Annotated in this window: 415 protein-coding genes, 2 tRNA genes, 1 rRNA gene, 3 pseudogenes and 3 riboswitches; of the genes and pseudogenes, 192 read left to right on the forward strand and 229 right to left on the reverse strand. The window is 54.2% G+C overall.

Annotated features, from left to right (window positions below; genetic code table 11):
• The 3 genes from CPA50_RS10160 to cynS all read right to left on the reverse strand — a co-directional run.
• Window positions 1-1,240: ribosomal RNA gene (locus CPA50_RS10160) — 16S ribosomal RNA — on the reverse strand; the annotation flags it as partial.
• Window positions 1,241-1,727: 487 nt separating this feature from the next.
• On the reverse strand, window positions 1,728-2,093 hold the full coding sequence (locus CPA50_RS10165; protein ID WP_096782419.1) for a hypothetical protein: 366 nt from the start codon (window positions 2,091-2,093) through the stop codon (window positions 1,728-1,730).
• 83 nt (window positions 2,094-2,176) lie between these two features.
• On the reverse strand, window positions 2,177-2,611 hold the full coding sequence (cynS, locus tag CPA50_RS10170; RefSeq protein WP_096782947.1) for a cyanase: 435 nt from the start codon (window positions 2,609-2,611) through the stop codon (window positions 2,177-2,179).
• Window positions 2,612-2,913: 302 nt separating this feature from the next.
• Between cynS and CPA50_RS10175 the strand changes: the two genes are divergently transcribed.
• Window positions 2,914-4,812: a sigma 54-interacting transcriptional regulator gene (locus tag CPA50_RS10175; RefSeq protein WP_179397204.1), complete on the forward strand. Its 1,899-nt coding sequence runs from the start codon at window positions 2,914-2,916 to the stop codon at window positions 4,810-4,812.
• A gap of 353 nt (window positions 4,813-5,165) precedes the next feature.
• Here the strand turns inward: CPA50_RS10175 and CPA50_RS10180 are convergent, their stop codons facing one another.
• The 4 genes from CPA50_RS10180 to CPA50_RS10195 all read right to left on the reverse strand — a co-directional run bounded on the left by CPA50_RS10180 (window position 5,166) and on the right by CPA50_RS10195 (window position 8,632).
• Window positions 5,166-5,492, reverse strand: a complete 327-nt coding sequence (locus CPA50_RS10180) for an RHS repeat-associated core domain-containing protein (protein ID WP_096782421.1) — start codon at window positions 5,490-5,492, stop codon at window positions 5,166-5,168.
• A 137-nt stretch (window positions 5,493-5,629) separates the two neighbouring features.
• Window positions 5,630-6,067: a ClpXP protease specificity-enhancing factor SspB gene (locus CPA50_RS10185; protein ID WP_096782422.1), complete on the reverse strand. Its 438-nt coding sequence runs from the start codon at window positions 6,065-6,067 to the stop codon at window positions 5,630-5,632.
• A 111-nt stretch (window positions 6,068-6,178) separates the two neighbouring features.
• A complete protein-coding gene (locus tag CPA50_RS10190; RefSeq protein WP_096782423.1) occupies window positions 6,179-7,318 on the reverse strand; it encodes a hypothetical protein in 1,140 nt (379 codons plus the stop codon).
• A 226-nt stretch (window positions 7,319-7,544) separates the two neighbouring features.
• Window positions 7,545-8,632, reverse strand: a protein-coding gene (locus CPA50_RS10195) for an IS3 family transposase (protein ID WP_096782424.1) whose coding sequence is annotated in 2 segments (ribosomal slippage) — window positions 7,545-8,377 and window positions 8,377-8,632 — 1,089 coding nt in all. Because the reading frame shifts where the segments join, the coding sequence is not laid out codon by codon here.
• Window positions 8,633-8,738: 106 nt separating this feature from the next.
• On the opposite strand from CPA50_RS10195, the pseudogene CPA50_RS19920 reads away from it, so the two are divergent.
• A pseudogene (locus tag CPA50_RS19920) lies at window positions 8,739-8,879 on the forward strand (PAAR domain-containing protein); the annotation flags it as partial.
• 103 nt (window positions 8,880-8,982) lie between these two features.
• Here the strand turns inward: CPA50_RS19920 and CPA50_RS10205 are convergent.
• From CPA50_RS10205 to CPA50_RS19925, 3 genes and pseudogenes are all read right to left on the reverse strand, one after another.
• The gene (locus CPA50_RS10205; protein WP_143750736.1) at window positions 8,983-9,414 is read right to left on the reverse strand and encodes a DUF6911 family protein; all 432 of its coding nucleotides are present in this window, start codon (window positions 9,412-9,414) and stop codon (window positions 8,983-8,985) included.
• Entirely contained in the window at window positions 9,375-10,241 is an 867-nt protein-coding gene (locus tag CPA50_RS10210; RefSeq protein WP_264753997.1) for a hypothetical protein, read from the reverse strand. The genes CPA50_RS10205 and CPA50_RS10210 overlap by 40 nt, the downstream gene beginning before the upstream one ends.
• A 57-nt stretch (window positions 10,242-10,298) precedes the next feature.
• Window positions 10,299-10,526: pseudogene (locus CPA50_RS19925) on the reverse strand (RHS repeat-associated core domain-containing protein); the annotation flags it as partial.
• Here CPA50_RS19925 and CPA50_RS19670 point away from each other — a divergent pair.
• Complete coding sequence (locus tag CPA50_RS19670) at window positions 10,422-10,961, forward strand: hypothetical protein (RefSeq protein WP_227519653.1); 540 nt, start codon at window positions 10,422-10,424, stop codon at window positions 10,959-10,961. The pseudogene CPA50_RS19925 and the gene CPA50_RS19670 overlap by 105 nt on opposite strands.
• A 179-nt stretch (window positions 10,962-11,140) precedes the next feature.
• Here CPA50_RS19670 and CPA50_RS10220 read toward each other — a convergent pair whose 3' ends face one another.
• From CPA50_RS10220 to tagH, 25 genes are all read right to left on the reverse strand, one after another.
• A complete protein-coding gene (locus tag CPA50_RS10220; protein WP_096782428.1) occupies window positions 11,141-11,476 on the reverse strand; it encodes an immunity protein YezG family protein in 336 nt (111 codons plus the stop codon).
• 11 nt (window positions 11,477-11,487) lie between these two features.
• Window positions 11,488-15,729: a DNA/RNA non-specific endonuclease gene (locus CPA50_RS10225; protein ID WP_096782429.1), complete on the reverse strand. Its 4,242-nt coding sequence runs from the start codon at window positions 15,727-15,729 to the stop codon at window positions 11,488-11,490.
• Between the two features lie 72 nt (window positions 15,730-15,801).
• A complete protein-coding gene (locus CPA50_RS10230) occupies window positions 15,802-16,197 on the reverse strand; it encodes a hypothetical protein (RefSeq protein WP_143750739.1) in 396 nt (131 codons plus the stop codon).
• Between the two features lie 91 nt (window positions 16,198-16,288).
• Window positions 16,289-17,155: a hypothetical protein gene (locus CPA50_RS10235; protein WP_096782431.1), complete on the reverse strand. Its 867-nt coding sequence runs from the start codon at window positions 17,153-17,155 to the stop codon at window positions 16,289-16,291.
• Window positions 17,152-17,988: a hypothetical protein gene (locus CPA50_RS10240; RefSeq protein ID WP_096782432.1), complete on the reverse strand. Its 837-nt coding sequence runs from the start codon at window positions 17,986-17,988 to the stop codon at window positions 17,152-17,154. The genes CPA50_RS10235 and CPA50_RS10240 overlap by 4 nt, the downstream gene beginning before the upstream one ends.
• Window positions 17,988-18,806: a hypothetical protein gene (locus CPA50_RS10245; RefSeq protein ID WP_096782433.1), complete on the reverse strand. Its 819-nt coding sequence runs from the start codon at window positions 18,804-18,806 to the stop codon at window positions 17,988-17,990. The genes CPA50_RS10240 and CPA50_RS10245 overlap by 1 nt, the downstream gene beginning before the upstream one ends.
• Before the next feature lie 30 nt (window positions 18,807-18,836).
• Entirely contained in the window at window positions 18,837-20,732 is a 1,896-nt protein-coding gene (locus CPA50_RS10250) for a type VI secretion system Vgr family protein (RefSeq protein ID WP_096782434.1), read from the reverse strand.
• A gap of 84 nt (window positions 20,733-20,816) precedes the next feature.
• On the reverse strand, window positions 20,817-21,296 hold the full coding sequence (locus CPA50_RS10255; protein WP_096782435.1) for an Hcp family type VI secretion system effector: 480 nt from the start codon (window positions 21,294-21,296) through the stop codon (window positions 20,817-20,819).
• A 156-nt stretch (window positions 21,297-21,452) separates the two neighbouring features.
• Window positions 21,453-21,944 carry a hypothetical protein gene (locus CPA50_RS10260; RefSeq protein WP_096782436.1) on the reverse strand — a complete coding sequence of 164 codons (492 nt, stop codon included), beginning with the start codon at window positions 21,942-21,944 and terminating at the stop codon, window positions 21,453-21,455.
• Between the two features lie 21 nt (window positions 21,945-21,965).
• Window positions 21,966-24,542, reverse strand: a complete 2,577-nt coding sequence (gene tssH / locus CPA50_RS10265) for a type VI secretion system ATPase TssH (protein ID WP_227519637.1) — start codon at window positions 24,540-24,542, stop codon at window positions 21,966-21,968.
• 13 nt (window positions 24,543-24,555) lie between these two features.
• Window positions 24,556-25,521 (reverse strand): type VI secretion system baseplate subunit TssG, encoded by a 966-nt coding sequence (gene tssG / locus CPA50_RS10270; RefSeq protein ID WP_096782438.1) that lies wholly within the window; start codon window positions 25,519-25,521, stop codon window positions 24,556-24,558.
• Window positions 25,521-27,335 (reverse strand): type VI secretion system baseplate subunit TssF, encoded by a 1,815-nt coding sequence (tssF, locus tag CPA50_RS10275; protein WP_096782439.1) that lies wholly within the window; start codon window positions 27,333-27,335, stop codon window positions 25,521-25,523. The genes tssG and tssF overlap by 1 nt, the downstream gene beginning before the upstream one ends.
• Window positions 27,335-27,796, reverse strand: a complete 462-nt coding sequence (tssE, locus tag CPA50_RS10280; RefSeq protein WP_096782440.1) for a type VI secretion system baseplate subunit TssE — start codon at window positions 27,794-27,796, stop codon at window positions 27,335-27,337. Before tssE ends, tssF begins: the two co-directional genes overlap by 1 nt.
• Entirely contained in the window at window positions 27,786-28,583 is a 798-nt protein-coding gene (locus CPA50_RS10285; protein WP_096782441.1) for a type VI secretion system accessory protein TagJ, read from the reverse strand. Before CPA50_RS10285 ends, tssE begins: the two co-directional genes overlap by 11 nt.
• 40 nt (window positions 28,584-28,623) lie before the next feature.
• Window positions 28,624-30,144 (reverse strand): type VI secretion system contractile sheath large subunit, encoded by a 1,521-nt coding sequence (gene tssC, locus CPA50_RS10290; protein ID WP_179397205.1) that lies wholly within the window; start codon window positions 30,142-30,144, stop codon window positions 28,624-28,626.
• Window positions 30,145-30,185: 41 nt separating this feature from the next.
• Window positions 30,186-31,682, reverse strand: coding sequence for a type VI secretion system contractile sheath large subunit (gene tssC / locus CPA50_RS10295; protein ID WP_096782443.1), 1,497 nt, complete (start codon window positions 31,680-31,682; stop codon window positions 30,186-30,188).
• Window positions 31,679-32,188 carry a type VI secretion system contractile sheath small subunit gene (gene tssB / locus CPA50_RS10300; RefSeq protein WP_096782444.1) on the reverse strand — a complete coding sequence of 170 codons (510 nt, stop codon included), beginning with the start codon at window positions 32,186-32,188 and terminating at the stop codon, window positions 31,679-31,681. The genes tssC (CPA50_RS10295) and tssB overlap by 4 nt, the downstream gene beginning before the upstream one ends.
• Window positions 32,189-32,230: 42 nt before the next feature.
• The gene (gene tssA / locus CPA50_RS10305) at window positions 32,231-33,376 is read right to left on the reverse strand and encodes a type VI secretion system protein TssA (RefSeq protein WP_096782445.1); all 1,146 of its coding nucleotides are present in this window, start codon (window positions 33,374-33,376) and stop codon (window positions 32,231-32,233) included.
• A gap of 15 nt (window positions 33,377-33,391) precedes the next feature.
• Window positions 33,392-34,177 (reverse strand): PP2C family protein-serine/threonine phosphatase, encoded by a 786-nt coding sequence (locus CPA50_RS10310; protein WP_096782446.1) that lies wholly within the window; start codon window positions 34,175-34,177, stop codon window positions 33,392-33,394.
• A 1-nt stretch (window position 34,178) separates the two neighbouring features.
• On the reverse strand, window positions 34,179-34,856 hold the full coding sequence (gene tagF, locus CPA50_RS10315) for a type VI secretion system-associated protein TagF (protein ID WP_096782447.1): 678 nt from the start codon (window positions 34,854-34,856) through the stop codon (window positions 34,179-34,181).
• A 16-nt stretch (window positions 34,857-34,872) separates the two neighbouring features.
• Window positions 34,873-38,382 (reverse strand): type VI secretion system membrane subunit TssM, encoded by a 3,510-nt coding sequence (gene tssM, locus CPA50_RS10320; protein ID WP_096782448.1) that lies wholly within the window; start codon window positions 38,380-38,382, stop codon window positions 34,873-34,875.
• A 17-nt stretch (window positions 38,383-38,399) separates the two neighbouring features.
• On the reverse strand, window positions 38,400-39,704 hold the full coding sequence (gene tssL, locus CPA50_RS10325) for a type VI secretion system protein TssL, long form (RefSeq protein ID WP_096782449.1): 1,305 nt from the start codon (window positions 39,702-39,704) through the stop codon (window positions 38,400-38,402).
• Window positions 39,705-39,734: 30 nt separating this feature from the next.
• Window positions 39,735-41,057, reverse strand: a complete 1,323-nt coding sequence (tssK, locus tag CPA50_RS10330) for a type VI secretion system baseplate subunit TssK (RefSeq protein ID WP_096782450.1) — start codon at window positions 41,055-41,057, stop codon at window positions 39,735-39,737.
• A 51-nt stretch (window positions 41,058-41,108) separates the two neighbouring features.
• A complete protein-coding gene (gene tssJ / locus CPA50_RS10335; RefSeq protein ID WP_096782451.1) occupies window positions 41,109-41,573 on the reverse strand; it encodes a type VI secretion system lipoprotein TssJ in 465 nt (154 codons plus the stop codon).
• On the reverse strand, window positions 41,570-42,802 hold the full coding sequence (gene tagH / locus CPA50_RS10340; protein ID WP_096782452.1) for a type VI secretion system-associated FHA domain protein TagH: 1,233 nt from the start codon (window positions 42,800-42,802) through the stop codon (window positions 41,570-41,572). Before tagH ends, tssJ begins: the two co-directional genes overlap by 4 nt.
• 303 nt (window positions 42,803-43,105) lie before the next feature.
• Between tagH and CPA50_RS10345 the strand changes: the two genes are divergently transcribed.
• Both CPA50_RS10345 and CPA50_RS10350 read left to right on the forward strand, forming a co-directional pair.
• Window positions 43,106-43,396, forward strand: coding sequence for a PAAR domain-containing protein (locus CPA50_RS10345; RefSeq protein ID WP_096782453.1), 291 nt, complete (start codon window positions 43,106-43,108; stop codon window positions 43,394-43,396).
• 5 nt (window positions 43,397-43,401) lie between these two features.
• Window positions 43,402-45,288, forward strand: coding sequence for a serine/threonine-protein kinase (locus tag CPA50_RS10350; RefSeq protein WP_096782454.1), 1,887 nt, complete (start codon window positions 43,402-43,404; stop codon window positions 45,286-45,288).
• 256 nt (window positions 45,289-45,544) lie between these two features.
• Here the strand turns inward: CPA50_RS10350 and CPA50_RS10355 are convergent, their stop codons facing one another.
• The gene (locus tag CPA50_RS10355) at window positions 45,545-46,795 is read right to left on the reverse strand and encodes an ABC transporter substrate-binding protein (RefSeq protein WP_096782455.1); all 1,251 of its coding nucleotides are present in this window, start codon (window positions 46,793-46,795) and stop codon (window positions 45,545-45,547) included.
• A 284-nt stretch (window positions 46,796-47,079) separates the two neighbouring features.
• On the opposite strand from CPA50_RS10355, the gene CPA50_RS10360 reads away from it, so the two are divergent.
• Window positions 47,080-47,370, forward strand: coding sequence for an HU family DNA-binding protein (locus CPA50_RS10360; protein ID WP_227519638.1), 291 nt, complete (start codon window positions 47,080-47,082; stop codon window positions 47,368-47,370).
• A 39-nt stretch (window positions 47,371-47,409) separates the two neighbouring features.
• Here CPA50_RS10360 and CPA50_RS10365 read toward each other — a convergent pair whose 3' ends face one another.
• The 7 genes from CPA50_RS10365 to gshB are packed head-to-tail and all read right to left on the reverse strand — an operon-like array spanning window position 47,410 to window position 53,139.
• Window positions 47,410-48,711, reverse strand: coding sequence for a dihydroorotase (locus CPA50_RS10365; protein WP_096782457.1), 1,302 nt, complete (start codon window positions 48,709-48,711; stop codon window positions 47,410-47,412).
• Window positions 48,708-49,730, reverse strand: coding sequence for an aspartate carbamoyltransferase catalytic subunit (locus CPA50_RS10370; RefSeq protein ID WP_096782458.1), 1,023 nt, complete (start codon window positions 49,728-49,730; stop codon window positions 48,708-48,710). Before CPA50_RS10370 ends, CPA50_RS10365 begins: the two co-directional genes overlap by 4 nt.
• A 28-nt stretch (window positions 49,731-49,758) precedes the next feature.
• Entirely contained in the window at window positions 49,759-50,268 is a 510-nt protein-coding gene (pyrR, locus tag CPA50_RS10375; RefSeq protein WP_096782459.1) for a bifunctional pyr operon transcriptional regulator/uracil phosphoribosyltransferase PyrR, read from the reverse strand.
• 15 nt (window positions 50,269-50,283) lie between these two features.
• Window positions 50,284-50,715, reverse strand: a complete 432-nt coding sequence (gene ruvX, locus CPA50_RS10380) for a Holliday junction resolvase RuvX (protein WP_096782460.1) — start codon at window positions 50,713-50,715, stop codon at window positions 50,284-50,286.
• Window positions 50,708-51,277 carry a YqgE/AlgH family protein gene (locus CPA50_RS10385; protein ID WP_096782461.1) on the reverse strand — a complete coding sequence of 190 codons (570 nt, stop codon included), beginning with the start codon at window positions 51,275-51,277 and terminating at the stop codon, window positions 50,708-50,710. The genes ruvX and CPA50_RS10385 overlap by 8 nt, the downstream gene beginning before the upstream one ends.
• On the reverse strand, window positions 51,274-52,140 hold the full coding sequence (locus tag CPA50_RS10390; protein ID WP_096782462.1) for an energy transducer TonB: 867 nt from the start codon (window positions 52,138-52,140) through the stop codon (window positions 51,274-51,276). The genes CPA50_RS10385 and CPA50_RS10390 overlap by 4 nt, the downstream gene beginning before the upstream one ends.
• A gap of 45 nt (window positions 52,141-52,185) precedes the next feature.
• On the reverse strand, window positions 52,186-53,139 hold the full coding sequence (gene gshB / locus CPA50_RS10395; protein ID WP_096782463.1) for a glutathione synthase: 954 nt from the start codon (window positions 53,137-53,139) through the stop codon (window positions 52,186-52,188).
• 300 nt (window positions 53,140-53,439) lie between these two features.
• Here gshB and pilG point away from each other — a divergent pair, with 300 nt between their 5' ends.
• From pilG to znuB, 11 genes are all read left to right on the forward strand, one after another.
• On the forward strand, window positions 53,440-53,832 hold the full coding sequence (gene pilG, locus CPA50_RS10400) for a twitching motility response regulator PilG (protein WP_071268417.1): 393 nt from the start codon (window positions 53,440-53,442) through the stop codon (window positions 53,830-53,832).
• Between the two features lie 31 nt (window positions 53,833-53,863).
• Window positions 53,864-54,226 (forward strand): twitching motility response regulator PilH, encoded by a 363-nt coding sequence (pilH, locus tag CPA50_RS10405; protein WP_096782464.1) that lies wholly within the window; start codon window positions 53,864-53,866, stop codon window positions 54,224-54,226.
• A gap of 20 nt (window positions 54,227-54,246) precedes the next feature.
• Complete coding sequence (locus tag CPA50_RS10410; RefSeq protein ID WP_096782465.1) at window positions 54,247-54,792, forward strand: chemotaxis protein CheW; 546 nt, start codon at window positions 54,247-54,249, stop codon at window positions 54,790-54,792.
• Window positions 54,793-54,883: 91 nt separating this feature from the next.
• The gene (locus CPA50_RS10415) at window positions 54,884-56,959 is read left to right on the forward strand and encodes a methyl-accepting chemotaxis protein (RefSeq protein WP_179397206.1); all 2,076 of its coding nucleotides are present in this window, start codon (window positions 54,884-54,886) and stop codon (window positions 56,957-56,959) included.
• A 27-nt stretch (window positions 56,960-56,986) separates the two neighbouring features.
• Complete coding sequence (locus tag CPA50_RS10420; protein WP_096782467.1) at window positions 56,987-57,886, forward strand: CheR family methyltransferase; 900 nt, start codon at window positions 56,987-56,989, stop codon at window positions 57,884-57,886.
• A gap of 11 nt (window positions 57,887-57,897) precedes the next feature.
• Window positions 57,898-65,382, forward strand: coding sequence for an Hpt domain-containing protein (locus CPA50_RS10425; protein WP_096782468.1), 7,485 nt, complete (start codon window positions 57,898-57,900; stop codon window positions 65,380-65,382).
• Window positions 65,382-66,434 (forward strand): chemotaxis protein CheB, encoded by a 1,053-nt coding sequence (locus tag CPA50_RS10430; RefSeq protein ID WP_096782469.1) that lies wholly within the window; start codon window positions 65,382-65,384, stop codon window positions 66,432-66,434. Before CPA50_RS10425 ends, CPA50_RS10430 begins: the two co-directional genes overlap by 1 nt.
• Window positions 66,435-66,445: 11 nt before the next feature.
• Window positions 66,446-66,907, forward strand: coding sequence for a chemotaxis protein CheW (locus tag CPA50_RS10435; RefSeq protein ID WP_096782470.1), 462 nt, complete (start codon window positions 66,446-66,448; stop codon window positions 66,905-66,907).
• A 110-nt stretch (window positions 66,908-67,017) separates the two neighbouring features.
• Window positions 67,018-67,509 (forward strand): Fur family transcriptional regulator, encoded by a 492-nt coding sequence (locus CPA50_RS10440; protein ID WP_096782471.1) that lies wholly within the window; start codon window positions 67,018-67,020, stop codon window positions 67,507-67,509.
• The gene (znuC, locus tag CPA50_RS10445; protein ID WP_096782472.1) at window positions 67,502-68,302 is read left to right on the forward strand and encodes a zinc ABC transporter ATP-binding protein ZnuC; all 801 of its coding nucleotides are present in this window, start codon (window positions 67,502-67,504) and stop codon (window positions 68,300-68,302) included. The genes CPA50_RS10440 and znuC overlap by 8 nt, the downstream gene beginning before the upstream one ends.
• Complete coding sequence (znuB, locus tag CPA50_RS10450) at window positions 68,289-69,113, forward strand: zinc ABC transporter permease subunit ZnuB (protein ID WP_096782948.1); 825 nt, start codon at window positions 68,289-68,291, stop codon at window positions 69,111-69,113. Before znuC ends, znuB begins: the two co-directional genes overlap by 14 nt.
• Window positions 69,114-69,130: 17 nt before the next feature.
• On the opposite strand, the gene CPA50_RS10455 is transcribed toward znuB, so the two are convergent.
• Complete coding sequence (locus tag CPA50_RS10455; protein ID WP_096782473.1) at window positions 69,131-70,213, reverse strand: patatin-like phospholipase family protein; 1,083 nt, start codon at window positions 70,211-70,213, stop codon at window positions 69,131-69,133.
• Between the two features lie 215 nt (window positions 70,214-70,428).
• Here CPA50_RS10455 and folE point away from each other — a divergent pair, with 215 nt between their 5' ends.
• From folE to CPA50_RS10505, 10 genes are all read left to right on the forward strand, one after another.
• The gene (gene folE / locus CPA50_RS10460; protein WP_096782474.1) at window positions 70,429-70,998 is read left to right on the forward strand and encodes a GTP cyclohydrolase I FolE; all 570 of its coding nucleotides are present in this window, start codon (window positions 70,429-70,431) and stop codon (window positions 70,996-70,998) included.
• A gap of 25 nt (window positions 70,999-71,023) precedes the next feature.
• A complete protein-coding gene (gene folX / locus CPA50_RS10465; RefSeq protein ID WP_096782475.1) occupies window positions 71,024-71,398 on the forward strand; it encodes a dihydroneopterin triphosphate 2'-epimerase in 375 nt (124 codons plus the stop codon).
• A 17-nt stretch (window positions 71,399-71,415) separates the two neighbouring features.
• The gene (locus tag CPA50_RS10470; RefSeq protein ID WP_096782476.1) at window positions 71,416-71,853 is read left to right on the forward strand and encodes a CoA-binding protein; all 438 of its coding nucleotides are present in this window, start codon (window positions 71,416-71,418) and stop codon (window positions 71,851-71,853) included.
• A gap of 101 nt (window positions 71,854-71,954) precedes the next feature.
• Window positions 71,955-74,219 (forward strand): putative bifunctional diguanylate cyclase/phosphodiesterase, encoded by a 2,265-nt coding sequence (locus tag CPA50_RS10475; RefSeq protein WP_227519602.1) that lies wholly within the window; start codon window positions 71,955-71,957, stop codon window positions 74,217-74,219.
• A 51-nt stretch (window positions 74,220-74,270) separates the two neighbouring features.
• The gene (locus CPA50_RS10480; protein WP_096782477.1) at window positions 74,271-74,591 is read left to right on the forward strand and encodes a hypothetical protein; all 321 of its coding nucleotides are present in this window, start codon (window positions 74,271-74,273) and stop codon (window positions 74,589-74,591) included.
• A 223-nt stretch (window positions 74,592-74,814) separates the two neighbouring features.
• Window positions 74,815-75,246, forward strand: a complete 432-nt coding sequence (locus CPA50_RS10485) for a MerR family transcriptional regulator (protein ID WP_096782478.1) — start codon at window positions 74,815-74,817, stop codon at window positions 75,244-75,246.
• Window positions 75,247-75,252: 6 nt separating this feature from the next.
• A complete protein-coding gene (locus CPA50_RS10490) occupies window positions 75,253-77,874 on the forward strand; it encodes a heavy metal translocating P-type ATPase (protein WP_096782479.1) in 2,622 nt (873 codons plus the stop codon).
• Window positions 77,875-78,017: 143 nt separating this feature from the next.
• The gene (locus CPA50_RS10495; protein WP_096782480.1) at window positions 78,018-78,467 is read left to right on the forward strand and encodes a DUF411 domain-containing protein; all 450 of its coding nucleotides are present in this window, start codon (window positions 78,018-78,020) and stop codon (window positions 78,465-78,467) included.
• 165 nt (window positions 78,468-78,632) lie between these two features.
• Window positions 78,633-80,351, forward strand: coding sequence for a sensor domain-containing diguanylate cyclase (locus CPA50_RS10500; RefSeq protein WP_096782950.1), 1,719 nt, complete (start codon window positions 78,633-78,635; stop codon window positions 80,349-80,351).
• Window positions 80,352-80,421: 70 nt separating this feature from the next.
• Window positions 80,422-82,407, forward strand: a complete 1,986-nt coding sequence (locus tag CPA50_RS10505; RefSeq protein ID WP_096782481.1) for a ribonuclease R family protein — start codon at window positions 80,422-80,424, stop codon at window positions 82,405-82,407.
• 15 nt (window positions 82,408-82,422) lie between these two features.
• Here the strand turns inward: CPA50_RS10505 and CPA50_RS10510 are convergent, their stop codons facing one another.
• Window positions 82,423-83,316: an acyltransferase gene (locus tag CPA50_RS10510; protein WP_096782482.1), complete on the reverse strand. Its 894-nt coding sequence runs from the start codon at window positions 83,314-83,316 to the stop codon at window positions 82,423-82,425.
• 12 nt (window positions 83,317-83,328) lie between these two features.
• On the opposite strand from CPA50_RS10510, the gene CPA50_RS19455 reads away from it, so the two are divergent.
• The 5 genes from CPA50_RS19455 (at window position 83,329) to CPA50_RS10530 (ending at window position 88,030) form a co-directional block, all read left to right on the forward strand.
• Entirely contained in the window at window positions 83,329-83,475 is a 147-nt protein-coding gene (locus CPA50_RS19455; RefSeq protein ID WP_179397207.1) for a hypothetical protein, read from the forward strand.
• A gap of 21 nt (window positions 83,476-83,496) precedes the next feature.
• Complete coding sequence (locus CPA50_RS10515; protein ID WP_096782483.1) at window positions 83,497-84,408, forward strand: LysR family transcriptional regulator; 912 nt, start codon at window positions 83,497-83,499, stop codon at window positions 84,406-84,408.
• 223 nt (window positions 84,409-84,631) lie between these two features.
• Window positions 84,632-85,855, forward strand: coding sequence for a Bcr/CflA family multidrug efflux MFS transporter (locus tag CPA50_RS10520; protein ID WP_096782484.1), 1,224 nt, complete (start codon window positions 84,632-84,634; stop codon window positions 85,853-85,855).
• Between the two features lie 111 nt (window positions 85,856-85,966).
• On the forward strand, window positions 85,967-86,464 hold the full coding sequence (gene tpx, locus CPA50_RS10525; RefSeq protein WP_096782485.1) for a thiol peroxidase: 498 nt from the start codon (window positions 85,967-85,969) through the stop codon (window positions 86,462-86,464).
• A gap of 273 nt (window positions 86,465-86,737) precedes the next feature.
• On the forward strand, window positions 86,738-88,030 hold the full coding sequence (locus CPA50_RS10530; protein ID WP_096782951.1) for an MATE family efflux transporter: 1,293 nt from the start codon (window positions 86,738-86,740) through the stop codon (window positions 88,028-88,030).
• Here the strand turns inward: CPA50_RS10530 and CPA50_RS10535 are convergent.
• Complete coding sequence (locus tag CPA50_RS10535; protein ID WP_096782486.1) at window positions 88,016-88,441, reverse strand: thioesterase family protein; 426 nt, start codon at window positions 88,439-88,441, stop codon at window positions 88,016-88,018. The two genes, CPA50_RS10530 and CPA50_RS10535, sit on opposite strands and share 15 nt — an antisense overlap.
• A gap of 207 nt (window positions 88,442-88,648) precedes the next feature.
• Between CPA50_RS10535 and CPA50_RS10540 the strand changes: the two genes are divergently transcribed.
• Window positions 88,649-90,286, forward strand: a complete 1,638-nt coding sequence (locus tag CPA50_RS10540; RefSeq protein ID WP_096782487.1) for an MBL fold metallo-hydrolase — start codon at window positions 88,649-88,651, stop codon at window positions 90,284-90,286.
• 45 nt (window positions 90,287-90,331) lie between these two features.
• Here the strand turns inward: CPA50_RS10540 and CPA50_RS10545 are convergent, their stop codons facing one another.
• The gene (locus tag CPA50_RS10545) at window positions 90,332-90,490 is read right to left on the reverse strand and encodes a YqaE/Pmp3 family membrane protein (RefSeq protein WP_096782488.1); all 159 of its coding nucleotides are present in this window, start codon (window positions 90,488-90,490) and stop codon (window positions 90,332-90,334) included.
• Between the two features lie 224 nt (window positions 90,491-90,714).
• Between CPA50_RS10545 and CPA50_RS10550 the strand changes: the two genes are divergently transcribed.
• Together CPA50_RS10550 and CPA50_RS10555 are read left to right on the forward strand one after the other, a co-directional pair.
• Window positions 90,715-92,142, forward strand: a complete 1,428-nt coding sequence (locus tag CPA50_RS10550; protein WP_096782952.1) for a succinylglutamate desuccinylase/aspartoacylase family protein — start codon at window positions 90,715-90,717, stop codon at window positions 92,140-92,142.
• Window positions 92,143-92,189: 47 nt separating this feature from the next.
• Window positions 92,190-93,110 carry a DMT family transporter gene (locus CPA50_RS10555; RefSeq protein ID WP_096782489.1) on the forward strand — a complete coding sequence of 307 codons (921 nt, stop codon included), beginning with the start codon at window positions 92,190-92,192 and terminating at the stop codon, window positions 93,108-93,110.
• Window positions 93,111-93,138: 28 nt separating this feature from the next.
• On the opposite strand, the gene CPA50_RS10560 is transcribed toward CPA50_RS10555, so the two are convergent.
• The gene (locus tag CPA50_RS10560) at window positions 93,139-94,332 is read right to left on the reverse strand and encodes a MalY/PatB family protein (RefSeq protein WP_096782490.1); all 1,194 of its coding nucleotides are present in this window, start codon (window positions 94,330-94,332) and stop codon (window positions 93,139-93,141) included.
• Window positions 94,333-94,460: 128 nt separating this feature from the next.
• Here CPA50_RS10560 and CPA50_RS10565 point away from each other — a divergent pair, with 128 nt between their 5' ends.
• From CPA50_RS10565 to CPA50_RS10575, 3 genes are all read left to right on the forward strand, one after another.
• Complete coding sequence (locus CPA50_RS10565; RefSeq protein WP_096782491.1) at window positions 94,461-95,348, forward strand: AEC family transporter; 888 nt, start codon at window positions 94,461-94,463, stop codon at window positions 95,346-95,348.
• Between the two features lie 41 nt (window positions 95,349-95,389).
• Window positions 95,390-96,280 (forward strand): prenyltransferase, encoded by an 891-nt coding sequence (locus tag CPA50_RS10570; RefSeq protein ID WP_096782492.1) that lies wholly within the window; start codon window positions 95,390-95,392, stop codon window positions 96,278-96,280.
• A gap of 128 nt (window positions 96,281-96,408) precedes the next feature.
• On the forward strand, window positions 96,409-98,910 hold the full coding sequence (locus tag CPA50_RS10575) for an acyl-CoA dehydrogenase (protein WP_096782493.1): 2,502 nt from the start codon (window positions 96,409-96,411) through the stop codon (window positions 98,908-98,910).
• A gap of 180 nt (window positions 98,911-99,090) precedes the next feature.
• Here the strand turns inward: CPA50_RS10575 and CPA50_RS10580 are convergent, their stop codons facing one another.
• Entirely contained in the window at window positions 99,091-100,041 is a 951-nt protein-coding gene (locus tag CPA50_RS10580; RefSeq protein WP_096782494.1) for a LysR family transcriptional regulator, read from the reverse strand.
• A 123-nt stretch (window positions 100,042-100,164) separates the two neighbouring features.
• Between CPA50_RS10580 and CPA50_RS10585 the strand changes: the two genes are divergently transcribed.
• On the forward strand, window positions 100,165-101,103 hold the full coding sequence (locus tag CPA50_RS10585) for a DMT family transporter (RefSeq protein ID WP_096782495.1): 939 nt from the start codon (window positions 100,165-100,167) through the stop codon (window positions 101,101-101,103).
• Here the strand turns inward: CPA50_RS10585 and CPA50_RS10590 are convergent.
• The 10 genes from CPA50_RS10590 to CPA50_RS10635 all read right to left on the reverse strand — a co-directional run bounded on the left by CPA50_RS10590 (window position 101,081) and on the right by CPA50_RS10635 (window position 114,442).
• Window positions 101,081-101,380 carry a hypothetical protein gene (locus CPA50_RS10590; protein ID WP_143750740.1) on the reverse strand — a complete coding sequence of 100 codons (300 nt, stop codon included), beginning with the start codon at window positions 101,378-101,380 and terminating at the stop codon, window positions 101,081-101,083. The genes CPA50_RS10585 and CPA50_RS10590 overlap by 23 nt on opposite strands.
• Before the next feature lie 150 nt (window positions 101,381-101,530).
• On the reverse strand, window positions 101,531-102,115 hold the full coding sequence (locus CPA50_RS10595) for a gamma-glutamylcyclotransferase (RefSeq protein ID WP_096782497.1): 585 nt from the start codon (window positions 102,113-102,115) through the stop codon (window positions 101,531-101,533).
• Between the two features lie 22 nt (window positions 102,116-102,137).
• Window positions 102,138-102,761, reverse strand: a complete 624-nt coding sequence (locus CPA50_RS10600; RefSeq protein WP_096782498.1) for a MarC family protein — start codon at window positions 102,759-102,761, stop codon at window positions 102,138-102,140.
• A gap of 118 nt (window positions 102,762-102,879) precedes the next feature.
• Window positions 102,880-103,833 carry a transglutaminase family protein gene (locus CPA50_RS10605; RefSeq protein ID WP_096782499.1) on the reverse strand — a complete coding sequence of 318 codons (954 nt, stop codon included), beginning with the start codon at window positions 103,831-103,833 and terminating at the stop codon, window positions 102,880-102,882.
• Window positions 103,834-103,843: 10 nt separating this feature from the next.
• Window positions 103,844-106,348, reverse strand: a complete 2,505-nt coding sequence (locus tag CPA50_RS10610) for a circularly permuted type 2 ATP-grasp protein (protein WP_096782500.1) — start codon at window positions 106,346-106,348, stop codon at window positions 103,844-103,846.
• Window positions 106,349-106,434: 86 nt separating this feature from the next.
• Window positions 106,435-109,545 carry a DUF2126 domain-containing protein gene (locus tag CPA50_RS10615; RefSeq protein WP_096782501.1) on the reverse strand — a complete coding sequence of 1,037 codons (3,111 nt, stop codon included), beginning with the start codon at window positions 109,543-109,545 and terminating at the stop codon, window positions 106,435-106,437.
• 35 nt (window positions 109,546-109,580) lie between these two features.
• Window positions 109,581-110,519 carry an alpha-E domain-containing protein gene (locus tag CPA50_RS10620; RefSeq protein WP_096782502.1) on the reverse strand — a complete coding sequence of 313 codons (939 nt, stop codon included), beginning with the start codon at window positions 110,517-110,519 and terminating at the stop codon, window positions 109,581-109,583.
• 1 nt (window position 110,520) lies between these two features.
• Complete coding sequence (locus CPA50_RS10625; RefSeq protein WP_096782503.1) at window positions 110,521-111,981, reverse strand: circularly permuted type 2 ATP-grasp protein; 1,461 nt, start codon at window positions 111,979-111,981, stop codon at window positions 110,521-110,523.
• Between the two features lie 55 nt (window positions 111,982-112,036).
• Entirely contained in the window at window positions 112,037-113,098 is a 1,062-nt protein-coding gene (locus tag CPA50_RS10630) for a putative zinc-binding metallopeptidase (protein ID WP_096782504.1), read from the reverse strand.
• A gap of 231 nt (window positions 113,099-113,329) precedes the next feature.
• The gene (locus CPA50_RS10635) at window positions 113,330-114,442 is read right to left on the reverse strand and encodes an NADH:flavin oxidoreductase (RefSeq protein ID WP_096782505.1); all 1,113 of its coding nucleotides are present in this window, start codon (window positions 114,440-114,442) and stop codon (window positions 113,330-113,332) included.
• 136 nt (window positions 114,443-114,578) lie between these two features.
• On the opposite strand from CPA50_RS10635, the gene CPA50_RS10640 reads away from it, so the two are divergent.
• Window positions 114,579-115,049 carry a winged helix-turn-helix transcriptional regulator gene (locus CPA50_RS10640; protein ID WP_096782506.1) on the forward strand — a complete coding sequence of 157 codons (471 nt, stop codon included), beginning with the start codon at window positions 114,579-114,581 and terminating at the stop codon, window positions 115,047-115,049.
• Between the two features lie 158 nt (window positions 115,050-115,207).
• Window positions 115,208-115,921, forward strand: a complete 714-nt coding sequence (locus CPA50_RS10645; RefSeq protein WP_096782507.1) for an OmpW/AlkL family protein — start codon at window positions 115,208-115,210, stop codon at window positions 115,919-115,921.
• Between the two features lie 172 nt (window positions 115,922-116,093).
• Here CPA50_RS10645 and CPA50_RS10650 read toward each other — a convergent pair whose 3' ends face one another.
• From CPA50_RS10650 to CPA50_RS10670, 5 genes are all read right to left on the reverse strand, one after another.
• A complete protein-coding gene (locus CPA50_RS10650; protein WP_096782508.1) occupies window positions 116,094-117,419 on the reverse strand; it encodes a DEAD/DEAH box helicase in 1,326 nt (441 codons plus the stop codon).
• Between the two features lie 267 nt (window positions 117,420-117,686).
• Window positions 117,687-118,991, reverse strand: a complete 1,305-nt coding sequence (locus tag CPA50_RS10655; protein ID WP_096782509.1) for a hypothetical protein — start codon at window positions 118,989-118,991, stop codon at window positions 117,687-117,689.
• A 97-nt stretch (window positions 118,992-119,088) separates the two neighbouring features.
• Window positions 119,089-119,544 carry a DUF302 domain-containing protein gene (locus CPA50_RS10660; RefSeq protein WP_096782510.1) on the reverse strand — a complete coding sequence of 152 codons (456 nt, stop codon included), beginning with the start codon at window positions 119,542-119,544 and terminating at the stop codon, window positions 119,089-119,091.
• Window positions 119,545-119,648: 104 nt separating this feature from the next.
• Window positions 119,649-120,407 (reverse strand): SGNH/GDSL hydrolase family protein, encoded by a 759-nt coding sequence (locus CPA50_RS10665; protein ID WP_096782511.1) that lies wholly within the window; start codon window positions 120,405-120,407, stop codon window positions 119,649-119,651.
• 15 nt (window positions 120,408-120,422) lie between these two features.
• Window positions 120,423-120,713: an encapsulin-associated ferritin-like protein gene (locus tag CPA50_RS10670; protein ID WP_096782512.1), complete on the reverse strand. Its 291-nt coding sequence runs from the start codon at window positions 120,711-120,713 to the stop codon at window positions 120,423-120,425.
• Window positions 120,714-120,870: 157 nt separating this feature from the next.
• Between CPA50_RS10670 and CPA50_RS10675 the strand changes: the two genes are divergently transcribed.
• The 3 genes from CPA50_RS10675 (at window position 120,871) to CPA50_RS10685 (ending at window position 123,799) form a co-directional block, all read left to right on the forward strand.
• Window positions 120,871-121,896, forward strand: a complete 1,026-nt coding sequence (locus CPA50_RS10675) for a histone deacetylase family protein (RefSeq protein ID WP_096782513.1) — start codon at window positions 120,871-120,873, stop codon at window positions 121,894-121,896.
• A gap of 61 nt (window positions 121,897-121,957) precedes the next feature.
• Window positions 121,958-122,539: a TetR/AcrR family transcriptional regulator gene (locus CPA50_RS10680; protein WP_096782514.1), complete on the forward strand. Its 582-nt coding sequence runs from the start codon at window positions 121,958-121,960 to the stop codon at window positions 122,537-122,539.
• A gap of 102 nt (window positions 122,540-122,641) precedes the next feature.
• Window positions 122,642-123,799, forward strand: coding sequence for an iron-containing alcohol dehydrogenase (locus CPA50_RS10685; protein ID WP_096782515.1), 1,158 nt, complete (start codon window positions 122,642-122,644; stop codon window positions 123,797-123,799).
• A gap of 70 nt (window positions 123,800-123,869) precedes the next feature.
• Here CPA50_RS10685 and rlmE read toward each other — a convergent pair whose 3' ends face one another.
• A complete protein-coding gene (gene rlmE, locus CPA50_RS10690; RefSeq protein WP_096782516.1) occupies window positions 123,870-124,490 on the reverse strand; it encodes a 23S rRNA (uridine(2552)-2'-O)-methyltransferase RlmE in 621 nt (206 codons plus the stop codon).
• 171 nt (window positions 124,491-124,661) lie between these two features.
• Here rlmE and CPA50_RS10695 point away from each other — a divergent pair, with 171 nt between their 5' ends.
• The 3 genes from CPA50_RS10695 (at window position 124,662) to CPA50_RS10705 (ending at window position 127,823) form a co-directional block, all read left to right on the forward strand.
• Entirely contained in the window at window positions 124,662-126,299 is a 1,638-nt protein-coding gene (locus CPA50_RS10695; RefSeq protein ID WP_096782517.1) for an NAD(P)/FAD-dependent oxidoreductase, read from the forward strand.
• Window positions 126,296-127,030: a TrmH family RNA methyltransferase gene (locus tag CPA50_RS10700; RefSeq protein ID WP_096782518.1), complete on the forward strand. Its 735-nt coding sequence runs from the start codon at window positions 126,296-126,298 to the stop codon at window positions 127,028-127,030. Before CPA50_RS10695 ends, CPA50_RS10700 begins: the two co-directional genes overlap by 4 nt.
• 124 nt (window positions 127,031-127,154) lie before the next feature.
• On the forward strand, window positions 127,155-127,823 hold the full coding sequence (locus CPA50_RS10705) for a transglutaminase-like domain-containing protein (RefSeq protein ID WP_096782519.1): 669 nt from the start codon (window positions 127,155-127,157) through the stop codon (window positions 127,821-127,823).
• On the opposite strand, the gene CPA50_RS10710 is transcribed toward CPA50_RS10705, so the two are convergent.
• Together CPA50_RS10710 and ahpF are read right to left on the reverse strand one after the other, a co-directional pair.
• Window positions 127,751-128,890, reverse strand: a complete 1,140-nt coding sequence (locus tag CPA50_RS10710) for an ABC transporter substrate-binding protein (RefSeq protein ID WP_179397208.1) — start codon at window positions 128,888-128,890, stop codon at window positions 127,751-127,753. The genes CPA50_RS10705 and CPA50_RS10710 overlap by 73 nt on opposite strands.
• Window positions 128,891-129,167: 277 nt before the next feature.
• Complete coding sequence (ahpF, locus tag CPA50_RS10715; protein ID WP_096782521.1) at window positions 129,168-130,733, reverse strand: alkyl hydroperoxide reductase subunit F; 1,566 nt, start codon at window positions 130,731-130,733, stop codon at window positions 129,168-129,170.
• Window positions 130,734-131,019: 286 nt separating this feature from the next.
• On the opposite strand from ahpF, the gene CPA50_RS10720 reads away from it, so the two are divergent.
• Window positions 131,020-131,751: a DUF3581 domain-containing protein gene (locus tag CPA50_RS10720; RefSeq protein WP_096782522.1), complete on the forward strand. Its 732-nt coding sequence runs from the start codon at window positions 131,020-131,022 to the stop codon at window positions 131,749-131,751.
• 76 nt (window positions 131,752-131,827) lie between these two features.
• Window positions 131,828-134,686, forward strand: a complete 2,859-nt coding sequence (locus CPA50_RS10725; protein ID WP_096782523.1) for a cation-translocating P-type ATPase — start codon at window positions 131,828-131,830, stop codon at window positions 134,684-134,686.
• A 102-nt stretch (window positions 134,687-134,788) separates the two neighbouring features.
• On the opposite strand, the gene ahpC is transcribed toward CPA50_RS10725, so the two are convergent.
• The 4 genes from ahpC to CPA50_RS10745 form a co-directional block, all read right to left on the reverse strand.
• Window positions 134,789-135,352 (reverse strand): alkyl hydroperoxide reductase subunit C, encoded by a 564-nt coding sequence (ahpC, locus tag CPA50_RS10730; RefSeq protein ID WP_096782524.1) that lies wholly within the window; start codon window positions 135,350-135,352, stop codon window positions 134,789-134,791.
• Between the two features lie 146 nt (window positions 135,353-135,498).
• A complete protein-coding gene (locus CPA50_RS10735; RefSeq protein ID WP_096782525.1) occupies window positions 135,499-136,803 on the reverse strand; it encodes a TRAP transporter large permease in 1,305 nt (434 codons plus the stop codon).
• The gene (locus CPA50_RS10740; RefSeq protein WP_096782526.1) at window positions 136,793-137,287 is read right to left on the reverse strand and encodes a TRAP transporter small permease; all 495 of its coding nucleotides are present in this window, start codon (window positions 137,285-137,287) and stop codon (window positions 136,793-136,795) included. The genes CPA50_RS10735 and CPA50_RS10740 overlap by 11 nt, the downstream gene beginning before the upstream one ends.
• Window positions 137,288-137,359: 72 nt before the next feature.
• A complete protein-coding gene (locus tag CPA50_RS10745; protein ID WP_096782953.1) occupies window positions 137,360-138,370 on the reverse strand; it encodes a DctP family TRAP transporter solute-binding subunit in 1,011 nt (336 codons plus the stop codon).
• A gap of 210 nt (window positions 138,371-138,580) precedes the next feature.
• On the opposite strand from CPA50_RS10745, the gene CPA50_RS10750 reads away from it, so the two are divergent.
• Together CPA50_RS10750 and mltF are read left to right on the forward strand one after the other, a co-directional pair.
• Window positions 138,581-139,774, forward strand: a complete 1,194-nt coding sequence (locus CPA50_RS10750; RefSeq protein ID WP_227519607.1) for an AI-2E family transporter — start codon at window positions 138,581-138,583, stop codon at window positions 139,772-139,774.
• 195 nt (window positions 139,775-139,969) lie between these two features.
• On the forward strand, window positions 139,970-141,340 hold the full coding sequence (gene mltF / locus CPA50_RS10755) for a membrane-bound lytic murein transglycosylase MltF (RefSeq protein WP_227519608.1): 1,371 nt from the start codon (window positions 139,970-139,972) through the stop codon (window positions 141,338-141,340).
• Window positions 141,341-141,343: 3 nt separating this feature from the next.
• On the opposite strand, the gene CPA50_RS10760 is transcribed toward mltF, so the two are convergent.
• The 3 genes from CPA50_RS10760 to CPA50_RS10770 form a co-directional block, all read right to left on the reverse strand.
• Entirely contained in the window at window positions 141,344-142,264 is a 921-nt protein-coding gene (locus tag CPA50_RS10760; RefSeq protein ID WP_096782528.1) for a lysophospholipid acyltransferase family protein, read from the reverse strand.
• A gap of 113 nt (window positions 142,265-142,377) precedes the next feature.
• Window positions 142,378-143,712: an LLM class flavin-dependent oxidoreductase gene (locus CPA50_RS10765; protein ID WP_202971763.1), complete on the reverse strand. Its 1,335-nt coding sequence runs from the start codon at window positions 143,710-143,712 to the stop codon at window positions 142,378-142,380.
• Window positions 143,712-144,485, reverse strand: a complete 774-nt coding sequence (locus tag CPA50_RS10770) for a 3-oxoacyl-ACP reductase (protein ID WP_096782956.1) — start codon at window positions 144,483-144,485, stop codon at window positions 143,712-143,714. Before CPA50_RS10770 ends, CPA50_RS10765 begins: the two co-directional genes overlap by 1 nt.
• Before the next feature lie 58 nt (window positions 144,486-144,543).
• A riboswitch (TPP riboswitch) is annotated at window positions 144,544-144,639 on the reverse strand.
• Between the two features lie 80 nt (window positions 144,640-144,719).
• Window positions 144,720-144,827: riboswitch (TPP riboswitch) on the forward strand.
• A 99-nt stretch (window positions 144,828-144,926) separates the two neighbouring features.
• Here CPA50_RS10770 and CPA50_RS10775 point away from each other — a divergent pair.
• Together CPA50_RS10775 and CPA50_RS19460 are read left to right on the forward strand one after the other, a co-directional pair.
• Window positions 144,927-146,366, forward strand: a complete 1,440-nt coding sequence (locus CPA50_RS10775) for a sodium:solute symporter family protein (RefSeq protein ID WP_096782529.1) — start codon at window positions 144,927-144,929, stop codon at window positions 146,364-146,366.
• Between the two features lie 136 nt (window positions 146,367-146,502).
• On the forward strand, window positions 146,503-146,697 hold the full coding sequence (locus CPA50_RS19460; protein ID WP_179397209.1) for a hypothetical protein: 195 nt from the start codon (window positions 146,503-146,505) through the stop codon (window positions 146,695-146,697).
• 2 nt (window positions 146,698-146,699) lie between these two features.
• Here the strand turns inward: CPA50_RS19460 and CPA50_RS10780 are convergent, their stop codons facing one another.
• A complete protein-coding gene (locus CPA50_RS10780) occupies window positions 146,700-147,569 on the reverse strand; it encodes a phytanoyl-CoA dioxygenase family protein (protein WP_096782530.1) in 870 nt (289 codons plus the stop codon).
• A gap of 265 nt (window positions 147,570-147,834) precedes the next feature.
• On the opposite strand from CPA50_RS10780, the gene CPA50_RS10785 reads away from it, so the two are divergent.
• Window positions 147,835-148,029 carry a CsbD family protein gene (locus CPA50_RS10785; RefSeq protein ID WP_096782531.1) on the forward strand — a complete coding sequence of 65 codons (195 nt, stop codon included), beginning with the start codon at window positions 147,835-147,837 and terminating at the stop codon, window positions 148,027-148,029.
• Between the two features lie 100 nt (window positions 148,030-148,129).
• On the opposite strand, the gene CPA50_RS10790 is transcribed toward CPA50_RS10785, so the two are convergent.
• Both CPA50_RS10790 and CPA50_RS10795 read right to left on the reverse strand, forming a co-directional pair.
• The gene (locus CPA50_RS10790) at window positions 148,130-148,486 is read right to left on the reverse strand and encodes a YkgJ family cysteine cluster protein (RefSeq protein WP_096782532.1); all 357 of its coding nucleotides are present in this window, start codon (window positions 148,484-148,486) and stop codon (window positions 148,130-148,132) included.
• Window positions 148,473-149,183 (reverse strand): pseudouridine synthase, encoded by a 711-nt coding sequence (locus CPA50_RS10795; protein WP_096782533.1) that lies wholly within the window; start codon window positions 149,181-149,183, stop codon window positions 148,473-148,475. Before CPA50_RS10795 ends, CPA50_RS10790 begins: the two co-directional genes overlap by 14 nt.
• Before the next feature lie 93 nt (window positions 149,184-149,276).
• Between CPA50_RS10795 and rlmF the strand changes: the two genes are divergently transcribed.
• A complete protein-coding gene (gene rlmF / locus CPA50_RS10800) occupies window positions 149,277-150,233 on the forward strand; it encodes a 23S rRNA (adenine(1618)-N(6))-methyltransferase RlmF (RefSeq protein ID WP_096782534.1) in 957 nt (318 codons plus the stop codon).
• Window positions 150,234-150,253: 20 nt separating this feature from the next.
• On the opposite strand, the pseudogene CPA50_RS19810 reads toward rlmF, so the two are convergent.
• Together CPA50_RS19810 and CPA50_RS10810 are read right to left on the reverse strand one after the other, a co-directional pair.
• Window positions 150,254-150,334 (reverse strand): annotated as a pseudogene (locus tag CPA50_RS19810) (VIT family protein); the annotation flags it as partial.
• A 187-nt stretch (window positions 150,335-150,521) separates the two neighbouring features.
• Window positions 150,522-150,887 (reverse strand): hypothetical protein, encoded by a 366-nt coding sequence (locus tag CPA50_RS10810; protein WP_096782535.1) that lies wholly within the window; start codon window positions 150,885-150,887, stop codon window positions 150,522-150,524.
• A gap of 141 nt (window positions 150,888-151,028) precedes the next feature.
• Here CPA50_RS10810 and CPA50_RS10815 point away from each other — a divergent pair, with 141 nt between their 5' ends.
• The 3 genes from CPA50_RS10815 (at window position 151,029) to CPA50_RS10825 (ending at window position 153,554) form a co-directional block, all read left to right on the forward strand.
• Window positions 151,029-151,724 carry a GntR family transcriptional regulator gene (locus CPA50_RS10815; RefSeq protein ID WP_202971764.1) on the forward strand — a complete coding sequence of 232 codons (696 nt, stop codon included), beginning with the start codon at window positions 151,029-151,031 and terminating at the stop codon, window positions 151,722-151,724.
• A 111-nt stretch (window positions 151,725-151,835) separates the two neighbouring features.
• Window positions 151,836-152,546 carry an SDR family oxidoreductase gene (locus tag CPA50_RS10820; protein WP_096782536.1) on the forward strand — a complete coding sequence of 237 codons (711 nt, stop codon included), beginning with the start codon at window positions 151,836-151,838 and terminating at the stop codon, window positions 152,544-152,546.
• 27 nt (window positions 152,547-152,573) lie between these two features.
• The gene (locus CPA50_RS10825; protein ID WP_096782537.1) at window positions 152,574-153,554 is read left to right on the forward strand and encodes an isopenicillin N synthase family dioxygenase; all 981 of its coding nucleotides are present in this window, start codon (window positions 152,574-152,576) and stop codon (window positions 153,552-153,554) included.
• Between the two features lie 69 nt (window positions 153,555-153,623).
• Here the strand turns inward: CPA50_RS10825 and CPA50_RS10830 are convergent, their stop codons facing one another.
• Entirely contained in the window at window positions 153,624-154,025 is a 402-nt protein-coding gene (locus CPA50_RS10830) for a nuclear transport factor 2 family protein (RefSeq protein ID WP_096782538.1), read from the reverse strand.
• Between the two features lie 183 nt (window positions 154,026-154,208).
• Here CPA50_RS10830 and CPA50_RS10835 point away from each other — a divergent pair, with 183 nt between their 5' ends.
• From CPA50_RS10835 to CPA50_RS10850, 4 genes are all read left to right on the forward strand, one after another.
• Window positions 154,209-155,387: an ABC transporter substrate-binding protein gene (locus CPA50_RS10835; protein WP_096782539.1), complete on the forward strand. Its 1,179-nt coding sequence runs from the start codon at window positions 154,209-154,211 to the stop codon at window positions 155,385-155,387.
• A gap of 83 nt (window positions 155,388-155,470) precedes the next feature.
• Window positions 155,471-156,340: a branched-chain amino acid ABC transporter permease gene (locus CPA50_RS10840; RefSeq protein WP_096782540.1), complete on the forward strand. Its 870-nt coding sequence runs from the start codon at window positions 155,471-155,473 to the stop codon at window positions 156,338-156,340.
• Complete coding sequence (locus CPA50_RS10845; protein ID WP_096782541.1) at window positions 156,337-158,844, forward strand: ATP-binding cassette domain-containing protein; 2,508 nt, start codon at window positions 156,337-156,339, stop codon at window positions 158,842-158,844. The genes CPA50_RS10840 and CPA50_RS10845 overlap by 4 nt, the downstream gene beginning before the upstream one ends.
• Entirely contained in the window at window positions 158,841-160,079 is a 1,239-nt protein-coding gene (locus tag CPA50_RS10850) for an amidohydrolase family protein (protein ID WP_096782542.1), read from the forward strand. Before CPA50_RS10845 ends, CPA50_RS10850 begins: the two co-directional genes overlap by 4 nt.
• A 67-nt stretch (window positions 160,080-160,146) precedes the next feature.
• Here CPA50_RS10850 and CPA50_RS10855 read toward each other — a convergent pair whose 3' ends face one another.
• The 15 genes from CPA50_RS10855 to CPA50_RS10925 form a co-directional block, all read right to left on the reverse strand.
• Window positions 160,147-160,671: a GNAT family N-acetyltransferase gene (locus CPA50_RS10855; RefSeq protein WP_096782543.1), complete on the reverse strand. Its 525-nt coding sequence runs from the start codon at window positions 160,669-160,671 to the stop codon at window positions 160,147-160,149.
• A 50-nt stretch (window positions 160,672-160,721) separates the two neighbouring features.
• On the reverse strand, window positions 160,722-161,213 hold the full coding sequence (locus CPA50_RS10860; protein ID WP_096782544.1) for a hypothetical protein: 492 nt from the start codon (window positions 161,211-161,213) through the stop codon (window positions 160,722-160,724).
• Window positions 161,214-161,283: 70 nt separating this feature from the next.
• Window positions 161,284-161,946, reverse strand: coding sequence for a glutathione S-transferase (locus CPA50_RS10865; RefSeq protein WP_096782545.1), 663 nt, complete (start codon window positions 161,944-161,946; stop codon window positions 161,284-161,286).
• 45 nt (window positions 161,947-161,991) lie between these two features.
• Complete coding sequence (locus CPA50_RS10870; protein ID WP_096782546.1) at window positions 161,992-162,543, reverse strand: hypothetical protein; 552 nt, start codon at window positions 162,541-162,543, stop codon at window positions 161,992-161,994.
• Window positions 162,544-162,569: 26 nt separating this feature from the next.
• The gene (locus tag CPA50_RS10875; RefSeq protein ID WP_096782547.1) at window positions 162,570-163,610 is read right to left on the reverse strand and encodes a YHYH protein; all 1,041 of its coding nucleotides are present in this window, start codon (window positions 163,608-163,610) and stop codon (window positions 162,570-162,572) included.
• Window positions 163,611-163,837: 227 nt separating this feature from the next.
• Entirely contained in the window at window positions 163,838-164,647 is an 810-nt protein-coding gene (locus CPA50_RS10880) for a hypothetical protein (protein WP_143750741.1), read from the reverse strand.
• A gap of 8 nt (window positions 164,648-164,655) precedes the next feature.
• Window positions 164,656-165,261 carry a hypothetical protein gene (locus CPA50_RS10885; protein ID WP_096782549.1) on the reverse strand — a complete coding sequence of 202 codons (606 nt, stop codon included), beginning with the start codon at window positions 165,259-165,261 and terminating at the stop codon, window positions 164,656-164,658.
• A 442-nt stretch (window positions 165,262-165,703) separates the two neighbouring features.
• A complete protein-coding gene (locus CPA50_RS19930) occupies window positions 165,704-165,916 on the reverse strand; it encodes a cysteine-rich CWC family protein (RefSeq protein WP_096782550.1) in 213 nt (70 codons plus the stop codon).
• A 120-nt stretch (window positions 165,917-166,036) separates the two neighbouring features.
• Entirely contained in the window at window positions 166,037-166,207 is a 171-nt protein-coding gene (locus tag CPA50_RS19935) for a putative quinol monooxygenase (protein ID WP_096782551.1), read from the reverse strand.
• Between the two features lie 155 nt (window positions 166,208-166,362).
• The gene (locus tag CPA50_RS10900) at window positions 166,363-166,752 is read right to left on the reverse strand and encodes a DUF4345 domain-containing protein (protein ID WP_096782552.1); all 390 of its coding nucleotides are present in this window, start codon (window positions 166,750-166,752) and stop codon (window positions 166,363-166,365) included.
• Window positions 166,676-166,978 (reverse strand): GFA family protein, encoded by a 303-nt coding sequence (locus tag CPA50_RS19675; protein ID WP_227519640.1) that lies wholly within the window; start codon window positions 166,976-166,978, stop codon window positions 166,676-166,678. The genes CPA50_RS10900 and CPA50_RS19675 overlap by 77 nt, the downstream gene beginning before the upstream one ends.
• 241 nt (window positions 166,979-167,219) lie before the next feature.
• Window positions 167,220-167,834, reverse strand: coding sequence for a nucleotidyltransferase family protein (locus tag CPA50_RS10910; protein WP_096782553.1), 615 nt, complete (start codon window positions 167,832-167,834; stop codon window positions 167,220-167,222).
• A 192-nt stretch (window positions 167,835-168,026) separates the two neighbouring features.
• Window positions 168,027-168,410, reverse strand: a complete 384-nt coding sequence (locus tag CPA50_RS10915; RefSeq protein WP_179397210.1) for a DUF1493 family protein — start codon at window positions 168,408-168,410, stop codon at window positions 168,027-168,029.
• A 121-nt stretch (window positions 168,411-168,531) separates the two neighbouring features.
• Entirely contained in the window at window positions 168,532-168,891 is a 360-nt protein-coding gene (locus CPA50_RS10920) for a hypothetical protein (RefSeq protein ID WP_143750742.1), read from the reverse strand.
• Between the two features lie 95 nt (window positions 168,892-168,986).
• The gene (locus CPA50_RS10925; protein WP_179397211.1) at window positions 168,987-169,445 is read right to left on the reverse strand and encodes a DUF3592 domain-containing protein; all 459 of its coding nucleotides are present in this window, start codon (window positions 169,443-169,445) and stop codon (window positions 168,987-168,989) included.
• Window positions 169,446-169,598: 153 nt separating this feature from the next.
• Between CPA50_RS10925 and CPA50_RS10930 the strand changes: the two genes are divergently transcribed.
• Window positions 169,599-170,057, forward strand: coding sequence for a hypothetical protein (locus CPA50_RS10930; RefSeq protein ID WP_096782557.1), 459 nt, complete (start codon window positions 169,599-169,601; stop codon window positions 170,055-170,057).
• A 94-nt stretch (window positions 170,058-170,151) separates the two neighbouring features.
• Here the strand turns inward: CPA50_RS10930 and CPA50_RS10935 are convergent, their stop codons facing one another.
• The 5 genes from CPA50_RS10935 to CPA50_RS10955 all read right to left on the reverse strand — a co-directional run bounded on the left by CPA50_RS10935 (window position 170,152) and on the right by CPA50_RS10955 (window position 173,474).
• Window positions 170,152-170,781, reverse strand: coding sequence for a LysE family translocator (locus CPA50_RS10935; protein ID WP_096782558.1), 630 nt, complete (start codon window positions 170,779-170,781; stop codon window positions 170,152-170,154).
• A gap of 81 nt (window positions 170,782-170,862) precedes the next feature.
• The gene (locus tag CPA50_RS10940; protein ID WP_096782559.1) at window positions 170,863-171,516 is read right to left on the reverse strand and encodes a DCL family protein; all 654 of its coding nucleotides are present in this window, start codon (window positions 171,514-171,516) and stop codon (window positions 170,863-170,865) included.
• A gap of 94 nt (window positions 171,517-171,610) precedes the next feature.
• Window positions 171,611-171,928 carry an antibiotic biosynthesis monooxygenase family protein gene (locus CPA50_RS10945; protein WP_096782560.1) on the reverse strand — a complete coding sequence of 106 codons (318 nt, stop codon included), beginning with the start codon at window positions 171,926-171,928 and terminating at the stop codon, window positions 171,611-171,613.
• Window positions 171,929-172,008: 80 nt separating this feature from the next.
• On the reverse strand, window positions 172,009-173,055 hold the full coding sequence (locus CPA50_RS10950) for a hypothetical protein (RefSeq protein WP_096782561.1): 1,047 nt from the start codon (window positions 173,053-173,055) through the stop codon (window positions 172,009-172,011).
• 101 nt (window positions 173,056-173,156) lie between these two features.
• Complete coding sequence (locus tag CPA50_RS10955; protein WP_096782562.1) at window positions 173,157-173,474, reverse strand: antibiotic biosynthesis monooxygenase family protein; 318 nt, start codon at window positions 173,472-173,474, stop codon at window positions 173,157-173,159.
• A 1,133-nt stretch (window positions 173,475-174,607) separates the two neighbouring features.
• On the opposite strand from CPA50_RS10955, the gene CPA50_RS10960 reads away from it, so the two are divergent.
• Both CPA50_RS10960 and CPA50_RS10965 read left to right on the forward strand, forming a co-directional pair.
• A complete protein-coding gene (locus tag CPA50_RS10960) occupies window positions 174,608-175,573 on the forward strand; it encodes an integron integrase (RefSeq protein WP_096782563.1) in 966 nt (321 codons plus the stop codon).
• Window positions 175,574-175,778: 205 nt separating this feature from the next.
• On the forward strand, window positions 175,779-176,381 hold the full coding sequence (locus tag CPA50_RS10965; protein WP_096782564.1) for a cysteine hydrolase family protein: 603 nt from the start codon (window positions 175,779-175,781) through the stop codon (window positions 176,379-176,381).
• A 40-nt stretch (window positions 176,382-176,421) separates the two neighbouring features.
• On the opposite strand, the gene CPA50_RS10970 is transcribed toward CPA50_RS10965, so the two are convergent.
• Window positions 176,422-177,480: a ribonucleotide-diphosphate reductase subunit beta gene (locus CPA50_RS10970; protein ID WP_096782565.1), complete on the reverse strand. Its 1,059-nt coding sequence runs from the start codon at window positions 177,478-177,480 to the stop codon at window positions 176,422-176,424.
• Window positions 177,481-177,508: 28 nt separating this feature from the next.
• Window positions 177,509-180,277 (reverse strand): ribonucleoside-diphosphate reductase subunit alpha, encoded by a 2,769-nt coding sequence (locus CPA50_RS10975; protein ID WP_096782566.1) that lies wholly within the window; start codon window positions 180,275-180,277, stop codon window positions 177,509-177,511.
• Between the two features lie 147 nt (window positions 180,278-180,424).
• Window positions 180,425-180,623, reverse strand: a riboswitch (cobalamin riboswitch).
• An 81-nt stretch (window positions 180,624-180,704) separates the two neighbouring features.
• On the opposite strand from CPA50_RS10975, the gene CPA50_RS10980 reads away from it, so the two are divergent.
• Window positions 180,705-181,442: a DUF3047 domain-containing protein gene (locus CPA50_RS10980; protein WP_179397212.1), complete on the forward strand. Its 738-nt coding sequence runs from the start codon at window positions 180,705-180,707 to the stop codon at window positions 181,440-181,442.
• Window positions 181,443-181,450: 8 nt separating this feature from the next.
• On the opposite strand, the gene CPA50_RS10985 is transcribed toward CPA50_RS10980, so the two are convergent.
• The 17 genes from CPA50_RS10985 to CPA50_RS11065 all read right to left on the reverse strand — a co-directional run bounded on the left by CPA50_RS10985 (window position 181,451) and on the right by CPA50_RS11065 (window position 198,654).
• Window positions 181,451-182,245, reverse strand: a complete 795-nt coding sequence (locus CPA50_RS10985) for a substrate-binding periplasmic protein (RefSeq protein WP_096782567.1) — start codon at window positions 182,243-182,245, stop codon at window positions 181,451-181,453.
• A gap of 104 nt (window positions 182,246-182,349) precedes the next feature.
• A complete protein-coding gene (gene nhaB / locus CPA50_RS10990) occupies window positions 182,350-183,855 on the reverse strand; it encodes a sodium/proton antiporter NhaB (RefSeq protein WP_096782568.1) in 1,506 nt (501 codons plus the stop codon).
• A 153-nt stretch (window positions 183,856-184,008) separates the two neighbouring features.
• Window positions 184,009-184,965: a biotin-dependent carboxyltransferase family protein gene (locus CPA50_RS10995; RefSeq protein WP_096782569.1), complete on the reverse strand. Its 957-nt coding sequence runs from the start codon at window positions 184,963-184,965 to the stop codon at window positions 184,009-184,011.
• The gene (locus CPA50_RS11000) at window positions 184,962-185,669 is read right to left on the reverse strand and encodes a 5-oxoprolinase subunit B family protein (RefSeq protein ID WP_413772161.1); all 708 of its coding nucleotides are present in this window, start codon (window positions 185,667-185,669) and stop codon (window positions 184,962-184,964) included. The genes CPA50_RS10995 and CPA50_RS11000 overlap by 4 nt, the downstream gene beginning before the upstream one ends.
• A gap of 2 nt (window positions 185,670-185,671) precedes the next feature.
• Window positions 185,672-187,039 (reverse strand): amidase, encoded by a 1,368-nt coding sequence (locus tag CPA50_RS11005; protein WP_096782571.1) that lies wholly within the window; start codon window positions 187,037-187,039, stop codon window positions 185,672-185,674.
• Entirely contained in the window at window positions 187,036-187,713 is a 678-nt protein-coding gene (locus CPA50_RS11010; RefSeq protein ID WP_096782572.1) for a DUF2848 domain-containing protein, read from the reverse strand. Before CPA50_RS11010 ends, CPA50_RS11005 begins: the two co-directional genes overlap by 4 nt.
• Window positions 187,714-187,749: 36 nt before the next feature.
• On the reverse strand, window positions 187,750-189,033 hold the full coding sequence (locus tag CPA50_RS11015; RefSeq protein WP_096782573.1) for a TRAP transporter large permease: 1,284 nt from the start codon (window positions 189,031-189,033) through the stop codon (window positions 187,750-187,752).
• Window positions 189,030-189,626 (reverse strand): TRAP transporter small permease subunit, encoded by a 597-nt coding sequence (locus CPA50_RS11020; RefSeq protein ID WP_096782574.1) that lies wholly within the window; start codon window positions 189,624-189,626, stop codon window positions 189,030-189,032. The genes CPA50_RS11015 and CPA50_RS11020 overlap by 4 nt, the downstream gene beginning before the upstream one ends.
• 64 nt (window positions 189,627-189,690) lie before the next feature.
• Entirely contained in the window at window positions 189,691-190,755 is a 1,065-nt protein-coding gene (locus CPA50_RS11025; protein WP_096782575.1) for a TRAP transporter substrate-binding protein, read from the reverse strand.
• Window positions 190,756-190,798: 43 nt separating this feature from the next.
• On the reverse strand, window positions 190,799-191,602 hold the full coding sequence (locus CPA50_RS11030; RefSeq protein ID WP_096782576.1) for a putative hydro-lyase: 804 nt from the start codon (window positions 191,600-191,602) through the stop codon (window positions 190,799-190,801).
• Between the two features lie 116 nt (window positions 191,603-191,718).
• On the reverse strand, window positions 191,719-192,603 hold the full coding sequence (locus CPA50_RS11035) for a LysR family transcriptional regulator (protein WP_096782577.1): 885 nt from the start codon (window positions 192,601-192,603) through the stop codon (window positions 191,719-191,721).
• A 37-nt stretch (window positions 192,604-192,640) separates the two neighbouring features.
• On the reverse strand, window positions 192,641-193,405 hold the full coding sequence (locus CPA50_RS11040) for a metal ABC transporter permease (protein WP_096782578.1): 765 nt from the start codon (window positions 193,403-193,405) through the stop codon (window positions 192,641-192,643).
• On the reverse strand, window positions 193,392-194,315 hold the full coding sequence (locus CPA50_RS11045) for a metal ABC transporter solute-binding protein, Zn/Mn family (RefSeq protein WP_096782579.1): 924 nt from the start codon (window positions 194,313-194,315) through the stop codon (window positions 193,392-193,394). The genes CPA50_RS11040 and CPA50_RS11045 overlap by 14 nt, the downstream gene beginning before the upstream one ends.
• Window position 194,316: 1 nt before the next feature.
• The gene (locus CPA50_RS11050) at window positions 194,317-195,429 is read right to left on the reverse strand and encodes a hypothetical protein (protein ID WP_096782580.1); all 1,113 of its coding nucleotides are present in this window, start codon (window positions 195,427-195,429) and stop codon (window positions 194,317-194,319) included.
• A gap of 68 nt (window positions 195,430-195,497) precedes the next feature.
• Window positions 195,498-196,814 carry a hypothetical protein gene (locus tag CPA50_RS11055; protein WP_227519609.1) on the reverse strand — a complete coding sequence of 439 codons (1,317 nt, stop codon included), beginning with the start codon at window positions 196,812-196,814 and terminating at the stop codon, window positions 195,498-195,500.
• 281 nt (window positions 196,815-197,095) lie between these two features.
• Window positions 197,096-197,923, reverse strand: coding sequence for a metal ABC transporter permease (locus CPA50_RS11060; RefSeq protein ID WP_096782581.1), 828 nt, complete (start codon window positions 197,921-197,923; stop codon window positions 197,096-197,098).
• Window positions 197,923-198,654 (reverse strand): metal ABC transporter ATP-binding protein, encoded by a 732-nt coding sequence (locus tag CPA50_RS11065; RefSeq protein ID WP_096782582.1) that lies wholly within the window; start codon window positions 198,652-198,654, stop codon window positions 197,923-197,925. Before CPA50_RS11065 ends, CPA50_RS11060 begins: the two co-directional genes overlap by 1 nt.
• Before the next feature lie 159 nt (window positions 198,655-198,813).
• Between CPA50_RS11065 and CPA50_RS11070 the strand changes: the two genes are divergently transcribed.
• The 5 genes from CPA50_RS11070 to hisI all read left to right on the forward strand — a co-directional run bounded on the left by CPA50_RS11070 (window position 198,814) and on the right by hisI (window position 202,365).
• Window positions 198,814-199,776, forward strand: coding sequence for a zinc ABC transporter substrate-binding protein (locus tag CPA50_RS11070; protein ID WP_096782583.1), 963 nt, complete (start codon window positions 198,814-198,816; stop codon window positions 199,774-199,776).
• Between the two features lie 52 nt (window positions 199,777-199,828).
• Window positions 199,829-200,251 (forward strand): Fur family transcriptional regulator, encoded by a 423-nt coding sequence (locus CPA50_RS11075; RefSeq protein ID WP_096782584.1) that lies wholly within the window; start codon window positions 199,829-199,831, stop codon window positions 200,249-200,251.
• Between the two features lies 1 nt (window position 200,252).
• Window positions 200,253-201,155 carry a GTP cyclohydrolase FolE2 gene (gene folE2, locus CPA50_RS11080; RefSeq protein ID WP_096782585.1) on the forward strand — a complete coding sequence of 301 codons (903 nt, stop codon included), beginning with the start codon at window positions 200,253-200,255 and terminating at the stop codon, window positions 201,153-201,155.
• An 81-nt stretch (window positions 201,156-201,236) separates the two neighbouring features.
• On the forward strand, window positions 201,237-201,797 hold the full coding sequence (locus tag CPA50_RS11085; protein WP_096782586.1) for a carbonate dehydratase: 561 nt from the start codon (window positions 201,237-201,239) through the stop codon (window positions 201,795-201,797).
• A 52-nt stretch (window positions 201,798-201,849) separates the two neighbouring features.
• Window positions 201,850-202,365 carry a phosphoribosyl-AMP cyclohydrolase gene (gene hisI, locus CPA50_RS11090; protein WP_096782587.1) on the forward strand — a complete coding sequence of 172 codons (516 nt, stop codon included), beginning with the start codon at window positions 201,850-201,852 and terminating at the stop codon, window positions 202,363-202,365.
• Window positions 202,366-202,377: 12 nt separating this feature from the next.
• Here the strand turns inward: hisI and dksA are convergent, their stop codons facing one another.
• Both dksA and zigA read right to left on the reverse strand, forming a co-directional pair.
• Window positions 202,378-202,785 carry an RNA polymerase-binding protein DksA gene (gene dksA / locus CPA50_RS11095; protein WP_319823115.1) on the reverse strand — a complete coding sequence of 136 codons (408 nt, stop codon included), beginning with the start codon at window positions 202,783-202,785 and terminating at the stop codon, window positions 202,378-202,380.
• Between the two features lie 6 nt (window positions 202,786-202,791).
• A complete protein-coding gene (gene zigA, locus CPA50_RS11100) occupies window positions 202,792-203,985 on the reverse strand; it encodes a zinc metallochaperone GTPase ZigA (protein ID WP_096782960.1) in 1,194 nt (397 codons plus the stop codon).
• A gap of 139 nt (window positions 203,986-204,124) precedes the next feature.
• Here zigA and CPA50_RS11105 point away from each other — a divergent pair, with 139 nt between their 5' ends.
• Window positions 204,125-204,760, forward strand: coding sequence for a DUF1826 domain-containing protein (locus CPA50_RS11105; protein ID WP_096782589.1), 636 nt, complete (start codon window positions 204,125-204,127; stop codon window positions 204,758-204,760).
• On the opposite strand, the gene glmS is transcribed toward CPA50_RS11105, so the two are convergent.
• The 16 genes from glmS to CPA50_RS11185 form a co-directional block, all read right to left on the reverse strand.
• On the reverse strand, window positions 204,761-206,593 hold the full coding sequence (glmS, locus tag CPA50_RS11110) for a glutamine--fructose-6-phosphate transaminase (isomerizing) (protein ID WP_096782590.1): 1,833 nt from the start codon (window positions 206,591-206,593) through the stop codon (window positions 204,761-204,763). It lies immediately after the preceding gene.
• A gap of 27 nt (window positions 206,594-206,620) precedes the next feature.
• The gene (gene glmU / locus CPA50_RS11115) at window positions 206,621-207,988 is read right to left on the reverse strand and encodes a bifunctional UDP-N-acetylglucosamine diphosphorylase/glucosamine-1-phosphate N-acetyltransferase GlmU (protein WP_096782591.1); all 1,368 of its coding nucleotides are present in this window, start codon (window positions 207,986-207,988) and stop codon (window positions 206,621-206,623) included.
• A gap of 154 nt (window positions 207,989-208,142) precedes the next feature.
• Window positions 208,143-208,565, reverse strand: coding sequence for a F0F1 ATP synthase subunit epsilon (locus tag CPA50_RS11120; protein ID WP_096782592.1), 423 nt, complete (start codon window positions 208,563-208,565; stop codon window positions 208,143-208,145).
• A 48-nt stretch (window positions 208,566-208,613) separates the two neighbouring features.
• The gene (gene atpD, locus CPA50_RS11125) at window positions 208,614-210,008 is read right to left on the reverse strand and encodes a F0F1 ATP synthase subunit beta (protein WP_096782593.1); all 1,395 of its coding nucleotides are present in this window, start codon (window positions 210,006-210,008) and stop codon (window positions 208,614-208,616) included.
• A 56-nt stretch (window positions 210,009-210,064) separates the two neighbouring features.
• Entirely contained in the window at window positions 210,065-210,928 is an 864-nt protein-coding gene (gene atpG / locus CPA50_RS11130) for a F0F1 ATP synthase subunit gamma (protein WP_096782594.1), read from the reverse strand.
• Between the two features lie 73 nt (window positions 210,929-211,001).
• Window positions 211,002-212,546 carry a F0F1 ATP synthase subunit alpha gene (atpA, locus tag CPA50_RS11135; RefSeq protein ID WP_096782595.1) on the reverse strand — a complete coding sequence of 515 codons (1,545 nt, stop codon included), beginning with the start codon at window positions 212,544-212,546 and terminating at the stop codon, window positions 211,002-211,004.
• A gap of 28 nt (window positions 212,547-212,574) precedes the next feature.
• A complete protein-coding gene (locus CPA50_RS11140; protein WP_096782596.1) occupies window positions 212,575-213,111 on the reverse strand; it encodes a F0F1 ATP synthase subunit delta in 537 nt (178 codons plus the stop codon).
• 15 nt (window positions 213,112-213,126) lie between these two features.
• Complete coding sequence (locus CPA50_RS11145; RefSeq protein ID WP_096782597.1) at window positions 213,127-213,597, reverse strand: F0F1 ATP synthase subunit B; 471 nt, start codon at window positions 213,595-213,597, stop codon at window positions 213,127-213,129.
• A gap of 63 nt (window positions 213,598-213,660) precedes the next feature.
• Window positions 213,661-213,918: a F0F1 ATP synthase subunit C gene (atpE, locus tag CPA50_RS11150; RefSeq protein WP_026224019.1), complete on the reverse strand. Its 258-nt coding sequence runs from the start codon at window positions 213,916-213,918 to the stop codon at window positions 213,661-213,663.
• Window positions 213,919-213,989: 71 nt separating this feature from the next.
• Window positions 213,990-214,865: a F0F1 ATP synthase subunit A gene (gene atpB, locus CPA50_RS11155; RefSeq protein WP_096782598.1), complete on the reverse strand. Its 876-nt coding sequence runs from the start codon at window positions 214,863-214,865 to the stop codon at window positions 213,990-213,992.
• 19 nt (window positions 214,866-214,884) lie between these two features.
• On the reverse strand, window positions 214,885-215,280 hold the full coding sequence (locus CPA50_RS11160) for a F0F1 ATP synthase subunit I (protein ID WP_096782599.1): 396 nt from the start codon (window positions 215,278-215,280) through the stop codon (window positions 214,885-214,887).
• Window positions 215,281-215,548: 268 nt separating this feature from the next.
• Window positions 215,549-216,424 (reverse strand): ParB/RepB/Spo0J family partition protein, encoded by an 876-nt coding sequence (locus CPA50_RS11165; protein WP_096782961.1) that lies wholly within the window; start codon window positions 216,422-216,424, stop codon window positions 215,549-215,551.
• A gap of 63 nt (window positions 216,425-216,487) precedes the next feature.
• Entirely contained in the window at window positions 216,488-217,282 is a 795-nt protein-coding gene (locus CPA50_RS11170; RefSeq protein ID WP_096782600.1) for a ParA family protein, read from the reverse strand.
• Between the two features lie 50 nt (window positions 217,283-217,332).
• Window positions 217,333-217,977 (reverse strand): 16S rRNA (guanine(527)-N(7))-methyltransferase RsmG, encoded by a 645-nt coding sequence (gene rsmG / locus CPA50_RS11175; protein WP_096782601.1) that lies wholly within the window; start codon window positions 217,975-217,977, stop codon window positions 217,333-217,335.
• 8 nt (window positions 217,978-217,985) lie between these two features.
• Entirely contained in the window at window positions 217,986-219,872 is a 1,887-nt protein-coding gene (gene mnmG / locus CPA50_RS11180; RefSeq protein WP_096782602.1) for a tRNA uridine-5-carboxymethylaminomethyl(34) synthesis enzyme MnmG, read from the reverse strand.
• Window positions 219,873-220,210: 338 nt separating this feature from the next.
• Entirely contained in the window at window positions 220,211-221,509 is a 1,299-nt protein-coding gene (locus CPA50_RS11185; protein ID WP_096782603.1) for an MFS transporter, read from the reverse strand.
• Window positions 221,510-221,728: 219 nt separating this feature from the next.
• Between CPA50_RS11185 and CPA50_RS11190 the strand changes: the two genes are divergently transcribed.
• Complete coding sequence (locus CPA50_RS11190) at window positions 221,729-223,003, forward strand: EAL domain-containing protein (protein ID WP_096782604.1); 1,275 nt, start codon at window positions 221,729-221,731, stop codon at window positions 223,001-223,003.
• A 27-nt stretch (window positions 223,004-223,030) separates the two neighbouring features.
• On the opposite strand, the gene CPA50_RS11195 is transcribed toward CPA50_RS11190, so the two are convergent.
• The 7 genes from CPA50_RS11195 to CPA50_RS11225 form a co-directional block, all read right to left on the reverse strand.
• On the reverse strand, window positions 223,031-226,177 hold the full coding sequence (locus tag CPA50_RS11195; protein WP_096782605.1) for an efflux RND transporter permease subunit: 3,147 nt from the start codon (window positions 226,175-226,177) through the stop codon (window positions 223,031-223,033).
• 2 nt (window positions 226,178-226,179) lie between these two features.
• Entirely contained in the window at window positions 226,180-227,274 is a 1,095-nt protein-coding gene (locus CPA50_RS11200; RefSeq protein ID WP_096782606.1) for an efflux RND transporter periplasmic adaptor subunit, read from the reverse strand.
• Window positions 227,275-227,310: 36 nt separating this feature from the next.
• Window positions 227,311-227,832: a DUF3833 domain-containing protein gene (locus CPA50_RS11205; RefSeq protein ID WP_413772162.1), complete on the reverse strand. Its 522-nt coding sequence runs from the start codon at window positions 227,830-227,832 to the stop codon at window positions 227,311-227,313.
• Between the two features lie 266 nt (window positions 227,833-228,098).
• The gene (locus tag CPA50_RS11210) at window positions 228,099-228,845 is read right to left on the reverse strand and encodes a substrate-binding periplasmic protein (RefSeq protein WP_096782608.1); all 747 of its coding nucleotides are present in this window, start codon (window positions 228,843-228,845) and stop codon (window positions 228,099-228,101) included.
• A 203-nt stretch (window positions 228,846-229,048) separates the two neighbouring features.
• Window positions 229,049-230,104: a cytochrome-c peroxidase gene (locus CPA50_RS11215; RefSeq protein ID WP_096782609.1), complete on the reverse strand. Its 1,056-nt coding sequence runs from the start codon at window positions 230,102-230,104 to the stop codon at window positions 229,049-229,051.
• A gap of 154 nt (window positions 230,105-230,258) precedes the next feature.
• Window positions 230,259-232,367 (reverse strand): TonB-dependent receptor domain-containing protein, encoded by a 2,109-nt coding sequence (locus tag CPA50_RS11220; RefSeq protein ID WP_096782610.1) that lies wholly within the window; start codon window positions 232,365-232,367, stop codon window positions 230,259-230,261.
• Window positions 232,368-232,529: 162 nt separating this feature from the next.
• Window positions 232,530-233,207, reverse strand: coding sequence for a DUF2959 domain-containing protein (locus tag CPA50_RS11225; RefSeq protein WP_096782611.1), 678 nt, complete (start codon window positions 233,205-233,207; stop codon window positions 232,530-232,532).
• Window positions 233,208-233,287: 80 nt separating this feature from the next.
• Between CPA50_RS11225 and CPA50_RS11230 the strand changes: the two genes are divergently transcribed.
• Window positions 233,288-233,746: a YchJ family protein gene (locus CPA50_RS11230; protein ID WP_227519611.1), complete on the forward strand. Its 459-nt coding sequence runs from the start codon at window positions 233,288-233,290 to the stop codon at window positions 233,744-233,746.
• 33 nt (window positions 233,747-233,779) lie between these two features.
• Here CPA50_RS11230 and CPA50_RS11235 read toward each other — a convergent pair whose 3' ends face one another.
• The 7 genes from CPA50_RS11235 to rpmH all read right to left on the reverse strand — a co-directional run bounded on the left by CPA50_RS11235 (window position 233,780) and on the right by rpmH (window position 240,536).
• Window positions 233,780-234,868 (reverse strand): NAD(P)-dependent alcohol dehydrogenase, encoded by a 1,089-nt coding sequence (locus CPA50_RS11235; RefSeq protein ID WP_096782612.1) that lies wholly within the window; start codon window positions 234,866-234,868, stop codon window positions 233,780-233,782.
• 30 nt (window positions 234,869-234,898) lie between these two features.
• Window positions 234,899-236,365: an aldehyde dehydrogenase family protein gene (locus CPA50_RS11240; protein WP_096782613.1), complete on the reverse strand. Its 1,467-nt coding sequence runs from the start codon at window positions 236,363-236,365 to the stop codon at window positions 234,899-234,901.
• A gap of 98 nt (window positions 236,366-236,463) precedes the next feature.
• Window positions 236,464-237,861: a tRNA uridine-5-carboxymethylaminomethyl(34) synthesis GTPase MnmE gene (gene mnmE, locus CPA50_RS11245; protein ID WP_096782614.1), complete on the reverse strand. Its 1,398-nt coding sequence runs from the start codon at window positions 237,859-237,861 to the stop codon at window positions 236,464-236,466.
• Window positions 237,862-237,953: 92 nt separating this feature from the next.
• A complete protein-coding gene (gene yidC, locus CPA50_RS11250; protein WP_096782615.1) occupies window positions 237,954-239,681 on the reverse strand; it encodes a membrane protein insertase YidC in 1,728 nt (575 codons plus the stop codon).
• A 4-nt stretch (window positions 239,682-239,685) separates the two neighbouring features.
• Window positions 239,686-239,979, reverse strand: coding sequence for a membrane protein insertion efficiency factor YidD (yidD, locus tag CPA50_RS11255; protein WP_096782616.1), 294 nt, complete (start codon window positions 239,977-239,979; stop codon window positions 239,686-239,688).
• Entirely contained in the window at window positions 239,979-240,386 is a 408-nt protein-coding gene (gene rnpA, locus CPA50_RS11260) for a ribonuclease P protein component (RefSeq protein WP_096782617.1), read from the reverse strand. Before rnpA ends, yidD begins: the two co-directional genes overlap by 1 nt.
• A 15-nt stretch (window positions 240,387-240,401) precedes the next feature.
• Entirely contained in the window at window positions 240,402-240,536 is a 135-nt protein-coding gene (gene rpmH / locus CPA50_RS11265; RefSeq protein ID WP_008172542.1) for a 50S ribosomal protein L34, read from the reverse strand.
• Between the two features lie 679 nt (window positions 240,537-241,215).
• On the opposite strand from rpmH, the gene dnaA reads away from it, so the two are divergent.
• The 5 genes from dnaA (at window position 241,216) to gyrB (ending at window position 248,840) form a co-directional block, all read left to right on the forward strand.
• Window positions 241,216-242,664 carry a chromosomal replication initiator protein DnaA gene (gene dnaA, locus CPA50_RS11270; protein WP_413772163.1) on the forward strand — a complete coding sequence of 483 codons (1,449 nt, stop codon included), beginning with the start codon at window positions 241,216-241,218 and terminating at the stop codon, window positions 242,662-242,664.
• Between the two features lie 40 nt (window positions 242,665-242,704).
• Window positions 242,705-243,808 (forward strand): DNA polymerase III subunit beta, encoded by a 1,104-nt coding sequence (gene dnaN, locus CPA50_RS11275; protein ID WP_096782619.1) that lies wholly within the window; start codon window positions 242,705-242,707, stop codon window positions 243,806-243,808.
• A gap of 10 nt (window positions 243,809-243,818) precedes the next feature.
• Window positions 243,819-245,090 (forward strand): ABC1 kinase family protein, encoded by a 1,272-nt coding sequence (locus tag CPA50_RS11280; RefSeq protein WP_096782620.1) that lies wholly within the window; start codon window positions 243,819-243,821, stop codon window positions 245,088-245,090.
• A gap of 122 nt (window positions 245,091-245,212) precedes the next feature.
• Window positions 245,213-246,346, forward strand: a complete 1,134-nt coding sequence (gene recF, locus CPA50_RS11285) for a DNA replication/repair protein RecF (RefSeq protein WP_096782621.1) — start codon at window positions 245,213-245,215, stop codon at window positions 246,344-246,346.
• Between the two features lie 79 nt (window positions 246,347-246,425).
• A complete protein-coding gene (gyrB, locus tag CPA50_RS11290; RefSeq protein ID WP_096782622.1) occupies window positions 246,426-248,840 on the forward strand; it encodes a DNA topoisomerase (ATP-hydrolyzing) subunit B in 2,415 nt (804 codons plus the stop codon).
• Between the two features lie 124 nt (window positions 248,841-248,964).
• Here the strand turns inward: gyrB and CPA50_RS11295 are convergent, their stop codons facing one another.
• A complete protein-coding gene (locus tag CPA50_RS11295) occupies window positions 248,965-249,702 on the reverse strand; it encodes a VC0807 family protein (protein WP_096782623.1) in 738 nt (245 codons plus the stop codon).
• Between the two features lie 99 nt (window positions 249,703-249,801).
• Window positions 249,802-251,079, reverse strand: coding sequence for a 4-aminobutyrate--2-oxoglutarate transaminase (gabT, locus tag CPA50_RS11300; protein WP_096782963.1), 1,278 nt, complete (start codon window positions 251,077-251,079; stop codon window positions 249,802-249,804).
• Window positions 251,080-251,315: 236 nt separating this feature from the next.
• On the opposite strand from gabT, the gene CPA50_RS11305 reads away from it, so the two are divergent.
• The 4 genes from CPA50_RS11305 (at window position 251,316) to CPA50_RS11320 (ending at window position 256,675) form a co-directional block, all read left to right on the forward strand.
• The gene (locus tag CPA50_RS11305) at window positions 251,316-252,311 is read left to right on the forward strand and encodes an MbnP family copper-binding protein (protein WP_227519612.1); all 996 of its coding nucleotides are present in this window, start codon (window positions 251,316-251,318) and stop codon (window positions 252,309-252,311) included.
• Complete coding sequence (locus CPA50_RS11310) at window positions 252,308-253,510, forward strand: methanobactin export MATE transporter MbnM (protein WP_096782624.1); 1,203 nt, start codon at window positions 252,308-252,310, stop codon at window positions 253,508-253,510. The genes CPA50_RS11305 and CPA50_RS11310 overlap by 4 nt, the downstream gene beginning before the upstream one ends.
• Window positions 253,507-254,757 (forward strand): hypothetical protein, encoded by a 1,251-nt coding sequence (locus CPA50_RS11315; protein WP_096782625.1) that lies wholly within the window; start codon window positions 253,507-253,509, stop codon window positions 254,755-254,757. Before CPA50_RS11310 ends, CPA50_RS11315 begins: the two co-directional genes overlap by 4 nt.
• Window positions 254,758-254,872: 115 nt before the next feature.
• On the forward strand, window positions 254,873-256,675 hold the full coding sequence (locus CPA50_RS11320; RefSeq protein ID WP_096782626.1) for an ABCB family ABC transporter ATP-binding protein/permease: 1,803 nt from the start codon (window positions 254,873-254,875) through the stop codon (window positions 256,673-256,675).
• Here CPA50_RS11320 and recD read toward each other — a convergent pair.
• The 5 genes from recD to CPA50_RS11345 form a co-directional block, all read right to left on the reverse strand.
• Complete coding sequence (gene recD / locus CPA50_RS11325) at window positions 256,672-258,963, reverse strand: exodeoxyribonuclease V subunit alpha (RefSeq protein WP_096782627.1); 2,292 nt, start codon at window positions 258,961-258,963, stop codon at window positions 256,672-256,674. The two genes, CPA50_RS11320 and recD, sit on opposite strands and share 4 nt — an antisense overlap.
• Entirely contained in the window at window positions 258,960-262,688 is a 3,729-nt protein-coding gene (recB, locus tag CPA50_RS11330; RefSeq protein WP_096782628.1) for an exodeoxyribonuclease V subunit beta, read from the reverse strand. The genes recD and recB overlap by 4 nt, the downstream gene beginning before the upstream one ends.
• Window positions 262,685-266,257: an exodeoxyribonuclease V subunit gamma gene (recC, locus tag CPA50_RS11335; RefSeq protein WP_096782629.1), complete on the reverse strand. Its 3,573-nt coding sequence runs from the start codon at window positions 266,255-266,257 to the stop codon at window positions 262,685-262,687. The genes recB and recC overlap by 4 nt, the downstream gene beginning before the upstream one ends.
• Window positions 266,258-266,431: 174 nt before the next feature.
• The gene (locus CPA50_RS11340; protein WP_143750743.1) at window positions 266,432-266,674 is read right to left on the reverse strand and encodes a hypothetical protein; all 243 of its coding nucleotides are present in this window, start codon (window positions 266,672-266,674) and stop codon (window positions 266,432-266,434) included.
• A gap of 325 nt (window positions 266,675-266,999) precedes the next feature.
• Complete coding sequence (locus CPA50_RS11345; protein ID WP_096782631.1) at window positions 267,000-267,755, reverse strand: substrate-binding periplasmic protein; 756 nt, start codon at window positions 267,753-267,755, stop codon at window positions 267,000-267,002.
• Between the two features lie 119 nt (window positions 267,756-267,874).
• Between CPA50_RS11345 and CPA50_RS11350 the strand changes: the two genes are divergently transcribed.
• Both CPA50_RS11350 and CPA50_RS11355 read left to right on the forward strand, forming a co-directional pair.
• Window positions 267,875-269,569, forward strand: coding sequence for a VRR-NUC domain-containing protein (locus CPA50_RS11350; RefSeq protein WP_096782632.1), 1,695 nt, complete (start codon window positions 267,875-267,877; stop codon window positions 269,567-269,569).
• Window positions 269,566-271,830: an ATP-dependent DNA helicase gene (locus tag CPA50_RS11355; RefSeq protein WP_096782633.1), complete on the forward strand. Its 2,265-nt coding sequence runs from the start codon at window positions 269,566-269,568 to the stop codon at window positions 271,828-271,830. The genes CPA50_RS11350 and CPA50_RS11355 overlap by 4 nt, the downstream gene beginning before the upstream one ends.
• Before the next feature lie 28 nt (window positions 271,831-271,858).
• Here the strand turns inward: CPA50_RS11355 and CPA50_RS11360 are convergent, their stop codons facing one another.
• The 3 genes from CPA50_RS11360 to CPA50_RS11370 form a co-directional block, all read right to left on the reverse strand.
• Entirely contained in the window at window positions 271,859-272,230 is a 372-nt protein-coding gene (locus CPA50_RS11360; RefSeq protein WP_096782634.1) for a VOC family protein, read from the reverse strand.
• A gap of 43 nt (window positions 272,231-272,273) precedes the next feature.
• Window positions 272,274-274,634 (reverse strand): EAL domain-containing protein, encoded by a 2,361-nt coding sequence (locus CPA50_RS11365; protein WP_096782635.1) that lies wholly within the window; start codon window positions 274,632-274,634, stop codon window positions 272,274-272,276.
• Between the two features lie 121 nt (window positions 274,635-274,755).
• Complete coding sequence (locus CPA50_RS11370; RefSeq protein WP_096782636.1) at window positions 274,756-276,018, reverse strand: FAD/NAD(P)-binding oxidoreductase; 1,263 nt, start codon at window positions 276,016-276,018, stop codon at window positions 274,756-274,758.
• A 246-nt stretch (window positions 276,019-276,264) separates the two neighbouring features.
• On the opposite strand from CPA50_RS11370, the gene CPA50_RS11375 reads away from it, so the two are divergent.
• Entirely contained in the window at window positions 276,265-276,705 is a 441-nt protein-coding gene (locus tag CPA50_RS11375) for a hypothetical protein (RefSeq protein WP_096782637.1), read from the forward strand.
• 79 nt (window positions 276,706-276,784) lie between these two features.
• On the opposite strand, the gene CPA50_RS11380 is transcribed toward CPA50_RS11375, so the two are convergent.
• From CPA50_RS11380 to CPA50_RS11390, 3 genes are all read right to left on the reverse strand, one after another.
• Window positions 276,785-277,396, reverse strand: a complete 612-nt coding sequence (locus CPA50_RS11380) for a cytochrome b/b6 domain-containing protein (RefSeq protein WP_096782638.1) — start codon at window positions 277,394-277,396, stop codon at window positions 276,785-276,787.
• Window positions 277,393-279,006, reverse strand: a complete 1,614-nt coding sequence (locus CPA50_RS11385; RefSeq protein WP_202971765.1) for a tetrathionate reductase family octaheme c-type cytochrome — start codon at window positions 279,004-279,006, stop codon at window positions 277,393-277,395. Before CPA50_RS11385 ends, CPA50_RS11380 begins: the two co-directional genes overlap by 4 nt.
• 63 nt (window positions 279,007-279,069) lie before the next feature.
• Entirely contained in the window at window positions 279,070-279,615 is a 546-nt protein-coding gene (locus tag CPA50_RS11390) for a rhodanese-like domain-containing protein (protein ID WP_096782639.1), read from the reverse strand.
• 256 nt (window positions 279,616-279,871) lie between these two features.
• On the opposite strand from CPA50_RS11390, the gene CPA50_RS11395 reads away from it, so the two are divergent.
• The 4 genes from CPA50_RS11395 to CPA50_RS11410 all read left to right on the forward strand — a co-directional run bounded on the left by CPA50_RS11395 (window position 279,872) and on the right by CPA50_RS11410 (window position 286,339).
• Complete coding sequence (locus CPA50_RS11395) at window positions 279,872-281,350, forward strand: phospholipase D family protein (RefSeq protein ID WP_096782966.1); 1,479 nt, start codon at window positions 279,872-279,874, stop codon at window positions 281,348-281,350.
• Window positions 281,351-281,458: 108 nt separating this feature from the next.
• A complete protein-coding gene (locus tag CPA50_RS11400; protein ID WP_096782640.1) occupies window positions 281,459-282,457 on the forward strand; it encodes an HlyD family secretion protein in 999 nt (332 codons plus the stop codon).
• Window positions 282,450-285,218, forward strand: a complete 2,769-nt coding sequence (gene rbbA / locus CPA50_RS11405) for a ribosome-associated ATPase/putative transporter RbbA (protein WP_319823116.1) — start codon at window positions 282,450-282,452, stop codon at window positions 285,216-285,218. Before CPA50_RS11400 ends, rbbA begins: the two co-directional genes overlap by 8 nt.
• Window positions 285,219-285,220: 2 nt before the next feature.
• A complete protein-coding gene (locus tag CPA50_RS11410) occupies window positions 285,221-286,339 on the forward strand; it encodes an ABC transporter permease (RefSeq protein WP_096782968.1) in 1,119 nt (372 codons plus the stop codon).
• 103 nt (window positions 286,340-286,442) lie between these two features.
• Here the strand turns inward: CPA50_RS11410 and CPA50_RS11415 are convergent.
• The 8 genes from CPA50_RS11415 to def all read right to left on the reverse strand — a co-directional run bounded on the left by CPA50_RS11415 (window position 286,443) and on the right by def (window position 294,618).
• Window positions 286,443-286,519: transfer RNA gene (locus CPA50_RS11415), tRNA-Pro, on the reverse strand.
• A 27-nt stretch (window positions 286,520-286,546) separates the two neighbouring features.
• Window positions 286,547-287,113: a D-glycero-beta-D-manno-heptose 1,7-bisphosphate 7-phosphatase gene (gene gmhB / locus CPA50_RS11420; RefSeq protein WP_096782641.1), complete on the reverse strand. Its 567-nt coding sequence runs from the start codon at window positions 287,111-287,113 to the stop codon at window positions 286,547-286,549.
• A gap of 3 nt (window positions 287,114-287,116) precedes the next feature.
• Window positions 287,117-289,198 carry a glycine--tRNA ligase subunit beta gene (gene glyS / locus CPA50_RS11425; protein WP_096782642.1) on the reverse strand — a complete coding sequence of 694 codons (2,082 nt, stop codon included), beginning with the start codon at window positions 289,196-289,198 and terminating at the stop codon, window positions 287,117-287,119.
• A 2-nt stretch (window positions 289,199-289,200) separates the two neighbouring features.
• A complete protein-coding gene (gene glyQ / locus CPA50_RS11430; RefSeq protein ID WP_096782969.1) occupies window positions 289,201-290,235 on the reverse strand; it encodes a glycine--tRNA ligase subunit alpha in 1,035 nt (344 codons plus the stop codon).
• Between the two features lie 169 nt (window positions 290,236-290,404).
• Window positions 290,405-291,781: a Trk system potassium transporter TrkA gene (gene trkA / locus CPA50_RS11435; protein WP_096782643.1), complete on the reverse strand. Its 1,377-nt coding sequence runs from the start codon at window positions 291,779-291,781 to the stop codon at window positions 290,405-290,407.
• Window positions 291,778-293,079, reverse strand: a complete 1,302-nt coding sequence (gene rsmB, locus CPA50_RS11440) for a 16S rRNA (cytosine(967)-C(5))-methyltransferase RsmB (protein WP_096782644.1) — start codon at window positions 293,077-293,079, stop codon at window positions 291,778-291,780. Before rsmB ends, trkA begins: the two co-directional genes overlap by 4 nt.
• A 1-nt stretch (window position 293,080) precedes the next feature.
• Complete coding sequence (gene fmt, locus CPA50_RS11445) at window positions 293,081-294,016, reverse strand: methionyl-tRNA formyltransferase (RefSeq protein ID WP_096782645.1); 936 nt, start codon at window positions 294,014-294,016, stop codon at window positions 293,081-293,083.
• Window positions 294,017-294,111: 95 nt separating this feature from the next.
• The gene (def, locus tag CPA50_RS11450; RefSeq protein ID WP_179397222.1) at window positions 294,112-294,618 is read right to left on the reverse strand and encodes a peptide deformylase; all 507 of its coding nucleotides are present in this window, start codon (window positions 294,616-294,618) and stop codon (window positions 294,112-294,114) included.
• A gap of 417 nt (window positions 294,619-295,035) precedes the next feature.
• Between def and CPA50_RS11455 the strand changes: the two genes are divergently transcribed.
• From CPA50_RS11455 to CPA50_RS11490, 8 genes are all read left to right on the forward strand, one after another.
• Window positions 295,036-296,055, forward strand: coding sequence for a LysM peptidoglycan-binding domain-containing protein (locus CPA50_RS11455; protein WP_096782647.1), 1,020 nt, complete (start codon window positions 295,036-295,038; stop codon window positions 296,053-296,055).
• A 67-nt stretch (window positions 296,056-296,122) separates the two neighbouring features.
• Window positions 296,123-297,283 (forward strand): DNA-processing protein DprA, encoded by a 1,161-nt coding sequence (gene dprA / locus CPA50_RS11460; RefSeq protein ID WP_096782648.1) that lies wholly within the window; start codon window positions 296,123-296,125, stop codon window positions 297,281-297,283.
• A 44-nt stretch (window positions 297,284-297,327) separates the two neighbouring features.
• Window positions 297,328-297,900: an L-threonylcarbamoyladenylate synthase gene (locus tag CPA50_RS11465; RefSeq protein ID WP_096782649.1), complete on the forward strand. Its 573-nt coding sequence runs from the start codon at window positions 297,328-297,330 to the stop codon at window positions 297,898-297,900.
• Between the two features lie 8 nt (window positions 297,901-297,908).
• The gene (gene hemF / locus CPA50_RS11470) at window positions 297,909-298,847 is read left to right on the forward strand and encodes an oxygen-dependent coproporphyrinogen oxidase (protein ID WP_096782650.1); all 939 of its coding nucleotides are present in this window, start codon (window positions 297,909-297,911) and stop codon (window positions 298,845-298,847) included.
• 3 nt (window positions 298,848-298,850) lie between these two features.
• Window positions 298,851-299,678: a shikimate dehydrogenase gene (aroE, locus tag CPA50_RS11475; protein WP_096782651.1), complete on the forward strand. Its 828-nt coding sequence runs from the start codon at window positions 298,851-298,853 to the stop codon at window positions 299,676-299,678.
• Window positions 299,679-299,730: 52 nt separating this feature from the next.
• Complete coding sequence (locus tag CPA50_RS11480) at window positions 299,731-300,504, forward strand: MotA/TolQ/ExbB proton channel family protein (RefSeq protein WP_096782652.1); 774 nt, start codon at window positions 299,731-299,733, stop codon at window positions 300,502-300,504.
• 4 nt (window positions 300,505-300,508) lie between these two features.
• On the forward strand, window positions 300,509-301,342 hold the full coding sequence (locus CPA50_RS11485) for a flagellar motor protein MotB (protein WP_096782653.1): 834 nt from the start codon (window positions 300,509-300,511) through the stop codon (window positions 301,340-301,342).
• Window positions 301,343-301,373: 31 nt separating this feature from the next.
• The gene (locus CPA50_RS11490; protein ID WP_096782654.1) at window positions 301,374-301,691 is read left to right on the forward strand and encodes a PA4642 family protein; all 318 of its coding nucleotides are present in this window, start codon (window positions 301,374-301,376) and stop codon (window positions 301,689-301,691) included.
• 39 nt (window positions 301,692-301,730) lie between these two features.
• Here the strand turns inward: CPA50_RS11490 and CPA50_RS11495 are convergent, their stop codons facing one another.
• Together CPA50_RS11495 and CPA50_RS11500 are read right to left on the reverse strand one after the other, a co-directional pair.
• Complete coding sequence (locus tag CPA50_RS11495; protein WP_096782655.1) at window positions 301,731-302,180, reverse strand: Hsp20/alpha crystallin family protein; 450 nt, start codon at window positions 302,178-302,180, stop codon at window positions 301,731-301,733.
• 164 nt (window positions 302,181-302,344) lie between these two features.
• Window positions 302,345-302,884, reverse strand: coding sequence for a gamma carbonic anhydrase family protein (locus CPA50_RS11500; protein WP_096782970.1), 540 nt, complete (start codon window positions 302,882-302,884; stop codon window positions 302,345-302,347).
• A 223-nt stretch (window positions 302,885-303,107) separates the two neighbouring features.
• On the opposite strand from CPA50_RS11500, the gene prlC reads away from it, so the two are divergent.
• Both prlC and CPA50_RS11510 read left to right on the forward strand, forming a co-directional pair.
• Window positions 303,108-305,153, forward strand: a complete 2,046-nt coding sequence (gene prlC / locus CPA50_RS11505) for an oligopeptidase A (protein ID WP_096782656.1) — start codon at window positions 303,108-303,110, stop codon at window positions 305,151-305,153.
• A 57-nt stretch (window positions 305,154-305,210) separates the two neighbouring features.
• Entirely contained in the window at window positions 305,211-305,465 is a 255-nt protein-coding gene (locus CPA50_RS11510) for a YheV family putative zinc ribbon protein (RefSeq protein ID WP_096782657.1), read from the forward strand.
• A 369-nt stretch (window positions 305,466-305,834) separates the two neighbouring features.
• Here CPA50_RS11510 and CPA50_RS11515 read toward each other — a convergent pair whose 3' ends face one another.
• The 4 genes from CPA50_RS11515 to CPA50_RS11530 all read right to left on the reverse strand — a co-directional run bounded on the left by CPA50_RS11515 (window position 305,835) and on the right by CPA50_RS11530 (window position 309,723).
• Complete coding sequence (locus CPA50_RS11515) at window positions 305,835-307,157, reverse strand: Na+/H+ antiporter family protein (protein ID WP_096782658.1); 1,323 nt, start codon at window positions 307,155-307,157, stop codon at window positions 305,835-305,837.
• Between the two features lie 115 nt (window positions 307,158-307,272).
• Window positions 307,273-307,503, reverse strand: coding sequence for a DUF1653 domain-containing protein (locus CPA50_RS11520; RefSeq protein WP_096782659.1), 231 nt, complete (start codon window positions 307,501-307,503; stop codon window positions 307,273-307,275).
• 50 nt (window positions 307,504-307,553) lie between these two features.
• The gene (locus tag CPA50_RS11525) at window positions 307,554-308,204 is read right to left on the reverse strand and encodes a hypothetical protein (protein WP_096782660.1); all 651 of its coding nucleotides are present in this window, start codon (window positions 308,202-308,204) and stop codon (window positions 307,554-307,556) included.
• Window positions 308,205-308,394: 190 nt separating this feature from the next.
• Window positions 308,395-309,723, reverse strand: coding sequence for an MATE family efflux transporter (locus CPA50_RS11530; protein ID WP_096782661.1), 1,329 nt, complete (start codon window positions 309,721-309,723; stop codon window positions 308,395-308,397).
• A 207-nt stretch (window positions 309,724-309,930) separates the two neighbouring features.
• On the opposite strand from CPA50_RS11530, the gene coxB reads away from it, so the two are divergent.
• From coxB to CPA50_RS11550, 4 genes are read left to right on the forward strand one after another with little or no spacing between them, the layout of a single operon-like run.
• Window positions 309,931-311,055: a cytochrome c oxidase subunit II gene (gene coxB, locus CPA50_RS11535; RefSeq protein ID WP_096782662.1), complete on the forward strand. Its 1,125-nt coding sequence runs from the start codon at window positions 309,931-309,933 to the stop codon at window positions 311,053-311,055.
• A 57-nt stretch (window positions 311,056-311,112) separates the two neighbouring features.
• Window positions 311,113-312,696 (forward strand): cytochrome c oxidase subunit I, encoded by a 1,584-nt coding sequence (gene ctaD / locus CPA50_RS11540; RefSeq protein ID WP_096782663.1) that lies wholly within the window; start codon window positions 311,113-311,115, stop codon window positions 312,694-312,696.
• 13 nt (window positions 312,697-312,709) lie between these two features.
• Complete coding sequence (locus CPA50_RS11545; protein WP_096782664.1) at window positions 312,710-313,300, forward strand: cytochrome c oxidase assembly protein; 591 nt, start codon at window positions 312,710-312,712, stop codon at window positions 313,298-313,300.
• Between the two features lie 16 nt (window positions 313,301-313,316).
• The gene (locus CPA50_RS11550) at window positions 313,317-314,204 is read left to right on the forward strand and encodes a cytochrome c oxidase subunit 3 (protein WP_096782665.1); all 888 of its coding nucleotides are present in this window, start codon (window positions 313,317-313,319) and stop codon (window positions 314,202-314,204) included.
• An 18-nt stretch (window positions 314,205-314,222) separates the two neighbouring features.
• Here the strand turns inward: CPA50_RS11550 and CPA50_RS11555 are convergent, their stop codons facing one another.
• The gene (locus tag CPA50_RS11555; RefSeq protein WP_096782666.1) at window positions 314,223-314,426 is read right to left on the reverse strand and encodes a twin transmembrane helix small protein; all 204 of its coding nucleotides are present in this window, start codon (window positions 314,424-314,426) and stop codon (window positions 314,223-314,225) included.
• Window positions 314,427-314,480: 54 nt separating this feature from the next.
• Here CPA50_RS11555 and CPA50_RS11560 point away from each other — a divergent pair, with 54 nt between their 5' ends.
• The 7 genes from CPA50_RS11560 (at window position 314,481) to hrpB (ending at window position 322,610) form a co-directional block, all read left to right on the forward strand.
• Window positions 314,481-315,218 carry an SURF1 family protein gene (locus CPA50_RS11560; RefSeq protein ID WP_096782667.1) on the forward strand — a complete coding sequence of 246 codons (738 nt, stop codon included), beginning with the start codon at window positions 314,481-314,483 and terminating at the stop codon, window positions 315,216-315,218.
• A complete protein-coding gene (locus CPA50_RS11565) occupies window positions 315,199-315,849 on the forward strand; it encodes a hypothetical protein (RefSeq protein ID WP_227519613.1) in 651 nt (216 codons plus the stop codon). Before CPA50_RS11560 ends, CPA50_RS11565 begins: the two co-directional genes overlap by 20 nt.
• A 61-nt stretch (window positions 315,850-315,910) precedes the next feature.
• Entirely contained in the window at window positions 315,911-317,011 is a 1,101-nt protein-coding gene (locus CPA50_RS11570; RefSeq protein WP_096782972.1) for a COX15/CtaA family protein, read from the forward strand.
• A complete protein-coding gene (gene cyoE / locus CPA50_RS11575; RefSeq protein ID WP_096782668.1) occupies window positions 317,008-317,928 on the forward strand; it encodes a heme o synthase in 921 nt (306 codons plus the stop codon). The genes CPA50_RS11570 and cyoE overlap by 4 nt, the downstream gene beginning before the upstream one ends.
• A 147-nt stretch (window positions 317,929-318,075) precedes the next feature.
• Window positions 318,076-318,741, forward strand: a complete 666-nt coding sequence (locus tag CPA50_RS11580) for an SCO family protein (RefSeq protein WP_096782669.1) — start codon at window positions 318,076-318,078, stop codon at window positions 318,739-318,741.
• Window positions 318,742-318,838: 97 nt separating this feature from the next.
• On the forward strand, window positions 318,839-320,056 hold the full coding sequence (locus tag CPA50_RS11585; protein ID WP_096782670.1) for a YbfB/YjiJ family MFS transporter: 1,218 nt from the start codon (window positions 318,839-318,841) through the stop codon (window positions 320,054-320,056).
• A 64-nt stretch (window positions 320,057-320,120) separates the two neighbouring features.
• Entirely contained in the window at window positions 320,121-322,610 is a 2,490-nt protein-coding gene (gene hrpB / locus CPA50_RS11590) for an ATP-dependent helicase HrpB (RefSeq protein WP_096782671.1), read from the forward strand.
• 8 nt (window positions 322,611-322,618) lie between these two features.
• Here hrpB and CPA50_RS11595 read toward each other — a convergent pair whose 3' ends face one another.
• Window positions 322,619-322,987 carry a DUF6746 family protein gene (locus tag CPA50_RS11595; protein ID WP_096782672.1) on the reverse strand — a complete coding sequence of 123 codons (369 nt, stop codon included), beginning with the start codon at window positions 322,985-322,987 and terminating at the stop codon, window positions 322,619-322,621.
• Between the two features lie 157 nt (window positions 322,988-323,144).
• On the opposite strand from CPA50_RS11595, the gene CPA50_RS11600 reads away from it, so the two are divergent.
• A complete protein-coding gene (locus CPA50_RS11600) occupies window positions 323,145-323,966 on the forward strand; it encodes an ATP-grasp domain-containing protein (RefSeq protein ID WP_096782673.1) in 822 nt (273 codons plus the stop codon).
• A gap of 16 nt (window positions 323,967-323,982) precedes the next feature.
• On the opposite strand, the gene CPA50_RS11605 is transcribed toward CPA50_RS11600, so the two are convergent.
• Entirely contained in the window at window positions 323,983-326,337 is a 2,355-nt protein-coding gene (locus tag CPA50_RS11605; RefSeq protein WP_096782674.1) for a fatty acid cis/trans isomerase, read from the reverse strand.
• Between the two features lie 327 nt (window positions 326,338-326,664).
• On the opposite strand from CPA50_RS11605, the gene CPA50_RS11610 reads away from it, so the two are divergent.
• Entirely contained in the window at window positions 326,665-327,840 is a 1,176-nt protein-coding gene (locus CPA50_RS11610) for a type III PLP-dependent enzyme (RefSeq protein WP_096782675.1), read from the forward strand.
• 132 nt (window positions 327,841-327,972) lie between these two features.
• On the opposite strand, the gene CPA50_RS11615 is transcribed toward CPA50_RS11610, so the two are convergent.
• From CPA50_RS11615 to CPA50_RS11630, 4 genes are read right to left on the reverse strand one after another with little or no spacing between them, the layout of a single operon-like run.
• On the reverse strand, window positions 327,973-329,163 hold the full coding sequence (locus CPA50_RS11615; protein ID WP_096782676.1) for a CynX/NimT family MFS transporter: 1,191 nt from the start codon (window positions 329,161-329,163) through the stop codon (window positions 327,973-327,975).
• A 6-nt stretch (window positions 329,164-329,169) separates the two neighbouring features.
• Window positions 329,170-329,565: an ectoine synthase gene (locus CPA50_RS11620; protein WP_014869413.1), complete on the reverse strand. Its 396-nt coding sequence runs from the start codon at window positions 329,563-329,565 to the stop codon at window positions 329,170-329,172.
• Window positions 329,566-329,615: 50 nt separating this feature from the next.
• A complete protein-coding gene (locus tag CPA50_RS11625) occupies window positions 329,616-331,046 on the reverse strand; it encodes a GTPase/DUF3482 domain-containing protein (RefSeq protein ID WP_096782677.1) in 1,431 nt (476 codons plus the stop codon).
• Entirely contained in the window at window positions 331,043-332,455 is a 1,413-nt protein-coding gene (locus tag CPA50_RS11630) for a DUF2868 domain-containing protein (RefSeq protein ID WP_096782678.1), read from the reverse strand. The genes CPA50_RS11625 and CPA50_RS11630 overlap by 4 nt, the downstream gene beginning before the upstream one ends.
• Window positions 332,456-332,542: 87 nt before the next feature.
• On the opposite strand from CPA50_RS11630, the gene CPA50_RS11635 reads away from it, so the two are divergent.
• The 9 genes from CPA50_RS11635 (at window position 332,543) to CPA50_RS11675 (ending at window position 345,710) form a co-directional block, all read left to right on the forward strand.
• Window positions 332,543-332,905 carry a DUF6164 family protein gene (locus CPA50_RS11635; protein WP_096782679.1) on the forward strand — a complete coding sequence of 121 codons (363 nt, stop codon included), beginning with the start codon at window positions 332,543-332,545 and terminating at the stop codon, window positions 332,903-332,905.
• 300 nt (window positions 332,906-333,205) lie between these two features.
• Window positions 333,206-335,305, forward strand: a complete 2,100-nt coding sequence (locus CPA50_RS11640) for a 3-hydroxybutyrate oligomer hydrolase family protein (protein ID WP_096782680.1) — start codon at window positions 333,206-333,208, stop codon at window positions 335,303-335,305.
• A gap of 138 nt (window positions 335,306-335,443) precedes the next feature.
• Window positions 335,444-336,856, forward strand: a complete 1,413-nt coding sequence (locus CPA50_RS11645) for a sigma-54 interaction domain-containing protein (RefSeq protein WP_096782973.1) — start codon at window positions 335,444-335,446, stop codon at window positions 336,854-336,856.
• Between the two features lie 326 nt (window positions 336,857-337,182).
• Window positions 337,183-338,268 (forward strand): TRAP transporter substrate-binding protein, encoded by a 1,086-nt coding sequence (locus CPA50_RS11650; RefSeq protein ID WP_096782681.1) that lies wholly within the window; start codon window positions 337,183-337,185, stop codon window positions 338,266-338,268.
• 79 nt (window positions 338,269-338,347) lie between these two features.
• On the forward strand, window positions 338,348-338,965 hold the full coding sequence (locus CPA50_RS11655; protein WP_096782682.1) for a TRAP transporter small permease subunit: 618 nt from the start codon (window positions 338,348-338,350) through the stop codon (window positions 338,963-338,965).
• Between the two features lie 17 nt (window positions 338,966-338,982).
• A complete protein-coding gene (locus CPA50_RS11660) occupies window positions 338,983-340,353 on the forward strand; it encodes a TRAP transporter large permease (protein WP_096782683.1) in 1,371 nt (456 codons plus the stop codon).
• 50 nt (window positions 340,354-340,403) lie between these two features.
• The gene (locus tag CPA50_RS11665) at window positions 340,404-341,183 is read left to right on the forward strand and encodes a 3-hydroxybutyrate dehydrogenase (RefSeq protein WP_096782684.1); all 780 of its coding nucleotides are present in this window, start codon (window positions 340,404-340,406) and stop codon (window positions 341,181-341,183) included.
• Window positions 341,184-341,199: 16 nt separating this feature from the next.
• The gene (locus tag CPA50_RS11670; protein WP_096782685.1) at window positions 341,200-343,191 is read left to right on the forward strand and encodes an acetoacetate--CoA ligase; all 1,992 of its coding nucleotides are present in this window, start codon (window positions 341,200-341,202) and stop codon (window positions 343,189-343,191) included.
• Window positions 343,192-343,466: 275 nt separating this feature from the next.
• Window positions 343,467-345,710, forward strand: a complete 2,244-nt coding sequence (locus tag CPA50_RS11675; RefSeq protein WP_096782686.1) for an NADP-dependent isocitrate dehydrogenase — start codon at window positions 343,467-343,469, stop codon at window positions 345,708-345,710.
• Between the two features lie 103 nt (window positions 345,711-345,813).
• On the opposite strand, the gene ybaK is transcribed toward CPA50_RS11675, so the two are convergent.
• On the reverse strand, window positions 345,814-346,284 hold the full coding sequence (gene ybaK / locus CPA50_RS11680) for a Cys-tRNA(Pro) deacylase (protein WP_096782687.1): 471 nt from the start codon (window positions 346,282-346,284) through the stop codon (window positions 345,814-345,816).
• A gap of 202 nt (window positions 346,285-346,486) precedes the next feature.
• Between ybaK and CPA50_RS11685 the strand changes: the two genes are divergently transcribed.
• The gene (locus CPA50_RS11685) at window positions 346,487-347,773 is read left to right on the forward strand and encodes a serine hydrolase domain-containing protein (protein WP_096782974.1); all 1,287 of its coding nucleotides are present in this window, start codon (window positions 346,487-346,489) and stop codon (window positions 347,771-347,773) included.
• A gap of 9 nt (window positions 347,774-347,782) precedes the next feature.
• Here CPA50_RS11685 and CPA50_RS11690 read toward each other — a convergent pair whose 3' ends face one another.
• Window positions 347,783-348,127, reverse strand: coding sequence for a hypothetical protein (locus CPA50_RS11690; protein WP_096782688.1), 345 nt, complete (start codon window positions 348,125-348,127; stop codon window positions 347,783-347,785).
• Window positions 348,128-348,325: 198 nt separating this feature from the next.
• Here CPA50_RS11690 and CPA50_RS11695 point away from each other — a divergent pair, with 198 nt between their 5' ends.
• The gene (locus CPA50_RS11695; RefSeq protein ID WP_096782689.1) at window positions 348,326-348,586 is read left to right on the forward strand and encodes a hypothetical protein; all 261 of its coding nucleotides are present in this window, start codon (window positions 348,326-348,328) and stop codon (window positions 348,584-348,586) included.
• A gap of 51 nt (window positions 348,587-348,637) precedes the next feature.
• Here the strand turns inward: CPA50_RS11695 and CPA50_RS11700 are convergent, their stop codons facing one another.
• Window positions 348,638-348,910 carry a hypothetical protein gene (locus CPA50_RS11700; protein WP_096782690.1) on the reverse strand — a complete coding sequence of 91 codons (273 nt, stop codon included), beginning with the start codon at window positions 348,908-348,910 and terminating at the stop codon, window positions 348,638-348,640.
• 544 nt (window positions 348,911-349,454) lie between these two features.
• On the opposite strand from CPA50_RS11700, the gene CPA50_RS11710 reads away from it, so the two are divergent.
• Window positions 349,455-349,694: a hypothetical protein gene (locus CPA50_RS11710; RefSeq protein WP_096782692.1), complete on the forward strand. Its 240-nt coding sequence runs from the start codon at window positions 349,455-349,457 to the stop codon at window positions 349,692-349,694.
• Here the strand turns inward: CPA50_RS11710 and CPA50_RS11715 are convergent.
• Window positions 349,669-350,175: a hypothetical protein gene (locus tag CPA50_RS11715; protein ID WP_096782693.1), complete on the reverse strand. Its 507-nt coding sequence runs from the start codon at window positions 350,173-350,175 to the stop codon at window positions 349,669-349,671. The two genes, CPA50_RS11710 and CPA50_RS11715, sit on opposite strands and share 26 nt — an antisense overlap.
• A gap of 170 nt (window positions 350,176-350,345) precedes the next feature.
• Between CPA50_RS11715 and queC the strand changes: the two genes are divergently transcribed.
• Both queC and queE read left to right on the forward strand, forming a co-directional pair.
• On the forward strand, window positions 350,346-351,011 hold the full coding sequence (queC, locus tag CPA50_RS11720) for a 7-cyano-7-deazaguanine synthase QueC (protein ID WP_096782694.1): 666 nt from the start codon (window positions 350,346-350,348) through the stop codon (window positions 351,009-351,011).
• A complete protein-coding gene (gene queE / locus CPA50_RS11725; protein WP_096782695.1) occupies window positions 351,011-351,667 on the forward strand; it encodes a 7-carboxy-7-deazaguanine synthase in 657 nt (218 codons plus the stop codon). The genes queC and queE overlap by 1 nt, the downstream gene beginning before the upstream one ends.
• Before the next feature lie 10 nt (window positions 351,668-351,677).
• On the opposite strand, the gene CPA50_RS11730 is transcribed toward queE, so the two are convergent.
• Together CPA50_RS11730 and CPA50_RS11735 are read right to left on the reverse strand one after the other, a co-directional pair.
• Window positions 351,678-353,438, reverse strand: a complete 1,761-nt coding sequence (locus CPA50_RS11730) for an ExeM/NucH family extracellular endonuclease (RefSeq protein ID WP_096782975.1) — start codon at window positions 353,436-353,438, stop codon at window positions 351,678-351,680.
• A gap of 10 nt (window positions 353,439-353,448) precedes the next feature.
• Complete coding sequence (locus tag CPA50_RS11735; RefSeq protein ID WP_096782696.1) at window positions 353,449-354,351, reverse strand: WYL domain-containing protein; 903 nt, start codon at window positions 354,349-354,351, stop codon at window positions 353,449-353,451.
• Window positions 354,352-354,621: 270 nt separating this feature from the next.
• Between CPA50_RS11735 and CPA50_RS11740 the strand changes: the two genes are divergently transcribed.
• The 4 genes from CPA50_RS11740 (at window position 354,622) to CPA50_RS11755 (ending at window position 358,456) form a co-directional block, all read left to right on the forward strand.
• On the forward strand, window positions 354,622-355,908 hold the full coding sequence (locus CPA50_RS11740; RefSeq protein WP_096782697.1) for an MFS transporter: 1,287 nt from the start codon (window positions 354,622-354,624) through the stop codon (window positions 355,906-355,908).
• 171 nt (window positions 355,909-356,079) lie between these two features.
• Entirely contained in the window at window positions 356,080-356,505 is a 426-nt protein-coding gene (locus CPA50_RS11745; protein ID WP_096782698.1) for a MarR family transcriptional regulator, read from the forward strand.
• A 278-nt stretch (window positions 356,506-356,783) separates the two neighbouring features.
• Entirely contained in the window at window positions 356,784-357,353 is a 570-nt protein-coding gene (locus CPA50_RS11750; protein ID WP_096782699.1) for a TMEM165/GDT1 family protein, read from the forward strand.
• Between the two features lie 44 nt (window positions 357,354-357,397).
• Complete coding sequence (locus CPA50_RS11755; protein ID WP_413772160.1) at window positions 357,398-358,456, forward strand: L,D-transpeptidase family protein; 1,059 nt, start codon at window positions 357,398-357,400, stop codon at window positions 358,454-358,456.
• 82 nt (window positions 358,457-358,538) lie between these two features.
• Here CPA50_RS11755 and CPA50_RS11760 read toward each other — a convergent pair whose 3' ends face one another.
• From CPA50_RS11760 to CPA50_RS11770, 3 genes are all read right to left on the reverse strand, one after another.
• A complete protein-coding gene (locus CPA50_RS11760) occupies window positions 358,539-358,820 on the reverse strand; it encodes an Lpp/OprI family alanine-zipper lipoprotein (RefSeq protein ID WP_096782700.1) in 282 nt (93 codons plus the stop codon).
• 202 nt (window positions 358,821-359,022) lie between these two features.
• A complete protein-coding gene (locus tag CPA50_RS11765) occupies window positions 359,023-359,583 on the reverse strand; it encodes a L,D-transpeptidase family protein (RefSeq protein WP_096782701.1) in 561 nt (186 codons plus the stop codon).
• Between the two features lie 108 nt (window positions 359,584-359,691).
• Window positions 359,692-361,416 (reverse strand): potassium/proton antiporter, encoded by a 1,725-nt coding sequence (locus CPA50_RS11770; RefSeq protein ID WP_096782702.1) that lies wholly within the window; start codon window positions 361,414-361,416, stop codon window positions 359,692-359,694.
• Between the two features lie 73 nt (window positions 361,417-361,489).
• Here CPA50_RS11770 and CPA50_RS11775 point away from each other — a divergent pair.
• Together CPA50_RS11775 and CPA50_RS11780 are read left to right on the forward strand one after the other, a co-directional pair.
• Window positions 361,490-361,563: transfer RNA gene (locus CPA50_RS11775), tRNA-Gly, on the forward strand.
• Window positions 361,564-361,813: 250 nt separating this feature from the next.
• On the forward strand, window positions 361,814-363,478 hold the full coding sequence (locus CPA50_RS11780) for an OFA family MFS transporter (protein ID WP_096782703.1): 1,665 nt from the start codon (window positions 361,814-361,816) through the stop codon (window positions 363,476-363,478).
• A gap of 7 nt (window positions 363,479-363,485) precedes the next feature.
• Here CPA50_RS11780 and CPA50_RS11785 read toward each other — a convergent pair whose 3' ends face one another.
• Window positions 363,486-364,562, reverse strand: coding sequence for a substrate-binding domain-containing protein (locus CPA50_RS11785; protein WP_096782704.1), 1,077 nt, complete (start codon window positions 364,560-364,562; stop codon window positions 363,486-363,488).
• A gap of 95 nt (window positions 364,563-364,657) precedes the next feature.
• On the opposite strand from CPA50_RS11785, the gene CPA50_RS11790 reads away from it, so the two are divergent.
• The 10 genes from CPA50_RS11790 (at window position 364,658) to CPA50_RS19940 (ending at window position 376,583) form a co-directional block, all read left to right on the forward strand.
• Window positions 364,658-365,194, forward strand: a complete 537-nt coding sequence (locus tag CPA50_RS11790; RefSeq protein WP_096782705.1) for a formate dehydrogenase subunit gamma — start codon at window positions 364,658-364,660, stop codon at window positions 365,192-365,194.
• A 17-nt stretch (window positions 365,195-365,211) separates the two neighbouring features.
• Window positions 365,212-366,771, forward strand: a complete 1,560-nt coding sequence (locus CPA50_RS11795) for a formate dehydrogenase beta subunit (RefSeq protein WP_096782706.1) — start codon at window positions 365,212-365,214, stop codon at window positions 366,769-366,771.
• Window position 366,772: 1 nt separating this feature from the next.
• The gene (gene fdhF, locus CPA50_RS11800) at window positions 366,773-369,694 is read left to right on the forward strand and encodes a formate dehydrogenase subunit alpha (RefSeq protein WP_096782707.1); all 2,922 of its coding nucleotides are present in this window, start codon (window positions 366,773-366,775) and stop codon (window positions 369,692-369,694) included.
• A 16-nt stretch (window positions 369,695-369,710) separates the two neighbouring features.
• Complete coding sequence (fdhD, locus tag CPA50_RS11805) at window positions 369,711-370,532, forward strand: formate dehydrogenase accessory sulfurtransferase FdhD (RefSeq protein ID WP_227519617.1); 822 nt, start codon at window positions 369,711-369,713, stop codon at window positions 370,530-370,532.
• Window positions 370,532-370,762 (forward strand): formate dehydrogenase subunit delta, encoded by a 231-nt coding sequence (locus CPA50_RS11810; protein ID WP_096782709.1) that lies wholly within the window; start codon window positions 370,532-370,534, stop codon window positions 370,760-370,762. The genes fdhD and CPA50_RS11810 overlap by 1 nt, the downstream gene beginning before the upstream one ends.
• A 105-nt stretch (window positions 370,763-370,867) precedes the next feature.
• Window positions 370,868-372,199, forward strand: a complete 1,332-nt coding sequence (locus CPA50_RS11815; protein ID WP_096782710.1) for an HD-GYP domain-containing protein — start codon at window positions 370,868-370,870, stop codon at window positions 372,197-372,199.
• 62 nt (window positions 372,200-372,261) lie between these two features.
• Entirely contained in the window at window positions 372,262-374,238 is a 1,977-nt protein-coding gene (locus CPA50_RS11820) for a diguanylate cyclase domain-containing protein (RefSeq protein WP_096782711.1), read from the forward strand.
• Between the two features lie 115 nt (window positions 374,239-374,353).
• Window positions 374,354-375,907 (forward strand): methyl-accepting chemotaxis protein, encoded by a 1,554-nt coding sequence (locus CPA50_RS11825; RefSeq protein ID WP_096782712.1) that lies wholly within the window; start codon window positions 374,354-374,356, stop codon window positions 375,905-375,907.
• A gap of 90 nt (window positions 375,908-375,997) precedes the next feature.
• Window positions 375,998-376,420, forward strand: a complete 423-nt coding sequence (locus CPA50_RS11830; protein ID WP_096782713.1) for a class I SAM-dependent methyltransferase — start codon at window positions 375,998-376,000, stop codon at window positions 376,418-376,420.
• A 16-nt stretch (window positions 376,421-376,436) separates the two neighbouring features.
• Entirely contained in the window at window positions 376,437-376,583 is a 147-nt protein-coding gene (locus CPA50_RS19940; protein WP_227519646.1) for a hypothetical protein, read from the forward strand.
• Between the two features lie 4 nt (window positions 376,584-376,587).
• Here the strand turns inward: CPA50_RS19940 and CPA50_RS11835 are convergent, their stop codons facing one another.
• On the reverse strand, window positions 376,588-377,898 hold the full coding sequence (locus CPA50_RS11835; protein ID WP_096782714.1) for an NAD(P)/FAD-dependent oxidoreductase: 1,311 nt from the start codon (window positions 377,896-377,898) through the stop codon (window positions 376,588-376,590).
• A gap of 185 nt (window positions 377,899-378,083) precedes the next feature.
• Between CPA50_RS11835 and CPA50_RS11840 the strand changes: the two genes are divergently transcribed.
• Window positions 378,084-378,644: a TIGR00730 family Rossman fold protein gene (locus CPA50_RS11840; RefSeq protein ID WP_096782715.1), complete on the forward strand. Its 561-nt coding sequence runs from the start codon at window positions 378,084-378,086 to the stop codon at window positions 378,642-378,644.
• Between the two features lie 24 nt (window positions 378,645-378,668).
• Here the strand turns inward: CPA50_RS11840 and CPA50_RS11845 are convergent, their stop codons facing one another.
• Both CPA50_RS11845 and CPA50_RS11850 read right to left on the reverse strand, forming a co-directional pair.
• Entirely contained in the window at window positions 378,669-379,409 is a 741-nt protein-coding gene (locus tag CPA50_RS11845; RefSeq protein WP_096782716.1) for a spermidine synthase, read from the reverse strand.
• Window positions 379,410-379,434: 25 nt separating this feature from the next.
• Complete coding sequence (locus CPA50_RS11850; protein WP_096782717.1) at window positions 379,435-379,767, reverse strand: ankyrin repeat domain-containing protein; 333 nt, start codon at window positions 379,765-379,767, stop codon at window positions 379,435-379,437.
• A 152-nt stretch (window positions 379,768-379,919) separates the two neighbouring features.
• Between CPA50_RS11850 and CPA50_RS11855 the strand changes: the two genes are divergently transcribed.
• From CPA50_RS11855 to CPA50_RS11870, 4 genes are all read left to right on the forward strand, one after another.
• Window positions 379,920-380,543, forward strand: a complete 624-nt coding sequence (locus CPA50_RS11855) for a YbhB/YbcL family Raf kinase inhibitor-like protein (protein ID WP_096782718.1) — start codon at window positions 379,920-379,922, stop codon at window positions 380,541-380,543.
• A gap of 164 nt (window positions 380,544-380,707) precedes the next feature.
• On the forward strand, window positions 380,708-381,661 hold the full coding sequence (locus CPA50_RS11860; RefSeq protein WP_096782719.1) for a sulfurtransferase: 954 nt from the start codon (window positions 380,708-380,710) through the stop codon (window positions 381,659-381,661).
• A 10-nt stretch (window positions 381,662-381,671) separates the two neighbouring features.
• Window positions 381,672-382,886 carry a YeeE/YedE family protein gene (locus CPA50_RS11865; protein WP_096782720.1) on the forward strand — a complete coding sequence of 405 codons (1,215 nt, stop codon included), beginning with the start codon at window positions 381,672-381,674 and terminating at the stop codon, window positions 382,884-382,886.
• A 19-nt stretch (window positions 382,887-382,905) separates the two neighbouring features.
• Window positions 382,906-383,100 (forward strand): hypothetical protein, encoded by a 195-nt coding sequence (locus tag CPA50_RS11870; RefSeq protein ID WP_096782721.1) that lies wholly within the window; start codon window positions 382,906-382,908, stop codon window positions 383,098-383,100.
• A gap of 6 nt (window positions 383,101-383,106) precedes the next feature.
• Here CPA50_RS11870 and CPA50_RS11875 read toward each other — a convergent pair whose 3' ends face one another.
• Window positions 383,107-383,862 (reverse strand): YiiX/YebB-like N1pC/P60 family cysteine hydrolase, encoded by a 756-nt coding sequence (locus CPA50_RS11875; RefSeq protein WP_096782722.1) that lies wholly within the window; start codon window positions 383,860-383,862, stop codon window positions 383,107-383,109.
• A gap of 91 nt (window positions 383,863-383,953) precedes the next feature.
• Complete coding sequence (locus CPA50_RS19465) at window positions 383,954-384,106, reverse strand: hypothetical protein (RefSeq protein WP_179397214.1); 153 nt, start codon at window positions 384,104-384,106, stop codon at window positions 383,954-383,956.
• A 257-nt stretch (window positions 384,107-384,363) separates the two neighbouring features.
• Here CPA50_RS19465 and CPA50_RS11880 point away from each other — a divergent pair, with 257 nt between their 5' ends.
• From CPA50_RS11880 to nrtS, 3 genes are all read left to right on the forward strand, one after another.
• A complete protein-coding gene (locus CPA50_RS11880) occupies window positions 384,364-385,215 on the forward strand; it encodes a DUF547 domain-containing protein (RefSeq protein WP_179397215.1) in 852 nt (283 codons plus the stop codon).
• A gap of 46 nt (window positions 385,216-385,261) precedes the next feature.
• Complete coding sequence (locus CPA50_RS11885; protein WP_096782724.1) at window positions 385,262-385,951, forward strand: TVP38/TMEM64 family protein; 690 nt, start codon at window positions 385,262-385,264, stop codon at window positions 385,949-385,951.
• A 122-nt stretch (window positions 385,952-386,073) separates the two neighbouring features.
• On the forward strand, window positions 386,074-386,400 hold the full coding sequence (gene nrtS, locus CPA50_RS11890; RefSeq protein ID WP_096782725.1) for a nitrate/nitrite transporter NrtS: 327 nt from the start codon (window positions 386,074-386,076) through the stop codon (window positions 386,398-386,400).
• A 65-nt stretch (window positions 386,401-386,465) separates the two neighbouring features.
• Here the strand turns inward: nrtS and CPA50_RS11895 are convergent, their stop codons facing one another.
• The 3 genes from CPA50_RS11895 to CPA50_RS11905 all read right to left on the reverse strand — a co-directional run bounded on the left by CPA50_RS11895 (window position 386,466) and on the right by CPA50_RS11905 (window position 387,749).
• Entirely contained in the window at window positions 386,466-386,777 is a 312-nt protein-coding gene (locus CPA50_RS11895) for an EthD family reductase (protein WP_096782726.1), read from the reverse strand.
• A gap of 97 nt (window positions 386,778-386,874) precedes the next feature.
• Complete coding sequence (locus tag CPA50_RS11900) at window positions 386,875-387,135, reverse strand: zf-HC2 domain-containing protein (RefSeq protein ID WP_096782727.1); 261 nt, start codon at window positions 387,133-387,135, stop codon at window positions 386,875-386,877.
• The gene (locus CPA50_RS11905; RefSeq protein WP_096782728.1) at window positions 387,129-387,749 is read right to left on the reverse strand and encodes an RNA polymerase sigma factor; all 621 of its coding nucleotides are present in this window, start codon (window positions 387,747-387,749) and stop codon (window positions 387,129-387,131) included. Before CPA50_RS11905 ends, CPA50_RS11900 begins: the two co-directional genes overlap by 7 nt.
• 184 nt (window positions 387,750-387,933) lie before the next feature.
• Here CPA50_RS11905 and CPA50_RS11910 point away from each other — a divergent pair, with 184 nt between their 5' ends.
• The 7 genes from CPA50_RS11910 to CPA50_RS11940 all read left to right on the forward strand — a co-directional run bounded on the left by CPA50_RS11910 (window position 387,934) and on the right by CPA50_RS11940 (window position 397,318).
• Complete coding sequence (locus tag CPA50_RS11910) at window positions 387,934-390,117, forward strand: FAD-dependent oxidoreductase (protein WP_096782729.1); 2,184 nt, start codon at window positions 387,934-387,936, stop codon at window positions 390,115-390,117.
• A gap of 95 nt (window positions 390,118-390,212) precedes the next feature.
• A complete protein-coding gene (locus tag CPA50_RS11915) occupies window positions 390,213-391,181 on the forward strand; it encodes a radical SAM protein (RefSeq protein WP_096782730.1) in 969 nt (322 codons plus the stop codon).
• 205 nt (window positions 391,182-391,386) lie between these two features.
• The gene (locus tag CPA50_RS11920) at window positions 391,387-392,793 is read left to right on the forward strand and encodes a sodium:solute symporter family transporter (protein ID WP_096782731.1); all 1,407 of its coding nucleotides are present in this window, start codon (window positions 391,387-391,389) and stop codon (window positions 392,791-392,793) included.
• Complete coding sequence (locus tag CPA50_RS11925) at window positions 392,790-393,740, forward strand: metallophosphoesterase family protein (protein WP_096782732.1); 951 nt, start codon at window positions 392,790-392,792, stop codon at window positions 393,738-393,740. Before CPA50_RS11920 ends, CPA50_RS11925 begins: the two co-directional genes overlap by 4 nt.
• A gap of 148 nt (window positions 393,741-393,888) precedes the next feature.
• Window positions 393,889-394,398 carry a diaminobutyrate acetyltransferase gene (gene ectA, locus CPA50_RS11930; RefSeq protein ID WP_096782733.1) on the forward strand — a complete coding sequence of 170 codons (510 nt, stop codon included), beginning with the start codon at window positions 393,889-393,891 and terminating at the stop codon, window positions 394,396-394,398.
• Between the two features lie 158 nt (window positions 394,399-394,556).
• Window positions 394,557-395,822: a diaminobutyrate--2-oxoglutarate transaminase gene (gene ectB / locus CPA50_RS11935; protein ID WP_096782734.1), complete on the forward strand. Its 1,266-nt coding sequence runs from the start codon at window positions 394,557-394,559 to the stop codon at window positions 395,820-395,822.
• Window positions 395,823-395,875: 53 nt separating this feature from the next.
• On the forward strand, window positions 395,876-397,318 hold the full coding sequence (locus CPA50_RS11940; protein ID WP_096782735.1) for an aspartate kinase: 1,443 nt from the start codon (window positions 395,876-395,878) through the stop codon (window positions 397,316-397,318).
• Between the two features lie 58 nt (window positions 397,319-397,376).
• Here the strand turns inward: CPA50_RS11940 and CPA50_RS11945 are convergent, their stop codons facing one another.
• The 4 genes from CPA50_RS11945 to pdxH all read right to left on the reverse strand — a co-directional run bounded on the left by CPA50_RS11945 (window position 397,377) and on the right by pdxH (window position 399,973).
• Window positions 397,377-397,841, reverse strand: a complete 465-nt coding sequence (locus tag CPA50_RS11945) for a DUF3429 domain-containing protein (RefSeq protein ID WP_096782736.1) — start codon at window positions 397,839-397,841, stop codon at window positions 397,377-397,379.
• 102 nt (window positions 397,842-397,943) lie between these two features.
• Complete coding sequence (locus tag CPA50_RS11950) at window positions 397,944-398,564, reverse strand: DNA-3-methyladenine glycosylase I (protein WP_096782737.1); 621 nt, start codon at window positions 398,562-398,564, stop codon at window positions 397,944-397,946.
• 19 nt (window positions 398,565-398,583) lie between these two features.
• On the reverse strand, window positions 398,584-399,369 hold the full coding sequence (locus tag CPA50_RS11955; RefSeq protein WP_096782738.1) for a 4'-phosphopantetheinyl transferase family protein: 786 nt from the start codon (window positions 399,367-399,369) through the stop codon (window positions 398,584-398,586).
• The gene (pdxH, locus tag CPA50_RS11960) at window positions 399,338-399,973 is read right to left on the reverse strand and encodes a pyridoxamine 5'-phosphate oxidase (protein ID WP_096782739.1); all 636 of its coding nucleotides are present in this window, start codon (window positions 399,971-399,973) and stop codon (window positions 399,338-399,340) included. Before pdxH ends, CPA50_RS11955 begins: the two co-directional genes overlap by 32 nt.
• 237 nt (window positions 399,974-400,210) lie before the next feature.
• Here pdxH and CPA50_RS11965 point away from each other — a divergent pair, with 237 nt between their 5' ends.
• The 3 genes from CPA50_RS11965 (at window position 400,211) to yfbR (ending at window position 405,037) form a co-directional block, all read left to right on the forward strand.
• Window positions 400,211-401,488, forward strand: coding sequence for an MHYT domain-containing protein (locus CPA50_RS11965; RefSeq protein WP_096782740.1), 1,278 nt, complete (start codon window positions 400,211-400,213; stop codon window positions 401,486-401,488).
• Between the two features lie 84 nt (window positions 401,489-401,572).
• Complete coding sequence (locus CPA50_RS11970) at window positions 401,573-404,401, forward strand: DUF748 domain-containing protein (RefSeq protein ID WP_096782741.1); 2,829 nt, start codon at window positions 401,573-401,575, stop codon at window positions 404,399-404,401.
• A 42-nt stretch (window positions 404,402-404,443) separates the two neighbouring features.
• Window positions 404,444-405,037, forward strand: coding sequence for a 5'-deoxynucleotidase (yfbR, locus tag CPA50_RS11975; RefSeq protein ID WP_096782742.1), 594 nt, complete (start codon window positions 404,444-404,446; stop codon window positions 405,035-405,037).
• Window positions 405,038-405,348: 311 nt separating this feature from the next.
• Here yfbR and CPA50_RS11985 read toward each other — a convergent pair whose 3' ends face one another.
• Window positions 405,349-405,843, reverse strand: coding sequence for a hypothetical protein (locus CPA50_RS11985; protein ID WP_143750744.1), 495 nt, complete (start codon window positions 405,841-405,843; stop codon window positions 405,349-405,351).
• Between the two features lie 843 nt (window positions 405,844-406,686).
• Here CPA50_RS11985 and CPA50_RS11990 point away from each other — a divergent pair.
• Both CPA50_RS11990 and CPA50_RS11995 read left to right on the forward strand, forming a co-directional pair.
• Window positions 406,687-407,391: a helix-turn-helix transcriptional regulator gene (locus CPA50_RS11990; protein WP_143750745.1), complete on the forward strand. Its 705-nt coding sequence runs from the start codon at window positions 406,687-406,689 to the stop codon at window positions 407,389-407,391.
• 64 nt (window positions 407,392-407,455) lie between these two features.
• Window positions 407,456-408,181 carry a transglutaminase-like domain-containing protein gene (locus CPA50_RS11995; protein ID WP_096782746.1) on the forward strand — a complete coding sequence of 242 codons (726 nt, stop codon included), beginning with the start codon at window positions 407,456-407,458 and terminating at the stop codon, window positions 408,179-408,181.
• A gap of 89 nt (window positions 408,182-408,270) precedes the next feature.
• Here the strand turns inward: CPA50_RS11995 and CPA50_RS12000 are convergent, their stop codons facing one another.
• A complete protein-coding gene (locus CPA50_RS12000; protein WP_096782747.1) occupies window positions 408,271-409,305 on the reverse strand; it encodes an SPFH domain-containing protein in 1,035 nt (344 codons plus the stop codon).
• 2 nt (window positions 409,306-409,307) lie between these two features.
• Entirely contained in the window at window positions 409,308-409,766 is a 459-nt protein-coding gene (locus CPA50_RS12005) for an NfeD family protein (RefSeq protein WP_096782748.1), read from the reverse strand.
• A gap of 202 nt (window positions 409,767-409,968) precedes the next feature.
• On the opposite strand from CPA50_RS12005, the gene CPA50_RS12010 reads away from it, so the two are divergent.
• The 3 genes from CPA50_RS12010 to CPA50_RS12020 are packed head-to-tail and all read left to right on the forward strand — an operon-like array spanning window position 409,969 to window position 412,034.
• Entirely contained in the window at window positions 409,969-410,784 is an 816-nt protein-coding gene (locus CPA50_RS12010) for an SDR family NAD(P)-dependent oxidoreductase (RefSeq protein ID WP_096782749.1), read from the forward strand.
• Window positions 410,785-410,814: 30 nt separating this feature from the next.
• Entirely contained in the window at window positions 410,815-411,582 is a 768-nt protein-coding gene (locus tag CPA50_RS12015) for a class II glutamine amidotransferase (RefSeq protein ID WP_096782750.1), read from the forward strand.
• Between the two features lie 44 nt (window positions 411,583-411,626).
• Complete coding sequence (locus tag CPA50_RS12020) at window positions 411,627-412,034, forward strand: NINE protein (RefSeq protein ID WP_096782751.1); 408 nt, start codon at window positions 411,627-411,629, stop codon at window positions 412,032-412,034.
• Here the strand turns inward: CPA50_RS12020 and CPA50_RS12025 are convergent.
• The 3 genes from CPA50_RS12025 to nirB form a co-directional block, all read right to left on the reverse strand.
• Window positions 412,027-413,424 carry a WS/DGAT/MGAT family O-acyltransferase gene (locus CPA50_RS12025; RefSeq protein WP_096782752.1) on the reverse strand — a complete coding sequence of 466 codons (1,398 nt, stop codon included), beginning with the start codon at window positions 413,422-413,424 and terminating at the stop codon, window positions 412,027-412,029. The two genes, CPA50_RS12020 and CPA50_RS12025, sit on opposite strands and share 8 nt — an antisense overlap.
• A 38-nt stretch (window positions 413,425-413,462) precedes the next feature.
• A complete protein-coding gene (nirD, locus tag CPA50_RS12030; protein ID WP_096782753.1) occupies window positions 413,463-413,831 on the reverse strand; it encodes a nitrite reductase small subunit NirD in 369 nt (122 codons plus the stop codon).
• Window positions 413,832-413,989: 158 nt separating this feature from the next.
• On the reverse strand, window positions 413,990-416,497 hold the full coding sequence (gene nirB, locus CPA50_RS12035; RefSeq protein ID WP_096782754.1) for a nitrite reductase large subunit NirB: 2,508 nt from the start codon (window positions 416,495-416,497) through the stop codon (window positions 413,990-413,992).
• 368 nt (window positions 416,498-416,865) lie between these two features.
• Between nirB and CPA50_RS12040 the strand changes: the two genes are divergently transcribed.
• The gene (locus CPA50_RS12040; protein ID WP_096782755.1) at window positions 416,866-418,161 is read left to right on the forward strand and encodes a nitrate- and nitrite sensing domain-containing protein; all 1,296 of its coding nucleotides are present in this window, start codon (window positions 416,866-416,868) and stop codon (window positions 418,159-418,161) included.
• Window positions 418,162-418,170: 9 nt separating this feature from the next.
• Here the strand turns inward: CPA50_RS12040 and CPA50_RS12045 are convergent, their stop codons facing one another.
• From CPA50_RS12045 to CPA50_RS12085, 9 genes are all read right to left on the reverse strand, one after another.
• A complete protein-coding gene (locus CPA50_RS12045; protein WP_096782756.1) occupies window positions 418,171-418,869 on the reverse strand; it encodes a hypothetical protein in 699 nt (232 codons plus the stop codon).
• A 266-nt stretch (window positions 418,870-419,135) separates the two neighbouring features.
• A complete protein-coding gene (locus CPA50_RS12050; RefSeq protein ID WP_096782757.1) occupies window positions 419,136-420,866 on the reverse strand; it encodes a bifunctional protein-serine/threonine kinase/phosphatase in 1,731 nt (576 codons plus the stop codon).
• Between the two features lie 74 nt (window positions 420,867-420,940).
• Window positions 420,941-421,786, reverse strand: a complete 846-nt coding sequence (locus tag CPA50_RS12055; RefSeq protein ID WP_096782758.1) for a formate/nitrite transporter family protein — start codon at window positions 421,784-421,786, stop codon at window positions 420,941-420,943.
• A 301-nt stretch (window positions 421,787-422,087) separates the two neighbouring features.
• Window positions 422,088-422,873 (reverse strand): energy transducer TonB, encoded by a 786-nt coding sequence (locus tag CPA50_RS12060; RefSeq protein ID WP_096782759.1) that lies wholly within the window; start codon window positions 422,871-422,873, stop codon window positions 422,088-422,090.
• Window positions 422,870-423,280, reverse strand: coding sequence for an ExbD/TolR family protein (locus tag CPA50_RS12065; RefSeq protein ID WP_096782760.1), 411 nt, complete (start codon window positions 423,278-423,280; stop codon window positions 422,870-422,872). Before CPA50_RS12065 ends, CPA50_RS12060 begins: the two co-directional genes overlap by 4 nt.
• Window positions 423,277-423,708 (reverse strand): ExbD/TolR family protein, encoded by a 432-nt coding sequence (locus CPA50_RS12070; RefSeq protein WP_227519618.1) that lies wholly within the window; start codon window positions 423,706-423,708, stop codon window positions 423,277-423,279. Before CPA50_RS12070 ends, CPA50_RS12065 begins: the two co-directional genes overlap by 4 nt.
• Window positions 423,659-424,471, reverse strand: coding sequence for a MotA/TolQ/ExbB proton channel family protein (locus CPA50_RS12075; protein WP_096782762.1), 813 nt, complete (start codon window positions 424,469-424,471; stop codon window positions 423,659-423,661). Before CPA50_RS12075 ends, CPA50_RS12070 begins: the two co-directional genes overlap by 50 nt.
• Window positions 424,472-424,673: 202 nt before the next feature.
• Window positions 424,674-425,441 carry a sulfite exporter TauE/SafE family protein gene (locus CPA50_RS12080; protein WP_096782763.1) on the reverse strand — a complete coding sequence of 256 codons (768 nt, stop codon included), beginning with the start codon at window positions 425,439-425,441 and terminating at the stop codon, window positions 424,674-424,676.
• Window positions 425,432-426,571, reverse strand: coding sequence for a transglycosylase SLT domain-containing protein (locus tag CPA50_RS12085; protein ID WP_096782764.1), 1,140 nt, complete (start codon window positions 426,569-426,571; stop codon window positions 425,432-425,434). Before CPA50_RS12085 ends, CPA50_RS12080 begins: the two co-directional genes overlap by 10 nt.
• A 194-nt stretch (window positions 426,572-426,765) precedes the next feature.
• On the opposite strand from CPA50_RS12085, the gene CPA50_RS12090 reads away from it, so the two are divergent.
• From CPA50_RS12090 to CPA50_RS12115, 6 genes are all read left to right on the forward strand, one after another.
• Entirely contained in the window at window positions 426,766-427,416 is a 651-nt protein-coding gene (locus CPA50_RS12090; protein WP_096782765.1) for a hypothetical protein, read from the forward strand.
• 115 nt (window positions 427,417-427,531) lie between these two features.
• Window positions 427,532-428,539, forward strand: a complete 1,008-nt coding sequence (locus CPA50_RS12095; protein WP_096782766.1) for a methionine ABC transporter ATP-binding protein — start codon at window positions 427,532-427,534, stop codon at window positions 428,537-428,539.
• A complete protein-coding gene (locus CPA50_RS12100; protein ID WP_096782767.1) occupies window positions 428,539-429,204 on the forward strand; it encodes a methionine ABC transporter permease in 666 nt (221 codons plus the stop codon). The genes CPA50_RS12095 and CPA50_RS12100 overlap by 1 nt, the downstream gene beginning before the upstream one ends.
• A 183-nt stretch (window positions 429,205-429,387) precedes the next feature.
• The gene (locus CPA50_RS12105; protein WP_096782768.1) at window positions 429,388-430,170 is read left to right on the forward strand and encodes a MetQ/NlpA family ABC transporter substrate-binding protein; all 783 of its coding nucleotides are present in this window, start codon (window positions 429,388-429,390) and stop codon (window positions 430,168-430,170) included.
• A 276-nt stretch (window positions 430,171-430,446) separates the two neighbouring features.
• A complete protein-coding gene (locus CPA50_RS12110) occupies window positions 430,447-432,294 on the forward strand; it encodes a single-stranded-DNA-specific exonuclease RecJ-like protein (RefSeq protein WP_143750746.1) in 1,848 nt (615 codons plus the stop codon).
• A gap of 12 nt (window positions 432,295-432,306) precedes the next feature.
• Window positions 432,307-434,388 carry a GGDEF domain-containing protein gene (locus CPA50_RS12115; protein WP_096782770.1) on the forward strand — a complete coding sequence of 694 codons (2,082 nt, stop codon included), beginning with the start codon at window positions 432,307-432,309 and terminating at the stop codon, window positions 434,386-434,388.
• A 36-nt stretch (window positions 434,389-434,424) separates the two neighbouring features.
• On the opposite strand, the gene CPA50_RS12120 is transcribed toward CPA50_RS12115, so the two are convergent.
• Window positions 434,425-435,030, reverse strand: a complete 606-nt coding sequence (locus tag CPA50_RS12120) for a hypothetical protein (protein ID WP_096782771.1) — start codon at window positions 435,028-435,030, stop codon at window positions 434,425-434,427.
• Between the two features lie 193 nt (window positions 435,031-435,223).
• On the opposite strand from CPA50_RS12120, the gene CPA50_RS19815 reads away from it, so the two are divergent.
• The 17 genes from CPA50_RS19815 (at window position 435,224) to CPA50_RS12210 (ending at window position 451,400) form a co-directional block, all read left to right on the forward strand.
• A complete protein-coding gene (locus CPA50_RS19815; protein WP_096782772.1) occupies window positions 435,224-436,597 on the forward strand; it encodes a hypothetical protein in 1,374 nt (457 codons plus the stop codon).
• A gap of 348 nt (window positions 436,598-436,945) precedes the next feature.
• Window positions 436,946-437,158, forward strand: a complete 213-nt coding sequence (locus tag CPA50_RS12130; protein WP_096782773.1) for a hypothetical protein — start codon at window positions 436,946-436,948, stop codon at window positions 437,156-437,158.
• 43 nt (window positions 437,159-437,201) lie between these two features.
• Complete coding sequence (locus tag CPA50_RS12135) at window positions 437,202-437,645, forward strand: TadE/TadG family type IV pilus assembly protein (protein WP_096782774.1); 444 nt, start codon at window positions 437,202-437,204, stop codon at window positions 437,643-437,645.
• 75 nt (window positions 437,646-437,720) lie between these two features.
• The gene (gene cpaB, locus CPA50_RS12140) at window positions 437,721-438,683 is read left to right on the forward strand and encodes a Flp pilus assembly protein CpaB (protein WP_096782775.1); all 963 of its coding nucleotides are present in this window, start codon (window positions 437,721-437,723) and stop codon (window positions 438,681-438,683) included.
• Window positions 438,673-439,836: a type II and III secretion system protein family protein gene (locus CPA50_RS12145; RefSeq protein WP_096782776.1), complete on the forward strand. Its 1,164-nt coding sequence runs from the start codon at window positions 438,673-438,675 to the stop codon at window positions 439,834-439,836. Before cpaB ends, CPA50_RS12145 begins: the two co-directional genes overlap by 11 nt.
• A gap of 10 nt (window positions 439,837-439,846) precedes the next feature.
• On the forward strand, window positions 439,847-441,034 hold the full coding sequence (locus CPA50_RS12150; protein ID WP_096782777.1) for a response regulator receiver-like protein: 1,188 nt from the start codon (window positions 439,847-439,849) through the stop codon (window positions 441,032-441,034).
• 3 nt (window positions 441,035-441,037) lie between these two features.
• A complete protein-coding gene (locus tag CPA50_RS12155; RefSeq protein WP_096782778.1) occupies window positions 441,038-442,234 on the forward strand; it encodes a CpaF family protein in 1,197 nt (398 codons plus the stop codon).
• Complete coding sequence (locus tag CPA50_RS12160) at window positions 442,231-443,151, forward strand: type II secretion system F family protein (RefSeq protein WP_096782779.1); 921 nt, start codon at window positions 442,231-442,233, stop codon at window positions 443,149-443,151. Before CPA50_RS12155 ends, CPA50_RS12160 begins: the two co-directional genes overlap by 4 nt.
• Entirely contained in the window at window positions 443,144-444,016 is an 873-nt protein-coding gene (locus CPA50_RS12165) for a type II secretion system F family protein (protein ID WP_227519619.1), read from the forward strand. The genes CPA50_RS12160 and CPA50_RS12165 overlap by 8 nt, the downstream gene beginning before the upstream one ends.
• Window positions 444,017-444,073: 57 nt before the next feature.
• Window positions 444,074-444,793 carry a tetratricopeptide repeat protein gene (locus CPA50_RS12170; protein ID WP_096782780.1) on the forward strand — a complete coding sequence of 240 codons (720 nt, stop codon included), beginning with the start codon at window positions 444,074-444,076 and terminating at the stop codon, window positions 444,791-444,793.
• Window positions 444,790-445,059, forward strand: coding sequence for a hypothetical protein (locus CPA50_RS12175; RefSeq protein ID WP_096782781.1), 270 nt, complete (start codon window positions 444,790-444,792; stop codon window positions 445,057-445,059). Before CPA50_RS12170 ends, CPA50_RS12175 begins: the two co-directional genes overlap by 4 nt.
• Window positions 445,052-446,869, forward strand: a complete 1,818-nt coding sequence (locus CPA50_RS12180; RefSeq protein ID WP_227519620.1) for a pilus assembly protein TadG-related protein — start codon at window positions 445,052-445,054, stop codon at window positions 446,867-446,869. The genes CPA50_RS12175 and CPA50_RS12180 overlap by 8 nt, the downstream gene beginning before the upstream one ends.
• A 31-nt stretch (window positions 446,870-446,900) precedes the next feature.
• Window positions 446,901-449,258, forward strand: coding sequence for a GAF domain-containing SpoIIE family protein phosphatase (locus CPA50_RS12185; protein WP_096782783.1), 2,358 nt, complete (start codon window positions 446,901-446,903; stop codon window positions 449,256-449,258).
• Window positions 449,259-449,260: 2 nt separating this feature from the next.
• A complete protein-coding gene (locus CPA50_RS12190) occupies window positions 449,261-449,695 on the forward strand; it encodes an ATP-binding protein (protein ID WP_096782784.1) in 435 nt (144 codons plus the stop codon).
• The gene (locus CPA50_RS12195) at window positions 449,686-450,054 is read left to right on the forward strand and encodes an STAS domain-containing protein (RefSeq protein WP_096782785.1); all 369 of its coding nucleotides are present in this window, start codon (window positions 449,686-449,688) and stop codon (window positions 450,052-450,054) included. Before CPA50_RS12190 ends, CPA50_RS12195 begins: the two co-directional genes overlap by 10 nt.
• A 16-nt stretch (window positions 450,055-450,070) precedes the next feature.
• Window positions 450,071-450,469 (forward strand): hypothetical protein, encoded by a 399-nt coding sequence (locus CPA50_RS12200; RefSeq protein ID WP_096782786.1) that lies wholly within the window; start codon window positions 450,071-450,073, stop codon window positions 450,467-450,469.
• A gap of 388 nt (window positions 450,470-450,857) precedes the next feature.
• Window positions 450,858-451,400, forward strand: coding sequence for a hypothetical protein (locus CPA50_RS12210; RefSeq protein WP_096782788.1), 543 nt, complete (start codon window positions 450,858-450,860; stop codon window positions 451,398-451,400).
• Window positions 451,401-451,658: 258 nt separating this feature from the next.
• Here CPA50_RS12210 and CPA50_RS12215 read toward each other — a convergent pair whose 3' ends face one another.
• From CPA50_RS12215 to CPA50_RS12230, 4 genes are all read right to left on the reverse strand, one after another.
• The gene (locus CPA50_RS12215; protein ID WP_227519621.1) at window positions 451,659-453,269 is read right to left on the reverse strand and encodes an Ig-like domain-containing protein; all 1,611 of its coding nucleotides are present in this window, start codon (window positions 453,267-453,269) and stop codon (window positions 451,659-451,661) included.
• Window positions 453,270-453,288: 19 nt separating this feature from the next.
• Window positions 453,289-454,386, reverse strand: a complete 1,098-nt coding sequence (locus tag CPA50_RS12220) for an OmpA family protein (RefSeq protein ID WP_096782789.1) — start codon at window positions 454,384-454,386, stop codon at window positions 453,289-453,291.
• 318 nt (window positions 454,387-454,704) lie between these two features.
• On the reverse strand, window positions 454,705-455,358 hold the full coding sequence (locus CPA50_RS12225; protein ID WP_096782790.1) for a peroxiredoxin: 654 nt from the start codon (window positions 455,356-455,358) through the stop codon (window positions 454,705-454,707).
• A 182-nt stretch (window positions 455,359-455,540) separates the two neighbouring features.
• A complete protein-coding gene (locus CPA50_RS12230; protein ID WP_096782791.1) occupies window positions 455,541-456,902 on the reverse strand; it encodes an alanine/glycine:cation symporter family protein in 1,362 nt (453 codons plus the stop codon).
• A 202-nt stretch (window positions 456,903-457,104) separates the two neighbouring features.
• Between CPA50_RS12230 and CPA50_RS12235 the strand changes: the two genes are divergently transcribed.
• Complete coding sequence (locus tag CPA50_RS12235; RefSeq protein ID WP_096782792.1) at window positions 457,105-457,536, forward strand: CBS domain-containing protein; 432 nt, start codon at window positions 457,105-457,107, stop codon at window positions 457,534-457,536.
• Window positions 457,537-457,556: 20 nt separating this feature from the next.
• Here CPA50_RS12235 and CPA50_RS12240 read toward each other — a convergent pair whose 3' ends face one another.
• Window positions 457,557-458,702: an HD-GYP domain-containing protein gene (locus CPA50_RS12240; RefSeq protein WP_096782793.1), complete on the reverse strand. Its 1,146-nt coding sequence runs from the start codon at window positions 458,700-458,702 to the stop codon at window positions 457,557-457,559.
• 247 nt (window positions 458,703-458,949) lie between these two features.
• Between CPA50_RS12240 and CPA50_RS12245 the strand changes: the two genes are divergently transcribed.
• Complete coding sequence (locus CPA50_RS12245; protein WP_096782794.1) at window positions 458,950-459,969, forward strand: GGDEF domain-containing protein; 1,020 nt, start codon at window positions 458,950-458,952, stop codon at window positions 459,967-459,969.
• Here the strand turns inward: CPA50_RS12245 and CPA50_RS12250 are convergent.
• Complete coding sequence (locus CPA50_RS12250) at window positions 459,966-461,360, reverse strand: MATE family efflux transporter (protein ID WP_096782795.1); 1,395 nt, start codon at window positions 461,358-461,360, stop codon at window positions 459,966-459,968. The two genes, CPA50_RS12245 and CPA50_RS12250, sit on opposite strands and share 4 nt — an antisense overlap.
• Window positions 461,361-461,373: the final 13 nt, after the last annotated feature.

Consider the following 461,373-nt stretch of genomic DNA (forward strand, 5'->3'; position numbering starts at 1 on the left):
CCATTGTAGCACGTGTGTAGCCCTGGCCGTAAGGGCCATGATGACCTGACGTCATCCCCACCTTCCTCCGGTTTGTCACCGGCAGTCTCCCTAGAGTTCTCAGCCGAACTGCTAGCAACTAGGGATAGGGGTTGCGCTCGTTACGGGACTTAACCCAACATCTCACGACACGAGCTGACGACGGCCATGCAGCACCTGTGTCAGAGTTCCCGAAGGCACCAATCCATCTCTGGAAAGTTCTCTGCATGTCAAGGCCAGGTAAGGTTCTTCGCGTTGCGTCGAATTAAACCACATGCTCCACCGCTTGTGCGGGCCCCCGTCAATTCATTTGAGTTTTAACCTTGCGGCCGTACTCCCCAGGCGGTCAACTTAATGCGTTAGCTGCGCCACTAAGGATTCAAGATCCCCAACGGCTAGTTGACATCGTTTACGGCGTGGACTACCAGGGTATCTAATCCTGTTTGCTCCCCACGCTTTCGCACCTCAGTGTCAGTGTTGGTCCAGGTAGCCGCCTTCGCCACTGGTGTTCCTTCCTATATCTACGCATTTCACCGCTACACAGGAAATTCCACTACCCTCTACCACACTCTAGCCGAGCAGTTCGAAGTGCCGTTCCCAGGTTAAGCCCGGGGCTTTCACATCTCGCTTACTCAACCACCTACGCGCGCTTTACGCCCAGTAATTCCGATTAACGCTTGCACCCTCCGTATTACCGCGGCTGCTGGCACGGAGTTAGCCGGTGCTTCTTCTGTGAGTAACGTCAATCCTCCAGAGTATTAATCTGAAAGCCTTCCTCCTCACTGAAAGTGCTTTACAACCCGAAAGCCTTCTTCACACACGCGGCATGGCTGGATCAGGGTTGCCCCCATTGTCCAATATTCCCCACTGCTGCCTCCCGTAGGAGTTCGGGCCGTGTCTCAGTCCCGATGTGGCTGATCATCCTCTCAGACCAGCTACGGATCGTCGCCTTGGTGGGCCATTACCCCACCAACTAGCTAATCCGACTTAGGCTCATCCAATAGCGCAAGGTCCGAAGATCCCCTGCTTTCCCCAAAAGGGCGTATGCGGTATTAATCCGGGTTTCCCCGGGCTATCCCCCACTACTGGGCAGATTCCTAAGCATTACTCACCCGTCCGCCGCTCGACGCCTGGTAGCAAGCTACCATCGTTTCCGCTCGACTTGCATGTGTTAAGCCTGCCGCCAGCGTTCAATCTGAGCCATGATCAAACTCTTCAGTTTAAATCATACAAGAATCCGAAGATTCTTAATTCTTGCTCAAGACAAAACTCAATTTTCGACGAGTCGCTTGCCTTGGTATTTCTTGTCGAAATACTCCAGCCAGCGCCCACACGAATTACTTGGTCAATTTGTTAAAGAGCGTTTGAGCCGTTGCTCAATCAAGGAGGCGTATTCTACTTTCTCTCGCCGCCTTGTCAACCGTTTTTTTCAAGCCGCTTCAGAGTAAGCGTCAGGACGTCATATCCCACCAGTTATAGCCGGCTTTCAGTTGTGGCGCAATAGCTCGTCGATGGCGCTGTTCTTCTGCGCTGGCAACCGGGGCAGTACATCCTTCAGATGATGACCTGCCCCAATCCACACGGCCACCTGCTATCTGAACTCCCCGCAGCTATTGTCGAAACCCCTGCAAGAAGCTCTCGCTTGATCTATAGCAACTGGCATAGCGGGCATTTTCTCCGACCGTGCGGATCAGCAAGCACCGCTCAGATCAGTGCTCCTCGTAATAGTCATTGCCACGAGAAAATTCGATAAATGTACAAGGTACGTCACCGACAGACCATGCATCATGGCCCGGCGGCAACAACATGACGTCATTCTTAGAAAATTCTTCTTCGGCCCCGTCGTCCATAACCACCTTTAAGGTGCCAGACAGAACAAGAGCGACATGAGGCAGAACGCAACTACAAGTACCCGCATAGTCTTTCAAGTCCTCAGACCATTTTGCTCCAACGTCAAAGGTCACTCTGGTGACGGATACGCCATTCAGCTCCACAGTCTCTTTCTTTATCCGACCGTGACTTTCCGCCTGCATATCGTCCAGATTGCCCTTTTGCATTTCAGGGAAGTAAGACATAAGTTAGTTCTCCAGTTTTTACAGATTGAATTTGAGATCAAAGGCACTTTCGTACCCTGGTTGTTTCGCTTACGAGCGCTGCACTACCAACGGTTATAAGCCAGGTATTTTCCGCTCATCGTGATTTGCACACGGTCGCCTTTTTCGCTTTCGATCTTGCCCAATTCCATTTCAAAGTCGATGGCGGACATTATCCCGTCCCCGAACTTCTCGTGAATCAACGCTTTCAAGGTCTCTCCGTAGACGCCAACTATTTCGTAGAGCCGGTAAATACACGGATCGGTAGGAACGTCACGATCCCAATCCTTGGCAGGAGGTGCAACCAGCAACGCTACGGCTTCGCCTCCCAGACCAAGCAGGTCGCATAGTGACTTTGCTTTCTCGACAGGAAAGCTGTTCATGCCCATGCAGGCGGAACACACGAAAACGGGAGACATACCCAAATGCTCTCCAATCGCCTCCCATGACAGTTTTTGTTCTGCCTTTGAAGCCAGAATCTCTGCTTTTAAATTTCTCATGATCTGCTTTAGCCTCGTTGACACAGTACTGATGCGTTTGAGCATCACTCAACTTCGCGTTTAATAGTCAGTCGCTTGCGACCTTCCAATACATCGGTCGGACAATCTTTCGCGGAGTCACGATGTAGTATTCAGATATTGTGCCAACCAACAGATATTATTTTTTATCCATTAAAATCAATATCATAAGCAAATCAAACCAAAGAGCTTCAAGTATTGAAATTTCATAAATTATTATATTTCATAATTAAATTATGATATATCATAATTCCATGCTTGCAGATTGGATAAAGTGAATGCCAATGGCTCAAACACCTGATACCGGCCTCTGGCCTGATGCGCTGGCCGGTACCGAGGCGGCCATTCTGGTTGTGGACCCAGTCACTGACCAGGTTCTTGGTGCCAATCAGAGCGCGGCACGACTACTGGATTGCGATCTGGCAAGTGTGAATAGCCTTAAACCCAGCAAACTGTTTGGTCAAAAGCTACCTTTGCTGATAATCCTGACCGACGAGTGTCTTTCCAGGGGGCATGCATGGACCGATACCCTGGAGATCAGACTCCCTGACCATAGCAACTCCGTGAACGTCGAGGTTTTCCTGTCGCATGCCAGGCATGACGGGCGTGAGGCAGTAGTGCTCATGATTTACCCGCTTAATGTGGTTCGCACACGCCGAGCAAGAGCCGAATATGACCGTCTTCGTGGTACTTCAAGCGATGTTGCAAGCATCGAACGAATCTTCCGCGATCTCAGTAGAGGCAACCAATTGCTGCTGAACGCTGTCGGAGAAGGCATTTACGGTGTCAATGCACGGGGAGAACTAACCTTTCTCAATCCTGCCGGAGAGAGAATGCTTGGCTGGAAAGCAGAAGAGCTGACCGGTCTCATCGCTCACCAAGTGACGCATCACACCCACGAGAACGGAGAAAACTACCCGATCACGGATTGTCCCATTTACGCTGCGTTTCGGGACGGTGCCGTTCACCGCGTGTCTGACGAAGTGTTCTGGAGACGCGATGGCACCTGTTTTCCGGTCGAGTACACCTCAACCCCCATTGAAGATGCCGGGCAGCTCATTGGCGCTGTCGTAGTTTTTCGAGACGTCAGTCAACAGCGCCAAGCAGATCAGAAGTTGCGATCTGCACTGACTGAGGTTGAAGCGCTCACTCGTCGTCTTGAAAAAGAAAATGCCTATTTGCAGGACGAAATCAGAACGCGGCAGGCGTTTGGTGAGATCATTGGCGACAGTGAGCAGATACATAGCATCATCGAAAAAATCCAGCTCGTCGCACCAACGGATTCCAGCGTATTAATTGTCGGGGAGTCGGGCACGGGGAAAGAGCTGATTGCACATGCAATACACTCGGCGAGTGAAAGAAAAGCCCGCCCGCTTATCCGGGTCAATTGCGCAGCCATACCCAGAGACTTGTTCGAGAGCGAGTTTTTCGGCCATCGCAAAGGTGCGTTTACCGGGGCTATAGCAGATCGCACCGGGCGTTTCGAGATGGCAGATGGAGGTACCATATTTCTTGACGAGATCAGTGAAATGCCTATCGATATGCAGGGCAAACTGCTTCGCGTATTGCAGGAGGGGCAGTTCGAGCGTATTGGGGAGACCAGGACAATCAATTCTGATTTTCGCGTAATAGCCGCGACCAATCGCGACTTGAAAGAAGAGGCCAAAGCAAAACGATTTCGCGAAGACCTCTACTACCGAATCGCCGTCTTTCCAATTGAAGCTGTCCCACTAAGAGAGCGACCTCAGGACATCCCTCTGCTTGTACAACATTTCATGAAGGAGTACACCGCAAAACACAATATTCCGCCGAAGAAATGCACCATAGCGGACATGGAGCGACTTCAGCGCTATTCCTGGCCAGGCAATATTCGTGAATTACGCAATGTAGTGGAACATGCCATGATCATTTCACGCTCCAGAAAAATGAGCTTCCCGCTGCTAAACGCTTCGGACTCCAAACTGCCAGCCTTCCAGGGCCTGGCTGCTGAATCGACTCGCAAACAAGAGGTGGTGACCGCCAGGGAGATGGAGGTCAAGGAACGTGAGAATATCATTGCCGCGCTCAAGCTATCGAAAGGCAAGGTGTCAGGGCCTGGAGGAGCCGCAGAAATACTGGGGATCAAGGCGCCGACTCTGTATTCACGCCTCAAACGCTTCAGTATCGACAAGTCAAAACTGTGAGACTCTCAATCCAAGGCAGCTTGATGTACCGCTGCCAACTACCCTCCAGGGGAACAAGCTGGCATTTCTGACCGAGCCGAAAAAACGGGGCGATTCAATGCTGTCGCCAGGTTTATCGCTAAAGCGTTGTCTTTGTATACTTGTGCCCCAGCTGCCTGCGCACCATCTTTTGGCGACAAGCCCATTGGATCCCCAATTTCTTCCGGCGTTAATCCTGTCATATAGGAGTGCGCAGAAACCAGAGTATCATGCAAAAACTCTCGAGCCCCGCCAAGAACAAATGCCCAAAATCCCTCCTCAGCAGCTGTTTCTTGGGCCGCGGGTACGTTTTCAGAAATTGGCGTAGCATCAGCCTAGTTAACATTAGAGGCTGTGACACAGGGCTCAAAATCCAGCCCCAAAGGATCAACATAATCCACCGGATTCGGTGTATACCGGTAACTGTTGAGCCCACCCTTTATCCCGTATGGGTCCGGCGTCAGATACCGTCCGGTGGAGGGATCATAATCCCGGAACCGGTTCTGAACGATCCCGGTCAATTCATCCTCAAACTGCCCCGGTAATCTGAGGAGCTGGTGAATGGCGTTGTTGAGTGTTTCAGGCTGGCAGTTGCCCCAGGCATCGGCGTTGCCCTGCCAGACCTTCTGGCCGTTCTGATCCCACAAACGGACGGGCATCATCCGGTGGTGCGGTGGCTGTCCTGATGGTGTTCCGTGATCTGGCCGAGGTTGTTATAGGCCCAGTGCAGTTTGCGGGCGGCGCAACTGGCGTGGGTGCGACGGCCAAAGGCGTCGTAACGGTACTGGCGGGTGACCGTTTATCTTTCTCCGGCTTGACGAAAAACAATACCCCGTCCGGATTTAGCAGAATACAACGCAACCATGGACTTTACTGGTAAACAGACCTTCTCAGAGCTTCCTGAAAATTTCGCACGAAAAAGCAAACGATCGCCTTCCCAATGCAAGCCATCAACTGCCTTGAATGACAGATCCAGTGTCATTGTGGGGCCGTCAATGTGCGATGTAGGCACAGCCACACCGAACTCATTGACTGCAATTTCCACGTAGGGAAGCTCTCGTTTCTTCATAATTTCTTTAAACATGGTCTGAAACTGAGAGCCCGTTTCGGACTTGAGATCCGGACTGGTTACAGTATTAATGAATCTACGTCTGGCCCACACTGTGCTCAAAAACTGATAAACCCAAATAACCGAGAGCATCAGCAAGAAGAGAGCTAACACCAAGAGCATTTCCATCTGCTATCTCTATTAACCGGTAAATATAATTGCCCTCTCCAAACGCTTGCGGCGTCACATAAAGCTCGTCTCGCTAACGTGGAGATACCTACTGGCGTGACGTCAGAGTCCTCACTCCAACTCCATCATCGTACTGGCGATCATGCTAATAAATGACACCAGCAGCGTAACTTTGGCCAGATACAGAGCAAAAGCCAATGAAACTGGCCATACCAGCCAGCAGAATGCCGTTATGTAGATCCCGAAATAGCCAATCAGAAAATACTTGGTTTGCCGAGCCGATTGATGATGCAGTCGGTTGAAGGACACCGCGCCCAAAATGGTCACGAGGGGAATTAAAACGTCACTTGAAAACATCACAAAAGGGCGCGGACTTCCTTGCAGTTGCAAGTAGTAGCTGAACCCCGTCCCGAATAACGCCATCATCACAGCCACCAACACCAATTTCCAATTAAAACGGCTGTTTCTCAGGTCTTCTCGAATGTCAGTTGGTCCCTGGTCACTGTTCGCGAGTGCGTACCGCCAATTACGCCGTCGCTGAAGCCCGCCCAGGCCACTGGTTGTCCAGACGTGGTGAGTGGCGCTGTCGATGAGGGTGCCGCAAATGAAAACCCGCTCTTTACGATTAAAGAGAAGCTTAAGGTCGCGAAGCGCCGCACGGGCGGCGGGGGTGTCTATGTGGTCTCCCACCTGAATCAGTTCAAAAATAATCGCGATGGGTTGATTCTTTTTTCTTTTGGCTTTGCGGTTTCGTTTGGGGGCATTCTCCAGCAGACTTGCATCCTCTTCGTCCGCAGCGACTTTTTCCAGTTCTTCCCTGAAAGATTTCCCAGCAAGAATCAATTGCTCACGGGTTAGTCCGGGTGATATGGGGCCGTCGATAAACAAGCCAACCTTGATACCCAACCCGCTCATCTTAGTCACTATTCGAGAACAGAAAGGTTTCAACATGCGCAGAGAGGGCACCACAATACCAACCATGATGGGCTCCCCATCCACCTCTGCAATGTCCGCGAAATCCGGTAATGGCCCACCTATTAACGGAGCTGTATTGAAGTGACGTGCATGCGCGTCAAGATACTGCAACAATAATTCATCACTAGCTTCGTCATCGGTTTCGGCTTCGGCTTCGATCTGCGCCAGTAACGCCTCTTCGTTTGGGAGCATAGGCACTTCATCCGTATCGAGCACGATATCCCAGAACTGCTCGACTATGGATCGCTGAACAAGGCGATCGATCAAATGAGACATTGTCACATTCCTTTGTAGATAGTTGCTCATCCCGCCCTGTATGTCTTATGGATCAGGTGTCAGATACTGCCCCGGCAGCTTCAAAGACCTGTAGATGTTACTGTCGAGCGTTTCCAGTTGGCATTTGCACTACCCCCCGGACCTTTTGATCATCCTGATCTCACTACCGAAAGGACATCGTTCGATGGGTATTCCCCCCATTTTAAGAGGACATCAAAAGTAGCGTTCAGGCCACCATGGCCAATTTCTGTTGTGGGGTAATGCCTCCGAGGGCCATGTTGGGCCGTTCATTATTGTAGGTCCATAGCCGCTGCGTTGCATATTCCTGAACCTCTTCAATCGAGTGGAACAGGTATTGGGCCAGCCAGTCATAACGTACGGTGCAGTTGTAACGCTCGATATACGAATTCTTCTGCGGGTTGCCGGGCTGAATAAAGACCAGTGTAATATCGTGCCTCTTAGCCCAGGCGGCCAAGGTGGCACTGATGTATTCCGGGCCATTGTCGCAGCGAATTTGCATGGGCTTTCCCCGCCACTCGATGATCTGATCCAAAGCCCGGATAACACGCTCAGAGGGCAGTGACAGGTCTACTTCAACGCCCAAGCCTTCCCGGTTGTAATCATCGATCACATTGAACAGCCGGTAACTTCGGCCATCTTCTAACTGGTCGTGCATGAAGTCCGTGGACCAACTGATGTTGATGGCCGTAGGCACCGCCAATGGCTCGGGTTTCTCGCGTATTAGTCGTTTACGGGACTTGATACGTAGGTTCAGCTCCAGTTCCCGGTAGATCCGGTAAACGCGCTTGTGGTTCCAGGGGTAACCCTTCACGTTGCGCAGGTACAGAAAACACAGGCCAAAGCCCCAGTTTCTCTGGTTATGGGTTAAGCGCACCAACAGATCCGCGATCTCGGCATTTTCACTGCTGAGCTTAGCCCGGTAACGGTAGCAGGACTCACTGATACTGAAGACCTCGCAGGCCTGGCGAATGCTACAACGAGCAGCGGCAACGGCTTTGTGTGCCATCTCACGGCGGAGGGTTGGCTTTACCACTTTCCCTCAAGAGCTTCCTTGCGCAACTCAGACTTGAGCCGTTCTTCGGCATACATCTTCTTCAGCCGCCGGTTCTCATCCTCAAGCTCTTTCATACGCTTGATCATGGAGGTATCCATGCCGCCAAATTTGGCTCGCCACTTATAAAAGCTGACACTGCTCATGCCGTGTTCGCGGCATAGCTCCGGAACGGACACACCGCTCTCGGCTTGCTTCAAGATCGCCATGATTTGGCTATCGGAAAAACATGACGTCTTCATGCAGAATCTCCCTGCGTTTAGCTTACGGAAAATTCTACTTTTGAGCACCTCGGTTTTTCGGGGGGATTACCGTACCACTGCAGCTGCCCTCTAGGGCGACAAGCTTGTATGCACAGGTCCATCCGACACCATCACCGGCGGCTCAGCCAGTGTTTTTATCAACGGCAAAGCCGTTGCCCGGATGGGCGATGAAACAGCCCATGGTGGCAGGATTATCGCCGGAAATCCGACGGTGCTTATTGGTTAAAAGGGAACTGCCTCCACCTTTTGACCTGCACCAAGATTTATGACTTCACAAAAAAAGGCGGGGCTGCCAAGTGTGAATTGACTTTCTATTGGAACAAGCTAAATCAACTCAGCAGATCCCTTGATACATTTCCATTTAAAATAAATTCCCTGACGATAGCTTTTACCACAACAGGCTCCTCACAAATTAGCTTCGAATCCCACTCATTACCGAGAACAGAGATCATTTCAGCGTTTTTCAACTCACTTTTAAAAGTACGAACAACATAATCATCGCAGGTGTTTTCACCCAATGAAATAATAGATTTACCGCCCTCGGTTTGAACTTGTAAACTTTCAGGGCCTATTTCATCACCATCAAGCACATCTATAGTCACCGACCCTGACTTATCTAAAATCAAATCAAGTACTTCTAGAACGTTCTCCAGCTGCACATCATTAGTGCTACCGCCCTGCGCACTATCGCCATGTCCAATTACCCAAGAAAATGACAACATCATTTCGCCTTTTTCAGAGATTTCATACCAGGTTTCCAATATAGAATATTTCCAGTTGCTTCCTCGTACACCGTCAATGATTTCAGCTTAGCTTTTTTAGCCATCGCAGCTACATCACCTCGGCAAAATCCACAAACAGCTTTACCAGTAACAGTTAACGTCATATCTGCACCAGCAGTCACACCAGCATCGAACGCTTGCTGTATTGCCCCAACTTCAGCATGAGCCGCACCCATATTTCCATTTGGAAGTACTTTTCCTGATTGAGCACTTTTCTCAGCAATTCGCTCTGCAATTAAAGTCGGCTGACCTGCATTCGCACCTACCCGAGCAGTCTGGTTAACATCCTTAAAAACCGAGCCATTCACCCAAGCTTCTGCAGTAACTACTGGTTTGATATTTTTTGGAACATCTGCCCTACGCAGCGCTCCGAGAGCACTCTTAGCCTTGTCAATCAGTGGACCCGCTACCTTCTTCGCAGCTCCAGCCGCTACACCTGCAACAGGCCCAGCCGCCATGCCCAAAGCAGCATCCTGTGCGGCCATTGTATACCCTTCAACCCGGTTTTCACTGATTCTCTCAGCTTGCCGGTAGGCGTCGTTGAACGCCTCAACGGCTTGGTTATCGACGCCGGGTAGTTGGTTGCCTTCGGGATCATAGACTTTGCTATACAGGGCGCCGATGGTTTCACCGTGGCCATCAGGTCCGACAACAACCGTATCCAGCCCCACGGTCTCGTGAAGGTATTGTTGTGACAGCTGGCTTTCCGGTACAGGGACTTCCTGCATCGGTTCCAGGTTATCCAGAACCGGTGCTTCCTCCCCCTTATGGGCATTATCTGAGGTGACAACCGCCTTAAACTCCAATCCCAGCGGGTCCACAAAATCTATCGGATTTTTGGTGTAGCGGTAGGCATTGAGCCCACCCTTTATCCCATATGGATCCGGCGTCAGATACCGTCCGGTGGCGGGATCGTATTCCCGGAACCGGTTCTGAACGATACCTGTCAGTTCATCCTCAAACTGCCCCGGTAATCTGAGGGGCTGGTGAATGGCGTTGTTGAGTGTTTCAGGCTGGCAGTTGCCCCAGGCATCCGCATTTCCCTGCAAGGCTATCTGGCCATTCGTATCCCACAAGCGGACGGGCATCATCCGGTGGTCCAGTTCGTAGAAGTAGGGCTGACCGTCGATCAGGGTGAGCAGAGGTTCGTCGGTTTGTGGGTCACGGAGGTACCACTGCCAGTCGCCTCTGGGGTTCTGTTCTCCCAGCAATACGTCATTGTGCCACAGGTAGCTGGTGGTGCCCGCTGCGGTTTTGCGCCAGGCCCGTCTGCCCAGGGCGTCGTAGCCGTAGATGATGTCCCCGGCGGCGTTGTACTAACAGTCAAAGCGGTAGACAAGCTGGACCACAGTCAGCAGGGATCAGAGAAACTGAATTCCGAATACCCATTGTCGGCTCAGGATGAACAAAATTCGTTCCTATGGACGCAGTTGTGTCGCTCCAGTGCCCAGCGGATGCGACACCTGCTAAGTGGTGTGACGGTCAGGGAGAGACCTGACTTCTACCTTGATTTAACGCCTAAATAACCATAGATCATTCAGGCCCTATTTTCGTTGTCAGCCTGAGCTATGACTTATCAGAGCTCTTCAAAATACTCTGATGCCCTCCACCGTAATCTATCAGGAATCCCAAGACACCCGACAAGGAGAAACAAAGCTCTAAAACACGATACCCGCCCGATTCTCCTTTTTTCGCCGGCCATTCATCAAGAGTTGGCTTTTATTTCATCTTCTAATTGCTGATCCCATTCAAAATCAATGCTGAACTTACCGGAACGTTCAAGGACGAACTTTGCCCGGTTCCACGGGTTGCTCCCACCCTCTGTTGTTATTTCGTGAATTGCCTTGAAAGCTTTATAAGTAGGAAATTCAACATCAAAATCTAAATTTTGTTCGCCTCCTTCTTTCACGTATACACAATCAAACTCACCCGAGTCACCAGTGTATTCGAAGTTAACCTCCGCTGACTGCCACTCTCCATCAATTGCATCCACTATGCCTTGCGCTATTTCGTGATAGAGTTCATCTACAGTTTTCTCCATGGCATCACTCCTTATCCACCTGTTTTATTTTCAAAAAAAGCGCTTTTCTTCTTTCCGTCGATAAAATATTTTACCTTAAAAGCAGCTGGCCGTTTGCTTTCACCTTCATAGACAGGCTGAATATTAACTCTAACGCTTTTCGGCGGGTCTTCCTTTAAAGCACTAGCCCACTTATTCTCCATTCTCTTCCAAGCACCGCGATTCAGATTGGAATTCATGGGGGCGTAGTTTATCTGCTCTCCAGCACCATCGAATATGGAGGCAATCAAATGCCCACCATCATCGTCAGCTAACCCATCCTTTATACCTGCCTCTTTAGCAGATTTAGCCTGTTGATAGGTATTTCTATCCCGCGTACCCAGGTGCAACTCTCCGGTAACCCGCTTTACTCGCCCAAGTTCATCGGTTTCATACAGCTTATCACCCACTTTATACTTATGGTTTGGCTTCAGATCCCCATTCAGAGCTTTGTTCCAGCTACCTTTTTTACCTGGCAGCAACTCCGTCATGGTCTCTGAGACCTTATCACTCACCTCTTCAATCTTGTTCTGAACACCCTTTGGCACAGGCACTTTATCAAGAGCGCGCCCCACAGGCACCCGTTCCACCAATAGCATGGCGCCCCACGCCGCCACGTCGCCCCAACCGGCATCTGCTACATTGCTCGGGTCGGCACAGGCTTCCTCGCCTACACAAAGGATAAGGTCCTCATCTGCGTTTTTCTTCAGCCCGATCCATTCACCATCAGGCTCCGGCAACTCGCTCGCTGGGGGTACCAGAACGTCGTCAAGTACCGCTTCCGGGCCTTTCTGGGCATTTTTTGTCGTAACAATCGACTCAAAATCCAGCCCCAAAGAATCAACATAATCCACCGGATTCGGTGTATACCGATAACTGTTCAACCCGCCCTTGATCCCCAACGGATCCGGCGTCAGATACCGTCCGGTGGCGGGATCATAATCCCGGAACCGATTCTGAACGATACCTGTCAGTTCATCCTCAAACTGCCCCGGTAATCTGAGGGGCTGGTGAATGGCGTTGTTGAGTGTTTCAGGCTGGCAGTTGCCCCAGGCATCGGCATTGCCCTGCCAGACCTTCTGACCATTCGTATCCCACAACCGAACGGGCATCATCCGGTGGTCCAGTTCGTAGTAGTAGGGCTGGCCGTCGATCAGGGTGAGCAGGGGCTCGTCGGTTTGCGGGTCACGGAGGTACCACTGCCAATGGCCTCTGGGGTTCTGTTCTCCCAGCAATACGTCCTTGTGCCACAGATAAGCAGTGGTGCCCGCTTCGGTTTTGCGCCAGGCCCGTCGGCCCAGGGCGTCGTAGCCGTAGGTGATGTGCAGGCCGGGGCGTTTGAATTCGATCAGCTGGCCTTCGGCGTCGAAGGACCGGTGCTCGGTGGTTTGGCCGGTGATGCGGACTTCTGCACCCAGGGCATCGTACTGGCGTTTGCCTTCAGCGGTGGCGACCAGTCGGTCCTGCTGGAGTTGACCACCTTCGGGTACCCGGTTGCCGCCCAGATCGTAGTGGAACTCTGTGTCGTTTTCCCGGATCAGCTGGCCCTGGCCATCCCGTTGGTATTCGGTGTTGCCGGTCAGGCTGTCTTCGGTGGCTTCCAGGCGGTTTTCGGCATCCCAGCGGTAACGACGGGTGGCGCTTTGCTGGCCCTGCCATTTGCGTTTGATCAGGCAGCCGTATCGGTCATGCAGCTGGCTTTGGGTGTTGGCGCCGGCGGTGCGGGTGGTTTCCCTGTTCTGGCTGTCGAAGCTGCGCCGGATCAGGGTATCGCCGTTAACGCTCAGGGTGCCCCAGCGGCCCTGATGGTCGAAGCTATAACGGACGATTGTGCCATCGGGGAGCCGGATCTGTTCGATCCGGCCACCGGGACCGTATCCGTAACTGATGCGATGGCGGTCCTGATGGTGTTCGGCAATCTGGCCGAGGCTGTTCCACACCCAGTGCAGTTTTCGGTCGGCGCAACTGGCGTGGGTACGCCGGCCAAGGGCGTCGTATTGGTAGTGGCGGCTGACGGCTTTGCGCTCTTTGCCCTGGCTGATCTGGGTCAGTACCCGCCCGGCCGGGTCCCGCTCTGTGCGCTGCGCCCAGAGGCCCGGGTGTTCCCGGTGGGTAATCTGCCCGGCGGCATTGTACTGAAAGCGGATGTCACGGCCATCGGGTGCAGCACAGCGGTCAATATGGCCCCGTGCACTCCAGCCCAGCTGCCACTGCAGGCCATCGGCCCGGGTGATGGCGGTCAGGCGTTCGCCCAGATCGTACTGGTACTGAACCTTGTGGCCATCGGGTCGGCGGTACGCCAGTGGGCGCATCAGCGGGCCGTATTCGTAGCCGTGCTGGTCACCATGGGCAGTGGTGTAGTCGGTCAGGCGGCCAGCCTTGTCATAGTGGTACTGGCGGCTGCGCTTTTGTTCCGGTGCTTGTTCGGGGTACTGGTGCACGGCCAGTAGGCGTTGGCCTTGATAATCGTATTGGGTCACCAAGCCCTGTTCCAGCTTGCCCGCCACGCGGCCATCCGGATGAAAGGCAAAACGCTGAAGCTGGCCGTTGCGGTTGCTGGCGAGGATCTGGCCGGTATCCCCACAGCCCAGCTCGGTGGTTTCTCCTGTGGAGCTCGCAGCTTGTACGGGCCACCCCTCCGCATCGTACTGGTAATTCCACTGGCCGCCATCGGGGCGATCTTCGCTGAGCAGGCGACCGACCAGATCAACCCGGCGCCTGTGTGTACGGCCGTCAGGAAGCGTTTCAGATATGCAGAACCCCAGCTCGTTGTAATGCCAACTGTGGCTGCGGCCATCCGGCCCGATGGTCTCCGTTTTACGGCCTTGGCGGTCGTATCGGTGGTTCGTTTGGGCTCCATCGGGGCGGGTTTCCTGCACCAACCGCCCTAAACCATCGTAGGCCCACTGCCAGAGAGCGCCGTCCGGGTCCTGCCGCGCAAGAATGCGGCCGTTGTCGTCGTAGTGAAAGACCTGGGTATGACCATGGGCATCGTGTACCTGAGTCTGGTAACGCTCGGGCTGGTACTCAAACCGGAAGTCATGGTGGCCCTTCTCACCCCGGCTGCGAAGACACCGCGCACTCTCTCCATGACCCTGCCATTCAAAGTGGAAGGTATATCCGGTAGGTAGTTCACGGTGGGTTAGTAAGTGCCCCTGATACTGGTACTGTTCAGTGCCATGATCGCTTTCGGCCCGCAGCAGGTTGCCGAGGTCATCGTAGCTGTATAAGGCCAAGAGACGACGCTGGTCACCGTTTTCCAGATGTATCGCCTGTACCCGTTCCGGGTGATGCTTACCGTAGCTGAACGCCACAGCAGTCTCGGCATTCAGCCGCAGATGGGAAAGCCTGTATTCAGTATCATAGTGGAAACGCCACTGTTGGCCTGTCAGGCTTTGCACACTGACGGGCCACCAGGTTTTGTTGTCCTGCGTGGCCAGCCTCCAGGCTATGCCGTTGGCTTCGGTCAGCACCATTTGGTTGTCCCGGCGGCGCTCCACTCTGAGGCCTGTATGGAGTTGCCAGGTTACTTCGCCCGGCTTTAGTGCTTTCAGGTGCAGAGAGCGGGCTTCACTATCGAGTATCCAGAGGTGATCATCATCAAGCCGGATCTGCCGCAGGCACGTAATGGCCCAGCCTGCTCCGAAGCCCACCTGGCGCTCGCAGTAGCTGGAGCGGTAGCGACGCACCCACTTCAGGGGCATGGGGCCATCTATAACAAAATCCTCGATATCGAGGATTTCCTCGCCGGTAACAGGTGCTACCGGGTCACCCTGGCACTGCATATCGTCGCTGCTGGCACCGGGGTCATCAGTATCGGCCTGCCTGGCCTTCGAACCGCCAGCGGGGGCCGATGATGCGGAACTTACCGGAGCACTGCCCGTACGGGCAGTGCTGCTGCCACCGCCACCGCCGCCACTGCCTTCCCCGGGAGGCAGACTGTTCAAAGGTACTTTGTAGATAGCCAGCTGCCTTTCCCGGAGCATCTGGGCAACATGCCGGAATAACAGGTCGCTATTGTTGGCTACGTGCAGTGATACACCATGGCTTTGAAGTATCCTCAGCCATTGAGTACTTTCGTTGGCGAATCCAGGGCTGAAGCGATTGCGCAACCACTGGCTCCAGTCTTCATTGCCTTCAGCGTTTTCCGGCCCCTGAGGGCCATCGTAAGAGTCTGGCCGCACAACAATGTACTTGTAGCCATCTGCTCCGTTAATTTCGATATGACTGGCCATACTTGTGCAATCCCTGCTTAATACTTCCTGTGTAAAATCTGGCCAGCTTGGCCCTCCCGGTGTTGTTATTCATCACCGGCACACTAAGTTACCGAAGCTCCCCTTCTGAGAAAGGGGCAATGTGCACGACACACTCTGCTCACCCGGCGCCGTCCGGCGAATGTATTCCACCTCAAAGGTAAACGCACTGTGCTCCCGGCTAAATTCAACCACGGAGAAACCTGTGTATGCGGTGTCTCTGAAGTCGAGTGTGGTACCACCCTGAAGCGTGATATCACATATATCCAGCCGCTCCAATACGCGCCACCCCTGGTCGGGATTGATCGCTTCAAACCTCAGGCATGGGTAATCACTCTCAGTGCTGAAGCGGGTATAGCGCCACAAGGCATCCTGGTGTCGAACTACCCCCACTTCCATAACTCTGGCGTCCACCACTGGAGGAGCAATTCCCCCAGCCTCCACCGTCACGGATAACACCTGCAATATCAGCAGCCATCTCCAAAAAAAGCTCATACTCACGGTTTATCTCCGTTTTGCCGGCACGCTATCTTCATAAGGTTCACGCCAGATACCGGACACGCCTCTGAAAGCGATCAGCTGGCACATTAGTCCACAATGACCCATCACTTATGACTTTCCGGAAGGCATCCAGATCATTTGCAACAACCGGGGGCTGAACCTGGCGGCGCGTGGTACCGGTGTAATCCCCACGAAACCGAAGGTCTACCAAGGCGTCTTTAATCCGGGAATCAAGGACATTCCAGTCCGTTAAACCATAGCGTTCCTTCACATCACGTTTATTGCAGATGCGAATAACGTCCTGCTCCATCTCTTGATATACCTTTTCGAACAACTGCAGCTGCACTGCGGCGCTGATCTCAAAGTCCAGCAAATCGCTGTCAATAATGAACTGTTCTGCAACGGCTCCAGACAAGCGGGCTGCGCCGGCTATCGTCGATGCACGGCCCGCACTCAAGCCGGCAGCCGACAGGTGCTGTGTTACCTCTACTCTCGAACGTTCTTTCAAATCATAGCCGCGGCCGACTGTCAGGCCGGATGAGGCCGAGGGTACGTGCAGAATCCGGCTGTGGTAGCGCCCACCTTCCTGACCTTCTGCCGCCCACGTCAGTGCCCCCACGGATGGAGGAACAATGGCAACCAGGGTCCGGCTATTCGCCAAAACTTCGTTCAGCCAGTTCCAGGTCTGGCTACCCTTGCCAACCAGGCCGGAAGCAACATTTACGCCGCGATCACTCTGAAAGCGTGCAATGGCCGCATCCAGATCGGCACCAGGACTGATATCTACAACCAATGGCGGAAGGGACTGCTGGCGCCGATGCACGTTCAAAAGTGCCCGGATCAGTTTTATATCACTGCCCCGATTTTCACCACCCCGGCCAACACTGCCGCTCAATTGCAAGTTCATGCATCCACCGTCCTGTCATGTTCGAAGCCTTTGGTCACTGGCCGTGGCACTGCACCGGCGACATCCCTTTCGTTACAGCCAACCGCGATGATTCCAGCCAAAGGACTGACTGCATCCAGCAGCAGCAATGCCCCCGGCTGATGCCAGTCGCCTATCCGGTATCCATCCAGAAGCCAGTACAACCCCCAAAGGCCACCCAGAACACCTGGGGCGTCCAGCACCAGCTCCGGGAACTCCCAGCGCAATGCCGGCCGGTTCCAACGTGAAAGACAGGCCAGAAACGGCATGATTCGCTCAAAACCACAACCCTGTGGGGTGCCCGGGCATACCAGGACTTCTATTTCCGGCACTGCAGACTGTGCGTTATTCAGCAGAGCCGCCAAGTCGTTGTTGCCCTCCAGCCTGCCATCCAGGGCACTGAAATGGATACAGGGCCCGGCCCCAGGGTTCAGACCCATTGCAAGGACCTGAAGCTCTGGCTGAAGGTCAGCCGCCAGTATCTGCGCAGCAACCCCCGCTCGGTCCACTGCCCGAACTGCCAGCGCCAGCCCTGCGCGCCCAAAGCCGATCTCCACAGGCTGGCCGGTAAATGCCGCAAGCCACTGCTCTCTATGCTGGTGTTCTGCGGCCGGGAGTATTATCCACACAGGGCAATTCGGGGCTAAATATGGGCGAATCCGCTCAGGCGTTAACAGCCCGTCATGTGCCTCCCCCGGCTCGGAACAAACCGCCGGAACAAACCCGCTCAGGAACCAGTCATCCAGACCTCTACCGGCGATTTCGCCAACCAGGGTACTGACCTGCCAGCCTTTGGGACGTTCATTCGCTGCCATCACCAGCAGCCTCCAAACAGCGACCAGGGAGCACCCTGCACACGCAACCAGTTCACCCACCATTGACGGTACCGCTCGCCAAGGTCCTGGCCTGGTGCTTTTCTTCGCCGCAGGGCTTCGTTCGCTACTTCTCCCTGTTCGTCTCCATGAGCTGCCACCTCTACGAGCAACGGCATAAAACGATCACTTCCCGAAATGCCCATGGCGTCGATCACCGAGGCATCACTCACTTGCCCGGCAAGCCAATTAATCATAGCCGGCTGCAGTTGTTCCGGCGCAGCCAACAGCAACGGAAAAAACCACTCTCGCCAGAATGGCTGCCCGGTATGCCACAGCTCTGGCATCAAGCTCTTAACAGAGGGCTCGCTCATCAGTATCACGCCAGCCTGCATGCCTACACAGGCTTGCCAACAGGCACCTACTCTCGCTTCCTGCCCTCGCCGGATGGCAGCCATAGCTGCCCATAACTGTTGCTGTGGAGATTCCGGCCATACTTCAGGGAGCCCTGCACCAGAGTTGCACGCCAGCATTTGCCAGTGGCTTCCCGTGTCGTATTCATTCGCCGTCTCCCACTCCGCCCATTCTAGACCCTCGTCAGCCGAGCCGGCACGCAGCCGCATAATCAACTCCAGCCTCAGTGCCCCCGACCAGAAAGCCGGAGCATCACCCTGGGCCGTTCGCCAACTCTCCCCTGCCAATTCCTGAGGATGGTGCTCACACCAAAGCACCAGGCGCCTATCAAGTTGCCGCAACAGCACCAGGGGCGACTCCGGATTATCCAGCAGCGCTTTCCGCTGCTTAAGCAGGCTTTCAAGCATCTACAGATACTCCAGCGCAAGGCCCGTGGATTAGTTAAGGCTTATCTTCGCGGCTTTCATATCAATAGTGACACCTTCTACGCTGATGCTGGTCCCCTTGATGGATATTGCGCCAGAGGCCTCCATCGTCAGGCTTGCCGCACCCGTTTTCAGGGTAATACTCTGGCCGGCATCAATCGTTATGGTTTTCCCCGCAGTGGTAGCCTGAGCACCTGTGATATCCACCGTCTGGTTGTTTTTGACCGCCAGGGTGTCGTTGTTTCCAACCGTCGTGGTCCGGTCATTTTTGATGTCATCCGTCTGGTCGTTCTTGACGATCAGCGTGTCATCATTACCGATTGTTGTGGTGCGGTCGTTCTCAACCTCATCCGTCTGGTCGTGTTCAACCGTCAACGTGTGATCTTTTTCGGCGTGCATCAGCAAGAGTTCTTTGCCGATGGTGTCGTCGAAACTGATTTCGTTGTAGTTGGCACCGCTGCCTTTGGTGGTAGACCGGCTTTTAAGGCCTGAAATATTCTTTTTGGATAAGGGTTCATACGGCATTTTGTTTTTGCCGTTATAAACAGAGCCGGTAATCAGCGGCAGGTCCGGATCACCACTGAGGAACTCAACGAGCACCTCCTGGCCTTCCCGGGGGATAAACTGTGCACCCCAATTCTCGCCTGCCCAGGATTGAGCCACTCGAATCCAGCAGGAACTTTTCTGATCGTACTGGCCCTCGCGATCCCAATGAAACTGGACTTTGATGCGGCCGTGTTCATCCACGTAGATTTCTTCACCTGGGGCACAGGTAACGGTTGCCGTTTGCAAGCCGGGAACCATTGGCTTAGGCAGTTTTCGGGGCACATAAGGTGCTTTTGTTGGTATGCACCGGAAGCTATTGGTGTAAAAAAAGTTGCCCATAGAGGGCTGATTGTCCGCGTTCAGCGGCACCGAAGCTTCAATCGCCACTTCTGTGATCACAAATTCATTGTGCGGCGGAATCTCGTCTTCATGCTCTTTAAAGGAGAATGTCAGGCCAACCCCAAAAGAGCGATAATCGGATACAGCCCGATAACTCTCGGATTCCTGAGCAATGCCTTTCAGGTGCAGGGCGGCAAGGTTGGCGCCATCCTTGATAGGTCGATCTTCACCGAAATATCCAAACAACTCACGGGAGCCAAATGGTCCCCCGGGTACCTGTTCACTACTGGTAGCCTTGACCTTCTGTTTGGGGGTTTCGAAATCGAAACCATGCTCGATGATGGAATTTGCTGTCGCCTTAAAACCGGCGTACCAGCTGGAAATATGCGCCACACCCGTTGGTCTGGAACAGAATACGACAGAACCCTCAACAGCCTTTGACCAGGCCTTTTCATGATCAGTAATGACCATAGTGTGAGAGCCACTGGAATGCTCAAAATGGAAGCACAGACCTTCGTGAGCCAGTAACCGGCAAACAAAGTCCCAGTCGGTTTCATTGTACTGAACGCAATAACGGTAGGTATAAAGCCCTTTTTTCAGCTTCCAGCTGAATGCGACCCCATGCTCCCCGAGGATTGTCTCAACAATTTTCTTAACGGTTTTATCCTGGAAGATCCGGCAGTTGGTGCGATTGGCTGCAGACCAGGCCTTAGGTACGATAATGGCTTCGTAACGCTGACCATCACTGTTGTGCAGAGGCTTCCCCAGCTCCCACATACTGAGAAAGTGACCATGGAAGTGCTTTTCACCACCGCCATCTTTTGACCCGACCTTCAGGGTGACTGTTACCCCCTCGCCAATATGCTTCTTCATATCAGCAATCCGTTGATTAGCGGTGAACCCGACCCGCACCTCAAACAGGCGTGACATGCCTTCGCGCACTTTCAGCCGCTCCAATACCAGAGCGTCTTTACCGAGAGAGCTGTGAATCTGAAGAAAATGATGCTGCTTTTCCTTGCCCATGAATCGCCGCGCCTTCCTGGTTTCGGTGAACAAAAAGAGCAGAGGAAACCCAAAGGGCTTCCTCTGTTAGTCCTGAGCCTGTTATCAGAACTGCTGACCTTTAACACCGCTGTAGCCGTATACTTTCGGCCCAGTGATGCTGTTTTTGTCATCAGTCGGAGTAACAGTCATCATCATTTCGGTGTAGGAAACAGTGATGGACTCAACCGGACGATCACCGGAAACAGAGACAGAGTAGTTGGAGATCATGGCGTCGGTCAGTTCGATCTTCATGATTTCTTCAACTGCGTCACCCTGCTTGGTCACGTAGAAGGTCGCTTTTTTACCTTTACCAACTGTAGCTTCCTTGAACAGATCCGTAGAAGCATTGTCCTGCAGCTTAGTGAATGTAATATCGCCAAGGCGGGTCGCAGAAGCTTCACGGTCCATAGCGGTACCGGTGTAAGAAGAAATCTCCCGGTGAATGTTAAAGTCCATGGTCAGAACAGTGATCATATCCTTGAACTGTTCTGCAGTGGTTTCACCCTTAATACCTTCGTAATCCAGGTAGGTATTCGCTTGCATGTGTATCTCCTTGCTTTTTAAGTTACGTCCTGTAACGAGGACATGGTTACCCTGATTCTGACACAGGGTCAGAACCTCGGATTCTTGGGTTTGTGTCCAGCTTTTAGATAGCGATACAAAGAGAGAAGACCAGAGGCATACTGCCTGGCCCTGATGCTATGCACGTCGTTTCGGGCACACGGCTGCGCCCGTAAATTCCGACGGTAAATTGAGGTAATCAACTGAAACATACCCCAGCTTCCAGCTTCCCTGCTCTCTTCCAAACTCCATCTTTATAACAGCTGGTCGATCAAATCGATCAAATCCATTAAGCGTTAAGCAACCGAAGTTACCGTCCCGCAATTCAAAATGTTCCTTTTTCTTAACCAAAATACCAGGCAAATCCGCCAGGATCGGGAAATAATCAGGAAATTCCGAGAACCTTTCTATACCCCGAGTACCCATGGACTGGGTTATCAGATTATTCAATATATAAGCATAATCCCGAGCCTCAATTCTATATGTATATTCAATGTACGTATCATATAGAGTGACCGGCTTACTATGGGATGCACATCCACTTAAAAATAGTAACAGGAGTAGCGAAATTTTAAACGGTGCAGCTAACAAAAATCGAAATTCTTTTTGACACAACACCGTTATTTTCATGATGCTTCCCCTGCCCACTCGTCAACTACCGATATTGAACTGGTTATCATCAAACGTTATTCGCAGCTCTTTCAGCGGTTTGTCATTTGCTATCGCATTAAGCAGCACATCTGAAAGCCTTGTCAGTATCTCACGTTGAATAACCTGCTGAATATTTCGGGCGCCGGTACTCGCCTGGTGGCCGCTACCTGCAATGCGCTCTATAACTCCGTCGCTATATTCAAGCGTAATACCATGCTGTGTCTGAACCCGCTTGCACACTCTCTCCAGCTGCATTCGAGTAATTGTCCGCAACTGCTCGTCTCCCAGAGGCCGATAAGGCAATACCACCGTTCGCCCCAAAAAGGCGGGCTTGAAGATAGCCAGCAGGTCGTTCCATATAGCATCCTTTAATGCTTCAGGCTCTGGCGCAGTCAGCTCATCCACATATAGATCAGAAATATGTTCCGAGGCTGCGTTTGATGTCATCAGCATCACTGTATTCCGGAAATCGACATCACGCCCTTCACCATCTCGCAAAGAACCCTTATCAAACACCTGATAAAAAATGTCCTGAACGCCAGGGTGAGCCTTTTCCATCTCATCAAGCAAGATCACGCTATAGGGTTTGCGGCGGACGGCTTCAGTCAGCACACCACCTTCGCCATACCCAACGTAGCCTGGTGGCGAGCCAACCAGCTGGGACACTTTATGTTCTTCCTTGAACTCCGACATATTGATAACAGTCATGTTGGATTCACTACCATAGACCTGTTCAGCCAATGCCATGGCGGTCTCGGTTTTACCCACACCGCTGGGGCCAACCAGCAGAAATACGCCCAAGGGCTTCTTCTCATCAGCCAGCTCGGCCCGGGCAACCTGAATGGTGCGTGCTATGTCATCCAAAGCATGGTCCTGGCCCGTGACTCTGGTTTTGAGGGTCGAAGCCAGATTCAATATCCCTGCAACCTCATCGGACTGCATCCGGCCAAAGGGGATACCAGTCCAGTCAGACAGCACCTCAGATACCAGTTGCGTATCCACCTGCCAATGCACCATGACTTGCTCGCGCTCACCAAGGCTGTCCCGTATTTCATTCAAGCGCTGCTTGCCCTCATGGGTTTCGTCTTCCAGTAAAGCCTTGCTGATTGCAGCGGCCTCCTGAACAAGGGCCTTTTCGTCTGCCCACTCACCCTCCAGCTGAGCCAGAGATTCACCGGCTACATGGAGGCGGGTTTGCAGTGTATCTTGCCGTTCGCCATGATCAACGCCTAGCCGGGATTCGCGGGACAACAGCGCCAACTCCTGCTCCAGCCCCGTTACCTCTGCCCTTGCCCGTTCCACAGAAGCCGGCACACTCGCCTGACTCATTGCCACCCGGGCGCACGCGGTGTCGAGCAAGGCTACCGCTTTATCCGGTAGTTGGCGGCTCGCCAGAAACCGGGTTGTAAGCACTACCGCTGTTTTCAACGCGTCATCTGCAATCGCCACCCCATGGTGCGCTTCAAGCGTTGGTACCAGCCCACGAAGGATCTGAATAGCCGTTGCCTCATCAGGCTCATCCACCTTCACGACCTGGAAGCGGCGGGTAAGCGCCGCATCCTTTTCAAAAAACTTTCGATACTCAGCCCAGGTTGTAGCGGCAATGGTGCGCAATTCTCCGCGTGCCAGTGCTGGCTTGAGCAGATTGGCAGCATCATTCTGTCCGGCCTGGCCACCTGCGCCCACCATGTTATGAGCTTCATCAATGAACAGAATGATCGGTTGCTCGGAACTTTTAACTTCTTCGATAACGCCCTTCAGGCGATTTTCGAACTCCCCCTTTACGCCTGCGCCAGCCTGCAATAAAGCAAGGTCCAGGGTTAAGAGGCGTGCCGGCTTCAGCACATCCGGTACATTACCTTCGGCAATCCGCCGTGCCAGCCCCTCAACAACCGCGGTCTTGCCGACTCCGGCCTCACCCGTAAGTATCGGGTTGTTCTGACGCCGACGAGTCAGAATATCAATCACCTGGCGGATTTCATCGTCCCGGCCAATGACCGGATCCAGCTCCCCTGCGTTTGCCTGAGCTGTAAGGTCGATGGTGTATTTGGCAAGATGCTGTTCTTTCCCGGCCCGCGCTTTGGCCGGCTGCGGCGAAGTAGCTACCTCCTGCGCAAGCGTTGCGCGAATACCTGGCCATTCGGCAAGCAAACGCGCAGGATCGATCCCGTTAAGTTCACTTGCGTGCCGTGTTACCAAAGCCGCCATGGAAGAATCGCTCAACATGCTGTACAGCATAGTGGCACCGCGCATCTCGGGTTCATCGAACTCGATCGAAGTGTCTAGCCAGCACTGACGGAACAGGTCTACTAGTCTGGGGGCGAGGCTGGGTGTTGCACCACTGCCAGTCCTGAAAGTCTCCAGCCCACTATCAAGCTGAGCGTCCAGACGCGCGGTGTCCAGGTTGAAGTACCGCAGTACGCCTGTAAGATCCGGGTCTTCATTGCGGATCATGCTCTTAAGCAGATGCTCGGGTTCAACCGTATGGTGTGTCCGCTGGAAGCAAAGACCTACGGCCGTTTCCAGAGATTCCTTTCCCGCGTCATTGAGTTTCTCGACTAGGGATTTGAGTGTCATTGCAGACATGAATTCAGTCCTTTCCTTGGCTTGGTTTGAAACTGACCTCGACCACTTTCACTGACTCGGGCCGGGCTCCAATAAAACTATCAGCACCAAGCCGACCGTGACGCCCCAGCACAGTGTGGGTCAGGTGAGCAGCGCGGGCTGACAAACGATAACGAACACGCATCTGGCCACTGACCAGTTGTTGAGCTACCTGTGATACGGTCTTGCTATATACGCCGCCGGGGAGAACAGAGACAAGCTGCTCCCGGGACTTCGGGCTAAAAACGACATCCAGCCCTTTATCTGCCATCCATACCCGGCTCCCCAGCACAGCACAGCCGAGCGTGGCATGCTGGCCCTCAGGCTGCTTCATGCCAGGGAGGACAGATTGATCCTCCCTGGCCAGAGGAGCCCACTCCCCCCTTAGCGTACGCACTTCCACACTCATACCGACTATGTCTTCCAGAACGGAGCGCAACGTACTGGCAGAGCGTGCGCGGCGCGCGAATGCTGCGCCGTAGTACAATTGCCAGTTCTGTTCGCAACCGGTCAGGGATTGCAGAATTCGTGAGAAAATATCGGGTTCAGGCCGCTCCTGGTGCACCGATGGCTGTGTTTTCTCCCAGCTTCGATAAAACAGTGAAATCAGTCGGTGATTAAACAGATCGAGAAAGTCCCGGGTAGCAGGAGATCTCTCTCTCACCTGCTCAAGCACCCGCTCTGTAAAACAAGCAGGCAATGCACCCCGAGCTCCCGTCAGACCCATGAGATCTGTCATCATTTCATGCAGAACGGTGCCATCGTCCTCCCGGCTGGTTTCGACACGGACAAGATCCTGCCCTGCAAACCCAAGGTTCTGACTGGAGCGGAAACGGACCACCTCCTTGTTTGGCCACCCATCATGACCAACTCGATGGTAGCCAGACTGGTTGTTGATTAACTGGCGCTCCGCTTTCCAGACGGCCTTGAACAACGTGGTGGAAGTTGCCATTACAACAGCTCTCTCTCGCCGGCCCGGGCAGGCCAAAGGTAATAATCGCGGTGGTGCCCCTCCAATCGAATCCGAACCCGGGTAAACGTATTGATCTGTGCAAACTGGGCAAAAAACCGGTCAAGAATAGCCGAGAACAGATAGATACTGGTGCCCGCATAGTTTGATCGGGAAAAGGTTATACAAATCTCTGTGCCCTGGCATATACCGCTATGGACGCCTTTGCCAACGCGGGCAGCAATGCGACGGGTTTTTACCTGTTCTATCCCCTCTATCAGCGCTTCGGTTTCCGGGGTATGCCTGACATCATGCAGGCGCAGCACTGCTTTCAGGCGACTCAGCGCGTCACTCCCGGTGAAGTGTTCAAGGTTCAACTGCTGAACAAACTCCCACCTGGCTCCGTCTGACAGGTCCACTCGGGTAGTCGGTGTTGGCGGCACTAAAGCTACTGCTTCCTCAACTAGCGGCTCACCAATTGCCCGAAAGCGAGGCTCTCCGCCACCAAAAGGCAGGCGCTCTGGAATATTCCGGTTGCAGCACCAGGCATTGACCATCAGGATCTCGCCTTGAGGCAAGTCTTCAAGTACACGGCGGTTGAAACGACGATCGACCAGAGTCAGACATGTTTCAAATCCCGGTTCATACTGACCGCCAGCCCAACTCGCTTCGCGTCTTTCCAGATGCCAGAACACGTCCAGACCAGACTGCCAACGAGGATGGCCCATGCCATAGAAAGGTGCCATTTCGCGAACGTTTTCGTTTTCCACCAGACTGGCAGACTCCACACTGACAACCTCATATGTGTCAGCACCACGGAACCGGGAAATCAACCGATGTTCATGATTGGAATCGTCATTGCTTACCGGTTCCAGAATTTCGTCAAACAGGTTAACGGCAGGCACACACCAAAGCCTCATATGCTCCGGAATGAAGCTCTTTTCCTGTTCTCCGGAGGCCTCGCCCAGATACACATACAGGTCAACTTCTTCATGCTCGGGCCAAAAGCCGTCAAGCCCCGTAAATTCAGCAAACAGAAACTTCTCCTGAAATTGAAAGAACTCTGTCAGCAGCCGAAAGCCATCAAAACTCCGCTTGCTGTAGGGAACCAATGCATCGTCGGCCTCAAACCCCGGTGCATTGATATGTTGAACGCTGAAGAAACGCAGTTGCCGGGTATCAGTAGTGGGAGCAATCGCGAAGCCAATGCCTGAGCGGTGGATAAGATCATAGAGTTCGTTGCTCAGGTGAGTCTGGCCATGCAGATAGAACCTCAGCGATGGCAGATTTATCTCGCTGAACGGCAAAGGCGACCTGAGCCGGAGCTTGATCACACTACGGGCACCTTCTGACCCCAATGGTCTTGGGGCATCGAAGGGCGCATTCTCAAACGCTGCAGTTACAACCTCTACCGGCGCCAGGTATTGACTTGCCGGTGACCGGAACTCACAGGGCGGCAAACCCTCTACAGTCGTTTCATAACGCTGCTGTTTATCCAAAGCTGCGCAATGAGTCTGTGATGTACCGGCTTTTAGCTGGATCACCGTCATTGATGGAATCGGGGCCAGATAATCAGGGAACAGATTCCCCATCAGGATATCCGTCAGCTCCGGAAAATGGTTATCCAGCCGCCGCCGGATCTGGGCGGTCATAAATGCGACCCCCTCCAGCAACCGTGAGACATGAGGATCCTCTACGGATTCATCACTGACACGCAGATTACCCGCCACTTTGGGGTAGGTTTTGGCAAACTCAGCTCCCTGCCGCCGCAGGTAGGCAAGTTCACGGTTGTAGTACTGAAGGAGCTCATCACTCATCAGGCACACTCCTGAAGTGTCATGGAGAGATTTACTGGCTCAAGATCGGAACGGAATGCCACCGGCTCAGGCACCGGGTCAACCAGCAGAATGGCATCAATCCTCAGTCTCATGGTGCGATCAAGGGGCGTATCACCCTCTTCAGCAATCACTTCGATGCGTGTCAGCCTTGGTTCGAACCGCACAATGGTTTGCCGCACCTCCTCGCACAGCCATTGCCGGGCCTCTTCTGTTCCCAGGTCCATCACCGTAAAGTCAGGCAAGCCGTAGCCAAGTACCGACTGTTTGAGCTCCCGCAGCTCAGGCGGAAGCACCAGCCACGATCGCCTTGTATTCAGGAGCGCTTCAAGATCCCGGCGGACGGACTGACGAATGGTCATCACCGTCGCTTTGGCGCTATGATCTGCCGCCAACCGGTCCAGCAGATTCATTTGAAGGCGTACATTACGATCAGTCGGCATAAACTGCTGCTACTCGCTCTGCCCGTTTCACATCCGCCAGCCCAACAGCCTCGTCACCTACAAGAAACTGCTTGAGCCCCCTGCCGGTTACCAGTCCGCCAGAGTGGGTGTGCCACTCGGTCACACGCCCCAGCCATTCAGCATCGGTGTGACTATCGGAATACACCAGAGGAACAAACACCTCCCCCTGCTTACCAGACACCAGTTCAACATCCGCCCGGCGCCATATCAGTTCAACCGGAGAGGTCGGTGGATGAAAATCGATGGACTCAATCTCAGACCAGCGCCAAAGATAGAACTTACCTTCAGCACTCAAGGCCTCCAGAAAATCACACAAGCTATCGTCACAGTCACGTATGTCCCCACTTACGTCACCAAGTCGGAACTCAGACGCTGGTCTTTGTTGCTCCAGACTGGTAGCTGCAGCCTCGGCTGCCGCATAATCCTGCTCATTCAACGCAACTCTCAGCGCCAGAACTGACTGGAGGTTTGGGCTTTCACACACTACTGAGTCCTCCGCCAGCTTGCCTTGGTGGAAATCCAGCCGGGCCTGTTGTGCCCGGATGAGCTGGCGAAGGTTCGCTGCACCGGCCAACCACTCCGGGTGGTGACGGGCAAGCGAGCCCAGCATGTCATCCGCGCGCGCAAGGTCACCCGCCACACACAAGAGCTCAATCAGAGAAGCCCGCAACTCTGCCGCAGCAGGCTGCGCCTTTACCTGTTGCTGAACTTCTTCGATAGCCTGAGCCAGATTTCCGCCCGCCAAATGCTGCTTGATGACATCCATTTCCTACTCCTCCGTTCGAATTTAAAACTGGGCGGTCGGCTCAGTGGCCATCCACCGGTGTCAGCTCGGTAACCAGCCGTAAACCACTTACCAGCTGATCAAGCTGGAAATGGGGTTGTAGATGTATGATCGAATAGTATTTCCCTGGCTCTCCCGCCCGCGCTTTTACCGTCACCCGCGCATCACGTAGCGGGAACTTCGTCCGCAGGCCGTCGGATGCATTTTCGGTTGACATGGTATAGCCGTGAATCCAGCGTTGCAGTTGGGCTTCGCACTCTTCCGGCGTCCGGTATCCACCTATGCGGTCACGCCCCATAACCTTCAGATAGTGCGCAAATCTTGAAACACACAGTATGTAATGCAGCATCGAGGAGAGCCGGGCGCTGACATCCGCCGCTGTTGTCTCATGCCGCTCGGGCTGCTGTATTGAGGGTACAGAGTGGAACACGAGCATAGGCGTGTTCGGCAAGGGCACTAAAGGCAGGAAACCCTCTTCCGCCAGAGCCTTTTCCATACGGTCACTGATCTGCCAATCCACAGCCTGACGTGTGGGAAACAGTTGGCCCGACGGATTGATTTCTGCAATCTCAGGCATGTTATCAACGGTGCCATGAGCAACAAGCCCCGGCCGAAAGCCACGGATCTGGGAGAACCAGCCCGACTCGCAGAACGCACGTATAGCAACTGTTCCAAAAGCAAAGCAGGCAGGGCCCCAAAGGTAGTCCCTATCTGTAATCTGCCGATGCTCCAGAAAGCCAAATGCTTCGGCCCCCTCACCTAACTCCCGGTGAGGCGGTCGCATCAACATTCTTGGAACAGCTAACCCGAGAAAACGGGAGTCTTCAGTATCCCGCAGGGAGCGCCAGGCGCTCAGTTCGACCTGGGAAAAGTGGCTTTCCAGATCTCGCACACCCGTGAGCTCTGCGTAATGATCCACACCAAAAAAGCTTGGTGCAGCATTGAGAATCAATGGCGCGAATGCCGCCGCAGCCACCTGAGACAGCTCCCGAAGTGTCTCCAGATTTGCGACACCTCCCTGAGTCCGGTGGCTGATACTGTAGGTGCCCAAAAGCAGGCCGAAAGGCTCTCCTCCCGGGCTGCCGAATTCTTCGGAATAGATTTTGGCAAACAGTTTGGACTGATCAAATTCAATAGCCCGCGCAAAGTCTGCAGAAACGATGTCCCAAGACGCATCCAGCACTTTGATCTTGACCTGGTCCTGCTGCGCATCCTGCGCAGCCTGCTCAACAAGAAGGCTGACTCCGCGCCAGTGAGCTTCAAGATCTTTAAGGTCCTGATGGTGAAGTATGGCATTAAGCTGAGCATTGATAAGCCGGTCGAGACGCAGAATATGATCAGCCAGTACTGCCCGAATCTGGTCCCGCGTCCACCCCTTGCGCCCAGGATACTGACTCAGAAACAGCATCAGCGCTTGCTGATCATCCGTCTCTGCAATCATTCGCTCCAACAGCCCTCTGCGCCGCATAGGTGCAGAGGTGCTGCCAGCAGCTTGACGGCGGGTGATGTAATCCTGCTCGACAAATGACAATGCTGAGCTCATGCCTACTCCAAGGTTTCCCGGAGCCTCCCCGGGAGGCCTCATCAGTTACCGATTTCCGGAATCTTGGCGACGAGCCGCAAAGATGTGGTCAACTCTTCCATCTGCAACCATGGGCGCAACCAGGCAATGGCGTTGTAGGAACCAGGGCTACCCGGAATCTCTCGCACCTGCACTTTTGCATCGGCCAACGGGAATTTTGCACGGATTTCCTGACCACCGCCTTCTGACGCATTGACATAGCCCATAATCCAGCGGTTCAGCCAGTTTTCTACATCATCCGCTTCCATGAACGAGCCAATCTTGTCACGAGCCATTACCTTCAGATAATGAGCAAACCGCGAAGTTGCCATCATGTAAGGCAGGCGCGCAGAGATTGCTGCGTTAGCAGTAGCATCAGGATTATCGTAGATCTTTGGCTTCTGGCAGGTTTGGGCACCGAAGAAAACGGCATAGTCAGTGTTTTTGTAATGGCACAAAGGCAGGAAGCCCAGCTTGCTCAGCTCTGCCTCACGCCGGTCGGTGATTCCGATTTCAGTCGGACACTTGAGGTCGGGATCTCCATCATCACTGCGGAAGATATGCGCAGGCAGACCTTCTACTTTACCGCCACCCTCGGCACCACGAATCGCTGTGCAGAAGCCGTATTTGGAGAATGCATTCGTCATACGGCTGCCAAGTACGTAAGAAGCGTTCATCCAGCAGTAATCGTCATGATCAGGCTTCACCGCCATGCCGGTTTCAGCATCCACTTCCAGCTCTTCAAATCCAAATTCTTCAACAGGCTTCGTAGCCTTGCCATAAGGCAGACGCGCCAGGACCCGGGGCATAGTCAGGGTAACAAAGCGGGAATCTTCACTCTCGCGGAACGAGCGCCACTTAGTGTATTCAAGCGATTCAAATACTTTCTCAAGATCCCGAGGTCTGGACAGCTCGGTCCAGTCATCAAAGCCGAACATGCCAGAGGATCCAGCCGACACAAACGGACAGAAACCTGCCGCTGCGACATTAGACATAAGGCTCAGGGTCTCGATGTCATTCGGGTGGCTATTAAATTCGTAATCCCCGATCATCATGCCGTATGGCTCACCACCTGGCGTGCCAAACTCGGACTCGTAGATTTTCTTGAAAATCTGACTCTGATCGAACTCAACCGCCTTCGACAAATCCTTGTGCAGTTCCTGCTTGCTCAGGTTAAGCACGCGGATTTTCAACATAGCACTGGTTTCAGAATTCATTACCAGATGGTGCATACCGCGCCATGAACCTTCCAGCTTCTGGAATTCTTCCTGGTGCAGAATTTCAGCAAGCTGGCCAGAGATCATCTGATCAAGGCGCGAAATTGCCTGATTGAAAGTAACGGCCAGGTTTTTATTCCAGGTCACCGTGCCTTTCATGGCCTCTTCGGTCAGAGTTCGAATCAGTTCCTCTGCACGACTGCTTTCCGTTTGCTTGGTAGCTCCAATAGCTTGTTCCAGCAAACTGACCGACCCAGTTTCTTGTTCCAGTACCGCTTCTTCGGTGCGTGTTTCAAGACTCATCCCTTGTCTCCCTCTGTGCTGCTCAGATCTGAGTTCAGTGCCTGAAGATCGTCTGCGTTGTTAAGCACTCGCTCCAGCAATTCTTCCAGCTCCTCGGAACGATCGACCTTGGTTAACAAATCACGTAATTTGTTGCGGGTTTCCATCAGGTTCCGCAAAGGCTCGACCTGATTCACAATCGCTGCCGGCTGGAAATCTTCCATCGAATTGAAGCCCAGCTCCACAGAGATCTGGGAGCCATCATCCGACAACTTGTTGTCGACTTTAAGCCTCAGGCTTGGGCTCATCCGACGCATAACTTCGTCAAAATTATCACGGTCAATCTGGATAAAACGCCTGTCTTTCAGCGATTTAATGTCTGAATTGTTATTGCCAGAAAAATCTCCCATCACACCGACTACAAAGGGCAGCTCTTTTTTTACCAGCGCTCCCTCTGTTTCCACATCGTATGTAATGTGTACCCGGGGTTTGCGAACCCGGGACAATTTGTTGTGGATGCTTTCCATATTGCTGTCTCCTTTTGAGCGTCACTGTTGGTTTGCCAGTGGTCATTCCTGCTGCTCGGGTGCAGGCACACCGGTTAGTTTAAAGAACCCATCCCGGGCTCCACTGTCAGATATCAGCTCCTCCATAAGTTCTGGCAATGACAGCTCGCTCCAGCGAACCGCCCGTAAAATCGCATAGGAAACCGGTGAGTGAGGTTCAGTCTTGAGAAAAAACTCTGACAGACTACGTAACTGCTCAAGCGCCTCTTTCCGGCTTTCAATAGCAACCCTGACCGAATCCGTGCGGCCAGAAACGATCGGCGCATCAGTACCACTGTTTTCACCCGGTGCATCTGAATCCACACTGGCATGCAACTCCTGTTGTTGCGCTTCCAGATACCGGTCAATGCGTTCTCCGGCATTGTGGTTGAGCATGATCAGGCAACGATCAAGAGCCTTTCCAATATTGGTAGTCGGCTGAGGATCACCCTCCATGGCCTGGTCCATGGCATCCGACAGTGCCCGGAACTCAGCCTGGGCACGCTCTAACGCGTGCCGGGTTTGCACCAACCGCTCCGTTGGTGTTGCCTGTACAGCTGTAGCCAGTAAGTCCGGAGACATGGCACCGCTACGTATTCTCGCTTCCGCTTTGGCGTCATCGAGGCGGGCCACTTCTGTCGCCTGTTCCGCGTGCCAGGCGGCGTAGCAGGTCACCCCGTCACCATCAAAGAACAAAGGCACCGAAATAATTGGCTTGATGAGAGTGCCTTCGCCATCCATACCGTTGAGGCCAACCAGTGGCGCTATCCGCGTATCCAGGCCTTCTTCGTCGGGCAACGGGTAGAGATTCTCCCAGTGCAGATCTATCAGTTCCCGTGCAAGCTGAAACCCTTCGGCGAGCCCTTCAAACCCTTTTTCCCTGCACAGGGCTTCAATCAACCAGGCAACATATTCGAGGTCTTTAGACCGGTTCGCCAATACCGATGGAATCTCATCGAGAAGCTGACGCCACTGCGGCATCTGCGGTGGTTCCTCACCGATGAGCACCTGGCGCTCTAGTGCTCTGGCCTGATTCCTGAGATCTTTCAGAGTAAAATAGGGCGACTCCGGCGAGGTATCCTCCCGAGTATCATCACCACAAGGCAGTTCCGGTGAAATTTCTGCAAGCACCGTCTCAAGCGGGAACAGGCGGCTGGCTTCATGTGTCATTGGCGTATCCACCTGTTAAAAATTCCACTGGCCCAGCGGAAATGTCGAATCTTTGGCGTTGTCTGCCAAACCGGTCAACCTCACAGGTGAATCAACCTGGACGATGATCGAGGTAATGTTGTCTCGGCAACCTTTCACCAGAGCCGCATGACGCAGGGCCTGATTGATATCGTCAATAGGCTCTTCCACAAGAAACTGTTCCAATTCCTCGCGCTCGAACTCACGACTGATACCGTCCGTACATAACAGAAAGCGGTCTCCGGGCAATACCTTGCCCTCTACACTGTCGATCGCCGGGTTTGTCTCTACTCCCAGTGCCCGTGTAATAACGTTGGCCAGTGGATGGGACTCTGCTTCTTCTTCCGAGAGAACTCCCTGCTCAACAAGGTCAGCCACCTGACTGTGGTCTTTAGACAATCGTTGCAGCCTGCTCTCTCTAAGGAGATAGGCCCGACTGTCACCGATCCACAAAATGTTATACCGGTCATCGGTGATCTTCAGTGCCACCATAGTTGAGCCCAGCGTTGCTCCGGGCAGCTGTTCATCGCCGTATTTCCGGATTCGTTGATTAGCGAGATAAATCGCCTGCTCAAGATCATCCACACTCATAGAGTTGCCATGCCGCTGCCGCTCTGAACAGACGGTATCGCATATCAAACGACTGGCTACTTCACCTGCCTGATGCCCGCCCATCCCATCAGCGACAACCCAAAGCCCGTCTTCGGGAAACGCCACATAGGCATCTTCGTTATGATCCCGAACGGCTCCGGTATGCGTAAACTGGGCTGATGAATAACGCATATCAGGAACCCTGCCCTATAAACTCTGCCTCCAGCCAGCCATGGTTATGCCATTGGCCGACCATCATCGAGGCGAACTGGCCAATCTTTGGCAGGCCATCTGTAAGCAGTGTTACCGGGTCTACAAAGGCCGAGCCCTGAGTCCACCAAATGGTTGTCCTGCGATCCTTTCGCAACATGGCTTCCAGCCAGTCTGTCTCGCTGCCGGATGAGACGAACATCAAATTGCCATCCCCTGCTGGCCACTGCATGCGTGCACTTGTGGGCTCAGGCGGCTCGATAGCGGACAGTTTCTGGCGCCAGACTTCTTCATGCCATCCATCTTCCAAAACATCCAGAATGCAGTTTTCCATAGAGGACGCCCACTCTGGCTGGCGCCAACCATCAAGCATCTGCCCGGAAAACTCGCGAACCACCAGAAAAGGGAAGTGGCGGCCCACGCGGTCAACTGAAGGAATGACCGTTCCCAATAAACCGGAATCGAGCATGCCACCGGGTGCTGAACAAAAATGCCAGATCGGTGATGTGAGGTAGGCATCCATCCATTGCCCTTCCAACTGATCCCTGCTGACAGCAAGCGAGGTCTGACACCACTCGAAGAAGAGATCTCTGACATCCGGACGAACATCCACCGTGATGAAATCTCCTCGCGCTGGCACCTTGCCCATATATCCCCACATGGTTTCGCCCCCTGGCCTACAAACGTGCCGGCAATGTAAAGTTCTCAATCAACCCGTCGGCGAAAGGATGCCGTACAGAGGCCGGCTCAATTCTCAATCGAGCCAGATAGTCACTCAGCATAATTTCCAGCGTGAGATCCCGCCCCTCACCACCAACACCGCCATAAGCAGCAAGCAGCCGGAACAGCCCCCATTCACCTTGAAACATCCTCTGAACAACCGCATCGGATGTGGAACCCGGGTTTACCGCAATGCGCACAACATCGTTACGGGTGCCCGGCCACTCAAAGTGGTGTTTTCTTGCCGGACCATGTCGGTAATCCATCTGGCTGCCTCCGGCTTCAAGTGAGAACTGGGTGACGCGATTGTCCAGGTACACAGGTTGCACGGCATAAGGCACTTTGAGATTTTTTGTACCATCCTCAAAGAATGCATTACGAATACGGTTAGCCCTTTGGAAAAAGCGCAGACTCTCTCTACGTATGTTGAGGTCTGTTGATAACCGCCAGGGATTTGAGGAGGTATCCACATGGCCTGCAAGATGTTCATTAAAAAAGGTATCGATAGTCCCACCGTGACCAAAGAACTGACTGAAATCAGCCAGACTCACTTCCTCAGTTGCGTTCGCATCAAGGGGGTAGAGACCGGCAATGGCCGACTGAAACTCCCTGTACACCTGATTGCGCCAAAGGCCATTTATCTTTTGCGTTGCAGAGGTTCGCACCAGGCCTTTGGATTCGCGTGCAAAATCTGAAACAACCGATTTCAGATGCGAGGACTGCGTGTTGCCAACTGTGGCGTAGAAACCAGTCACAGCGGCATTGAAATCTGCACGAGAGACGGTCTGAAACCTGTTCGCACCATCCGCCTGCTCAGAAAAATACTGAGACATCAGGCGGGTTTTACTCTGCAACGTCTGGAAGGTTTCTTCTTTGATGCTGTGTAAAACCTTAAAGGCATCGTCAACCATAGTGGTCTTGGGCTGCTCTTTTCCTGTGAGGGGCAGAATCCGGTTCAAACGGTCAAGCGCACGGCTTTTTCTGCCAGCCTCACGTATGGCTTGCCCTTTGGCTGCTTCCGCCGCTGATGAGCCTTCTGGATTTGTGGCCGCTAATTGTGTGTTGTAATTGACGGCAGACACCAACCGATTCAGTGGCGCATCCGGGCCACTGAGCAACCCTGTCAGGTAACGACCTTCCTCGGGACTTCCGAACGAACGGATTTTCAGATCAGACATCAGGGAATCCCAGGCATGGATGTAATCCCTGAAGTAATGGTCCTCAACCAGCGCTTTAATTCTGTCCTCATCCAGGTTGCGATACGCAGCTGAATCATCGCCATACACCCAGGAATCTTCGAGCAGGTGGCTGACAATCTGATCCCGCTCCGGCTCAAAAACACCGCGGTATCCTGCCTTGGTATATAGCGCCGGAATACCTTTATGTATGCTCTCACCGGACCGTCGCTCAAAAACCTCTGCAGCGACTGTGCCCAATACCATTGGCAGTCGAAACTCAGGAAGACCTGCTGCCTGAGCGTCCAACCGGATACGCTGATAAGCTCGCTCCGAGAGTGGCACTGATGTCAGCTCATTCCGTGCGACCTCCACAAGCCCCTGGGATACGCGCAGTGGCTGCTCAAGATCCAGGTAGTCTTCAAGGTGCTCCAGCATCGCGTCCCGATGGGGCCGGTTAATTTCTCCGGGCAAATGGTTTTCCATTAAATAGGCCAACCACAAAGCAACCTGATCACGATTGAACCGGCTACGATCTCCGAGCATCAGGTAACTTTTTAATGCTTCGTACAAATACTCCGGACTATCGAGGTGTAATCGAATATCTTCTTCCAAAGCGCCCTTCAGCGTTTTGGCAAGTCGGTATTGAAGAACCCGGCCATGCACGCCTCTGGCCCCCTGATACAGAGCCTGAATCTGGAAGTGGCCAAGCGACGATAACCCGTGGGTCTCAGGAATCTCATTGCCACCGGAAAGCCCCGCCGATTCGTTAAGCACAGTTTCCAGTATCAGCCACCGGGCATCGTCTGGAACTGTATTCAGCGTATCTGCCAACCCGTCTGTTCGCTCCGCGAAACCCGCAATAGCGTCTCTTGCACGCGCATAGTCGACATACCAGGTTGAAGCTAACCCCAGAGTGAGAACAGCCATCGCCGCAAAGGCGACACGGCGGATAACCATTCGCTGCCTAGCCTTGGCACTATCCGTCACCGCAAGCCCATGCTCGGAGAAAATTACCTGGTCAAACAGCTTCCTCTGGAAATATCCACCACTTGGCTGAGTGCTATGGTTTTTACCCGCCTTCGGAGACTTGAGCCGGAACTGTTGGTCGACAATGCCAGACACTTTGTCAAAGCCGGACTGACCCTGCTCTGAAGACACCATATAAACCCCCCTCAACAAGGGCACCTCTTCATAGGCCGAGGGGAAGAACACATCTTTGATCAGATTCCATAAGGGTGTTCTGAGCAGAGCCACTTGTTTGGGGAACTCATAAATCCGGCTGCGGGTATCCGGAGCCCGCTCCTGTTTCAAGCGATGCAACAAGAACCCGCTGAGCCGGTTTAGCAGCTGATCAAATTCCTGCTCGAATGCAATTGGCAACTTCTCTGGATCGGTTACCGCGCCCACATCAAACGTGACGCCGAGGACATCCTCTCTTTCCTGATCAGAGAGCATCCCGAAGGTATCAACAAATCCTTCCAGCAGATCAAACTTGGTGAGCATTACATAGACGGGGAAAACAACGCCCAGACGACTCCGTAGCTCCTGAACCCTTTGTTTTATCGCTCTGGCATGGATGGCTTGCTCTGTAGGCGTCTGCTCCAGCATATCGGCAACGCTGACAGCAACAATCACACCGTTAATTGGCTGGCGCGGTCGGTACTTTTTCAAAAGCCCCAGAAATGCATTCCAGCCTTTTGAGTCCCGCTTGTCGCCTGATTCCTGAGTGGTGTAACGACCTGCTGTGTCAATGATCACAGCACGGTTGGTGAACCACCAGTCACAGTATCGCGTTCCACCGACACCTTTGACCGAATCCAGCCCCATTTCACTCTTAAGAGGGAATTCCAGGCCTGAGTTGAGCAGCGCGGTGGATTTACCTGAACCTGGAGCACCGACAATCATGTACCAGGGCAACTGATATACCGAACTAAAACGACCAGATTTCCATTTCCGGACCAGAGCAAGGGCCTTGCGCATGTTGTTGCGCTGGGTTTCGAGCTCCTCCTGAAGCAGCTCATCTCCCTGATCGGTAGCCATCATTTCTTCAACAACTCGTTCGTTGTCGCGACGCTCACGCCGTGAGCGCCACAACTGAACGCCCAGGTAGAGAATGACAAGCGCCAACAGGAAGCTGACCCGGGAAAGCTCAGTTGCAAACGGCTTCCAGCCAGCGATGGCCAGCAGCGGGCCACCAAACCATACCAACACCGTAAGTGCGACAAACCCGAGAACAACAAAAAGTCCTCTCAGGGTTATCCGGGACCATATTCGGCGAATCCATGCCATGGGGTTACCTCACGTAATCAATCGTTCAGGGCTTCAGGAACCAGGCTGATTTCAACGCGCCGATTACGAGCACGATCCTCAGAGGTAGCGTTATCAAAACGAGGCTCCGTATCACCACGCCCCTCAGGCCACAACCTGCCTTGCAGGTTCGCCGAGCTGGCAAGTTCATCAGAAACAGCAGTCGCTCTGGCTAGTGATAAGTGCCAGTTAGAAGGATATTGGCTGGTAGCAATGGGCTGGCTATCAGTGTGCCCGGTTACCATGACAGTTCCCTCTGTCGACTCCAGAGCACGCGCTATCTTATTCATGAGCGGCAAAACATCTTCTCGCAGAACAGCTGCACCGGATTCAAACAGGGATTCATTTCCGATACTAAGCGTAATCCGACCGCCATCACTGTCGTTGAGTGTGACCAACCCCTTGTCAATCTCGGTCTGGAGCACCCGCCTCAGGTAGTCACCCTGCCCGGGCCCCACCTGACCGGTGGGCACTCTGACTTCCGGAACCGCCAGAGTAGCCATATTCGCCAATACAGGCTCCGCAATGGAATCCAGCCGCTGCGAAAAGGCCATATAGAAAACCAGCAATATCATCGAAGCGATCGCAGCGCCGACCCATACCGGCACACCTAGCGTAACCCCGGGGCCAGTAAGAACTTTCTGCTCCCAGGACTTCTCGAACGGCGTTCCCAAAGAACCTCGGGCGGCACATATTTCGTGGTACAGGCAGTCTCTCAGCGTATCCAGCTCCTCCTGCCCTCGCGCCTCAACGCGATATTTACCCTTAAAGCCCAGTGACAGGCACAGGTACTGAAGCATCAGGACATCTGTATTTGCGGTGCGTCTCGCTGCGGCAACCAGATCAAAAAAGTAGGCACCCGACCAGGTTTGGGAGTGAAACTCGGATAGCAGCGAATGTGCTGCCCAATGCCCGCTTTCACCCCAACTGCTGTTGAGCACGATTTCATCAATAAGGGCGCACACACAATAAGACGCTGTTTCGACTGTTTCCGGGGTAAGACCGTCAGCCTGGAGGCTGGTCTGGTACTCACGAACCAGCTCCACACACCGCCTGCGAAGTTCTGCAACATCATCAACCAGCTCTGCCGTCGGCAACCGTACCGCCAAAGAAAGCAGTTTCGACGCCTGGTCACAAACGGGGCCCAGCCGGGTCTGGGGTAACTTGAACCGACTAAAACCAGAAGCATTTTTTGCCGGAGTCGCTATAACAGTCTCATCTGCCGAGTAAGGCGCAGCCTGTGCCGCTGGGCCAGGCGCCTGGCGGGCGCCTGGCCGCGGTTTGAGGACGGTGCTGTCATTCATATAGCAATCCCTGCTTGAGTGGTATATCGACTATTGCCGGACGGCCCAGAGTTCAAGTTCGAGCCCTGGATAATTACCAGACACATGAACCGCCAACCCGCCGCTCTGCTTGAGGTGCTGCCAGCGTTCGCTTTTCCCATCCAGCAAGAAATAGTGATAGCCGGCATGATAAGGAATCTGCCGTGGCGCCACAGGCAGCGCACTTACCGGTATCCCTGGCAAATGGTTGTTGACGAGGTCGCGAATATGCTCCACAGCCCCGAGCTTGATCTGTGCTGGCAAACGCCGACGAATGTCTTCCGTTGGCAAATCCGCTTTAACGGCAAGCACAAACTGAGCAGTTTCCAACAGACTTCCATCAGGCAAAGGTGCAACACGGATGCCGTATTGAGCATTTTCCAGCTTCAACGCGATCGCGGTTTGCTCAAGAACGGTGCTAAGTGACTGGCTCAGCAACGCTGCCAAATCGCCAAAGGTTTCCGTCAGCTGTTCATGCCGGTACGGAGGCAAAGACGGCACCATCTTGTCTGCACGCGCAAAGAGTGCCAGCTCCCCAATCAATGTAATCGCCAGCTCGTAAAACCGCTCCGGGTGCACCTGAGGCGCACCTTTCAGGTGCTCCAACATAGGTTGCCAGCGATTCAGCGTTTGCAGCATCAACACATCAAACAGTGTTGATGACTGTTCCGCACCCTTCTGCATTCGCACCGCCAGCGCCTTGGCTCTTTGCTTGACCATGCCAAGAATCTCCCGCAGGAATGAAGCCAGAGGGGCAACAGCCGCCACATCCAGCACGGGCGGAATAAAGCTTCTATCAAGCTTTACCTCTTTCTCGTTCACCACCTCAACAATTCGGGCAACAGAAAGACAAACAAATCCAGACAAGTCATCACGCCCGAGCTTGAGACGGGGATTCAGGTGGGCCAGGCCTAAAAGCTCTTCCTCACCATCTTCCGACGAATCGTCCAGCAAGCGGTTCTCTTCAAAGCGATACCTGGCTCCCTGGGTAGAGCTATCTGCAGCAATATTGGTTCCCGAGAGCTTTTCCATGGGCAGTACCAGATGCACAAGTTCATCCCTGGCATCTGACGGAACCTCTAACACAAGCGCATCCGTTTGATCGAACGCGAAAGGCATGCCATCCGGGAGAATTCCTGTAGCTCTGACCAGCGACACCTGCCCAAGCGCAAGGGCCTGGGAGTCCAGTTCCAACTCTGAAATGCCGTATCCATGAACAGCGGTACGAGCATGTCGGCTGCGAGCCGACTGATACAAGAAACGATCCTGCTGTTGAAAATGCTGTGGCCGAAGCAGCATACCCTCAGACCAGGCAACCTTAGCTATTCGTTCCATGATGTCTAAAATCCATTGATATACATTTCAAACTGACCGCAGACGCTGGTGTCAGCGGCCCTCCCGGACAATCGCCCGGTTGTCTATGCTGATTCTCAGGTTTTCATAGCCCCGAGGGTCTGCTGCGAACGTCAGTTTCCACTCAGCATTCTCGATATCTCTGAAGGCACCCACAATGCCGATGTGCGTAGTATCCTTGTGCAATCGCATCTCATGGACCTGCCCGCGCGCGGGACGGATAATGGTCTCGGCATAACCGAGCAAATCTTCCCCGAGCAGCGCTTCCGCATCATCATAAATATCAAAGAATCCAGCATCCTTGAACTTGGCTGCGGACTTGAGCTCATAGATCCTCACTACCAACGGAGAGGATCGCCCACTCGCATCAGGGTTGATATTCCCGTGAGGGACAAAGTGCAGGTTGGTATAGGGCGTAACTACTGCGTTTGCGACAACGCAGCCACTCAAAGCTATTGCGGCCACCAGGACCATTACCCAGCGCATGGCGTAAATCATGTTTTGACACTCTCCTCTTTTTGGCCGACAGCCTGCTCGTAGGCATCCACAAATACATCGCTCCGGAGCATACTGTCGGTACTGCCATATACGTCCTGCTGCCAGGCACGATGACGCGCTATCGCTTCCAGCGTTTTACGACGGGCAAACAGCCCTGTGGCGTTCTTTGCACCAGCTACATCAGGCGTATCAATCAGAATATCCTGAACGACAGCCTCCACACCTTTAAGCAGCGCCTGCTCATGCGAGAAAATATCATCAAACGCTTTGTTGACAGCATCCACAGGCCCCAGATTGGCAGAGTGAGGCCGGATAAGAAGGCTGTCCAAAGCATCCTGAGGTGTAGCGGAAAATTTCAGAGGGTTATTCTCACTGCGCTGGAACAGTGTCTGTGCCACCCGCAGCTGCTGTTTCTGACGGGCCCGCATATGAATCATATCCAGCAGCCGCTCCAGGAGTACCCGGGTAAGCATTCCCAAATCCCGATAGAAGGTCGGTTGGGCGTCGTCCAGTTTTCCCGAAGGGAGCCCGAGCCCCTCTGCGAGAGCAGTCAACGCATCGAGCTGCTGAGCGGGGGCAGCAGGAGCACTTTCTCCATGGGCCGGAGATGGGGCCGGCATGTCTTGCGCTGCCGTAACATCATATGGCCGGCCGCCATCCTGCCCCCAGCGCCACTCGCCGGGAATAGCAGGTTCTTGCATTGGCACATGACTATCCGCCATAACCCTCTCACCAAGGCCCGCAGCCAGAAATTCTCCAAAAGCGTTTTCCTTTTCGGGTACGCCGTCTTTAAACCGGCTGCTTTCCAGAGGTGACTCAGAGTCTTTGGTTTGCAAGGGGACAGATTCTTCCGGATCGCTTGCCAATGAGCCCGGCAAACTGTGCTCAACCTGCTCCTTTGCCGGCGCAACGACAGAAGCCGCAACCTCGAAGTCACCAAGGCGCAGGCAATCTCCTGAGCTGATCACCACGGTGTTACCCCGGCCAATGGCCGAAGCGCCACCGTTAAGAAATACACCGTTGGTGGATATATCCGTGACAGTAAAATGACCATCAGAAAAGCGGATTTCAGCGTGCCGGGAGGAAAGGACTTTCAATGGATCGGGGAGGTGCCAGTCACAATCGGCGGACCGCCCAATAACAACAACATCGCCGGGCTCAACCTTCTTCCGGCAGATCACTGAGGGCGACAGTCTTTGATAGCTGGTGATTGTGAGCTCTAACAACATCTCTCGCTCTTTCCTTTGAGCCAAAATCTAGAAAGTAATGCCGTGACGACACCAGTTTCTGCACCTTCCTTGGACAATATCTGTAAGAACTTCGAAACGGATCAGATTCAATTCAAAGACCGCCAGGGCGGTTTGAGTCATGGATACTATTCCAGCCCCCAGAAACTGTCAATTCCCGTTAAACACTGCCTTCGAAAAGGTAGGCAAAGATCACACAAAGGGGTTGACCTGTCTTTTCGGATCGCCGAACATCTGCAACAGTAAAACCAATGGACGGATTTATTTTTCAGGGATGTATTGCTCATGAGCAAGCCGACAGCCTTTCTTGGTGCTCTCCATATCTGCCCCGCCACAACTGGCCCGGTACCACATGTCGGGGGCCCCACCCTTGCAGCATCTCCAAACGTTTTTGTTAGCGGCTTACCTATTGCAAGGCTCTCAGACAAGCTCATTTGCGTTGGCCCTCCTGACGCTATCGTCGAAGGCTCGGGGACAGTATTCGCCAACGGTTTGCCTGTCGCTCGCATGGGCGATGCCACAGCCCATGGCGGGAAAATTGTTGCCGGAAACCCCACTGTACTAACGGGAGGGTAAGTACGGTGGCAAACAAGAGCAATAAACACAAATGGCTCGATAAAACACTAAACCAGCGTTACCGGATAGAAGCTCTCATCGCCTCAGGTGGCATGAGTGATGTCTATCGGGCAGTGGATTTGCAGCTTGAGCAAGCCGGTGCAGCCGATTGTAAAGTCGCACTCAAGATCCTCAAACATGACATGCTGACCCAGGATGGAATACTTGGAGTACTCGCCCGGGAAACAGCCAAAACCAAAAGCCTGAGCCACCCCAACATTATCCGCGTACAGGACTTGCAACAGGACGACGACACCTGCTTTATGGTCATGGAACTGCTTGAAGGCGAACCCCTTACGCGCATGATCCAGAGGTCACGCCCCAGCGGCTTAAAATGGAAAGGGGCAAAGGAAATTGTCGCCCAGATTGTATCCGCACTGAAATACGCTCACGCCAATAATGTCGTACATGCGGATCTAAAGCCCTCCAATATTTTCTTTACGCGCAACGGCCAGATCAAACTTCTCGATTTTGGCGTATCCAGAGTACTGAATGACCCGCTTCAGGAAGATTTTCTGAACCCTGGTCTCGACGAAACATCTATCTACGGATACACGCCGGCCTACACACTGCCTGAAATATCAAAGGGTGAGCAGCCTACCGGCGAGGGTGACATATACGCCCTGGCCTGTATCTGCTACGAACTCTTGAGCTCCAAGCATCCATTCAACCGGCAATCACCATCACAGAAGGAGCGGCAATCAGCTAAATTAAAACGGCCCGGCAACCTGCCGTGGAAAACATGGCGAACCCTTAAGCAGCAATTGCTTGGCGTTCCTCAGCAGCTTTCCATTCAGAAAACAGAAAGCGCTCTGAAACCCACTCCCTGGCTGGCAGTTGGACAGACAGTTGTCACGACTGCAGCAATCACTGCAGGTATTGCTGCCTGGCAGGCGGGCACGGCAGAATCCGCCAAAGCACGGCTTGCCACTGAGACCATGGCTGAACAAAAGCAACACAGCCTGACGCTCAAAGACCTCCCTCCTGAGCAACTTTTGCAACAACTGCCGGGAATGTCGGAATTCGATCAGGCTGGCCTGCTTAAACTCCAACAGGCTACTCTTGTTAACCACTTTCTGTCGCGTATAGACAAAGCCCTTGAGCCAGATGACAGAAACGGTTTACCGGACGTCGTGCAGGCTCTGTCAGTGCTTGAGAGCGCTACCACTCTTTTCCCTAGAGACGCGGAACTTTTAAGCGTTCAACGCCGGATTAAAGACAGACAAAAGACTCTGCAGAGCGCCCTTTCCGGCGAAATTCAATCCTCTCTTGAACAGGGAAGCTATCAGACGGCCAAAGATACTGACGCCCTGGTGAAACTGGGCTTGAGCCTTGATTTTCTGGGAGAACAGCCGTTAAAGCCATCCCAGGTGGCCGTAGCAGAGTACCTCTCTCAGGTGGATTCTGCACTCAAGGCATTTGATGCCCCGAAACAGGCACAACTGCTAACCATCGGCAACCAATTCTTTGGCCAGTCTCCGGAAACTAAAGATCAACGCGTTGCCCTCGAAAAACTGGGAGTAGCTGCCAAAGAACTGGCCAGATATCAAAACGATCAGGCAGCCGAAGGTGGTCGGCCCTTCCCTCGTAACGCCGCGCTTGTGTTCTATGCACCAAAATTTGAGGCTTGGCCTGCTACTATCGAGAATGCCAGCTCGAGCCGCCAGCTAGACGAGGTCTACCAGGACATACAGGCTCTGAAGAAGGTTCTTCCTGAGGACTTCGAAGAAATCGTAGCTGCAGAAAAGCGCCTGGCAGAAGCCTACCTTTCTCAGGCAGATATCCTGCTGGCCAAAAACCAGACCAGTCGCGCTCAGCCATTAGTTAAACGCGCCACTACTCTGATGCGCTAAAAGCATCCAGACATACTCACTACCGGGCGCTTGCCAGCTTCTGCAACGGGAGCATGTGTCTGACGGCCCATGCTCCCTGCATATCCATACATGCAGAACATCAACCACTTGAAACCAGCTTTCAGCTCTATCCGGCAGATCAAAAAAAAGCACCATGCTTTCGCACGGCGCTTTTTACATCTGGCTGTGAAGCATCATCTCTCAGGAAGAGCCCACCTGCCAGCCAAAACCGGGCCCTGGTACTCCAGGGCATTCCTTACAAGTGCGGAGGCTTGTTGGCTGCAGCACGTTCGGCCTGCCATTCTGCAAGAGTCTGCGCGGCTTTTTCCCCTTCAAGTGACCCTACAACTTCAAAAAAGTCACTGCGCAGCGGGTCACTGACGACCTGCTCTCTTTTTTTGCTACGCACTACGTATACAGTCTGCAAATTCTGATGATCAAAAGCACGCCATTGCTGGCGATCCTTGAGCAGGGTGAATTCATGCCCCTCCAGCGCCTTGATGAGGCTCTGGGTATCAGTCGTGCCTGCACGCTCTACCGCATCCTTATACTGATAAACGATGCCATAAGCCGTAGCCGCTGTAGAAGTAGGCCTTATACCATAGGCTTCGGTAAATGCCTCAGCAAACTGCTGGCCCCGGACAAAACCCAGCTGATAGGGGATCATCCACTCCCAGGGAGTCGTGGATATAACATCCTCCATAATGGTCGCTCCCACGTTCTGGGCAATATCGAGTGTAATGTTGGGCAGCACGATTTTCATTTTATCCTTGAGACCCATCTCATATGCGACCTTGAGCGCCCTCACAAGATCGTCGCCATATAAAACAAGAATCAGTACATCGGCTCCACTTGCTTCAGCCTCGCCAAGTGCTTCCTTGAAATCTTTGATGAGTGCTTTGGGGAAAGGGGTCAGTGCGTGAGGGTGAGCCTGCTTGTCGGGAGTATTTGTAAATTCCCGGATAGACGCTTCCGAGGACCAGCCCCAGGTATAATCAGCCGTTACATAAAAGTACTTGGCATCACCAAACTCCGAGGTCAGATAGCTCCCAAGCGCATTCGCTGTCATCCAGGCATTAGGATACTCACGAAACATGTGGTCGTGACCTTCACTGCCTGTAGTGGCGTTTGCAGAAGTTGTGGTGCCGAAGTAGAGGCGACCCAGCTTTTTCGCGACCTTACCGGAGACAATAGTTACAGCACTGGAAGCGCCGCCAAAAACCATGTCTACCTTTTCCTGCCTGATAAGTTCCTCGGTATTGGCCGCGCCGCGCTCAGGAGATCCGGCAGTATTGCGAATAACCAGCTCAACTTTTTTCCCAAGGATTCCGCCGGACTTGTTTATCTCATCAACAGCCAGGAAGGCTGCCAGTCTTTGCTGCTGCCCAAGGTCCTTATAGCGCCCGGACTGAGGGTAGTTAAATCCGAGTCGGATAGTGTCGGCTAATAGCGAAAAACTGCAGAATAGAAGAATGATTCCTGCAAATACACTTGCTCTCCGTTTCATTTTAATGATCCTTGGCGCACCTGGTATTGTGTTTTTAGCCGCCGACTATATCCTTATTTGGCCTCAAAATTGAGCAATGTTAAGTTAAGAATATCGAGTTTATCGTTAACAAATGTAGGCGCGCTGATAGTCCGGACAGGCAGAGCCCATATTTTTTGAGGCACTTACCTCAAAACAACCCAGGCAACCGGGCTGTACCCTTCCCGAGTTTGCATAAAACACCGTAAACCACTATAAATTCAGGCGACCGTATACCAGCCTGGCTGCGGCTCCTGTGGACAAAAATAAAAAAGGAATACTCGATGCGAAAACCAGAACTCGCGGCGACAATCGCCGAACAGACTGGCCTCACCCGCGAAAAAGCCAGTGAGGTAATTACTGCATTTACGGACCAGGTCTCGGCTGCCGCTGCGCGGGGTGAAGACACTACCCTGATCGGCTTCGGCACCTTCAATATCCGCGCACGGGAAGCGCGGGATGGCAGAAACCCTCAAACCGGAGCATCTATCCGCATTCCCGCCAGCAAGACCGTCGGCTTCAAACCAGGCAAAGCACTGAAAGACGCAATCCGCTGAGCGAAGGCCTGCCCACTCCTATGGGCGGGCCTGTCAGCTTCAGGCGCCAGCCCAGACCTCCTGCCCTTCCACCAGAGTTAGCCGCACCACTCCAGGTAAAGGCTGACCCAGGACAGGTGCATGATGGCCTGCGGAAACCAGAGACTGGCGATCTGCGGTCCAGTATGCGCCGGGATCAAACACACAAAGATCTGCAATCTCATCCTTGCTGATAGTTGCCGTTCGCCCGATCACTGATGCAGGGCCTGCCGTAAGGCCGCGAACCAACTCGGTGAGCTTCAGTTCACCGCGCTGAACCAGCATCAGTCCCAGCGAAAGTACACTTTCTACACTTGAAAGCCCGGGCTCCGTAGCAGGCAAAGGTGCCTGTTTAGCAGCACTGTCGTGTGGCAGATGCTGACTTACAATCGCATCAATCACTCCCTCGCGAACACCAGCAACCAAAGCCTTACGGTCTGCTTCCGAGCGCAGTGGCGGGCGCAGATGAAAGCGACCGTCAAAGCCTGCCAGCGCATCTTCTGTAAAAGCAAGCTGATGCATGGCTACGTCAGCAGTCACAGCAATTCCCCTGCTGCGCGCATCGGCAATCATTTCAACACTGCGACCACATGAGAGTTGGCTAAGATGGAGCCTTACACCGGTTTCTTCCGCCAGCAGAAGCATCTCCATAACCGATGCGGTTTCTGCCACTTCAGGAATACCCAAAAGGCCGAGCCTGGCCGTAACCAGCCCATCATGGGCATAACCGTCCGCAGCCAGAGACTGGTTTTCCGGACGGAACATCACCGTCAGGCCAAAGGTCTGGGCATAGGCCATGCAGCGGCGGAGTATGCGTGCATTACGCACCCCTCTGGACCCGTTTCCAACAGCAACGCAGCCCGCGGCGGCAAGGCCCTCCATATCACTGAGCATCTCACCTTCCAGCCCCCGGGTCACCGCCCCGACAGGCAATACCCGGATGGATGAGCTGGTAGCAGCTCCCTCCCGGATCAGATGAGTAACGGCTCTGGAGTCATTCACCGGGGATGTCTCCGGAGAAGCACAGACAGTCGTGAACCCACCCCGCGCAGCCGCATTGGTTTCTGAGGCAATATTGCCTTTCTGCCCATTGCCCGGCTCCCGCAGGTTACAGCACAGATCCACAAACCCCGGGGTGATCACACAACCTTCAGCATTGAACGTTTGGTCGGCACTGGCGTTTACCGCCTCTGCACCTGCATCCACAATACGCCCGTTACGAATCAGCAATGCTCGGTTTGCTGTCTCACTACCATGACCATCAAGCAGCTGGCCGCCAATGATTTTCAGGCTAACGCCGGAGGAATGCTCAACACCACTCATACCAGGCCTCGCTCAGTCTGTTCAGTCAGTTTCTGCTGCCGCTCGGCTACCTGCCCGCCCATTGCCATGGACATCACCGCCATGCGGATGGCTATACCATTGGTCACCTGATTCAGGATGACCGATTGCGGACCATCCGCCACGGCAGACTCGATTTCCACACCGCGGTTAATCGGACCTGGGTGCATCACAATGCACTCCGGGTGCCCCAGCGCGAGTTTCTCCTGACTCAATCCGTAAAGCCGGTAAAATTCTCGCTCACTCGGCAATAATGCCCCTTCCATACGCTCTTTCTGCAAACGCAGCATGATCACCACATCCAGATCTTTCATGCCTCTGGCCATATCGTATTCCACTGTGCAGCCAAGGCTTTCAACATCATTGGGCAACAGGGTTCCGGGAGCAATAACACGGATTTGTTCGGCCCCCAGCTCATTCAGCGCCCGGATCTGGGAACGAGCAACCCGGGAGTGAAGGATATCCCCTACGATCGCCACTTTAAGTCCTGCAAATGCGCCCTTGTGCTGCCGGATTGTCAGCATATCCAGCATGGCCTGAGTGGGGTGTGCATGGCGGCCATCACCGGCATTGATAATAGCGACTCCGGGCGTAACGCTCTCAGCAATAAAGTGCGGCGCACCGCTCTGGGCGTGGCGCACCACAAACATGTCACTTGCCATAGCTTCAAGATTCAGAAGGGTATCAGAAAGCGATTCGCCTTTAGATGTGGCGGAGGTGCTGATATCAAGGTTGAGCACATCTGCAGAAAGCCGTTTGGCGGCAAGCTCAAACGTGCTGCGGGTGCGGGTGCTGGATTCGAAGAACAGGTTAACCACCGTTCGCCCCCTGAGCAGAGGCACTTTCTTGATGGTTCGCTCACCCACCTCAATAAACGAATCGGCGGTATCGAGAATGTCAGTGAGCAGATCCCGGCCCAGTCCGTCCAGAGTCAGAAAATGCCGCAACTGCCCGTCCCGGGTTAGCTGCAAATGGTTGGGGGAAGCTGCGTTTGAGGTCATGGTCTGCCTGCTATCGGGGTTCGGGGGTTTACTGTCCTGCTTCCTGGATTTCAATCCGGAGCGGGTCCGGGCCGCGAAGTTTTACGCGCTGCGGTGCGCCAAGCTCCAGCGTTTGCCCCGCCACATCAGGCTGAATGGGCAATTCCCGGGCGCCGAGGTCAATAAGGGTCGCGAGTATAATACTGGCGGGCCTGCCATAATCGAACAGTTCATTCATTGCAGCGCGTATGGTCCGGCCACTCATGATGACATCGTCAACCAGAATGATATCCCGGCCTTCGGTATCAAAAGGCAGGCTTGAGGGCGTAACCTTCGGATTCAGTCCGATCCGGCTGAAATCATCCCGGTAGAAAGAAATATCCAGCTGACCAAACGGCTCCTCAATACCAAGACGCTTACCCAGGATGTCCGCTACCCAGACCCCACCCGTGCGAATACCAATCAGCACAGGCGACTCTATGCCACGCTCCGCAAGCAACTGGCGCAATCCGTTTTCCAGCTCATCCAGCAGCCGGTCTATATCAAGCAATGCACTCATTACTTCCTCGCTTCTCTATTCTGCTTGCAGCCGACACCAGGTTTCCAGTATCAGCACCGCTGCACGATCATCTACTCCGTGCCGGCCATAGTCCCGGCTACCTCCAGCAGCCATTACCTGGCCTTTGGCCTCATAGCTTGTCAGGCGCTCGTCCACCATTTCTACCGCAACATGAAAGCGGCCATGCAAACGTTTTCCGAATTTTCGCGCGCGGCCACACATGTCATTTTCGCTGTCGTCCATGTTCAGGGGAAGACCTACCAGAACAATATCCGGCTGCCACTCTGCCAGCAGTTTTTCAAGCTGACTCCAGTCCGGCGTGCCATTGTCAGCACCAATCATGGCAAGAGGCTGGCCTGTGCCCAGCATCTCCTGCCCCGTAGCTACACCGATACGACGCAGCCCGAAATCAAAAGCCATAACACTGCGGCGACCGGCTTCAGGCATGCCCCACCGTCTCGCTGAGCTGGTTCAGGTCAACCCCGATCAGTCTGAGAACGGCACTATAGCGCTCAGCCCAGGGCGTTCGGAACAGGATATCTGTAGTTGCAGGACAGGTGAGCCAGGCATTGCTTCCCAGCTCCTCTTCCAGTTGCCCCTCACCCCAACCGGAATAACCCAGCGCCATCAAAAATGCGTCGGGGCCTTCGTTGTGCCCGATGCCGGCAAGTATGTCGCGGGAGGTCGTGAGCATAACGTCGTCTGAGATTTGTGCAGTATTCTGCCAGCTGGCATCCCCCGGCGAATGCAGAACAAAGCCACGCTCCGTCTCAACCGGACCACCACTGAATACCGGCAGATCAAGCTCCCCACCCTGAAGATCAAGCTGCTCCAGAATTTCCCCCAAATGGATATCCAGAGGCTGGTTAATCATCAGGCCCAGAGCCCCATCACTGGAGTGTTCGCAGATATATATCACTGCACCATGGAAACGCGGATCCTCCAGGTATGGAGAGGCCACCAAAAAGTGATGCCGGAGGCTTTGGGGAGAATGTTTTGAGGCCATCATCCGGATGTCAGACCCCGCTGCTGAAAGGACCAGGTACGTATGATTTCCAGTTCATCCACCTCATTACGCATCTCTTCCGGAAACGGCGCAAACGGCGCGGCCATCCTGACTATGCGAATAGCGGCATCATCAAGCAGAGTGCTTCCGGACGACTGCAGAATCGCCACCTCTTTGATTGTGCCATCCTTCTGCATGGAGACCAGCAGTCGCAAGGTGCCATAAACTCCGGCACGGCGGGCTTCGGTGGGATAGTTGATATTCCCGACCCGGGTCACTTTGCTGACCCAGTTCTGCACGTACCAGGCATTGGTTGACTTAAGCGTGGAAGCAGCGGTTACCCGCATTACCCGGGGTTTCCGGGCGTAAGCCTGCTGCTGGGCATCAAACCGGGCCTCAAGGCTGGCAATCTCCAGACTTCGCTCCATCAGGCTTTTCTTCTCCCTGACAGGCAAAGGCTCGTCTTCCGGCCTGGCAAGCTGCTCCGGCTCCTGAACCTGGTGGGTGGACTGACTTTCTGTCTGCACAACAGTCCGGGCCTGGCGGAGCACCGGCTCGGTTTGCGACTGTGGCTCGGGCTGCACCTGAGCCACCTCTGCCTGACTGACCTCTGAGGGCTGCGGGGTCGTCATCTCCAGGGCATCTTCCTCGGTACCACTGCCCTGCTGATTGGTCTGAGCCAGAAAATCTGCCTTCTCAGGTGCCTGCTCGTCATCAAACTGCGACAGGGTGATTTCCATAGTCTGAGCGGAAGATCGCGGAGATTCCGGCGCAAAGGTAATCCCCAGCACCACAACCGCATGCACCACCAGCGCCATGAACAGCGTAAAGGAAAACCTGTCAAAATCGCTTACCTGCACTGCCATTACTGAGTCCGTTCCTGTCGTTTGCCCTGATCCATGATTTCCCCGTCAGCCTTGCTTAAGACGTTTCTCGACGGCATCCATCAGCATACCTGCAATGTCCGTTCCGAAAGCATCATCCAGCTCCCGGATACAGGTCGGGCTGGTCACGTTGATTTCAGTGAGATAATCGCCGATCACATCCAGGCCTACAAACATCAGACCTTTTTCTTTGATCACCGGAGCAACCCGCGCACAGATTTCGCGATCACGGGCGGTGAGCTCCCGGCCCTCGCCCCGGCCACCAGCAGCCAGATTGCCGCGATTTTCACCTTGCGAGGGAATTCGTGCAAGCGAATAAGGTACTGGTTCGCCATTGATCATCAGAATACGTTTATCGCCATTGCTGATTTCCGGAATGAATTTCTGAGCCATGGCCTGATGAGCGCCGTAGTTGGTCAGGGTTTCGATAATCACTCCCAGATTGAAATCATTTTCCTTGACGCGGAAAATGGAGTGGCCACCCATACCATCCACTGGCTTCATAATAATGTCGCCATGCAGGGCGTAAAACTCCCGGAAGCGCTTCGAAGACCGGCTTACCAGCAAAGGCGGCGTCAGATCTTCAAACTGCGTTGCAAACAGCTTTTCATTACAGTCCCGCAAAGTCGCTGCCGGGTTAACCACCAGAGCACCCTGCTGTTCTGCAGATTCAAGAATATAGGTAGCCATCAGGAACTCGCGATCAACAGGAGGATCCTTGCGCATAAGAATCACATCCAGGTCGCCCAGGGCACGATCCCTGTCCGGGCCAAAACTGTACCAGTTCTCAGGATCCATATGGACTGTCAGGCTGCGCGTGTGAGCCATGGCCCTGCCGCCATCCAGATAAAGATCCGGCAACTCCATGTATTCAATTTCCCAGCCACGGTTCTGAGCCGCTAACAGCATCGCCAGTGAACTGTCTTTTTTGAAATGGATATCCTCAATCGGATCCATCACGATCCCGAGTCGAACTGTCATAATGCCTCTCTGGCGCATTGAAGGGTTAAAAACACGAACCGGTCTGCAGAGTGAACCGGACATTAAGTGCTATGCTGAGAAACCAGATGGTATTGTACCCGAGCCGTGATTGCATCCGGAGAAATCCTTGGTCAATTACGTGATGTTTCAGGCAGAAGTACATTTGGTCACAAAGTAATACTTTTTATCGAGCCATCGATAATCTATAAATGAGCGGGGTTTCTAGAACAACCTTTGGGTTTGTGCTAAAAACCTTCGTTTGAAAACAATGACAGTCGCTGAGCGCAAGGCACCTGGATAATGGATGACAACTTCGAGAACTTGAAGATCATGGTGATCGACGACAGCAAAACCATCCGTCGCACCGCAGAAACTCTCCTGAAAAAGGTCGGTTGTGAGGTTATCACCGCGACAGACGGTTTTGATGCTCTGGCCAAAATTGCCGACTCACAGCCGGATATCATTTTTGTGGATATCATGATGCCCCGCCTGGATGGCTATCAGACCTGCGCGCTCATCAAGAATAATTCCTCTTTCAAAAAGACGCCGGTCATCATGCTGTCCAGTAAAGACGGGCTCTTCGATAAAGCGAAGGGCCGCATCGTTGGCTCTGACCAGTACTTGACGAAACCATTCAGCAAAGATGAGCTGCTAAATACGATTCGTCACTATATTCCCGTGACGCCACAGTAAACCTGCTGACACAAGAACCATCGAGGAACCCATGGCTCGCATTCTGATTGTTGACGACTCTCCTACAGAGGTTAAGAAAATCTCCACCATCCTGGAAAAGCACAACCACCAAGTGCTTACCGCCGATAATGGCGCCGATGGTGTTGCCAAAGCGCGTGCCGAAACTCCGGACCTGGTGCTTATGGATGTGGTTATGCCTGGCCTCAATGGATTTCAGGCAACCCGCCAGTTGACCCGTGCACCGGAAACGGCATCCATTCCTGTAATCATTGTCACCACAAAGGATCAGGAAACCGACCGTGTGTGGGGCACCCGCCAGGGCGCCAAAGGGTACCTGGTCAAACCGGTTAAAGAAGACGACCTGATCAAGACAATCAACAGTCTGATTGTCTGATCCCTAACCGTGGAGTAAGTATGTCCGCCCAGGTCGCCCCTTTTGCAGTTCTGACGGATATCGCCCAGCGCAGCCGGTCCAAGGCTGCGGGTTTGCCCGAACAACAGGAAGCCGTAGAACTGTGGAACGGCATCGGTTTTGTTCTGGCCGGTGAACGCTATGTCGCTCCCATGGGCGAGGTCACAGAAATACTGCATGTCCCCCGATTCACGCACATTCCGGGAGTACGCCCATTTCTTATGGGTGCTGCCAACGTGCGCGGGCGCCTTCTTCCTCTGGTAGATCTTGCCGGATTTTTTGATATCCCCCGATCGTCTCGCAGCCAGCGTGAACGGCGGGTGCTTGTGATTGAGCACGGTGATCTTTTCAGTGGTCTGGTCGTCGATACCGTGCTTGGTATGCAGTACTTTGCAACCGACAGTTTCAAGGCAGCACCAACTGGTGTGCCTGAAAACGTTCAACCGTTTGTCGCAGGCGGGTATGAACGAAACGAAGAAGTCTGGAGGGTGTTTTCCGCCATCGACTTGCTCGAAGACGAGCGCTTTCTCGACGTCGCGCAGTGGTAAGGGTGATGACCGTGGCAGGACAAACACCCTGACTGCCTGAAGCTTGATTAAAAACATTTGCCAAATTCTTGAAGAGGCCGGGAGCCAGAAAATGAAAAACAGAGCCGGAAGAATCGGTATGGGCCAGGGAGGCAACAAACTCGTTGCCGGCCTGATTGCCTCGCTGATCGCACTGACTGTCCTGCTCGTTGTGGTCCTGTTTATAGTTAACAATGACAGCCAGAACGACCAGGAATACATAGCCAACGCCGCAGAACTCAGGGTACTTTCACAGGAGATCGCGAAAAACGCGACAGAGGCCGCTGGCGGTACCGCCGAGGCATTCGACCAGTTACGACGCTCCCGTGATGAATTTCAACAACTCTGGGCCAACGTGACTGAAGGCAACCCGGCAACCGGCCTGCCACCTAGTGAACTGGCCCGCGACAGCGGCGTCCAGCAGCATTGGAACATGGTACGTGAGAACGCTGACAGCATTCTGACCACCCAGGACGCCGTACTCGGCCTGCACGAAGTAGCGCGCACGCTGAACGAAACTATCCCTCAGCTCCAGGTTGAATACGACGACATCGTTCAGATTCTTCTGGACAATGACGCTCCGGCTGAACAGATCGCACTGGCACAACGTCAGTCGCTACTGGCAGAGCGGATTGTCCGCTCGGTAAACAACGTACTGTCCGGTGACGAAGATGCCGTTATTGCTGCCGACCGGTTTGGTCGGGACGCCAGCCTTTTTGGCCGGGTACTTGAAGGCCAGCTTAACGGCAATCAGGCCATGGGCATCTCCCAGGTAAACGACGAAGATGCCATCTACGGCCTGGAAGCCGTTGATGAATTGTTCGAATTCGTTTCCCAGAACGTAGACGCTATCCTCGAAGCATCTCCCGACCTCTTCAAGGTACGTACTGCAGCCAGTGATATCTTCCAGAACTCCGAGATTCTGCTCTCGGAACTCTCAGTTCTGGCCGAAAGCCTGCGTGGTGCGGGCGATTCACGTGTTGTCAGCCCGACTCTGGCCTTCATTATCCTGGCCGCCATGGTTGCCATGGTTGTGTTTATCGGTCTCGCCCTGTATCGGGAAGCCCAGGGCCGCCTTGCAACTACCCAGGAACAGAATGAGCAGAACCAGAACGCGATCCTGCGACTGCTGGACGAACTGGCTGACCTGGCCGACGGTGACCTTACCGCAGAAGCCACGGTAACCGAGGACTTCACCGGTGCCATCGCTGACTCCATCAACTACGCGATCGACCAGATGCGCGGACTGGTACAGGCCATTCGTGGTACAGCAGTACGTGTAGCCTCGGCGGCACAGGAAACCCAGTCTACCGCCATGCACCTGGCAGATGCTTCCGAGCACCAGGCCCAGGAAATTGCCGGCGCTTCTGCAGCGGTTAACGAAATGGCTGTATCCATCGACCAGGTATCGTCCAACGCTGCGGAATCTTCTGCGGTTGCGGAGCGCTCGGTTGCCATCGCCAAGAAAGGCGCTGAAGTGGTACAGAATACTATCCGCGGCATGGACAATATCCGTGAGCAGATTCAGGAAACATCGAAGCGGATCAAACGTCTGGGTGAATCTTCCCAGGAAATCGGTGACATTGTATCCCTGATCAACGACATTGCCGACCAGACCAACATCCTCTCCCTTAACGCTGCAATCCAGGCCTCTATGGCCGGTGACGCGGGCCGGGGCTTCGCGGTGGTTGCGGACGAGGTTCAGCGCCTTGCGGAACGTTCCTCAGCAGCAACCAAGCAGATCGAAGCACTGGTTAAGACGATCCAGTCCGATACCAACGAAGCTGTTATTTCGATGGAACACACCACGGCCGAGGTAGTTCGCGGTGCACGTCTGGCACAGGATGCGGGTATTGCTCTCGAGGAAATCGAGAACGTATCCATGAGTCTTGCGGAGTTGATTCAGAACATCTCCAATGCCGCACGCCAGCAGTCATCCTCTGCAGCACACATCTCGAACACGATGAACGTTATCCAGGAAATCACTTCCCAGACATCGTCCGGTACAAACGCAACCGCGAAGTCTATCGGGAATCTGGCAGAAATGGCGTCCGAGCTACGGTCCTCCGTTGCCGGTTTCACATTGCCTGACGAAGACCTGGCCGATCACGAAGAAGAGGAAGACAGTAACGTTCCGGTGGTGGGCTGACAGGCAGCCAGAGGCTAATGGCGGTTTATGTCTGAGCTTCATAACACCCCGTCACCTGCCGGAAGCAGCTGGTTGCTGCGCCGACTTCCTGATATGGATGAGGCGCAGTTCCATCAGTGGCAGGTACTGCTCGAACACCGCACGGGTATGACACTACCTGTAGAGCGCCGCTCGTTTCTGGAAACCAATCTGTCTATCCGGATGCGGGAAATAGGCTGTAGAAGCTATCAGGACTACTACGAAACGATTGTCCTGGGGCCGGATGCCATACAGGAGTGGTCAACACTGGTTGACCGGCTGACGGTACAGGAAACCCGGTTTTTCCGGGATCCTGATGCCTTCAGACTGGTCGCTGATTATGTTCTGACACGGCCCAGAGAGCACCTTCGAAAACATGCTCTTGAGGCCTGGAGTGTCGGATGCTCCACCGGGGAAGAGCCTTATACGCTTGCCATGGTGTTGAATGACTGTATGCGCCAGTTGGCACTGCAGCCCTTGTATGGCGTGACCGGTTCGGATATCAGTTCGCCGGTTGTCGAGAGGGCCCGGACTGGCCAGTTTAATGCCCGCAAATTACAGGGCATGGATGAAAGTATACAAGCCCGGTATTTCCGCCCGGCCGAGCGGAATACCGTTGAAATTATCGATAGCATCCGGGAACGGGTGTGTTTTACCAGACTGAATGTGTTGGATCTGGATAAAGCACCCATGCACGGGATGAACATTATTTTCTGCCAGAATCTGCTGATTTATTTCCGTCGCTGGCGCCGACGGGAAATTGTCAAGCGACTCGCAGAGCGGCTGGCGCCCGGGGGATTACTGGTTCTGGGCCAGGGAGAGCTGACCGACTGGCAGCCCCCAGGCCTGCAAAGAGTACCCTCGGAACATGTACTGGCGTGGATAAAGCGCCAGACTGACGAAGAATAACCGGAGAGGTTATGGGCAACCACCATGACAGCATCGCCCTCGACTGGGTTCGGGGTGAGATACAGGACACGCTGACTCAGAGTCAGCATGCGTTGGAGGCATATGTCGAAAATCGTGACGACACGGCTCGCCTGCGCTTCTGCCTGAATTATCTCCATCAGGTGCATGGCACTCTGAAGATGGTTGAGCTTTACGGCGCAGCGCTGCTGACCGAAGAGATGGAAAAGCTCACCCAGGCTGTGTTGAACAACAGCGTCAACAGCGTGGACGAAGCCGTTAACGTCCTCATGCAGTCAATTCTGCAGCTACCTCAGTACCTGGAGCACCTGGATAGCAGCCAGGATGATTTTCCCATGGTGCTGCTCCCATTGCTGAATGATCTTCGTGCAGCCCGGGGCGAGCCCCTGCTCTCGGACACGTCCCTGTTCAAACCGGATCTGGGTCCATCGCGTATGCAGGTTGCAGGCAGCGTTTCCCAACGTCTGCAGGACCCGACAGTCCTTGGCCATATCCGCAAGTTGCGTCAGATGTACCAGTTTGCTCTGGCAGGTATTGTTCGCGAAGAAGATCTCAACGCACAGTTTGCTTACCTGCAGAAAGTCATTCACCGCCTGGTTCGCCTTTGTCAGCAAACGCCTCGCGGAGAACTCTGGAAAGCCGCAGCGGCCTTCGTGGAAACACTGGAGGCCAGAGCCAACCCTGTCAACGCAGCGGTTAAGTCCCTGCTGCGGGATCTCGACGGCGAGATCCGCCGCCTCATAGATGAACACGGGAATATTCTCGCGCAGCCAGCACCTGACGCTCTGCTGAAGCATCTGCTTTATTACGTGGCGCGAGCCCACGATCTGGATTCTGAAAAAGTCCGCGAACTGCGCAGCCGTTATCAACTCGAGCAGGCCCTGCCATCCGAGGATGACGTAGATGCTGCCAGAAACCGGGTTTCCGGCCCCGGCCGTGAAGCTATCCACTCGGTTGTCAGCGCTCTCAACGAAGAGCTTGCCAAACTGAAAGATCAGCTCGACCTGTTTGTCCGTTCGGAAGTACGGCAAAACAACGAACTTGAAGACCTTCTGCCTGCACTGGTGCAGGTTGGTAATACGCTTGCCGTACTGGGCCTCGGAATTCCACGGAAAGTTATTACTGAGCAGGTCGAACTTATCGAGAAACTCAGCGCCCAGAGCAATCTGGTCGATGACGGCACTCTGATGGACATCGCTGGCGCCCTGCTTTATGTAGAGGCCAGTCTCGCAAGTCTGGACAATGACCGGCAGCAGGAACGCTCCGGAGCCAGCAGCGACAACCTGCCTGTAAACAAGGGCTCCCTTGAACTCGGAGAAGCCAGCAGTGCGCTTCTCCGAGAGTCGCGTAACACTCTTGAGCAGGTGAAGTCGGCTGTAATTAACTTTATCGCCTCTCAGTGGGATACCCGTGAAATCGAACATGTCCCTGGTCTGATTCACAGCATTCGCGGCGGGCTGAGCCTGGTGCCGCTGGAACGCGTGGCCAGTATGCTCGCCTCCGCTGAGCGCTATATTTCGGATGTTCTGCTCAGCGACAAACACGTACCTGACTGGAAGCAGCTGGATACCCTGGCCGACGCAGTCACCAGTATTGAGTACTATCTGGAACGCCTGGATGAGGGCATCAGTGACAACGAAGACATTCTGCGAATCGCTGAAGATAGTCTCGCCAGCCTCGGCTTCCCGGTAGGCAAAGAACCCACCTGGGACAAAAAACCTGCCGCTGATGGCGCACAGGTTGTAGAGCAGACAGAAGTCAAAACTTCAGATGAGGATCTTCTGGACGACGAGATTCTTGGTATCTTCGTTGAAGAAGCCGAAGAAGTTCTGCAGACCATCGAAGAATTCTATCCCCGTCTGCGCCAGAATCACGAAGACCGGCAGGCATTGACAGAAGTCCGCCGGGCCTTCCATACGCTCAAAGGCAGCGGGCGTCTGGTAGGTGCAAACAGCCTGGGCGAACTGGCCTGGTCCGTGGAAGATCTGCTGAACCGGGTTATCGACCAGAGCATCAAACCGAACGACGAACTGTTCACTCTGATAGACGAGGTCAACGCCCGCATTCCTTCACTGATTCAGGAGTTCCGTGAAGGGCAGGTTTCGGGTGACATCGCCGAGCTGACAAACCGCGCAGAGTCCATGGCAACCACCCGCCGCAGCGAAGACGAAGAAACTGCTGCGCCCGTGGATGCGGTCAGCGAACCTGAACCCGAGGAAATCCCGGTACCGGAAGTAGAAACCAGCGATGACCAGCAAGACGATCTGATTGACGACGAAATCCTCGAAATTTTCATCGAGGAAGCTGGTGAAGTACTGGATACTATTCGCGAATACCTGCCGATGCTCCTTCGCCAGCACGACGATCGCAGCGCCCTGTCTGAAGTACGCCGCGCATTCCATACCCTTAAGGGTAGCGGCCGCATGGTCGGTGCACTGGTAGTCGGTGAACTGGCCTGGTCTGTAGAGAACATGCTGAACCGTGTGATCGACGGCAGCATTTTCATGAACGACGATATAGCTAACCTGTTGGATGATGTCACCGGCATCCTTCCGACACTGGTAAGTGACTTTGAACGCAAACAACCGCCTTCGGTTGACCCCACTGGTCTTCAGGCACGTGCCACTGCGCTGTCCAATGGCGAAATTCCTGACACAAACTCCATGCCATCCGCCGAAGCCGAGACTGTGCCCGCTATCGGCACAGCTGAACTGTCCGAGACTGATGACGGCGGCGTTGATCCGGTACTTCTCGATATATTCGAGAGCGAAACAGAAACCCATCTGCAGACCCTGAAGGAGTTTCTGGAGTCAGCCGGCGACAAAGTCTGCGCGTCCTACACCGATGGACTTTCCCGGGCTCTTCATACTCTTAAAGGCAGTGCCCACACCGCCGGAATTGCACCCATTGCAGCGGTTATCGCACCGCTGGAACACTTCATCAAAGAATCCCGCAGCCAGAATTTGCGTGCAGATAGAGATGTACTGTCGCTGATTGAGCGTGCCTGCGGCTTCCTGACACAGGGGCTGGCGCAGATTCGTAAAGAGCCCCAGGCTCCCCTGCCAGGCACCGAGGCATTCCTGGAAGAGCTGGAACTGATTTCCAACAACAGGCTACGCACATATAGTGAAACGCCAAGCCTTGACGGAGAGCAGCCAGCAGCATCCCAGCTGGTACAGTTATTCCTTAACGAAGGCCTGGACGTTGTTCTGGATGCGGACCGTATTCTCGACCAGTTGTCAGATAATCCGCAGGATACTACCGCCCTCAACCGGCTCAACGCTGAACTGGCGCGCCTTACCAATGCTGCAGCTGATGCAGGCCTGCCAGAGGTTGCCGCGCTGGCGGAAGCCTTGCAGGAAGTCTACGAAGCAACTATCGCCGGTAATGAAGCACCGGATGAGCAGTTCTTCCCGACCGTTCGTAGCGGCCATGAGCACCTGATCAATATGATGGATCAGGTTGCAGCAGGGCTGGCGATAACATCCGGCGACGCGCTGGTTGCCGAGCTCGAAGCACTCGCTCAGTCCATCGCCAGACGGGAACCTCAGGGCTCCAGTGATTTCGATCAGGTGTTTACCGAAGACCTGGAGGAAATAGATCTCAGCTTTGACATGGATGAACTGGATGCAGTCGATACCAAAGATATCGACGCCAGCCCGCAGTCGCCCTCCGACCTGCCTTTGCCAGAAACATCAGATGACGAGCTTGATGAAGAGCTTGCAGAGATATTCCTCGATGAAGCACGCGATCTCATCGACAGCACCGCTGAAGCTCTACAGAGCTGGAGCATTGCAACCGACAACCTGGATATCCTTCGCCTGCTCCAGCGGGATCTGCACACGTTGAAAGGTGGTGCTCGTCTGGCAGATATTCCGTCGGTCGGCGACCTCTCTCACGAGCTTGAAAACCTGTTTGAAGGACTGACCGAACAGCGGTTATCGGTAAGCGATGAGCTGTCAGACCTGCTGTTCCGCTGTCATGACCGCTTGGCCGGCATGGTAGAAAACATGGAAGCGAAAGAGCTTCCACGACCGGCTCCGGATCTGATCAGCGAAATCCGCACTTACATGGACAACACCAGCGGCTCGCGACCGGTCACGGATGTTGATGTACCGGAAGAGCAAGATGAGGCGGTATCCGACGAGACTCCACTCCCCATTCCGGAGCTTGAGGAAGCCGGGGAAATTGAAGAAGTTGCCGACTCAGGAGATAGCGAACAGGCAACCTACCTGTCGCACATGGACCCCGAGCTGACCGGCATCTTCCTCGAAGAAGCCTACGACCTGATCAACTCAACAGGCAGTGCCCTGCACACCTGGAGTGAAGATCCGTCCAATCATTCTATTGCTGCCGAGCTTCAGCGGGACGTACACACCCTCAAAGGTGGTGCGCGGATGGCCGGAGTCGATGCTATTGGCGATCTGACTCACGTACTTGAAGACCTTTTCGAAAAAGTGGCTGAGCGCCATCTGGAAGCCAGCAGTGCAATGAACGAACTGCTGTTTGCCTGCCACGATCGGCTGGCCCAGATGGTGGAACAGGTTGCCACCCAAAAACCCTGCCCTCCCGCCAAGGATCTGGTGGCCCAGGTTGAAGCGATTCTCCGCGGCGAATCAATACAGCAGGTCGCAGAAGAATCAGCAACAGAAAAAGCAGAAGCAGAAGCAGAAGCAGATATTGCCGTACCGCTTCCGGAAGTCACCCTGGAAGAAGACAGTGGCGACGAGCTGATCAGCATCTTCCTGGACGAAGGCCACGAGATCCGTGCTGCTATCAGCGAATGTCTGGACCAGTGGCGCGAAGACCCACAAGCGATGGATGGTGTCGCACAGTTACAGCAGGAACTGTATGCACTCAAGGGTGGCGCAAGGTTGTCCGATCTCGACCCTATTGCAGATCTCGCTGAAGCCTGGTCGGGTGCGCTCGACGCGCTGATATCCAACCCCGCCAACCAGAAGCTTTTGCTGGCGCTGAGCGACCGCGGCCTTGCGGACCTGACATTGATGCTCGGTACGCTGGAGCAAGGTGGTGATCCCGCGGCAGACCCGGAACTTCTTGTCGCCTTCAACAGCGCACAAGAGTCCGATAGCCATAACGGAGAGCTTCTGCAAAGGCCGACTGCGAAAGCAGACGAGGAAGTGGTCGACCCGGAAATTCTGGAAATATTCCTGGAAGAAGCCGGCGAAATCATGGATCAGCTGGAACAACTTCTTGATGACTGGCGCAAAGATCCGGCCAACAACCACTTCAATCAGGAAGCTCAGCGCGCTTTACATACGCTCAAAGGCGGTGCCCGTTTATCTCAGCTCTCGGCACTGGGTGATAGGGCTCATGGTTTTGAAACCCTCCTGCTCGAACTGGGAGGAAAGGCACCGGATGACAAACAGTGGCAGTCCATCACCGAACACCACGACGGCATCATTGCACTGGTTGCAGAAGTAGGTGCAGGTTTCAAATCCAGTGAGGCACAGCCAGAAGCGTTGAGCGAGGTTACGCCAGCGACGGAGCAGCAGGCGCAGCCAGAAATATCCGAAGAGCCGGCCAAAGCCGTCGTCCCGGTAGAGCCTGCAGCCAAACCTGTAAAAACGAAAACGCCGGCAAAAGCCCGGAACAAAGGTGCAGACATACACCGGACTCCGGCACAGGAAACCATCCGGGTATCCGCTCCTCTGCTGGATGACCTGGTCAATCTCGCGGGTGAGACCAGTATTACCCGCGGCCGACTGGAACAGCAAAGCAGTGACTTCGGCCACACCCTGGAGGAAATGGCCGCAACCATCGAGCGATTACGTGAACAGCTGCGCCGGATGGAAATCGAAACTGAAACACAGATCCTGTTCAGTGCCGAAAAAGAGCACGGGCCGGATTATGGCGACACCTTCGACCCGCTGGAAATGGATCGCTACTCATCCATTCAGCAGCTATCCAGGGCTTTGACAGAATCCTCTTCGGATCTTGCAGATTTGCGTGAAACTCTGTCTGACCGGGTCAGGGATACGGAAACCCTGTTGGTGCAGCAATCCCGCATCAACACGGAACTTCAGGAAGGTCTGATGAAGACCCGAATGATTCCGTTCTCCTCCATGGTGCCGCGTTTGCGCCGGATTGTTCGCCAGATCAGTGGCGAGTTAGGCAAGAAAGTAGAGTTTGACGTACGCAACGCCGAAGGCGAAATGGATCGCACCATTCTGGAGCGCATGATCGCGCCACTGGAACACATGCTGCGTAATGCCGTCGATCACGGTATCGAAAGCCCGGCCGAACGCCTGAAAAAAGGTAAGTCCGAAGCCGGTGAAATTACCCTTTCGCTTGTCCGTGAAGGTGGCGATGTGGTTCTCCGGATGATGGACGATGGTGCCGGCATTCCCTCTGAGGTCATCAGGAACAAGGCGATTCAGCAGGGTCTGTTACAGAAGGACGAGGAGCTTTCTGAACGGGAAATTCTCCAGTTTATTCTTCAGCCAGGGTTCTCAACCGCGCAACAGGTTACCCAGATTTCAGGTCGCGGCGTTGGTATGGATGTGGTGGCCAGCGAAATCAAACAGCTTGGCGGCAGTCTGGACATCGAATCGCAGCTTGGCCGGGGCACCATGTTCACCGTACGGTTGCCGTTTACTGTTTCGGTAAACCGGGCACTGATGGTATCCACGGGCGAGGACTTCTATGCCATTCCTCTGAATACCATTGAAGGTATCGTCCGGGTCAGCACCTATGAGCTTGAGGAGTACTACAAGCCGGATGCGCCGCTATACGAATACGCAGGTCAGGAGTATCGCCTGCAATATCTTGGCAGCCTGCTGAACAGTGACCATCAACCCAAACTTCAGGGCCAGGCTCTGCCATTGCCAGTCATTCTGGTTCGTGGCGCCGATCAACCCATGGCTTTGCAGGTTGATAACCTGATGGGCAGCCGGGAAATTGTTGTTAAATCCCTTGGCCCACAGTTCAGTACCGTTCGCGGTGTATCCGGAGCGACAATTCTTGGTGATGGTAATGTGGTGGTAATCCTCGATCTGCCTGCCATGATCCGTTCCGACATATTGTCTGAACGTGAGCGCCTCGCCGATCTGGAGAAGACACGGGAATCTGCTCGCTACGAAGAACGCGCTACCGTTGTCATGGTGGTGGACGATTCCGTTACCGTCAGGAAGGTTACTTCCCGCCTGCTGGAACGCAATGGCATGGAAGTAATCACCGCCAAAGATGGCCTGGATGCAGTCGCGCAACTGCAGGATCAGAAGCCGGATATCATGTTGCTGGACATCGAGATGCCACGCATGGATGGCTTTGAAGTGGCCAGCTTTGTGCGGCACGACGACACTCTGCGCGATATGCCGATCTGCATGATCACATCACGGACCGGTGAGAAACACCGTGAGAGAGCATTGGCTATTGGCGTTAATGAATACCTCGGCAAACCGTTCCAGGAGACAGAATTGCTGAAAACAATTGAACGGCTGACCGGCAAGCAGTGATGGCCGGCCCTAACGGTCGGGCTCGGGTCGGAATTGTGTCAGATATTGCTCTGCAGCGGCATCGCCTGCAGACAGCAACTGCAAGATTCGGCCTTGAAGTCTGCTTCTCCGGGGATCCCGAAAGGCTTCAGGGACAATCCGGGTTTCCGGATGCAGGTTTATGGCTGGTCACCCTGGAAGATGAAGCGGACCATCCGACTCTGTTCGACTATCTGCTGGAGAATACGGAGGCGCCTGTTCTGTTCGGGTTGGATCAGGCCCCGGCATCGGGCAGTACGGATTATTTCCGCTGGGAACGCAGACTGCTGAGCAAACTGGAGCAGGAGCTGGGGGAATTTCCTCAACCTGGCCCGGAAGACAGCCTTGAAGAGCTTGCGCAACACTCTTCGAGAAGCGAAGGGGCAGCCGGGCTCCCCCAATGGCTGAAGCCCGCAGTACCTGGTTCTGTAGCAGAGGATGTCTGGGTACTCTGCGCATCTCTGGGCGGGCCCGCAGCGGTGAAGGCATTTCTGGACAACCTGCCCCCGGGCTTGCCCGTGGGTTTTATCTACGCCCAGCATATTGATGGTCATTTTACTGAGGTACTTACCCGGGTACTTGGCCGTCATGCCCATTACAAGCTGCGGCATGCCGAAGAAAATTATCGGGTAAAAAACGGCGACGTAGTTCTGATACCGGTAGAACACGAATGGAAATTTGAGAACACCGGGGTACTCACAAAACTGGACACCCCCTGGCCTGGGCCTTATGGCCCGTCCATTGACCAGGTGTTGCTGAACACAGCAGATCATTATGGCGCCCACTGCCATGCCATTTTGTTTTCCGGCATGGGTAACGACGGCACAACAGCAGCTCCATTACTCAAGGCCTATGGCAGCCAGATCTGGGTTCAGGAGAGTTCCAGTTGCGGCAACAGCTCAATGCCCGATTCCGTAGCCGCTACGGGCTGTTCCAGTTTTTGCGGCACCCCCGAGCAACTGGCTCAGGAACTGGTCAAAACTATTGAAAAATCCTGTCTGCTTAAAGGCAGGCAGAAACGGGATACCGTCTGAGGACACAAGCAATGAAAGACAACAGCCAGACCCTCTCCTGCGTTATGATCCCCGTAAGCAGGCGGCAGCTTATTCTGCCCAACGTATCCATTGCCGAGGTGGTGGACTACGCCAGCACTGACGCTGGCGTTGGTGCGCCGGACTGGCTGGCTGGCCGGCTGGAGTGGCGCGGGTTAAATCTGCCGGTTATCTCCTACGATGCTGCCAACGGCGGAACTCTGACAGTGCCTGGTGAAAACCGCGGCCGGATTATTGTGCTGAACACGATCAGCGACAGCAGCGAAAAGCTCCGTTTCATAGCCCTGATTACCCAGGGCATTCCCAGTCAGGTTCGTATTAACGAAGACCAGATCAAACCCCTGGATGGCGAAAAAGGCCCGGCCGATCTTATGCAGATTGATGTTGACGGTGAAGCCGCCTGGATTCCTGATCTGGATTACCTTGAATCTCTTGCCAATGAATCGCTGGTGTAAAAGTAGTATCTGAAACCACCAGACGGCCGACACTCCGGTGATTCACCTGCCCCGTGGCAGGAAGATCCTTGCAAATGTTATAATGTTGCAAACTTAGCAGGATTCCGACCATGTCCGCCCGTGCACTCCCATACCGCCCTCATAACCACGATGCCTGTGTCAGTCACGCCCTGGCCGATGCCAGGGCGATCTGTCAGCAGCAAAACGTTCGCCTGACGCCCACCCGTGAGCGGGTGCTGGAGCTGATCTGGCAATCCCACAAGCCCCTCGGGGCCTACGATGTGCTCGCAGAACTTACTTCCGAAGGCCATAGCGCCGCGCCACCGACTGTCTACAGGGCTCTGGATTTTCTGCAGCAGCATGGCCTGGTACACCGCATAGCTTCGCTTAATGCATTTACCGGCTGCGTCCACGCGGGCGAACAGCACACAAGCATGTTTCTTATCTGTCGTGTCTGCGACAATGTTCTTGAATTGACAGACGCCTCTGTATCCAAGGCGATACATAATGCAGCGGATGCCGAAGCATTCCGTACCGAAAAGGTAACTCTTGAAGTATCGGGCCTCTGCCCCCGCTGTCAGGCGGAAAAACACCATGAATGAAACCCTGGTCGCCATTGATAATCTTACTGTCCGGTTTGGCGAACGACCGGTTGTCGACCGGGTAAACCTGTCGCTCCACCGTGGCGACATCATCACGATTATCGGACCCAACGGTGCGGGCAAAACCACTCTGATCAAAGCCATTTTGGGTATACAGCCGGTAACCAGTGGTCATATCACACTCTCAAAAGGCCTGGTGACAGGTTATGTGCCCCAGCACCTTAGCCTGGAACCGACGCTGCCTCTCACCGTTAAACGCTTTATGCTGCTCAGTGGCAGGTCTCTGGCAGATTGCGAGTCTGCATTGGCAAGAACCGGAGTCAGCCATCTGCTTAATGCTTCCGTACATCACCTGTCGGGAGGAGAACAGCAACGCTTGCTGCTGGCACGTGCACTGGTCCGGAAACCGGACCTTCTGGTCCTCGACGAGCCCGCACAAGGTGTTGATATCAACGGTCAGGCTGCACTTTACGACCTGATCCGTCAGTTAAGAGATGAGCTGAACTGTGGCGTTATCATGATCTCCCACGATTTGCACCTGGTCATGGCTGCCACTGACAAGGTTATCTGCCTGAACCAGCACGTATGCTGCAGTGGGCACCCGGCAGACGTTTCGCATGATCCGGCGTTTATCGAAACTTTTGGCAGGCCAGTGGCCGAATCTCTGGCGGTGTACCACCATCATCACAACCACAGTCATGACCTCCATGGCGACGTAGTTGGTAGCGACAATTCCCGGCAGGTCCCGGCCCGGGAACACAGTCATGAAGGGTGTCAGCATGAACATCATTGATACCGTGCTGAATGATTTCTTCTGGCGGGCTCTTATCGGAGGTCTGGGTGTAGCGCTGGTCGCCGGCCCTTTGGGCTGTTTCGTGGTATGGCGGCGGATGGCGTATTTCGGTGATACTCTGGCCCATTCCGCGCTGCTGGGAATTGCTCTTAGCTTTCTGATCAATGTCCCGCTCAATATCGGGGTTATCATTACCAGTGTCGTTCTCGCCATTGCCCTGATGTCATTTTCCCACAACAAAACACTCGCCACCGACACCCTTCTGGGCATTCTTGCTCACAGTGCTTTGGCTATCGGGTTAGTAGCTCTCAGTTTTATGCCTGAGGTCCGGGTTGACCTCACCGGTCTGCTGTTTGGTGATCTGCTGGCCATGACCCGCAACGATTTGCTGTGGATCTATGGCGGCACGGCTCTGATCCTGACGCTTCTGGTTGTGCTTTGGCGTGGTTTGCTGATGAGTACAATTCACGAGGAACTGGCGCGAGTTGAGGGCGTTCAGGTTGAGCGTCTGCGCATGCTATTGATGCTGATGTTTGCACTGGTGATCGCAGTTGCCATGAAGATGGTAGGTGTCTTACTGATTACCGCTCTGCTGATCATCCCTGCAGCAACGGCGCGCAGACTGGCGAGCACCCCGGAGCAGATGGCTACACTGGCAATCGTATTCGGTTTTCTTGCAGTAGGCGGAGGGCTGACTTTATCCTGGCACATGGATACACCTGCAGGTCCATCTGTCGTGGTAACAGCCTTTGTCTCCTTTCTTGTTGTCTATGGCGCCGCTGGCATCTTCTCAGCCCGGAGCACTGCCTGAGGGCAGAGCCCCGGCTGTCATAAAGGCTGGAGTACATCAGCCAGACGACCCGTTTCCAGCAATTCAAGAAACTCGTCGCCCATACGCTCACTCTCTGCAATGGCCTTCCGCCATGAGCGCTCCCGGCCGCTGTCATTACCGGCATAGGTCTCAAAGTCTTTACGATCCGGGAGTTTGCCGTCAGGCAGGCGTTCCAGATAGTCCAGGGAAGGCGCCACCAGCAGAACATCCTGCAAACGGGCTGCATCACCTCGCCGCCAGGGCATCGTTTTGTCGAACCAGCCAGGTACCACGCGATCAGTAAAGTGTGGATACAGAACCACGCCCGGCTGTTCATAGGGCAAGTCCAGATGGTAATCCAGAAGGCCTCCATCCCGGTATACGCCACTTGGGGCCCCCGGAATATCCCGAACGCCGGACATAACCATCGGAATGGATGCTGAAGCCAGCAGAGCGGGCTGGAGATTATCACGGGTCAGAGGGACTTCATGGCTGAGAAAGTCCTTCAGGGGCGACAGCGGAGCTTTTAGCCGGGCATCGTGAAGAATAGCGCGCTCCATAAAGCGCCCAAGGTGACGCCGGCCAACCATGTTCGCGCTTATGGCACTCATCAGCCCCAGACCCAGGCGTGCTCTGGATTCGGGCTCAAGCATTCCGAAAGTGCGAACCACCACTATGTTCAGGCGGTACCAGGGGTGCTCAAGGATGTAATCTTCCCTGCCCCCGATCAGTTCCTGGAGAAAAAGAATGCTCTGGCGAGAGACCTCCGCAGCACTGACGCCTTTTGAAAAGCGCTGAGTGGTATAAAGTTCCGCCAGCCGGGTAAGCTGAGCCCGGGGGTTATCCGAAGATGCAATGGCGGCAAACCTCCAACTGCCGATGGACGAGCCAATCAGGGAGCGCTCCTGCTCAGCCTGCAGCAGCCAGTCACCAAAAATGGCTTTATCCAGACCGCTTAAACCGAGGGCCTTGGGGCCACCGGCCGCTCCCGGTATAACGTGCACATCATCCGGTGTCAGCGGTTTTTCCTGCAACCGCTGCATGGTTCGGCGGCCGGCGCGGATAGTGAGCGCAGGCGCGCGGATATGGATGGCAGTCATATGGGGTTTCCCGTCGGAGATCGGAATGAACAGTAAGCAGATGAAACACGGATTTTAACGAAGTGGCAATCAACGACCAACCATGACTGGTCTTTTATGGGCGTACTATCGTAAATCGTAGAGATGCCGGGCAAATTCACTTAAGCTTTGCCCCTTGTACCTTACCCTTGCCGTACTCTGAACCAAAACCTAACCATAGAGAGCCGGAAAAGACTATGACCAAACTCCTTGACGACCTCGCGGGCAACTACCGCGCCATCATCAACGGACTGGGTGAAGACACCAACCGTGAAGGTCTGCAGGACACCCCCATGCGGGCTGCCAAAGCCATGCAATTTCTTACCCGTGGCTACCAGCAGGATCTTGACGACCTCGTCAACAATGCGGTCTTTGAGTCCGCAATGGACGAAATGGTTGTAGTTCAGGACATCGAGCTCTACAGCATGTGCGAGCATCATATACTGCCCTTTATCGGCAAATGTCACATCGCCTACATGCCCCAGGGGCGAGTTCTGGGTCTGTCCAAGTTTGCACGCATCGTCGACATGTATGCCCGTCGTCTGCAGATCCAGGAAAACCTGACCCGCCAGATCGCCGAAGCAGTCGAAAGCGTCACCAACGCCAAAGGCGTTGCCGTGGTGATCGAAGCACAGCATATGTGCATGATGATGCGCGGGGTGGAGAAGCAGAACTCGAAGATGAAAACCTCAATGATGCTGGGGCAGTTCCGCAAATCCCAGGCGACGCGCACAGAATTTTTTAATCTGATCAGCAGTAACCGTTAATTCCTGCGGTTCAGATGGAGGCGGTATGACAGAAGTTCTCAGCAACCACCAGGCAAGAGTACAGATCAAGGATCTGCTGCTGCGGGCGTATATCGGCATCAAGGAAGAAGAAATAAACAATCAGCAGGACGTAATCATCAACATCTGCCTGACCTACGATGCAGCGGAAGCAATCAGCCGGAACGAAATCACGGCAGCACTCAACTACCGCACAATCACCAAACAGATTATCCGCCACGTAGATGGCAATCGGTTTGCGCTTCTGGAGCGTCTGACCCACGAAGTGCTCAGCATAGTTATGGAGCATGAAGCCGTTCAGTGGGCGCAGGTGGAAATAGACAAGCCTCACGCGCTACGCTATGCGGAATCCGTGTCTGTCTGCCTTGAGGCACAGCGTTAATTCAACACAGGTGATCCATGCCAAGCAACCAACCAGATCAAATGCGCGCCATTCTCGATCGCGTCCGCACCATTGCATTAGTGGGCGCCAGCGAGAAAACCAACAGGCCTTCCCATGAAGTCATGGAATTCATGCAGCAGCACGGGTATCGGATTATTCCGGTAAACCCGCGCCTGGAAGGCCAGAAAGTACTCGGTGAAACAGTCTATAGGGACATAGCCTCTATACCGGAGCCTGTCGATATGGTTGAGCTGTTCCTTGCTCCGGAGCGCACAGATGCCGTTATTGACCAGGCCATTGAACTGAAGGTTCCGGTGCTCTGGTTGCAGATTGGCGTTATCAATGAAGCTGGTGCTGCCAGGGCTGAGGCTGCCGGGCTGACGGTCGTGATGGATCGCTGTCCGAAACAGGAAATTCCACGTCAGGGCATCCCAAGAGTCGGCTCAAGAACCTGAGCCCTCTGGGGCTGTATGACCGCCCCGAAAAGAATGTTTTACTATTGTTGACCTTCTGCCGCTACACTGACGAATTAATTTTCTGGTAACCGGAGCGCTTCTTGGAACACTCACCAAAAAAAGTCGGGCTTTTTATGAAGCGCCTGCTGAACCCGGTTTTCCCGGTGGTGATCTTCCTTGTTTTTCTGGGTATAGCAACCGGCCTTCGGTACGGTTTGATTCAGCAGTATACCGGGCAGATAGAGGCCAATCTCAAAAACGAAGCCCGGATTATGGCCCATAATCTGGAATGGGAATTTACAGTACATGCCGACGCTATCCGGCGAATGGCCAAAAGGCTGGCAACAGATCCGCGCATTTCTGAAAGCGTGTGGCGGGAAGATGCCCGCAGCTACCTTGACGATTTTCGTGTATATCAGGCAGTCGAGTGGATAGATCGTGATTTCTTTGTTCAGTGGCTGGAGCCTGCTTCCACCAATGAAGGTGTAAAAGGCTTCAACTCAGCGTTTAATAAACAGCGCAGGGAGGCTCTTGAAGCCGCCGTTGAGACAGGAAATCATGACATCTCAGGGGTGATTGATCTGGAGCAGGGAGGTCAGGGCATTGTTATTTATGCTCCGGTCGGTACCGGGGCTGAAAACAATGGCTTGATTGCGGGAGTCTTCCGGATGGAAACCCTGGCCCGCCAGCTTATGGCTGCCCGAGAACCAGCCATGTTCCAGATACAGATTCTCAGCAAAGGCACTCCGGTATATACCCTGAGCGATTTCGAAAATACCACCCGCCTTATGTCCTACACCGAGCCAGTCAACATCCCAACTCTGGACTGGCAGCTCACTCTTCAGCCCTCACCAGAATGGATTGACAAACAGCGTAGTCCCTGGCCACGCTGGACGTTCATCACGCTTGTATTCGTGGGTTTACTCACCAGCCTCTCAGCACTTCTTCTGCAGCTCATACTCAGGCGCAATAAAGACCTGTTAACAGCCAGAAAGAAACTGGATGAGGAAATTACGCAACGCAAAACGATTCAGCAGGACCTTGTGCGGCTGGAGTCAACAGATGTTCTCACAGGGCTACCGAATCGACGCTTCTTTATGGAGGACCTCGCCCACTCTCTGCATATTGCAAATCGCCAGGGGCGCCAGGTCGCCCTGGTAATGCTGGATCTTGACCGTTTCCAGACCCTGAATGATTCTCTCGGACACCAGTTCGGAGATGAGCTGCTCGCTCAGGTTGCTACGAGGCTGGACCAGCTCAGTGATGAAGGCATTACTGTAGCTTATTCCGGTGGTGACGAATTCATGATCTGCCAGCAGAATGTGGAGGATATTGACGATGTCATCTACCTGCTCGGGCTTATAAAACACTGTTTTGAAGCGCCTTTTTTGATCCAGGATGAAGCTCACGGTGTTACCGCAACCCTGGGAGTTGCGGTGTTCCCCCAGAGTGGCCTGGATTCAGATATCCTCTTGCGCAATGCCGACATTGCCCTTTATCGCGCCAAGGAACAGGGGCGAAACACCTACCAGTTTTATACAGAGGGTATGCAGGAACGGGAGGTTATGCGTCTGGAGCTCGAAAAGGATCTCAGTCAGGCTCTTGCCCATAACGAATTTGTACTGCACTACCAGCCACAGGTGAACCTCACCAGCGGCAAAGTCAACAGCGTTGAGGCGCTTATCCGGTGGCAACACCCTCGCCGAGGTTTGCTGTCACCAGTGGAATTTATTCCACTGGCAGAAGAAAGTGGCCGGATTACCGACATCGGCCAGTGGGTAGTCATGGCCGCCTGCCGGCAGTTAGCAGCCTGGAAGGGAACCCGTTTCGAGAACCTGAGGGTGGCGATAAATCTGTCCGGACGTGAGCTGGACGACGACAACCTTGTTGATCGCATACGCAATGCTCTGGACAAAGAGGGGATACCGGCAAACCGGCTTGAAGTCGAGCTGACTGAGGAAATTTTTATTCAGAATATCGAGCACAACCTGGGGCAACTGTCGCGCCTGCATGAGCTCGGTATAAAGCTGGCGATTGACGATTTTGGTGTTGGCTATTCATCGCTGGCATATCTGCGGGATTTCCCGGTGGATCTTCTGAAAATTGACCGCTCGTTTATCAGGGATGTAAATGAACGCCATGATGATGCGGTCATCACCCGGGCTATAATCAATCTCGCCCATAACCTTGGCTTACACGTTATTGCAGAGGGTGTAGAAACACCGGGACAGCTGGAATTCCTCAAAGGCCAGGGCTGCGATCTCATTCAGGGTTACCTGATCAGCCGCGCTATTCCCCCGGCTGATCTGGAAAAGTCGCTGGCTAGCGGAACTTTCGAAAAACTCGCCGCAAGTTCCGGTTTGTAATTGCCTTCTGACTCCCCCAACATTGGATTTGATTTCTTCAGGTGAGACTTTATGAGCACGGGTTATCTGACGCAGGAACAGGACCGCAAACTTCGTCGGTGGGAACGCTGGAACCGGAATTATTTCATTTTTGCATTCATAGCTCTGATTATTATCCTGGTTTTCAGCAGCCAGCTTGGGCTTTCCAGTGGCGATGACTGGGGCCCGCTGGGCCTTCTGCTTGCAGCGCTGATTACTCCGATCATTATTTTGCAATTGCGCCTGGCCTGCCCCGCGTGCGGCCATAAGATTGGCTGGCAGGCCAAATTGATGGCGCCCGACCAATGCAAAAGCTGCGGAACCTTCCTTCGGTCCAAAAACTCCTCTTCCTGAAAACCTTTGACCTGTGAGTAGGTCACAGGTTTTAGACTATCCTTTAGTTTCCATGCTATCGGCTATCAGGCTTTGGCGATAACCGATGCGATATGGGCGGATCTTCCGAAAACCGCTGTAAATACATCCCTGTACGCTTGCTCTCCGCCATCCATGGCTCCGGGCATTTTCGGAAGATCCGCCCATACTGCTGCTCACTTATACTTGGTGGATGCTGCTAAATATGAAAGTTAAGGAACTTGCCAAGTCTGCCGGGACAACCTCGGACACCGTCCGTTTTTACACACGGGAAAAGCTGCTCAAGCCGTCCCGGAACCCGGACAACAACTACCAGCAATACGATGGTGAAGACCTCCGGCGCCTGCGTTTTGCCCGTAAGGCTCGTCAGCTTGGGTTTTCACTGCCAGAGATTAAGCAAATTCTGGATAAAGCAGACGATCACCACTCGCCCTGCCCTATGGTCCGGGATGCATTCCAGCAACGGCTGGCAGATGTGGAGAGGGAGATTCAGGAGTTGCAGCAGCTGCGCAAACGAATGAAAACAGCACTGGTCGCCTGGCAGGATATGCCGGATGGCACACCGGATGGCCATACCATCTGTCGATTGATTGAGCACTGGGACGACAGCGAGCCCGGAAATCAGGCTGAGGAGTAAACCACCATGAGCGAAACACCTGTGTTACATACCACTCTCAGCATTTCCGGCGCCTCCTGTCAGGGATGCGCGAAGAAAATCCGCAATGCTCTGGAGCCACTGACCGGCGATACAAGCCTGGTAGAAGTTAATATCAAAGAACAGACAGTGGCTTTGCCTGAAGGCATTGATGCTACGGAGGCGGCGAGAGTTGTCACTGAAACAGGGTATCCGGCTGAACCGGTAACCGGGGCTGAAACGCCCGCCAGCTGTTGTTCTGCAACATCAAGAAGCCCAGCCCCCACATCGGCTGAACACGAGAACAGGCAGGCCGGGGTTCCGGATAGCGGGTCTGAACACTCAGCAACAGCGACTCAGAGTGATGGCCAGATACACCTGGCGGTTACCGGCGCTACCTGCGCCTCTTGCGTCAATACCATCGAGAAAGCACTGAAGTCGGTTGCCGGCGTTGATCATGCCCACATGAATCTCGCAGACAATACCGCCACTGCGACGGGCGCAACCGATCCGCAAGCTCTGATCCGGGCGGTGGAAAATGCAGGCTACGGTGCCAGTGTGATCGAGGATGCAGATGCCGCAGACAACCAGAAGCAGGAAGAAGATAAAAAGCGATACAAATCCCTGCTGGTGAAGATGGCCATCAGCCTGGGACTGGGCATTTGTCTGATGGTATGGGGCATGGGATTCGGTTCCATGACGGTAACTGATACAAACCAGAGCATCTGGTTTGGGCTGGGCATGCTGACCCTGGCAGTTATGGCCGGTACCGGCGGACATTTTTACGCCGGTGCCTGGAAGGCATTCAGACATCACAACGCCAATATGGATACGCTGATTGCGCTGGGTACAGGTACGGCGTGGCTGTATTCCATAACGGTTGTGAGTATTCCTGAAGCCTTGCCGGAGATGGCGCGACATGTCTATTTTGAAGCCTCGGCCATGATCATCGGTTTGATCAACCTGGGTCAGGCACTGGAGCTCCGGGCCAAGGGCAAGACCTCCGAAGCAGTTCGCCGGCTACTGGATCTGCGAGCGAAAACGGCGCGGGTTATCCGTGACGGCCAAGAGCAGGATATTCCGGTAGAAGATGTGTGTAAGGGCGACCATATCCGCGTTCGCCCTGGCGAGAACCTGCCTGTCGACGGGCGCGTCGTTGAGGGCAGCACCCGTATCGACGAAAGCATGCTCACGGGCGAGCCCATGCCGGTGAGTAAAGCGGTGGATGATGAAGTGTCCGCCGGTACGCTGAACACCCATGGTGCTATCGTTTACGAAGCAACGCGGGTGGGCAGCGAAACCGCCCTGGCCCAGATTATCCACCTGGTTAAAAAAGCTCAGGGCTCGAAGCCGGCCATAGGGCGGCTGGCAGACAAGATATCGTCGGTGTTCGTACCCAGCGTTATGCTGATTGCCGTGGCCGCTGCTCTGGTCTGGTACAACCTAGGGCCAGAGCCTGCGGTTGTGCATATGATGGTGGCAGCTACCACCGTTCTGATCATTGCCTGCCCCTGCGCCCTGGGCCTCGCCACGCCCATGTCGGTGATGGTCGGTGTTGGCAAGGCTGCAGAATACGGCGCCCTGATTCGTCAGGGCGATGCCCTGCAAACCGCAGGCAAGCTGGATCTGGTGATTCTCGACAAAACCGGAACCATTACCGAAGGCCACCCGGCGGTGACCATCCTGCATGCGATAAATGGCGATGAGCAGCAACTGCTGGCGCTGGCTGCAGGTCTGGAGAAGCATTCCGAGCACCCCCTCGCAGAAGCCATCATTAATAAAGCCAAAGAGCAGAATGCGGAGCCTCTGAAAGCCACCGGCTTTGAAGCGCTGAATGGCAAAGGTGTGGTGGGCGAGTTTGAGGGTGAACCCGTTCGTCTCGGCAACCGCCGCTGGCTGGAAGCGGAGGGCCTGTCTCTGAGTGGTCTTGACGATGTAGAAAAAGCCATTACCGAAGAAGCCGGTACACCACTGTTTCTTGCCCTCGGCACCAAACTGCTGGGTGTTTTCGGCGTTGCCGACGCCATCAAGGCAGATTCTGAGGCCGCCATCCGGCGCATGCACGATGCCGGCATCCGGGTCATGATGATCACCGGTGATATCGACGCGACGGCCAAGGCCATTGCAGCCAAGGCCGGTATTGATGAGTACCGGGCTGAGGTTCTGCCGGAAGATAAAGCCGACGTGGTAAACGAAATGCGCGGTAAGGGCTATACCGTCGCCATGGTGGGCGACGGTATCAACGATGCGCCGGCTCTGGCCGCAGCCGACGTTGGCTTCGCCATCGGCACCGGTACCGACGTGGCCATCGAAAGCGCCTCCATCACCCTGATGCGGGGTTCACTGCACGGCGTACCCGATGCCATAGAAATCTCCCGGGCTACCGTAAAGAACATTCGTCAAAACCTCTTTGGAGCCTTTGTGTACAACAGCCTCGGAATTCCTGTCGCCGCAGGCCTGCTGTATCCGGTCTGGGGCATATTAATGAGCCCGATCCTTGCCGGGGCCGCCATGTCGCTGTCTTCGGTAACCGTTGTTACCAACGCCAACCGCCTGCGGCTGTTTAAAACCAGTCACAAACCGGTTCAGGGAACAAACCAAAGCCAACTATCAAAAGGGGAGCGGAACTGATGGAAACTATACTGGTCAATGCCGGTGGTCTTGTTCTGATGGCCGCGATCATCTGGTGGTTCTGGCTTTCGTCATCGGATAGCGGTGCCTCTGCACCGGATCAAAGCCACCACTGAACACGACTCAGAAAAGAGAGAACAGCCATGAAAAAACAGATCCTCGGAATGGCCCTGGTCGGCGCCCTCGGTTTTAGTACCCCATTATTGGCGGCGGGCGCCGCACAGAGCATTCACGTATACAAATCGCCCACCTGCGGCTGCTGCACAGATTGGATCGACCATCTTGAAAGCAACGGTTTTGACGTGGAGGTCACCGACACCCACGATATAAACCGCGTCAAGATGGAGGCCGGTCTCAGCCCCGGTCTGGCCAGCTGCCATACCGCTTTTGTAGATGACTATGTCATCGAAGGCCACGTGCCCGCAGATGATATCCACCGGCTGATCGCCAACGCTCCGAAAGCCCGGGGGCTCGCCGTTCCTGGCATGCCCGCAGGCTCACCAGGTATGGAAATGGGCGACCGCAAAGACCATTACCAGGTACTGATGTTCAACGCCAACGGTCAAACCAAAGTGTTTTCCGAGTACAACTAGCAGCCTGGAGCTTCTTTGGCCTGTTACAGATCAGCACCGATGCGCTTACCCCACTGGTACTGATCTGTAACAGGTTCCCATGCACTTCTGACATTCTTTTCTACACACACGCCAGCCTGTGCTCTATGATTGCTGCCGATCCCCGCAAAACGAAGACGCATGTTCTTGAGCCTCAAAACCCGGTTTCTCAGTATTGCCGCCGCCCTGATCGTTATCGCTGCAGGTGCTTCGTGGTTGGCTTACCAAAAGCTTTCCGAAGACCTCATCGAACGTTGGGGGCGTCAGGTTGCCGAGATACAGGTACGCTATGACAGTGCCCGTCTTCTGCAATCCCTGGAACGGGAGATCGGTCTCGCCCGTCAGATGGCCGACTCCAGTGCTCTGCTCAGCTGGGCTGCCGACCCGGACAACCCGGCCCGCGAAAAAACGGCCATTCGCGAAATGGAAAGCTTTCGCTCCAACTTCCGTGACAACAGCTATTTTGTGGCCTTGAGGGAAAACGGTCGCTACTACTTCAATAATGAAAACGATGAATTTGCCGGCAAGCAGTTCCGCTATGTTCTGAATCCGGAAGATCCTGATGACGCCTGGTTTTATCAACTGATAGACGAAGGCCGTGACTTTCATCTGAATGTGAACCCGGATACGGAACTGGGCGTTACCAAGCTCTGGATTGACGTGCTGATGCGCAACTCTGAAAAACAGATAGTAGGTATGGTCGGCACGGGGCTGAACCTTGATACCTTTCTGCAGGATATCGTCGACATTAACCAGGAAGGCATCACCACACTGTTTGTCGATTATAACGGCGCAATTCAGCTATACCGGGATCGCAATTACATTGATTTCGGGAGCGTGATCAAGCCGGAAGGTCAGAAAAACACTGTGGATCTGCTGTTTGATGCTCCGGAAGACAAACAGAAGATTCTGGGCATGCTGCAACTGCTCAAAAAAAGCTCTGGCAAGGCAGGCTATGTCGAAAGCGGTTTTGTCACCGTAGATGGCCGTGAACATCTCGCTGGCGTTGCTTTTTTACCCGCAATTGGCTGGTTTGAAATAACCCTTCTTGATCTGAATACGCTACTGCCCAAAAGCTATCTGTGGCCTTTGGTGGCTGTATTTATCGTCAGCCTCCTGATCACACTGATTGTCTTTCACCTTATCATCCAGTCCCGCATAGTAAAGCCCATCGTCGGGCTGGAGGATGCTGTGGAAAAAGTTCGCAAAGGCAGCTTTGTCCTGCCGCGGCTGGACAAACCGGATAACGAGATTGGCCGGCTGGTCGATCACTTTGAAAAAATGACAGAGAGCCTGCGCGATTCAACCCGGGAACTGGAAAACAAGGTAACCCTGCGTACCGACGAGCTGGCCCGCCTTGCCCGGATTGATCCACTCACAAACCTGAAAAACCGCCGGGGTATGGACGAAGTGCTGGAAGAGGAAATTCAGCGGGCAGACCGGCTGGGCAATGATTTTGGCGTACTGTGGCTGGATATCGACCACTTTAAATTGATTAACGACCAGCTTGGCCATCAGGCCGGAGACGAAATTCTGTGCCGTGTTGCCTTGTGGCTGAAAGCCGGCGTTCGTCCTTACGACCACCCGGGGCGCTGGGGCGGTGATGAATTTGTTATTCTCCTGTCGCCTTGCGATCCGGCAACACTGGAACATATTGCCCGACGTATTTGCGAGGGCGTTGAGCAGGAGAGCCGCAAAACGGGCACGCCGGTAACGGTTAGCCTAGGCGGCTATCTCTCGAAACCCGGGGACAACATGGATACCGTGCTGCGAAATGCCGATCAGGCGCTTTATCGGGCGAAGGATAACGGGCGCAACCAGATTTGCATTACCCTCCCGGACGAAACCGGAATTAACCCCGCGTAACGAGTCTGACTCGTTACGCTATAACCGTTATACTCCGCCTCATCATTCATTTTTTCAGCCAGGTTAACCCATGCTCAACGCCGACGCTCTAAACCAGTTGCGCCAGCTAAAGTCTGACATTGAGGAAAGCAAAGTCGTTTTCCCGGGGACAGTCAAAGCCACTAACGGCCGTTTCGGATTCGTCGTTCTGGATGAAGGGCGGGACGTATTCCTGCCTCCGGAAGAAATGCAGAAAGTGCTTCCCGGAGACCGGGTCAATGTCACGGAACAGGAAGTGGCAAAAGGAAAAACCCAGGGTGTGGTGGATGGGCTGATCGAAAGCCGGCTAAACACCTTTGTCGGGCGCTATCTGGTAAAGGGCAAAGGGCATTTTGTTGTGCCGGAAACGCCCGGAATCAATCGCTGGATTTTTATCCCGCCGAAAGAACGCATGAATGCACAGCCAGATGACTACCTGTACTGCTGCATTCACAAACATCCGATTCATGATGGCAAAGGCCAGGCGAAAGTACTTCGGGTTATCGGCAAAGCCGGTGAACCGGGTATTGAACGCGCACTTACTCTGGCCACTTTCGATCTGACGGACGCCTGGCCGGATCCTGTCATGGAGCAGGCAGAAAGTCTCGACGAAGCCGCCATCGAGGCTCATGAGGCCGGCCGGGAAGACCGTACCGACCGGGCATACGTCACTATCGACAGCCCCGCCACTCAGGACATGGACGACGCACTACTGGCTGAACCCAATGCCACAGGCTGGGCTGTATCCATTGCCATTGCAGATCCATCAGCCGTCATTGATCCGGAAAGCGCAGCAGACCTCGAAGCCTTCAACCGGGCTACCGCAATCTATTTCCCGGGCGAACCACTGCCCATGCTGCCCGACTCCATAAGCACCCGGCTGTGCTCGCTGATGCCAGACGTGAAGCGACTGGCCCTGGTTTGCGATCTGCAGGTCAATAACGATGGAAGCCTGGGCGACTACAGCTTTCATCAGGCAGTCATCCGTTCCCGGGGCAAGTTAAGCTACGATCTTGTCGCGAACCTGATAGAGGGCCGCGAAGACGAAGACATCAAAGCTCTGCCGGACGCAGTAGCCAACAGCCTGGACCAGCTCCACCAGGCTGCAACCGCTCTGCGAAAATGGCGGAGTGAATATGCCCTGTTAAGCGGCGACCGGCCTGAATTCCGGCTCCGGCTGGATGAAAACCGGCGCATTCGCAGCATTGAGCCTTCGGTACAGAATGAAGCCCATCGCCTGGTAGAGGAGTGCATGGTTGCAGCCAACCGCTGCGCTGCGGATTTCCTGACCCGGCAGCCGTCTGGTCTGTTTGTTCAACACCCGGGGATCCGCAACGATCGTACAGACAACATTCGTGCCCTGATTGAAGGCTACGCGCCGCATCTTGCCGATATCGATGCCACAACTCCTGAAGGTTTTCAGGCATTAATGAAGCAGACCTCTGAACTGGAAGCGGAAGTGCCGGTAAAAGGCATCATTTCCCGCCAGCTGGCCCGTGCTGAGCTTGCGTTCACTGCGGCTCCGCATCAGGGCATGGGGATCAAGGCATACACGACATTTACGTCGCCCCTGCGCAAATACTCCGATCTCTATGTGCACCGCCTTATCAAAGCGGCCCTCTGGGATTCTCCAGTCAAGGCATTAAGCGATGAACAGCTGATGATACTTCAGAATGCCCAGTTCAAAGCCCGCCAGGCTGCCAACAGTCTGGAAACCTGGCTCCGGAGCGACTTTGCCAAAACGCTGGGCGAAGAACCCATGGAGGGCGTGATCAGCCGGACAATCCCCGCTGGCTTTTTTGTACGCCTGGAAAGTAATGGCCTGGAAGGCTTTGTCAGCTGCAAGGATCTGGACGGCAAGTACAGTTTCGATCCGGTTACCCTGCGCCTTGTTCACAACAAGAACGGTCGTATCTTCCAGTTGGAACAGGAAGTAAAAGTACGTTTTTCAGGAGTGGAAGAAGAGCGCCGGCAGGTCAACTTCAAGCTGGTTGAAACTGATGAAAGTATGATGGAGAAGGACGCCAGCCTGGGCTGACGTCCTTCCTGAGCGCTATGGACGAAGCATTTCGTCCAGGCGCTTATCCTTCGCCTGCCATTGATCCGCCAGCCAGTCCTTCACATTCCTGCGATGCTCAGCATCTGTTGAATAGTCCCTGCCTTTGAGGTGCTCGGGAATATCCACTGTGTGGATTTCCATCTTGATCTCCTTCACCCGACCACAGATGAAATCCCAGAATGTAGGTGCTCCGCCGGGGTATGCAATAGTTACATCGACCAGCGTCTGTATTGAGTCGCCCATGGTATCAAGAACGAAGGCGGCACCGCCGGCCTTCGGTGTCAACAGGTGGGTATAGCGCGATTTCTGTTTGTCATGCTTGGCTTGGGTAAAGCGCGTACCTTCAACAAAATTCATCACGCTGACCGGCGTATAGCGAAACTTCTCACAGGCAATACGGGTTGCCTTGAGATCTTCTCCCCGCTTCTCCGGATGTTTAATCAGGTACTCCCGGGTGTACCGCTTCATAAACGGGAAATCCAGCCCCCACCAGGCAAGACCAATAACCGGTACCCAGATGAGTTGCTGTTTAAGGAAGAATTTCAGAAACGGCGCCCGACGGTTGAATACCCGCTGCATGGCCAGAATATCCACCCAACTCTGGTGGTTGCTGAGCACCAGATACCAGCTTTCACGCCGGAGGTTTTCGGCACCTGAAACCTGCCACTGGGTTTTATGGGTCAGTTTCATCCAGGCGGTATTGCACGCAACCCAGGATTCGGAAATCCAGATAATGACCCGGGTGCATAAAACCCGGAAGCCCTTATGGGGTATAACCAGTTTCAGCAGCGCCGGAATGTATAACAACAGACACCAGAAAAGGGTGTTGATTCCCAGCAAAATGGAATTGAGTACGCCGATAATGGGAGCGGGGAGGAAGCTGAGCATGCGGTTCCTGTTGTGATTATTTGGCCAATGATGGGCAATCATACCAATCACCACCGGCTATGGGCAGTGGCCAATGGTGACCAGATAGCCAACCCGAAGTTACAGGGTGCCAGAGCAGAGCGTGCAGATTGGTGTGAAGCCAGGTTCCGGGAAGAGTGATTCTGAATTACACTGCCATCCATGAACCTTATCGATACATTCAATCTTGATGTTCGCGCACTTCACACCTTTGTCACCGTTCTTGACGAGGGCAGTGTCTCCCGGGCGGCGATCAAGCTGGGGGTCAGTCAGTCGGCGGTCAGCCATACTCTGGAGCGCTTGCGTAACGCTTTTGGCGATCCGTTGTTCGTCAAATCCGGACGCGGCATTGCGCCCACACAATACGCGGTTCAGGCCGGCCCCCATGTGCGTCAGATTCTCGACGATATGCACTCGCTGGCTTCCGGCCCGCCATTCGCGCCGGAAACCACTGAGCTGACCTTCACCGTTGCTGCCAACGATTACGAAAGGGATCTGCTGTTGCCACCGCTGATGCAACGCCTGCGGCAACAGGCGCCGGGCATTATGCTTCAGGTGATTGCTTCCGGGATTCCCAGCGCCGACATGCTGCGCAAAGACGCCTGCGACCTGATCATTTCGCCCCATGCTCCGGAAGCCACCGATATAATGCAAAGAGGCCTGATGGGTGATCGAATGGTGGTGTTCTATGACCCTGAACAAAGGGATGCACCTGAGAATGTAGCCGATTACCTGAAGGCTGATCACATCTCTGTGATGTTCGCCAACGGCGAAAAACCGGCTCTTGAGGCTGGCCTCACAGCCCGTGGACTGAGCCGCCGGAACCTGGTCACTGTCTCCAACTTTTCCGGGCTGTCGGAGTTTCTCCGTGGCAGCGACATGCTTGTTACTGCGCCTGAGCGCATGAGCAAACACTTACTCCGGGACTTTGCTTCTGTTCCCCTGCCCTTCAACCTGAAGCCTTTTACCCTGCTGATGGTATGGCACCGTCGCAACCAGAATGACCCTGCTCACCACTGGCTGAGAAACCAGGTGAACGCAGTCGCAGCCACCATGAACGGCCTTAACGAGTAATTCATCAATTTTGTTCATATATCCTATGAGCAGCACTGCCGTTATTTTTCAGTGCGACAACCCCTAGAATCCATTCCAAAGTTGACCGCAGGTGTGGGGTGAGCTTTCCAAAACACGCTCCTTACGGCACATCCATGTGACGCTTGGGCTCCGCCATCCATGGCTCCGCACAGTTTTGGAAAGCTCACCCCACACCCGCTACCCTCAAATAGCTGGACGTTAAATGCTCGCACTAACCAGTATATGGACCACCATACTACTAGCCGCCGCCGTCGCACTGGGGCCTCTGGCCACCGATATGTATCTGCCTGCGCTGCCACAGATCGGCAGTGATTTCGGCACCGGTACCAGCCAGGTTCAGTTGACCCTGAGTCTGTACATGGTCGGCTTTGCCATCGCGCAACTGGTATGCGGCCCACTGGCAGACCGCTTTGGCCGCAAACCAGTGATGATTGGCGGTTTCGTGCTGTTTGCTATCGCCAGTATCGGTTGTGCACTCGCCAGCAACATAGAAACCCTGATTCTTTGCCGATTCCTTCAGGCACTGGGTGGGTCGGCAGGCCCGGTTCTCGGGCGGGCTGCTATCCGGGATATCTATACCCCCCGGGAGGCCGCAAAAATCATGGCACTTCTTGCCAGTATCATGGCCCTGGCGCCTGCCGTAGCACCAACACTCGGCGGCCTGATGGTAGCCGGGCTCGGCTGGCACTCTATTTTCCTTGTGCTGGGCGCCTATGCACTGATCATGGCCCTGGTCGTGACTTTCGGTATCCCTGAACCCATGCGCCCGGAATACCGCCAACCTTTACAGCTCGGCAGCCTGCTGCGGAACTATCGCGCCATAGGCACCGACATCAGCTTTCTTGGCTACACACTGACCAATGCACTGATATTTTCAGGGCTGTTTGCGTTTCTCTCGGGTTCCTCGTTCGTACTGATCGATTTTCTTGAAGTGCCACCTCAGCAGTTTGGTCTGTATTTTGCCGGCATAGTGGTTGGTTACGTTACAGGTAACCTGTCAGCGATTCGCCTTGGCAGCCGCCTGACTCCGGATCAGATTCTGGTACGCGGGCTTATTATTGCCGTCGCAGCTGGCAGCCTTATGGTGGCTCTGGCACTGGCAGGGGTGTTCAGTGTGTGGGCAGTCATACTGCCTCAGGCACTGTTTATGGCGGGAACCGGAATGGTTATGCCCCAGACCATGGCGGGAGCCATGGCCAACTTCCCACGCATGGCCGGCTCGGCTTCAGCGCTGTTCGGCTTCGCCCAGATGGCCGTCGCAGCAGGAGCTGGCATGCTTGTAGGCCACTTGCATGACGGAACCTCATTAGTGATGGCCACAGTTATTGCCATCTGCGCCATTTGTTCCCTCGCAAGCTACAGGCTGCTGGTTCAGCGCTATCCCGCTCCCGGATTCGAGCCGCAAGTGGTATCCGGGCAGTCGTAGCCTTTCAATATAACCGTGGGGGATGCAAACTCATCCAGGATGAACTAAACAGAGTAAGCTGTTTATGAACATTTCCGGATCACTATTTCCGTACCACGAAAGGAAAAACCCATGAGTACAGTAACCCTCGACGGCAACCCTATTGAATTAAGCGGCAAGTTTCCGCAGAACGGCGACACAGTACCCTCTTTTACACTCACCAACAGTGGTCTTGAAGAAGTAACACTCGACCACTGGGCCGGGAAACGCAAAATCCTGAACATCATCCCCAGTATCGATACCGGGGTGTGCGCCGCCTCCACTCGTAAGTTCAATGAAAAAGCCGGAGCCTTGGATAACACTGTTGTACTGGTTGTCTCCGCCGACCTGCCATTTGCTGCAGCCCGTTTTTGTGGCGCAGAAGGCCTGGAAAACGTCATCACACTTTCGTCCTTCCGGAACTACAGTTTCCAGCAGGACTACGGAGTTGGCATTCAGACCGGACCGCTGGCCGGCCTTTGCGCCCGCGCAGTGCTGGTGCTGGATGCAGACAACAAAGTTCTCCACAGCCAGCTTGTCGGTGAAATCAAAGACGAGCCCGACTACGAGGCAGCGCTGAAGGTTCTCTGATCAGGGCTCCGGAGCAACATCAGGAAATTCTGGAGGAAAAGCCGCTCTGCCCGAAGCCTTTTGGGTAGTCCGGCCTCCCCGGACAGTGCATTGCCAGGGATGGCAATGCCAGGCCCCCACAGATATGTTCACGGCGTGTCTGAGAGTCCCGCCCTATAGGCCAACTTCAAAGTAAACCTGTTAGACTTCCGCCCCAAACCCAGACCAAGGCGTCAGCCCAAACCCGTGAGCAACACCACCCAAACCGCCAGCCTGTCCCGCCAGCTCTACACCATGACCTGGCCCATGCTGTTTGGCGTGCTCTCACTGATGACTTTCCAGCTGGCCGACAGTGCTTTTATTGGCCAACTCGGCCGCGACCCGCTGGCCGCACTCGGCTTCACACTCCCCATGCACCAGCTCATCATCGGTCTGCAGGTCGGCCTAGGGATCGCCACCACCGCAATTATCTCGCGGACACTCGGTACCGGTGATGAACTGCGGGCATATCGCCTCGGTGGTCTGGTCATAACCGTTGGCAGCATGCTGGTCTTTTTACTCTGTGCCAGCCTGTGGCTCCTGCAAAATCCGATCATGACAGCGCTTGGCGCAGACGACACCCTGCTCCCCCTGATTCGCAGCTATTGGATGCCCTGGCTGCTCTCCGCATGGTTTGGCGCATGTATCTACTTCGGTTACAGCATTTGCCGCTCCCACGGTGACACCAAACTGCCCGGCTATATGATGGTCGCCACAAGCCTCACCAACATAGCCCTGGATCCACTGTATATTTTTGTTTTTGACTGGGGACTTCCCGGTGCTGCCTGGGCCACAGTTACGTCTTTTGCAATCGGCTGTCTGTTTATCTATCCGAAACTTCTGAAGCGTGGCTGGGCCCGCTTCGACCTGCGTGAGCTCGCCTTGGGCCATGCCCTGAGGCAACTCAACAGTATTATGGCTCCAGCCATGGTCAGCCAAATGATGCCACCCGCGTCTTCCATGCTGGCAACCACCATGGTTGCCGGTTTTGGCTCGGCTGCGGTTGCAGCCTGGGGGCTGGGCACACGCCTGGAGTTTTTCTCCATTGTAGTGGTGCTCGCATTGACCATGTCCCTGCCCCCCATGATCGGGCGCATGCTGGGCGCCGGCGACATCGAACAGATCCGCAAACTGGTACGCCTGGCTGTGCGCTTTGTGGTGATCTGGCAACTGGCCATCGGCCTGCTCTGGCTGGTCGCCTCTGGCCTGGTTGCCGAATTGTTTACCAGCGACGATGAAGTTCAGAAAATTCTTGGGGGTTATCTCTTGCGGGTGCCGCTTAGCTACAGTGGTCTGGGGGTTTGCATGCTGATGGTATCTGTATGCAACGCTCTTGGCCTGGCCATGAGGGCTTTACTGGTTGCAACTCTGCGGCTGTTTCTCTGCTTCCTGCCATTGTTGTGGCTGGGCAGCCAGTTCGGCGGCCTGTACGGCCTGATGAGTGGCGCCCTCGCAGGCAATCTGTTCGCCGGAGCAATGGCCTACAGTTTCTACCGTACCGGCATGAAACAATTGCGTACAGGGGCAGGGAGTTCAGTTAAAACGTGACCGGAAACTCTCTGGCATGGGGATCATCTTCTTGGCCTGGTAATCAAAGAAGACAAACCCGTATTTCGCCAGGGCAACAGGCTGGCCGCTCTCGGCCTTGGTTACCCGGAACACAAAATCGCCACCATATTTATTGAAATCCATCGCTCCCACTTCAAAGCGCAGTACTTCCGGAAAGAACGACTCCGACTGATACATTGTGGCCAGATCCGTCAAAATCGTGCCCTCACCACCGAAATCACCATCCGGCATGTCGCAACTTATCAGAAACCGGGCTCGCGCCTCAGAGAGCATCGAAACCAGGGCATCGTTACCCAGGTGATTGGCGCCATTGATGTCGGTGGTTCTCACCTGTATACAGGTTTCGAAACAGAATACATCGTCGGGAAAAGAGAGTTGAATTCGGGCCACTTCAGGTACCTGTCTGGCAAAGTGTCGGGAGCAGAAACGGATGATACGCTGTTGTACTCAGGTGTTCACCTCAAGATCTTGTCGTAAAAATCGGTTATCTTCGTTTCTGGTCTTTTAGCGCTGACTTCTGCCTTTACGAGCCAGATATGGCTTTCATGGCAGATCCAGAAGCATGCGGAGGTTACGGTTTTGAATAATAAGAACTCTATGGATATTCGCCCTGCGGCAACCCTGGCACTGGTTCGGGATACTCGGGACGGTATTGAGATATTACTGTTGCAGCGTACCTGGGACGCCGTATTTCTACCCGGCTATTACGTTTTTCCCGGCGGCGCAGTAGACCAGCTGGAAGCCCGGGGGCGCGAGCATGCTGCCGGACCGGAAGACACTGAAATCAGTCATACCATGAGCCTGAGCGAAGGCGGCGTGGATTACATGCTGGCCGCAGTCCGTGAGTGCTTTGAAGAGGCTGGCGTATTGCTGGCAGTCGATACAGAGCAGCGCACAGTCAGCGGCGACCACCCCGTCCATGATGATCGCGAGGCAGTATTCAGAGGTGAATTATCCCTGGCTGAACTGTGTCAGCGGCATGAGCTGACAATCCCTCTGGACAGGCTCGCTTATCTGAGCCACTGGATTACGCCTCCTGGCCCTCCCCGGCGCTTTGACACCAGGTTCTTCGTAACGACAGCTCCGGAGAATCAGCCTGTCAGCCATGATGGTGAGGAAACTATCAGCCACGTGTGGATCAGCCCGGCACAGGCACTGGAAGAACATCGTGCCGGATTGCGGTTAATGACCCTGCCGACCATAAGAACCCTTCGGGTTCTGCGAGACTTTGATAGCGTCGAAACCCTGATGCGTTATGCCTGGGCCAACCCTCCTGAACCCTATCCAAGCCAGCCGTGGCCGGCCATCCAGCGTGGCAAACCTGTGATTCTTGAGCCCGGAGCCCCGGCCTATGATGAGGCCGCCAAGCTGGATCCGGAGGGTGAAGGCACAACAAAAGCCGAGATTATTCCCGGTGAGCCCGTCGAAATTGCTGCCGGTGTCATCCGCCTTACAGCGCCCAACCCCAGCGTGATGACCGGCCCTGGCACCAATACCTACATTCTGGGCCACGAGCGCTTTACCGTGCTGGACCCGGGCCCCGACCATGCCGGACACCTCAACCGGATACTGGAAGTAACAGGCGGGAAAATTGACTCCGTCGTTGTCACTCACACCCACCTCGACCACTCCCCTGGCGCCCGGGTCCTGAAGGAAAAAACCGGATGTCGGATATATGGCCGGCCGGCACCGGCCGGAGCATCACAGGACCAGACGTTCGCGCCAGATGAACAACCTGAACATGGCGACCTGATAAACACCGATGCCGGTGCGCTGACAGCGCTGTACACGCCCGGGCACGCTTCGAACCATCTTTGCTTCGTACTCCGGGACCAGCAGTTGCTGTTTTCGGGTGATCACATCATGCAGGGCTCGACGGTGGTCATAAACCCGCCTGACGGTGACATGAAGGCATACCTGGAATCACTCTATGATCTGCTCACAGAGCCTGTCCGGTATATAGCACCGGCACATGGTTTTCTGATGGGACACCCGGAAGCAATTATCGACTACCTGATCACTCACCGACTGGCCAGGGAGCACAAGGTGGCAAGAGCCCTGGAAAAGCTGTCACCTGTGAGCCTGAAAGACCTGACAGGCAATGCCTACGGTGATGTACCAACGGCGATTCACGGAATCGCCGCTCGGTCCGCACTGGCCCACCTGCTGAAGCTGGAGGCAGACGGCCGGGCCGTACAGAACGAAGGGCTCTGGCGAGCGACATCAACAACCTGAGTGTTTCAGCCGCGCCAGCGTGGCAGGTGCAGCGCCTGCCACGTTTTATTTTTTAGCAATAATGTAGACCGCATGAACGATGCCGGGGATATAGCCAAAAAGAGTCAGCACTATGTTTATCCAGAAGTGTTTCCCAATACCTTCTTGCAGGAACACACCCAGGGGCGGTAACAAAATAGCAATAAGAATTCGCAAAAGGTCCATATAGTTCACTCCCGCTGTCGCGGTATAACTGACTTGCCGGCAGACGTAATTTCTGCAGGTTGATTTAGCCAGTGATTTTACGCAGATTCGCCTGCAATTCATGGCCACACTATGAACATGGCATTAAACCTCTGTTATCGCCATATTCTTGACCACCCGTCGGCCTTTACCATTGGGCTCTTGTAGATGCCCCGTGAGGAATCATGCCGTTTTACAGGTTGAACATGCTGACCGATATTCGAACCTTTCTTTTCCTGCTGATACTGGCGACATCTCCGGCCAGTGTTCTGGCGGATTCGCCCACGAGCAAGAAACCGCAGGAGTCCTCGCGGGAGATTCTGCTGGCAGAACTGGCGGAAGACGAAGACGTCGAGGATGTAGAGCGTTCTGAGCCGCTGCGCGGAACCGGAACCTCCCTCCCTGCGCCCCTCCCCGGCCCGACACTCAGGAAAACGGCACCAAAACCGGCGCTGGCACCCCAGGCAAGCCCCAAAAACGTAGCGCCCAATATTGATCTTAAAGAAGTCGCGCCAGCACCGGCCCCGGAACCACCCAAAGATCCTGGCGTTCCGGAGAACACAGACAATAACAGGCAGGAGACCAGCGAAACCGGGGAAAACAGTGAGCCTGCTTCCATAACCGAGTCCCCGGAGCAACAAGCACCCGAGCCAGAGGCCGAAGAACCACAACGCGCCGGCAATCTGACCCTGCTTGGCAGTGAAGTTCTGCCTGGCACATCAACTCGTCTGGGCTGGTCATCCGGCATCCAGATTGCAGGTCTCTCCCAGCCCACTCCGGTATTGGTAGTCAACGGTGTCAATGCAGGCCCTACCCTGTGCCTGACCAGTACGATTCATGGCGATGAGCTCAATGGTATCGAAATTATCCGCCAGACCATGTACGACCTTGATCCGGAAAAGCTGAGCGGCAGCGTGGTGGGCATTCCTATCGTGAACCTGCCCGGCTTCCAGCAGGGCAGCCGTTATCTTCCGGACCGCCGTGACCTGAACCGACACTTTCCCGGCAGCGCAGATGGCAGCCTGGCCGATCGCATAGCACACTCACTTTTCGAAAACATCATCCTGCACTGCGACATGCTGGTAGATATACACACCGGCTCATCGAAGCGCACCAACCTGCCTCAGCTTCGCGCCGATATGAACAACCCTATGGTCGCTGAATTTACCCGGGGCTTTGACCGTATGGCCGTGGTTCACAGCAGCGGATCACCGGGCATGCTTCGTACCGCAGCAGTCAACGCTGGCATTCGCGCAGTGACCCTGGAGGCCGGCGAGTCTCATCGCATTCAGGAACACCAGATTGATGCCGGAGTAAACAGCCTGGCCAGTCTGATGGAAAAACAGGGCATGATTTCCCGGATGTTTGTATGGGGGGATCCGGAGCCAGTGTATTACGACTCGGCCTGGGTAAGAGCAGACCATGGTGGCATTCTGTTCAGCAAAGTGGACCTGGGCGCAAACGTGTCTGAAGGTGAAGTTCTTGGCTATGTCGCAGACCCGATCACCAACGCCCAGTACCCGGTCCATTCCAGCAGCGATGGCCGCATAATCGGCATGGCCGTTGATCAGGTAGTTATGGCTGGATTCGCCGCCTACCACATCGGTACAAAGGCAAAAGTTCCGGGAGAGTAGTACCCTGTCGTTTTTTACGCTTTCGCGAATAATCGACAGGAGTTAATGTGTCTTCAGAGAATAGTCCGGTCAGGTCCGCCATTCTTACCTATACGGGGCTGGTTCTGACCCCCCTTTTCTGGGCTGGCAATGCTGTGGTTGCACGGGGCACGGTTGACAGCATACCGCCCCTGTCCATGGCATTCTGGCGCTGGATGATAGCACTGGCCATCCTGCTGCCTTTCGCTCTTCCAGGTATCTGGCGCCATCGCGCTGTTATTCGTCAGCACCTGGGTTCAATGCTGGTACTTGCAGCTCTCAGCGTCGGCGCTTTCAACTCACTGTTATACCTTGCAGCAGTTACTACCACAGCTACTAACATAGCGCTTATAAACGCCACCATCCCTATTTTTGTGTCTCTGCTGGCCTGGATGCTTCTGGGCGATCGCACCCGCCCGGTTCAGGTACTGGGGATAGGCATGGCCATCTTTGGCATTCTTGCCGTTGTTGCGCGGGGGGATCTATCTGTACTCACGAGCCTGGAAGCCCAGCCGGGCGATCTCATCATGGTGGCAGCCGTACTCAGCTGGGGCCTGTTTTCCGTATTGCTGAGGCGCCAGGCTGTCCCTCTCCCCGGGTTTACCTTTCTCAGCACCCAGATTCTGCTCGGAACACTGGTTATTCTGCCGTTTTACCTGGGGGACCTGCTGTTCTTCTCAGGCGGCTTTGAGGTAACCCGTGGCACCGCTCTGCCGATCGCTTTCTTCGCGATCTTCCCGGGGATTCTGGCCTACGGTTTCTGGAACTACGCAGTACACAGGATCGGACCATCGCGAGCGGCCATTTTCATTTACCTCACTCCGGTTTTTGCCTCGGTTCTTGCTGGTATATTCCTGGAAGAGTCACTGGGGTTATTCCATATGGTTGGCGGCGCGTTCATTCTTGCAGGGCTGCTACTCGCCACCCGGGCAGGGCGACAAGCAACTTAGACGTGATAGAACACGCCCCTATAACAAGCTAAGTGGTCTGCCGGTTACCAGGCAATGCCGCTTCTATTCGCTGCAGAGCATCGGCAAGCACAGCCCTGGGGCAGCCGATGTTGAGCCGCATGAAGCCACTTCCCTGCTTGCCGAATGAGATGCCGGGGTTCATGCCCACCCCGGCGTCCTCTACAAAAAACCGTTTCAGGCCGGCGTCATCCAGCCCCAGGCGGCGACAATCGAGCCACATCAGATAGGTTCCTTCCGGCACCAGCGCCTGAATCCCACGCAACCGGGTGTCTACTGTTTCCAGCACAAAATCGCGGTTCTTCTGCAAATACGCCATCAGGTCATCCAGCCAGGGCGCACCATAGCGGTAGCCGGCTTCGAAACCGGCAATACTGAACGGATTACATTGCGGCAGGTGCAAGGAATCGAACACCGCTTTTATGGCATTGCGCTGCTCCCTGTCCGGTATTACCAACGCGGACAATCCCAATCCGGGGATATTGAAGCTCTTGCTCGGCGCAACCGCCGTTATCAGGGCATCGTCTGGCCCCGCTAATGTGCCCAGCATCCGGTGCGCGGGCTTATCAGAAAAAGTGAGGTCGCAGTGAATTTCGTCGGATATCACCGTCAGCCCGTGACGACGGGCAATTTCCAGCACAGCTCTGAGTTCCTGTTCTGACCAGACGCGGCCGACCGGGTTATGGGGCGAACACAGCATCAGGAGCTTCGCATCCGGGCGCGCAGCGCAGACTTCCAGATGCTCCAGATCCATCCGGTATTGCCCGGTTGCATCGTCACACATCAGCGGATTTTCAATCACTGACCGGCCACTAAGCTGAATGGAGCTGAAAAATGGCGGATACACTGGCGGCTGTATGATTACGCCTTCCCCCGGGGCAGCATAAGCCATACAGGCAGCGTGCAGAGATGGCACAACCCCGGGCGCCATCAGTATCCACTCGCGCTGGATTTTCCAGCCATGCCGCTCACGAAACCAGTCAATTATTGACAAAAACAGACTGTCCGGAAACAGGGTATACCCGTAAACAGGATGCGCCGCCCGCTCCAAAAGTGCCCGGGTAACGGCCTCTGGCGCGGCGAAATCCATATCCGCCACCCATACCGGGATGACGTCGTCACGACCGAATACCACCCCGCGGGCATCAAACTTTACCGAGCAGGTGTTTTCCCGGGCGATAGGCTGATCAAAAGAATCTGTCACAAGACACTCCACAGTCGGTTAGCAATCGGGCTCCACTGGTTACTATAATACTTGCCGAAACGCCCGGATACTTGCGAACCTAACGGTTTACTACGTAAACCTCCCCCGGCGCCCTTTTGGAGTCTTGAATGATTGGCCAGATCCTGTCCACCCTGTTACCCGTATTTCTCATCGCCGGCTGTGGCGCTCTTTATGGACGGTTCCGCACACCGGACATCCGGGGTCTTAACGTTCTGAATATGGAACTTTTTGTTCCTATGCTGGTGTTTAGCGTACTGGCCGACCAGCAGGCTCCACTACAGGAGTATGCCGGGCTGGCGCTGGCCGCGGCGGTTGTTGTTCTGGGTTCAGGGATTATTCTGTATCCGCTTGCCCGGGTTCTCAACCTGAACCTGAAAACCTTTCTTCCCCCTATGATGTTCAATAACTCTGGCAACATGGGCCTTCCCCTGTTGGTTCTCGCGTTCGGTGAGGCGGCCCTGCCTGCTGCTATCGTTTTGTTTATTGTGGAAATGCTGCTGCACTTTTCTGTGGGCCTGTACATGCTTGACCCACACACCTCTGTTTTGAAGCGTCTGAAACTGCCCGTTGTGTTTGCGTGTATTGCAGGGCTGACCGTGAACCTCGCAGGCGTATCCTTACCGGGCTGGCTGTTACAATCCCTGAACATGCTTGGTGAAATCTGCATACCACTGATGCTGTTTACCCTGGGCGTGCGCATGCTGGATATCGACTTCAGCGACTGGAAACTGGGTATGCTCGGTGCCATCGCCTGCCCGGTCAGCGGTCTACTGCTGGCCTGGCCGATGATCCTTATACTGGACTTGCCCGGCCTTCAGGTGGCAGCACTCTGGGTCTTCGCAGCACTGCCACCTGCGGTGCTGAATTACATGGTTGCGGAGCAGTATCAACAGGAACCCCATAAAGTCGCCTCCCTGGTATTATTAAGTAATCTGGGGAGCCTTATTGTCATGCCGGTTGTACTTGGGCTGGTTTTCGCCGCTGATTACATCTGAAGCGGCTCTAACTACGATCAACACCTCCGAGGAAATAACAGATGTCTGAAGCCATTGCCGTGGTTCGTGCCTCCCGCCCCAATTTTCTGGTTCTTGCACCTCTGTGTGTCGGGCTAGGGGTTGCTGTAGCATGGCAACAAGGCTCCCCACCAGCACTGCTGGACACGCTTCTGGTTTTTGTTGGCGCCATTCTGGCCCATGCTGCGGTAAACCTGTTCAATGAGTACGAAGATTTCGTATCCGGGCTGGATATGATTACCACCCGCACACCATTTTCCGGTGGCAGCGGAGCGCTCCCGGAAACGCCAGATGCGGCAACCCGCGTGCTGGCTGCCGCCATAGGCACACTGGCCCTGGTTATCCTTATTGGTTTCTATTTTCTCTGGCAGCGAGGCCTGCCGATGCTCGTTCTGGGAGCCGCCGGGGTCACGCTGGTGCTTACCTATACCCGCTGGATTACCCGCTCTCCCCTGCTGTGCCTGTTGGCACCAGGAATAGGCTTCGGGCCAGTAATGATTCTCGGTACTCTGGTAGCGCTCGGAGCCAGGCTTGATGCTACAGCCATAACCGTATCCATTATCGGCCTGTTACTGGTGAGCGAACTGCTGCTGATCAATCAGATACCGGATGCGGAAGCCGATCGCAAGATAGGTCGCCGCCATCTGGTCATTACGCTCGGCACTCCCGCTGCCGCCCGGCTGGTATCCGCCATGTTTCTTTCAGGCTACCTTGTTGTGGTAACGGGTATTCTTGCTGGCTGGTTGCCATTGCCGTCTATACTGTCACTGGCAACTGCGCCCTTCGCACTCTGGCTTTCCCGGAGGCTGCCAGGTGCTATCAGCCAGCCAGACGCTCTCAACGTGTTGCTGGGCGCCAACGTAGCCATTCTTCTGGCCACGCTGGCCCTGCTGATTGTTGGTCTGAGCCTGTAAGGCTTGATCCAGAGGAGCAGGTGCAGCGACAAACAGCTACTCAGGCGCTGCCCTTGCATGTGCGGGGACTTTCGCCGAAGGTTAAACCTGACATTCTCTGATTTCATCCAAGATACGGAGGTCTGCCCATGAGTGTACTGTTCCTGCTTGTCAGTGCCCTGATTCTGATCTATCTGGGAGTTGGCGGCACCACCGCTGCTCTGGTGATGTCCATCGCCACTCTGGCGGGCCTGTTTCAGGATGAATGGCACCTTGCCAGCATTCTGTTTGGTGGCCTTTTTCTGGCACTGGCCCTGATCCTGGTTACCCCCAGCGAGCTGCGTCTCGACAAATTCAGCCGGCCCCTGCTGGGCTGGGTTCGCAACCGTCTTCCCAAGCTATCGTCCACCGAAGAAGAGGCCCTGAAATCCGGCTCAGTAGACTGGGATGGCGAGCTGTTTTCCGGCAAGCCGCAGTGGTCAAAACTTCTGGATGCGGAGCCTGCTCACCTGACCAGTGAGGAGCAGGCATTTCTGGACGGCCCGGTAGAAAAACTCTGCGCCATGCTGGATGACTGGAAGATAACCCACGAACACTACGACCTGCCGGACAAAGCCTGGAAGTTTATCCGTGAGAACGGCTTCTTTGGGCTGGTGATCCCGAAAGAAGATGGCGGCATGGGCTTCTCCAACACAGCCCATTCGGAAATCGTGATGAAGATTTCTACCCGCAGCGTTTCTGCAGCTGTCACCGTGATGGTACCCAACTCCCTCGGTCCGGGTGAGTTGCTGATGCACTATGGTACTGACGAACAGAAAAAACATTACCTGCCCCGGCTCGCCGGCGGCGAGGAAGTCCCCTGTTTTGCCCTGACCTCTCCCGTTGCAGGTTCTGATGCGGGCGCCATTCCGGACAAAGGCATTGTGTGCAAGGGCGAATGGAACGGCAAAGAGGTACTGGGCCTGAAAGTAACCTGGAACAAGCGTTACATCACCCTGGCCCCGGTCGCCACGCTTATTGGCCTGGCCATTAAGGTTTACGACCCGGAAAATCTGCTGGGTGACAATACCGACATAGGCGTAACCTGCGTTCTGGTTCCCCGCGAAACCGAGGGTGTCCATGCTGGCGCCCGGCACCTGCCAATGAACACTGTATTCATGAACGGGCCAACCTGGGGCAATGACGTTTTTATCCCCATGGATCAGGTTATCGGCGGACAGGACATGCTCGGCAAGGGCTGGACCATGTTGCTGGAATGCCTGTCCATCGGCCGCTCCATTTCTCTGCCCGCGCTGGGGACAGGTGCCGGTAAGGTTGCCAGCCTGGCGACCGGCTCCTACGCCTATACCCGGGAACAGTTTGGTCGTTCCATCAGCCAGTTTGAAGGCGTACAGGAAGCCCTGGAACCCATTGCCGGCTACACCTATATGATGGATGCCGCGCGCCTGCTGACTTCCGGCATGCTTGACCGGGGCGTCCGGCCTGCGGTGCCCTCAGCTCTGTTGAAATACCGCAATACTGATCTGATGCGGATAGTCATCAACCACGCCATGGATGTGGTGGCGGGCCGCGGTGTCATCACCGGCCCCCGCAACTTCCTGGCTCGTGCCTACCAGGCGGTGCCCATAGGTATTACCGTGGAAGGCGCAAACATCCTGACCCGCAGTCTGATGGTGTTCGGCCAGGGAGCCATTCGCTGCCACCCCTTTATTGTTGATGAAATTGCAGCCGCCGGTATGGAAGATGAAGATCAGGCTGCCAAAAAATTCGATGGCATATTCTACCGGCACCTGGCACACACCACACGCAACGCCCTCCGGGCTACGGTTCTGGGCCTTACCGGCGGGCTGTTTGAAACGGTTCCCAGACAGGGCGATATCAAGTCATCCTACCGCCAGCTGGCCCGGTTCTCAGCGGCGTTTGCACTCATGACCGATGTAACCCTGCTTTCGGTAGGCGGCGGCCTCAAAGCCCGGCAACGGCTATCTGGCCGGATGGCTGACTGCCTGGTGCAGCTGTATTACGCCACAGCGGTGATCAAGCAATGGCATGAAGAAGGCTACCCGGATGATCAGCGCCCGCTCGTAGACTGGTGCCTGCAAACCTGCCTGCGAGATCTGCAGCACTCCATGCGCGAAGCCATCATCAACTTCCCGGTTACTGCCCTGCGCTGGCCCTTGCGTTTACTGGTATTCCCGCTGGGTGCCACCGGCCTGAACGGGCCGGATGACAAGCTGGGAACCCGCGTGGCCGCCAGCATTGTTAAAGATACCCCACTGCGCCAGCGCGTCAGCCGTGGCGCTTACACCACCATGGATCCGGATGACCCTCTTGGCCGGGTTCTCAATGCCTACAAGCTGGCTAACGAAACGTCTGAGATGCGCAGCCGCCTGCACGATGCCATCCGCAATCGTGATGAAGACGATCTGGACGGTATCGCCTTGCTCATGGGCCATGAGCGCAAGGAACTGGTGGACTGGGCCTGTGCAGAAGGCATTGTGAAAGCCGATGAGTGCGACAAGCTACAAGAAGCACTGACAGCCCTGTACGACGTCATTCGGGTGGATGCGTTTGACGAAGAAGGTCTGAAAGCGCTGTCCCGGTGTGCCAAGGGCAAACGCAAAGTCGTTGAAAGGCCGGCCAAGGAATAACCCCTATCCTGCACTGGGCGTGCATCAGGCCTTGTGCACATGCTTTGGGGGCTGGAGCTTCTGAAAACCGCTGCGAGTACATCCCTGTACGCTTGCTCTTCGCTATCCATGGCTACGAGCATTTTCAGAAGCTCCAGCCCCCAAAGCACTCCAGGATTTCACGGGCCTGTTACACGTGGCTCATGGATCGCTGCGCAGCCCACCCATAATCGCCTCATCAACCAGCCAGCGGCGCAGTATCTGAATACCGCGTTCCCGCCTGCGGCTGGTTTTCCAGGCAAAGTAGAACTTGTCACCGGTTACTACCGAATGGCTGGGCAGGCGAACAAACTCTTCCGAGTCTTTTCTGGTGCTCAGCATGTAATCGTTGGTCAGGGCGATACCTTGATGAAAGCGCGCAGCTTCAAGGGCCAGCAGCATATGGCTGAAATGCTGAAGCCTGGCACCAGAAGGAATGGCCTCACCCTCTGCCCGATACCAGGCTTCCCAGTCTCCGGCAGCCATGTCGTAGATACTGTGAGTGGATAACAGGGGAAAACGGGCTATCTCGTCCATGGTTATAGCTGGTTCACTGCCGCCTGTTGGATCGGCCTCCCGCCCGAGTTCCCGGCGGATCCGTTGCCAGTAATCCTGGCTGCATACAGGGAAAAGCCGTTCTACGTACAAAAGCTCGTAACTGTAGGCCGATGAATTCCGGTGGATGGTGATAAAACAATCCGCTACCCGGTCAGACAGCACCGGATTTTCACTGCTCATTTCCAGCGCCAGTTCCACCTGAGGATGCAATCGCTGCAAGTGCGGCAGCCTGGGTACCAGCCAGCGCACGGCAAATGAGCTGAACACCGACAACCGTAACCGGGATTCCTCGTGCCCCAGCAATTGCTCACTGGCCCGCTCAATCTGCAGCAAAGAGGTACTGATGGCATCCAGATACTGCCGGCCTTCATCGGTCAGTGTCAGAGTTCGCCCACTGCGCCAGAACAGCTGTTCACCCAAATAGGTTTCCAGCTGTTTGATCTGATGGCTCACCGCGCTCTGGCTCACTGACAGCTCCTGGGCAGCCATAGAAAAGCTGTTGAGGCGACCGACGGCTTCGAATACGGGTAAAGCTTTTAGGGGTGGCAGCTTCATTATCTGTTTTTCTAATACCTAATGAACAAACATCATTTTATCACATATTAAAGACTAATTAGACTACGACTTCCACTCCCTGCGTGGGTGTTCTATTCATAGCCAGATTTCAGGAAAGAAGACATGTCAGGCAAAACCGTAAACAGCGCAATTCTTCTGCTAGTGCTTGGCAACGCTATGGCTTTGGTCTCGGACGTCTTTATCAAACTTCTGGAACCGGGTGCCCCGATTCTTCAGTTTGCATTCCTGCGCTGCCTGATCACTCTGGCATTCCTGTTGCCACTGGCGCGCAAAATCGACCGGAACAATCTGTTTTCGGGGTTCAGGGTACATGCAATACGGGCACACATTCACCTGGTGGGCTTACTTTGCATGGTTGTGGCACTGAGCAATTTGCCACTGGCAACGGCTAACGCGGTATTTTATGTAGCGCCGATTATGGTGATGGTGCTTTCCGTCCTTTTTTTCAGGGAATCGCTGACGCCACTGAGCGTGTTTGCGGTAGTCAGCGGTTTTTTCGGCATCATCGTAATCCTGCGCCCAATGGACTTCAACTGGGCCGCTATCGCTGCATTGGGGTCTGCCCTGGCCCTGGCAATCAACGCAGTTATGGTGCGTAAACTGCCCAAAGACCAGTCCACAGTGCACAAGTTGTTTCTCAATTATCTGCTGATGGTTCCCGCCTCCGGTTTGCTCGCTGCCTGGGAGTGGCAAAAGGGCGCCTCCTGGCAGCCGGAGGTTCTGTACATCGCGGCCGGATCTGCAGTGTTTATTCTGGTCTACAACATCACGGTTCTGCTGGCTTACCGGCAGGTGGATGCAAATCAGGTGACCAGTGCGGAATACACAGGCCTGATCTGGGCGGTGGCTATAGGCTGGATCTGGTTTAACGAAGTGCCGGACTGGTGGTTCCTTGTGGGCAGCATGATGGTTGTTGTGCCATTGGTGTTGATTGGGCTGAATCAGCGGCGCAAGGCGCCTGCCCGGGGGTTCAATCCGGTTCCGAAGCAAGATGAGCCTCGGAACCGGGCTGGCTCACTCAGTGCCGGGACAACCCTATGAGCACATGGGTGTCATAAATGATCCGCCCGATCCTGGCTTCTGGCGACAACCTGACTATGGTTCCTGGTTTGATGTGGTAAGCGCCCGAGTGGTGGTGACGCCATTTTTCCCGCTTGGCGCTATTGTGGCGATGCGCGTTATGAGTATGTTTCTGACCATGGTGTTGGTTGTAGTATTTTTTGGCATCCAGCCCATGCCGGCCCTTCTCATGCGCCATCGCCGGAACAGATGCCAACAACAACACCCCAACCAGGCTTCCGATCAACAATCGTTTCATGGTGATTCTCCCGTTGTGTTCAGAGGCATATCGCGCATCCAAACCCTGTGCCGGATGCCACAGAACCAGACTATCGAACCGGGAGAAAATGTCAGGACCTGGGACCGGGCTTTGCATCATCTTTACTCAAAACCACGTCCCCTTGACACTCTAGTGGCCGGAAATGTCTTTTTTCGCGGTACACCGGAGGTGGGATTCAATGGCAAAGGTATGTGGACAATCCGCCCCAAGTGTCCTTAACGACTCTGCAAGCCTCAAAAGATACTCCGCATTGGTGCCGCTAGGGCCCGAAGCAGAGGCAATCTGGCGGGCAATATCTGCATCCGGCGCATGACCAAGGAAGGCTTCGTTGTCTTCGGTAGCAATGTAGACCAGGCCCTTGGCCTGACCACCCTCGCCGAAGGTCAGGGTAGTATCCAGGCGCAGATAACCGTTCTTCTCCCGAACATCCAGATGTTCAAACACATTGGGCGATACCTTGAACGCCATACCTTTGCAGACAGCTCCGGGCTGTTCAATCAGAGTCACAACCCTCCCCGGAGCTTCCGGAGTTCCCCTGTGGTCGTGAGACCCCTGCCAGAAGCGGCGCGTCCAGCCTTCAATAGAGGCTGGGCGTTGCTCCAGAAACGGGAAGTCCACCTTGTAGATCAGCGAGCCATAACCAAACAGCCAGATCGATTCGATGCCGGAGAAATCGAAGCGCTGTCGGTTATGCTCAATAGTGTCGGCAGACATTGCGGCTCCTGCTGTGCAAGTTTCAGATATTGGCAATAAACCCGGTGATGCCGGTCAGTACGATTTCCGCAGCCATAGCCGAGAGAATAAGACCACTGATCTTGGAAAGAATATTCAGGCCGGTTTCACCCAGCACCTTTTCCAGGTATCCGGACAAACGCAACAAGACCGCCAGAATCAGCAGGCTGGACACCAGACCCAGCAAACCACCGGCAACTTCCGATGCCCTCTTGAGTTCCGCACCGTATACCAGAATAGCACCAATGGTGGCTGGGCCGATCATTACCGGAACGGCCAGTGGAACCACCGCAATATCGTCTCGATCCTCGTCGGGAAGGCCCGTTGCATGGTTGCGGGTGCCGCTGGTGACCAGGCTGATGGCGGTCAGGAACAACAGTGTACCTGCACCTATACGGAAGGAGTTCAGGGTAATACCAATAGCGCTGAACAATAGCGGGCCTGCAAAAAACAGGATAATTCCCATGATAGCTGCCGCGATGCAGGCCCGGCGGATAACGAAGGACTTCTCGGGTGCCGGCATCCCTCTGGTCAGGGCCAGGAACATGGTCACCACGAAAAACGGCGCCAACAGGAACAGAAAGCGGATGGTGCTGCTTATGTAGGTCGAGAAAAAAAGTTCAAACATCGCGGGTATTCCAGGGTTCAGGAAAGCCGCTAAGCATAGCTTGCTACAACATTCTCTGCCGTAAGGAAGTGGACGTATGAAACCCGTTTAAGCCCCGGATCAAGGCTCTTCGGTGCAGCTATCGGGACAGCTCTTCCAGATAGGTTCCACCGCTGGCATAAAGCGAAGCGAAATCTTTCTCGGGCACGACGGTGACCGCAATCTCAGGTTCGTGCTCCCCACCCCCAAGCAATACCCCTCGCATAGGCGTGATGTCTGAAAAATCCCGCCCCCACCCCAAAGTAATGTGCTCCAGTCCTGGCCAGAGTGCATTGGTAGGATCCAGTTCAAGCCAGCCAAAATCCGGAACGAAAACCGCCACCCAGGCATGGGTTGCATCAGCGCCAACCAGTCGTGCTTTGCCCTCAGGCGGGTGTGTGAGTATATATCCACTCATGTAGCGCGCAGCCAGACCTATGGATCTCAGGCAGGCAATCATGATGTGGGAGAAGTCCTGACACACGCCACGGCGCGCCTGAAACGCCTCTTCCACGGGTGTGAATGTTTCAGTTGCCGACGGATCGAAGCTGAAGTCGCGATGGATCTGCCTCATCAGGGCATCCGCCGCCTCCACCAGCGCCCTGCCCGGATGAAATGCGTCACGGGCATAGGCGGCATACCGGGAGTCAATGGGAACGTTGGGGGAGACAAACCGAAAGGCCGAGGCTTCCAGATGCTCCGGAGAGAATTTCCGGTCTGCACGATACCTGAGGCTGTCACGAACAGCCTCCCAGGCCACTTTCGCAATGTCTGCAGAGGGTTTCGGGCGATCACGCAGCTCCACCCAGAACTCGCTGGTTATCTTCAGATAATCGTGGTCAGCGGTGTAATGGATCGCGGTGATCCAGTTCCCGAAACTGTCCAGAAAGGTACGGCGCGCCGAGGGTTCGGGGGCAATGGCCAGGTGATGTTCAAGGTTTCTCTGCCACGGCAAGGTCCGTGGAGTAAGACGGAGCAGGTGGTGGGATTCACCTACCACCTGATCGTACTCGTACAGGGTCTCATGACGCACGTGATAGCGAACAAATGTCATGACGGCCGCCTCAATACGGTTTCACGGACCGGTTTGAAAACCGGGTATGAATAAAACACTGCCTCTGGATTTCATCAGAGACACGGTAAACCTCGGAACGCACCTCACACAACAATTTGCCCATAGCTTCACAGGCTTCGTCGGTGTCCTTTTTTTCAAACGGATGCATGTCCACCGCCTTCAGTCTCCCCAGGCATTCACCAAGGTCCGGCGGGAACATCTGTCCGGTTTTTCGCCCCATGTCCGGCAGATCCTTCTGCAACTGCAGAATCTGGAACATCACGGAGTGGGGATTGCTGGCGTCCATCACCAATGTGTGGAGAACACCCAGAATCTCCGGTGCCCGGCGATACCGGGTCCGGTAAGTGACTTCCGAATTCGCCACCGCCAGCAGCCATTCAAGCATGGCGTGGCGGCTGAACCCTTCACTGAAAAGCGGCACACAGATCAAAGTACACAGATTTGCGAGGCGCTCCAGGCGCCGGCCAATCACCAGAAAAACCCAACTGGCATCGCGGGTAATGTCATCCATAGCAAACCCGGCCAGCGATATGCAATCCAGCAGCACCAGGTTCAGCGCCCGGATCGATTGGTCCGGAGTGGCCGGCGGCGGGGTCAGCGGCTTACCCACACGGTTAAGGGTATGCCAGTTGTCGGAAGATAACCGGTCCCTGATCTGGCTGGCACTTGATAGCAAGGCCTGAAGAATGGAGGCTATCGAGCCCGGGAGTTTCGGATCGCTGACGGCTTTGAGCAGCGCGGCAGGAAGGGGATCCGGTACAGCATCTGCCTCTGCCACCGGGAGCGTACCAAACTGTTCTGCAGCCTGCTGCAACCCGCGCAGCGCCTCTTCACTGGCCTGATCGTGGCCAGATAGACGGTTAAACGCCGCCCGTAACAGTCGGGCCGTGGCCTCTGCCCGCTCAGACTGCCGCCCCATCCAGAACAGGTTTTCCCCGACACGAGACGGTGTGTCCCGCTCACCATCGAGCAAATCGGAAACCTGCAGCCGCTTCTTGATCAGAGACGTTGACGGGGAGGTAAAGCGGGCTTTTACCCAGGTATCTTTGGAAAGCCCTCCCCGTTGCATGGAAATGACTTCAACGCCTTCATCGACTGCCACGCGGGTCAATCCCCCCGGCATGACCTGCCAGCCGGAAGGCGTGGCTGCGGCAAACAGGCGTAAGCCGATGGATCGTGCCGCCACAGGGTGATCGCGATCACCCTGCCAGACCGGGGCCTGGGACAGATGCACCAACTCCTGCCCCACAAACGCATGAGGATGCGCGTGCATTTTCCGGATCAGGGCATCACGTTCAGCGCCCTTCACCTGATATCCAAAAACCGGCTCCATGCGCATGCTTGCGAAAGCCGGCTTGATCACCAGCTCATCCAGATGCTCGATAACATAATCGAAGGCCGGCTTTTCTCCACACCACCACGACGCCACCGACGGCATGGCCAGAGGTGATCCCAATAGATTTTTCGAAATTTCGGGCAGAAAGCCAAACAACGCAGCACTCTCCAGCACCCCTGAGCCAAGCGCATTCGCCATCAGAACCTTGCCTGCCCGCACTGCGCCCAGAAGGCCTGGCACACCAAGAACAGAATCCGCACGGAGCTCCAGCGGATCACAAAAACCATCGTCGAGCCGGCGGTAAATGGCATGCACCCGCCGAAGGCCCTGAAGGGTCTTCAGGTAAACCGTATCATCACGCACGGTCAGATCCTGCCCTTCCACCAGTGGCAATCCAAGATATCGTGCCAGGAAGACATGCTCAAAATAGGTCTCGTTGAACCGGCCCGGCGTCAACAGAACACACAAGGGCGATTCCGTCCCGGCTGGCGACATGCTTGCCAGGCTGCTCTGGAATCCCTGGAAAAAATCTGACAGGTTGGTCACAGGCAGATTGTGAAAAGGCGCCGGAAAAGCACGGGAAATCACCAGCCGGTTCTGCAGCGCGTAGCCAGCCCCGGATGGTGCCTGGGTACGATCTGCCATAACCCACCAGCCACCATCCGGGGCCCTCGCCAGATCCAGGGCGTACAGATGCAGGAACCGACCACCAACCGGGTGGATACCCTGGCAAGGCCACTGGAAACCTGCCTGCCCATAAACAAGAGAGGGTGGCAGAAGCCCCTCTTTCAATAACCTCTGGGAACCGTACAGATCTGCAAGTACCCGATCCAATAGTTCCGCACGCTGAATTACAGCACCGGAGAGCCATCGCCATTCATCGGCGCCCAGCACCAGAGGCAGAAGATCTACCTCCCAGGGCCGGGCGTTTCCACGGGGATCTTCGTATACATTGTAGGTAACACCATCTTCGGCAATGGCATTAGCAACGGCCTGCGCCCTCAGGTTCAGCCCTTCAACCGACTCAAGGTTAAGCTGCTGCAGTAAGGGCCGCCAGTGAGCTTTCGGCCCGGAGCCATTGAAACCAAGCTCATCAAACCGATCGGGCACCGGATCGTACTGGCGGAGAATGTCCGTTACTGTGTGCTGCTTCGCCACCTGTTTTCAGACTCCATTGGATCATTGAGCCAGAAGCATAGCCGTATTGGGGGCTCCGGAGCCAGCATCAAACCCAGGAGACCAGATTACCTGCGTACCTGAGGACCCTTGTCCTGGTTGTGATATCGCAGATCCAGAGTATGCGGGAACTCCCGGTGTTTTGGCACAGGGCGCAGAGGCTGCCGCCCTGTGCTGTGCCCTATACGTAAAAAACGGGCCATGCGCCGGCCTTCTGCCTCAAATGAATTGACCGGCAGGGTTTCGAAATTGCGACCACCAGGATGGGTTACATGGTATTCACAACCGCCCAGGCTGCGCTCATTCCAGGTATCAACAACATCAAATGTCAGTGGACTGTCTACACCAATCGTCGGGTGCATGCACTGTGCCGGCTGCCACGCCCGGTAACGAACACCCGCAACAAATTCACCCACAGTCCCCGTTGGCTGCAAGGGTAACGGGACTCCATTGCAGGTGATCTGGTAGCGATCCGGCGCAGCACCTCTAACCTTCACCTGCAGGCGTTCCAGCGAGGAATCCACATATCGGGCAGTCCCGCCAATCGCCCCGTGCTCGCCGGTCACCGGCCAGGGTTCAAGGGCCGACCGCAACTCAAGCACTATACCTTCTACCTCGTAATCGCCAACTCGCGGGAAACGGAATTCGAAATGGGGCGCAAACCATTCACTCTTCAGGGGATAACCATGCACCTTCATATCGCCGATTACATCTTCGAAATCCTGCCAGACAAAATGCGGCAGCAGAAACCGGTCATGCAGCTCTGTTCCCCAACGTACCAGACTGGGCGGCGTATAAGGCTGCTCCCAGAAGCGGGCCACCATCGCCCGTAATAACAGTTGCTGGGTCAGGCTCATCCGCGCGTGGGGCGGCATTTCGAACGCCCGCAACTCCAATAGCCCAAGACGGCCATCCGGAGAATAGAGCCTGTCGATACAGAACTCGGCCCGGTGGGGGTTCCCGGTGACATCCGTCAACAGATCCCGAAGCAACCGGTCTACCAGAGATGGTGCGACTTTTCCTCCAACCGGACAAAGCCGTTCCATCTCGCGGAAGGCCAGCTCCATCTCGTATACCTGATCATTGCGAGCCTCATCAATTCGCGGCGCCGGAGAGTTGGGGCCGATAAAGAGACCCGAAAACAGGTACGACAGACTGGGGTGGTTATGCCAGTAGCTGATCAGGCTGCGTAACAGATCCGGCCGCCGTAAAAAAGGTGAATCCTCTGCCGTAAAGGAACCAAGTACGAAATGATTGCCACCGCCGGTGCCAGTATGGCGACCATCCATCATGAACTTCTCGGAGGTCAGCCGGCATTCGCAGGCGTCGGCATATAGTGTTTCGGTTCGCTCAACCAGTTCACCCCACGTATTCACCAGTTGGACATTCACCTCAATCACCCCGGGCTCCGGTGTGATCCGGAACTGACTCAGCCGGGGATCAGATGGAGGCTCATAGCCTTCCAGAAACACCGGCTGCTGAAGCCCGGATGCCGTTTTTTCAATAGCCGTGACCAGTTCGAGGTAGGATTCAAGCTTTTCCAAGGGTGGCATGAAGACATGAAGAATTCCGTCCCTGGGCTCCACACACACTGCAGTCCCGGCAATGTCTGTAGCTGACTCACCTTTCACAGGTTCCTCGACCCATGGCTGGCTATCAAGTGGCAACCGGTGGCCCATGGGAGAGCCTCCCGGACTAAGGGAACAACCCTGGTTGCGCAAAAACCAGGGGCCACTTTGCCATTCGTGCTTGTCTTCAGTAACACGCAACGGGAGTACATAACTGACTGGTTTTTCCAGTCCCCGGCTGAATATCTGTTGTAGTTTCTGACGTTCCAGCGGGTTATCGAGCCTGGCGGCATCCACACCCAAATGCCCTGCCAAGCCCTGAAGAAAGTCCTGTGCAGACTCTGGCGTAGCCTTGCCTGGTGTTCGTTCATCCGCCAGCCACCGCTCATCCCGCCAGACAGGCTCTCCATCTTTGCGCCAGAAGCAGTTTAAAGACCATCGGGGCTGGGGCTCCCCCGGATACCACCCGCCCTGTCCAAAATGGACGAGTCCGCCGGACCCGTAACGGTCTTTCAGGCGTTTATAGAGTTCAATTGCTTTCAACCGCTTGGTGGGTCCCGCCACCTCAGTATTCCACTCAGGCTCGTCACGGTCATGATTTGCCACAAAAGTGGGTTCGCCACCCTGAGCCAGACGCACATCCAGCTCCGTCAAGCGCCTGTCCACATCATGGCCGAGCCCAACGATCTCTTCCCATTGGGCGTCGGTGTAAGGCCGGGTAACCCTTGGAGCTTCCCATATGCGGGTAACGCTCATCTGGTGATCAAACTCAACGCCGCTCTCTTCGGACATGCCGGTTACCGGAGCGGCAGAAGATGGTTCCGGGCTGCAGGCCAGTGGAATGTGCCCCTCCCCGGCGAAAAGGCCAGAAGTAGCGTCCAGTCCGACCCAGCCTGCCCCGGGCAAAAAGACCTCACACCAGGCATGCAGGTCAGTAAAATCGGCTTCGGGCCCCGATGGGCCATCCAGAGCTTTCTGATCCGCGGTGAGCTGAATGAGGTAGCCGGACACAAACCTCGCAGCCAGGCCAAGATGACGAAGTGTCTGAACCAGAAGCCACGCCGAATCCCGGCAGGACCCCGAACCGTTCCTCAGGGTCTCTTCCGGAGTCTGCACACCAGGTTCCATCCTGACCAGATAATCAACACGCTCCGAAAGCCGTTGATTCAGGCCGACAAGGAAGTCCACGCTGGGCGCTTCTGTGCGGTCAATTGAGGCCATCCACTCCCGGAACCCGGGAGTGGATGGCAGTTTCTGAAGGTATGGTGCCAGTTCGGCAGTCTGCCAGTCTTCATAGGTGAACGGGATGGTCTCTGCGCGGGGTTCAAGGAAAAAATCAAACGGATTGATCACCGCCATTTCAGCCACAAGATCAACAACAATCCGGAATTCCGCCGTTTTCTCCGGAAACACAAGGCGGGCCAGATAATTGGCCTGCGGGTCCTGCTGCCAGTTGATGAAGTGGTCCTTTGGTTCAACTTTCAGGGAGTAACTCAGAATCCGGGTCCGAGCGTGCGGACAGGGCCTTAGACGAACCACCTGAGGCCCCAGATCAATGGGGCGCTCGTATCGATAGTGGGTGGTATGGCTCAGTGCAACATGGATTGACATGGAACCTATCTCGCGGTCAAAAGGAAAAGGTGACCTCAGGCTGTCTCGTAGACAGGGAACCAGGTCTTCGCAATATCATCGTGAAGTTCACCAATCTCCAACTGCAGTTTCTCCAGAAAGAGGATAACTTCTTCTTTCCGGATTAACGCTTCGACATCGCCCTCACGAACATGGCGAACCGCCTGTAATGCGGTTCGCACAGGAATCTCGTTCAATGGCAGGCGACTGAGTGCGCCGGCAACCTCAGTAAGACTGTGGAGCACAGACCGTGGGAACGGTTCGTTCTGCAGCAGAAAACGAATGACCAGAGGCCCACTGACCCCGCGCCGGACGTTGTGCCGGTACATCTGGAACGCACTCTGATTACGCAGAACACTGGTCCACAGAAGACCTCCATAGGATTCAGTTCCATCCCAGCCATCCAGAAACTGCAACGCCCCTACTTCAATCTGACGCGTGCCCATATCGGCCCGCTCCAGATTGCGGCCCACCCGGATAAAATCGTATCCCGCATCATGGCTCATACACCCGGCCAGAAGCCCATTGAGCATCTGGCAGCGGCCAACTATTTCATTCAGGAACTCATGTCTTGCCCGTTTTCCGATTCCTTGCTCCAGGTTATCCACGGTATACCGGTAAAGTTCGTTGATAACTTCCCAGGCATCCGTGGGCACCTGGTCGCGGGTGGTACGCACGTTCTCCCGGGCAGCCATAATGCAGGATGCGATGGAGCTCGGGTTGTAGTTATCCGCCATCAGAAACTTCACGCAGTTACGTTCGTCTTCCCTCTGGTAATGCTGGTCAAACAGCTCTCCCATACCCGTAACAGCCACCAGATCCTTCCAGGACAGGCGTGTTTCCTTGGGCATGTCCATCGCCAGAGCGTTAAAGGCCATGATCATCCGGGCATTGTTTTCGGCCCGCTCAAGATACCTGGCCATCCAGTACAGTCGTTCGGCTACACGTGACAGCACATTAATTCTCCTCATCCACAATCCAGGTGTCCTTGCTTCCGCCACCCTGGGAGGAGTTCACTACCAGGGAGCCTTTGCGCATCGCCACCCGGGTCAGTCCTCCGGAAGTCACATATGTCCTTACGCCCTGCAGTACGAAGGGCCTGAGGTCCAGATGACGTGACGCCAGCCCTTCATCGCAGAGCGTTGGCGCGACGGACAGGCTCAAAGTGGGCTGAGCAACGTAGTTGCGCGGGTTCTTTTTAATCAGAGCCGCAAATTCCGCGCGCTGTTTCTTCGTGGAATGCGGCCCCACCAGCATGCCGTATCCGCCAGATTCGTTCGCGGGCTTAACTACCAGTTCCTCAAGGTGCTCCAGAACATACTCCCGGTCCTGTTTATTGACGCACATCCAGGTGGGAACATTGGGAATGATCGGCTCCTCATTCAGGTAATAACGGATCATGTCCGGTACAAACGCATAAATGACCTTGTCATCAGCAACGCCGGCGCCGGGAGCATTGGCCAGGGCAACCTTGCCGTTGCGCCAGGCCCGCATCAGGCCGGGCACACCCAGGGTAGAATCCGGGCGGAAAACTTCCGGGTCCAGAAAGTCGTCATCAATGCGCCGGTAAATAACGTCCACCCGCTCCAGCCCTTCAACCGTGCGCATGTAGACGCAATCATCTTCGCCAACCACCAGATCCGCGCCCTCTACCAGCTCGGCACCCATGCGCTGGGCAAGGAAAGAATGTTCGAAATAGGCCGAGTTGAAGATACCTGGTGTCAGCACTGCAATTTTCGGATTGTCCAGAGGCCGGGGAGATATGGATGCCAGCATGTCGAATAGCTGGTTAGTGTAGTCGTCCACGGGAAGAATATTTGTGTTATCAAACAACTCCGGGAATACCCGCTTGGTCAGCTGCCGGTTCTCGAGCATGTAGGAAACACCCGAGGGCACCCTCAGGTTGTCCTCCAGGACATACACGGTGCCGTCTTTATCCCGAACCAGGTCCGACCCGCAAATGTGAGCCCAAACCCCCAGTGGTGGTGAAAAACCCCGGCACTGCTCGCGGAAGTTTTTGGAATTTGCGAATACATACTTGGGGATGACCTTGTCCCTGACGATCTTCTGTTCGTTGTAGATATCATCGATGAACATGTTTAGGGCAGTAATGCGCTGAGCAAGCCCCTGCTCAATTGTTTTCCACTCCCGCAGGGAGATTACCCGGGGGATGATATCGAAGGGCCAGGCCCGGTCTATATTTTCCCCCTCACTGTAAATCGTGAAGCTGATGCCCATCTCCAGTATCGCCAGCTCGGCTGCCTGCTGACGGGTCTGGATTTCATCGGAGCCAAGATTTCCCAGGTAATCGGTAATGGCAGTCGCAGCCGGCCGGGGCTTCCCCTTGGAAGCAATCAGCTCGTCAAAGAACTCGCTTGGATCGTAATTTTTCCAGTCAATGAGTTTGTTCTTTTTCATCTTGGGTCCTTTCATTATTGACTGCATAAACCAATGCGCCTCATCAGGGACTGGGTTAACCAGCATTTACTATGCGATGTACCAGCCGCAGTTTCTCCACTACCGGATCTGCCAGAACGAAGGGGTAGGCATATTCATGCCCCATGCTTCGGTTCAGGCTGTTAAGCGCAAGAGTCAGGGGTAGCCAGTGTCTGATCAGTCCATCAAAATCATGAGCCTTGTATGGATCAAACGCGAGTTCTGGCCCTCCATTCATTCCTGGCTCTCGTCTTGGGTTCACGCGCACCCCGAACTGCCAGGCAGTCTCCAGTGTATCCACCATATGCAGATAGTGTGCCCAGGTCTCGGCCCAGTCTTCCCAGGGGTGGCTACTGGCGTATGCGCTGATGTAACTGCTTTGCCAGTTGGCTGGTGGGCCGTACTGGTAATGCTGGTCGAGTGCCTGCCTGTAGTCTTTCGCATCATCTCCAAATACGTCACGGACAGTTCCCAGCCAAAGGCCTGGCCGAACCAGAAGATCCCAGTAGTAATGACCGGACTCGTGACGGAAATGCCCCAGAACAGTGCGATACGGCTCGGCCATCTGGCTTCGCATTCGTTCCCTCTCCACCGGATCTGCCTCAGCAATATTCAGGGTGATAACGCCGTGGGAATGACCGGTTATCACCTTTGCCCGCTCGTCAAACAGCGCTGGCTGATCCGCAAGAAAATCGAACGCCAGGCCGTTCTGGTTCTCCTGCCGGGGTTCACATGGCAGACCCAGACGTAGCAGCGAATAAACCAAACGTCGTTTCTCCCTCTCCAGCCGCACCCACAAATCATGATTCCGGGCGACACTGAGGTCGGGGATAGTGCGATTAAGGCGGCAAGCCACACAGAACCCATGTGAGTCAGCAAATGGTACGAGCCAGTTACATGCACCCTGGCTCCGGTAATTGTCACAAAGCCGGTACTGAATACCATTGGCGACATCTACCCAGCAGCCATCACCTTTCGGATCAATCGCCAGCAGTTCCATGACATCAGGTGCAAATCCAACACTCGCCCCGCAGGAAGTGCAGCAACTATTCTCGAAGTAAAGAAGACTGGCGCATCGGCCACAGTGAAACAGCTTCATCACAGCACATCCTTGGCCGGTATAAGAACAACCGTGTTTTCAGTATTGGCGATACCGGCAAAAACGCAACGTCAGGCTTTGAACTGGTTGAAACTTCCTATTGTCAGCATGCTGATGCTGGCGGTCTGAAAGGCAAGGCAGGTGGAGACTCTTGAAGGGAAGAGAGGGAAGGCTGGTGCGGCACCGGGGCTCCCGGATACCGCATCAGAGAAGAACTATTTTCGCCTCGAATCAGTACAGTGTAGTGAGGGATTTACGGGCGAAATCCTCTACCTCGTCAAGCCGCCCTTCCTTCACTTTGGTGAGCCACTCGGGATCCTGAAGAAGCGCACGGCCCACTGCAATCAGTTCGAACTCATGGTTACTCATGCGCTCTACCAGTTCGTCAATGCCGGACTGCTCAACCGACTCCTGTTTGCTCGCCATGGTGCCGCTGATGAAATCTTCCGTCAGCCCGACGCTGCCAACCGACATGGCTGGCTTGCCAGACAACTTCTGAGTCCAGCCTGCAAGATTAAGGCTGGAACCTTCAAACTCCGGCTCCCAGAAACGGCGGGTCGAGGCGTGGAAAATATCCACTCCGGCTTCAACCAGCGGCTTGAGGAACTGCTCGAGCTCTTCAGGGCTGTTCACCAGTCTGGCGTCATAGTCCTGCTGTTTCCATTGAGAGAAACGAAGCATGACGGGGAATTCAGGGCCCACGCGATGGCGAATTGCTTCCACAATCTCGACCACAAAGCGCAGACGGTTTTCCATGCTGCCGCCATACTCATCATCACGCTGATTGGTACCTTCCCACAGGAACTGATCAAGCAGATAACCGTGGGCACCATGAATCTCGACACCATCAAACCCCAGGGCTTTGGCATCCTGTGCTGCATCGGCAAACGCCTTGACCACATCCTGTATGTCTTCTTTGCTCATCGCCTTGCCGTTTGGCTTACCGGGAGCAAACAGGCCCGACGGGCTGTAACCGGGAACGGAAGGATCAGGCTCTGCCCCTTCCTTGCGCACCGCGCCCACGTGCCAGAGCTGAGGAAAGATGGCGCCGCCTGCTTCATGCACAGCGTCCACTACCTTCTTCCAGCCTTCAAGGGCCTCATCACCATGAAACGCAGGAACATTGGGATAGCCATTGGCAGCGGGGTGATTCACCGTAGTGCCCTCGGTGATAATCAGGCCGACACCAGCTTCAGCCCGGCGACGGTAATAGGCAGCTACATTTTCGCCAGGAACACCTTTGGGCGAGAAGTTGCGGGTCATGGGCGCCATGGCAACACGGTTGCGAAGGGTAAGGTTGTGAACCCTGAAAGGTTCGAAGATGGGGCCAAGATTCATGGTCATCCGTCACTACTCCCTGAAAAATCGGAATTGAATGAAACAAGCGCAGCAGCCGATAGCCACCTTACTAATTTGGTTTCTTAACGCAACTTTATTTAATCTGGTTTTAAGATGCAACCCTATTCTGTACACTTGAACCATGGCCAGAAAACGTTTTGATGACTCCAATTGCTCCGTCGCCCGCGCCCTGAATCAGGTGGGGGACTGGTGGTCCCTGCTTATTGTGCTGCAGTCCATGTACGGCACCCGGCGTTTTGTGGATTTTCAACAGGAACTGGGCATTGCCAAAAACATACTGTGTAATCGCCTGACCCGGCTCGTGGACAACGGCGTGCTGAAAAAAGTAGATGTTGGCGAACACGGTTCCCGTTTTGAATACCGGCTTACCGAGAAGGGTCGCGACCTGTTCCCAGTGGTTATTGCCCTGCGCCAGTGGGGCGACAAGTGGAACCCTGCGCCCGACGACGTACCGCTGGATCTGCGCGACCGGGAGACAGGACAACCTATCCCTGTCGTCCAGGTGCAAAACGCCAAAGGCGAGCCCATCACGCTACGGGACGTATTTGTACCTGACGCAAGCTCCCTCGGCAGCAAAAAAGACTCGGCCTGACAACCAGTACAATTACGTTTCAGGCCCATTTCTTGAGTTGCGTCAATCGGCCGCACTAACGTAAATGATCCCACCGGGATTATTGCGCCAAATCAAGTTTCCAATTCCTCTGGCCTTTAACCTGTGCGCAACAACGATTCAGGTTTAAGGAGATAGATATGTCCCGTACTTTCAAACTCAGCGTTATGGCAGCTGCCGTTATGGCCGTAGCGCCAGCCGCACAGGCTTTCGAGGCCGGCGACTTTATTATGCGTGCCGGTGCTGTGCATGTGGCTCCAGATGATTCGAGTGACTCAATTACTGTCGGTGGCGCACCTCTGCTGGGTCCTGGTGTGGATTCGCAGGTTACCGTAGACACCAACACCCAGCTTGGCCTCCGTGCTACCTATATGCTCACCAGCAATTTCGGCATTGGTGTTCTGGGCGCAACCCCATTCAAACACAACATCAATGGCGGCGGAGACCTTCCAACCAGCCTGAAACTTGGTGAAACCAAACACCTGCCACCAACGCTGACACTGCAGTACTTCCCGATGCAAAGTTCATCGGCGCTGCAGCCTTATGTTGGCGTGGGCGTGAATTACACGACTTTCTTTGAAGAGAAAACAACTGCAGCCCTGAATACTGCCATTGGTGCACCCGCCAGTGAACTTGAGCTGGATGACAGTGTTGGTGTTGCAGTGGAGCTGGGTATGGATTACATGCTGAGTGAAAACTTTGGTCTGAACGCAGCCATCTGGTGGGCAGACATCAATACAGACGCTACCGTAAAAGTCTACGATGGTGCAGGTAACTATCTTGCAGAAACAGACGAATTCGAAGTCGAAATCGACCCGATGGTTTACATGGTAGGTTTCACCTACAAGTTCTGATCGCGCCGTAGCCCGGCAACCACATTTACGGGTAGCCGGAGCGCGTGTTCTTTATAAGGGGCTTATACAGCCCCTTTTTTTATGTCCAGGTTCCGGCTTCCCCGGACGCCAGAACAACAATGCGGAGCCGAAGCTCCGCATTGTTTAATCAGTTACCTGAAGCCTTCCGGCTCTAGGCACTCTGGCTCTGGCCAGAGCGGCCACGCTGGCCACTGCTATTCTGACTGCGGCCACCGCTACGCCCGCCAGGCTTGTCACCAAAACTGCGCGGCTTGCCACCAGGCCGGCCATTTCCGCCCCCGTTACCACCGCTGCGATTGCGGGCTTTGCTGGGATCCGCTTTGGCTTTGGGCTTGAGCGGCAGATTGTTCTTTGGCTCAAAACCTTCCACTTCTTTGCGCGGCAGCTGTTTCTTGATCAGCCTCTCAATACCCGCCAGCAGCTTGCCTTCATCGGCACTCACCAGTGACAGCGCATGACCACTCTCGCCTGCACGACCGGTCCGGCCGATACGGTGTACGTAATCCTCCGGCACATTTGGCAGCTCAAAATTCACCACCTGGGGCAGCTGTTTGATATCCAGGCCACGAGCCGCAATATCAGTAGCAACCAGAACGCGGACAGCGCCCTGCTTGAACTCCGCCAGTGCCCGGGTGCGGGCACCCTGGGATTTGTTGCCGTGGATTGCCGCTGCCGTGATACCGTCTTTTTCCAGTTTCTGGGTCAGACGGTTAGCCCCGTGCTTGGTGCGGGTAAACACCAGCACCTGCTCCCAGCTGTTATCACGTACCAGTTTGCTCAGCAGTGCCGTTTTCTGGCTCTGGTCAACGGAATAAACCGACTGTTTCACTTTCTCAGCCGTCGTATTCCTGGCTGCAACTTCCACCTGTACCGGGTTATTCAGCAGGCCTTGGGCGAGGGTACGGATTTCCCCGGAGAAGGTAGCTGAAAACAGCAGGTTCTGGCGCTTGGCCGGCAGCAGTGCCAGGATTTTTCTGATATCGCGGATAAAGCCCATGTCCAGCATGCGGTCGGCTTCATCCAGTACCAGGATTTCCACTTCGTTGAAGCGCACAGCATTCTGCTGATACAGATCCATCAGGCGTCCTGGCGTTGCCACCAGCACATCAAGCCCCTTGCGAAGCTTCATCATCTGCGGATTGATTTTTACACCACCAAAAACCACAGCGGCTTTGGTGGGAACATATTTACTGTACAGATTAACGCTGTCATGGACCTGCGCCGCCAGTTCACGGGTAGGTGTCAGAATCAGTGCGCGCGGGCCTTTGCCTGTGCGGGGATTCTCAGCCAGGCGCTGCAGCAATGGCAGCGTAAAGCCGGCGGTTTTACCTGTGCCCGTCTGGGCTGCAGCCATTACATCCTTGCCGGAAAGTACGGCAGGAATAGCCTGAAGCTGAATGGGGGACGGGGTTTCATAACCCTGGTCGGTAGTTGCACGGACCAGCTGCTCGGACAAACCGAGTGAAGAAAAACTCATATATGATTAACTCTTGATTGTTCTGCCTCAGCGAACACCACTCTCGGCGAATGCGGGCAGATGCCATGAAGATTCATGGGATAAAAGACGACTACAGTCACTCGCCGTTATCGGGGTGACGTCCTCTGACAGGTCGTATGAATGGTTTGCAACGCGACTTTAAAGCCGGAAACTGCAGGATCCCTAGAGGCAGGATGCGCGAACAATAACAGAGGCCTGGGGAATTAGCTATAGGTGATTATAGCTGCGGCAGATGCAGGCAGAGCCTTATATCAGTGCAAGGGTAACGCCAGAGGCGAGCAGACTGGCAGCCAGAAGACCCGTAAGTGACAAGCGGAGATTCCAGAGAAAAGAGGCATCTGTGGCCCTGTAGCCTGTCAGACGTTCCATGATGAGCGCGTTGGCAGCAAAAGGGGTTCCAAACGCGGTAACACCCCACCCGGTTACCATACCGATACCCAGACCAATCAGTGCGCTGGCCGGCCAGATCCCTCCAAGAATGCCCCCTGCCAGAGTGCCTATAACAATGGGATTAATACCCGCCAGGCCGGCAGCGAAGTATACCCAGGGTACGCAGGCTGCCAGAACCGGCCAAAGCCAGATGGGCATATCAGGATCACCGTTGATCTGCCCCAGCACAGCCCCGCTGATTATAGAACCGATGAATGCAGAACCACCCACAATAGCCAACTCGTTGCTGACGTTGGCCATGCTCACCAGTGGCGGGTTTGTTTTCCGGCTCCAGGCCAGTAGCCTTGCACCCACCACTGCGCCCATGCAGCTGAGGGTTACCGCTTGGGCATAACTGAGCGGATACCAATGACTGAGCAGGAACACACCCGCACAAATTGCCAGAATCAGGACACCAAACCTCAACCAGGGCGCCAGACCTGCACTTCGCCCGGAGGTAACAGTTTCCTGCTGGACTTCAGGTTCGCGCCAGACTAACCCACACAGTATGAGCGCAGCAGAAAACGGGACGGTAAACAGTAACAAATCGAGGCTGCCCAGCCCCGGCAGAAGCGTGAGAGTCAGAACCACTGAAATCGATAATGGAGAAAATGTTGGAGATACACCAAACCCTCTCAACACCGCCCGGGTTGCGTTGCGGGTAGCTGGCGAGTCACCGTCACTGCGCACACGCTCGCCAACCAGGCTGCCTACAACGGCCACGGAGCCAAAGTTAAGAGGTATAGAAACAAGAGACGTACCAAAGGCAAGGCTCAGATACCGGGCCAGAGGCTTACCGGCAAAAAGGCTGGATGAAATCTGCTGTAAATCGCTGGTACGGCTGAGCACGGAGGAAAGCAGCATCACCGCCAGCACAAGCCCCGCCAGCCGCCCCATGTTCCCGGCCGCTGCAGTAATCAGCCCGGGATCCCGCCCCAGGGCAAACACCAGGCTCAGGCCCGCAACCAGAAAAACAGCCTTGGGCACCCGTCGCATGTCCTGCCACCCCAGAATCACCGCCAGGCTGACTGCCCCGGCACCAAGACCGGCCATACCCGGAACGAGCGCCAGAATGGCTGCAATAAGAGCAATATAAGCGAGAGCAGAGCGTACCAGCTGCAAAGAGGAACTTCCTGAACAGAGAAACCGGTAAGCCTAAGTATTCAACGCAGTGCGGGGTATCCGCAATTATGAGGATACCCCTGGTCTGTTCCGGGCCTCAGTGGGTTGCCGCTTTGGCAAAGTTCGCCAGCGCATTACTCACTTTTTCAAGAACAGCATCGCAGCCTTCTATGGAATGCCTGGCTTTCAGGTATTGCGGGTCGTTATAACCCAGCCACACCTGTCCGCTTTCATCTTCCCAAACCAGTGCTTTCTGGGGCAGGTCCACAGCCACACTCTGTGCGCACTGCATCAGTGGCGAGCCTACTTTCGGATTGCCAAAAATCACCACTTCGGTGGGTCTCAGCTCCAGACCGGCCGACTCAGCACCGGCTGCATGATCGATCCGGTTCATGACCTTCATACCTTTTTCGCTCAAAACTGTTTCAAGTTTATCTGCCGTAGCCGCCACACTATGGTTACTTTTCACCACAATCAGGCCTTCCGCAGCCTGGGCCAGGCCCGAGCACAGCAGGAAAATAAGGGGTAAAGCAACAGCCTTTAATGTCTTCATATAATGTGTCCTTAAGTGAAAGGTGTACCTCATACTAGACCACTTCGGCCATGCAAAGGGGTCCGGATACTTGCTCAGAGAGTTTGTTTTCATTCAACCAAGTGTTAATACACATGCCCTGAAGACCCAGTGATGCCCTGCACGATTTCAGGGGTTGGCGCCTGGGCTCCATTGCAAATGCAACTGGCAGCATGCCCGGCCCATAGCCGGTATGCATCAGAGCCGGGATGAAAGCCATCCGAAGCCATAAAGCCGGGTTCAAAGGGAAAGGACACACACAGGTATTCAAGCTCACTGCGGCTTTTGCATACACTTTCCATTAATCCGTTCAGCCGCCGGGCCCGCATACCCAGATACCAACGCAGAGGCTGAGGCAAAGCGGGGAAAAGATGCATGGGCGGAATCGCAGTGAACAGAACCCGGGCGGCGCCCAGGCCGTTGATCAGGCGATCTGAAAGCTCGTTCAAAAGCGAAAGCCACTGCTGTGTGCCGGTGCGGCCAGTGACATCGTTAACGCCAACAGAAACGAGCACGACATCATAATGATCGCCCGGCTCAGCGTTGAGCGCTTCCAGAACATCCGCGGCTTTACGCCCGGTTGCGGCCAGCAAACGCCAGATCACACGGTGATCTCCGGCCAGCCTGCGAACCAACTGACCCGCCAGCGCATCCTGCTGGTTGCTCACACCTACGCCGGCGGCAGCGGAATCGCCAAGAATCAGCAGACGGAGTTCCGGCCCCTGGCCAACGGTGCCATGACGTTCACCCTCAGGCTCAGGCAGACGCGGCGTTACCCGACGCACATAGCGACCCTGGCCAATAAGGACGGGAGCCAGCACAAGCGTCGACAAAGGGTACAACACAGGGGTTATGTCCGATCAGTCGTGGTGGCCAATCGGACCTTCCGTAAACAGGAATTCCCGCAGGTGTTTGTCCATAACCGGATCCTTGCGGCGAATCCACTCAAGAACCATGGCGGCATGTTCTTTTTCCTCGTCGCGGTTATGCACAAGAATCGCTTTCAGCTCGGCGTCCTTGCAGGCATCCACTCGCTGGTTGTACCAGTCCACCGCTTCAAACTCTTCCATCAGTGAAACGACAGCACGATGCATTTCGCGGGTTTCATCCGTCAGTTCGCCTACCGGCTCATGGTAATTGTCGCTTGCCATAATCATGTCCCTTCAGATAGGTAAATAAGATATTTTCAATACGACACTACTCCCTGACAATAGCCGAAAATCCACGGCTTAAACACCCTGGTTTCGTTTGAGCCATGGCGAAGGCTGTGGCAAAGTCGGGAGCAAAGCCAACCCGGATATGTTCCCCATGAAAACCGTTTTCTCGCCACTGCACAGTCGCCGCTCTGTTAAAACCGAACTGGATGGCGGTGTCCTGATCGAGCCTCACGAAAAGCCCTCGCGGGCAGAAACCATTCTGGCGCGGGTGAAGTCTCAGACCCTGGGTGAGGTGCTTGAACCGAAAGAATTCGGGCTGGAACCGGTAAAGCGGGTGCACAAACCAGACTACGTAGACTTTCTGAAGCATTGCTGGACGGACTGGGTAGCCGAAGGCAAGCCGGGAGAAGCCATTCCCGCTGTCTGGTGTGGCCGGGGCATGCGGGCGCGGATACCCAAAGACATCGACGGCCGGCTCGGCTACTACAGTTTTGCCGCGGAAACTTCCATTTCCGACGGAACCTGGGAAGCAGCCTGCGCCTCTGCGAACGTCGCGCTGACGGCACAAAATCTGGTAGCTAATGGCGAACGGGCGGCTTTTGCCCTGTGCCGGCCGCCCGGGCACCATGCCCACGCTGACCTTTTCGGTGGATACTGTTTTTTCAACAACGCTGCCATTGCGGCTCAGGCCTTTCGGGATAATGGCTGCGAACGTGTTGCCATCCTCGATGTGGACTTCCACCATGGCAACGGCACCCAGGCCATATTCTATGATCGCAGCGATGTCCTGACCATCAGCCTGCACGGCGACCCGGACCTGGTATTCCCCCATTTCCTCGGTTTTGAAGATGAAACCGGTGAAGATATGGGTGAAGGCTACAACCTCAACATTGTTTACCCTCCCGGCACACCCTATGGCGTCTGGAGCAAGGGGCTGGAAACCGCCTGCGAACGCATTGCAGCATTCCGGCCGGACGCACTGGTTATCGCCCTGGGAGTGGATACGTTTGAAGAGGACCCGATCTCCTTCTTTAAACTGAAATCAGCGGATTACCTGTCATTGGGTAAACGCATTGAGCAGCTTGGACTACCCACCGTATTCACCATGGAGGGCGGCTACGACGTCGAGGCAATTGGCGTCAATGCTGTGAATGTGATGCAGGGCTTCGAGAGTTAAATACAAGGATACGGGTTAACAACGACTAGACGACCGGTCTAGTCGGCTTTATCCTTGCGCCATGGATCGACACCAAAACACCTGCCAACACCTGCTGAACACCGGCCGCGAAATTCTCGCTGCACGGGGCTTCAGCTCGGTCGGACTGAGCACCATTCTTCAGCAGGCAGGTGTGCCGAAAGGCTCCTTCTACCATTACTTCAAATCGAAGGAGAGTTTCGGCCAGGCAGTGCTGGAGGATTACTTCAGAGGTTACATGGAAAACCTCGCAGCGCGCTTCGGCGATGAGAGCCTGCCCGCGCTGGACCGGCTCATCAGCTACTGGGCCAACTGGCAGCATCAGTACTGCGGCCCGGAAGGCCTCAGGGACTGCCTGGTAGTCAAACTTAGTGCCGAAGTCGCCGATCTGTCAGAGGCCATGCGCCTGACTATCCGGGATGGCACCAGCCAGATTATCAGCAGTATTGCCCAGTGCATTGAAGCTGCAATAGCAGAAGGCTCATTGCCAGAGCAGAACGCACGGCAACTGGCCACTAACCTTTACCAACTCTGGTTAGGCGCAAGTCTGCTGACCAAGCTTCATCGGGATGATCAGCACATGGCGCATGCCATGGCCTTGACGCAGGAACTGATCACCGGCTAGGAAAGCCTGTTTGAGCAACGGGCCATCGGGCCTGTTTTTTTCATACCGACCCTAGACGACCGGTCTACTTCGAACTTAACAGTCCAAGAGTAAGGATTTCATATGAACAACTTCGACTTTTACAACCCGACCCGCATTGCCTTTGGCGAAGGGAAAATTGCCGAGCTTGACCAGCTGGTTCCCAGGGACGCAAAAGTGCTCGTGCTGTTTGGCGGCGAGAGCGCCCGTCGTACCGGCACTCTGGATGAAGTTACATCGGCCCTTGGCAACCGCAAGGTTTCAGAATTTGGCGGCATTGAGCCAAATCCGAGCTTTGAAACCCTGATGAAAGCCGTTGCCCAGGTACGTGAGCAGGGTATCGACTTTCTTCTCGCTGTCGGCGGCGGTTCCGTTATTGACGGCACCAAGTTTGTGGCCGCTGCAGCAGTCTTCGATGGTGATGAATGGGATATTCTGCTCCAGAGTGGAAACAATGTTGAGAAAGCCCTGCCCTTCGGTTCCGTGCTGACCCTGCCAGCCACAGGCTCCGAAATGAACAAGGGCGCCGTTGTTACCCGCAAATCGCTGAAGGCGAAGCTACCGTTCCACAGTGACTTCGTGTTTCCACAGTTCTCTGTGCTCGACCCCACCAAGACCTTCACTCTGCCACTGCGCCAGGTTGGCAACGGAGTTGTAGACGCTTTCGTCCATGTGGTTGAGCAGTACCTGACCTACCCGGCCCAGGCGCCGGTACAGGACCGCTTCGCAGAAGGGCTGCTACTGACGCTGACCGAAATCGGCGAGCAGGCACTGGCTGAACCCGAGAACTATCAGGTAAGAGCCAGCCTGATGTGGACGGCAACACTGGCCCTGAACGGCCTGATCGGTAGCGGCGTACCCCAGGATTGGGCAACCCATATGCTGGGCCATGAGCTGACAGCACTGCACAACCTTGATCACGCCCAGACTCTGGCCATTGTATTGCCGTCGATGTTACGTGAACGCAAGGCCGCCAAACTCGACAAACTGGTTCAGTACGGCGAACGCGTCTGGAATATCCGTGAAGGCAGTGCGGAGGAGAGAGCCGAAGCCGCTATCGTCAGGACTCAGAACTTTTTCGAATCACTCGGCGTTAAAACCCGCCTTGGCGACTACGATCTTGGCGAGAAAGACATTGAACCATTGATCAAGAGCCTGGAAAGCCACGGCATGGTGGCGCTTGGCGAGCATGGCGACGTAACGCCGGAAGTGTGCCGCCGGGTACTTCAGGCAAGCCTGTAAGTTAAGCCCTTGTCCTTTTGCGGGGCCCTGTGATTACAGGTGCCCCTTTTTTTGCCTGCGCAGCAAGGGATCAGCCCTTGAAACCCTTGCCAACCACATAGACTTCCCGGGAACGGGCGCGGGAAGAGTCCGGCTTACGCACCACCACTTTATCGAACACCGCCCTGACGGCTTTCAGGTATTCGTCGTAACCCTCCCCCTGAAACACCTTGGCCACAAAGCTGCCCTTGGGTTTGAGCACCTGACAAGCCATGTCCAGCGCCAGTTCTATCAGATACATGGAGGATGCCTGGTCGGCCACAGTTACCCCGCTGATGTTCGGCGCCATATCGGAAATCACCACATCCACCGGGCTACCCCCTAGCGTGGCCATGATCTCTTCGAATACCGGGTTCTCAGTAAAATCTCCCTGAATAAACTCCACTCCGGCAATGGCATCCATAGGCAGTATGTCTGAGGCCACCACCCGGCCCTTGTGGCCGACCAGGTTAACGGCCACTTGCGACCAGCCACCCGGCGCGGAGCCGAGATCCATCACCACCATATTGGGAGCAATCAACCGGTCCTTCTTGTTGATTTCAATAAGCTTGTAGCTGGCCCGCGAGCGATAGCCGTCTACCTGCGCCTGTTTTACGAAGGGATCATTCACGTGCTCTTCAAGCCAGCGGTTACTGCTTTTGGATCGGGCCATAGGGACTCATCAAAAGGGAAAGCGGACAGGCTATTCTACGTGCCTCGCCCGCCTGCGGCAAAATCCTGACAACCGGGCCGGGCGCACGTACAATTGCTGCAACATTTTCCAACTCTTAAATAACCGGCAATTAACCCGTCATCGACGGAGAAAGGCCGGGCAGGACGTACTATGATCCGCCTTACCGAACTGGCGCTACCGCTGGACCACCCCGAAAGCGCACTGCGGGCCGCTATTCTTGAGCGCCTGGGCATCGACGACGCAGACCTGGCCGACTTCACAGTATTCAAACGCAGCTACGACGCCCGCAAAAAAAACACCGAAATCAAATTTGTTTACATCGTTGATCTGCACGTCCGGAATGAAGAGGCCATTCTGGCCCGCTTTGAAAAAGACCAGCACATCCGGCTCGCGCCGGATACCAATTATTATCCTGTCGCCCGGGCGCCCGAGGGCCTCACTGAACGGCCGATCGTAATCGGATTCGGCCCGTGTGGGCTGTTTGCTGCCCTGATCCTCGCCCAGATGGGGTTCCGCCCTATCGTACTGGAACGCGGCAAGAACGTGCGCAGCCGCACCAAAGACACCTGGGCACTGTGGCGGAAAAAGCAACTGTCACCAGAATCCAATGTCCAGTTTGGTGAGGGCGGTGCAGGCCTGTTCTCGGACGGCAAGCTATACAGCCAGATCAAAGACCCGAAGTTTTTCGGCCGCAAGGTGATGCACGAGTTTATCCGGGCCGGTGCACCTGAAGAGATCCTGTACGTCAGCAAACCCCATATCGGAACCTTCCGGCTGACAGGCGTTGTGTCCACCATGCGCGAGGAAATCATCCGCCTGGGCGGCGAGATCCGCTTTGAAAGCAAAGTCACCGACCTGCTTATCGAAAACGGCCGTATTGAAGGCGTTGAGCTGGACACCGGAGAACGACTGCATAGCCGGTATGTCATTCTGTCGGTCGGTCACAGCGCGCGCGATGTCTTTCGTATGCTCCAGCGTAACGACGTATTTATTGAAGCCAAACCCTTTGCCATCGGCTTTCGCATAGAACACCCGCAATCCCTCATCGACAACGCTCGCCTGGGCAAATACGCCGGCCATCCGGCGTTGGGAGCGGCAGACTATAAACTGGTACACCACGCCAGCAACGGGCGCGCCGTCTATAGTTTTTGCATGTGCCCCGGGGGCACAGTGGTCGCTGCAACCTCGGAACCCGGGAGGGTCGTTACCAACGGCATGAGCCAGTATTCCCGCAACGAACGCAACGCCAATGCCGGTATTGTGGTGGCCATTCACCCGGAAGAGGACTTTCCCGGAGGCCCTCTGGCCGGTGTGGATATGCAGGAAGCCCTGGAGTCCCACGCCTATACGCTGGGTGGAAGCGATTATTGCGCTCCCGCACAACTGGTGGGGGATTTCATCAAAAACAAACCCTCCAGCAAACTGGGTGAAGTCGAGCCTTCCTACAAACCGGGTATCAAGCTGGGCGATCTTGCACCTTCGCTGCCGCCCTACGCCATAGACGCCATTCGCGAGGCGCTGCCGGCTTTCGGCAAGCAGATCCGGGGCTTCGACCGCAAAGATGCCATCCTGACCGGCATTGAAACCCGCACCTCCTCACCGGTGCGCATCACCCGGGACCGCACGACCCTGCAAAGCCTGAATACACGAGGCCTTTACCCGGCAGGCGAAGGAGCCGGCTATGCCGGCGGCATCCTCTCGGCCGGCGTAGACGGCATCAAGGTTGCCGAGGCCCTGGCCATGGCCATGCTGGAAGACCTGAAAGCCAAGGGTGGAACACCATCGTGAAGCTGGACGACATCAAAAAACTGCACCAGAAAAAATACCGGCAGGCACTGGGTCACTATCTGGTAGAAGGGGAACACCTGGTACTCGAACTGCAGAAAGCAGCGGGCCGCCAGCCCGCGCTAAGCACTTCAGAGCTGTATGTAACCGGCGCCCATGAACATTGGCAAAGCCCGTTCAGAACCCATCGCATCAATGATCGCCAGATGGCCCAGCTCGCTGATACCCGGACCCCCCAGGGGATTCTGGCTGTGGTGCCTATGCCGGACAATGACCTTGAGCCAGTGCCGGAACCGGGCGAAAAGGCCATCTACCTGCACGAAGTTCAGGACCCCGGAAATCTCGGAACAATTTTACGCACTCTGGCCTGGTTTGGAGGGTTTCGCTGCCTGCTGAGCCCTGGCAGCGTAGACCCTTACAACCCTAAAGTTGTACGTGCCAGTATGGGCGCTATCTTCCATATACCGCTGGAAACCGAGGTATCCCTGGGCAGCCTGAACCACCGCTACAAATCCATTGCCTGCCTCGACCTTCAGGGTGAGAAACTGACAGCAAAGTCTTTCGGCCAGCATGACTGTTACCTGTTTGGTAACGAAGCCCGTGGCGTTCCGGGCGAAGCACTGGCTCAGCTGGCAGCGGCGCCCTATACCATCCCGGGCAAAGGCGAAATCGAATCCCTCAATCTGGCCTCAGCGGTCAACATGTGTGCCTATGAGCTGGTACGCAACGCCTGACAGCCTTCTTTCAGACGCTCAGGATGGCGTATTGCGACAATCATGGTGGTGGTTATCGCCATTGCCTGTAGCAAGCTAAACAGACATGCTCAGAGCTCGGCCCCTGAACGGACAGGCAACAATAATGGAACGCTACCTCAAGCCCACTGATTTTTTTGACTACAATCAGCCCGACCTGAAAGCCTGGATTGCGGCCCGGCTTGACGGTGTGCCAGAGGAACCGGTAGAACAGGCGAAAGCCCTGTATCTCGCGACCCGGGACGGCGTGAGCTACAACCCTTATGTATTCTCCCCTGAGCCCGAAACCTTCAGCGCCAGCTATGCCCTCAGAACCGGCGAAAGCTACTGCATCCCCAAGGCAGTATTGCTCGGCGCGGCAGCACGATCCATAGGCATCCCGAGTCGCCTGGGCCTTGCTGATGTGCGCAACCACCTATCAAGCCCGAAACTGATTGAATGGCTGCGCTCGGACATTTTTCGCATGCACGGCTATATCGAACTTTACCTGAATGGTCACTGGGTCAAGGCCACACCTGCTTTCAACAGGCAGCTATGCGAATTGATGAGCGTAGAGCCTCTGGAATTTGACGGTGTGAATGATTCAGTTTTCCAGGAATACACCAAAGCAGGTCAGGCACACATGGAATACGTCAACGACCATGGCGTATTTGATGACCTTCCCCACAACTTCATTTTGTCCGGGGTCCGGAACGCCTACCCTCACCTGTTCCCGGAGTCGGGTGCAGAACTCATGCAGGGGCCGAGCAGCAGCCTGGAAACGGATATCGAGTAAGCCTCAATGAGAGCATTGGTGAATTCGTTTATCAGTTCATCGGCGCCTGGCCTGCTTTCAGATTTTTCGGGCTCAGACACACGGCTGAAACGGCTGAAATCCACGCTTCTCCATTGCTCACGATCCATAATTTTCTCAATTATATCAACGTTGTTTATGTCGGCAGGCTGGAGCTGGTAACTAAGCACAGTTGACGACCTGTCGTCCGAAAAATCGAACCCGTAGTGATAGTCGTGCAATAGCAGGAGGACCAGACCGCCGCCCATAAAATGGCGACCAAAACTAACCGCAAGGTCACCGCTACGGATCGCCGCAAGTGCCTCGGGTTCCCAGTCGAAACCACCGATCACAACATCCTTGCCTGGTAGTCTTCCTGCCTTCCTTGCGGCTTTAACAGCTCCCAGCGCCATCCCGTCACTGGCACTCCAGATCCCTGTGGCCTGCGGATGACGACGTAGCAATACCAGAGTCTTCACTGCGGCAAGTTCGCGATCCCACTCTGCATCCACCAACTGCAAAAGCTTGCTTTGACTGGCATCAACAGTGCTCATAAGCCCTTGCTGCCGGTCTTTGGCAGCGGATGAATCAAGGGTTCCGGAGAGTGCAATCAGCGGTACCGGCTGCCCCGGCCCGATCAGGCCCAGACGTTGGGACTGCTGTTCAAGAAGGATCGCTAAATTGCGACCCGCGGCAGCATCGTCAGACATCACGTGCCCAATCCAGTTAGGCAGCGTTTCTCTCGGCAGCCCGACGGAGGCCCTGGTGGCGTCCGGAATTCCAGTATTAAATGTGAAAACCTTAACACCCACCTCATTGGCGTACCTGAGCATTCGGGTGGTTACCTGCTCCTTGCACATGAACACAAGATAGTCGGGTTTGTTTTCACGACTGAGCACATCGTCAGCTATCTGGAGGTAACTGTAACGGTGACCATTGCGGTCCAACAGAACCTCAAGATTCAGGTCCAGATCCGCAGCCACTTCTGTCATGAAACCGGAAACCATGTGCCAGAAAGGGGAATCATCAGGCGACAAAAAAACAACGTCAGGGCGCGAACCAACCTGCACAGCTGCTCCCAGGCCAGAGCAACCCATTGACAAGTATAGGGAAAAGGTCAGCATCAGTATCGGGCGATAAAACATACAAACCCCCACTTCTGAAACGTCCGCATTGTTATTGTAGTAGTGTCTTCAAGCTACCGAGCATCAGAATCAGACGCAAGCACGAACTCGAATGAATACCTCAGCTCTCTCACTGCACCCGAAGAGGCCAGTTCCCGAAAACAAAAAAGGGCAACGGATCTCTCCGCTGCCCTTCGCATTATCTGCAAACCCTGATCAGATTTTACTCAACAGAATTACGGATCAGGAAATCGAAGGCACTCAAAGCCGCCTTGGCCCCTTCACCCATGGAGATCACAATCTGCTTGTAGGGCACAGTCGTTGCGTCACCGGCCGCGAAGACACCGGGGATAGATGTTTCGTTACGGTCATTAATGATGATCTCACCATGCTGGCTCAGCTCTATATCACCTTTAAGCCACTCGGTATTGGGCACCAGGCCAATCTGAACAAATACACCTTCAAGAGCCACGCGATGGCTTTCGCCTGTGTTGCGATCCGTGTAGGTCAGACCACTGACCTTGCCATTTTCACCAATCACTTCGGTGGTCTGGCCAGAGGTGATAATGTCCACATTGTTCAGACTCCGAAGTTTCTTCTGCAGCACCTCGTCAGCCCGCATTTCAGCACCGAACTCAATCAGCGTGACATGGCCGACAATACCCGCCAGGTCGATGGCCGCTTCCACGCCGGAGTTACCGCCACCAACCACTGCAACATGTTTGCCTTTGAACAAAGGTCCGTCACAGTGCGGGCAGTACGCCACACCTTTGTTACGGTATTCATCTTCACCCGGGACACCCAGCGGGCGCCAGCGAGCGCCGGTAGACAAAACAACCGTGCGGGCCTTGAGCGATGCACCGTTTGCCAGACGGATCTCATGGGGCATCCCGCGCCGGGTGGCCGGGATAAGCTTTTCGGCGTGCTGCATATTCATGATATCCACGTCGTACTCTTTGACGTGCTGTTCCATCGCCGAAACCAGTTTCGGACCTTCGGTATAGGGAACAGAAATCAGGTTTTCGATACCCATAGTGTCGGCAACCTGACCACCAAAGCGATCAGCTGCAATACCTGTAGAAATACCTTTTCGGGCAGCATATATGGCCGCCGCTGAGCCAGCAGGGCCGCCACCGATCACCAGCACTTCAAAAGTATCTTTTTCGTTGATCTTCCCGGCTTCTTTTTCGTCAGACCTGGTGTCCAGCCTGGCAACTATCTCTTCCAGTGTCATACGTCCCTGGCCCCAGGGCTCGCCGTTCAGGTAAACACTGGGAACCGCCATCACCTCACGCTTTTCCACTTCATCCTGAAACAGGGCCCCGTCAATAGCTGTGTGCCGGACGCCAGGGTTAAGAACACTCATCAGATTCAGGGCCTGAACAACGTCAGGACAGTTCTGGCAGGACAAGGAAAAGTAGGTTTCAAATTCATAGTCGCCGTCCAGTTGCTGAATCTGCTCAATAACCTCCTGCGACGCCTTTGAGGGGTGTCCGCCCACCTGTAGCAGAGCCAAAACCAGTGACGTAAACTCATGCCCCATAGGGATGCCGGCAAAGCGAACACCTGTATCGCTGCCAATGCGGTTTATCGCAAAGGATGGCCGACGTACATCATTCGACTCCTCGGTGCGCAAACTGATTTTGCTGGACATGGGTTCGATTTCTTCCAGAAGCTGCTTTAACTCCTGGGACTTATCACTATCGTCATAGGCAGCTACAAGCTCAATCGGCTGCTGCAGTTTTTCCATGTAAGCTTTCAGTTGCTGCTTGATATTGGCGTCCAACATGTAAAGGTTCTCCCTCTCGATTCCTGGATTGATCGTTTGAATTTCTGAATTCAAAGTGATCTTTGATTTGGATATGTTCAAACGATACGGCCTGGCAATAAAATGCTCAAATTAATTGATCAAAACCGATTAATAGGAAAGCACTATCAAGTGAAGATTGAGGTGCCTCTTAAAAGACCCCAGGTGTGGTGAAAGGACGAATGGCGCATACCCATACAGGCCAGACACCGGTACCATACCAAAGGACGTTGTGACGCCACCCTTTTGCACTCAGGACAAGTAACACATGTTTCCAGACCGTTTTCACTCAGTCCAGGACGGACGCGTACATATTTCTGCATCCCAGGCCAGCCTGTTCGCCAAGGAAGTAGCGGGAGATTTCAATCCGATTCACGACCCTGATGCCCGCCGGTTCTGCGTTCCCGGAGACTTGCTTTTTGCAGTAGTGGTCGCGCGTTTCGGGCTTTCCCGCAACATGACATTCCAGTTTCGTGCGTTGCTGGGTGGCGGCGTACCTCTGGAGTTCCGGGAAAACGATGACGAAACCATTGAAGTGTGCGACCAGAATGGCAAAGTCTATCTGGAAGTAACACGCAGTGGCGAGGTAACCCGGGACAGGCAGGTTATCGAAGAATTTGTTCGCTGCTACGTGGCAGCCTCCGGCAAGAACTTCCCTCACACTCTGAAGCCACTGATGGAATCGAAAGGTGTGATGTTCAACCCGGATCGCCCCATGGTGATGTATGCGAGCATGAGCCTTACCCTGGACAGTCTGGATGCCGCCTCTCCGGAACTGGAACTGCATAACGCAGACCTGGAAGCGAATGGCAAGCGCGGCAATGTCACGCTTGAGTACCGACTGCTCTCCAACGGCAACTCCGTGGGAGAAGTGACGAAACATCTGGTATTGGGCAGTCTTCGACCCTATTGCCAGGATGCCATGGCGGAAGTGATAGAAGAGTTCTATCGCCTGAAAGCGCGTGGATCCCGGTATGGTGTCGATACCGCCAGTTCCTGATACAGATCACCCGCGCATACAGGATATACGGCTACAATGATCTTTCCGAACGTCGCATTATCGTGGGTGGAAGATCATGGCCAGCCAACGCTCACCAAAAGAGCCGGTTTCCTCTTACCGGCTATCTCCCGACGCCGTCATTGATGCTCTGGGGAGCAATAAACACCAAGGCCTTGATGACCATGAAGCCCGGCACCGCCTGGAACAGGATGGCCCGAACGAATTAACAGCCGCCAGGCCCGTGCCAGGCTGGCGAAAACTACTCGCCCAGTTCACCGACACCCTGGTTATTCTGCTTTTGCTCGCTGCGGCCATCTCTGTAGGCCTGTGGCTGATAGAGCGAGACTCCCCTCTTCCTTATGAAGCCATTGCAATTCTGGCCATTGTTCTCTTTAACGCCGCCATGGGCTATATCCAGCAGGCGCGTGCAGAACAGGCAGTGGCAGAACTGCAGCAAATGTCTGCCGCCCAGGCCCGGGTAATACGGGGTGGCCAGCAGCAAAGCATTCCGGCGACCCGGCTGGTGCCCGGTGATATTATCCTTGTTGAAGAAGGCGACACGGTTCCGGCGGATTGCCGGCTGATTCAGTCCATTTCCCTGCAAACCTCCGAAGCAGCCCTGACTGGTGAAAGCCTTCCGGAATCCAAAGACCCTGAAACCATCATCAGCGACGCCCCTGTCGGCGATCGCCAGAATATGATTTTCAGCGGCACCACGGTTACCTATGGTCGTGGCACTGCGGTGGTAACAGCAACTGGCATGCAATCACAGATGGGCCGGATTGCGGGCATGCTGGAACAAGCTCCACCTGAGACCACCCCCTTGCAGAAGGATCTGGCCCGGGTCGGCAGAATGCTGGGGCTGGCAGTCATCGCGATTGCAGTGGTGATGATTTTCACCATTATCCTGGCAGAGCACGTCACCAGTTTTTCTACCCTGTTCGATGTACTTATTCTTGGTGTGGCTCTGGCCGTAGCCGCAGTGCCTGAGGGTTTACCGGCCATAGTAACGGCCGTCCTCGCCCTTGGCGTGCAGCGTATGGCCCGCCGTAATGCCATTGTCCGACACCTGGCTGCCGTGGAAACACTGGGGGCGGCCAATGTGATCGCTTCCGACAAGACAGGCACTCTCACCCGCAACGAAATGACCGTGCGAGCCATAGTGACAGCCAGTGGACGGATAACACTGGGGGGCACAGGGTATGAGCCAACAGGTGATATTACCGTGCATGACACCTCCCCAAGTAATAGTGCTGAGACTATCAGTGAGCCTTTGCGTATGGAGCTGGAGCGGGCTCTGACCGTGGGCGACCGTGCAACCAATGCCGTTCTGCAGGAAAGCCGGGGCCAGTGGACTGTTCAGGGTGACCCGACCGAAGGTGCACTGGTGGTTGCGGCACGCAAAGCCGGGCTGACAGAAGCCATACTGGACGCTCGCTACGACCGGGTTGGTGAAGTGCCGTTTTCTTCAGAACGCAAAATGATGTCCACACTTCACACCGACAGCCAGCGCAAAGGGTATATCCAGGTATTTACCAAGGGCGCGCCGGATGTTCTTCTCGGCCGCTGTAACCGCGAGCGCGTGGGTGACAGCAGTCGCGCACTGACACCAGAGCGTCGTACCAGTATTCTGCAAGCCAACGAAGAACTGGCCGGTGAGGCACTTCGCACTCTGGGTGTTGCCGCGAGGTATATTCCGGAAGAGGGCTTTGAGCCGGATGATATCGATGAGGACCTCGAAGAGGATCTGATATTCGTTGGCCTTATTGGCATGATCGACCCCCCTCGGGAAGAAGCGAAAGCTGCCGTTGCACACGCCCGCTCAGCAGGTATCCGACCAGTGATGATCACCGGCGACCACCCGGTTACAGCCGCTGTTATCGGCAAAGAGCTGGGCATCTGCACGGATGGCCGCGCTGTTACCGGGGCAGAAATAGATGCCATGACGGATGAGGTTCTGCTACGGACGGTAGAGGAAGTCTCCGTTTATGCCAGAGTTAACCCGGAGCATAAACTGCGGATAGTAAAAGCTCTTCAGAACGGGAAAAACATCGTCGCTATGACCGGCGATGGCGTGAACGACGCGCCCGCTCTGAAGACCGCAGATATTGGCGTTGCCATGGGTATTACCGGCACGGATGTGTCACGCAAGGCCTCGGATATCATTCTGGCAGACGACAACTTCGCCACCATTGTTGCAGCCGTCGAGGAAGGCCGGGCTATTTTCGCGAACATCCGCAAATTCCTGCGTTACCTGCTGTCTTCAAACATCGGCGAGGTAATGACCATGTTTTTCGGTGTACTTCTGGCTGATACGCTCGGTCTGACCACAAACGGCGCAGGCCTGGCCCTGCCCCTGTTGGCGACCCAGATCCTCTGGATCAACATGGTAAGCGATGGTGCTCCAGCTCTGGCACTCGGACTGGACCCAGGCGACCGGGAAGCAATGACCAGACCACCAAGATCCCGGAATGAAGGTGTGCTCACACTCACTATGTGGGCAGGAATTGTTTTCGTTGGCATTATTACCGCAGCTGGCACGCTCCTCGTACTCGACGCCTCCATGCCCGGCGGCCTGATCCCGGGCACCGGCAGTCTCTCCTATGGCCAGACCATGGCCTTCACTACTCTGGTGTTGTTCTCACTGTTTACCGTCTTTATTTCGCGGTCCGACGAGCAAAGCGCCTTCGCTGGACTCTTGTCCAATCTCTGGTTATGGGCGGCGGTGGGCGTGTCACTGTTACTGCAAATAGCTGTGGTCTACCTGCCCTTCCTGCAGAAAGCCTTTTCCACCGTCAGCCTCAGCCTTGAGGACTGGCTATTCTGCACAGCCATTGCCAGCTCCGTATTATGGCTGCGGGAACTGACCAAGCTGATCACCCGCCGGCGCAAAAAAGGCACTGGCAGCAGCACTGCCCCTTGCAGCGGGCATTAATCTGAACGTCTGAATGCAAAAAACCCCGGAAGACCGGGGTTTTTTACTAATAACAGGCCCGCACTACGGGCCTGTATTAAATGGTCCTTTTCAGAAAGAACCTTAGATCTTGCCAACCAGATCCAGTGAAGGAGACAGAGTTGCTTCGCCTTCCTTCCACTTGGCCGGGCAGACTTCACCCGGATGGTTGCGCACGTACTGAGCAGCTTTCACTTTACGCATCAGGTCAGACGCATCGCGGCCAATACCTTCTGCAGTGATTTCCATTGCCTGGATTACACCATCAGGATCGATCAGGAAAGTAGCACGGTCCGCCAGGCCCTGGCCTTCACGCATCACACCAAAGTTGTTGGTGATGGTACCGTTCTGGTCACCGACCATGTAGTACTGGATTTTGCCAATAGTTTCAGAGCTATCGTGCCAGGCTTTGTGGGTGAAGTGGGTGTCTGTGGAAACAGAGAACACTTCAACGCCCATCTTCTGCAGTTCTTCATACTTGTCAGCAACGTCGCCCAGTTCAGTAGGGCACACGAAGGTAAAGTCAGCCGGGTAGAAGAAGAATACAGACCACTTGCCTTTCACATCTGCTTCAGAAATTTCAACGAACTCGCCCTGTTTGAAAGCGGTTGCGTTAAACGGTTTGATTTCGCTGTTGATCACGCCCATTGAAAAACACTCCTGTTGGTTCGTTTGCGTGTTGATGAATCTACGGTCACTACATTAACCAATGAGTCAACTTCAGGAAAATTGATTATTCCCAACCTCTTCATAGGCAGTACCTATTTTCTGTATCCGCCTTGCCGAACATGCGTTTACCACGGCCCGACAACGTAACCGAGTTTTTCCGGGAGCCAAAGCGCAATGCCCGGCATCAGCGCCACCAGTATGAGGCTCACACTCATTGCGGCAATGAAGATTAACGCCCAGCCAATGGTATGCTCCAGGCGAATATTCGCAATACGTGTTGTAACCATCAAGTTAACGGCCACAGGCGGCGTAAACTGGCCAATCGCAATGTTCATGGCCAGCAGGATACCAAACCACACCGGATTCCAGCCAAAGTGGTTCATCAGCGGCAATACAATTGGAATAAGGATCAGATAGATCGACACCGCATCAAGCAGCATGCCTGCAATCAGCACCAGTACCATTACCAGGCCCAACAGCACCCAGCCGTTTTCGGAAAGTGACAGCAACGCATCCGCCAGGTGCTGGAAGGTACCCAGAGTCGTACCTGCCCACGCAAAAATGCCCGCTAGCGCAATGATCAGCATGACCACACCAGAGGTCACAGCAGCGTCGGTCATCAGATCAAACAAACTGCGCAAGCTCAGGTTGCGGTATACAAAGCTGCCCACAATTATCCCGTATGCCACAGCAACTACAGCAGCTTCCGTAGGCGTAAACAGCCCGGAGCGCAGACCTCCCAGAATGATGATCGGGGCAAAAAGAGCTGGTAATGCCGCCTTGAAGCTGGGCCAGAAAGGCGGGCGCTCAGAGGTTTCCGGACTTTCCCAGCCAAACTTGCGGGCCAGATACAGAGCCGGCACCAGCAAGGACAGACCAGCCAGAATGCCCGGAAACAGCCCGGCGGCAAACAGCGCACGCAAATCCACACCGGGTACCACGATAGAATAGAGAATCAGCGCAATCGAAGGCGGAATCAGGATAGCGGTAGAAGATGATGCGGCGATCAACGCTGCGGAAAATGGCTGAGGGTAACCCGCCTTACGCATGCTGGGCAGCATTACCATAGCCACTGCGGCCGCATCTGCCGGACCGGACCCGCTCATTCCGCCCATAATCAGGCAAACGAGAACGGCCACAACGGTCAGGCTGCCGTGACGGGGGCCGATAATCGCCTGGGCAAAACGCACCAGACTGGCGGCCACTCCAGCGCGCTCAAAAATAAGTCCGGTAAGAATAAACAGAGGTATCGCGATAAGCGGGTACTTCGCCACACTGTTATAAGTGTTGGTACCGAAGGTGGCAAGCATGTCGGGGGACAACCCGGAAACAATGCCCACGAGCCCACCAAACCCCAACGCGATGGCTACGGGAACACCCAACAACAACGCCAGCAGGAAGCCGCCGATCATCAACAGGTCAGGACTCATGGATTACCTCCGGATCTTTCTTGCCACGCAGGCGGTCATTGAGGTTTTGAGTCATCCGGAAAATGATCGCCGCCGTCATCAGTGGCAACCATGCCACATAAATCCAGTTTGGCAGTCCTAACCCCGGGGACAGGGACTCCCATTCGTATTCCTGCATCGCAAAAATGACGCCATACCAGGTAGTCACCCCCATAACCGCCACGCCTGTAAGCCATTGCAGTACAAACAGCCCTTTCAAAGCAGCCGGCGGCAGATAATGCTCGATCAGCTCAATTCGTATGTGCTGATTGTTTCGGGCCGCTACCGCTGCGCCGGCGAAAGTGAGCAGCACCAGAAGAAACACCGAAAACTCTTCGGTAAACGCAAAGGAAGCATCAGTGGTGTAGCGAACAATCACGTTGCCAAGACTGATCACACAAATCGTAATCAGGGCCACAGACGCTAACCAGGCTTCCGGCCGGAACTTCGGGGGTCGGGAGGACATGAAAACTCCGATTGAAAAAACTACCCTGGCAAAGAGCCCGCCGGAACCGACGGGCACTCTGACAGGTATGTTTTACTGATTGCGGTTAGCGACAGCAGACTGAGCCTGCTTCACCAGATCTTCACCAATGCGAGGTGTCCATTTTTCATAAACAGAGCGGGTTGCCTTCACAAACGCGTCGTGCTGCGCCGGGCTCAACTCAGTTACTGTAACGCCACGATCCTTGATGGCCTGCAGCGTGGCCTCAAGCTCACTACGGGATTTTTCTATCTCCCACTTGCCAGCATCCACAGCCGCTTGCTTCAGAAGCGCCTGGTCTTCTGCATTGAACTGGCCCCACACACGGTTACTGACAGCGAATACCAGCGGGTCAGCCATGTAGTGCCACAGCGTCAGGTGCTCCTGTCCGACCTGATCAATACGCGCAACATCAAAAACCGAAAGAGGGTTTTCCTGACCATCAACCGCACCAGTAGTCAGTGCCGGCTTGGCATCTGCCCAGCTCATCTGCGTGGGATTAGCACCCAGTTCGGTGAAGGTGTCCTGGAACAGCGGCGAGCCTACAACCCGGATTTTCAGGCCTTCCAGATCTGCAGGGTCGCTGATCGCAAGTTTGGAGTTGGAAAGTTCGCGGAAACCATTCTCGCCCCAGGCCAGAGGTGTTACACCACGCTTTTCAATCGCCTCGAACACGGCCTTGCCAGCTTCACCCTGGGTTATTGCATCAATGGCTGCGTTATCCGGCATCAGGAATGGCAGGGAAAAGAGGTTCAGCTCAGGAACCTGAGGTGACCAGTTGATGGTAGAACCCACCGCCATATCAATCAACCCGGAGCGCATGGCAGAAAACTCTTTGGTCTGATCCCCGGAAACCAGCTGGGAATTGCTGTAAATCTTCATGTTGATACGCCCCTCGGAGCGTTCTTTGACCAGCTCGACCCACTTGTCGGCAGCCTGCCCCCAGGGAAACGCCGACGGAAGTACTGTAGAAACTGTGTATTCATCTTTGTACTGAGCCTGAGCTACAGAACTGAGTAGCAGAGTGGCCGCAGCAACAGCAACCAATGAGCGGGATTTCAGCATTTTGTTTTCCTTTTTATTTGGCATGGGGAACTCCACGACGGGACAATGAACACGTCGCGCAATGGGAGATTATAGGAGGCGGCGTTGTTGTGACGCAAAACAAAAACACAGCTAACTCCATCTATCTCTTAACTTCACCGGATTTCTGGCTGATTACAGTTCTGTTGTTTTTATTTGCATGGGGCTATACCCGTCTACAATAAGCAGGATATGAAACCGGTAAAAACGGATGCAGCGATGGAAGGCAACGAGCATACTGAGCTCAGCAACAACCAGGAAAACAACAGCACTGCGACCCCGCCGGAGCTTCTTCGCGCCGTTAACGTCCGCAGTCTGTCACTGGTAATTCTCACCAGCATAGCTACCCTCTTTTTTATTGACTGGGCACAAGCCGTACTGCTTCCTTTGGTAGTTGCTGTAATGATCAGCTACGCACTGGACCCACTGGCATCAACACTGGATCGGCTCAGAATCCCCAGACCACTGAGTGCTGCCATCGTGATGATCCTGATGCTCGGTGCTATTTCCGCGGCGAGCATCCCTCTGCAACGCGAAGCCATGGCCATGCTGGACAAGGTTCCGATGGCCATCAGCGAGTTCCAGCGCAAAGAAGCCAGGTCGCCTGACACTGAAGAAGGCATCATGGAGAAGGCCCAGGCTGCAGCAAAGAAAATCGAGGAATCGGCCACTCAGGACCAGAACAGCAGGAATCCCGCCCACGAGGGCGTAACCCCCGTTCGGGTAGTGGATAAACCCATGGATATTCAGGAATACGTGTTAAGGGGGGCGCCTGCGGCAATCGTGCTCGTGTCCCAGCTTTTCTCGGTACTGCTGCTGGTGTATTTCATACTGGCAGCCGGATCACTTTATAAGCGCAAAGTTGTAAGAATTTCCGGCCCTTCGTTCGGACGAATGCGCAAGGCTGCCAGAATCATGGCCGAATTCCACCATCAGGTGCGCCGCTTCCTGTTTGTCATGCTGATTGGCGCTCTGTTTGTGGGGGTGCTGACCTGGCTGGCGTTTCTGGCGCTGGGGGTGGAGCAGGCCATGCTGTGGGGAGTTGTAGCAGGGGTAGCCAGCGCAATCCCCTATCTGGGACCCTTTCTGGTGCTCATTGGCACCGGCGTTGCAGCCTTCCTTCAGTTTGGAGAGGTAAACATGACCATCATTGTGGCCGGCACTTCGCTGGTGGTCACCAGTATTCAGGGATACCTGCTGACTCCCTGGCTGACCAGCCAGGTTTCAAGCCTCAATGCGGTGGCAATCTTTATCGGGCTTCTGTTCTGGGGCTGGCTCTGGGGCCCTGTTGGACTGGTCATCGCGACACCACTCCTCATGATCATCAAAACCCTGTGCGATCATGTTGTAAATCTGCGCCCTGTAGGCGAACTGCTGGGAAAATAAAGCCCGGGCTGCCATCCCCCCCTTGTTTATGGGCCGTAAATGTTTGTGCGCTCGTGGCCTTTGCGGACGCATCCCTGCGCTCCACTGATTTCGCTGCCTGAAATCAATGTGATATGTTGTCATGAAAGGTACGTATAACAACTAATAAATTCGGGAAATCAACCGCCCAGGTCTTTTATGGCTCAGAAGCTGAGTATGTTGGGGAGCGTAATTCTTCCTCTTGCGATCATTGTCACGACTGGCTGCAGCCAGGGCAACTCTGGTTCTGATGCCGTTGCGGAACAACCAGAACCGCTGGCCACCCCCGCTCAGACCGGCGTGCTGGAAGTAGCCACGCGCAATGGCTCCACCACCTACTATCTCGACCGGCATGAAAACCCGACCGGACCGGAATACAGTCTGATCTCGCAGTTTGCAGCCAGCAAGGGCTGGACCGTCAACTGGACCATGTACGATTCGACCGCTGCCGTACTGAAAGCCCTGGAATCCGGCAAGACCCACATGGCCGCCGCGGGGCTGACGCACCTGCCTTCACGCAGCCAAAAGTTCACTCGCGGCCCCGCCCATACTGAAATTACCGAACAACTGGTGTGCCATCGGGAGATGCGTCCGATGCCCCGGCTGCCAGAAAGCATATCCAGCGTAAACATCACGGTAACAGCCGACTCCAGCTATGTGGAAACACTGAACAGGCTTGCCAGCATCCACGAAGGCATCACGTTTACCGAAGACGACAGTAAAACAACAGAAGTTCTGCTGTCCGATGTGGCCCGACAGGCTATCGACTGTACCGTGGCCGACTCCAACATTGTTCAGGTAATGCGTCGCCACTTCCCCCACCTGGAAGTGGCCATGAACCTGAGCCAGGGCAACAACCTCGGGTGGTACCTGCCGGCAGGCTCAGATGAACTGGCCGGCACTGCACAGGAATGGATGAACAGTCCCGAGGGCGACAAAGCCATGGACTACGTCGAAAGCCACTATTACGCCTACATTGGCGAGTTTGATTTTGTGGACCTGAGAGCACTCAACCGCCGTATCAACGACCGGCTTCCCGGCTTGATTGGTCAGTTCTCCGAAGCTGAAACAACCACCGGAATGCCGGCGGATCTTCTGGCAGCACTGGCTTATCAGGAGTCCCACTGGGACCCCTCTGCCATATCCCCAACAGGAGTCCGCGGCATCATGATGCTGACACGCAGGACAGCGGAATCTCTGGGCGTGATGGATCGCCTCGACCCCGTAGCCGCCATCGATGCAGGCGCCCGCTACCTGGCTGACCGCCACCGCAGGCTCCCGGATACCATTCCCGAACCAGACCGCACATTTCTTGCGCTGGCCAGCTACAACATTGGCCGCGGGCACCTGCTGGATGCCCGCCAGCTGGCAAGGGAGCTGGGCAAGAATCCGGATTCCTGGGACGACATGAAAGAAGTGCTGCCATTAAAGGCAGATAAACGCTACTACCCAAACACTCGCTACGGCTACGCACGGGGTTATGAACCTGTGCATTATGTGCAACGCATCCGGAATTATCGGGATGTCATCAGCTCGGCCTTTGACTAGCCTTCAATAGACTTTTTCCACGCCTTCCGGGCGGGTTTTGAAACGTTTGTGCAGCCACAGGTACTGATCAGGCTGTTCACGGATAGCCTCCTCAATATAGCGGTTCCAGACCTGGGTATCGTTATGCTTGTCGGCGCCGAAGCCAGCCTGCACTGGTGAGAAGACCACACGATAGCGTCCATCAGGCATTCGCAGGTGGCTTACGCAAACCACGGCAGCACCGGATACTTTGGCGATATAACTTGGGGAAGTAATGCATCCGGTTTCAACGCCGAAAAAAGGTACGAACAGCTCGGTTTTTTTACCGAAATCCTGGTCGCAGGCAAACCAGACTTCACCGCCCTTCTTCAGAAAAGACACCATTGGCCGCAATTCACGCTTGGTGAACGGCCGGATACCAAAATGGCGGCGCCGGCCATTTTCGATCATACGGTCAATAACCGGATTATTGTTGGGCCTGTATACGTACCCGGGGTTTTTCAGGTGGCAGGCAACAAGCGGTAACGCAAAATCAAAAATACTGTAATGACCGCCAATCAACAGTACGCCCCGGCCCTTGCTCCGGGCCTCCTCAAGATGCTCCAGCCCCTGCACCTCTGTAGCTTTATAATAAGGAGACATATCCCGCCACCAGGCATGGATGCTTTCCAGAAAACCGCGAGTGCAGGCGATGAAATTATCCTGCACCAGTTTTGCCCGGGCTTCCTTGTCCAGGTCGGGAAAGCAGATAGCCAGATTACGGTCAGCAACGCGGGCGCGGGATTTCAGTTTTCTGTTCAGGAAACGGCCCAGCGTTTTCCCCAGCTTTTGCTTGGAAGACATCGGCAAAAACGACAACAGATACAGCGTAAATACCAGCGCCCACGAGGGCCATAAGCGCGGATGCCAAAGCGGCAATTTGTGTTTTTTGGAAAACCTGCTCATACATCAAAGCCTGCTCAAATAGGGTCGTGAGCGTGACACAATCACGACCCTTAGTGTACTACCTGCACCGGTCAATCAAGAGGAGCATGTCCCAAATCAGGGACCGGACAATCTCATGGTGCCAGTTTACCCTTGAAACACTCAGGCCGAGCCAGCCCAAGATGGCTGCGCAAGGTACTGCCCTGATATTCCTTACGGAAAAGACCACGGTTTTGCAGTTCCGGCACCACCTGTTCAATAAAGTCCTCAATGCCGGAGGGCAAAAACGGTGGCATCAGATTGAACCCATCGGCGCCTTCGTTGTTGAACCAGTGTTCCATCTTATCGGCAATCTGTTCCGGAGTGCCCACCATGGTGCAGTGGCCTCCTCCCGCAGCCAGCCGACCCAGCAACTGACGCAGGCTGGGCTTCTCGGTTTCGATAATCCGCAGAATGGTACTGTAGCGCCCCTGGGGCCCGCTGAACTCTTCAAGCGAAGGCAGAGGGGGGACAGGTGCATCCAGATCCCAGCCGGAACAATCCTGATCAATAAACATGGCCAGCTGGCGCAGAGACGCATCAGCAGGCAGAAGCTCATCCAGCTCGCGCTGCTTTGCCAGTGCTTCCGCTTCGGTAGGTGCCACATAGGTAACCAGCCCCGGCATAACCGGCACCGTAGCGCCACGGCCGGCCGCTTTTACCCGTCGCTTGATATCACGGTAATAGCTTTGCGCCGCTGGCAGGTCGTAAGCCACTGCATAGATAGCCTCAGCACATCTGGCCGCCAGCTCGCGGCCCTGCTCCGAAGCTCCAGCCTGAAACAGCACCGGGTGCCCCTGCACCGGGCGAGGCACATTCAGTGGCCCGTCTACGCGGAAAAACTCTCCCCGATGGTTTATCGGTTGTACCTTGTCCGGGTCGGCATAATGGCCTTTCCGGTCAAACATCAGTGCATCGTCAGCCCAGGAATCCCACAACCCCAACACTGCCTGCACGAACTCGTCAGCACGACGGTAGCGCTCCGCATGGCCTGGCATAGATTCATAGCCGTGGTTGCGTGCTTCCACATCAAACATCGAAGTAACCACATTCCAGCCAATCCGCCCGCCGGAAATGTGATCCAGCGAAGCAACAAGGCGGGCCGCATGAAACGGGGTGTAAAAGGTGCTGGAAACCGTGCTGATGAACCCGATGTTTTCGGTGGCCCTGCTCATGGCAGCAATGGCCGTAAGTGGTTCCAGATACCACCAGCTGCCATCGGAGACGTTACCTGCAGTGTTGCTGTCAGCAAAAAACACTGCATCCAGTTTGCCGCGTTCTGCGGTTTGCGCCAGACGTTCGTAATAGCGGATATCACCCAGCTGCTCTACTGCCGATTCCGGGTGACGCCAGGCAGCCCTGTGGTGGCCGCAGCCCATCAGAAACAGGTTCAGATGCATCATGCGCTGATCAGATGATGAAGCTGCCATCAGTTTTTCACCAGTCCGCCATCAACCACAAGGTTCTGCCCGGTAACGGACCGCGCCCACGGCGAGGCAAAAAACAACGTGGCATCGGCAAACTCTGCCGGCGTGGTTACCCGCCGTAAGGGTGTGCTGGCGGCAATAAAATCGAACACAGCCTCAGGCGTAGCGGCGGACGCATCGGTGGTACGCAGCAGACCGCCAGACACCATATTCACAGTGATATTATCTGGTCCAAGATCCTGTGACAGGGTGCGGGTAAGCGACAGCAACGCCGCTTTACCGGCAGTGTAATCATGGTAGGGCACAACCGGATTCTGGAACAGATTGGTTCCAACATTCACTATGCGGCCAAAACCCGCTTCGCGCATGCCATCCAGCGCCGCCTGAGTAGTATTCAGGGCACCACCCACCACTCCGGAAAACTGTTGATTCATGTCTTCCCAGGTCAGCTGGTCTGCATTTGCACGGGCATCACCGTTAAACGAAAAATCCGGCAAGGCATTATTGATCACCGTGGTCACTGGCATACCAAAATGCTGCTGAGCGGAAGCAAACATAGCCTTTACTGCTTTGCGGTCAGTAACGTCTGCCTGCACCGCCAGCGCCCGTTCCGGAGCTTCAGCGGCCAGTTTTTCAGCCGCGTCGGCACTGTTGCGATAGTTGATCACAACCCTGGCGCCCTCACGCAGGAAGGCACGCACCAGGTGCTCACCCAGACCACGGGCACCGCCCGTTACCAGCACCAGTTGTTGGTCAAGACCTAAAGAATTTTGCATAGACACCTCAAAAGAGAGGCGAAGGTATGAATAGGCAGATGCGGTGCAGCATCCCGGCTGCACCTGCGGCTGACATCCCTTCGCCAGTGTGAACTGGATCAGGTTCAACGGGTGTTATCTCAGCCCTGCATGCAGGACACCCCGTGTCGAATCGAAACCATAACACACCAAATACTCAGATATGTAGGCCAGGACTCATGCAATTGACAACTACTGGCAGACTTTCTACTCTGTCAACATTCCTGGGGGAGCCGGTTAACGGCTGAGATTCCGCATCCTGTGCGGTAACCCTTCGAACCTGATCCGGGTAATGCCGGCGAAGGGAAGGAAAGCGCCCGCTGAGCGCATGCCTGCGTGTCTTTTTCTTCCTTCGCGACCGTCCCGGTAGCAAACCACTTTCAGCAATTTTGCTATCCGCCTGCAGGGCAAGGAAGACAACCGATGTTAAGCTCCTCTACCGCACTGGTGTGGCTGGTTTTATTCGCCGCCCTGTTCGCAATACCCGGCCTGATATACGCCCGCCGCAAGCAGGATAAGCTGGACGACTTTCTGGTCGCCCGCAACAGCCAGAGCAGCTCCGCCACTTTACTGACTCTGCTGGCTACCACTCTCGGCACCTGGATTCTGTTCGGGCCGGCACAGGCCGCAACCTGGGGCGGCATTGGCGCAGTTACCGGCTACGCTCTGGGCGCGCTGGCGCCACGTCTCATTATGATTCCTCTGGGCAACCGCATTCGCACTCTCATGCCCGAAGGCCACACCCTCACCGAATTTGTACTCGGTCGCTATGGACGAGTGATGTACGGATTTGTGCTGGTCATCATGGTTTTCTATCTGTTTATCAGCCTCACGGCTGGCCTGACCGCCATCGCAAAAATGGTCTCCCTGCTCGCTCCCGTGCCACTGTGGCTTACCGCCAGCATTGTGATGGCTGCCACTCTGCTTTATACCCTGTATGGCGGGCTGCGCGTGACCATCTTTACTGACCGGGTGCAGATGCTGGTCATCCTGCCCTTTCTGATTCTGCTGATCGGCTTTGGCTGGCAGGCGACCGGCGGCCTGGCCCCTGCCCTGCAAGGTTTGCAGGCAAAAGCACCGCACCTTCTTGATCCTCTGGACATCAACGGGCTGAAATCCGGCCTCACATTCTTTATCGCGGTGGTGCTGACCGGGCTGTTTTATCAGGGAACCTGGCAGCGTATTTTCGCCGCCCGTGATAACAAAGTGATTCGCAACGGCTTTATCATCAGCGGCCTGCTGAGTTTTCCCATCATATTTATCATGGGTCTGTTCGGCCTGGCGTTTGTGGGGCTGGACTTGCCCGGTGACGGCTCGGTTGCACTGTTCAGCGTGTTACTGGCAAATGTGCCTCTGTGGTTTGCCATAGGCCTGTTGCCTTTCGGGCTGGCACTGATTATGAGCAGTGCAGACTCCACCATAAGTGGGCTGACCAGTATTATGGTGGTAGACCTGCGCCGGTTACTGCCTAAACTGAGCAATCACAACCTGCTATCGCTGTCGCGCTGGCTGATTGTGGTTTTGTCGGTGCCGGTGCTGTTCGTAGCCGCTCAAGGCTACAGTGTGCTCTATCTGTTTCTGCTGGCAGACCTGTTGTGTTGCGCTGCGGCGTTCCCGGTCTTTTTCGGCTTCTACAACGCCCGCTACCAAAGCTACAATGCCGCCCTCAGCACCTTTGCTGGTCTGGTCGCCGGGCTTATGGTATTTCCTGCGCCCGGTGCACCGACCACCTACCTGCTGGAATCCTTCCTGCTGGCATCTTTGGTACCTATCGCCGTTTCGCTACTGCTCCTGCTTCTGCCCAAAGGAAAGCGCTTTGACTTTTCCATACTGGCGCAGCGAGTGCGGCATCTGGAGGGGTAAACCGGCAGAGCCTGTTGCTGAAGCTCTCAAACAGCCGGCATACAGTCTTGTCTGTCCTTACATTCAATAGCTTCCAGTTGCCCGTGATTGGGGCCATACTCATTGTTCTGCGTGAAAGGCATCCTGATCTCCTTTGATGTCAACGCACGCATTAATCAGGAGTACAGGTAATGAGCAAAGGACAAGACAAAAAAAAGGACACAAAAAAACAGCCGCTTTTAACCGCAAAGGAAAAAAAGGCGGCCAAGAAATCGAAGAAAAATGGAAAGGACGTACTAGGGAATTAAAAAAAGCATCAGGAGCGCAAAACGCCCCTCATGTAATGGTTTAGAGTTATTCCCCTTTATCTGACTGTAAAGTTCGCTTGGGGTGCATGCCATCGACCATACCCATGAACGGCGGGTGGATCGAATAACCGACCATACTGAGTAGCTGTTCAGGAATCCGGGAAAGCGTTTCCTGGCTGAGTTCGAGAAAGAAGTTCTCTTGCGGCCTTAACCAGGGTTCGCAGTACTGACAGGTTACTGCAAGACGATCTGCGCCCGAGCGGTTGGCTCCGCCACCGTGCCAGAGCGTCCCTAGAAAGAAGACAACTGAACCGGCAGGCATCACCGCAGGCACAGCCTGAGTCCGGTCAGTAACTACTTCCTTACCCCAATTGTGGCTTTCGGGAATTACGACCGTCGAGCCATTCTCTTCCGTAAACTCATCAATAGCCCAGACCGTTGCTGCCCCGAACGGCGGGCGCGGGCGCGGAACCGGGTAGAAGCCGTCATCGTAATGCAGCGGCTGCGCCGACTCGCCAGGCAGAATATTGATAATCTGAGCCTGGCTGAGCAGGTAGCTGGGCAAAAATAGCCGGTCCAGCAATCCGGTAACACGAGGGTGTGTTGCTAGCAGATCAATTACCCGCGTTTTCTCCAGTACATTGTATAGCCGCTGAGTTTTTACGCCTTCAAATGTATTGCGCCCGGACTTCCCCAGCAACGGCAAGGTAGCTTCACGAATCAACTCAAGCTGCGACCTGGTAAGAAGCCCCTCAATGATTACATAGCCGTCTTTCATAACGGCCTCAAAATCCTGGGCGATCTGGTTTTTGAGCGCATCTGAAGCCTTGGCTTCATCAGACCGGAAAGATTTATGCGTAGCAGCGAGATCTTTGGTCAACTCCAGAACAGATTCGATTTTCTTCTTGTTGGACATATGAACGCTTCTCGAAAGTAGTCTCTCCCGGGCTCCGGCTAACGCCAATTATGAACGCTTTGAGCCTTTACGCGCCGCGGAGCTTCAGGATTCTAGCAGTTTCAGTATGAATTAATCGCAATCCCACAAGCGTTGTCATACAAAAACCCCTATGGCAACGTGGATAACACATCAGGGGTTGCATCATTTTTTTCACCCTGACCATTCCTTCCATACTGGCGGCTGTCTTGTTAAGCGGCCGCCCTGTTAAAGCGAGGAAACTACGATGAACAACGATATTATTGAAGGTAACTGGAAACAACTCAAAGGTAAGGTACGCGAGAACTGGGGCAAGTTAACAGACGACGATCTGGATGAAATCGCAGGGCGTCGCGACCACTTTATTGGCAAAGTTCAGGAGAAGTACGGCATAGAGAAAGACGAAGCCGAGAAAGAGTGGGAAAAGCTGACCAACTCCTGACCCCTCAGTTCCAAAGATCCAGGAAGCCGGTGCCTGCCTTTGCGCAGGTATCGGCTACCATACTCCTTCCTTTCCCCGATATTGAACCCTGCCGGATCCGTTACACCAACACCTGCCGTGTGTTGGCTATATAACTGTGAACCTGGCGCTCAGTTTCGGAATCAACCATCACTTCCGGCCGACGTCCGTTTGGGCAAGGCATGTTGGATGTTGTGCCAAACAACCGGCATATCAGCGGGCGCTCCTCGTAAACATTGCAGCCATCGGGACCAAGGTGCACACAATTCAGCTCACCTAGTGCTGCTTCATGTTCCGCATCCGTTTTCACCGGCAGTCGCGACATTTCCTCCGAAGACGTAGTCACAGGGCCGCAGCAGTCATGGCAACCCGGAACACATTCGAACGATGGAATACGCTCACGCAGTCGCGCGATGATCTTCTGGTTATTGGTTTTCAATTGCAGCTATCTCCTCACAGGTAAGCTGCCTGCAGTGTCCCTCATCAAGCCCTTCAAGGGAAATATGCCCGACAGAAACCCGGTGCAAAGCCAGAACTTCATTCTGAAAAAAACCAAACATGCGTTTAACCTGATGGTACTTGCCCTCAACCAGTGACAACCTGGCTGTGTAATCCGAGAGAATCTCTAAATGTGCAGGCCTGGTTGTAATGTCCTCGTAGGCAAAATAGATACCTTCCCGAAACACCCGAATATACTCATCCGTTAATGGCCTGGATAAAGTAACCTCATAGGTCTTTTCGAGCTTCGTCTCGGGCAAGCTTACCTTGCGTGACCATGCCCCATCGTTAGTCAGTAACACCAGCCCGGTTGTATTCAGATCAAGGCGCCCGACTATGTGAAGCTCATGCTTCTGAGGGTGGTGCACAAGATCCATTACGGTGGAGTGCCTGGTGTCTTTAGTCGCGCTAACAAACCCCCGTGGTTTATTCAGCATAAGATACACAGGCCGGTTATCTCTCAGGCAGCGACCATCCAGAACAACATGGGTAAATTCCGTCACTTTTTGCTGGATTGAATGCGCCGCCCGACCGTCCAGAAAAATCCGTTTTTGAGCAAGTAAAAGACGTGTATCCGAAAGGGAAAAAGTACTGTTCTGGCTGATAAAACGATCGAGCCGACTGGTCCTGGATTTCATGATTTATCTTCAACAGCCTTTATATTGCAGTTACAATCAAAGACCAAACCAACACCCACCTCTCTTTTAAATCCAACCCTCGGATCTATCATTTTGAGCAGCTCCCATCGAGGTAAAAACAGCCGGATCAAGCGAGACCCCAAAGGCCTGCACCCGAGGAACCTGCACCGGCAAGGCTATGATTTTCCATCTCTCATACAAAGTTACCCGCCACTAACTCCTTATGTGAAAACAAACGCTTACGGCAATCTTTCCATAAACTTTTCTGACCCACTGGCAGTAAAAGCCATAAATGCCGCGCTACTGAAGCGATACTACAACATTATCGATTGGGATATTCCCGAGGGTGCTCTCTGCCCCCCCATCCCTGGCAGAGTTGACTATATCCACTACATCGCTGAGCTGCCCGGGATTGACGAACCTGCCAAGGGCGCCACTGAAACCCGGCCGAGAGTCGCGCTGCTGGACATAGGAACCGGTGCGAACGGAATTTACCCGATACTAGCCTGCGCAATATACGGGTGGCAGTGTGTGGGTAGTGATATCAATAGTCGCTCACTTGAGAACGTTGCGTCGATTATCGCCAAAAACCCGATTCTGGAAAACAGCTTCACACTGCGTGCACAAGACAACAAAAATCACATCTTCGAGGGTATCATTCAACCGGGAGAATTCTTTGATGTCAGTGTATGCAACCCGCCTTTTCATGCTTCGCAGGATGAGGCGCTCAAAGGCAGCCAGCGCAAGCTCAACAACCTTGCCCGTAATCGCGGTGAGCAGGCACCACCCCAAACTCCCACACTCAATTTTGGTGGCATGGAAGCCGAACTCTGGTGCAAGGGCGGCGAACGAATGTTCCTGAAGAAACTGATAAAAGAAAGCCAGACATTTTCAGCTCAATGCCGCTGGTTTACGTGCCTGGTTTCGAAAATCGAAAATATCAAACCTGCCACAAAACTGATTCGTAAGCTTGGGGCTGTTGATGTAAGGGAGATAGAAATGAAACAAGGAAACAAGGTCACGAGAATACTTGCCTGGACATTCACCTGAATCAGGTACTCACCGGTTGTTCAGACTGACACCCCGAAGAGCGAGCCTACTCCAGCTGTCACGGCCATAGCCAGCGCCCCCCAAAAAGTGACCCGCGAGGCAGCTTTAAAAACCGGAGCCAGCCGATTCGTTGTGTTCTGTGTTTTTCAACGTGCTTCATGAAATGCCCCAGGTAACAGAATAAAAATCGCCTGATCACTCCAGGTGGTGCACAAACCTATGCCCAGATTCCCACCGATGCATACCTGTCGATAAACGAACTACATAAAATCCTGTATTTATAATACGTTAACGCAATTCAACACTTATAGTCCTGCCACCATATCCATGAACAGAGTCGTGAGCACGTATCGTCACAGCTTTAACCTGTTCAGGAATTTCAACTCCCGAAAGGCTTCTGGTGAACGGTTGTTCATCAACATGGGGATGATAAAGGGTTCTGGTTCCCAAAACAGTCCCGGCTTCATCAACAACTTCCCATTTATTGGCATAGTGTTTCCATCCGCTATCTTTGTGCAACACTGACACGGTAAAGCTGAATGAATTCTTGCTGTCTTCGTTAACCTTCACTTCAACAACATCTGCCTCACCGGAAAATGAAGCAGAACTCCAAAGGATTAAAACGAAAATCAGCAGTAGTCTATGTTTCTTCATGGTGTCTCTCCTGGCCTGCTCCATCAAAGAGTAGGCGATCAGATCATTGAAGAACACACCAATGTTAGACGCCCAGCCCGATTTAAGTGCTAGAATTGCGATCAGAACTATCCTGGTGCTAGCAATGGTGATCGAAATCTGATGGGAATGTCTTCAAGAAAAAACAGTGGTAAACAACAGGAAGTTCAGCGGATTTTTGATGCGTTATCCAGCGCCATTGCCCGGCATTCGCTCCCTCCTGGTACCCGTCTGGTTGAGGCCCAGATTGTTGAGGCACTCGGTGCAAACAGAAACCACGTTCAGGCTGCCATTCAACGACTTGCACTTCAGAACATCGTTACCATTGAGCCCAATCGCGGCGCTCATGTCTCAGAGCCCTCGGCACAGGAAGCGCGGGATGTTTTCGAGGCCAGAAGGGCGGTAGAACGAGGCGTTGTGGAAAGCATCTCTCAGGAAAAAATGAAGCGTCATACCAAAGCTGTGGAAGCACATATGCACGCAGAGCATGGGGCTACGGCCAGCGACGATCGGCGCACAATCATCCGGGAACTCTGCAATTTCCATCTTTTGCTCGGGAAGGTCTCCGAAAACAAGGTGCTGTCCAGTATTCTGGAGAACCTGATGTTGCGCAGTTCCTTAATCGTTGCACTGTATCAGCGCAATGATATTCCTGCCTGTCAACACAGTGAGCACCAGGAAATCCTGTCTGCCCTGGAATCAGGGGATAGCGGGAGGGCAGCCGCGCTCATGCTTGATCACCTGAACCACCTGGAAAGCGAGCTGCAGTTCAATGACGAAAGCAAACCCTCCATAGACCTCCGCGAGGCACTGGCCTGAGGAACCAGAGAAACACCGGTATGCCCTCCTGGATTACCACATCGAAGACGTGGCACTTTATTTGCTAGCAATATAGTTACATTTTGCTAACAATATAGTGAGGACTACGTCATCAAAAGCCAACGTGTACTAGTCATAGGGGGCAGCTCAGGTATTGGTGAGGCCACTGCCCTGCGGGCAGCCAGTGCTGGTGCAACAGTAACCATCGCCTCGCGCTCACCTGAACGCCTTAATGCTGCTCTGCAACGCCTGCCGACGGATGTGGCTGCACTGGAACTTGATGTCCGGTCAGCCTCTGCCGTCGAGAGCTTCTTTAACAGCCAGGCCCCATGGGATCACGTCATTCTGGCAGGATCCTCCACTCAGGTGGGAACCGTCAAAGCGCTTCCTTTAGATCAGGCCCATGACGGTACCCAGAGTAAATTCTGGGGTGCCTACCATGTCGGTCGCAGTGCTCTCATCTGCGCGGGTGGCTCACTAACCTTTGTCTCTGGCGTCTATGCCCAGAGACCGAACGTCAATGCTGTGCTACAAGGCGCGCTCAATGCAGCAGTTGAAGGACTTATGCGAGGGCTGGCCCTTGAGCTTGCGCCAGCAGGAATCCGGGTCAACGCTGTGTCACCCAGCACCACCGAAACGCCACTCTGGGACCGCCTTGGGCCAGAGGGCCGCGAAGCAAAATTCGAAACCATGCGACAGCGACTACCCACTGGGCGCGTAGCTGCTGCCGACGATATCGCCCACGCCATTTTGTATGTCGCGACCAACCCCTCCGCCACTGGCTCGACCGTGCTGGTGGATGGTGGTGACGCACTGGTCTAACCCCCCATATACTCGCAGGAGCCAGCAATGAAACTTTTAAATGTACCTGTCATTGACCTCGAACCCTTCCGTCTCGGCACCAAAGCCGATAAAAACCTGGTTGCGGAGGCCGTCGACCAGGCCTGTCGTGACATAGGTTTTCTTGTCATCAAAGGCCACGGCATCAGCCCTGAGCTCATTGCCCGGGCCCGCGAGGTATCCCGTGAATTCTTTGACCTTCCGATTGCAGATAAAAAAAGGGTCGCAAGGCCTTCTGTGGACGTAACCCGTGGTTATACAGGTGTGGATGAAGAATCACTTGCACGCTCCCGGGATCCGAACGCCACCGGTAGTGATCTGAACGAAAGTTTCATGATCGGCCCCGTAGACGTACCTGACCAGGACTACGCCAGGGCTCCGGCAGCCGGCAAGCATTTTGCGCCCAACATATGGCCTGAAAAGCCGGCTGAACTGAAAGAAGTCTGGACTCTTTACTACCGGGAAATGGGGCAGCTTGCCGCCATGCTGATGCGCGTCTTTGCGCTGGCTCTGAAGCTTCCGGAAGACCACTTTGATGCCCTGATAGACAGGCACATCAGCCGCCTTCGGGTACGCAATTACCCGGCACAACTGACGGAGCCAACCCCGGGACAGATCCGTGCGGGAGCCCACTCTGACTATGGCAGCCTCACTATTCTCGCCACCGAGGACCGGCCCGGGGGGCTGCAGGTCTGCAACGCTGAAGGCCAGTGGGTCGACGTACCCATTGTCCCGGACTGTTTCATCATAAACATCGGCGACCTGTTGGCGCGCTGGACCAACGATACCTGGGTTTCAACACTGCATCGCGTGGTGAACCCGCCGGCGAACTCCGGCCCCGAAACCCGGCGCCAGTCTCTGGTGTTTTTCCATAACCCCAACTACGACGCAACGATCAGCAACCTGATACCCAACACAGAGGCAAAATACCCACCCACAACATCCGGGGATCACCTGCGCGCTCTTTACGTAGCTACCCAGAACAAATAGAAGGTCCGACGGAAAACCAGAGACCGGCGCCTTCAATGACCGGTCTCTGGAATCCGCCTCCCTGGCGCTCTATGATTCCCGGTTCAAATCCGGCGTCAGTATCCACTCGGCACTGTCATTCCAGACATCCATTCGCGTAATCTTTCCATTACGAACTTCAAATCTGTCCAGATAGCGATTACCAGCAAACGGCCGACCATCAGGCCATTCTCCATAAAGCGTACCGTTGGAATAAACCACCGCGTGATCGGCATGCTCAGTCCAGTCGAAGGGACCCAGCTCCTTTTTTACCCAGGCATAGCGCCCACCGTTAAACTCGGTAATGGCCTGGGTGCTGGCCATGGCGCGCCCTCCAGTGAAAGTAATGCGTACGTCCGGTGCCATATAAGTGGCAGCGCGCACTGGATCCGGTGCCATAGACGCCTCCAGAAAATTGCTAACAATCTTTATTGCTTCATCTTTAGCTGACATTCTCGACTCTCCTGATTGGTGATCACCATCACAACAAATTTCGCGCTATTTCGGGGCAATATTATCGATAAAGTGCTTTTTTAGTGCCAAAACTCAAACTTTTACTGAATAACAGTCACATTATAGTGGCATCCATGTTGCTAGCAATATTTATACATACTCAAGCAAAGCTGGAGAAATGCAATGCGCTTAACAAAACGGATCAAGCACTGGTTCCTGCCCCTGGCGGCGACAGGGCTACTTTCCCTGACCAGTCTGGCTCAGGCAGACGACCCTCTGAAGATAGGCCTGGTGGCATCCCTGTCCGGCCAATCAGCCAAGTCCGGTGAGGCTATTACCCGCGGGCTGACCATCGCAATCGACGAGATCAATGCCAAAGGCGGCATACTTGGCCGTCAAGTAGAGTTGTTGCGCAGAGATGATGAGAGCAACCCGAACAAAGGGCTTCTGGCCGCTCGCGAACTTGTTCAGCGAGAAGAGGTAGCCGTGCTCTTCGGCGGCCTGGATACGCCGGTATCCCTGGCTATCGTACCTCTGGCCAATCAGATGAAATTCCCGTTCATGGGCGTGTGGGCCGCTGGTACGCCAATCACCAAGAACGGCGCCGATGAGAACTACGTTTTCCGGGTGTCCGCCGTGGACGAACTTGTAGATGAAGCTCTGGTGCAATATGGCATCGACGAATTCGGCATGAAAAAGCCAGGCATGGTCCTGATCAACAACCCCTGGGGCGAGTCCAACGAAAAGGGCTTCCGCCATGCGCTTGAATCCCGGGATATGGAATGGGCCGGTATTGAACGGGTTGAAAGCAACGATATCGACATGGTGCCACAGCTGAGTCGCCTCAAGGCGGCTGGCGCAGATTCCCTGCTGATGGTAGCTAATGTTGCACCGTCCGCACAGGTAGTGAAGTCCCTCGACCGCATGGGCTGGGATGTGCCAATTGTTTCCCATTGGGGCCCAGCGGGTGGCCGCTTCAGTGAACTGGCAGGAGAAAATGCTGCCAAGGTGCACTTTATCCAGACCTTTACCTTTGTTGAAAATCAGCAGGGCAAGGGTGCCGATGTATTGGCTGCCCTGAAACAGCGTTATCCGGAAATCAAGGATCTTGCGGATATCACACCCGCAGTGGGCATCGCCAACGCCTATGACGCCATGCACCTGACCGCATTGGCTATCGAAAATGCTGGCAGCACCGAAGGCCCGGCAATCCGTAAGGGTTACTTCGAGATTGCCGAGTACGATGGCCTGATCAAGAACTACCTCAAGCCCTTCTCACCCGAACAAACCGACGCCCTCGGTCCGGATGACTATCTGTTCACGCACTTTGTTGATGGCCGCATAGTTCCCGTCGATCAGTAAGTCACGGCTCTTCGAACCTCGCACTCAGCATTTGGTAACAGCCGGCCGGATCCCTGATCCGGCCGGCAGGAGGACACCGCATCATGATCACCGCCAGTATTATCAGTGGCCTGGGTATGGGCAGCATGTATGCCCTGCTGGCCCTGGGGTTTCACATCACATTCATCGTTTCCCAGACGGTCAATTTTGCCCAGGGTAGCGCGATGATGGTGGGCTCCGTACTGGGCTATACCTTTTGCATTACTCTGGGCATGCCCTGGCTGGTGGCCGCCTTCCTGACCCTGTCTGTCTGCGCACTCTATGGCCTGGCCATAGAACGTTTCCTGGTACGGCCATTCCACAGCCGGGGTTCAGAAGCCTGGTTATTGGCCACGGTTGCCGGGGGTCTGCTGGTAGACAACATAGTAATGTTCACCTTTGGTAAAGAGCCTCGCCGGTTCATGCTCGAAGCGGTCGACCACCGCCTGGAACTGTTTGGCACAGGTATAGGCCTGATGCAGCTGATTCTTCCTGTCGTGGTAGCGGTGATAGTGCTGGCTCTGGTGCTGATCCAGCGATACACCCGCCTGGGCAAGGTGCTGGGTGCAACCGTCCAGAACCCGACTGCGGCCCGAATGATGGGTATCCACGTAACCCGGGTGGTCGCCATATCCTTTGCTGTCTCAACCGTATTTGCCGGCATTGCCGGACTTCTGATTGCCCCCCTTGTGAGTGTGCATTCAGAAATGGGCATGCTGTTTGGCCTCAAGGCCTTCGCCGTAGCCATTCTTGGCGGCATCAGCAGTCTCAATGGCGTGGTGCTGGCGGGCCTGCTGTTCGGCCTTACGGAAGCCCTGATCATTGTTTACCTGGGCTCCACTCTCTCCCAGATCCTGACCTTCAGCCTGGTCATCTTTGCCCTGGCAATACGCCCCAACGGTCTGTTCGGTTCCAAAAAGCTGGTGAAAGTATGATGTCCCCCAATTCCCTGGTTTCTCATCGATGGCTGGTACCAAGTCTGCTGGGCCTTCTGGCACTGACAGGCGCGGTGCTGTCCTTTACCCTCGGTGGCTACGGCCTGCTGGTCATGACACTCATCGCCCTGACAACAGTCGTGTGCAGCGGCCTCAATATTCTGATTGGCCTTAGCGGTCAGATCTCGTTTGGCCACGTCGCGTTCTACGCCATTGGCGCCTATATCTCTGCATTGATGACCATGGCAGGAGTCCCTCTGGTGTTGGCCATGGCCTGCGCGGCCATAGTCACCGCAGCTGTCGGCGCCCTGCTGGCAATACCGGCGGTGCGTGTCAGCGGCCCCTACCTCGCCATGGTGACCATCGCCTTCGGCTTTATCGTGCACCACGGCCTGATTGAGTGGCGCTCCCTTACCGGTGGCGCCAACGGCCTGATCGGCGTGCCGATGCCGGATACCGGCAGCCTCCCCGCCAGCACCGGGCTCGCCCTGATTGCAGTAGCACTGATGGTCGCCTCGCTACTGTTTTTCCACCGCCTTGCTGGCAGCAGCTGTGGGCGGGCAATCCGCTCCGTAAAGGCAACAGAAATCGCAGCCCGTTCTCTGGGCTTCAATCCGGTTCAGACCAAAACTCTGGCCTTCGCCCTGTCGGCACTTTTCGCCGGGCTGGCGGGATCACTATTGTCGCCGCTGATGATGTTTATCAACCCGGATTCCTTTCCCTTTACCCAGTCCATTCTTTTTGTACTGGCAGTGGTTGTCGGCGGTGCCGGAACCGTGTTCGGGCCCTTACTGGGTGCCATTCTTATTGTGCTCGTGCCGGAACTGCTGTCCAGTATGGCGGAGATGCGACTTCTCTTGTTTGCCGGGGTCCTGCTGGGGGTACTATGGATCGCACCTACCGGCGCGCTTGGCGTGCTCCAGGCCAGATTTTCGAAACCGGAGAGACTGGTGCCCCGGCAACAGCCGGATTCTGCCCGACTGGCGAGCTTCCTGACCTGCGATGCGGGTGCTCCTGACGGTCTGCATGTGAAGGACATAGGCATCCGGTTCGGCGGCGTCCAGGCGGCCGAACGGGTCAGCTTCAATGCCATGCCTGGCACTGTCACCAGTATTATCGGGCCCAACGGTGCCGGCAAGACGACGGTACTGAACATGGTCAGCGGCTTCTACGCACCAGACAGCGGCCGCATTGAACTCAACGATGACCTGGCCGGCCTGCCCGCCTGGAAAATCGCCCGGGCCGGGATTGCCCGGACCTACCAGACCACCCAGTTGTTTGCAGGGCTGACTGTACTTGAGAACCTGCTGGCAGGTATGCAACGTGGCCGCCTGGGGGATTTCTGGCGCAAACCCGACCCTCAACAGGTAGACATTGCCATGGATCTGCTGGCCCTCGTGGGCTACCGGGGATCAGTGCATACCCAGGCCGAAGCCTTGCCTCATGTCGATCGTCGCCTGGTGGAAATCGCCCGGGCCCTGGCACTCAGACCAAGAGTGTTGTTGCTGGATGAGCCGGCCGCAGGCCTGAGCCGGGCCGATACCGATCAGGTCACCGGACTGCTTCGAACCATTGCAGGCTATGGTATTGCCGTGATTCTGGTAGAGCACGATATGACTATGGTGATGTCTGTTTCAGACCGCATTCTGGTGCTGGACTCCGGACACCCCATCGCCTGGGGGGAGCCAGAAGAGATTCGTTCCAACCCCGAGGTTGTGAGAGCTTACCTGGGAAGTACCGATTACCAGGCACCGCCGCGCCCCCAAGCCTGGGATGGCAGCCGGGACGCTACCCTGTTCGTCAAGGATCTCGTAATCGATTACGGCGCCGCCCCGGTGGTCGAGGGTGTAAGCCTGGTGGTAAATCCGGGCGAACTGATTGCCATTCTTGGGGCCAATGGCGCGGGCAAATCCAGCATTCTTCAGGCCATTGCGGGACTGCACTCAGCCTCCGGGGGCTCAGTGGTGCTCAATAACGAAAATATCGAAACCCTGGACGCCAACCAGATTGCCGGCAAGGGCCTGGCTCTGGTACCCGAGGGCCGCCAGGTATTCCCGGAACTGAGTGTGCGGGACAACCTGCTTATGGGGGCTTATTCCCGTACGGATAACGCCAATCTTGATCAGGATGTGAATGACATTCTCGCGCGCTTCCCCAGGCTGCAGGACCGCATTAACAGCCCCGCCGGCCTGCTGTCCGGGGGCGAGCAGCAGATGGTAGCCATAGGCCGCGGGCTAATGGCAAAACCTTCAATCCTGCTATTGGACGAACCCTCTCTGGGGCTGGCACCTGCCATGGTGGCCGAGCTTTACGATGCCCTGGCCACTCTGCGTGATGAAGGCGTCACCCTGTTACTGGTAGATCAGATGGCCAATCTGGCCCTCCAGGTAGCGGACCGGGCTTATGTACTGGAAACCGGGCGGGTAGTGCACTCCGGCGATGCCGAGACTCTACTTAACGATCCGGAACTCGAAGCCGCTTATCTGGGGGAAAATGTTGCATGAGTTCAATACTGTTCAAAAACCTGAGGCTTCCAGACCAACCGGAGAAGATCACTGAACTGCGGGTAGAAGATGGCAGATTCACCCGGAACTTCTCCAACGACGCATCACCATCAACCGAAATCGATCTGGAAGGCCACCTGGTTCTGCCAGGCCTCATCGAGACCCACATTCACCTCGACAAGGCCTGCATCATGGACCGTTGCAGGCTGCAGGAAGGCACTCTGGAGGAAGCCGTGGCCAGTACCAGTGCTGCCAAGTCGGAATTCACAGAGGCAGATGTTTACCAGCGGGGCGCCCACATCCTCGAACAAGCCATTTCCCAGGGTACCACCCATATGCGTACCCACGTGGAACTGGACCCCGGCATCGGCCTGACCGGCTTCCGGGCAATCCGCCGGCTGCAGCAGGACTACGCCTGGGGTATCAGCCTGGAAATCTGTGTATTCCCTCAGGAGGGCCTGCTCAATAATCCAGGTACTGAAGAGCTACTGTGCGAAGCTCTGGAAAACGGCGCCACTGTTCTTGGCGGCTGCCCTTATATGGATAGCGATCCCGCTGGCCAGATCCAGCGACTGTTCGAACTCGCGGAGCGTTACAACTGTGACCTGGATTTGCACCTGGACTTCGACCTCAACCCCCGGGGTATGACGATACCGGAAGTGATTCAATGTACCCTGGCCCATGGCTGGCAGCACCGGGTTACTATCGGCCACGCCACCAAACTATCGGCGTTAGAGCCAGAGCAATTCAGGGAAACCGCTCTGGCTCTGGCCGAAGCAGGCGTTCAGGTGACGGCATTACCGGCCACAGACCTGTTCCTCACCGGCCGGGAGGCCACCCACAATGTGCCACGGGGCGTAGCGCCGCTGGCAAGGCTACATGCCTGTGGTGTGACCTGTTCGCTGTCCACCAATAACGTAGGAAACCCCTTCACACCCTTCGGCGATGTATCGCTCATCCGCCAGGCCAACCTGCTGGCCAATGTCTGTCATCTGGGCACAGCGGCGGAGCTGGCGCGCTGCCTGGCGTGGATTTCGGAGGAGTCGGCGAAGCTGATCCGCCTGCAGGACTATGGTCTGACACCGGGTTGTAAGGCCGACTTTATCGCACTGGATGCCGATTCACCGGCGGCGGTGATCGCGAACCTCGCGCAGCCGATGATGGCCTTCAAAGGTGGCCGTCAGAGTTTTGAACGCAAACCCGCAAAGCTTTTCGTGCCGACAAGCCCTAACTGACACTGCCATACACCGGATCAGCCCTTCTGAAGCAAAACAGCCAACTCCGTCCCGACGCAGAGGGCTGTCAGCTGATCCTCAGATCAGCCTCCAGATGTTTACGATAGATCCCAACATCCCAGTCGCGGTACTTTGTATATGTATCAATTTTCATCCCCACCTTCTCTGCTACTCGGGCAGAAACAACATGACGATTAGCGATAATCGCGATAACTGAGTCAAAATGGCACTGTGAAAAGCCATACGCCAGCGCTGCGGCGGCAGCTTCTGAGGCGAGCCCCTGATTCCACGCAGCACGCGCAAGGCGATAAGCAACCTCTACCTCCTGCACTCCGTTAAGATCAACCTGGCTCAGGCCGCAAAAACCAATAATCGCTCCCGACGAACGGTCAGCAATTCCCCACTGACCAAAACCATGCTCCCGGTACGACTCCAGACACCAGTCAATAAACTTTCGGGTATCATCCTCAGTGCACGGCCCGTTGGTTGAGAACTCCATTACCGCCGGATCGCCAAGAATTCCTGAAAGCGCGCCAACATCATTCGAGGTGAGCTCCCGAAGCACTAATCTCGGCGTTTCAACTATAACCATGACTGTCCTCGAAAAATCTGACGTCCCGCTTGAGCTGGCCGTTACACAATTTACAAATACGCATTTAAATAGAAATAGAGAGGGAGAACTGCGATACCAAAAGTTATAACCATTCCGAAAAAACCCGGTTTTACCAGATAGCTCTTCTCCGGTTTTCTGGGATTATAAAATACGTCTACAGTGCCATCATCATTTTCTTTGATGTTGTTTAACTGCCCTTTAATCAGGAACCTGGCATTATGAGATGCAACGATTACCCAAGGTGACACTCGCTTTCCCTGGTACGTTTTCTCAGAAACCTGATATACATACAGGGAGTCAGCTTTATAATCCTGAAACGACAAACCCATCGTCGTAGAGCCCCACTTCCCAACAGAAACACTTTTCAGAAAACCCTTTGCTACCGGCCACTGCGTTATAAGAACCTGCCTTAAAAAAGAGTATAAACACACGGCGAACGCATAAATTACTACAAAAAAAAGTACTCCCTGCTTTTCTCCTTCAGTGGCAAGTACCCACATATCCTTTGCATATTCAACCATGTTTTTGATTACCTATTACATAAGACCAGCAAAGCGCAGTTAGCGGCCAGAGTCGTCAATATCAAAAACTTTAGTGGCTACCGGCAGGGAATTCCACTACTTCATCACCTTCCTGCCAGGGTTGAAATCTGATCATGGCCTGCTGAAACGCAGGGTGTTCCAGCCAGCCCTTCAGCCACTGCTGTAGATGAGGGTAAGGCAGACTGTAAAACACCTCCCGGTCTACATGGGCGAACTGTCGTACAAAAGGCATAATACCGATATCAGCGATGCTGATGTCGTCCCCCAGCAGGTACCGGTTCCTGGTTAACGAATGTTCCAGTATCTGCAGAAACACTTCACCCTGTCGCCGGTATTCCAGCTGGCTGGATTCAGGATAGCGGTCGGCGTACTTATAGCGATCCAGCCAGTGTTTAAATTCGTTATCGTTTCGGTCAATCAGAGTATGCGCGCCTACCAGATCGACGTTGAGCAAACCCTGTGGATCTTCCTGCTGCAGCGCCCACACCAGTATTTCCCGGCTTTCCTCGATAACGGGTCTCGCCGGGCTCTCATCCTCGGCCAACTCCAGAACGGGGACCGTGCCTTTAGGGCTGATAGCCAGCATCTGCGCCGGCTTGTTTCGAAGCACTACCTCCCGCAGCTCCACCTTCTGCCCGGCAAACAAAATACCGAGCCGCGCGCGCATAGCGTATGGACAACGACGAAAGGAATACAAACGAGGCAAAGACATTATTCTTACCAACTGGAGCTCAAGGCGACGGCCCGACAGGCAGGTTCAGTTGCGGCCCTCCGACGGGAACAGTAATCCCACAGGTTGCTCCGGTGTCAGCTGGAACTCATGGTGCAGGCTTTCGGATTTCTGTGAGGCGGTGATGTGCAGTATCCGGGAAGACTCCGGTTTGCCAAACAGATCCACATGAAAACTCAGTGGAGGCCGAGCATTATCCAGAGCAAACCGGCCCATGACAATGACCTCGTTAATATGATCATGGTGATGACCATGGCCGTCATGGGATCCTCCGGGGGACACCAGTATGTCTTCAAGGGGCAATGTCTGCTCCCGGTCCCTGAGCACCACATGCTGGCTCAGGGTCTGAATAACGGCACTCTGGTGACGGTTGAATTCACTCAGGTCGATTTCCCCATCACCATTGTCATCAATGCCTTCAAACGCCGACAGAGGCAGTGACAGCACCATGAATGCGCCGTTATCAACGATATTCAGAGTGCCGTGCCCGGCCACCATCAGATGGGCCAGAACAGGGGTAGCCAGGGTCAGCGCAAGTGCTGAAACCATGGCTGCAAGACAGGACATACGGATTTTCATGTTCGGGACTCCCGGAGAATGCCAGTTCAGAAAGGTGGCGGGGGTAACAGTTCCCCGGATGTTTCCACTTCGCCTTTAACGCAGCGCTGGAAGTATGGATAGGTGTCGGTGGCGTAGTAGTGGTAGATGCCAGCCGGAAATTCCGGGGTGACACCAACGCGGCCGTTGCACTCATCCAGATCCCCGGAGCCTTCAACATATTCCCAGTCCTGCTGGAAGGTACCCATGGGATAGGTTGTGGTCGACGGCCGGGAGGCACTGACCGAGCTGACCAGCTGGTAACTGCCGGTGATGACTTTCAGGCCGGAGCTGGCGTCATCGGCAACGCTGTAACCGTATCTGGCATAGATGGGAAAGCCGTCGGCAGCCCAGCCGATAAGCGTCATGGAGGTACTGCTGCCTGCGCGCTTGGTTATGAAGCCTTCAGGCATACCGTGATAGTGGTAGGCACCATCCGGCTGCACGTGGGCGTTGTTCTGGTCGGTTCCGAAATCGAAGCTGGTCTGTCCCAGGGCTTCGATGTTCCAGCTGCCGGAATTATCCACAAGGCTGCAGGATGTGCCTGAGTCATCACAACTGCCCGCTGTACTGGCGTCAATTTTCACACCGTTGAGTACATAGCCTGCCGGGCCGCGAGGGCCGCCAAGTTCCGTAGGTATGGTGGTTTCTGCCGGCTCCAGGGTAAAGCTTGCGGACACGACCTGTTCGGAAATGACATTGGGGTTGCCCGGGTTCGGGAAGGTGCCCACTTCGTGGTCCGGAATCCCATTGGCGGTGAGTTCCCGGGTGCTGTCAGTACAGGTCCAGGTGGAAGTGCTGGTGTAGGTCAGCGATGGCTGGCTGTTATAGGTGGTGTCATCATAATCGCACATAACACCGGAGGTGGCGCCGGTACCCGTGCTGATATCGCCGTCATCCGAGGCCAGGCTGCTGTCGTCGGAGCTGCTGTTATCAGAGCTACTGTCGCCAGAGCTGCTGTTCCCGTCGCCACATGCGACAAGGAATAACAGGAGAATACAGACACCTGCTTTCTGAAGTAGTTTCTTTTCTATGAACGGCTGCGTCATCGCTTGGCCTGCTTGTTGAAGTTGTTCGGTGCCTCGACTGGCGCAAAGGCAGTTGGTATCACACCTTAACAACACAATGTGCAACAAATATGGAGATTGTTATACGGGAGGCCAAATAATGATTGCTCAGTATGACTGAGCCCGAGTTAACACCCTCGGAACTAAAATCCTGACCTAAAGAGCATAGCGAAAACCCGGGACAACACGGTTCTCTGTCCGAATAAGGGTTACCGGCTTTCCGGATCAACCACCTCGAAGGATTGGGAGGCGAGCACCTCGAGACCTTCTTCCGCGCTGATCAGTTCCACCTGGTATTTACCTGAAGGCCAGCCGCGAGAATAGCGTAACCAGGCCTCCTGGATTTCAACGGAAGAACCCGTCAGAGGTTGTTTATCCAGTACCCACAGCGTGTCGTTATTCGTGTTGGTCCATTTCATAAAGACGAACGGCTTTGAGTAGCTGTTGGGTACCTTGTAATAGGCGTAAAGCCTGGGCGCCATGTCCGAAAATTCTGACTGCACGGCCAACTGGTTTGTGCCAATAGCACTCTTGGTGCCGAACAACAGCTCGACACCATCCTGGTTGAACGTTTCGGTGTTGTTCAGCCAGCGCTCAGCCAGCGTGCGCGCCGTTTTGGTGGGGTTTTGATAACCGAAGAAATCGTCAAGAGTAAGGTGGGTGTTGTTCAGAAGAAACCGTAGTAACTGAGCATCGTCAAGCGATGACAGGATCAGCGCCAATTCCGATTTGCTCACTTTACCCTGGGCAAGTAAGGGGCGGTAATCGATTTCGGCCAGCTCCCTGGCACCCTCCAAGGGCTCCAGTTGAACATCCGCTGTTCCATGGCCAGTGCTCGTGGCTACAGGCAACGGCTCCGCTATCCGGGACGAATTGCTGTCCGGCCCTGGCGGCGAGGAAGTTATTGGCGCATCAGCCTTACCGCCTTCTGTTTCATCGGGTGAGATGAACCAGAAGATCAGGGTGCCGGTAAGCAGCACCCCAACCAGGCACAACGATCGAATGATCATCATCTGCAACAGACCGATCAGTTCGTCTTGCTGTCCAGCCAATTCTGGGCCGCTGAACTACAGGCACTACGGGAGGAGTAGTTGCTCAGGTAGCTGTAGCTTGATGATTCACAGGTCGTGGTGTATTGCTGAAACGGGCCGTAGCAGGAAGTTTCATAGCGAATGCCACCGCTCACAGCGGTACTTCGGGTACAGAGGTTAAAATACTCCGACGGGGAGGGGTCTTCAAAACCGCCACCGCCACCGCTACCAGAGCTACCGCTACAAAGTGTTGACTTTACATTCCGGCCCAGCTCCACAACCTGCTGGTAATTACTGTAATAACTACTGGCAGAAGAGGAGTTGCCATTTTGACACGAGGCAATTGCAGCACTCAAAGTAGAGTCCGCCTGGGCGTAATAGGCGCTGACCTGAACGCCACAACTGTTCGCCTCGGCACGCTCAGATGTACTCACGATATCCGTGTAGCTACTGCAGGAACCGCCAGCAGAGGTTTGCGGACCAGTGGAGTCATCGTAGGAGCTTTCTGTGTCGTCGGACCCGCTGTCAATGCAGCCCGTCAGGATACCGCCCGCCAACAGGCTGGTCAGCAGCAGGGTGGTGCGCTTTCTGGTAATTATCATAAGTGGCTCTCTCACTTGCTTGTGCTGTTTTCTGGGCTGGGAATGTCTCTTCGGTGTTCGAAGAAAGGGCATAATATTGATTCGGCGTCATGTAACGCACCAAAACATGCCATCAATAACGACACTCTTTTTTTTGCCCTTCTAACTTATACCGCAATCCACTATCAGGCAAGGGCTTAGAACTGTGAATTCGGGTATAAGATATTCAAACGAATTGAATACGCATGTTAGAAACAGCACGAACTCATTAACGTTTCTTCTTGGCGGGTTTACGAAAATGACCAGCCAAAAGCAAAGTTACACAAATGAGAAGTATCAGAAAAAGGACCAGCAACAAGGTTCCTGAATCCACATTGGAAACTATCGATACCTGCGTGCTGAAACCCGTTGTCGCACCGCAATTACGGTTGAACACCAAGGCACGAAGGTGGCTGGAATGAAATCACTGGCCATTTTTATGCTTTAGCGCACAGGGCTTGCAGATACAGGCTTTGTTTTTGGCTGCATCAACGACCTGGTTTAACAGGCTGTCAGGAAACGTAATTTCCTCGTCCATACACCAGCATGGTTTACTGCTATTTGCCAAACAACCACAGTGATTAGGTTTATTGCACAAAGGGCAATTTTCAGGGTTTACATATTCTTCTTTATTCATAAAACAACCAGGCTAAGGAACATTACCCCCTCCCTCTCAGTTTAGCAGCGATGTATGGTGCGAGGCCTGTCACCACAAGAACAACAGGGCCGAAACGAATTCAATGCAACTGCCAGGTTTTCAGAATACTGCGCGGGCCTTCATAATACTCGCCGGCCCAGCACGGAATGTTGGGCTGTGGGCGTCAGCAGCTAGCATGTATTCTGTATTATCGTGGGCATCAAGAGCCGCTTGCGCTGCCCATTTTTCCACAATAGTAAATTTATTCTCATCTGCATCATCGCTTAACAACTCGTACCGGAGAGCAACTCAGGTGCGCCCGATAACAGCCACTGGATATGTGATGGCAGCTCACTACTGTGAGAGTATATTGTCCACATGGGCCGAACCTGCATCTTTTTGGCAGTGCTGACAGTGACACAGGTAAAAGCTGTCAAAGTCGCCTTTTACCTCAAAGCCAACGGTGCCACTGACTTCCTGAAATTCAGTGCCAATGCTCCAAACACTACCTCTGCGGCCAGATATACGTACATTAATATGTTGGGTTGACCATCGACCAGGATACCCATCAGACGACCAAAAGCCATAGATAACAATGTGGTTGCAACGATCACTAAAGCCAAGGCTATGTCTTTCCTCAATGTCATTACGAATATTAAAGCAACACCGATCGCAAGCTGTGCGCCGCCATAAGTTGCTCTAAAATCTATAGTTGCTGACGCTGAACTGGGGCTTGAGCCTGTAACCAAATTTGCCATTTCAATTGGAGCCACAATAAAAAAAGCGCCATACAGCAAAAAAAACAGAGCAGTCAAATAAACCAATAATTTCGACATACCTACTCCTATAGTAATGTTTGAAAAGAGGCCTCAACGCTGAGCGAAGCGGTGCCTTACTGCCAACGAACACATGGCGCTCGGCTTTTACTCCCGGGTCGGTATCAAGTGTTCCGAGTGGGAGACCATAGACCTCGAGGGCTGCATCGAACCTGATGTAGAGGCTGGAGCCGCAGTTTGAGCAGAAGCCTTTATGCTCACCCGGGGAAGATTCGTAGAACTTCAGTAACTCCTGACCTTTGACGGTGTTCCAATCCGAGGATGCACCTTAGCCCGCGTTCTGAACGCCGAGGAATGAAGCTTGCGGCACATTGAACAGTGACAGTTCAGAACATCCGTCAGAGGACCATTAATTTCGTACTGAATACCCCCGCAGAGACAACTACCTGTTTGCTTCATTTATTCACCTCCTTGTGTGATAACGCCTCAATCAGCCGACGCCGAAGGCGGTCGGCTGGATTGATTTTTTATACGCTGGTTGTATACAGTGTCAGTTCTTTTAAAGCTTCATAATCATCAGGGTTTTGATAAACATTTCTAAAAAGTTCAAAAGCAATCAAATCATTTTCTTTTAGCCAGGACAGGCTACTCTTTGCTCCAAAAAACCACTTATCCCTTAAAATAAAATATGTCTCAAGAAGGTTATACTGCAACCCAGCCCTTCTATGATTTCCTTCTACATCACCTTTATGCACCCGTTTTAGGTTTTTTATTCTCAACTCAACAATGTTTAATTTTTCTTTTTTAGTTAATGGATCTGGACCATTTTTTATTATTTTATTTATTTCTTTTAATAATTTACTTCCATAACCTAATTTATCAACAGCGCAGAATGCTGCGCCCATTTGAACAAAATGAGTTGGATTTTTCATGGACTCCGTAGGATATATCCATGCATCAAGAAAAATACCTTCAAAGTCACGGAAGTCTTCCGAAATACGCGGAGAGTCAAGAAAGCACGCCATATCTACATCACTTTCTTCTGTTGCATCCCCTCTTGCTCTTGAACCATAAATAATTACAGTATGCGGGTCATACTTATTAACAACCTCATTTACAGCAATTTTTGTAGTTTTATCCATATATACCTTATCTTAGAATCAAAATACTGCATTAATTCAGTAAATTCTATTTTATTGTCTTTTAATGCTTTTATCTTTGAATCAGACAGCGAAGTTAGCTATGTATATATAATTTGATGAAGCGTATAACGCCAGCGGCAAGGGCGCGACGACAGGAGCGTCCCTTGACCGCACTTGTTATGCGCATTTATTTTACACCACCAGCCAAACGGCCACCAATACACAAGAAAAAATGCCAATTGTTAGCACATCTTGAACAAGGATAGCTCTTTTAAACTTCTGATAATAAACCGGATTTCTATCCGGCAAGAACCACGACCCTTGTTTGCAAACCTCAATTAAATGACCAACAGAAACCGGATAATATCCATACTCAGAATTGTCGATTCTACCTGTCTCAGGGGCAAAGTGAAGGTTGAAATCAAGAGCACTTAAGTCAAGATTGAAAAGTTTCTCGATGTCTTCAATTAACTCGAAAGCATCATCTCCGGTCATGCCAAGCTCACCTTCGAGATACATTTCAGATGATATATCTCCGAACTTTACCCCCGAATGATAGGAGACCAGTTCTTTCAATTTATTCTCAATGCTCATTATTCAGAACGCATAACGCTAATGATAAGCGGCGCCCGACCAGGGCGTCCGGTGGACGGCCGCCAGGCCGGGAACGTACTTAATTGAATTGTTAGGCTTTAATTCAGTCACCATAGTTGATAACAACACCGGCCACCAATGTTGCTTGCTTGAAGACCTTAGCTGAACCAAGCCCGTCCAGGCGCAGAACAGAGTCCGATTCCCACTGGATTTGCAGCGGAATAGTTCCCGCAAGGATGAGGGCGTTCCCTGCATCATTTGATAAAACGTTTTCACCTGAAACAATTGATACTTGTGTGCTGAAGCCCGTTGTCGCACCACAATCGCGATTGAACACCACCGCCCTAGCGTGGCCAGAAGGCGAGCTAATTGCTTGGGAAACTTCATTTCCGCAAGTGGCACCGCAGCCAGTTAGTGCAGCGAAACTGAGGGACATTGCGGCCAATTGGAGTATCAATTTCATATGCCTAACGCCGCCATAAACGGCTGCCGAAGCAACGCGTAGGCAGTCCGGTGGAGGCCACGGCTTTCGTGGCCGTAACAAATTTGATGGCCTTGTTATGCTTTTCCATATCGTCCGAGGACGCTGCTAAAGAAAAAGCAAACACCGCCAATGAAAAAAGACAGTAGCGAAAAAAGAAAATGAGGCCCCTGTACCAGCACAGCCAGAGCTGGGTAGTAAGGAGAAACATAGGCGGTCACGGTTTTCTGCAAGGGAGCCTCTAAGCCGATGGGTACACAGACACACATGATAGAGCTTTGAAACTTGTGGTCTTGGAAGTGGTACTCGTACTTGACTGACGGCCACGAAAAAGATCCACCCGATCCAATTCGGCTTCTAAAACTGGGGCCGCCATCAGATTGGACGTAGGTATTATTTGACGAAGAAATTAACGTTGCCTCAGTGGGTTGCCAAGACTTTGTGGAAATACTGAAAATCAAATATGCCAATCCGATAATGACAAATAAAACTCCGATTTTATGGAGTTTGCTGCGTAACTTCTTAATTTCGTCCATGATTCCTGGCGTTGATTTGTCAAAAGGCATAACGCCTAAAGAAGCCGCGCATTTATGCGTCGGCTTGCTTTACTTGTTATGTGTTTGTACGCACCAGCTTATTGGCATACGGCTTGCTACCTAAACTATAGCCATCAATATTAGGAGTTAACTATGCAAATTGGAAGCTCAACAAGCGCATTACCGATAACGCCAACACAGAAAAGCGGCAATAATTTTCCGCCCAATACACCCGCTACCGGCAATATGCAGCCTGAAAAGCCATTTGTTCGTGAACTTGCCGAATCATTTGACCCTAAGAATATGAGCTACAAAGAATCCATGGATCTTGCCAATGCTTTAATGAAAGCTGGAGAAGGTGATTTAAGCTCAGCATTTTTACCCCCACCACTTTTAAAAGTTAATAGCGATGGAAGTGTAAGTGACATGAGGGGAACGCCTGAAGGTGATGCCAAAATGAATGCCAAATTCAATATGTTTGATTTACTTGAAGCTAGGATTGATTTCAATAAAGGTATGAATATGCCAACAAACTTACTTGAAGATTCATATTCCTTTTTAGAAAAAATCCAAGTGGCTCAAAATACTCCGAGTATCAATGAGTACACATAACGCCCACATAAGCGGACTAAAATAGTGGGCTAAAATTTGTTGAGGAACGAAACATAGCCCGCTGTTTTTGTTCCGATTTTATGTGCTTGTTAACTTACGCTCTTACTGTAAAAAGGCTTATCCCCATACCAACAAACAATCCACCACTGATGCGATGAAACCACTTTACATTTTTTGAATTAGAAAGAAACCCTTTAGCTCTTTGGGCTAAATATCCATAGCTAGATAATGATAGAAACGAAAAGAACATAAATATTAAAGTCATAACAGAAAACTGGGAGAGTATTGGCAGCTCTGGATTTAAGAATTGAGGAAAAAGAGCAGCAAAAAAGATTATTGGTTTAGGGTTAGTTATTGCAACAAGTAAACCTTCTTTAAAATAAGATGAAAGACTACGTTGCTCTTTTTCCAGTTTATAAGGTGAGTCTGTTTTAGTTCTCTTACTTGAACGTATTTGTTTAATACCTAAATAAATTAAATAGCATGCTCCAACTATTTTAACCGCCATAAACACCTTGGCGGATGCTAAAAGAATTGCGCTCAGACCCGTTATAGAAAGAATGGACAGAAACATCAAGCCAATGATATTTCCCAAAGCTGATAGCATAACGCACTTAACTCCATTAACAGCGCCGTTATAAATCGCTAGAAATATTGCTGGTCCAGGACTAATAATGTAAAAAAAAGAAACAAAAGCATAAATCAGTAATGTATCGTAATTCATAATTTCTCAAGAGTAAGTTAACGCCTTGCTCACCGGAAAATTAGGAGCGCAGCGAGTAATTTTTCCAAGTGCAGCAACTTGTTAGTTTTTCAATTTACGCAGATTTGCTTCTGCACTAAGCAACTGTAAAGTCGCATTATTTTGATGATAACTACGCCATTCTTCTACCAATTGAGGATCAGTTACTTGCCCACGCTGATCTGTATCATCTGGCTTGGGATTTGTTAAAGCAACTGATTCAATATCTATTTGACGTTCATTGAGGAAATTATTTAAAAGACTGTCAAATGAAGGGATTACGTAAGAAACATGGCTATTATCATAAGTTAACCTAACTCCGAGTATTGGGCACACATCAACTTCCTCTAACTGAGAACTTTTATACGCCATAATCAACTCTTTAACGGCTCTCCTAAATGCAATTGAGGTTACCGTTTTCTGAGACGCGGGTTGTATACAGTGTACCCAACTACAATCAATTTCAGTGCCATCTACTCTGTGAATATATAAGCACCGATTATTGTGAAAGTCTCTTTGAACCTTAATATGATCTATCCCAGCACCTTTCTTTTCTTCGAACTCAGAATGAAGCGTAAATAGAGACGCAAAAAAATGCTCATCCTCAACACTAAGTCGCTCACCTTCTTCATATTGATTTATTCTGAGACGAGCCTCTTCAGTAGCACTTTTTTTGGTTCTAAATTGGTATATTCCAAAAGCAATCGGTTTTGCCACCTTACTCTCCTTGAAAAACTAACGCTGAAATAAGCGGCGGCTAAAAGCCGTCCGGTGGACGGCCGCCAGGCCGGGAACGAACTTGATTGACTGGTTAAATGCCATAAGCCCGCTCAACCTTTGCAACTCGGACTTTGAATTCGGAATACCAAGCTTTATGGCCCAAACGCTGGGCCTCAAGGTGCTCAGCATTTTGCTTCCAGTTCCTGATCGCTTCCTCGCTGGCCCAGTACGAAACAGTGATACCAACATCCTCACGGGCTGACTCGATACCAAGAAACCCTTCCTGCTCGGCGGCCAGTTCGACCATTCTGTCTGCCATAGCACCGTAACCATGATCACCATCCGTGCGGACAGAGCTAAAAATCACCGCGTAATATGGCGGACTCGGAGTATTAGCGATCCCTGACATAACTTCCTCTTGGCATTTAACGCCCGCATTTGCGGCTGGCTTGGAGCGCAGCGGAAAACCAGTCCGACAACATGCGCTTGTTAGCCTTTAAAATCTGGATTTGGTTGCATTATAAACTGCCATAGTGGCAAGCCCTTCCCTTTATACCCTTCAGGGATTTTAACGGCAAATACACCTGGGTCCAAATTCGTGTCTAATGCAATGACACTCTTTTCGTAAGTGGTTTGCTCTCCATACGATGCACTTACCATTGAGCTTAACTCGCCAATCATGGAAAAGTTCTGTTCATCGGAGGGGCAATCCGGCGAGTATGTAAACTTAGCACCTAAAAACTCACCATCATCAAATAAACCTTCAGCATCATTCTCAACCCAAGTGCCAAACCTCATGAGGTAGAAAGCTATCGACTTTTCCAAGTCATCCGTAACTTCCCGATCAGAACTATATATCTTTACACCACCGATAATGAAGTTTACTTCCCCATTCTCGTTAACCTTCGCCTCTTTTGTGGGGTCAGCAAGTAACTCTATTGATAGATCTGGTTCGGTACCGATTGTACGATCACCTAATAATGACATCTCGTTTTGTGCAATAGCATTTATGAAGTCTGTAACATATCGATTTTTTTGCTCGATAAGAGATTCTTTACGTAACAGAAACCACTTATTTTGACGTGAAAAATAAACTGCGAATAGTAGAGGTGTATTATGTAGCTTGGCATAATTCTCAACCTTTCTTAGGTAGTCCTTTTTGAAAGGGTAAGGCGACTTAATATTAGGAAAGTGACAGTTTTTTACCTCAATAAAATACTGACTTCCGTCATTGAGTATCACCTTATAATCCGGAGCCTGAATATCCTGCTCTGTAGTAAATGCCTCTCCGCTGTCTTCTTGCTTTATCAGGCGGCAATTTCCTAATGCCCCAGCGACATGAGCAAAAAGTGATTCGACTCTCTTTCCGTGTAAAAGGTTAGGATTATCCTTAGACGCCTTTAGCGAGTTCCCAATGCGTTCAATAAAGTCATTCGCATCTTCTTCAACGCTTAGTTTGTATCCATGCTTGCGGCCCAAAGCAGTAAACAAGTCTATTACTTCGAATTTTTCTGGGTTTCGCTTAATTCGTTTCAAGATTTCTCCGATCTATGACGAGAGGCTAACGCTGAAATAAGCGGCGGCTACAAGCCGTCCGGTGGACGGCCGCCAGGCCGGGAACGAACTTGATTGACTGGTTAAATGCCATAAGCCCGCTCAACCTTTGCAACTCGGACTTTAAATTCGGAATACCACGCTTTATGGCCCAAACGCTGGGCTTCAAGGTGCTCAGCATTTTGCTTCCAGTTCCTGATCGCTTCCTCGCTTGCCCAGTACGAAACGGTGATACCAACATCCTCGCGGGCTGACTCGATACCAAGAAACCCTTCCTGCTGAGAGGCCAGTTCAACCATTCTGTCTGCCATAGCACCGTAACCATGATCACCATCCGTGCGGACAGAGCTAAAAATCACTGCGTAATATGGGGGACTTGGAGTTTTAGCAATCCCTGACATAACTTCCTCTTGGCATTTAACGCTAAGTGCAGCTGCATTTTGACCAGAGTGGAGTTTGTGCAAAAATGGCGGAGCCATGCACAAACGAAACGACGGCCAAAATGTCAGATGGCACGACTGGTTAGAAGGCGCTACGATTTATTTAATGGCACGCTTAAACATTAACTGAGAAAACGAGCCAGACCAAATATTTAAAACCCACCGATTACACCAAACTTGCTAGCCCTTGGCAAGCACTAACCTGCCAACAAACTAAACCAACTCGAACGCACCAAGTAAACCGGGAAAACATAGCAACGTACCGAAATATAAATTACGAAGCGACTACAAAACAAAGACTATTTCTTGATGCATGAAGATACAAAACAAAGCCGCACATGAACAAGCACGAACCATTTTAGTTAGCACAATTTCAATATTTCAAAACGCACAGAAATAGTAACAAACAAAAGAAAAATAGCCATTTAACGCTAAGTGCAGCTGCATTTTGGCCAGAGTGGAGTTTGTGCAAAAATGGCGAAGCCATGCACAAACGAAACGACGGCCAAAATGTCAGCTGGCACGACTGGTTAGAAGGCGCTACGATTTATTTAACAGCACGTTTGGAAATTAACTTACCAAGCGAGCTGCACCAAATATTTAAAACTCACTAATTACACCAAACCTGCTAATGCTTTACAAGCACTAACCTACCAACAAACTAAACCAACTCGAACGCACCAAGTAAACCGGGAAAACATAGCAACGTACCGAAATATAAATTACGAAGCGACTACAAAACAAAGACTATTTCTTGATGCATGAAGATACAAAACAAAGCCGCACATGAACAAGCACGAACCATTTTAGTTAGCACAATTTCAATATTTCAAAACGCACAGAAATAGTAACAAACAAAAGAAAAATAGCCATTTAACAGCAACTAGACCGCGTTCCGCGATATTGCAAAAAAGAGCGTTCTCGATAATGCCACTTTTTGCATATCCATGCCACGCCTCCAGTCTCAATTTTAACAACAGGTTAGCCCAGTTTCTGCCGCCCCACCACGTAATCGCTTGACTTCTCGTTTTCGTGAAAACAATAATACTGTACAAATAAACAGTATTGAAGATCACTAACAAAGGTACGCCAACATGGACGGCATACAACCTCAACCGCGCCTTCGGGATCAGGTTCGCGCAGTCATTCGGGTTAATCGCTACAGCATTCGTACGGAAAAATCCTATTGGTACTGGATCCGTTTTTACATCCGCTTTCACCAGATGAAGCATCCCAAGGAGATGGGACCAAAGGAAGTAAATGAATTTCTTACTTGGCTAGCCGTTAACCGCAACGTTGCTGCCGCAACTCAGGCCCAAGCTTTAAACGCTCTAGTGTTTCTGTACTCCAAGGTTCTCGACATGCCCCTCGGGGAAATCGGTTCCGTTATCCGCTCTAAAAAACCAAAGCGTTTGCCCGTGGTGCTCACCCACGATGAAGCCATGACAATTATCGAACATCTCAAAGAACCCTATCTCCTTTTAGCCTCGCTCATGTACGGTTCTGGCCTGCGGGTAACAGAAGCTTGCCGTTTAAGAGTGAAGGACGTCGATTTCAGTAATCAGGTCATCATTGTTCGGGATGGCAAGGGCGCAAAAGATCGAACAACGCTCATGCCGGGCACGCTGATTTCTGAATTAGAAAGGCAGATTGCTTCTATTCGAAAGGCCTGGAAAGAAAAAGACCTCTCCCTGCAAACACCGGTAAGCCTGCCATTTGCGCTTGCCCGCAAGTATCCCCAAGCAGACATGTCCCTGGACTGGCAGTGGTTGTTTACCTCAAACACTCTGAGCAAAAACGACTTCGGCAAGGTGGTGCGCCACCACATCCACACCAGTTCTGTGCAGAAAGCAGTGAAGGTAGCTGTTGCTGCAGCCAACATCGGCAAACCCGCAGGTTGCCACACTTTTCGCCACACCTTCGCCACCGAACTACTCAAACGCGGCAACGATATCCGCACAGTGCAAGATCTGCTTGGCCACGCAGACCTGCGCACCACTCAGATCTACACCCACGTGCTGGGCCAGGGCTTTGCGGGAGTGCGCAGCCCACTGGGTTGATGGTTTCAAACTTTGCCGGGCCCAGAACTTAGGCACTACTACCCGGGTTGCAGGCAATTCGACCATTCGGTTGATTCTTTTGCCACCAACGGCCGGGTAACGTACATGTATCTAGGCCTCTTTGGCTGGGCTCCTGGAGTCCGTTATTCATAGCAACCCCACTAACCCATTGATTAGGTCGGTTGCCAACTGTGAAGGATGCATCATGAGTGATCTGACAACTCTTCGGGACATCGTGGGTCTGGGCAACACTGCCAGCCCCATCAGCGATTCTGCACTGGTGATTATTGATGCCCAGAATACCTATCGGGAGGGCGTGATGAAGCTCGATAACGTGGAGCCTGCGCTGGACGAATGCAAAGCTCTGCTACAGCGTTTTCGTGCTGCCGGCCGCCCTGTTTTTCATATTCAGCATGATGCGGGGGCTGGCTCACCTTACGATCTGAATGCCCCTGTCGGCCAGATTGCCGATGCCGTGGCTCCGATTGCAGGCGAGGCGGTGATCAGCAAGAATTTCCCCAACTCCTTTGCGCAGACAGATCTGGATGAGCAGCTGCAGCAGGCTGGTATCAAAAACCTGATTCTGACCGGATTCATGTCTCACATGTGTGTGAATTCCACTGCACGCGGCGCCTTTACGCTCGGCTACAACCCCACGGTCGTTGCCTCAGCTACGGCAACCCGTTCTCTGCCGTCGAAGGCCTCCGGTAAAACAGTGCCATCCGAGCAGATGCAGGAAGCTGCCCTGGCCGCCCTGTCGGATTTGCCATCTGCCGTGGTTCCTTCCGCAGCAGATGTCCCCGACTAAAGAGGCTATCCCGACAAATGAACAGACCGGCGGTGCAGCCTCACCACTCCAGCTGAGCCCCGGTCTGGTACTCAATCACCCGGGTTTCAAAGAAGTTCTTTTCCTTCCGCATAGTGGCCTGCTCATCCAGCCAGGGTGATACGTTTTTAGCCCCCGGGAACGGCTCTTCCAGGCCCACTGTGCGGGCACGGCGGTTGGCTACGAAGCGGAACTGCTCGGTGTGGTATTCGGCGGAATAACCCAGAATGGGGTCGCGCAAGATGTAGTTGGCGTAGTCGCTTTCGGCAGCTTCGGATTCGTCCCACATCTCGCGCACAGCTTTGGGGTCGAAGCTGATGTTTTCTTCTTCCAGAATCTGGTTAACCACTTTCAGGCCGAAGGAGAAGTGCATGGCCTCATCGCGCAGGATGTACTGGAACTGTTCACCGGTGCCACGCATCAGGCCACGGCGCTGCAGGGCAAAGATGGGGCTGAAACCATTATAGAACCAGCAGCCTTCAAAAACGGCGGCAAAGAACAGGTAAGACATGATGAATTCCTGCAGGTCGTCCTTGTTGCGCAGATTCAGGTCGGAGCGCATTGCCGCATCCAGCCGGCGGTTGGCCATCTGGATTTTTGCGTTGATTTGCGGCACTACCCGGTAACGGTTGTAGATTTCACTCTGGTCCAGATTGAGGGTTTCAATACAGTGCTGATAAGTCCAGGTGTGCAGAGCCTCTTCGTACACCTGTCGCGCCTGATAGATTTGCAGCTCCGGCGCGGTCATTTTCTCCATCACCGCCAGGCCGATGTTGCGCATGGCCAGGATGTCGGAGGTGGTCAGGTAGGCTACCACGTTTTCAAACACGTGCTTTTCCGCCGGGCTCAGGCGGTGGTGGTAGTCGTGAACATCCTGCGCCATGTTCACGTCCAGCGGAGTCCAGTGGTTTTTGTTGGCGTTCATAAAGAACTCCCAGGCCCAGGGATACTTGAAGGGTGCCAACTGGTTTACGTCGGTTTCGCCGTTGATTACGCGCTTGTCGTCTACGTTCACCGGCGCCACGCTGCTGTGTGCAGCGGGCTGGCTTTGCGGTTTGGTTTCGTCATCCCAATTCAGCATGGTTGTGCCTCTCAATAAAAGTAAGTGGTTACTGACATGCTTCGCAGTCGGGTTCATCAATACTGCATACCTGGGGTTGCGGTGCGGCAACCGGGGCAGCTTGTTCGTTCACCCCGGTAGCTCCCAGCGAGCGCAGGTAGTAAGTAGTTTTCAGACCACGTTCCCACGCCAGCTGATACAGCTCGTCGAGTTTTTTCCCGCTGGGTTCAGCCATGTAGAGGTTCAGGCTCTGGGCCTGGTCCAGCCATTTCTGGCGGCGGGAAGCGGCTTCCACCAGCCAGCGGGCGTCGATCTCGAATGCCGTGGCGTATCGCGCTTTCAGTTCGGTGGGAATACGCTCGATCTGCTGCACGCTGCCATCGAAGTATTTCAGGTCGTTTACCATCACGTTGTCCCACAGGCCGACCGCCTTGAGATCGCGCACCAGTGAGGGGTTTACCACGGTGAACTCTCCGGAGAGGTTCGATTTCACAAACAGGTTCTGGTAGGCCGGCTCGATGGATTGCGACACACCCACGATGTTGGAGATGGTGGCTGTGGGTGCTATGGCCATCACGTTGCTGTTGCGCATACCGTGCATGGCGATGAGTTCGCGCACCGGCGCCCAGTCCAGACGGCTTTCGGTGTTTACGCTGATATCACCTTCCCGGCGGGCATTTTTCAGCAATTCGATGGAATCGATAGGCAATATGCCCTGGCTCCACAGGGAACCTTCGTAGCTTTCATAGGCGCCCCGCTCTGCCGCCAGCCGGGCTGAAGCACGGATGGCGAAGTAGCTCAGCTGTTCCATTGCAATGTCTGCAAACTCTACCGCCTGCGGGCTGGTGTACGGCAGCCGCAGTTCGTAAAGCGCATCCTGAAAGCCCATCAGGCCCAGGCCAACCGGGCGGTGTCTGAGGTTGGAGTTGCGTGCCTGGGGTACAGCGTAGAAGTTGATATCGATTACGTTATCAAGCATGCGCACGGCTGTGTCTACGGTACGCTCCAGGCGCTGCACATCCAGTTCGCCGTTGGCAATGTGAGCCGCCAGGTTTACCGAGCCCAGGTTACACACGGCAATTTCTTCCGCGCTGGTGTTCAGGGTGATCTCGGTACACAGATTGGAGCTGTGGACCACGCCTTTATGCTGCTGCGGCGAGCGCAGGTTGCAGGGGTCTTTGAAGGTTATCCACGGGTGGCCGGTTTCAAACAGCACTGTGAGCATTTTGCGCCACAGCTGTTTGGCCGGAATGGTTTTGAACAGCTCGATCTTGCCTTCGGCCGCCAGCGCTTCGTAGTGTTCGTAGCGCTCGCGGAATGCGTTCCCATAGAGGTCATGCAGGTCCGGCACATCACTGGGGCTGAACAGAGTCCAGTCCCGATCCTGGCGCATACGCTCAATCAGCAGGTCGGGCACCCAGTTGGCGGTGTTCATGTCGTGGGTACGGCGGCGTTCATCACCGGTGTTTTTGCGCAGCTCCAGGAATTCTTCGATATCCAGGTGCCAGCTTTCCAGGTACGCACACACTGCGCCCTTACGCTTACCACCCTGATTTACGGCTACGGCAGTATCGTTCACCACCTTAAGGAAAGGCACTACGCCCTGGCTCTGGCCGTTGGTGCCTTTGATGCGGGAGCCCAGTGCACGCACAGGTGTCCAGTCGTTACCCAAACCGCCCGCCCACTTGGACAGCATGGCGTTGTCGCGGATGGCACCATAAATGTCTTCCAGATCGTCACCCACCGTAGTCAGGTAGCATGAAGACAGCTGGGAGTGGCGGGTACCACTGTTAAACAAGGTGGGCGTGGATGCCATATAGTCGAAGGACGACAGCAGGTTATAGAACTCGATAGCCCGGCTGTTGGGGTCGTCCTCACGCAGGGCCAGGCCCATGGCAACTCGCATGAAGAATACCTGCGGCAACTCCAGCCGGTCTTCTTTCCAGTGCAGGAAGTACCGGTCATACAGGGTTTGCAGGCCAAGGAATCCAAACTGTTGATCGCGCTCTGGTTTCAGAGCTGCGCCCAAACGCTCCATGTCATATGCAGCCATGGCCTCATCAAGGAGTTCGTAGCGAATGCCGGCACTGATGAAGCTACGCAGAGCCTGTGGATAAACCTCTGCCAGGGACAGGCTGGTGTCCAGCTTTAGTGCGGTGGCGCTCTCAAGGCGCAGCTGTTCCAGTAACAGGCGGGCGGTGACTGCGCTGTAATCCGGCTCGCGCTCGATACGACCGCGGGCAGTCATCACCAGGGCAGTCAATACTTCAGCTTCGTCGATGCCGTTATAGAGATTGCGGATGGCTTCTTCCACCAGGGATTCGCAATCAATGCCCTCAAGCCCGAACGCGGCGTTATCCACCTGTAGCTTCATCAGACCAAGGTCCAGAGCTACTGTGCGGCCATCAGCCTGTTTTACGGTAAGCGTGGGGTGCGGCTCTACGGGTTCGTGCAGGGCCCGCTCGCGGGCGTGTTCTTCACGGTAGAGTACATAGGCACGTGCTACTTTCTGCTCTTCTGCCCGCATCAGGGCCAGTTCTACCTGGTCTTGTATATCTTCAATATGCACCCGTCCGCCAGCTTTCAAACGACGGCTGATAGCCTGCACAACCTGCTCGGTTACCCGGTGAACGGCATCGTTAATGCGGGCAGAGCCTGCAGCCTGATCGCCTTCAACAGCCAGAAAAGCTTTGGTTACGGCTACACTGATTTTGGATGGGGTAAAGCTGACCAGATTGCCGTTGCGCTTGATAACCTGAAGGGTTTCTGTGTCGGATGGCGACGAGGGTCGGGCTTCGGCCGAAGCAGTAGCGGGCATACCGTTTTCTCCTGAATACGCGTGGGTTCCATAACCTTCGCGTACACAGGACGAACCCAAGCATCAACCACCAGTAATGGCTGTAATTATGCTGTGTTCGTTGCTGCTCACCTTGTAGGGCCAGATGCAGGCGCCTGAGTCGCGAAGGTGCAGTTATATATCCCTGGCAGTGTCTTCGGACTCAGGGGCATGAACCTCATGGCTCTGCCTTGCGTGGCGACTTCCCGGCTTGCGCCAGTGTCTTTGTGCCACGCTCGTTCCCCAATACCGCTGCGCGTCAGTTCCGGATTCTCACCGGATTCCCGAATACCATATTTGGTATTCAACCAAGGATGCAGGCACTATATACGGTAAATTTTTAAGTGACAAGGCACCTTTCTGCTACCCGACGGTCTATTACAAACACTCTGCAAAGTGGGACAGTTTCATGCAAATCACCACTCGACCTGTTATCTGGCTGTTTCTAGCACTCGCCGGGCTGATATCTCCGCACCTGATGGCACAGGAAACGCTGCTCCCGGCGTTCTCGAAGATGACGTCGCTATCGGATGGTTGGGAACCACTTGAGTTTCCCAAGATAGATCAGCACTCAAACTATGAGCTGGCTCAGGATGAGGGGGTTCAGGTGGTGAAAGCACACACCTCGGGCGGAGCATCCGGTCTGATTGCCCGGCTGAACGTTAAGCCGGGGGGCTCAATGATGCTGAGCTGGCGCTGGAAAGTGTCCAATGTGTTTAAAGAGGGCGATGCCCGGAAAAAATCCGGCGATGACTACCCTGCCCGGATTTACGTCGCCTTCGAGTTCCAGCCAGATAAAGCAGGCTTTTTTGAACGGGCGAAACGCAAGACAGTGGCACTTTTGATTGGAGAGGAGCTACCGGGCAACGCCCTGAATTACATCTGGGCCAATACCCTGCCCGTGGGTGAATTTGTTACCAATCCCTATACCGATAGAACAGTGATGGTTGCTGTAAGTTCGGGCAGCGAAAAGGCCGGGGAGTGGGTGAACATTGAGCGGGACATTATTGCGGACTACCGCAAAGCATTCGGGGAAAGCCCTCCGCCAGTCCGCGGCATCGCCATCATGTCAGATTCAGACAACACTGGAGAACAGTCAACCGCCTGGTATGGCGATATCCGCCTTACCCCTGACAATCCGGACTAAAAACGTTCTTATCGAGGGCCATCAGGAAAGCCGGGGATAATATAGTCAGAATCGGTGTCCCGAACGGGCGAAACCACTCCGCGCCTGACGAGACGCAAATAGGCGTCATCCAGCTCGTCACGAAGCAAGGCGGCTCTGGAGCTTGCCAGAGAAAATAACCAGGCCGCATAGCGTGATCGCAATTCCGAGCCCCGAATCTTGCTATCTGATGGATAGGTCAGTATTTCCTTAAGTGGCTGGAGGTAATCCAGCACGTAATCACCACGCTTTAACTTGAGCATCTCCAGCGCTGCGCGGGTGTCAGGGGCTTTGGTAAGCGTTACGTATTCAGTGCGCTCAAACCATGAAAGCAGGCCGCCATAGGTGTAGCCAGCAATAACAATAACGCTTTTACCTTTAAGCTGCTCAAAGTGTGTGAGTGCATCAGTATCTTCAAGATACCAAACGTTCAGTTTTACCGGAAAAGCATTGACCCAACTTTCAAGAACCTCACCCTGAAGACTGGGAATACCCGCAAGGCCCGGCCAAAGATCTATAGTCCCGCTTTTCAGGTAAAGATAAATACGGCTTACTGGCAGAAAAATAAATTCTGCTTCATAACCGGCCTCCTCCACCACTTTCCGGGTGAGTTCGATAAAGGGGCCGGCCGGCTCGCCACGTTCGTTCTGATACTCAATAGGCGGGAATTCGGTATAGGCAATACGCAGCTTGTCAGCGCCAGCCCAGGCGGGGCTGGCCAGTATGGAGATGGCCAAAATCCAGGCCGGAGCCAGACGTAAAAACAGGTTCAAGAATCTGCGCATAGCACCAACGTATGAAATACACGGTTTGTTGGACTTGTTATGCAGAGCCTAGCAGGCCCGCCTGAAAAGGCCACCGCTTTGTCACATCAAAACAGCCAGAACCATCAGATATGATAAGTGACCATATACAAGCCAACTCCACCCATTACCAGGGTATACGGGAACGCCATAACGACCATCCGCCCATAGGACAGCCTTATCAGTGGCGCAATTGCGGAGGTCAGCATAAACAGGAACGCTGCCTGACCATTTGGCGTGGCTACGCTGGGCAGGTTGGTTCCGGTATTGATGGCCACCGCCAGATCCTGAAAGTGCTCATAACTGATACTGCCGGCATCCAGGGCCTGTTTAACCTCACTGATATAAACCGTCGCAACAAATACGTTGTCGCTGATCATTGAAAGCAGGCCATTGGCAATAAAGAACATGCCTGGCTGCTGGCTTTCCGGCAGTGCCAGCACGTAGTCGATAATCGGCTTGAACAGGTGTTGTTCATGGATCACGGCTACTACCGCAAAAAATACCACCAGCAGAGAGGTAAACGGCAATGATTCCTGGAATGCTTTGCCGATCTGGTGCTCGCTGGTAACACCGGTAAAAGACGTTATCAGAATAATAACCAGCAGGCCTATCAGACCTACTTCTGCCAGGTGCAGGGCCAGACCAGTCACCAATATGACGGCAGCAAAAGCCTGCACCCAAAGTGCGGCCTGATCTGCTTTGGTACGCTTTGCCCGTTCGCTGTCAGCAAACTCCTCCAGAACCCGCCGAACCGACTTTGGAAGCCTGCCGCCGTAACCAAACCAACGCATCTTCTCCAGTACCCAACAGGTTATCAATCCGGCAACCAGAACTGGCAGGCTTACCGGAGCCATATGCAGAAAGAAACTGATAAAGTCCCAGCCGACAACTTTGGCAATCAACAGGTTCTGAGGCTCACCAACCATGGTAGCTACGCCGCCGAGAGCAGTACCAATAGCTCCGTGCATCAACAGGCTGCGCAGAAATGCACGGAAGTTTTCCAGATCCTCCCGATGCAACTCGACGATTTCGTCATCACTGCCTGCATTGTGATCGCTGCTCTGGAACACCTTCCCGGATGCAACCTTGTGATAGACGGAGAAGAACCCGACGGCGACGCTGATAATAACGGCGGTCACTGTAAGGGCATCCAGAAAAGCGGAAAGAAGAGCCGCAGCACTACAGAACAGGAGCGACAGGGCAGATTTGGAGCGCACGCCCACCAGGATCTGGGTGAAGGTAACCAGCAAAAGTTCCTGCATGAAATAGATGCCCGCCACCATGAACATCAGCAGCAGAATAACCGGGAAATTGGTCAGCACTTCCAGATAGACCGCATCCGCTGTGGTCAGGCCTATCAGCAGTGCCTCTATCGCCAGCAATCCCCCAGGCAGGAGTGGATAACACTTCAGCGCCATGGCCAGGGTAAAGATGAATTCGGCTATCAAAAGCCAGCCTGCACTAACCGGCCCAAGCAGATACATCACAATCGGGTTGGCAATCAGAAACAGTACAATAATCTGTTTGTACCAGACGGGGGCCTTGCCAAGAAAATTACTGGTGAAGGCAGACAACATGGTCGTGGGCATTGCGAGGTTCTTCTGAGTTAGCGGGCGAAAAAGAGTGTAGGCTGATTATTTCTTATCTTCCTTGATATTTCTGCGCTGGTTAATTCGACAAAGATATAGGGTAGACCACTTCTTTAGTACTGCCAGCAGGGCAGAATTATCCGCGCGCTAACCCTAAGCCTTGTTAAACAAAGCCCTGAACGACCGGTACTCTGTGAGCGCAGCCTCACTTCCTTTAGCCACCAGCCTGACTTTCTCTCTCGGTAAACACTGGGCCAGCCGTGCGGCGGACAAAGGCGAGAGTGAGCCTAGCCGGGGGTAGCCGCCAATGGTCTGGCGATCATTCAGCAGGACAATCGGCTGACCATCCGGCGGCACCTGTACACCGCCAAGGCTAATGCCTTCTGATACAAGGGTGCTGATTTTGCAGTTCAGCCTGGGGCCGGTCAGGCGCACGCCCATGCGGTCCGCACGATCATCCACCAGCCACCAGTTATTGAATGCATCGAACAGACTGCGGCCGGTAAAATGCGCAATCTGGGCGCCCGGCAGGAGGTCCAGAACAGCCGGCTGGCTAAAATCCGGTATAGCCTCCCGGGGTGCCTGCTTCAGCCCTTCCCCAACATGCTGGTCTTTGCCGTAAACAGACAGCTGATCGCCTGTTGCCAGCTTTGCCCCCATGCCGCAGAAGCCACCAAGTTCTTCCCGGGTTACAGCAGCAACGCTTCCCAATACCGGCTCTGCTACAAACCCACCACACACCGCCAGATATGCCCGAAGCCCGTTTACCGGGGCAGCAAAGGCCAGGGTCTCGCCTTCTTTCCAGCTTACCCTTTGCCAGAGAGGAACGGGTTTTTGATCTATGGTCGCACCCAGGTCAGCACCGGTGATGGCTATCTGCAGGTCTCTTCCGGCAATCAGTTGCAAGCCGCCAAAGGTTATCTCCAGGTTGGCGCTACCCCACGGATTAGCCGTCAGGTGATTCGCCCAGGCCCAGGAATACAGATCCGCCGGGCCGCCCTGAGTAACGCCTAGATGGCGGACACCAAATCGTCCGCTGTCCTGCAGCAGAGCAAGAGGCCCTGCACGCAGCACTTTGATGCAGGGTTGAGAGCTCACCGGTTGCCTCATGCCAAGGGCTCCATGGGTGTGGTATTTCCGCCTTCACGTTCGAACTCATTGCGGCTCACAGGTACAAAACGCACCTGATCTCCAACACGCAAAAGGCTGAAGCCCTCGCGGTTGCGGTCAAAAAGCCTGGCACTGGTGCGCCCCAACAGGTTCCAGCCTCCGGGGGTTGCTGTCGGGTATGCAGCTGTCTGGCGGCCGGCCATCGCCACACTGCCCGGCGGCACCAGCCGGCGGGGTGTATCCAGTCTTGCGCACTCAAGCCGGGGATCGGTTAACCCCATAAAGGCGAACCCGGGGGCAAATCCCAGAGCAAACACCCGATAGACCTGCTGGCTATGAGCCTCGATCACATCGCTGACTGCCATACCCGCTTGCGCAGCTACTCTTGGCAGTTCAGGCCCTACACTGAGGTCGTACCAGGTTGGAAGTTTATGAACCTCGCCGGTGTGCGTGCTGTCTTCCGGTTCCAGGTCAGCGAGTATCCGGCAAATCATCGCCCGTGCCTGAGGTGACGACACCATCAGCGGATCAAAAACAACCAGAAGCGTCGTGTAGGAGGGCACCAGATCGACCAGGGCATCACCAAATTCCTGCTCGCACCTGTGCGACAGTGCGGATAGCCAGGGCAGATTGTGTTCGTCGATAACTTCAAACAGTCTTACGATCCAGCCATCGAGCCCAGCCGACTCAAACGATGGCTTCAGGCTCATGGTTTCAGTGCCTTTTCCACTGCTTGAGCAATACCAAGTATATCCCTGTCCGAACCATTACGACCGACCAGCATCAGGCCACTGGGCAGATCTCCGGGGCGATGGTTAGGCAATGTGATCGCACACAGGTCAAGCAGGTTCGCTACGGTCGGGTTGCGCAGAATCAACAGGTTCAGGCGGGCATAACCCTCATCACTCTCAAGCTCCGTCAGCAGTGGTGGCTCAACCGGAACGGTTGGTGCAAGAAGCCCGTCGTATGAGGCAAGCCATTCGTCCGCCTGTTTTTTTCGCTCTGCCCGGCGGTGAAGCAATTCCAGGTAATCTGCTGCACTGATCCCCGCACCTCTCTCCATACGAGTGCGCACCCGTGGATCGTATTCATCGCCGTACTGCTGCAGCCACTCGCGGTGAATGTGATAGCTTTCTGCCGCGGTGAAACCTCCGCCCTCGAGCAGTTCAGGCAGGGCATCCAGCACCGGTGCTGGCACCTCAACAATATGGGCTCCGCAATCTCTCAGTGTACGAAGACTCCTGGAAAACGCCTCCGCAACGCCCGGAGAGAGATCGTTCATCATGTGATTGGTCGGCACCACAAAACGGCGACCGCGCAAATCAACCAGGGTGTCCTGACGCCAGCGTTCACCGGCCATGACTGCATCCAGTCGTGCACAACACTCAACGCTGCGGGCAATCGGGCCTATGGAATCAAGACTGTCAGATAACGGAAAAGAACCCTCGCGAGGGATTCGTTGCTGGGAAGGTTTGAACCCTACCAGCCCGCAGAAAGCAGCAGGAATACGCACCGAACCACCTGTGTCGCTTCCAATCGCAGCAACCGCCATTCCGTGAGCCACAGCTGAGGCAGCACCGGAGGATGACCCGCCGGATATCCGCCCCGGCGCCAGCGGGTTCGCCGGTGAGCCATAGTGCGGATTGAGCCCTAGCCCGGAGTAGGCGAATTCTGTCATGTTGGTGTGCCCGGTAATAACCGCGCCCGCCCGGCGCAGACGCGAAACAATCAATGCATCTTTCTTTGCAGGCTGTTTCCACCACCTGGAACCGGAATGGGTTACTTCCCCGGCAACATCAAACAGAACCTTGAGCGCTATCGGCAACCCGGCAAGCTCACCCAGAGGCACATTCCCATTCTGGAGCGCATCAATGGCTGCAGCCTCGGCTTTTGCTGTGCTGTCGAAACGGGCGGTATACACCTGGTTAGCAGGATCATCAAACCGGTCAATATTATCCAGGCAGACCTCAAGCAACTGGCTCGCATACCACTTGTTCTGATGTATCCCATCGAGCAGCGACGATAAAGTCGCCTCTGACAGACCTACAGGCACCAGGCCAGACTGTTGCTTCATTTCACCACCGGTAACGTCTTTATATGATAAGAATGTCCTAGCTCCCGGCCTGTTACCGGATCCTCAAGAACCATGCGGAAAGCATCCGCAGGGCGCACGCCACCAATGACCGGCAGAGTGCCACACAGCATGGCCTGACCAGGTGCAAGCTTCGGATCTTCCAGTCCAAACCGTCGCAATAGATCCCTTGGGTGCAACAGACCCGTTACACCACCCTGCTGGTAGAGCTCCTCTTTGCCATCAAAGGTGGCATAAGAGGATATTTTAAGCTCATCCCAGTGATCAATAACACTTTCCAGCGTCCACAGCTGTTGGCCCACAGGCTTGGCACATACCTGTTTGGAATGCGCAACAGACCAGGCCTCGGCTTCCCGGTCGGTATGATCCGATCCAATGCCTACAAACGTGCCTTGCCGGGTACCAATCAGAACAACTTCCACTTCTCCGCTGGATTCATCACCCAATACCTGAACGGTTTCAGCTGTTGTCAGCTGATCAGCTGCCACGCGATAGAACAAAGGCGTACTTGAGGGTGGTGTAACGCCAATCGCCTTCAGCTCTTCTATGTGCTCATCGATTCCCGCCTGCTCACGGCCGGCCCATCCGGCAATAATGAGCTCTTCAACATCAATCTCAAGGGCGTCGTTAGTATCTGCCAAATAAAACATTGTCATAAAAGAATCCTGTTGTTGCTGTTTATGGATAAATAATCAGTTCAGTATCCCGGGCAAATACAAAGCCAGAGCAGGGAACAGCACGAGCAGAACAACCATAACCATCATGAACCCGACATAAGGCATGGCTCCAATCATTACGTCGTTGAACGAGCCTCCTTTGCGAACGCTCTGCACTACATAAAGGTTCAACCCCACCGGCGGTGTGATCAGAGCCATTTCGATAAGAAGAATCAGCAGAATGCCAAACCAGATCGGATCAAAACCCAATGCAATAATAATGGGAGCGACGATCGGAATGGTGATCACCATCAGCGACAGTGTTTCAATGAAAAATCCAAGAACGATATACAGGCCAATGATGAGCAGCAGGGTCATATACGGCCCAAGACCAGCCGACTCCAGAAACGAGCTCAACTCACGGGTAATGCCCGTCGAAGCCAGAACGAAGTTGAGAAAATACGAGGCGATGATGATCAGCACGATCATGCCTGTTGTGCGCATGGTCCCTTCCAGGGCTTCCATAACAACACTCGTACTCAGTTTACCCATGGACAGCGCAATAAGAAGGGCGCCGATAACCCCCAGAGAAGCGGCTTCTGTGGGCGTTGCCCAACCAGCGTAAATCGAACCGACCACAATACCGAACAGTGCCAATACCGGAACCAGGCTTGTCAGCCCGGAAAAGCGAGCGCGCCAGGAATGATGAGTGCTCGGCCCGCCAAGCGATGGCCGCCAGAGGCAGATAAGAGCCGTACCCAGAACAAACAGAAATGCCAGCAGCAAACCCGGCACCAGGCCCGCTGCAAACAGCTTTGGAATTGAGGTTTCCGTAAGAAAGCCATAAACGATCAGGTTAATCGACGGTGGAATCATGATCCCGAGCGTACCGCCAGCAGCAATGGAGCCGGTGAACAACTTCGGATCGTAATTCATTGCCTTGCCCTGAGGAATGGCAACGGTACCAATGGTGGCGGCAGTCGCAACACTGGAGCCAGAGGTCGCAGAAAACAGTGTTGCGGTCGCAATATTAGCGTGAAGCAGACCACCGGGCAGCCAGGACAGCCAGCTCTCAAGTGCCCGATAAGTGCTCTTGGCAATACCGGTTCGAACCAGAATCTCGCCCAGCAATATAAACAGCGGTATAGCGATCAGCAGAAAGCTGTCAGACGCTGACCACAGTACATCCCCCATCGCGTTAATCAACGGGAAGGGCGAAAAGAACTCATCAAGAAACAGTCCCAGCACAATGAGTGTGGCCGCAACCGGTACACTCAGGATTAGAAGCACCAACAGAACAGCCAGTGAAACAAGAATCATCGGGAGGCTTCCTTATTTTCTTCAGCGACCTGCTCATCAAGCGTTGGGCTACCGGCAATTCTTTGCACATCTTCAATGTTGCCACTTAACAGGCCAAACAGAACGCGAAGCGATAGCAAGACAACCGCAATACCGAACCAGACAAGGCCTATCAGCCATAGCAGCTGAGGTATCCAGATGGGCGTACCAAGAGGAGTATTTGCCCGGGAACCGCCGGAATAAGAATGATGGGCAACATCGAACGCGGCTCCCACAATCAGCACACAGAAAAGCGCGAGGGACAGCATGGCAATCAGATCCAGCACGCTGCGCACACTGGTTGGCAATGTCAGGTACAACGCATCGATACGTATATGTGCTTTACGCATAAGTGTGTAGGCAAAAGCCCAGCTCGAGCTGATGGCCATGATGTAACCGGTGAGCTCAGTGGCATGGACACTTGATCGTCCAAAAATCTGGCGTGACAGTACCTCGGTTGTGACCAGGCCGACGGTCAGCAGAATAAGAAGCCCCGCAGCCCGTGCCATCCACAATGAGCCGATATCTACACCGACAAGCAGTCGATCCAGCCCGCGATTGATCTGTTGTAACATAGAATTCTCCAGGGCAAATGGGGGCTGCCTGCGACAGCCCCCACTCTTTTAACTGACCACCACGTTACTTGGCCGCTTTAAGACCTGTTACTTTGCCGATGGTCTCGTTCCAGCGATCAACCCATTTCTGATCAACACGGCCAGCCCAGTTGGGTAGCAATGTTGCCTGCAGATGACGGGACACTTCAGTGAAGTCAGCATCAGTTGCCTCAACCAGAACCATGTTCCCCGGCTCACCCCGCGCGCACTCACCGTTGCCTGTCAGGCAGGCGATGCCTTCCCGAGTTTCTTCAACCGCGGACTCCCACACGAGATCCTCATAGTTAGCCTGAATTTCGGTCTGGAGCCAGTTCTGGGTGTCTGCTGACAGCGAAGCCCACTTCTTGCCATTCATTGCCGTGAGCACATAATCCCAACCACCTACAGGCAGCGGATAAAGATGCGTCGACACTTCCTGCCAGCCAGAGCTGTAGCCTGAGAGTGACCCGGTGACCGCACAGTCGATAACACCGCGCTGCAAGGCACCCGGCACCTCACTGAAATTCAATGTTATGCCTTCAGCACCAAGGGCTTGAACGAACTCGGCCGTGGTGCGCCCGCTCGCGCGAATTTTTTTGCCTTTCAGGTCTGCAAGCCCTTTGATTTCTGTGTTGCAGAAAACAACCTGCGAGGGATAAGGCGCGATGGCGAGCAGTTGCGCATTGTCGAAGCGCTCAACAAATGCATCGGCGAGCACTGGTCGGTATGCGTTAGCTATCTTGCGTGCGGTCTCCACGTCCGGAGCCATCATTGGCATATCCAGGCCTTCAAGCTCTGGAGCATCTTCCACAGCGTAGTCCGCCACGGTGGAGGTTACATCAATGACGTTGCGCGCCATCAAACGGTATACCTCACCTCCGCCCAGACCCATCTGGTCAAACGTGGTCACCTCGGTCGAGATCCGTTCGTCAGAAGCTTCAGGTACATGCTCCTGCCAGAACGGTTTTTCAAAGTTTTTGTACAGGGACAGGCTGCTCCAGCTCCCAACATAGGAAATGCTGGTGCTATCAAGCTCCTGAGCCGACACCTGTGCTGTGGCTGCAAGCATTACGACTGCCACTGCGGATACGAGATGCTTTCTTGTCGCCATTGCCTTCTTCCTCTTTTATTTATTTATTTGGTGTTACAGGGGCCTAAAGCAAAACCACCTGACTTTCAGGAATATCCGTGACCAACATGTGGCCCGGAGTATGTGTGATCGCAAACTCAACCCCCGAATCCATGAGAACCTGCTGTGGCGTAACCCCACAGGCCCAGAAAACCGGTATTTCATCAGTTGCTACAGAAACCGCGTCTCCGTAATCGGGTGACCCAAGATTCTCAATTCCTATCAATGAAGGGTCGCCAAGATGCACCGGAGCGCCATGGGTCTGGGGAAAGCGCGTGGTGATCTGCACCGCACGGATAGCAGCTGCCGCCCGGAAAGGGCGCATGGAGACAACCATATTCCCGCTGAAGCCTCCGGCCTGGCGCAGTGGGATCGAAGTCTTGTACATGGGCACGTTGCACCCTTCATCAATATGGCGCACAGGCAAGCCATTCTGCAGCAGCGCGTGCTCAAAACTGAATGAACAGCCAAGAGCAAAGGTCACCAGATCATCGCGCCACACACCTGCAACATCTGTCTGTGTTCCGTCGAACTTGCCATTGCGGTATATGCGATAGGAAGGCACATCCCGGGCAATATCCAGATCCTCACCCAGAACATCGCATTGCCTTGCTCCCGGCTCACTGACTGCCAGCACCGGACAAGGCTTGGGGTTCGCCTGGCAGAAACGCAGAAAGCCATTGGCCTGCTCTTCCGGAAGTATGACCAGATTGACCTGAACAAAACCGTTTGCCATGCCGGCTGTGGAACCAAGCAGAGAGCCATTACGGGCTGCCAGCCTGACATCTTCGGGCGTGATAAAGCGCCGGGGGCTATCCAACGAAACCATGATCCTGCCTTATTTTGATTTTTCTTAAAGCTAGCGCAGGTTCAATGATTAGCACAAATCGAATTTTAGAATCGATTTTGATAGAAAAAGCTGATCAGTCCAACTTAATCTAGAATTTATAAGGGTTTAGACCCAACGATTTTAAGGGAAAGATCCACAACGGCCCGCACAACATTTGCGCCCGGAGCTGAGCAATACGCAACATTGAAAACCAGGTCGGGAATACTCGCCTCCACCGCGAACTCACGAAGCTCCCCCATTGCGAGTTCGTTTTTGATAATTTCCTTTGGTAAGGCGCTCACTCCGATGCCGTCTAACGCCATGCGGATTATAGTGGACAGAGAAGAACTGGAATGAATCTGGCTGGAATTGCTCATTTTATTGACCAATGAGCGAATATTGACGTGAGGCTCGCTCATTCTCGGATAGGTAATAATCGGGAGTTTCGCCAGTTCAGAGAGGCTTATGGGTTCAGGAGGTAACTCCAGTTTGGGACTGACAACCCAGATCAGCGGGTAGCTATAGAAAGGCATATTAAAAAAGCCCTCCTGCTTCACCTCACCAATAAGGAAGGCGATATCAATCTCCCGTTTCGCCAGCTTTTCTGAAAGATTGACCGAGATATCAACGTCCAGCTCCAGGTTTATCGCCGGGTAGGTTTCACTGATGCTTTCTATCAACTCTGGCAGCCAGGTGTATGCAACGGTTTCTGCAACACCCAGGCGAATAGTGCCCTGAATGGCTCCCGGACTGGCAACGGTTTCCAGTAATTCAGCGTGGAGCTGGAGAATTTTTTCGGCGTAAGACAGCACCTGCCGGCCTTCAGCAGTAAGCACTGAATTCCGGCCGGACCGGTCAAAGAGCTCGATGCCGAGCTCATCTTCCAGGCCAGAGATTCGGGCAGAAATTGTCGGTTGCGAGGCATACAGCTTTTTCGCTGTAGCACGAAAACTGCCAAGTTTGGCAATCCAGTAAAAGGTTTCCAGCGACTTGATTTTCATACAAAACCCTTTCCAGACTGAGCGCAGGGCAATGACTTTAACCAGTCTCTGGCTTATCAACACTCCCCTGGCCCAAAACGATTAGCCACAAGCATGCAGTGAAAAGCGTGGCCACAACTATTGCCGGCCCTACCGGCACATCCCGGATCACCGAACAGGCAATCGCAAGGAGATGACCGATGATCGCACAAATCGAAGCCACAAGCGGCTTTTTACCATGAAGCGATCCAACGATGAGCGGAGTGATAATGAGTGTCGCAAACACCACATAAATACCCGCCAAAGACACAGCATAGGTTACTGCGATGGCGAAAACCGGCATAAAAAACGCCCCTGAGATCCAGCCAGGGGCCCAATAGCCAAGAAGCCAGACCAGCAATGCCATAACAGCGGTTGCGATGACCTGTTCCTGATTTGCCCATAGCAAATCGCCAGAAGCTGCGCGCTGCAATGCCTGGGCACCATGGGGGTCACCACTGACCAGCAATACGGCCAGGCTGGCACCCAACACATAGAGGATGCCGATCCCGGCCTCTTTCGCCTCACCAAGATGACGGAGAATCAGATGCACTGTCACTGCCGCCAGCAACGCAAAAACCAGGCTTGTGACCGAGGCGCCAGCAAAATTCTGGTTCAGTACGAGAATGGTCCCTGCCAGGGTTCCCAGCGAAGCCCATTGCGCGATAGCAAGATCCGCAAAAATAACACCCCGTGCAATCACCTGGTATCCCAATGGCACCAGCAGAAAACAAAGCAGCACGCTTCCCAGAACCGGCAGAAGCATCCACTCATAGGCTACCACCGGATTCCTCCTGCACGGTTGCTTCGAGTGTATTCACAATCATTGAAATCAGCCCGGCCAGCGTTTGTGTTTCACCAGAATCAGTCACTGTTCCCGGCACCACGAGAACCGGTTTTTGTATCTGGCCCGCCAGCCAGTTTGCGGGTTGTGGATCCTGATGGCCGGCGATCAGTATCGCATCCACATTCTTCAGACCTGGTTCTGTCAGTAACTGGCTCAGGTGACTGGCGCTGGGGGGCAATCCGGGCTTGGGCTCCAGTTCGAACCTTGCATCCACACCAAGCCAATTCAGCAGGTAAGTAAAACTGGTGTGCTGAATAACAATAGAACGCCCCTGCAACGCCTCCGCTTTCTGCCGCCACTCGGCACGATGCTGGCTCCAACGCCCGCGCCATCGTATATACCGTGCAAGGATATCTCCGGAAGCTTCCGGCCTCAGTTGCCCAAGGCGGTGCGCGAGAGCATCGGCAATAGCCGGAAGCTGATCCGGCGACAGATGCACATGAGGGTTACCCTCCGGATGCACATCTCCCATACTGCGATCGACATGGTCGTGGGGCGCGTGCAGTTGTGCATGCTCCGCCGCATAGAACAAACCCGGGCGACCTGGCTGAACTGCGGAATTTGATGCCCGCTGCAGAAGCGTAGGCAGCCACCCCGCCTCAAGCGAAGCGCCGGTACAAACCGCGATATCGGCACGTCGCATGGCGGCGATCAGGCTGGGCCTGGCTTCAATATAGTGAGGGTCCTGCAGGTAGCTGGTTGCGGTTGTAATCTTTGCCTCCGGCAAGAATTCCCTTACCAGAGACGCCCATTCGGGCTCGCACGCAAACACCTGAAAATCCGCCCGGGCTGGCATAGATGCCAGACCAAGCAGGAGAACGACAAAGCACCAACGGGTATAACCCATATCAGTAACCATGTGAGCCGTGGGCACCCAGCGACATCACGTACTGCACAATAACGGTGTTATCCGCATCACTGAAGCCAGTATCAGTCTGATGGGTGTATTGCAGCCTGACTGTGGAGAAATGCGAGCGTGACCAGGCCAGCATCACATCGGTTTCCTGCAGGCTCATGCTATGAAAATGGTCACCATGGGGCGCGCGAAGATCTACCTCGCCATAACGAACACCCGCCGACCACTGAGGCGCGAATTGATAAACGCCGGATACATACCAGCCTTCGTGGAAGTCATCTGAAGTAGCGTATTCGTTCAGGTCATCTGCGTAGAGATATTCGCCGCTAAGTGTGATCTGTTGTTCCCTGGCATTGCCATTCGGGGACCATTTCCAGACCGCATCGGCAATGTAGAGATTCTCGCCTGTGTATGACGCACCATGGCTATGGTCATGGTCGTCTTCTTCACTGTGTTCGTGCTCTTCTTCAGTTTCAACGGCTCCGATATTGCGGTTGTTCAGGTAAGACAACCCTACCTGCCAGCTCTGAGAAACCGAAAGATCCCCGCCTACACGGGTATTCAGTGTATAAACGCCGATGCTTTCGTCACCTTCTGACAACTGATCGCCTTCAAAGGCCTCTACGCCGACCTGCCAGAAGAAAGGCGTTGGCAAAAGAGCATTCACACGCAAACCTGTGTCGTAATAATGGCTGCCCAGAAGGGCCCGGTATACCGCTGGGCGCTCTACAAAATCGTCTTCATGCAGGTGCCGACCGTTCAGATACCCTACTTGCGACAGAAAGCGTCCGCCGCGAACACCCAGCCCGGCAGGCAGGCCGTTGGTCTGCAGATACGCTTCCTCTATCAGTATTTCACCTTCGCCATCATGCTCTTCAAAAACGGTCGTTAATCGGCCTGAGAACATGTCGTCAATCGGCGCAGACAGGGACAGTTCCGTATGGCCCAGACCAAAGCCTTCCTCACGGTGCGCGAGCGCCGTATCGTTCTGTTTGTAATACCCGTCCAGGGTCACACTCACGTCGGGGTTCAGTTCATTTGCAGCGGCGCCGCTCGCCAGCACAACCAAAGGAATTGCAGCAAAAGGTACAACACGGTTAAACATGGAAACTCCAGCAATAAAACAGCAGTACAAGCCAGCATACGCTGGCCGGTACTGCCGGAAAGAAAGGATTAGTGAGAGTGTTCTTCGTCGTCGTGGCCGGCTTCTGCCAGACCCACCCAGGCGATACCCGAGGCGCTGAAACCAAGATCGATAGTGCGGACGGTTTCGCCGTGATCAGTATCAATCTCAATAACAGACTGACCATCAGGCGTCAGCACAAACATACGATCCTGAGCGGATGAGAGTGCGATCGAGGGTGAACCATCATCTTCTCCCGGAGCATCCATCACCTGAACCGTACCGAGCAACGCCCAGTCACTGGAGGGCGCAAACAGCCGCAAACCACCGTCGTCACCCAGTACGTAGAACACTTCCCCATGGGTAGTGAAGCCCTGGGCGAGTGGCGCTACTCCGGTACCAAGGTCCAGATCCGTATAGACGCCTGACTCTGACTCAGCCTCCGCATCAATCACAAACATCTGGTCGCCGGCAAGGGCAACCAGCTCTTCAACATCATGGTTGCCCAGCAAGGTTGCAATGCGCGAGCCTTCGACAAGGTTTTCAGGGTTTGTCAGCTTGATTGTCGGGTAGCCCGCTTCGTGCAGGTCGATAATCAATACACCGTCGTCACAACCAAATCCAATGCTGTGCGCACCCATTGCTGAGCCATGAAGCGCCGGGCAGGTATCGCTGTAACGCTCTTCAAACTCGAAGATGCCGCCATCCAGGTGATAGCGCTCAACCATGGTCGGAAGCGTTGTGCCCGTAATAGAACTATCCCGGTAGGTCACAAACAAATGGCCGTCGGCCATCATGGCGACACCGTGCATGCTGGATTCAAGGTCCAGGCTGGCAAGGGTGCTGTTACTTCCGAGGGTTTCGTCCGTAAAAACCGTCACCCTCGAACTGGCGGCGGCATCATCACCGTCGAAGAAAACAACGCCGTAAGAATCACCAACCGTGAAATGCGTGGGCTTGTGATCAGGCAGCGTTAGCGACAACTGGCTCGGGGTTTCAGCATAGTCATGCATATGATCGCCGTGGTCTTCGGTATAAAGCCCACTATCAACGAACGACACCAGGTTGTCGCCTCTCTGGGTGGCGACAACGTAGCGGTTCCCGGGAGAAGCGTACAAAGCAGGAACCTCACCGGTCATCGCGATGGATGACAACACGTCGCTGCTATCAAGATCCAGAATTTTCAGTTGCGATGCGCCCGTGTCGAACAGCGCCAATCGCCCAGCGGTATCGATATCCGTATCGGTGTGCGCGTCATCCGAGCTACCGCTGCTGCCTCCGCAGGCCGCCAAAAACATGGCTGAGGCTAACAGAACCGAAGATTTCAGGGGTATTCCAGTGAAAGGAGCAGGTTTCTTTACGTGCACGATGGGATCTCCATTTAATGTTTTAGTAATTTATCTCAAGCACTTAACGGTAATGTGCGTGGGAAAAGATCTGATTAACAACTTTAAATGTTATGTTATAACATACTAAATGTAAACCGAAGCCGCAGCCCAGAAAGCTCGACGACGGCATCATGAGTGCGATCGATTTTTCAGCAGATATTCAGCTCTTCAACGTCAGGATGACTATGCGTCAGCAGTGAACAGTCCCGCCCGATTGGTGACAGGATCACAATCAGGCACGCCCTGTTTAAAGGTGGCCGTTACTGCTGACTGCGCTTTAGCTCGCTACCCGAAGAGTGACGCCGGGTAACACTGTTGACCGCGTTCAATGCAACGAACAGGAAAGCAACAACGCATACAATGGTCGGGCCGGTTGGCGAGTCGAAGTGATAGGAAAAGGTAAGACCTGCCACGCTCGAACAGGCACCAATAATGGCGGCCATCAATGCCATGGCCTCAGGCGTCCGGCTGAACCGGCGGGCCGTCGCTGCCGGAATAATCAACATAGCGGCAATAAGGAGAACACCCACCACTTTGATTGCAACAGCAACAACAATGGCAAGAGCAATGGTCAACACTAGCTGTTCCCGACGCGGTGAAATACCGCTGGCCAGAGCCAGGTCCGGGTTCAGGGTCGATAACAACAGCGCGGACCAACGATAACCCACCATAACAAGAACCAGTAGTGCGCCGCCCCAGATGATCGCCAGGTCGATCTTGCCCACGGCCAGAATGTCTCCGAAAAGATAAGCCATGAGGTCAATTCGAACACCAGACAGAAACGAGACTGCCACCAATCCCACAGCTAATGCAGAGTGGGCCATGACGCCAAGCAGTGTGTCCATGGCATAACCGCGCCCACTCAAAGTCGAAACCGTCACCGCCATCAGCAGTGAAATGAGCAGCACGCCGGCAAAGATTGGCGTTGAAAGCGTCAGCGATAATGCAACGCCGAGCATGGCAGCATGAGCAGTGGCATCGCCGAAATAGGCCATGCGCCGCCAGACAATGAAACAGCCCAGAGGCGCTGCAGCCAGAGACACGCCAATACCTGCCAGTGCAGCCCTTACCAGAAAATCATCCAACATCACCCCGCCTCCTGAATACACACGGCACGGTGGTCATGGCCCCGGTGTTTATACAGCGCCAGTGTGTCCTCGTCGTCTTCAAACCCGAACAACTCACGGTACTCAGCAGAATTGCTGACAACCTCCGGTTTACCCTCGCAACAGATGTGGCCGTTCAGACAGATCACCCGCTCAGACTGACGCATCACTACCTGCAGGTCATGACTGACCATGATGACCGCGCAATTCAATACCTGCCTGGCGCTATCGATCTGCCGATAAAACTCTGCCGCGCCCCGGCGATCCAGGCCCTGGGTCGGCTCATCAAGAAGCAGGAGACCGGGCTTGTCCAACAAAGCCCTTGCCAGCAAGACTCTTTGTAACTGCCCTCCCGACAGCGACATCAACTGCTGGTCCAGCAGTCCGGTCACGCCCGCACTGGCAATGGCTGCCTGGATTGCGGCGGATGATACCCTGTGGGGCAATTGCAAAAACCGCTTTACCGTCATGGGTAGAGTTTCGTCGATATGCAATCGCTGGGGCACATATCCAATAGACAGTCCCGGCGCGCTGATCACTTCTCCCCCGGACGGTTTCAAAGCGCCAATAAGCGTCCGCAGTAACGTCGACTTGCCAGACCCGTTGGGGCCAATAACAGTAACAATGTCTCCGCGTTCCACATGGAGATCAATACCGGTCAAAATCGGTACCTTGCCTATTCTGACTGACAGGTTACGGGCTTGAATCACCATTTAAAAATCCTTCAGAGCGGCGTTTAACCATCGGTGCCGGCACCTTTGTGCCGCCACACAAGCAACGGGTTTTCAAAGTTTTAGTTATGTTATAACATAACAATTCTTGAGTCATCCACAGCACTCTGCATAAGCCTCAGACTTCCCAGGAGAATCCCGATGGTCCGACCGGCGCTTTTAACAGGTCTAACACTTTGCCTTTTGCCCGTTTATAGCTGGGCTACCCCTCCCAGAGTTGTAGCGGATATCGCACCGCTGCATTCCATCGTCGCCCAGGTGATGAGTGGCGTCGGTCACCCGGATTTGCTGGTTCAGCCTGGAGCTTCTCCACATAGCTACTCCCTCAGACCATCAGAGGCGGAAGCTCTGGCTCAGGCAGAGGTTGTTTTCTGGATAAGTGAGGATCTGAGCCCGTGGCTGGAGAGTCCCCTGGAGAACCTGGCAGGTTCCGCACAAAAGGTTCAGATGCTTGAATTGTCGGCGACGATAGGTCATCCATTCAGGGAAGGAGCGACATTCGAATCCCACTCCCATGCTGATGAAGACCATAACGAAGAGCACGAAGAGCATGACGATGGTCACGATGAGCATCATCATGGTGAACATGATCCCCACGCCTGGCTGGACCCCGTGAACGGGAAAGCCTGGGCCGACGAAATTGCTCGGGTACTTTCCAGGGTAGATCCATCAAATGCCGAAACCTACCTGCAGAACGCCCAAGCCTTTCAGGATTCTCTGGATAAGTTGACAGTCTCTCTCAGCGAGCGTGCAGATCGCCTCGAGGGTATTCGGTTCATTGTTTTCCATGATGCGTATCAATATTTTGAGCGCCGCTTTAACTTGCAGGCAGCCGGAGCCATTGCGCTGTCTGACGCCTCTGACCCCAGCCCCGCGCGGATTCGCGAAATTCAGACACTGGTATCAGAACTTGGGGTGACCTGTGCCTTCACTGAACCGCAATACAACCCTGGCCTGGTTGATACCGTCTTCGAAGGGTCCAAGGTAAATACGATCGGTGTTATGGACCCATTGGGTGCGGATATCAAAATCGGCACAGGTCATTACACGGAATTGCTGAATAGATTGATGGCAAGTCTGGAACTGTGTCGGCCGCAATCGTGAAGAGCGCAAAACAACCTGATACTTAAAGACTCTTTTGTAGGCCCCGACTCATATGACCAGCCTGACTCCAAACCAGCGCAAGGTTTTTGATGTGCTACTACAAGCGGACGCGTCTCTGGGGGCCTACGCCATCCTGAAAAAGACAGGCTTCCGTGGTGCATCCCAGGTCTATAGGGCATTGGAAAGGCTCGTAGACCTTGGATTGGCCAGAAAACTTGAGAGCCTGAATGCCTACATCGCTGTTTCTTCCGAGGGCCAGGATACACCCACTGCCTTCGCAATTTGTGACCAGTGTGGCCATATCCATGAGGTGGTTGAGGCACAGGGAATCAAACAATTGCATGAATGTCTTGCCCAATTGAACTTTCAGGTGGACCGCACCGTTATTGAATTTCATGGGGTGTGCTCTCTCTGTTCTGGCCAATTGTACAAAACCAAAGAGAGACCTTCTTACACCAGACCGAAACAGGATTAGCATGAACACAGATCTGCCCGACGTTGCCAGTAATGAAGCCTCGAAAATCCATGCTCCACTGGAGTGGGTCGGGATGAGCAGGATTGATATCCCCATCCATCTGTCAGAGCCAGGCTGCCCGGGGCCAATCCATATGGTTGCGGACGCCCAGGTCAATCTGCCATCAGTAACGGTTAAAGGTATTCACATGTCTCGCCTGTATCGTCTGCTGGATAAAATATCTCTCCAGAAGGCGATGGTTCCGGGGCACCTCAGAATGCTTCTGGAACAGATGATTGAGAGTCATCATGACTGTCACACCAATGGCGCAAGGGTGGTACTGACATTCAGCCTTCTGGCCAGACGCCCGGCATTAAGCTCTCCGGATTTGGCGGGCTGGAAAGCCTATCCCGCTCAGATTGAGGCCATTCTGGACCAGGGTTCGTTCTCGCTGAGAACATCCGTTCAGGTGGAGTATTCTTCGACCTGCCCCTGTTCAGCGGCCTTGTCCCGACAGCTTGTGGTTGATGGCTTCAGGAAAGATTTCACTGAAAATACCGGACTGACGAGAGAGGATGTAGCCGCCTGGCTGGAGCAGAATGCCACGCTTGCCACGCCACACAGCCAACGCAGCGAAGCCTGCATTAGCGTTGATATTCCCGACACTGCCGAGGATTTCGGCCTGATGGCGCTTATTGATCAGGTTGAGAAGGTTCTGGCAACGCCCGTCCAGACTGCCGTCAAGCGAGCGGATGAACAAGCATTTGCGCGGCTGAACGGCCAGAATCTGATGTACGTGGAAGATGCTGCACGACGAATCCAGAACGCACTTTCCGGCAGCTACGACAACCTCCAGACCCGCGTCCGGCACCTGGAAAGCCTTCATTCTCATGACGCAGTAGCGTCGGCCAGCGCTTTGCCCTGATTATCACCGAGCTTACCCAACCTGATTCTATCGCCTCGACGAGCCTGACTCTGCCACTATTTACCGTAAGGAAAACCCTGGATGATTCGCAAAAACCCCCGCGGCGACTTACCGCAGATTCACCCCAGCGCGTTCGTCGATCCAACCGCGATCCTTTGCGGGCTGGTGATTGTGGAGGAGAACGTATTTATCGGTCCTTATGCGGTCATACGCGCGGATGAGATGGATGCCAACAACCACATAGAACCAATCATCATCGGCGCCCACTCCAATATTCAGGATGGCGTGGTTATCCACTCGAAATCTGGCGCGAAAGTCACCATTGGCCAGCGCACCTCCATTGCACACCGGGCCATCGTGCACGGCCCCTGCACGGTAGGCAACGGCGTGTTCATTGGATTCAACAGCGTACTGTTTAACTGCATTATCGAAGACGGCTGCGTTGTGCGCTACAACGCTGTGGTCGATGGCTGCCATCTGCCACCAGGGTTTTATGTCCAGTCTACCGAACGCATTGGTGCAGAAACCGACCTCGGGGCTATGCCACAAGTGTCGGCGGATGCCAGTGAGTTTTCCGAAGACGTGGCCCGGACCAATAACGACCTGGTGCGTGGTTACAAGCTCATCCAGAACGAATTCTGAAACGTCACCTGTCGTTATCTGAATCTACACATCATATGAGAGAAGCAATAGCATGAACATAGAATCTTCCAGCCCACAACAAACCGGCCAGCAACCGGTAGGCTTTGCTCCGAGAACATCCATCGAGCAAGTGGAAGAAGGGCACGAACTTGCACCGAAATTTGATTTGAGCGGCCTTGTTGCCTGCGTAACCACCGACGCCGATAGCGGCGAAGTGCTTATGCTGGGGTACATGAACGAGGAAGCTCTGCAGAAAACCATTCTCACCGGCGAAGCTCACTACTGGAGTCGCAGTCGCGAGGTTATCTGGCATAAAGGCGCCACCAGCGGATTGGTTCAGAAAGTTATCGAAATGCGTGTGGATGACGATCAGGACGCAATCTGGCTCAGGGTAAAAGTCGCAGGGTCAGGCGCCAGCTGCCATGTGGGTTACCGGTCGTGCTTTTATCGAAGGGTACCGGTTGCAGCAGAGAGAGCACACAGCGACGCCCTTGTGTTTGTTGAGCATGACAAACAATTCGATCCGGTTGAAGTCTATGGCGATGCGCCAAACCCGACCAAACTGTGAGCCTGCCAGTGCTCAGTGCCGATAATTGAGTTCTTTACGCTCATTCAGTGTTTTTACCTCGGCACATAGCTCTGCGGTAGGCCGAAGCAGCAGCCGGGCGATCCCGATAGGTTCGCCTGATTCCAGGCAATATCCATAGTCGCCGCTGGAGATACGCTTCAACGCAGCGTCGATTTTTGGTAAAAGGCGGCGCTCCCTGTCAACAATGCGAAGAGCCAGCCGCGACTCTTCCTCATAAGAGGCGCGGTCTGCTTCGTCGTTCATTTCCGGAGGACTGGCGAGCCGCTGTTTCGCATCTTCAATACTGTTCATGGTCTCGATGCGCAGCTCTTCGAGCAGCCGACGGAAAAAATCGAGCTGCGCTTCGTTCATGTAATCGTCAGCAGGGGCCTGTAAAAGCTCTTCTTTCGTTATACCCATGCCCATTTACTCCCAGGCCGGAAAGGGATCATTCAGTGTTTGCCAGAATGATTTTCCAGCCAGAAGCTGCTCTTCATCCAGGAGACACTCATCCAACTGACGGGTAATCGTCGCCTGGTCCAGATTCTGACCAATAAAGACCAGTTCCTGGCGCATATCCCCAAACGGCTCCACCCAGCTTTCCATGATCGACTTCCGATACTCTGGATCCTCAGGCCAGGAGTTCTCTGGCACGGCCTTCCAGAACATCCCGGCGAATCCATGCCGGGCAATACCTCCGGCCTGGCTCCAGTGACCCGCAAATTCCGGGCGTGTAGCAAGCCAGAAGTATCCCTTGGAGCGAATGAGCTTGCCTTCGGAAACCGGCTGGTGCAGAAAATCGTAGAACCTGGCCGGATGGAAGGGGCGACGGGCGCGGTACACAAAGCTGGAAATGCCGTACTCCTCGGTTTCCGGGATGTGTTCGCCCCGCATTTCTTTCAGCCATCCTGGCGCCTGCTGAGCGCGCTCAAAACTGAATCTGTTGGTATTCAGCACCTTATCAAGTGGTACGGCGCCTTTCTCTATGGGGTATATTTCCGCTTCTGAATTGAGGCTGCGGAGCACGCCCTTGAGCCTGTCCAGGTCGCTTTGGGGCACCAGGTCCGTTTTGCTGATCAGCAGGATGTCGCTGAATTCAATCTGATCAACAAGCAGGTCCGCGACGCTGCGCTCATCTTCCTCACCCAGGCTTTCTCCGGTTTCCTGCAACGATTGCGCTTCGTCAAAATCCTTCAGGAAATTAACCGCATCCACTACAGTAACCATAGTGTCGAGCCTCGCAATATCAGACAGGCTCACGCCGTCTTCATCGGCGAAGGTAAAGGTTTCTGCTACCGGTAAAGGCTCTGAAATCCCGGTGGATTCGATTACCAGGCAATCAAAGCGACCTTCTGCAGCCAGTTTGCGCACTTCGATCAACAAGTCTTCTCTCAGGGTGCAGCAGATACAGCCATTGCTCATCTCGACCAGCTTTTCTTCCGACCGATTCAGCGTGACTTCCTGTTGCACCTGAGCTGCATCGATATTGACCTCACTCATATCGTTAACGATCACTGCAACCCGCTGGCCCTCCCGATTGTTCAGGATATGATTCAGTACCGTCGTTTTGCCCGCGCCCAAAAATCCGGACAGTACGGTAACGGGAAGGCGGGTATCCAGATGATCCATACAAAATCTCCTGCTTCATTAGGTGCTCAGCGCCTGCGCGCCACTTTACATTCGATATGTTATAACATAACATTTGTTTGGAGGAAACTATATTGGCTTTGCGACCAACAGACCAAAGGAATCACGGAATATGTCTGGCGAAAATAACGGTCTTTTACTACCCATAGCAGTGCTCGGCAACAAACCCGAATGCCTGACGGAGATATTCCGTGATGAGGTCAACCTTGCAATCTGGGAGCGCGAGCTCTCTAGCGGAAGCATCGACTTCGCTTATCACTTTTCCAGAGAAGCAGGCGTTTTTGAACGCTTTGTCGGCATCGAAGCGGGAGACAGTGTTGACCAGATCCTGCCCGCCTGGGCCCAGGAATTGCCAGGCGCTAAAACCTGGCTTGCGGATGTAAATGAGGTGGTAGAGATGTTTGGCTGCCTGTTCGAGCCTGCCGCTATTGGCGTTCGGTTGCACGTGCTTCCCGATACCATGTGCCCCCGTTTTCATACTGATCGGGTGCCAGTGCGTTTGTTGGTGACCTATGCCGGTCGAGGCACCGAGTGGTTACCGGAGAATCAGGTAAATCGAGGTAAACCGCCCGCCCTGCTCCCGGATCAGGCGGTGAGCAACACGGATATTCAAGTTATGCCTACGGGCGCAGTGTCTCTCCTCAAGGGTGAAGCCTGGATCGGCAACGAAGGCCGGGGCCTTGTTCATCGCTCGCCGGCGCCGGGCTCCAGCCCCCGTCTCGTTCTGGGCCTTGACTGGCTGGACTGATTACTCAACCGTTACGCTTTTCGCCAGGTTTCTGGGCTGGTCCACATCCGTACCTTTCAGTACTGCCACATGGTATGACAGCAGCTGTAGCGGAACGGTATAGACAATCGGAGCCGTGATTTCGTGAACTTCCGGAAGCTGTACCACATGGATGTTATCTTCCGGTGTGAAATCTGCTGAGCGATCAGCAAATACAAACAACTCTCCACCCCGGGCTCGGACTTCTTCCATATTGGATTTCAGCTTCTCAGCCATGTTGTTATTAGGCGCAACTGTAATCACCGGCATTTCACTGTCGACCAATGCAAGAGGGCCGTGTTTCAGCTCGCCGGCCGGGTAGGCTTCCGCATGGATGTAGGAAATTTCTTTTAGTTTCAGAGCACCTTCCATAGCTACCGGGAATTGCGAACCCCGGCCAAGAAACAGTGCATGGTTTTTATCCATAAACCGCTTGGACATCTCTGCAATCTCGCCGTCCAGAGCCAGTACATCGCTGACCTGACCGGGCACCAGATGCAGAGCCTTGACGATATCGACTTCCCGTTCTTCACTCAGCCCGTTGTGGCGAGCCAGTGCAAGGGTAAAGATAAGCAGAGCTGTGAGCTGGGTAGTGAAAGCTTTGGTCGATGCAACGCCAATTTCCGGCCCGGCCTGGGTCATGATCACCAGGTCGGATTCCCGTACCAGTGAGCTGCCAGGTACGTTGCAGATTGCCAGTGCAGCGCGGAAGCCAGCCTTTTTGGCCTGGCGTAACGCGGCCAGTGTATCGGCGGTTTCACCCGACTGGGAAATACACAAAAACAGGGTGTCTTTCTGGATAACATGTTTGCGGTAGCGAAACTCTGAGGCAACCTCCACAGAGCAGGGCACGCCAGCCAGATCTTCAATCCAGTAACGGGCAACCATACCAGCGTGATAACTGGTTCCACAGGCAATGATCTGTACGTGGCGAACATCTTCAAGAAGTTTGCCGGCCGCAGTTCCAAGCGCCTGCTCCAGCACATGGGATTCGGTCACCCGGCCTTCCATGGTGGCCTTGATCACTCTGGGTTGCTCGTTGATCTCTTTGAGCATGAAGTGCCGGTACTCGCCTTTGTCTGCGGAGTCAGCGTTGTGCTCAAAGCGGCTTATGCTGCGTTCAACCAACTCACCGTCACGATTATGAATTTCAATACGATCCCGGTGAATATCAGCAAGATCGCCCTCCTCCAGAAACATGAAACGGTCGGTTACCGGTAGCAGGGCAAGCTGATCCGATGCAATAAAGTTTTCACCTATACCAACGCCGACCACCAGCGGGCTGCCTTCCCGGCATACCACCACATGGCCAGGCTCATCGGCATGTACAACCGCAAGAGCGTAGGCCCCACGCAAGCGAGTGATGGAAGCCTTTACGGCACCATAAAGGTTGCCCAGTTCGCGGTAGTTTTTCTGGATCAGGTGCACAACGACTTCGGTGTCAGTCTGGGAGGTAAACTCAAAGCCATCGGCCTTCAGTTCTTCCCGCAGATCCTGATAGTTTTCGATGATGCCATTGTGAACAATAGCCAGGCTATCACCGGACATATGCGGGTGGGCGTTCAACTGTGATGGTTCACCGTGGGTTGCCCAGCGGGTATGAGCAATACCTACGTATCCGGAAAGTGGATTAGCTTCAATGGCAGCTGCCAGCGACGCTACCTTGCCAACCTCGCGAGCACGTTGGACAGCGCTGGCACCATCCAGAACTGCCATGCCAGCGGAATCATACCCCCGGTACTCCAGGCGGCGCAGGCCCTCAAGAAGAATGCCCTGAACGTCCCGTTCCGAAACCGCACCTACAATGCCACACATGCTGCTTCCACCTGTTCAGATAATCGTTTAATCAGATTTTTGAGGCCGTTTCCAGCCCTTGATGTTCCGCTGCTGTCCGCGTGCCACCGCCAGTTCATTGTCATCAACGTTCCGGGTGATAGTAGAACCAGCACCGATGGTAACTCCCGCACCGATGCAGACCGGTGCTACCAGCGAGGTATTGGAACCCACAAAAACCCCGTCGCCGATCACTGTCTGGAATTTATTGACCCCATCATAGTTACAGGTAATGGTTCCTGCACCTACATTTACATTACGCCCAAGAGAGGCATCGCCGACGTAGCTCAGGTGGTTGATCTTGCTTCCCTCTCCCACCAGAGCTTTTTTGGTCTCGACGAAGTTGCCTACCTTGGTGTTCGCCGCAAGCTCAGTGCCGGGACGTATCCGTGCAAAAGGTCCGATCTGGGCATTGGCGCCAATCACAGCTCCGTCAATTACACTGTGGGCATTGATCTGCACGCCATCCGCAATCACAGCATCCCGGATCACACAGCCGGGCCCTACAGACACATTGTTCCCGAGGCTGACCTTACCTTCAAAGACCACATTCACATCAATCAGAATATCCTTGCCGATAACCAGCTCCCCGCGCACGTCGATACGTGCCGGGTCAGCCAGAGTAGCGCCATCCGTCATCAGGCGCTCAGCTTCGCGCTTCTGAACCCAACGCTCAAGCTCAGCCAGCTGCAGGCGGTTATTCACCCCCTGAACTTCAAAAGGGTCTTCCGGTTGGGATACCGAAATCTTCAGACTACGTTCAACCGCCATGGCAATGATGTCGGTGAGGTAGTACTCGCCTTGTGCGTTGGCATTGGACAGAGTCGGGAGCCAGCTCTTCAGGTGTCTGGCCGCTATGGCGAGGATGCCTGTATTCACTTCGCGGATAGCCAGTTGATCTTTACCCGCGTCTTTCTGCTCGACGATCGATGTCACCTGAGCATTGGCATCACGTACGATCCGGCCATAGCCCTGAGGGTTATCCAGAGTGACAGTAAGCAAGCCAAGGGTGTCGTCATCCAGCGACTCCACCATGGCCTGGAGAGTCTCTGTTCGAGTCAGAGGTACATCGCCGTAAAGGATCAGAACCCGCGCGTCATCCGGAAGGTAAGGCAACGCCTGAGCGACAGCGTGGCCTGTTCCCAGCTGTTCGTCCTGCACTACCCAGTTCACGGGGTCTTCAGTGGTTGTCGCGCGGACTTTGTCTCCGCCGTGGCCGATAACCGTGTGGATCTTATCAGCACCCAACTGCCTGGCGGTGCCAATAACATGATGCAGCATCGGGCGGCCAGCCACGGAATGCAGAACCTTGGGCAGGTCGGATTTCATTCTTGACCCCTGGCCCGCGGCCAGAATAACAACGTGCAAAGGGTTCATAATTACTTCCGGTTCCTGAGAAGGTTAAAAATTATGTGTACCGGTTAAACAAAAAAACCGCAACCCTTGAAGCCTGAAGAACAGACGCATAACGTCAGTCTTTCTGCTACTCAGGATGCGGCTTCCGTATTCGGTAAGCTCGAAATATAAATGCTTAACGCATTTTGTTACGCAACTGCTGAATGGTACGAAGCTGAGCAACAGCCTCTGCCAACTCTGCAGCGGCGCGGACATACTCGAATTCACCGGTTTGGTTAGCAAGCGCGTTCTCGGCTTCTTTCTGAGCCTCGATCGCAGCGGCTTCGTCCACATCCTTTGCACGAATGGCCGTATCTGCCAACAAAGTAACCAGATTGGGCTGAACCTCCAGATAGCCGCCTGACACGTAAAGAATTTCTTCCTCACCGCCCTGCTTGACGATCCGAATGGGACCTGGTTTAAGCTGAGTCAGCAGAGGAGCGTGACCCGGGGCGATACCCAGGTCACCTTCTGTACCCGCTGCGATCAGCATTTCCACCAATCCGGAATAGATCTTTGTTTCGGCACTTACTACATCACAATGCACGCTTATAGCCATGTCTGTTGCCTCTTTGATCGATCCGGCAATGAATGCAAGACCTCAGAATCACTTCTTGGCCTTGCTCTTCATTTCCTTCGCTTTCTCAACCGCTTCCTCGATACCACCAACCATGTAGAACGCCTGCTCAGGCATATCATCATAGTCGCCGTTAAGGATGCCCTTGAAGCTGCTGATAGTTTCCTTCAGGGAAACGTACTTACCGGGTGAGCCGGTGAATACTTCAGCAACGTGGAACGGCTGGGACAGAAAACGCTCGATCTTACGGGCACGGGCTACTGTCAGTTTATCTTCTTCTGACAGCTCATCCATACCCAGGATGGCGATAATGTCTTTCAGTTCCTTGTAACGTTGCAGGTTAGTCTGCACGCCACGGGCTACTTCGTAATGCTCTTCACCGATGACCAGTGGATCCAGCTGACGTGAGGTGGAATCCAGGGGATCGATCGCCGGATAGATACCCTTGGAAGCGATATCACGGCTAAGTACCACGGTCGCATCAAGGTGCGAGAAGGTGGTAGCTGGTGACGGGTCGGTCAAGTCATCCGCAGGTACGTATACCGCCTGGATCGACGTAATAGAGCCGTTCTTGGTGGAGGTGATACGCTCCTGAAGCTCACCCATTTCCTGGGCCAGAGTCGGCTGATAACCTACAGCTGAAGGCATACGACCCAACAGTGCAGATACCTCGGTGCCCGCCAGGGTGTAACGATAAATGTTGTCAACAAACAACAGTACGTCACGACCTTCGTCACGGAACTTCTCAGCCATGGTCAGGCCAGTCAGGGCAACACGCAGACGGTTTCCAGGGGGCTCGTTCATCTGGCCGTAAACCATGGCCACCTTATCGAGTACGTTGGAATCCTTCATTTCGTAGTAAAAGTCGTTACCTTCACGGGTCCGCTCACCAACACCTGCGAATACGGAGAGACCGGAGTGCTCTTTCGCGATGTTGTTGATCAGTTCCATCATGTTAACGGTCTTGCCTACGCCGGCGCCGCCGAAGAGACCAACCTTACCACCCTTGGCAAACGGACAGATAAGGTCGATAACCTTGATGCCGGTTTCCAGCAGGTCTGCAGACGCAGACTGGTCGGCATAACCCGGAGCTTTGCGGTGGATACCCCAACGCTCTTCTTCGCCGATAGGGCCCTGTTCGTCGATAGGACGACCCAGAACATCCATGATGCGGCCCAGGGTCTGGGTACCAACAGGTACTGAGATTGCCTTGCCGGTGTTTTCTGCTTTCAGGCCTCGCTTAAGGCCGTCAGTGCTGCCCATTGCGATAGTACGAACGATCCCGTCACCCAGCTGTTGCTGGACTTCCAGAGTTGTTTCGCCACCTTCAAGCAGCAGTGCGTCATATACCTTGGGTACGGAGTCACGTGGAAATTCCACGTCGATAACCGCGCCAATGATCTGAACGATTTGTCCGCTACTCATGCTCGGTTCCTCGTTATCTAAAGTAGTCAATAAAGCCAGTTGGATTGTGGGCGTGATCAGACCGAAGCCGCGCCGCTCACAATCTCCGAAATCTCTTGGGTGATAGCTGCCTGACGCGCCTTGTTATAAGCCAACTGAAGTTCACCGATAATGTCACCGGCATTGTCAGTTGCGCTCTTCATGGCAATCATTCGGGCTGCCTGTTCACATGCCAGATTCTCTACCACACCCTGATATACCTGGGACTCAATATAACGTGGCAGCAGGCCATCAAGAATCTGCCTGGCATCGGGCTCGTAGAGATATTCCCACTGGTTCTTGATCTCTTCTTCGTCCTCGCTCTCGGGCAGAGGCAGAAGCTGCTCTACCGTAGGGCGCTGGGTCATGGTGTTCACGAACTCGTTGCTGACCACATAAAGACGGTCAATTTTGCCTTCCGAGAACGCATCCAGCATCACCTTGACGTTGCCGATGAGTTTTTCAGAGCTTGGGCTATCACCCAGATGGGTAAGTGCTGCAACGACGTTACCGCCGTAACTCCCGAAAAAGGAGGCCCCTTTCTGCCCGATGGCGCAAAGATCAATTTCCACTCCGCTGTCTTTCCACGCTTTCATTTCACGGATAAGCGCTTTGAACAGGTTGATGTTCAGACCACCGCAAAGGCCACGATCAGTTGACACCACAATATAGCCCACGCGCTTTACTTCCCGCTGGACCATGAATGGATGTTTGTACTGAGCATTCGCCTTGGCAATGTGCCCGATCACCTGTCGCATCTTGTCGGCATACGGGCGCGTGGCCTGCATGCGTTCCTGAGCTTTGCGCATCTTGCTCGCAGCAACCATTTCCATGGCACTGGTGATTTTCTGCGTGCTCTTGATGCTTGTAATCTGATTACGTATTTCTTTGCCGACGGCCATAACTCACTGCCTTCTCAAGTTAGACACTCGTTGCTTCGAAAGCGGCCCGCGACTATCGCCGCAGGCCCGTTTCTTACCAGCTCTGAGTGGTCTTGAATTTCTCAAGTGCAGCTTTAAGGCCGGCAGCGATTTCGTCGTTGTAATCGCCTTTCTCGTCGATCTTGGCGAGCAGGTCTTTTTGCTCGGAGCGCATCCAGTCAAGCAACTGCGCTTCGAACTTAACAACCTTGTCGACATCAACGTCGTCCAGGAAACCTTCGTTGGCTGCGAACAGAACCGTACCCATTTCAGCCACAGACATCGGGCTGTACTGGTTCTGTTTCATGAGTTCCGTAACACGCTGACCGTGTTCGAGCTGCTTACGGGTTGCTTCATCAAGATCAGAAGCAAACTGAGCGAATGCCGCAAGTTCCCGGTACTGGGCCAGTGCCAGACGGATGTTACCGCCAAGCTTTTTCATGATCTTGGTCTGGGCAGCGCCACCAACCCGGGATACGGATACACCGGCGTTCATCGCCGGGCGGATGCCGGAGTTGAACAGGTTGGTTTCCAGGAAGATCTGGCCATCGGTGATTGAGATTACGTTAGTCGGTACGAATGCAGATACGTCACCGGCCTGTGTCTCAATGATTGGCAGAGCGGTCAAAGAACCGGTTTTGCCTTTCACTTCACCATTGGTGAACTTCTCAACGTACTCAGCGTTAACGCGGGACGCGCGCTCCAGCAGACGGGAGTGCAGATAGAAAACGTCACCAGGATAGGCTTCACGGCCCGGTGGGCGACGCAACAGCAGGGAGATCTGGCGGTAAGCCACAGCCTGCTTGGACAGATCATCATAGACGATCAGGGCATCTTCACCACGGTCACGGAAATATTCACCCATGGAGGTACCGGAGTACGGAGCCAGGAACTGCATGGATGCAGGATCAGCAGCGCCAGCGGCAACGATAATGGTGTGATCCATCGCTCCGTGCTCTTCCAGTTTGCGCACAACGGCGGCAATGGAAGACTGCTTCTGACCAATAGCTACGTAGACACACTTGATGCCAGTATTCTTCTGGTTGATGATCGCATCGATGGCGACAGCAGTCTTACCAATCTGACGGTCACCGATGATCAGCTCACGCTGGCCACGGCCGATTGGCACCATGGTATCGATAGCTTTCAGACCAGTCTGTACCGGTTCATCAACGGACTGACGCTCAATTACGCCCGGTGCAACTTTCTCAACCGGAGAAGTAAGGTCAGTACCCAGATCGCCTTTGCCGTCGATCGGATTACCCAGACCATCGACTACACGACCCATCAGTTCAGGGCCTACCGGAACTTCAAGAATACGACCGGTACAACGAACTTTCTGGCCTTCTGCCAGTTCTTCGTAGTCGCCCAGCACAACTGCACCTACAGAATCACGCTCCAGGTTCAGAGCCATGCCGTAAACGCCGTTGGCAAATTCAATCATCTCGCCAGACATTACGTCGGCAAGACCATGGATCAGCACGATACCGTCAGAAACAGACAGGATCGTACCTTCGTTCTTTGCTTCAGAAGAGATATCGAGTTTTTCGATTCTCTTCTTGATGATGTCACTGATCTCGGATGGATTCAGTTGCTGCATGCCAATATCCTCAAACCTTGTGCTGAAATCAGGAGCCCAGAGCGTCGGCCAACTTGGTCAGCTTTCCGCGTACAGATGCGTCAATCACCATATCGCCGGTGCGAATAATTACACCACCAATCAGTGACTTATCTAATGACGCTGCGAGTGACACTTGCCGCTCGAGCTTCTTCGAGAGTGCCTGGGCGAGCTTCTGTTGCTGTTCGTCCGTCAGCTCAAAGGCTGCGGTCACTTCGATATCAACAGTCCGCTCCAGATCAGCCCGGTACGTATTGAAGAGCGCTGCAATCTCGGGAAGAAGAGCAAGCCGGCGGTTATCAGCCAGCACCGAAAAGAAGTTACGCACCTGTTCCGAGTCGCCGGCTTCAGCAACCTCCAGAATCATATCCGCTTTCTTCTGCTCTTCCAGCTCCGGATTCGCGAGAAGCTGTCGAATGTCTTTGTTCCCAGTGACCTGTCCGGCGATCGTCAACACCCGGGACCACTCAGCAAGCTGGTCATGCTCCCGGGCTGCGGAAAATGCTGCCTTTGCATATGGGCGGGCCAGCGTTCTCAGTTCTGCCATGATGAACCTCGTCGTTTAAAGTTCTGCCGCCAGTTTTTCCAACATTTCGTTGTGCTTGGAGGCATCGACAGAGGTTTCAAGAATCTTCTCGGCACCCGCAATGGCTATAACGCCAATTTCTGCACGCAGCGCCTCGCGAGCCTGATTCCGCTCCTGTTCAATTTCGGCCCTGGCCTGCTCAATAAGCTTCTCGCCTTCTTTGCGGGCGTCATCCTTGGATGCTTCCACAATCTGGGCTGCGCGCTTGTTAGCCTGCTCAATTAGGCCGGCGGCCTGCTGCTTGGCTTCACGCAGCTCCTGGGCTGACTTGTCCTGAGCCATTTCAAGATCACGCTCTGCACGATCTGAAGCAGCAAGTCCGTCAGCGATCTTCTTTTGTCGTTCCTGCAAAGCGGCAATGACCGGAGGCCATACCAACTTCATGCAGAAAACAACAAAGATAAAGAACGCGATGGCTTGACCAAGTATCGTCAAATTAATGTTCACGTCTTCACCTCTCGCCTGTTATGTAAGAAAACACCGTTCCGGAACATTCCGGTGGCGATTCGATTAACCGGCGAGCTGGCCGACAAACGGGTTGGCGAAGGTGAAGAACAGTGCGATACCAACACCGATCATGGTTACAGCATCCAGCAGACCTGCAACGATGAACATTTTGACCTGCAACATCGGGGTCATTTCCGGCTGACGCGCAGCGCCTTCCAGGAACTTACCACCCAGAATACCAAAGCCAATAGCGGTACCCAGTGCGCCCAGGCCGATCAGCAATGCAACAGCAATCGCGGTCATTCCAACTACAGTTTCCATGATAACTCCCAGTTTTCAGTTTAGTTTTCAGTTTAAGGGTTAGGGTTTAGAACTACGTTTTTAACACAAAATCAGTGACTGTCTTCGTGCGCCATACTCAGGTACACGATGGTCAGCATCATAAAGATGAATGCCTGCAAGGTGATGATCAATATGTGGAAGATCGCCCAGGGCACAGACAGTGCCCACTGCGCCCAGAAGGGCAGCAAAGCAATCAGGATAAAGATCAGCTCGCCGGCATAAAGGTTACCGAACAGTCGCAGCGCCAGTGAAACCGGCTTGGCCAGCAGGCTCACGCCTTCCAGCAACAGGTTGACTGGAATCAGTACAAGCTTCAGGAAGAAATTGTCAGATGAGAACGGGTGCAGAGTAAGCTCGCCAACGAAGCCGCCCACGCCTTTGATCTTGATGCTGTAATAGAGAATCAGTGCGAATACCGACAGGGCCATACCCAGGCTCACGTTGATGTCCGTGGTCGGAACAATCTTCATGTACGGGAAGCCAGCAAGCGTAAACAGATGCGGGATGAAATCAACAGGTATCAAGTCCATCAGGTTCATCATGAAAACCCAACAGAAAATGGTCAGCGCCAAAGGTGCGATAACGGAATTCTTGCCATGGAAGGTTTCTTTAACACTGCCATCAACAAATTCAACCATCACTTCGACGAAATTCTGGAGACCACCAGGAACCCCTGAAGTTGCACTCTTGGCAGCACGCCGGAACAGGAACAGGAACAACACACCAAGTCCAATAGCCCAAGCCATACTATCTACGTGAATCGCCCAGAAGCCCATATTCGATGCTTCTTCAGATGTTTGCGCAATGGTCCAGGTTGCTTCAGAAAGCACAGTTCCGTCAGGACGTACAGAACCTTCCGGCAACTGCCCGTAAGTCAGGTTCTGGAGGTGGTGCTTGATATACTCGGATGGGGTTGAGCCTGCCATATCTTTCTCTCAGGTCCTGTTAGCGTCGCTGCGTACTGTTAACCAGGAATGGCGTTAGCCAGTTGGTAATCAGCATGGTCGCAAATGTTAAAAAAAGTGCCGCTACGTCGAGCGGCTGAATCCATTTAAACACCACCGTAAACAAGACGGCGCACAGGATGAGCTTGCCGGCCTCACCCTGATAAAAAGAACTTATGATCTTTTTGGCAGACCGCGCACCGGTGTAGCGGAATGCCTTAAGCGCAAAATAACCATGGGGCAGCAGAAAAATGAGCCCACCCAGAAGCGCTGAATAACCGGAAACCTGACCGCGTAACAAAAACGCCAGGCTAACCAGAAGAAGTACCACACATTCTATTGCAAACCATCGTTCGATGGGCGGGCGTTGAATGCCACCCGGAGCTGGTTTGGCCATGTTATTCCCAGAGTTCGGCGCTTTTAACCGGTGTCGTGTAAAAAATAAACAGGCACACCGACATTAGCGCCGCAGATTATATGTGTTCAATGTGCATGAATCAACAAAACCCGAGCCGGGGCAAACCGTGAAAAACCGCAGAATCACCGGCGTCGGCCCTTATTCGACACAAATAGACATCCTCTCAGTTTGCCACCACTACATGTTGTGTATAACGGCGGCATCAAACTTTTGGAGGGGGGTCGAAAGTTCAGAAAAATCCGACTATTTAGCGGATGTGGCCCAGAATTCCGTCGAGTTCATCAAGCGAGCTGTATTCGATGACCAGCTTGCCTTTGCCACGCTGCCCTTGAGCAATGGATACTTTTGCTCCCAGACGCTCGGCAAGATCATCCTGCAAGGCCCGGATATTGGGGTCGAGTGTACCTGATTTTACCGGTTTCCCGGTTGCTGTCTCCTGCTGAACCCGGCGAACAAGGGCTTCTGTCTGCCGTACCGACAGAGACTTGGCAACAACCTGCTTTGCGACCTGCATCTGTTGTTCCGGAGATAGTGTCAGCATGGCACGCCCGTGACCCATTTCCAGATCACCATGCTCCAGCATCAAACGCACATCTTCGGTCAGGCCAATCAGTCGCAAAAGGTTTGTAATGGTGGTGCGGGACTTGCCCACGGCTTCAGCCACCTGGGCCTGGGTCAGACCAAACTCCTCCTGCAAACGCTGAAGGGCGAAGGCTTCTTCTATAGGGTTAAGGTTTTCACGCTGAATGTTCTCGATAAGCGCCATAGCGATGGCCGCTTCATCGGGTACATCCCGGATAATGGCGGGTATGCTGTCGAGCTCCGCCATCTGGGTGGCACGCCAGCGGCGCTCACCGGCAATCAGCTCATACCGACCTTCGGCAATGGGCCGCACTACAACCGGCTGCATCACACCCTGCTGGCGAATAGAATCCGCCAGCTCCTGTAATGCATTGGGATCCATGTCGCGGCGCGGCTGATAGCGGCCACGCTGAATCAGATCAATGGGAACCTGTCGCAACTCACCATCGTGGTTTTTCAGTTCCTGATCCAGGTTAACCCTGGATCCGGCCAGCAGGGCTCCAAGCCCGCGCTCGCCCAATCCTCGTTTCTTCGCCGCCATGGTATCAGTCATTCTTCCGGTTGATGGTTGTTGTGCATCTTTTAAGAGAGACGAGCCGGTATGTTACACCGCAACCTGAGCCGATGTCTTTTTTGCCCCATGACGGCGGACCATTTCCCCGGCCAGCGCCAGATAGGCAATAGCACCCTTGGAGGCCTTATCGTATTTCAAAGCCGGCATTCCGTAACTGGGCGCTTCGGCCAGACGCACGTTACGGGGAATAACCGCACGATAAACCTTTTCCCCGAAATACTCGTTAAGCTGGCCGGATACGTCCAGTGTCAGGCTGTTCCGGGGGTCGTACATGGTTCTCAGAATACCTTCTATCTTCAGGTCCGGGTTGACCGTTTCCTTGATCTGTTCAACTGTATTCATCAAAGCAGCCAGCCCTTCCAGAGCGTAGTACTCACACTGCATGGGGATAAGTACCGAATCAGCGGCAGACAGTGCATTCACCGTTAACAGGCTCAGAGAGGGCGGGCAGTCAATCAGTATGTAATCATAGTTCTCACGGACACTGTTCAGCGCGAGCCTTAGCCGGTGCTCCCGGCCAATCTCATTCATCAGCGCTACTTCCGCTGCCGTCAGATCACCGTTCGAAGGAATAATATCGAAACCTGAAGCTTCTGCCGGAATGATCACTTCTGCGGCTGTTGCCCGTTTGGTGAGCAAGTCATAACCGGAAAGTTCGAGCCCGTTTTTATCCACACCACTGCCCATGGTGGCGTTGCCCTGGGGATCCATATCCACCAGTAAAACCCGACGCCTGGTGGCGGCCAGGGAAGCTGCAAGATTGACGCAGGTGGTGGTTTTACCCACACCGCCTTTCTGATTGGTCACTGCAATCACGCGCGCCATGTCTCGCCTCCTTTTTGCCGAATACAGTTGCGTATTACCGGGAATACTCTCTACCGGGACTGCTCTGCCCGCGCCACAATCAGCAGGTGTCTCTCACCGCCGGCTCCGGGGACCTTCAGGGAGTGGCTGGATGATACTTGCCAGCCGGCCGGAAGGGCAGCTACTTCATCATCCGGATACTGGCCTTTCATGGCAAGGAAGCTGCCACCATTCGCCAGCAGGCCTCCACACCAGCCCACCAGATTATCCAGAGCAGTGAACGCCCGACTGCTGATCTGGCTGAATGGCTGCTCAGGCCTGCAGTCTTCGGCACGACCATGGATCACTTCCACATTATCCAGACCAAGCTCAAGTACGCACTGATTCAGAAAGCGGGTTTTCTTGCCGTTACTATCCAGCAGAGTGAAACGCTTTTCAGGAAAGACTATAGCCAGGGGAATACCCGGCAACCCGCCGCCAGCGCCGACATCCAGCAGCTGGTCAGTGGTTATCCAGGGTAAAATGCTAAGGCTGTCGAGCAGCTGCCGGGAGACCATCTCCCCCTCGTTACGCACCGCCGTGAGGTTGTAGGCCTTGTTCCATTTGTTAAGCAAAGCCAGGAACGCCAGCAGTTTTTGCTGCTGCTCGTCACTGAGGGAAAGTTGCATCTCAGCCAGCCCTTCCCGGAGCTGGCGCTGCCAGAGTGTCTCGGCCATAACGGTGTTCAGGCGCTCTGTTTGCGCAGTAGCTCGCGCTTTTTCAGGTTTACCAGAATCTGCGAAATCGCAGCCGGTGTAACCCCTTGAATTCGCGAAGCCTGGGCAACCGTTTCCGGACGCACCTCTTTCAGCTTCTGTCTGATTTCATTGGACAGACCGCCAATCACATCGTAATCCAGGTCGATGGGCAGCGCGGTGTTCTCGTTACGGCGCAGGCGGTCGATTTCGTCGCTCTGGCGCGAAATGTACCCTTCGTATTTGATCTCGATTTCCACCTGTTCCGCCACAACAGGATCATCCGCTTGCGCAGCACCAATCTCGGCAATGTGACCGTATACGATCTCCGGGCGGCGAAGCAGCTCCGCCAGGGTATGATCCCGGGTCATGGGCTGTTTGAGAAAATCATTGGCGCGATCGCCAGCAGCCGTTGAAGGATGAATGCGGGTCGTTTCCAGCCGGCTACGCTCGGCGTTAATCGCTTCACACTTGTCATTGAACTTCTGCCAGCGCTCATCATCCACCAGGCCGAGTTTGCGGCCGGTCTCCGTCAGGCGGAGGTCGGCGTTGTCTTCACGCAGAATGAGACGATACTCCGCACGGCTGGTAAACATGCGGTAAGGCTCACTGGTACCCATGGTAATCAGATCGTCTACCAGCACTCCGAGGTAAGCTTCATCCCGGCGCGGATACCATTCGCTTTTTTCCTGGGACCGCAGGGCCGCATTAATACCCGCCAGCAAACCCTGGGCACCGGCTTCTTCATAACCTGTGGTGCCATTGATCTGACCAGCAAAATAGAGACCCTGAACAAATTTGGTTTCCAGTGTGTGGCGCAGATCCTGTGGATTCAGGTAATCGTATTCGATGGCGTAGCCGGGACGGGTGATATGGGCATTCTCAAAACCCGGGATTGTACGAACGGCCGCCAGCTGAATATCAAAAGGCAGGCTGGTGGAAATGCCATTCGGGTAGAGCTCGTTGGTGGTCAGGCCTTCGGGCTCCACAAAAATCTGGTGCGAATCCTTGTCGGAAAAACGATTGACCTTATCTTCAATAGACGGGCAATAGCGTGGCCCTACGCCTTCAATATTGCCGGCAAACATCGGTGAACGGTCAAAACCACTGCGGATAATATCGTGGGTCTGCTCGTTAGTGCGGGTCACGTAGCAGCAGATCTGCTCAGGATGCTGTGCCCGGTTGCCAATAAAAGACATAACCGGAGTAGGATCATCGCCCCACTGTTCCTGCATTACCGAAAAATCCACGCTGCGAGCGTCAATGCGCGGTGGCGTGCCAGTCTTCAGGCGACCCACGTTGAACGGCAGTTCTCTCAAACGTTGAGCCAACGCATTGGCTGGCGCGTCACCGGCACGGCCACCAGCGTGGTTCTGCATACCGATATGGATCACACCACCGAGAAAAGTACCCGTGGTCAGTACGACTGTTTTAGCGTTGAAGCGGATGCCCGTCTGGGACACAACGCCGGTAACCTGATCGTTTTCTACAATCAGATCATCTGCAGCCTGCTGAAACAGAGTGAGATTAGGCTGGTTTTCCAGGGTGTGACGGATAGCAGCTCTGTACAACACTCTGTCAGCCTGGGCACGAGTGGCTCGCACCGCAGGGCCTTTGCGGCTGTTAAGTACACGGAACTGAATACCGGCTTTATCGGTCGCCTGAGCCATGGCGCCGCCAAGAGCGTCAATTTCCTTGACCAGATGGCTTTTGCCTATGCCTCCGATTGCCGGGTTACAGGACATCTGACCCAGGGTTTCGATGTTATGGGTCAGCAGCAGGGTTTGCGAGCCCATACGCGCCGCTGCAAGCGCGGCTTCGGTACCGGCATGGCCACCACCTATGACAATAACATCGAAACGGGTTGGAAAATCCACAGTTCACCTCGGAATTCGGGGGATAAAAACAGGGCGGCGAGTATAACGTTTCAGCCGGGAAATTGCAGTCAGGATGTGCAAATTTTAACCAGACTTATTTACGCTTAAAAGCCACAGAGTGTGCGCACCGGAAAAAAATAATGAAAATCGTTCGTTTCAGACTCGATGGCGATCTGAAATTATCCGATTTTCATAGGCTTGGAATCACCTTCTCAGAAAAGTTTTCAATAAAGTTATCCACATTTCCAGGGCCGTCCAACACCTCGAAACTAACACTTAACCCATTGTTTTAGCGGAATTAAATTTGTTTACCAAAAGATTATCCATACCTTATCCAATTAATTATCCACAGATTTTTCTGTTTTAAAATGCCGTAAACGCCAAACCGCCAGTAATACCAAGGCATTGAGCATCGACAACAGCAGAAAAAAGCCGGGGATACTCACCTCGAGAACGCCAAGAACCAGAATTCCGACCAGAGCACTGGCTACCATGAACAGTGCATTTATCACATTAAGCGCTGCAATAATGCGTGCACGTTTGTCATGCGGCGTTTCATGCTGGATAAAAGCATAGAGTGGAACAATAAAAAGTCCCCCGCAGATGCCGATGCCAACCAGATCCAGAAGTACGCGCAGATATTCCGGGTCCGTCACAAGAGTCCACCAGGTTGAGGAAACCGGCGCCTCGGGAACTGCAAAAAACAAATCCACACCCAACAGGCTCAGTCCCAATACTCCCCAAGGGACAGGTGCCAGGGAAATATGATGTCTGGTCAGACGTTCACACATCATGGAACCGATTGAGATGCCAACAGTGAACATCGCCAGCAACAGCGTGACCACAGTTTCATCCCCCAGAAGATTGGTCCGGGCAAAGTTGGGGAACTGGGTCAGGTAGGCGGCGCCCAGGAACCAGAACCATGAGATTGCCAGCACGGCCAGCATCACCTGTCGGCGCTCCGCAGCAACCACCATCAACTGCCAGGTTTCCCTGACCGGGCGAAACCGGATGGTAATGTCTTTACCGTGATAGTTCGTGGTGGGCACCTTGCGGGAAGCCAGGTAACCGAACACCGCCACGATCAGAACCAGAACGGCTATGATCTTCGCGGCTGCCTCATAGCCCATAAGCAAACCTGCAGCGATGGTTCCCAGAAGTATGGCGACAAAAGTGCCCATGCTGACCAGCCCATTGCCGCCAACCAGTTCATCATCTGCAAGAACCTCCGGAAGGATCGCGTACTTTACCGGCCCGAAGAAGGTGGATTGGGTGCCCATCAGAAACAACAACAGCAACAGCAACTCATACCAGCCGAACCAGAGACCAATCGCTGCGAGCCCCATGATCACAATCTCCGCCAGCTTCACGTTACGGATAATGCGGGATTTTTCGTAATGGTCCGCCATCTGGCCGGCGATACCAGAAAACAGAAAGAATGGGAGAATAAACAGGAATGCAGCCAGGTTAACCACAACGTTTACAGAAAGCCCCATCAACCCACCGACGTTGTAGGTAATCAGCAACAGGAGCGCGTTCTTGTAAAGATTGTCATTGAATGCACCGGAAAATTGAGTGAGGTAAAACGGCAGGAACCGCCGTTGCCCCAACATGCGGAACTGACTGTGTTTCGCCATGAATCACCCTGTTTTGGTGCGTTGTACCGGCAACACCTGCAAATACGCACCAAAAACGTGCCCGGCATTCGCAATGCATGAAAAAAAGAACAGATTAATGCCAATATTATCAGCTATTTGTAAACTTTCGGCATGAATTTCGCTGATAATATCTGTTCATCCCCCGATTTCCTGGCCAGGACGGCTCCAACAGAATCAGAAATATAAAGGTTCCTGACCATGAGCAGAGTAGTCCGACTCCCCCGCGCCGGCCATACCAGCGGCAGGAACACGCCAGATCCCACAATTATCCATAACCATGATTTCAAATCGGTTTACCAGCCGATACTTAGCCCTACCCACCAGAAACTGGTCGGCTACGAGGCTCTGGTCCGGGTCAGCCGGAACAAACACCCAGTATCGCCAGTAGAACTCTTTGAACAGGCTGCGGCTCTTGATCAGATCCCGGAACTGGATCGTCATCTGCTGCATTTACACCTGTCCGGATTTTCCGCAAGCGACAGCCCCGTATGGCTGTTTCTGAACATAAATCCTCATACCTGTGTACAGCCGGAAGCCTCATTGGAGCGGCTCGCACAGCAGTGTGAGAGCAGCGGCACACGCCCTGAAAAAGTCGTGCTGGAACTGGTGGAAACCGCCTCGGACAACCCGGAAGCACTCATGGAGTTTATTCACAAGGCAAAAACTCTTGGTTTCCAGATTGCTATCGATGACTTCGGTATGGGGGATTCCAATTTCGAGCGCCTGTGGCGGATCAATCCCCTGATCGTCAAGCTGGACCGCAGTTTGCTGGTAAATGCGGAGAACAATAACCGCGCCCGGCTGCTCCTGGAAAGCCTTGTACGGATGATCCGTGAAAGCGGCAGTCTGGTGTTGCTGGAGGGTATTGAAAACGGTGCCCAGGCCAGAATCGCACTGGATACAGAAGCAGATCTGTTACAGGGATTTCTGTTTGGCCGGCCAGGAATCATTGCCGATGCAACAGTAGAACGGTCAGAAGCCCGACTACAGGCCGTAGTGACCGACTCCAGCGAATGGTGGATACAGGATAACAAGGACCAGGAAAGCTATCTGCGGTTGCTGCATTTCGAAATCATGGATGCCTGCCACCAGATAGTCCGGGACCACCCATTCACGGAAGCCTGCAAAATCCTGCTGCAAATGGATGGGGTCAAACGCTGTTTTCTGCTCGACGAAAACGGAATCCAGCAAGGCAATCTTGCCCATGCCGGCACCAACAACAAGTCCGGGGGGTTCAACCCGCTATACCGTTCTGCCGGTGCCAGCTGGGGACACAGGGAATATTTCCGCAACGCTCGGGAACGGCCACAGTATATTAACAGCTCGCGCCCCTACGTTGCTCTGCCTGACGCCAGGCGCACGGTTACCTTATCCACAACCCTGCCAACGGAATCCGGCCCTCAGGTTTTCTGTGTAGATGTACACCCGGACGAGGTGTTCAATGGACAACTGTGCTTTCCCGCCACGCTCTGATCCACACACCGGCCAGAACCAGACCTGTCAGAAATCGTCGACTCCTTTGCTCGGCGTGCTCATGGCTCCTGACCCGCCGGCACTTCCCGTTGCCAGGCGTTCAAGTTCCAGCTCCACAGTGTTAGCGGATTTGGCAAATCTTGCCAGCAGGTTATAAAGCACAGGGATAATAAACAACGTAAGGGTGGTGGCGAAAATCAAGCCTCCAAGAATAACCATACCAATAGCCGCGCGGCTTTCTGCTCCGGCACCCGTCGCTATGACCAATGGCACTGCGCCGAAGACAGTGGAAATAGTGGTCATCAGAACCGGCCTGAAACGCAGGCTGGCGCCCTCCAGAATGGCATCTTTAACGTCGTAACCTTTGTCCCGGAGCTGATTGGCAAACTCCACAATCAATATACCGTTCTTTGCCATCAGCCCAAGCAGCATGATGATACCGATCTGGCTGTATATGTTCAGGCTGATACCACTCCACCAGAGCGCCAGCAATGCGCCAGTTACGGCCAGAGGTACCGGAAGCATGATAATCAACGGGTGGATCCAGCTTTCGAACTGAGCAGCCAGCACCAGGAATACAATCACAAAGGCCAGTGCAAATGTCACGTAGATAGCTGAGGAAGATTCTTCAAATTCACGGGACAATCCCTTGTAACTCAGCCGCGCTTCCGGTGGCAGGTTATCTATCGCCAGAGTATTCAGATAAGTCAGAGCGGAACCAAGGTCATAACCATCCGCCAGTGAAGCGCTGATGACCACGGCCGGCAGCCGGTCGATCCGCCGCAAATCAGGATTGGCGCCAAGCTCTTCGACTGACACCAAAGCCTGAAGCGGTATAAGTGTGCCGCCGTCTCTCGGTCGCAGAAAAATCTGTCCAAGATCGCCCGGTGTTGCACGATCTGCATCACCTGCCTGAACGATCACATCATATTCACGGCCGCGATCCAGATAAGTTGTTACCTGACGGGATGCCAGCATGGTTTGCAGGGTCAGGCCTACGTCGGCAATGGTTATATCCAGGTCTGCAGCACGCTCGCGATCAATGGTGAGGCGAAGTTCAGGCCGGGTCAGTTCAAAGTCGGTATCCAGATTCAGGAGTTTGGGATTTTCCTTGGCCCGTGCGACGATTTCCTCACTCCAGGCCTGAACCGATTCATAGTCGGGGCCGGCAACGACAAACTCCACCGGCTGGTTAAATCCTCTCTGCCCCAATCCCGGCGGGTTTACAGCCACAATTCTGGTACCAGTAACCTGACTTAATTTGCCACGGAGCTCACTGGTAATCTGCTGCTGTTTGATATCCCGCTCTTCCCATGGAGCCAGGCCCATGATCATGAATGCGCTATCTTCTTCCTCGCGAAAACCGACAATTGAGAGCAGGCGGCTGGCTGCACCGGATTCGAGGTAGGGTATCAGCTGTTCTTCGGCTTTGCGCACATAGTGATCCGTGAACTCCACCGTCGCCCCCCGGGGAGCACTGACAGGCATGATAATAACGCCACGATCTTCTGTAGGTGCCAGCTCCTGAGGAAGTTTCGGATAAATAACCGCAGTGATAACGAGTGCGACCAGACCCAGGCCAAGTAACAGACCCGGCTGACGAAGGGAAAAACGCAACATCCGTTCGTAACCATGGGTCAGCCCGTTCAGAACTTTCTCGCTGGCTGCCCAGAACCTGTGCCCCTCAGTCGATTCCGGGCTGTGCCGGAGCCATTTTGAGCACAACATGGGCGCGAGAGTCAGCGCAACCAGACTGGACACCACCACAGCAGCCGCGAGAGTGAAACCAAATTCGGCAAACAGACGGCCTATGTTGCCGCCCATGAATGAAATGGGTACGAATACCGCCACCAACGTCAGTGTGGTTGCGATTACCGCGAAAGCAACCTGCTTGGCACCCCGGTATGCCGCCAGCAAGGGAGGTTCCCCCTCGTCAATCCGGCGCTGAATGTTTTCCAGCATGACAATCGCATCGTCCACCACCAGACCTATGGCAAGAATCACAGCCAACAGTGTGAGCACGTTGATTGAGAAACCGAGAAACCCCAGACCAATGAACGCACCGATAACAGCAACCGGAATTGTTACCGCAGGAATCAGGGTTGCCCGCCAGGAACGAAGAAACAGAAAAATAACCAGGATCACCAGAGTTACAGCGATCGCAAGGGTGGTCATCACTTCTTTGATCGAGGCACGTATAAAGATGGATTCGTCGTAGCTCTCGGAAATCGTTACTTCCGGGGGCAGAGTTGCCCGGATATTTTCAAGCTCTGCCTGAACGGCATCGGATACTGCAACGGTGTTGGCTTTGGACTGACGAATTATCCCCATACCAATAGCTGTCTGGCCATTGGCACGAAGACGACTGATATCGGATTCAACACCCATCTGCACGTTGGCTACACTGCCAAGGCGCAGGAGTTCATCGTCGTTTCTGCGGATAACCAGTTCGCGGAACTGTTCCACTGTGGATAACCGCCCTTCGGTGCGGATGGTGAAAGTCCGGGTAGACGAATCCACAGAGCCGGCGGGCAACTCCACGTTGTTGGCGCGCAGGGCACTTTCCACTTCCGCAACCGTAATATTTCTGGCTGCCAGCCTCTCCCTGTCCAGCCAGACACGAATGGCGTAACGGCGTTCGCCACCAATACGTACGTCTGCAACCCCATCCAGTACCGACAGGCGGTCAGACAGGACACGATCTGCGAAATCACTGAGTTCGGCGCTGTCCCAGACATCACTACGCAGGGTCACCCACATCATCGGACGGGCATCGGAATCCGCCTTTTGTACCACAGGAGGATCCGCTTCTTCAGGCAGCTGATTTGCAACCCTGGAAACAGCATCACGAACATCATTGGCGGCAATATCCACATCCCGGGACGTGGAAAACTCGATACTGGTACGGGATTCACCCTGTTCAGTCGATGACTCAATCGAACGTATACCTTCTATCCCACTGATAGCACCTTCAATCACCTGAGTGATCTGAGTGTCTACCACTTCAGCAGCCGCACCCGTGTAATCGGTAGAAATCGACACTACCGGTGGATCAATATCAGGGTATTCCCGCACCGGCAGGCCCATCAGGGCAGCCAGGCCGAAGACAACAATAAGCAGGCTGATAACCGTTGCGAAAACAGGGCGCTTTATGGATATATCGGAAAGAATCACTGTCAGGAATCCACAGACAGGGCGAAGCGATTATCCGGAATGGCGTTTTCATCATCGATTACCCGTATCGGATCCCCGCTGCTGAGCCGGTCCTGACCGGTCACTACGACCTGGTCTTCTCTGGTCAGCCCCTGCATAATTTCAACCTGCCCGGGCATGCGCGATCCCAGAGTTACAGAAACTCTCCGGGCAACACCATCTTCCGCTACAAAAACGTACTGTTCGGCACCGCGAAGCATGACTGCCTGCTCAGGAACCACCAGAGCCTGCCGCTCCCGCAGTGTCAGATTAACAGACATGAACTGACCCGGGCGCAACCGGCCTTCGGAGTTATCGATCAGGGCGCGGACCGGCAATGAGCGACTGAGTTCATCAATGCGGGTGCCAAGCTCAACCAGTTCACCATTGAAAATTTTCTCGGGATACGCAGGCGATTTACCCTGCACTTTCTGGCCCGGGCTGATTTCCCCGATAAACCGCTCCGGAATGGAAAAATTCAGTTCCATACGGGATACGGCATCCAGCGTCGTTACAGTGGTTCCTGCCGTAATGTAGGCGCCAATATCTATGTCACTGAGACCAACAACGCCCGAAAAAGGCGCCTGAATACGGTGGTTTTCAAGCCGGACCCGTGCGGCTGTCCGTTGCGCTTCAGATACTTCAACAGCGGTTCGAAGTTCATCAACAAGAGACTGGGAAATACTGTTCTTGTCCCGCAGGCTTCGGGCTCGTTCATACTGGCGCCGGGCATCGGCCAGCTGCGCTTCGATGACACCGAGATCGGCTTTCGCGTGACGGTCATCAAGCTGTAACAACACATCGCCCTTTTTTACCTGAAGGCCAGACTGCAGCTTGACGTCTATCACACGGCCGCTGGTCTCGGTAGTCAGCTCAACGGCGTTCACGGCTTTCAGACTGCCAACTGCCCCAACCTGATCACGCACAGTTTCGATTACCGGGAGTACAGTGTTTACAACGCTGGCCGGCCGCTCATCTGCAGTTTTAGCCTGATCCGGGGCACTCAAGTTACGATAGGCAACAGCGCCACCTACCGCCAGTACCACCAGCACAACACCGATCAGCCATTGTTTCCACATAGAGTTTTCCAGCAAACGAACCGGCTCATGCCAGTGTTAGTTTTTCTGTATCACAAGAACAATCTCACCGACATCAATCCCCCATTTACTCATGGTGGTCTGATTGATCAGGGTGTCAGGTGTCACCAGATACATCCAATCATCCATCCGCACATCCAGGGTTCCGTCACCATAAGCAACCCTGAGCACATAATTCATATGAATAGCATTACCGCTCCAACGCATGGTTCCCGGTTCAACCACATCGCCCGCAGAGGCTCGGTAACTATCAGCACTGTCAGAAGGCGTCAGCGTCCAGACTCTGTTCTGGACTTCGCCGTCGTCAAAGCGAAACACCTCATCCAGAGTGCCTACACCGGCCTTGTCCCAGGACGCAGAAATATCCGCATCAAACGTACGAATAACTTCTCCGGAAATATCCTTGACCACCCCCCGTGCGGAAAGTTCACCGCTAAAAAACTGCTCGGGGATCAGCCCGGGGCCGCGCTCTGCATAGTCTGTCAGGGCCTGCCCTGAACAGCCACTCAGCAGCCCCAGAGTGACTATCAGCAAGAGTATAAAACGCTGACCGGCATTGGAACTTACTGAACAAGGATTTTGCACAACTTTTACACTATCCACAGCATTCTCCATAGCGCTTCTACGATGACCGGTATGGATACGCCAGAAAGACGTTCTTCGATCAACGGGGCTATGGCTGAATCTTCAGACAAGGAATGAGACAGGTAACAAGAGATACCCGCTTAGCTAAACCAACGGGGAAACAGACACCCCGGGCAGAATCGGATCCGCTACCCGGGGCTGGTTTGCCACACACTCAGCTATCAGAGACCGTACTTGGTTCCGATCGCGTCGTAAGTGCCATTTTTTTTGATGACTTCCAGGGCTTTATTCAAGTCTTCAATAACCTGGTCAGGAGTATCCGGACTCATGGCCAGATAGAGGTCAACATCGTTAAACGAATACACCGGAACCAGTCCTTCGATATCCTGCTGAGAGGCCATGTATGGCCCGCCAAGGCGCTCTGCAATCCACAGATCAATCTGGCCGAGCGCCAGGCGCTTCGGGTTGAGATCGTCACTGTCAATTACTGATACCTTGTAGCCACGCTCCAAAAGGTATTCGCTTCTGACGTCGTTGCGATAGCCCCCTATGGTTTTGCCTTTAGCATCTTCCAGCTTGTCCATCTTGAAGGTGCTTCCTTCCGGCGCAAAAATAGTCCAGAGGTTCTGTGCCAGCGGCCCTACCCATTTGAACAAGGGAGCCCGCTCTTCTGTATAGGTAGTGCAGAAGATGCCGTGATTGGCTTTGGTCATGGCACGGTTATAGCCATAATTCCAGTTGCGTAGCTTTACCCTGTAGTCATAGCCTGACTGATTCAGGGCAGCACGCACTCTTTCCATGCAAATACCATCAATCATATCAGCGCTGTGTTCAAACGCGCGACCGCTGGTACTCATGTTATAGGGCGGAAAATTTTCGGTATACAGATACAGTCTCTCATCCGCTATAGCCTGTGACATGCTGAAACACAACAGCATTCCCAGAACGGACAATGAAATTAAACGCATTGAAAAGTCTCCTTTAGAGGGCAGCTCGGGCAAAGAGTTTTATACACTTGCAAAAACGAAGCCATAGAGGAGTGTAGCTCAAGCTTGCATAAGTTTTACGTTTTAGATGTATAGGAATGTAAAATCTGAAGGGAGGGGACAAAACGTTCGCACATTTATATTCCGGGTAGAAACTACCCGGAATATAAAGACAGCAGTTCAGATCACTTCAGCATAACCATAGGTTCTGGCTTCGGAGTGTCGTCTGTGCTCGGCGGCAGTTCCGGATACCGGATTTCCGGGATTTTTCCTGTCAGTGTTTTCAGAAATGCAGTAATGGACTTCACCTCATCATCAGCCAGTTCAGCACCCAGCTGGGCTGTGCCCATAACAGCGACCGCTTCTTCCAGACTCCACACGGCTCCGGAGTGGAAATAGGGTGCTGTCAGCTCAATATTACGCAAAGGTGCGGCCCGGAATACGTATTCGTCGGAAGCAGTAGAAGTCACCGCGAAACGCCCCTTGTCACCAGCCGGCAGGATTTCAGCGCCAGGCTTGGCTACCAGACCAAACGGATAATAACCCTGACCGCCCAGGTTAGTGCCGGCATGGCAGGCCACACAGCCCTTATCCATGAACAACGCCAAACCTTCTTTTTCCTCATCGTCGAGAGCCGAAGTATCACCACGCAGGAACCTGTCAAAATCCGCATCCGGTGTGATCAGTGTTGCTTCAAACGCCTCAATCGCAATGGCCATATTGTCGAAAGTGACCGGGTTTTCCTCACCAGGGAAGGCTTTGCCAAATTTCTCAACATAAGCAGGCATGCTCTCCAGAGTCGCAACAACGCGTTCCGGCGTGCTGCTCATTTCAACACCTGCCTGAACCGGCCCCTTGGCCTGTTCGGCGAGATCCGCAGCACGGCCATCCCAGAACTGGGCAGCGTTAAACACTGCATTAAAGACGGTTGGTGAGTTACGCGGACCTTTTTGCCATCCGTGACCAATAGAGGTCGGAAGATAATCGTGCCCGCCCATACCTACGTTATGGCAAGTGTTGCAGCTGATCAGATGGCTTGAGGACAAACGCGGTTCAAAAAACAGCATTTTACCCAAGTCCAGTTTTGCTTCCGTGAGTTCATTACCGTCGATAACCGGTGGGTACTGCGGTACTGCTGAAAACATGTCCCGCGCTCGTTCCTGCAGGTCTGCAGCCGTGGCTGCTCCTGCAGAAATACCCAAGCTTACTGCGATAGCCAACTTCAGTGTCTGCCGTTTCATTTTCTCTCTCCCTGCTCACTTCTGTCATTTCCAGAACTCCTGAAATCAACCTAACAGAATGTTCATGCTTGTAAATGAACAGGGGGCTACCGGCGCAACAACCGGTAGCAAAATTGACGACTGTCAAATTCCTCTCTTTAAGGCTAAAACCGGGTTAAAACGAATAGGTTGCAGAAAGCCACAGACGCCGCCCTTCTTCACTGTTGGCGTAGAGGTTTCCATAGCTGGCACCATTGTTATAAGCACGATATTCGATAAAGTCTTCATCCATAAGATTGTAGATAGTGGCACTGAATCCCAGGTTTTCGGAAGCCTGGAACTGGCCACCAAGATGCACAAGAGTGACCGCTTTAAAGTCCCCAAGATCTGTATACGAAGGAGCTCCTTTGCTGCTCTCCCGAGCACGGTAACGTTCACTTTCATACTGTGCTTTCACAAATGCTGACCAACGTGCAGAAGGAATCCAGCGCAAAGAAACATTAGCCATATGTTCCGGCGTATCGGTAAGAGGCTCACCCTTACTCTCTCCGGATTTCTGTTCGCTGTCGGTGTAGGTGTAGTTCGCAGCCAGGCGCCAGTCCTGGGCGAAGGGTACTGAACCATTCAGCTCCACACCCTGAGTGATAGCCTCATCAATGTTCAAGTCCTGGCCGAACACATCTGCCAAAGGCCAGTCACCTCTGTCCACACATCCCGGACGATTGGGGTCCGTAGCGTAGCTGCAGTTCAGCAGGTCTGGCCCCTCAGCAATCTTGTCGGTGAACTTGTTATAAAACACAGTTGCGCCCACGCTGTAGCCCGCTGGTTTTTCGTAAACCACTGCAATTTCAGTAGAGGTCGATTTCTCAGGTTTCAAATCCGGGTTACCAAACAACGGAATGGTACCCTGCCCGGTAAAACCGACAACCCCAGATGCGAGCTGCTCAAGCCCTGGTGTTTTATAGCCTCGGCTTACGCCGCCCTTGATAGTCAGTTCAGGTGTGGAACTCCAGACAAGGTAGGCCCGTGGGCTGAACTGCCCACCAAATGCATCGTGACGGTCGTATCGACCACCCAGGGTAAGCGCGAGATCGTCAGCGAGGAACCATTCGTCTTCAACAAACAGCGCCTGGGTTTTTTGCTTGAACTCTTCAACAGCAACGCCGTCGGTCATCCTCGCATCAAACCATTGACCACCTACTGTCACTACATGGTTGGCGACGGGCATAACCAGCTTGCTGTCGATCACCCGGTTTTCCGTCTTCAGTTCCCGGGCAGAGCCAGCAACTTTTCCAGGTACACCCTCAGGAACAATCCGGCCACCGGTTTCAGTAACGTTTCTCATGATACTGGTTTCAAGCGTGCCGATAGCAAACCGGCCTGTATGGCCCACTGCAAACTGGTCGCGATCAAATTCCAGCTCAGGGCCGTAACCTTGTACACCCAGGGTACCCAGTTGACCTTCCGAGTTGTCGTAGTCCTGTCTGCTGCTTTCGATATCCAGCCAGAAGTCATTTGACTCTCCAGGCGTTACGGTAAAACGACCACCAACCGTATACTGTTCAGACTCTACCGGGCTGGGCCCCCGGGTGCTGACTTCAATCGGATCACCATTCAGATCGAGGTATTCCAGGGTGGACTCATCCCGTTCAAACCAGCGACCACGCAGCTGAAATCCAATCAGGTCATCCACAAGCGGACCGTTGGTGTAAGCGCTGTACGCCCGGCTGTCACCAAAATCACTGTCCTGATTAAGAGTAGTTTCTGCAGTGAGTGAGGATGCCCATTCAGGGCTGACTTTTCGGGTAATAATGTTGATAACGCCGCCCATGGCATCGGACCCGTAAAGGGTCGACATAGGGCCTCGTACAACTTCAATTCGTTCAATAGCGGAAGGAGGTGGCAGGAAGCTGGTAGCGGTCTGGCCAAAACCATTAGGAGTTACGCTGCCAGCGGTGTTCTGCCGGCGTCCGTCGATCAGAATGAGGGTGTATTCTGATGACATGCCACGCATACGGATATCAAAACCGCCAGTTTTTCCGGCAGAGCCGCTGACATCAAGACCCTCCACATCATCCAGAATATCCGTAAGGCTGAATGCTTGTTTGCTGCGGATCTCTTCACCGGAGATAACAGTAATACTGGCAGGCGCAGCGGTCTGGCTCTGCTCAAAACCCGAGGCGGTTACAACCAGCTCTCCGAGCTCCGTTGGCTGGGCCTGTGCAGATGAGTTGATAACAAGCGCACTGCAGGCCGCGCCCAAAAAGGTCCGGTAAAACAACATATCATCCTTCCTCTTGGCAAACATCAGAAGGTTACGGATAATAATGATTGTTGTTTACTAATGCCAATATAAATTAATGCTATTCACATAAGGCGTTTCCGGATTATTCCCCGAAGCTTTCAGAATCCTCGCCAGAAGACAGCATCTGACAAATTACCGCTGCTAAACGGACCCCTCACGGAACTGCTGTATAAATGCCTCGGATTCAGCAATGGAAGCTTCCATCTCATTAATCAGGCTGTCCACATTCTGGCGAATCTGCCCGAGCTCATCTTCCAGGGCACCAATGGCCTGGGCGTTCAGATTATGTTTCAGGAACAATACCTGGTCTTCAAACGCTTCCAGCACCGGATTCATACGCTTTTCCACCTGATGCATCCGCGCCATCAGGCTTCTGTATCGCTCCCGCGTTTCTTCCAGCCGGCGCTCACTGGTCTGGCGCAAAGACGCGCTCTGGTAAAGGTCCAGCTCGTCTTCCCACTCATCAAACATCGCCCCGGATACGTCTTCAACCGCCTCAATACGATCCCTTACCTTATTCGCCGACTTCAGGCTCTTATCGTAGGCATCACTGATAACGTCATATTTTTCCTGTAGCCCGGTTTCAGGAGTTTCCACTACGCTCTGAAACCGCTCCAGTGATGAGCGGAAGGTTTCCCGGGCATCGCTCTGGGAATCCCGGGCATCACCCACTCTGTCTACCAGAATATCGCGCTTCTCAATGCCGAACTTTTCCATAGTGCTGTAATACACCGAACTGCAACCGCTGAGCACAAGCATAAGGCAGAACAAACTGGTAAACCGGGTGACAACAGAAACTGTGTTGGCTTGTATAGACATGGTTTGAATCAATCCTTTTGTGTCTGAGCGCGGTTGTTATACTGCAGGCTTCAATCCCTGACGCAAACACCACAGGTCAAATGCCAGAGCAAACTACTATCCCACACTGCCCCTGCGACAGCCAGCGCCCCTATGCGGACTGCTGCCAGCGCTACCACCAAGGGGCCACAGCTGATTCTCCCGAGGCACTGATGCGCTCGCGCTTTAGCGCATTTGTGCTGAAGCTCGGGGATTATCTGCGCGCCAGCTGGCACCCTGACACACGGCCAGAAGAGCTTGATCTGGACAACTCTCCGGACTGGGCGTCGTTACGAATTCTGGAAAGCAGCCAGAATGGCGAAAATGGCCTTGTACACTTTCAGGCCATTTACCGGCTCAATCCGGGCTGGGGTTACCTGCAGGAGCGCTCGCAATTTGTGCGGGAGAACGGTCGCTGGTATTACCTGAATGGCGAGCCCCATGAAGGCATTCTGAAGCCCGGCCGCAATGACCCCTGCCCCTGTGGCAGCGGCAGAAAGTTCAAGGCTTGTTGTCTTTGAGGAAGCGGGTATCCGCCTCCTCCTTTGACAGGGTCAGCCTACTTTCAGGACAGGTTTGATGGTTATACCACTTGCTGAGTCCTCAAACGCCTGATTTATCTGGTCAAATTCATAGAACCTCACCAGTTTATCAAACGGGAACTTACCCGATTTGTAGTATGCAATCAGCTGTGGAATGAATACCCGGGGGATGGAATCGCCTTCAATAACACCGATCATACTCTTGCCTTCGGCCATAAGATCATTGTGAATATCAAGACTCACCTCGGGTGTAATTCCCACAATTGCCACTGTGCCCAACGGTCTCAAGGCATTCAGTGACTGCTTGACCACCGGAGGAACCCCGGTGGTTTCGACAGCATAATGACTGCCGCTACCTGTGAGTTTTTTAACTTCCGCTACAACGTCGACATTTTTACCGTTGAAAATATGAGTAGCGCCAAGCTCTTTAGCCAAAGCAAGACGACTGTCATGCACATCAACGGCAATGATGTACTGACAACCAACAATCCTGGCAGCCATAACCGCACTAAGCCCTACAGCACCAGCACCATAAACCACAATACTGGAACCGAATTCCGGCTTGAGACGATTAAGAACCGTACCTGCCCCGGTCTGGATACCACAGCCCAGCGGCCCCAACAACGCGATATCAACGTCTGGATCTACCTTCACCGCATTCCTGGACTTGGCAATGGCGTAAGTGGCAAATGACGACTGGCCAAAGAAAGTCGCCAGCGACTGCTTACCCTGAGCCAGCCGACGGCTGCCATCGTCCATGGCACCGCCAAAGTTAAGGTCATTGAAGGTATCGCAAACGGTTGGGTGGCCGGTCAGGCAATGCCCGCAATTACCGCAGTGCGCGAACGACAGCACCACATGATCACCGGCTTCAAGATCAGACACACCCGCGCCAACAGAGTCTACAACTCCGGATCCCTCATGGCCGAGTACAATCGGGAATGGCGCTATACCCAGATCCCGCGCAACAACATCGGTATGGCAGACGCCAACCCCCACAATACGAACCCGTATCTCATCAAAATCAGGGTCTGCAAGTTGCACAGGTTCCAGTTTGAATGGCTCACCCTGGCTATGAGTTACTGCTGCTTTAATTTCCATCAATATGACCTCTTCACTCAACAAGCGTGATCAGAACGGATACTGTCTCGGAGACCTCTGTACACTCACCCATTGCACAGTGGAAAACTCTTCAATAGCCCAGTCTCCATTGAAACGGCCTAGCCCTGAGTTTTTCTCACCGCCAAACGGCATATGCGCTTCATCATTCACCGGCATATCGTTAACGTGAGCCATGCCGGCCCTGATCTTGCGAGCAAATTTAAGCCCCCTGTCCGGATCACCGGAAAATACGGCACTGGAGAGACCGAATTCTGTGGCATTGGCCAGTTCCAGGGCATGCTGTTCATCCCGTGCTTTCTGAATACCCACAAGCGGACCGAAAATTTCACCGCTGCTCAGCTCCATATCAGGCGTCACGTCACCAAAGACGTGTGGCGGCACCATCTGCCCGCGAATTTCCCCTTCAAGGAGCACTTTTGCCCCCTGCTCTTTGGCTTTGGCGATCTTTTTCTGTAACCCTTCAAGCTGGGATTTATTGATGATGGGGCCGATGGAGGTTTCCATCAGGTCAGGGTTACCGACTTTAAGTGTGCGAACATGGGCAACAAATCTATCCACAAACCGGTCGTAAATCGTCGCATCCACAATAATCCGGTTAATAGCCATACAGATCTGACCCTGATGCAGAAACTTGCCGAAAACTGCAGCTTTCACTGCCTGCTCAACATCCGCATCATCAAGAACAACAAACGGGCTGTTGCCACCCAGTTCAAGGGCCACCTTTTTGAGATAACGCCCACCAGTAGCAATCTTACCGATATTTTTTCCAACCGGCGTTGAGCCGGTAAATGAAATCAGGGAAGGTATGGAGTGTGATACGAAATCATCACCAATGGCTGATCCCGGACCAATCACTACACCAAGTACACCCGCTGGCAGACCCGCTTCTTCAAAGATGCGGCCCAGCAACAAACCTCCGGTGACAGGCGTATCACTTGCCGGCTTGATGACCACCGCATTACCCAGAGCAATAGCAGGCGCCACGGAACGTTGGGAAAGGTGCAGCGGGAAATTCCAGGGGCTGATAACGCCCACCACCCCTAAGGGTTTTCGATAAACAAGGTTTTCTTTCCCCGGAATATCGCTACTCATGGTCGCACCATGGGCACGTGCAGGCATACTTGCCGCTTCCAGAGTGATAGCGCGGGCACTACCCCATTCGATAGTGGCTTTTAGCCGGGTGCTGCCAGACTCCTGAATCAGCCAGTCGATGATTTCTTCTTTACGCTCATCGAAGATCGACACCACTCTCAGCATCAGAGCTGAGCGCTCCGCCGGTGGCGTGTCTGCCCAGGCTTTCTGAGCCTCTGCCGCCTTCTGGTATGTCGCATCCAGGTCACCAGTGGTGGCTGAGCGAATGGAAAGCAACGTCTCACCGGAGTATGGATTCACAACAGGACGGGAATTTTCGCCACTGCCCTCGCGCCATTCTCCTGTCAGCAGTTGAAGATGAAAGTTCCGATAGCACTCATTCACAAGCTCAACCTCGCTTTCTGTTATGAACGTTTGTTATCAGTATATTCCTTCAGATCCAACTTACTATCGAACTAGCGGTATCTACGATCATTGCAGGTTCACTTACCGATACAGAACGACCCAAAGATTTTCCCCAACAATTCATCTGGCGTAATCTGCCCTGTGATCTCCCCCAAGGCATCCTGAGCTGCCCGAAGGTCTTCGGCCAGCAGTTCACCAGCACCATAACCTTCAAGTTGAGCCTGACCCTGCAGCAGGGATTCCCGGGCGCGTTCCAGTGCATCCAGATGTCTGCGTCTGGCCAGGAAACCGCCTTCTGTAGTGCTGGCAAAACCCATGCACTGTTTGAGGTGATCACGCAGCACTTCGAGGCCATCAGTAGATTTGGCTGCAAGTCTTATAACAGGAGTCTGCCCTGTGGATAACTCGGAAATACCAACCGTTTCTCCACTCAGGTCTACCTTGTTACGAATGACTGTAAGAGGTGCTGACTTCGGCAACTGATCGATAAAGTCCGGCCAGATTTCATGGGGTGTGGTTTTATCAGTGGTGGTGGCATCCACCATCAGCAGTATCCGGTCGGCCTGGCGGATTTCTTCCCAGGCCCGTGCAATGCCGATCTGTTCAACTTCATCCGGGCTGTCTCGTAAGCCTGCGGTATCAATAATATGCAGGGGCATTCCATCAATGTGGATATGTTCACGCAAGACGTCCCGGGTTGTACCTTCAATGGCAGTTACTATTGCCGCTTCCCGGCCTGCCAACGCATTCAGCAGACTGGATTTTCCGGCATTGGGACGACCGGCGATTACCACTTTCATTCCATCACGCAAAATCGTGCCCTGCTGGGCTTCGCCCATTATGCCCTGAAGTTGTTCCAGCAAGGTTTGCAGATCTGTTGCAACTTTACCGTCCGCAAGGAAGTCGATTTCCTCTTCCGGGAAATCTATGGCGGCTTCTACATAAATCCGTAAATGTGTTACCGATTCAACAAGAGTTTCAATACGCCGTGAAAACACACCCTGCATGGAACGCACAGCACAGCGGGCAGCTTGTTCCGAGCTGCTTTCAATCAGGTCAGCGATAGCTTCCGCCTGAGCAAGATCCAGTTTGTCGTTGAGAAATGCCCGTTCAGAGAATTCTCCCGGGCGCGCCAGCCGCGCTCCAAGCTGGCAGACTTCCCGCAGTAACAAATCCAGTATTACGGTTCCACCATGGCCCTGTAACTCAAAAACATCTTCACCTGTAAACGAATGAGGGTTCGGGAAGAAGAGTCCGATTCCTTCGTCGATAAGTTCATTTTTCTGATCGAGAAAGGGCCCGTAATGGGCGTATCTGGGTTTGGGTGTATACCCCAGCATCGCAGCAGCAATAGTTTTTGCCCGGGGGCCGGATACCCGGACGATGCCCACTCCGGCCTGACCAGGGGCCGTAGCTATGGCCGCTATGGTATCGCTGGCGGGGAGGGTTTCCGGGGTTGCTGAGCTGAAGTTCATGACATCTGCCTCTTACACAAGAATTTTGCGTATTCCTGAAACAGTAAAGGCCCCTTGCGGAGCCTCTACTGAACAATCAACTGGCCACTGAATCAGTGTTTCTTATTGGCCATTTCTGCTTCGATCTTGCGAGTAATGTACCACTGCTGACTGATCGACAGAATGTTGTTAACCAACCAGTAGAGTACCAGACCAGCCGGGAACCAGAGGAAGAAGACAGTGAATACCACTGGCATCAGCTTCATGATCTTGGCCTGCATAGGGTCCGGAGGTGTCGGGTTCAGGCTCATTTGCAACATCATGCTGGCACCCATAAGGATTGGCAGAATGAAGTAAGGGTCCATAACCGACAGATCGTGAATCCAGAGCATGAACGGCGCGTGGCGGAGTTGTACGCTCTCGAACAGAACCCAGTACAGTGAAATGAACACAGGCATTTGCACCAGGATAGGCAGACAGCCACCCAGAGGATTGATTTTTTCCTTCTTGTACAGGGCCATCATTTCCTGGGACATGCGCTGACGATCATCCCCATAGAGCTCTTTCAGCCGGGTGAGCTGCGGAGCAACTGCACGCATACGGCCCATAGAGCGATAGCTGGTGGCGGAGAGTTTGAAAAATACACCTTTAACCAACACTGTCAGCAGGATAATAGCAACGCCCCAGTTGCCGACTATGCTGTGGAACCATTCGAGAATGATAAACAACGGCAGTGAGATAAAGAACAGCCAGCCAAAGTCTACAGTACGGTCAAGATTGGGTGCTGCTGCTTCAAGGCGGTCGATAATTTTTGGTCCCACATAGGCGCGGGCGCCAATTTCTGCAGTTTCTCCAGCGGCTACTGTTGTTGCCGGATAAACAAAGCCCATTACGTGTAACTGACCGCGGCGAGTGGTCTGGAACTGTGAGGGCTGGTCCCGCTCAGGTACCCAGGCTGTAAGGAAATAATGCTGTAGAAATGCCATCCAGCCGTTGGTTACAGTCTGGTTGATACGTTTTTCTTCCAGATCGCCAAAATCAAATTTTTCGTAGGGATCTTCCGGAGAACTGGTTACCAGGCCAAGGAACGCCTTGATACCCATGCTGGGTCCGGAAGTAGGATCCGGAGCCTGATCGCGGACAATCTTTCCGGTGAAATTAGCCTGCCAGTCTTCACCTGACTGGTTATCGATCAGATAACGAACGTCAATTTCATAACTATCACGCTCAAACTGATAGCGTTTGGTAATACGAATACCGTTTTCCATGGTATGAACCAGGTCAACGGTTAACTCATTTTCGCCTTCAGAAAGTTCATAGCTTGTCGCCTCGGTATCGTAGACAGGCGCCTGGCCATTTTTTGCGTTATCCGGTCCGTTCTTCCCGATAAGCCCGCTTTCCAACACGTAAAAACGGTTTTCTGTGTTGTTCAGAAGGGTTAGAGGCTCACTACCTTTCAAGGTTTTGTCATAGGCAAGAAGAGAACTTTTAACAAGATTTCCGCTTACACGATCAATAACGAGATCAAACACATCTGTGCGAACAGAAATGTACTGATTGTTTACCCCGACAGTATTCCCCGTGGAGCTGGACACAGATTGGCCACTTTCCGGAGTTATGAATTCTTCGGCTGTACCATTTGCAGAGGCAGATCCCTGGGATGACTCACCGGGAAGCACCATAGAATCAGACCCGGCCGAACTGTTGTCTGCCTGGATATTTCCCGATTCTGCAACCTGCTCAGTAGGGACAGGCTGGTGATAATCATCATTCCAGGCAAGCACCATCAGATAACTGACAACAGCCAGGCCGGCGAATAATACGATGCGTTGAATATCCATAGATTTACTGTCTGGTCTGGGTTGTTATTGAGGAATGGTCAGTTTCTGCACAGCATCTGATCACTTTTTCCTGTCTGGATGGAACAGTACCTGGCACAGGATCATAACCCCCTTCTGCCCATGGATGGCATCTCAGCAGGCGTTTTACCGAAAGATATGAACCTTTCAGTGAACCGTAATGCGAAATAGCTTCCACTGCATATTGGGAACAGGTGGGATAATGGCGGCAATGACTCGCCATCAGAGGGCTTATGGCGTACTGATAGAAACGGACAGGAAGAAGCAGCAAGTTGCGCATTAATCTGTTCCCTCACCGGCGGGTACAGGACCTGCTGGTTTACGTGGTGGGAGCTGATAGTACTTTTTTGCTAACCTTTGCCAGAGACCATCAAGAGATCTGCAGACTGTCTGGTTATCAAGAACTGCAAGCCCTTGACGTGCAAGAACAATGATATCCATCCCGGGAAGATCCGGCCGGTGCCGGAAAGTTTCCCGTACCTGGCGTTTGATCCGGTTTCGCTGTACGGACAGTTTCAGGTTCTTTTTCGCAAAAACAAGACCGATCCTGGCGTGTCCGAGATTATTCGGAGTTGCCAGGATCAGAAAATTCCTGTGAGGAACCTTCAACTGCACGTCGTTGAAGACTTTGCCGTAATCGGCGGGTCGTAAAAGACGGTGCGATTTCGGGAAATTCAAAGCCTTCATAAGGCGAGCGACAGGTTACGCAGACAGACGGGCACGGCCTTTGGCACGACGACGGGAAATTACCTTGCGGCCGTTGGCAGTTGCCATACGGGCACGGAAACCGTGAACGCGCTTACGCTTCAGGACGCTTGGTTGAAACGTTCTTTTCATGGTGACTATCTCACAATTCGTGTGTTGAACATTAGGGAGTTGGCTGAAAAATTAATAACCAAAACAGGAGCGGCATTCTATGCAAATTTTATCCTGGGTTCAATGTTTATTGATACGCGCTTATGCCGATGCAGAGTATTTGTTGTGAGAGGGTCCGGAAAAGCCAGGCCGATCTCACGAATAACAGTAGTAAAAGGTCTTTTTTATAATTCTTTTAAAAGATCTATTATTACTGTTATTACACAGGCCATTTTCTGTGGAAAAGGCAAATTCTTCAATTTAAATCAGCAAGATGAAGCAATCACAAAGCTGAGTGGAAGTATGCCTGAGCCCTGTGGATAAGCGAGTGACGAATTGTGGAGAAGTTGCCTCCATTGGAAAGAGCGTAGTTGTCCACCGGTGAACCCGGGGTTGCACACAGAGCTGGGGGCCAGTTGTGCACATGCTTGTGTGCATATCCTGCTGTAAAAGAATTTCTGTACACAAGGTTGTGTGTAAGTTTGTAAAACTATGATTATTAGAAGTATAAATTTCCACAGGCTGTTTATGGTGTGCTGCTTTTACTTTCACTGGGAGAGCCGGCGGGTTAGAATCCGTGCTCAACTTTCGGGATCGGGCACCCCTTGTCCGGTTTGAGAAATTTTTGTGTTATCGGGAGCGGACTGTCGTGCCGAACAGCATGTGGCATCAATGTCTTGAAGTACTCCGGGATGAGTTTCCCGCACAACAGTTCAATACCTGGCTCAGGCCCCTCCAGTCCGAACATCGTGAAGGGCATTTGATGCTGTTTGCGCCTAATCGTTTTGTAATGGATTGGGTGAATGAGAAGTACCTGCGGCGTATAGAAGAGGTTCTCAAGCAACTGAATGGTGGTCAGGCACCAAGAGTCGCGATGAAAGTCGGATCAGCTCCGAGAGAGTCTGAGCCGGTTTTGCGTTCTGAATTGGTCCAGCAGGGTTCCGGCGGGCGAGTTCAGGAAGAATCTTCTGGCAAGGTCGCTGAGGAAGAGAGAAGTGTTGTTTCATCAGGCGGTAGCAGTCGCCTGGCGCAGAGTAATGGGCCAGGTGCGGGACGCCGGTCGGTTCAGGTTGAAGGTGATATCAAGCATCAGAGCTTCCTTAACGAAGGGTTCACGTTTGAAACCTTTGTTGAAGGTAAGTCTAACCAGCTTGCCCGCGCAGCCTCCATGCAGGTAGCGGAAAACCCTGGTGGTGCCTATAACCCGTTATTTTTGTATGGCGGTGTGGGTCTTGGTAAAACTCACCTTATGCACGCGATCGGGAATGATATTGTCCGGCGTAATCCGAATGCAAAGGTTGCTTACCTGCGCTCAGAACGTTTTGTTGCAGATATGGTCAAGGCTCTGCAACTGAATGCTATCAACGAATTTAAACGATATTACCGCTCGGTTGATGCGTTGCTGATTGATGATATCCAGTTTTTCGCCCGTAAAGAGCGCTCCCAGGAAGAGTTTTTTCATACCTTTAATGCGCTGCTGGAAGGTGGGCAACAGGTGATCGTAACCTGTGACCGGTTTCCCAAAGAAATTGTGGATATGGAAGAGCGTCTTAAATCCCGTTTTGGCTGGGGCCTGACTGTGATGGTAGAGCCGCCTGAGTTGGAAACGCGGGTAGCTATTCTGATGAAAAAGGCCGATCAGGTTAACGTGAAACTCAGTAGCGAAGCGGCGTTTTTTATTGCACAGAAAATCCGTTCTAATGTAAGAGAACTAGAAGGGGCGCTTCGATTAGTGATAGCGAATGCTCACTTCACAGGATCTGAGATTACACCTCCGTTTATTCGTGAAAGCCTGAAAGATCTGCTGGCTCTGCATGAAAAACAGGTCAGCATTGATAACATTCAGCGCACTGTTGCTGAGTACTATAAAATAAAGGTAGCGGATCTGCATTCCAAGCGACGCACCCGCGTGGTTACCCGGCCCCGCCAGGTAGCTATGTCACTCTCGAAAGAGCTGACCAATCACAGCCTGCCGGAAATCGGTGATGCTTTTGGAGGGCGTGACCACACAACTGTCTTGCATGCCTGCAAGAAGATTGTGGAACTTCAGGAGACGGATCCCGGCATCCGCGAAGACTATCAGAATTTCATGAGGTTGCTGACCACATGAAAACAACATTCATCCTTCCAACAAAAGAAAGCTGAGTGACATGAAACTGACGATCAGCCGAGAATCCCTGCTCACACCGTTGCAAAGCATTGCCGGTGTCGTTGAAAAAAAGCAGACCATGCCGGTACTGTCCAATGTACTGCTGGTGGCCGAAGATAATTCACTGATCCTGACCGGGACAAATATGGAGGTTGAGCTGGTTGGACGGGTTACACCTGTTCATGTGGACCAGCCTGGTCGGATTACGGTTCCTGCGCGCAAGCTTTCAGATATATGTCGGGCTCTGGGCGACGAAGCGCCGATTGAGCTGTTGCTTGAAGGCGACAGGCTGCATGTAAGGTGTGGCGCAAGCCATTTTACGCTTTCGACCTTGCCAGCGGAGCATTTTCCAAATGTTGAAGATGAACCAGAAAGTTTTCGGCTGGAACTGCCGCAGAAAGAATTGCGGCGTATGTTTGACGCGACGGCTTTCGCCATGGCTCAGCAGGATGTTCGTTATTATCTGAACGGGTTGTTGCTGGAAGTGGATAAAGGGCACGTGCGTACCGTGGCAACGGACGGTCACCGTCTGGCGATGGCACATGTGGAGCTCAGTACAGGTTGTGCGGAACCCAGGCAGGTCATTGTTCCCCGTAAAGGTGTCCTGGAGCTTTCGCGTTTGCTCGATGATGTTGAAACACCGGTTACGCTGGTTATTGGTGACAACCATCTGCGCGCTACTGTGGGATCCTACACTTTCACCTCCAAACTGATTGAAGGTAAGTTTCCGGACTATAACCGCGTAATTCCGCGTGGTGGTGACAAGATAGTTCTGGCGGACCGTGCGACTCTGAAAAATACGCTACAGCGTGCAGGTATTCTCTCCCACGAAAATATCCGTGGCGTTCGTCTGAATCTGGCAACAAATGAACTTCAGGTGTTTGCCAATAACCCGGATCAGGAACAGGCGGAAGATGCTCTTCCGGTTGATTATCAGGGCGAGTCGCTTCAGATCGGTTTTAATGTTGGTTATCTGATAGATGTGATGAACGCGCTGGATGAAGATCAGGTGAAGCTCACCCTCTCCAATCCAAATAGCAGTGCGCTGATCGAATCGCAAAATGACAACCGCTGCCTCTATGTGGTCATGCCGATGAGGCTTTAGGAGAAGTTTGATGGGCACCGTAACTAACGGAATCAAAGGCGCTTTCAGAATCGGGCAAACGCTCTCTGTATTGGGCCGGACCGGTGCCCGGTGGGTCGGGGGGGATCGCCCCCCTGCTCCACGGTTGTTGCGCCAGACATTTGAGTCGTTAGGCGCGACTTACATCAAGCTTGGACAATTCATTGCCAGTTCTCCGACCTTCTTCCCGAAAGAATACGTTGAAGAGTTTCAATACTGTCTGGACCAGACCCCCAACCTGCCTTTTGGCGTTATTAAACGGATTATCCGCGAAGAACTGGATCGTCCGATAGATGAAGTGTTCTCTGAGATTGATCCGGTGGCACTGGCATCCGCTTCTATCGCACAGGTACACACGGCCCGACTGGTTACCGGCGAAGAAGTGGTTATCAAGGTTCAGAAACCAGGTGTTGAAAATATTCTCCTGACAGATCTTAATTTCCTGTATCTCTCAGCGCGGATACTGGAAACCCTGGCGCCAAAGCTCTCCTGGACATCGCTTTCGGGTATTGTGGAAGAAATCCAGCGAACCATGATGGAAGAATGCGATTTCATCAAGGAGGCGAATAATCTGAAGGTGTTTCGCAATTTCCTCCACGAAACACATAATGAAGACGCTACAGTGCCCCTCGTTTATGAACATTGCAGTACCCGGAGAATACTCACAATGGAACGCTTCCATGGAGTATCTTTGACAGACCTCGAGAGTATTCGTGGTTATGCGAAAGACCCTGAGCGGACACTGATCACTGCAATGAATACCTGGTTTGCCAGCCTGACCCAGTGTGAATTTTTCCACGCCGATGTGCATGCCGGTAATCTGATGGTATTGAAGGATGGGCGGGTAGGTTTTATTGATTTCGGTATCGTCGGGCGGATCAGGCCAGACACCTGGCAGGCAGTCAGCGACTTCATTTCATCGGTTATGGTCGGTAACTTCGATGGTATGGCCGAAGCCATGATTCGTATTGGTGTCACTAGCCAGACAGTTAAGGCGGAGGATCTGGCGGCGGATCTGCGTAAACTCTATCAACAGATGGATAAAATGGTGCCGGACGAAGTTCCCTACCATGCTGACCAGACTGAAGATGACGTTAACAGCATTCTGATGGACATGGTAAAAGTTGGTGAAAGCCATGGACTGCACTTCCCCCGCGAGTTCGCTCTGCTATTGAAACAGTTCCTGTATTTTGACCGTTATGTACATATTCTTGCTCCCGAGATGGATGTGTTCATGGACGAGCGTCTTAATATGCTTCATTGAGGCGGGTTCGCCTTCACTGGTCTGGTTTTGTACACTAGGGCAGCATTCCCGGAACTGCGGGATGCTGCCTTTTTTCATGGATATATCCATTCCTCCTGTTGCCGTGATGAGCTGTCCTTTCTATGGCGCTAGTGAAACTCCATACAGAGTTTTTTCGCAACCTGTCTCCCTCTGAGCCAGTTTCGTTCTCACCATCATTCAATTTACTTTATGGTCCTAATGGTAGCGGCAAGACAAGTCTGCTGGAGGCTATAGGTTATCTTGGTCTTGGGCGATCTTTTCGGGTTAACCGCCATAAGGCGGTTGTTCAGCATGGCCAGCAAAGATTCACGGTGTTTGGCGGTTTGGATCATGGGTTCGATGAGGAACGTAATGCTCAGTCCGAAGGTGTGCTTGCTCATAGGTTAGGTATCTCCAGAGATGTTGTTCAGAAAGAAACAACACTCCGCGTCGATGGTGAAGGGGTAAGAAGCCTTTCTGTCCTGGCAAAGCATTTACCGGTTTCTGTTATTGATCCTGGCGTGTTCGACATAGTTGCCGGTGGCCCTGGAAAGCGTCGCCAATTTCTTGATTGGGCAGTGTTCCACGTGGAACCTTCGTTCGCATCAAGCTGGCAACAGTGCCAGAGAGTCACATCACAGCGGAATCAAACGCTGAGAAATGGTAGACTGGACGAATCCTTGTTGCGTATCTGGGATGCCCAGTACGCAGCGCTGAGTGAAAGAATAAGTGACGCACGTAAAGCCGCTTTTGATCAGTTCAAATGCGCTTTTGATAGTCTGGTTGATGAAGTGGATGTGAGTTGGACAGAAGGACTGAGACTGGAGTTTTATCCTGGGTGGGATACTGGTCAATCACTGGCCGATGTACTTCTCCGTCACAGGGAACAGGAAATGCGTATGGGGCACACCCTTTATGGGCCGAACCGTGCGGATATCCGAATCAGATTTCAGGGACGACCGGTAGCGGAAACCTTTTCACGCGGCCAACAGAAAACCCTCGTTATTTTGATGAAAATTGCCCAGAGCATGGTGTTGAATGATCTCGGAAAGCAGGTCAGCTTTCTGGTTGATGATATTAACGCCGAGTTGGATGAGGGCCACAGAATGATGCTGGCCCGCAAGTTACAGCAGTTACGTTGTCAGGTATTTATTACCGCTATTGAACGTCCAGATCCGGAGTCAATATGGAATGGCAACGAAATACCTGATTACCGGATGTTCCACGTGGAACATGGCAAATTGAAGGAAGAATAAAACCGGCTTACCAAATCCCTGGTCTGCACAGAAGCAGCTACAGGGAAAGCGCCGGCCCTTACGCTTCAGGAGTTTCCTAATGAGTGAATCGAGCTACAATTCTACCAATATCAAAGTCCTGAAAGGGCTGGATGCGGTGCGAAAACGGCCAGGGATGTACATTGGTGATACAGACGATGGCACCGGTCTGCATCACATGGTCTTCGAGTTGGTGGATAACTCCATCGATGAAGCTCTTGCAGGGCACTGTTCCGAAATCGGAATTATTATCCATCCGGACGAGTCTGTGAGTGTTCAGGATAACGGCCGCGGCATTCCTGTGGATATCCACGAAGAAGAAGGTGTGTCCGCCGCCGAAGTGATCATGACCATACTCCACGCAGGGGGTAAGTTTGATGATAACTCCTATAAGGTTTCCGGTGGTCTTCACGGTGTAGGGGTTTCAGTTGTAAACGCATTGTCGTCGACGCTGACGTTGACCATCCGCAGGGATGGCAAAGTGTATGAACAGGTTTATACACATGGTGTGCCTAATGCGCCCTTGACCGTGGTTGGTGATACAGATGCCTCCGGAACACGGGTTCACTTTATCCCCTCCCCTGAAACATTCAGCCATATCGAATTTCACTATGAAATTCTGGCCAAGCGTATAAGGGAACTTGCTTTCCTGAATAGCGGTGTTCGTATTCGCCTGACGGATGAGCGTAGCGGTAAAGAAGAAGTCTTTCAGTACGACGGTGGTTTGCGGGCATTTGTTGAACACCTGAATGCCAATAAAACCCCCATAAACAGGGTTTTCCATTTTACCCGTGAGCGTGAAGATGGGATTTCCGTAGAAGTTTCCATGCAATGGAATGATGCTTTCCAGGAAAACATCTACTGTTTTACCAACAATATCCCTCAGCGCGATGGTGGTACTCACCTGGCAGGCTTCCGGGCCGCCCTTACCCGCTCTCTGAACACCTATATTGAACACGAAGGGCTGGGCAAGAAGGCGAAGGTAAGCACCTCTGGTGATGATGCACGGGAAGGACTGACGGCGATCATCAGCGTAAAAGTGCCTGATCCCAAGTTTTCTTCACAGACCAAAGACAAACTGGTCTCTTCAGAAGTGAAAACAGCAGTTGAGCAGGAGCTTTATCAGAGCTTTGCAGAGTATCTGCAAGAGCAGCCAGGCGAAGCGAAACTGATTGTTAATAAAATGATTGAAGCTGCCCGGGCCCGTGAAGCTGCCCGTAAAGCGCGGGACATGACCCGCCGTAAAGGTGCGCTGGATATTGCAGGCCTGCCCGGAAAACTGGCGGACTGTCAGGAGAAAGACCCCGCCCTCTCTGAACTGTTCATAGTGGAGGGTGATTCGGCCGGCGGCAGCGCCAAACAGGGCCGGGACCGCAAGACCCAGGCGATTCTGCCACTGAAAGGTAAGATCCTGAACGTGGAGAAAGCGCGCTTCGACAAGATGCTGTCTTCTGCAGAAGTTGGAACACTTATCACGGCTCTTGGCTGTGGTATTGGTCGCGAAGAATTCAACCCGGATAAGCTGAGATATCACTCTATCATTATAATGACGGATGCTGACGTCGACGGTTCCCACATCCGCACCCTGTTACTGACCTTCCTGTTCCGTCAGATGCGCGAAATCATTGAGCGTGGACATGTGTTTATCGCAATGCCGCCGCTTTACAAGGTCAAGCGTGGCAAGCAGGAACAGTACCTGAAGGATGAGAAAGCCAAAGAGGCGTTTCTCACCCAGACCTCACTGGAAGGTGCGCAGCTGTATGTGAACCCGGAAGCTCCAGCCATCAAGGACTCTGCTCTTGAGACGATGGTGAAGGATTACCAGGCTGTGATGTCAATGATCGACCGTCTGTCCCGTGCATATCCGGCCAAAGTGCTGGAGCGGATGCTTCAGAACGATACCTTGAAAGTTGAGGACCTGAAGGACGAGCAGAAAGTTGCTGCATGGGCCAGCCGCCTGGGTGACGGGCTCAATATTGATACCCGCACCGGAACCAAGTATGTTTTTTCAGTTTCCAGGGATTCAGAGCGCGGTCTCTATCTGCCTAAAGTGACTATTTATGTTCACGGTATTCCTCACGAACATCTGTTTAGTCATGACTTCTTTGAGTCGCCATCCTATGGTGCCATAGCACGCCTGGGTGAGACGCTGAACGGGCTGGTTGAAGAAGGTGCCTACGTACAGCGTGGCGAGCGCAAACAGGCAATATTGTCGTTTGAAGGTGCTCTTGACTGGTTGATGAAGGAAGCCCAGCGAGGCCTGAACATCCAGCGCTACAAAGGTCTTGGAGAGATGAATCCGGATCAGCTGTGGGAAACTACCATGGATCCTGAAACCCGTCGGATGATGAAGGTCAAGATTGATGATGCCATCGCGGCTGACCAGATCTTTACCACTCTGATGGGTGATGATGTTGAACCTCGTCGTAACTTTATTCAGACCCATGCATTGGAAGTGCACAACCTGGATATCTAGACAGAGGGTTATACCGGGAAGAAAAAAAGCGGCCAGAGTGAGATACTCTGGCCGCTTTTTTTATACTGAAAAACTGGCAGGTGTTTGTAATATGATGTTATCTATCGGGTTTCGGGCCTGATATTTACGAACTCGCCTTATCTTTTTCCGCCAGATGAGGTGCCATCACCTCTTCCAGGGTATAACCAGTGAGGCGGCGTATGGTTCTCCACAGGTAATAAAAAATCAGCATCATCATAACCATGGAAGGAATGGCGATCATCGGGTAGCTGACCAGAGTCATTCTGCCAAGTTCTTCGTTAAACGCCTGTGTACCCGAGGGGCTGACTACTATCCAGCGCGCAACAACATAGTTCATGATGGATGAGAACAAAAAGGTGCCGGCGAAAAAGTAACTGGCTTTCAATAAGCGGGCTTCAAATTCCCCGACACAGTTTTTCTCCTCCAGCGCTCCGTGAATTTTTTCCACATCGAGTACATTCGGATTATAGAGAAGTGTGCGAACCAGAGGGTACTTGGTGCGGGTAGAAACCAGTACTGCCAGGCCGATAATCGCTGGAATTGCAGCCTCTTTTATGGCTAACCACCCGGCATCAAGCTCAAGTAAACCGATACCACCTGTCAGTCCGACACTTATCAGACCCAGCAAAGCGATAAAGTTCTTTTTGTTATAACGGATTAACTCAAACAGTCCCCAACCCAGGGGGAAGGCCAGGCCCAGAATAAGAGCGTTTACGCTGCCAAGGTACTGATCGCCACTGAGTTTCATCAGAATAACGGATGGAATAATGATACTGACGAGGAGATCGACCCAGGGCCTGGGTTTGTGGTCGGGTACAGAAGTCGTGTTCTGTGAATTCATAATTCTGCCTGATTAGTGAAACAGCTAGAGGCAGTATACGACGAACGCCATAAAAAAACCGAACCCGGAGGTTCGGCTTTTCAAGGGCAAACTTCCGGGTTAGGCGCCCGCTTCTTTCAGGCTTTCCTCAACAATAGCCAGGCCTTCCTCAAGGATACTATCCTCGATTGTCACCGGCATAAGGAAACGTAAGGTGTTGCCGTACATGCCACAGCTAAGAAGGATTAATCCTTTCTCCTTAGCTTTTTTAGTGATTTCTGCCGCAAGTTCCGGCATAGGTTTACGGCTTTCCTTGTTTTCCACCATTTCGAATGCCGCCATGGGGCCAAGACCGCGAACATTGTCCACATGAGTGAACTGTTCCTGCCATTGGGAGAAACGCTGCTTGAGCTTCTCGCCGAGGCGCAGGCTCTTACCCAGAATATCTTCTTCCTTGAATACGTCGAATACAGCCAGAGCCGCCGCGCACGCAGTGGGACTGCCGGTATAGGTGCCGCCCAGAGAGTTGGGTCCGGAGGAATCCATATATTTGTCAGTGCCAACAATGGCTGAGATTGGCATGCCATCGGCCATACTTTTGGCCATGGTCATGATGTCCGGCTCAACGCCACTGTGTTCAATGGCGAACATCTTACCGGTACGACCAAAGCCACTCTGGACTTCGTCGACAATCATCATGATGCCGTTTTCATCACAGATCTTGCGGATCTCTTTCAGGAAGCTGGCTGGAGCGGCGTAAAAACCGCCCTCACCCAACACCGGTTCCAGCACTATGGCAGCTGTCTGGTTTGCCGGGGAGTCTGTCTTCATGGTCATGCGCAAACCACGCAGAGCTTCATCCTCGCTCACTCCGTGATAAGGCACAGGATAAGGTGCGCGGTAAACAGAACCGGGCATTACGCCGAAATCTGTCTGGTAAGGTGCCGCCTTGCCGTTCATGGCCATGGTCATAAAGGTACGACCGTGATAACCACCGTCGAAGCATATAACGTTGTTGCGGCCTGTCGCCGAGCGGGCGATCTTGATGGCATTTTCAAGAGCTTCGGCGCCCGAGTTGGCCAGCATAACCTTGGCATGGCCCCTTACGGGCGCTACTTCACTCAACTTCTGGGCCAGACGCACATAGCCCTCATAGGGCATGACCGTCTGACAGGTATGCATCAGCTTATCCAGCTGGTTTTTTACGGCTTCGACAACTTTGGGATGCCGGTGGCCAATATTGAGTACACCTATACCCCCGGCAAAGTCGATCATGCGTTTGCCGTCTGCGTCCCACAGTTCGGCGTTGGTTGCATGGTCGGCAAACTGTTCATTAGGGCTTGCCACACCCGCTGCAACGTAGCGTTCTTTGAGTGCCTGCAATTCTTTGTTGCTCACTTTGCCATTCTCCCTGTGTCTCTGAGTTATCAGTTTCATTAACCAGTGTAGGGAGTACCGGGGCATGACACAAACCGATGACGGAAAGTCTCTCTGTTCAGTTTGTTGAAGGGCATGATTGCCGCGACAACATGCCACATCCTTTTTTGTACTCAGGCTAAAGATAATAGGCGCGTTTCAATTAGATGATTAACTCAAACAATCAAAAGCGTAACTGGTAAACGGAGAATTGTGGCATGAGAAAAAAAGGGCTGTACTGCTTCATTGCGGGTAGTGTTTTACTGAGTGGCTGCGGTGGAAGCTCGTCCTCATCAACTGAAACAGCTGCTGATGAACTAACGGAGCTGACTATACCCTTCAAGGCGATGGTAGGCAGTGATCCGATGACCTGTGGCCAGACATATACGGGCCTGGGCACTAATTCTGCCAGCGTTGAATTTGAAGATTTCAGGATGTTTGTCAGTAACGTGCGCCTTGTAACTGACCAGGGAGAAGAAATTCCCTTCAATCTGGACCCGGATGCCCCTGGCCAGAATTCCCTGGTGGCTCTGCTGGATTTTCGTGATAAGGCAACAGTGAACGAAGCCGGTGATACGACCGACGTTTGTATATCAGGTACCGATGATAATCCAGGGTTCAAGGATACTCTTGTTGGTTCAGCCGAACTGGATCCTGCGAAGACCATCAGCCATTTCGAATTTACCATAGGTGTGCCATTTGAACAGAACCATGCCGATCAAAGCAGCGCTGAAGAGCCGTTGAGAAATCCTGGCCTTGCGAGCGGTATGACCTGGAACTGGCAGAACGGTTACAAGTTTATGGCAGCCGATGTCATCCCTGTTGGTGGTATCACCCGGCCGGACGATGTTGAATGGTCCAGTACTGCGTGGAACCTCCATCTTGGAAGCACCGGCTGTGAGGTTGGTGCCTCTGATCTGGCAGATGGGGTGGCACCTGAGCCTTGTGCTGCGGATAACAGGGTAGAGGTATCTTTGCCTCTGGGGGGATTCGAGCCGGGAGCGTACGCTATCGCAATTGATTATGCCGCTCTGATATCTGGTTCCAACCTGAACCAGGATGGCGGTGGATCGCCGGGTTGTATGTCGTTTGCAGGAGATCCTGAATGTCCTGCAGTGTTCAAGAACCTTGCGCTACCGTTCGGTGAAGAACAAAACGCTGGTGGCAATCCCAACGCTGTAGTCTTTTCTATAGTCGAACGTCAGGCACTATGAGAAAGCGCCATTTGAGGGCCGGCTTTCGCCGGCCTGTCATGGGTGTTGCTTTGCTGATTATGCTGACTGGCTGTCTGGAACAAAGCCAGACGACGGTGGATGATCAGGGTGCCCGGGTTTCCGGTTTCGACTGGGAGCTCCCGGAGCAGATTCCCCTGCCCAGGGAGCCCGAAGACAACCCTATGACGGAAGAGAAATTCCAGCTTGGGCGGCATCTGTTCTATGACAGTCGCCTGTCTTCCAACGGCACAATCAGCTGTTCCAGTTGTCATCAGCAGGACAAGGCGTTCAGTGATGGGCTGGCGCAGGCTTCCGGGGCCACAGGGGAACGTCATCCGAGGAACAGCCAGGCTCTGGTGAACGTTGCCTGGAATAATACTCTGACATGGGCCAACCCCAGCCTTGGGACTATCGAGAAACAGATCATGATTCCTCTGTTTGGTGATGACCCCATTGAGCATGGGCTGAACGAGGGTAACCATGAGCAGGTGCTCCGGAGTTTGCAGGCTGAACCTGCGTACGCAAGTTTGTTTGCCGAGGCATTTCCTGATCAGAGTGATCCTTTATCCGGTGATCTGGCCTGGGACAATATAGTTAAAGCGCTTGCCTCTTTTGTTCGTGGGTTAACTTCGTTCGACAGTGACTATGACCGGGGGGCCATGTCTGAAGAGGCTTTGCGGGGAGAGCGGTTATTTAATAGCGAAAGGCTGGAATGTTTTCACTGCCATGCCGGGTATAACTTTACCGATGCCACTACGGACCGCCTGACCACTTTCAATACCCTGCTATTCCACAATACCGGGCTGTACAACATTGATGGTCTTGGGGCCTATCCGGAACCAAACACAGGGCGCCATGAGGTCACCGGGAATCCCGACCATATGGGACAGTTCCGGGCTCCAGGCCTGAGGAACGTGGCGCTGACTGCACCATACAACCACGATGGCTCAGTGGATACTCTGGAGGATGTCATCCGCAATTACGCTGCCGGTGGCCGTTTGATAGTCTCCCCGCCCTACCCGGGCGATGGCCGAATGAATCCCTACAAAGACGGTTTCATCGTTTCGTTTTCAATTACTGAATCGGAAATCCAGGATCTGGTAGCCTTTTTAGAATCCCTGACGGATCAGGCTTTTATTACCAACCCGCGATTCTCAAATCCCTGGACCGATAATTCCAATAAGGATCTGACTCCATGATTCGTTTCTGTGTCTTGCTGGCACTGCTTCTGCCGGTTACGGGCTACGCCCATTATATTCCCGAAGACGCTAAGCTGGAAGTAAGTGCAAGCGTAGTGGCAACCTGGCGTTCGGCCAGTCTTGTTGATAAATATGAATTCTGGCAGATCCCGGGAACCATGATGGGTGGTCATGCCTGGCCCCAGGAAAAGGGCGTAAGTGTTGATGAAGCAACCCTGACTGTTGGTTCCCGCATCAATGAGAATGTGTTCGGGGTCATAGAAATCGGTAGCCACGGAGGAGGCGACGATGATCATAGCGACGAGGTGGAACTGCAACACGCCTATCTCGGCTATGTCTGTTGCGATGCTACCGGTCCCTGGGTGCTGGAAGCGGGTAAAATGTCGGCAGTGTTTTCTCCAAGTCTGGCCAGCCATGCGGCCGACCGCTGGATCAGCGATTCGCCACTGATCAATGATGTTTTTTTTGGCCGCGACTTCCACGATGAGGGTGTGCGTTTCTGGTGGCATGAAACAGAGGGTGTGTCGGCGGGTGCAGAGGTATGGAGGGGCAAGGCTTTTCCGGCTACCGATACCGGCGACACTAACTGGGATGTATTTGCCAGATACCAGTGGCAGGGAGAACGGCTTACTCTTTCCGGGGGTGGCTGGTTCTACCGGGCTTCTGCCAGTTCCAGAGCGGATGATCGCTATGGTGGTACACATATTCATACGCCGGTGACACCGCCTGGCGTAACCGCAACCCTGTTTCCTGATACCCGCTTCACCGGAGATACAGACATTGCAGGTTTGCACGGTGCCCTTCGTTACAAACCTCAACCCCATTGGCAATTGGGTGTAGAGGCCGAGCTTATGCAAATGGATATGGACGGCATCCTGCATGACTCTACCGGACGTCAGGCCAGCGTGGACAGTGATCAGATCGGCGGCTGGGTGCAACCTTACCTGCAGTGGCGTCGCCATACTGTGGGCCTGCGAGGGGAATGGCTCTCAACCGACAATCACCTGGTGGGCGCTGCTGCACCTGTTCTGGCCACGGATTCCGGATTAGCAAACCCGCAGGATCACGATCCGGAGCGTTACACAGCATTCTGGCACTGGCAATGGCGGGACAACCTGGCACTTCGAACCGAAGTTACCGAGGATCGAACCTTGCCTGAGAGTGACCTGCGCTGGTCGGTGGGCGTGGTCTGGAGTGGACGGCTCTGGCCTTCAGCTTCAGGAGCCAGTGGCGGGCACCAGCACTGACAGCAGTCGAAAGGACGCTGATCTGCTTTGGGGCCGGGTGGTAATGAGTGTTATGGGTGCTTCCTGACAAGCTTTATCATACGCTTGTCTTCTCAATGAAAAGGAAGGAAGCCCCGTGCGTGCTTACGCTGACAGTGATTACTCTGCTCACCATAAACCCAACTGGAAAGTAATTGCCGGGCTCTGGCCTTACCTGGCAGAGTTTCGTGGTCGGGTAGTTCTGTCTGTTGCTTTTCTGGTGCTGGCAAAGCTTGCTACGGTCGCAACCCCGGTGGCCCTGAAATACATTGTGGATTACCTGGATCAGGGCCGTGACAGCAACCTGTTGCTATGGATACCTGTGGTTCTGGTGGTGGCTTATGGTGCTCTGAGGTTTGCCAGCACCCTGTTCAGTGAGCTGCGGGACGCAGTGTTTGCCAGGGTTGCCGAACGCGCCATGCGACGGGTATCACTGCGGGTGTTCCGCCACCTCCATGCCCGTGAACTGGCTTTTCATCTGGACCGTAAAACCGGCGGCCTGGCCCGTGATATCGAGCGCGGTACCACCGGTATAAGTTTTCTGTTGCGCTTTACCCTGTTCAACATCATTCCTACCCTGCTGGAAATTCTTATGGTGGCGGGCATTCTGCTTGTGGCCTTTAATGCCAGCTATGTGATTGCCATTCTTGTCGCTGTGGTGGTGTACGTGGTGTTCTCGATCATGGTCACCGAGTGGCGAACCCGGTTTGTGCGTGAAGCCAATGCCCGGGACAACCAGTCCAATTCACGGGCGATCGACAGCCTGCTCAATTATGAGACCGTAAAGTACTTCAACAACGAACAGTTTGAAGCTGACCTCTACGATCAGGATCTTGAGGAATGGGAGAAGGCTCGCCTGAAGAACCGCCTGTCTCTGGCCGCCCTCAACACTGGCCAGGCGTTCATCATCAGCCTGGCCATGATTGCCATGATGGCGATGGCGGTAACGGAAGTCGCCAGCGGTGACATTACTCTGGGTGACTTCACCATGATCAATGCCTATCTGCTGCAACTGTTTATTCCTCTGAATGCCCTGGGCTTTGTTTACCGGGAAATTCGCCAGTCTCTGGTGAATGTGGAACGCCTTTTTGGCCTGCTGGGTGAAAAGCCGGCTGTCGAAGATACCGAAAAGGCGCCAGCGCTGGTTGTGGATAAGGGGGAGGTTGGTTTCCATCAGGTGTCCTTTGCCTATCGCCCGGACCGGCCCATCCTGAAAAACGTGGATTTTTCCATACCAGCCGGGCACACACTGGCGGTTGTGGGTGCCAGCGGAGCGGGTAAATCCACCCTCGCCCGCCTGCTGTTCCGGTTTTTTGATGTGGATAAGGGAAGTATCACCATTGATGGCCAGGATATCCGTGAGATCAGTCAGGACAGCCTGCGTGCGGTAATCGGGGTGGTGCCACAAGACACAGTGCTGTTCAACGACACCCTGTACCGGAATCTGGCTTATGGTCGGCCAGAGGCCACTGAAGCCGAGGTGTATCACGCGGCTAAACAGGCACGGCTGGACGATTTCATCCGTAGTCTTCCGGACGGTTACGATACAAAAGTAGGTGAACGGGGCCTGAAGCTCTCCGGCGGGGAAAAGCAGCGCGTTGCCATCGCTCGTGTGCTGCTGAAAAACCCTCCGCTGCTGATTCTGGACGAAGCCACATCGTCCCTGGATTCCATTTCCGAGCAGGCTATTCTTAGTGCGCTCAATGAAGTCAGCCGCCAACGCACCACACTGGTCATTGCCCACCGCTTATCTACCGTGCGCGATGCCGATTCTATTCTGGTTATGGACCACGGCCAGATTGTGGAAGGTGGCAGCCACAGTGACCTGCTTGCAAAAAATGGTTACTACGCAAGGTTGTGGCTGCAGCAACAGCACAGTGATGAAGACGAGCAGGATTAACGGAGCACCGACGCCAGTCCTGACGCTCTTACTACTCTCTGGTCCACGCTCTCGCTGAATACGCTGGCGTCACCGGTTATCAGGCTGAACCAGTTCCTGGCGCGGGTGATGCCGGTATAGACCAGTTCCCGTGTGAGAACGGGGCTGAGGCGGTCAGGCAGCACCAGGCAGGTGTGATTGAACTCAGAGCCCTGGGATTTATGTACGGTCATGGCATACACAGTTTCCAGTTGTTGCAGCCGGCTGGGTGAGATCCACCGGATAGTTCCGCTGCCATCATTGGCGGGGAAGGCTACACGCAATACTGTCTGTGGGCTCCTGTCGGTGTTCCGGGTATCCGCTTGGACCGGCAGGCTGAAGGTAATCCCGACATCGCCATTCATCAGCCCCAGGTTGTAATCGTTGCCGGTAATCAGCACAGGGCGCCCGGCATACCAGCCTTCAGCCCGTGGAATCAGCCGTTGCGCCAGCAAGTGATGGGCAATCAGCTCATTCAGGCCTTCCACTCCCCAGGGCCCGCGGCGCAGAGCGCAGAGGACCTGAAAATCACTGAAGGCCAGCAAGACTGATTTCGCCAGCTGGTCCCATTGTTCTGTTGTGCTGTTGCTGTTCAGATTGTGATCCTGCATCAGCTTCAAATAGTGGCGGTAACCCACCGGTGGCGGCAGTGGCTGTTGATTACCATCCATGCGCCCTTCTCCATTATTGCGGAAGGCCTGCGGGCTGCCAGTGACCGCATGGCTGCATATCAGTGCCTGGGTGGTTTCCAGTGAGGGTTTTTTGGTGATGCCGTTGAGCCACACCACATCTTCGAACCCGGCATTACGGGCCTGTTCAAGAATGTTGGCGTTCAGGGTGTTGGTGTTGACTGCCTCGGCAAGCTGGCGGATACCACTGCCTTCCGCAAAGCGATAACTCTTGCGCAACATGGCAACAGCCTGATCCATTGGCTGGCCTTCGTTGTCCTGCAAATCTGAGGGTATGTCGGTGCCGGTTATGGTCTGTAACCATTGCACAGTTGCTGGCTGATAATGCCCGCCTGCCGCGCGCTGGCACAGTTCTCCCAGCACCGCACCGGCATCTACCGAGGCCAGCTGGTCCTTGTCACCCAGCAGAATAAGCTGGGCGCTGGCTGGCAGGGCGTCGAACACCGAGGCCATCAGATCCAGATCCACCATAGACGCTTCATCGATCACCAGTATATCCACCAGCAGAGGATTATCGTGGTTGTGGCGGAATTTCCGGGTATCCGGGCGGCTACCCAGCAACCGGTGCAGCGTGGTTACCCTGGTGGGAATGTCCGCGAGCGACACCTGCCCTGGGAGTTGCGTCAGAGGCAAACGGCTGACGGCGCCGCCAATGGACTCGTTCAGCCGCGCTGCCGCTTTGCCGGTAGGGGCGGCGAGGCGGATGCGGTATTTGCGGCCGTTTCGTTCTGTGGATTCACCGGCGACGGACTGCAGGGCTGCCAGCAAATTAACCACGGTGGTGGTTTTTCCTGTGCCCGGACCACCGGTAATGACGGCGAAACGGTTGCGGGCCGCCAGGGCACAGGCGAGCTTTTGATAGTCCACAGGAGGACCGGCAGAATCCTGCGGTTTAAAGAGTGTATCCAGTGCCCGGCTCAAGGTGATGGCAGCAGGGGAAGCCGGGTCGGACACAGTGGATGCTTGTGCCAGGCGCTGAAGAATGCCGGCGGCAATCTGCTGTTCATAGCGCCAGAAGCGGCGCAGGTAAAGGCGGGTATCATCTATCACCAATGGTGTTGTATGTGAGCCATCACATACTGCTAAAGCCTTGCCAAGAGCGGACAGGCATTCTTGGGTGGATATTTCGGCAAGGAGTTCGCCCGGTCCGGTCCGGACCCTCTCAGTGTTTTCCGGATCGCTGAAAACATTGGCTCCTTTCGGATCCTCCGGAGGTAGTGAAAGCGTACTGTCTGCATCGGCCAGCAGGGTTGCCAGATCCACACACACGTGGCCCCGACCCACCTGATGGGAGGTCAGTGCGGCGAGGAGCAGAACCAGCGGTTGTGGTGCTTCACCCTGCTCTTCCGACAGATCTTGTATCAGCCGTGCAAAGCGCACATCCAATGGCCGAATCCAGCCAGCTTGCTGCCAGCTATCCAGAAGTTCCAGCATGGATTCCGTCTGACTCAGGGCAAGACTGGCCTTACCCCGAGTGTTATCGCTGCCCTGGCTGGTTGCAACGGGCGTAGTCGTGTCCGGATCACAGGCTGGTTCCAGATCAAAGGCAAACTGGTTGTCGGTGTTCCGTGTTTTGCTCATGCTGCCTCCTCCCCGGGGGCTGCCTTACCGTCAAACATCGCATCCAGCTGTTCGATCAGTACTCTGGGCGGTTTGTCGGTAAAGGCTCCGGCGCCGGGCGCGTTGATGCCCCGTAAAAACATATAGACGGCGCCACCCAGGTGCCGGTCGTAGTCGTAATCCGGCAGTCGTGCTTTCAGTAATCGGTGCAGGGCGAGTAAATAGAGCACGTATTGCAGGTCATAGCGCTTCTCCAGAATGGCCTCGCCCATGGCCTGATCTGTGTAAGCGCTGTCTTCGTCGCCGAGATAATTGGATTTATAGTCCAGCACGTAATATTGGCCGTTGTGTTCAAATACCAGATCGATGAAGCCTTTCAGCATACCGTTGAAACGCCCGTCATCCACCCGCGGTCGGTCGGCGCCGTTGAGGGTGTGTTGGGTAACCAGCTTGTCCATGGCGCGGGTGCTGACGTTGCGGCTTTCAAACCAGAATTCCAGCTCCGGGCGCAATGTGCCAAGGCTGGCGAGGCTGATGTTTTCATCGCTGCGGCGGTTCAACGGCAGCGGCTGGCGGATCAGCGTCAGTATCCAGTGTTCCAGAGTGTCCACCCAGTCACTCCAGCCCCGTGTGCTGCAGCGGCGGATAAGCTGTTCACGTAGTTGGGCGGGGTTATCCACAATGCTCTGGAGGCCTTGTTGTACACACCATTCCAGCAGGTCGTGCAAAAAGGTTCCCGGGCCAGCACCCTTTGGAAAATTATGCAGGCTGTGGCTGAGCGGTCTGGTTGCGTCTTCGTCCTCCGGATTGTGGGCGCCCTCTTCCAGCAGGTTCTGGGTTTCTGCGTCTTCGACTTCGCCGGTGAAGACAATGCCGGTGCCGGAGAGCCCGCTGTATTCCAGAGAGGAGTAGCTGGCAATCCACCAGTCTTCCCTTGCCTCTCGGGTCGAGACCCGTGCCTGCCCCAGGGCTGCCGGTGTTTCTTCTGCGTATCGCAGATCGGTAGCGTCTGGCAGCGGACAGGCACACAGCTCCGGATAGCCATTGGCCAGAAGGTTCAGCGCCTCACTTAACGGGCGCTGTGCTGCAGGTTCGCCCCCCAGAAGATACCCCAGGCCGCTCAGATGCCAGTTTTCAATATCGGCAACGCCTACCCAGGTAGCAAACCGGGCGCGGGTCAGGGCCACGTAGAGTTTGCGGATATCTTCGCCGAGGCGTTCCCGGTCTGCCCGGGCGACATCTTCTGGTGTGGGGTCGAACACTGTGATCAGTTGTGAGTTGTCGTCGTGATAACGCACGAACGACTGTTTTTCACTCTGGGCGCGGAAGGCGGTGCCAAAGGGCAGAAACACCAGGGGATATTCCAGGCCTTTGGATTTATGCACAGTGATGACTTTGACCAGTCCGGCATCGCTTTCCAGGCGCAGGGTACGGTGTTCGTCCTCTTCGTCTGCCGCCCGCAGAATCTGGGTGTAATGGTGCACCAGCGCGTGTTCGCCATCCAGTTGCAGGCTGTCCTGCTGCAGTAATTCTGCAATATGCAGAATGTCGGTGAGCCGGCGCTCGCCGTCGGGGCGCTGCAGTAACTGTCCGGGCACTTCGAAGTCCATCAGAAAGCTGCGCAGCATGGGCAGCACGCCCCGGTTCTGCCACTGCTGCTGATACCCCATAAAGCGTTCAATCTCGCGCTCCAGCGCCATTTCGTCGGTCAGCAGCTGGTCCAGATAGCTCCAGGGCAAACCGAGTGTGGGTGTGGCCAGAGCAGCACGGGCATAGGCCAGCTGCCGGGGTTCAGCAAAGGCTTTTAGCCAGCACAGTACTTCCTTGGCTTCCTGGGAAGTAAGCACAGAGTCCCGGTCCGACAGGTACACGCTTTTGATTCGCCTTTGGCCCAGAGCGTCCCGCACGGCAGCAGCTTCGTTCCGGTTGTTCACCAGAATGGCAATATCTTTGGGCTCAACCGGCTCCAGATCATCTGCTGTGCCTTCCAGAGCAAATCCTGCCTTCCCTTGCTGGCCAAGAGTCAGCAGGTGCGCGATTTCGCTGGCGCAGGTTTCTGCCACTTCCGTGGTTGCAGTGCCTTTGGCCAGGCTTTTACGGTTGCCGTTTCTGTCTTCCTGATCACTTTCCAGTGACCACAGGGTGAGGCTGGGCTGTACCTCTTCGTTTACCGACCAAAGGCGTTTGGTGCCATTGGCCGCTACGCCCTGGAATGGCAATGGAGAGGTATCACCTTTACCGAACAGGAACGCGCCTTCGGGGCTGTTCAGGTCGCCATGTTCGAACACCCGGTTAACCGCTGTCACCATGGGCCTGGATGACCGGAAGTTGCGGCCCAGGGTCCAGGTACGGTCGTGGGCGCCCGTGCGGGCATCCAGATAGGTATAGATGTCGGCACCACGGAAGCCGTAAATAGCCTGTTTTGGGTCGCCGATCATCAGCAGGCAGGTATCCGGGTGGTTGTCTGCAACCCGGTAAATGCGGTTGAAGATGCGGTACTGCACCGGGTCCGTATCCTGGAATTCGTCAATCAGCGCTACCGGGAACTGCCGGCGAATGGTCGCGGCCAGTTGATCGCCACGGGGGCCGTGAAGGGCATCGTCCAGCCGGGTGAGCAGGTCATCAAAACCCATTTCCGAGCGTTTCTGTTTTTCCGATTCCAGCCGTGCCGCAATCCAGTGGGTGGCGTGCCGGAGAATGTCTGCTTCGGCGCTGGGCAGGTTTTCTGCAAAGGCGATCAGCTCCTCGATGGCCTCAAAGGCTGGATGATGGGGCACATCGCCATCGCCTTTCAGTTTGGTGGCCAGTATGTCCGGTGTCTGGTTCTGGAAGCCTGCTTTATCAAGCCCTTCCGGGTAGAGCTCGTCGGATGCTGCCCAGTCCAGCAGCTTGTCCCAGGCGGCGATCATCGGCTTCATGCTGCCGCCGTGCAGGCGTTTGCTCTTGTTGAGCGCCACCAGCATGTCGGTTACTTCGGGTTTCCAGTCCGCCCAGGGGTGGGCTTTCAGTATTTGCGCCTGCTCCATGCGCCGTTGCACGGTGGATTCGATGGCGTGTTTTACGTCGCCGGTGGTCATGTCCAGCGAATCGGCATCGCCAATCAGGTTGTGCACGGATGCTCGCAGGTTATCCGGAGTTTTCCAGTGGCTAAGTACCTCGTCCATCAATACTGGCGACAACGGATAGATAAATGTGCGCCAGTAGTCCCGGGCCACCTCGTCGAGCAGATCACTCTGGTCGGTTTCCAGTGTCAGCCGGAACAGGCTGCCGCTGTCGAAGGCGTGCTCGGTGAGCATGCGATTACACCAGGCATGGATGGTGGATACTGCGGCTTCATCCATCCACTCGGCAGCCAGAAGCAGCTTTTTACGGCAGTCCGGCCAGGTGGCCGGGTCCGGGTAGCTCTGGTCCCGGAGCTGGTGAATCAGTGCTGTTTCCGGCGTGGGCTGAAGGCTGTCGGCGGTGGTGGAAAACACCTCGGCGGCCTGGGTGAGCCGGGTGCGGATACGGTCCCGCAGTTCCTTGGTAGCGGCGTCGGTAAAGGTGACCACCAGCAGGTTCGGGGGCAGCATGCCGGCAGCGAGAGCGCCGCCTTCCGGTTGGCCGTGGCCCAGCACCAGACGTACATACAGAATCGCGATGGTGAAGGTTTTTCCGGTACCGGCACTGGCCTCTATCAGGCTGCTGCCGTTCAGGGGCAAGGCCAGAGGATCAAGATTCGGGTTCAGATGCTTTGCAGTGGTCATAGCTTGCCCTCAATCTGGCCGGCGGCTGACTTGTCCTGTTCGGCCTCCCACAAAGGCACGTAAAGTTGGTGCAGCAGTGCTTCGAATTCGCCGCTTTGCATCAAGGCCTCTGCACTATCGAAGGCACCGCGCAAATAGCCGGTATCCCGTTCCAGAGCTGTGGCATATGCCTGTTGCGCATCGCTGATGGCGTGCTCATGGTCACCGAGGAATTTTTTGCTTTGATAGAAGCTGTAAATCCAGGCAAAACCGGCTTCCACATGCAACGGCAAGGCCCGGGTGCTGGCTTCGATCCACTGGCCGAGCATGGCATCCAGGTGTCTGGTTGCGGCTTCCTTGGGCAGAGGCGCAAAGCGAACCTTGCGGCCTTCTTCCTTGCCCAGAATCAGGGTTTCAAAAGGATGCTCTGTCAGTTGTCCGGCCAGATGAATCACCCAATCCCGCATCAGGTTGGCGTAGCGGAGTTTTTTGCTGTTACCGCTGCCGCTGAGCAGGCTGGAACCGGCGATGACCAGCCGGCAGGCCTTGCCTTCATGGTTGCGGCGCAGGTGATCTATCAGGTCCAGCACTTCTACGGAACCTGTCGTGTCAGCAAAGCGGTATTCAAACTGCAGGGGTTCGCTGACCGCTTCAGGCCATTCGGTCAGGGCGCTCTGATAACGCTGGAACAGATCCGGCAGACGACCGGACAGTTCGTTGCGCAACCTGTGTTCTGTCACACCCATACCCAGGTCGCCACGCCGTGCCATACGATCCAGCGTAGTTTGCAGGCGCTCGTGCAGATCTTCATCATCATTGGCTTTCAGCAGGCCCTGTTCAATCAGTTCGGTATCCAGGCGCCAGCGATCAAGGCCATTCAGATCAAAGTTTTCGTTGTCTGTATCCTCGTCTTCTACATCCTCAAAGCGCACCTGCAGGCGGCGCTGGTAGAAGGTATCCACAGGCTTTTTCAGGAAGCCTGCCAGGTCGTTCAGGGTGATGGGCTCTTCGGGCTGCTGGTAAGGCAGAGGTGTTTGTTGCGTTACTTGCTGCCTTTCCTGCTCCGCACTCTCATCTTTGTGAGCGCTGCGCCATTCGTGTTCATAGGTGAACAGACTGCGAGCATGCTGAACCTGAGGAAAATAGTCACGGCTGAACGGCTGCAGCGGGTGGCAGGTGGTCAGGGCTTCAGTCACAGTAATGTCTGGCTGTACTTCTACCTGCCCGCTTACCCGCCACAGGTTATCCAGATGATCCTGCAGCTGGCCTACAAGCACAGACGGCGGTCGTGGCGAATCATCACGAATGCTGCGCCCTACCCAGCTGATGTAAAGCTGTTCGCGGGCGGAGAGCATGGCCTCCAGAAACAGGTAGCGGTCATCTTCCCGGCGGGAGCGGTCGCCCGGGCGGTAGTCCTGTGCCATCAGGTCAAAATCCACAGGCGGTCTTGAGCGCGGGTAGTCGCCGTCGTTCATACCCAGCAGGCACACCTTGCGGAAGGGAATGGCACGCATGGGCATCAGGGTGGCGAAGTTTACCTTGCCGGCAAGGAAGCGCTGGTTCAGGCCGCCTTCATCGAGGCCTTCCAGCAACACATCTTTCACGATATTCAGGGGCAGAGTTTGCTGATCCAGCCCTGCGGCAAGAGTGTCATCCAGCCACTGTTCCAGCTGCCTGCGGAAGCGGTTCAGCAGCAACAGGTCGTGGCCCTCTACCTTGTGGAAAAACTGCTCCAGCATGGCAGAGAAGAGTGCTTCCCATTGTTGAGGGGCGCGGCTGGCCTGTAGCTCCTGCCACAGGGTTTCCAGGCGGTACACAAACTCACCAAGGCGCCCTGCCAGGCTGGCTTGCAAGCCGCCGATTTCGCCGTAGGGCTGAACGCCCGCCCAGGGGGCGTCGTCGCCCATACCGTAGCCTAGCAGCATGGAACGCAGGCCCGATTGCCAGGTGTTGCGCTCTAGATGAGCCGGCAATTCCAGGCTTTCCCTGTGGGCACCGTGCAGCCCCCAGCGTATGTTGGCGCCTTCTACCCAGCGCCGGGCCAGAGGAATTTCTTCCTCTGTAATTTCGAACCGGTCACGAATGCCGGGCACTTCCAGAAGACTGATGATTTCACTCACTCCGAACCGGCTGCGGGGCAATGACATGAGTGTCTCCAGCGCAATCAGTACTGGCTCATGATTGCGCTGGCCCTGGTCGGAAATGGTAAAGGGAATATGGCGTTTCTGCCCTGCAGGGTAGCGCCCGAACACCGCCTGGATATGGGGTGCGTAGATGTTGATATCCGGTACCATTACCATCACATCCCGGGGCCTTAGAGAGGCGTCTGCGTTGAACGCTGCCAGCAGCTGATCGTGCAGAATCTCCACTTCCCGCTGGGGGCTGTGGGCATCGTGAAAGACGACGGAATGATCCCCATGAAGATTCAGCTCACGCTGTTCATCGCGGATTTCCTGGAGCGGGGTCAGGTTGTAAATGTCGTTCTGCAGCTGGTGCAGTAAACAGGTGGCTTGCCCTGAGCCATGCTCCGAGAAAATATCGATTTTCTGATCCGGCGTCTGGAAACTGCTGCGGTATTCATCCGGATTGTCGAATTCATCCAGCAGGCGAATGTAATCCCGGCCCTGTTTGCCCCAGGCTGCCAGCAATGGATTCGCATGCTGGTGTAACTGATCGGCATCTTCAATCTGCGACAGGGTTGGGTGGCTGGCACCGCGTTTGCGTTCGGCTTTTAATAGCTCGCGGTCACTGACAATATCCGCCCAGTAAAACTGCGAAGGGTTGTGAACGCAGAGCACCACCTGGCTGAAACGGCTGAGTACGTAGAGGGCTTCCAGCGCCTGCTTTGGCAACGAGGATACCCCGAACACCACAATGCGCCTGGGCAGGCGGCCCGGGTGCGCGGGTGCGGATATGCGCTGGCCTTCAGCCATAAACCTGGTATGAATCTGCGACCGGCTGGTGTGGGCTTCCGGGCCTGTGTCTTCCACCAGTTCGCGCCAAAGCCTGGGCTGCCAGCGGGTTTCTTCCTCAATTGGCTTTTCTTCACCACGAGCAGTGATTACCACATCCCGCCCCTGCTCCCAGGCTGCCAGCCAGTCGGCGCGGAATACCTGATACTGGTCAAACAGGTCCGCTACTTTCTCAGCCAACTGGAACGCCCGTAGGTCCGTATCGCTGCCTTCCAGAAAACGCGCCAGCGGATTGAACACTTCACCGGTATGAACAAGTTCCGGCAGCAGCCGGTAAAGCCGCCACACCAGTCGGCGTTTATCGAAAGGAGACTGTTCAGGCACTTCTCCATCCGGTAATACGGCCCGGTAGGCTTGCCAGATAAACCGCGCCGGGAACAGAAAATCCATACCGGCGGCAATGCCCAGCCCGCCTTCACTGCCATCGTCTGAAGGCATTTCCGCCAGAGCCAGTTTCAGCCATTGGGCTATACCGTTGCTCTGCACCAGAAAGGTCTCGCTCTGCAGCGGCGGCAGAGGGTTCTGCTGGCAGATAAACACCACTGCCCGGCGCAGGTCTTCCAGATGGTTTGCATGAACGGCGTGAAAGCCGGGTGTAATGGCGGAGTGCTCGGGCATGGGAGTCCTTAACGGGTACCTGCGCTTGTTTCGTGAAGAGACAGGTTACCTTATGCAACTCCGGATTCGGAGTCGTATTGATGAATGTTACGGGGAGGGTAGCCAAAGAAAGGCGGGACCGCTTCGAATGCTGCAGGCCGGTTCCCTGAATAAACGGCTGTGGTTAAAAGGGGGTCAAACGGTTTCGCGCAGCAGGCGTAGCAACAACTGGCGTACACACTCTTTGGATGATGCGTCTACACAGGAAAAATCCTGAACATAGAGTTCACTGCGGGCCAGCAACCGGCATAGGCAATCTGCATCCAGGGTGATAGAGACCTGCTGCGCTTTGGAGTGCCCCTGATTAACCAAAGACTGTTCTGCTCCCTTACATGGGATGGGTTGCGAGCGCCCATTGTTGGGCTGCGTGAATGGCATTCCCATACCTCCTCCTTGTTTGGCTCTTTAAATGATAATAGTTCTCATTTGTGGCGCTTGCAAGTATGGGTGTGTAAGGACACGTTTCAACGTTCATTACCCATGATTACGACAGTCAGGGCGGCACAACGCTCTATGCGATCGAGTGGCCTAGCTCAAAGGTGGGCGAGTAGTCGAATGCTATTAATGGCAAAGGCTAAACATATAAGTGCACAACACTCCATAAACGAACGTCGTCGCTTAATGGAGTGTTGTGGCTGATCACCTAACCAGGCGATAGGAAGGTGCCGTTCGACCGGCAATCACTGCACCTGATGGATCAACGTCAAAAGCCGTATGCCTGCAAAATGGCTTCCTTTTCGCCGGACTCTACCAGCTTTCGGTAGCCTTCCTCGAGAGCCTGAATGATTTTCGGGTCTGTTTCATTGTTAATCGCCAGGAACATAGGCGTTTCACGGAAGACCAATACCTGCTTGAGATTGGTTACGTCTGCGGCATCGGCCGCCAGATACGGCCCTGCGAGACCGTCTGCCACCCACAAGCTGATCTGGTCCTCTACAAGACGGCGGGCATTCAAGCCGTTTTTGCTGATGGGTAATACGTTGAAACCTTCATCCGCGAGATAGTTTGTCATCACGTCGCCGTTGTAGCCCCCGATTCGATACTGGCGGGCCTGTTCCAGATTATTAAGTTTGATAGATGATCCGGGCTTGGCGAACAGAGTCCACTTGATAGAGGCCAGGGGCCCTACCCAATGAAAGGACGGCTCTCGGTCGGGAGTTTTGGATACGCAATAAATGGCATGGTTGGGGTGTTGCCCTGCCCTGTTCAGGCCATAACTGAGGTCCCTTAACTTTATGCTGAACTCCAGGCTGGTATTGGCCATAAGAGCTTTTAATATGTCTGTACACAGTCCGCCAATCTCCTCGGTTGAGTGAGCAAACGGCTGACCGTTGGAAGTCATATTGTAAGGGGGGTATTGTTCTGTGTAGATCCGCAGTTCTTCAGTGGCCGTGGCATAACTGGCCGCTAGCAGGAGGCCAAGTAGTAACCCGATTCTTTTTTCATGAGTCCGTTCCATCTATCTGGTTAAGGCTATTTGAGAATGCGGTAGGGTAGCAATCGGACATCAGGCAGGCAGTTCGTAGAAACCGGCAGGAAAAATACTTTAATTCAATATCAAGGTTAGCTTTTGTATTTATGAGCATAGGCTCCCGGCCCTCAGCAGCACCTCTTGAAAACCCTCTGTACTACCTGAAAAACATGGAAACGGTAGTGGCCTGGGTGGCCACTCATCACGTGGATCTGCTGCTGGAGCCGGAGCGCGCCTGCCTGCGGGATTTCTTTGAGCTGCCTCGCCCTTCACGGGCGCTGCTGACCCGCATGGTGATGCGCAGTGGCGACCTGTTCCGCGCTGACAAGCTGAATTACCCGGAGCTGGGAAGCCCGGAAGCTGAAGCAATGGATAAGCTGGTTACCGGTGGCTGGCTGGATACAGATCCGCTGCTGACGCTGGACGAACTTTTTCGTCTGTTCACTCTGGCGGAACTTCGCCCGGCTTTTGCGCCGGTTCTGGCACAGGCAGGGCATGTCAAAAATCTGCCGAAGGCTCGTATGCGAGAGGTTTTGCAGGACAGCTGCGATGGAGCTCTTACACTGACGGGTTGGTTTGGTCACGGCATTGCGCCTGTTGTGAGGGTCAGGCACATGATGCTGTTCGACCGCATCCGCCTGATGTTTTTCGGCAATCTGCGCCAGAGTTGGTCTGATTTTGTATTGGTGGAGCTGGGTCATCACCGTTATGAGCCGGTGGAGTTTACCCCGGAAGCACGAGCCTTCTCTCATCGCAGCGAGGTGGATACCTACCTGGCGATGCACCACTGCCGCGAGAACCTGGATGCCGGAATGCCAGCGGCAGAGGTTTGGGCTGAGGTTCCGCCTGCTTCGGATAACGCCTGGCTTGCCAGTCGCCGTGATCGTCTGCTGCTGGAGCTGGGCCGACAGGCGGAACGTCAGGGTGAGCGAGAGCTTGCGTTGCAGGCGCTGGCAGCCAGTGGCCATCGGGAGGCCCGGTTAAAACAGCTGCGGCTGCTGGAGCGGATGAAGCGTTTTGACGAAGCCTGGGGCATTGCAGCTTCATGGCAAAGTGATGAACTGAGCGACGCTGAATTTCAGGGGCTGGCACGTATACTCAAGCGGCTGGCTGTAAAAGTAGGCGAGCCGGCACCATCGGCACCTCAGGTTCCCGAGATTCGTGAATTCACACTGACTTTGCCGCAAACCGCAGGCTCTGTAGAGGCGGTAGTCCGGGACCACCTGTCCACACCTGAAGCTCCTGTATTCTATGTGGAAAACACTCTGATCAACGGTCTGTTCGGTTTGTTGTGCTGGCACACTATTTTCAAAGCCATACCCGGTGCCTTTTTTCACCCGTTCCACACAGGGCCGGCGGATCTGGTGCGGGAGGACTTTGTCAGCCGCCGGCAAGCCGGGTTCGATGAGTGTTTTGCAGCGCTTGAGAATGGCGAATACCGGGAGAATATTCTGGCCACCTACGCTGCCAAACAGGGCATCTCCAATCCGTTTGTGATCTGGCCGGCGCTGAATGAGGAATTGCTGGGTCTGGCACTGGATTGTATTCCCGCAACAGACCTGCAGGTTCTTTTTGAGCGCCTTTTGCTGAATATCCGCGAACATCGCAGTGGTTTCCCCGATCTTGTACGTTTTTATCCGCAGAACCCGGAAGATAAGCCCCGTTACGAAATGATCGAGGTGAAAGGCCCGGGCGACCGGTTGCAGGACCACCAGATCCGCTGGCTGCACTTCTTTGCTCGCCAGGGTATCGCTGCCAGCGTGTGCTATCTGCGTTGGCAGGATAGCGGAGCGACACTGTGAGGGTTGCGGTCAGAACCCTATGCGAGTTTGCCGCTCGCGAAGGTGACCTGGACTTTCGTTATACCCCGGCGCCCAGCGCCGAAGAGGGTATTGCAGGGCATCAGGCTATTCAGGGCAAGCGTGGCTACGGTTATAAAAGCGAATACTCACTTACCGGTGAGTGCCTTGGTTTAGAGCTTTATGGCCGGGCAGATGTTTATAACCCGCATTCCGGGTTGCTGGAAGAGATCAAAACCCATCGTGGGGATTTATCCCGTATCCGCCCCCATCAGCGGGCTTTGCACCGTGCCCAGTTGCGGGCCTATGGTGCCCTGCTCTGTCGCCAGGAAAAACGCAAAAAACTGAAGCTGTCCCTGGTCTATTTTGATATTGGCAAAAATCGTGAAACGCCGGTCACGGAAACTGCCACGGCTGATGAGCTTTGGCATGAACTGGAAGCCTTGTGCAACCGCTACCGGCTCTGGGCGGAACAGGAGGCCCACCACCGGGAACAGCGGGATATTCGCCTTTCCGGCCTGCGCTTTCCCTTTGCGGACTTTCGCCCCCGCCAGCGCCAGCTTGCGGAAACGGTTTACAAGAATACGGTTAAAGGGGGTACCCTGCTGCTGGAAGCACCCACGGGTCTGGGCAAAACCCTGGGGACTCTGTTCCCGGCCCTTATGGCCATGCCGTCTGCGCAGCACGACCGGCTGAATTACCTCACTTGCCGCAACACCGCACGGCAACTGGCGGTGGATGCCGTCGAGCGCCTTCGGGCTGCGCAGGATACGCCTCAGATCTGGCCCTTGCGTACCCTGGAACTGGTGGCCAAGGCAGATGCCTGTGAGCACCCGGATAAAGCCTGCCACGGGGATTCCTGCCCGCTGGCCAAAGGGTTTTTTGACCGCTTGCCGGATGCCCGTGCCGAAGCTGTTCAGGCCGGCGTGACTCTCACTCAAGAGGTGTTGGCGAAGATTGCCACCGGCCATAATATCTGCCCTTACTTTCTGGCTCAGGAAATGGCGCGCTGGTCTGATCTGGTGATTGGCGACGTAAACCGGATGTTTGATCAGTCTGCCCTGCTCCACGGCCTGATCCGGCAGAACAACTGGAAAACTGCCATTCTGGTGGACGAAGCTCACAACCTTGTTGATCGTGGCCGGGGAATGTACTCGGTTCAGTTGGATCAGCAACGGCTATTGAAGCTGCGTAAATCTGCACCCAAAGCACTGAAACCCCATCTGGACCGAACGGCGCGGGCCTGGCAGGGCATAGTGCGTGATCACTCCGCCGTCGGATCTGCTCCGGTGTTTCTCGATAACCTGCCCCCGGCCCTCACCGGCAGCCTGCAAGGGCTGGTATCCGGCCTTACGGATTATCTGGCGGACAACCCACCGGATCTGGCCCTGCAGGAACTGTTGTTTGAGTCTGTGTCCTTCATGAAGCTGGCGGATTCCTTCGGCGACCATTCCCTGTGCGAATTCCGCCGGGAAGGCCGGGGCCGTGCCAGCCTGGTGATTCAGAACCTGGTGCCTGCGGATTTTTTGCGCGACCGTTTTCAGGCAGCAGCCTCTGTATTGCTGTTTTCCGCTACCCTCAGCCCAGGCGTTTATTACCGGGATCTTCTGGGCCTGCCGGAAGACAGCCGGTTTACCTCATTGCCGAGCCCCTTCAGCGCCGACCAGCTAAGGGTAAAGTTCACGCCGAAAATCAGTACACGCCAGGCACACCGGGAGGCTTCGGTAGCGCCCATTACCACACTGATTGCGGAGCAATATAAAGCGTGCCCGGGGCACTATCTGGCCTTCTTCAGCAGCTTCAAATACCTGAACCAAGTGAGTGAAGCATTGGGGAAAAGCGCCCCCGAGGTGCCCCAGCGCTCTCAGCACTCTGGAATGAGTCCGCAACAGCGCCGGGAGTTTCTGGCGGGTTTTCGGGAAGAGAGCGGCAGCGTGGCTTTTGCCGTTTTGGGGGGTGTATTCAGTGAGGGCATAGATTTACCGGGGGATCAGTTGATTGGGGCATTTGTCGCAACGCTGGGTTTACCGCCTTTTGATGCCTGGCATGAAATTCTGAAACACCGGCTGCAGCAGCGATTTGGCGCCGGTTATGAGTACACCTACCTGATTCCGGGTTTGCAGAAAGTGGCTCAGGCTGCGGGAAGGGTGATTCGCACACCGGAGGATCAGGGAGTGATCTGGCTGATAGACGACCGCTTTTTACAGCCGCAGATTCGGGGGTTGTTACCTGGGTGGTGGTTCAGGACTGAGACCGCAGGTTAAAGCGGCCTCAGTGTCTGGCAAGGCTGAATCAGCCGAAGTGATAAAACGCCACTTTGTTGCCGTCCGGGTCCTTCACGTAGGCACCATAGAACTTGTCTGGAATACGCTGCCCGGGTTCTCCGTCACAGGTCGCCCCCAGCTCGATGGCTTTCTTGTGGTGTGCATCAACTGCTTCTTTCGAGCCCGGCCAGAACGCCAGCATATTGCCGTTGCCTGGATGGTTCGGCTCACCGTCGAAGGGTGTGCAAACCGCCAGCATTGGCCCTTTCATGCTTTCGCCAATAAACGCAATGCGGCCCATATCCAGTAGCAGCTTTCCGCCCATGTCTCCCAGAAGGCCTGTATAGAAAGCCTTCGCTTTTTCCATATCGCTGACACCGATGGTGACGTATCCGATCATGCTATGTTCTCCTGATTCGCGCTCTGTATATGTGCGCCTGATTTCAAGCCATTAACCTGCTTTCCCATCGAAAATCAGCTGCCCAGCGCAGCGCTTCCGGGAGTGGCAGTGGTTTGCTGTAGAAAAAACCCTGGCCTATATCGCAGCCAAGCTCAATGAGTTTGCGCTCAACGTCTGCACAATCAATACCTTCGGCTACCAACCGCCGCTTGAAACTCTTCGACAGGCTGATGATAGCGCTGACAATCATACTGTCATCTGCATCATCCAGCATATCCATTACGAATGATCGGTCAATCTTGATTTCCTGAGTGGGTAGCCGGCGAAAGTAATCCAGTGACGAATAACCAGTTCCAAAGTCATCCAGGGAAATGTCCACCCCCAGCTCACGACAAGCCTTGAGGTTTTCCATAACGGTTTCGGTGTCGTCCATTACGGTGGTTTCAAGGATTTCCAGAATGAGGCGTGCGCGTAGTTCCCGGGGGCAGCCCTCCAGTGCGCTTGATATATCTTCCCGGAACTCTTCGCTCAGAAAGTGGCATGGGCTCAGATTGATGCTCAGGGTATAGGGCAGATCTTGCTCAGCAAACTCCAGCAACCGTTTTACTGCTTCCCGGATAACAAAATTTCCCAGGGTGCGCGCATACTCAGTGTATTCGATGTGCTCCAGGAAGAATTTCGGTTTGAGAAGGCCTTCTTTCGGGTGATTCCAGCGGATAAGTGCTTCAAAGCCATTTACTGAGTGGTTGTGAAAACAGATTTTCGGCTGATAGTACAATTCCATCTGCTGATGGCGCAGTGCGCTGTCGATCTGTTCCAGCACCCGGGTTCGCTCTTTACGGGATGAATTTGACTGCAGATCGAATAGTTTGAAACAGTTTTTGCCGGTTTCTTTTGCTGCGTACATGGCCTGATCTGCATGACGAAGCAGCAGATCGGAATCTGCGTCATCTTCAGGGTATACGGTAACGCCCATGCTGCCGGAAATATGGAACATGTGGTGCCGGAAGTTGATGGGCTGCCGTATCGCCTCCAGGAGGCGGGCATAAATCCGTTCATCGTCGACATCGCGGAGAATGGCCACAAACTCATCACCGCCGAGGCGGGCAACGATATCATGGCTGCGTACGGTGGCCTGGAGTTTGGTTGCCACCGACCTGAGCACTGCATCACCCACTGTGTGGCCATATTCATCGTTGATGTTTTTGAAGCCGTCCAGATCAATCAGGCACACAGATACCAGGCCGTTTCTCTCTCTGGCTTCATACAATTCCTGTTCGAACAGTTCGGTCAGCCGGCGGCGGTTGGGCAGGCCGGTCAGGGCATCGTAATTTGCGGCCAGCTCCAGATCTTTTTTGTGGGCACTTTTTTCTTCGTACAGGCGCTTGCGCTCGATCAGGTTGGCGAGTGTCTGTGACAACGGGGCCAGCTCGTCTGCAAGTTTCTGAGTATAACCTTCGGTCCGGTTCGCAAGGCCTATCAGCCCTAAATGCCTGTTTCCGGAAAAAACAGGAATGCCAAGATAGGTGTTGATGGGCGGGTGTCCCGGAGGCAGGCCACCACGGCGGGTATCACTGGTCAGGTGATTGGAGATAATCGTCTCACCGGTCACCATGGGCTGACCAAGGATGTTGTCCAGGCGGTCGAAGATCATCCCACGGCGTTCCACATCCTGATACAGGGCCTGAGTTTCGGCGTTCCAGGCGATGTTCGTGATGGCGCGGACTTTCAGGTAGGGAGTGCCGTTGTTCTCGTGCATAACCTCACCGATAAAACCGAACTGGCTCCCCGTAAGGTCGAGCAGATCGCCGAGCATCTGCTGAAATGCCGCACGCTCATTATCACTTGTGAGGAAAACGCTCTGAGCATGATGGATAGCCCTGTTGAGATGCGAAACCGGCACATACTCACTTTTGTCCGATTCAATATACGAACGCTCCAGTTCCTCTTCCACCATGGTGGCCAGTGTACGGAGCACTTCCAGGTTGCGCTCGGTGAACTGCCGTGGTTTGTCGTCGATGATACACAGGGTGCCGATTTTGAATCCGGAGGGTTCGCGCACGGGCATGCCAGCGTAAAAACGAATATGGGGGGTTCCCAGTACCAGAGGGTTGTTGCGAAAACGCGGATCCTGAGTAGCGTCTGCCACAACAAAAACCTGATCCTGCCGCATAGCATAGTCACAGAAGGCTATGGCGCGGGGTGTTTCGGCAACATCAAGCCCCTGACGGGACTTGAACCACTGGCGCTTATCGTCCAGCAGGCTGAGCAAGGCTATTTCGACCTGATAGTGCTGGCGGGCTATGCGTGTAAGGCGGTCAAAACGCTCTTCAGGAGATGTGTCGAGAATTTCCAGCCGGTCCAGTGCTGCAAGCCGCCTTAGTTCAGTTTCATTATTATTCATTCGTTGTTCCTGATGAGGCCAGCGAATGAAATATTAGCAGATCATGACAGGTTATATTTGACATTTGGTAAACCGGGCGATCATGAATGAGCCCGTAGCCGAAATGTACGGGCTCCCGCTGTCAGACCGAGCGACGGGCGGGTTTTGCCAGCCACTCGTGGCCTTTAAGCATAACATACCAGTACAGGGCTGGTAGCTGCTTGGCTTTCAGAAACCAGGCAGCTCTCGTGGCTTTGGTGCCGTCGTTTACCCAGGCGGGGAAAGTGGGCTGCAAGACACCACCGTAACCGAACTCTGCCAGAACTATACGACCATTTTCCACGGTTAATGGGCAGGAGCCGTAACCAAGATAGGCGGCTGTTAACGGTTGATTGCGCAAGTGGGCGATGACATTTTCGGCAACCACTGGAGCCTGTTTGCGCACAGCTGCAGCTGTTTTTGCATTGCCCGTTCCGCTTACATCGCCAAGGCCAAAAATGTTGGTATGTCGTTTATGGCGGAGGGTGTCATCTTCCAGGTCCAGCCAGCCACCTTCATTGGCCAGCTGCGACTGCCTGATGAACTCCGGAGCTCGTTGGGGCGGTACAGCGTGCAGCATATCAAAGCCGATTTCGCGGTCTTCGGTATTGCCGTCGGTGTCGGTGCGGCGGAACGTGGCCTTGCGGGAGGGGCCGTTCACTGAGACCAGGGTGCTTTGGTAGTTAAGCCCGACGCCATACTTTTCAATATAGCTTTGCAGCGCGGGGACATAATCCGGTACTCCGAAGAGCACAGCCCCGGCATTGTGGAACTGGATGTCGATGTTTTGCAGAACCCCTGTCCGGAGCCAGTGATCTGCTGACAGATACAGGGCTTTCTGAGGTGCGCCGGCACACTTTATCGGCATCGGAGGCTGGCTGAACAGGGCCCGGCCGCTTTTAAGATTCTGCACCATCTCCCAGGTGTAACTCGCCATACCTTCCTGATAGTTGGAGGTAACACCATTCGAGCCCAGTGCTTGCTTCAGGTCATCGATACCGTCCCAGTTCAGTTCCAGCCCGGGGGCCAGGATCAGGGCCTGATACTGAATGGTGGAGCCATCTGCCAGAGTGACCTGGTTGTGTTCCTCATCGACAGAAGATACAGGTTCTTTGTACCAGGAGGTGAACCCGGGTATGACCGAAGCCATGGGTTTTGAAGTCGTTTCCGGCTTGAATACGCCACCGCCAACCATTGTCCAGCCAGGCTGATAGTGATGTTTTTGTGCCGGCTCAATAATCGCGATATCAAGGGTACTGTCTCTCTTATGCAGACTGGCGGCAACAGAAATACCTGCGGCGCCGCCTCCTGCAATAACCACAGTGTGTTGTTTGATTTTGTCCTGATCTGCCGTGTTGGTGCTCATACCTCAAACCTCTTGTCATTATTTGGACGTACAGTCTTCTCTTGATATACGTCAAAGCTTAGCAAACAATTGGTTCTATCGTTATATAAAATAGTAATATAAAGCTGTCACTCCTTTGGGGATCAGTATGATGAGGTTTGTACTGGCCATGATGAGAGTGAAGGTGACTTTGTCACTGAGTTGGGTGAACAGACGGCATAGGCTGGAATCATACCGACGATAAACCGATACAAGGAGCACTTCATAATGATCAGATCACTCAAGGCACTTGTCGCAGCGGCTGTGGTTGCCGTTGCCCCTATCAGCGCTCACGCAGGAGATCAGAAAATGGTTGAGGAAGTACTGGTGATTCTTTCAAGCGATTCCTTACAGACTCAGGGTATGGCTATGGTGCTTTCCAATACTATGGCTCAGAAGGGGGCCAGGGTGAATGTACTGTTGTGTGACAAAGCGGGCGACCTGGCGCTGAAAAACTACGATGCACCTGCTCTGAAGCCAAAGGATGTAACCCCCGGCCAGATGCTGCGTGGGTTGATGAAGCAGGGTGGCGTGGCCAACGTTTGCGCTCTTTACCTGCCTAACAGCGACTACACTAAGGATGACCTGATTGAAGGTGTGGGTGTTGCTACCCCACCGGAAATGGCAGATCAGATGCTGAACCCAGCGATGCGTACCTTTACATTCTGAGCCTCTCCGTTATATGCGAAGGGCGTAAAAAAAGCCGGCCTCCTGACAGGGCCGGCTTTTTTGTTGGTGGCAGGAGGGGTCAGGATTTACTGGCAGGCTCGTCCAGATCCTCGTAACCGGTCACCATGGGTTTGATGTGGCTGGTCAGGGTGTGACCCATCGTAGTCATATACACATGAGCAATAATGAAAACCAGCATGGCAAAGGCTGCAGCGGTATGAACCAGTGCTACGGTTTCAAGGTTGAGAGCTCCTGCAAGCATGGCCGGCCAGTCGTTGTAAAACAGATACAGCAGGCCGCTCGCCCAGATAATGGGGGAGATCACTAGTTTGAAAAACAGGTAGGCCAGTCTCTGTAATGGGTTGTGTTTGGCTTTGGTTGTTTTACGGTAGGGGTGTTCAGCTCCGGTAAACGTACCAATCAGGTAGTAGTGTATTACCGCAAACAGCCCCTTGCTGGTGGGCACATACTGGCGCCACTCACCCGTGGTGATGTGCCAGAAGATTGCAAACAGCCAGAGCACGATCAGCGACCAGGCTGCGATGGTATGCAGCTGCGTTGCGTCACCAAACCTCAACAGTGAATAACTGCCGTGTATTTCAAAGCCGGTTATCAGCAGGCTGAAAATCAGCAAGGCCTGAAACCAGTGCCAGAAGCGCTCAAAGCGTTTGTATACCAGTACCCGGCTCATGATTGCTTCCTCTTTCTGAAGACCACACGCAGAAGGCCGTGGATGATAACTCCTGCCAGGGTGAGCGCTACAACCAGCCAGCCGATACGATCCAGCCAGGGATTGCTGCTGTGTCCTGGTATGTAGATGCCACCAATACCTGCCAGGCGGCTTTCTCCAGCGTGGCAGGAGCCGCAATGCAGGGCCTGATCAGCGGGCGGTACCATGTGGGTAATCGGCCAGTACATTCTGGTTTCAATGAAATCAAAGTTACCGCTGAAGGGCATACCCGACATGTCGCTGGCGGCCTGAAGAGCCTTGGGCCAGTCGTAGTTGCTCCAGAGTGACGAGTCATCTGCGCCGAACACATGAGTTGCCAGGAGCGTTTTCCGCTCGGTATCGAAAGGCTGTTTGCCACGCATCAGCTTGAACGGCCAGATGCGTGAGTCAGGATCATCCGGCCCGCCTTCAATCCGGTTGATCTCCAGCGGCGGATTTTCAACATCGAGAACCTCATCAATCATGGTGTACTCAACGGTGCCGTTAAACCATGCGTAGTAGGGAACCACATTTTCACCGTAGCGGAAGTCACCCTTCTCACTCAGGTAGCTTAAGTGGCCGTGCTCATCGTACTCGGTGACTGGCTTACCTTCGGCATCCAGCTTTCCGGCAGTTGACCAGTCCCACCACATCTTTGTGGGCACGCCTCCCCGGGCAAATGCAGGCACATGACAGGTCTGGCATGCGAGCTTATCTATGTGATCGTTGAGCTTTTTTTTGTGATGGGGTGCTCCGCCATGACAGGACTCACAGCTTGCGCGGCTGAGATCTGTGTGGCCGGGTACATCAATACCAAGAGTATCTTTGGCGTTTACCTGATAACGGCTGCCAGAAACACTGTGGCCCCAGGTTGTGTGGCAGTCTGAACAGGTGAAATTGCCACCTTCGGGAGACATGTGCACGTCCAGCGACCGGTCGGGTGTTACCAGCGAGGAGTCGAGGTCGCCATGTTTGATACCGTCTCCGCCTCCGCCATAGAAGTGGCAGCTGCCGCAGTTGGCGCGACCGCTGGCACCCACGTTCTGTGCAATGTTGGGCAGGTCTGGCGGTTGAACAATCTTGCCACTGCCCTTGGGCCATTCCCGCGGAATATAGGTGGGGTCACCGGCGAGCGTCGGAAATTTCCAGTAATCACCGGTTGTGTCGTGACACACCAGGCAGTCCACCGCCGAATCAGCTTCCGGCGGCGGTTGCCGCATGTCATTCCAGCCGTAACCTGCGTGGCAGGATGTGCAGCGAGGCTCATTGGTTATGGCCATTCCGCAGAAGCTGTTGATAACCTGATTCTTACCCAGGGCCTGCCCTGTTTCGGCATGTTTATAAAGCCAGGTCCAGTGTGTGGTTGCCTTGATCTGCCCGGCGGCTTCTGTATGGCATTTCACACAGGCTTCGGTTACGTCGCTGGCGGTTTCGAACGGGCCTTCGAGAGATCTGAATTTACTGTGATCAGCTGTGGGAGGAGCGTGTTCAACCGCTGCTTGCGCAGGAAACGTAGCTGCCAGCATCAATACGGCCACCAGCATGCTCATTCCCAATTGCCGGGGGTGGCGAATCGAGATCAGCTTTGCCATGACATTCTCCATGTTAAAACGCCCATTCAGGGAACTGCCTGCGACCTGTCAGTACAGATGCTTTCAAGGCCGGTATATTTTTTCCGGATTAAGCGTCATGGACCAGGGCAAGCCCTCGTTCTGCCAGCCGTTCACAATTCTCATACCGGCTTTTTTGCCTTCTTTGGCACTGCTGCCCTGAAAACCATGATCAATGTATTTTACGTTGCTGAAACCGCGTTCCAGCAGGTACTCGGCACTGGGTTTGCCGCGGCTTGAGCCGGAACGGCACATGGTGATGATCAGTGCATCTTTGGTTAGCCCTTTGTCCTTCAGGGCCTGCTCAACACCGGCTGCAAAGTCGGGGTTGGTTTTCATGGCAAACCGGCCTTTGTCGGCAAGAAAATTGGTGCGATCGGCCAGCTTGAAAGGAAGGTTTTTATCCACCGTATCGGTGAAGCCGATAAACATTATTTCTACCGGATCTCTTACATCAACAAACAGGATCTGGTCGCCCTGTTTTTGTACCAGGTCGTAAGTTTCCTGAGGGGTAAGAGACAGAGCCTCTTCTGCCGATGCATAAAAGCTCAGCCCGAAGGTCATGAGAAGTGCAGTCAGTAACAGCCTCATCGGTTTTTCTCCTGAAGTCGGAATACAATAGAATTCGTCTTCCACCATACTCCCAAAATGCAGAATGTCTCAATTATCGGTATAAGCTTATAACCAGGGTTTGACCAGGATCAAAGCGGCGGGCAGGTTGCTGCTACAATTACTGATCTGATAAGACGGAGTCATTCAATTGTCGAACGGGTTCAGGCGGAGTGATCTGCGCGCAATATCCATCCTGGCTGTATTGCTGGTCATAAGCGGATGCGCTTTGCCTCCAATGGCTGAACGTACCGAGAGCTGGTCGGTGCCAGCCGGGCAAACCGCGGATACCCGGCTGGGCCGCGCGATTGCTCCGTTAACAGACGCGCATCCGGGCGCGAGTGGGGTCGTAATGCTTGAAAACCCATACGATGCCTTCGCTGCGCGGGCGTTGTTGGCTGAGGGGGCCGAAGTGACGCTGGATGTCCAGTACTACATCTGGCAGTACGACGTTACCGGCACAATGCTGCTTGATGCGCTATACAGGGCCGCAGAAAGGGGTGTTCGTGTTCGCGTCCTGCTGGATGACAACGGCATCTCCGGGCTGGATGAGCCGCTTGCCGCGCTGGATACGCACCCGAATATTGAAATTCGCCTGTTTAACCCGTTTGTAGTGCGCAACCCCAAATGGATCGGCTACCTGACCAGCTTCCCGCGCCTGAATCATCGTATGCACAATAAATCGTTCACCGCCGATAATCAGGCCACCATCATCGGCGGACGTAATATTGCGGATGCATATTTCGGAGCGGGCCAGGGGGCATTGTTCGCAGACCTTGATGTCTTAGCCATCGGCCCGGTGGTACAGGAGCTTTCTGATGACTTTGACCGTTACTGGTCCAGTGCATCGGCATACCCTGCAACGACTATTTTGCCCGCGGCCGACCGGGATGATCTTGCCCGGGTCGTGGATACAGCCAGGCAAAGCAACTCGAGCTCCGAGGCCAGTAAATATATCTGTGTCGTGGCTGAGTCAGGCCTCCTTAAAGAGCTGCTGGAAGGTAACCTGGTGTACACTTGGGCACCGGTTACTATGGTCAGTGATGACCCGGCCAAGGTGCTGGGCAAGAAGCCGGAGACGGGATTGCTGAGCCGGCAGCTTGCTGAAGCCATGGGCAGCCCCGAGCGCTCTGTAACACTGGTCTCTCCATACTTTATCCCCACCCAGGCCGGTGTGGAAATGTTTCGTGATATGGAGAGTAAGGGTGTTCAGGTACGCGTGCTGACCAACTCCCTGGAAGCCAACGACGTGGCTATGGTGCATGCCGGTTATGCGAAATACCGGAAGCCGCTGCTGGAAGCCGGAGTGCAGCTGTTTGAGATGCGCAAGCTGCCGGAGGGAATGCCTGTGGAGAGCCAGCTGCAAAACAACCTGATGGGCAGCTCTGTTTCCAGCCTTCATGCCAAAACCTTTGCTGTAGATAGTGAAAGGCTTTTTGTCGGTTCGTTCAATTTCGACCCCCGGTCGGTCCACATCAATACCGAGTTGGGTTTTGTTATTGAGAGTCCGAAGCTGACCCGGATGATGGAGGCGCGATTTGATGAGCAGACGCACGTTACCGCATATGAGTTGGTGCTGGACGACGACGGCGATATACAGTGGATTGAGCGCAATGGCGAAGAAGTTATCCGGCATAGCCACGATCCGGGGACCGGGTTGGTAAAGCGTATGATGGTTGCTCTTTTCTCGTTCCTGCCTATTGAATCGTTGCTTTAAGTACCACTCACGCTTTTGATACGCGTCAGTCACTGTGAAGACGTTGGTGATAAACTTTCTTTCGTCACGGTATGGTTTCCAAACCCTCAACTGCAGCAGGGAATATGAATGTCACGCTCAACCTCAAGCCCCTATATGAAACTCCTGATTGCACTGGCGATCATTGCACTGGTTGCCATCGCTGCGTGGCAGTTTCTGCCTGACAGCGATGAGTTGCCCGAATACATTGCTTCTGGGAATGGCCGTATCGAGGCTACCCAGGTAGATATTGCTACCCGGATTCCAGGCCGGCTGGACAGCATATTTGTGGCTGAAGGTGATCTGATTGAGGCGGGTACCCCGGTGGCAGAAATGGACACGGATGAACTGGACGCGAGTCTGGCTGCTGCGCAGGCCAACCTGAGCCAGGCGATAGAAGCCAAACGTCTGGCAGAGGCCGTTGTGAAGCAGCGGGAGAGCGAAAAACGTCTGGCTGGTGCAGAACTGAGCCGGTTTCAGTCTCTGGTAGAAAAAGGTCATGTTTCCCGTGAGCAGCTTGATCAGGCAAGCACCGCCGCAGAAACGGCCGATGCCGCATTGCAGGCTGCACGGGTTCAGATTGCTTCAGCCCAGGCAGGTATTGAAGCTGCACAGGCAAGTATCCGCAAAATTCAATCCACCATTGATGACAGTCATCTCGACAGCCCGATTGGCGGGCGTGTGCTCTACAGGCTTGCAGAGCCGGGCGAAGTGCTGGCTGCTGGTGGCAAAGTTGCCACGATACTGGATGTTACCGATGTCTATATGACAGTTTTCCTGCCCACAGCTCAGGCCGGTAAAGTGAGGGTTGGAGCTGAAGCGCGGATTATTCTGGACGCCTTGCCCGATTTCGTGGTGCCAGCACAGGTCAGTTTTGTCGCTGCTGAAGCTCAATTCACTCCCAAGGCAGTTGAAACCCGCAGTGAACGTGAAAAGCTCATGTTCAGGGTGCGCATTCGCATCGATCCGGAACTGCTGAACGCCTACCGCGACAGGGTAAAAACCGGTGTGCCGGGTGATGCTTATGTGCGCCTGGATGAAAGCCAGCCCTGGCCAGAAAGCCTGCAGGTGACCTTGCCCAATGGCTGAGACGCAGAGCATGGGTATGAATAATGATGCAGAGAGTGTTGCGCGGCTGGAGGCCATCAGTCATGTCTATGGCGCGAGCGAGGCATTGCGGGACATCAATCTGAACGTGCCTGTTGGCTGCATGGTCGGGTTGATTGGTCCGGATGGTGTGGGTAAATCCACATTGCTGGGACTGGTGGCCGGAGCCCGAAAACTGCAGCAAGGCAAGTTGCAGGTACTGGGAGGTGATATGTCCAGCTCCCGGTTTCGACGAGAGGTTTCACCGCGTATTGCCTATATGCCTCAGGGTCTTGGTGGCAATCTCTACCATACGCTGACAGTAGACGAGAACATTGGTTTTTTTGCCGACTTGTTCGGCCTTACCGGTGCGGCTCGAACTGAGCAGATTGATCGCCTGCTTGATGCCACAGGGCTGCTGGATTTCCGCAGCCGGCCTGCGGGCAAGCTCTCCGGAGGTATGAAGCAGAAACTGGGTTTGTGCTGTGCTCTTATCCATAACCCCGAGTTGCTGATTCTTGATGAGCCTACCACTGGGGTAGATCCTCTGTCGCGGCAGCGTTTCTGGGATCTGATTGACACTATCCGTCGCCAGCAGCCGTCCATGAGCGTGCTGGTTGCCACGGCCTATATGGAAGAAGCCGAGCGCTACGACTGGCTGGTTGCGATGGACAGCGGCGCCATTCTTGCGACGGGTTCCCCGGCCGAGTTAAAGCTGAAGATGGGCACAGAAACTCTGGATGATGCATTTATTGCCCTGTTGCCGGAAGAGCGCCAGGAATTCGTGTCCGGGGCCGGCAGCGAGCCGCAACTGATCAAAGATGATGGTTTGTCGGAAGGTGTCCCGGCGATAGAGGCTCGCAATCTCACCCTGCGTTTTGGTGATTTCACGGCGGTGAAAAACGTCAGCTTTACTATTCCGAAGGGCGAGATTTTTGGCTTTCTGGGCTCTAATGGATGTGGCAAGACCACAACCATGAAAATGCTCACGGGCCTGCTGGTACCTTCCGAGGGCGAGGTTTCCCTGTTCGGTTCGCCACTGGATGCCAGGGATCTGGCTACTCGTCAGCGTGTTGGTTATATGTCCCAGTCGTTCTCGCTCTATAGCGAGTTGACTGTGCGTCAGAATCTGGAATTACATGCCCGTCTGTTCCATCTGCCGGCAGAGACTATTGAACCCAGGGTGAATGAACTCACTCAGCAGTTTGGCCTTGCTGACGTACTGGAGCAGTTTGCCGGAGACCTGCCTCTGGGGGTGCGCCAGCGATTGTCTCTGGCCGTAGCTGTTGTGCACTCCCCCGAACTGTTAATTCTTGATGAACCTACCTCCGGGGTGGATCCGGGTGCCCGTAACCGCTTCTGGACCTTATTGTTGAAACTGTCCAGGGAAGACGGTGTCACCATTTTCATTTCTACCCATTTCATGAACGAAGGCGAGCGTTGCGACAGGATTTCCCTGATGCATGCCGGTGAGGTGCTGGCTTGTGACACGCCTGCGGAGCTGGTCCGTGAAGCTCAGGCCGACAACCTTGAAGCTGCGTTTATGAAGACCCTTGAAGCGGTTGATAAAGAACCGGAGGGCCATGGTGATGGTAAGGTCCTGAATACGGACAGCGCATCTCCACAGCGATACGGGGCGTTCAGCCTGAGGCGTCTTATGGCCTACGCTCGCCGTGAATTCCGGGAGCTGTTGCGTGACCCTATCCGCATGGCCTTTGCCTTTATTGGCTCAGCTCTGCTTATGATGATCCTTGGTTACGGCATTACCCTGGACGTGGAAGATCTTTCTTTCGCCGTACTGGATCAGGACCAGAGCCCCCAGAGCCAGGATTACATCACGGCGGTCTCGGGTTCCCGGTATTTTGTTGAGCAACCGCCGATTTCGACCATGGCTGAGCTGGAACAGCGCATGATATCTGGTGAACTCAGCCTCGCACTCTCATTCCCTCCGGGGTTTGGCAAGGATCTCAAAAGTGGCCGCTCTACAGAGATAGCTGTCTGGATAGATGGAGCCATGCCTTTTCGTGGAGAGACCATTCTCGGATACATTCAGGGCCTCCATTTAAGTTATTTTGAGGACCTGATCCTGCGCACTTACGGGTCGGTACCCACTCTGAGTCTGGTCTCCATAAAAACCCGCTATCGGTATAATCAGGAGTTCCGGAGTCTGGATGCCATGGTGCCTGCAGTGATCCCTATTTTGCTGATTTTTATTCCGGCAATTCTTATGGCTCTGGGCATTGTGCGAGAGAAAGAGCTGGGCTCCATCACCAACCTCTACGTAACCCCTGTAACCCGGCTGGAATTTTTGCTGGGCAAACAACTGCCCTATATCGGGTTCAGTATGGTGAGCTATGCGAGTCTCGTATTGCTGGCTGTCTTCCTGTTTGATGTGCCCATCAAGGGCAGCTTGCTGACATTAACCGTGAGCGCCCTGCTCTTTGTGACGGTTACCACTGGCCTGGGTCAGGTGATCTCGGCCTTTGCATCTACCCAGATTGCTGCTTTGGCGGCTACTGCCATTATTACCATCCTGCCGACGGTGCAGTTTTCCGGTCTGACCGAACCAGTATCTTCTTTGGAAGGCTTTACAGCAATTATTGGCCAGTTCTGGCCCGCCACCTGGTTTTTGGAAATTTCCCGGGGGGTGTTTACCAAGGGGCTGACCTTTGGTGACCTGCAACACGCCTTCCTGATACTGGCGGCTTTCATTCCCGTGCTCACGTTTTTATCCGTGGCATTACTCCGGAAACAGGGGCGCTGATGATGGAATCTCTCGGAACTATATGGAACCTGGGTGTTAAAGAGCTGCGCAGCGTCTGGCACGACAAGGTTCTGCTGATCTTTGTGTTGCTGGCTTTTACTTTGATTGTCTATACCGCGGGCTCTGCGGGCTCCATGGAACTGCACAATGCGCCTGTGGCGGTAGTGGATGAAGATCAGACAGCGCTTTCCGGCCACGTTATAGACTCGCTGCAACAGCCATGGTTTCTGAAGCCCGATCTCGTTAGTTTTAACCAGATTGACGAGATGCTGGATCAAGGCACCCATACTTTTGCCCTGATCATTCCGGAGGGTTTTGAGCGGGACGTACGCAGTGGAAAAGTATCCAGTCTGCAACTGGATATTGATGCCACACGGATGACACAGGCGTTTATTGGCGCCAGCTACATTGAACAGATAATTACCACTGAAGTGGCGGAATATCTGGAGACAGGAAGCTCCGCCAGTTCGCTTCCGGTAGAACTGATTACCCGGATCAGCTTTAATCCGAATCTCGACGGCACCTGGTTCGGCGGCGTAATGGAGCTGATCACCGAGATTACTCTGATCAGTATCATCCTTACCGGTGCCGCGCTGATTCGGGAGCGCGAACATGGCACGGTGGAGCACCTGATGGTGATGCCCGTAAGGCCCTTCGAGATTATGGCTGCCAAGGTCTGGGCAAACGGTCTGGTGGTTATGCTGGCGGCTACGCTTTCCATCACTATCGTGATCCAGGGCGTGCTTGCAGTGCCTGTGCAGGGTTCGGTTTTATTGTTCCTGTTTGGCGCCCTGATTCATCTGTTTTCCACCACAGCTATCGGTATCCTGATTGGCACAGTGGCACGCACCATGCCGCAGTTCGGTTTGCTGCTGATCCTTACCATTCTGCCGCTGCAACTGCTCTCTGGTGGCATTACGCCCAGAGAAAGCATGCCGGATCTGGTACAGAACATTATGCTGGCAGCACCCACCACTCACTTCGTGAGCATGGCTCAGGCAATTCTCTATCGGGGTGCAGGGCTTGAGGTGGTGTGGCCACAGATGCTGGCGTTGATAGGTATAGGTGTAGTGTTCTTCACAACGGCGCTGGCTTTGTTCCGGCGGCATCTGGCGGTTTAGGCCCTGATACAGTTGTACCGGCGGATTCTGTTAGGAATGAGAAACAGGTCGTGCAGATGACTGACAGGAAATAAACATAGTGCAGGAGAGAAATTCGGGAAAGTGGTCGGCGTGAGAGGATTCGAACCTCCGACCCCTTCGTCCCGAACGAAGTGCGCTACCAAGCTGCGCCACACGCCGATCAACGGCCGGTATTATACTGATTCCCTAAGTTTTTACCAGACCCTGGCCCGATAAAAAAGCATCCGTAAACGCGCTGAGATTGTCGTAGATTGCTACTCTGGCACCGTGGATCGGGCGTTTTTTCAGGTGGTATTCGGTATCTTCCCCGTTGCCGGTGCGAACCAGCACAGGTTGGCACCCTTCAGCAAAACCTGCCTCCAGATCCTTGCGGCTATCGCCGACCATAACGGCTCCGTTCAGGGCACTCAGGTTAAAGTGACCGCGAATCTGTTCCAGCAGGCCGGTCAGGGGCTTGCGGCAACGACAGCCATCATCCGGGTGGTGGGGACAATAAGCGATGAAATCGATGCAGCCTCCCAAGGCTTCCAGCAACCGCTCCAGCTTTGCGTGCATGGCATTCAGCACGTCGGTACTGTAGTACCCCCGCCCGATCCCCGACTGATTGGTAGCTATGGCGATACGATGGCCAGCCTGACAAAGCCTGGCCATCGCCTCAATGCTGCCGGGAATGGGGTGCCATTCATCCGCAGAGCAGATGTAATTGCCGTCGTACTCGTTGATGACCCCGTCCCGGTCGAGGATGATCAGCATGTGTCAGCCAGCGGCAGGCAGCAATGAGATATCTGCAACGCGCAAAAACAGGTTATGCAGGCGGTTCAGCAGTGCAAGCCTGTTGTCCCGTACGGCTTCATCTTCAGCCATAACCATGACGTCGTTGAAGAAGCTGTCTACGGGTTCCTGCAGGGTCGCAAGTGACTGCAACGCGCTGGCATAGTCGCCCTGTTCAAACAGCGGGATTACCTTTTCTGCTTGCTGTTCTATCTGAGCGGCCAGGGTTTTTTCAGCTGTATCCTGTAGCAGGTTACTGTTGACGGTTTCGCCCAGGCTATCCCCACCCTGTTTGGCAAGGATGTTGGAAACCCGCTTGTTGGCACCAGCCAGGGCCAGAGCTTCCGGCAACTGGCGGAAAGCTTCCACGGCTTTTACCCGGCGGTCGAAGTCCAGCGGACGGGTTGGTCTGCGGGCATGGACGGCCAGGTATACCTCGGCACTAATACCCTGCTCATCATAATGGGCCCGGAACCGGTCCAGCATGTAATCAACCACCTGAGAGGCAGTACCTTCCCCGGTCAGTCCGTTGAAGTTTTCCTCTGCCCATTCGCAACAGGTCTGCAGATCCAGTGGCAGTTCGCGCTCGATGATAATACGCAGCACACCCAGAGAGGCTCGGCGCAGGGCGAACGGATCCCGGGTGCCGGAAGGTGGCTGTCCGATGCCAAACAGACCCACAAGCGAATCCAGACGGTCAGCGATGGCGAGGGCACAACTTGTGAGGGTTGTGGGCAGGCTGTCTTTGGCGAAGCGTGGCATGTACTGCTCGTTCATCGCTTTCGCTACATCGGCAGGTTCGCCATCGTTGGTTGCGTAGTACTGCCCCATGATGCCCTGAAGGTCGCTGAACTCCAGCACCATTTCAGTCACCAGGTCTGTCTTTGCGAGCATGGCTGCGCGCTCGGCCAGAGCCGGGTCGCTGCCAATAGCTGACGCTATTTTTTTGGCCAGCGCGGCAACCCGAACAGATTTGTCGTAAATGCTGCCGAGCTTGTCCTGAAATACAATTGGTTTGAGCCGGTCAACGCGGTCTTCCAGGCGGGTTTTTCGGTCAGTTTCATAGAAAAAGGCCGCGTCTGAAAGCCGTGGACGAATGACCTTTTCGTTACCGGATATAACCTGAGACGGGTCCTTGCTCTCTATGTTGGCTACGGTAATGAACAGGGGCAGCATCTGGCCGCTGGCGTTTACTACATGGAAGTACTTCTGGTGCTCCTTCATGGAGGAGATCAGCGCTTCTGCCGGAACTTTCAGGAACCTGTCCTCAAAGCGCCCCATCAGAGGCACTGGCCACTCATTCAGGCCAGTGACTTCGTCCAGAAGATCTTCATCAATAACCGCTTCACCATCGGCTTCTGCTACGGCAAGGGCACTGACACCGGCGCGGATCTGCTCCCGGCGTTTTGCGAAATCTGCAATTACATAGCCTTCCTGCTCAAGTACAACTTCGTAATCCGCTGGAGTCGGAATAATCAGTTCTTTTGGGCAATGGAAACGGTGCCCCAGGGTTTTGTTGCCCGGAGTCAGCCCCATGATAGGTGCGTCAATGACCTTGTTACCAAAGAGCATCACCAGCCAGTGCACAGGCCTGACGAATTCGGTGCGGTGTGCGCCCCACCGCATCCGTTTGGGGATCGGTAGTGATGCGAGAGAGTTCTCAACCAGCCCGGAGAGCAGATCTACGGTGGGTTTGCCCTGCTCTACGGTGCGATAGACCAGCCAGGCGCCCTTGTCGGTTTCGAGGGTATCAAGCTGATCGGGAGTTACGCCCAGAGATGTGGCAAAGCCGGTGAGCGCACGGGTGGGGTTACCGGCGTCATCGAAAGCGGCTTTCACGGCCGGGCCGCGCTTTTCAATAGGCTTATCCGGCTGGGCATCGGCCAGATCACGGATACGCACGGCCAGACGGCGTGGCGCGGCAAAGGATTCTACCTTGCCGAATACGATGCCAGCTTCTTCCAGGCCCTTGGTGATGCCCTGCGTGAAAGCATCCGACAGCGGCTTGAGTGATTTCGAGGGCAGTTCTTCAACGCCCAGTTCGACCAGAAAATCCTGTGTAGCCATGGTTATGCTTTTCCCTTTTCCTGCTGTGCCTGCTTCTCTTTTTTGCCCTTCTTACCCTTGCCTTTGTTGTCGGCGGCCTCGGCTGCGGCCAGAACTTCCTGACGCAGGGCCTCCTGGGCAAGCGGGAAACCGAGCTTGCGGCGGCTGTCGAAGTACGCCTGGGCAACGGCCCGTGCGAGAGTGCGTACGCGCAGGATAAAGCGCTGACGCTCGGTGACCGAGATGGCGTGGCGGGCGTCCAGCAGATTGAAGGTATGAGATGCTTTCAGAACCTGTTCGTAGGCTGGCAGAGCCAGTCCGGCTTCAATCAGTCTGGCGCTTTCGCGTTCATAGACATCAAAGCTGTGGAATAGGAACTCGGTGTCTGCGTACTCGAAGTTGTAGGTGGACATTTCCACTTCTTGCTGATGGAAAACGTCGCCGTAAGTGACCACGCCGTCCGGGCCTTCTGTCCAGACCAGGTCGTATACGCTATCGACCCCCTGGAGGTACATGGCGATGCGCTCAAGACCGTAGGTCAGTTCACCGGTAACCGGGTAGCATTCAAGGCCGCCCACCTGCTGGAAATAGGTAAACTGGGTAACTTCCATTCCGTTCAGCCAGATTTCCCAGCCCAGACCCCAGGCACCAAGCGTGGGCGATTCCCAGTTGTCTTCCACAAAGCGGATGTCGTGAATCAGCGGATCCAGCCCCAGGGCCCGCAACGAGTCGAGGTAGAGTTCCTGAATATTATCGGGTGAAGGTTTGAGCACTACCTGGAACTGGTAGTAGTGCTGCAGACGGTTCGGGTTCTCCCCGTAGCGGCCGTCTGTAGGGCGCCGGCTCGGCTGCACATACGCGGCATTCCAGGTTTCTGGCCCTATGGCCCGCAGGAAGGTTGCCGGGTGAAAAGTACCGGCTCCTACCTCCATATCCAGAGGCTGAAGTACCACGCAGCCTTGCTGCGCCCAGAAATTCTGCAGAGCCAGAATCAAGCCCTGAAAGGTCTTGATGTCCGGAGTGCTGTTCGTTGCCTTGTCGGTCGCCTTCTCTTTCACAACATTTGCCTGCTGATTCAGTCTGTGTGTAGCCACTCTTCGGACTCGGTTTCGAGTCACTCCGGAGCCAATATTCAATTCGCTCGCAAGAGGGTCATTCGGAAAAAAGGCGCATTATACGCTCGCCAAAGCGGTATTTCTAAGTAGTCTTCATGCTCTTGATTTTGAACTAGAAGAATGTGAGCCCTACTGCGAAGAGCTTTTCAACTTCTCTTACCCGTGACTTGTCTACCAGGAACAGGATGACGTGGTCATCGGGCTGCACCCGCAGGTGGTCGTGGGCGATCAGTACCTCGTCGTGGCGTACAATTGCACCAATAGTTGCGCCCTGGGGCAGATTTATTTCATCCAGTCGCCGGCCAATAACCTTGGATGATTTGTGGTCTCCGTGAGCAATGGCCTCAATGGCTTCGGCTGCCCCTCTGCGTAGCGAGTGGACGTTTACAACGTCGCCCCGACGCACATGGGTAAGCAGGCTGCCGATGGTCGTTTGCTGGGGCGAAATTGCTACATCAATCTCGCCGCCCTGGATCAGATCCACATAGTCAGGATTGTTGATCAGGGTGAACACCTTGCGGGCGCCAAGGCGCTTGGCCAGCAGCGATGCCATGATATTGGCTTCGTCATCGTTGGTGACCGCGCAGAAAACATCGGTGTTTTCGATGTTTTCTTCCAGCAGTATGTCCTTGTCTGCGGCGTTCCCCTCAAGGACAACCGTCTTGCGGAGGTTTTCCGAGAGAAGCACGCAGCGTTCGTGATTGCGCTCCAGCAGCTTCACCTGAAAACGGTTTTCGAGGGTATGGGCCAGGCGTTGGCCTATGTTGCCGCCACCGCAGATAAAAATGCGTTTGTAGTTTTTAACCAGCGGTTGCAGTTCGCTCATGACCGAACGGATGTGATCGGTACCGGCGATGAAAAAAACCTCGTCACCGTCTTCAAGTACCGTGTCGCCCCGGGGCATGATGGCCCGGTCTTTACGGAAAATGGCGGCAACCCTGGTCTCGACCTTGGGCATGTGTGTGCGCAGATAAGACAGTTCACGGCCTACCAGAGGACCGCCTTCTGTAGCACGGATAGCGACCAGCCGGACCAGCCCCTTGGAAAACTCCAGCACTTGCAGGGCTCCGGGGTATTCAATCAGCCGCGTGATGTGGCGGGTAACCAGATGCTCGGGGCTGATCATGACATCAATGGGAAATCCGCCCCCTTTCCCGAAAAGCTTGTTGTTGGACAGGTAGGCGCTGGCCCGTACACGGCTGATTTTGGTGGGCGTGTTATACAATATGCTCGCAATCTGGCAGGCGACCATGTTGGTTTCGTCGCTGTTGGTTACCGCGATCAGCATGTCGGCATCTTCTGCGTTAGCCTGGCTCAGCACCGTCGGATAGGAGGCCATGCCCTGAACTGTGCGAATGTCGAGGCGATCCTGCAGCTCGCGGAGACGTGCCGCGTCGGTGTCGATGACCGTTATATCGTTGGCTTCGCTGGCGAGGTTTTCAGCCAGCGTGCCGCCCACCTGGCCGGCACCGAGGATCAGGATCTTCATGATTCAGGTTTCTCCAGTACGGCATAGAAAAAGCCGTCATGGCTGGTTTGATCGGGGAGAAGCTGTCGCCCCGCACCCATATTCCGCCCCCACAGGACCTCTGGCTCAATAAGCACAGCGGTGCTTTGTTGTTTGAGGAATCGTTGAATTATACGGTGGTTTTCCTGGGGGAACACGGAGCAGGTCGCATAGACCAGGCGTCCACCCGGCTTGAGTACGGACCACATGGCTGCAAGAAGGCCGAGCTGTATGGCTGCCAGAGGTACAACGTCGGTTTCCCTCCGCAACAGTTTGATGTCCGGATGGCGGCGGATTACGCCGCTGGCGCTGCAGGGTACGTCGAGCAGGATGCGGTCAAAAGGCTCTCCGTCCCACCATTGTTCAATGTCTGCGGCATCTGCCTGCAGCAGGGTGGCGTGCAGGTCCAGCCGGTCCAGATTCTCCTGAACCCTGGGCAGGCGCATGGCGGATTCATCGATGGCAACGACTTCCGCCAGTTCTGCCTGACTTTCAAGAATAGCGCAGGTTTTTCCGCCGGGTGCCGCGCAGGCGTCCAGAACCCTTTGCCCCTGCGCGAGGTCCAGCATGGTTGTACAGAGCTGTGCAGCTTCGTCCTGAACGCTGACTGCCCCGTCGGCAAACCAGGGCAACTGATCAACCTGTATTGGTCTGCTGAGCTGGATGCCATGAGGTGCAAAGCTGGTTGCTGTGGCTTCAATTTCTGCTTCGTTCAGTTGCGCGAGGTATTCGTCGCGGCTGAAGCGCAGAGCGTTCACCCTCAGTGTCATCGGGGCCTGCGCGTTGTTCGCTTCGAGAATCTGTTGCCAGTCGTCAGGCCAGTTATGGCGAAGCTTTTCCACCATCCAGACGGGATGGCTGAAACGGCTGGCATCGGTTTTCGGCTCTGGCGCACCTTCACGCTCGGCGGAGCGCAAAACCCCATTTACCAGGCCAGTAAGATGAGGTTTATCGAGCGCGCGGCAGGCCTCTACGGATTCGTTCAGAACAGCGTAGGTAGCCTGCTGGCTGAAGCGGAGCTGAAACAGCGCGACCAGCATCAGATGATGAACAATACGGTCAGGTTTTTTTATCGGTTTTTTCAGCCGGGATTCCAGTTCGCTGTCAAGGCGATGAAACCAGCGGCAGGTGCCGTAACAGAGTGCCTGAAGGGCCGGGCGTTCATTGGGAGAAAGGCGCTGCAAAGCCGGGGGCAGGCACTGGGATAGAGATTCGCCGTTTTCCACTGCCAGCAATACGCTGGCAGCAATCGCTCGCATAGGCAGATCGTAGCCGTCCATGTCAGCGTAGCTCCTGTCCGGGTAAGAGCAGTTGTTTGCCGCCATTAATCAGGTCGTTAACGGTCTGGGCGCGGGACCCCGGCAACTGCAGCCGGATGATGCGCAGAATGCCTTTGCCGCAGGCAATATCTATACCTTCCCGTTCCCTGCGTATCACTGTGCCTGCCGGTTTCTGGCTTTGCTCTTCGGTAGCTCTGGCCTCGTGAATCCGCAGACGTTGGTCTTCCAGATCTGTGTAAGTACCCGGCCAGGGGTTGAAGGCGCGCACCAGGCGTTCTATGGCCAAAGCATCCTGTGACCAGTCAATGTGACCTTCTTCTTTAGAAAGCTTGTGGGCGTAGCTTGCATCCTCATCATTCTGGATTTCACCCTCAAGTTCGCCGCTCTCCAGCCGCTTCAACGCTTCAATAATGGCGGCACCGCCCAGTTCTGCGAGGCGGTCGTGAAGACTGCCGCCGGTATCGGATGCTTCAATAGCCGTTCGGGATTTCAGCAACATGGCGCCGGTATCCAGGCCTTTGTCCATCTGCATGATGGTGATGCCGGTCTCCTTGTCACCCGCTGCAATGGCACGCTGAATAGGCGCTGCGCCACGCCAGCGGGGCAGAAGAGATGCGTGAATGTTGAGACAGCCGTGGGTGGGGGTTTTCAGTACTGGTTCCGGCAGAATCAGTCCATAGGCGGCAACGATCATCACATCCGGACGGAGATTGGCCAGCTCCTGCCGGGCTTCCGGAGATTTCAGGTTTTCCGGCTGAAAAACCGGGATTTCATTGTCCAGAGCAACCTGTTTGACCGGGCTGGGCTGGAGTTTTCGGCCGCGGCCCGCGGGTCGGTCTGGCTGGGAGTATACGCCCACAACTGTGTGGTGGGTGCCCAGTATTGCTCTCAGGGCGCTTGCTGCGAAATCCGGAGTGCCGGCAAAAACGAGTCGCACGGTGTTGAGTCTCTGTTTCGTTGAATACGAAAAGACCGGGCCAGGGCCCGGTCCGATACTTTCTACAAAATCCTCATGCGCTTTTCAGCCAATATTCACGCACTTTGCTTGTGAAGCTTTTCCAGCTTCTTGCGAATGCGGTTGCGCTTGAGGGTGCTCAGGTAGTCTACAAACAGTTTGCCGTTCAGGTGGTCCATTTCGTGCTGGATACAGACCGCCAGAAGCCCGCGGGCCTCCAGTTCAAACGGTTCACCGTCGCGCCCCATAGCCCGGACAATACAATGCTCTACACGCTCGACGTCTTCATAAAAGCCAGGAACTGAAAGACAACCTTCCTGCATGGCTTCACGATCACCCTCCAGGACTTCCACTTGGGGGTTGATGAATACCCGTGGCTCACTTTTGTCCTCGGACAGGTCCATAACGACGATCTGCTTGTGGACGTCTACCTGTGTGGCCGCCAGACCAATGCCGGGCGCATCGTACATGGTCTCGAACATGTCGTCGATCAGCTTGAGATCTGCGTCTGTCAGTTTATCAACCGGCTTGGCGATGGTGCGCAGACGGGGATCCGGATATTCGAGTATTTCTAGTATCATAATGCTCGTACTTTTGGCCTGTATGACGAATGTCAGGAATTATGGCTGACACTCTGTATAACTGGTGTATTACTGATAGCCTTGCCTGACTTTTAACGTTGTCTTTTGTAACTGTGTGAAAACGATCTCTGAAATGCGACAGCGTACTGCGCAAATTGTTCCTTTCACATTAATATATGCAACGTCTCGGCTGTGCCTGTGCATTATCCAACAATTTGTCGATTGAGTACAAACTGATCAGGCAATAGTTAAAATCTTTTGTAAATGGCATAGAATTTACTGGAAGAACAAAAGATAACATCACAATTTGCGAGACTTCTTCTATAGTAACTGGCATAACAACGGAATAAGCTGCAGGCAACTGGCTGCACCCTTTACCGGAACTCACAGAATCAAGGCACGCGATCAAGGACTTAGACAATGAGGAAACTGCTGTACGCTCTGGCGGCCACTACGCTGCTATTAACCTCCTGGGCTCACGCTGCACCAGAACTGCGGTCTGATCATCCTGAGCGTTACACTGTTGTGAAGGGTGATACTCTTTGGGATATTTCAGGGCGATTTCTGAGTAACCCATGGTATTGGCCGGAAATCTGGCACGTTAACCCACAGGTTGCCAACCCTCACCTGATATACCCGGGTGACCGTCTTGCCCTGGTGTATATCGATGGAAAGCCACGTATCACCAAGGTGGCGTCCAGTAATGGTGTTGTAAAGCTTTCGCCGCAGGTACGCTCCGAGCGGATTGACACCCCCATTCCTGCAATTCCGCTGGATGCTATCAGCAGCTTTCTGACGGATACGCGCATTGTAAGCCCCGAGCTGATCGACAATGCTCCATATGTACTTGAAGGTGCTGATGGTCGTATTGTTAACGGAGCCGGTGACCGGGTTTATGCCCGAGGCGAAAAACCTGCAGATAAAGTGGGCGTGTTCCGTCGCAGTACGGAATTTGTCGATCCGGATACCGGAGAGTTTCTTGGCCTGGAGGCGCGCAGTATAGCCAGAGGCGATGTGACTGCAGAAACCGGTGATGTTCTGACTGTTGATCTCACCCGCTCCAGCGAGGAAGTGCGTGTTGGTGACCGGTTGCTGGTCAATGAAGACCGCCGTCTGACAACCAATTTTGTACCTAGCTCACCCGGCCAGGAAATCGAAGGGAAAATGATCTCCGTAGATGGCGGAGTTACCCAGATTGGCCAGTACGATGTGGTCGCCATCAACCGGGGTAGCCGGGAAGGACTGGAAGCCGGCAACGTAATGGCTGTTTTCAAAACCGGGAATATGGCGCGCGATCCGGTCACCAACGAGACTGTTGAGCTGCCCTCTGAACGGGCGGGTTTGCTGATGGTCTTCCAGGTTTATGAAAAAATGAGCTATGGACTGATTCTGCATACGACCCGCGTTCTGGCTGTAGGCGACAAGGTTACCAATCCCTGATTCCATAGTCGGTTAACCAAAAGCCGGGCCAGGAAGGCCCGGCTTTGTTGTTTCCAAGGATGATGCTGTGTTTTCTTCCCCCTCCTCCCAATGGTTATTTCTGACCTGTCTGCCCAAATTTGGTCGTGCCCGCCGACGGGCCATGCTTGCAACACTCCCTGATCTGACGGACCTTCTCACGAGAAACCCCGCGACACTCCGTGCGCTTGGCCTGCCTGCTGAAACTGTAGCGGCCATTATGGCGTGGCAGCAACAGGATGAGGCCAACAGCGCCGTTAATGCAGCCCGACAGACCTTGCTGAGCTGTGAGCGGCATGGCATCGATATAGTGAGCTGGCATCATCCCGATTATCCGGAAGTCCTGAGGCACATTCATGATGCACCTCTGGTGTTGTATGCCCGGGGAGATACGAGCCTGATGAATCGTGAACAGATAGGGATCATCGGCAGTCGCAATGCTACGCCCGCAGGTCTGGATCATGCCCGGCGCTTTGCCGCAGAACTGAGCAACCGGAACCTCCTGGTAACCAGTGGCCTGGCGCTTGGAGTTGATGGCGCGGCCCATTCTGGAGCACTGGATGCCGGGCATCCCACAATCGCCGTTATTGGCTGCGGGCTTGATCGAATATACCCGAATCAGCATCGCCGGCTTGGCGAACGGATTATCGGGAAGGGATTGGTGGTCTCCGAATATCCGCCGGGAACACCGGCAAGAGCCGCTCACTTTCCACAGCGTAACCGTATTATCAGCGGCCTGAGCCGGGGCATACTGGTGGTCGAAGCGGGTCTGAAAAGTGGTTCGCTGATCACCGCCCGTATGGCTCTGGAACAGGGACGTGAGGTTTTTGCCATCCCCGGGTCCATTCACAGTCCGGTGGCGCGCGGTTGCCACCATCTGATCAAGCAGGGTGCCAGGCTCGTAGATCAGGTGGACGATATTATGGAAGAGCTGGGTGCTTCCTGGTCTTTTCCTGTGAATGGGGCCAGACCAGAGTTGTCCACAGCACAACCTGAAGGTGCTCGCCAGTCGGACAGTACCAGTGCACTGGCCGCTCTGGACTGCCGGGAAATCGCGGTGTTTGAGGCATTAGGGTATGATCCCCAGTCAACCGATGCACTGTGTTCAGCAACTGGCCTTCCGGCCGATCAGCTTGTCCAGTCTCTTCTGCTTCTCGAGCTTGAAGGGCTGGTGAGTTCTGCTCCCGGAGGGTATCAGAAAATCGCCTGAGCCCTGTGTGATGATTAACCTGTTTCTGGTTTGACGACATCAACATGGCAGCGCTCAACCCCATCAATGAGTGGCAGTTACACTGCGCCGGCAGGACTATCCTGCAGGGTGGTGTTATCGCCTACCCGACCGAGGCAGTCTGGGGGCTGGGCTGCGATCCCTGGAACCAGCAAGCGGTCGCACGGATTCTTGAACTCAAAAGCCGGTCGATGGAAAAAGGCATGATTCTGGTGGCGGCATCGGTGGAGCAGGTCCGCTTTCTTCTGGATCCTCTGCCCGAAGCGCTTCAGTTGGAGGCGCGGCGCCATTGGCCCGGCCCCGTCACCTGTCTGTTGCCGGATGTGAACAGGCAGGTTCCTGAATGGGTTCGCGGTACCCACAGTTCGATAGCGGTAAGGGTCAGTGAGCATCCGGTGGTTAAAGCCTTGTGTGAACGCGCCGATATGCCTCTTGTATCCACGTCCTGCAATCCGGCCGGGCGACAGCCTGCACATAGTGCCCTTCAGGTTCGCCAGTACTTCAATGACCAGCTTGACTGGATTGTGCCGGGCGCGCTTGGCGGTAACCGGAATCCCAGTCGCATTATTGATATTGTCAGCGGTAAACAGCTTCGTTAGGAGAAGACATGCCCCAACACCCGGATAGCAATGCGGTTAAACAGTATCTGCTTGGCCTTCAGGACGTCATCTGTCAGCGTCTTGAAGCGCTGGAAGGCGGCGATACAAAGTTTGTTCGTGATGCCTGGGATCGTCCTGAAGGTGGCGGCGGAGTAAGCCGTGTAATCAGTGATGGTCGGGTCTTTGAGAAAGGCGGTGTTAATTTCTCTCACGTAATGGGCGATACAATGCCAGCGTCTGCCACGGCGCATCGCCCCCATCTGGCAGGTGCTCCCTGGCAGGCTATGGGGGTTTCTCTGGTGATCCACCCAAACAATCCTTATGTGCCCACTTCTCACGCCAATGTCCGGTTTTTTATTGCGACACCGAAAGATGCTGAACCGGTTTACTGGTTTGGCGGTGGCTATGACCTGACGCCCTATTATGGCTTTGATGATGACTGCATTCTCTGGCACAAGACTGCCAGGGCGGCCTGTGAGCCATTCGGTGAGGACACATACCGCCGTTACAAAGACTGGTGCGATGACTACTTTTACCTGCGGCACAGGGATGAACCTAGGGGTGTTGGCGGGCTTTTCTTTGATGATCACAATACAGGTAATTTTGAACAGGATTTCGGGCTGATGAAATCCGTGGGTAACAGCTATATCGAGGCTTATGAGCCCATTGTCCGCCGCCGGATGGACCATGCCTACGGTGAGCGCGAGCGGGATTTTCAGCTTTATCGGCGCGGGCGTTATGTCGAGTTCAATCTGGTGTACGACCGTGGCACCTTGTTTGGTCTGCAGTCTGGCGGGCGCACCGAATCCATCCTTATGTCATTGCCTCCACTGGTGCGCTGGGATTATAGCCGGGTGCCAGAAGCTGGCAGTGAAGAAGCCCGTCTGACGGAGCATTTTCTCACCGGGCGCGACTGGCTGGCCGGTGACGCGCACCAGGAGAGTTGAGTCATGAGTAATGAGCTTTATGCGGTCATGGGTAACCCTGTAGCCCACAGCAAGTCACCGAGAATCCATAGTCTGTTCGCTGGCCAGACCGGTGAACCCGTGGAATACACAGCGATTCAGGCACCTCTCGATGGATTCGCGGAAGCGGTCCGCCAGTTTTTTGAGAGCGGAGGCAAGGGCTTGAACGTAACAGTACCCTTCAAGGAACAGGCCTGGGAGTTGGCGGAATGCCGGGCTGCAAGGGCTGAAAAAGCCGGTGCCGCCAATACCTTGTATCGCAACGGGACCGGACAACTGGTTGCGGACAACACCGACGGCTACGGACTGGTACGTGATCTTGTGGCTAATCATGGTGTTCAGCTCAAAGGTGCCAGGATACTGGTTCTGGGAGCTGGCGGCGCTGTACGTGGCGTTCTGGGCCCTTTGCTTGAACAACACCCCGCCAGCCTGACCCTCGCAAACCGTACGGTTGCGAAAGCCGAAACACTGGCTAAGCTGTTTGCCGATGAGGCCGGGGCTGCAACTATGAGCGCCTGCGGCTTCAAAGAGCCGGGTCAGCTATTCGATGTCATTATTAACGGCACCAGTGCAAGCCTGCAGGGAGACCTGCCGCCTCTTGATTCGAATGTGATCGGTGCCGACACTGTTGTTTATGACATGATGTATTCTTTACAGACCACCACGTTTAACCAGTGGGCTCAGGATAAGGGAGCCAGCCGGGTATTTGATGGTCTGGGCATGCTGGTTGAACAGGCTGCAGAATCGTTCAGGGTGTGGCGGGGAGTGCTCCCGGAAACGGCGCCGGTGATCAAGGCGCTTCGTAACGACTGAAAGGGTGTGCCCACCGGGTTACCCTCAGAGACATAATCCGTAAGGGCTATACATGGATATTCTTACCCTCGTAGGGCTTGTCGCCGGTATTCTGATTGTCATTCTGGCAATGCTGGCAAATGCCTCGCTTCTGACTTTTCTCAATCTGCCGGGGCTGGCCATTGTTATCGGTGGCACCTTTGCGGTTACGCTCATAAAGTTTCGTATGTCCTCGGTTATGAGCGCCTTTCGCCTCGCTATGAGCGCTGCATTTACCGATAAGGTTGACCGGCCTGCAGCTTTGATCCGTGAGGCGGGGGCACTGGCTCTGGTTGTGCGCAAGGAAGGTATTCTGGGCCTGGAAAACCACAAGACCGGCAATGAATTTTTTCGAAAAGCCATCAGCCTGTGTGTGGATGGCCACCCGCCTGAACTGGTGGAGGAAGCGCTGGCCCAGGAATCCCAGCAGACGGCAGAGCGTTACGAAGTGGCCGAGCGCGTTTTTCGGGGTATCGGCGAATCCGCGCCGGCTATCGGAATGCTGGGCACTCTGGTTGGTCTCGTGCAGATGCTCAATTCACTGGATGACCCCTCGTCCATTGGTCCGGCAATGGCTGTTGCTCTGCTGACCACACTCTATGGCGCTTTCATCGCCCAGTTGATTGCCCTGCCGCTGGCGGACAAGCTTCAGCTCAAGGCAGAAGATGAAAGCCGCAACCAGGTTCTGATTATTACCTCTATCCGCAATATCATGCGTGGCGAAAACCCCCGGGTGATGACTGAACTGCTCTCCTCGTTTCTGACGCCGGATCAGCGCACAGGGCTCACGCCAGAGCGGGAGGCTTGAAGTTTTGCCGCAGATCCGGAAAAACAGTAAACCCAGGCCGAAAAACCAGACACCTGCATGGATCGTTACCTTTGCTGATCTTGCCACGCTGCTGTTGACGTTTTTTATTCTGCTACTGTCTTTTGCGGAAATGGATATTGAAAAGTACAAGGCGATGGCCAATTCCATGTCTGTTGCGTTCGGTTCTGCCAATGTTCTGGATGATGATATCGGCGGGTCGCCGATAACCCTGGTGGAGTCAGATACCGTCTCACTGCCAGAGCCCACAGAAACACAATCGCCGGACCCGGAATTCATTGATGAGCGGGCGCCAGAATCCGCAGCTACTGTTATTTCCGGCGGGGTTTTAGATCTGGCCAGCAGAATGATTGGTGAACTGGAAAGCGAAGTGGCGTCCGGGGCATTGAGTGTGAATTATGATAAAAACAAAGTGGTTATCCGGTTCTCGGAGGAGGCTACTTTCCGCTCCGGAGAGGCGGCTATCAAGCCCGAGATGATCCCCATCATAGAGCGGGTGGTTGGCGTGCTGGCAGGTTGTACCGGAGATGTTCTGGTTTCCGGTTACACTGATGACCGCCCTATCTCCAGTAGCCGCTACCGCTCAAACTGGGATCTTTCCGCTGCTCGTGCAGTATCCGTAGTGCATGAGCTTGTCATGAGTCAGCAGGTACCTGCTGATCGCGTAGTCGCCGCTGGCCGTGCGGAAACCAACCCTCTTGCTCCTAACGATACGGCAGAAAACCGTGCTTTGAACCGCAGGGTAGAAATTGCGATTCGTGACCCTAAATGTGATGAATCCATTTCAACCAGCGACCTGCCGATAGAAATCCTGCCCTGAGCGCGAATAAACAAATAGTGAGAGAGTGAATATGAGTGGACCAGACAAACCTAAAGTTATTGGTGAAGAGTGGAGCGATGAGCGTGTAAAGAGCTTTCTGGATGCCGGAAGCGCTGACGGGGGGGAGTTCTCAGACTACACCTCATTGCTGAAGGCGTACCAGGCAATGAGAGCGGAAGATTTCGAGCGGTTTACAGGCTTTTTTGTGGCAGCCGGCCGCAACCTGAATGCCGTTAATGAGAATGGCGAAAACCTGCTTGATCTTGTCTCACAGCACCGTAAGGGCAAAGACTATGCTCGCGCGCTGGAAGCGGCGGGTGCGAAAAGAAGTGCTGCAGCCGGGAGCTGATTCCCGGTTACAGCACTTCTCAGACAAGAGCGAAGAGAGTTACTCGACGTCTACCTGAATGGCTTTAGGCTCCTTCGGTTCCGCCTTCTGCAGAGTCAGAGTCAATAAACCATCCTTGAAACTGGCTTTCACACTGTTTTCGTCAACATTGTCCGGCAGTGTGAAGCGCCGCATGAAGCTGCCATAGTAGCGTTCAATCCGGTGCAGCTTTTTGTCCCGGGATTCCTCTTCGTGCTTGCGTTCACCCTCAATGGAGAGCACGCCGTCTTGCACGGTTACCTTCACGTCTTTTTTGTCCATACCTGGCAGCTCCGCCTCAATGGTGAAGGCCTGGTCCGTTTCCTTGATGTCGACGGCCGGAGCCCAGTCACTGCGACTGAAAAGGTCTTTGCTGTCGCCGCCGGTGCGTGATGTGCCAAGTATCCGATTATAACGACCCATCAAGTCTTCGAGCTCATTGATGGGGTTCCAGCGGGTAAGATTGTTCATAGGTACTACCCCCTTTATCTATACAAACGAATTTGAACAGAATCAGCGCTGTTTCCGGAACTGCTCCGAGCCCTGGTCAGTCGGTCGGGTGTCCGTGAACATCCGCTATTACCGAATGTATGAACATCGAATAATTTTTCAAGCCTTGGCGTTTGCGGTTTGTACTAACCTGCTTCAGCCAGGTATTCGTCCTTTAGTTTCACGTAGTTGGCCGCTGTGTACGTGAAAAATGAACGCTCATTATCAGTCAATGGCCGAGCCTTTTTGCATGGCGAGCCGACGTATAGATGCCCGGACTCCAGGGTTTTTCCTGGTGGTACCAGACAACCTGCCGCAACGATCACCTCATCCTCCACCACGGCGCCGTCCATAATGATACAGCCCATACCCACCAGCACACGGCTACCAATAGTGCAGCCATGCAGTAGCGCTTTGTGCCCTACGGTGACATCGTCTCCGAGAGTGAGAGGGTGACCGCCGGGGTTAAAATCACTGGCGTGGGTAATATGAAGTACGGAGCCGTCCTGGATGCTGCAACGGTTGCCGATACGGATCCTGTGCATATCGCCCCGCACCACAGTCATCGGCCAGATGGAGCAATCGTCACCGGTTTTAACATCACCGATCACCACCGCACTGGCATCCACCAGTGTGCGCTTACCGAAATCTGGCGTGGTACCCTTGTGAGAACGTACATTCGTCATTACATATACTCGATAGATGAAATTATTCCCCGGATCTTGGGCGTCCGGAGGAAGGGGCTTTCCAAAACACGCCGTAAATACGTCCATGTAGGCTCGGCTCCGCCATCCATGGCTCCGCACGGTTTTGGAAAGCCCCTTCCTCCGGACTCCATTCCCGGGAGCCGACAGTCCAGCGTCTATAGTGTCACGCTACTTTACCAACTCATTGCTGAGAAGGGGATCCATGAATAACCCGTTACTGACTGATGATTTGCTGCCAAAGTTCGACCATGTTCGCACTGAGCACATGGAAACGGCTATTGACCAGATTCTCAGCGAAAACCGCGTGAAAATCGCCAGTCTGGCCCAGAATGAAGACCCTGACTGGGACACCCTTGTTCAGCCTATGCAGTCACTCGAAAACAGGCTGAGCAACGCCTGGTCTGTCATCTCGCACCTCAACAGCGTGATGAACAACGACGACCTGCGCAAAGTCTACAAAAACTGCCTGGAAAAGCTCACCGAATACAGCACTGAAATCAGCCAGAACACCGCCCTGTGCGATGCCTATAAAAAGCTCGCAGCCAGAGATGATTTCAGCGATCTGAGTGAAGCCCAGCGCAAAGCTGTGGACAACACCCTGCGCGACTTCCACCTGGGTGGCGTCGACCTGCCCGATGACCAGAAAAAGCAGTATGCAGCTCTTTCCCGCGAGCTATCGGAACTCACCAACCGCTTCAGTGACAATGTTCTGGACGCCACTCAGAACTGGTTTAAACACATCACAAATGTGGAAGAACTGGCAGGCATTCCGGAATCCGCGCTTGAAGGCGCGAAACAGGCCGCTGGCCAGAAAGAGCTGGACGGTTACGTGATCACCCTGGACTTCCCCAGCTTCTTCCCGGTTATGACCTATTGTGATAACCGCGAACTACGCCGCGAAGTTTACGAAGCATTTGTTACCCGCGCCTCTGATGTGGGGCCAGATGCCGGAACCTGGGACAATACCCAGGTCATGGCCGAAATCCTCAAGCGCCGCCATGCTCTGGCCAGACTGCTCGGCTTCAACAACTACGCCGAACGCTCGCTGGCCAAAAAAATGGCCCGGGATACCGATGAGGTTTTGGGCTTTCTCAACGAACTGGCGGACAAATCCAGGCCAGTTGCAGAGAAAGACTATGCAGAGCTGAAAGCCTTTGCCAAAGACGAGCATGGCCTGGATGACCTTAAGGCATGGGATGTAGGCTATTACAGCGAAAAGCTTCGCCAGCAACGCTACGACATTTCCCCTGAAACCCTGCGCCCCTGGTTCCCGGTGGATAAAGTGGTGCCTGGTTTGTTCCGGGTTGCGGAGAAACTGTTCGACATACAGATAGAAGCCAGGCCAGAGGTAGAAACCTGGCACGAAGATGCCAAAGCCTACTGCATCAGTCGTAACGGCGAGCCCATCGCCTGGTTCTATCTCGATCTGTTTGCTCGCCAGGGCAAGCGCGGCGGTGCCTGGATGGCCGATTGCCGGGTACGCTGGCGTAACCAGCGTGGCATGTTGCAACTGCCAGTGGCTTTCCTTACCTGCAACTTCACGCCACCAGTGAACGGCAAGCCGTCGTTGCTCACCCACGACGAAGTAACCACCCTGTTCCACGAATTCGGCCACGGGCTGCACCACATGCTCACTCAGGTAGAAGTCATGGATGTGTCTGGCATCAACGGCGTGGCCTGGGATGCGGTAGAACTACCCAGCCAGTTTCTGGAAAACTGGTGCTGGAACGCAGATTCCCTGGCACTGATTGCCAGCCACCACGAAACCGGAGAGCCTTTACCGGAAGATCTGTTGCAGAAACTGCTGGCAGCGAAAAACTTCCAGTCTGGCATGGCCATGGTGCGGCAGCTCGAATTCTCCCTGTTCGATTTTCGCATGCATGCGGAATTCACCGACGAGGCTCCCACTAATCCACTGGAAGTGCACCGCAAAGTGCGTGAATCCATTGCAGTTGTGGAAGCTCCGGAATTTAACCGCTTCCCGAACGCATTCTCACACATCTTCGCGGGTGGCTATGCTGCGGGCTATTACAGCTACAAGTGGGCGGAAGTTCTGGCCGCAGACGCCTTCTCGCTGTTTGAGGAAAACGGCATCTTCGACCCTGAGACCGGAAAGGCGTTTCTGGAGAACATTCTGGAAAAAGGCGGGTCGCAGGAACCTATGGAGTTATTCAAGGCATTCCGTGGCCGTGAGCCGCAGGTAGATGCTCTGCTGAAGCAGACCGGCATCACGAACGAAGCCGCCTGATCCCATCTTCTCCGGTAGTCGATATGGCTGCCGGAGACTTTTATCTGGAGTTACTTTATGGCGAGTCCTAAACGTTTTATAGCCGGTGCGGTTTGTCCCCGCTGTGCGGAGATGGACAAGATCAAGATGTTTACCGACGATGACGGTGAGCAGATTCGTGAGTGTGTGGCTTGTGGTTTTACCGATGCGGTATCGGATGCCGAAAAGCCTGCAGAGCCTGAGTTGGAGACCCGGGTTAACCAGCGCGACAATGAGGATGATCATACGGTTAAGCAGGTTGTTTTTTTTAAGGCTGGGTCTTCTGAGGACTAAGAACTTTTAAGACCGAAGCCTGTGATTTGAGGGGAGTACGAGGTCGCGACGATATATTTTTCTGCCCACACCCTCTTGTTCTCACTGCATGGGTAACTCGTTTAAAAGATCAGGAAGTTCGGTTCAGTACGGCTTGGTTCCAAGTTTTCAGAGTCAGCTGCTGACCGCCAATACAGTGATTCAGAGAACACTCGTCCTCCCCGTCTTTCCCCTACGATATCTGTATTGTTTAACGCGAGGGTGCGGGGGTACTTTCTGGCGGAAAAAAGATGTTTGAGCGCAGCGAGTTGCTTTTTTCCAGAAGAAAGTACCCCCGTGGCTTCGCATCCCCTAAACCTGCAGGCTACGAAACGAAGGCAAACTCCAAACTTAAAGAACCATAGCCGCCAACCACCCAAACCCGAGCAGCGGCAGGTTGTAGTGCAGGAACGTGGGCACTACGGAATCCCAGATGTGGTTGTGCTGGCCGTCTACGTTCAGGCCGGCGGTGGGCCCCAGTGTGGAATCGGAAGCAGGAGAACCGGCATCACCCAGAGCGCCGGCAGTGCCCACCAGAGCAACGATGGCAAGGGAGCTGAAGCCCATTTCCAGTGCCAGGGGCACGTACAGGGCAGCGATGATGGGGATTGTCGAGAAGGATGAGCCAATGCCCAGTGTGATCATCAGGCCCACAGCAAGCATCAGCAGCGCCGCCAGAGGTTTGTTACTGCCTATCATGTCAACGGAGCTTTGAACCAGAGTTGCGATTTCACCGGTTTCCCGCATGACTTCCGCAAAACCTGAAGCGGCAATCATGATGAAGCCGATCATCGCCAGCATTTTCATGCCTTCTGTAAACAGGTCGTCAGCCTCTTTCCATTTCACCACGCCAGAAAGATTGAACAGCAGGAAGCCTGCCAGAGCACCGAGGATCATTGAGCCGAGCCAGAGCTGCACCACGAAGGCGACGACGATGGCGGCAAGAGCCATAACCAGGGTGCGGGGGCTGTAAGACACATTTACGCGTTCGGTGCGGGTAATGGCGTCCAGGTCATATTCACGTTCACCCCGGTAAGTGAAGAATACAGCGACCAGCAATCCACAAAGCATTCCCAGAGCGGGCAGAGCCATGGCGTGCATTACGCTGAGACCCTCGATATCACCACCGTTGGCACTGATTTTGGCCATCAGGATTTCGTTCAGGTAAATGCCGCCGAAGCCAATGGGCAGGAACATGTAAGGAGTGATCAGCCCGAAAGTGAGCGCGCAGGCTACAAGCCGGCGGTCCATTTTCAGTTTGGCCATCACATACAGCATGGGCGGAACTACCAGTGGGATAAACGCAATGTGAATAGGCAGAATGTTCTGCGACGACAGGGCGATCAGCACCAGCACACCGATGATCATGTAACGTACGTTTTTCGCCGCAGCACTGTTTTCCTGTTGCCCAACCATGGCGAGCGTCTTGTCTGCCAGTGCGTGGGCCAGCCCGGACTTTCCGATAGCGACAGCGAAGGCACCGAGAGTCGCATAGGACAGGGCCACGGTGGCACCGCCGCCAAGACCGTTATTGAAGGCTGCAATGGTGTCCTCCAGGGACATTCCGGCAATCAGGCCGCCGGAGACGGCACCTACGATAAGGGCAACAACAACGTGGATGCGGGCCAGGCTCAGAACGAGCATGATCAGCACCGCTGCAACAACGGCATTCATGGAAAACTCCGGGCAGAACGGGTTAGGTTATTCTGCCTTCTTGCGAAGGCAGGGATGTTGAACGGGCGGTAATTTGCAGTAATTGGGCGGTTTAGTCAAAGGGCATGTGCGATGCTCAGACTTTATCAATCCGTGCAAAACGGGGAACCTGTTCCCCGGCAACGTTTACGGTTTCCCGGAACATGTTAAGAGGGCGTACCCAAAGGCTGTTGTCACCATACAGGCAGCGATAGACCACGAGTTTTTCTTCGGTTTCGCTGTGGCGGGCAATATCGATTACTTCGTAATCTCTGCCTTTGTAGTGCCTGTAACGGCCTGGGCGGATATCGGTTCTGTGTTCGGTCATAGGGAGTCTCTGCGTGTCTATGGTGTTACCTGGAGGACTCTGTCGTCGTATCAGGCCAGTCCAGAGCCCAGGGAAAGGCGGATGTGATTACGGATCAGGAGGTTTTCCCAGTAGTGGCGCATCCAGTTCCAGGCGTCGTTGTTTACCTGCTTTACGAATGGGTCCAGGTTGAGTTCGTAGTAGTCGGGCGTACCGGCAATCTGCAGCACAGTTACGGTGATTGAGTCATCCAGTTCGTTGGCAAAGGGTTCACCAATCAGCTCGTGAACCAGCAGGTTGGCTCGCGTTGCTTCTATATCGACGAGCCCTCCGGTTCTGATGGAGTGATTGTTTTCGTGCATGTCTTCCATCAGGCGGTGGCAGAGGTAAGCCTGGATCAGCAGTCCATCCAGTCCCACATAACGAGCCAGCAATGCAGAGGGTTTGGTGAAATAGCCAATTGCCGCTTTCACAAACGGATCAAACAGCTTTGCAGTGCCCGCCTCACGGGCGCATGCGTCCACGCACTCAATGAGTCTTGGTGCCATTTCGATGTATTCGATGGCGAACTGGAACAGACAGTTGGCAGGCTTGTATCCCTCTATGGTGACAGCAGAAGGCAGTGCAGCGGCCTTCTCATGCAGCTGACGCAGAAAAGCTCCCGAGCGGGCCTCTTTGCGCCGCGCGTGATCAATGATCTCCAGGACTGCCTGTGGAGTCATCTGAGAGCATGCCGTTGTCTGAATAAGTTGAGGTCGCAAGGCGCCTCCTGTAACGGGCAATGAATTACCGGGCGAGCCAGACTGCGGCTGATAACTGCCGCGAAGCGCGCGTTGTTTCTGACTAGTGTAGACGAGATTTCGTGAGCTGCGATTTCCAGGTTGTCAGACATTGTTAATGTCTGCGCCGGGATCAGCGGCTACTGAACCATCGATCATTGCGGGTGTGCGACCAGCACAGCCACCCCATACTTGCCGCGCGGGCGAGCATCAGGCAGATGAGAGAAAACCAGAGCCCGTGATTGCCCCAGCCTGTTGTCAGCCACCATACGGGTGCGAAAACGCCGAGCGCAGAGAATAGCATGGTGTTCTGCATATCGCGGGTGCGAGTCGCGCCAATAAACACTCCATCGAACAGAAACCCCCAGACTGAGGCAATGGGGAGTAGCCAGAGCCAGGGCAGATATTGCCAGGCGGCGATGCGCACGCCTTCAATACCGGTCAGCAGGGATATCATGCTGCGTCCACCAAGAACGAACACAAGGGTCAGCAGCAGAGAGCCCCAGAGTGACCAGCGCAGCGCACAGCGGAATACTACAAAGAATCTACGCCGGCTGTTTCTGCCTACAGATTCGCCAATCAAGGCTTCGGCGGCGTTGGCAAAGCCGTCCAGAGCGTTGGAAATCAGGAGCAGGAAGGTAATCAGCACTGCATTGGCTGCCAGTATGGTGTCACCCTGACGAGCACCCTGAGCCGTGAAAAAGGCCAGTACGAGCAACAGAGCGATGGTGCGAACCATGATGTAGCGATTTACCTGGAGGATTGCCAGATAGTCCGCAAGCTTCCCGAACAATTCCCTGGTGAGCCGTTGTCCATCGGGCATCCGGCGCAACACAATGGCGAACCCGATGATTGCAGCACCATACTCTGCAATCACTGTGGCGATGGCTACTCCCCGGCTGTTCCAGCCCATAACCGTCACAAAAAGTATATCCAGTACGATATTCAGGCCATTGGCGACAATGAGCATGATCATCGGGCCGCGCGCGAACTGGGTGCCGATCAGCCAGCCCACCAGAGTGTACTGACAAAGCACTGCCGGAGCGCTCCAGATTCTTATGGCTGCATACTCAGCGGCAAGCTCGGCAACGTGCGGGCTCGGGTTCATCAGCGCCAGTCCGGTTTCAATCATTGGCTGGTGACAAAGAATGAGTAGCAGGCCGATACCGACTGCCAGCATCACCGAACGCAGCAGCAAAGCAACCTGACTGAAGCTGTCGCGCTTACCCCATGCCTGGGCTGCAAGCCCCGTTGTGCCCATGCGCATGAAACCGAATGTCCAGTACAGGATGCTGAACAGGTTGGCACCAACAGCCACCGCGCCAAGGTATTCCGGGCTTTGCAGATGTCCAAGTACCGCCGTATCCACCAGCCCCAGTAATGGAACTGTGAGGTTGGTGAGCATAAGAGGCCATGCGAGGGCCCACAAGCGCCGGTCTGTTACTGACAACCTGAATGTCATATTCGATCTGCTTCTTAAAAGTGCTGAGTTAGTGGTTTTAGGTTTAGCCGATTTTTTAGTGTTTTTTTGATCTGTGTCTATACTCGTTTTTGAGGTATCTATAAGCAGGCTTTCACTCTGATGTTACCGGTGAATGCGAGAGCACCGGGGAAAAATCAGAGGGATAACGCAAAATCCGACAAGAATAATACTCTGTGGAGACACAGTATGCGTGTGCACGCTCAGCGGGCAGGTGCCCTGTTCGGTGGTCTGTCGTTCCCCGCGCTGTCACTGGCGGACTGGACGGTAAACATGACCCCGGGGGTAACCGGTACCAGTAACGATATTTTTGACCTTCATATGACCATTTTCTGGATCTGCGTCGCCATTGGCGTTGTGGTATTCGGGATCATGTTCTGGTCTATCTTCGCCCACCGCAAGTCCCAGGGCGCAAAACCTGCAAATTTTCATGAGAATACACTGGTTGAGATCCTGTGGACCCTCATACCGCTTGTGATTCTCGTCATTATGGCGATTCCAGCCACTGCAACCCTGATAGATATGTACGACACCACTGAGTCAGATATAGACATCAAGGTGACGGGGTATCAGTGGAAATGGCAGTACGAATATATAAATGAAGATTTTGGTTACTTTTCCAACCTTGCAACACCGTCAGACCAGATCAGTAACAGGCAGGCCAAGGGTGAAAACTACCTGCTGGAGGTGGATAACCCTATGGTTATTCCTGTGGGTAAAAAGATCCGTTTCCTGCTGACGGCAAACGACGTAATACATTCCTGGTGGGTGCCGGACTTTGGCGTCAAGAAGGATGCTATCCCTGGTTTTATCAATGAAGCCTGGACCCGTGTGGACAAGCCGGGCACTTACCGAGGCCAGTGTACCGAGCTATGTGGCAAAGACCATGGGTTTATGCCCGTGGTGGTGAAAGCTGTGTCAGAAGAAGATTACAACATCTGGGTTAACCAACAGATTGCCATGGCAGAGAAAGAGCGTGAGCTGACCCAGAAAGACTGGACCATGGAAGAACTGCTGGAACGAGGTGAGAAAGCTTACGCGACCGCCTGCGCGGCCTGTCACCAGGCTGATGGCAGCGGTGTGCCGCCGGCCTTCCCTGCACTCAGGGGCAGCGCTATTGCGACCGGAGATATAGCCGATCACATCAATATCGTGGTGAACGGCAAACCGGGCACGGCTATGCAGGCCTTCGGTGGCCAGCTGAATGAAGCAGATCTTGCAGCCATCATTACCTACGAGCGTAACGCCTGGGGTAACAAGGTTGGCGACATGGTCACGCCGAAAGAAATCTTCGATTACAAGAACTCACAGTAATCAACGCCGGATAACAGCTATCACCAGCCACAATAATTGGCGGTAACGGGGGTTTTAATGAGTGCGGTTGCAGATACCCACGCCCAGGAACATCATCATGGCCCGGCTAGCGGCATCAGTCGCTGGCTGCTGACCACTAATCACAAAGATATCGGGACCATGTACCTGATATTCAGCTTTACCATGTTCCTTCTGGGGGGAACCATGGCAATGGTTATACGGGCTGAACTGTTCCAGCCGGGCTTGCAGATTGTCCAGCCGGAATTCTTCAACCAGATGACCACCATGCATGGTCTGATCATGGTATTTGGTGCTGTTATGCCTGCATTTGTAGGGCTGGCAAACTGGATGGTGCCGCTGATGATCGGCGCGCCGGACATGGCCCTGCCGCGGATGAACAACTGGAGTTTCTGGCTGCTGCCCTGTGCATTCCTGATACTGGTTTCAACGCTGTTCATGGAAGGCGGTGCGCCTAACTTCGGCTGGACATTTTACGCGCCGCTTTCCACTACTTACGGGCCGCCGAGCACAACCTTCTTTATTTTCGCCATCCACATCATGGGTGTGTCGTCGATCATGGGGGCCATTAACGTTATCGCCACGATACTGAATATGCGAGCGCCCGGCATGACCATGATGAAAATGCCCATGTTTGTGTGGACCTGGCTGATTACTGCGTTTTTGCTTATTGCGGTAATGCCGGTGCTGGCAGGTGTAGTCACCATGATGCTGATGGACATCAACTTTGGAACCAGCTTCTTCAATGCCGCCGGTGGTGGTGACCCGGTTCTGTTCCAGCATGTGTTCTGGTTCTTCGGGCATCCGGAGGTTTACATCATGATTCTGCCGGCGTTTGGTGCGGTATCGCATATTATCCCGGCGTTTTCGCGTAAGCGGCTGTTTGGTTATGCCTCGATGGTGTACGCGGTGGGCGCGATTGCACTGCTTTCGTTCCTGGTATGGGCGCACCATATGTTTACCGTAGGTGTTCCCGTCGCCGGGCAGCTGTTCTTTATGTACGCCACCCTGCTGATTGCCGTCCCGACAGGGGTGAAGGTGTTTAACTGGGTTGCCACTATGTTCCGGGGCTCTCTTACCTTTGAGGCTCCCATGTTGTTTGCCGTCGCTTTTGTCATCCTGTTTACGATCGGTGGTTTCTCCGGCCTGATGCTGGCGATTGCCCCGGCAGACTTCCAGTACCACGACACCTATTTTGTGGTTGCCCACTTCCATTACGTTCTGGTTCCTGGCGCCATATTTGGCATCTTCGCTTCGGCATACTTCTGGCTGCCCAAGTGGACCGGTCATATGTATGACGAAACCCTGGCCAAAACCCATTTCTGGTTGTCGTTTATCGGGATGAACCTGGCCTTTTTCCCGATGCACTTTCTGGGTCTTGCCGGCATGCCCCGCCGGATTCCTGACTACGCTCTGCAGTTTGCTGATTTCAATATGGTGTCGAGTATCGGGGCCTTCATGTTTGGCTCGACCCAGCTATTGTTCCTTCTGATCGTAGTGAAGTGTGTGAAAGGCGGGGAGAAAGCGCCTGCCAAGCCATGGGAAGGTGCAGAGGGGCTGGAATGGACAGTTCCTTCTCCAGCGCCTTATCACACCTTTTCCACTCCACCTGTTGTGAAGTAGGAGGCAGGACTCAATGGCCGAGCAGCCGGTAGATACGCCTACTCCCCAGCGCACCAATGCGCGGGTTGTCGGCTGGTGTCTCGCCAGCGTGGCCGGCATGTTTGCCTTCGGTTTTGCGATGGTGCCTTTGTACGATGTTTTTTGTGACATCACCGGCATCAATGGCAAAACCAGTGGCCGGTACGAGTCCACCGAAGTTTCGGTTGCGGATATGAAACGCACCGTCAAAGTACAGTTTCTGGCCCAGAACGGGCCGGATATGCCTTGGGTTTTTCGTCCGGTATCCCGAAGTGTGGAAGTTCATCCAGGCGAGGCAATTACTGTAAGTTTTTATGCCGAGAATCCTACCGACAGGGATATGGTCGGGCAGGCGGTGCCCAGCCTGTCGCCATCTGAAGGGACTCTGTACTTCCATAAAACAGAGTGTTTCTGCTTTAACCAGCAACCGCTGGCAGCCGGCGAGAACACAGAAATGCCTCTGGTTTTCATCGTGGACCGGGACCTGCCCAGCCACATTACCAAGTTGACGCTGTCCTATACCCTTTATGACCAGGGTGAACCACAAACTGCGGTTTTTAAAACAACAACAATCGATAATGGATAAGCCATCGGAGACTGCTATGGCGGACTTTCAGACCTACTACGTTCCCGAACAGAGCAAATGGCCTATTGTTGCCACCGTCGGCCTTGGGGTGACCCTCTACGGTGCCGCCTCAATTATGGTCAGCAGCAACCATGGAGGCAGCACCAGCGGTGACTGGATGATTTTTGCGGTTGGCATGCTGATCATGATTTATATGCTGTTTGGCTGGTTTGGCAGCGTGATTAAAGAAAGCCGCTCCGGATTGTACAGCCCTCAGATGGATCGCTCATTCCGTTGGGGTATGAGCTGGTTCATTTTCTCGGAGATCATGTTTTTTGCGGCCTTTTTCGGAGCACTTTTCTATGCTCGTGTGTTTGTTGTGCCATGGCTCGGGGGGGAAGGTGACAGGGGTAGTTCCAACATGCTTTGGGAGGGGTTTGAGGCAACCTGGCCATTGATCAACAACCCGGACCCGGAAGCCTTCCCGGCACCGAAATCGGTCATCGGAGCCTGGGGCTTACCGCTGATAAACACCGTTCTGCTGGTCACTTCATCATTTACCGTGACGGTAGCGCATCACGCGCTCAAAGCCGGCAACCGAAAGAAAGTGAAAATCTGGTTGGGAGCGACCATTGTGCTGGCTCTCGCATTCCTGTTTTTACAGGCAGAAGAGTATGTGCATGCCTATCAGGACCTCAATCTGACGCTTCAGTCCGGTATATACGGCAGTACCTTTTTTATGCTCACCGGTTTTCATGGCGTTCATGTGATGCTGGGTACGCTGATGCTGATCATTATGCTGATACGCATTCACAAAGGGCATTTCTCCTCGGATAACCATTTCGGATTTGAGGCAACTTCCTGGTACTGGCACTTTGTGGATGTGGTCTGGCTGGGTTTGTTTGTGTTCGTGTATGTCATCTGAGGTGACCGGGAGCCCCTGTCAGGGAGTCGGGTGCAGTGTCAGGCTCCCTTGCCACAGTGACAGAAGAATTACCGCCAGCAAAAGTACGCTGAGCGTTACCCGGACAGCGAGGGAGTTCACTACACGGTTGGTTTTTCCGCCGTCTTTTATGAGAAAGAACAGACCGCTGAAAAGGCTGACGATAACGGCGAGCATGAGGAAAATGATGAGGGCTTTGAGCATAAAGAATCTCTCTGGTTTTTATTCTGACTGCTGCCAGATTCACTATAGCAGACCATGACGACGGCAAAGAAAAACCCTCGGGAATGGCACCTTGACTGGCGTTTGATGATTTTTACTGGCGCTTTCCTGCCACTTTTGGTGAGCCTGGGAATCTGGCAACTGAATCGGGCGGAAGAAAAACAGGCAATACTTGAACAGTGGCAGCAAGAGGCCCGGAATCTGGACTGGCCAGAGTTGGTAGGGAATGGCCTGGAAAATGGCAGGCCGGTGACGGTAACCGGGCTTTATGATGACCGAAGCTGGCTGCTGGATAACCGGACTCGAGATGGAATTGCGGGTTACGAGGTACTGACGGCGTTCCATCCGCTTCAGGGGCCACCGGTTCTGGTCAACAGGGGCTGGGTTGCTGCGCCGAGGACGAGAAATGAACTGCCCGATGTGACCCCTCCCGAGGGTGTGTTCAGCCTGACTGGACGGCTGGGTGAGTACCCGGAACCCCCGGTTTTATCGGGCAGGTCATTACCGGCAGATGGCTGGCCCCGGAGGGTGCAGATGCTTCCCGGACTGGTCGCAAGAGCTGAAGTCGCGAATCTGCCTGAGGCCATTATCCGGCTGCAGGACAATAAACAGCCCGGAGCTTACCGGGCTGACTGGGCGCCGGATCTGATGGGGCCGCAGACACATTACGGATATGCGACACAATGGTTTGCGCTTGCCATGGTGCTGACTATATTGAGTGTAGTAGCGAGTTATCGAAAGACAGGAGCCAATAATGACAATGACAATGGCTAACCGGATACCACAGCGGGAGGAGGCAGAAGGCCCGTCCCCGGAACAGATACGCAGAGGTCGTCGCACCGCGATTCTGTTGTTTTCCCTTGGCTTCGGGCCGATGATTCTGGCCACAGTGATGTTCTATACCGGCTGGTTGAATCCGGCGGGACACACCAACCAGGGCGTGCTGATCACTCCAGCGGTGCAGGTGGCGGATCTGGGTCTTGAGACGCTTTCGGGAGAGCCTCTCGACAGGCGCTTCAGTGCAGCCCGGACGGATCCCCAATGGTTGCTTGTAGTTGTGGCTGGCGAGTGTGACAACCGTTGTGAAGAGCTTCTCTATCTGTCGCGGCAAGCGAACATCGCACTGGGCAAAAATGCCAGCCGTGTATCCAGAGCTGCTGTTCTGGGCGGTATTACCGGCGATCTGGCCGCGCGCTGGCCCACGGAATACCGGTTAATGGAGCGTCTGGTACCTGCGCCGGGTACAACGCCGGCCTGGCCCGCAGGCATCAATCCGGAAAAAGAGCCGCGCATCATGCTGATTGATCCTTTCGGGAATGTGATGATGCACTATGGCCCGGAAAATTCTGGCAAGGACATGCTCAAAGATCTGAAACACCTGCTCAAATTATCACAGGTGGGCTGAAATTCAGCCTGGAGGAGTGACCTTGCATCATTCGCCCGCCACTGCACACCCGGCCAAAGCCATGGTTAACTGGGCAACATTCGCGGTGCTTCTTGCCATTGTGGTGATCATGCTGGGAGCATGGACCCGCCTGGTTCATGCTGGCCTGGGTTGCCCCGACTGGCCGGGTTGTTACGGATTTATCACCGTGCCCCAGAGCGAGGCGAGCATTGCGATCGCCAATGCCCGCTTTCCGGATACCCCGGTGGATGTGGCCAAGGGCTGGCCGGAAATGATCCACCGCTACGCAGCCGGTACGCTGGGGCTGGTGGTGTTCGGCCTGGCTGCCTGCGCGGTACGTCAGCGCCGAAGCGGCGTGCCTTTCAGACTACCCCTGTTCATCGCCGCGTTCATTCTGCTGCAGGGGGCTTTCGGTATGTGGACGGTCACTCTGAAGCTCTGGCCGCAGGTTGTTGCTCTTCACCTGTTGGGTGGTTTTACAACACTGAGCCTGCTCACTTTGCTGGTTCTTCGTCTTCGGAAGTTTGCGGCTCGCCAGGCAGCGGCTATCCCTGAAACATATGCCTCTGCAATCAGGCCCGCACCGGCTTGCGGTCTGGCGGGTTTTCGCCCATGGCTTTTCGGGGGGCTGTTTCTGGTCATTATGCAGATAGCACTTGGAGCCTGGACAGCAGCGAATTACGCGGCCGTCGCCTGTACCGATCTGCCAACCTGTCAGGGCCAGTGGTGGCCAGAAGGTATGGATTTTCAACATGGTTTTGATATTACCCAGCATGTCGGCCCTAACTATCTTGGAGGGCAGCTCAACGCGGATGGGCGGGTAGCGATTCACGTAACCCACAGGGCAGGTGCTTTGGTGGTTCTGGCGTATTTTACCGTTCTGCTGGTTTTGCTCTGGCGCAGGGCCTCCAGCCGGGGTCTGCGCGGCTCTGTTCTGCTGGTTACAGCTGCCCTGGCCGCCCAGATCAGTCTCGGGCTTGCCAACGTTCTGTTTTATATTCCTCTTCCGGTTGCTGTTGCCCATAACGCTATGGGCGCAGGGCTGCTGCTGTCGGTCATTTACCTGACCTGGCGGCACTATCAGTTGATGCAGTTGTCACCACAGCCAAAGATTGAAACAGCAATACATACAACAACAATGAATCAGGAGATTACGGCATGAGTGAGCATGTAGACGTACTGCCGGCCCAAGGGGTTGCCATTGAGTCCACCCGCTCGATTTCCTGGCGGGATTACCTGGAACTGACCAAGCCCCGGGTTGTGGCGCTGATGATCCTGACATCGGTAATCGGTATGTTGCTGGCGACTTCCGGATTGCCGAGCTGGACCGTACTGATATACGGCAACCTGGGTATTGCTCTGCTTGCAGGTGCTGCAGCCGTGGTTAATCACGTGGTTGATCAGAAAATTGATACGGTTATGGCCCGTACCCGCAAACGTCCGGTTGCCACGGGCAGGATTTCCCCGGTAGAAGCAATCGTATTTGCAGCGTTACTGGCCTGTGTTGGTATGGTTGTGTTGATGTGGCAGGTAAATCACCTGACGGCCTGGCTCACCCTTGCTTCTCTGGTAGGGTATGCCGGTGTTTACACGTTGTTTCTTAAACGCGCGACTCCCCAGAACATCACTATCGGTGGTCTCGCAGGGGCTATGCCACCCCTGCTTGGCTGGACGGCAGTTACCGGCCAGGTAGATGGCCATGCACTGCTTCTGGTTCTGATCATCTTCGCCTGGACCCCACCCCACTTCTGGGCGCTGGCCATTCACCGCAAAGAGGAATATGCGAAGGCCGGTATCCCCATGCTGCCCGTCACCCACGGTAATAAATACACTGAACTGCATATCCTGCTTTATACGCTCATGTTGCTGGCTGTCAGCCTGCTACCATTTGTCACAGGTATGTCCGGCTGGATTTACCTGGCCGGGGCCCTCGTATTAGGCTTACGCTTTCTGCACTATGCTGTGCGCTTGATTAAGGGTGATGACCGGCGAGTTGCACTGAACACCTTCAAATACTCCATCACTTACCTGATGGCTTTGTTTGTGGTACTTCTTGTGGATCACTTTGTGTTTTTCTGACTTGGTGCACACGCGCCAGCAGGAGGGGGGGAGCCTTTTCCGCCGGGAAAAAATGTCTGAGCGCAGCGAGTTGTTTTTCCCAGAGGAAAAGGCTCCCCTCCTCCTGCTGTCATTGCGTTACTGCTGAGTTGGCCAATTGGAGTAATGATGAATCGTTCAGTTCGGGTGACCTTGTTTGCACTTCTGCTACTGGTGGTGCTGATTTTTGGTGGGGTTGTAGGGCGGCAGGTGTTTCTGGCCGATGGTGGGGAACCCGCACCGGCGCCGGATCTGGCTGAAATGAACACTTATGTTTATGACCAGCCGCGGCCGCTGGCAGAATTTACACTTACCAATGAAAACGGAGAAACCGTAACCCGGGAGAACCTGAAGGGGCGGTGGACGTTTGCATTCGTGGGTTACACAAATTGCCCTGATATCTGCCCGGCGGCCATGGCGAATCTGCGCCGTACCGATAAACTGCTGTCAAATGAGTTGCCGCAGCCGGACTATCTTCTGGTCAGTGCAGATCCGGAGCACGACACGCCGGAGCAGCTAAAGGCCTACACAGGCTTTTTTGGTGAGAACTTTCATGGTTTAACCGGGGATCTGGAAACCTTGCGTGAGTTGGCGAAAAGCCTGAGTGCGGTTTTTGTGCATCGCGAGGTGGATGGGCAGTTGCTGGTCGACCACAGCGGGCATTTCGCGCTGGTGAACCCGGATGGTGAACTCGCTGCCGTTATTCAACCGCCCCATAACCCGGAGCAGCTGGCTGAGGCTTTCGAGCGCATCTATCTGTGGGCGAAAATCAATCATGACAAGGCCTCATCCTGAGGCCGCTGGACCGGTTATTCTGCCAAGGTCAGGCTGACACAACAGTGCGACTCGCATAAACTGCCCGGCTGAAAACAAACCCGCCGGAACAGACCTTATGCCGCAGCTGAATCACACCACCCCGAAAGAGCTCTTTGGCGTTCTGGCTGCTGGCGCCATTATGCTGATGGTTGTGCACGGGCTTGGTCGTTTTATCTACACCCCGCTGCTGCCTTATCTGGTGGATGATGCGCAGTTCTCTGCGCCAGAGGGCGCGGCGGTTGCTACCTGGAATTACTTTGGTTACCTGGTGGGCGCCATGCTGGCGATTCGCTGGCACAGGGTCAGCCAGATTCGCGTTCTGCTTCCCGCTTTTCTGGCTGTGCACGTTATAACCACAGTCTTCATAACCCAGACGGATAGTCTGATCGTTATCTCTGTCAGCCGCTGGCTGAACGGCGTCGCCAATGGTGTGATTTTCGTACAGGCTCCGGCGCTGATTCTTGAATGGCTGGTGTTACGCAATCGTGCCAGTATGAGTGGGCTTGTATACATAGGTGTGGGGTTGGGTCTGCTGGTTTCCAGCGGGCTGGTATCCGGCACTGCCGATTGGCTGGAAGGCGCTGAACGCTGGTGGCCAGCGGCTCTGATCTCCATCCCTTTGGCTCTGTGGGGTGCTTTCAGGCTATCGAGTCTGGAGCTGCAGGATCACCCAGCCGGCGGTGGCGGCAAAGCCGCAGTTACCACTCCACTCATCGACCGGGCCAGTATTCCGCTGTTCCTTTCCTATGCGGGGGCAGGGCTGGGCTATATTCTTCCTATGACTTTCCTGCCTCTGCTGGCGAACCTGGAGCTGGAAGCTGACCACTGGTTGCTCGACGGAACCTGGCTCATCGTCGCCCTGTGCACTATTCCGGCCGCCTGGGTGTGGAATAAACTCGGTGCAAAAATGGGCGATATACCTGCCCTCAAGCTGAATTTTCTGATTCAGCTGGCGGGGGTGCTGGGCGTCGTTCTCTGGCCGGGAGCTGTTGGCCTGGTACTATGTGCTGCACTGGTAGGCGGCACTTTCCTTGGTACTGTATTGCTGACGCAGCGTATCGGCCGTGCCTTGCACCCGCACCAGGGGCCGCGACTATCTGCCGCCATGGTGGCCCTCTACGGCTTCACCCAAATGGTTGGTCCATGGCTGACCAAACAATGGCTGGATGCCGGTGGCACCCTTGTTTCCGCTTTCGGAATTGGCGTTGGGGCACTGGCTTTTGGCCTGATCTTCGTCTTCTTCGTTCCCCGCCCTGAAGCCTGGCACGCAAGAACGATCCGTACCGACGGATAATACCCGGGCTCAACCATGTTAAGCTCATGAGCCAATATTCCGCGCCCAAAGTCAGAGCAAAAAAGTGCTCCCAATAGATCATATCCTCCCAGAGTTAAAACAAACCCTCGAGCAGACCACCACGGCGTTGCTGCAGGCACCTCCGGGTGCCGGTAAAACCACCCGCGTGCCTCTGGCCCTGCTGGATGCATCCTGGCTGCAGTGCCGGAAAATACTGATGCTGGAACCAAGGCGGCTGGCGGCCCGGTCAGCTGCAAGGTACATGGCCTCGCAACTGGGAGAGAAGCCCGGACAGACAGTAGGCTACCGGACGCGCCTGGATACCAGGATCTCCGGTACGACGCGCATAGAAGTTGTCACTGAAGGGATTCTTACCCGGCTGATCCAGAGCGACCCCATGCTGGAAGAGTACGCTGCAGTGCTGTTTGATGAATTTCATGAGCGCTCATTACAGGCCGATCTGGGGCTGGCTCTGGTGCGAGAGACTCAGGAAGCACTGCGGGAGGATCTGCGGGTACTGGTAATGTCCGCCACACTGGATACAGCCCCCATTGCCAGAATGCTGGGGGATGTACCTGTATTAAGTAGTGAGGGACGGGCTTTCCCGGTGGAGATATTTTACCGGCCTGCCCCGTCCACACAGCGCAATCCACGGCTGGTGGACCAGGTGGTTGCCGTGATTACAGAAGCATTGGCACAACAGCCAGGCTCGGTACTGGTGTTTCTTCCGGGAGCCGGGGAGATTCACAGGGTAGCTCAGGCTCTGGCCGGGCAGGTGGCCCGGAATGTTGTGGTGGCGCCTCTGTTTGGTAACCTTAATGCCGCTGAGCAGGATCAGGCTATAGCGCCGACAACACCCGGAATCCGCAAAGTGGTGCTGGCAACCGCGATTGCGGAAACCAGCCTGACTATCGAAGGCGTGCGGGTGGTAGTGGATAGCGGCCAGCAACGCCGGGCCGTGTTTAACCCAAACAGTGGGATGACACGGCTGATGACCGGGCGGGTTTCGAAGGCCTCGGCAGAGCAGCGTAAAGGCCGTGCAGGGCGAGTAGAACCGGGTGTCTGTTACCGCTTATGGAGTGAGTCGGAACAGTTCGGGCTGGCAGAATTTACGCCACCGGAGATTCGTGAGGCGGATCTGGCGTCTCTGGTACTTGAACTGGCGCAGTGGGGGGCCCGCTCACCGGACAAGATGGTGTGGATTGACCCACCACCACCGGCACATTGGCAGCAGGCAGTGGAGTTGCTGCAATGGCTGGATATGCTGGACAGTGATGGTGCAATCACGGGGCATGGAAAATCCGCAAGGGCATTAGGCATTCACCCCCGCCTGGCGCACATGGTGATACTGGGTCGGTCTCTGGGGCTTGGCAGGCTGGCGGCTGAGTTAGCCGCGTTGCTGGAAGACCGGGACCTGTTGGGCCCGGGAGCGGGTGCCGATATGCATGAGCGTATCCGCGTACTTCGTGGTGAGCGCGGCTCCCAGCGCATAGATGCGCGCCGGCTGCAGGCACTGAGCCAGCAGGCAAAGCGTCTGGCAGGCCCGGAAACAGGTGGAAAAAGTAAACCGGAAGAGATGCCGACGGACACTGAAGTCGGACGTTTGTTAGCACTCGCTTATCCTGACCGGATTGGCAAGCGGCGGCCGGGCGATACCCCAAGGTACCAGCTCAGCAATGGCAAAGGTGCTCTGTTGCGGGATGATGATGGCCTGGCACGGCATGAGTGGCTGGTGGCAGCGGACCTGGATGGCAAGGCAAAAGAGGCAACCATTTACCTGGCGGCACCGGTAGACCTGTCAGCCCTGGAAACCGATCTGGCAGCCCATATAAGTGAACAGGATGAGGCAGAATGGGATGATAAACGCGGCACGGTGGTTGCCCGCAGATCCCGGCGGCTGGGCTCACTTCTTCTTGCAGAGAAACCTCTGAATAAAGTCTCCCCCGGGTTGATTCAGAAGGGCTTGCTCGCGGCCATACGGCGTAAAGGGCTGGATAGCCTGCCCTGGACCCCTGGTGCCAGGCAGTGGCAGGCCCGGGTTGCATTGCTGGCTGAACACTTCCCCGGGCAATGGCCGGACGTCAGCGAACAGGCGCTGACAGAGGCACTGGAGCAATGGCTTGCGCCTTTCCTGACAGGCATCAACCGTTGGTCTGAACTGACCAGGCTGAACCTGCAGAACGCCCTGAACAGCTTGCTGGAGTATCCGCAGCAACAGAAACTGGCAGAACTTGCTCCGACTGCACTGACTATTCCCACCGGAAGCTCCGTCAACCTGGATTATACCGCTGAAAACGGCCCGGTTCTGGCGGCGAAATTACAGGCGTTGTTCGGCTGGACAAAAACGCCGGAGGTTGCGGGAGGCAAGGTTCCTGTGTTGATACATCTGCTCTCGCCCGCCCGGCGGCCATTGGCAGTTACAGCGGACCTTGCCAGTTTCTGGTCGAATGTTTATCCACAGGTGCGTAAAGACACCCGTGGACGTTATCCCAAACATCCCTGGCCGGAAGACCCGCTGACCGCAGTCGCTCAGCAGGGTCTGAAAAGAAAGTAACCCGGAGCTTACTTCACAATTTTCCGGCTATTGGTGAGGTATTGTTTACCAGCATTGCGAACAGTGTCTGTATCTGCGCGCTCAGATGCTTTGTGGACTTTCTCCAGGGTTTCCTCAAGTTCGTCGATTTCGTCATCCAGCTTTTGCAGGGCATTTTCCAGGGTGTAGGTGAGCTGGTGCACCTCGTTCATGGCTTCCGGAGTCAGGTCGCCGGCCAGCACTTTTTCCAGTTTTTTGTTGTACTGGGAAAAGTTGGTAACCGCCTGCTCAAGGGTATGCGACGGCTCTCCTTTGAAGTGGTCGGTGTTACTGGCAAATGCAGGTACTGCAACCAACAGGGAAGCTGCTACAGCAGTAAAGTGGCGAAGGTTTGTCATGGTATGGCTCCAGGGCAGATGAACTAATAATGTAATGCGAATTATTATCAATATGGTTTGTGTGTTCCATGACCGTAGTCAAGCCTGCTCATAAAAAGCTTGCGCGCAGATCAAAACTGCCTAAAATTTACTCACTTTTATCTGCGCGACCCTGCTCATGCACCTTGTATCGTTTAACGTTTTCCGCACCCTCGGTTTCCCCGACACGACCGTCGTCAAGCCGGAGCACTTCCTGAGCCATAAAGAATTGCTGCGCGATGCAGACTGGGTACTTTTCCCCGAATACTGGCAGCTCAATGCTCTGGTATATGGTTTGAAATGCCGGGTTTTTCCCAGCGTTGCAAGCTATCTCATTGGTCATGACAAGGTGGAAATGACCCGCGCTTTTGAGGCGGTAGCTCCGGAGCATATTCCCTGGACCATTATTGAAGGCAATGGTGCTCAGGAGCGGGAGCATATCTGGAGTGTTATGGCGTTGCCCTTTGTGGCGAAGCTGCCCAAGGCCAGCATGGGCGAAGGTGTCTGGCTGATTGAAACCCGTGATGACTGGCGCAGGTATTGCGAGCGTACCGATGTTCTTTACGTTCAGGAGTACCTGCCGCTGGATCGCGACGCGCGCATAGTGATAGTGGGCGACAAAGTCGTCACTGCATACTGGCGCACGCAGGCTGATCAGGGCTTCTACAACAATATCTCAAAGGGCGGGCAGATTGACAGCAGCCCGGTGCCTGCGGTGATGACTGACCTCGCCCTCAGGCTTGCACGGGAACTGGAAGTAGATCACGCCGGGTTTGATATTGCGCTGGTGGAAGGCTACCCATACGTGCTCGAGTTTAACCGCTTGTTCGGCAACCAGGGGCTGGGCCAGGGCAGCGACCTGAAGGACGCCATCCTGGAATATCTGCAGCAACAGAGTGAACCCAGGGATCCGGGTGGGTCCAATACCCCTGAGCCTCCCCACCCTCTGATAGCCGTCTGAAACCGGAGCTCTCCGGTTACAGATTCCTGTAGCGGTTGATATCGAAAATGCCTGCCTGCAGGGGCTGGTGCTCCCGCTGCCAGGCTGTGATGTCGTGAAGGATTTCCCAGAACTGCCGATGGGTGCGCCGCACACCCCATATGCCTACCAGTGCTTCGAAGGCTTTTTGCTCCTCTGCTTTCAGCCCTTTCATCCGGTCTTTGAACAGCCCAAGCTGTGATGCCGGGATGTCGAACATAAAGTTCGGGTAGCTGCCGATTATTCCCGGGTAAATGGTCAGCCTGTCGTTCTCTGGCTGGTAGCGCAGATCTTCTCCCAGCAGAAAGGCGACGCTGCTGTGGGCGCGGTCACGGATGACCGTATACACCGTACGTTCGCCTTCCTCGTTGTACACCCGCAGGAAAGTGACGTTGGGCAGGTAGCTGATCGCAGGCAGGAATTCGGCCCGGATTGCTGCCAGTTCGGAAAGTGCCTGATCCGCATTGCGAATCCATTCCGGTTCGTCTTTTCGGCCACAGTCACTGCCAGCGCAGCGATTGATGGGGTCGTCCCGCTCAGCGTTCAGATCACGAAAGTGCGTCAGCAGGCGCGCTCCCAGCTCTTCGTTAAATGCCGAAGTCGCATAGGACACCTGCGAAGGGGCTGTCTCGTCCATGCTGGCATAGCTGAAGTTCAGTTTCAGCTCGCCCGCGCCCTGATACCAGTTCTGTAGAACCCGGTTGCGCTCTCCGGATGGCACCAGACGCAGGTAGTCCTGTTCACCGCCGTTGCGGATCAGGTCAAAATAGAGGCGCGTCTGGGCCTGGTGAGCCACATTACCGAAAACATCAAAGTTCACCACCAGCTCGTAGTAGGTACGCTCGAAAAGTGGGTAGTCCATCCACCAGCTGGTCAGCGGAACCTGACCGATCAGGCCACGTTGTACAGAGGCGTTATCGTGATGGCGGAAGACGGTTAACAGTGCATTGGTATTGTTGCCATCCCCGTCCCAGATATGATCAAGCGATGCTCCCTCTGGATATGCCTCTGCGTAGACCTTGTTTCGCAGCTCACGGTATTGATTGCGCTTGCCTTTGTAATCGCTCCAGTTCTCGCCCAGATCCAGCAGGGCGCTGTCCTGCCCTGGCAGGGCCAGCAACGGATTCACCTTGCTGCGATATTCCGCATTGGTTACATACAGATCGTCTTCCGGGTCATGGTAGGTCACCCAGAAATGATCACGGATTACGTCGGTGGCAATCTGGCCCCGGCACACCGGCCCGCGAATGAAGGTGCGGGTAAAGTACTCGGCGTTGTCGAGCATGAACTGGTAGCGCGCTTTGGACGGAATATCAGCAAAGGTTACAAATGGATTAGCGCGGCTGGTCCGGCTGTAGTCCGGCATGGTTTCTACCTGCCAGTCACCGGTTTCAAACAATTCGCGGGTACGTTCAAGCTGTTTTTCCCCAAACGCGAAGGTGATGTGGCGCTTGTGCACGATGCTGCCCGCTACCGGGCGCAACCGGTAGTACACCCGGCTTTCCGGGTCGTCATTGGGGCGACGGGTTGCGATCATGACGATGGGCGTGCCTGGCTGGGTGCGTGAGCGCACGATTTCAAAGAAGCGGGTATTGGCTCCGTTTTCCTCGAAATACAGGTGGGCAAGGTAGAGGTGTTCATAGACCCAGCGGCTGACCAGCTGCTGGCGCAGGTCGCTTCGATTGAGCCAGGATTCCCAGTGTCCGATATGGTTTTGCTCTGCCTCGCTTACCAGGGTAACCAGCGGGCTGATGGCTCCGCCCTGGTTGAGCCAGCCGGTTAGCGTGGCGTATTCGTCGTCGGTCAGGCCGGTCATAGCCAGCGGCATACCCTCGTAGGGATGGTCTCCGGCATAGTCAGAGAAGTCGGCGTTGCTGACACACTGATTGGAACGGGAAAGCCCTAATTCGATGTCGTCTGGCAGCTTGCTGTTGGGAGCAAATTCATATTCCTTGCCCAGCCGGATCATGTTTTCAAAAAGGCTGCGGGTCTGGTCGCCCCGGGTGAGTACCGAGTAAAAGCCTTTGTCCCGCCACTGTTGTTCGGTTTGAGCATCGATACCCAGCCGGGTTGCCTGTTGGGTTTTCAGGCGTGCGCCATTGTACACGGCGTCTTTATGGGCACCGCGAATGAGACCGTCGGAGTACTCCATTTTGAGCTGACAGGGGGCGTCGAAGCAGCTGTGACATGCCAGACATTTGGTTTCCACAATGGGGCGAACGTCTTCGTTGAAGCTGACCGGTTGCTGGGTGGCGGTGGGAAGAGCCTGCTTGAACGTGGGCGGCGAGGTATTTTCGGCGCAGCCAGTCAGGAACAGCAGGGCGATAAGGGCTGCTGTGATGAATTGCGCCATTGGGGGCCTGTGATGGTTGTTTTATGTTGGTGGATTATAGAGGGTTTGGTTGAGGTTCGCTAAGGCTTGTTTTGGGGGGGAGCCGTAGATGGGGAGGGCGTCTGCGCCGGGAAAAAATGTCTGAGCAAAGCGAGTTGTTTTTCCCAGAGCAGACGCCCTCCCCACCTGCGGCCTTACAGCCATTTTGGTGATTTCTCAGGTGCTACAGATTATGGGTAGATGTGCTCATATCTGAGGGGTGAGAAAAGCCCGATTATCGCGATTATTGTCGGGGCCATTCTGGTTCCGGCGCCTGCGCTGTATTCCCTCAGGAGGGACACACCATCAATGACCGAGTCAGCCAACGCTAACATCGCTGATTACTATGCCGCTGAGACCTTTAACCGGATCAAGGCGTTTGCAGATACCAAAGAGACACCGTTTGTGGTGATTGATACCGCCACCATTGATCGTCAATACAATGAGCTTGTGGAAGGCTTTCCGTATGCCAGTGTTTATTACGCGGTGAAGGCCAATCCGGCTCCGCAGATTCTGACTATGCTGCGGGACAAGGGTGCGAACTTTGATATTGCCTCGGTGTATGAGCTGGAAAAGGTTATGGGGCTTGGGGTGACTGGCGACCGGATCAGCTATGGCAACACCATCAAGAAGGCCCGCGACATTCGCACCTTCTACGAGAAAGGTGTGCGTATGTTTGCCACGGATTCCGAGGCGGATCTGCGTACTCTTGCCAAAGCGGCTCCGGGTGCGAAGGTGTATGTGCGCATTCTGACCGACGGCACGCAAACAGCCGACTGGCCGCTTTCCCGCAAGTTTGGTTGTGAGAGTGATATGGCAATGGATCTGCTGATACTGGCCCGGGATCTGGGCCTGGTGCCCTATGGTGTCTCGTTCCACGTGGGTTCTCAGCAGCGGGAAATTGGTGCCTGGGACTCGGCGTTAAACAAGGTGAAGGTTATTTTCGAGCGCCTGAAAGAAGAAGACGGCATTGAACTGAAGATGATCAACATGGGCGGTGGCTTTCCCGCCAATTATATAAACCGGACCAATGAGTTGAGTGTATATGCGGCGGAGATTACCCGGTTCCTGAAAGAGGACTTTGGTGATGAATTGCCTGAGATCATTATTGAGCCAGGCCGGTCGCTGATTTCAAACGCAGGCGTGCTGGTGAGTGAAGTGGTATTGATTGCCCGTAAGTCCCGCACAGCTCTGCACCGCTGGGTATTTACCGATGTGGGTAAGTTCAATGGTTTGATTGAGACGCTGGATGAAGCGATCAAGTTCCCGATCTGGACGGATAAAAAAGGTGAAGGCGAAGACTGTGTCATTGCCGGGCCGACGTGTGACAGTGCGGACATCATGTACGAGCACCACAAGTATCCGTTACCACTGAATCTGGCTATTGGCGATCGTATGTACTGGCTTTCTACAGGGGCCTACACCACGACATACAGCGCAGTGGAGTTCAATGGGTTCCCCCCTTTAAAGGACTACTACATTTAAAGTCAGAAGGCTGGGGTGTGGGGGTGTCTTTTCCGTCGGGAAAAAATGTCTGAGCGCAGCGAGTTGTTTTTCCCAGAGGAAAAGACGCCCCCGCGCCCCGGCCCTGCACCGTCAATCATTGGCAGGGCTGCTTTACTGCCGTTGCAGGTTTAGTTTGATGGCTAACGGCAAGACGAGGATGCCGTAGGCAATCATTACGGCTATGGCATGTCTTATGTCGCCGGTCCAGTCAGAGAGCAAGCCGCCAAGCATGGGGATGACGAAAGCAATGGTATAGCCTACCAGGAAATTGCCGGCCGATAAGCGGCCGGTTTCGCTGGCGGGCACCAGCAGCGGTGGCAGTGCTACGGTCATAATCAGTAACACGCCGACGGTGAAGCTCATGAAGGTTGCACTGGCTATGGCCCACCATCCGGTAAATAGCAGTGCTCCCGAGGCTCCCAGCAGACCGCACGCCAGCATGGTCACCAATGGAGCTTTCCGGCCGACCCAGTGGCGGGCCATTTTCAGCATCAGCAGTGAGGCTATTACCTGGGCGAAGTTGAACCAGAACAGGGCTTCGGAGAGGTTTTCAAACTCCCCTCTTTGTTCCAGCAGCGCGCCCATATAAGCGTTTACGCCAAAAAACAGGGAGGCCGATGCGCCAAGCAACAAACCAAGCCTGAGTGTCAGGGGGTTTTTCCAGTCTGGTAACCAGGCGACTTTGTGGGCAGGGCGGGCCAGGTCACGTTTGGGAAGGAACAGGGCGGCGGTGATCAGCAATGCCGGTAATGACCAGGCCAGCATGGTTGCCCGCCAGCTGTTTTCCAGCAGGGGCATGAGAACTGGCAGGGTAATGCCCGCACCGATGAATTCGCCCATCAGCATGCCATTCATGTAGATAGCCGAGCCAAAGGCCAGGTGTTTGGGTTCCAGCCAGCGCGGCAGCAGTGCAGGCAGAGCGGGCTGCATCATGGCAATGCCAAGGCCCATAACGGTGCTGGTGAGCATCAGGGTGAGAGTGTCTGGCGCGAGCCCCCGGCCTGCGGAGCCGATGACCATGATGGCCATGGCGAGGGCCAGTGTGTTGCGCGGGCCTATGCGGGATATGGATAGCGAGCCGGGCATGGCGCCTATAGCAAGCATCAGAATGGGCAGTGTGGTCAGAGCGCCGGTCAGGGTCTGGGATAGTGCCAGTTCATCACCGATAAACGGTGCCAGCGGTGGCGCAACCAGAATGGGAATGCGCAGATAAACTCCGGCCAGCCAAAGTAACACCGCCACCGGCAGCAGGTTTGCTGCCGGTGGCGGTGTGGACGTTGCGGGATGTTCAGGTAAAGACAAGGCCGATCAGTCTTCGCTGGTATCCGGAAGGTAGGCGCCGTCTTCGTCGTGTACTTCCTGCCCGGTGACGGGTGGGTTGAACGAGCAGATCAGACGCATATCTTCAGTGCCGCCGCGGAGGGTGTGCTGGTCATGCTTGTCGAGGGCGTAAAGGGTGCCGTCAGAGATCTCGTGGGTTTCACCGGTCGCCTTGTCGGTGATGGTACCGTTGCCAGCTACGCAATAAACCGCTTCCAGGTGATGCTTGTACCACAGGTTCAGTTCAGCGCCTGCAGGGATGATTGTCTCGTGGAAAGAGAATCCCATACCGTCCTTTTTCAACAGCATGCGACGGCTTGTCCAGCCTGGTCCATGAACTTCGCGTTCGGTACCAATGATGTCTTTAACTCGTACAATCTTCATTAGCATTCCCCGTTTTGTGATGGAATAGCCTTACAGTATAAACACCCCTTTCAGGTCCGGTTCAACCGCCAGTCGTCATAAACCGCCATGCATTGCTCAATGGAGGCCTGAAATTTATGTCTTTGGCCTTCATCCAGAACTTGCTTTTTACGACACTTGTCGAGAGTTCGCTGAATGGTCTGTCGGCTCTTTTTGTCGAGGCTTTCGAGCCAGTGGTGGTCTGCCGGCTCCAGATCGAGCAGCTCCCGGCCCGCGTGGTTGCGGTGGCTTATGTGCCACCAGTGATCCACCGCTCGTCCCAGAACAACATAACCGAACTGACTGTCCTGGACAGGCCCGAATGTGGCGGTTTTAAGGCCGTCCCGGAGCAGCCCGATGTTCAGTACCGGAAGTGTTAACCGGCCTCCGTAAAAATAACTTCCGGCTGCACCGATGAGTCCTCCGACCAGAGCTCCGGTTCCGAGAGAGGAGCCCAGAGTTATTGCGTCCAGTCCGGCGCCGCTGACCGCACCCGCACCGAAGCCTGCGGTAGCCAGATAGCGTTTGCTGACGGCCCAGTGCCTGCGACTGTCTTCCGAGAACAGATCATGGTCGCTATGCCATTCGAGTTCGGCTTCCTGACGACGGATAGTCTGGTGCTGGTACAGGTGTTCGATCTCAACCCGCAAAGACTGTTCCCGCTGGCGCTGGTGCCGGTACCAGTTCTGCCGGAGCTGGTCTGCCAGGGTTTTGTCGCTGGTACCAGAGGCCTGGTCCAGAGTCAGGGTGCGCTTTTCCTGGAGTGACATCATGTCTTCCAGGGCCCTGGCAATAATGCGCGCCGCCTGCTGCCGCCGCTGCCTGCGCTGGGCGGACAGATGATGGGTGGCCTGATCCAGAGCCTGTTCCCAGTCGGGTTCAAGCTGGCCGAAGGCTCGCAGAAGGCTGAGATGTTGTTCAAACGGGGCGCGAACAGCGTCGAATTTGCGTACAACCTGGAAGAATTGCCCCAGTGCGGCCTGCCAGGTGTCACTGTAATCGTCGTCCCCGATGCTGTTGATCAGAGCCAGGCTGGGCTGTCCCGTCCAGCGTAAAATGGTCATCTCCGCTTCATGCTGGGCACTGTAGGGAGCGGAACCGTCCACGACGTAGATAATACCGGCGCCCTCTATCAGAGGGGTCAGCAGTTCACACTCGTCGGTAAAGCGATCGTCGCCCTGATGCTGCATCACAAACGCACGTACGGTTTCGCTGTGATCAGATGCCGAAACGCTGTGCGCTTCCAGCCATTCCAGCACTCGTCGGGGGCGCTGAAAGCCGGGTGTATCCACCAGGGTGTAGAGTACTTTGCCATCCACTTTCAGTGGGTATGATTGCCGCGTGCGCGTCGTACCAGGTTCCATTGCGATGGCGATGGCATCATTCTGTGACAGCGTTGCAACTATGCTGGATTTGCCTTTGTTCGGATGACCCACGACAGCGAATATGGGGGCGTTTTTCATTCGGTAATCCCCCCTTCCATATCGGGAGCGGTTCTCTGTGTTGGTACAAGGCTGACTGTCACGAAATCCGGGCCCGCCCGCCCGGCAAACCTCAGCCATTGCTGAACCTGCGGTGTATCCGGCTCCAGCTCCGTGTGGTTTGTCTGAGGCACCAGGACAACTTTAGTTCCTTCTGGCCAAAGTTTCCGGGCGCTGGCGAGAAAGTCTTCCAGCTCGCCGGTGGGCGGCTCCCAGCTACGGGTAACCAGGAGAACGGGCAGGCCAGGATTTTGTGCCAGTTGGGTGGCAACTTGCTCCAGTGCCTGCCGGTCTTCCGCCAGAGTCATTCTGCCGCCCGCGTTGGCAATCAGACTCTTGCCTGTGCTCAGGGTGTCTGGCAGCTCCGGATCGCCCGCACCCGCCCAGCACAGCACTATGCGTGAATCCGGCAAAGGCTGCAGACCCAGGCGGGTGCCGGTGCCTGGGAGGTCGGAGGCATCGTTGTATTCGTTACCAGTCTCAAGAACCGGCGTCTCCATGCGGTACATCAGTGCGCGTAGTGCCGGGTGGCTGGCCAGCAGGTGGCGGGCTTTACGCCGGATCAGCATGCCCGCCAGTATGGAAAGAACGAGCCTCGGCAGTAGCGCCCAGGTTGTCCAGAGCATGGCGATGAAGGGCCACCACTGACCCCAGAGGGCCGGGTCCACGTTGCCCTCTCCTGTGGTGGCACGAAAGAAACGGGTAGCTTCCACAAGTGCAGCATCAGGCGCTGCGGCCGGCAACAGCCAGGCCCAGGGTGCGGCAATTGCAGAGATCATACGGTAGTAGCTGCTGGCGTCGGTCTCGAGCGTTGTGCTCCAGCCGAAGGCAAGATCCTGAAGCACCACCATAACCAGCAAGGTTGCGAGCCCGGCGAAAGCAAAACACAATCCGCCAAGCTGGGCGGCCCGCGCCATAAGAACGGGCTGGAGCTTTGTGGATATGGCAGACTCCGGATTGTTGCGGAAGCGCCTGAGCAGCCTGCGCCATGGCTGCCAGCCCACCAGAGACTGGGCCGTGGTCAGCAGCGCGAGCAGCAGCTGGAAAGCTACAAAGGCCAGAATAACGGTAACGTTGATGCGCTGGCCGCCATCATAAAACAGCAGGCCGAGCATGGTCAGCAAGCCCAGCAGGGCCCCTGCCAACATAAAACCTCTGTTGATCCGGTGCCAGAAGCGCAGAGTCTGTTCCGCAGCTGAGGTGCCTGCGCCAGGACCGCTGAGATGGTTCATATGTGCCATCCAGCGCTCCGGGCCGGGCATGACGCCTTGCTGTTCGCAAATGAGTGCAAACTTGCGGTCCCGTCGGTGCAGGAATGCCTGGGCCTGGCCTTTGTCTCTCTGGGCGCAGGCATCAAAATCCAGCAGCAGGCGCAAGGGTTTCTCTGTCATGAAGGGTTCCGGTTGTAAATTCGGTCTGTTGGTCTTTGGTGCTAGAATATCGGCATTACCCTGTCCTGTACCAGCCAACGAGCCTGTATGCCCCACCATCTGATGAATCTGCGCCACGTTCCTGATGACGAAGCCGATGAAATACGGGCCCTGTTCGATGCCCATGATGTGCGCTTCTACGAGACGCCACCGAGCCGCTGGGGTATCAGTATGGGCGGTTTCTGGGTGCACGATACTGAGGAAGCGAACAGAGCCCGGGTCTTGCTGCAGGATTATCAGCGCAAGCGGATGGAAAGCCAGCGCGAGGCGTATGAGGCCCGGCGTTCCAACGGAGAAACCGGTGGAATCTGGCGCATGTTCCGGCATAAACCCCTGCGCACGCTGGCAGCCTGTGTGGCGATTGTTGTAATGATCGGATTCAGCCTGCTTCCTTTTATCCGGCTTGGTTAGCTTTGCTGGCAAGGCCGGGTATATGTCGCTTTAATCGGCTGTCCGCCAATCACGACGGTGTCCTGGTTTCCGGACGCTCTGGCCTTGGTGGCCCTTGGAACAAGGTGTCGCGGTGTGAATCCTGATCCCGGCGAGAGCAAGTTTGTCCGGATATCTGGACAAATAATCGTCAGGGGAGGAAGGAAGTCAAAAAATATCCAATAAAAACATAAAGATAAAATCATGGCACAGGAGGCGCATGGAGGTCGTTTCGGGTCGTGGTCCCGACCCGTTCTTAACAACAACAAAGAAGGAACGACCATGAAACGTATCATGATCTGTACGCTGATCGGCGCTACAGGCTTTGTTCTGAGTGCCTGCAACGACAGTGACAACACATCTGAGGTAAATCAGGTGCCCGGCTTTATTCAGGGCGAAATCCAGCGCACCGACTATGACGGGGTCACCGATGACCTTCTGACCGCCGGGCTGGGCGCCACTGGCCTGGGCAGTGCCACGGCACCTGCCTTCTCCGACCCTCTCAATCCCTCGCCCAGCGAGCTGCGCCGGCTTGCGATTTATAATAATTACCGGGCTCTGGTGGATACGTCGGCTGGCGGTGGCTATGGGGAATTCTTTGGCCCGGGTGTGGGCAACGGTACTGAGGGGATGATTCCGGGGCAGGAGTATATTGCTTTTATGACGGTGCCGGGCAGTGATGTACCCGTTACAGTTATGGCTCAGATACCTCTCAGCTTTGATCCACAGAACCCATGCATGATTACCGCACCTTCTTCCGGCTCCCGGGGTGTCTATGGCGCGATTGGAACCGCTGGTGAGTGGGGGCTGAAAAAGGGCTGCGCCGTAGTCTATACCGATAAAGGCAGTGGCACTGGCGCGTACAACATGGAAACCAATGCAGCCCAGCGTATTGATGGCACCTTAACAACTGCTGACGAAGCCGTGCAGTTCCGCGCAGACCTGACGGATGCCGAACGTAGTGATTTCAACGATGCCTGGCCAGACCGTTTCGCCTGGAAACACGCACACTCAAAAGCCAACCCGGAAGCTGACTGGGGGCGCCATGTGCTGCAGTCTGTCGAGTTCGGGTTCTGGGCCCTGAATGAGCAGTTTGGCAGTGACGACAACCTTGACGCTATCACGCCGGAAAACACGGTGGTCATTGCTTCCAGTGTCTCTAATGGCGGGGGCTCATCGGTTCGCGCCGCCGAGCAGGATACAAAAGGCCTGATTGATGGCGTAGCGGTTTCCGAGCCCAATGTGAACCCGGTTGTAGATACCGGATTCACCATCAGGCAAGGCGCTGGCACCGCTATCACGGAGCACAGCAGAAGCCTGTTGGAATACACCACTGCCCTGGCGGTATATCAGGGTTGTGCCAACAACGCTCCGGCTATTCGCGACCAGGCTCCGTTGAATGTGCTGAATGCGCAGGCGGTCCGCGACAATATCTGTAATTCCCTGGCGAACAAGGGCCTGGTCACTGGTGCAGACAACGACGAGCGTGCCACAGATGCGTTGCGCATCCTGAATGAGGAATTCGGCATCCAGCCCGAGCAGAACCTGCTGGCTCCGGTACACTTTGCGTCCAACGTTGCCCAAAGCATCTCTATGACCTACGCCAATGCCTATGGGCGTGCAGGCGTTGAAGACCGCGTATGTGGCCTCAGTATGGCCGCGACTGATGGTGCGGGTGCCGTCACACCCTTTGCACCGGCTGCAGAAGCTGCGGCATTTGCAACCAGTAACGGCATTCCACCTACCGCTGGTGTTTCTATCGTATACGACGACGCCGAAGGTCAGCCTACGGCACTGCCTGGCAGCGCGTCGCCCAGCAGTAGTTCTGCCGATTATGGTCTTGATGCCTTGTTATGCCTGCACAGCCTGGCGCTGGGCCATGATGCGGTTACCGGAAATCCTTTGTCTGGTGATGATGCAGTGCTTGCCGGTGCAATTGCCGGGGGTATCGAAGAAATCCGCGCCACCGGAAATCTGCGTGGCAAGCCCGCAGTATTTGTGACTGGCCGTGCGGACGCCATTCTGCCCATCAACCATACCTCCCGCCCCTATTACGCGCTTAATCAACGGGTTGAAGGAGCTACCAGCGAACTTCGTTACTACGAGGTACTCAATGCTCATCACCTCGATGTTCTGAACCAGTTCGCAGGTGTTGGTGACCGTTATATACCGCTGCATCACTACTATTTCCAGGCACTGGATCTGGTGTGGGAGCGTCTGACCAGTGGTGCCACACTGCCGCCCAGCCAGGTTGTCCGGGCTGTCCCCCGGGGGGATATCGCCACACCTCTGGCCCAGAGCAACCTGCCTGAGATAGCAGATCAACCGGCTGATGAAGATCGTATCAGCCTGGTGGGTGATGAGTTGCGCATCCCGGAATAAGGGCATTTTTGATCGTTGCGCGGGCCCTCTCATTTGCTCGTGCTGCAGGGAGGGCCATATACTTCCGACAACACACCCGGCTGTGCCGGGTGCAGGGCTTTCATCATGAATGATATTGAACCCGGCGGTACGCGTTACATGACACAGTTGTTTGGTGATAAAAATAAAAACGGGTTAACCCGGGATCTTATCGAAGCACTCATCCCTATGTTCGAGGAAGCCAGTGCAGGCGCAATTGCCGTTGATCGCGACGCCCGCATTACCTGGATAAATAATAGTTATTCCCAGCTCTTGGGCCTGGATAGCCAGGTCAACGCTGTCGGCCGTCCGGTGCGCCAGGTGATTCCTGAAACCCGCATGCCTGAAGTTGTCGAAACCGGTAAGCCACTACTGCTCGACATCATGGAGCACCAGCAGCAACAGCTGGTGGTTACCCGGTTGCCGTTTTATAACGACGCCGGAGAGATTGAAGGCGCAGTGGCTTTTGTGCTTTACGATGACCTTCAACCGCTTACACCACTGGTCAGCAAGCACCGGCGCCTGCATCAGGATCTGGTCGCGGCCCGCAAGGCGTTAGCTAAAAAGGCGCGGAGCACGAGGTACAGCCTCGGAGATTTTGTCGGCGCCAGTCCCGGGGCGCTTGAGGTCAAGCGCCGGGCGCGTCTGGCAGCCGGCCGTGAGATGGCGGTGCTGTTACTGGGGGAGACAGGTACCGGTAAGGAGGTGCTGGCGCAGGCGATCCACTCCGTCTCCAGTCGGGCCGAGAAGCCCTTTGTAGGCGTGAACGTAGCGGCGATTCCCGATAATTTGCTGGAAGCCGAGTTCTTCGGCGTGGCACCGGGCGCCTATACCGGAGCCGATCGCAAGTTCCGGGAAGGAAAGTTCCAGCTTGCCAACGGTGGCACGCTGTTTCTTGACGAAGTCGGCGATATGCCCTTGCCCTTGCAGGCCAAACTGTTGCGCGCGCTGCAGGAAGGGGAAGTTGAACCGCTGGGTTCCAACAAGGTTGTATCGGTAGACGTCAGGGTCATAGCGGCAACCAGCCGGAATCTCGAAGCCATGATTGCTGAGGGAAGTTTCCGGTCCGATTTGTACTACCGGCTTAACGTGCTGGAAATCCCCATACCTCCTCTCAGGGATCGTCTCGCTGATCTTGGATTGCTGTGTGAAACCTTGCTGTGGGAGCTCAGCGAGGGGCTGGGTATGCGCGCTGAGATTACAGATGCGGGCGTCGCAGCTTTGGCCAGTTACGACTGGCCCGGGAACATACGCGAACTGCGTAATGTCCTGGAAAGAGCTCTGACTATGAGTGAGGAAGGTGGCGTTCTGGATGCAGATGCCATGTTTAAAGTGTTGCCCCGGTATGGTGTGCGCCCGGCGCCGAAAATAGCGCCGCAGCCTGTCAGGCCACTGGCTGAAACACTTGCGGAAGCAGAAGCCCAGGCGATAGAAGAGGCGCTGGTGGCAACCAGAGGTAACCGGACCAAGGCCGCCCGACTGCTGGGTATTTCCCGCTCGGTACTGTACGAGAAACTGGGCAGGATGTCCTGATTTCCGGACAGGTGTCTTGATATCTGTACAAGTACGTACGACCATGGCATGGCCTTGTCCGGAATTTCGGACACTTTTGCGCTCCTTGGCTTCGAGTTTTTTTCTAATAAGTTGATAAATAAGAAAAAAGTTCCCTTGGCATAGTCTCTGCTTATACTTGAATGCAGGACGTCAGAACAATGCAGAAAACAAGGCTGGCGCCAAGCGTAGGATCCCCGGATTACCCATGCCGACTGCGTTTTCTGTTTTTTCTGGCTGAAATTCAGACCAGGCCCGCCGGACCAATGAGCTCCGGGCGGTATACAACAACAAGAAGGATTATCTTCATGTCTATCAAGCAAAAGCTTTCCGGTTTAACTCTGGGCATCAGTGCCGCAGCCCTTATGACAGGCGCCATGATTAGCAGCGATGCTCTGGCGGCCGAAAAAATCCGTTGGCAGGTTCCTCTGGCCTTCCCCTCACATCTTGTGGGCCTGACAACACCGGTTAAGCATCTGACAGAGAACCTTAAGGCAATCTCGGGTGGTGATGTCCAGCTGCGTTATTACGAGCCCAATGAATTGGTTCCTCCATTTGAAATCATGGATGCTGTTGGTAGTGGAAAGTATCCGGCTGGATACACCTGGGTGGGCTATGATCAAGGAACCATTCCGGCCTTGCCGCTTTATTCCGGCGCCCCGTTCAACATGGAACCACCTGCTTATCTGGCCTGGTACTATCAGGGCGATGGCCGTGCCCTGCTTGAAGAAATCTACGCAAAGCGCAATATCCACCCAATGCTGTGCAGCATTATCGGGCCTGAAGGTGCGGGCTGGTTCGCCAATCCTATCAAGGGCGTGGAAGATTTTGACGGCCTGAAGATTCGTTTTGCCGGTATTGGTGGCAAGGTGCTGGAAAAACTGGGTGCCTCGGTAACCATGGTTCCAGGCGGCGAAATTTACCAGGCGCTTGAGCGTAAAACTATTGATGCAACAGAGTTCTCACAGCCTGCCATTGATAAAATGCTGGGCCTGGACCAGATCATCAAGAACTACATCATGCCCGGCTGGCACCAGACTCTGACGACCTCGCATTTGTTGGTGAACAAGGATGTGTGGGACGACCTGGAGCCTCAGAGCCGTGCGCTGATCGAAATGGGTTGCGAAGCTGCCACGCTTAAAGGCTTTGCAGAGAGTGAGTGGGCACAGCCAACCGCACTTCGTGACTACGAAAAAGAAGGTGTAAATGCCCAGACTCTCCCCGAGCCTGTTCTGCGCGAACTGCAGAAAATTACCAACGAGGTACTTGACGAGATTGCAGCTGAGGACGAAATGTTCAATCGCGTGCTGACCAGTCAGCGCGACTTTATGGAACACCACTCCATCTGGCACTCCAATGGCTACCTGCCACGGGATTTCTACAAGTACGACTGATCAACGGATGATGTTCACTGCGGGTAACGGTTGACCGTTACCCGCTTCCTGCCCTGCATCCGGAAAATCCGAGGTTTATGTGACTGATACCAATGTCTCCGGGGATAACCAGGCCCCGGCATCCGGCACTGATACGCTTCCGACCAACGCGCTGTCCTGGCACCTTGACCGAGTGGTTGTTGCCGCGGGCCGCCTTGCCTCCTGGTTATGGATCGGAGTGCTGATTGTTATTCTTATCAACGTATTCTCCCGCTATGTAATGTCTCAGGGCTCCATAGCTCTTGAGGAATTATCCTGGCATCTGTTTGGGACGGCGACCATGCTGACGCTGGGATACGCCGTTGTTCGTGATGATCATGTCCGTGTTGATGTATTGAGAGAGAAATTCAGCCCTAAGGCTCAGGCCATTATCGAGCTTCTGGGTATTTTTTTGCTGGCATTGCCGATTATTGCTCTGATGATCAGCGCTATGTTGCCCTACGCCTGGACGGCGTGGACATACATGGAGCACTCTCAGGCGCCCAGCGGCCTGCCTTACCGGTTTATCTTCAAAAGCATGCTGCCACTCGGTCTGGCGCTTGTGATGATTGCCCTGGTGTCCCGTGCCTCGCGTTGCGCCACCTTCCTGTTCCGTTTTCCCAGGGCCATTGCGCCTCCCTACGATGACCGACACTCTGTCGGCCATCCTAATCCCTGAACCGCGAGGCTATCGTCATGGGTGTAGAAGCGATTCTTGTTATCGCCATGTTCGCCAGCTTTATGGTGCTCCTGCTGCTGGGTTTTCCGGTTGCATGGTCACTGGCGGGTATTGGTCTTGTATTCGGTATTGTCGGCCACGTTATGGTCGAGTATCTGGATTCTCCTCTGTGGTTTACCTGGCAGGGTACTATCGGGGTTCTGGACGCCAGAATTTACGGCATTGTCGCCAATGAACTGATGGTGGCTCTGCCCATGTTTATATTCATGGGCATCATGCTTGATCGTTCAGGCATCGCAGAAAAACTGATGCACAGCCTGGTGCGGGTGCTCGGCGGGTTGCGCGGTGGTTATGCAATTACGGTTGTGCTGGTTGGCGTGTTGCTTGCGGCTTCTACCGGGATCGTCGGAGCCTCAGTGGTACTCTTGGGCATGTTGTCCCTCGGGCCTATGATGCAGGCCAACTACAACAAATCGCTGGCAGTGGGAACGGCCTGCTCTGTTGGTACGCTAGGCATCCTGGTTCCGCCAAGCATTATGCTGGTATTGATGGCTGACCGCCTTGGTACCCCGGATGCCTCTGTGGGCAAGTTGTTCATGGGTGCGTTGATACCGGGCGTCATGCTCGCGATGCTCTATGTTCTCTATATCATCATTGCCTCTTACATCAAGAAAGATCTGGCGCCAGCGCCAGTGAACCGTCAGCGCCTTGATGCCCGCGCGTGGCTGGGTGTGGTCTGGGCTGTGTTGCCACCAATGGCGTTGATCATTTCTGTGCTTGGCTCCATCTTTTTCGGTATAGCCACAACCACCGAAGCCTCGGCGGTAGGTGCTGGTGGAGCCCTGCTCATGGCGTTTGTCAGCAAGCGGCTGGACATGGAGACCCTGAAAGAGTCTCTGTATCAGACCAGTCGTACCTCTGCTTTCATCTTTGGTATCTTTATTGGTGCAACGGTCTTTGCTTCGGTACTGCGCGGCCTTGGTGGCGACGAAGTTATTGAGGGTGCTATCACCGGCCTGCCATTTGGCACCACTGGCGTTCTGCTGACTGTTTTGTTCATAACGTTTCTGCTCGGGTTTTTCCTGGACTGGGTGGAAATTACTCTGATCGTTTTGCCTCTGGTAGCACCGGTACTGTTCAAACTCGGTGTTGAGCCTGTTTGGTTTGCCATCATGTTTGCCATGTGCCTGCAGACGTCCTTCCTGACGCCACCGGTCGGTTTCTCGCTTTTCTACATCAAAGGTGTATGCCCGCCAGGTATTACCACCCGTCATATCTATCTGGGTGTACTGCCGTTCATTGCCTTGCAGTTGTTGGCACTGGCTTTGGTGTTCTGGTTTGCCCCGCTGGCTACCTGGCTACCTAACGAGGTTTATGGTGGTTCCTGATGAGGCGACCTTCCGCAGATTCTTTTAATAACAATTGGGGGACAAACACTATGCGTCTCGAAAATCGAGTTGCACTGATTACCGGAGCCGGGCGTGGCATTGGCCGCGCAATTGCCGAACATTATGGCCGTGAAGGCGCCCGGGTGGCGGTAGCGGATCTTACGGTGGAAAGCGCACAGGAAGCCGTTGACGCTATTGAAAGCGCTGGCGGCACGGCTATGGCTCTGGCCATGGACGTGACCGATGAGATGGCTGTTGAAGAAGGCATAGCCGCTGTTGTGAAAGCATGGGGCGGCCTGGATATCGCTGTCGCTAACGCAGGTATCCAGCATATAGACCCGGTACACAAACTGGAGTATGCGGATTGGCGCCGGGTAATGAATGTGCACCTTGACGGAGCCTTTCTGGTAACCCGGGAGGCCCTCAAGCATATGTACGCCAGCAACGGCGGGACCATGTTGTATATGGGGTCCGTGCACTCGCTGGAAGCGTCCCCGCTTAAAGCGCCATACGTGGCCGCGAAACACGGTATGCTGGGTTTATGCCGTGCGGTTGCCAAAGAAGGTGCCGAATACGGTGTGCGCAGCAATATTATTTGCCCGGGCTTTGTGAGAACGCCTTTGGTAGACAAGCAGATTCCGGAGCAGGCAAAAGAGCTTGGGCTTTCTGAGGAAGAGGTCATCAGCAAGGTCATGCTGAAGAACACGGTGGACGGCAAGTTCACGACGCTGGAAGATGTTTCCGAAATGGCAGTACATCTTGCAGCTTTTCCCTCGGCTGCCCTCACTGGCCAATCTATAGTTGTCAGTCATGGCTGGCACATGCAGTAAGCAACAGGAGCGACGGATGAGCCTTACAGAACAATCACCCGTAGTCTGGACTCCCTCAGAGGCCACGCTGGACAATGCCCGGATGGGCCAGTTCAAAACCTGGCTGGAAGATCAGGGTCATGGTCCCTTTGCCGATTATCACGCGTTACACCGGTGGTCCGTTGATGATCTGGAAACCTTCTGGAGTAAAGTCTGGGATTATTGCGGCCTGATTTGCGAGACGCCCGCCAGCAGGATGCTGGGCAAGCGTGACATGCCCGGTGCCGAGTGGTTCCCGGGTATGAAGCTTAACTTTGCCGCAAACCTGCTGCGGCTGGCGGAAGGCGGTCATGCCAGTCAGGAAGCGATCGTGGCCTATTGTGAGACGCGCCCTGTTCTGCGCCGCACCTATGGCGAATTGAAAGCCGATGTGGGCGCCCTGGAAGCGTTTCTGCGCAGCAAGGGAATCAAAAAGGGTGACCGGGTAGCCGGTGTTGTTACTAATGGCTACGAAGCCATCACCGGCATGTTGGCAGCTACCAGTCTTGGTGCCATCTGGAGCTCGGCCTCTCCGGACTTCGGCGTCGGCGCGATCCTCGACCGGTTTGGTCAGATCGAGCCGTCTGCGCTGATCGTGGTAAACGGTTACGGTTATGGGGGCAAGACCTTTGCCCGCCAGAACGACTTTGCTGAACTGATCACCGGCCTGAAAACACTCAGGTGTATTGTCAGTATTGAACAGCTTCCGGGTGAAGCCGCTGTGCCAGGAGAGCTGGTTACTACCTGGGATGAAGCCCTTGCGTTCGGCGCAGGTCAGGAGCCCACCTTTACCCCGGTTGACCCGGATCATCCGGTCTATATTCTGTATTCGTCCGGAACTACGGGTAAGCCCAAGTGCATTGTCCACGGTACTGCAGGGTTGCTTGTAAATCATGCCAAAGAACTGATTTTGCACGGTGACATAGGGCCGGAAGACAGATTCCTTTACTTCACTACCTGTGGCTGGATGATGTGGAACTGGCAGGCTTCGGCTTTGCTGACCGGAGCCACTGTCATTACCGTCGATGGCTCGCCGGGCTACCCTGATCTCAGCTTCCTTTGGGATACAGTTGCAGCCGAGCGGGTTACCCACTTCGGCACCAGTGCCAGGTTTATTGCCGGTTGCCGCAAGGCTGAAATGGCTCCGGCTGAAACCCTCGATCTCAGCAGCCTGAGAGTGGTTTTCTCAACCGGCTCGCCCCTGCTACCGGAAGACTATGACTGGATGTACAGCCATGGTGCTCCCGAAGCGCTGCTTGGCTCCATCGCAGGTGGTACTGACATCTGTGGCTGTTTTGTCGGTTCTACCCCGATGTTGCCGGTCCGTCGTGGCGAAATACAGTGCAGCTTGCTGGGCGTCGATGCTGTTGCATACGGCGATGATGGCAATCCTGTTACCCAGGGCCGTGGTGAACTCGTCTGTCGTCAGCCGTTGCCCTCCATGCCCGTCGCCTTCTGGGATGATGCCGACGGCGAGCGTTATCGCGCCGCCTACTTCGACAGCTTCCCGGGTGTGTGGGCCCATGGAGACTTCATTGAGTTTACTGAACACGGCGGCGCCATTATCTACGGTCGTTCTGACGCTACACTCAACCCCGGTGGTGTTCGCATTGGCACCGCAGAAATCTACCGCCAGGTAGAAACGGAACCGGCGATTAAAGACAGCCTTGTCGTCGGCCGGCAGATCGACGGCGATGTAGAAGTGGTGCTTTTTGTAGTACCGGCAGAAGGCCGGGAGCTTACCGACGATTTGCTGAAACAACTCAAAGCCCGGATCCGCCAGGGCGCCAGCCCGCGCCACGTTCCCAGGCACATTGTGCAGGTGCCGGACATTCCCTACACCCGAAGCGGTAAAAAAGTGGAACTGGCCGTTGCCCGTCTGATCAACGGCTCCAGCAAAGCTGACAACCGCGATGCTCTGGGTAATCCCGAAGCGCTGGATCAGATTCGTGATTGCCTTGCAGAAGCGAATTTACTGCCGGAGAGTTAGGTTTTGTGCGCGGTGGGGCATAGCCCCGCCGCGATACATTTACGCAGAATGTTAGAAAGTTTCGTAAATTTCCCCCATTTAATCACCCTGTCGCCGACGATCAGCGGATTTTAGTGCGTTCTTATACTAAGATCGTAACCAGATATTTCAAAAAAATGGTATCTTAGTAGGTCTATTAAAAGTTCCAAAATCAGTCATGGCAAAGATCAGACGCTCACAAGGCGCCAAATCTCGCTATGACCGTCCTGAACCCACCTATTAGCCTGAGGACGAAAATGACATCATCCAAAGCCAAGATTATCTATACGCTGACCGACGAGGCGCCTGCTCTCGCAACAAGGTCTCTTCTTCCAATTCTGGAAACCTACGCCAAGCCGGCTGGCATCGAGTTTGAAACCAGCGATATTTCCCTGGCGGCCCGTATTCTGGCAACGTTCCCGGAGTATCTCGAAGAGAGTCAGCGGGTTCCGGACGCACTTACGGAGCTGGGCGAGTACACCAAAGACCCAGACGCTAACATCATCAAGCTGCCGAACGTATCTGCTTCCATCCCCCAGTTGCGCGCGGCTATTAAAGAATTGAAGGATCAGGGTTACAACCTTCCTGAGTATGTGGAAAACCCTGAAACTGACGAAGAAAAAGAGATCACTGCCCGTTACGCCAAAGTACTCGGCAGCGCCGTAAACCCGGTTCTGCGTGAAGGCAACTCCGATCGCCGTGCTCCTGCTGCCGTTAAAGCTTTTGCTCGCAGATACCCCCACACCATGGGTGAATGGAGCCCGGCTTCACGCACCCACGTTGCGCACATGCGCGGTGGTGATTTCTATTCAAATGAGCAATCCCTGATCCTCGATAAGGCTACCAACGCCCGCATCGTTTTCGAGAACAAAAAAGGCGAGCAGACCGTACTCAAGTCCGACCTGCCCCTGCTCGACGGCGAAGTTATCGACGGCATGTTCATGAGCAAAAAGGCTCTGTGCAAGTTCTTTGAAGATACCATCGCTGACTGTGAAAAAACCGGCGTGATGTTTTCACTGCACGTGAAAGCCACCATGATGAAAATTTCTCACCCGATCGTGTTTGGTCACGCGGTGAAAATTTATTACAAGGAGCTGTTTGACAAGTACGGCGACCTGTTCGAAGAAATCGGTGTAAACCCGAACAACGGTCTGTCTTCGGTACTTGAGAAAATCAAACAGCTGCCGGAATCCAAGCAGGAACAGATCCAGGAAGACCTGCACGCCTGCTACGAGCATCGCCCCGAAATCGCCATGGTGGATTCGGTCAAAGGCATCACCAACCTGCACGTTCCCAGTGACGTGATTGTGGATGCTTCCATGCCGGCCATGATCCGTAACTCCGGCAAGATGTGGGCCCGTGATGGCAAGCTGAAGGACACCAAGGCGGTTATGCCTGAGTCCACCTATGCCACCATCTATCAGGAAGTGATCAACTTCTGCAAAACCCACGGTGCTTTCGATCCCACCACCATGGGTACCGTTCCCAATGTGGGCCTGATGGCTCAGAAAGCGGAAGAATACGGTTCCCACGACAAGACCTTTGAAATCCAGGAAGACGGTGTTGTCCGTATCGTTGCCGAAGACGGCACTGTGCTGACCGAGCATGAAGTTGAGCAGGGTGACATCTGGCGTGCCTGCCAGACCAAGGATCTGCCGATCCGTGACTGGGTCAAGCTGGCAGTTAACCGCGCGCGCGCCACCGGCATGCCTGCAGTATTCTGGCTGGATGACGAGCGTGCTCACGATGCGCAGATGATCACCAAGGTACAGACCTACCTGAAGGATCACGACACAGATGGCCTGGATATTCGCATCATGTCGCCGGTTCGTGCTATTCGCTGGACCATGGAACGCCTGATTCGCGGCCTGGACACCATCTCTGTAACCGGTAACGTGTTGCGTGACTATCTCACCGATCTGTTCCCGATTCTTGAGCTCGGAACCAGCGCCAAGATGCTGTCGATTGTTCCTCTGCTGAACGGTGGCGGCCTGTACGAAACAGGTGCTGGCGGTTCGGCACCCAAGCACGTACAGCAGTTGGTGCAGGAAAATCACCTGCGCTGGGATTCTCTGGGTGAGTTTCTGGCCATAGCTGTGTCACTGGATGAGTTGGGCGAAAAGCACAACAACCCGCGTGCACGTCTGCTGGGCCAGACCCTGGACAAGGCTACTGAGCGCTTGCTGGAAAACAACCAGTCGCCGTCCCGTGTTACCGGTGAACTGGATAACCGCGGCAGCCACTTCCATCTGGCCCGCTATTGGGCAGAAGAGCTGGCCAAACAGGACAGTGATAAGGAACTGAAAGAGTTCTTCACTAAACTGTCGGCACAACTGGAAGAAAACAAGGACAAAATCCTGGAAGAACTGAGCGTCATCCAGGGTCATCCTGCAGATATCGGTGGTTACTACCATGCACCAGCCGACAAGGTGAAGGCAGTTATGCAGCCGAGTAAAACCCTCAACCGGATTATGGAAGATGCCCGTGCATCGGTGAAGTAATCCTGAGTGGTGGCCGGGCAATATGCACGGTCACCTGAGGCAGAACCCGGATAGCCGTTGACGGCTTTCCGGGTTTTTTTTTGGCCTGCGTATGAGTGTGGCTTTACTCCTGCTGGAGGGGTGCCAGTTGTCCATTGGTCAGCTGAACCAGGTCGGCCGGTGAAAGCTCAATTTCCAGCCCCCTGCGACCGGCACTGACGTAAATGGTCTCGAAGGCCTCTGCGGAAGCGTCGATCAAGGTTTTCAGCCGGCTCTTCTGGCCCAGGGGGCTAACGCCTCCCATAACATAACCTGTGCGGCGCTGGACCTCCTGCGGGTCGGCCATGGTGGCCTTTTTGCCGCCGGCCGCCTTGGCAATAAGCTTCATGCTCAGCATTCCCGTGACCGGCACTATGCCCACAGCCAGGGCTTTCCCATCTACTGAGACCACCAGGGTTTTGAATACCCGTGCCGGATCAACTGCCATTTTTTCGGCTGCTTCGTTGCCGTAACCGGCGCTTGCAGGGTCGTGTTCGTATTCGTGAATCTTGTGAAAAATACCAGCTTTGATAGCGGCGTTAATGCCGGGCGTCATAAACAGCTCCAGAAACAGTTGGTTTGTCCCATGATTAGCTGTCTATGATAACTCCGGATCCGGCTCGCAATACATTCTGGTGCACAGTGATGCTTCCGGTGTAGGCTTTGTTTCAGGCGCAGGCGGTTTTCAGCCATTGAACCGGGTCGCCGCCAGTCTGAACGGCAGAATAAAAACAGTCACCAATCCCAAGGCGTTTCCGATGAATCCAATAGCCCGTCGTGCTCTTCACTGTTGTAAGGTTCCCAGGGACCTTTCTACTGTCACCTATTGTGACGCTGCGGGCGAAAAGCCGGAGGCAGCCGGCGTTGATGCCAGAACGGTCGACACCATCTGGAAAAGTGTCGAAGGTTTGTATCGTACCGGGGTTCACCCCGGCATTCAGATCTCTGTGCGGCACAGGGGGGAGCAGATCCTGCATCGTGCGATTGGCCATGCAAGTGGTAATGGCCCCCATGATCCCAGTGGAACGCCCAAAGTGGCCATGACTACAGACACGCCTGTCTGCTATTTCTCTGCGTCCAAGGCGGTCACAGCATTGCTTATGCACATGCTGGTTGAACAGGGGCTGGTTAACCTGATGGACCCGGTCTCCTATTACTGTCCGGAGTTCGCAGCAAACGGCAAGCGTACCATCACGGTGCACCAGATTCTGTCGCACCGGGGCGGAATTCCGGCCATCCCTAATGAAACCCCTATCGATGTTCTGTGGAATCAGGACGAGATCTGGCGCCTGCTCTGCGAAGCCCGGGCGGTTGAGGTGAACGGTTCGAAGATTGCTTATCACGCCATAACCGGTGGTTATGTACTGCAGCGAGTACTGGAAAAGGTTACTGGTGCCTCTATTGAGAACTACCTGGACAAACACCTGCGCCAACCCATGGGCATGAAGTGGTTTACCTACGGGATTCCGCAAGGGAACCTTCATGATCTGGCAACCAATTACGCCACCGGGCCTACACCACGCTTTCCTGTGTCCTGGATCGTTAACCGCGCACTTGGCGGCGATATCTCGACAGTGGAACAGGTGACCAATGACCCCCGCTTCCAGGAAGCTGTTATTCCCGCCGGCAATCTGTGTGGAACGGCCGAAGAAATGGGGCGCTTCTTCCAGATGATGCTTAACGGGGGCTCATGGAATGGGAAGCGTATCTGCAGTGAAATTACTGTCCGGCGGGCGATTCAGCAGTTCGGCTCCCTTCAGGTCGACCGCACAATGATGATTCCCATGCGCTTCAGCGCCGGCATGATGCTGGGTGGCAATCCGATAGGCTTGTGGGGGCAAAACAGCCGCTACGCGTTCGGGCATGTGGGGCTGATCAACAAACTCTGCTGGGCCGACGCCGCGCGGGATATTTCCGTAAGTCTGCTCAACACTGGTTTTCCCATTGTCGGGCATCACATCCCTGCATTGGGCCGGTTTGTGTATACCATTGCCAGTCAATTTCCGCTTCGCCCGGAAAGTGAGCGCCCTGTAGTGGCTGCCTGAAGTATTGGCTCAGAGAGTTCTGAGTTGGTCTTCAAGAATGCCGAGCACGGATGACAGAATATCCCGGAAGTCTGTCAGTGTCTGGGTGCGCTGAATAACGTCCTCGCGAATCTCATCCAGCCGCTCCATCTTGGGCACAACACGTCGAATACCTTCTGTGATCACCTCATACGGATAATGATGATCCTGAATACTAAGCTTGTTTATCTCAGATACTTCCTGGCTGAATATACTGATAATGTCGTACAGCATGTCTTTGTGCTGGATGCTGGAGGCTTCCCAGTAGGCATCATCCAGCAACTCAAGCAGGGAGAGGTATTCCCGTAGGGTATCGGCAACGGATGTCTGGCTCATAAACAATTCCCGTAGTTGGAAAACAACAGTAAGGGGAACTATAGCAGCGGATTCATCTGGATTCTCTGGATGTCGGGAGCAGATGAGCAATCATGGTGTAACAATGAAACTCTATTCATTTTGTTGCGCTTTATCGGGCAACTGTGCAGACTGCAACTTTATAAAGGAACTGCTGCCACTCAATGGATGAGAGACACAATGAACAATTCTGCATACCCGCATACTGAATACCGCCCTTCCACGGACAGGAATGTCCGGCTTGATCATCATGACAGTGTCCGAAGTCACGTACATCAGCAAGTCAGGACAGAAGTCGAGCGCCTGGAGCGCCGTATAGAGATTCTGCGACTGACTCAGGCTCCCCATGTACCTGTTATGATTTCAGCCTATGAGCGGATGATTGATCGTAAAAAAAACTTTTTACAGAAATGCGATCTTGATCAGCAGCGTTGCTACTGACGCTTCGGGCCTGAACCGGAACGATTAACCGGTTCAGGTTTCCTTCTGCCGTTAGGCTACCTGGCGCGCTATCCAGGAATTGTGGCGGGTAGCCAGAGCACGAACATAGCGGGCTTCAGCCGTACCGAGCGTTGCCAGCACACCGTTAAAAATCCAGCCCCGCTCATATACGCCAAGCACCCTTTGCTCATCGTCAAGATTAACGCGCTGATTCAGCTTTTTGCAGATGGCATCCAGCAACGGTAACTTCTCCGGCCGGCGTATTGGCCCGGGCCGGTTGTTGATTGGCTGGTTGGCGGCGCGTGTTGCTGCGTACTTTTTCATGGGAATCTCCTTGTCGTTTTTCGACGGAAAAAACGAAACCCCGGAGCCAAGAGCAACCGGGGTTTTCAGGAGGTGCTGACCCGGTTGCTGGAAGGCTCCCGGGAACTGACCGAAAGCCGCTAGATATCTTTTTCCAGTGCACGCATGAACTGCCCTTCAGGGCCAGGTGCTGCGGCGTTCATCATATGTTGTGGAATCATTCGGATCATAGTCGGCTTTGCTGGTTCATTTAAGTTGTTAGTGTATCCTTTAGCCCAGTGTTTGCAATAGCTCCGGAGCTTCGGCAAACGCGTACAGACGTATGCCTGGAGCACTATCATAATTGCTGTGTCACGTGTTTTTACGTTGTGCATATCCAGGCATCTGCCAGCCAGATGCCCTTTGGATCTCTCCTTTATACGCAGCCTTTATGGCTGCGTTTTTTTTCGGTAGTGGAAAGTCCGTAGCCACTAGTTCGTACAGAAAACCGGCGACGATTGGGTGATAATTTTCACACTAACCAGTCCCCCTACCGAAAAATACCCAGAGGTTGAAACCTAAGAAAATGTCCGAAGAATCCGGATCCGCCCGCAACAAATTTCAGTTCCATTTTGTCGTTGAAATCTTTTTGATAGCCCTGCTGGCCATATATATGGTGTTGGGGAAGGAATATGTTGTCGGTGATGATCTCGCCTTCACCGTTGTTGGTGCTGGTCTGATGGCGTTAGTCACTTACTGGACGCTATCTACCCTTCGGGATGGTCTTGAGGTTCTTGTTCTCAGAGCGCGTGGTCTGAAGCACTAACGTATTCCCAGGTTTTGTGCAGGATCAAGGCATCGTTCGCTGCGCGGTGAACAGGCACGTCCAGATCTGCAATGACCTGCCTGCGTGCCGATGGCCATTGGGTCACCTGCCTGGCATCCAGCAGGGCCGAGACCGACTCCAGTTGAAATCCGGGCTTCACACCTGCAGCCCGGAATAGCCGGTACAGCCAGAAACTATCAAACGTCCAGGCGTCACAGTAGACATACCCGGACAATAACTGGTTGAGATGATGGGCCACCTCAGAGACAGGGCTGCCTTCTGAAAGCAAGGTTGCCCTGGCTATTCCGTGAATCTGTTCCGCACTCTCGGACCAGTCCTTCCAAAGCACGTGAGGTTCAATCAACCAGCTGTGCAGTGTTCTGTCTGGCATGCAGACGCCTACCTCAATGGGGTAGCTTGCAATCAGGTCGAGGCTTGATGCTTCGAAGTCGATAAATGCCGGGATTGGTTCGGTAATCATTAGCCGTCTGATTTTCAGGATGTTTTAGCCTAGTTTACCCGCCCGTCCTTATGGACGCGAACTCAACCGGCCTTTGCACTGTTACAATACGCCCATTATGTTGCCCGGACTTTACAGAACCGCTTATCCCACTGCCTGCCGGGTATTTAATCCGCTTTCCAGGAGCCTGCATGACTGACACTGTTGTTGTAATTTATTCCGGAGGTATGGACTCTTTTACCCTGCTGCACCGGGCGCGCGCCCAGGGCTTGCGGGTGCATGCGTTATCTTTCAACTACGGCCAGCGCCATGTCCGTGAGCTGGATGTCGCCCGTTCCGTTTGCCTGGACCTCGATATCCCCCATAAGGTAATTGATATTCGTGCCATGGGTGAAGTTATGGCCGGATCTTCGCTGACCTTTGGTGAAGATATCCCTGAAGGCCACTACGAAGAAGAAAGCATGAAGTCCACTGTGGTGCCCAACCGGAACATGATCCTGCTCTCCCTGGCCACGGGTTATGCGGTAACCGTGAATGCCGGAGCTGTGTGGTATGGGGCCCATGGTGGAGATCACGCTATTTACCCTGACTGTCGGCCGGAGTTCGTGGAAAAGATGGATGCTGTGTGCAGGATAGCCAACTATGAGCCAGTGGGCATCGAGGCACCGTTTATGCACATGAACAAAGGCGAAATTCTGGCTGAGGGCCTGAAGCTCGGGCTCGATTACGCCAATAGCTGGACCTGCTACAACGGCCGGGAGAAGGCCTGCGGGCTTTGTGGCTCCTGTGTTGAACGGCTGGAAGCCTTTGCTGAAAATGGTCTTTCGGACCCGCTGGACTATGAGGCAGGGCGCTGATGTACCGGGTCAAAGAGGCCTTTTACACTTTGCAGGGAGAGGGCGCCCAGGCGGGTCGCGCAGCGGTATTCTGCCGTTTCAGCAAGTGCAATCTGTGGACGGGCCGGGAGAAAGACCGGGCAACGGCGGTATGCAGTTTCTGTGACACGGATTTCGTTGGGACTGACGGCCAGAATGGTGGTGCTTTTGAAACAGCAGAGGCACTGGCAGCCCATATTCACAGCCTTTGGCCAGATGCCCCAGGTGCACCCTATGTGGTCTGTACCGGTGGGGAACCCCTGTTGCAGCTGGACGTACCCCTGATTGATGCCTTCCATCAGCTGGGCTTTGAGGTGGGCGTGGAAACCAACGGTACCCTGCCCGCTCCCGCTGGTATTGACTGGCTGTGCGTAAGCCCCAAGGCAGACGCCCCTGTGGTGATTGAAGCCTGCGATGAGCTGAAGCTGGTGTATCCTCAGCCCAAGGCAATGCCGGAAAAGTTCTCGCACATAAACGCCCGACATTTTTTCCTGTCACCCATGGCCTCCCCGTCAATCCCTGATGATGACGCGGACCCGGTAAAGCAGAGTAATACCCGTAAGGCCACCGATTATTGTCTAGCCCATCCCCGTTGGCGTCTGACCCTGCAAATGCACAAGATCATTGGGATTGATTGACAGTATCTGATCAGAGCCGGATGTCGGTAATCACCGGATTGTGGTCAGAGGACCGCCAGGGCGACGCTTTAGTGCCCGGCAGGTTGTTTCTGTAGCTCAGCGGTGCGGGCTCATCGGTGTTAATGATCCAGGTTATGGCATTTAGAACCCGGGGTCTGAGCTGTGCCGAGGCCAGAGCGTAGTCCAGCGAACCCTTCTCACCCTTGTACCTGTATGTGTAGTGGGGGCATTGCTGTGCGGTACAGGGATGAAAATGATGCACCATACTGGTGAACCCTGCCTGCTGCAGAACCTTAAGTGGCTCTTCCCGGAAATAGCTGTTGAGATCGCCTGTGATCAGAGTGCCTGCAAGGTCCGGAGTCTGTGGCAGCTGGCCAAGCCATTCTGTAATGGCGCGGGCGGCTTTTGTCCGGCGCCCGGCATAGCACCCCTGACCATCATGCTTGTCCCGGTTGGCTCCCGTCGCACCCTGGCAGGATTTTGACTTCAGGTGTGGCACAACCACTTGAATTGCAAGGCGCTGCCCTTCCGGGCGGAAGGTTTGTGCCAGTGGAGGGCGGCCTTTGTTGCTGAACGGGCCGGTGTTCAGGCGCTCGGGCTGAGCTTCCGCTACGACGCGGTCATGGCGGTAAAGCAGGCTAGTGCGTATCTGATCGTCGCCATCGTCACCCGGGGTCGCAACGAAGGTCCATTCCGGCCCGAGAGTATTGGCCAGCTGTGCTATGGCGCTGGTTTCGCTGTAGCCATCGTTTTCCAGTTCTGTGACCGCCAGAATGTCAGGGTCTGGTCGCTGCAGGGCTTCTGCCAGTCGCCGGCGCTGTATTTCATGAGCCGCATAGGTTGAGGCGCCACGGGCAGTTGGAAAGCCGCCACCTTTCCCGTCACCGTTAAAGTAGTTTTCCAGGTTTATTGTCATAATCCGGAGATGGGGCTCTGCCGGCCGGGCAGGTGCTGAGGGTCTCGTGTTTACAGATTCGAAGACCGGAGTCTCTTCTGGCTGTATCCGCCAGGCTCCAAACCGGTAATCAAGAATTCCCGCGAGATCCCTAACCTTATCGCCGCTGCGAACCCTGTTCTCGCCACTCAGGCCGCCGGATAGCCAGGGTATAGGATCGGGATTCCGAACGCTGCTGCCATCGTCCAGCAGCAGCCTTTGTTGCCGGTTCCTGTCCTCTATCTTCATGGCCTGTGGTCCGGCCTTCATGTATTCCGTAGGCACTACCTGGTCGCCTGCTGCCAGTGTGAGTTCGCCAAAACGTGCCAGATTCCAAGAGTCAATAATGGTCAGCGGCTGGGCCACCCGAACGCGCATGTTTTCCAGTGACTCCAGAGCGCGGGGCCAAAGCAGTGTCAGAGGTTGTGCCTGGGGCAGAGGAGCTGGCCCGCAAGAGGTGATGCTGCGAATGTCCGTCAGCTCGGTCAGGCCGTGGAATTCTTTTACTGTACCGGTAACGCGCAGACGCTCGCCGGGTGCCCCTGTCTTTTTACGGGTAAAAATAAACAGTGCTTCGGATGTCTCGGGGTTGCCATCGGTTTCACCGTCAGCCTGCTGCAGATAGAAACCGTCAAACCCACCTTCGCTGCGGGCATCAAAGGTGAGTATGCCTTCCACAGCAACCTGATGTCCGATGAGTGGGGAGATGTCACCCGGGCCCTGAATCTCGGCAATCGGGGTCGCCGGCTTGCCACAAACGCCCGCTGCCAGACCTTGGGAGGCCGGCAGCAACAGGGCAATAGACAGAGCGACAAAATACTGAGTGTTTAGCTGCACGCTGATCTGTTTAGCGGAGGCCTGCAACGGCTTTCAGGGCGCGTTCACGTTTACTGCCAAACCCGAGCTGATCCGGGTTGGTCAGTTCAAGTTGTTGTATCAATGGATCAGGGTGGTGGTTATCCAGTGTGATTCCGAGTCGTGACAGCACATAGGGTGCCAGAGCAGCCCGGGTATTAACCTCCAGTTCACCATTCTCCATGCCGTAATCCAGCGCAATGATCTTCTGCTGGGCTTCTGTCAGGCGGTGGTCGGGGGAGATCGACATTGTGACTGTACGGTTCCAGTCGTCATCCTGCTGGCTGTTATGTTTGGCTTTTTGCCGTAAAGCTACAGGTGCAGCATGAAAGCGGCTGAGGGCAAAATCCCGGAATTCGCGATTGGAGTCACACCAGGCGCGCAGGTGCCAGTTGTTACCTGTGCATATTAAGGTGTGTGGTTCGAGAATACCCTCTACGGCTTCCGGGCGGCTCAGGGATGAGTAGCTCCCCTTGAGTTGCCTGCCGTGGCGGGTAGCGGCCACGGCCGCACGCATGGTTTGGGGTGCTATAACCCGGTTAGGGCTATGTACAACAGTGCTGTCTGGCAGGCCGATATCAAGGCCTTCGAAGGTGCTGCTGAGACTCTGCTGGCGCGCGAGCAGATCCTGGTATTCGCTGACATGCCCCCGGGTAACAACGGGCCGGTAACGGTCCGAAGGCACATACCCCTTGAGGTGGCGGTCATAAACAAGATTGCCCGGAGCCAGTTCGCGCAGGTAAGTGTTTATATCCTTGGATGCCTGCTGCCGGCCGATACCAAAGCTGTGACAAATGTGGTTGGTGGTCAGGCGACCTTCCCACAGGGCAATGGTTTCAATAAGGCGGTAGCGAAGCAGCAAATCCCATCGGATGGGCCAGTCCGTTTTCTTCATAACCAGACGCTCACGGTTTTATTGAATAGCTGACCTTAATATTACCTTCTAAGTCTCGGCGGGTCTGTTACGGCACATTAATGTGAAACATTGTGAAATCGCGTCATAGCGACGTCTTATGCTCTTGACGTGCGGACAGAGCTTCGGGAAGTGCTTAGTAGTCAGGCCCCAGGGGTGCTGTTGTAATACGGTGTCAGCAAAACCCGGATCTTGCTGCTACTTTGATTCCCAGCCCCATTAATCCGCATCGCGAAGCCCGGAGTTGTTGCAATGACCCGAATGGTCACCTCGCTGTCTGCTCTTCTTTTGAGTATTGTGCTGCTGGTTAGCGGGAATGCGTTTCTGATGACGCTTCTTGGTATTCGCCTGAGCATCGAATCGGTTTCACCGGATGTTATTGGCTGGGTGCTGGTGTGTTATTCCGTCGGTTTTGTTCTGGGTACCCTCTACGTACACCATATTATCGGTCGGGTTGGCCATATCCGCGCATTCGCGGTATTTGCGGCCATCGCCGCCGTCACCGCGCTCATATATCCCATGGCCATTTCCATGGAGTTCTGGGCGTTTCTGCGGGTGCTTTCGGGATTCAGCGTTGCAGGGGTGCTGGTTGTTATTGAAAGCTGGTTTTCCAGCCGTGCCAGCAACAGTAACCGGGGCGCCCTGTTTGCGGTTTACCAGATCGTTTTCTATCTTTCGGCTGCTGGCGGCCAGCTTATTGTTAACGTGGGTGATCCCGTCAACTTCATGCCGTATTCTCTGGCTGCGATTTTGCTGGCGCTGGCGCTGGTTCCCCTGTCCCTGACCCGTATGGAAGCGCCGGTCATCGAGCAGGTTCAGCGCATCTCGTTTTTCACGCTTGCCCGGGAATCGTTTACCGGTGTTTCCGGAGCTCTGATCTGCGGGATTCTGATTGGGGGTTTTTATGCGCTGGGGCCTGTATACGCAACGCTGATGGGCCTCGATGTTGCGAAAACTTCAACCTTTATGGCCAGCGCTATTGTTGCGGCAATGCTTCTTGCCTGGCCGCTTGGTCGCTTGTGTGACCGCTTTGACCGCCGTCGCGTTATGTTCTGGGTTGTGTTTGCCGCCGCTCTGGCCGCAGTTGCTGTAAGTGTCTGGGGTTCCGGGAATCTTTGGCTGCTAATGCTTCTTGTGGGACTGTTCACCGGCCTCTCGGCGATGATTTATCCGATTTCTGTTGCGATAACCAATGACCGGATGGAAAGCACCCGTATTGTAGCGGCAAGCGCAACCTTGTTGCTCAGCTACGGGGTGGGTAGCGTTATTGGTCCAATAGCGATGGCTGAACTGATCAATCTTCTGGGGCCAAAAGGGCTCTTCCTCGGCAATGCCGGTTTTCTGCTGGTGCTTGCGGTGATTACGAGCCTGCGTATTACCTATACTGAGGATGTGGCCGTAGCTGATCAGGAGCACTATGTGCCCGCAATGCCTGAGACTTCTTCTGTGCTGGCTGAACTGGATCCACGGAATATGGAGTTTCAGGAGTCGCCCGAAGTTGAGGAGATGAATGAGGAAGCGTCGCTCCACACTGGCTGACGCAAGGAGGCGGTTCTGGCTCTCGGTTTTTCCCGATTCCGTTTGGGTTGGATATCTGTTCTTATTTCAATTGTTAGCTTACTATTGGTAGCCTTGCTGTAATGTAAGCATTCTGGTCGGTACAGTGTGACCCGCGAAGCGCGATTCCGGCCTCGGAACGGAGTACTAATTATGAAAGATCAGTTCCCATTTGCCGTTGCCCGGGTAACCCGCCGCTGGCGTAAGCTGTTGGATGAGCGCCTGAAGGATCTGGGTGTTACTCAGGCCCGTTGGACCACAATGGTCTATCTCAAAGAGGGTGGCGAAGGCCTGACCCAGCGTGAACTGGCGAGCCTGATGGCCATTGAAAATCCGACGCTTGTGCGTTTGCTCGACAGTCTGGAACAGCAGAAACTGATAGAGCGCCGTGCCTGCCCTAATGACCGCCGTGCCCGCCGCTTACATCTTACGGATCCGGGCCGGGAATTCATGGAAGTTCTTACCGCCCGGGCAAATGCGCTGCGGGACGAAATGCTTGCCGGTATCAGTCCTGACGAAATCGAGAGCGCACTGAAAGTGTTCCACAAAATTCTCGATAATGCTGAAAAGCAGAAATAAGCACTCCTGAAACCACCCTGGCCTGTTGCCGTAATTCTGCGCCAGAGTGGTTGTCATGCCAGTGCTGTTTGTTTAATATCAACAACTTCTCTTCAGGGGAGTAGTCTTCGCGCCTTGATTATTCGGGAGCGAACGGTGGTCAACATACTTGGGGCACAATCCCCATGGTCACCGTGTTTCATCGGCCTATCGGTGAAATTGGCAAGACCTGAGGCAGACTACCTCCAAGGGCGGAAGGTGGGCTGTCTCATGTCTGATTTTCCGCCCCGGACAAACCCATGGATGCCTTTCTTACCTCTACTGCAGCGGTTGCCATTGCTGAAATCGGCGACAAGACCCAGTTGCTCTCGCTTTTTCTTGTTGCGCGTTATTCCAGGCGTTTCGCCATTATCATGGGGATTCTGGTCGCGACGATTCTGAACCATGCACTCTCTGCCTGGCTGGGTGCCTGGGTTGCAGCCTGGATTCCGGAGCCATGGCTACCATGGATCCTTGCGGTCAGTTTTGTGCTGATTGCGCTGTGGCTTCTGATTCCAGACAAAGACGATAGCGACGACTCCCGATTCCTGGGTATGGGAGCCTTCATGGCGACAACCGTAATGTTTTTTCTGGCAGAGATAGGTGATAAAACCCAGATTGCTACCGTTGTGCTGGCCGCCCGTTATACTGAAACAATGTGGGTTGTTGTTGGTACAACCGTGGGGATGTTGCTGGCCAATATACCGGTTATCATGGCGGGTCGCTGGATAATGGATCGTATGCCACTGGCGGCCGCACGGATTTGTGCGAGTATTGTGTTTGCGGTTATGGCTGTTGTGACACTTTCATCGGTGCTCTGGAACTCTTGAGGGTGACTGCTGTCACTGCACCCGGAGAGGCTGGTTTTTCTGGAATGGAATTTATGGAATTTAGAAGATATTCGATACTGATGTTGCTTGTGGGCTCTCTGGCTTTTTCGCCTGTTTGGGCTGCAGAGCAAAGTCGTACATCTGAAAAACCGGTTTCTGAAAAGACGTCCGACCGCAGCCCCCGGGTACCAACATTCAAGGTGAATGGTGATCTGGCAGGTCAGTTGGGTGTGTTTACTACCCGTTATGAAGATACGTTTGCCGAGGTGGGAAGTCAGCTTGCAATAGGTTATCTCGAGCTGGTGAAAGCCAACCCGGGTGTGGACCCCTGGCTACCCGGTGAGGGCACCACTATTACGCTTCCACGTCAGTACGTAATCCCGGAGGCCCGCCGGGAAGGTATAGTGATTAATCTGGCTGAGTACCGGCTTTACTATTTTACCGAGGGTGGCGTGCAGGTATACCCCGTGGGCGTTGGTAGCACTGAGAACCCGTCTCCCCTGACTGATGCCAAGGTAACCATGCCTCTGGAATCGCCGGCGTGGTACCCCCCTGCCAGCATTCGTGCGGAATATGAAGCCTCTGGTGACTTCCTGCCCCGAATGATTCCACCTGGCCCGGATAATCCTTTGGGTACCCATGCTCTTTTACTGAGTGAAAAAGGTTATCTGATTCACGGGACCAATAAGCGCTTTGGTGTGGGCATGCCAGTGAGTCATGGTTGCTTTCGCATGTATAACGAGGACATATCCCGCTTTGTTTATCAGGTGAGTAAGGGAACGCCGGTGCAGATTGTTAATGACCCGGTGAAAATGGGAATGTCGGGTGGCGAGGTCTGGCTTGAGGTTCATCGCCCTCATGAAGACTATAGTCAAGAGGACCGGGATCGTCTGTGGCGTGAAGTCACCCTCGAAGTCGAAGCGTTTCGCCAGAAACATCCGGGTGTAGAGGTTCAGCGCAAGGCCATAGAGCTGGCTGTAGATCAGGCGGCCGGAATTCCTGCCATGGTTGGTGAACAGGTTGCGCGTTTGGCATCCGACAAAACGCCAAACGAGAAGCAGGCGACCAGGGCGGAAGAGCCTGAGCAGAAGTTGTATTTCTGATTCTGTGGGAAGTCAGGCGAAAAAGATGCCATAAAAAAAGGCCGGGAGTACCGGCCTTTTTTGCAGTGCTTAAGCTTAAATCTTACTTCATGCTTGCACGATCGAGCATACGCTTGGCGCGCTCGTTTGCTTCGTCAGCAGATTTTTGAGCTGCTTTTGCAGCGGCCAGAGCCTGGTCAGCAGTTTGCTGTGCAGAACGTGCAGAGCTGGCAGCGCTGTTAGCGGTGTTCATTGCTTTGTCAGCAGTCTGCGCGGCAGAGCTGGCAGTTGCATTGGCTTCGTCAAGAGCGCCTTGCTCAGTAGTTGCACAACCTGCAGTCAGAGCAGTAGCCAGTGCGATTCCGGCGATCGTCAGTTTACGCATTGTAAATCCCCTTATTGGTCGAGTTATTTCCTGTTGATCCGACGGTCAGTTCAGACAACTTCATGTCAGCTTCGGCCCGATAGGCGTTGACTACCGGAGTCGAGAAACAGTGTAAAACACTCTGAGACGAAATGTTAACTAAGTATACGTGAATTTTCTCAGGTTATGACAACAACTTAATTCTTGTGTCACCGAGAAGCGTTCAGGGAAGGATGCGAATGGGGGTGCCATCGTTGACCAGTTGCCAGATTTCGTCCATTTCCTGGTTATTGACTGCAATGCAACCGTTGGTCCAGTCCAGGCCGGTATAGGCGAATGCCATGTCTTCAGAGCCATTGGGCAGGCCGTGAATCATGATGCTGCCACCTGGATTCAGACCCCAGTTTTCCGCCATTTCGCGGTCTTTTTTGCTGGGGTAAGAAATGTGAATGGATTTGTAGAAACTACTGCCTGAATTACGCCAGTCAAGTGTGTAATCCCCTTCTGGCGTGCGTTGATCGCCCTCAAAGAGCTTGTGCCCCTCCGGGTTGTCACCGAGTGATATACGGTAACTTCTGATCACTTCTTCCCCGTTCATCAGGTAGAGGCGACGCTGCCCTTTTTTTACCAGTACCTTGCTGACTACCAGCGATTCCTCAGAGGAGCTGTCTTCATCTGGCATTCGGGAATCTGCCCTGGCCAGCAAATCCGAGCTATAGGCTGGAAAGCTTGCTGAAAAGAACAGGGCCAGAAAACACAGGATTAATAAACGGGGAATAGCCATAACCTTAACTTACCAATGATTAATCTTCACTTAAGACCGTTTATAACATAACCAGTAAGCGAAATGTTAAGGGGTTTTGTTAACTTTTATGGCTATCCAGTGCGAATATCAAGGATTTTGTGACTTGTCCATTTTCAGGCCAACCTTGGTAACCTGATCTGCCTCAGTAGCCCTTGCCACCAGGGTAACGGGCCCAAGTACCACGGTGTCACCAATGACCGGATGTCCTTTGGTGCGTCGGGCAAAGCATTCCGCCAGTGACAACTCTGGAGGCAGCTCATTGAATTCTATGTCATAAAACTGCTCTACATCACCGAGCAGCGCGTCACCGTTCAGTACAAAGTCGCCAAAGAAAGCTCTCTCCGCCAGGTATTTCGGTGTATGGCGGCCGCTCAGTGCCTTGCCCAGTTCCTTCAACACACTGGGCGTGGCAAAGATGGCGACCATGTCGCCACTGGATACTTCCAGATCGGCATTGGGTTGCAGGCAGACCCGGTTGCGGAATACTCCTGCAATGGCAGTGTTTTCAGGAATGCGCAGCTGCCTCAGAGCCTTGGGGGTTTCCCAGTTTTCCCCCCGCAAGGGGAAAAGCATAAGTTCGTGATCGCCGGCTGCTGGGGTGTCCAGCGGCAAGCGGCGATATGGCTCGCCGTTTGCCGGTATTTCAAGGCGCAGCAGGCGCGCAAGCGGAGTAATAGTGGTGCCCTGAACCAACAGAGAAACCAGGACGATAAAAAAGGCTGCGTGGAATACGAGCTGTGCTTCTGGCACGTCGGCAATGATCGGGAACAGGGCCAGGACGATGGGTACGGCCCCCCTTAGTCCCACCCAGCTGATAAAGCCCAGTTCCCGGGGGTTAAAGCCGAATGGCCAGACGGTGAGCATGACAGTTAGCGGGCGGATGATGAAAATCAGCGCCAGAGCAAGGATCAGGCCGCTTCCTGCAAGGGGGAGCAGGTCCGTTGGATTGACCAGCAGGCCGAGAATCAGAAACAGGCACAGCTGGGCCAGCCAGGCCAGGCCGTCGTGGACCTGAAGAATCATGGGCATCATCCGCACCTGACGGTTCCCGATTACAACACCGCTCAGGTAAATGGCCAGAAACCCACTGCCGCCGAGAGCATTGACGGAGGAAAAGACCAGAATACCGGCGGCCACTACCAGAAGTGGGTACAGAGACGGAGTCAGGCGAATACGATTGGCCAGCTCTGCAATCAGAAAACCGCCGATAATGCCGCCAATGCCGCCAATGCTGAATTGTTTTACCAGCAGAATCAGCGAGTCCTGAATCACGTGTTCGCCATTGCTGGCAATCAGGGTGACCATCATCAGCGTCAGGAAAATCGCCATGGGGTCGTTACTGCCGGATTCAATTTCAAGTGTGGCACTTACACGTTCATTCAGGTGCAGCCCACGGCCCTGCAGTAACGAAAATACGGCCGCAGCATCGGTTGATGAAATAATTGAGCCAATGAGAAGGGCCGTCATCCAGTGCAGGTCGAACACCAGCCAGGCGACGAACGCGGCACCTAATGCCGTCATGGCGACGCCTACGGTTGCGAGCACCATAGCCGGCTTGAGGCCTACGCGGAAGGTTTCTGCCCGGGTGCGCATGCCGCCATCGAGCAGAATAACGCCCAGCGCCAGGTTGGCGACCAGGAAGGAAAGCTGGAAATCGTCGAACTCAATGCCGCCGGGGCCATCTTTGCCCATCATCATGCCTACTACCAGGAAAAGTAGCAGTACCGGCATGCCTACCCGGCTGGAAAGCGGGCTCAAAACGATGCTGATAACAAGCATCAGGGCACCGACGAGGGTGAGCGTTGGATCCATCAGAACTCCGTAAGAGAATGCTTGCCGGGAGCCGGCTAAAGCGCTTATATTACGCGGGTAGTCACGCCTTCTGGCGGGTGTAGTTCAATGGTAGAACGGCAGCTTCCCAAGCTGCACACGTGGGTTCGATTCCCATCACCCGCTCCATGTCCCCTAAGTTTGCCCATCACGCGCCCCGTAAACAAGTTACTGTGTTTCTTGAGTTTTATATAGGTATAAAAATTCATAATACCTTTAGCTAGTTGATGTTTTGTATTGTAACTAATCAAATCGTCCCCACACGATTTCACGTTTTTCATGATATTAAATATGCAATTTTTTGCATATTTAATATCCATAATGAGGCGGAATTTCGTTATCACCAACAACAAAATGACAAGAACAAAAGGGTTTGTTTATGGATGGGATAGCCGAAGACCGCTCGTTCAGCGGCGATACCTCGCACCCGAAGCCGGGCTTTTTTGATCGGGAAAATACGGTTGCTGGCCCAGGTTTTAACCGCTGGCTGGTGCCCACTGCGGCGTTGGCAATACACCTGTGTATCGGTATGGCCTATGGCTTCTCGGTATTCTGGTTGCCAATGGCAAATCTTGTGTCGGGTGCAGATCCGGTCGCTTGTGCGGATATCAGCTTCTTTCAGGCGCTGACCACCACTTCCTGTAACTGGGCGGTCAGCCACGTTACCTACACCTTCGGAATATTCATCGGCATGCTTGGCATTTCTGCCGCGCTGTGGGGTGCCTGGCTGGAACATGCGGGTCCGCGCAAGGCCGGTGCTATTGCTGCGCTCTGCTGGGGCGGTGGTTTGATACTGGGCGGCATTGGTGTAATGACTCATCAACTCTGGCTGCTCTATCTGGGCTGCGGTGTGCTTGGTGGTATTGGCCAGGGGTTGGGTTACATCACTCCGGTTTCAACGCTGATCAAGTGGTTCCCGGATCGCCGCGGTATGGCTACCGGGTTTGCGATTATGGGATACGGTGGCGGAGCGATGGTTGGCGCCCCCCTGGCGGTATGGCTGATGGGACATTATTCAGTGGATGGTGGCACAGGTGTCGCCAGCACTCTGATGACCATGGGTGTTATCTATTTCTTCGTGATGATGGCCGGAGCGCTGGGGTTCCGGGTGCCACCTAACGGCTGGAAGCCGCTGGGTTGGGAGCCTGCCACTGGCCCGCAAGCCAATACCATGATCACCCATGGACATGTACACCTGAACCGTGCCTGGAAAACCAAACAGTTCTGGCTGATCTGGAGTGTCCTGTTCCTCAACGTAACGGCCGGGATAGCTGTGATCTCAATGGCAAGCCCGATGCTGCAGGATGTTTTTGGGGGTGCTCTTGTGGGGATCAAGGATTCCGCTGCCGAGCTCACCGCAGCCCAGAAAACGGCAGTAGTCGCTGCCGCCGCCGGTCTGGTTGGACTGATCAGCCTCTTCAACAGTGTTGGCCGGCTGTTCTGGGCATCGCTTTCTGACAAGCTGGGCCGCAAAAATACCTACCTGACATTTTTTGTTCTCGGCATTGTTATGTATTGCCTGCTACCCACCTGGGGCCATCTTGGCATGGCGGGCATGTTTGTGATTTCCATCTGCGTGATCATGAGTATGTACGGCGGGGGTTTTTCAACTGTTCCGGCATATCTCGCTGATATTTTCGGCACACAAATGGTCGGAGCTATCCATGGTCGCCTGTTGACGGCCTGGACCGCTGCGGGCCTTGTCGGTCCGGTGGTTATCGCGCTGATTCGCGAAGTGCAGCTGGAGGCGGGAATTGAGCCGGCGCTGGTATACGACCGCACGCTTTACATCATGGCCGGCTTGCTTGTTCTGGGGCTTATCTGTAACAGCCTGATCAAGCCTGTGGATGCATCTCTGCACATGACGGATGAAGAGCTGGCTCGCGAGCGTATGCTGCAGCGGGATAACGGAGCTTCTGCCGATGCCCAGACTGCAGCCCGTGGTGCTTTCGGGATAGTCGGAGTGCTGGCCTGGCTGGCTGTAGGTATTCCCTTCCTGATCGGGCTCTACATTGCAATCGCGAAGGCAGCTGCGCTGTTTTGATGAATGTTCAGGCTTCTCCGGCAGTCAGCGCGTCAAGCGTGGTGATCTCGCCGGGGAAGTCTGGCTCGTAACCCGGCACCCTGGTAATACGATCGATCAATGTCGGGGACTTCAGGAGCTCGGTCAGGTGACCGAGTGTTGCGGGGGGCAGGCGATCCTGCCGATAGATCAGCATGTAGTGTTCGCTCGCCAGCTCAGTGAAGTTCAGATTGAACTGCTCGGCAGCGGCCTGCACGCCGAAACCGACTTCCGCCATACCTGAAGCCACGAAGGCAGCTATGGCGGTGTGGGTGAACTCCTGCTGGGAGGTTCGGTTCACGCTGTCCTCGGCGAGGCCCTGCTGCTTTAGCAGAAAGTTAAAAAGGATTCGGGTGCCGGAGTGGCGGTCGCGGCTGATAAAGCTTAGGCCGGAGGCGCTCAGATCCTGCAGGGTTCGAATGGTGTCATGTTCGCCTATTCGCGTCATCAGTCCTTCGCGTCGGGTGACAAAACGGATGAGGCGGTGGTGTGTGTTGTTCAGGTGCTTCTGGTAATGGCCGATGACTTGTTGTGCCAGCGCCGGGCAGGTGGGTACGTGGAAACTTGCAGCATCACATTCACCGCGATTGAGAGCGGAAAGTGCCTCTTCCGGATTTCGATACTGGAGGTTGATGCTTACCTGCTTAGAGAATTCCGGCAGTAGTGCCACAGCGTAACCGTGGCTTGCATGCAGGCGCAGGGTAGGCTGCGTGCCAGCCAGCAACTGCTGAATCTGGTCGTTGAGTTCTGCTGTCATGCTGTCGATTTGGGGGCCAAGGCGGGCTTTTACACGGTGTTCCGCCCACAGCAGTTTTTCGCCCAGGTCTGAAAGCTCGCTGCCATGGCCTTTGCGCATGACCACCAGCGGCAGGCCCAGAATATCGGCACCGCGATTGAGGAGGTTCCAGGCATGCCGGTAAGAAATGCCGGTGGCTGTAGCGGCCATGGTGAGCTTGCCAGTGTCGCGGATGCTTTCCAGCAGGCGGAACAGAACTGGCTCGAAAAGTTCGTCGGTATCAGTGCGAAATACCCAGGCGGGGGATATGTTCAGTTTTTTATTATGCATTATGATTCATATTTCCGTGGTGGTGTCTGGAGTGCTAATTTGGCTTGATTGAGAGTGTTGTTACTGTATCAGAATAAAAACAGGTAGGAATAGATATGCATATGTCAGAGAGAGCTGACCACAAAACGGCCGCCATGCCGGTGCCCGCTCCCGGCGACTGGAGCCCTGACATCATCCGTCAGGAAGTTGCAGCCCTGCAGCATGAACCCGGAGCGCTTTTACCCATTCTGCACGCAATACAGGACCGCATCGGGTATGTGCCAGAGGGCGCTGTCCCCATAATTGCCGAAATGCTGCAGCAGACCCGTGCCGATATTCATGGCGTAATCAGCTTTTACCATCATTTCCGGACTCACCCGGCTGGCAGTAACGTGCTGGAGGTGTGTCGGGCTGAGGCCTGCCAGGCCCGGGGTGGTCGAGCGCTTGAGCACCATGTTCAGGAGAAGCTGGGCGTGGATTATCACGAGACTACCAGCGATAACGAGTTCACTCTTGAGCCTGCGTACTGTCTGGGCAACTGCGCCTGCGGCCCGTCTATCCGGGTGAATAACGAAATTATTGGCCGGGTGACCCCGCAAAAATTTGATGAGCTGGTGGACAAACTGACAACGTCTGTCCTCCAGATAAAATGAAAGCAGGAGCAAAATCCATGACAATAACAATCTATGTGCCCTGCGATACAACTGCCCTTTCTCTGGGTGCCGACAGGGTGGCACAAGAGCTGCAGCTTGCGGCGGCAGCCCGGAACCTGGATATCCACCTGGTAAGAAACGGTTCTCGCGGGCTGTTCTGGCTCGAGCCTCTGGTTGAGGTGCAAACGCCTTATGGTCGCGTAGCTTATGGTCCTGTTGAACCAGGGCAGGTGGAAGAACTGGTGGCAGCCGGATTGTTTGAAGGTAATCCGGACCACTCATTGTATCTGGGGGATATCGCTCAGCATCCCTATCTGCAACGCCAGCAACGCCTCACTTTTGCCCGCATTGGCATAACCGATCCGGTGTGCATTGAAGACTATATCGCCCATGGAGGGTTTGCCGGGCTGAAGAACGCGGCGGCGCTGACACCCCAGGGGATCGTGGATGAAATAAAAACTTCCGGTCTGCGTGGTCGTGGTGGTGCTGCATTCCCTGCCGGTATCAAATGGCAGACCGTGCTGGACGAACCCCACAACCAGCAAAAATATGTGGTCTGCAATGCCGACGAAGGCGATTCGGGTACCTTCGCCGATCGTCTGGTGATGGAATGTGATCCCTATATGCTGATTGAGGGCATGACCATTGCTGGTCTGGCCGTGGGTGCCACTCTCGGCTTTATCTATGTGCGCTCGGAGTACCTTCTTTCCAAGAAAATGCTGGATGAAGCCATCCGCAGAGCGGAAGAGCACGGTTATCTGGGTGACAATGTCTGTGGCAATGGGCGCGCCTTCCGCCTGGAAGTGCGGCTGGGAGCCGGGGCCTATATTTGTGGCGAGGAAACCTCCCTGCTGGAAAGCCTCGAAGGCAAACGCGGGCTGGTGCGTTCCAAACCGCCGCTGCCTGCCATCAAAGGCCTCTTCGGCCAGCCCACAGTAGTAAACAACGTGCTGTCGCTGGCGGCAGTGCCATACATCATGGCCCACGGCGGTAAAGTTTATGCAGATTATGGCATGGGTCGTTCGCTGGGCACCCTGCCCATTCAGTTGGCGGGCAATATCAAGCAGGGCGGCCTGATTGAACTGGCTTTTGGCGTTACCCTGCGCAAGGTGCTGGAAGACTTCGGTGATGGTTCCTTCACCGGCCGGCCCATAAAGGCTGTACAGGTGGGTGGCCCGCTGATGGCCTATCTGCCGGAAAGTCAGTGGGATACGCCAATGGACTACGAAGCTTTCGCAAAACTTGGCGCAGGTATTGGCCACGGGGGTGTAGTGGCCTTTGATGATACCGTGGATATGGGTGAGCAGGCCCGGTTCGCCATGGAATTCTGCTCTGTTGAGTCTTGTGGCAAATGTACCCCTTGCCGGATTGGTTCAGTGCGCGGTGTAGAAGTAATTGATCGCATCCGGGCCGGAGACAACAGCGATGACAATCTGGTGTTGCTGGAAGAGCTTTGCGAAACCATGGTGGACGGCTCGCTGTGCGCTATGGGCGGAATGACGCCCTTCCCGGTGCAGAGCGTGATGAAACATTTCCCTGAAGACCTGATGGCCAGCCCGCGCCCAGTGGAGGCATGATATGTTGCACTATTATGATCCGAGCACCGAAACCTTTGAGCCGGGCAAAAGCGTATTGAATCCCGATCTGGACTATGGAACGCCAGCCCGCCTTTCAGAAACGCTTGTGTCCATTTCTGTAGATGGCAGAGACATTACCGTACCCGAAGGCACGTCTGTATTGCGGGCGGCTGCGTTGGCAGGTATCAATATCCCGAAATTATGTGCTACCGATAACCTGGAAGCCTTTGGTTCCTGTCGCCTTTGTGCAGTAGAAATTGAGGGGCGCCGTGGCTATCCGGCGTCCTGCACTACGCCGGTGGCAGAGGGTATGGAAGTTACCACCCAGACCGGCAAACTGGCGAAACTGCGCCGTAACATCATGGAGCTGTACATCTCCGATCACCCGCTGGATTGTCTGACCTGTCCGGCGAACGGCGACTGCGAACTGCAGGATGTTGCTGGCGCGGTAGGCCTGCGGGAAGTGCGTTACGGTTTTGACGGCAAGAATCACCTGGACGCTGAAACTGATGCCTCCAACCCTTACTTCAGCTTCGATCCCAGCAAATGTATTGTGTGTTCCCGCTGTGTGCGTGCCTGTGAAGAGGTGCAGGGAACTTTTGCGCTGACTATTGAAGGTCGCGGCTTTGATTCAGTGGTTTCTGCCAGCCAGCATGATCCTTTCATGGATTCCGAGTGTGTGTCCTGTGGTGCCTGTGTGCAGGCCTGCCCTACGTCCACGCTGATGGAAAAAACCGTGATCGATGCCGGCCAGCCCGAGCATAGTGTGGTGACAACCTGTGCTTATTGCGGTGTGGGGTGCTCGTTCAAAGCTGAAATGAAAGGCGACCAGCTGGTGCGCATGGTGCCGTATAAGGGCGGCGAAGCCAATCACGGACACTCCTGTGTAAAAGGCCGGTTTGCGTTTGGTTACGCTACGCACAAGGATCGCATCAAGGAGCCAATGATCCGCGAATCTATAAACGATCCGTGGAAAGTGGTGTCCTGGGATGAGGCCCTGGCATTCTCTGCCAAAAAGCTCAAGGGCATCCAGGCGGAATACGGACGGGAAAGCATCGGCGGTATTACATCTTCACGTTGTACCAACGAAGAAACCTATCTGGTGCAAAAGCTGGTCCGTGCAGCGTTTGGCAACAACAACACGGATACCTGTGCAAGGGTTTGCCACTCGCCCACAGGCTATGGCCTGAAAACCACTCTGGGTGAATCTGCCGGTACCCAGACTTTCGATTCGGTGATGAAAGCCGACACCATCATGGTGATCGGAGCCAACCCGACAGATGCACACCCGGTATTCGGTTCGCTGATGCGCCGGCGCCTGCGCCAGGGTGCAAAACTGGTGGTGATTGATCCGCGTCGCACCGACATTCTGAATACGCCCCATGGTGGCGAAGGCCTGCATCTGCCATTACGCCCCGGCACCAACGTGGCCATGGTCAATGCTCTGGCCCATGTCATTGTGACCGAAGGCCTTGAAGATACCGACTTCATCAGCAGCCGTTGTGATCTCAAGGCATACCAGGCATGGCGCAGCTTCATCGCAGAGGAACGCAACTCCCCGGAAGCCATGGAAGAAGTCACCGGCGTGCCGGCTGCTAAAGTCCGGGAAGCGGCCCGGATATATGCCGGAGCCGACAACGGGGCTATCTACTATGGTTTAGGTGTTACCGAGCACAGCCAGGGGTCCACCATGGTGATGGGTATAGCCAACCTGGCGCTGGCGACGGGCAACATTGGCCGTGAAGGTGGCGGAGTGAACCCATTGCGGGGCCAGAATAATGTTCAGGGCTCCTGCGACATGGGCTCATTCCCCCACGAATTGCCTGGCTATCAGCACGTGAATGATCCCGCTGTGCGGGCACGCTTTGAGTCGGTTTGGGGTGTGGAAATCGATCACGAACCCGGGTTGCGTATTCCCAACATGTTTGATGCCGCTGTTGCCGGTACCTTCCGGGCGCTCTACGTACAGGGTGAGGATATTGCCCAGTCAGACCCTAATACCCAGCATGTTGAAGCAGCCCTCAAGTCACTGGACTGCCTGATTGTGCAGGATATTTTCCTGAACGAAACGGCCAAGTACGCCCATGTGCTGTTGCCTGGTTCCACCTTCCTGGAAAAGAATGGCACCTTCACCAACGCTGAACGTCGCATCAACCGTGTACGTAAAGTGATGGAGCCCATTGCCGGCATGGAAGACTGGCAAGTGACCATGGCTCTGTCCAATGCTCTTGGCTATCCCATGAATTACAGCCACCCGTCTGAAATCATGGATGAAATTGCGCAGCTGACTCCCACCTTTACTGGCGTGAACTACGACAAACTGGAGGAGCAGGGCAGTATCCAGTGGCCGTGCAACGATGAGCATCCGGATGGCACACCGACCATGCACACGCTGGACTTCCCCATTGGCAAAGGCCGCTTTGCGGTGACTGAGTATCTGGCTACAGAAGAGCGCACGAGCCGGCGTTTCCCGCTACTTCTGACCACCGGGCGAATCCTGTCTCAGTATAATGTGGGTGCCCAGACCCGTCGTACCAGCAATAGTGACTGGCATGAGGAAGACCTTCTGGAACTGCATCCCAGTGATGCAGAACTGCGCGGTGTGAAAGACGGTGACTGGCTGGGAATCAGCAGCCGCGTGGGCCACACGGTACTGCGGGCAAAAATCAGTACCCGTATGCTCCCGGGCGTGGTGTATACCACCTTCCACCACCCGGGCAGCGGCGCTAATGTGATCACCACCGACAACTCTGACTGGGCCACCAACTGCCCTGAATACAAGGTTACTGCGGTACAGGTGGAAAAAGTGACCCAGCCATCGGACTGGCAGCTTAACTTTGTGGACTTCGACAAGCGCCAGCAGGCCTTGCTGAAGCCTGCAATGGACAAACGGGAAGATCACCATGCAAATGCCCTCAAGTAGCAAGGAGGCGGCTGCCGTGGCTGATTCCCCGCCTCCATTGAGCGAAGTGTGGGTGAACGTGTGTGGTGGTATTGAAGGCGCGCGCTCCCACGACATGGTTGCTGAAGAAGTTCCGGTTGCCATGATTTACAACGGCGTTTCCCATGCAGTGATGATGGCTTCGCCCTGTGACCTCAGAGATTTCGCTCTGGGTTTCAGTCTGAGCGAAGGCATTTTGCAGCGTCCTGATCAGCTGTTCAGTATCGGGATAACCGCGGGTGAGGACGGCATTGAAGTGGACATGCATATTGCCGGTGACTGTTATGCGCGCTTGCGGGAGCAGCGCCGCAATATGGCCGGCAGAACCGGTTGCGGGCTCTGCGGTACAGAATCACTTGCCTGCGTGGTGCGGGCTCTTGAGCCAGTTACAGAGAAACCGTTACCGAGTGACGAAGCTGTTCAGGCTGCGCTGAAAAACCTGAAAAGCCATCAGCCGTTGCAGTCGCAAACCGGGGCTACTCATGGCGCGGCCTGGTGTGATGCCCAGGGCCGGATTGTTCTGGCGCGGGAAGACGTTGGCCGGCACAACGCACTGGACAAGCTGATTGGTGCCGGCCTGCGCGAGCATGGTGAACAAGCCTTCAGGGATGGGTTTGCACTGATCTCCAGCCGCGCCAGTTTTGAAATGGTACAGAAAGGGGCCAGCGCGGGCATAGCTACACTGGTGGCGGTATCCGCCCCCACCGCCCTTGCTATCCGGGAGGCCCGTAAAAGCGGGATGAATCTTATCGGCTTTGCGCGCCCCGGCCGCCATGTAATCTATGCCCGTGGAAATTGCACAGCTCAGGAGAACGCCTAGTGAAGGACCAGGAATTGAATAACCTGATCAAAATGCTCGACCAGATTATCGCCAACAACCTGCACCATGGTGATGACGACAAGGTAGCGGGTGTAGCTGCCGACCATCTGCATAAATTCTGGGCCCGCAGTATGAAACAGCAGATCATTGCCTGTGCTGACGGAACCTCACCGGAGTTGTCTGCACTGGCCCGGTTGACTATTGCCAGGCTACAGGCCAAACCTGAATAGACGCCAGATGCAATCGCGTTTAACCAATGTTTACATGCTGTAGGTTTTATTTAGGTTAAGATCCCGTGGAGTGAAGCTTGGAACTCTCCTATATGGGCATTGGGCATGCGCGGCACGTACGTTGAGCTTATTGAAACCCAGGTCGATGTCGCCGATCTAGAAATTGGCATGCACGTGATCCGGCTGGACAGACCCTGGGAAGAAACTGACTTTCTCGTTCAGGGCTTCATCATTAACGAGATGTCGGAAGTTCATGCGTTGCGTCGCCAGTGCGACTTCGTCGTAATACAGGGCGTGGCTGAGAGGCGGAGGCAGCCCGGAGAGAAAGTCTCCAGTTCAGGTCGCCCCAAGAGGGTTTCCGGGCATAACCAGAAGTATGCACAGGCGCCAATCTCCGCTACGGCCAGCACCATCCCTCGCAGGCGCGTTTCCTACATAAACCAGGTGAGCGTCGGCCGTGAGATACAAACGGCCATCATGAGGTTTGAAGAAGCTCAGGACACGGCCCGGTCCATCATGAACGGTTTGCGTGTAAGCCGTACGCTGGACATAAACAACGCCCGTGCTGTGGTTAATAGTTGCGTAGAGAGCGTGCTGCGCAATGAGAATGCGTTAATGCTACTCACCAAAATCAAGAATCAGGATGAGTACACCGCCGAGCATTGCATCAACGTCTCCATTCTGGCTGCAGCCTTTGGCAAATCTCTGGGCATGATAAAAGGCGAGATTCAGAATCTGGCTCTTTGTGGTTTGCTACACGACGTGGGTAAAACCAAAATCCCGAACGAGATTCTGAATAAGCCTGGTCGCCTGACTGACGACGAATTCGACATCATGCGCAACCATGCGGTTCATGGGCGCACCATTCTTATCAGCACCGGCGCTCCCCTGAAAACCGCCATAGATGTGGCGTTTTCCCACCACGAGCGGATTGATGGGATGGGTTATCCCCGAAGGCTTCCGGCTGAAAAAATACCCTACTTTGCGAAGATTATCTCGTTGGTGGACACCTACGACGCGATTACCAGCAAACGTGCTTATCAAAAAGCCTCTGCGTCCATGCAGGCTCTGGAGATCATTCACAAAAATCGTGGCACCCAGTTTGATACTGAGTTGGCTGATGCATTTATCCGGATGGTGGGCATTTACCCGCCGGGGTCCATTGTGGAAATGCAGAACGGTCACGTGGGGATCGTAGTTGAGAGCTTTGAGAACCACAGGCTTAAACCGAAGGTGTTGATGGTTCGGGACGCGAATAAATCACCAACACCCTCCTTCAGCGTTCTGGATTTAAGGGAAGCTCCGGAAGATGATAACGGGGTGGTTTATCAAATCTCCAGAGAGGTGCCGGACGGGACTTACGGTATTATTCTGAAAGACTATGTGAAAGATGGTTTAATCGTAACAGCGCCTCTGCCCGGGCTTGATATAGAATAATCGCCAGCGGGTTCTCTTCGCGCCGTTGTTACGCTTTTTCTGAAATTAAACATCTGGTACACATGTCTGATCTTCGTTTGCAGGAACGGGAGTATATCAAGCCAGCCCTGATCGCAGGCTTGCTTTGTGTATTCGTGTTTACAGTTATTGTTTATAGCGCCCTGAGTTATCAGGCAGGCCGGCAGGTTGCGGATATAAAAACTGCTGAACTGGCGAAAGCCAAACTGACTTCGGGGCTGCTGGAGCAGATTTTTGACTACACCGCTAACGACCTTCTGGCGATATCCAAACTACCCGCTACCGAACAGTTTAACCGGCAAAGAACAGAGCCAGAGAAGCAGTGGTTACAGCAGGTTTTCCGGGCACAACTTGAGCAGAAACCGATATACAGCCAGCTGCGCTTTCTTGACAGTGCGGGCATGGAGCTGGTGCGGCTTGAGAATTCATTCGGGCGCAGCGTCACTAAACGCGATAGCGCCTTACAGCCAAAAGGCGACCGGTATTACTTCATTAATACCTGGGGGCTTCCAGAGAACGAAGTGTACGTCTCTCCTCTGGACCTGAATGTCGAAAATGGCAAGGTCGATATTCCCTACCTTCCGATGATCCGCCTTGGTGTGAGGGTTTCAGACAGCACTGGCCCGAATCAGGGTGTCGTTATTCTCAATATGAAAGGGCAGGCTCTGCTGGACACCTTCAGGCTGAGTATGACTGACACCTACCCTGCATTTCTGCTCAACAGTGACGGCGATATTCTTTCCGGGCCCGATAGAAATAATGAGTGGGGTTTTATGTTTGGCCTGCCGCCGGCTTTCAAACGTGAGTATCCGCAGGCATGGCAGCAGATCGCACAAAGCGACGATGGTTATGTTGACACGCAGGAAGGTCTGTTCGTGTTTGAATCCGTCAGGCCGCTGCAACGCATGAATTCGTCGGCAGTTGGCGGGGATTACGTCTGGAAAGCTGTTTCTTTTATACCTCGTAACTCACTACCAACAACGGCCATTTTTTTGAACCCATGGGTTTGGAGCCTATACCTGGCTGGCGTGGTGATGGTGCTGGTGGCCGTGTTCTATTTCCAGTTTTCCCGCCATAAGCGGCGCCAGCTTAGGCGCGAAAAAAGTCAACAGGCCAAGCGGTTCTGGAAAATTTCCAGTGTGTTGGGAGATGGCCTGATTGTGATGGATAAAGATGGCATAGTTACCTACATCAACCCTGAGGCCGAGCGCATTCTGGGTTGGGGTTTTGACGAGGTAGTTGCTAAAAAAGGGCATCATATATTTCATATTCATGAGGGTAGTGAAACCGGTTGCTCTATCCTTAATGTGATGAAGACGCGCGAACTCTATCGCAGTAAAAATGAAGAGTTCCGCCGTAAAGACAATGTGACCATCCCCGTGACCCTGAACGCGGCGCCTTTAACCAGTGACACTGGAGATGAAGGTGTGGTGATCTCATTCCAGGATTTTTCCGAGACCAAACAGTACCAGGAAAAAATCCACACGCTTGCCTACCAGGATACTTTGACAGGCTTGCCCAACCGGCGGGGTCTGGAAGATCGTATGCAACTGGCGATTGAGCTCTCAACTCGCCATTCCTGTTATCTGGGGCTTATGTTCCTTGATCTTGATAACTTCAAAGCGGTTAATGACACCTATGGCCACGATGCTGGTGACGTGCTGTTAAAGGAAATAGCTGCCAGGTTGCAGGGCTGCGTTCGCGAAACCGATATGGTCGTGCGTATGGGCGGGGATGAGTTTATTGTACTGCTGACAGAAGTCTCTGCATCGGAAAATGCTGCAGTCGTAGCTGAAAAAATTATTCGGGCCGTTGGTGCACCTGTTGTGTTGCCTGAAGGCGAAGCACGTGTGGGTGTGAGCATTGGTATCGTTGTTGCCCGCGGTGCGGGTATTACCAGCGAAGGCCTTATGCAGGATGCTGATGCAGCTATGTATGAGGCTAAACGAGAGGGCAAAAACCGTTTTGTTATCAAGGAGAAACATCAGCCTGCTGATGTTCCAGGTAACGTAAGTCATTGAAAATATGAATGGTTGTTCATTTTTACAGATACAATACGTTAAGCGGAAATGATTCACACACCGACCATCCTGTGCCAGATTAGATCGATTCTTCTGATTATAACGAGGCGTCGATGTGAGAAAAAACCTACCGGTAACGGATACTGAGTACACCTTCCCGGAGTCGCAAAAGCTCATTTCGTCGACAGACCTGAACGGTACCATACGCCACTGCAATCAGGCGTTTGTAGATGTCAGCGGGTTTACGCGGGAAGAACTTTTTGGTCAGCCTCACAACATTGTTCGCCACCCCGATATGCCTCCGGCCGCATACGAAAACATGTGGTCTCACCTCAAAGCAGGCACCCCCTGGATGGGAATGGTTAAAAATCGCCGTAAAAATGGTGATTTTTACTGGGTCAGCGCCTACATAACGCCTGTCACCGAAAAAGGGGTGGTTGTTGGTTATGAATCGGTTCGCTCCTGCCCTACCAGAGAAAACATCCGGCGAGCAGAAAAACAATACGCAAGGATTCGTCAGGGCGGCTCAGATACTGCTCTGCTTCGCAGGTTCCCGGCAGAGGCACTGTTTCTGACGGCGGCTGTAATCCTGACTGTGCTTATGTACTACCTTGGCCAGGACTTACTGGCCCAGGCTACGTTGGTGCTTGGCGTTGCCGCTTACATTGTCTGGATACACCGTTCGCGCCGCCGGCTGATCAGCTCGGTAATGCAACTGCTTGAAAAGAGCTTTACCGACGATCTCGCAGCGCAGAGTTACACTGACGATGATCTCGGGCTGGGGCGAATGAAGGTTGCCATACTGGCTCAGAAAGCGCACCTCGATGCTGTTCTCACAAGGCTTGAAGATTCTGCCGGGCAGGTCAAAGCTGGAGCCATGCAAGGACTTGAAGTTACCTACGAATCCCATGAAGCCCTCCGGAAGCAGCAGGCCGAAATTGGCAATGTAGCTGCTTCAGTGAATGAGGTATCCCAGACTATTACCGAGGTGTCTTCCAACGTCCAGAATACCGCTCACAAAGCTGAAGAATCCCGTGAGCTGGCGGACAGCGGCATGGCTGTTATCGGAACAACCCGAAAAGTAATTGAGGGTCTGCAAACAAGCGTACACAGCATCAGCGAATCCGTCGGCGAGCTTGCGTCTGAAAGCCAGAAAATTGCGAACGCGACCAAGATCATTGAAGAAATTGCAGGGCAGACAAATCTGCTGGCGCTGAATGCGGCGATTGAAGCAGCCCGGGCCGGGGAGCATGGCCGTGGGTTTGCCGTTGTTGCGGATGAAGTGCGGGGCCTTGCAAAACGGACACAGGATTCAACGCAGGAAATTCACAGCATTATCGGTGCCCTGCTATCCCGGACATCTGCCTCTGTGCAGGCGACCGATGAGGGTAGAAAGTCGGCCGACAGCGGGCTTACGCATATGCTTGAAGCCGAAACCACGCTGGGGCAGATAGCCGGATCGGTTAGTACAATTGCTGAAATGTCTATCCATATGGCGGCTGCTGTAGAAGAGCAGGCTCAGGTATTTGACCAGATAAATGAGCAGGTTGAACACATCTCCAGCCTGGGCTCCGATAGCCTGCACAAGGGAGAACTGGCGATAAACCAGGTTCAGCAGATGGAAAACATAGCCGGGGAACTGCACGAGCTAGTAGTGAGATTCAAATAGGCTGGCGGGTAACAGGCTCCATAACGGTTTGTATTTGTAAAACAGTTGCTTATATTGTGCTCTGTCGATAATAAAAGAGTGCTTGCCGGCATGAGTCAATCGGTTGCCTACTACAACGAGCATGCGCAGGCGTTTCTGGATGAAACCCTCTATGTGGATATGTCTGCGCTGTACGATTCTTTTTTGCCGCATTTGCCCGAAAACGCCCACATTCTTGACGCTGGTTGCGGCTCCGGCCGCGATTCCCGTGAGTTTCTGGCTCGGGGTTATCGTGTTACTGCCTTTGATGCCTCCGACAAACTGGCCGGCCTTGCATCCCGCGCCATAAGCCATCCTGTTTCTGTTCGCACCTTTGATCAGGTAAGTGAGTATCAGACCTACGATGGCATCTGGGCCAGCGCCTTACACAAGGTAGGGAAGACTGCGATCTGGCAAACCGCTGATCGCAGGCCGGGGCGGGATGAGTATTGGTTAAACGGGGTTTTCCAGAAGTGCGACAACACCCGAGAGTAAACGTGGCCGGGAGCTAATTCATCACAAGGAACTAGGCCTGACGATCCACCTATTCGTGCGGGAGAATAAGTTATTTAACAAAAAGGCTGCCCCGTTTACCTACTACCGCAAATGGATTACCAGAGCCATGCAGTTACACCTCCTCTGGAAGGCTTGCGTTTAGCCTCTCAATGCAACTTCAACCTCGGCTGCATCGCCCGGCTTATTTTATCCATGAACCAGATCAGGCCGGTGCGGAGAAAACCGTGTAGCGCTACCTGGTGCATCCGGTACAGCGATACATAGAACAGGCGGGCCACCTTGCCTTCGATGTACATGCTGCGGCCCGAGAGGTTGCCCATCAGGTTGCCTACGGTGGTGTAGCGGCTGAAGTTGATCAGGGAGCCATAGTCGTTGTACACAAAGGGTACGGCGTCTTTGCCTTCCAGTCTGTTGCACAGGGTTTTGAACAGGGTGTCGGCTTGCTGGTGTGCTGCCTGGGCGCGGGGAGCTACAGGGCGGTCAGAATCCGGTTGCGGGCAGGCGGCGCAGTCGCCGAAAGCGAATATATCTGTATCCTGAGTAGTCTGGAGTGTTTGGTGTACAACCAGCTGGTTGCCACGATTGGATTCCAGTCCATCCAGGTTTGCCAGGAATGCAGGAGCTTTAATGCCAGCGGCCCATATGGTCATTTCCGATGCCAGTTCAGTGCCGTCTTTCAGTATTACTGCGTCGGGGCGAATCTCGCTCACAGGCTGGCCGTTCAGTACTTTTACGTGCTGGTGTTCCAGTTCTTTGGTGGCGGCTGCCGAAAGCCTGCCCGGCAGCGCAGGCAGAATCCTGTCGGCGGCCTCAATGACTGTGATGGATATATCAGAGGCTTTCAGGTGGTTCATGCCGTACACCGGCAATTCCCGCGAAGCCAGGCGCAGCTCTGCTGCAAGCTCAACACCCGTGGCACCTGCCCCGATTATGCTGATATTCAGTGTGTGATCCTGGCCTTGCTGGCCTTCGTGGTTTTTGCGCAGGAAGGCGTTTAGCAGCAGGTGGTGAAAACGTTGAGCCTGTTTCAGGCTATCCAGGAACAGGCAGTTCTCCTGTGCGCCCGGGGTGCCAAAATCGTTGGCGGTACTGCCCACGGCAATAACCAGCGTGTCGTATTTCAGGCGGCGTTCAGGTACAACTTCTTTACCGTCTTCATCAAGGAAGGGTGCTATCACCAGTTCTTTGGTCTCCCGGCTCAGGCCACTCATGCGCCCAAGCTGGAATTCGTAATGGTGTTTGCGGGCGTGGGCACGGTAATTGATTTCATTGGTGCTGGCATCCAGAGAGCCGGATGCAACTTCGTGTAGCAGAGGCTTCCAGACATGGGTCAGCCCGGCGTCAACGAGGGTAATGCGGGCTTTGCCTTTTTTGCCGAGTTTTCTGCCAAGGCTGGTAACCAGTTCAAGACCACCGGCACCGCCCCCGACCACCACGATATGATGAAGGTTTTCCATAGTAATAAGCCCTGTAAGTAAAGAGAGCCAAGCACTCTTTCAAAAAAACGCTTGGCTGTCGTCACTGGGGCCTGGTTACAAGGTAGGATACTAATGTTGCCGGAATGATAACGCGCTCCAGGCAGTCGGCACAATTAGTCGGAATGCCTATCTACTATTGGACATATAGCAAGAGACAGGAAAGCATGAAAATAGCAGTCTACTGTGGTTCCCGCTCTGGAAATGAGCCGCTATACGCTGAAAAAGCCAGAGAGCTGGGCCAGTTCTTCGGTAGTAACGGGATAGACCTGGTGTTTGGTGGTGGGCATGTGGGCCTTATGGGTATTACCGCCGATGCAGTGCTGGCCAGCGGCGGCAAGGTTTATGGTGTTATTCCCGAGCATCTGGTGAACCGGGAATTAGCACACCCGGGGCTTACTGAGCTTTTTGTTGTGAACGATATGCATGAGCGTAAAGCTAAAATGGCGGAGTTAGCCGATGGCTTTGTAGCCTTGCCAGGCGGAATAGGCACGTTGGAGGAAATTTTCGAAGTCTGGACATGGGCGCAGCTCGGTTTCCACAAAAAACCTTGTGCGTTCTATAACGTGGACGGGTTCTACAACTCGTTGCTGGAGATGATTAAATCCATGGTGGCTGCAGGGTTTGTCAAGCAACGCTATCTCGACATGATCGTGCTGGCGCAATCCCCTTCGGAACTGCTTGATGGCTTCAGATCGTACGTTCCCCCCCGGGAAAAGTGGACCTGAGCGGCGCCAGCGTCATGAATGTTCTCAAAGCCGGCTGACTCTGCTCATTAGCCGGCTCCAGTCGATCGGCAAGCGTTTTTCGAGGCTGGAAAGTAAAGGGTCTTTCGGGTGCATTGGCTCGAAGGGCTTTTTGCTGGCGTAAACAATGGTGTTGTTGGTTTTGCTTTTGAATACCAGCAGCGCTGCAAAGTGTTTCCTCAACTGGCGAAAATAAGGCCCTTCTGCGTCGGGTGCTCTGTGGTAATTCAGAACCAGCCAGCCGCTGGGGCTCAGCACCCGGCTGCAGCTTTCTACAAACTGGCGCTGCGCCTGGGCGGGGCTCATGCGGTCTGCGTTGTACAGGTCGGACAGGATCATGTCGGTGCTGGCATCAGGCAGATCGTTCAGGGCGTTTCGGGCATCGGCAATGGTGACGCTCAGGCGGTCACTATCCGGTAAACCGAAGTATTCCCTGGCCACATCCAACACTGCTTGTCGCAGTTCAACCGCGTGAACCCTGCATTCCGGATAAAGGTGATGGAACGCGTTGGCCATCACTCCGCCGCCGAGCCCCAGTATGGTTACGTGGCGGGGGTTGATAAAGGCAGCCGGCAACAGCATGGCACGGTTGTATTCGTGCACGGGAAGGTGGGGGTATCGCCGGTCGATCTTGCTTTGTTCAAACACTGAATTGAAGGTCAGTACCCGGTGTTTACGGTAGTCGATCACCAGAATGCTGCCGATTTTGTCCCGGCTGTGGTGAATAATCTCGCCTTTATTGAACATGCGGTGCTCTTTGAGGAAGTCGGGGTTAGCGATCCAGGTGTTTGATAACGTCTTTGGCTCCAGCCGTGCGGGCGAGGCTTAGTGCGGTTTCGCCATCTGCGTTCTGCAGTGCCGGGTTGGCGCCTTTTTCCAGCAGAAGTTGTACCGTATCTGCATGGCCGTTGCGGGCCGCGAGCATCAGAAGGCTTTCGCCGTTGCTGGTGCGCATGTTCACCGGGACGCCTGCATCCAGCATTACGCTCAGTGGTCCGGCGCCGCCGTTTCGTGCCAGCTCAAAAATGCCCTGGGCGAAGGCGATGGCGTCTTCGTCCATCTTGTTCTCTGGCGATTGCGGCTGGCCGGGTTTTTGCTCGTTCATCTGGTCTCCGTTATAAGTGTTGCTGAATGGTCGGTTGGACATACGTACGATACCGCTGATACAAGGTTTTATCACAGAATGGATCTGTCTCTGGCACAATCACTGACTCAGATCTCAGTTATTAACTGCATTAAACGACAGGAGAAAGCACCATGAAACTGAACGTTGAGGGTATTGAAGAGGGCAAGCCGGTCCCGGAGATATTCGCGTTCGGCGTGTTCAATCCGGAAGATCATATGAGTTTTGGCCCTAATCGCAACCCCGGGATGTCCTGGGAAGGCGCGCCGAAGGGCACAAAAAGCTTTGTGGTGATGATGTTTGATCCGGATGTGCCCAGTATTGCGGACGATGCGAATCAGGAAGGTAAAACGATTTCGAAAGATATTCCGCGGGTGGACTTTTTCCACTGGTTGCTGGTGGATATTCCCGCCGGTGTCAGCCGTATTCCCGAGGGTGAAGACAGTGATGGTGTAACGCCTAAAGGCAAAGACACAGGTGCCGGCCCGATAGGCCTGCGCGGGGTGAACAACTTCACTCAGTTTCTGGCTGGAAACCCGGATATGGCAGGTACCTACGGTGGCTACGACGGCCCCTGCCCGCCCTGGAACGATGAGCTTCTGCACCACTATCATTATGAAGTGCATGCACTGGATGTTGAGTCCCTGGGGCTGTCCGGAGAGTTTGATGGTGAAGCGGTGCGCAACGCCATGGCAGGCCATATTCTGGCCAGTGCCAGGGTGACAGGAACCTATACACTGAATCCGGAGTTGCGCTAGCAGCAGGTTGCGGTAAAGACGGGCTCGGGCGGTGCTCCGGAGTGGGTGCCACCTGTCCCCGGGATCTTTTGATATTCAAAAATAGAATAATAGTAGATCTGTAAATTCACTTTTTGCAGGTCCATAATGGCGCCCATGAATTCATCCGTTATGGAGAAAACCGCATGGGCCGCCTTTTCATCGTTATCCTGCTTCTGGCCAGTTCACTGGCAACGGCCGGCACAGATACACCACCTCTGGTTGATGCCGTCTGGCTGAAATCCCACCTTGGTCAGGACAATATTGTGGTTCTGGATGTGAGATCCGGTATCGATAATGGCGGTGATCGAAGCAGTTTCCAGAAAGCCCATATCCCCGGCTCGGTTTACAGCAGCTATACAGACGATGGCTGGCGCGAAAGCCGCGATGGTGTTCAGGGTGTCTTGCCTCCGGTAAAGAGTATGGAACGGCTGATCGGCGGTCTGGGTATTGGTAACGAAGCTACTGTGGTGATTGTTCCGGCAGGAACTGGTGCCACCGATTTTGGCAGTGCGGCGCGGGTCTTCTGGACGTTCCGTGTGCTGGGGCATGATGAAGTTACCATTCTGAATGGTGGTTTTGCCGGCTGGCAGGCAGAAGGGTATGAAGTGGCCAGCGGTGAAGGTGCAGATCGCCCGTTTGCTGATTTCAAAGGTTCCGTGCAGGAAGAGCTGATCGCGTCCCTTGATGAAGTAGAGCATGCCCGGGAGAATCAGGGGCAACTGGTCGATGCCCGCCCGGAGGATTACTTCCGTGGTGAGACGGCCTCACCGGCAGCCAAGGCACCCGGTACCATTCCCGGCTCTTTTAACCTGCCCCATTATCAGTTTGTCAGTGAGGTATCCGATGTGTGGTATCTCAATGAAGACAGTATTACTGAGAGTGTTGAACGGGCGAATCTGAACGCCAACAGCCGCACCATCGCTTTCTGCAACACTGGCCACTGGGCTGCTACCGACTGGTTTGTATTGAGTGAACTGGCGGGCTTCAGCGAAGTTGCGCTGTACGATGGTTCCATGTCGGAATGGAGCCAGGACAGCGATCGCCCTATGCAGGTTGCCAAACGCGGCCTTGGAAAACTTCTCGATTTCTTTAACTGAGTACAATTGAATGAGTGAATCTGCTGTACTTCAGGCTGGGATGAAGCCGTCGGCCTGGATTGTTGACCGTTTCGTGGTTTTGACGGCGCTTGCCGGGTTGGGCGTGCTTGGCGGGCTTATCTGGCTGGAAACGGCACCGTTTATGGTTGCCCTGTTTGCGATCGGTACGGTGCTGGGTATGGCCCTGTACCACGGTGCTTTCGGATTTACAGCAGGCTGGCGTAATCTGGTGCTTAAAAAGCGCGGTGCCGGTATGCGAGCCCAGCTGATGCTGTTTGCCCTGTCTTCTCTGATTATGGTGCCCATGCTCTACAGCGGGCAGGCCGGCCTTGTGGGTGCTGTTGCGCCTGTGGGTACGTCTCTGGTTGTTGGTTCTTTCATGTTCGGGATTGGCATGCAGCTGGGTGGCGGTTGTGGTTCGGGCACGCTGTTTACTGTAGGTGCCGGTAATATCCGCATGGTAGTTACCCTGGTATTTTTTATTGCCGGTGCGGTGCTTGGCTCTATCCATCTGCCCTGGTGGCTGGATCAGCCCGGCTTCGATCCGGTACCTCTGGTTAATACCTTCGGTGTCAGCGGTGCGATTATTGTTCAGCTTCTGGCTTTGGGCCTGATAGCTCGCTGGGTCAACCGGGTTGAGCGCAAGGCCCACGGAACTATCGAGCGGAACGAACTGCTCTGGAAAGGTCAGGAACACGGTGTTTTGAGGACTCTGATCAGCGGTCGCTGGCCGTTTACCTGGGCCATCCTGATTCTGGCTGCGGGAAACGCACTGACACTGGGTATCGGTGGTTCGCCCTGGAGTGTGACCTTTGCTTTTAACGTATGGGGTGCCAAGGCCCTTGAAGCTGTCGGCGTAAATATGTCGCAGTTTGAGTTCTGGCAGTGGGACTACCCGGCGATGGCGCTCAAGGATTCCCTGCTGACCAATATTCCTTCGGTAATGAACTTCGGGTTGTTGCTTGGTGCCATGCTGGCGGCAGGCCTTGCCAATCGCTTTAACGAGGCCAGCCGGAACCGTCCCCAGCGCCGTCCACTGCTGGCCGCCGTGGTGGGTGGACTGCTTCTTGGTTACGGCGCCCGTTTGGGGTTCGGCTGCAATATTGGCGCGCTGTTTTCCGGTATTTCATCGGCCAGCCTGCACGCGTGGATCTGGTTTGCCTGTGCTTTCGCAGGGTCGTTTGTAGGTATTCGCCTGCGCCCCTGGTTCCGGTTACCTGAGTGATATGGAGAAGCTAGCCACTATGGACAAAGCATATAGCCGGGGCCGGATTCTGATCATGCTTGGCGTTATTCTGGCGCTGATTGTGGTGGATCACCTTAACAGCCCCACCTTTGCCTTTAATTCCGGGCAGGGGAATGTACAAACCGCACTGACGCAGCGGGATGAATCCGCCTGTGCACCTTGCGGCGCACCCTGCCCCTCAACCCGCAACTGAGGCAGATCAGAGGTCTGCCCAGTTGATAGCCCTGAAATCGAAGTTGTCTTCCAGCGTTGGTTTGATTATCCGGAAATACGGGGATGCATCGAAATCCCTCGGTGTGAACAAGGATGTTTGCCGGATCCTGTAATGCTCACGAATGCAGTCTGTGCAGTCTGGATCGCCTGATGGCATGGTGTTGATGGTCGGCAGGATCGGATAGCGCAGGCGCTGGAATCCTTCGGCAATAAACGTGGAACAGATAGCCCGGGTAGGGTCGCCGCTGCCAAATGACAGCAGTTTATATCTGTGTCGTGCAGGCACCGGGGGCGTCTGGATAAGGTAGCGTGCCAGATCAAATACGTTCTTCATATCATACTGGTGGCCCAGCCGGCTCAGGGCATAGTCTGTGAGCGCGTGAATGTTCTCTTCATTCAACCCCACCGGACGACAGATGCGGGTATGGCTGTGGCGGTAGAAGGAGAGCGGTAAGGGGCGGATACCGGCTTCCAGGTCCGCTTCGATCAGTGTGCAGGGCTCTCCGTCTTCTGATGTTCCCAGGCCAGCATCAGGCCCCAGATACAGAGCCGCATGAGACCAGGTTGATTGGGTCAGGTATTTTATAGCCACGCTGATGCGGGCATCACCTTCCACCAGCAGAACATCTCCGGGCTGGAGTGCTCTTTCCAGAGCTTCGTAGGTTGATGTGGGCACTGAATGCTGTGCCACCTGCCTGGAAAGGTAAGCGGCGAGGTGTTTCGCCAGCCAGTTCAAAAGCATTCTTCACTCCGGTTGTGTGTTGATAGCCCCCAACAGGCAGAACCCCAGGAGGCCTGGGGTTCGTCCGGGTTTGTGAAGCAGGGTTCACTGCTTAGCTGACTGAACCCTGGTTCCCACCCTCCTGGATATGGTAGCAGGATGGGTTGTTTCCGCGCTCGATATCTTCGGCACTTACGCCTTCTGCATGTGCTGTTGCTGTGAATGCCAAAACAATAAGAGCGCCTGCCAGTGTTAAGGTTTTCATGATTCTGTTCCTTTTGGTTTGTATAGAGGCCACATTCGCGTTGCTGTGAATTCAGTCAACATCCTGATGTGTGGCTTGCACTCTTTGGACACACCAACAATCCGAGTGTTACGGATTATTTGCATGCTGGAGAGGGCGGGAACGTCAGTCTCGTTTATTTCATTTCTTCAGGTGTTGGGGGTGTAACAAAACAGCCCTGGCCGTGTCTGTAGTCATCGTCTTGCAGTACTAATGATTAAACTGATCCGGGAGTGACTATGAGTAGATATCGGCTAGTGACAGGTTTTTTTGCATGGGTCCTTCTGCCGGGCCTGGTTTGGGCAGATGTTAATGAGGAGCTATACCAGCCATACCAGCGCCTGCTTTCGGGTTATCTCATCGAACAGGCATTGCCCGGTGACGGATTGGTTTCTGCTTTTGATTACTCCTCTGCCTTGGCGGATACAGATCTGGTGCAGTTGCTGGAACAGCAACGCAATGCTCTGGCGGAATTTGATGTCGGGACCCTGGAAGCCCGGGGAGAGTCGGTAGCCTTCTGGATTAATGCCTACAATTTTTTCATGCTTGAACAGATTCTTACGGAGCGGCCGGGTGGTGAACTTGTCACATCCGTCTGGGATTACGGTGGCCGGGTCAATCCGTTTGTTGACAGTGTTTTTGATCGGGAAAACTTCGTGATTGGTGGGGAGCGATTCAGCCTGAGCCAGATCGAAAAAGGCGTATTGCTGGGTGAGGGCTATCAAACCAGGGGTTGGAAGGATGCCCGGGTTCACTTCGCCGTAAACTGCGCATCAGTGGGTTGCCCGCCGTTACGTGATCAGGTCTACACGGCCACCAACCTTGAGGATCTGTTGCAGGAGAACACTCGCCGGGCGTTCAATACCCAGCACCATCTTAAGGTGTCAGGCAACACTTTGTATGGCACAGAGCTGTTCAAGTGGTACAAGCAGGACTTTGTTGAGGCTGAGGGCTCGGTGAGGGCCTTTATCCGGCGTTGGGCCAGCGACACTGTTGCAGAGCAGGTGGCGGGGACGAATGAGCTGGATTACATCGATTATGACTGGTCTCTTAATCTGCCTGCGAATATGGGAATAGCGGGTTCCAAATGAAGCAGGTGCCAGTGCATAGTTACCTCATGGCCAGTAGAATAACCTGATGAACCGTTCACAATGGGCTTTCCGTTTTACTTTTCTGATCATTATCGCATTCGTGATGGGGGGCATCTGGCTGCTTCTTCGTCAGTTGGGTATGCCGGTAAGTCTGGCGCCGGAAGCTTTGTCTGAGTGGTTTAACGGTCAGGGGGTGTTTGGGCCATTGTTGCTGATGCTGCTGATGGTCCTCGCAGTGGTTGTCGGGCCGATTCCTACATTGCCCATTAGCGCAGCCTCAGGGCTTGCATACGGCATGTTCACGGGAACTGCGGTTGCGGTGTCGGGCGCCCTTGCCGGATCCATTATTGCTTTTTATCTGGCCCGGATTCTGGGGCGTGAGGCGGTCCGGCGCAAACTGGGGAACAACCCGGTTTTCTCTGCCTCCGGATCCCAGCGCTTTCTGTTCATCGCGGTGGCGCTGACGCGCCTGATTCCGCTGTTTTCCTTTGCTCTGATCAGCTATGCAGCCGGCGTCACTGCAATATCCTTCTGGCGTTATGCGATCGCGACAACTCTGGGGATGCTCCCCATGACGTTTGTGTTTGCCGGGCTGGGCCACAGTTTTGAACTCAGCCCCGCGCTGACGGTGGTTGCCGCGGTTGCCATCCTTCTGATCATGAGCATACTCCCGCTGTATCTCAGCAGGAATCCTGGTTCCCGCCTGTCTCGTTTTCTGCAGCTGGACAGAGCCTGAAGTTTCAGGTGCTGTCTGTGTAACAGAGGGATCTTGTCTTGGTTCCTGTCCTTTTTTGATACCATAATGAACCTTCAGCAATCGTCTGCACTATATAATATGCGCAAATCACGGGTAGCCTTATGTCCTTTCTGAAAACTCTGCGTCGCCCGTTCCAACATTGCCGTGAGGCTTATGAGCTGGCGGTAGGCTATGGTACGCCTCGCCGTGCTGCGAAGCTGGCTGCAATCGTTGGCACGCTTCTGGTTCTGATCAATCAGTGGGAGGCGATTGCTGGTGCGGGTTCGGTGGACTGGGTAAAGGTGGTGCTGACTTATTGCGTTCCATATATGGTGTCAACGTATACCAGCGTCAGCAAGGACCTTCACCTTCGCCGGGACGCCGAGGTCGCGGAACAGAGGGTGCATGAGGAAGCACAACAGATTCAGTCCCGGGAAGGTGTTTTGTAGCATTCCGGAACAGGGCGTTACCCCTGAGGGCCGGGTGAGTCGGAAAACCCGCCGGCCCCAGTCGTTTAATCAATGATTTCGCTGATCTGAACGGCAGGTTGTACGTTCGTGAAATTCGGGATATCCCTCAGAATCTCGTTGGCGTGGGGTCCGAACGCTGCCTCGAAGTCACTTACAGAGTCAAAAAACAAATGTCCCATGGCTATGTAGACGGGTGGTTCTCCCGGTGCACCTCCTGCCAGTCCTGATTCGATAGCCGTTCCCTTGCAGGCGTCTCCGAGTTTTTCACGAACCAGTGCCATATGAGTGTCACGGTAATAGGCTATGTCGAAAGTGCTATCTGCAGTCCTGGGGTAGAGTACGCTGACTTTTATCATTGTTGGGGCCTCGCCTGTTGGAGTTCGAACATGAGACCTTCATTGAACCGCGCCAGGTGCGTTTGGCCAATGGCACTTTAGAACAAGATTTGAATGATCACTCTTTCTCCCCGTCCCCGGGTTTCCATGTTTTGAGTGCTTCCGCTACCCGCTCGTCAATCCGGCGCATGAATTCCTCGTCCGGCCTGCCTGATGAGTGAGCCCTCATCAGGTCTGTGCTGGCGCGGAGGTTGCCGATGAATGTGCGGCAGTCCTTGCACATCATCAGGTGCATTTTCACGGACAGGTTCTGCCGGCTCGTGAGTTCACCATCTATGTAGTCACTGGCTATGCCTGCCAGATCCCTGCACATTAACATTCGCCTGTCTCCTGAAACGTTTCTACCATCAGAAAGATCTTCTGCCTTGCGCGGTGTAAAAGTACACGAAGGTTAGATGCACTGACATCCAGAATGTTACAGACATCTTCAGATTTGTGCTGGTGGGCCTCATAAAGCATCAGAGCTGAGCGCTGGGTTTCAGGCAGTGCCGACAGGTGTTTGTCCAGGCAACCACTGAGCGCATCATTTTCCATTAATGTATCTGCGGATTCATGGAACTTGAGCTTGGGTGGCAGGTCCCAGCGGCCTTGTGCATTGAAACGGTCGGCAAGTTCCGGGTCGAGGCTTTCTGAAAAGTCAGTGGCTACCTCCCTGTTGCTGGTCCGGAGCTTGTTCTTGCAGCGGTTAGCGACGATTCGGTGCAGCCAGGTTTTCAGGCCGGAACGGCCTTCAAACTTCTGAATGGCATCAATCACCGTAACCCAGCAGTCCTGGACTATTTCCTCAGCACTGGAGTGGTCCAGATAGAACCGGGCTACAGCTAACATTCCCGGAGAGTATTCCCGAACTGCCTCTTTGTAGGCGGATGAATTGCCTCGTTTCAGGTCGTCGATCAGTGAACTTTGCGGGTCCGGATGCGCTGTAGTGGCCATGGATTTCCGTTCCTTATCAGTCTTTGGATAGTCATTTTTTTTTTAGTGTTTCTGATTCGGTAAAAGTTCCTGTATTTTAGAGCGATCGCTCAAAAATTTTAATTCAGCCCTGTGTAACATTTAGCTGGTGACCGTGTCTGAATGAAATCAACGAACTGATTCCAATATTTTAAAAGGCATGGATATGACTCGTAGCAAGCTTTTACTTCTTTTGGTCATTGCTGTGATCGTTGCCGTTTTTCTCGGCTTCGACGGGCACAAGCTGCTGACCCTCGAGAACCTGCAGGCAAACCAGAGTGCCCTTGCACAATGGATTGACCAGAACCTTCTGGTGGCGGTTGTCGGCTATGCTGCCATTTATGTGGTAGTAACTGCTCTGTCGTTACCTGGGGCCACCATAATGACTTTGGCAGGCGGTGCCTTTTTAGGCAACTTTTATGGCCTGGTGGCGGTTTCGATTGCGTCAACCCTGGGTGCATCTCTGGCGTTTCTGGTGGCCAGATTCCTCATGCGGGACACATTGCGCAAGCGCTATGCGGAAACCGTTGCGAAGATGGATCGGGGAATTTCAAAAGACGGTGCGTTTTATCTGGCTACTCTGCGGCTGGTACCGGTATTCCCCTTTTTCCTGATTAACCTCGCCATGGGCCTGACGTCTATGAAGCTGCGGACCTACGCTCTGGTAAGCTGGATTGCCATGCTTCCCGGGACTTTTGTCTTCGTCAATGCCGGTACCCAGCTGGGTCAGATCCAGTCTACGAGTGATATCGTTTCCGCTGACCTGCTGCTTTCCTTTGCCCTGCTCGGAATTTTCCCTCTGATTGCCAAGTTCGTGGTGGGCTTTATCCGCCGCCGCAAGGTATATGCCGGCTGGCAGAAGCCTGAGAGTTTTGATTACAACCTGTTGGTGATTGGCGGTGGCTCGGCAGGTCTGGTCTCGGCTTACATTGCCAGCGCTGTTAAGGCCAAAGTAGCTCTGATTGAAAAGCACAAGATGGGTGGTGACTGCCTGAACACAGGTTGTGTGCCGTCCAAGGCACTGATCCGCAGCGCCAAGGCTGCCGATACCATGCGTAATGCCAACCGCTACGGCCTGGAGTCAGTGCCGGTTAAAGGTTCCTTCAAGAACATCATGAACCGTGTTCAAGAGGTGATTGCGAAGGTAGAGCCCCATGACTCCCCTGAGCGGTACAGCAAACTGGGCGTGGATTGCATCTCGGGAGAGGCAAGCTTTGTATCGCCCTGGGAACTGGAGGTCAGGCACAACGACGGTCGCACTGAGCGGTTGACTGCTCGCAGCATTATCGTTGCCACTGGGGGAAAACCGGCCATGCCGCCGATTCCAGGGCTTGCAGAAATGGAACCTCTGAACTCCGACAACCTGTGGAATTTGCAGGAGCAGCCGGAGCGGTTGCTGGTGCTGGGCGGCGGTCCGATCGGTTCCGAGCTGGCCCATGCTTTTGCCCGCCTGGGTAGTCAGGTGATTCAGGTAGAAAGGGGTGACCGGTTGCTGGCGAAAGAAGACAGTGATGTATCAGAACTGGTGAAACTCCAGTTTGAAAAAGATGGTATCGATCTTCGCCTGGAACATTCGGCAAAGGAATTCGCCATCGAAGATGGAGAAAAAGTAGTCTACTGCGAGCATAAGGGCGAACGGGTTCGTATTGCTTTTGATCAGGTGCTGGTCGCAGTGGGCCGGGCCCCGAACACCAAAGGCCTGGGGCTCGACAAGATTGGTATCGAAACCCTGCCCAATGGAACTGTGCCCGTTGAAGACGATATGAGCCTTCGTTACCCCAACGTGTTCGCCTGTGGTGATGTGGCTGGCCCGTATCAGTTTACTCATGCGGCTGCTCACCAGGCCTGGTATGCGGCGGTAAACGGCTTGTTTGGCCAGTTCAAGCGTTTCCGGGTGGATTATCGGGTAATGCCCTGGGTGACATTTACGTCGCCAGAGGTGGCTCGGGTTGGGCTCAGTGAAGCTGAGGCCAGAGAACAGGGTGTTGCATACGAAATCACCCGATACGGTCTTGATGATCTGGATCGTGCAATTACCGAGGGTGAAGACTACGGTTTTATAAAGATCCTGACGCAGCCCGGCAAGGACAAGATCCTTGGTGTGGTGGTGGCCGGCTCCCATGCGGGCGAGATTCTCGCGGAATTCACTCTGGCAATGAAGCATGGGCTGGGTCTGAACAAGATTCTGGGGACGGTTCACCCCTACCCGACATGGAATGAGTCGGCCAAATACGCGGCTGGAGAGTGGAAGCGTGCCCATGCCCCTGAAGGTATTCTGAAGCTGCTGGAGAAACTGCACAGCTGGCGTCGGGGCAAAGGCCAGACCAATTCAGCCCAGCGAAACGTATAGAAATAACCGGGTGCTGAAAACCTCGGGCGACAGTCGCAACAATCGGCGTCAACCGTGATCGAGCGCTCTTATTCCGGAACAACTGAGGAGCATTTATGCCCCTGACAAAAACCCGACCTGCCAGAAAGCTTATTCCGGCGGTAGAAGTACTGGAGTCCAGAGCTTTTGATAGCTGGACTCACACTCGTAATGGCACCCCCAGGGGTTACATCGATGCCGTCAAACTGAAAGAGCTGTGGATTCACACCGGCACGGCCTGCAACCTGGCTTGTCCTTTCTGTCTGGAGGGAAGCCATCCGGGTGATGGCCGCATTCCCGGTATGAAGCTGAGCGATGTAAAGCCGTTTATTCACGAAGCCCTGGATATGGGGGTGGAGCAGTTTTCGTTCACTGGTGGCGAACCTTTCGTGATCCGTGATTTTGTGAACATTCTGGATTATGCCAGCCAGCACAGGCCTTGTTTTGTGCTGACCAATGCCACTGAGCCGCTGCTGAAACGCAGGCATCAGGTGTTGCCGTTACTGGATAACCCCTATCCGATTCATTTCCGGGTGAGTCTGGATTTTCCTGACCGCGCCCGGCATGACAAGGATCGCGGTGCCGGGAGCTTTGATCAGGCGCTGGAGGGTATTCACTGGCTGGTTGATCAGGGGTTCAAGGTTTCCATTGCCCGTCAGACTGATCAGGGTGAGGTTCCGGCTGAGGTGGAAGCTGCGTTCCGGGAAATATTCCGCGAGTGGCAGATTCCGGAGAGTCTGGCGTTTACGGCGTTTCCTGATTTGGGTACGCCGGGCTCGGAAGACGGCAGCCCTGAGATTACCGAGAGTTGTATGGATAAGTATCCAACGGTTCAGAGCCGGTCACACTTTATGTGTACCTATACCCGGATGCTTGTGAAGAAGGGTGATTCGGTGCGGGTTTATGCGTGCACGCTGGTAGACGATGATCCGCAATATGATCTGGGTGGGTCGCTGGCGGAGAGCATGGATGAGCGCATTATGTTGCGGCACCACCGGTGTTTTTCCTGTTATCGCTATGGGGCTAGTTGTTCGGCGCCTGGTTGATTTTACGTATTGGAGTTGGCGGCATGGGGGGTGTGTCTTTATTTTCTTGGAAAAACAACTCGCTGCGCTCAGACATTTTTTCCGGCGAAAATAAAGACACACCCCCCGCCCACCGGAACCGTTATCTCCAGATTAAAAAACTGAGTAATGCCCCGGGTTAAAGTTCTGGGGGCAAACCCGGAACATAATGAGGAAATAAACAACAGTGAACATCACAGAAGCTTCCCTGTTCTGGGGGTTCTTGCTGGTTTATGGCGTGGTTATGTATGTGCTGTCGCCAAAAAGCAGGAATCCGGAGTCTTTTTATAAAGGCGCGGATGATCAGGGTAATCCGGTTAGTCAGTGGTCACTGACGGCCAGCATTTTTATCAGCTGGATTTTTGCCAAGTCGGTAACCAATGCGGCAAATCTTGGGGCAACCTATGGGGTGACCGGGGGGCTGGCCTATGCCAGTTACTGGCTGTCGATTCCGGTGGCCGGCTATATCATTTATCTGATTCGTACCCAGACTGGTGCCCGGAGTCTGCAGGATTTTCTTACTTCGCGTTTTGGGCGTTTTGCAGGGCTGGCGTTTGCGGCGGCTATTCTGATCCGGCTGTATAACGAGGTCTGGAGTAATACTGCGGTTGTGGGTGGTTATTTCGGGCTGCCTGGTGAATGGGAGTATTACGTTGCAGCTATGGTGTTCACTGGGTTTACGCTTGCGTACAGCCTTAAGGGCGGGCTGCGTTCTTCCATTTTTACAGACGTTATTCAGACGTTTGTGTTTGTGTTTTTCCTGGGCGCGGTGTTGTTCATGATTATCCCGGCGAACGATACCTCGGCGTTGCTGAACGAAGGTGAGTTCCGGTTGAATGCTGGCTTTGACCTGCTGCTGGTGGCGCTGTTGCAGATGTTCAGTTATCCGTTTCACGACCCCGTGCTTACAGACAGAGGGTTTGTGAACAAGGAAAAAACCATGCTCAAGAGCTTTGTGGTTGCCGGCTTGCTTGGTTTTGTTGCGGTATTTCTGTTCAGCCTTGTAGGGGTTCATGCCCGCCTGAATGGTATTGAAACCATGGGCAATGCGCCGGCCGCTGTCGGGCAGTCGCTGGGGCTGGCTGCGCTGTTTTTCATGAGTGTGGTGATGATGACCTCCGCAGGTTCTACTCTGGATTCCACCTTTACCTCGCTGGCCAAATCCCTGGCGGTTGATCTTCCGCGGCTGGCAAAGCGTGCAGCGGAACGGTTACCCAGTATGCGGGTGGGCGCGGTGGTGATGACGGTGTTCGCGCTGATTGGCAACCTGCCCATGTTTGCCGGTACAGACATTCTCAAGGCTACTACCATTTCCGGCACCATGGTGATGGGGCTGGCGCCGGTATTTTTGTTTTACGGGTTCACCCGCTGGTCGCCGTGGAGTTTTCACCTGAGCTTCTGGACCGGTCTCGGGTTGGGACTGATGCTGGCAATCGGTCTTATCCCGGCAAGTTGGGCTATTGGTGATGGTAATTACGCCATGTTGCTCGGCGTTAATGCCTATGGATTCCTCATATGCAGTGCGGGATTTTTCCTGCCGCTGGCCTTGCGCTTGCTGGCTGGTAAATCTCTGACTGCGGGAGAAGTACGATGACGGAAGGCCGCAGTTGTCCCCTGGCTTACCGCTACCAGCCAGCTTCCCTGTGCGGGCAAAGCACGCCGGTTACTGAGGATGTTCTCTATGTTATTGGCGGGCTTTACGGTAACCCCTTTGCGCTGGATGAAATCGAACGCATGGCCCTGGCTGAGGAACGTCAGGGCCTTAGTGTAAAGCTGGTCTTTAACGGCGATTTCAACTGGTTTAATGCCAGTGATGAACTGTTCCGGGAGATTAATAACCGGGTGCTCAGCCATACCGCCAGCCTGGGTAATGTGGATTACGAACTGAGCACTCCCAGTGTCGGCGCTGGTTGTGGTTGTGCCTATCCTGATTTTGTTGATCAGGGTGTTGTTGAGCGTTCCAACCAGATTATGGGCAAGCTTCAGGATGTTGCCGGAGCGCATCCGGATATTCAGAAGCGCCTGGCATCTCTTCCCAGATATCATTGTCTGTTGTTTGGAGGCCTAAAGATTCTGGTGTTGCATGGTGACCCGGAATCCCTTGCTGGCTGGGGCCTGGCCCATGAATCCTTTGCGGCTGGCAATGGGCAACAGGTTGAAGAGTGGTTCCGCGCTTCCGGGGCGGACGTGATGGCTGCCACACATACTTGTCTTCCTGTTCTCTGGGCGGGAGATGTTGATGGTCGCTCTTGCGCAGTGGTCAATAACGGCTCTGCCGGTATGGGTAACCTGAGGGCAGATCCCCGAGGGCTTATTACCCGCATAAGCCGCACGGCCGCGGAAGTTGAGCCTGTTGCAGGCATTGTAGCTGGTGAGCTTTGTGTTGATCTGGTGCCGGTAGACTATGACCTCAATGCGTGGCTGGCACAGTTTGACCGCCTCTGGCCTGCGGGCACCCCGGCCGCGCTTTCTTACCGGGAGCGTGTTTTGGGAGGTGCTTCGCTCACGTCTGCCGACCTTGTGTTTCCTCCGGTTCTTTAATCTTTCTATTGCTGGCGGACCGTCTGGTCTGGTCTGTTATTGAGGCAGGTGCTTCAGGATTCTGTGGGGCCGTTTATTGGCCTGACTTGAAATATATTTTGTGGTCTATATAATTTAACTCTAAATTTTAAGGTGAATTGACCACGATATGACCTCAGAAGGATCGAATACCACCGCCATCACCCTGCGTACACCCGTCAAGGATGATGGCTTCAGGCTCCACCAGTTGGTGGCGGAATGTCCTCCGCTTGACCCCAATTCAATTTACTGCAACCTGTTGCAGTGCAGCGATTTCGCCGATACCGGCGTAGCTGCGGAGAAAGACGGCGATCTGGTCGGCTTCATCTCCGGATACATCCCCCCAAAAAAGCCCGAGACCGTTTTTGTATGGCAGGTGGCTGTCCACGAGAAGGGTCGTGGACAGGGTCTGGCCAAGCGGATGCTCAAGGCCATAGTGGCCCGGGAAGCGTGTGAAAACGTTACCCACATGGAAACCACGATTACCGCCGACAACGAAGCTTCCTGGGCATTGTTCCGTTCGTTTGCCCGGGATATGGGCGCGGAGCTTGAGCACCATGAGCATTTCGAGAAAGGCACCCATTTTGGCGGCCAGCACGATTCTGAATTTCTGCTGCGCATCGGGCCTTTCTCCAGGTAGCTTCAGTAAGCACCTCCAAGTCAGTTCTGGTGGGCTTTCAGAGCTTTTCCGGGCGTTTTCAAAGAGGCGGTTTGTCTGCCTGCGCGCCCTGCTCTCAGCCCCATCCCACCATCGCTACAGAACTCTATTCAAAAGCCGACAGGCCAAGAGGAAATATAATGGAAGTTTTCAAGACTGAATCTGAAGTACGTGTATATAGCCGTGCCTTTCCAGTGATTTTCAATCGTGCCAAAAACGCGCATCTTTACACTGAAGACGGCAAGCAGTACCTGGATTTTCTGGCTGGTGCCGGCTCTCTGAACTACGGCCACAATAACGATATTCTGAAAAAAGCATTGCTTGAATACATTGAAGCAGACGGTGTGAGCCAGGGCCTTGATCTGTTCACCACGGCCAAGCATGACTTTATCGAGTCCTACAAGAAGTACATTCTTGATCCTCGTGGCCTGAACTACAAAATGCAGTTTACCGGTCCGACTGGTACTAACTGCGTTGAAGCAGCCCTGAAACTGGCGCGTAAGGTAAAAGGCCGTACTGGTATTATCTCGTTTACCAATGGTTTTCATGGCGTGACCATGGGCGCGGTTGCTGCAACCGGTAACAAGCACCACCGTGGTGGTGTTGGCGCGCCTCTGAGCAACGTCGATTTCATGTTCTACGACGGTTACCTGGGTGATGATGTTGATACCCTTGCCGTTATGGACAAGCTGCTGTCTGACAGCTCTTCCGGTGTTGAAGTACCTGCAGCGGTAATTGTGGAAGCGGTTCAGGGCGAAGGTGGTCTGAATGCTGCCCGTGCTGAGTGGCTGAAAGGCCTGGAAGCCTTGTGCAAGAAGCACGACATGCTGCTTATTCTGGATGATATTCAGGCGGGTAATGGTCGTACCGGTGAGTTCTTCAGCTTCGAGTTTGCGGGAATCAAGCCGGATATCGTCACTGTTTCCAAGTCTCTTAGTGGCTACGGCCTGCCGATGGCGCTGGTGCTGCTCAAGCCGGAACTGGATATCTGGAGTTCAGGTGAGCATAACGGGACATTCCGGGGTAACAACATGGCATTCGTTACCGCCCGCACGGCAGTGGAGACTTATTGGAAAGACGATAAGTTCGCCAATGAAGTCAAAGAAAAAACCGGGGTTCTGGGCGACGCATTGCAGGCGATTTGCGATAAGTACCCGGGTGAGTTCAAAATGAAGGGGCGCGGTTTGATGCGAGGCATTGAAGCGACAGATGCAGATGTTACAGGCCCGATTACCAGACGAGCTTTTGAGCACGGGCTGATCATCGAGACCAGTGGTCCGAATGATGAGGTTATCAAGTGCCTGATGCCGCTGACCACCAGCAAGGAAGATCTGAAACTGGGTGCCGGACTATTGGCAAAAAGTGTCGATGAAATCATGCAGGAAGGGATCAGGAAGGCGTCGTAAGACGCCCCCGCCATTCCGGAGATTCAGACTGCAGGGTAAGCCAGGGTAGGAATATGACAAGTCAATTACATACCGTTGAGAAGATTGGCGGTACTTCAATGAACAACTACGAAACTGTGCGCGATAACATTATTGTCGCAAATCGTAGCAAGGAAGATCTCTATCAGCGTATCTTTGTGGTGTCCGCTTACGGCGGGGTGACCAACGAACTGCTGGAGCACAAGAAGACCGGCGAGCCCGGTGTATATGCTCTGTTTGCCGATGCAGAGTCCGACTGGGCCTGGGGTGACGATCTGACCAAGCTGGTGAAGTTTGTCACCGATATCAACGGTAAACTGTTTGAAGATCCCATGCTCAAGCAGCAGGCAGATCAGTTTATTACTGACCGTATTGAAGGTGTAAGGGGCTGTCTGATTGACCTGCAGCGCCTGTGCTCCTATGGCCAGTTCCAACTGGAAGAGCACTTGCTGACAGTTCGTGAAATGCTCGCTGGTATTGGCGAGGCGCACAGTGCCTTCAACACGACTCTGAAACTCCAGCAGGAAGGCATCAACGCACGCTTTGTGGATCTTACTGGCTGGCGTGACAGTGAGCTGCTGCCTCTTGACCAGAAGCTGAAGCAGGCTTTTGATGCCGTTGATCTGACCCGCGAGCTTCCGATCGTGACCGGTTACGCGCAGTGTCAGGAAGGTCTGATGCGCACCTTCGACCGCGGCTACAGTGAAATGACGTTCAGCCGCGTTGCTGTCATTACTGAGGCCCGTGAGGCGGTCATCCACAAGGAATACCATCTGAGTTCAGCCGACCCCAACATTGTGGGTGCGGAAAAAGTAGTTCCTCTGGGGCGCACTAATTACGATGTGGCGGACCAGCTGGCGAACCTGGGTATGGAAGCTATTCACCCCCGTGCCGGCAAGGGCCTGCGCCAGGCGGAGATCCCGCTGCGGGTGATGAACACCTTTGAACCTGAGCACACGGGCACTCTGATCACCGGTGATTACGTCAGTGAAAAACCGCAGGTCGAGATTATTGCCGGTGCCAAGGGTGTTTTTGCCATTGAGGTGTTTGATCAGGATATGCAGGGAGAGCCTGGCTCGGATCGTCGTATCCTGGATATCCTGAGCCGCTTCAAAGTGCGCTTCATGGCCAAGGATACTAACGCCAATACGATTACCCATTATGTGGACAGCACACTCAAGCACATCAAGCGTGTCGTCGAGGCGCTGAAAGTCGAGTTCCCCAACGGTGAGATAAGCACCCGTAAAGTAGCGGTGGTTTCCGCTATTGGTAGTGATATAAAGATGCCGGGTATTCTCTCGCGGTCGGTCAAGGTTCTGGCCGATGAAGAAATCAATGTGCTGGCGGTGCACCAGTGTATGCGACAGGTTGATATCCAGTTTGTGGTTGATGAGGACAACTATGAGAAAGCGATCATCGCTTTGCACGGTGTTCTGGTTGAGCCCCATAACCATGGTTACGCTATTGTTGCAGCCTGATGATCTCCGACCTTCTGAGCTGTCACAGACAGCTTTGAGGTCGGAATCCAGTCGGGCTCTAGACGCCGTGGCTGGAGTGGATCAGGAAGAACCAGGCGCCGACGGCCAGCTGGCACAGTACAGAAACGAGGGTAAGCACCAGCCTCAGACGAAGATACCAGGCTGGCCAGTATGCCCGCATCCATCGTGCATCAGTGACATACAGGGCAAGATACGAAAGGGTGTAGAGCAGTATCTGCGCCTGTGTGTTCAGCAGTAGCCCTATACCCGCGGTAACAAAGAATATCTGGCTCAATAGTATGGTTGCCAGCGGAGAGAGCGGGTAACAGCGGTTATCCAGCTGCATGGCCAGGGGCCAGTATACTCCCGCCATAAAGGCCAGAATGCCGGCGCTGTACAGGTAGAAATATCCCAGTAGAGAGACGCTGTATTGCGGCATTGTAAAAAGAGCAGCAACAAAGGCAATGAAGGGTATCAGCCCCGCTATTCCCACCAGAACTGCAAGTCTCGCTACTGAAATCACGCTTATTGCCCCTGAACCCGTTGCTTCTGAACCCGAATTATCCGTACTGAGGTTTCGGGATGTCTTATTCTTCAGAGTGTACGAGTCCGCAGGCATTAAAGATCATTGAGCCAGCGATCGGCACTGTGCGTGCTGTGGGCAATAAACCATGTGGTCGTTGACCATGCCGGTAGCCTGCATGAACGCATAAACAATGGTGGGGCCAACAAAGGTAAACCCGGCCAGTTTGAGCGCCCGGGACATGGCTTCGGACTCCGGAGTGGTAACCGGTACTTCATCAAAGTTTTGCCAGTTGTTCTGTATGGGGCTGTTTCCCACGAACGACCAGAGGAAATCTGAAAAGCCTGCGCCCCTCTCCTGTATATCCAGAAACCCTCTGGCATTTTTGATGACTGACTGTATTTTCAGTCTGTTTCTTACAATGCCGGGGTTCTGCATAAGCTCAGCGATTCTGGCATCGTCATACTGAATGATCTTTTCCGGGCTGAAACCATCATAGGCGGCCCGGTAGCTCTCCTGTTTACGGAGAATGGTGATCCAGCTCAGGCCGGCTTGCTGGCCGTCCAGGCAGAGTTTTTCGAAAAGAGCCAGGTCGTCGTATTCGGGCCTGCCCCAGACTGTGTCATGGTAATGCATGTACAGCGGATCGGTGCCGCACCATGGGCAACGGCTGATTGTACCCGGAGTTGTGGAAGCCGGGTTATCCTGGGGTTCAGTGGGCATATGGCGTTTCTCCGGGGTTTTATCTGCGCTTTGAGCGGATTCTGCGCTGAAACATGGGTTCCCAGTGTGTATCCAGCGGTTCTGCTATGCTCAGGCTATAGTCTTCGGGGGGTGGTTCCAGCAAGGTGATGGTTGGCCATGCACCGAAATGGCCGCCTTCGGTTTGCCTGAAAACAAGTGAGCATAGAAAGCCTTCCGTGTAAAAGGCACAGGCCTGCCAGTGATCGTCTGGCTGATCGCCATAGAGTTCGAAATTCCGGCGTATCTCCAAGGTTTGCAGATTACCTGCTATTCCCCGGCCAGTCGCCTTCAGCCACGCTTCCTTGAGGGTCCAGGCCCGGAGGAATGTGTGAGCATCGTCCTCCTGAAACAGCCATTCCTGTTCGATGGGTGAGAACCAGCGTTTGGCCACCTTTTGCCATTGTGGGTGCCGCTTGCTGGGTTCAATGTCTATGCCCAGTGCAGAGCCGTATTGGGTGGCACAAGCGGACAATCCGTGGCTGTGGCTCAGTGAAAGATGCCAGCCCGCAGGGCTGGCAGAGGTTGTCGGGCGCCCATTCTCTGGCCAGCAGCAGTCTGGCTTTGCAGAACCGGCCTTACTGAGAGCCTGGCGTATCAGCCACCGACTGGTGAGAAATTCTGCCGCACGGGTGCCGCTGAGACCGGAAAATCTTTCAAGCTCATAAGCTGTCAGCCAGTCCGGCGCAGCTTCCGGTACTTGTCCTGTCTGGTGACACAGTTGGATGGCCGGCTTCGGCTGATCTCGTGTGAGATCAGGGCTGGAGTCGTTGGATGAGCCAGCCATCGCCGTCCCTCACGTATTCGAAGCGATCGTGGAGGCGGCTTGGGCGACCCTGCCAGAATTCGATGCGCTCGGGAACTACCCGATAACCACCCCAGAACCCGGGTAGCGGCACTTCCCCTTCACTGAATTTACGCTTCATCTCTGCGACCTTCTGCTCCAACAGTCCACGGGAGGTAATGGCTTTACTCTGCTCGGATACCCATGCGCCAATCTGGCTACCCCTGGGGCGGGAGGCAAAGTATTTCAGGGACTCGGTTTTGCTTACCTTCTCGACATGGCCCTGAATACGCACTTGCCGGTTCAGGCCGATCCATGGAAAGAGCAGGGCTGCCCGGGGGTTCTCGTCAATTTCCTGAGCTTTCCTGCTTCCATAATTGGTGTAAAACACGAACCCGCGCTCATCGAAATATTTCAGCAGCACTGTACGCAGGTCTGGCATGCTGTTGGCGCCGGTGGTGGCGAGAGACATGGCGTTGGGTTCGAGAATACCCGCTTCCCGGGCATCGCCGAACCAGGTTTCGAACTGCATGACCGGGTCGCTGTTCATCGCTTCGCGATCAATCCCTTCACTTTCGAAATCCCGACGCATATCACCGATGTCCATAAACCTTCCTCTCATTTGCGTTCAAACAATAGCGCGGCACAGGTACGACTCCTGAGCATATCGGGTTCAGGGCTTGCTGTCAGCGCCGCTTATGTCGTAATTATTTACACAAAGACAACAATAAAGTGGGATCGGGTCCGTACGACTTTCGTATACCCTTGCGCCCTGAGTCAGGCCCGCCAGCCATAGCTGGCGGAAGTGGCCAATATACACATTCAAAGAGAAGAGTTGATCAAGATGATAGCTGCGTACGATTTGCCCCTCGTGATGTCTTCGTTCCTTGTTGCTGTTCTGGCAGCATACGCGGCTCTGTACTTCGGCGCGAGGCTGGTTAGTGCCACAGGTGTTGAGCGATGGCGCTGGTTGGCGTCGGGAGCTTTTCTGATGGGGACGGGTATCTGGACGATGCATTTCGTAGGGATGCGGGCAATGCCAATGAAAATGGCCATGTCCTTTGATATCCCTATGACGTTAGTTTCCTGGTTTGCAGCGGTTTCAGCCTCGGGCATTGCCCTGCACATTATTGGCCGAAAGCAGCTGGGCTCTGTGTTGTTTGTCGGTGCAACACTGTCCATGGCCAGCGGTATAGCGATCATGCATTATCTCGGCATGTACGCCATGCAGATGTCCGCACCACCGGTGTTTAATACCGGTTTTCTGGTGCTTTCCATTGCAATCGCAATTGTCGCCTCGGGTTCCGCTCTGGCCTTGTGCCGGAAGTTGCAGGAAATGGAAGGCTCCAGTGCCCTGGTCGTTCAGTTTATAGCTGCGCTGGTGATGGCTGCGGCGATTTGTGGCATGCATTATACCGGGATGATGGCGATGACGTTCCCGGAAGGCGCCGTTCCCGCCATTGATAATGGTTTGCGTGGAAGCTGGATGGGTATCCCCCTGGCAATCTTTTGCATGGCTCTGCTTTCTGTAGCCTTGTTTGTGACTGCACTGGATGTTCGCTATCGCCGGGAATTGGCCGAACACAAAGTTGAAGACGATAAGCGAGTTGCGGAACTGGCTTTTTCAGACTCCGCTACCGGCCTACCAAACCGTTCCGCCCTTGAGCAACGGATGCTGGATATATTTGCCCTGGGTGACGCCCGGAAAAATCCCTTTGCACTGGTTTACCTGGAGGTCGCCAACTTCCGGGAGCTGTCTTCCGGCATGGATAGTGAGTCGGTCAATCTGCTGGTCAGCAAGATCAGCGAGCCGCTCAGGAAACAGATGCCCAGAGATGTACTCCTGGCCCGGTATTCGCCGAACAGCTTTTTTGCTCTGGTGCCTGAACATGAAAGTGCACGACATACCTCCATGTACCAGTGGATCCGGGAGCATGCTGGCACAACTTCCATGCAGGTACTCTGGCGCACCGGTCAGTCCGTATATCCGGTAACCGGCAATTCAACACGAAAGCTCATACGGGCTGCAATGGTGCCACGAGACCCGGGCGAGATCGGCCGATTCACCGATATAACCAGGGAAACAGAGCTGACAGCCGCCGCCCCGGCCTTGAACAGCTGACAAAGCGGCACCTGGCCGTCTATCCTTGTGAGCAGGCCGGTGGCACATTCGCCCCGGTAAACCGCCGCTCATGAGGAGATATCCGTGGCTCAGAGCCGTCAACACAGTCGTATACCCCGGAATCTGGTGATCGGATTTCTGGTTCTTTTGATTCTGTATAGCTTTGCTGGCTTTCTGCTTTTGCCATGGTGGCTGGAAAAGCTGATCCCGGAACAGCTGGGCGAGCGCATGGGGTGGCAGGTGGAGATTGCCGATATCAGCGCCAACCCTTTTGCGTTGAGTGTCGAAGCCCTTGGAGCATTGGCGCATGACAAGGAGGGAGAGCTTGTTGTTGGTATCGACCGGCTGATCATTGACATGGATTTCTTTGAGCTTGTCAGTGGTGTTGTGGGTTTTGAGAATATTGAGCTTGAGGAACCCTTTATACGGCTGGACCTGCTGGAAGACTACAGTGTGAATTTCGTGCGGGACTTTCAGACTGCCAGTGCAGAGGGCAACGGGCAAGCAACAGATCAGGCGGGCGGAGACGAAAATCAGGCACTGCCTTCGTTGTATTTTGAACAGCTTACAGTAAGCGGCGGGGAGCTGTTGTTCCGGGATTTCACCCAGTCAGATATGATGGAATTCCGGATCACACCTCTGGATCTTTCTCTGAGCGATCTCGCCACCTGGCAACGGGATGACCGCAACAGCGATTATGACCTGCAGGCCGCTCTGGGTAGTCAGACCATTGAATGGCAGGGCAATCTCAGCATTACACCGCTTTATTCCAGTGGCAACCTCGCTGTTTCCGGCATTGATCACGAGACTCTCGGGCATTTCCTCGCCCCATACCTTCCCTACGACTTGCGTGGAGGCATGGTAACAGTTCACTCCGATTATGAGCTTCAGGCGGGTGATATTCTTTATTTTTCCACCAGTAATGGCCGCTTGTTGGTGGAGGATCTTGCCCTGGCTCCTGATACGCAGAGCGAACAGACCCGGCTGACTGCCGGGTCCATAGCCATCGACGATATCGGGTTTGACCTCAATACTCGTGAAGCCAGTGTCGGGCAGATTTCGCTGGAACAGCCCGATATCGCGCTGGCGCGGAACAAAACAGGAGATATTGACTGGATTGTTGCACTGGCTGAACTTGCAGAGGAGAGCGAGACCAGAGGGTCAGACACGAACGCATCGGAGCCCGAAGCGGCTGCGCAGCCATTTCGCTGGTCGCTGGGTGGCATCAGTCTTTCCGGAGGCCGGGTGCTCTGGCAGGATCAGCAACCGGGGTCGCCCGCCGAACTTGCACTGGAACAGCTATCGCTGACCACAGGTGGCATGGACAGCGGGATGGAAGATCCCATGTCATATCAACTGCAGACAGCACTGGCCAGCGGTGGCAGGCTTTCGTTGAACGGCCAGCTTACACCACAACCTTTTACGTTCGAAGCGGCTATTTCTGGCTCGGATCTTCGGCTCGCAGCATTTGATCCCTATTTGCAGGAGTTCGCAAACCTTGCGATTGCAGAAGGTACTCTGGGGCTGGATGGCAACCTGGATCTGGATGGTCAGCAGGAACCCTTGACTGGCACCTTCAGCGGTACCGCTGAGGTGTCAGGGCTGAATCTTCAGTTGCCCGGCAGCAGTGAGCGATTGCTCTCATGGCAGACATTGCGTCTGGCTCCTGTTGAATACAACGTGCACCCGGCCAGACTGGAAATTGGCACAGTTACTCTTGCCCAGCCAGCTATTAATCTGGTGCGCAACACCAACAGTATTCATAACATAGAGCAGATAGTTCTTCAGTCCGAGGCGGATGGAGCCTCCACCGCACCAGAACAGGATGCTGGAGAACAGGCCCGGTTTATCTTCCGCATTGGCCAGTTGCTGATTGAGAAAGGGGCGCTTGATTACACGGACCGAACCCTTGATCCGGCGTTTACAACCTCACTCGACCGGCTCAATGGTACAGTTACCGGCCTTAGCAATGTGTTGCCCCAGCAAGGCAAGGTCGTTCTGAAAGGGCGAGTGGGAGGGAATGCCAGTGTTGAATTTGACGGTACGATTGGCACCCTGGGGACGGAGGAAACCTCCGATCTTGAACTGACTATGAAAGACGTGTCCCTGCCGGCTCTTTCGCCCTACTTCGGCCGTTATCTAGGCTACAGTGTGGACAGCGGAAAGCTGGATCTGGATCTTGACTACGAGATTACCGGCAGCCAAATCAAGGCATCGAACAGGATTGTTATGGATCGTCTCGGGCTGGGGAAGGCCGTTGCCAGCGAACAGGCCGTTAATGCGCCGGTTAAGCTCGGGCTGGCGTTGCTGCAGGACAGCAAAGGGATTATCGAAGTTAACTTGCCAATCAGCGGCGACCTGGCCAGCCCTGATTTCAGGATTGGCCAGGTGGTCATGCGGACATTTGTAAATTTGCTGGCGAAAGCCGCTACATCTCCGTTCGGCGTTCTGGGTTCCATTGCTGAGCTCGCCGGTCTGAGCGGTGAAGAGCTGGGGCAGGTGAGTTTCGAGCCAGGTACGACCAGACTGGCTCCGGGCGAACCTGAAAAGCTGGCCGTTCTCGCCGAAGCCCTGCTTGACCGCCCGGATTTGTTGCTGAATATTCGCGGGGGAGCAGCACCCTCGGTTGACGGGCTGGTACTTCTGCGGAATGAACTGGCGGCCAGCCAGGGAGCAGGGCTGTCAGAACAGGAGTGGGCAGAAGCCCGTGAAGCATACCTGGCCGGAGATCAGGTACTGGCGCCTGAAGCACTGAATAATCTTGCCAGCGCGCGGGGCGATGCCCTGCAGGAACTGCTGAGGGATACCCATGAGGTTCCGGCGAGCCAGTTATTCATGCTTGATCCTTCACGTAACGCCGAGGTTGCGGATGATGGCAAGGTGATTGTCGGCTTTACGCTGGACGTCCGTTGAGGTCCCCTGGATTACACAGAGATATTAAAAGGAATGAAGCCCGTGCCCAAGGCCAGCAGTCATTTTTTTGCTTACGTTTCCCGTTTGCGCTGGATCAAGCGTTGGGGGCTGATGCGTAATGCGATTGAAGAAAATGTGGCAACTCATTCATGGGAGGTAGCCACTCTGGCTCACGCGCTGGCGCTGATTCGTAACCGTCACTTCGGTGGCCGGGTAAACGCCGACAGAATTGCTGCCGCAGCTCTCTATCACGATGCCACTGAAGTCATAACGGGGGATATGCCGACGCCCGTGAAGTATCACTCCAAGGTTATGCGTGAGGTTTTCGGTGATATTGAACACAAAGCGGAGGCCGAGTTGCTGGCTTTGTTGCCAGACGACCTGCGCGAGGATTTTGCCCCTTACCTTCAGGAGTCCCGGTTGCCGGCAGAAGATCGTGAACTGATCAAGGCAGCAGACCGTTTGTCCGCCTGGTTGAAATGCCAGGCGGAAGTGCGTGCGGGCAACCGGGAGTTTGAGCCGGCAGAGAAGCAGATCCGGCAGAGACTTGAACGGGAGCCATTGCCGGAAGTCGCGTATTTTATGGAAGTGTTTGCCCCAGGCTATGAAAAACCACTGGATAACCTGCTGGGGTGATGGTCGTATTGATTACGAACAAAGAGGGGAGACAGGACGCGGTAAAATAGTTGTCGTACCTGAGCATGGGTTTTCAGCATTTTTCTGGTGCTGTCAGCCGTCTTTCCTCTTTCGGTAGTTAGTACTTAATTTTACTAACCCCCACCCAAGCGCTATAAAAAGTAAAAAAATCACAGGGAACGCCCACCAAGAGCCAATATAGACGCTTCCTATCAGAGCAACGAACAACCCGATGTAGAGTGAAAAGTCACTCAAAAGGTACGCGATTGATTCGGGTAGTGTTCTTATAAACTCGGTATCACGTATTCGTTTCATTGACACAACCCTCTCAGTTTTATGTTTTCAGGACGAGAACAGAACTCTGAGATAGGGACAGGGCCTGGGGCGATGTTGTTAACGGCAGAAACTCCGTGAAGGCCAGCCGCTACCGCATTTGTCAGCTGTAGAACCTTTCCATCGTTTGGTGATGCATGAGCTAGTGAACGGTAACCCTCAGGAAGCTTTTGTACCTTGCCGCTTATCGCGGCATTCACAATATGATCAGGCGTTTCGAGCCCCTCCGCGATTGACTGTATTGCCGCTCCGAATGTTGCTAGCATGAGATTAGTTGCACTTACAGGAATTCTTGTCTTCGCTCCAGCCAATTTCCCTAGCCGCCCACCCGTGCTGGCGAAGTTGGTAAAAACCCCACCATGGAGACGACCGGCAATATCAGCCTTGCGGTATTTTAAATTGAATCGAACGGCGTGGCGGATCAATTCCCGAGATGCGTTCTGGTTTTCCTCTGCAAGCAGTTGCCTGAGCACTCGGGCCAACGCCTGTTGTCGGAGCATGGCTCTTGCTTTATGCCTGTTACCCCAAGTCCCAGACACCATTTGTATTTGGATGATGCCAATCCACCAAGTCTTAGGGTGGTTGAAAATGCCATTGAAATAACGTTGCCAGCCAGGGCTCAGCGTATCTGTAAACCTTTCAGCGAACTGTGCGCTACTGCTTGAAGCTTGAGCATTGCTGAGAAAGGATTCAACGGAGTTTTGTCTGAAACAGAAAGGGAAAAAGGGGACGAACCCTGGTTACCGAGTATCATGCAACATCCTTGCGCTTGCTCTATCCATGTTTTAACAGGAGTAAACCATGAAAATTTCGGCAAGGCAATTTAGTGCCGTCGACACCATGAGGTTGCTTCACTTTGCAAAAAAATTGAATGTGTTCGTACACGAGTAAGTCTCCAATTTGTACAGGTAATCTCTCGTCGCGTTGAGCTTGGCAATAAGTGATATACAGGAGGGCCAACGAAACTAGAGCTTCATAACATATCATCAGCTTATTCTTGTTGCGTTGAATGCCAACCTGTGACGAGTGTAAACGCCAGTATAAATAGCCTTTAGAGAATAGGTGGCCGTGACGAGCCTAAGCAAAATATAGTGTTCTTTGTTGCTGGGCTAGTTTCGGGCGGAGACACTTGGGACGCTGGAAGAGGACGTATTTCGTTATTCTGATTTAGTCACCTATTAGCTCTATTGAGCACAAGGGCGCAATGACTATTGCTGAGAAGAATCACCATAGGGTTGTGCGTGCCTGACTATGAAAAACCACTGGATAACCTGCTGGGGTGATTTCCGCTGAACGAACAGGGCAATAGATCAAACTTGCTGGAAACAGCCTCTTATTTCGCGCCGGGTATGGCCCTTGCCTACGGCCACTCGGTCGATACCGACCCTCACCAGCACGCCTTGTGGCAGGTTTGCCTGCCCAGTGCTGCCAGCGTTTTGAATGGGCAGCCACTGAAATACGGGACAGTGATAAAACCCGATGAAATACATCAACTGTGCATGCCAAGTGGCTGGGTAATGCTGGCCGAGCCAGAAAGCCTGTTAGGTGAGGCTATAAGCCAGCTACCAACGCGATTGCCATTCGCAGAGCCGGACGCCCGGCTGAATATACTTCTGGAGCAGCTAGGTGAATTCCCTGAACTGGTGCATGCAATGCAGAACAATCCATACCTTTGTCAGGATGATCGACTCGCAAGGTTGCTTGCGCGGTTGGATCAGTGTTTTGGTGTTGACTGCCTGAAGCCCGACGCGTGGCGGGCAAAAGAGGTGGCAGAGTGGCTGGCAATGTCTGAGAGCCGGTTTTTGCATTTGGTGAAGGCGGAGCTGGGTATTGCGTGGCGGCCATACCTGTTGTGGCGGCGGCTGATATGCGCCATACAAACGATCAGGCGGGGTAAAACGGCTACTGAAGCGGCATATCTGGCGGGCTTTAGTGACAGCTCCCATCTCAGCAGAACGATTAAAGCTACGTTCGGGATGACAGGAAAACAGCTGTTGAACAGCTTTCGGGATTCAGGATAGCCAGTTTATTCAATTTTAAAGTTTTATTGACCGCTATGGTGCCCTTAAACCATAGGAGCTCAGTATGAACGGTCGATATACAGCTGAAACAACCATTCTTGATTACAGCCACGCAAGTATTCAGAACCTGATCCATAAGCAGGGCTGGCGAAGCCTGGCCCGCCAGGATGTTGTAAAAGGTATCTATTATTTTTTGCGAGATGAAATAAAGTTTGGATACAACCGCGACGATGCCATTCCGGCGAGTGAAGTCCTGGCCGATGGTTATGGTCAGTGCAATACCAAAAGTACGCTGTTTATGGCATTGCTGCGTGCTCTGGAAATACCATGTCGCTTCCACGGATTTACTATTTTCAATACCTTACAGAGTGGAGCTGTTCCGGTATATCTGATGCCCCTGGCCCCTGAACGTATTTTGCACAGCTGGGTGGAGGTTTTGCTGGACGGCGAATGGATAAACGTCGAAGGTTTTATCATTGATCAGATGTTTTTAACACAGATCCAACGGGCGTTTCCGGACCGGACAGGCTTTAGCGGATATGGTATTTCTGTGCCGTGTCTGCAGAAACCGGATAATGAGTTCAATGGAAATGACACTTATATTCAGGCAGAGGGTATAGCTGATGATTTTGGACGTTTTGATACTCCCGATGAGTTCTACGGTAAGTATGGGAGCAATCTGCGCGGGCTGAAAAAAATCCTCTATCGTTATGTACTGAGACATCTGATGAATCTTAACGTGCAGCGGATACGTCAGAATGGCTTGAAAGTTGAAAACCACAACAGCTGATTGCTTTTGACATCTGTGCGGGAACTGGAACGTGACAAGCCTGCCGGACGGCTGTCCGGCAGGCTTGTCACGGGTACTTCATGGTCAGATCAGACGCTGCTGGCGCCGCCAACGAGCCCGCCACGCAGGCCGTCTTTTTGCAGCGACTGCCGAACTACGTCCTCCGGGCTGCCGGCCAGTTCCCGGAACATGCCCATAGAGCCCAGCAGAGCAGAAGACTCGTAGGGTACAAACACCCGCTCGCCGTCTTTTGCCATATTCGGCAACACTTTGATGTAGCTTTGCCCCAGAAGGTAGCCGATTACCGTCTGTTTGTTGTCTTCGGAGTCGCCGATGGCGCTGAGCACCAGGCGAATAGATTCCTGCTCACCCTGGGCGCGCAAAATGGCCGATTCCTTGTCGCCCTGAGCGTTGAGAATGGCAGACTCGCGCTGGCCCTGTGCCTTGGCGATCGCTGCAGTTTTTTCACCCTCAGCTTCAGTGACGGTGGCCCGGCGCTTACGCTCTGCGGCCATTTGCAGGCGCATGGCATCTTCCACTTCTTCCGGCATACTGATGTCCTGAACTTCCACCCGGGTCAGCTTCACACCCCATTTTGAGGCTGCCTCTTCCATTTCTGCCTGAATGGCGTTGTTCACCTCTGCGCGGGATTCGAACAGTTTATCCAGCTCCATCTTGCCCACTACTGAGCGCAGGGTCGTTTTTGCCAGTACTTCAACGGCCTGGCTCATATTGGCCACTTCGTACACTGCACGACGTGGGTCAATGATCTGGTAATACAGTGCACCGTTGATCTTTACGGTCACGTTATCAGTGGTCACCACAGGCTGGCCCGGAAAGTCCATTACTGTTTCCCGGCGGTCAATGCGGCTTTCATCGGTGATCATCGGGTGGTATTCGTCACCCATGCGGACATAGCGGAGCATGGTGATGGCCCGGGGACGCTCGATAAAGGGAATAATGATGTTAACGCCGCTTTCCAGCACGCGGTTGAATGAACCCAGACGCTCAATAACCATAACTTCGGACTGACGGATGATCACCAGTCCTTTGGCGATGATGAATATGCCGATAGCGACAACAATCAGGCTGATGATCAGCCCTGGTGAAATGTAGGGTTCCATGCTTACTGTTCCTTTTGTGTGACGGTTTGAACAACGGCGGTAGTGCCGTCGAATTGGCTGAAAATAACGTCGGTTCCCTCGGGAAAATCGGTGGCTCCGGTTGCTTCGTCTCTCAGCCGGTAAAAATCGCCGTTAATTTTGATGCCTGCAGCGCCATCAAAGTCCCGCTTCAGGGTGCGATAGCGCTGTCCTTGTTCCACGCCGGTACCAGTGGTTCCGTAAGCTACGCCTTTCGGTGAAAAGCGCGGGCGGATCCAGCGGATAGCGACAGGCACCAGCAGGCCAGAGAACACGCCCATGCCCACAAGCTGCCACTCGAAAGAGGTGCCGATATAGGCCAGCAGAGCGGTAAGAGCAGAAGCAATAGCCAGTGCCAGCAGCACAAGCACACCGGATGTCAGCTCAGCCAGGCCCAGTACAAGGGCGAGAATCAGCCAGAAATGCGTAAGACTCCATTCCATACAGAAAATCCGCAGGTTCAGGGTTTAAGTAATCCGCAAGGTCGAGGCCCTGGGAGATTCGGGATTGTACCCAAAAGCGCAGGCCGAGTCAGAGTTGCCAGCGAGCAATGTAAATCAGATACCTGCAGCCATTTGCTGATCAGCGGCGGCTGTTAGAGTATCTTGTTTAATAAGAACAACACACAACAAGAGGTCTGTAGCGATGAAAGATCTGAAAAACAAAGTGGCGGTTATCACCGGAGCGGGCTCAGGTATCGGTCGCTCGCTCGCTAATGCACTTGCCAGACGGGGCTGCAGACTGGCGTTGTCGGATGTAAACGAAGTAGGGCTGGCCGAAACAGCCGCGGCGCTGAGCGGCTCAGACGTTAAAACCTACGTGCTGAATGTGGCCGACAGGGATGCTATCTATGCTCATGCAGATGAGGTGGTCCGGGACTTCGGTCAGGCCAATCTGATCATTAACAATGCAGGCGTTGCTCTGTCTTCAACCGTGAGAGACATGTCCGATGAAGATTTTCAGTGGATTATGGACATTGATTTCTGGGGGGTTGCTCATGGCACCCGGGCTTTTCTGCCGCACCTGATTGCCTCTGGTGATGGCCATGTTGTGAATATCTCCAGTGTTTTTGGTTTGATCGGTGTGCCTAAGCAGAGTGCTTATAATGCTGCCAAGTTTGCGGTTCGCGGGTTTACAGAATCTCTGCGTCAGGAAATGAAGCTGGAAAAACAACCAGTCAGCGTCAGTTGTGTACACCCGGGAGGCATCCAGACCAACATTGCCAACTCGGCGCGTATGGGGGCAACCGAAAACGGCGCAGCTCTGCGCAAGGGGTTTGATAAACTGGCGATGACAACGCCGGACAAAGCGGCTCAAACTATTATCAAAGGCATTCTGAAGAATGAATCCCGTATTCTTGTTGGGTTGGATGCCTGGGGCATAGATGCCATCAACCGGCTGCTGGGTTCGGCTTACCAGCCTCTGGTAGAGCGTTTTTCCCGCAAGAATATGTATATCTGATGCCGTAATGGCAAGGAGTCGCCTCGCTTTATGTGTGAATTACTGGCCATGAGCGCCAATACGCCAACTGACCTTTGCTTCAGCTTCACCGGGCTTACCCGCAGAGGTGGAGATACGGGGCCTCACAAGGATGGCTGGGGCGTGGCTTTTTACGAAGGCAAGGGTGTGCGGGCCTTCCATGATGTAGATGCCAGCTCCAACTCACGCCTTGCCGAAGTGGTCCAGACTCATCCTATCAAGAGCGAAGTGGCTGTTTGCCATATCCGCCAGGCCAACGTGGGCGAAACCTGCCTGGCCAACACTCATCCATTCATACGCGAGCTCTGGGGCCGTTACTGGGTGTTTGCCCATAACGGGCAACTCTCTGAATTTCGCCCGTCTCCGGGCTTCTATGAGCCGGTTGGCGATACGGACAGTGAGGCGCTGTTCTGCGACATACTCAACCACCTGCGCAACCACGGTGATCGTAACGATTCTGCCGGTACCATTACGGAACACCTGGTTCAGCTTTCAAAAAACTACGCCGATCAGGGAGTTTTCAACCTGTTACTGAGCAATGGCGACTGGCTGTTCACATACTGCAGCACCAAAATGGCGAGTATTACGCGGCGAGCCCCCTTTGGCCCCGCCCGGCTTAAAGATGCAGACGTCATTGTGGATTTCGAATCTGAAACTACACCAGACGATATAGTCAGCGTTATTGTAACCGAGCCACTGACCACCGATGAAAAGTGGGATGTCTATCAGCCTGGGGAATGGCGATTGTGGCGCAAAGGGGTTGTGGAGCTGACAGGCTAACCCCATGTAATGGATTCAACCCTACCTCCGCCGGAGAACCTGCTATGACTTATCGGCCGGACACGCACAGCAAGTTGTTTGGATATCTGCTCTGGATCTTCGGGTTTCTCGGGGCTCACAGGTTTTATTATGGAAAGCCGGTTACCGGAACCATCTGGTTCTTTACTTTCGGGCTGTTTCTGGTTGGCTGGATTGTCGACTTCTTCCTGATCCCATCCATGGACGAACAGGCAGACCGCCGGTTCCGGGCGGGTGCGGTAGATTACAACATTGCCTGGCTGTTGCTCACGTTCACCGGCGTTTTCGGCTTGCACAGGATGTATATGGGCAAATGGATCACAGGGATTATCTACCTGCTGACCGGCGGCCTCTTTCTGATTGGTATTCTCTACGATTTCTGGACATTGAATGATCAGATTTCAGAGCGTAACAGCGAAATCATATTTAGTTGAAGACGCCCTGCTCCAGTTCTGCCAGCCCGTCTTCCAGGTAATCCAGCATACGCTGGACACTTGGGAGCGTGCGGCGACATCCGATCAGGCCGAACTCTATATGATCGTTGTAGCTGGTTAGTGTCATGTTCAGAGCAAGCCGGTCCATAGCGATGGATACGGGGTATATGCCTTCCAGCCTCGCGCCGTTCCAGTAACAGGTTTTTTGGGGCCCCGGCACGTTGGAAATGACCACATTGAAGGTCTGCCACTTCGGAGCCATCCCGGTGAGCAGATGAAATGCTGCGGGTGCCAGAGTCAAAGCGGTGTAATTGACGATTTCTTCCGGTGACATAAGCGCGTAACGGTCTTTCGTTTCCTGAATGCCCTGGTGGATCTTGAGCAGCCGGGTGCCGGCGTGGTTCTCATCCGTATACAGGTTGGCCAGAATAACGCCTACGTGGTTGCCTCCGGTCTGATTGTCCTCTGCCTTATCGCAGTCGGAGCGCTCATACTTTCGTAGTGAGACAGGTACCATGGCAATCAAGGGCTTGTCCGGCAGTGCATCCAGATTCATCAGGTAGGTGCGCAGAGCACTGGCACACATAGCCGTGACCACATCGTTAACTGTTGTACGATAGGCCTTGCAGACCGCCTTGATCCGCTTCAGGCAGTAAGACTGAGCAGCGAAGCGGCGGGAGCCCGTAATTTTCTGGTTCAGAATGCTGCGCGGAGCCTGAAACACTGACTGATGTGCCGGGCTTTTGCGGCCGGTGTTAATGGTGCGCAGCAATTCCCGCGCAACAGCCGGCACAGTGCCCAGTTGCTTTCCCGATTGCTCCAGCAGGTGTCCGACGCTGTGCCACAGTGAAGGACCGCTCCGGTCCTCATCTGGCTTCGGTTGCGCCGACACATCCCACAGAGGCGGCATGTTGCGCTTTGAGGGGGCTGTTGTCAGCATCCGCTGGATTATCTTCATTGCAGAAATACCATCCACCAGGGAATGGTGAACCTTGATGTAAACCGCAAACTGCCTGTCTCCCAGCCCTTCAATGAGGTGAAACTCCCACAGGGGGCGCTCACGATCCATCAGGTGCGAATGTTCGGCAGAAACAAAAGCAAGCAACTCGCGAATACGCCCCGGCGTGGGCAGAGCTTCAAAACGAACGTGGTGCTCCAGGTCCAGATGTTTGTCGCGCACCCAGACCGGTTGTGCCAACCGGCTGTCGAGGCGACGATCAAAAGGCGCTGTCACTTCCGTATTGCTGCGGAGTTGCTCAGCAAGCCTGGCGACATAGTCATCCGGAGCATCGTCGGGAAATGAGAAAATCTGCAATCCACCCACATGCATGGGTTGCTGGCGTTTCTCCAGCCACAGGAAAAGCTGGTCAGTCGGGCTGAGAGGCTTCACGGGCGGCACCCCTTTTTATTGGTGATCCTTGTCTTGTCTCAGGCCGCCACAGCTTCCCTTTGGTCTTCAGGGATCCCCAGGCGGATCTCGTTGCCATCCAATAGAACCGGATAGGTTTTTACCATAACAGACTCGTCTTCCAGACAGACACCGGTTTTCAGATTGAAGTGTTGTTTATACAGTGGCGACGCGACAACCGGCGCACCTTTAAGGTCCCCCGTGATACCCCGAGCCAGAACGTTCGCACCACTGAACGGATCAGTGTGGCTGATGGCAAACAGTGCTGGTAGCCAGTGCGGCATATAAAATACCGCAACCGGCCCATCCTTGGTCCAGACTGCAATTCCGGATTCCGGAATCAGATCGTCGATAGTACAAACTGAGTTCCAACAAGTACGAGTTTTCATCTGTGTTTTCCTTAAGCTTTCGATTTTCGATTGCCGGGATTTCTGCCAGCGAGGGGGGCGGGGTGCTTTTCCTCTGGGAAAAACAACTCGCTGCGCTCAGACATTTTTTCCCGGCGGAAAAGCACCCCGCCCCCCTCTCACCTTCAACTCCGGGGAGGTTACGCAGACTCCAGAACGGGCCGTCTCTGCCCCCGTTCACTGGTCCACTGCTGCACCGGATCTTTCTGTTCTGGCTCATTCACAAACTCCCGGAACCGCTTGCGCTTCTCGGGATCTTCCACTGCCGTTTTCCACTCACACTGATAAGTATCGACAACGCTGTTCATGTGCTCTTCCAGCTCAGCGCAAATACCCAGACTGTCTTCCAGAACCACCTGTTTCAGGTAGCCCAGACCGCCCTCCAGATTCTCCATCCACACACTGGTGCGCTGCAGTCGGTCGGCCGTGCGCACATAAAACATAACCACCCGGTCGATAGTGCGGATCAGCTCGTCATCAGACAGATCTGTGGCGAACAGGTCGGCGTGGCGCGGGCGCATACCACCATTGCCGCAGACATAGAGATTCCAGCCATTCTCGGTGGCGATAACCCCGAAGTCCTTGCTCTGAGCCTCCGCGCACTCGCGGGTACAGCCAGACACAGCCATCTTGAACTTGTGCGGTGCCCGCAGGCCCTTGTAGCGATTCTCCAGCCGGATCGCCATGCCGACGCTGTCCTGCACACCGTAACGACACCAGGTTTTGCCAACGCAGGACTTCACTGTGCGCAGGGACTTCCCGTATGCGTGACCCGTCTCGAAACCAGCGGCGATAAGCTTCTCCCAGATCTCCGGCAGTTCAGTCAGTGTGGCGCCGAACAGGTCAACTCGCTGGCCGCCTGTAATCTTGGTGTACAGGTCGTATTCCTTGGCTACCTCACCCAGCACAATCAGTTTGTCCGGAGTGATCTCGCCTCCCGGAATCCTCGGCACAATGGAGTAGGTGCCGTTCTTCTGCATATTGGCCATGAAGGTGTCGTTGGTGTCCTGCAAAGGCACATGGTCGGTAGCAAGAATATGGTCGTTCCAGCAGCTAGCCAGAATGGATCCGACTGCGGGCTTGCAGATGTCGCAGCCGTGGCCTTTGCCATGCTGGGTGATCAATGTGCGGAAGGTGCGGATGCCATTGACCTTGACCAGATGGAACAGCTCCTGGCGGCTGTACGGAAAGTGTTCGCACAGGTCCTTGCTCACTTCCACGCCGCGCTTTTCCAGCTCACAGTCCACCACGTTTTTGAGCAGAGCTGTGCAGCCGCCGCAGCTGGTACTGGCCCTGGTTTCTGCCTTGACGCTGCCGAGGTCGGAGCAGCCAGCATCGATAGCACAGCAGATATCGCCTTTGGTCACGTTATGGCAGGAACAGATGGATGCCGTCTCTGGCAGAGAATCTGGCCCCAGTGCGGGTGCCCCGCCCTGGTTTTCCGGCAGGATCAGGGCTTCCGGGTTTGCCGGCAGGGTAATCCCGTTGAGAGCGTATTGCAGCAGAGTGTCATAGTGGCTGTTGTCGCCAACAAGGATGGCGCCCAGCAGGGTCTTTCCATCCTCGCTGACCACCATACGGCGATAGTGGCCTGCCCGCTCATCATTGAAGCGTATATTGCGGGCGCCCGGAGTCTGGGCATGAGCATCGCCGATGGAGCCCACATCTACCCCCAGAAGTTTGAGCTTGGTGCTCATGTCAGCACCGGTGAAGGCCGCTTCCTGATCACTGTTCAGAACGGCGGACAGAGTCCGGGCCATGGTGTAGCCGGGGGCCACAAGGCCGAAAATCTTCTGCTCCCAGAGCGCGCACTCACCAATGGCATGAATATGGGGGTCCGAGGTGGTGCAATGATTGTCGATCACGATGCCGCCGCGTTCACCAATCTCAAGACCACTGGCACGGGCGAGAGCATCCTGCGGGCGGATGCCGGCGGAAAAGACAATCAGGTCAGTTTCCAGGAAAGAGTCGTCGCTGAAATTCATGCGCAGGCGGGCATCCTCGCCTTTAGTAATGGCCGTGGTCGCTTTCTCTGTATGCACCTTGACGCCCAGCTCTTCAATCTTGCGGCGCAACAGAGCACCGCCCTCGGCATCGAGCTGAACCGGCATCAGCCTGGGTGCAAACTCAACCACTTGAGCTTGCAGTCCCAGGCTCTTGAGAGCGTTGGCTGCTTCCAGCCCCAGCAGGCCACCGCCTACAACGACGCCGGTGCTGGCACCTTCAGAGCTGGCACGAATGGAATCCAGATCATCCAGAGTGCGATAGACCAGGCAGTGAGGGTTGTCATTCCCTTCGATTGGCGGCACGAAAGGAAAAGAGCCCGTGGCCAGTACCAGTTCATCATAGTGGTAGCTGCCCCGGGGAGTAGCCAGGGTGCCGGTCTCCCGGTCAATGCCGGTTACCTGTTCATTCAGGTGCAGCTGGATGCCCTGCCCGGTGTACCATTCCGGCGTACCCATCGCCAGATCCGAATGGGTAGAACCACCGAAATACTCGGACAAATGGACTCTGTCATAGGCCAGTTGCTTTTCCTCACCGAAGACGATGATTTCATAGTCAGTGGCAGCGGGGCTGGCGGTGAACTGCTCGAGAAAATGGTGGCCCACCATGCCGTTGCCGATCACTACCAGGGTTTTCTTACTCATGCCACTTTTCCTTTTCCACAACAAAAAAAGCCGGAGCATCTATTCCCATAAGAGGGAAATCGATGGTCCGGCGCCAATGCCAACAACAATGATCTGATGGTCCGACCTGATCCATGGCCGGAATATTCATCCTTACTGTAGGTAAAGCTATCTTCGTGCCAGTTTTGCAAGTTGTATTAAATCAATGGTTTGAATGAAAACTGCTTTTCAAGTGGCATATGAAACCCGAAAACCTGCCCTGTGGCGGGGCGGGTTGCACGGCTTTAGAGCTGGTTTCTCGTGGCCCGGTAATTGCTCCGTTCTCTGGAGTCCCAGCCAGAATGTTCCAGAAAAGGCCTGGCAGGTTAACTGTGTCCCGGAGTTTCCCGATGAGTACCAAACGTGATGCTGTGCCCGATATACCCAAAGCAGCGGATTACCTGATCGCATCCAAAACCTGCGAACTCATGAGCCTGCAGTACTTTCTCCAGATGGGCCGGTTGGTCCCCTGTATCAGCAGTCTGGTACATGGGCTTCAGCGTGAACGTGGCGCGTCTAATGTTTTTCTCGGCTCCGCCGGTGAGACGTATGTAAATGAACGGCAGGTGCTATCGGAGGAATCAGATCGGTTGAGGGCAGAGTTCGAGCAGGCGTTGGCTGAAATCCATCAGGAACTCACGGGGCACCCGGTAAGCAGCCGATTGCTGAATCAGATTGCGAGCGCCCTGCACAGCCTTGAAGGCCTTGGTGAGTTGAGGCGTTGTGTCGTTGCCCGGAAAATCACTGCGGAATCAGCTACCCAGGACTACAGCTGTCTTATACATCACCTCATTGCTGTTGTGTTTGAGGCCGCGGATACGGCTGTAGACCCCACAATCGCCGGGCCGCTGGTCGCTATGGTCCACATCATGAATGGGAAGGAGTTCTGTGGACAAGAGCGGGCGGTTGGCTCTGCCGGGTTTTCAAGTGGTCGCTTCAGTCGTGCACTATCACAGCGCATGGCGCACCTGTGCGAGGCACAGGAACGCTGTCTGGAGGTGTTTTCCAACTTTGCGGATGCAGGTTCACTGGCTCTCTGGCAGGAAGTTTGCGGGCATGATCGTGAGAGCGAAATTGCGCGGCTGAGGCGTCTTTCATTGTCCGTAGGGTCCTTCAAAGATCCTGGCTCGCAGTTGGCAGATCAGTGGTTCAAGCTGATGACAGAACGTATCGATGCGTTGAAAAGGGTGGAGGATTCCGTGGAAGGCTGTTTTCACGCGAGCTGTATTGAGCGTTTTGGTGACGCCCGAAACTCCCTGGCGCACCAGGAGACGCTGATTGCGTCACTGGATACTGAAGGGGCATCAACTCAGCCGGTATTGGTTCTTTGTGACTCAGGCAGCGGTGGCAATACAGGCGATGCATTCTCAAGCGGAGGAGTCAGCCAGCAGACTGGCCGTTCCATCTTTGACCTGGTGCAGGAACAAACCCGTCGTCTGCGGCAGATGAACGATGAGCTTCAAAGTGCCAGGGAAGCTCTCGAAGACCGCAAGACTCAGGAGAAGGCAGTTTTACTGTTGATGCAGCATCGCCGGATCAGCAACGATGAAGCCCACCGGGTTCTTCGGAAGCTGGCAATGGATCAGGGCAAAAAACTCTCTGATGTTGCGCGGGCGCTGGTTTCTATGGCGGATGTGTTGAAGTAAACGACTTGTTCAGTGCGTCCTGCGCAGCATCGAAATGGGAACGCGGTAACGCTGACCCCGGAACTTACCTGTCCCGTTCACTGTGCACGTTTTCCGGTTGACCCGGACAATCTCGCCGTGAACCTCCCGGATGCCTGAGCCAAAAACTACCGCATCCGATACTTGCCAGTGAGAAGGTTGGAGTACCGGGTCAGGGAGCTGAAAAGGAGTACTGGATAAAGGAATCCGGTAAGCACCGGCCTGCTTTTTCAGTGCCTCCCGGGCCGCCTCAGCACGGCCATCCTGATGCAGTTCATCAAGAATATTGTAAAAATACCGATTGTGAACCGAACCGCGATATCTTTGCCCGGCACTGTGTTGCAACAGGTGCGCGAACTCGTGGCAGCATGTGTGTGCCAGCAGATTAAGCGTACTCTGCTCACCGCAAAAATAACCCCGCTGGTGAATCTCCCTGCTGGAGAGCCATCCACTGGCTGCATCCGGGGTGTGTTTTGCCAGGATCATACGAAGACCATAGGTGATCTGATGCTGTTTAAATTGCGGATCAAAACGATGATAGGTGGCCTGCCCTGAACCTACCCGGCATAGCAGGGTGCTGCCGGCAGCGCGGTCTTTGACCTGCGCGGCTGCAGGCTGCCAGAGAACCTGCTCTGTAACAGCACACATCAGTTCACCGAGTTTTCGGGCCTGGAGTTCAGGGTCACTCATGGCAGTTAACAGGTTGCAGGCCTCGTGGTTCGGGTAATAGATTCTTCACAAGAATAACGTTCGAATAACCTGTTTGCCATGGCCCGACCGTTCAACCCTGTCTGGAACCCCACCACATTCTGTGGTCGTAGTTGTTTCAGGCGATGGGTATTCGTCGTTCATGCAAGGCCTGAAATGAAAAAAATCAAACGAAGCCGTGGTTAGAATCTTCGTTGCAGTGTCTGCCGCATATTTATGGTTTCAGAGTGCTGGATTGCCATACCGGATCACGGGCGAAAAGCGAACGACAGCATCAGAGCGAGCAGCAGTAGAGCCGACAGCCCTTGCCAGAAGGCTACCGGATGGCGTTCGATCAGGGGTTTACGGTGCTGCTGATTCCAGTGTTGGCTGGGCTGGCGCAGATCAAACAGGAATTCCGACAGGGCCGGATAGCGTTTGTGGGGTTCGGGATGCAGGGCGCGGGCCAGAGCCTCATCAACCCAGCCGGGCAGGTCTTCCCGGTGCAGACGGGCGGGATGATAGCTGAGCCGATGTAACTGGCTCCGGTTGCGGATTCCCGGGACGCGGGTGCCATAGGGTAATTGGCCAGTCAGCAACTGATACGTGATCACACCAAGGGAAAACTGGTCAGCCAGCCAGCTGACGGGTTCTCCAAGAAAAGCCTCTGGTGCGCTGTAGAGTGCTGCACCCCGGGGCCAGGAGGGTTCGTCATGCTCCTGGAGTTCCTGAAGGCCGGCGATACGGGTGGCTCCGAAGTCGATCAGTACCACTGTGCCCTGTTTATCGATAAGAATATTTTCCGGTTTCAGATCCTGATGCACCATTTCCAGCCGATGAAAAGCCCGTAGTCCCCTGGCTATCTGTTCTACCAACTGGCGTACTGTTTCCAGACCAGGCTTCGGGTTGTCCAGCAGCCATTGCTTGAGGCTGGTCCCCTGCACGTATTCGGTAGCGAGATAAAGGCAACTGCGTTGTCGCTCCGGAGCAAAGGGCTTCACTACATGGGGGCTGCTGATGCGCTGGGCTACCCATTGTTCGGTAGCGAAGAGGTCCAGAGCCCCGGGGTCCTGCTGCATTTCCATGGCAGGTACTTTCAGGGCAATCTGTTGATCGCTGGCCTGGTCCACCGCCAGATAGACATGGCTGCGGCTGCTGGTATGAATCTGGCGGAGAATCCGGTAGTTATCCAGCATCTGTCCGGATATCAGTTCCGGAGCGAACGGCAACTGGTACGCATCCCGGGTGACTTCTTCGCTGCTTTTTCTGGCGGGTATCGAATCTACCCGCACAATCTGTGCGCTCAGGTTATCTTCGCTGCCATTGCGGAAGGCTGTTTCGGTGAGCTGTCTGGCCGCAGCGTCCAGATCGCTGGCAGATTCCTGAATGATCCGGGCCATGTCATGCCCGGGCAGGTGCTCATATACGCCATCAGTCACCAGCACAAATGTATCACCGGGCCATAACGGAAGGGTCTGGTAATCAATGTCCAGGTGCGGATTCAGGCCCATGGCCCGGTTCAGGCAACTGTCATCCCGGGACAGCCAGACCCGGTGATCGGTGGTCAGCTGTTCCAGAGAACTCCCCTGTAACCGGTAAATCCGGGCGTCTCCCACGTGAAACAGGTGGGCCGTGGCAGATTTCAGAATCAGAACACTGAGTGTGCAGATATAACCACGGTCCTGATCATACCTGTAGCGGCTTTGGCGGGTCTGGGCATGCAGCCAGGAATTACTGGCCCGCAGAACTCTCTCAGTGGACTGTTTGACCGACCAGCTGTCCGGGGTCGAATAATAGTCACTCAAAATACCCTTAACCGTGGCTTCGCTGGCAATCTGGCTGACGTTGCTGGAGCTGATGCCGTCGGCAATGGCCACTGCGATGCCCTTGGAGAAGAGCTGATGATTATCCGGGGCTATCAATCCATGAAAGTCCTGATTAACCGGCTTGCGGCCTTTTTCCGAATGCTGGCCGATAGTAACTGAGAGCTGGCTCGTCATAGGTTGCTTTGCCTCAGGCAAGGGCACAAAGCCCGGAGGGTGCGGCCCCCGGGCTTTGTGCCTGCTGCAATCGTTCAGTTGGAGCGGGCCAGTTCGCCAGTGTAGCTGCCTGGTATGATGCGCTTGGGTGCCGTACGGATGTGAGTTGTGTACAGGGTGAGACCGGTAAAGGACAGGCCGCCTACGAGGTTGCCCAGTACAGTCGGGACCTCATTCCAGAAGAAGTAGTCCATGATGGAGAACTCGCCGCCCATCATCAGGGCAAACGGGAACAGGAACATGTTGACGATAGAGTGCTCAAAGCCCATGTAGAAGAACAGCATGATTGGCATCCACATAGCCATTACCTTGCCAGGGACTGTTGTTGAAATCATGGCGCCAACTACGCCCATGGAAACCATCCAGTTGCACAGCATGCCGCGCAGGAAAATTGTTATCCAGCCAGCAACTCCGTATTCGGCATAACCCAGGGTCCGTACCTTGCCTACGCTGGCAATTTTGTCGCCAACAGCACCGGGGTCTGTGTTGAAACCGTAGGTGAAGACAAACGCCATGATGATGGCCACTGTCAGTGCGCCGCCAAAATTACCCAGGAACACCCAGCCCCAGTTGCGGAGTATGCCTTTGACATCAACTCCCGGGCGTTTGTCCAGCAGGGCCAGAGGCGTCAGCATGAATACCCCGGTGAGCAGATCAAAGCCCATCAGGTACAGCATGCAGAAGCCCACAGGGAACAGCATGGCCCCCGCCAGCGGGCTGCCGGTCTGAACGGCGACGGTAATGGCAAACACTGCGGCCAGAGCCAGAATAGCACCGGCCATGAAGGCCCGGATCAGCACGTCCCGTGTGGCCATGTAGATTTTTGATTCACCGGCGTCCACCATTTTGGTGACGAATTCCGAAGGCATGATGTAAGACATAACTTGAACCCCTGTGTTTTTCTGGCCGTCTTTTCGACAGGCGAAAAAAAACGGCGTCGCTCACAGGCTGCCGTTGATTGGCAGGTGTGAGCAGACGCCGTCGTCTGAAACAGATTTTTGTGTGGGCAGATAATCAATATCTGCTGAACAGACCTCAGCAGGTGCCGTGCCAGTCTTGCAGGCTTCAGATAAAAGCTTTTTTATTCAAAGAGTAATGGCGAATTAAACAATCAGGGCCGGTTCGGGTGACCTGGGGTTTCCGCACCGGCTCAGTGCGAATCGCGCTGCAATGGTGCGGAATTCAGCGCAAGCTGAATCTTACAGGAAGTGCATAGGTAAACGTTCGGCCGGCCATGCCTGCGGGTACAGGGGGCAGAGGTGCAGCCTGTTTGAGCATGGCGAGGGCTGCTTCGTCCAGCAGTGTGTGTCCGGATGTTTGGCGCAGGCTATGACCAACAAGTGAGCCGTCCCGGCGAAATTCGAAGGTTATGACCGGAGCGCCTTCCTGGCCGAGCCTGCGGGCCCTGCGGGGGTACTCATAAAAACGCGAGAGGTGCCTGCTGAGTTTCGCCAGGTAATCGTCAACCGCGGACGGATCACCGGCATTCTGCAATGGCACAGACGACTGTGACTGGGCGTCGCCATTTTCGGGGGCGGGCTCTGAAGTGTCGCTGGCTGCCGTCTCTGTTGCCGGGCTATCCGTTTGTACGTCGGTAGCTGCAGCTGTCTCTGGCTCCGCTACCATCTCTGGCTCTGGCTCTGGCTCTGGCTCTGGCTCTGGCTCTGGCTCTGGCGTGGGAGTCGGTTTCTTTTCAGGCTTTGGCTTTGGCTTTGGCTTTGGCTTTGGCTTTGGCTTTGGCTTTGGCTTGGTTTCCTGTACAGCTTCTGGCTCGGCTTTTTCTGCGGGCGCAGGTGCGGATTTCCCCGCAAGCGAGATTTTGACGGCGGGTACTGTATTGACGGCCGCGTTGCCGAGCTGGTTCAGCTCAATGGGTTTTTCCGGTGCGGCCGCCAGGAGAATGCCTGCGCTCAGAACAACGGAGATTGCCAGCAGGCCCATGCGAGCCGCTCTTCCGGTGTCCTTCATGTTTCAGGCTCCGTCAGTAGCAGAATTTCCTCGAAACCGCCCTGCTCCAACGTTCGTAAAAGGGCTTCAAGATCGGCCATGGTAATGGCGCTGTCAGCAGCGATCTTAAGCGGGTTCTGCGCATCCGGTTCTGGCAGTCGCTGAAGGATGGTTTGCTCATCCAGTGTTTCACCGCTGACTCGCCAGCTTCCTTCCGCGTCTACAAACAGATCGGCATGGGGCGAGTGTTGCTCGGCACTCGGAGGAGTCGCTGGCAGGTCAGGTAAAGGGTCGTCTGCAAGCTGCCCCGCAACGATGAAAAACATCAACAGCAGGAAAACCAGGTTGATAAGTGGCAGCAGGGCATCTTCCACCCGCTCCATCAGAGACTTGCCTGAGGTGGATGGTGGTGGGACCAGTTCAATCATGGTGTTTCTTCTGTCGCACGTTTCCAGTGGGTTTGAATGCCATTACGGGACAGTTCGCCCAGGGTGGATGTGAACAGGTTCAGCTGAGTATCCGGTGCGGTAGTCAGGTTTACTTCGGAGATGCCAGCATTGCGAAGCTCAGGCAGCAACTGGCTGATTGGAAGAGTGAACTCCTGCCACTCTACTTCTCCACTCTCCGTAACGACCAGCAGGGGCAATGGCTCGCCTGTTATGGTGCTTCGGCCGTCTGTGTTGTTGGCAAGTTCCAGGTGATCCACCGGTAACAGGCGGCTGGTCAGCATGAAAAATACCAGCAGGATGAACACCACATCAATCAGTGGTGTTATACGGATCGGTATTGGCCGGTTGGGCCGTGGTTCAACCAGTTGCATGGACGAAACGTTGATTGCTGAGGGCTTCAGTTGCATGCTTTTCCTGTGATTCCGCCCGGGGCCGGCTGGCTGCCGCCGGGGCTTCATTCACCGCCTCACTTACGACTTCCTGCTGAGCGGAAAAGGCTTCCGGGGTTACAGTCAGTACAGAAACCAGTGTGCTGTTTACGACTTTGTGGATACGCCGTAAACGGAATTCTATCCATGCTGCCAGGGCTGCGAATGGAATGGCAACGACAAGGCCTGCGGCGGTTGTGGTCAGCGCTTCATAAATGCCACCGCTTAGTTGTGATGCATTGGCGCGGCCTTCTGTTGCCGCCATGGCACTAAAGGCTTCCATCATCCCCAGCACGGTTCCCAGAAGGCCGAGCAAGGGTGCAAGGGCGGCGATCACTTCGATAATCTTCAGGGGTGCTTCAAATGGCTCGAGTCCATGCTGGGCATCCCGCGCCGAGGTTTCGCGAATATGGCGGTCGTCCTGATTTTTCTGGCGTGCCTCAATGGTATTGATGACCAGATTCTGTAAAGGGTTCAGTTTTGCCAGGCCGCCAGTCTGTTCACGGACCGCTTGAGGGTTTACCTCAGAAGGGTTCTGTTGCCACTGCGCAATAATATTTTTAAGTTTCCTGGACAATCTGGGCGCATAAAGAGCGCCTAACAACATCAGGTAAACAAACGTGACCAGGCCCAGTACTGCCATTGCAAGCAGCACCATCATAACTGGCCCGCCCATGGCTAACAGTTGGTTGAGAGGGCCATCAGTCACTGCGGAGCCGAGGGGCGCCAGAAAATCGCTCATGATAGGTGTCGCTCTTTACTGAAAGTTGACACAAATAATAACGATTATCATTGAGTTTGCAAGTACATATCCTTCACGATGCCAGCTGGGGTGCCTGGCTCTGGCGGGTTTTGTGAATCCTTGGTGAGGATGTTTGCTTCGGGAAATCAGAAGGCTGCAAGCGGGATATTGCAATGCTCTGCCGGAGCAATAACCTGTGTGCTCAGAGCCACCAGCCTGCTGCCAGGCTGGCTTGCCAGAGCAAGCGCAAAGCCAGGATGGTCAGAACCAGGTTGAGTGCCTTACTGAACCAGCGGTTATCGATAGAATTCAGGAGGCGCAATCCCAGCCAGGTGCCGGCAAAACCACAGGTAATCATGGCAAGGATGAAGGGCAGCCAGTGCGCGAAAACAAACCCGGCCATGCCGAATACCAGGGCTTTTGGGGCGTGCTGCAGAACCATCGCAGTCGCAAAGGTTGCAACCACCTGAAACCTGTCTCCATGGATCTGTTTTATGAACGCCGCCACCAGAGGGCCGGTGGCACCCACGAAAAGGCTCACGAAGCTGGTGACTGCTGATGCCATGAAAATACCGGTACTGCCAAACGCACCTTTCGGCAGCGCCGGGCCCCAGCACAGATAAAGCACAAACATGGCAATGGTCAGCTGCCACAGATAGGCCGGCAGGCTTACCAATAGCCAGGCGCCGGCGATTGCCCCGGCGATAACGCCCGGGACAAAGGCAGCAATAACCCGCCAGTCGATATGCTTCCAGGTTAGCGCCATACGGCCGCTGTTGGAGCCCAGCTGTATCATGCCATGGACCGGTATGATTGCCGCTGCGGGCATCCATGAGGCCATCAGTATCAGCAGGAGAACACCCCCGCCTGCGCCCAGACTAGCGGTGATCATTGAGGTAATAACCGAGCTGCCGAGCAGGAAAAGCGCCACCGAAAGGCTCAGGCTTTCTGGCAGCAGTGTTATTTCCATGAGCAGAACTCAGTGGGTTCCAGTTGAGGTGTCAGGCACAGGGCCTCGGTTGCCAGCTGTACATCAGCCACGTAATACAGTGACGCCAGCCCCAGCCGGTCCCGGCCAAGATTATGAAATACCATGCCGAATGCGATGTCGCCGGCAGTAAAGCGCTGGTGATTGGCAGCAAAATATTCTGCTGGCTTTGCCAGTGTCTCGTCATCAAGAAGCGCCTGAATACGGCCTGCCCCACCGTGGTATGCCTGCACCAGCAACAACACAAAAAGTTCATTGCGTTTATTTTCCGGCAGGTGACCAAAACGCTCTTCGAAGGCAGGCCGCAAGTTGCGGGCATTCTGATGCATCAGGCGCAAGGCGCAATCAATCTGAGCCAGCCGGTGCCAGTAGTTCCCGGGTTTGATCTGGCAGTCGTTCAGTGCCGAAGGAGAAAGCTGAAGAATACCTTTGGCGTTGGCCCGGGAGTGCGCTTTTGCTTGCCCGCCGCTTTCAATCAGGATTTGCCCGGCCAGGTATCTGGGCAGTACCTCCGGCAGGGCAAAGCGGTTCTGTCCGCTCCTGTGTTGTACGACGTACATCAGCGCATCATGAAGTGATCCGGGCTGTTCGCGGCTTGCGAAGGACAGGTCGTCCCAGACACCCCATACGCGATCCCTGGTCTGGATGCCCAGATAGCGGTCTTTGGCGAGGTCCAGATTTACATGGGGCTGATCACAGGCCAGTGCAAACGGGTAGCCTTTGGTGTCAGGGTCGCCGGCAATCCAGTCTTCGGTCCGCCCTTTTTCGTGTAGCGACTGGCGGGTATCGTTCAGGCGCTTCTGGGTTGCTGCGCGGTCGGTCCCGTTGCTGATCCAGCCCAGAAATTGCCCACGCATGTCGAACAGGATATGGCGCTCAGCGCTTGAGCAGTAGCCCTTCTCTTTCAGCACCCAGCGGCGGATGGTAAGAATGTTCTGATAAACGCCCTGGCTCGCCCAGTAAGGCGAGTCCCGGACAATGGCAGTCCAGCCTGCAGCCTCCGCAGGTTCATCCTCAATCGTCCCCTCTTCCGCCAGAACGGATGTCTGCCCTGATGTGATCAGGATGAAAGTGAGGGTGAGCTGACGCAAGCTTGCGAATCTTGAGATCATAAATGCTTTGTCCGTCGTGTTCCGGGCAATCTCTGTGGATGTTACTCCCAATACGATCTGTTTTCCCGGCTTCAGGCTTGTGATCCGTTAATCGAATCCCCACGTTTATCTTTCAATGCGTAACAGGCTATGCTGTGTGTCAGGGATACTTATTTCCTGATTTACCCTGATGGCATCGTGGAGGCGAGCGTATTATGAACCAACCGATGGCAATCGATGAACTGGTATCAGTAGCACAGGCAGAAGCCATGGGGGAGCTTGATGCTCCGATGATGGCGATTGTCCTGTCCAGCGAACAAAGCTATGACTTGCCCATCAACTCACTTGAAACTGATGCCGACAAGGCACGCTGGGGCCTGATTCTTCGGGCTGCCCGCGAGCATGTTGAAGCAGACGCTGTGGCGGTTCTTTACCCTGCATGGACAACGGTCCGTCAGAAAAGAACAGAGCCGGCAGGCGTTGAAGGCGCTGAATCCAATTCCGCGACTTCGGCAACTGGTGCTGATAATGCCAATAGTGCCGATGGTTCCGGGGATGAGTCAAACGAGCCGATAGACACCTTGTTTGTGCAGCTCCACACACGGGATCATGTGTACTGGCGTGGATTTGAGCAGATCCGGGATCCGAAGCACCAGCGCATCATCGGCTTTCGCCGTATCAAAGCGTTGACGACGGACTACCGGCGGGATGAAGAGCCCTCGATCACATCCTGGCTCAGCACGCTGTTTGAGCCTTTGCCGGAGCATGGTGAAGAGTCCGGCATTGATCTTGAACTGGCCGATCTTCTGGAAGAGCCCGAGGTAAGTGCTGCATTGTATCCCCGGCAGTTGCGGGCGTTGCACTAAGAGATTTGCCTGGGCGGTCAGTGAGCTGAGTATGTGGGGAAAACCCGCATTCGGGTTTGGCATGCGAATAGTCTATAATCGCCGGCCTTAATTCTGCACTCACAAGGCGCTGACCGTGATTGTATTTAACCAGGTACAGAAGTCGTATCAGGTGGGCGGCCGGGCGATCCCCGCGCTGTATCCGACCGATATGACCATCGAAACCGGTGAGGTTTTCGGTATCGTCGGGCATTCCGGGGCTGGCAAGTCCACCCTGGTTCGCCTGATCAATCTGTTGGAACCGCCTACTGGCGGCGATATTCTGATTGATGACGAGAACATCACCCGATACAGCGCTGCTGAACTGCGAGCGTTTCGCCGTAAAGTCGGCATGATTTTCCAGCACTTCAATCTGCTTTCCTCAAAAACCGTTTCGGATAATATTGCCTTCCCGATGAAGCTGGCAGGCATCTATTCCAAAGCGGAAATCCGGGATCGTGTGCAGGAGCTGCTGGCCCGTGTCAGCCTTACTGACCACGCAGACAAGTATCCTTCACAGCTTTCCGGTGGCCAGAAACAACGTGTCGGCATCGCCCGGGCTCTGGCCTGCAGGCCTACGATTCTTCTGTGTGACGAAGCCACCAGCGCTCTGGATCCGCAGACGACCCAGTCTGTGCTCCGGTTGTTGGCAGAGATCAACAAGGAGCTGGGTCTTACCATTGTCCTGATAACACACGAAATGGATGTGGTACGCCGGGTCTGTGACCGCGTTGCTGTGATGGATGGTGGCCGGATAGTGGAAATGGGGCCGGTCAGCGATGTATTCCTGCACCCGAAACACCCAACCACCCGGGATTTCGTGTTCGAGAGTGAAAATGTCGATAGCGAGGAACGCCAGCAGGATCTGCAAAAAGCCAATGGCCGTATCCTGCGTCTGACGTTCAGAGGTGAGTCCACATACCAGCCGTTGCTGGGCAGCGTTGCGCGGGCCTCGGGAGTGGATTTCAGCATTCTCTCCGGCCGCATTGATCACATCAAGGACACGCCCTACGGCCAGCTGACTCTGTCACTGGTAGGCGGCGACCTGGATCTTGCCATGAGCGCGCTGGAAGCTGCCGATGTTCACGTGGAGGTGGTTCGCTGATGGAAGCCTTGTTGAGTAATGTGGACTGGCCGGAAATTGGCATAGCCAGCTGGGACACCCTGGTCATGGTGGGTATGTCGCTGCTGTTCAGTGTACTGGCTGGCCTGCCGATCGGTGTGCTGTTGTTTCTTACGGGCAAACGCCAGTTGCTGGAGCAGCCTGTTGCCTACGCTGTGTTGTCATTTGTAGTGAATGTGCTGCGCTCGGTGCCCTTTATCATCCTGTTGATTGTGATGATTCCGTTTACGGTGATGCTAATAGGCACCTCTCTGGGCGTGGCAGGTGCCATTCCGCCGCTGGTGGCAGGCGGAGCGCCTTTCTTTGCCCGGCTGGTGGAGACCTCGTTGCGGGAAGTTGACCGGGGCATTATTGAGGCGACCCAGGCAATGGGAGCCAGCGTGCGCCAGATCATTTTCGGAGCCTTGCTGCCAGAGGCGCTTCCGGGCATCATCGCCGGCATTACTGTTACGGCCATAACGCTGGTGTCCTACGCAGCCATGTCCGGTGTTATCGGCGGTGGCGGACTGGGTGATCTGGCGATTCGTTTCGGTTATCAGCGTTTTCAGACGGATGTGATGGTGATCACTGTGGCGCTGCTGGTTATTTTTGTGCAGGTTTTGCAGATGGTCGGTGATCGTCTGGTTCTGTATTTCAGTCGTAAGTAGGCTCGCATTGGTGTAAACCGCTGGCCGGAAAGCCCTTCCGAAAAACGCCCGTAAATACGTCCCTGTAGGGCTCGGTCGCGCCATCCATGGCGCTCCACGTTTTCGGAAGGGCTTTCCGGCCAGCGGCCCAGAGCCTTCAGTTAAGTCATCACGCTTGTCATGCGTTAACAGGAGAATTGATATATGAACCTCAAGAAAACAATCGCAGCACTGGCTGCCGCCGCTACCTTCTCTGGCGCAGCCGCCGCTGCGGAGCTATCCGTGGCCGCTACACCGGTTCCTCATGCAGAGATCCTGGAATTCGTGAAACCGCAGCTGGCAGAACAAGGTGTGGAACTGGATGTGAAAGTCTTCACCGACTATATCCAGCCAAACATACAGGTAGATCAGAAGCGTATGGATGCCAACTTCTTCCAGCATCAGCCGTATCTGGACGAATTCAATGAAGGCCGGGGTACCAGCCTGGTGACTGTCACCGGCGTACACGTTGAGCCGTTTGGCGCATACTCAAACAAGATCGATTCTCTGGATGATCTGAAGGAAGGTGCAGTTGTTGCGATTCCGAACGACCCGACCAACGGTGGCCGGGCGTTGCTGTTGCTGCAGAAGGCCGGCCTGATCACCCTCAAAGAAGGCAGCAAGATCACTGCAACTCCGCGCGACATTGCTGACAACCCCAAAGATCTGGACTTCAAGGAGCTGGAAGCGGCAACGCTGCCGCGGATTCTTGGGCAGGTGGATGTGGCTCTGATCAATACAAACTACGCGCTGGAAGCGGGGCTTAACCCTTCGAAAGATGCACTGATCATTGAAGGTTCAGAGTCTCCGTATGTGAATATTCTGGTTGCCCGTCCTGATAACAAGGACAGTGACGCGATGCAGAAGCTTGCACAGGCACTGAAGTCAGATGAAGTCCGTAACTTCATCAAAGAGAAGTACAAAGGCGCCGTTGTTCCTGCATTCTGAATAACCTGGTAAGGCCTGCAGGCTCGTCTCCCCTATGGGTGGAGACGAGCCTTTTTTATTTCACAAGCCCGTTCATGTTTTATTGCTGTCAAAACTTAGCGCTTTTAACATCGTATAACTATATGTATTCTTTCTATGTAGGTCAGGGCGTGTACCCGGCAGGCATTCCCTGAGTCGACACAGGTTCCAGTTCCGTGGCAGGCATCGATGGTGGATCAAATTAAACAACGTCCAGAAGAAAGAAACATAGATGAACTGAGCGGTCTTCTGGAGCCTGTGAAATCCCGCATACTTGCGCGCCGGGCGGATGAGCCTTCAGCAGACCGGGAAGAAAGCGATTTTCTGTCGCTGGCTCAGAGCGATGCGCTGGATAGGGCGGCTCAAGTGGTTGCCGAGGCATTTCTGTCTGGCCAGTCGATTCTTTTGGTAGGGCGTGAAACCGCTGATCACGCCCTGGCTGTTGCAACGTTTTTTCGCGGAATGCAGCAACTGGCGCAGGCTATGCGCCGGACCAGAGATGTTGTGACAACAAAGCGCGGCAGTCTCGATCAATGGACCGGTAGTTTTAGCCTGGCATACCATTTGGAGGCTTATAATCCCGTAGTTGGCGAAACCGGGAGCAAACTTGATGAACAACTGCTTTCGACTCAGCCGCGGATTATTATTGCTCTGGACCCCCTCAATGGATCTGTGGAACAAATGCGAAAGGTGCTGGCCGGGGCGCCTCTGGTGCAATGCCAGATTGTTGCTCTGCGTAGCGTCTCTGCTTGTGTGGCTGAGTCTGCCGATCTTTGTATAGCTCCGTCAGATAAAACGTCTGGCGGCTGTGGTCGTAAACCATTGACGCTTTCGGCGCTGATTCATGCCCTTGCCCTGAAATCCCGGGACTGTTCCGTCAATAGTGTTATCAATCACCCGCGAGCTCAGGCGCTGGTTGCCCAGTTGCATGCCGCAGAGCTGGAAAGCAATGAAAGCCTGGTTGCGCTATCCATGCTGTTTGATGATATGCCCATGCAGGGCCACGCCCGTGAACTGGTAAAAAGTGGCCTGGGGCGGATCAATAAAGGATGGACATTACAGCCCCGGACTTCCCATTCGAAAGGGGCTCTAAGTTATGGCCTGAGAGCCTTGCTAACGGAAGTCGAAACGGATTTTCCTTATAAGGCCAGAGAACTTCAGGTGCATTTAGGGCCATTTTTCAGTGCTGTCTGTTATGCAGGCGAAGCGTCCACGCTGATCGACTGTTTATTGTCCCATGACCGGAAAACGGCCTTTGACAAGGCAGCAAAAGCTTCGTTGGTTAAGGCGAAAACCTACTTTCCTTCACTTAAACACCTGGAAAAGTTCGCTCGTGGTACCGCGCTGAGATCCGATCGCCGGGAAGCTTCAGCTGACAGGGTGTGTGCAGCCGGACCCCAGGCCCTGATTCAGGAATCATCCACTGCGGATGACCGGCTGCTGCCTATTATTGCAGAGCAGAGGCACGCCGAATGCGGTGGTACTCAGATGGTCACCTGCATGGTTGGGTCTGATCACCAGCGGTGCTTTGTGCGTTCTGACGAGATAAATGTCAGCGATGCACTGGTCAGAGCCAGTTATGTAGTGCCACTTGCTTTAGACGGGGTCCCCTTCCGGGCGGACACCTTCTCTGGCGACATTATCCTGAAAAGCGCTCAGGCGTCGTTATTAAAAAATACCTTGCAGGAATTTCTGGAGCAGCAGTCACCCGAAGCCTGTTCTGGTCAGGCGGATATGCCCCGGGACGGTAAGCTGAACCTGAATCAGAAAACCTCGGCACTTGCTCTCTGGATTGAACGGCAGCCATGGGGACGTGGGTTTCCGGAACCTGTATTTGAGCAAGGGTTCTTTGTGCGGAAAGGTCAGATAGAAATGGAGTCCCATCAGTCGCTCATGGTTGATGATGTGTTGCAGGACAGAAATGTCTTGTCAGGTGAAGGCTTCCGGCTGTTGTGGCGAAACAGTGTTCATCCCGGCCAGGTTTCCATTCGTGCCGGAGACAGGATTTTTGTCGCGTATCGACTGAAAGTACAACGAAACCGCACAGCCAATGATGTATATGGAGAGGTTGTTGCTCTGGAAGAGCTGAATACCGTAACCGAGTAGGTGGAGGTATCTATGCAGGCATCATATTATCAAATAGCCTTATTGGCAGGCATCGGTGTACTTGCCCTGTTCGGGCTGATTCCAAAGGTTTTCCGGTACTTTTCACGGACTGAGCCGCAGAGGGAGCTGATTGGTCGCATCCGTCATCTTGACAGTCGCGCTCTCAGAATCCAGAGCCACTTTGACGGGCTGCTCGCCAGCATACCTGCAAAAATCATTTTCATAGATGCTGAAAACCGGCGCGTGGTTGCTGTCAGCCATATGCTGGCTGCAGAGCTTGGCTATGGCAGTGCAGGGGCTTGCTGCAGTAGTCTGGACGCTCTGTTCAGTAATGAAGAAGATGGTTCGGAAGTGTTGCCCCGGCTCAGGAGTGTGCTGAGGAGTAGCACGCCTCCTGTCGATACCTTCGATGATACATGGGTCGTCAATCCGTCAGGTACAGAAGCCGTTCAAAGAAAGCTGTCTGTAAGGCTGAACTCTGATGCCGGGCGCGACAATAAATGGTTCCTGGCGGTTATCGAATGCCAGCCTGTTGCCATACCTCAGGACACCGGGCTTTCTGCCCACGAAGAGGTCCGGTTACTGAGGGCGGCATTAACAGAACGGAACCTTTCCAGAGCACTGAAAACAATTGCAGACTATTCAAAGAAGGCGCTCTTTTGGGAGAGTCATGTGGGTATTTCGGTTGTAGATTCAGGATCCGGTGCGCTCGAGCTTGTATGCGATACGGGCTTCCATCGGGAGTTGCAGAAGGCCTTTGCCCGCATACCTCTGTTGTATGGAAAGGCTGTTAATACGACTTCATTTCTGCTGGGCAAGGAACTGTGTGTAGACCTGTCCCGGCCCGGGACTGTGCCCGGGCCCCTGGTGGAGTTGCTGGTGCGTCATGATATAGGGTTCTGGCGGTCGTTCCCTTTGTGCGGGCTGGACGGAAAGGTTCTGGGTTCCCTGGATATACTTGGCCGGAATGATCTGGCTGAAAACACGGACGATGAGCGCCTCGCCACCATGCTGCATTTTGCCACCGCTATCATCGAGCGCCATAAATCAGCGGAAGTTGTCCAGGAAACGGTTCGCATCGAGCGTCTTATCAAGGCGGTAAATCAGGCGCTGGTACTCATATCGGGAGATGGTGGCGAGGCCAGGCTTATGGAGGTGCTTGATCTCCTCGTAGCCTTTTTCGGGTTTGATCTTTGTGCGTTTGAACTGTGGGTGCGAACCACGGACAGTGAGGCGTTCAGAAAGCTGGCAGTCGATCCGGACAGCCCATCGGTACCCAGTATCCCAGCTAGCTCGGTCACAGATCATCTCGTGAATTACTTTTCGGTTTCCACAGAAGGCTCGGGTACTCTGGAGTCGAAATACCAGTGCCGGTTTCTGGATGAAACCGATGCGGTGTTGCGTGAGGTTTTTGAAGCAACTGATGCAGAAAAACCCAGGGGTGTGATTTTCCCTATGGTAGTTGAGGGCTTTCCGGAAGGGTTTTTGATTGCCCGGTCTGAACGCCGTCTGGATGCTCACGAACTTTCGGTGATCTCTTCCGTGGTTCCAAGTCTGGCTGGAGCTCTGGAGCGCCAGAGGCTGCTTCAAAAACTGATCGAGAAAGCACTGTTTGATCAATTGACGGGGCTCTATAACCGGGCAGGTATTGAAGAGCTGTTGTCATCGGAGCTGGTGCGTAGTCAGAGGTACGGGAACCCGCTTTCCGTTATGGTTTTTGATATCGACCACTTCAAGTCTGTTAACGACACCTATGGACACGATGCTGGTGACAGGGTGTTGAAAGAAGTGGCGCTGCGAGTTAAAGACAGTATGCGCTCAGTTGATTTTGTCGGGCGCTGGGGTGGTGAAGAGTTTCTGGTGATTCTTGCTGAAACCCCGCTCAGCAATGCAGCTATAGCGGCTGAAGGGGTCCGCAAGACTGTAGAACGGGGCGAGTATGGTATTGATCGCCTGGTGACCGTCAGCGTGGGTGTGGCTGCTTTCCACGAAGATAGCCATGTGGACTCACTGGTCAAGCGCGCTGACCTGGCCTTGTATGAGGCGAAGCGCTCTGGCCGGAACAGGGTTGTTGTCGAAGATGGTTCGAACTGAACCCCGATTGCCCGTTGCCAGGCAAGTACCGGGTGTTCAGCAGCATTGCTGGCCGGCAGGGGTTCTGAACCCGATTTTTGTTTGAGGCGGGATAACGTTTACCTCGTCCTGGACTATTGCCTGCAAGTTAAAGACAGTAACGAACTTGGCAATACCAAACTGGGTTACTACGTCATATGCAATGGCATTCAGGTGCTTGTATGGCTCCAGTTCGATCAGCCTGTCAAGGAGGTCCATCCTGTTTGAAGGCTTGCGTGGGAAGGCCTCGGTCGGTTCGCATTCCTGGTCAAGCCAACTGTTCCAGTGTGTATTTATATCATCCAGGACTTCCCGGTTTGCCCGAACCGGCAAGTTCAGGAAGCGGCAGATTTCAAAATCATCCAGGCGCTGTTTGTTTCCGTTCCAGGTGCCGATGTCGATTTTAATGTCTGCAAAGCAGAGCCCTTCCCCCGAGGCGGCACTTTTTCGCACAGCTGCGCCAATCAGGCTGCCCGGGCCTTTGTTTCCGTACAGCAATGTAATGCCTTTCTGGGGCAGGCGAAGGTGTGTATTCTGAAAATAGCCGGGGTCGCAGACGGTAAATTCAGATGGTTGACGTTCCCCTTCGTAAAAAAAGAATGTTTTTGCCCCAATGACAGACACTGTAATGATTACCTCCCTATGCTCAGCGCACTTTCAATACCTTTATGCTCTTCTAACATAAAGTGCAAGCAAGTAACATGGTCCCAAGTCGTGCATGATAACATTGAACCTGGGTTCACAACATTAAAGTGCTTGTGTTTGCGACGGTACTTCTCCGTACCAGAGGTCAGGCTATAATCAGGTGACAGCTACAATGTCTAGTAACGAATTAACGCACCCGACTGATCCGATTCATGGCGGTGTGCTGTCGAATCTCAAGCTTGTTCTGGAAAGTCGCCTTGGAGGAGGAGAGGTCAGGGACCTCGATCTGGCGATGTTGATGAATGTTCCGGTTAACAGGCTGAGCCAGCTCAAACGGGCAAAGTCGTCGGTTCATGTTATGGGTAAATCTGAGGGGAACAGTGACTCCGGCACTGATGAAGTCAGTGACGGGTTGCCAAGCCTGAGGCCCAGCCAGGCCATACTCGTCAGATTACTGCTCAAACGTCCGGAATATGCGCCCATACCCATACGCCCGTCGAATCCGGATGTGTTTGAATTGATTGCACCGTTCATGCCTGGTGCAGGGGAGGGAGCGTCAGGCCGCTCCGAGCCCCAGTCACGCAAAATGGGGNTTGCTCCTTTATTCGGCCGGTCTTACATTTCTTCCTACAAGATGCTGTCCGATACTGAGACAGGTTCGGGGAGCAGCAGCTCAGCTGTAACGCGCCTGCAAATGTTGGTCGTCGGAAAGTTTGCCCAGCTTTTTAAAGCGATACTGGCTCGCTATCTTGAAGAATATCCCGGGGCAGATGCTGCGTCTCTGGAGAGCCTGAACGAAACTGGCTGGGCGCTGTTAAGAGAGCAGGACTCACTCACGGGCTGGATGAGCGATGACCTGCACAGTGTTTTCTCCGCGGAAGTCGAGCTGGCATGGCGTACCTGGTTTAACGATTGCTACCTGGGTGTTTTGAGAGATGAGGCTGTCTCCAGGGATATTGATCCGGAGGCCGCCATTCAGAAGGGTAAATGGACCAACACTGCGGAGGTTTCTGAAAGCGATCTGGCAAAATACAGCCGGACAACGGCGCCGATTCTCGGACGAAGCGATAGCCTTTTTTCGTTATTTCGGGAAAGTTTCGAGTTGACCAGTGCAGAAGCATACTGGGTTCTGGGTATTCAGATTAAAGCTTTCTACCGTTTCCGACAGCGCGCTAACCAGAGGATTGACCCGCCTACATCCATTCTTGTTCGTTACCTGTTCCGCTACCCGGAAGATATAGGGCTGTTTGTTGCGACGCCGACTTCCGGCAGCCGGATTCTCGCAGCAATAAAGGAGCAGGACCCCGGGTTCCTGCGCAGCCAGCTAGCGCCCCTGTTCGGCACTTCCCGGGTGATGAGTTATGGTTTTGCGAGTGATGAGGCGCCATGCCCCTTTTTTGCAAGACGTCTGGCAACCATTTTTCAGCAGCAGGCAGAGAAAGGGCGCCCCATTTATCGTGAAATTCGTGAATGTGTTGAGGCCGAGTTGTCAGCCAGAGGGCTCGATAAGGATCGGTTCTGGCAAGACGGGCGCTGGCATCTTTAGCCGGGCGATCGAGATAATCACGGAACTTGTCTGGTAGTCGGCAGAAACCCCCCAGTAATGCATGCTCTGAATGCGACACGTTTTTATTGAATGGTTCGCATTCCTGAATTTTACGGATTTAAAGTTGTTATTTGGCAGGCTTGGCTACCATTTATCACATTTCATAATTAATTCTTTACAAAACCCTGCGATTCTCCTGCTGTCTTTTCGGCTTGGCAGGCCTACATTTATTAAACAAAGTTTAGTATTATCGTATAGCACCTCATAAGTTGAATAGGATGCTCACCGGTTTCGAGGGTCCTAGATGTCAGTTGTTATCGCATAGCCAGTCAAAACGGAGACGTGACCATGAAATTAAACAAGTTTTTCTCATCCCGTAGTTGCATTGTTTCTGCACGAAAAGAGTGCGGCGCGTCCTCGCTTGAATATCTGATGCTGGGAGCAGTCATAGTTGCGATTCTGATTGCCGTAATGGCTCTTACGGAGGGCGAGAGCGGCATAGCTGCGAAGATCAACACAACTTTCAGCGACTTGTTTGACAACGCTGACCCCGGCGAGTGACTGGCAGGCCCAACGATTGTGAAACCGGTATCAGGAGAGAGGCATGCGGCGGTATAAAAACGCAAAGGGCGTTGTAACTCTGGAATTTGTTTTTGTTTTCCCTTTCGTGGTCGCAATTGTCTACGGCGCTGCTGCTTACGGTGTTCTGTTTTTTGATAAGTACCGCATGCAAGTCGCCGTCGATAACGCCGCTGCCTCGGTCTTCACCCTGGATCGCCGGGGGTTCCCGGCGTTCTCAGCGGGGGCCGTTGCACACAGTGTTTCGGTTCTTGAAGCGCTCGTTAATCAGTTGCCCGATGATCTGGCTGCCCGAATACCTGAGCCCGGCTGTGCGTCAAAGACCGTGAGTGGTCTGGAGCTTCTGGAGTGTGAGCTTGTTGCTGACGGGTCAGAGTTACCCTTTTTGCCACAGGTGAGCTTTGGCTTTCTGGGAAGGTTTCCGCCTCTGCCTGAAAGCCTGAAGGTGACCTCAGTTGTCGCATTCTGATGGGTGTCGGGGCTGGATTCTGAACGAACAGGAACGGGCTGGTGCCTGCCTACATGAATATGAGGAACTGGCATTATGAGCTCACGGATTATATATGCATTGCCGGCGCTGATTCTGGCCCTGCTTGCAATCGGCCTTGCGGTGTTTGGCTTGCTGAAGCATGAGCCTGCCCAGAGCGGCGCGTCGATACCGGACATGTCGCATGGCGAAGGGATGCCTGGCGCCGAGGAGGAGGCGTCACCGAAATTCCATTATCTGCTGGCGAGGCAGAAACTCGACCCTGGAAGTCTTCTTGATCCGGAGCAGTTTGTCGAAGTGGTTTCCGACACAGAGATTGAAGGGGTTATTCCTGCAGGTGAGGCGCCATTCGGTGAAGAGCTTCAAATGACTCTCGCGCAGGGGCTCCCTTTGTCTGAGCAGGTTGTCAGCAACGAAAGCCCGATCCGGATGGTGCTGGAAGACGGGGTGCGGGCAATGGCATTTCAGATGGACAGTCTGGCGAGTGTTGGTGGCCTGCTGCGGGCTGGAGATGTGATTGATATCGTTGCTTCGTTCAAGGGTGATTCCGGAAAGCAGGCAGCCAGCATGATTTTGCTCCCGGGCGTGGAAGTGCTGGCGGTCCGGGGTGCTACCGAAGCCGACGCTGAGCCGGATGAAGAACAGTCGCGGCGTAACGCCACCATGGTGCTTGCAGTGCCTGAAGCCGAGGTTTCCCGGCTGACACTGGCGGTTGCGGAAGCAAACCTGAGCTTTGTGGCCTCTAAAAGGATGGGCAATGAGTTGGTGGCCGGGTCGGGTGCCGGAAATGTTCCTGGCAAAGGCGTTTCGGAGCCTTTGGACACCGAAGATGCTGTCGCAGATGGCACCCTGGGCGACCCTGAATCGCCTGCCGTTTTCCTTTCGCAAATACGCCCGATAGATCCCGAAGCACCTGCAACAACGCAGCCCGCTAAAGGCAAAGCTGCTCCGGAAGAAGATCCTGGAATGAAGGTTCTGATCTTCGAGGGCGCTACCTCAAGGAATGTCTATGTTCGTTAATACCGGAACACAACAAAACCGCCATCTCTGGTGGGGGCTGGTTGCAACAGCGCTTCTGAGTCTGGCGCCCGTTGTAGCAGCATCAGAGGATTCCGTTCGCATAGGCCCCGGGGAACAGTATGTGCTTGCGTTTTCGCGGACGCTTGAGAAGGTGGCTGTATCGGATCCGGGTGTTGCATCCGTTGCGGCATCTGGTGACAGCGAAGTACTTGTAACGGCAAATGAGCCAGGTTCTGCGCTGGTGAGAGTCTGGCTGAAAGGAGCTGAAGAGCCGGAGCTGAAACGCTTCGTTGTGGCTTCCACTTCCGGTGTCCGCAACCCGCTTGCAGCCCAGGTGCAAACCGATATTCGGGTGGTGGAGGTCAATCGTTCCGAGCTGAACACCCTGGGTGTTTACTACGCCAAAGTGTTTGGTGGTGGCACCAGCGGTGCTATATCGCCTCCCGGAGCAGGCTTTCCATCGGTACCCCAGGCGATAGCGGCTGAGGGTTTCAATATTTTCAGGTTTGGCTCCAGTTCCCTGAGCATAATCAATGCACTGGAATCCGGAGGTTTTGCCTACACGCTGGCAGAGCCATCTCTGGTCAGCCTCAGTGGACAAAGCGCGACTTTCCTGTCTGGCGGCGAATTTCCCATTCCCGTGTCGTCCAGTGATGGTGATACCCAGATTGAGTATAAGGAGTTTGGTGTCAGTCTTGCGGTAACGCCAACTGTAATCGACCGGGACCAGATTATTCTTCGGGTTGCACCGGAAGTCAGTGAACTGGACTTCTCGTCAGGGGTGACAACATCGGGTGTTTCGGTACCAGGTTTGCGGATCCGCCGCACCGAGACCACCGTTTCCCTGGCATCGGGCGAGAGTTTCATCATCAGTGGTCTGGTGAGCCGCACAACCTCGAACAGCAGTGACCGTCTCCCCGGGCTTGGAAATATCCCGATCCTCGGAGCTTTCTTCCGCTCCGATCGGGTTTCATCGGAAGACAAAGAACTCATTATGGTAGTAACCCCGAGACTGGTGAGTGCCCAGCGCCGCTTGCCGGAAGAGGTCCGCAGCTTCGGAAAGCAATATGAGCGTAGCAGCACCGAGTGGCTGGACATGGTTGTTAATGGGCGTGATGGGGATGAACCTGTCGAAACCGGGCTTAGCTGGTAGGGGATATGGGATGAGTGAAACACTGGTTTGTGTATCGGACGATGTAGGTGTTCGTGTCTGGCTGGAGCGGGTTCTTGAGTCGATGTGGACGCTGGAGAGCGTTACTTCTTCAGACCTCTCAAGGGTCAGCCGGCTGGTTCAGGCCACCGGGACCCGGGTTGTCATTGTTGCTGTGAATGAAGATGATCCCTCAAAAGCCCTGAAAATTTTCTCGGCAATTCAAAAAGCCTGTCCCAGCGTTCAATTGGTTGGTGTTGCCCAGCGTATTTCCCAGGAAATGTTGCTTAGCATCATGCGGGCAGGAGCCCGGGACTGCCTGATCACCGGAGTGGATACAGACACGGCCGGGGGACGTATCCGGCGTATTGCGGAAACGGCTGCTTTAACCGCAATCTCAGACACGCGGGAACCGCGTGGCAATGTAACCATGATAGTTCCCGCTTCTCCGGTTGTGGACTCAAGGTTTCTGGCTCAGAACCTTGCCGTTGAGATAACCCAGGCGTATCCGGACGACACGGTACTTGCTATCGATTCGCAGGCCGGGGAAAACCGGACCTTTTACTTTGATAACCTCAACCGGCTTACGCTTGATGAGCTGATTGGACGGGCAGATACGATAGACAGGTCTTTTATTGATGCTGCGCTGGAAGAATATATGCCTCGCCTGCGTCTGCTATCGGGAAGCCTGAACCAGGAAGTGCTGAGCGGCGATGCCGGAGCCGATCTGTTTATTATGCTCGGGCAACTGGCCGAGTTGTTTGACCATGTGATTGTGAGGGTTGATTTTTCACAGATAGAGTCCTGGACCAAGGCGATCGGGGCCGATGTTACGCGTATTGTGCTGGTGGCCAACCCTGTTGTTGATCAGGCCCAGTATGGTGAAACCTTGCTCAAGAGTATGCGTGAGTGGGTAGGGCCGTCCTGTCGCTATAGCTTTGTGATTGATGGTGTGGAAAAACGCGCCAGCCTTTCGGTGGCCGATATTGAAAAAACCGTTGGTCTGGATTGTGACCTGGCACTCCCGATGGAGTGGAAAAGCCGGCTTGAAGCAATAAATGCCGGGCTCCCGATGTCGTTGCTGCCCTCCAGTACCTGGTATCAGAAAAAGCTGGGAACCTTCGTGCGAAAGACATTCTCTGTCAAGGTAGACAGGCGGGTCCTTTGTAAATTCTTCCAGCGTAAAGCCGGGGCAGCCTAAACCATGCTGACTCGCGTCGATGACACTTACCAGGCACTGAAAAAACAAGTGCATCTCCACCTCGTGGAACGGCTTGATGAGGAAGGTGTCGAGGTTGAGAAAACCGATCGCCAGCAGCTCGTTGCCTTCGTGCAGTCAAATGTTTCCCAGTATGTAATGGCCCACCGTATTCCCCTGGCAACAGCGGGTCAGAACCTGCTTGTCAAAGAATCGGTTGACGAAATCACAGGATTCGGGCCTTTGGAGCCCCTGCTCGCAGACCCGGATATTAACGATATTCTCGTTAATGGCCCGAAAGACATTTTTATTGAAATCTCCGGGGTACTGCAAAGGGCACAAACCCGCTTTATTGACGATGATCACGTGATCCGGATCATCCGGCGTATTCTGGCCCCTCTGGGGCGACGTCTGGACGAGAGCAGCCCCATGGTCGACGCCCGGCTGCCCGATGGCTCAAGGGTAAATGCGATCATTCCACCGATTGCTCTGGACGGCCCTTCCATGTCAATCCGCAAGTTCACGGCCAAACACCTTGGAGCCAACGACCTGGTTAACAAAGGGGCCATGACAATGGAGTGCCTCGATGTTCTGACCCGTATTGTGGAAGGGCGGCGGAACCTCCTGGTCAGTGGCGGAACCGGATCGGGTAAAACAACCATTCTCAACATGCTCAGCCATTTCATTCCCAAGGATGAGCGTATTGTAACCATTGAAGATTCGGCCGAGTTGCAGCTTGATCATCCACACATTGTGCGGCTGGAAACTCGACCAACCAACACTGAGGGTGCCGGGCGTGTAACCCCCCAGGATCTGGTTATCAATGCATTGAGAATGCGCCCTGACAGGGTGATCGTTGGCGAGGTCCGGTCCGGTGAGGTTGTTGAGCTCTTGCAGGCGATGAATACGGGCCATGAAGGGTCCATGAGTACCATCCACTCAAATTCTGCCAGAGACGCGCTTATCCGCATTGAAACACTGCTCGCAGTGAACGGCTATGACGCGGGTGAGAAAGCAATTGCGCGGCTCATTGGTTCTTCGCTGGATGTTATCGTGCAGCTCACAAGGTTGCCGGATGGCCGCCGCCTGGTGAGTGAGGTGGTTGCACTCAAACCAACGGCCTCTGACCCCTACCGAATGGAAACACTCTATCGCGCCAATGAGCTTGAGTGGGAAGGCGCGGATCCGGAGAGCCCTTCATGACGGCTCAGCTGGTCTGGATGGGAAGCCTTGTCGCCGGAATGGCGGCCCTTCTGCTTATGCTGGGCCAGCTTTTTGCCGGGCAAGCTCTTGCTGAGGCAAGAGTGCGCAAACAAATCCGTCAGCGTCTTCAGCCAGCGGCTGCTCGAGATAAGGGTTTGGCGCCTGCAGTTGCAAACCTGGGGGGTATGGAAGGGATTCTGATGCGTGCCGGCATTAATCCCAAGTCGTCGAAAACCCTGGTGTTCGCACTTATCGTTATATTTCTGATTCTGGGCCTGGGGTTTTCCCGGGGCTGGATTGAGGCAGGTGTTGCGGCGTTTTCTGTTGTAACCGCTTCGGTCACGCTCTGGAGGATGAGATTTGAGCGGCAGCGCCGGCAGATATTCGAGGAGCTTCCGGGCATTCTCGATGGATTGCTTCGGTCTATTTCTGTAGGCCGCTCAGCAGAACAAAGCATCGTAACCTCGTTCAGCGATGGCTCACCGGTATTTGACCCACTGGTCCGCAGGCTGAAGAGTGCTGTCAGCCAGGGCCGGGATTACACGCTGGTTCTTGATGGATTTGCCAAACTTTATCAGATTCCCCCCCTGACCCAACTTGCCATCGCATTCCGGACGTCTTCACGTTTTGGTTCCTCAATACGGCCGGTGCTGCAGGAGGTGGCCAAAGCCATTCGGTCACAACAGGAGTTGCGGCGTGAGTTTCTGGCGGAAACCGCGGAGACGCGTTTCACGGCTGTTGTCTTTGCAATCATGCCCCCGGGCCTGGGGGTTTATATGGTGGTCATTAACGAGCAGTTTTCGGACAAGCTGCTGGAAACCGATGCTGGCCATACTCTGCTTTATATCTCAGGTGGCCTTCAGCTTTTCGGCATCTTGTTGATACTCAAGCTGATAAGTGGGGTGGGCCGTGGTTAACCTGTGGTTTGGCAGCGCGGCAGCCCTGGCGGTTCTGGCCATTGTTATGGCATTTGGTTTTGCACCTTCCTGGTCGCTCAAAGCACGGGTGCGAATGCGCCTGAAGCGTCAGACCATTGCAGGTGATGACCGGGCTGAGGAGTCTGTCTGGAGTGAGTTTCTGTTCTGGCTGGTTGAGCGTGGCCTTTTCCGCTCGGACTTCGGGGAGCTGGAACCGTCTCTTGATGCCACTGGCCGCTCACCACAGGGTGCGAGGGGCTACTACCTCTTCTGGTGCTGGGCGCTCCCTTTCGCAGTAGCGGTCTGGGCATTCTTCAGCCTGGACTTTATTTTCGCCTGTTTTGGTCTTCTCATTGCATTTTACTTGCCGCGCCGGGCGATCAGGAGTGCGGGAGCCCGGGCGGAGAAGCAACAAAATGTAGAGGCTATCGAGCTTTGCCAGATGACACGGATGTTGCTTGAGGCAGGTCTGAGCCCCGAACGCTCATTGAAACTGATTTCCCATCAGGGCCGTGAACTTATGCCCAAACTGGTGTGGCGCGTTGATCGGTTTAACCGGGTAATGGAAAGCGGCGCGGATCGTACAAAAGCTCTGGATGAACTGGGTCGGAACCGCAATCTGACGGTGCTGCGAAGCTATGTGTCACTGATGAAGCAGTCGGGAACACTTGGGGCAAAAGTTGCGACGGGGCTGGACCAGATCGTTGAGGAGGCCCAGCACGAACAGCGCAGCAAACTCAAAGAAGATACCAATAAGATCAGCGCCCGCATGACGATTATCATGATGGTTTTCATGTTGCCATCCCTTTTTATGTTGATTGGCGGGCCGGCTGTTATGTCAATTATGGACGCTTTTCAGCGCTGAATAACACTAACCGGGCCGTTGTGCTGGCCCGTTGGCCCTTTGGGCAGGAGATTGAGGATGCAGGAAAACAGAGTGGTAGCTAAGTATCTGGGGGTGTTTTTTGCGGCTGCGCTGGCATCCGGATGTTCTGTATCGCCAGAGGAAACAGGCAGTGGTGCGTCCGGGCGGGCGGATGCAGCACTGGGGAAGTCTGTATACACAATCAACTGCTCGGAAGTGGTGCAGCCGGAAGAGAGTGTTGAGCTTGATGGCATCGACGGCCTGATGGATGACCATCAGTACTACGCGGCTCTGGCGCGGATTGAGGCCATGTCTCTGGATACGCAAACCCACTGGTTAATGTGGGCGCAATTGCTGGGGCACGTTGGGCAGCTTGACTACTCCGAGGAGGTATTTGGCTCCATCGTTAATTCCTGCGGTTCCTCCCGGGCATACCACGGACTTGGTGTTGTCCTGGTTAAACAGCAAAAACTTCAGGCCGCACGCGAGATGCTGGAAAGCGCTAAGGCAATGGCGCCGGCTGATGCCAGTATCCGGAACGATTTTGGGTATGCGCTTATAAAGTCCGGCGAGTATGGCCGGGCAGCTTTTGAATTGCGAACGGCCTATGAGCTGGCTCATGGGCGGGGAGCGGCAACTCACAATATGGTTGCTGCCTATTACCTTAACGGAGGGCAGGCAGCTCTTGATGAACTGCGCAATGACGTTCAGGTGAGCGAGAAGCAATTGAGAGCGGGTGTTGAGCTGGCAATACGGATTTTGGGAGACGCATCATGAAGATTATTCTGGTTTTGGTTGCAGGTATTGTTATTTCGGCCAGCGCTGTAGCCTCTGATGCTGTGGATGCAGACGCGATGATGGGGCCTTCATTCAAGCAGGATGAGCCAGGTAATCTGAGGCGGGTGATGGATATTCAGGCTGAGTTGCCGGCCCGGGGTGGTGAGTTAAGTGAATTGCTGTATGTCAGAACCCAGGAGCGGATAAGCGAAACATTTGCCCGGCCCATGCCTGACCGTATAGGCGAATCCACCCGTGATGACTAGGCAAGGACAGCAAGGGGCATTGATCTTCATTACCCCCTTGCTATTTATCGTCATTTTCTTTTTCGCGACGCTTCTGATCGATGGTTCCCGCGTTTTGTCTGTAAAGTCAAAGATGCAGTCAATCGTTAACGCAGCTGCAACGGCTGCCGCTGATGGAGCCCAGTCATGTGGAGGGGCGACGCCTGCTTTCTCCGGGATGGAAACCCGGGCCCTGAATGCAGCAAATACGATGGGTTTTGATTCCAGCGACGGCACACTGCAGGTTGTGCCCGGAGTACTGCGCGCCAATGCGGCCCAGAACAATCAACTACAGTTTCTTGCCCGGGATCCTGATACCCAGATAAAGCAGACCAATGCGACCTGGGTGAGCTATTCCCGTCAGGTTCCTGTGTCCAGTTTTTTTCCCGATTCGATATTCCCTTCGATTGACCTGACTGTAGATGCTGTAGCGCGTAAGGAAGTGTTTGCTGTGCTCAGCGCAACTGGCACAACAGCCAATATACAGGGCGGGTTGTTAGGTAATCTCTTGGGTACAGTCACAGGAAACCCCGGTTACAGCCTGGATGTAACAGACCTGCAGTCAACATTTATCAGTCTGGGGGACCTGTTGGCTGCTCTTGGTGTTGAGGATCTGACTGAACTGATGGATGAACCGCTGACAGACGTACTGGATGCGGTTACCGGGTTGGCAGGCGGTCCCCTGACCGGGGCAGGCGGCGTTGTGGACGATCTGACCGGCGCGGTGGGCATCAGCGGTCTTGATGCATCGGCAGTATTTGATGTGGTCGGTACCCCCCCGGGCTCCCTGGGTGCAACTATTCCGGTTTATGACCTGGTTACCAGTGTGTTGCTGAATAGTGTTCATGCTGCAAACCAGTCCGGCTCCGGGTTGTTGGATCTGACGCTGGATACCACCGAAGAGCAGGCGCTTCTGGGAAGTTTGTCTGCTTTGCCGGTAGGGGATATCGATGTGTCTCTGAGACTGGCGGTAAACGAGGCACCCCGGATAGTTATAGGGCCAGCCCGCCAGGATGATGGTGGTGTCTGGCTGACAAGGGTTCGTGCAGCAGACATTTTACTGGAAACAGATATAAGTGTTGAGCTGCTTCCGGGTTTCATCGGGGATCTGATCAGCACACTGAGCCTGGGCCTGCTCGACTTTGAGCTTCTCGAAAATATCGACATACCGCTGGTCGTGCAAACCGGTGGTGGTGAAGCAGAATTTATCGCTGCCGATTGTGCGCGAGGCAACAATAACACCGTGAATTTTGATTTTGAGGTGCAAGACACTGTTGCCGCAATTGAAACAGGACGGCTGGACAGCGGAACTGGCGTGGTTGTCAGTGAGCCTGTCAGCGCACAGATTCTGAAACTCACCCTGAATCCCATACTCCTGCCGTCCGTATCTTTGGGTAACTTGTGCCTTGATGCTGAGCTCGATATTTCCCTGGACAGAGCGCCCTCAGATGAGACTCTGGATTCGTACAGCCTCTATTGCCCGGATGGACAGTGCTTTGTCAGAAGTGTGGATGAGGGGGCCGAATCCCGGCTGCAGGGGCTGGATGTTGATGTAGAAAATCTTGCACTTGATTGTGGCAGCGGTGGCCTGACGGGGGTTGTCAGTTCCCTGGCGGCTGGCCTTGTTCTGCCTTTGACGGACGTGCTTGACGGCGTAACGGGAGCTGTAATCGGAGGTGTGCTGTCCCCATTGCTGACAGGGCTTGGCGCTGATCTAGGTGGCATACAGGTAAATGTTGTGGGCGCCGATCAGATGGGAGGACGGCTGGTTGAACATGTCATATTCGAATAACACTCTGGTTTCCGGGAAAAGGTGCACCTGAATGCCTGATCTGGCCTGGGAGCTACCTCAGTTAATAGCCGGTTTTTCCGTTGTTGCCGGAATTATTGCAAGTCTGTCTCTTGTCATATGTCTGGTTCTCCTGCGTCGTGAACAGGGATTGCGACTGCGTGAGCGCACGCTATCCCGGCAGGCCAGCGACCTGGCTTTGAGAAAACTCACATCCTCTGTCACCGCCTGCCGCGCCATGCTTGATAGCACACCAATGGTCGTTCTGGTTTTTGAACGGGATTCGGCAAGGCTGCTGTTCGCAAACCAGCAGGCGCTGGAACTGTTTGCTTGCAACTCTACTGAAGTCCTTTCGGATCAGGTGTTTAGCCGTCCTGATGCCTGGGATGATGGCAAGTATAGCCTTCGGGATTTCGAGCTCTGGCTGGAAGGAGCCCGACAACTGGGCGTCCATCGCCGGGAATGGTTGTTTTCTGGCGCTGACGGGCTTGATGTATGGGTGGACTGCGCGCTTGGGAATACGGTTTTCGAAGGGGGCGCGGCCCGGATACTGACAGGTCATAACATTCACAGATACAAAACCGAGCTGGTGGCAGATCAGCAGCGCCGGAAGGTCCTGACTGGCATCAACAACGGCACGCCACTGGAACTTATACTGGACAACCTCTGTGAGCTGGCAGAGGCAGGTTTTCCGGACAGCCATTGCCAGATATCCCTCTATGATGAGCAGCAGGATGCCCTGCTCAGTAAGGGTAATACGCCTTTTGCACAGGCATTCAGAGATAGGATGCCCCGGATTGCTGCAGGTTATGGTGAAACCTCTCTGGGTACCTCTGCCCATACCAGAAGCCGGGTGATCAGTGCATCTTTGTCCAATGACCATCGCTGGCAGGGTTGCAGGAGCCTGATCGAAGACCTGAATATCGGCTCTGCCTGGTCTGAGCCGGTGACGGGCCAGAACGGAGAGTTACTGGCGGTCCTGACCATGTTCAGTGCTGCCAGCCGGCAGCCAAGTGACGAAATGATTGAAGCTCTGACAAGCACAGTCTCGCTGGCAAGTCTGGCGATCGAACGGGAGGGCTGGCGGACAAATCTTGAGGCGTCGGCTTCCAGTGAACGCTTCATCAGGAAGATCGGTGTTGATCTGGTGAGTGTTCCTGTTGGTGAAGCTTATGCCGGGGAGCTTAAGCTCATTCTCCACCGGGTTCTTGCCCAGTATGAACTTGGCAATATCGCAGTATGGGAAGTCTCAGCAACGGGAGATGAGCTCGTATTGGTAAGCTCTACCTGTCGGGATGGTGATGCAGGTGTGTGTGATGGTAAGGCTGCAAGGGTCAGAACAGCCGATGTGCTGGACTCTGTAACCAGTACGAAGCCTGAATATCTGGTGCCAAAGGACCCTGCATTTGACTGGTTACGAATGAATGCCGGAGCTCCCAAACCAGTGCTTGCTGTGCCTGTTTACTCGTCATCTGAAGGTTCTGCGCTGGTTGGATTGCTGGTGGCTCAGTCCCGTTTCTTCTATATCAGCCAGACCAATATCGAGCACCTGGAGGTTCTTGGGTCTTTGATCCGAACGAGCCTTGTAAACCGCCGCCTCGTAGAAACCCTGTCCTATTCCGTAGTGGATGAGAGAGAGGCCCGGGAGAAACTTGAAACCGAACTCCAGGTTGCTCGTGCTATCCAGATGTCGATGGTGCCGGGAGGCGGAATTTTCAAGGAGAGCTACAAGCATTGGTCGATAGAAGCCTGGTTGAAACCTGCACGAGCTGTTGGTGGTGATCTGTATGAGTTTATCCGGCTCCCCAGTGGCAAGGTTCTGCTGGCGGTCGGTGACGTTTCAGACAAAGGAGCGCCGGCAGCACTTTTCATGGCCCGTACGGTCAGCCTGCTGAACTATCTTGCGCGGTCCAGAGACGGAGATCTGATTGCGATTGCCTCCGAGCTTAACGCGGAGTTATGTCGCGCCAATGATGCCTGCATGTTTGTAACCATGGTCCTGGTTGTTCTTGACCTGAGCCGGGGCGAGATGGAATGGCTGAATGCCGGCCATAATATGCCAATGCAGACTTCCTGCATCGAAGCGCCAAAATTCTGGACAGGAGAGTCCGGGCCGCCTCTGGGGCTATACGAAGACGTAACCTTCTGTACAGAGCGCGTATTGGTTCCACCTGGTTCGAGTGTCACTTTATACAGTGATGGCGTGACGGAAGCGTTCAATGAGGATGGTGTTGAGTTCGGAGATGCCCGGTTACTGAATCTGGGCTATCGGGGCAGCCGCCAGGGAGAGGGGTTTATACGATATCTTCGGGAACAGTTATTGCAGTTTACTGATAAGGCGCCACAGTCTGATGATATTACCCTTATGACGATTCAGCATTACGGTCACTGATTATGATCATATCCGTCAGCCCTGATGGGCCAGTTAGCAGTGTTGTTACAAAAGTAAGTGAAGAGTTACGGTATCAGTGTGTAGACCCGGAAGTTGCAAATGATTGCTATGTTATAATCGACGAATTCCACGCAAACATGCGTGAACATGTTGCTCCAGGTTTAGACCATTTTAAATGGACACTAAACATTGTTGCACAAAAACAGGGCGTGATCATGACATTTGATTATCCGGGGCCCTGTTTTGACCCCACACAGAATTCAGATATTGCATATCAACCGATTGAAAGCCGCCGGATAGGTGGTCTTGGATTGTTGATTATGGCATCTCTTAGTGACGATATTTCCTACAGCTATCACAACGGCATAAATACACTGGTTGTTCGGCGGTATAAAAAAGAAATCGATATTTCTCAGGAAGATAACCCATGCCTTTAACCATTCAGCATAAGCAATCCACTGATAAAACATTAAGTTTAGCGCTGGAGGGAGCTCTTGATAGCGATACAGCTCCTGAATTAGATGCGGAGCTTGCTAAGTATATAGAGCAGACAACAAAAATTGTCGCTTTTAATATGGCGGGCGTAACTTTTATAAGCTCAGCGGGTTTGAGAATTATTTTCAAAACTCTGAAGCTGATGAAGTCCAGGGCTGGGCAGGTCAGCGTTACGCAAATGAGTAAAGGTGTCAGAAAAGTTTTCGAAATAGTAAAGGTCATGCCAGATCTGACTGTATTCGAAAGTCAGTCAGAAATGGATGAATACCTGGCAGAAATCCAGCGTCAGGCGAACCAGTAAAAAGAGAGGTGACGTCGTGTCAATTGTTCTGGATGGAACTGTCGGGATCCAAAGGACTTATGACGGTAGTATTACCAATGTTATATGGTTTCTTTATGGGCTCCCTGTAACTGATAGCGAACCAAGAAATGCGGTTTTCCTGAGTGAATCTTTTGGGCCGGGCTCGCCCCAGATGCTTTCATTTGAATATGACGGTGAAGAATACGTTGTATATGCAGACTGGGAGTCAGCATCGGAACGTGCCTGTGCCGCGGGGGTTCGTAAATTCTATCAATCATACGGGTATGCCCTGCTATCAGGGTTAGCGCTTACTAGTAATATGGAACCTGGGGATGATCCAATACAATGGTTGACTCCAGTACAGTATTATGATGACTATCTGACAATGAGTAAGTCGTTAGCCAGTGTTGCTTGACGCATCTAATGCCTTGATCAGGATAACGGGAGACAGTAATGCGAAGGAGTTACGAAAATAGATATTTTGATGCGGTTCAGCAGTTTATTAAAGGTGGTATGGAAGTGCGCCTGTTAAGTGGGCGTACAGTCAGGCAATGCCAGAACTCGGATTATATGTTTGAGATGACGGCTGAATTTGAACAACGAATCCGGAAGCTCTGTTCTGGTTCCCTGGCAGTGAGTACCGACAGTGCTGAGCTGTTGACTAAATGCCACCGGGAACGAGGTATCAGGCGCTCAGGGTGTGCGACGAAGGTTCAGCCCTGTACTCCTCTTGCGGAAAAAGACCGGTAATAGCCGGGTCGGACGGCGAGTTGTTTTCATACTGATGATGGGTAGAAAACGAAATGTTTGAGATACCTGAAAGGTCCGAGTGGTTGCAGGCAGATATTGCCGGGCTCAGGCGCATGCTCAGCAGGGCGGATGGTTATATCAGTCGCCGGGATATGCTGCTCATCAATACCCGGCTACGGGATGTTCTGCATAAGGCAATTGACACTGACGAGCGAGACCTGGCTCTGTATCTTCTGACGGGGCTACCCGCAGAATTCCGGATGGAGGAAGGGCCGGCGGAGGTCCGTCGGGCGCTGTTTGAACGGGCGCTTCTTGCGGGCAGTTTTGATGTACTCTCACTTCTCATAGAGCATGCATCGGACAACCTTGTCATAAATTATAATTTTCAGATTGCACACCTTTTCTTGTCCTCTTGTTATGGCGATAGCGAACTGGAGGAACTGCATGAGCTGGTTTCCGGCGCTGATGACGGCTCTCTTGTCTGGTTCCTGGCAGAGGCGGTGGCTCGCGGTTGTACTCTGCCAACGTCGGTATTGCTCGCTATTGAGGAACGGCTCGATTCCGCTTTGCTGGATGTGATAAACGCCACCTCCTGAAAGGTTTCCGCTTACTGAGGAACCTGGCTCCACTGTTTAACGATGACACTCCGGTTCCTTCCCTGGTTTTCTGTCCGCAGTATTGCGGATCAGCTCTTCAGATCCTGTGGTCAGCTTTTCCATATTCCAGTACGCGATGCTGCCGGGCGCAGCCCTTTGTCTGGGCCATTTCCGTTTCTTGAGTATGTTCAAGACTGGGCAGAATGCAATGCGGCCCCTGATGGGGCCGCATGTCACTACACTTGTACCTGGGTCAAATTACCCTTTGCAGAGCAGACCAAAAGGAAGGTTGGAGTTGCAGGTGACATTGTCCAGGAGAAGGTCGAGCTGAAGCAGGTCCACGAGTTCTCCTCCGACAGATACCAGGCCGCCATCTTCGGTCAGGTTAGTAGGGTCGATCACAGATACGTTCAGCAGGTCCCCGCCAGTGTCCAGGCTTAATACAGAGCCATCGAGCAGACCCACATTAGCCAGTGCCTGGCCATCTGCCTGGTTTAGAAGATTGCCCAGTACCGGAAGCTGGCCCAGACCATCAAGCAGGACATCAAGCCCGTCCTGAACGGCACTCGGAAGAGGCAGCCCGCTGTCATCCAGTACAGCCAGATTAATACCCAGGCCGTTATTTTCGCCTACCAGTGCTTGTCCAAGCAGCGCGGGGATTTGCGTAGGATCACCATCGGTGAATGCATCAGCGAGTGCTTGCACCTGAGTTGCATCAAGACCTACATCCAGTGAAACGGTGCAGGACTCTTCAGGGGAAGACGGATCAATGTCTTTGGGATCGCAGACTGCTACCAGCACTGAGCTGAAGTCACCTGTATTGAAATCGCCAAAATCAAGATTCGTTGGGTCAAATGTTGTGGGATCAAGGGAGCTCAGGTTGTCGACGAGGGGCAATTTGAGTTGCAGTAGATTGTCCAGGCTGCTTAGTCCGTCATTGGCATTACCGGTTTCCAGTGCATCCAGCAATTGGCCAGTCAGAAGATTAAGGCCATCGCCCAACCCAGGGATCTGGCTAACCAGTCCATCATCCAAAGCCAGAACCAGCCCGCCTGTACGAAAATTCATTTTGAATGGTGCAGACAGAGAGTTTCCTGCCTGATCCTTGATGTTGGTGGTCAGCTCTACCTGATAGTTAGTCTGTCCATCAAGCGCAGTACCCGGCTTGAACGAAACGACATTTTTGTCGAAGGAGAAGGAGCCAGGTATAGCCTGAGTGGCGCCACTTTCTACTGCAAACAGTTTGAAGGAATTTACGTTAACGCTGGACGCGCTGATAGGTTCGTCAAATTCTATAGCAACGGTTGTGTCTGCAGAGGCAAGCAACTCACCGTCAACAGGAATCGCACCGACTATTGTTGGTTGGGTCAGATCCTGTTCGTCACTGGTTGTGAAGGTCGAAGATTCTGGCTGAGCGTTCTTGCTAACCTCTTCGCACTCGGCCTGCAGGGAGGAAGTCACTACAATTCTGTACTGGGTCAGACCGGCTTCGAGCAGGTTGTCCGGGGTCAGTGTGATGGTGTCATCGTTTACTGTGATCTGCGCAGGTACAACGCCAGCAGTGCCACCCTGAACATAGATTGCTGAAGATGTTGCTGTCGTTTCATCAATCAAAGCGTTGAAGGTAACGCGGATGTCTGAGTTGAGTGCAACGTCCTGCTGGTTTGTTGCGGGGCTGAAACCGTTGGTTTCTGCCTGGAATACACTGCTTACATCATCACAGAATTCTTCTTGTGGAGTTGGTGGAGGCGTATCGTCTGATCCGACCAGCCTTGGGGTTGAAGGGTCGTCACTGCCTCCGCCACAACCCGAAAGGATGAGTGTAGATGCCAGTGTTGCTGTCAATAAAGACCTGTAATTTACCATCATGATTAGTTGCCTTTGCTATTTATTTGGTCAGTAATTCTGAATATTTACCCGAAACGATCGCTTCTACACGGCGGTTTTCAGCGCGACCTCTGGGAGTTGTGTTTGAAGCAACTGGCTGTGACTCGCCCATACCGGATGTTGTAATGCGGTCGGAATTGATGCCGAATTCGTTGATGAGTACTTTCATTACGGCGTCTGCACGGCTTTTGGACAGGCTTTGGTTGTAGCTCGATGAGCCTGTGCTGTCGGTGTGGCCTTCCAGAAGAATAGTTGCGCCAGGATACTGCTTCATCACCTTGGCAAGATTCTGAATTTTCGGGAAAAACTCGTAACGGACTTCTGTGCGGTCCAGTTCGAACTCTACGTGCAGTGTTTCACGGATTTCTTTGGTCAGCTTCTTGGCACAGCCATCCGAATCAACCAGAGCACCCATTGGTGTGCCGGGGCATTTATCCAGTTGGTCAATCACGCCGTCACGATCCGAGTCTTTTGGCGGTGTAACAACGGCTGGGTGTTTTGTTTTCACGGCGACTTCAATCTGGGGCGCGGCGGGGTACTGGCGGCCAAACAGGTAGTGAATACCGGTGAAATACTGGGCGTCTACGTAACCCTCTTCCAGTTCGGTGCGGCCGCGGATGCCACCTTCAATCATGAAACGTGGTGCAATCATGCGCTGAAAGCCGCCCTCCAGGTAAACAGCATCTTCCGTTTTTGCGCCAGCATCATGATGAACGCTGATATCTGTGTAGCTATAGCCAAGGCCACCGAATGGGCGCCAGTTGCTCAGGCGGAATTCAGAGGGGTGAAGGCGTCCGCCCAGTGAGCCCTGAAGCAGATTGGCGTTCAGACCGCCAGCCCGGGTTTCCGGTTCAGCGTAGCCGCCCTGAAGCAGAACACTTACATTCGGATTGAACTGATGCGTCAGGTTGAGGCTGCCCTCGAAGTAGTTGGAGAGGTTGTCCCCGGTAAGGGAGGAGCTGTCTCTGGAGTTTCCTGAATCTACATAACTGCCTTCGATACCAACGCTGCTGTAGCTAAGGGGGAACTCTTCGGCTGCGCCGGAAAGTCCTGGTGCAAAAAGAACGGCCGTAAGGGCGATGTAACCGATTTGTTTCATGACTGAGTGCTCCTTCTTACTATAATTGAGCTTTAGTATAGATGGTATTATGCGATAAAAGAAAGCAAGTATCACAAAGTTTGACACGATGTATGTAAGTACATGTTTTAAAAATGTCATGTTCCCGGTAATTACGGTTTTGAAGCGTTAATACGCCCATAAGGTTTGTTGCTGCGGTGCTGGCTGAGCGGGAATGGAATCGCGGCGTGGTATCAGACGGGGGCGGGGAAATGCCTGAATTTCATCGTTGCGAGTGAAATTCAGGCATTTCCAGGGTCAAGCTGGCGCCTGACCCGAATTGCGGAGGCCTGAGAGCGGCTATTCGCCGCTCCAGTTGGTTGTCGGATCCGGTGTCATCCTCAGGTAGGATTTCACTTTCTTATAGCCTTTCGGGAAGCGCTTTTTGATTTCTTCTTCGTCCTGCAGTGATGGCACAATGACGACATCTCCGCCGCGTTCCCAGTTGCCCGGGGTCGCAACCTTGTGTTCATCAGTCAGTTGCAGGGAGTCAATCACTCGCAGTACTTCGTTGAAGTTACGACCTGTACTGGCCGGATAAGTGATGATCAGGCGAACTTTTTTATTCGGATCGATCACAAACAGAGAGCGCACGGTGAGTGTGCTGTCTGCATTTGGGTGGATCATGTCGTATAGCTCTGCAACCTTGCCATCCTGATCAGCCAGGATAGGAAAGTTCACAGCGCAGCCCTGGGTTTCATTGATGTCCTTGATCCATTCCTGATGGGAATCAACGGGATCCACACTAAGCGCTATAGCTTTAACGTTGCGCTTTTCGAACTCGCCTTTAAGCCTGGCGGTGAGGCCAAGCTCAGTCGTGCACACCGGCGTAAAGTCGGCCGGGTGGGAAAAGAGCACACCCCAGCTATCACCCAACCATTCGTGAAATGAAATCTTGCCTTCACTGGAGTCCTGCTCGAAATCTGGTGCAGTATCGCCTAGACGTAAACTCATCTTTGGTCTCCTTCTATGCTACGTGGCAGTGGTGTTATCGGGAAACCCGGCGGTCTCGCCGCCGGATCTTTTCATTGAGTGTATACGAGAATCATTGATGCGAAAGTACTGGATTACAAGGGCCGGTTGATTCACCTCATCCTGCCCTGCTCTCCCGATTCGCAGTCGCAATGATCACTGCATCAGACCCCAGCTGCTTTTTCCCGTTCGAAATGCTCTTTGGTCAGCCTGAACACGACCGGGCTTAGCAGTAGCAGAGCTATAAGGTTGGGAAGAGCCATCATGGCGTTCAGCGTATCGGCCACGAGCCAGATCATGCCCAGATTGACCGTAGCACCAACGGGAATGGCGAGAATCCAGGCGACCCGGTAAGGCACTATGGCCCTTACACCAAATAAAAACTCGACGCTGCGCTCACCGTAGAATGACCAGCCAAGTATGGTGGTAAAGGCAAAGATGGCCAGGGCAATGGCTACCACGTAATCGCCAACGCCCGGAAGAGCGGCGGAGAAAGCCATAGAGGTGAGCGCGGCACCGGATTCGCCTGATGTCCAGACGCCTGATGTGATGATGACGAGGCCGGTAATCGTACAGATAATGATGGTGTCGATAAATGTGCCCAGCATAGCCACCATACCCTGGTTAATCGGGTTCCTGGTCTGCGCGGCGGCATGGGCAATGGGGGCAGAGCCCAGGCCGGCTTCGTTGGAGAAGACTCCACGAGCAACGCCGAATCTTATCGCGGCCCAGACAGCCGCGCCGGCAAAGCCGCCTTCGGCTGCGATCGGGCTGAAAGCATGCTTGATGATCAAAGCAAAGGCGGCGGGAATCTCAGCTGCATTGAGTGCCAGTACAATCAGGCCGGCGATCAGATAGGATATGGCCATCAGAGGCACCAGCGCACTGGCCACCTGGCCGATGCGGCGGATACCGCCAATCAGTACCATGCCTACAAGTACCATCAGGATAACGCCGGTGACCCAGTGTGGCAGGCCGAATGTTGCATCCATTACGTCTGCGACCGAATTGGCCTGTACTGTGTTGCCGATACCAAACCCTGCGATGGCGGCGAAAACGGCAAACAGAACACCCAGCCAGGCCCATTTTTTGCCGAGGCCATTGCGAATGTAATACATAGGGCCGCCAACATAGGAGCCTCGCTCATCGACCTCACGGAAGCGCACTGCAAGTACGGCTTCTGAGTACTTTGTGCCCATGCCCACCAGCGCGGTCAGCCACATCCAGAATAAAGCCCCGGGCCCGCCGAGGAAAACTGCCGTCGCAACACCGGCAATGTTCCCAGTTCCTACGGTTGCTGAAAGGGCGGTCATTAATGCCTGAAACGGGGGAATATCACCGTCTGATTCTGCCCCTGAGGCGCGACGGCCTTTCCACATCAGGCGGAAGCCGGCTCCGAGCTTGAAAATCGGCATGAGTTTCAGGCCGAGACTTAAAAACAGGCCCACACCCAGAATAAGCACCAGCATCGGTGGTCCCCAGACCAGTCCGTTAACGTCCCCGATAATCTTTTCGATGATTTCCATAGGCCCCCCTGTGCGCCATAGCCTGAGCTTGTGATTGTACCTGCAAGAGTTATAACTGGTTGAGTTTAGTCAGTTATTGTCCCATGTAAACCTGCAGCTAGTGAAAATTGGAAGATTTGGCACCTATTGCCTATGTTTACAGGGAGAGGGGCCCGGATTGACCGGTGTCTCTGTATCATCGCAGGAATGCGAGGAGGTACCCATGGCTGCGCTCAGGGTTGCAGATGTTATGTCCAACCATATTGAACCTGTCCGGTGCGGTACGCCGTTGGCCGATGTGGTCCGGGCGCTGCTTGAGAATCACATCTCAGGTTTGCCGGTGGTCGACGCAGACCGCCGTTTACTGGGTTTTGTTTCCGAGCAGGATTGCATTCATGCGCTGCTGGTGAGTAATTATCACTGTGAAGGAAGCCCGGTGGTTGACGATGTCATGTTCCGGGAACCTCTGGCCATTTCCCCCGGCACGGCGATCGTTGACCTTGCCCAGAAGCTCGGTTCCGGAAAGCCGAAAGTCTACCCTGTGGTGGAGCACGGAAAACTTATTGGCATTGTCACGCGCACGGCCGTTCTGGCTGAACTGGCCCGTATTGGTTGCGGAGTTGAACTTTCCAGGCGCAAAGGTGGGGACGACTGATCTGGCCGTTTCCCATGTATTCATCGGGGGAAGATATCAGCCCTGTAGCCCCACATCTGACTGAAATCCATCGATGGAATCATGTCCGGCTCCTCTATTGCGAGAACATTGAAGCCTGACATGCTGGTATCTCGCTCCAGGGGTTCTTTATAGCTGTTGCCTGACGGATCGAAAACAGCCTGTACAAAAGGTCCGCGGGCGCGCAGTGGTCTGCGGGTTATTACGCCCACTTCGTTATTTTCCAGCCGTACCAGGGTTCCTGGCGGATATTCGCCCAGAATATGCAGCAGAGCTTTGGGCAGGGCTGGCCGGAAGGTGCCATCTGCCAGACTGGCGATCAGTTTGCGCGCGGCTGTTACGTTCATCCGCTTCCGGTAAGCGCGTTTCGTGATCATGGCGACGTAGCGCTCTGCCAGAGCAAGGATTTCTGACTCGGGCCGGATATCTGTGCCACTGAGGCCATCCGGATAGCCTCTGCCGTCTGCCTGCTCGTGGTGCTGGGCAATAATGGTAAACAGCAGATCGTTGTCAATTCCCACCGCGTTGAGCGCGCGAATGCTCCGTTGCGGGTGCTTGCGTATAACGTTTCGTTGCTCTGTGCTCAGCACCTTGTTGAAGGCGTTGAGCTTGTCGGCGACAGGCACCAGGGCGAGATTGGCGCTCAGAGCCGCCTCTGTCAGTGTCGGAATACGCTGTTCATCAAGCCCGAATTGCCGGGCGATAAGCTGGCAGAGTATGGCGTAAAAAATGATCTGTTCGTGGATTGTGGGGCCAACGGAGTACAGGTGTACAAGTGCCAGGGCGGAGTCGGGGGCCTTTGTGCAGGCCTGCTCCAGGGCGTAGGCCAGATCCTGGAAGTGTTTGCGGGCTTCCGGTTCGCCAGCGGCGGTCGAGGTCAGAGCTTTTTCAAGCCCATGAAGGTAACCGGGGTAATTCGCGAAAGGGTTACAGTCTGCTTCATCCCCGGATGCTTCGTCGTCTTCCTGAGGCACCTCAATAACCCGCGGTTCGAAACGGCCGCGCTCAAACAGTTGCTCGAGCTGCGAATCTGTCTGGATGACATAGCCCTGGCAAAGGAGCACATTCCCATCGGCGTCATACACGTCCCACGGTAGTGGTCGACCGATGGTTAATGCGCCGGGGGCTATTCGAACGAGGTTACTCAAAATCCGGATGATTCCTGTATGGGCTTCTGGTTTGAGTAGGGTTGCGGCTCTGCGGCCAGACTCTGTAGCTATAGTAAAGGTAATTGATTTGTCAGGGCTACCCGTCTGATGTGAATCCAGTAAAATATGTACTCCTGCACTACTCTTTATAGGTGTTTTGTTAAGAATCGTAGGATCCGGCGATTATTGCGTTGCATCGGATTATCATCGGTGTTCACCGCTTTTCCTGCCCTTACCGGATGACTGCATGCTTAGCCGTCTGAAAACTGACTTCCAGTTATCTATTATCACTCTGCTTGGCGCCTGCGCGCTTCTTGGCGTAACACCGTTTGCAGCTCTGCGTTTCATCCAGGGTAATCTGGTCACTGGAATTGTGGATGTCCTGGTGCTTGGGTGCATTGTCAGCGGTATGGCTTACGCGTGGATAACTGGTGACACCCGGCGTAGCGGCTTCGTTTTGGCTATTGTTGTCTGCTGTGGATCGGTCGCTGCGGGTGTTGCTGGCAAGGCGGGTTTTTTCTGGCTTTACCCTTGTTTGATGGTGTCGTTTTTCCTCGTAAGTCCCCGCGGGGCGGTGTTTGTGAATCTCGTCGCAATTGCCTCTGCAATGACCATGCAGGATGGTGCTTTCCAGTCTTCTGTTCACATGTGGTCATTTTTTTCGACAACAGTGATGACCAGTGTTTGTGCATATGTGTTTGCGTTCCGCAATGAACGTCACCGGGAAAGCCTGCAGTTATTGGCTTCCGTTGATCCATTGACGGGTGTGAAAAATCGCCGGTCCATGGATGAAGGGCTGCGTTCTGCTCTTATGGATGCGCGGCGCACAGGCAGATTTTATGCTGTGATCATGATGGATATTGATCACTTTAAAAAGATAAATGATGAGCATGGGCACGGTATCGGTGACCAGGTATTGCTGAGCCTGGTTTCCCTGATTCAGCAACGTATACGTAAAACAGACCAGCTTTTCCGTTTTGGTGGTGAAGAGTTTGTCCTGATCTTGTCCGGAGTTGATTGCAATGGTCTCAAGCAAATAGCGAATGATCTCCAGGCGCACGTTCGCCAGCAACTGAGGTGTGGGGAAAATGCTGTAACGGTATCATTCGGAGTGGCACGGCTACACCCTGATGGAACTGCAGAGGGCTGGCTGAAACGTGCGGATGCAGCACTATATGAGGCCAAGGGCTCCGGCCGCGACCAGATTGTATTTGCAGAAAATATATCCGGTGCTGACGTGCCGCCCGGTTCAATGCTGGCCGACTAGCTCCGGGTGGCTTTCGGACGATAACGGAACAGCCTCCACCCCAGCAACAGACTGGCAGACGCCAGCCCTCCTGTCAGCCCCACCCAGAAGCCTGCGGCTCCCATGGCAGGGACAAGCAGACTGGTGAAGGCCAGGGTATAACCCAGCGGCAACCCCACGCCCCAGAACGAGAACAACATGATCAGCATGGGAATGCCTGTATCTTTATAGCCTCTCAGGGCGCTGATACAGGTGATCTGGATAACATCTGCCACCTGGAAAATCGCTGCGAACATCAATAATCGTATGGTAACTGCCTGAACGTCTGTATCGCTTGTGTAGAGAGCCGCAATACCTTCAGAGAAAATCAGTAAAAGAATGGCGAAGACCAGGGCTGTCGCAGACGCAAGAATCAGGGAGCTGCGGGAAATCAGGCGGGCAGTATCTGGCGCGCCGGCACCGATAAGAAAGCTGACTCTCAAGGTAAGCGCCATGCCGATGCTCAGCGGCAGCATGAACAGCAGAGACACAACGTTCAGTGCAATCTGGTGCCCGGCTACCACTACAGGGCCCAGTGGAGCAAGAAACAGTGCGATTACCGAGAAAAGGCTGGCTTCCACAAAAATAGTGAACCCGATAGGTATGCCGATACTGAGAATGTAGCGGATCAGCGCCTTGTTGGGTTTTGCCCAGTCGGCAAACAGGTGAAACTGTTTGTAGAGCTGGCTGCGGCTCAGATAGACCAGCAGTGCAATTGCAGCTACGCCGTTCGAAACGGATGTTGCCCAGCCACAGCCAATGCCGCCCATGGCAGGCAGCCCGAGCTTGCCATAGATGAGTACGTAGTTGAGTGGCAGATTAATCAGCGTGCTCAGTATAGAGAACGCCATAATCACTCGGGTATGTCCCAGGCCGTCAGTGAGCCCGCGGAGTGCAGTCATCAAGAGAAGAGCGGGAATGCCCCAGGCAAAGGCATTCAGGTAGCCCTGGGTGATGCCAGCGGTTCTGGCTTCCAGGTGCAGCCCGTCAAGAACCGGATGCACGTTGATCAGCAGCAGAATCATCACGATTGCGCCAGCACCGGCGATGTATAAGCCCTGCCAGGTAGCTGGCATGATTTTCTCTGGTGTCCGGGCGCCGTTATAACCGGAAATAATCGGTTGCAGCGCTCCAAGCATGCCGATAAAAAACAAAAATAACGGCACCCATAAGCTGGCGCCAATACCCACACCCGCAAGATCTTCAGCGCTGGCATGACCTGCCATGACTGTGTCGATAACGCCGTTGGCCATCTGGGCAACCTGGGCAATCAGAATCGGCCCGCCAAGTATTGCCAGGGTCTTCCATTCTGTCAGGGTTCGTGAAACAAGAGATTTACGAACTTCGGGCAGTGGTTGGTGGGTTTCATCCATAAGGTGCTGTTCC

This window comes from Marinobacter sp. ANT_B65, assembly GCF_002407605.1.
GTDB lineage: Bacteria > Pseudomonadota > Gammaproteobacteria > Pseudomonadales > Oleiphilaceae > Marinobacter.

Excerpts from the sequence above, each read along its gene's own strand:
- CPA50_RS12050 (WP_096782757.1), bottom strand. The coding sequence starts at position 420,866 with ATGACGAGCCAGCTCTCAGTTACTATCGGCCAGCATTCGGAAAAAGGC.
- CPA50_RS12150 (WP_096782777.1), top strand. The coding sequence starts at position 439,847 with ATGAGTGAAACACTGGTTTGTGTATCGGACGATGTAGGTGTTCGTGTC.
- aroE (WP_096782651.1), top strand. The coding sequence starts at position 298,851 with ATGAGTAATGAGCTTTATGCGGTCATGGGTAACCCTGTAGCCCACAGC.
- CPA50_RS10505 (WP_096782481.1), top strand. The coding sequence starts at position 80,422 with ATGCTCAACGCCGACGCTCTAAACCAGTTGCGCCAGCTAAAGTCTGAC.
- CPA50_RS10530 (WP_096782951.1), top strand. The coding sequence starts at position 86,738 with ATGACCTGGCCCATGCTGTTTGGCGTGCTCTCACTGATGACTTTCCAG.
- tagH (WP_096782452.1), bottom strand. The coding sequence starts at position 42,802 with ATGTTGTTAGAGCTCACAATCACCAGCTATCAAAGACTGTCGCCCTCA.
- CPA50_RS10430 (WP_096782469.1), top strand. The coding sequence starts at position 65,382 with ATGGCCGGCCCTAACGGTCGGGCTCGGGTCGGAATTGTGTCAGATATT.
- CPA50_RS10415 (WP_179397206.1), top strand. The coding sequence starts at position 54,884 with ATGAAAAACAGAGCCGGAAGAATCGGTATGGGCCAGGGAGGCAACAAA.
- CPA50_RS11350 (WP_096782632.1), top strand. The coding sequence starts at position 267,875 with ATGAGCATAGGCTCCCGGCCCTCAGCAGCACCTCTTGAAAACCCTCTG.
- CPA50_RS12225 (WP_096782790.1), bottom strand. The coding sequence starts at position 455,358 with ATGAGTTTACGTCTAGGCGATACTGCACCAGATTTCGAGCAGGACTCC.
- CPA50_RS10565 (WP_096782491.1), top strand. The coding sequence starts at position 94,461 with ATGATTGGCCAGATCCTGTCCACCCTGTTACCCGTATTTCTCATCGCC.
- nhaB (WP_096782568.1), bottom strand. The coding sequence starts at position 183,855 with ATGCCCACGACCATGTTGTCTGCCTTCACCAGTAATTTTCTTGGCAAG.
- CPA50_RS12170 (WP_096782780.1), top strand. The coding sequence starts at position 444,074 with ATGCAGGAAAACAGAGTGGTAGCTAAGTATCTGGGGGTGTTTTTTGCG.
- CPA50_RS11570 (WP_096782972.1), top strand. The coding sequence starts at position 315,911 with ATGGTTAACTGGGCAACATTCGCGGTGCTTCTTGCCATTGTGGTGATC.
- pilH (WP_096782464.1), top strand. The coding sequence starts at position 53,864 with ATGGCTCGCATTCTGATTGTTGACGACTCTCCTACAGAGGTTAAGAAA.
- mltF (WP_227519608.1), top strand. The coding sequence starts at position 139,970 with ATGTTGGGGAGCGTAATTCTTCCTCTTGCGATCATTGTCACGACTGGC.
- CPA50_RS12080 (WP_096782763.1), bottom strand. The coding sequence starts at position 425,441 with ATGGAAATAACACTGCTGCCAGAAAGCCTGAGCCTTTCGGTGGCGCTT.
- CPA50_RS11600 (WP_096782673.1), top strand. The coding sequence starts at position 323,145 with ATGCACCTTGTATCGTTTAACGTTTTCCGCACCCTCGGTTTCCCCGAC.
- CPA50_RS11665 (WP_096782684.1), top strand. The coding sequence starts at position 340,404 with ATGCGTCTCGAAAATCGAGTTGCACTGATTACCGGAGCCGGGCGTGGC.
- CPA50_RS11650 (WP_096782681.1), top strand. The coding sequence starts at position 337,183 with ATGTCTATCAAGCAAAAGCTTTCCGGTTTAACTCTGGGCATCAGTGCC.
- CPA50_RS11965 (WP_096782740.1), top strand. The coding sequence starts at position 400,211 with ATGATAGCTGCGTACGATTTGCCCCTCGTGATGTCTTCGTTCCTTGTT.
- CPA50_RS11740 (WP_096782697.1), top strand. The coding sequence starts at position 354,622 with ATGACCCGAATGGTCACCTCGCTGTCTGCTCTTCTTTTGAGTATTGTG.
- CPA50_RS10370 (WP_096782458.1), bottom strand. The coding sequence starts at position 49,730 with ATGACCTCAAACGCAGCTTCCCCCAACCATTTGCAGCTAACCCGGGAC.
- CPA50_RS10190 (WP_096782423.1), bottom strand. The coding sequence starts at position 7,318 with ATGTCTCATTTGATCGATCGCCTTGTTCAGCGATCCATAGTCGAGCAG.
- rpmH (WP_008172542.1), bottom strand. The coding sequence starts at position 240,536 with ATGAAAAGAACGTTTCAACCAAGCGTCCTGAAGCGTAAGCGCGTTCAC.
- CPA50_RS11050 (WP_096782580.1), bottom strand. The coding sequence starts at position 195,429 with ATGTTTAACCGTGTTGTACCTTTTGCTGCAATTCCTTTGGTTGTGCTG.
- CPA50_RS11370 (WP_096782636.1), bottom strand. The coding sequence starts at position 276,018 with ATGAGCACCAACACGGCAGATCAGGACAAAATCAAACAACACACTGTG.
- CPA50_RS10225 (WP_096782429.1), bottom strand. The coding sequence starts at position 15,729 with ATGGCCAGTCATATCGAAATTAACGGAGCAGATGGCTACAAGTACATT.
- rnpA (WP_096782617.1), bottom strand. The coding sequence starts at position 240,386 with ATGAAGGCTTTGAATTTCCCGAAATCGCACCGTCTTTTACGACCCGCC.
- CPA50_RS11850 (WP_096782717.1), bottom strand. The coding sequence starts at position 379,767 with ATGAACGAGCAAAAACCCGGCCAGCCGCAATCGCCAGAGAACAAGATG.
- CPA50_RS10600 (WP_096782498.1), bottom strand. The coding sequence starts at position 102,761 with ATGTTTGAACTTTTTTTCTCGACCTACATAAGCAGCACCATCCGCTTT.
- CPA50_RS11020 (WP_096782574.1), bottom strand. The coding sequence starts at position 189,626 with ATGTTACAACAGATCAATCGCGGGCTGGATCGACTGCTTGTCGGTGTA.
- ybaK (WP_096782687.1), bottom strand. The coding sequence starts at position 346,284 with ATGACGCCCGGCATTAACGCCGCTATCAAAGCTGGTATTTTTCACAAG.
- dnaN (WP_096782619.1), top strand. The coding sequence starts at position 242,705 with ATGAAACTGACGATCAGCCGAGAATCCCTGCTCACACCGTTGCAAAGC.
- CPA50_RS10745 (WP_096782953.1), bottom strand. The coding sequence starts at position 138,370 with ATGCTGAAATCCCGCTCATTGGTTGCTGTTGCTGCGGCCACTCTGCTA.
- CPA50_RS10670 (WP_096782512.1), bottom strand. The coding sequence starts at position 120,713 with ATGGCAAGCGACAATTACCATGAGCCGGTAGGCGAACTGACGGATGAA.
- CPA50_RS12000 (WP_096782747.1), bottom strand. The coding sequence starts at position 409,305 with ATGGAACCCTACATTTCACCAGGGCTGATCATCAGCCTGATTGTTGTC.
- CPA50_RS10970 (WP_096782565.1), bottom strand. The coding sequence starts at position 177,480 with ATGCTGAATTGGGATGACGAAACCAAACCGCAAAGCCAGCCCGCTGCA.
- CPA50_RS10830 (WP_096782538.1), bottom strand. The coding sequence starts at position 154,025 with ATGTCAGCTAAAGATGAAGCAATAAAGATTGTTAGCAATTTTCTGGAG.
- CPA50_RS10925 (WP_179397211.1), bottom strand. The coding sequence starts at position 169,445 with ATGGACGAAATTAAGAAGTTACGCAGCAAACTCCATAAAATCGGAGTT.
- ctaD (WP_096782663.1), top strand. The coding sequence starts at position 311,113 with ATGAGTGCGGTTGCAGATACCCACGCCCAGGAACATCATCATGGCCCG.
- hisI (WP_096782587.1), top strand. The coding sequence starts at position 201,850 with ATGAACATAGAATCTTCCAGCCCACAACAAACCGGCCAGCAACCGGTA.
- coxB (WP_096782662.1), top strand. The coding sequence starts at position 309,931 with ATGCGTGTGCACGCTCAGCGGGCAGGTGCCCTGTTCGGTGGTCTGTCG.
- CPA50_RS12005 (WP_096782748.1), bottom strand. The coding sequence starts at position 409,766 with ATGGAATGGAGTCTTACGCATTTCTGGCTGATTCTCGCCCTTGTACTG.
- tssC (WP_096782443.1), bottom strand. The coding sequence starts at position 31,682 with ATGAGTCTTGAAACACGCACCGAAGAAGCGGTACTGGAACAAGAAACT.
- CPA50_RS11235 (WP_096782612.1), bottom strand. The coding sequence starts at position 234,868 with ATGGAAATTAAAGCAGCAGTAACTCATAGCCAGGGTGAGCCATTCAAA.
- atpE (WP_026224019.1), bottom strand. The coding sequence starts at position 213,918 with ATGGAAACTGTAGTTGGAATGACCGCGATTGCTGTTGCATTGCTGATC.
- CPA50_RS11340 (WP_143750743.1), bottom strand. The coding sequence starts at position 266,674 with ATGCCATTCACGCAGCCCAACAATGGGCGCTCGCAACCCATCCCATGT.
- CPA50_RS10845 (WP_096782541.1), top strand. The coding sequence starts at position 156,337 with ATGATGTCCCCCAATTCCCTGGTTTCTCATCGATGGCTGGTACCAAGT.
- CPA50_RS11660 (WP_096782683.1), top strand. The coding sequence starts at position 338,983 with ATGGGTGTAGAAGCGATTCTTGTTATCGCCATGTTCGCCAGCTTTATG.
- CPA50_RS11045 (WP_096782579.1), bottom strand. The coding sequence starts at position 194,315 with ATGGGTTATACCCGTTGGTGCTTTGTCGTTCTCCTGCTTGGTCTGGCA.
- CPA50_RS10545 (WP_096782488.1), bottom strand. The coding sequence starts at position 90,490 with ATGGACCTTTTGCGAATTCTTATTGCTATTTTGTTACCGCCCCTGGGT.
- CPA50_RS11905 (WP_096782728.1), bottom strand. The coding sequence starts at position 387,749 with ATGGCCACTACAGCGCATCCGGACCCGCAAAGTTCACTGATCGACGAC.
- CPA50_RS11815 (WP_096782710.1), top strand. The coding sequence starts at position 370,868 with ATGCGCGGCACGTACGTTGAGCTTATTGAAACCCAGGTCGATGTCGCC.
- CPA50_RS11360 (WP_096782634.1), bottom strand. The coding sequence starts at position 272,230 with ATGATCGGATACGTCACCATCGGTGTCAGCGATATGGAAAAAGCGAAG.
- rsmB (WP_096782644.1), bottom strand. The coding sequence starts at position 293,079 with ATGGACGGCTACGATCTGCCTATGCGAGCGATTGCTGCCAGCGTATTG.
- CPA50_RS11380 (WP_096782638.1), bottom strand. The coding sequence starts at position 277,396 with ATGAGCCGGGTACTGGTATACAAACGCTTTGAGCGCTTCTGGCACTGG.
- CPA50_RS10345 (WP_096782453.1), top strand. The coding sequence starts at position 43,106 with ATGAGCAAGCCGACAGCCTTTCTTGGTGCTCTCCATATCTGCCCCGCC.
- CPA50_RS11165 (WP_096782961.1), bottom strand. The coding sequence starts at position 216,424 with ATGGCGGCGAAGAAACGAGGATTGGGCGAGCGCGGGCTTGGAGCCCTG.
- CPA50_RS10855 (WP_096782543.1), bottom strand. The coding sequence starts at position 160,671 with ATGGTTATAGTTGAAACGCCGAGATTAGTGCTTCGGGAGCTCACCTCG.
- CPA50_RS11620 (WP_014869413.1), bottom strand. The coding sequence starts at position 329,565 with ATGAAGATTGTACGAGTTAAAGACATCATTGGTACCGAACGCGAAGTT.
- CPA50_RS10835 (WP_096782539.1), top strand. The coding sequence starts at position 154,209 with ATGCGCTTAACAAAACGGATCAAGCACTGGTTCCTGCCCCTGGCGGCG.
- tssG (WP_096782438.1), bottom strand. The coding sequence starts at position 25,521 with ATGGCAACTTCCACCACGTTGTTCAAGGCCGTCTGGAAAGCGGAGCGC.
- CPA50_RS10285 (WP_096782441.1), bottom strand. The coding sequence starts at position 28,583 with ATGGATGTCATCAAGCAGCATTTGGCGGGCGGAAATCTGGCTCAGGCT.
- rbbA (WP_319823116.1), top strand. The coding sequence starts at position 282,450 with ATGGCTGAGACGCAGAGCATGGGTATGAATAATGATGCAGAGAGTGTT.
- CPA50_RS10795 (WP_096782533.1), bottom strand. The coding sequence starts at position 149,183 with ATGAAATCCAGGACCAGTCGGCTCGATCGTTTTATCAGCCAGAACAGT.
- CPA50_RS11390 (WP_096782639.1), bottom strand. The coding sequence starts at position 279,615 with ATGAGGCTGTTACTGACTGCACTTCTCATGACCTTCGGGCTGAGCTTT.
- CPA50_RS10740 (WP_096782526.1), bottom strand. The coding sequence starts at position 137,287 with ATGTCCTCCCGACCCCCGAAGTTCCGGCCGGAAGCCTGGTTAGCGTCT.
- tssE (WP_096782440.1), bottom strand. The coding sequence starts at position 27,796 with ATGCCGACTGATCGTAATGTACGCCTTCAAATGAATCTGCTGGACCGG.
- CPA50_RS11750 (WP_096782699.1), top strand. The coding sequence starts at position 356,784 with ATGGATGCCTTTCTTACCTCTACTGCAGCGGTTGCCATTGCTGAAATC.
- recF (WP_096782621.1), top strand. The coding sequence starts at position 245,213 with ATGGCGCTAGTGAAACTCCATACAGAGTTTTTTCGCAACCTGTCTCCC.
- CPA50_RS12015 (WP_096782750.1), top strand. The coding sequence starts at position 410,815 with ATGTGTGAATTACTGGCCATGAGCGCCAATACGCCAACTGACCTTTGC.
- atpB (WP_096782598.1), bottom strand. The coding sequence starts at position 214,865 with ATGGCAGGCTCAACCCCATCCGAGTATATCAAGCACCACCTCCAGAAC.
- CPA50_RS10815 (WP_202971764.1), top strand. The coding sequence starts at position 151,029 with ATGGGAATGTCTTCAAGAAAAAACAGTGGTAAACAACAGGAAGTTCAG.
- CPA50_RS10625 (WP_096782503.1), bottom strand. The coding sequence starts at position 111,981 with ATGAAAAAGAACAAACTCATTGACTGGAAAAATTACGATCCAAGCGAG.
- CPA50_RS11645 (WP_096782973.1), top strand. The coding sequence starts at position 335,444 with ATGACACAGTTGTTTGGTGATAAAAATAAAAACGGGTTAACCCGGGAT.
- CPA50_RS10435 (WP_096782470.1), top strand. The coding sequence starts at position 66,446 with ATGAAAGACAACAGCCAGACCCTCTCCTGCGTTATGATCCCCGTAAGC.
- CPA50_RS10810 (WP_096782535.1), bottom strand. The coding sequence starts at position 150,887 with ATGAAGAAACATAGACTACTGCTGATTTTCGTTTTAATCCTTTGGAGT.
- CPA50_RS11885 (WP_096782724.1), top strand. The coding sequence starts at position 385,262 with ATGAACCGTTCACAATGGGCTTTCCGTTTTACTTTTCTGATCATTATC.
- cynS (WP_096782947.1), bottom strand. The coding sequence starts at position 2,611 with ATGAGAAATTTAAAAGCAGAGATTCTGGCTTCAAAGGCAGAACAAAAA.
- CPA50_RS10765 (WP_202971763.1), bottom strand. The coding sequence starts at position 143,712 with ATGGCAGCTTCATCATCTGATCAGCGCATGATGCATCTGAACCTGTTT.
- CPA50_RS10185 (WP_096782422.1), bottom strand. The coding sequence starts at position 6,067 with ATGGAAATGCTCTTGGTGTTAGCTCTCTTCTTGCTGATGCTCTCGGTT.
- folX (WP_096782475.1), top strand. The coding sequence starts at position 71,024 with ATGACAGAAGTTCTCAGCAACCACCAGGCAAGAGTACAGATCAAGGAT.
- CPA50_RS11875 (WP_096782722.1), bottom strand. The coding sequence starts at position 383,862 with ATGCTTTTGAACTGGCTGGCGAAACACCTCGCCGCTTACCTTTCCAGG.
- CPA50_RS11140 (WP_096782596.1), bottom strand. The coding sequence starts at position 213,111 with ATGGCAGAACTGAGAACGCTGGCCCGCCCATATGCAAAGGCAGCATTT.
- gshB (WP_096782463.1), bottom strand. The coding sequence starts at position 53,139 with ATGACAGTTCGACTCGGGATCGTGATGGATCCGATTGAGGATATCCAT.
- CPA50_RS10355 (WP_096782455.1), bottom strand. The coding sequence starts at position 46,795 with ATGAAACGGAGAGCAAGTGTATTTGCAGGAATCATTCTTCTATTCTGC.
- glmU (WP_096782591.1), bottom strand. The coding sequence starts at position 207,988 with ATGAACCCTTTGCACGTTGTTATTCTGGCCGCGGGCCAGGGGTCAAGA.
- CPA50_RS11500 (WP_096782970.1), bottom strand. The coding sequence starts at position 302,884 with ATGACGAATGTACGTTCTCACAAGGGTACCACGCCAGATTTCGGTAAG.
- CPA50_RS10980 (WP_179397212.1), top strand. The coding sequence starts at position 180,705 with ATGCAAATCACCACTCGACCTGTTATCTGGCTGTTTCTAGCACTCGCC.
- CPA50_RS11745 (WP_096782698.1), top strand. The coding sequence starts at position 356,080 with ATGAAAGATCAGTTCCCATTTGCCGTTGCCCGGGTAACCCGCCGCTGG.
- CPA50_RS10310 (WP_096782446.1), bottom strand. The coding sequence starts at position 34,177 with ATGCGTTATTCATCAGCCCAGTTTACGCATACCGGAGCCGTTCGGGAT.
- CPA50_RS12195 (WP_096782785.1), top strand. The coding sequence starts at position 449,686 with ATGCCTTTAACCATTCAGCATAAGCAATCCACTGATAAAACATTAAGT.
- ectA (WP_096782733.1), top strand. The coding sequence starts at position 393,889 with ATGACCTCAGAAGGATCGAATACCACCGCCATCACCCTGCGTACACCC.
- CPA50_RS11760 (WP_096782700.1), bottom strand. The coding sequence starts at position 358,820 with ATGCGTAAACTGACGATCGCCGGAATCGCACTGGCTACTGCTCTGACT.
- nirB (WP_096782754.1), bottom strand. The coding sequence starts at position 416,497 with ATGAGTAAGAAAACCCTGGTAGTGATCGGCAACGGCATGGTGGGCCAC.
- CPA50_RS11830 (WP_096782713.1), top strand. The coding sequence starts at position 375,998 with ATGAGTCAATCGGTTGCCTACTACAACGAGCATGCGCAGGCGTTTCTG.
- pyrR (WP_096782459.1), bottom strand. The coding sequence starts at position 50,268 with ATGAGTGCATTGCTTGATATAGACCGGCTGCTGGATGAGCTGGAAAAC.
- CPA50_RS11550 (WP_096782665.1), top strand. The coding sequence starts at position 313,317 with ATGGCGGACTTTCAGACCTACTACGTTCCCGAACAGAGCAAATGGCCT.
- CPA50_RS10955 (WP_096782562.1), bottom strand. The coding sequence starts at position 173,474 with ATGTCAGGGATTGCTAAAACTCCAAGTCCCCCATATTACGCAGTGATT.
- CPA50_RS11385 (WP_202971765.1), bottom strand. The coding sequence starts at position 279,006 with ATGGCAAAGCTGATCTCGATTCGCCACCCCCGGCAATTGGGAATGAGC.
- CPA50_RS11950 (WP_096782737.1), bottom strand. The coding sequence starts at position 398,564 with ATGCCCACTGAACCCCAGGATAACCCGGCTTCCACAACTCCGGGTACA.
- CPA50_RS12060 (WP_096782759.1), bottom strand. The coding sequence starts at position 422,873 with ATGAAGGACACCGGAAGAGCGGCTCGCATGGGCCTGCTGGCAATCTCC.
- CPA50_RS10180 (WP_096782421.1), bottom strand. The coding sequence starts at position 5,492 with ATGATGCCCGTCCGTTTGTGGGATCAGAACGGCCAGAAGGTCTGGCAG.
- CPA50_RS10365 (WP_096782457.1), bottom strand. The coding sequence starts at position 48,711 with ATGAGTGGTGTTGAGCATTCCTCCGGCGTTAGCCTGAAAATCATTGGC.
- CPA50_RS11400 (WP_096782640.1), top strand. The coding sequence starts at position 281,459 with ATGTCACGCTCAACCTCAAGCCCCTATATGAAACTCCTGATTGCACTG.
- CPA50_RS11200 (WP_096782606.1), bottom strand. The coding sequence starts at position 227,274 with ATGTGGAAACAATGGCTGATCGGTGTTGTGCTGGTGGTACTGGCGGTA.
- yidC (WP_096782615.1), bottom strand. The coding sequence starts at position 239,681 with ATGGATATTCAACGCATCGTATTATTCGCCGGCCTGGCTGTTGTCAGT.
- CPA50_RS12210 (WP_096782788.1), top strand. The coding sequence starts at position 450,858 with ATGTTTGAGATACCTGAAAGGTCCGAGTGGTTGCAGGCAGATATTGCC.
- pilG (WP_071268417.1), top strand. The coding sequence starts at position 53,440 with ATGGATGACAACTTCGAGAACTTGAAGATCATGGTGATCGACGACAGC.
- CPA50_RS10870 (WP_096782546.1), bottom strand. The coding sequence starts at position 162,543 with ATGAAAATCCGTATGTCCTGTCTTGCAGCCATGGTTTCAGCACTTGCG.
- CPA50_RS10760 (WP_096782528.1), bottom strand. The coding sequence starts at position 142,264 with ATGAGCAGGTTTTCCAAAAAACACAAATTGCCGCTTTGGCATCCGCGC.
- CPA50_RS10495 (WP_096782480.1), top strand. The coding sequence starts at position 78,018 with ATGAAAAAACAGATCCTCGGAATGGCCCTGGTCGGCGCCCTCGGTTTT.
- CPA50_RS12055 (WP_096782758.1), bottom strand. The coding sequence starts at position 421,786 with ATGTCTTACATCATGCCTTCGGAATTCGTCACCAAAATGGTGGACGCC.
- CPA50_RS12105 (WP_096782768.1), top strand. The coding sequence starts at position 429,388 with ATGAACCTCAAGAAAACAATCGCAGCACTGGCTGCCGCCGCTACCTTC.
- CPA50_RS11465 (WP_096782649.1), top strand. The coding sequence starts at position 297,328 with ATGGCAGCGCTCAACCCCATCAATGAGTGGCAGTTACACTGCGCCGGC.
- CPA50_RS11210 (WP_096782608.1), bottom strand. The coding sequence starts at position 228,845 with ATGCGTTTAATTTCATTGTCCGTTCTGGGAATGCTGTTGTGTTTCAGC.
- rsmG (WP_096782601.1), bottom strand. The coding sequence starts at position 217,977 with ATGGCCGAGACACTCTGGCAGCGCCAGCTCCGGGAAGGGCTGGCTGAG.
- CPA50_RS10410 (WP_096782465.1), top strand. The coding sequence starts at position 54,247 with ATGTCCGCCCAGGTCGCCCCTTTTGCAGTTCTGACGGATATCGCCCAG.
- CPA50_RS11185 (WP_096782603.1), bottom strand. The coding sequence starts at position 221,509 with ATGGCGAAACACAGTCAGTTCCGCATGTTGGGGCAACGGCGGTTCCTG.
- CPA50_RS11495 (WP_096782655.1), bottom strand. The coding sequence starts at position 302,180 with ATGAACAATCTTACCCGCTGGAACCCCATCAATGAGCTCGAAGACTTG.
- CPA50_RS11595 (WP_096782672.1), bottom strand. The coding sequence starts at position 322,987 with ATGACAAACCTTCGCCACTTTACTGCTGTAGCAGCTTCCCTGTTGGTT.
- CPA50_RS19465 (WP_179397214.1), bottom strand. The coding sequence starts at position 384,106 with ATGAAAACCTTAACACTGGCAGGCGCTCTTATTGTTTTGGCATTCACA.
- gmhB (WP_096782641.1), bottom strand. The coding sequence starts at position 287,113 with ATGCTGATCATCCTCGACCGGGACGGGGTCATCAACGAGTACGACGGC.
- CPA50_RS10985 (WP_096782567.1), bottom strand. The coding sequence starts at position 182,245 with ATGCGCAGATTCTTGAACCTGTTTTTACGTCTGGCTCCGGCCTGGATT.
- CPA50_RS10995 (WP_096782569.1), bottom strand. The coding sequence starts at position 184,965 with ATGAGGCAACCGGTGAGCTCTCAACCCTGCATCAAAGTGCTGCGTGCA.
- CPA50_RS12155 (WP_096782778.1), top strand. The coding sequence starts at position 441,038 with ATGCTGACTCGCGTCGATGACACTTACCAGGCACTGAAAAAACAAGTG.
- CPA50_RS11765 (WP_096782701.1), bottom strand. The coding sequence starts at position 359,583 with ATGGCTATTCCCCGTTTATTAATCCTGTGTTTTCTGGCCCTGTTCTTT.
- CPA50_RS12010 (WP_096782749.1), top strand. The coding sequence starts at position 409,969 with ATGAAAGATCTGAAAAACAAAGTGGCGGTTATCACCGGAGCGGGCTCA.
- CPA50_RS11565 (WP_227519613.1), top strand. The coding sequence starts at position 315,199 with ATGACAATGACAATGGCTAACCGGATACCACAGCGGGAGGAGGCAGAA.
- CPA50_RS12085 (WP_096782764.1), bottom strand. The coding sequence starts at position 426,571 with ATGATCTCAAGATTCGCAAGCTTGCGTCAGCTCACCCTCACTTTCATC.
- CPA50_RS11075 (WP_096782584.1), top strand. The coding sequence starts at position 199,829 with ATGACCAGCCTGACTCCAAACCAGCGCAAGGTTTTTGATGTGCTACTA.
- CPA50_RS11120 (WP_096782592.1), bottom strand. The coding sequence starts at position 208,565 with ATGGCTATAAGCGTGCATTGTGATGTAGTAAGTGCCGAAACAAAGATC.
- CPA50_RS10930 (WP_096782557.1), top strand. The coding sequence starts at position 169,599 with ATGCAAATTGGAAGCTCAACAAGCGCATTACCGATAACGCCAACACAG.
- trkA (WP_096782643.1), bottom strand. The coding sequence starts at position 291,781 with ATGAAGATCCTGATCCTCGGTGCCGGCCAGGTGGGCGGCACGCTGGCT.
- recC (WP_096782629.1), bottom strand. The coding sequence starts at position 266,257 with ATGCCCGAGCACTCCGCCATTACACCCGGCTTTCACGCCGTTCATGCA.
- CPA50_RS11695 (WP_096782689.1), top strand. The coding sequence starts at position 348,326 with ATGAACAATTCTGCATACCCGCATACTGAATACCGCCCTTCCACGGAC.
- CPA50_RS11510 (WP_096782657.1), top strand. The coding sequence starts at position 305,211 with ATGGCGAGTCCTAAACGTTTTATAGCCGGTGCGGTTTGTCCCCGCTGT.
- znuC (WP_096782472.1), top strand. The coding sequence starts at position 67,502 with ATGAATGAAACCCTGGTCGCCATTGATAATCTTACTGTCCGGTTTGGC.
- CPA50_RS10260 (WP_096782436.1), bottom strand. The coding sequence starts at position 21,944 with ATGAAAATAACGGTGTTGTGTCAAAAAGAATTTCGATTTTTGTTAGCT.
- atpG (WP_096782594.1), bottom strand. The coding sequence starts at position 210,928 with ATGGCCGTCGGCAAAGAAATACGTAATCAGATTACAAGCATCAAGAGC.
- CPA50_RS11940 (WP_096782735.1), top strand. The coding sequence starts at position 395,876 with ATGACAAGTCAATTACATACCGTTGAGAAGATTGGCGGTACTTCAATG.
- CPA50_RS10485 (WP_096782478.1), top strand. The coding sequence starts at position 74,815 with ATGAAAGTTAAGGAACTTGCCAAGTCTGCCGGGACAACCTCGGACACC.
- CPA50_RS11170 (WP_096782600.1), bottom strand. The coding sequence starts at position 217,282 with ATGGCGCGCGTGATTGCAGTGACCAATCAGAAAGGCGGTGTGGGTAAA.
- CPA50_RS10945 (WP_096782560.1), bottom strand. The coding sequence starts at position 171,928 with ATGTCAGGGATCGCTAATACTCCGAGTCCGCCATATTACGCGGTGATT.
- CPA50_RS10240 (WP_096782432.1), bottom strand. The coding sequence starts at position 17,988 with ATGGCAGCGAATGAACGTCCCAAAGGCTGGCAGGTCAGTACCCTGGTT.
- ahpC (WP_096782524.1), bottom strand. The coding sequence starts at position 135,352 with ATGGGCGTGATCAACAGCGAAATCAAACCGTTTAACGCAACCGCTTTC.
- CPA50_RS10250 (WP_096782434.1), bottom strand. The coding sequence starts at position 20,732 with ATGGGCAAGGAAAAGCAGCATCATTTTCTTCAGATTCACAGCTCTCTC.
- CPA50_RS11585 (WP_096782670.1), top strand. The coding sequence starts at position 318,839 with ATGCCGCAGCTGAATCACACCACCCCGAAAGAGCTCTTTGGCGTTCTG.
- CPA50_RS11955 (WP_096782738.1), bottom strand. The coding sequence starts at position 399,369 with ATGGCTGGCTCATCCAACGACTCCAGCCCTGATCTCACACGAGATCAG.
- CPA50_RS11915 (WP_096782730.1), top strand. The coding sequence starts at position 390,213 with ATGCCCCTGACAAAAACCCGACCTGCCAGAAAGCTTATTCCGGCGGTA.
- CPA50_RS11375 (WP_096782637.1), top strand. The coding sequence starts at position 276,265 with ATGATCAGATCACTCAAGGCACTTGTCGCAGCGGCTGTGGTTGCCGTT.
- CPA50_RS11625 (WP_096782677.1), bottom strand. The coding sequence starts at position 331,046 with ATGAAAAACGCCCCCATATTCGCTGTCGTGGGTCATCCGAACAAAGGC.
- CPA50_RS11545 (WP_096782664.1), top strand. The coding sequence starts at position 312,710 with ATGGCCGAGCAGCCGGTAGATACGCCTACTCCCCAGCGCACCAATGCG.
- CPA50_RS11840 (WP_096782715.1), top strand. The coding sequence starts at position 378,084 with ATGAAAATAGCAGTCTACTGTGGTTCCCGCTCTGGAAATGAGCCGCTA.
- nirD (WP_096782753.1), bottom strand. The coding sequence starts at position 413,831 with ATGAAAACTCGTACTTGTTGGAACTCAGTTTGTACTATCGACGATCTG.
- CPA50_RS10750 (WP_227519607.1), top strand. The coding sequence starts at position 138,581 with ATGAAACCGGTAAAAACGGATGCAGCGATGGAAGGCAACGAGCATACT.
- CPA50_RS11555 (WP_096782666.1), bottom strand. The coding sequence starts at position 314,426 with ATGCTCAAAGCCCTCATCATTTTCCTCATGCTCGCCGTTATCGTCAGC.
- CPA50_RS10540 (WP_096782487.1), top strand. The coding sequence starts at position 88,649 with ATGGATATTCGCCCTGCGGCAACCCTGGCACTGGTTCGGGATACTCGG.
- CPA50_RS11640 (WP_096782680.1), top strand. The coding sequence starts at position 333,206 with ATGAAACGTATCATGATCTGTACGCTGATCGGCGCTACAGGCTTTGTT.
- CPA50_RS11690 (WP_096782688.1), bottom strand. The coding sequence starts at position 348,127 with ATGAGCCAGACATCCGTTGCCGATACCCTACGGGAATACCTCTCCCTG.
- CPA50_RS10825 (WP_096782537.1), top strand. The coding sequence starts at position 152,574 with ATGAAACTTTTAAATGTACCTGTCATTGACCTCGAACCCTTCCGTCTC.
- CPA50_RS11315 (WP_096782625.1), top strand. The coding sequence starts at position 253,507 with ATGATTCGTTTCTGTGTCTTGCTGGCACTGCTTCTGCCGGTTACGGGC.
- CPA50_RS12065 (WP_096782760.1), bottom strand. The coding sequence starts at position 423,280 with ATGATTGAACTGGTCCCACCACCATCCACCTCAGGCAAGTCTCTGATG.
- queC (WP_096782694.1), top strand. The coding sequence starts at position 350,346 with ATGACTGACACTGTTGTTGTAATTTATTCCGGAGGTATGGACTCTTTT.
- CPA50_RS11865 (WP_096782720.1), top strand. The coding sequence starts at position 381,672 with ATGAGTGAATCTGCTGTACTTCAGGCTGGGATGAAGCCGTCGGCCTGG.
- CPA50_RS11065 (WP_096782582.1), bottom strand. The coding sequence starts at position 198,654 with ATGGTGATTCAAGCCCGTAACCTGTCAGTCAGAATAGGCAAGGTACCG.
- CPA50_RS11910 (WP_096782729.1), top strand. The coding sequence starts at position 387,934 with ATGACTCGTAGCAAGCTTTTACTTCTTTTGGTCATTGCTGTGATCGTT.
- CPA50_RS11820 (WP_096782711.1), top strand. The coding sequence starts at position 372,262 with ATGTCTGATCTTCGTTTGCAGGAACGGGAGTATATCAAGCCAGCCCTG.
- CPA50_RS11710 (WP_096782692.1), top strand. The coding sequence starts at position 349,455 with ATGTCCGAAGAATCCGGATCCGCCCGCAACAAATTTCAGTTCCATTTT.
- CPA50_RS19460 (WP_179397209.1), top strand. The coding sequence starts at position 146,503 with ATGTCAACGCACGCATTAATCAGGAGTACAGGTAATGAGCAAAGGACA.
- CPA50_RS11515 (WP_096782658.1), bottom strand. The coding sequence starts at position 307,157 with ATGAATGCCGTTGTTGCAGCGGTGCTGATCATGCTCGTTCTGAGCCTG.
- CPA50_RS10685 (WP_096782515.1), top strand. The coding sequence starts at position 122,642 with ATGAACAACTTCGACTTTTACAACCCGACCCGCATTGCCTTTGGCGAA.
- CPA50_RS10165 (WP_096782419.1), bottom strand. The coding sequence starts at position 2,093 with ATGTCTTACTTCCCTGAAATGCAAAAGGGCAATCTGGACGATATGCAG.
- CPA50_RS11030 (WP_096782576.1), bottom strand. The coding sequence starts at position 191,602 with ATGGTTTCGTTGGATAGCCCCCGGCGCTTTATCACGCCCGAAGATGTC.
- CPA50_RS11085 (WP_096782586.1), top strand. The coding sequence starts at position 201,237 with ATGATTCGCAAAAACCCCCGCGGCGACTTACCGCAGATTCACCCCAGC.
- CPA50_RS11525 (WP_096782660.1), bottom strand. The coding sequence starts at position 308,204 with ATGACTCCACAGGCAGTCCTGGAGATCATTGATCACGCGCGGCGCAAA.
- mnmE (WP_096782614.1), bottom strand. The coding sequence starts at position 237,861 with ATGAACTTCAGCTCAGCAACCCCGGAAACCCTCCCCGCCAGCGATACC.
- CPA50_RS10770 (WP_096782956.1), bottom strand. The coding sequence starts at position 144,485 with ATGCAAAATTCTTTAGGTCTTGACCAACAACTGGTGCTGGTAACGGGC.
- CPA50_RS12135 (WP_096782774.1), top strand. The coding sequence starts at position 437,202 with ATGCGGCGGTATAAAAACGCAAAGGGCGTTGTAACTCTGGAATTTGTT.
- glmS (WP_096782590.1), bottom strand. The coding sequence starts at position 206,593 with ATGTGTGGCATTGTAGGTGCGGTTTCGGAACGGGACGTTCAGGGCATT.
- CPA50_RS11560 (WP_096782667.1), top strand. The coding sequence starts at position 314,481 with ATGACGACGGCAAAGAAAAACCCTCGGGAATGGCACCTTGACTGGCGT.
- tagF (WP_096782447.1), bottom strand. The coding sequence starts at position 34,856 with ATGTGGGGATATATGGGCAAGGTGCCAGCGCGAGGAGATTTCATCACG.
- CPA50_RS11700 (WP_096782690.1), bottom strand. The coding sequence starts at position 348,910 with ATGAAAAAGTACGCAGCAACACGCGCCGCCAACCAGCCAATCAACAAC.
- CPA50_RS11670 (WP_096782685.1), top strand. The coding sequence starts at position 341,200 with ATGAGCCTTACAGAACAATCACCCGTAGTCTGGACTCCCTCAGAGGCC.
- CPA50_RS10680 (WP_096782514.1), top strand. The coding sequence starts at position 121,958 with ATGGATCGACACCAAAACACCTGCCAACACCTGCTGAACACCGGCCGC.
- CPA50_RS11715 (WP_096782693.1), bottom strand. The coding sequence starts at position 350,175 with ATGATTACCGAACCAATCCCGGCATTTATCGACTTCGAAGCATCAAGC.
- tpx (WP_096782485.1), top strand. The coding sequence starts at position 85,967 with ATGAGTACAGTAACCCTCGACGGCAACCCTATTGAATTAAGCGGCAAG.
- CPA50_RS11845 (WP_096782716.1), bottom strand. The coding sequence starts at position 379,409 with ATGTTCAATAAAGGCGAGATTATTCACCACAGCCGGGACAAAATCGGC.
- CPA50_RS11995 (WP_096782746.1), top strand. The coding sequence starts at position 407,456 with ATGAACGGTCGATATACAGCTGAAACAACCATTCTTGATTACAGCCAC.
- CPA50_RS11410 (WP_096782968.1), top strand. The coding sequence starts at position 285,221 with ATGGAATCTCTCGGAACTATATGGAACCTGGGTGTTAAAGAGCTGCGC.
- CPA50_RS12230 (WP_096782791.1), bottom strand. The coding sequence starts at position 456,902 with ATGGAAATCATCGAAAAGATTATCGGGGACGTTAACGGACTGGTCTGG.
- tssF (WP_096782439.1), bottom strand. The coding sequence starts at position 27,335 with ATGAGTGATGAGCTCCTTCAGTACTACAACCGTGAACTTGCCTACCTG.
- CPA50_RS11870 (WP_096782721.1), top strand. The coding sequence starts at position 382,906 with ATGGACAAAGCATATAGCCGGGGCCGGATTCTGATCATGCTTGGCGTT.
- CPA50_RS11395 (WP_096782966.1), top strand. The coding sequence starts at position 279,872 with ATGGCTGAACGTACCGAGAGCTGGTCGGTGCCAGCCGGGCAAACCGCG.
- CPA50_RS10875 (WP_096782547.1), bottom strand. The coding sequence starts at position 163,610 with ATGACGCAGCCGTTCATAGAAAAGAAACTACTTCAGAAAGCAGGTGTC.
- CPA50_RS11675 (WP_096782686.1), top strand. The coding sequence starts at position 343,467 with ATGACATCATCCAAAGCCAAGATTATCTATACGCTGACCGACGAGGCG.
- CPA50_RS10520 (WP_096782484.1), top strand. The coding sequence starts at position 84,632 with ATGCTCGCACTAACCAGTATATGGACCACCATACTACTAGCCGCCGCC.
- CPA50_RS12235 (WP_096782792.1), top strand. The coding sequence starts at position 457,105 with ATGGCTGCGCTCAGGGTTGCAGATGTTATGTCCAACCATATTGAACCT.
- CPA50_RS10675 (WP_096782513.1), top strand. The coding sequence starts at position 120,871 with ATGAAAACCGTTTTCTCGCCACTGCACAGTCGCCGCTCTGTTAAAACC.
- CPA50_RS12215 (WP_227519621.1), bottom strand. The coding sequence starts at position 453,269 with ATGATGGTAAATTACAGGTCTTTATTGACAGCAACACTGGCATCTACA.
- tssB (WP_096782444.1), bottom strand. The coding sequence starts at position 32,188 with ATGGAAAGCATCCACAACAAATTGTCCCGGGTTCGCAAACCCCGGGTA.
- CPA50_RS11215 (WP_096782609.1), bottom strand. The coding sequence starts at position 230,104 with ATGAAACGGCAGACACTGAAGTTGGCTATCGCAGTAAGCTTGGGTATT.
- CPA50_RS10570 (WP_096782492.1), top strand. The coding sequence starts at position 95,390 with ATGTCTGAAGCCATTGCCGTGGTTCGTGCCTCCCGCCCCAATTTTCTG.
- CPA50_RS10865 (WP_096782545.1), bottom strand. The coding sequence starts at position 161,946 with ATGTCTTTGCCTCGTTTGTATTCCTTTCGTCGTTGTCCATACGCTATG.
- CPA50_RS11580 (WP_096782669.1), top strand. The coding sequence starts at position 318,076 with ATGAATCGTTCAGTTCGGGTGACCTTGTTTGCACTTCTGCTACTGGTG.
- CPA50_RS11455 (WP_096782647.1), top strand. The coding sequence starts at position 295,036 with ATGAGGAAACTGCTGTACGCTCTGGCGGCCACTACGCTGCTATTAACC.
- CPA50_RS10735 (WP_096782525.1), bottom strand. The coding sequence starts at position 136,803 with ATGAGTCCTGACCTGTTGATGATCGGCGGCTTCCTGCTGGCGTTGTTG.
- CPA50_RS10455 (WP_096782473.1), bottom strand. The coding sequence starts at position 70,213 with ATGACTGCCATCCATATCCGCGCGCCTGCGCTCACTATCCGCGCCGGC.
- CPA50_RS11490 (WP_096782654.1), top strand. The coding sequence starts at position 301,374 with ATGAGTGGACCAGACAAACCTAAAGTTATTGGTGAAGAGTGGAGCGAT.
- recB (WP_096782628.1), bottom strand. The coding sequence starts at position 262,688 with ATGACCACTGCAAAGCATCTGAACCCGAATCTTGATCCTCTGGCCTTG.
- CPA50_RS11035 (WP_096782577.1), bottom strand. The coding sequence starts at position 192,603 with ATGAAAATCAAGTCGCTGGAAACCTTTTACTGGATTGCCAAACTTGGC.
- tssJ (WP_096782451.1), bottom strand. The coding sequence starts at position 41,573 with ATGATTTACGCCATGCGCTGGGTAATGGTCCTGGTGGCCGCAATAGCT.
- CPA50_RS10480 (WP_096782477.1), top strand. The coding sequence starts at position 74,271 with ATGAGCACGGGTTATCTGACGCAGGAACAGGACCGCAAACTTCGTCGG.
- tssK (WP_096782450.1), bottom strand. The coding sequence starts at position 41,057 with ATGGAACGAATAGCTAAGGTTGCCTGGTCTGAGGGTATGCTGCTTCGG.
- CPA50_RS12115 (WP_096782770.1), top strand. The coding sequence starts at position 432,307 with ATGCAGGCATCATATTATCAAATAGCCTTATTGGCAGGCATCGGTGTA.
- CPA50_RS11480 (WP_096782652.1), top strand. The coding sequence starts at position 299,731 with ATGGATATTCTTACCCTCGTAGGGCTTGTCGCCGGTATTCTGATTGTC.
- CPA50_RS10245 (WP_096782433.1), bottom strand. The coding sequence starts at position 18,806 with ATGCTTGAAAGCCTGCTTAAGCAGCGGAAAGCGCTGCTGGATAATCCG.
- CPA50_RS10420 (WP_096782467.1), top strand. The coding sequence starts at position 56,987 with ATGTCTGAGCTTCATAACACCCCGTCACCTGCCGGAAGCAGCTGGTTG.
- CPA50_RS10645 (WP_096782507.1), top strand. The coding sequence starts at position 115,208 with ATGTCCCGTACTTTCAAACTCAGCGTTATGGCAGCTGCCGTTATGGCC.
- CPA50_RS10440 (WP_096782471.1), top strand. The coding sequence starts at position 67,018 with ATGTCCGCCCGTGCACTCCCATACCGCCCTCATAACCACGATGCCTGT.
- CPA50_RS12185 (WP_096782783.1), top strand. The coding sequence starts at position 446,901 with ATGCCTGATCTGGCCTGGGAGCTACCTCAGTTAATAGCCGGTTTTTCC.
- CPA50_RS11305 (WP_227519612.1), top strand. The coding sequence starts at position 251,316 with ATGAGAAAAAAAGGGCTGTACTGCTTCATTGCGGGTAGTGTTTTACTG.
- CPA50_RS12145 (WP_096782776.1), top strand. The coding sequence starts at position 438,673 with ATGTTCGTTAATACCGGAACACAACAAAACCGCCATCTCTGGTGGGGG.
- CPA50_RS11855 (WP_096782718.1), top strand. The coding sequence starts at position 379,920 with ATGAAACTGAACGTTGAGGGTATTGAAGAGGGCAAGCCGGTCCCGGAG.
- CPA50_RS10935 (WP_096782558.1), bottom strand. The coding sequence starts at position 170,781 with ATGAATTACGATACATTACTGATTTATGCTTTTGTTTCTTTTTTTTAC.
- folE (WP_096782474.1), top strand. The coding sequence starts at position 70,429 with ATGACCAAACTCCTTGACGACCTCGCGGGCAACTACCGCGCCATCATC.
- CPA50_RS10470 (WP_096782476.1), top strand. The coding sequence starts at position 71,416 with ATGCCAAGCAACCAACCAGATCAAATGCGCGCCATTCTCGATCGCGTC.
- CPA50_RS11345 (WP_096782631.1), bottom strand. The coding sequence starts at position 267,755 with ATGGAACGGACTCATGAAAAAAGAATCGGGTTACTACTTGGCCTCCTG.
- nrtS (WP_096782725.1), top strand. The coding sequence starts at position 386,074 with ATGTCCTTTCTGAAAACTCTGCGTCGCCCGTTCCAACATTGCCGTGAG.
- tssC (WP_179397205.1), bottom strand. The coding sequence starts at position 30,144 with ATGAGCTCAGCATTGTCATTTGTCGAGCAGGATTACATCACCCGCCGT.
- CPA50_RS12075 (WP_096782762.1), bottom strand. The coding sequence starts at position 424,471 with ATGAGCGATTTTCTGGCGCCCCTCGGCTCCGCAGTGACTGATGGCCCT.
- CPA50_RS11735 (WP_096782696.1), bottom strand. The coding sequence starts at position 354,351 with ATGAAGAAAACGGACTGGCCCATCCGATGGGATTTGCTGCTTCGCTAC.
- CPA50_RS10725 (WP_096782523.1), top strand. The coding sequence starts at position 131,828 with ATGGCCAGCCAACGCTCACCAAAAGAGCCGGTTTCCTCTTACCGGCTA.
- recD (WP_096782627.1), bottom strand. The coding sequence starts at position 258,963 with ATGAGCAAAACACGGAACACCGACAACCAGTTTGCCTTTGATCTGGAA.
- CPA50_RS10630 (WP_096782504.1), bottom strand. The coding sequence starts at position 113,098 with ATGAAGCTGTTTCACTGTGGCCGATGCGCCAGTCTTCTTTACTTCGAG.
- CPA50_RS11685 (WP_096782974.1), top strand. The coding sequence starts at position 346,487 with ATGAATCCAATAGCCCGTCGTGCTCTTCACTGTTGTAAGGTTCCCAGG.
- CPA50_RS12090 (WP_096782765.1), top strand. The coding sequence starts at position 426,766 with ATGAACCAACCGATGGCAATCGATGAACTGGTATCAGTAGCACAGGCA.
- CPA50_RS10595 (WP_096782497.1), bottom strand. The coding sequence starts at position 102,115 with ATGTCTGCCGACACTATTGAGCATAACCGACAGCGCTTCGATTTCTCC.
- queE (WP_096782695.1), top strand. The coding sequence starts at position 351,011 with ATGTACCGGGTCAAAGAGGCCTTTTACACTTTGCAGGGAGAGGGCGCC.
- atpA (WP_096782595.1), bottom strand. The coding sequence starts at position 212,546 with ATGCAGCAACTGAATCCATCCGAGATCAGTGACATCATCAAGAAGAGA.
- CPA50_RS11630 (WP_096782678.1), bottom strand. The coding sequence starts at position 332,455 with ATGACAGAGAAACCCTTGCGCCTGCTGCTGGATTTTGATGCCTGCGCC.
- cpaB (WP_096782775.1), top strand. The coding sequence starts at position 437,721 with ATGAGCTCACGGATTATATATGCATTGCCGGCGCTGATTCTGGCCCTG.
- CPA50_RS11025 (WP_096782575.1), bottom strand. The coding sequence starts at position 190,755 with ATGGCGACAAGAAAGCATCTCGTATCCGCAGTGGCAGTCGTAATGCTT.
- gyrB (WP_096782622.1), top strand. The coding sequence starts at position 246,426 with ATGAGTGAATCGAGCTACAATTCTACCAATATCAAAGTCCTGAAAGGG.
- CPA50_RS11900 (WP_096782727.1), bottom strand. The coding sequence starts at position 387,135 with ATGTTAATGTGCAGGGATCTGGCAGGCATAGCCAGTGACTACATAGAT.
- dksA (WP_319823115.1), bottom strand. The coding sequence starts at position 202,785 with ATGGGTATAACGAAAGAAGAGCTTTTACAGGCCCCTGCTGACGATTAC.
- CPA50_RS11310 (WP_096782624.1), top strand. The coding sequence starts at position 252,308 with ATGAGAAAGCGCCATTTGAGGGCCGGCTTTCGCCGGCCTGTCATGGGT.
- CPA50_RS19930 (WP_096782550.1), bottom strand. The coding sequence starts at position 165,916 with ATGAATAAAGAAGAATATGTAAACCCTGAAAATTGCCCTTTGTGCAAT.
- CPA50_RS10775 (WP_096782529.1), top strand. The coding sequence starts at position 144,927 with ATGTTAAGCTCCTCTACCGCACTGGTGTGGCTGGTTTTATTCGCCGCC.
- atpD (WP_096782593.1), bottom strand. The coding sequence starts at position 210,008 with ATGAGTAGCGGACAAATCGTTCAGATCATTGGCGCGGTTATCGACGTG.
- CPA50_RS10840 (WP_096782540.1), top strand. The coding sequence starts at position 155,471 with ATGATCACCGCCAGTATTATCAGTGGCCTGGGTATGGGCAGCATGTAT.
- CPA50_RS11530 (WP_096782661.1), bottom strand. The coding sequence starts at position 309,723 with ATGACATTCAGGTTGTCAGTAACAGACCGGCGCTTGTGGGCCCTCGCA.
- CPA50_RS12175 (WP_096782781.1), top strand. The coding sequence starts at position 444,790 with ATGAAGATTATTCTGGTTTTGGTTGCAGGTATTGTTATTTCGGCCAGC.
- CPA50_RS10390 (WP_096782462.1), bottom strand. The coding sequence starts at position 52,140 with ATGGCAGTGCAGGTAAGCGATTTTGACAGGTTTTCCTTTACGCTGTTC.
- CPA50_RS12020 (WP_096782751.1), top strand. The coding sequence starts at position 411,627 with ATGACTTATCGGCCGGACACGCACAGCAAGTTGTTTGGATATCTGCTC.
- CPA50_RS10650 (WP_096782508.1), bottom strand. The coding sequence starts at position 117,419 with ATGAGTTTTTCTTCACTCGGTTTGTCCGAGCAGCTGGTCCGTGCAACT.
- CPA50_RS10705 (WP_096782519.1), top strand. The coding sequence starts at position 127,155 with ATGGAACGCTACCTCAAGCCCACTGATTTTTTTGACTACAATCAGCCC.
- CPA50_RS10175 (WP_179397204.1), top strand. The coding sequence starts at position 2,914 with ATGGCTCAAACACCTGATACCGGCCTCTGGCCTGATGCGCTGGCCGGT.
- CPA50_RS10975 (WP_096782566.1), bottom strand. The coding sequence starts at position 180,277 with ATGCCCGCTACTGCTTCGGCCGAAGCCCGACCCTCGTCGCCATCCGAC.
- CPA50_RS11635 (WP_096782679.1), top strand. The coding sequence starts at position 332,543 with ATGCCCCACCATCTGATGAATCTGCGCCACGTTCCTGATGACGAAGCC.
- glyS (WP_096782642.1), bottom strand. The coding sequence starts at position 289,198 with ATGGCTACACAGGATTTTCTGGTCGAACTGGGCGTTGAAGAACTGCCC.
- CPA50_RS11795 (WP_096782706.1), top strand. The coding sequence starts at position 365,212 with ATGACAATAACAATCTATGTGCCCTGCGATACAACTGCCCTTTCTCTG.
- CPA50_RS11520 (WP_096782659.1), bottom strand. The coding sequence starts at position 307,503 with ATGACCGAACACAGAACCGATATCCGCCCAGGCCGTTACAGGCACTAC.
- CPA50_RS10605 (WP_096782499.1), bottom strand. The coding sequence starts at position 103,833 with ATGACATTTGTTCGCTATCACGTGCGTCATGAGACCCTGTACGAGTAC.
- CPA50_RS11895 (WP_096782726.1), bottom strand. The coding sequence starts at position 386,777 with ATGATAAAAGTCAGCGTACTCTACCCCAGGACTGCAGATAGCACTTTC.
- tssM (WP_096782448.1), bottom strand. The coding sequence starts at position 38,382 with ATGGCATGGATTCGCCGAATATGGTCCCGGATAACCCTGAGAGGACTT.
- hemF (WP_096782650.1), top strand. The coding sequence starts at position 297,909 with ATGCCCCAACACCCGGATAGCAATGCGGTTAAACAGTATCTGCTTGGC.
- CPA50_RS10515 (WP_096782483.1), top strand. The coding sequence starts at position 83,497 with ATGAACCTTATCGATACATTCAATCTTGATGTTCGCGCACTTCACACC.
- prlC (WP_096782656.1), top strand. The coding sequence starts at position 303,108 with ATGAATAACCCGTTACTGACTGATGATTTGCTGCCAAAGTTCGACCAT.
- CPA50_RS10235 (WP_096782431.1), bottom strand. The coding sequence starts at position 17,155 with ATGAACTTGCAATTGAGCGGCAGTGTTGGCCGGGGTGGTGAAAATCGG.
- CPA50_RS10900 (WP_096782552.1), bottom strand. The coding sequence starts at position 166,752 with ATGTCGAAATTATTGGTTTATTTGACTGCTCTGTTTTTTTTGCTGTAT.
- CPA50_RS10385 (WP_096782461.1), bottom strand. The coding sequence starts at position 51,277 with ATGATGGCCTCAAAACATTCTCCCCAAAGCCTCCGGCATCACTTTTTG.
- pdxH (WP_096782739.1), bottom strand. The coding sequence starts at position 399,973 with ATGGACATCGGTGATATGCGTCGGGATTTCGAAAGTGAAGGGATTGAT.
- CPA50_RS10910 (WP_096782553.1), bottom strand. The coding sequence starts at position 167,834 with ATGGATAAAACTACAAAAATTGCTGTAAATGAGGTTGTTAATAAGTAT.
- CPA50_RS11610 (WP_096782675.1), top strand. The coding sequence starts at position 326,665 with ATGACCGAGTCAGCCAACGCTAACATCGCTGATTACTATGCCGCTGAG.
- CPA50_RS12245 (WP_096782794.1), top strand. The coding sequence starts at position 458,950 with ATGCTTAGCCGTCTGAAAACTGACTTCCAGTTATCTATTATCACTCTG.
- CPA50_RS10575 (WP_096782493.1), top strand. The coding sequence starts at position 96,409 with ATGAGTGTACTGTTCCTGCTTGTCAGTGCCCTGATTCTGATCTATCTG.
- CPA50_RS12070 (WP_227519618.1), bottom strand. The coding sequence starts at position 423,708 with ATGCAACTGAAGCCCTCAGCAATCAACGTTTCGTCCATGCAACTGGTT.
- CPA50_RS12130 (WP_096782773.1), top strand. The coding sequence starts at position 436,946 with ATGAAATTAAACAAGTTTTTCTCATCCCGTAGTTGCATTGTTTCTGCA.
- CPA50_RS11755 (WP_413772160.1), top strand. The coding sequence starts at position 357,398 with ATGGAATTTATGGAATTTAGAAGATATTCGATACTGATGTTGCTTGTG.
- CPA50_RS10615 (WP_096782501.1), bottom strand. The coding sequence starts at position 109,545 with ATGTCAATCCATGTTGCACTGAGCCATACCACCCACTATCGATACGAG.
- CPA50_RS10965 (WP_096782564.1), top strand. The coding sequence starts at position 175,779 with ATGAGTGATCTGACAACTCTTCGGGACATCGTGGGTCTGGGCAACACT.
- CPA50_RS10490 (WP_096782479.1), top strand. The coding sequence starts at position 75,253 with ATGAGCGAAACACCTGTGTTACATACCACTCTCAGCATTTCCGGCGCC.
- CPA50_RS11005 (WP_096782571.1), bottom strand. The coding sequence starts at position 187,039 with ATGAAGCAACAGTCTGGCCTGGTGCCTGTAGGTCTGTCAGAGGCGACT.
- CPA50_RS10860 (WP_096782544.1), bottom strand. The coding sequence starts at position 161,213 with ATGGTTGAATATGCAAAGGATATGTGGGTACTTGCCACTGAAGGAGAA.
- CPA50_RS11015 (WP_096782573.1), bottom strand. The coding sequence starts at position 189,033 with ATGATTCTTGTTTCACTGGCTGTTCTGTTGGTGCTTCTAATCCTGAGT.
- CPA50_RS11225 (WP_096782611.1), bottom strand. The coding sequence starts at position 233,207 with ATGTCTATACAAGCCAACACAGTTTCTGTTGTCACCCGGTTTACCAGT.
- CPA50_RS11780 (WP_096782703.1), top strand. The coding sequence starts at position 361,814 with ATGGATGGGATAGCCGAAGACCGCTCGTTCAGCGGCGATACCTCGCAC.
- CPA50_RS11365 (WP_096782635.1), bottom strand. The coding sequence starts at position 274,634 with ATGAATAATAATGAAACTGAACTAAGGCGGCTTGCAGCACTGGACCGG.
- CPA50_RS10920 (WP_143750742.1), bottom strand. The coding sequence starts at position 168,891 with ATGAAATTGATACTCCAATTGGCCGCAATGTCCCTCAGTTTCGCTGCA.
- CPA50_RS12220 (WP_096782789.1), bottom strand. The coding sequence starts at position 454,386 with ATGAAACAAATCGGTTACATCGCCCTTACGGCCGTTCTTTTTGCACCA.
- CPA50_RS12045 (WP_096782756.1), bottom strand. The coding sequence starts at position 418,869 with ATGAGTGACCCTGAACTCCAGGCCCGAAAACTCGGTGAACTGATGTGT.
- CPA50_RS10720 (WP_096782522.1), top strand. The coding sequence starts at position 131,020 with ATGTTTCCAGACCGTTTTCACTCAGTCCAGGACGGACGCGTACATATT.
- CPA50_RS11010 (WP_096782572.1), bottom strand. The coding sequence starts at position 187,713 with ATGACAATGTTTTATTTGGCAGATACTAACGACGCCCTTGAGATTGAT.
- CPA50_RS10425 (WP_096782468.1), top strand. The coding sequence starts at position 57,898 with ATGGGCAACCACCATGACAGCATCGCCCTCGACTGGGTTCGGGGTGAG.
- CPA50_RS10785 (WP_096782531.1), top strand. The coding sequence starts at position 147,835 with ATGAACAACGATATTATTGAAGGTAACTGGAAACAACTCAAAGGTAAG.
- tssL (WP_096782449.1), bottom strand. The coding sequence starts at position 39,704 with ATGAATGACAGCACCGTCCTCAAACCGCGGCCAGGCGCCCGCCAGGCG.
- CPA50_RS10585 (WP_096782495.1), top strand. The coding sequence starts at position 100,165 with ATGTCAGGCAAAACCGTAAACAGCGCAATTCTTCTGCTAGTGCTTGGC.
- dnaA (WP_413772163.1), top strand. The coding sequence starts at position 241,216 with ATGTGGCATCAATGTCTTGAAGTACTCCGGGATGAGTTTCCCGCACAA.
- rlmE (WP_096782516.1), bottom strand. The coding sequence starts at position 124,490 with ATGGCCCGATCCAAAAGCAGTAACCGCTGGCTTGAAGAGCACGTGAAT.
- CPA50_RS10780 (WP_096782530.1), bottom strand. The coding sequence starts at position 147,569 with ATGTCCAACAAGAAGAAAATCGAATCTGTTCTGGAGTTGACCAAAGAT.
- CPA50_RS11605 (WP_096782674.1), bottom strand. The coding sequence starts at position 326,337 with ATGGCGCAATTCATCACAGCAGCCCTTATCGCCCTGCTGTTCCTGACT.
- CPA50_RS11790 (WP_096782705.1), top strand. The coding sequence starts at position 364,658 with ATGCATATGTCAGAGAGAGCTGACCACAAAACGGCCGCCATGCCGGTG.
- CPA50_RS11860 (WP_096782719.1), top strand. The coding sequence starts at position 380,708 with ATGGGCCGCCTTTTCATCGTTATCCTGCTTCTGGCCAGTTCACTGGCA.
- CPA50_RS12040 (WP_096782755.1), top strand. The coding sequence starts at position 416,866 with ATGAGTACCAAACGTGATGCTGTGCCCGATATACCCAAAGCAGCGGAT.
- CPA50_RS11835 (WP_096782714.1), bottom strand. The coding sequence starts at position 377,898 with ATGGAAAACCTTCATCATATCGTGGTGGTCGGGGGCGGTGCCGGTGGT.
- CPA50_RS11770 (WP_096782702.1), bottom strand. The coding sequence starts at position 361,416 with ATGGATCCAACGCTCACCCTCGTCGGTGCCCTGATGCTTGTTATCAGC.
- CPA50_RS10255 (WP_096782435.1), bottom strand. The coding sequence starts at position 21,296 with ATGCAAGCGAATACCTACCTGGATTACGAAGGTATTAAGGGTGAAACC.
- CPA50_RS10850 (WP_096782542.1), top strand. The coding sequence starts at position 158,841 with ATGAGTTCAATACTGTTCAAAAACCTGAGGCTTCCAGACCAACCGGAG.
- CPA50_RS11280 (WP_096782620.1), top strand. The coding sequence starts at position 243,819 with ATGGGCACCGTAACTAACGGAATCAAAGGCGCTTTCAGAATCGGGCAA.
- CPA50_RS11160 (WP_096782599.1), bottom strand. The coding sequence starts at position 215,280 with ATGGCCAAACCAGCTCCGGGTGGCATTCAACGCCCGCCCATCGAACGA.
- CPA50_RS10960 (WP_096782563.1), top strand. The coding sequence starts at position 174,608 with ATGGACGGCATACAACCTCAACCGCGCCTTCGGGATCAGGTTCGCGCA.
- CPA50_RS11925 (WP_096782732.1), top strand. The coding sequence starts at position 392,790 with ATGACGGAAGGCCGCAGTTGTCCCCTGGCTTACCGCTACCAGCCAGCT.
- CPA50_RS10640 (WP_096782506.1), top strand. The coding sequence starts at position 114,579 with ATGGCCAGAAAACGTTTTGATGACTCCAATTGCTCCGTCGCCCGCGCC.
- CPA50_RS11060 (WP_096782581.1), bottom strand. The coding sequence starts at position 197,923 with ATGTTGGATGATTTTCTGGTAAGGGCTGCACTGGCAGGTATTGGCGTG.
- yidD (WP_096782616.1), bottom strand. The coding sequence starts at position 239,979 with ATGCGCAACTTGCTGCTTCTTCCTGTCCGTTTCTATCAGTACGCCATA.
- ahpF (WP_096782521.1), bottom strand. The coding sequence starts at position 130,733 with ATGTTGGACGCCAATATCAAGCAGCAACTGAAAGCTTACATGGAAAAA.
- folE2 (WP_096782585.1), top strand. The coding sequence starts at position 200,253 with ATGAACACAGATCTGCCCGACGTTGCCAGTAATGAAGCCTCGAAAATC.
- CPA50_RS12190 (WP_096782784.1), top strand. The coding sequence starts at position 449,261 with ATGATCATATCCGTCAGCCCTGATGGGCCAGTTAGCAGTGTTGTTACA.
- CPA50_RS12160 (WP_096782779.1), top strand. The coding sequence starts at position 442,231 with ATGACGGCTCAGCTGGTCTGGATGGGAAGCCTTGTCGCCGGAATGGCG.
- tssH (WP_227519637.1), bottom strand. The coding sequence starts at position 24,542 with ATGACACTCAAATCCCTAGTCGAGAAACTCAATGACGCGGGAAAGGAA.
- CPA50_RS11785 (WP_096782704.1), bottom strand. The coding sequence starts at position 364,562 with ATGCATAATAAAAAACTGAACATATCCCCCGCCTGGGTATTTCGCACT.
- CPA50_RS10885 (WP_096782549.1), bottom strand. The coding sequence starts at position 165,261 with ATGATAATTACCAGAAAGCGCACCACCCTGCTGCTGACCAGCCTGTTG.
- tssA (WP_096782445.1), bottom strand. The coding sequence starts at position 33,376 with ATGACACATGAAGCCAGCCGCCTGTTCCCGCTTGAGACGGTGCTTGCA.
- CPA50_RS10510 (WP_096782482.1), bottom strand. The coding sequence starts at position 83,316 with ATGCTCAGCTTCCTCCCCGCTCCCATTATCGGCGTACTCAATTCCATT.
- CPA50_RS11070 (WP_096782583.1), top strand. The coding sequence starts at position 198,814 with ATGGTCCGACCGGCGCTTTTAACAGGTCTAACACTTTGCCTTTTGCCC.
- CPA50_RS11295 (WP_096782623.1), bottom strand. The coding sequence starts at position 249,702 with ATGAATTCACAGAACACGACTTCTGTACCCGACCACAAACCCAGGCCC.
- CPA50_RS12250 (WP_096782795.1), bottom strand. The coding sequence starts at position 461,360 with ATGGATGAAACCCACCAACCACTGCCCGAAGTTCGTAAATCTCTTGTT.
- CPA50_RS11220 (WP_096782610.1), bottom strand. The coding sequence starts at position 232,367 with ATGTTGTTTTACCGGACCTTTTTGGGCGCGGCCTGCAGTGCGCTTGTT.
- CPA50_RS10550 (WP_096782952.1), top strand. The coding sequence starts at position 90,715 with ATGCTGACCGATATTCGAACCTTTCTTTTCCTGCTGATACTGGCGACA.
- fdhF (WP_096782707.1), top strand. The coding sequence starts at position 366,773 with ATGTTGCACTATTATGATCCGAGCACCGAAACCTTTGAGCCGGGCAAA.
- CPA50_RS10590 (WP_143750740.1), bottom strand. The coding sequence starts at position 101,380 with ATGAAACGATTGTTGATCGGAAGCCTGGTTGGGGTGTTGTTGTTGGCA.
- ectB (WP_096782734.1), top strand. The coding sequence starts at position 394,557 with ATGGAAGTTTTCAAGACTGAATCTGAAGTACGTGTATATAGCCGTGCC.
- CPA50_RS10580 (WP_096782494.1), bottom strand. The coding sequence starts at position 100,041 with ATGAAGCTGCCACCCCTAAAAGCTTTACCCGTATTCGAAGCCGTCGGT.
- CPA50_RS10695 (WP_096782517.1), top strand. The coding sequence starts at position 124,662 with ATGATCCGCCTTACCGAACTGGCGCTACCGCTGGACCACCCCGAAAGC.
- CPA50_RS11105 (WP_096782589.1), top strand. The coding sequence starts at position 204,125 with ATGTCTGGCGAAAATAACGGTCTTTTACTACCCATAGCAGTGCTCGGC.
- CPA50_RS10660 (WP_096782510.1), bottom strand. The coding sequence starts at position 119,544 with ATGAAGACATTAAAGGCTGTTGCTTTACCCCTTATTTTCCTGCTGTGC.
- CPA50_RS11880 (WP_179397215.1), top strand. The coding sequence starts at position 384,364 with ATGAGTAGATATCGGCTAGTGACAGGTTTTTTTGCATGGGTCCTTCTG.
- CPA50_RS12180 (WP_227519620.1), top strand. The coding sequence starts at position 445,052 with ATGACTAGGCAAGGACAGCAAGGGGCATTGATCTTCATTACCCCCTTG.
- CPA50_RS12100 (WP_096782767.1), top strand. The coding sequence starts at position 428,539 with ATGGAAGCCTTGTTGAGTAATGTGGACTGGCCGGAAATTGGCATAGCC.
- CPA50_RS11190 (WP_096782604.1), top strand. The coding sequence starts at position 221,729 with ATGAGCAGAGTAGTCCGACTCCCCCGCGCCGGCCATACCAGCGGCAGG.
- CPA50_RS11230 (WP_227519611.1), top strand. The coding sequence starts at position 233,288 with ATGCCAGAGCAAACTACTATCCCACACTGCCCCTGCGACAGCCAGCGC.
- znuB (WP_096782948.1), top strand. The coding sequence starts at position 68,289 with ATGAACATCATTGATACCGTGCTGAATGATTTCTTCTGGCGGGCTCTT.
- CPA50_RS10635 (WP_096782505.1), bottom strand. The coding sequence starts at position 114,442 with ATGACCATGAATCTTGGCCCCATCTTCGAACCTTTCAGGGTTCACAAC.
- cyoE (WP_096782668.1), top strand. The coding sequence starts at position 317,008 with ATGAGTGAGCATGTAGACGTACTGCCGGCCCAAGGGGTTGCCATTGAG.
- CPA50_RS10220 (WP_096782428.1), bottom strand. The coding sequence starts at position 11,476 with ATGGAGAAAACTGTAGATGAACTCTATCACGAAATAGCGCAAGGCATA.
- ruvX (WP_096782460.1), bottom strand. The coding sequence starts at position 50,715 with ATGCCTGAAGCCGGTCGCCGCAGTGTTATGGCTTTTGATTTCGGGCTG.